The 461,373-nt window shown below is 61.8% G+C and carries 402 protein-coding genes, 4 tRNA genes, 1 other RNA gene, 2 pseudogenes and 1 riboswitch (2 of these 410 running past the window's edge); of the genes and pseudogenes, 179 read left to right on the top strand and 230 right to left on the bottom strand.

Going from position 1 to position 461,373, the window contains the following annotated elements; all coding sequences use genetic code 11:
• Positions 1-1,652, bottom strand: partial view of a class I poly(R)-hydroxyalkanoic acid synthase gene (phaC, locus tag LNV06_RS07440; RefSeq protein WP_411970079.1) — the 5' portion only. Its footprint begins 148 nt before the window's first position; 1,652 of the gene's 1,800 nt are visible here — the first part of the coding sequence; its start codon is at positions 1,650-1,652; its stop codon lies off the left edge, out of view.
• Between the two features lie 95 nt (positions 1,653-1,747).
• On the opposite strand from phaC, the gene LNV06_RS07445 reads away from it, so the two are divergent.
• The gene (locus LNV06_RS07445) at positions 1,748-2,050 is read left to right on the top strand and encodes a hypothetical protein (protein WP_263537629.1); all 303 of its coding nucleotides are present in this window, start codon (positions 1,748-1,750) and stop codon (positions 2,048-2,050) included.
• On the opposite strand, the gene pgeF is transcribed toward LNV06_RS07445, so the two are convergent.
• Together pgeF and maiA are read right to left on the bottom strand one after the other, a co-directional pair.
• Positions 1,979-2,773 carry a peptidoglycan editing factor PgeF gene (gene pgeF, locus LNV06_RS07450; protein WP_263537630.1) on the bottom strand — a complete coding sequence of 265 codons (795 nt, stop codon included), beginning with the start codon at positions 2,771-2,773 and terminating at the stop codon, positions 1,979-1,981. The two genes, LNV06_RS07445 and pgeF, sit on opposite strands and share 72 nt — an antisense overlap.
• Positions 2,763-3,395 (bottom strand): maleylacetoacetate isomerase, encoded by a 633-nt coding sequence (gene maiA, locus LNV06_RS07455; RefSeq protein ID WP_263538319.1) that lies wholly within the window; start codon positions 3,393-3,395, stop codon positions 2,763-2,765. The genes pgeF and maiA overlap by 11 nt, the downstream gene beginning before the upstream one ends.
• Positions 3,396-3,446: 51 nt before the next feature.
• Between maiA and LNV06_RS07460 the strand changes: the two genes are divergently transcribed.
• The gene (locus tag LNV06_RS07460) at positions 3,447-4,019 is read left to right on the top strand and encodes an NUDIX hydrolase (protein ID WP_263537631.1); all 573 of its coding nucleotides are present in this window, start codon (positions 3,447-3,449) and stop codon (positions 4,017-4,019) included.
• Between the two features lie 809 nt (positions 4,020-4,828).
• Here the strand turns inward: LNV06_RS07460 and LNV06_RS07465 are convergent.
• Together LNV06_RS07465 and LNV06_RS07470 are read right to left on the bottom strand one after the other, a co-directional pair.
• On the bottom strand, positions 4,829-6,760 hold the full coding sequence (locus LNV06_RS07465) for a bifunctional diguanylate cyclase/phosphodiesterase (RefSeq protein WP_263537632.1): 1,932 nt from the start codon (positions 6,758-6,760) through the stop codon (positions 4,829-4,831).
• Positions 6,761-6,809: 49 nt separating this feature from the next.
• A complete protein-coding gene (locus LNV06_RS07470) occupies positions 6,810-7,514 on the bottom strand; it encodes a transglutaminase-like cysteine peptidase (protein WP_263537633.1) in 705 nt (234 codons plus the stop codon).
• 317 nt (positions 7,515-7,831) lie between these two features.
• Between LNV06_RS07470 and LNV06_RS07475 the strand changes: the two genes are divergently transcribed.
• A complete protein-coding gene (locus LNV06_RS07475) occupies positions 7,832-8,695 on the top strand; it encodes an HDOD domain-containing protein (RefSeq protein ID WP_263537634.1) in 864 nt (287 codons plus the stop codon).
• A gap of 7 nt (positions 8,696-8,702) precedes the next feature.
• Here the strand turns inward: LNV06_RS07475 and LNV06_RS07480 are convergent, their stop codons facing one another.
• Both LNV06_RS07480 and LNV06_RS07485 read right to left on the bottom strand, forming a co-directional pair.
• Positions 8,703-9,287, bottom strand: coding sequence for a nitroreductase family protein (locus LNV06_RS07480; protein WP_263537635.1), 585 nt, complete (start codon positions 9,285-9,287; stop codon positions 8,703-8,705).
• A gap of 92 nt (positions 9,288-9,379) precedes the next feature.
• Positions 9,380-9,907: a GNAT family N-acetyltransferase gene (locus LNV06_RS07485; RefSeq protein ID WP_263537636.1), complete on the bottom strand. Its 528-nt coding sequence runs from the start codon at positions 9,905-9,907 to the stop codon at positions 9,380-9,382.
• A gap of 300 nt (positions 9,908-10,207) precedes the next feature.
• Here LNV06_RS07485 and LNV06_RS07490 point away from each other — a divergent pair, with 300 nt between their 5' ends.
• Positions 10,208-11,089, top strand: coding sequence for a PEP-CTERM sorting domain-containing protein (locus LNV06_RS07490; protein ID WP_263537637.1), 882 nt, complete (start codon positions 10,208-10,210; stop codon positions 11,087-11,089).
• Between the two features lie 303 nt (positions 11,090-11,392).
• On the opposite strand, the gene LNV06_RS07495 is transcribed toward LNV06_RS07490, so the two are convergent.
• The 3 genes from LNV06_RS07495 to LNV06_RS07505 all read right to left on the bottom strand — a co-directional run bounded on the left by LNV06_RS07495 (position 11,393) and on the right by LNV06_RS07505 (position 15,311).
• Positions 11,393-13,234 (bottom strand): TRAP transporter large permease subunit, encoded by a 1,842-nt coding sequence (locus tag LNV06_RS07495; RefSeq protein ID WP_263537638.1) that lies wholly within the window; start codon positions 13,232-13,234, stop codon positions 11,393-11,395.
• Positions 13,235-13,236: 2 nt separating this feature from the next.
• The gene (locus LNV06_RS07500) at positions 13,237-14,265 is read right to left on the bottom strand and encodes a TRAP transporter substrate-binding protein (RefSeq protein ID WP_263537639.1); all 1,029 of its coding nucleotides are present in this window, start codon (positions 14,263-14,265) and stop codon (positions 13,237-13,239) included.
• 107 nt (positions 14,266-14,372) lie between these two features.
• A complete protein-coding gene (locus LNV06_RS07505; RefSeq protein ID WP_263537640.1) occupies positions 14,373-15,311 on the bottom strand; it encodes a TRAP transporter TatT component family protein in 939 nt (312 codons plus the stop codon).
• 151 nt (positions 15,312-15,462) lie between these two features.
• Between LNV06_RS07505 and LNV06_RS07510 the strand changes: the two genes are divergently transcribed.
• On the top strand, positions 15,463-16,092 hold the full coding sequence (locus LNV06_RS07510) for a hypothetical protein (RefSeq protein ID WP_263537641.1): 630 nt from the start codon (positions 15,463-15,465) through the stop codon (positions 16,090-16,092).
• Here the strand turns inward: LNV06_RS07510 and LNV06_RS07515 are convergent.
• The 3 genes from LNV06_RS07515 to LNV06_RS07525 form a co-directional block, all read right to left on the bottom strand.
• Positions 16,089-17,753, bottom strand: coding sequence for a GGDEF domain-containing protein (locus tag LNV06_RS07515; protein WP_263537642.1), 1,665 nt, complete (start codon positions 17,751-17,753; stop codon positions 16,089-16,091). The two genes, LNV06_RS07510 and LNV06_RS07515, sit on opposite strands and share 4 nt — an antisense overlap.
• 151 nt (positions 17,754-17,904) lie before the next feature.
• On the bottom strand, positions 17,905-19,632 hold the full coding sequence (locus LNV06_RS07520; RefSeq protein WP_263537643.1) for a hypothetical protein: 1,728 nt from the start codon (positions 19,630-19,632) through the stop codon (positions 17,905-17,907).
• Positions 19,629-19,988, bottom strand: coding sequence for a hypothetical protein (locus LNV06_RS07525; RefSeq protein ID WP_263537644.1), 360 nt, complete (start codon positions 19,986-19,988; stop codon positions 19,629-19,631). The genes LNV06_RS07520 and LNV06_RS07525 overlap by 4 nt, the downstream gene beginning before the upstream one ends.
• A gap of 421 nt (positions 19,989-20,409) precedes the next feature.
• Here LNV06_RS07525 and LNV06_RS07530 point away from each other — a divergent pair, with 421 nt between their 5' ends.
• Positions 20,410-21,561: an HD-GYP domain-containing protein gene (locus LNV06_RS07530; protein WP_263537645.1), complete on the top strand. Its 1,152-nt coding sequence runs from the start codon at positions 20,410-20,412 to the stop codon at positions 21,559-21,561.
• Positions 21,562-21,719: 158 nt separating this feature from the next.
• Complete coding sequence (locus LNV06_RS07535) at positions 21,720-22,565, top strand: mechanosensitive ion channel family protein (RefSeq protein ID WP_263537646.1); 846 nt, start codon at positions 21,720-21,722, stop codon at positions 22,563-22,565.
• 90 nt (positions 22,566-22,655) lie between these two features.
• Here the strand turns inward: LNV06_RS07535 and lpdA are convergent, their stop codons facing one another.
• The 3 genes from lpdA to aceE are packed head-to-tail and all read right to left on the bottom strand — an operon-like array spanning position 22,656 to position 28,925.
• Positions 22,656-24,485 (bottom strand): dihydrolipoyl dehydrogenase, encoded by a 1,830-nt coding sequence (gene lpdA, locus LNV06_RS07540; protein ID WP_263537647.1) that lies wholly within the window; start codon positions 24,483-24,485, stop codon positions 22,656-22,658.
• 14 nt (positions 24,486-24,499) lie between these two features.
• Complete coding sequence (gene aceF, locus LNV06_RS07545) at positions 24,500-26,179, bottom strand: dihydrolipoyllysine-residue acetyltransferase (RefSeq protein WP_263537648.1); 1,680 nt, start codon at positions 26,177-26,179, stop codon at positions 24,500-24,502.
• Between the two features lie 34 nt (positions 26,180-26,213).
• Complete coding sequence (gene aceE, locus LNV06_RS07550) at positions 26,214-28,925, bottom strand: pyruvate dehydrogenase (acetyl-transferring), homodimeric type (protein ID WP_263537649.1); 2,712 nt, start codon at positions 28,923-28,925, stop codon at positions 26,214-26,216.
• Between the two features lie 217 nt (positions 28,926-29,142).
• Between aceE and LNV06_RS07555 the strand changes: the two genes are divergently transcribed.
• The 4 genes from LNV06_RS07555 (at position 29,143) to LNV06_RS07570 (ending at position 35,489) form a co-directional block, all read left to right on the top strand.
• The gene (locus LNV06_RS07555; protein ID WP_263537650.1) at positions 29,143-31,722 is read left to right on the top strand and encodes a PAS domain-containing sensor histidine kinase; all 2,580 of its coding nucleotides are present in this window, start codon (positions 29,143-29,145) and stop codon (positions 31,720-31,722) included.
• Positions 31,719-32,351 (top strand): response regulator transcription factor, encoded by a 633-nt coding sequence (locus tag LNV06_RS07560; RefSeq protein WP_263537651.1) that lies wholly within the window; start codon positions 31,719-31,721, stop codon positions 32,349-32,351. The genes LNV06_RS07555 and LNV06_RS07560 overlap by 4 nt, the downstream gene beginning before the upstream one ends.
• A gap of 137 nt (positions 32,352-32,488) precedes the next feature.
• A complete protein-coding gene (gene folD / locus LNV06_RS07565; RefSeq protein ID WP_263537652.1) occupies positions 32,489-33,343 on the top strand; it encodes a bifunctional methylenetetrahydrofolate dehydrogenase/methenyltetrahydrofolate cyclohydrolase FolD in 855 nt (284 codons plus the stop codon).
• Between the two features lie 124 nt (positions 33,344-33,467).
• Positions 33,468-35,489, top strand: a complete 2,022-nt coding sequence (locus tag LNV06_RS07570) for a M3 family metallopeptidase (RefSeq protein ID WP_263537653.1) — start codon at positions 33,468-33,470, stop codon at positions 35,487-35,489.
• Between the two features lie 38 nt (positions 35,490-35,527).
• On the opposite strand, the gene LNV06_RS07575 is transcribed toward LNV06_RS07570, so the two are convergent.
• Positions 35,528-36,847 carry a sensor histidine kinase gene (locus tag LNV06_RS07575; protein WP_263537654.1) on the bottom strand — a complete coding sequence of 440 codons (1,320 nt, stop codon included), beginning with the start codon at positions 36,845-36,847 and terminating at the stop codon, positions 35,528-35,530.
• Positions 36,828-37,568 (bottom strand): response regulator transcription factor, encoded by a 741-nt coding sequence (locus LNV06_RS07580; protein ID WP_263537655.1) that lies wholly within the window; start codon positions 37,566-37,568, stop codon positions 36,828-36,830. Before LNV06_RS07580 ends, LNV06_RS07575 begins: the two co-directional genes overlap by 20 nt.
• A 404-nt stretch (positions 37,569-37,972) precedes the next feature.
• Between LNV06_RS07580 and LNV06_RS07585 the strand changes: the two genes are divergently transcribed.
• The 3 genes from LNV06_RS07585 (at position 37,973) to LNV06_RS07595 (ending at position 43,669) form a co-directional block, all read left to right on the top strand.
• A complete protein-coding gene (locus LNV06_RS07585; protein WP_263537656.1) occupies positions 37,973-38,932 on the top strand; it encodes a PEP-CTERM sorting domain-containing protein in 960 nt (319 codons plus the stop codon).
• 751 nt (positions 38,933-39,683) lie between these two features.
• Complete coding sequence (locus LNV06_RS07590; protein ID WP_263537657.1) at positions 39,684-42,749, top strand: beta strand repeat-containing protein; 3,066 nt, start codon at positions 39,684-39,686, stop codon at positions 42,747-42,749.
• A gap of 47 nt (positions 42,750-42,796) precedes the next feature.
• Complete coding sequence (locus LNV06_RS07595; RefSeq protein ID WP_263537658.1) at positions 42,797-43,669, top strand: sterol desaturase family protein; 873 nt, start codon at positions 42,797-42,799, stop codon at positions 43,667-43,669.
• A gap of 45 nt (positions 43,670-43,714) precedes the next feature.
• On the opposite strand, the gene LNV06_RS07600 is transcribed toward LNV06_RS07595, so the two are convergent.
• Positions 43,715-46,525, bottom strand: coding sequence for a M16 family metallopeptidase (locus LNV06_RS07600; protein ID WP_263537659.1), 2,811 nt, complete (start codon positions 46,523-46,525; stop codon positions 43,715-43,717).
• Between the two features lie 148 nt (positions 46,526-46,673).
• On the opposite strand from LNV06_RS07600, the gene LNV06_RS07605 reads away from it, so the two are divergent.
• The gene (locus tag LNV06_RS07605; RefSeq protein ID WP_263537660.1) at positions 46,674-47,522 is read left to right on the top strand and encodes a PA4780 family RIO1-like protein kinase; all 849 of its coding nucleotides are present in this window, start codon (positions 46,674-46,676) and stop codon (positions 47,520-47,522) included.
• A 27-nt stretch (positions 47,523-47,549) separates the two neighbouring features.
• Here the strand turns inward: LNV06_RS07605 and LNV06_RS07610 are convergent, their stop codons facing one another.
• The 4 genes from LNV06_RS07610 to LNV06_RS07625 form a co-directional block, all read right to left on the bottom strand.
• Positions 47,550-47,807 (bottom strand): DUF3297 family protein, encoded by a 258-nt coding sequence (locus LNV06_RS07610; RefSeq protein ID WP_263537661.1) that lies wholly within the window; start codon positions 47,805-47,807, stop codon positions 47,550-47,552.
• A gap of 115 nt (positions 47,808-47,922) precedes the next feature.
• On the bottom strand, positions 47,923-48,960 hold the full coding sequence (locus LNV06_RS07615) for a toll/interleukin-1 receptor domain-containing protein (protein WP_263537662.1): 1,038 nt from the start codon (positions 48,958-48,960) through the stop codon (positions 47,923-47,925).
• 157 nt (positions 48,961-49,117) lie between these two features.
• The gene (locus LNV06_RS07620; RefSeq protein ID WP_263537663.1) at positions 49,118-50,299 is read right to left on the bottom strand and encodes an MFS transporter; all 1,182 of its coding nucleotides are present in this window, start codon (positions 50,297-50,299) and stop codon (positions 49,118-49,120) included.
• Between the two features lie 8 nt (positions 50,300-50,307).
• The gene (locus LNV06_RS07625; RefSeq protein ID WP_263537664.1) at positions 50,308-51,690 is read right to left on the bottom strand and encodes a DNA recombination protein RmuC; all 1,383 of its coding nucleotides are present in this window, start codon (positions 51,688-51,690) and stop codon (positions 50,308-50,310) included.
• 205 nt (positions 51,691-51,895) lie between these two features.
• Between LNV06_RS07625 and LNV06_RS07630 the strand changes: the two genes are divergently transcribed.
• On the top strand, positions 51,896-53,470 hold the full coding sequence (locus tag LNV06_RS07630; RefSeq protein WP_263537665.1) for an FAD-binding oxidoreductase: 1,575 nt from the start codon (positions 51,896-51,898) through the stop codon (positions 53,468-53,470).
• A gap of 157 nt (positions 53,471-53,627) precedes the next feature.
• Positions 53,628-54,404 carry a hypothetical protein gene (locus tag LNV06_RS07635; RefSeq protein ID WP_263537666.1) on the top strand — a complete coding sequence of 259 codons (777 nt, stop codon included), beginning with the start codon at positions 53,628-53,630 and terminating at the stop codon, positions 54,402-54,404.
• A 31-nt stretch (positions 54,405-54,435) separates the two neighbouring features.
• Here LNV06_RS07635 and LNV06_RS07640 read toward each other — a convergent pair whose 3' ends face one another.
• From LNV06_RS07640 to LNV06_RS07650, 3 genes are read right to left on the bottom strand one after another with little or no spacing between them, the layout of a single operon-like run.
• Complete coding sequence (locus tag LNV06_RS07640) at positions 54,436-55,410, bottom strand: 2-hydroxyacid dehydrogenase (RefSeq protein WP_263537667.1); 975 nt, start codon at positions 55,408-55,410, stop codon at positions 54,436-54,438.
• A 3-nt stretch (positions 55,411-55,413) separates the two neighbouring features.
• Positions 55,414-56,127, bottom strand: a complete 714-nt coding sequence (locus LNV06_RS07645) for a nitroreductase (protein WP_411970081.1) — start codon at positions 56,125-56,127, stop codon at positions 55,414-55,416.
• On the bottom strand, positions 56,124-57,155 hold the full coding sequence (locus LNV06_RS07650) for a histone deacetylase family protein (RefSeq protein ID WP_263537668.1): 1,032 nt from the start codon (positions 57,153-57,155) through the stop codon (positions 56,124-56,126). The genes LNV06_RS07645 and LNV06_RS07650 overlap by 4 nt, the downstream gene beginning before the upstream one ends.
• Positions 57,156-57,448: 293 nt before the next feature.
• On the opposite strand from LNV06_RS07650, the gene LNV06_RS07655 reads away from it, so the two are divergent.
• Both LNV06_RS07655 and LNV06_RS07660 read left to right on the top strand, forming a co-directional pair.
• Positions 57,449-58,006, top strand: a complete 558-nt coding sequence (locus LNV06_RS07655; protein ID WP_263537669.1) for a phasin family protein — start codon at positions 57,449-57,451, stop codon at positions 58,004-58,006.
• Between the two features lie 338 nt (positions 58,007-58,344).
• A complete protein-coding gene (locus LNV06_RS07660; RefSeq protein WP_263537670.1) occupies positions 58,345-58,896 on the top strand; it encodes a phasin family protein in 552 nt (183 codons plus the stop codon).
• Positions 58,897-59,017: 121 nt separating this feature from the next.
• On the opposite strand, the gene LNV06_RS07665 is transcribed toward LNV06_RS07660, so the two are convergent.
• Both LNV06_RS07665 and LNV06_RS07670 read right to left on the bottom strand, forming a co-directional pair.
• On the bottom strand, positions 59,018-59,689 hold the full coding sequence (locus LNV06_RS07665; RefSeq protein WP_263537671.1) for an LON peptidase substrate-binding domain-containing protein: 672 nt from the start codon (positions 59,687-59,689) through the stop codon (positions 59,018-59,020).
• Between the two features lie 19 nt (positions 59,690-59,708).
• Positions 59,709-60,680, bottom strand: coding sequence for a patatin-like phospholipase family protein (locus LNV06_RS07670; protein ID WP_263537672.1), 972 nt, complete (start codon positions 60,678-60,680; stop codon positions 59,709-59,711).
• A 143-nt stretch (positions 60,681-60,823) separates the two neighbouring features.
• Between LNV06_RS07670 and LNV06_RS07675 the strand changes: the two genes are divergently transcribed.
• Positions 60,824-63,223 carry a penicillin acylase family protein gene (locus tag LNV06_RS07675; protein WP_263537673.1) on the top strand — a complete coding sequence of 800 codons (2,400 nt, stop codon included), beginning with the start codon at positions 60,824-60,826 and terminating at the stop codon, positions 63,221-63,223.
• Between the two features lie 34 nt (positions 63,224-63,257).
• Here LNV06_RS07675 and LNV06_RS07680 read toward each other — a convergent pair whose 3' ends face one another.
• The gene (locus LNV06_RS07680) at positions 63,258-63,683 is read right to left on the bottom strand and encodes an Lrp/AsnC family transcriptional regulator (RefSeq protein WP_263537674.1); all 426 of its coding nucleotides are present in this window, start codon (positions 63,681-63,683) and stop codon (positions 63,258-63,260) included.
• 206 nt (positions 63,684-63,889) lie between these two features.
• Here LNV06_RS07680 and ocd point away from each other — a divergent pair, with 206 nt between their 5' ends.
• Positions 63,890-64,951, top strand: coding sequence for an ornithine cyclodeaminase (gene ocd / locus LNV06_RS07685; protein ID WP_263537675.1), 1,062 nt, complete (start codon positions 63,890-63,892; stop codon positions 64,949-64,951).
• 51 nt (positions 64,952-65,002) lie between these two features.
• Here ocd and LNV06_RS07690 read toward each other — a convergent pair whose 3' ends face one another.
• The 3 genes from LNV06_RS07690 to LNV06_RS07700 form a co-directional block, all read right to left on the bottom strand.
• The gene (locus LNV06_RS07690) at positions 65,003-66,223 is read right to left on the bottom strand and encodes a hypothetical protein (protein WP_263537676.1); all 1,221 of its coding nucleotides are present in this window, start codon (positions 66,221-66,223) and stop codon (positions 65,003-65,005) included.
• 38 nt (positions 66,224-66,261) lie between these two features.
• Positions 66,262-67,044 carry a substrate-binding periplasmic protein gene (locus LNV06_RS07695; protein ID WP_263537677.1) on the bottom strand — a complete coding sequence of 261 codons (783 nt, stop codon included), beginning with the start codon at positions 67,042-67,044 and terminating at the stop codon, positions 66,262-66,264.
• 71 nt (positions 67,045-67,115) lie between these two features.
• Positions 67,116-67,547 carry an HIT family protein gene (locus tag LNV06_RS07700; protein WP_411970083.1) on the bottom strand — a complete coding sequence of 144 codons (432 nt, stop codon included), beginning with the start codon at positions 67,545-67,547 and terminating at the stop codon, positions 67,116-67,118.
• A 74-nt stretch (positions 67,548-67,621) separates the two neighbouring features.
• Here LNV06_RS07700 and LNV06_RS07705 point away from each other — a divergent pair, with 74 nt between their 5' ends.
• A complete protein-coding gene (locus tag LNV06_RS07705) occupies positions 67,622-68,635 on the top strand; it encodes a Bug family tripartite tricarboxylate transporter substrate binding protein (RefSeq protein WP_263537679.1) in 1,014 nt (337 codons plus the stop codon).
• A gap of 73 nt (positions 68,636-68,708) precedes the next feature.
• Here LNV06_RS07705 and LNV06_RS07710 read toward each other — a convergent pair whose 3' ends face one another.
• The gene (locus LNV06_RS07710; RefSeq protein WP_411970085.1) at positions 68,709-72,659 is read right to left on the bottom strand and encodes a DUF3683 domain-containing protein; all 3,951 of its coding nucleotides are present in this window, start codon (positions 72,657-72,659) and stop codon (positions 68,709-68,711) included.
• Positions 72,660-73,084: 425 nt separating this feature from the next.
• Here LNV06_RS07710 and ugpB point away from each other — a divergent pair, with 425 nt between their 5' ends.
• The 5 genes from ugpB (at position 73,085) to ugpQ (ending at position 78,500) form a co-directional block, all read left to right on the top strand.
• Entirely contained in the window at positions 73,085-74,404 is a 1,320-nt protein-coding gene (ugpB, locus tag LNV06_RS07715; RefSeq protein ID WP_263537681.1) for a sn-glycerol-3-phosphate ABC transporter substrate-binding protein UgpB, read from the top strand.
• A 367-nt stretch (positions 74,405-74,771) separates the two neighbouring features.
• Positions 74,772-75,653 (top strand): sn-glycerol-3-phosphate ABC transporter permease UgpA, encoded by an 882-nt coding sequence (ugpA, locus tag LNV06_RS07720; RefSeq protein WP_263537682.1) that lies wholly within the window; start codon positions 74,772-74,774, stop codon positions 75,651-75,653.
• A 20-nt stretch (positions 75,654-75,673) separates the two neighbouring features.
• Positions 75,674-76,525 (top strand): sn-glycerol-3-phosphate ABC transporter permease UgpE, encoded by an 852-nt coding sequence (gene ugpE, locus LNV06_RS07725; RefSeq protein ID WP_263537683.1) that lies wholly within the window; start codon positions 75,674-75,676, stop codon positions 76,523-76,525.
• 123 nt (positions 76,526-76,648) lie between these two features.
• Positions 76,649-77,731, top strand: a complete 1,083-nt coding sequence (locus tag LNV06_RS07730) for a sn-glycerol-3-phosphate import ATP-binding protein UgpC (RefSeq protein ID WP_263537684.1) — start codon at positions 76,649-76,651, stop codon at positions 77,729-77,731.
• A 10-nt stretch (positions 77,732-77,741) separates the two neighbouring features.
• Entirely contained in the window at positions 77,742-78,500 is a 759-nt protein-coding gene (gene ugpQ, locus LNV06_RS07735; RefSeq protein WP_263537685.1) for a glycerophosphodiester phosphodiesterase, read from the top strand.
• On the opposite strand, the gene LNV06_RS07740 is transcribed toward ugpQ, so the two are convergent.
• Complete coding sequence (locus LNV06_RS07740; RefSeq protein ID WP_263537686.1) at positions 78,494-79,132, bottom strand: NAD(P)-dependent oxidoreductase; 639 nt, start codon at positions 79,130-79,132, stop codon at positions 78,494-78,496. The two genes, ugpQ and LNV06_RS07740, sit on opposite strands and share 7 nt — an antisense overlap.
• A 121-nt stretch (positions 79,133-79,253) precedes the next feature.
• Here LNV06_RS07740 and LNV06_RS07745 point away from each other — a divergent pair, with 121 nt between their 5' ends.
• Positions 79,254-80,168: a LysR family transcriptional regulator gene (locus LNV06_RS07745; protein WP_263537687.1), complete on the top strand. Its 915-nt coding sequence runs from the start codon at positions 79,254-79,256 to the stop codon at positions 80,166-80,168.
• Positions 80,169-80,197: 29 nt separating this feature from the next.
• Here LNV06_RS07745 and LNV06_RS07750 read toward each other — a convergent pair whose 3' ends face one another.
• From LNV06_RS07750 to LNV06_RS07765, 4 genes are all read right to left on the bottom strand, one after another.
• A complete protein-coding gene (locus LNV06_RS07750) occupies positions 80,198-80,776 on the bottom strand; it encodes a GNAT family N-acetyltransferase (protein WP_263537688.1) in 579 nt (192 codons plus the stop codon).
• Positions 80,777-80,791: 15 nt separating this feature from the next.
• Complete coding sequence (locus LNV06_RS07755; RefSeq protein WP_263537689.1) at positions 80,792-82,174, bottom strand: MFS transporter; 1,383 nt, start codon at positions 82,172-82,174, stop codon at positions 80,792-80,794.
• A gap of 332 nt (positions 82,175-82,506) precedes the next feature.
• The gene (locus LNV06_RS07760) at positions 82,507-83,412 is read right to left on the bottom strand and encodes a GNAT family N-acetyltransferase (RefSeq protein ID WP_263537690.1); all 906 of its coding nucleotides are present in this window, start codon (positions 83,410-83,412) and stop codon (positions 82,507-82,509) included.
• Positions 83,363-84,994, bottom strand: a complete 1,632-nt coding sequence (locus LNV06_RS07765; protein ID WP_263537691.1) for a gamma-glutamyltransferase family protein — start codon at positions 84,992-84,994, stop codon at positions 83,363-83,365. Before LNV06_RS07765 ends, LNV06_RS07760 begins: the two co-directional genes overlap by 50 nt.
• A 222-nt stretch (positions 84,995-85,216) precedes the next feature.
• Here LNV06_RS07765 and LNV06_RS07770 point away from each other — a divergent pair, with 222 nt between their 5' ends.
• Entirely contained in the window at positions 85,217-85,882 is a 666-nt protein-coding gene (locus tag LNV06_RS07770) for a class I SAM-dependent methyltransferase (protein ID WP_263537692.1), read from the top strand.
• Positions 85,879-86,865: a GlcNAc-transferase family protein gene (locus LNV06_RS07775; protein WP_263537693.1), complete on the top strand. Its 987-nt coding sequence runs from the start codon at positions 85,879-85,881 to the stop codon at positions 86,863-86,865. The genes LNV06_RS07770 and LNV06_RS07775 overlap by 4 nt, the downstream gene beginning before the upstream one ends.
• An 8-nt stretch (positions 86,866-86,873) precedes the next feature.
• On the opposite strand, the gene LNV06_RS07780 is transcribed toward LNV06_RS07775, so the two are convergent.
• The 22 genes from LNV06_RS07780 to LNV06_RS07885 all read right to left on the bottom strand — a co-directional run bounded on the left by LNV06_RS07780 (position 86,874) and on the right by LNV06_RS07885 (position 121,277).
• Complete coding sequence (locus LNV06_RS07780) at positions 86,874-87,566, bottom strand: hypothetical protein (RefSeq protein WP_263537694.1); 693 nt, start codon at positions 87,564-87,566, stop codon at positions 86,874-86,876.
• A gap of 10 nt (positions 87,567-87,576) precedes the next feature.
• Positions 87,577-89,367, bottom strand: a complete 1,791-nt coding sequence (locus tag LNV06_RS07785) for a putative porin (protein ID WP_263537695.1) — start codon at positions 89,365-89,367, stop codon at positions 87,577-87,579.
• A 60-nt stretch (positions 89,368-89,427) separates the two neighbouring features.
• The gene (locus LNV06_RS07790) at positions 89,428-90,150 is read right to left on the bottom strand and encodes an energy transducer TonB (RefSeq protein ID WP_263537696.1); all 723 of its coding nucleotides are present in this window, start codon (positions 90,148-90,150) and stop codon (positions 89,428-89,430) included.
• A 10-nt stretch (positions 90,151-90,160) separates the two neighbouring features.
• Positions 90,161-90,562, bottom strand: coding sequence for an ExbD/TolR family protein (locus LNV06_RS07795; RefSeq protein ID WP_263537697.1), 402 nt, complete (start codon positions 90,560-90,562; stop codon positions 90,161-90,163).
• Between the two features lie 27 nt (positions 90,563-90,589).
• Positions 90,590-91,003, bottom strand: coding sequence for an ExbD/TolR family protein (locus LNV06_RS07800; protein WP_263537698.1), 414 nt, complete (start codon positions 91,001-91,003; stop codon positions 90,590-90,592).
• Positions 91,004-91,045: 42 nt separating this feature from the next.
• Positions 91,046-92,761 carry a DUF2341 domain-containing protein gene (locus tag LNV06_RS07805; protein WP_263537699.1) on the bottom strand — a complete coding sequence of 572 codons (1,716 nt, stop codon included), beginning with the start codon at positions 92,759-92,761 and terminating at the stop codon, positions 91,046-91,048.
• Positions 92,762-92,814: 53 nt separating this feature from the next.
• The gene (locus tag LNV06_RS07810) at positions 92,815-104,853 is read right to left on the bottom strand and encodes a filamentous hemagglutinin family protein (RefSeq protein ID WP_263537700.1); all 12,039 of its coding nucleotides are present in this window, start codon (positions 104,851-104,853) and stop codon (positions 92,815-92,817) included.
• Positions 104,854-104,949: 96 nt separating this feature from the next.
• Positions 104,950-106,689, bottom strand: a complete 1,740-nt coding sequence (locus tag LNV06_RS07815) for a ShlB/FhaC/HecB family hemolysin secretion/activation protein (protein ID WP_263537701.1) — start codon at positions 106,687-106,689, stop codon at positions 104,950-104,952.
• Between the two features lie 90 nt (positions 106,690-106,779).
• On the bottom strand, positions 106,780-107,934 hold the full coding sequence (locus LNV06_RS07820; protein ID WP_263537702.1) for a PEP-CTERM sorting domain-containing protein: 1,155 nt from the start codon (positions 107,932-107,934) through the stop codon (positions 106,780-106,782).
• Between the two features lie 95 nt (positions 107,935-108,029).
• Complete coding sequence (locus tag LNV06_RS07825) at positions 108,030-109,517, bottom strand: hypothetical protein (RefSeq protein WP_263537703.1); 1,488 nt, start codon at positions 109,515-109,517, stop codon at positions 108,030-108,032.
• 128 nt (positions 109,518-109,645) lie between these two features.
• On the bottom strand, positions 109,646-110,368 hold the full coding sequence (locus tag LNV06_RS07830; protein WP_263537704.1) for a PEP-CTERM sorting domain-containing protein: 723 nt from the start codon (positions 110,366-110,368) through the stop codon (positions 109,646-109,648).
• A 382-nt stretch (positions 110,369-110,750) separates the two neighbouring features.
• Positions 110,751-111,602, bottom strand: a complete 852-nt coding sequence (epsA, locus tag LNV06_RS07835) for an XrtB/PEP-CTERM-associated transcriptional regulator EpsA (protein ID WP_263537705.1) — start codon at positions 111,600-111,602, stop codon at positions 110,751-110,753.
• A gap of 170 nt (positions 111,603-111,772) precedes the next feature.
• Complete coding sequence (locus tag LNV06_RS07840; RefSeq protein WP_263537706.1) at positions 111,773-112,483, bottom strand: type II secretion system protein; 711 nt, start codon at positions 112,481-112,483, stop codon at positions 111,773-111,775.
• Complete coding sequence (locus tag LNV06_RS07845) at positions 112,470-112,871, bottom strand: type II secretion system protein (protein ID WP_263537707.1); 402 nt, start codon at positions 112,869-112,871, stop codon at positions 112,470-112,472. Before LNV06_RS07845 ends, LNV06_RS07840 begins: the two co-directional genes overlap by 14 nt.
• A gap of 7 nt (positions 112,872-112,878) precedes the next feature.
• Positions 112,879-113,358: a type II secretion system protein gene (locus LNV06_RS07850; protein WP_263537708.1), complete on the bottom strand. Its 480-nt coding sequence runs from the start codon at positions 113,356-113,358 to the stop codon at positions 112,879-112,881.
• 1 nt (position 113,359) lies between these two features.
• Positions 113,360-115,630 (bottom strand): secretin GspD/PilQ domain-containing protein, encoded by a 2,271-nt coding sequence (locus LNV06_RS07855; RefSeq protein ID WP_263537709.1) that lies wholly within the window; start codon positions 115,628-115,630, stop codon positions 113,360-113,362.
• A 46-nt stretch (positions 115,631-115,676) separates the two neighbouring features.
• Positions 115,677-116,297, bottom strand: coding sequence for a hypothetical protein (locus LNV06_RS07860; protein ID WP_263537710.1), 621 nt, complete (start codon positions 116,295-116,297; stop codon positions 115,677-115,679).
• Positions 116,294-116,965, bottom strand: coding sequence for a hypothetical protein (locus LNV06_RS07865; RefSeq protein WP_263537711.1), 672 nt, complete (start codon positions 116,963-116,965; stop codon positions 116,294-116,296). The genes LNV06_RS07860 and LNV06_RS07865 overlap by 4 nt, the downstream gene beginning before the upstream one ends.
• Positions 116,962-117,666 (bottom strand): PilN domain-containing protein, encoded by a 705-nt coding sequence (locus LNV06_RS07870; protein WP_263537712.1) that lies wholly within the window; start codon positions 117,664-117,666, stop codon positions 116,962-116,964. The genes LNV06_RS07865 and LNV06_RS07870 overlap by 4 nt, the downstream gene beginning before the upstream one ends.
• Positions 117,666-118,529, bottom strand: a complete 864-nt coding sequence (locus tag LNV06_RS07875) for a hypothetical protein (RefSeq protein ID WP_263537713.1) — start codon at positions 118,527-118,529, stop codon at positions 117,666-117,668. The genes LNV06_RS07870 and LNV06_RS07875 overlap by 1 nt, the downstream gene beginning before the upstream one ends.
• Complete coding sequence (locus LNV06_RS07880) at positions 118,510-120,063, bottom strand: GspE/PulE family protein (protein WP_263537714.1); 1,554 nt, start codon at positions 120,061-120,063, stop codon at positions 118,510-118,512. The genes LNV06_RS07875 and LNV06_RS07880 overlap by 20 nt, the downstream gene beginning before the upstream one ends.
• Positions 120,060-121,277, bottom strand: a complete 1,218-nt coding sequence (locus tag LNV06_RS07885; RefSeq protein ID WP_263537715.1) for a type II secretion system F family protein — start codon at positions 121,275-121,277, stop codon at positions 120,060-120,062. The genes LNV06_RS07880 and LNV06_RS07885 overlap by 4 nt, the downstream gene beginning before the upstream one ends.
• A 220-nt stretch (positions 121,278-121,497) precedes the next feature.
• On the opposite strand from LNV06_RS07885, the gene LNV06_RS07890 reads away from it, so the two are divergent.
• The 4 genes from LNV06_RS07890 to LNV06_RS07905 all read left to right on the top strand — a co-directional run bounded on the left by LNV06_RS07890 (position 121,498) and on the right by LNV06_RS07905 (position 128,375).
• Entirely contained in the window at positions 121,498-123,375 is a 1,878-nt protein-coding gene (locus tag LNV06_RS07890) for a S8 family serine peptidase (protein ID WP_263537716.1), read from the top strand.
• Positions 123,376-124,094: 719 nt separating this feature from the next.
• On the top strand, positions 124,095-125,270 hold the full coding sequence (gene rsgA / locus LNV06_RS07895) for a ribosome small subunit-dependent GTPase A (protein WP_263537717.1): 1,176 nt from the start codon (positions 124,095-124,097) through the stop codon (positions 125,268-125,270).
• Between the two features lie 85 nt (positions 125,271-125,355).
• Positions 125,356-125,697 (top strand): nuclear transport factor 2 family protein, encoded by a 342-nt coding sequence (locus LNV06_RS07900; RefSeq protein WP_263537718.1) that lies wholly within the window; start codon positions 125,356-125,358, stop codon positions 125,695-125,697.
• A 260-nt stretch (positions 125,698-125,957) separates the two neighbouring features.
• Entirely contained in the window at positions 125,958-128,375 is a 2,418-nt protein-coding gene (locus tag LNV06_RS07905; RefSeq protein WP_263537719.1) for a TonB-dependent receptor plug domain-containing protein, read from the top strand.
• Here the strand turns inward: LNV06_RS07905 and LNV06_RS07910 are convergent.
• The 4 genes from LNV06_RS07910 to LNV06_RS07925 form a co-directional block, all read right to left on the bottom strand.
• Entirely contained in the window at positions 128,365-128,787 is a 423-nt protein-coding gene (locus tag LNV06_RS07910; protein WP_263537720.1) for a hypothetical protein, read from the bottom strand. The two genes, LNV06_RS07905 and LNV06_RS07910, sit on opposite strands and share 11 nt — an antisense overlap.
• On the bottom strand, positions 128,780-129,406 hold the full coding sequence (locus LNV06_RS07915; protein WP_263537721.1) for a glutathione S-transferase: 627 nt from the start codon (positions 129,404-129,406) through the stop codon (positions 128,780-128,782). Before LNV06_RS07915 ends, LNV06_RS07910 begins: the two co-directional genes overlap by 8 nt.
• Before the next feature lie 64 nt (positions 129,407-129,470).
• Positions 129,471-129,935: a GNAT family N-acetyltransferase gene (locus tag LNV06_RS07920; RefSeq protein ID WP_263537722.1), complete on the bottom strand. Its 465-nt coding sequence runs from the start codon at positions 129,933-129,935 to the stop codon at positions 129,471-129,473.
• Between the two features lie 49 nt (positions 129,936-129,984).
• Positions 129,985-130,182: a hypothetical protein gene (locus LNV06_RS07925; protein WP_263537723.1), complete on the bottom strand. Its 198-nt coding sequence runs from the start codon at positions 130,180-130,182 to the stop codon at positions 129,985-129,987.
• Positions 130,183-130,402: 220 nt separating this feature from the next.
• Here LNV06_RS07925 and LNV06_RS07930 point away from each other — a divergent pair, with 220 nt between their 5' ends.
• Positions 130,403-131,491: a formylglycine-generating enzyme family protein gene (locus LNV06_RS07930; protein ID WP_263537724.1), complete on the top strand. Its 1,089-nt coding sequence runs from the start codon at positions 130,403-130,405 to the stop codon at positions 131,489-131,491.
• A gap of 23 nt (positions 131,492-131,514) precedes the next feature.
• Here the strand turns inward: LNV06_RS07930 and LNV06_RS07935 are convergent, their stop codons facing one another.
• Positions 131,515-132,195 (bottom strand): histidine phosphatase family protein, encoded by a 681-nt coding sequence (locus tag LNV06_RS07935; protein ID WP_263537725.1) that lies wholly within the window; start codon positions 132,193-132,195, stop codon positions 131,515-131,517.
• 92 nt (positions 132,196-132,287) lie between these two features.
• A complete protein-coding gene (locus LNV06_RS07940; RefSeq protein WP_263537726.1) occupies positions 132,288-133,007 on the bottom strand; it encodes a hypothetical protein in 720 nt (239 codons plus the stop codon).
• A 261-nt stretch (positions 133,008-133,268) separates the two neighbouring features.
• Here LNV06_RS07940 and LNV06_RS07945 point away from each other — a divergent pair, with 261 nt between their 5' ends.
• Positions 133,269-135,044: a hypothetical protein gene (locus tag LNV06_RS07945; protein ID WP_263537727.1), complete on the top strand. Its 1,776-nt coding sequence runs from the start codon at positions 133,269-133,271 to the stop codon at positions 135,042-135,044.
• Between the two features lie 10 nt (positions 135,045-135,054).
• On the opposite strand, the gene argJ is transcribed toward LNV06_RS07945, so the two are convergent.
• The 6 genes from argJ to LNV06_RS07975 all read right to left on the bottom strand — a co-directional run bounded on the left by argJ (position 135,055) and on the right by LNV06_RS07975 (position 141,138).
• Entirely contained in the window at positions 135,055-136,296 is a 1,242-nt protein-coding gene (gene argJ, locus LNV06_RS07950) for a bifunctional glutamate N-acetyltransferase/amino-acid acetyltransferase ArgJ (RefSeq protein ID WP_263537728.1), read from the bottom strand.
• Between the two features lie 87 nt (positions 136,297-136,383).
• The gene (locus tag LNV06_RS07955) at positions 136,384-137,814 is read right to left on the bottom strand and encodes a hypothetical protein (RefSeq protein ID WP_263537729.1); all 1,431 of its coding nucleotides are present in this window, start codon (positions 137,812-137,814) and stop codon (positions 136,384-136,386) included.
• Positions 137,815-138,032: 218 nt separating this feature from the next.
• On the bottom strand, positions 138,033-139,052 hold the full coding sequence (locus tag LNV06_RS07960) for a S49 family peptidase (protein ID WP_411970086.1): 1,020 nt from the start codon (positions 139,050-139,052) through the stop codon (positions 138,033-138,035).
• A gap of 28 nt (positions 139,053-139,080) precedes the next feature.
• On the bottom strand, positions 139,081-139,467 hold the full coding sequence (locus tag LNV06_RS07965) for a Rieske (2Fe-2S) protein (protein ID WP_263537730.1): 387 nt from the start codon (positions 139,465-139,467) through the stop codon (positions 139,081-139,083).
• 4 nt (positions 139,468-139,471) lie between these two features.
• Positions 139,472-140,131, bottom strand: a complete 660-nt coding sequence (locus LNV06_RS07970) for an HAD-IA family hydrolase (protein WP_263537731.1) — start codon at positions 140,129-140,131, stop codon at positions 139,472-139,474.
• Positions 140,128-141,138 (bottom strand): RluA family pseudouridine synthase, encoded by a 1,011-nt coding sequence (locus tag LNV06_RS07975; RefSeq protein WP_263537732.1) that lies wholly within the window; start codon positions 141,136-141,138, stop codon positions 140,128-140,130. The genes LNV06_RS07970 and LNV06_RS07975 overlap by 4 nt, the downstream gene beginning before the upstream one ends.
• 886 nt (positions 141,139-142,024) lie before the next feature.
• Between LNV06_RS07975 and LNV06_RS07980 the strand changes: the two genes are divergently transcribed.
• The gene (locus tag LNV06_RS07980) at positions 142,025-145,063 is read left to right on the top strand and encodes an Rne/Rng family ribonuclease (protein ID WP_263537733.1); all 3,039 of its coding nucleotides are present in this window, start codon (positions 142,025-142,027) and stop codon (positions 145,061-145,063) included.
• A gap of 202 nt (positions 145,064-145,265) precedes the next feature.
• Complete coding sequence (locus LNV06_RS07985) at positions 145,266-146,786, top strand: POT-type proton-dependent oligopeptide transporter (RefSeq protein ID WP_263538322.1); 1,521 nt, start codon at positions 145,266-145,268, stop codon at positions 146,784-146,786.
• A 362-nt stretch (positions 146,787-147,148) separates the two neighbouring features.
• On the opposite strand, the gene nagZ is transcribed toward LNV06_RS07985, so the two are convergent.
• The 10 genes from nagZ to lepA all read right to left on the bottom strand — a co-directional run bounded on the left by nagZ (position 147,149) and on the right by lepA (position 155,800).
• Complete coding sequence (nagZ, locus tag LNV06_RS07990) at positions 147,149-148,216, bottom strand: beta-N-acetylhexosaminidase (protein ID WP_263537734.1); 1,068 nt, start codon at positions 148,214-148,216, stop codon at positions 147,149-147,151.
• A 14-nt stretch (positions 148,217-148,230) separates the two neighbouring features.
• Positions 148,231-148,626 carry a holo-ACP synthase gene (acpS, locus tag LNV06_RS07995; protein ID WP_263537735.1) on the bottom strand — a complete coding sequence of 132 codons (396 nt, stop codon included), beginning with the start codon at positions 148,624-148,626 and terminating at the stop codon, positions 148,231-148,233.
• Complete coding sequence (locus LNV06_RS08000; protein WP_263537736.1) at positions 148,623-149,159, bottom strand: GNAT family N-acetyltransferase; 537 nt, start codon at positions 149,157-149,159, stop codon at positions 148,623-148,625. Before LNV06_RS08000 ends, acpS begins: the two co-directional genes overlap by 4 nt.
• A gap of 8 nt (positions 149,160-149,167) precedes the next feature.
• Positions 149,168-149,959 (bottom strand): pyridoxine 5'-phosphate synthase, encoded by a 792-nt coding sequence (locus tag LNV06_RS08005; protein WP_263537737.1) that lies wholly within the window; start codon positions 149,957-149,959, stop codon positions 149,168-149,170.
• A 52-nt stretch (positions 149,960-150,011) separates the two neighbouring features.
• Entirely contained in the window at positions 150,012-150,788 is a 777-nt protein-coding gene (recO, locus tag LNV06_RS08010) for a DNA repair protein RecO (RefSeq protein ID WP_263537738.1), read from the bottom strand.
• Positions 150,785-151,732, bottom strand: a complete 948-nt coding sequence (gene era / locus LNV06_RS08015) for a GTPase Era (protein WP_263537739.1) — start codon at positions 151,730-151,732, stop codon at positions 150,785-150,787. Before era ends, recO begins: the two co-directional genes overlap by 4 nt.
• Before the next feature lie 27 nt (positions 151,733-151,759).
• On the bottom strand, positions 151,760-152,467 hold the full coding sequence (gene rnc, locus LNV06_RS08020; RefSeq protein ID WP_263537740.1) for a ribonuclease III: 708 nt from the start codon (positions 152,465-152,467) through the stop codon (positions 151,760-151,762).
• A 20-nt stretch (positions 152,468-152,487) separates the two neighbouring features.
• A complete protein-coding gene (locus LNV06_RS08025; RefSeq protein WP_263537741.1) occupies positions 152,488-152,817 on the bottom strand; it encodes a DUF4845 domain-containing protein in 330 nt (109 codons plus the stop codon).
• 128 nt (positions 152,818-152,945) lie between these two features.
• Positions 152,946-153,920: a signal peptidase I gene (lepB, locus tag LNV06_RS08030; RefSeq protein WP_263537742.1), complete on the bottom strand. Its 975-nt coding sequence runs from the start codon at positions 153,918-153,920 to the stop codon at positions 152,946-152,948.
• Positions 153,921-153,991: 71 nt separating this feature from the next.
• A complete protein-coding gene (gene lepA / locus LNV06_RS08035; protein ID WP_263537743.1) occupies positions 153,992-155,800 on the bottom strand; it encodes a translation elongation factor 4 in 1,809 nt (602 codons plus the stop codon).
• Between the two features lie 45 nt (positions 155,801-155,845).
• Here lepA and LNV06_RS08040 point away from each other — a divergent pair, with 45 nt between their 5' ends.
• A complete protein-coding gene (locus LNV06_RS08040; protein ID WP_263537744.1) occupies positions 155,846-156,190 on the top strand; it encodes a hypothetical protein in 345 nt (114 codons plus the stop codon).
• Positions 156,191-156,376: 186 nt separating this feature from the next.
• Here LNV06_RS08040 and LNV06_RS08045 read toward each other — a convergent pair whose 3' ends face one another.
• From LNV06_RS08045 to LNV06_RS08090, 10 genes are all read right to left on the bottom strand, one after another.
• Positions 156,377-157,867, bottom strand: a complete 1,491-nt coding sequence (locus LNV06_RS08045; protein WP_263537745.1) for a Do family serine endopeptidase — start codon at positions 157,865-157,867, stop codon at positions 156,377-156,379.
• Between the two features lie 177 nt (positions 157,868-158,044).
• Complete coding sequence (locus LNV06_RS08050; RefSeq protein ID WP_263537746.1) at positions 158,045-158,434, bottom strand: hypothetical protein; 390 nt, start codon at positions 158,432-158,434, stop codon at positions 158,045-158,047.
• Between the two features lie 149 nt (positions 158,435-158,583).
• Positions 158,584-159,831 carry a beta-ketoacyl-ACP synthase II gene (gene fabF, locus LNV06_RS08055; RefSeq protein WP_263537747.1) on the bottom strand — a complete coding sequence of 416 codons (1,248 nt, stop codon included), beginning with the start codon at positions 159,829-159,831 and terminating at the stop codon, positions 158,584-158,586.
• A 47-nt stretch (positions 159,832-159,878) separates the two neighbouring features.
• Positions 159,879-160,118: an acyl carrier protein gene (acpP, locus tag LNV06_RS08060; RefSeq protein ID WP_263537748.1), complete on the bottom strand. Its 240-nt coding sequence runs from the start codon at positions 160,116-160,118 to the stop codon at positions 159,879-159,881.
• A 155-nt stretch (positions 160,119-160,273) separates the two neighbouring features.
• A complete protein-coding gene (fabG, locus tag LNV06_RS08065) occupies positions 160,274-161,023 on the bottom strand; it encodes a 3-oxoacyl-ACP reductase FabG (RefSeq protein WP_263537749.1) in 750 nt (249 codons plus the stop codon).
• 16 nt (positions 161,024-161,039) lie between these two features.
• On the bottom strand, positions 161,040-161,981 hold the full coding sequence (gene fabD / locus LNV06_RS08070; RefSeq protein ID WP_263537750.1) for an ACP S-malonyltransferase: 942 nt from the start codon (positions 161,979-161,981) through the stop codon (positions 161,040-161,042).
• Positions 161,982-162,031: 50 nt separating this feature from the next.
• Positions 162,032-163,009, bottom strand: a complete 978-nt coding sequence (locus LNV06_RS08075) for a beta-ketoacyl-ACP synthase III (RefSeq protein ID WP_263538323.1) — start codon at positions 163,007-163,009, stop codon at positions 162,032-162,034.
• 29 nt (positions 163,010-163,038) lie between these two features.
• A complete protein-coding gene (plsX, locus tag LNV06_RS08080) occupies positions 163,039-164,136 on the bottom strand; it encodes a phosphate acyltransferase PlsX (RefSeq protein ID WP_263538324.1) in 1,098 nt (365 codons plus the stop codon).
• A 267-nt stretch (positions 164,137-164,403) separates the two neighbouring features.
• Positions 164,404-164,589, bottom strand: coding sequence for a 50S ribosomal protein L32 (gene rpmF / locus LNV06_RS08085; RefSeq protein WP_263537751.1), 186 nt, complete (start codon positions 164,587-164,589; stop codon positions 164,404-164,406).
• Between the two features lie 313 nt (positions 164,590-164,902).
• Positions 164,903-165,472 (bottom strand): YceD family protein, encoded by a 570-nt coding sequence (locus LNV06_RS08090; RefSeq protein WP_263537752.1) that lies wholly within the window; start codon positions 165,470-165,472, stop codon positions 164,903-164,905.
• An 87-nt stretch (positions 165,473-165,559) separates the two neighbouring features.
• On the opposite strand from LNV06_RS08090, the gene LNV06_RS08095 reads away from it, so the two are divergent.
• Together LNV06_RS08095 and LNV06_RS08100 are read left to right on the top strand one after the other, a co-directional pair.
• Positions 165,560-166,183 carry a Maf family nucleotide pyrophosphatase gene (locus LNV06_RS08095; RefSeq protein ID WP_263537753.1) on the top strand — a complete coding sequence of 208 codons (624 nt, stop codon included), beginning with the start codon at positions 165,560-165,562 and terminating at the stop codon, positions 166,181-166,183.
• Positions 166,180-166,950, top strand: a complete 771-nt coding sequence (locus tag LNV06_RS08100; RefSeq protein ID WP_263537754.1) for an SAM-dependent methyltransferase — start codon at positions 166,180-166,182, stop codon at positions 166,948-166,950. Before LNV06_RS08095 ends, LNV06_RS08100 begins: the two co-directional genes overlap by 4 nt.
• A 33-nt stretch (positions 166,951-166,983) precedes the next feature.
• Here the strand turns inward: LNV06_RS08100 and LNV06_RS08105 are convergent, their stop codons facing one another.
• Together LNV06_RS08105 and LNV06_RS08110 are read right to left on the bottom strand one after the other, a co-directional pair.
• On the bottom strand, positions 166,984-168,474 hold the full coding sequence (locus LNV06_RS08105) for a DEAD/DEAH box helicase (protein ID WP_263537755.1): 1,491 nt from the start codon (positions 168,472-168,474) through the stop codon (positions 166,984-166,986).
• Positions 168,475-168,501: 27 nt separating this feature from the next.
• On the bottom strand, positions 168,502-169,650 hold the full coding sequence (locus tag LNV06_RS08110; RefSeq protein WP_263537756.1) for an MraY family glycosyltransferase: 1,149 nt from the start codon (positions 169,648-169,650) through the stop codon (positions 168,502-168,504).
• A 390-nt stretch (positions 169,651-170,040) separates the two neighbouring features.
• Here LNV06_RS08110 and LNV06_RS08115 point away from each other — a divergent pair, with 390 nt between their 5' ends.
• From LNV06_RS08115 to LNV06_RS08180, 14 genes are all read left to right on the top strand, one after another.
• Positions 170,041-171,744 (top strand): SLBB domain-containing protein, encoded by a 1,704-nt coding sequence (locus LNV06_RS08115; RefSeq protein ID WP_263537757.1) that lies wholly within the window; start codon positions 170,041-170,043, stop codon positions 171,742-171,744.
• A 37-nt stretch (positions 171,745-171,781) separates the two neighbouring features.
• Positions 171,782-172,942 carry a Wzz/FepE/Etk N-terminal domain-containing protein gene (locus LNV06_RS08120; RefSeq protein WP_263537758.1) on the top strand — a complete coding sequence of 387 codons (1,161 nt, stop codon included), beginning with the start codon at positions 171,782-171,784 and terminating at the stop codon, positions 172,940-172,942.
• Positions 172,943-173,098: 156 nt separating this feature from the next.
• Positions 173,099-174,193: a non-hydrolyzing UDP-N-acetylglucosamine 2-epimerase gene (wecB, locus tag LNV06_RS08125; protein ID WP_263537759.1), complete on the top strand. Its 1,095-nt coding sequence runs from the start codon at positions 173,099-173,101 to the stop codon at positions 174,191-174,193.
• A 101-nt stretch (positions 174,194-174,294) separates the two neighbouring features.
• The gene (locus tag LNV06_RS08130; protein ID WP_263537760.1) at positions 174,295-175,494 is read left to right on the top strand and encodes an oligosaccharide flippase family protein; all 1,200 of its coding nucleotides are present in this window, start codon (positions 174,295-174,297) and stop codon (positions 175,492-175,494) included.
• The gene (locus LNV06_RS08135; RefSeq protein ID WP_263537761.1) at positions 175,491-176,750 is read left to right on the top strand and encodes a hypothetical protein; all 1,260 of its coding nucleotides are present in this window, start codon (positions 175,491-175,493) and stop codon (positions 176,748-176,750) included. The genes LNV06_RS08130 and LNV06_RS08135 overlap by 4 nt, the downstream gene beginning before the upstream one ends.
• Positions 176,671-178,038, top strand: coding sequence for a glycosyltransferase family 4 protein (locus tag LNV06_RS08140; protein WP_263537762.1), 1,368 nt, complete (start codon positions 176,671-176,673; stop codon positions 178,036-178,038). Before LNV06_RS08135 ends, LNV06_RS08140 begins: the two co-directional genes overlap by 80 nt.
• Positions 178,020-179,201: a glycosyltransferase gene (locus LNV06_RS08145; RefSeq protein ID WP_263537763.1), complete on the top strand. Its 1,182-nt coding sequence runs from the start codon at positions 178,020-178,022 to the stop codon at positions 179,199-179,201. Before LNV06_RS08140 ends, LNV06_RS08145 begins: the two co-directional genes overlap by 19 nt.
• Positions 179,198-180,334, top strand: coding sequence for an N-acetyl sugar amidotransferase (locus tag LNV06_RS08150; protein ID WP_263537764.1), 1,137 nt, complete (start codon positions 179,198-179,200; stop codon positions 180,332-180,334). The genes LNV06_RS08145 and LNV06_RS08150 overlap by 4 nt, the downstream gene beginning before the upstream one ends.
• On the top strand, positions 180,331-180,945 hold the full coding sequence (gene hisH, locus LNV06_RS08155; RefSeq protein ID WP_263537765.1) for an imidazole glycerol phosphate synthase subunit HisH: 615 nt from the start codon (positions 180,331-180,333) through the stop codon (positions 180,943-180,945). The genes LNV06_RS08150 and hisH (LNV06_RS08155) overlap by 4 nt, the downstream gene beginning before the upstream one ends.
• Before the next feature lie 3 nt (positions 180,946-180,948).
• A complete protein-coding gene (locus LNV06_RS08160) occupies positions 180,949-181,746 on the top strand; it encodes an AglZ/HisF2 family acetamidino modification protein (RefSeq protein WP_263537766.1) in 798 nt (265 codons plus the stop codon).
• 8 nt (positions 181,747-181,754) lie between these two features.
• The gene (locus tag LNV06_RS08165) at positions 181,755-182,789 is read left to right on the top strand and encodes a polysaccharide biosynthesis protein (protein WP_263537767.1); all 1,035 of its coding nucleotides are present in this window, start codon (positions 181,755-181,757) and stop codon (positions 182,787-182,789) included.
• Between the two features lie 4 nt (positions 182,790-182,793).
• Positions 182,794-183,909 carry a UDP-2-acetamido-2,6-beta-L-arabino-hexul-4-ose reductase gene (wbjC, locus tag LNV06_RS08170; protein WP_263537768.1) on the top strand — a complete coding sequence of 372 codons (1,116 nt, stop codon included), beginning with the start codon at positions 182,794-182,796 and terminating at the stop codon, positions 183,907-183,909.
• Positions 183,906-185,039: a non-hydrolyzing UDP-N-acetylglucosamine 2-epimerase gene (gene wecB, locus LNV06_RS08175; RefSeq protein WP_263537769.1), complete on the top strand. Its 1,134-nt coding sequence runs from the start codon at positions 183,906-183,908 to the stop codon at positions 185,037-185,039. Before wbjC ends, wecB (LNV06_RS08175) begins: the two co-directional genes overlap by 4 nt.
• Before the next feature lie 7 nt (positions 185,040-185,046).
• Positions 185,047-186,273: a glycosyltransferase family 4 protein gene (locus LNV06_RS08180; protein WP_263537770.1), complete on the top strand. Its 1,227-nt coding sequence runs from the start codon at positions 185,047-185,049 to the stop codon at positions 186,271-186,273.
• A gap of 12 nt (positions 186,274-186,285) precedes the next feature.
• Here LNV06_RS08180 and LNV06_RS08185 read toward each other — a convergent pair whose 3' ends face one another.
• From LNV06_RS08185 to LNV06_RS08240, 12 genes are all read right to left on the bottom strand, one after another.
• Positions 186,286-187,572: a nucleotide sugar dehydrogenase gene (locus LNV06_RS08185; protein ID WP_263538325.1), complete on the bottom strand. Its 1,287-nt coding sequence runs from the start codon at positions 187,570-187,572 to the stop codon at positions 186,286-186,288.
• A gap of 70 nt (positions 187,573-187,642) precedes the next feature.
• Positions 187,643-189,544, bottom strand: a complete 1,902-nt coding sequence (locus LNV06_RS08190; protein ID WP_263537771.1) for a polysaccharide biosynthesis protein — start codon at positions 189,542-189,544, stop codon at positions 187,643-187,645.
• A 9-nt stretch (positions 189,545-189,553) separates the two neighbouring features.
• Positions 189,554-190,180: a sugar transferase gene (locus LNV06_RS08195; protein WP_263537772.1), complete on the bottom strand. Its 627-nt coding sequence runs from the start codon at positions 190,178-190,180 to the stop codon at positions 189,554-189,556.
• Positions 190,181-190,225: 45 nt separating this feature from the next.
• Positions 190,226-191,404, bottom strand: a complete 1,179-nt coding sequence (locus tag LNV06_RS08200; protein ID WP_263537773.1) for a DegT/DnrJ/EryC1/StrS family aminotransferase — start codon at positions 191,402-191,404, stop codon at positions 190,226-190,228.
• Complete coding sequence (locus tag LNV06_RS08205; RefSeq protein ID WP_263537774.1) at positions 191,401-192,111, bottom strand: class I SAM-dependent methyltransferase; 711 nt, start codon at positions 192,109-192,111, stop codon at positions 191,401-191,403. Before LNV06_RS08205 ends, LNV06_RS08200 begins: the two co-directional genes overlap by 4 nt.
• A gap of 6 nt (positions 192,112-192,117) precedes the next feature.
• The gene (locus tag LNV06_RS08210) at positions 192,118-193,428 is read right to left on the bottom strand and encodes a glycosyltransferase family 4 protein (protein ID WP_263537775.1); all 1,311 of its coding nucleotides are present in this window, start codon (positions 193,426-193,428) and stop codon (positions 192,118-192,120) included.
• On the bottom strand, positions 193,425-194,555 hold the full coding sequence (locus LNV06_RS08215) for a glycosyltransferase (protein WP_263537776.1): 1,131 nt from the start codon (positions 194,553-194,555) through the stop codon (positions 193,425-193,427). Before LNV06_RS08215 ends, LNV06_RS08210 begins: the two co-directional genes overlap by 4 nt.
• Positions 194,555-195,193 carry an acyltransferase gene (locus tag LNV06_RS08220; RefSeq protein WP_263537777.1) on the bottom strand — a complete coding sequence of 213 codons (639 nt, stop codon included), beginning with the start codon at positions 195,191-195,193 and terminating at the stop codon, positions 194,555-194,557. The genes LNV06_RS08215 and LNV06_RS08220 overlap by 1 nt, the downstream gene beginning before the upstream one ends.
• A gap of 11 nt (positions 195,194-195,204) precedes the next feature.
• On the bottom strand, positions 195,205-196,446 hold the full coding sequence (locus LNV06_RS08225) for a lipopolysaccharide biosynthesis protein (RefSeq protein WP_263537778.1): 1,242 nt from the start codon (positions 196,444-196,446) through the stop codon (positions 195,205-195,207).
• A 10-nt stretch (positions 196,447-196,456) separates the two neighbouring features.
• Complete coding sequence (locus LNV06_RS08230; protein ID WP_263538326.1) at positions 196,457-197,554, bottom strand: DegT/DnrJ/EryC1/StrS family aminotransferase; 1,098 nt, start codon at positions 197,552-197,554, stop codon at positions 196,457-196,459.
• 8 nt (positions 197,555-197,562) lie between these two features.
• Positions 197,563-198,156: an acyltransferase gene (locus LNV06_RS08235; protein ID WP_263537779.1), complete on the bottom strand. Its 594-nt coding sequence runs from the start codon at positions 198,154-198,156 to the stop codon at positions 197,563-197,565.
• 2 nt (positions 198,157-198,158) lie between these two features.
• Positions 198,159-199,217: a Gfo/Idh/MocA family protein gene (locus LNV06_RS08240; RefSeq protein ID WP_263537780.1), complete on the bottom strand. Its 1,059-nt coding sequence runs from the start codon at positions 199,215-199,217 to the stop codon at positions 198,159-198,161.
• Between the two features lie 114 nt (positions 199,218-199,331).
• On the opposite strand from LNV06_RS08240, the gene lysS reads away from it, so the two are divergent.
• Positions 199,332-200,855: a lysine--tRNA ligase gene (lysS, locus tag LNV06_RS08245; protein WP_263537781.1), complete on the top strand. Its 1,524-nt coding sequence runs from the start codon at positions 199,332-199,334 to the stop codon at positions 200,853-200,855.
• A gap of 66 nt (positions 200,856-200,921) precedes the next feature.
• Here lysS and LNV06_RS08250 read toward each other — a convergent pair whose 3' ends face one another.
• From LNV06_RS08250 to LNV06_RS08275, 6 genes are all read right to left on the bottom strand, one after another.
• Positions 200,922-201,716 carry an enoyl-CoA hydratase gene (locus LNV06_RS08250; RefSeq protein ID WP_263537782.1) on the bottom strand — a complete coding sequence of 265 codons (795 nt, stop codon included), beginning with the start codon at positions 201,714-201,716 and terminating at the stop codon, positions 200,922-200,924.
• Positions 201,713-202,927, bottom strand: a complete 1,215-nt coding sequence (locus tag LNV06_RS08255; RefSeq protein ID WP_263537783.1) for a DUF3108 domain-containing protein — start codon at positions 202,925-202,927, stop codon at positions 201,713-201,715. The genes LNV06_RS08250 and LNV06_RS08255 overlap by 4 nt, the downstream gene beginning before the upstream one ends.
• Positions 202,912-204,711, bottom strand: a complete 1,800-nt coding sequence (locus LNV06_RS08260; protein ID WP_263537784.1) for a M61 family metallopeptidase — start codon at positions 204,709-204,711, stop codon at positions 202,912-202,914. Before LNV06_RS08260 ends, LNV06_RS08255 begins: the two co-directional genes overlap by 16 nt.
• Before the next feature lie 44 nt (positions 204,712-204,755).
• Positions 204,756-205,223 carry a DUF3429 domain-containing protein gene (locus LNV06_RS08265; RefSeq protein WP_263537785.1) on the bottom strand — a complete coding sequence of 156 codons (468 nt, stop codon included), beginning with the start codon at positions 205,221-205,223 and terminating at the stop codon, positions 204,756-204,758.
• 70 nt (positions 205,224-205,293) lie between these two features.
• A complete protein-coding gene (locus LNV06_RS08270) occupies positions 205,294-206,031 on the bottom strand; it encodes a DsbC family protein (protein ID WP_411970087.1) in 738 nt (245 codons plus the stop codon).
• Positions 206,032-206,046: 15 nt separating this feature from the next.
• The gene (locus LNV06_RS08275; protein WP_263537787.1) at positions 206,047-207,159 is read right to left on the bottom strand and encodes an FAD-dependent monooxygenase; all 1,113 of its coding nucleotides are present in this window, start codon (positions 207,157-207,159) and stop codon (positions 206,047-206,049) included.
• Positions 207,160-207,271: 112 nt separating this feature from the next.
• Here LNV06_RS08275 and ychF point away from each other — a divergent pair, with 112 nt between their 5' ends.
• The 8 genes from ychF to rpoH all read left to right on the top strand — a co-directional run bounded on the left by ychF (position 207,272) and on the right by rpoH (position 216,347).
• Complete coding sequence (ychF, locus tag LNV06_RS08280; protein WP_263537788.1) at positions 207,272-208,363, top strand: redox-regulated ATPase YchF; 1,092 nt, start codon at positions 207,272-207,274, stop codon at positions 208,361-208,363.
• A gap of 832 nt (positions 208,364-209,195) precedes the next feature.
• Entirely contained in the window at positions 209,196-209,438 is a 243-nt protein-coding gene (locus LNV06_RS08285) for an acyl carrier protein (RefSeq protein ID WP_263537789.1), read from the top strand.
• Positions 209,439-210,359, top strand: a complete 921-nt coding sequence (locus LNV06_RS08290; protein WP_263537790.1) for a class I SAM-dependent methyltransferase — start codon at positions 209,439-209,441, stop codon at positions 210,357-210,359.
• Positions 210,360-210,363: 4 nt separating this feature from the next.
• Complete coding sequence (locus LNV06_RS08295) at positions 210,364-212,202, top strand: HAD-IIIC family phosphatase (RefSeq protein WP_263537791.1); 1,839 nt, start codon at positions 210,364-210,366, stop codon at positions 212,200-212,202.
• 9 nt (positions 212,203-212,211) lie between these two features.
• Positions 212,212-213,384 (top strand): MBOAT family O-acyltransferase, encoded by a 1,173-nt coding sequence (locus tag LNV06_RS08300; protein WP_263537792.1) that lies wholly within the window; start codon positions 212,212-212,214, stop codon positions 213,382-213,384.
• Positions 213,385-213,617: 233 nt separating this feature from the next.
• Positions 213,618-214,664 (top strand): hypothetical protein, encoded by a 1,047-nt coding sequence (locus LNV06_RS08305; RefSeq protein WP_263537793.1) that lies wholly within the window; start codon positions 213,618-213,620, stop codon positions 214,662-214,664.
• Between the two features lie 97 nt (positions 214,665-214,761).
• A complete protein-coding gene (locus LNV06_RS08310) occupies positions 214,762-215,268 on the top strand; it encodes a chemotaxis protein CheW (RefSeq protein WP_263537794.1) in 507 nt (168 codons plus the stop codon).
• A gap of 155 nt (positions 215,269-215,423) precedes the next feature.
• Positions 215,424-216,347, top strand: coding sequence for an RNA polymerase sigma factor RpoH (rpoH, locus tag LNV06_RS08315; protein ID WP_263537795.1), 924 nt, complete (start codon positions 215,424-215,426; stop codon positions 216,345-216,347).
• A gap of 100 nt (positions 216,348-216,447) precedes the next feature.
• On the opposite strand, the gene LNV06_RS08320 is transcribed toward rpoH, so the two are convergent.
• Genes LNV06_RS08320 through LNV06_RS08340 form a run of 5 tightly spaced genes read right to left on the bottom strand, consistent with a single transcriptional unit; the run spans position 216,448 to position 220,606 of the window.
• The gene (locus tag LNV06_RS08320) at positions 216,448-217,071 is read right to left on the bottom strand and encodes an SCO family protein (RefSeq protein ID WP_263537796.1); all 624 of its coding nucleotides are present in this window, start codon (positions 217,069-217,071) and stop codon (positions 216,448-216,450) included.
• A 6-nt stretch (positions 217,072-217,077) separates the two neighbouring features.
• Positions 217,078-217,998: a heme o synthase gene (gene cyoE / locus LNV06_RS08325; protein ID WP_263537797.1), complete on the bottom strand. Its 921-nt coding sequence runs from the start codon at positions 217,996-217,998 to the stop codon at positions 217,078-217,080.
• A gap of 28 nt (positions 217,999-218,026) precedes the next feature.
• Positions 218,027-219,172 carry a COX15/CtaA family protein gene (locus LNV06_RS08330; protein WP_263537798.1) on the bottom strand — a complete coding sequence of 382 codons (1,146 nt, stop codon included), beginning with the start codon at positions 219,170-219,172 and terminating at the stop codon, positions 218,027-218,029.
• Between the two features lie 5 nt (positions 219,173-219,177).
• Complete coding sequence (locus LNV06_RS08335; protein WP_263537799.1) at positions 219,178-219,903, bottom strand: SCO family protein; 726 nt, start codon at positions 219,901-219,903, stop codon at positions 219,178-219,180.
• A complete protein-coding gene (locus tag LNV06_RS08340) occupies positions 219,851-220,606 on the bottom strand; it encodes an SURF1 family protein (RefSeq protein WP_263537800.1) in 756 nt (251 codons plus the stop codon). Before LNV06_RS08340 ends, LNV06_RS08335 begins: the two co-directional genes overlap by 53 nt.
• Positions 220,607-220,648: 42 nt before the next feature.
• Between LNV06_RS08340 and LNV06_RS08345 the strand changes: the two genes are divergently transcribed.
• On the top strand, positions 220,649-220,873 hold the full coding sequence (locus tag LNV06_RS08345; RefSeq protein ID WP_263537801.1) for a DUF2909 domain-containing protein: 225 nt from the start codon (positions 220,649-220,651) through the stop codon (positions 220,871-220,873).
• A gap of 94 nt (positions 220,874-220,967) precedes the next feature.
• On the opposite strand, the gene LNV06_RS08350 is transcribed toward LNV06_RS08345, so the two are convergent.
• The 7 genes from LNV06_RS08350 to LNV06_RS08380 all read right to left on the bottom strand — a co-directional run bounded on the left by LNV06_RS08350 (position 220,968) and on the right by LNV06_RS08380 (position 226,949).
• The gene (locus tag LNV06_RS08350) at positions 220,968-221,852 is read right to left on the bottom strand and encodes a cytochrome c oxidase subunit 3 (RefSeq protein WP_263537802.1); all 885 of its coding nucleotides are present in this window, start codon (positions 221,850-221,852) and stop codon (positions 220,968-220,970) included.
• Between the two features lie 57 nt (positions 221,853-221,909).
• Positions 221,910-222,149: a DUF2970 domain-containing protein gene (locus tag LNV06_RS08355; protein ID WP_263537803.1), complete on the bottom strand. Its 240-nt coding sequence runs from the start codon at positions 222,147-222,149 to the stop codon at positions 221,910-221,912.
• Entirely contained in the window at positions 222,149-222,766 is a 618-nt protein-coding gene (locus LNV06_RS08360; protein ID WP_263537804.1) for a cytochrome c oxidase assembly protein, read from the bottom strand. Before LNV06_RS08360 ends, LNV06_RS08355 begins: the two co-directional genes overlap by 1 nt.
• Positions 222,767-222,773: 7 nt before the next feature.
• Positions 222,774-222,890 carry a cytochrome oxidase small assembly protein gene (locus LNV06_RS08365; protein ID WP_263537805.1) on the bottom strand — a complete coding sequence of 39 codons (117 nt, stop codon included), beginning with the start codon at positions 222,888-222,890 and terminating at the stop codon, positions 222,774-222,776.
• A 4-nt stretch (positions 222,891-222,894) separates the two neighbouring features.
• On the bottom strand, positions 222,895-224,520 hold the full coding sequence (ctaD, locus tag LNV06_RS08370; protein ID WP_263537806.1) for a cytochrome c oxidase subunit I: 1,626 nt from the start codon (positions 224,518-224,520) through the stop codon (positions 222,895-222,897).
• 58 nt (positions 224,521-224,578) lie between these two features.
• Complete coding sequence (gene coxB, locus LNV06_RS08375; protein WP_263537807.1) at positions 224,579-225,766, bottom strand: cytochrome c oxidase subunit II; 1,188 nt, start codon at positions 225,764-225,766, stop codon at positions 224,579-224,581.
• A 253-nt stretch (positions 225,767-226,019) separates the two neighbouring features.
• Positions 226,020-226,949 (bottom strand): class I SAM-dependent methyltransferase, encoded by a 930-nt coding sequence (locus tag LNV06_RS08380; RefSeq protein ID WP_263537808.1) that lies wholly within the window; start codon positions 226,947-226,949, stop codon positions 226,020-226,022.
• A gap of 127 nt (positions 226,950-227,076) precedes the next feature.
• Here LNV06_RS08380 and LNV06_RS08385 point away from each other — a divergent pair, with 127 nt between their 5' ends.
• Positions 227,077-227,727, top strand: a complete 651-nt coding sequence (locus tag LNV06_RS08385) for a ComF family protein (protein ID WP_263537809.1) — start codon at positions 227,077-227,079, stop codon at positions 227,725-227,727.
• Between the two features lie 52 nt (positions 227,728-227,779).
• On the top strand, positions 227,780-228,250 hold the full coding sequence (gene trmL / locus LNV06_RS08390) for a tRNA (uridine(34)/cytosine(34)/5-carboxymethylaminomethyluridine(34)-2'-O)-methyltransferase TrmL (RefSeq protein WP_263537810.1): 471 nt from the start codon (positions 227,780-227,782) through the stop codon (positions 228,248-228,250).
• A 17-nt stretch (positions 228,251-228,267) separates the two neighbouring features.
• Here the strand turns inward: trmL and LNV06_RS08395 are convergent, their stop codons facing one another.
• The 11 genes from LNV06_RS08395 to LNV06_RS08445 form a co-directional block, all read right to left on the bottom strand.
• Positions 228,268-229,248 carry a Bug family tripartite tricarboxylate transporter substrate binding protein gene (locus tag LNV06_RS08395; RefSeq protein ID WP_263537811.1) on the bottom strand — a complete coding sequence of 327 codons (981 nt, stop codon included), beginning with the start codon at positions 229,246-229,248 and terminating at the stop codon, positions 228,268-228,270.
• Between the two features lie 6 nt (positions 229,249-229,254).
• Positions 229,255-230,277 (bottom strand): NAD(P)H-dependent glycerol-3-phosphate dehydrogenase, encoded by a 1,023-nt coding sequence (locus tag LNV06_RS08400; protein ID WP_263537812.1) that lies wholly within the window; start codon positions 230,275-230,277, stop codon positions 229,255-229,257.
• 73 nt (positions 230,278-230,350) lie between these two features.
• Positions 230,351-230,818: a protein-export chaperone SecB gene (gene secB / locus LNV06_RS08405; protein ID WP_263537813.1), complete on the bottom strand. Its 468-nt coding sequence runs from the start codon at positions 230,816-230,818 to the stop codon at positions 230,351-230,353.
• A gap of 120 nt (positions 230,819-230,938) precedes the next feature.
• Positions 230,939-231,199, bottom strand: coding sequence for a glutaredoxin 3 (gene grxC / locus LNV06_RS08410; RefSeq protein WP_263537814.1), 261 nt, complete (start codon positions 231,197-231,199; stop codon positions 230,939-230,941).
• A gap of 39 nt (positions 231,200-231,238) precedes the next feature.
• Positions 231,239-231,652, bottom strand: a complete 414-nt coding sequence (locus LNV06_RS08415; RefSeq protein WP_263537815.1) for a rhodanese-like domain-containing protein — start codon at positions 231,650-231,652, stop codon at positions 231,239-231,241.
• 150 nt (positions 231,653-231,802) lie between these two features.
• A complete protein-coding gene (locus tag LNV06_RS22560) occupies positions 231,803-233,314 on the bottom strand; it encodes a methyl-accepting chemotaxis protein (RefSeq protein WP_318013459.1) in 1,512 nt (503 codons plus the stop codon).
• Positions 233,315-233,373: 59 nt separating this feature from the next.
• Positions 233,374-233,808: a type 2 periplasmic-binding domain-containing protein gene (locus tag LNV06_RS08425; protein ID WP_263537816.1), complete on the bottom strand. Its 435-nt coding sequence runs from the start codon at positions 233,806-233,808 to the stop codon at positions 233,374-233,376.
• Positions 233,809-233,821: 13 nt separating this feature from the next.
• Entirely contained in the window at positions 233,822-235,069 is a 1,248-nt protein-coding gene (locus tag LNV06_RS08430) for a porin (RefSeq protein WP_263537817.1), read from the bottom strand.
• A 584-nt stretch (positions 235,070-235,653) separates the two neighbouring features.
• Positions 235,654-236,187 carry an SgcJ/EcaC family oxidoreductase gene (locus tag LNV06_RS08435; protein WP_263537818.1) on the bottom strand — a complete coding sequence of 178 codons (534 nt, stop codon included), beginning with the start codon at positions 236,185-236,187 and terminating at the stop codon, positions 235,654-235,656.
• 152 nt (positions 236,188-236,339) lie between these two features.
• A complete protein-coding gene (locus LNV06_RS08440) occupies positions 236,340-237,029 on the bottom strand; it encodes a response regulator transcription factor (protein ID WP_263537819.1) in 690 nt (229 codons plus the stop codon).
• Complete coding sequence (locus LNV06_RS08445) at positions 237,023-238,648, bottom strand: sensor histidine kinase (RefSeq protein ID WP_263537820.1); 1,626 nt, start codon at positions 238,646-238,648, stop codon at positions 237,023-237,025. The genes LNV06_RS08440 and LNV06_RS08445 overlap by 7 nt, the downstream gene beginning before the upstream one ends.
• 111 nt (positions 238,649-238,759) lie before the next feature.
• Here LNV06_RS08445 and otnI point away from each other — a divergent pair, with 111 nt between their 5' ends.
• Complete coding sequence (gene otnI / locus LNV06_RS08450; RefSeq protein WP_263537821.1) at positions 238,760-239,548, top strand: 2-oxo-tetronate isomerase; 789 nt, start codon at positions 238,760-238,762, stop codon at positions 239,546-239,548.
• Positions 239,549-239,555: 7 nt separating this feature from the next.
• Here the strand turns inward: otnI and LNV06_RS08455 are convergent, their stop codons facing one another.
• From LNV06_RS08455 to LNV06_RS08495, 9 genes are all read right to left on the bottom strand, one after another.
• Complete coding sequence (locus LNV06_RS08455; protein ID WP_263537822.1) at positions 239,556-240,449, bottom strand: ribose-phosphate diphosphokinase; 894 nt, start codon at positions 240,447-240,449, stop codon at positions 239,556-239,558.
• Between the two features lie 9 nt (positions 240,450-240,458).
• Positions 240,459-242,033: a thymidine phosphorylase family protein gene (locus LNV06_RS08460; protein ID WP_263537823.1), complete on the bottom strand. Its 1,575-nt coding sequence runs from the start codon at positions 242,031-242,033 to the stop codon at positions 240,459-240,461.
• 120 nt (positions 242,034-242,153) lie between these two features.
• Positions 242,154-242,660 (bottom strand): hypothetical protein, encoded by a 507-nt coding sequence (locus LNV06_RS08465; RefSeq protein WP_263537824.1) that lies wholly within the window; start codon positions 242,658-242,660, stop codon positions 242,154-242,156.
• A gap of 174 nt (positions 242,661-242,834) precedes the next feature.
• Positions 242,835-243,575 (bottom strand): lysophospholipid acyltransferase family protein, encoded by a 741-nt coding sequence (locus LNV06_RS08470; protein WP_263537825.1) that lies wholly within the window; start codon positions 243,573-243,575, stop codon positions 242,835-242,837.
• Positions 243,575-244,909: a dihydroorotase gene (locus LNV06_RS08475; RefSeq protein WP_263537826.1), complete on the bottom strand. Its 1,335-nt coding sequence runs from the start codon at positions 244,907-244,909 to the stop codon at positions 243,575-243,577. The genes LNV06_RS08470 and LNV06_RS08475 overlap by 1 nt, the downstream gene beginning before the upstream one ends.
• Positions 244,906-245,868, bottom strand: a complete 963-nt coding sequence (locus tag LNV06_RS08480) for an aspartate carbamoyltransferase catalytic subunit (RefSeq protein WP_263537827.1) — start codon at positions 245,866-245,868, stop codon at positions 244,906-244,908. Before LNV06_RS08480 ends, LNV06_RS08475 begins: the two co-directional genes overlap by 4 nt.
• Before the next feature lie 3 nt (positions 245,869-245,871).
• Positions 245,872-246,372 carry a bifunctional pyr operon transcriptional regulator/uracil phosphoribosyltransferase PyrR gene (gene pyrR, locus LNV06_RS08485; protein ID WP_263537828.1) on the bottom strand — a complete coding sequence of 167 codons (501 nt, stop codon included), beginning with the start codon at positions 246,370-246,372 and terminating at the stop codon, positions 245,872-245,874.
• Positions 246,372-246,785 (bottom strand): Holliday junction resolvase RuvX, encoded by a 414-nt coding sequence (gene ruvX, locus LNV06_RS08490; RefSeq protein WP_263537829.1) that lies wholly within the window; start codon positions 246,783-246,785, stop codon positions 246,372-246,374. The genes pyrR and ruvX overlap by 1 nt, the downstream gene beginning before the upstream one ends.
• Positions 246,782-247,360 (bottom strand): YqgE/AlgH family protein, encoded by a 579-nt coding sequence (locus LNV06_RS08495; RefSeq protein ID WP_263537830.1) that lies wholly within the window; start codon positions 247,358-247,360, stop codon positions 246,782-246,784. The genes ruvX and LNV06_RS08495 overlap by 4 nt, the downstream gene beginning before the upstream one ends.
• An 81-nt stretch (positions 247,361-247,441) precedes the next feature.
• Here LNV06_RS08495 and LNV06_RS08500 point away from each other — a divergent pair, with 81 nt between their 5' ends.
• Positions 247,442-248,914: a cryptochrome/photolyase family protein gene (locus tag LNV06_RS08500; RefSeq protein ID WP_263537831.1), complete on the top strand. Its 1,473-nt coding sequence runs from the start codon at positions 247,442-247,444 to the stop codon at positions 248,912-248,914.
• Positions 248,915-249,002: 88 nt separating this feature from the next.
• Positions 249,003-249,635: a hypothetical protein gene (locus LNV06_RS08505; protein WP_263537832.1), complete on the top strand. Its 633-nt coding sequence runs from the start codon at positions 249,003-249,005 to the stop codon at positions 249,633-249,635.
• Positions 249,636-249,650: 15 nt separating this feature from the next.
• On the opposite strand, the gene LNV06_RS08510 is transcribed toward LNV06_RS08505, so the two are convergent.
• From LNV06_RS08510 to LNV06_RS08530, 5 genes are all read right to left on the bottom strand, one after another.
• Positions 249,651-250,754 (bottom strand): alpha/beta hydrolase family protein, encoded by a 1,104-nt coding sequence (locus LNV06_RS08510; protein WP_263537833.1) that lies wholly within the window; start codon positions 250,752-250,754, stop codon positions 249,651-249,653.
• Between the two features lie 71 nt (positions 250,755-250,825).
• Positions 250,826-253,936 carry an efflux RND transporter permease subunit gene (locus LNV06_RS08515; RefSeq protein ID WP_263537834.1) on the bottom strand — a complete coding sequence of 1,037 codons (3,111 nt, stop codon included), beginning with the start codon at positions 253,934-253,936 and terminating at the stop codon, positions 250,826-250,828.
• Positions 253,937-253,958: 22 nt separating this feature from the next.
• Positions 253,959-255,161: an efflux RND transporter periplasmic adaptor subunit gene (locus LNV06_RS08520; RefSeq protein ID WP_263537835.1), complete on the bottom strand. Its 1,203-nt coding sequence runs from the start codon at positions 255,159-255,161 to the stop codon at positions 253,959-253,961.
• A 74-nt stretch (positions 255,162-255,235) separates the two neighbouring features.
• Positions 255,236-256,702 carry an efflux transporter outer membrane subunit gene (locus LNV06_RS08525; protein WP_263537836.1) on the bottom strand — a complete coding sequence of 489 codons (1,467 nt, stop codon included), beginning with the start codon at positions 256,700-256,702 and terminating at the stop codon, positions 255,236-255,238.
• Positions 256,699-257,370 carry a TetR family transcriptional regulator gene (locus LNV06_RS08530; RefSeq protein ID WP_263537837.1) on the bottom strand — a complete coding sequence of 224 codons (672 nt, stop codon included), beginning with the start codon at positions 257,368-257,370 and terminating at the stop codon, positions 256,699-256,701. The genes LNV06_RS08525 and LNV06_RS08530 overlap by 4 nt, the downstream gene beginning before the upstream one ends.
• A 178-nt stretch (positions 257,371-257,548) precedes the next feature.
• Here LNV06_RS08530 and LNV06_RS08535 point away from each other — a divergent pair, with 178 nt between their 5' ends.
• Positions 257,549-258,019, top strand: a complete 471-nt coding sequence (locus LNV06_RS08535) for a DUF1801 domain-containing protein (protein WP_263537838.1) — start codon at positions 257,549-257,551, stop codon at positions 258,017-258,019.
• A 37-nt stretch (positions 258,020-258,056) separates the two neighbouring features.
• Here LNV06_RS08535 and LNV06_RS08540 read toward each other — a convergent pair whose 3' ends face one another.
• From LNV06_RS08540 to LNV06_RS08570, 7 genes are all read right to left on the bottom strand, one after another.
• Entirely contained in the window at positions 258,057-259,094 is a 1,038-nt protein-coding gene (locus LNV06_RS08540; RefSeq protein ID WP_263537839.1) for a GGDEF domain-containing protein, read from the bottom strand.
• Positions 259,095-259,183: 89 nt separating this feature from the next.
• Entirely contained in the window at positions 259,184-265,435 is a 6,252-nt protein-coding gene (locus LNV06_RS08545; RefSeq protein ID WP_263537840.1) for a hybrid sensor histidine kinase/response regulator, read from the bottom strand.
• A 15-nt stretch (positions 265,436-265,450) separates the two neighbouring features.
• Entirely contained in the window at positions 265,451-267,745 is a 2,295-nt protein-coding gene (locus LNV06_RS08550) for a methyl-accepting chemotaxis protein (protein WP_263537841.1), read from the bottom strand.
• Between the two features lie 63 nt (positions 267,746-267,808).
• A complete protein-coding gene (locus tag LNV06_RS08555; RefSeq protein WP_263537842.1) occupies positions 267,809-268,363 on the bottom strand; it encodes a chemotaxis protein CheW in 555 nt (184 codons plus the stop codon).
• A 27-nt stretch (positions 268,364-268,390) separates the two neighbouring features.
• Entirely contained in the window at positions 268,391-268,756 is a 366-nt protein-coding gene (locus LNV06_RS08560; protein ID WP_263537843.1) for a response regulator transcription factor, read from the bottom strand.
• 92 nt (positions 268,757-268,848) lie between these two features.
• On the bottom strand, positions 268,849-269,253 hold the full coding sequence (locus LNV06_RS08565) for a response regulator (protein WP_318013460.1): 405 nt from the start codon (positions 269,251-269,253) through the stop codon (positions 268,849-268,851).
• A 102-nt stretch (positions 269,254-269,355) separates the two neighbouring features.
• Complete coding sequence (locus LNV06_RS08570; RefSeq protein WP_263538328.1) at positions 269,356-269,508, bottom strand: rubredoxin; 153 nt, start codon at positions 269,506-269,508, stop codon at positions 269,356-269,358.
• A 262-nt stretch (positions 269,509-269,770) separates the two neighbouring features.
• On the opposite strand from LNV06_RS08570, the gene thiD reads away from it, so the two are divergent.
• From thiD to mpl, 4 genes are read left to right on the top strand one after another with little or no spacing between them, the layout of a single operon-like run.
• Positions 269,771-270,745, top strand: a complete 975-nt coding sequence (gene thiD, locus LNV06_RS08575; protein ID WP_411970088.1) for a bifunctional hydroxymethylpyrimidine kinase/phosphomethylpyrimidine kinase — start codon at positions 269,771-269,773, stop codon at positions 270,743-270,745.
• A gap of 60 nt (positions 270,746-270,805) precedes the next feature.
• Positions 270,806-272,092, top strand: coding sequence for a glutamate-1-semialdehyde 2,1-aminomutase (hemL, locus tag LNV06_RS08580; RefSeq protein WP_263537844.1), 1,287 nt, complete (start codon positions 270,806-270,808; stop codon positions 272,090-272,092).
• 17 nt (positions 272,093-272,109) lie between these two features.
• Complete coding sequence (locus LNV06_RS08585; RefSeq protein ID WP_263537845.1) at positions 272,110-272,787, top strand: HAD family hydrolase; 678 nt, start codon at positions 272,110-272,112, stop codon at positions 272,785-272,787.
• Between the two features lie 31 nt (positions 272,788-272,818).
• The gene (mpl, locus tag LNV06_RS08590; RefSeq protein ID WP_263537846.1) at positions 272,819-274,183 is read left to right on the top strand and encodes a UDP-N-acetylmuramate:L-alanyl-gamma-D-glutamyl-meso-diaminopimelate ligase; all 1,365 of its coding nucleotides are present in this window, start codon (positions 272,819-272,821) and stop codon (positions 274,181-274,183) included.
• A gap of 44 nt (positions 274,184-274,227) precedes the next feature.
• On the opposite strand, the gene LNV06_RS08595 is transcribed toward mpl, so the two are convergent.
• Positions 274,228-275,232, bottom strand: coding sequence for a transporter (locus LNV06_RS08595; protein ID WP_263537847.1), 1,005 nt, complete (start codon positions 275,230-275,232; stop codon positions 274,228-274,230).
• 620 nt (positions 275,233-275,852) lie between these two features.
• Positions 275,853-278,627 carry a zinc-dependent metalloprotease gene (locus LNV06_RS08600; RefSeq protein WP_263537848.1) on the bottom strand — a complete coding sequence of 925 codons (2,775 nt, stop codon included), beginning with the start codon at positions 278,625-278,627 and terminating at the stop codon, positions 275,853-275,855.
• Positions 278,628-278,881: 254 nt separating this feature from the next.
• Between LNV06_RS08600 and LNV06_RS08605 the strand changes: the two genes are divergently transcribed.
• Positions 278,882-279,511 carry a YqiA/YcfP family alpha/beta fold hydrolase gene (locus tag LNV06_RS08605; RefSeq protein ID WP_263537849.1) on the top strand — a complete coding sequence of 210 codons (630 nt, stop codon included), beginning with the start codon at positions 278,882-278,884 and terminating at the stop codon, positions 279,509-279,511.
• A 153-nt stretch (positions 279,512-279,664) separates the two neighbouring features.
• Entirely contained in the window at positions 279,665-281,065 is a 1,401-nt protein-coding gene (locus LNV06_RS08610) for a bifunctional enoyl-CoA hydratase/phosphate acetyltransferase (RefSeq protein ID WP_263537850.1), read from the top strand.
• On the opposite strand, the gene LNV06_RS08615 is transcribed toward LNV06_RS08610, so the two are convergent.
• The 5 genes from LNV06_RS08615 to LNV06_RS08635 all read right to left on the bottom strand — a co-directional run bounded on the left by LNV06_RS08615 (position 281,062) and on the right by LNV06_RS08635 (position 288,591).
• Positions 281,062-281,958 carry a DUF2145 domain-containing protein gene (locus LNV06_RS08615; RefSeq protein WP_263537851.1) on the bottom strand — a complete coding sequence of 299 codons (897 nt, stop codon included), beginning with the start codon at positions 281,956-281,958 and terminating at the stop codon, positions 281,062-281,064. The two genes, LNV06_RS08610 and LNV06_RS08615, sit on opposite strands and share 4 nt — an antisense overlap.
• Positions 281,959-282,003: 45 nt before the next feature.
• Positions 282,004-282,504 (bottom strand): hypothetical protein, encoded by a 501-nt coding sequence (locus tag LNV06_RS08620; protein WP_263537852.1) that lies wholly within the window; start codon positions 282,502-282,504, stop codon positions 282,004-282,006.
• A 67-nt stretch (positions 282,505-282,571) separates the two neighbouring features.
• Complete coding sequence (locus LNV06_RS08625) at positions 282,572-284,227, bottom strand: PEP/pyruvate-binding domain-containing protein (RefSeq protein ID WP_263537853.1); 1,656 nt, start codon at positions 284,225-284,227, stop codon at positions 282,572-282,574.
• Positions 284,224-286,179, bottom strand: coding sequence for a DUF47 family protein (locus LNV06_RS08630; RefSeq protein ID WP_263537854.1), 1,956 nt, complete (start codon positions 286,177-286,179; stop codon positions 284,224-284,226). Before LNV06_RS08630 ends, LNV06_RS08625 begins: the two co-directional genes overlap by 4 nt.
• A 231-nt stretch (positions 286,180-286,410) precedes the next feature.
• Positions 286,411-288,591, bottom strand: a complete 2,181-nt coding sequence (locus LNV06_RS08635) for a prolyl oligopeptidase family serine peptidase (protein ID WP_263537855.1) — start codon at positions 288,589-288,591, stop codon at positions 286,411-286,413.
• 209 nt (positions 288,592-288,800) lie between these two features.
• On the opposite strand from LNV06_RS08635, the gene LNV06_RS08640 reads away from it, so the two are divergent.
• The 12 genes from LNV06_RS08640 (at position 288,801) to LNV06_RS08695 (ending at position 300,967) form a co-directional block, all read left to right on the top strand.
• A complete protein-coding gene (locus tag LNV06_RS08640) occupies positions 288,801-290,477 on the top strand; it encodes a serine hydrolase domain-containing protein (RefSeq protein ID WP_263537856.1) in 1,677 nt (558 codons plus the stop codon).
• A gap of 38 nt (positions 290,478-290,515) precedes the next feature.
• Complete coding sequence (locus LNV06_RS08645) at positions 290,516-292,561, top strand: ribonuclease catalytic domain-containing protein (RefSeq protein WP_263537857.1); 2,046 nt, start codon at positions 290,516-290,518, stop codon at positions 292,559-292,561.
• A 2-nt stretch (positions 292,562-292,563) separates the two neighbouring features.
• Positions 292,564-293,424 (top strand): cell envelope integrity TolA family protein, encoded by an 861-nt coding sequence (locus LNV06_RS08650; protein WP_263537858.1) that lies wholly within the window; start codon positions 292,564-292,566, stop codon positions 293,422-293,424.
• Positions 293,421-294,284 (top strand): shikimate dehydrogenase, encoded by an 864-nt coding sequence (aroE, locus tag LNV06_RS08655; protein WP_263537859.1) that lies wholly within the window; start codon positions 293,421-293,423, stop codon positions 294,282-294,284. The genes LNV06_RS08650 and aroE overlap by 4 nt, the downstream gene beginning before the upstream one ends.
• Positions 294,281-295,042, top strand: coding sequence for a transglycosylase domain-containing protein (locus LNV06_RS08660; RefSeq protein ID WP_263537860.1), 762 nt, complete (start codon positions 294,281-294,283; stop codon positions 295,040-295,042). The genes aroE and LNV06_RS08660 overlap by 4 nt, the downstream gene beginning before the upstream one ends.
• 8 nt (positions 295,043-295,050) lie before the next feature.
• Positions 295,051-295,653: a hypothetical protein gene (locus LNV06_RS08665; RefSeq protein WP_263537861.1), complete on the top strand. Its 603-nt coding sequence runs from the start codon at positions 295,051-295,053 to the stop codon at positions 295,651-295,653.
• Positions 295,650-296,189 carry a TlpA disulfide reductase family protein gene (locus tag LNV06_RS08670; RefSeq protein ID WP_263537862.1) on the top strand — a complete coding sequence of 180 codons (540 nt, stop codon included), beginning with the start codon at positions 295,650-295,652 and terminating at the stop codon, positions 296,187-296,189. Before LNV06_RS08665 ends, LNV06_RS08670 begins: the two co-directional genes overlap by 4 nt.
• Before the next feature lie 178 nt (positions 296,190-296,367).
• Positions 296,368-296,811 carry a type II 3-dehydroquinate dehydratase gene (gene aroQ / locus LNV06_RS08675; RefSeq protein WP_411970089.1) on the top strand — a complete coding sequence of 148 codons (444 nt, stop codon included), beginning with the start codon at positions 296,368-296,370 and terminating at the stop codon, positions 296,809-296,811.
• Between the two features lie 83 nt (positions 296,812-296,894).
• Positions 296,895-297,356 (top strand): acetyl-CoA carboxylase biotin carboxyl carrier protein, encoded by a 462-nt coding sequence (gene accB, locus LNV06_RS08680; RefSeq protein WP_263537863.1) that lies wholly within the window; start codon positions 296,895-296,897, stop codon positions 297,354-297,356.
• 9 nt (positions 297,357-297,365) lie between these two features.
• A complete protein-coding gene (gene accC / locus LNV06_RS08685; protein ID WP_263537864.1) occupies positions 297,366-298,715 on the top strand; it encodes an acetyl-CoA carboxylase biotin carboxylase subunit in 1,350 nt (449 codons plus the stop codon).
• Positions 298,716-298,747: 32 nt separating this feature from the next.
• Complete coding sequence (prmA, locus tag LNV06_RS08690) at positions 298,748-299,641, top strand: 50S ribosomal protein L11 methyltransferase (RefSeq protein ID WP_263538331.1); 894 nt, start codon at positions 298,748-298,750, stop codon at positions 299,639-299,641.
• 72 nt (positions 299,642-299,713) lie between these two features.
• Entirely contained in the window at positions 299,714-300,967 is a 1,254-nt protein-coding gene (locus LNV06_RS08695) for a DUF3426 domain-containing protein (protein WP_263537865.1), read from the top strand.
• A 199-nt stretch (positions 300,968-301,166) separates the two neighbouring features.
• Here LNV06_RS08695 and LNV06_RS08700 read toward each other — a convergent pair whose 3' ends face one another.
• The 7 genes from LNV06_RS08700 to LNV06_RS08730 form a co-directional block, all read right to left on the bottom strand.
• Positions 301,167-301,802, bottom strand: coding sequence for a histone (locus tag LNV06_RS08700; RefSeq protein WP_263537866.1), 636 nt, complete (start codon positions 301,800-301,802; stop codon positions 301,167-301,169).
• A gap of 309 nt (positions 301,803-302,111) precedes the next feature.
• Positions 302,112-303,314: a ribonucleotide-diphosphate reductase subunit beta gene (locus tag LNV06_RS08705; protein ID WP_263537867.1), complete on the bottom strand. Its 1,203-nt coding sequence runs from the start codon at positions 303,312-303,314 to the stop codon at positions 302,112-302,114.
• 225 nt (positions 303,315-303,539) lie between these two features.
• Positions 303,540-306,464, bottom strand: coding sequence for a ribonucleoside-diphosphate reductase subunit alpha (locus tag LNV06_RS08710; RefSeq protein WP_263537868.1), 2,925 nt, complete (start codon positions 306,462-306,464; stop codon positions 303,540-303,542).
• A 544-nt stretch (positions 306,465-307,008) separates the two neighbouring features.
• Positions 307,009-308,718 carry a sigma-54-dependent transcriptional regulator gene (locus LNV06_RS08715; RefSeq protein ID WP_263537869.1) on the bottom strand — a complete coding sequence of 570 codons (1,710 nt, stop codon included), beginning with the start codon at positions 308,716-308,718 and terminating at the stop codon, positions 307,009-307,011.
• Between the two features lie 16 nt (positions 308,719-308,734).
• Entirely contained in the window at positions 308,735-310,585 is a 1,851-nt protein-coding gene (locus tag LNV06_RS08720) for a sensor histidine kinase (protein ID WP_263537870.1), read from the bottom strand.
• Positions 310,586-310,641: 56 nt separating this feature from the next.
• On the bottom strand, positions 310,642-310,938 hold the full coding sequence (locus LNV06_RS08725; RefSeq protein WP_263537871.1) for a PP0621 family protein: 297 nt from the start codon (positions 310,936-310,938) through the stop codon (positions 310,642-310,644).
• Positions 310,939-310,968: 30 nt separating this feature from the next.
• Positions 310,969-311,853 (bottom strand): cytochrome C assembly family protein, encoded by an 885-nt coding sequence (locus tag LNV06_RS08730; RefSeq protein ID WP_263537872.1) that lies wholly within the window; start codon positions 311,851-311,853, stop codon positions 310,969-310,971.
• Between the two features lie 50 nt (positions 311,854-311,903).
• On the opposite strand from LNV06_RS08730, the gene ffh reads away from it, so the two are divergent.
• Positions 311,904-313,289, top strand: coding sequence for a signal recognition particle protein (ffh, locus tag LNV06_RS08735; RefSeq protein WP_263537873.1), 1,386 nt, complete (start codon positions 311,904-311,906; stop codon positions 313,287-313,289).
• Positions 313,290-313,359: 70 nt separating this feature from the next.
• Here ffh and ftsY read toward each other — a convergent pair whose 3' ends face one another.
• The gene (gene ftsY, locus LNV06_RS08740; protein WP_263537874.1) at positions 313,360-314,577 is read right to left on the bottom strand and encodes a signal recognition particle-docking protein FtsY; all 1,218 of its coding nucleotides are present in this window, start codon (positions 314,575-314,577) and stop codon (positions 313,360-313,362) included.
• 258 nt (positions 314,578-314,835) lie between these two features.
• Between ftsY and LNV06_RS08745 the strand changes: the two genes are divergently transcribed.
• The 12 genes from LNV06_RS08745 (at position 314,836) to LNV06_RS08800 (ending at position 325,982) form a co-directional block, all read left to right on the top strand.
• Positions 314,836-315,732 (top strand): delta(1)-pyrroline-2-carboxylate reductase family protein, encoded by an 897-nt coding sequence (locus tag LNV06_RS08745; protein ID WP_263537875.1) that lies wholly within the window; start codon positions 314,836-314,838, stop codon positions 315,730-315,732.
• Between the two features lie 58 nt (positions 315,733-315,790).
• Positions 315,791-315,867: transfer RNA gene (locus tag LNV06_RS08750), tRNA-Met, on the top strand.
• 411 nt (positions 315,868-316,278) lie between these two features.
• Entirely contained in the window at positions 316,279-316,497 is a 219-nt protein-coding gene (locus LNV06_RS08755; RefSeq protein WP_263537876.1) for a TOBE domain-containing protein, read from the top strand.
• A 24-nt stretch (positions 316,498-316,521) separates the two neighbouring features.
• Positions 316,522-317,124: an RBBP9/YdeN family alpha/beta hydrolase gene (locus tag LNV06_RS08760; protein WP_263537877.1), complete on the top strand. Its 603-nt coding sequence runs from the start codon at positions 316,522-316,524 to the stop codon at positions 317,122-317,124.
• A gap of 51 nt (positions 317,125-317,175) precedes the next feature.
• Positions 317,176-317,823 (top strand): peroxiredoxin, encoded by a 648-nt coding sequence (locus LNV06_RS08765; RefSeq protein ID WP_263537878.1) that lies wholly within the window; start codon positions 317,176-317,178, stop codon positions 317,821-317,823.
• A 36-nt stretch (positions 317,824-317,859) separates the two neighbouring features.
• The gene (locus tag LNV06_RS08770) at positions 317,860-318,405 is read left to right on the top strand and encodes a hypothetical protein (RefSeq protein ID WP_263537879.1); all 546 of its coding nucleotides are present in this window, start codon (positions 317,860-317,862) and stop codon (positions 318,403-318,405) included.
• Between the two features lie 142 nt (positions 318,406-318,547).
• Positions 318,548-319,492: a CysB family HTH-type transcriptional regulator gene (locus LNV06_RS08775; RefSeq protein ID WP_263537880.1), complete on the top strand. Its 945-nt coding sequence runs from the start codon at positions 318,548-318,550 to the stop codon at positions 319,490-319,492.
• Between the two features lie 193 nt (positions 319,493-319,685).
• Entirely contained in the window at positions 319,686-322,436 is a 2,751-nt protein-coding gene (locus tag LNV06_RS08780) for a TonB-dependent receptor domain-containing protein (RefSeq protein ID WP_263537881.1), read from the top strand.
• A gap of 236 nt (positions 322,437-322,672) precedes the next feature.
• Positions 322,673-323,695 carry a sulfate ABC transporter substrate-binding protein gene (locus LNV06_RS08785; RefSeq protein WP_263537882.1) on the top strand — a complete coding sequence of 341 codons (1,023 nt, stop codon included), beginning with the start codon at positions 322,673-322,675 and terminating at the stop codon, positions 323,693-323,695.
• Positions 323,696-323,775: 80 nt separating this feature from the next.
• Entirely contained in the window at positions 323,776-324,285 is a 510-nt protein-coding gene (locus LNV06_RS08790) for a GNAT family N-acetyltransferase (RefSeq protein ID WP_263537883.1), read from the top strand.
• A complete protein-coding gene (locus LNV06_RS08795) occupies positions 324,282-324,752 on the top strand; it encodes a RidA family protein (RefSeq protein WP_263537884.1) in 471 nt (156 codons plus the stop codon). The genes LNV06_RS08790 and LNV06_RS08795 overlap by 4 nt, the downstream gene beginning before the upstream one ends.
• A 159-nt stretch (positions 324,753-324,911) precedes the next feature.
• Positions 324,912-325,982: a choice-of-anchor A family protein gene (locus tag LNV06_RS08800; RefSeq protein WP_263537885.1), complete on the top strand. Its 1,071-nt coding sequence runs from the start codon at positions 324,912-324,914 to the stop codon at positions 325,980-325,982.
• 105 nt (positions 325,983-326,087) lie between these two features.
• On the opposite strand, the gene LNV06_RS08805 is transcribed toward LNV06_RS08800, so the two are convergent.
• The gene (locus LNV06_RS08805) at positions 326,088-327,089 is read right to left on the bottom strand and encodes a hypothetical protein (protein ID WP_263537886.1); all 1,002 of its coding nucleotides are present in this window, start codon (positions 327,087-327,089) and stop codon (positions 326,088-326,090) included.
• Positions 327,090-327,373: 284 nt separating this feature from the next.
• Between LNV06_RS08805 and LNV06_RS08810 the strand changes: the two genes are divergently transcribed.
• From LNV06_RS08810 to miaB, 4 genes are all read left to right on the top strand, one after another.
• Entirely contained in the window at positions 327,374-328,672 is a 1,299-nt protein-coding gene (locus tag LNV06_RS08810; RefSeq protein ID WP_263537887.1) for a YybH family protein, read from the top strand.
• Positions 328,673-328,748: 76 nt separating this feature from the next.
• Positions 328,749-330,119 carry a L,D-transpeptidase family protein gene (locus tag LNV06_RS08815; RefSeq protein WP_263537888.1) on the top strand — a complete coding sequence of 457 codons (1,371 nt, stop codon included), beginning with the start codon at positions 328,749-328,751 and terminating at the stop codon, positions 330,117-330,119.
• A gap of 117 nt (positions 330,120-330,236) precedes the next feature.
• Entirely contained in the window at positions 330,237-330,623 is a 387-nt protein-coding gene (locus tag LNV06_RS08820) for a hypothetical protein (RefSeq protein WP_263537889.1), read from the top strand.
• Positions 330,624-330,712: 89 nt separating this feature from the next.
• The gene (gene miaB / locus LNV06_RS08825; protein WP_263537890.1) at positions 330,713-332,059 is read left to right on the top strand and encodes a tRNA (N6-isopentenyl adenosine(37)-C2)-methylthiotransferase MiaB; all 1,347 of its coding nucleotides are present in this window, start codon (positions 330,713-330,715) and stop codon (positions 332,057-332,059) included.
• Here the strand turns inward: miaB and LNV06_RS08830 are convergent.
• A complete protein-coding gene (locus LNV06_RS08830) occupies positions 332,043-332,321 on the bottom strand; it encodes a hypothetical protein (protein ID WP_263537891.1) in 279 nt (92 codons plus the stop codon). The genes miaB and LNV06_RS08830 overlap by 17 nt on opposite strands.
• A gap of 118 nt (positions 332,322-332,439) precedes the next feature.
• On the opposite strand from LNV06_RS08830, the gene hemA reads away from it, so the two are divergent.
• The 6 genes from hemA (at position 332,440) to LNV06_RS08860 (ending at position 337,511) form a co-directional block, all read left to right on the top strand.
• The gene (hemA, locus tag LNV06_RS08835; protein WP_263537892.1) at positions 332,440-333,771 is read left to right on the top strand and encodes a glutamyl-tRNA reductase; all 1,332 of its coding nucleotides are present in this window, start codon (positions 332,440-332,442) and stop codon (positions 333,769-333,771) included.
• Between the two features lie 78 nt (positions 333,772-333,849).
• On the top strand, positions 333,850-334,935 hold the full coding sequence (gene prfA, locus LNV06_RS08840; RefSeq protein WP_263537893.1) for a peptide chain release factor 1: 1,086 nt from the start codon (positions 333,850-333,852) through the stop codon (positions 334,933-334,935).
• On the top strand, positions 334,932-335,768 hold the full coding sequence (prmC, locus tag LNV06_RS08845) for a peptide chain release factor N(5)-glutamine methyltransferase (RefSeq protein ID WP_263537894.1): 837 nt from the start codon (positions 334,932-334,934) through the stop codon (positions 335,766-335,768). The genes prfA and prmC overlap by 4 nt, the downstream gene beginning before the upstream one ends.
• Positions 335,769-335,881: 113 nt before the next feature.
• On the top strand, positions 335,882-336,532 hold the full coding sequence (locus tag LNV06_RS08850; protein ID WP_263537895.1) for a hypothetical protein: 651 nt from the start codon (positions 335,882-335,884) through the stop codon (positions 336,530-336,532).
• 95 nt (positions 336,533-336,627) lie between these two features.
• Complete coding sequence (grxD, locus tag LNV06_RS08855) at positions 336,628-336,942, top strand: Grx4 family monothiol glutaredoxin (protein ID WP_263537896.1); 315 nt, start codon at positions 336,628-336,630, stop codon at positions 336,940-336,942.
• Entirely contained in the window at positions 336,942-337,511 is a 570-nt protein-coding gene (locus LNV06_RS08860) for a UbiX family flavin prenyltransferase (RefSeq protein ID WP_263537897.1), read from the top strand. The genes grxD and LNV06_RS08860 overlap by 1 nt, the downstream gene beginning before the upstream one ends.
• A 21-nt stretch (positions 337,512-337,532) precedes the next feature.
• On the opposite strand, the gene LNV06_RS08865 is transcribed toward LNV06_RS08860, so the two are convergent.
• Complete coding sequence (locus LNV06_RS08865) at positions 337,533-338,153, bottom strand: lytic transglycosylase domain-containing protein (RefSeq protein ID WP_411970090.1); 621 nt, start codon at positions 338,151-338,153, stop codon at positions 337,533-337,535.
• Positions 338,154-338,161: 8 nt separating this feature from the next.
• The gene (locus tag LNV06_RS08870; protein ID WP_263537898.1) at positions 338,162-339,907 is read right to left on the bottom strand and encodes a proline--tRNA ligase; all 1,746 of its coding nucleotides are present in this window, start codon (positions 339,905-339,907) and stop codon (positions 338,162-338,164) included.
• 121 nt (positions 339,908-340,028) lie between these two features.
• Between LNV06_RS08870 and LNV06_RS08875 the strand changes: the two genes are divergently transcribed.
• Positions 340,029-340,676, top strand: a complete 648-nt coding sequence (locus LNV06_RS08875) for an RNA pyrophosphohydrolase (protein WP_263538333.1) — start codon at positions 340,029-340,031, stop codon at positions 340,674-340,676.
• A 58-nt stretch (positions 340,677-340,734) separates the two neighbouring features.
• On the opposite strand, the gene proB is transcribed toward LNV06_RS08875, so the two are convergent.
• The 4 genes from proB to rplU all read right to left on the bottom strand — a co-directional run bounded on the left by proB (position 340,735) and on the right by rplU (position 343,723).
• Positions 340,735-341,853, bottom strand: a complete 1,119-nt coding sequence (gene proB, locus LNV06_RS08880; protein ID WP_263537899.1) for a glutamate 5-kinase — start codon at positions 341,851-341,853, stop codon at positions 340,735-340,737.
• Positions 341,850-342,938, bottom strand: a complete 1,089-nt coding sequence (gene obgE, locus LNV06_RS08885; protein WP_263537900.1) for a GTPase ObgE — start codon at positions 342,936-342,938, stop codon at positions 341,850-341,852. The genes proB and obgE overlap by 4 nt, the downstream gene beginning before the upstream one ends.
• 173 nt (positions 342,939-343,111) lie before the next feature.
• A complete protein-coding gene (rpmA, locus tag LNV06_RS08890; protein WP_263537901.1) occupies positions 343,112-343,369 on the bottom strand; it encodes a 50S ribosomal protein L27 in 258 nt (85 codons plus the stop codon).
• A gap of 42 nt (positions 343,370-343,411) precedes the next feature.
• A complete protein-coding gene (gene rplU / locus LNV06_RS08895; protein WP_263537902.1) occupies positions 343,412-343,723 on the bottom strand; it encodes a 50S ribosomal protein L21 in 312 nt (103 codons plus the stop codon).
• 345 nt (positions 343,724-344,068) lie between these two features.
• On the opposite strand from rplU, the gene LNV06_RS08900 reads away from it, so the two are divergent.
• Together LNV06_RS08900 and LNV06_RS08905 are read left to right on the top strand one after the other, a co-directional pair.
• The gene (locus LNV06_RS08900) at positions 344,069-344,998 is read left to right on the top strand and encodes a polyprenyl synthetase family protein (RefSeq protein WP_263537903.1); all 930 of its coding nucleotides are present in this window, start codon (positions 344,069-344,071) and stop codon (positions 344,996-344,998) included.
• Positions 344,999-345,095: 97 nt separating this feature from the next.
• Positions 345,096-345,172, top strand: a tRNA-Pro gene (locus LNV06_RS08905).
• Positions 345,173-345,393: 221 nt separating this feature from the next.
• Here LNV06_RS08905 and LNV06_RS08910 read toward each other — a convergent pair.
• Together LNV06_RS08910 and hrcA are read right to left on the bottom strand one after the other, a co-directional pair.
• Positions 345,394-345,470, bottom strand: a tRNA-Ile gene (locus LNV06_RS08910).
• 68 nt (positions 345,471-345,538) lie between these two features.
• Positions 345,539-346,558 carry a heat-inducible transcriptional repressor HrcA gene (gene hrcA, locus LNV06_RS08915; protein WP_263537904.1) on the bottom strand — a complete coding sequence of 340 codons (1,020 nt, stop codon included), beginning with the start codon at positions 346,556-346,558 and terminating at the stop codon, positions 345,539-345,541.
• Positions 346,559-346,639: 81 nt separating this feature from the next.
• Between hrcA and LNV06_RS08920 the strand changes: the two genes are divergently transcribed.
• The 3 genes from LNV06_RS08920 to rapZ are packed head-to-tail and all read left to right on the top strand — an operon-like array spanning position 346,640 to position 350,225.
• Positions 346,640-347,515, top strand: coding sequence for an NAD kinase (locus LNV06_RS08920; RefSeq protein ID WP_263537905.1), 876 nt, complete (start codon positions 346,640-346,642; stop codon positions 347,513-347,515).
• Positions 347,515-349,254, top strand: coding sequence for a DNA repair protein RecN (gene recN, locus LNV06_RS08925; protein ID WP_263537906.1), 1,740 nt, complete (start codon positions 347,515-347,517; stop codon positions 349,252-349,254). Before LNV06_RS08920 ends, recN begins: the two co-directional genes overlap by 1 nt.
• On the top strand, positions 349,251-350,225 hold the full coding sequence (rapZ, locus tag LNV06_RS08930; protein WP_263537907.1) for an RNase adapter RapZ: 975 nt from the start codon (positions 349,251-349,253) through the stop codon (positions 350,223-350,225). Before recN ends, rapZ begins: the two co-directional genes overlap by 4 nt.
• 90 nt (positions 350,226-350,315) lie before the next feature.
• On the opposite strand, the gene LNV06_RS08935 is transcribed toward rapZ, so the two are convergent.
• The 4 genes from LNV06_RS08935 to mutM form a co-directional block, all read right to left on the bottom strand.
• A complete protein-coding gene (locus tag LNV06_RS08935) occupies positions 350,316-352,928 on the bottom strand; it encodes a TonB-dependent receptor plug domain-containing protein (protein ID WP_263537908.1) in 2,613 nt (870 codons plus the stop codon).
• 439 nt (positions 352,929-353,367) lie between these two features.
• A complete protein-coding gene (locus tag LNV06_RS08940) occupies positions 353,368-353,700 on the bottom strand; it encodes a hypothetical protein (RefSeq protein ID WP_263537909.1) in 333 nt (110 codons plus the stop codon).
• A 28-nt stretch (positions 353,701-353,728) separates the two neighbouring features.
• On the bottom strand, positions 353,729-354,784 hold the full coding sequence (mutY, locus tag LNV06_RS08945; RefSeq protein WP_263537910.1) for an A/G-specific adenine glycosylase: 1,056 nt from the start codon (positions 354,782-354,784) through the stop codon (positions 353,729-353,731).
• Positions 354,769-355,602: a bifunctional DNA-formamidopyrimidine glycosylase/DNA-(apurinic or apyrimidinic site) lyase gene (gene mutM, locus LNV06_RS08950; protein ID WP_263537911.1), complete on the bottom strand. Its 834-nt coding sequence runs from the start codon at positions 355,600-355,602 to the stop codon at positions 354,769-354,771. Before mutM ends, mutY begins: the two co-directional genes overlap by 16 nt.
• A gap of 84 nt (positions 355,603-355,686) precedes the next feature.
• On the opposite strand from mutM, the gene LNV06_RS08955 reads away from it, so the two are divergent.
• From LNV06_RS08955 to LNV06_RS09085, 26 genes are all read left to right on the top strand, one after another.
• The gene (locus LNV06_RS08955) at positions 355,687-357,516 is read left to right on the top strand and encodes a tetratricopeptide repeat protein (protein WP_263537912.1); all 1,830 of its coding nucleotides are present in this window, start codon (positions 355,687-355,689) and stop codon (positions 357,514-357,516) included.
• Positions 357,513-358,070 (top strand): outer membrane lipoprotein LolB, encoded by a 558-nt coding sequence (locus tag LNV06_RS08960; protein ID WP_263537913.1) that lies wholly within the window; start codon positions 357,513-357,515, stop codon positions 358,068-358,070. The genes LNV06_RS08955 and LNV06_RS08960 overlap by 4 nt, the downstream gene beginning before the upstream one ends.
• Positions 358,071-358,096: 26 nt before the next feature.
• Entirely contained in the window at positions 358,097-359,110 is a 1,014-nt protein-coding gene (gene ispE / locus LNV06_RS08965; RefSeq protein ID WP_263537914.1) for a 4-(cytidine 5'-diphospho)-2-C-methyl-D-erythritol kinase, read from the top strand.
• A gap of 53 nt (positions 359,111-359,163) precedes the next feature.
• Positions 359,164-359,240: transfer RNA gene (locus LNV06_RS08970), tRNA-Gln, on the top strand.
• A 73-nt stretch (positions 359,241-359,313) separates the two neighbouring features.
• Entirely contained in the window at positions 359,314-360,276 is a 963-nt protein-coding gene (locus LNV06_RS08975; protein WP_318013463.1) for a ribose-phosphate pyrophosphokinase, read from the top strand.
• Positions 360,277-360,375: 99 nt separating this feature from the next.
• Entirely contained in the window at positions 360,376-361,002 is a 627-nt protein-coding gene (locus LNV06_RS08980) for a 50S ribosomal protein L25/general stress protein Ctc (protein WP_263537915.1), read from the top strand.
• Positions 361,003-361,581: 579 nt separating this feature from the next.
• On the top strand, positions 361,582-362,250 hold the full coding sequence (gene pth / locus LNV06_RS08985) for an aminoacyl-tRNA hydrolase (RefSeq protein WP_263537916.1): 669 nt from the start codon (positions 361,582-361,584) through the stop codon (positions 362,248-362,250).
• Positions 362,247-362,747, top strand: a complete 501-nt coding sequence (locus tag LNV06_RS08990) for a hypothetical protein (RefSeq protein ID WP_263537917.1) — start codon at positions 362,247-362,249, stop codon at positions 362,745-362,747. The genes pth and LNV06_RS08990 overlap by 4 nt, the downstream gene beginning before the upstream one ends.
• Positions 362,744-362,985, top strand: a riboswitch (cobalamin riboswitch). It overlaps the preceding gene by 4 nt.
• A gap of 87 nt (positions 362,986-363,072) precedes the next feature.
• Positions 363,073-364,995, top strand: a complete 1,923-nt coding sequence (locus LNV06_RS08995) for a TonB-dependent receptor plug domain-containing protein (protein WP_263537918.1) — start codon at positions 363,073-363,075, stop codon at positions 364,993-364,995.
• Positions 364,996-365,024: 29 nt separating this feature from the next.
• Positions 365,025-365,618, top strand: a complete 594-nt coding sequence (cobU, locus tag LNV06_RS09000) for a bifunctional adenosylcobinamide kinase/adenosylcobinamide-phosphate guanylyltransferase (protein ID WP_263537919.1) — start codon at positions 365,025-365,027, stop codon at positions 365,616-365,618.
• Positions 365,615-366,523 carry an ABC transporter substrate-binding protein gene (locus tag LNV06_RS09005; protein ID WP_263537920.1) on the top strand — a complete coding sequence of 303 codons (909 nt, stop codon included), beginning with the start codon at positions 365,615-365,617 and terminating at the stop codon, positions 366,521-366,523. Before cobU ends, LNV06_RS09005 begins: the two co-directional genes overlap by 4 nt.
• A complete protein-coding gene (locus tag LNV06_RS09010; protein WP_263537921.1) occupies positions 366,520-367,533 on the top strand; it encodes a FecCD family ABC transporter permease in 1,014 nt (337 codons plus the stop codon). Before LNV06_RS09005 ends, LNV06_RS09010 begins: the two co-directional genes overlap by 4 nt.
• The gene (locus LNV06_RS09015; protein ID WP_263537922.1) at positions 367,530-368,420 is read left to right on the top strand and encodes an ABC transporter ATP-binding protein; all 891 of its coding nucleotides are present in this window, start codon (positions 367,530-367,532) and stop codon (positions 368,418-368,420) included. The genes LNV06_RS09010 and LNV06_RS09015 overlap by 4 nt, the downstream gene beginning before the upstream one ends.
• Positions 368,413-369,729, top strand: coding sequence for a cobyrinic acid a,c-diamide synthase CobB (locus tag LNV06_RS09020; RefSeq protein ID WP_263537923.1), 1,317 nt, complete (start codon positions 368,413-368,415; stop codon positions 369,727-369,729). The genes LNV06_RS09015 and LNV06_RS09020 overlap by 8 nt, the downstream gene beginning before the upstream one ends.
• A 22-nt stretch (positions 369,730-369,751) precedes the next feature.
• Positions 369,752-370,438 (top strand): 5,6-dimethylbenzimidazole synthase, encoded by a 687-nt coding sequence (gene bluB / locus LNV06_RS09025; protein WP_263537924.1) that lies wholly within the window; start codon positions 369,752-369,754, stop codon positions 370,436-370,438.
• A gap of 18 nt (positions 370,439-370,456) precedes the next feature.
• Entirely contained in the window at positions 370,457-371,026 is a 570-nt protein-coding gene (gene cobO / locus LNV06_RS09030; protein ID WP_263537925.1) for a cob(I)yrinic acid a,c-diamide adenosyltransferase, read from the top strand.
• A 19-nt stretch (positions 371,027-371,045) separates the two neighbouring features.
• Positions 371,046-371,981 (top strand): adenosylcobinamide-phosphate synthase CbiB, encoded by a 936-nt coding sequence (gene cbiB, locus LNV06_RS09035; RefSeq protein ID WP_263537926.1) that lies wholly within the window; start codon positions 371,046-371,048, stop codon positions 371,979-371,981.
• Positions 371,978-372,970, top strand: coding sequence for an aminotransferase class I/II-fold pyridoxal phosphate-dependent enzyme (locus tag LNV06_RS09040; RefSeq protein ID WP_263537927.1), 993 nt, complete (start codon positions 371,978-371,980; stop codon positions 372,968-372,970). The genes cbiB and LNV06_RS09040 overlap by 4 nt, the downstream gene beginning before the upstream one ends.
• A complete protein-coding gene (locus LNV06_RS09045) occupies positions 372,967-374,436 on the top strand; it encodes a cobyric acid synthase (protein ID WP_263537928.1) in 1,470 nt (489 codons plus the stop codon). The genes LNV06_RS09040 and LNV06_RS09045 overlap by 4 nt, the downstream gene beginning before the upstream one ends.
• Positions 374,433-375,224, top strand: a complete 792-nt coding sequence (locus LNV06_RS09050) for an ABC transporter substrate-binding protein (RefSeq protein WP_263537929.1) — start codon at positions 374,433-374,435, stop codon at positions 375,222-375,224. Before LNV06_RS09045 ends, LNV06_RS09050 begins: the two co-directional genes overlap by 4 nt.
• A 9-nt stretch (positions 375,225-375,233) precedes the next feature.
• On the top strand, positions 375,234-376,301 hold the full coding sequence (gene cobT / locus LNV06_RS09055; protein ID WP_263537930.1) for a nicotinate-nucleotide--dimethylbenzimidazole phosphoribosyltransferase: 1,068 nt from the start codon (positions 375,234-375,236) through the stop codon (positions 376,299-376,301).
• A gap of 127 nt (positions 376,302-376,428) precedes the next feature.
• The gene (locus LNV06_RS22565; protein WP_318013464.1) at positions 376,429-377,979 is read left to right on the top strand and encodes a DUF3369 domain-containing protein; all 1,551 of its coding nucleotides are present in this window, start codon (positions 376,429-376,431) and stop codon (positions 377,977-377,979) included.
• Positions 377,980-377,982: 3 nt separating this feature from the next.
• Positions 377,983-379,419, top strand: a complete 1,437-nt coding sequence (locus LNV06_RS09070; protein WP_263537931.1) for a sensor histidine kinase — start codon at positions 377,983-377,985, stop codon at positions 379,417-379,419.
• Between the two features lie 65 nt (positions 379,420-379,484).
• Positions 379,485-380,282: an adenosylcobinamide-GDP ribazoletransferase gene (locus tag LNV06_RS09075; RefSeq protein ID WP_263537932.1), complete on the top strand. Its 798-nt coding sequence runs from the start codon at positions 379,485-379,487 to the stop codon at positions 380,280-380,282.
• On the top strand, positions 380,272-380,814 hold the full coding sequence (locus tag LNV06_RS09080; RefSeq protein ID WP_263537933.1) for a histidine phosphatase family protein: 543 nt from the start codon (positions 380,272-380,274) through the stop codon (positions 380,812-380,814). The genes LNV06_RS09075 and LNV06_RS09080 overlap by 11 nt, the downstream gene beginning before the upstream one ends.
• Before the next feature lie 55 nt (positions 380,815-380,869).
• Positions 380,870-381,424, top strand: a complete 555-nt coding sequence (locus LNV06_RS09085) for a DUF2799 domain-containing protein (RefSeq protein WP_263537934.1) — start codon at positions 380,870-380,872, stop codon at positions 381,422-381,424.
• Positions 381,425-381,439: 15 nt separating this feature from the next.
• Here the strand turns inward: LNV06_RS09085 and LNV06_RS09090 are convergent, their stop codons facing one another.
• Together LNV06_RS09090 and LNV06_RS09095 are read right to left on the bottom strand one after the other, a co-directional pair.
• The gene (locus tag LNV06_RS09090) at positions 381,440-381,736 is read right to left on the bottom strand and encodes a YciI family protein (protein ID WP_263537935.1); all 297 of its coding nucleotides are present in this window, start codon (positions 381,734-381,736) and stop codon (positions 381,440-381,442) included.
• Positions 381,737-381,775: 39 nt separating this feature from the next.
• Entirely contained in the window at positions 381,776-382,222 is a 447-nt protein-coding gene (locus tag LNV06_RS09095; protein WP_263537936.1) for an Lrp/AsnC family transcriptional regulator, read from the bottom strand.
• A 190-nt stretch (positions 382,223-382,412) separates the two neighbouring features.
• Between LNV06_RS09095 and LNV06_RS09100 the strand changes: the two genes are divergently transcribed.
• The 7 genes from LNV06_RS09100 (at position 382,413) to kce (ending at position 389,620) form a co-directional block, all read left to right on the top strand.
• Positions 382,413-383,669, top strand: coding sequence for a KamA family radical SAM protein (locus LNV06_RS09100; protein ID WP_263537937.1), 1,257 nt, complete (start codon positions 382,413-382,415; stop codon positions 383,667-383,669).
• Between the two features lie 10 nt (positions 383,670-383,679).
• Positions 383,680-384,729 (top strand): L-erythro-3,5-diaminohexanoate dehydrogenase, encoded by a 1,050-nt coding sequence (gene kdd / locus LNV06_RS09105; RefSeq protein ID WP_263537938.1) that lies wholly within the window; start codon positions 383,680-383,682, stop codon positions 384,727-384,729.
• A 27-nt stretch (positions 384,730-384,756) separates the two neighbouring features.
• The gene (gene kamB, locus LNV06_RS09110; protein ID WP_263537939.1) at positions 384,757-385,911 is read left to right on the top strand and encodes a lysine 5,6-aminomutase reactivase subunit KamB; all 1,155 of its coding nucleotides are present in this window, start codon (positions 384,757-384,759) and stop codon (positions 385,909-385,911) included.
• Complete coding sequence (gene kamD / locus LNV06_RS09115) at positions 385,892-387,481, top strand: lysine 5,6-aminomutase subunit alpha (RefSeq protein ID WP_263537940.1); 1,590 nt, start codon at positions 385,892-385,894, stop codon at positions 387,479-387,481. The genes kamB and kamD overlap by 20 nt, the downstream gene beginning before the upstream one ends.
• A gap of 1 nt (position 387,482) precedes the next feature.
• Entirely contained in the window at positions 387,483-388,265 is a 783-nt protein-coding gene (gene kamE, locus LNV06_RS09120; RefSeq protein WP_263537941.1) for a lysine 5,6-aminomutase subunit beta, read from the top strand.
• Positions 388,266-388,350: 85 nt separating this feature from the next.
• Complete coding sequence (gene kal / locus LNV06_RS09125) at positions 388,351-388,758, top strand: 3-aminobutyryl-CoA ammonia lyase (RefSeq protein ID WP_263537942.1); 408 nt, start codon at positions 388,351-388,353, stop codon at positions 388,756-388,758.
• A gap of 43 nt (positions 388,759-388,801) precedes the next feature.
• Positions 388,802-389,620 carry a 3-keto-5-aminohexanoate cleavage enzyme gene (gene kce, locus LNV06_RS09130; RefSeq protein WP_263537943.1) on the top strand — a complete coding sequence of 273 codons (819 nt, stop codon included), beginning with the start codon at positions 388,802-388,804 and terminating at the stop codon, positions 389,618-389,620.
• Here kce and LNV06_RS09135 read toward each other — a convergent pair.
• From LNV06_RS09135 to LNV06_RS09185, 11 genes are all read right to left on the bottom strand, one after another.
• Complete coding sequence (locus tag LNV06_RS09135) at positions 389,607-390,068, bottom strand: DoxX family protein (RefSeq protein ID WP_263537944.1); 462 nt, start codon at positions 390,066-390,068, stop codon at positions 389,607-389,609. The genes kce and LNV06_RS09135 overlap by 14 nt on opposite strands.
• Before the next feature lie 151 nt (positions 390,069-390,219).
• Positions 390,220-390,471, bottom strand: coding sequence for a YfhL family 4Fe-4S dicluster ferredoxin (locus LNV06_RS09140; protein ID WP_263537945.1), 252 nt, complete (start codon positions 390,469-390,471; stop codon positions 390,220-390,222).
• Between the two features lie 12 nt (positions 390,472-390,483).
• Complete coding sequence (coaD, locus tag LNV06_RS09145; protein ID WP_263537946.1) at positions 390,484-390,984, bottom strand: pantetheine-phosphate adenylyltransferase; 501 nt, start codon at positions 390,982-390,984, stop codon at positions 390,484-390,486.
• Between the two features lie 449 nt (positions 390,985-391,433).
• A complete protein-coding gene (rsmD, locus tag LNV06_RS09150) occupies positions 391,434-392,060 on the bottom strand; it encodes a 16S rRNA (guanine(966)-N(2))-methyltransferase RsmD (protein ID WP_505190985.1) in 627 nt (208 codons plus the stop codon).
• A 2-nt stretch (positions 392,061-392,062) separates the two neighbouring features.
• Positions 392,063-392,842, bottom strand: coding sequence for an imidazole glycerol phosphate synthase subunit HisF (hisF, locus tag LNV06_RS09155; protein WP_263537947.1), 780 nt, complete (start codon positions 392,840-392,842; stop codon positions 392,063-392,065).
• Positions 392,843-392,917: 75 nt separating this feature from the next.
• The gene (gene hisA, locus LNV06_RS09160; protein ID WP_263537948.1) at positions 392,918-393,661 is read right to left on the bottom strand and encodes a 1-(5-phosphoribosyl)-5-[(5-phosphoribosylamino)methylideneamino]imidazole-4-carboxamide isomerase; all 744 of its coding nucleotides are present in this window, start codon (positions 393,659-393,661) and stop codon (positions 392,918-392,920) included.
• Between the two features lie 118 nt (positions 393,662-393,779).
• Positions 393,780-394,427: an imidazole glycerol phosphate synthase subunit HisH gene (gene hisH, locus LNV06_RS09165; RefSeq protein ID WP_263537949.1), complete on the bottom strand. Its 648-nt coding sequence runs from the start codon at positions 394,425-394,427 to the stop codon at positions 393,780-393,782.
• Position 394,428: 1 nt separating this feature from the next.
• Positions 394,429-395,028, bottom strand: coding sequence for an imidazoleglycerol-phosphate dehydratase HisB (gene hisB / locus LNV06_RS09170; protein ID WP_263537950.1), 600 nt, complete (start codon positions 395,026-395,028; stop codon positions 394,429-394,431).
• On the bottom strand, positions 395,025-396,191 hold the full coding sequence (gene hisC, locus LNV06_RS09175; RefSeq protein ID WP_263537951.1) for a histidinol-phosphate transaminase: 1,167 nt from the start codon (positions 396,189-396,191) through the stop codon (positions 395,025-395,027). The genes hisB and hisC overlap by 4 nt, the downstream gene beginning before the upstream one ends.
• The gene (locus LNV06_RS09180; RefSeq protein WP_263537952.1) at positions 396,188-396,640 is read right to left on the bottom strand and encodes a PIN domain-containing protein; all 453 of its coding nucleotides are present in this window, start codon (positions 396,638-396,640) and stop codon (positions 396,188-396,190) included. Before LNV06_RS09180 ends, hisC begins: the two co-directional genes overlap by 4 nt.
• Positions 396,637-396,840: a CopG family transcriptional regulator gene (locus tag LNV06_RS09185; RefSeq protein WP_411970091.1), complete on the bottom strand. Its 204-nt coding sequence runs from the start codon at positions 396,838-396,840 to the stop codon at positions 396,637-396,639. The genes LNV06_RS09180 and LNV06_RS09185 overlap by 4 nt, the downstream gene beginning before the upstream one ends.
• A gap of 216 nt (positions 396,841-397,056) precedes the next feature.
• On the opposite strand from LNV06_RS09185, the gene LNV06_RS09190 reads away from it, so the two are divergent.
• Positions 397,057-398,622, top strand: coding sequence for a methyl-accepting chemotaxis protein (locus tag LNV06_RS09190; RefSeq protein ID WP_263537954.1), 1,566 nt, complete (start codon positions 397,057-397,059; stop codon positions 398,620-398,622).
• Positions 398,623-398,666: 44 nt separating this feature from the next.
• Here the strand turns inward: LNV06_RS09190 and hisD are convergent, their stop codons facing one another.
• The 5 genes from hisD to LNV06_RS09215 form a co-directional block, all read right to left on the bottom strand.
• Positions 398,667-399,974 carry a histidinol dehydrogenase gene (gene hisD, locus LNV06_RS09195; RefSeq protein WP_263537955.1) on the bottom strand — a complete coding sequence of 436 codons (1,308 nt, stop codon included), beginning with the start codon at positions 399,972-399,974 and terminating at the stop codon, positions 398,667-398,669.
• 25 nt (positions 399,975-399,999) lie between these two features.
• Positions 400,000-400,638: an ATP phosphoribosyltransferase gene (gene hisG / locus LNV06_RS09200; RefSeq protein ID WP_263538336.1), complete on the bottom strand. Its 639-nt coding sequence runs from the start codon at positions 400,636-400,638 to the stop codon at positions 400,000-400,002.
• Between the two features lie 88 nt (positions 400,639-400,726).
• Positions 400,727-400,993: a BolA family protein gene (locus LNV06_RS09205; protein WP_263537956.1), complete on the bottom strand. Its 267-nt coding sequence runs from the start codon at positions 400,991-400,993 to the stop codon at positions 400,727-400,729.
• A gap of 50 nt (positions 400,994-401,043) precedes the next feature.
• Positions 401,044-401,817, bottom strand: coding sequence for an ABC transporter permease (locus LNV06_RS09210; RefSeq protein ID WP_263537957.1), 774 nt, complete (start codon positions 401,815-401,817; stop codon positions 401,044-401,046).
• Complete coding sequence (locus LNV06_RS09215; RefSeq protein WP_263538337.1) at positions 401,817-402,746, bottom strand: ABC transporter ATP-binding protein; 930 nt, start codon at positions 402,744-402,746, stop codon at positions 401,817-401,819. Before LNV06_RS09215 ends, LNV06_RS09210 begins: the two co-directional genes overlap by 1 nt.
• A 183-nt stretch (positions 402,747-402,929) precedes the next feature.
• On the opposite strand from LNV06_RS09215, the gene LNV06_RS09220 reads away from it, so the two are divergent.
• The 3 genes from LNV06_RS09220 to LNV06_RS09230 all read left to right on the top strand — a co-directional run bounded on the left by LNV06_RS09220 (position 402,930) and on the right by LNV06_RS09230 (position 404,918).
• Positions 402,930-403,586, top strand: a complete 657-nt coding sequence (locus tag LNV06_RS09220; protein WP_263537958.1) for a TetR/AcrR family transcriptional regulator — start codon at positions 402,930-402,932, stop codon at positions 403,584-403,586.
• 13 nt (positions 403,587-403,599) lie between these two features.
• Positions 403,600-404,373, top strand: coding sequence for a hypothetical protein (locus LNV06_RS09225; protein ID WP_263537959.1), 774 nt, complete (start codon positions 403,600-403,602; stop codon positions 404,371-404,373).
• A 188-nt stretch (positions 404,374-404,561) separates the two neighbouring features.
• Positions 404,562-404,918 carry a hypothetical protein gene (locus LNV06_RS09230; RefSeq protein WP_263537960.1) on the top strand — a complete coding sequence of 119 codons (357 nt, stop codon included), beginning with the start codon at positions 404,562-404,564 and terminating at the stop codon, positions 404,916-404,918.
• Between the two features lie 640 nt (positions 404,919-405,558).
• Here LNV06_RS09230 and LNV06_RS09235 read toward each other — a convergent pair.
• Entirely contained in the window at positions 405,559-407,010 is a 1,452-nt protein-coding gene (locus tag LNV06_RS09235) for a wax ester/triacylglycerol synthase family O-acyltransferase (RefSeq protein ID WP_411970092.1), read from the bottom strand.
• A gap of 68 nt (positions 407,011-407,078) precedes the next feature.
• Between LNV06_RS09235 and LNV06_RS09240 the strand changes: the two genes are divergently transcribed.
• Positions 407,079-407,330, top strand: a complete 252-nt coding sequence (locus tag LNV06_RS09240; protein WP_263537961.1) for an acyl-CoA-binding protein — start codon at positions 407,079-407,081, stop codon at positions 407,328-407,330.
• A gap of 51 nt (positions 407,331-407,381) precedes the next feature.
• Here the strand turns inward: LNV06_RS09240 and LNV06_RS09245 are convergent, their stop codons facing one another.
• The 3 genes from LNV06_RS09245 to LNV06_RS09255 are packed head-to-tail and all read right to left on the bottom strand — an operon-like array spanning position 407,382 to position 410,901.
• Positions 407,382-407,729, bottom strand: a complete 348-nt coding sequence (locus LNV06_RS09245; RefSeq protein WP_263537962.1) for a polyhydroxyalkanoic acid system family protein — start codon at positions 407,727-407,729, stop codon at positions 407,382-407,384.
• A 20-nt stretch (positions 407,730-407,749) separates the two neighbouring features.
• Complete coding sequence (locus LNV06_RS09250) at positions 407,750-408,820, bottom strand: aminopeptidase (protein ID WP_263538339.1); 1,071 nt, start codon at positions 408,818-408,820, stop codon at positions 407,750-407,752.
• A gap of 26 nt (positions 408,821-408,846) precedes the next feature.
• A complete protein-coding gene (locus tag LNV06_RS09255) occupies positions 408,847-410,901 on the bottom strand; it encodes a molybdopterin-containing oxidoreductase family protein (RefSeq protein WP_263537963.1) in 2,055 nt (684 codons plus the stop codon).
• A 77-nt stretch (positions 410,902-410,978) separates the two neighbouring features.
• Between LNV06_RS09255 and LNV06_RS09260 the strand changes: the two genes are divergently transcribed.
• From LNV06_RS09260 to LNV06_RS09280, 5 genes are all read left to right on the top strand, one after another.
• Positions 410,979-411,347: a hypothetical protein gene (locus LNV06_RS09260; protein WP_263537964.1), complete on the top strand. Its 369-nt coding sequence runs from the start codon at positions 410,979-410,981 to the stop codon at positions 411,345-411,347.
• A 116-nt stretch (positions 411,348-411,463) separates the two neighbouring features.
• Entirely contained in the window at positions 411,464-412,660 is a 1,197-nt protein-coding gene (locus LNV06_RS09265) for a M20 aminoacylase family protein (protein WP_263537965.1), read from the top strand.
• Positions 412,661-412,673: 13 nt separating this feature from the next.
• Entirely contained in the window at positions 412,674-413,783 is a 1,110-nt protein-coding gene (locus tag LNV06_RS09270; protein WP_263537966.1) for a M14 family metallopeptidase, read from the top strand.
• A complete protein-coding gene (locus tag LNV06_RS09275; RefSeq protein WP_263537967.1) occupies positions 413,780-414,388 on the top strand; it encodes a DUF1415 domain-containing protein in 609 nt (202 codons plus the stop codon). The genes LNV06_RS09270 and LNV06_RS09275 overlap by 4 nt, the downstream gene beginning before the upstream one ends.
• A 183-nt stretch (positions 414,389-414,571) precedes the next feature.
• The gene (locus tag LNV06_RS09280; protein WP_263537968.1) at positions 414,572-416,893 is read left to right on the top strand and encodes a response regulator; all 2,322 of its coding nucleotides are present in this window, start codon (positions 414,572-414,574) and stop codon (positions 416,891-416,893) included.
• A 102-nt stretch (positions 416,894-416,995) separates the two neighbouring features.
• Here LNV06_RS09280 and LNV06_RS09285 read toward each other — a convergent pair whose 3' ends face one another.
• Both LNV06_RS09285 and LNV06_RS09290 read right to left on the bottom strand, forming a co-directional pair.
• Positions 416,996-418,033, bottom strand: a complete 1,038-nt coding sequence (locus tag LNV06_RS09285; RefSeq protein WP_263537969.1) for a carbonic anhydrase — start codon at positions 418,031-418,033, stop codon at positions 416,996-416,998.
• Positions 418,034-418,123: 90 nt separating this feature from the next.
• Positions 418,124-419,330: pseudogene (locus LNV06_RS09290) on the bottom strand (multidrug effflux MFS transporter); the annotation flags it as partial.
• 107 nt (positions 419,331-419,437) lie between these two features.
• Here LNV06_RS09290 and LNV06_RS09295 point away from each other — a divergent pair.
• Positions 419,438-420,439, top strand: a complete 1,002-nt coding sequence (locus LNV06_RS09295; protein WP_263537971.1) for a Gfo/Idh/MocA family protein — start codon at positions 419,438-419,440, stop codon at positions 420,437-420,439.
• Between the two features lie 28 nt (positions 420,440-420,467).
• On the opposite strand, the gene rnpB is transcribed toward LNV06_RS09295, so the two are convergent.
• An RNA gene (gene rnpB, locus LNV06_RS09300) (RNase P RNA component class A) lies at positions 420,468-420,840 on the bottom strand.
• Between the two features lie 109 nt (positions 420,841-420,949).
• Between rnpB and LNV06_RS09305 the strand changes: the two genes are divergently transcribed.
• Both LNV06_RS09305 and cysK read left to right on the top strand, forming a co-directional pair.
• Positions 420,950-421,231, top strand: coding sequence for a helix-turn-helix domain-containing protein (locus LNV06_RS09305; protein ID WP_263537972.1), 282 nt, complete (start codon positions 420,950-420,952; stop codon positions 421,229-421,231).
• A 59-nt stretch (positions 421,232-421,290) separates the two neighbouring features.
• Positions 421,291-422,208: a cysteine synthase A gene (gene cysK, locus LNV06_RS09310; RefSeq protein ID WP_263537973.1), complete on the top strand. Its 918-nt coding sequence runs from the start codon at positions 421,291-421,293 to the stop codon at positions 422,206-422,208.
• Positions 422,209-422,278: 70 nt separating this feature from the next.
• On the opposite strand, the gene LNV06_RS09315 is transcribed toward cysK, so the two are convergent.
• The 10 genes from LNV06_RS09315 to LNV06_RS09360 all read right to left on the bottom strand — a co-directional run bounded on the left by LNV06_RS09315 (position 422,279) and on the right by LNV06_RS09360 (position 433,048).
• Positions 422,279-423,295: an FHA domain-containing protein gene (locus tag LNV06_RS09315; RefSeq protein WP_263537974.1), complete on the bottom strand. Its 1,017-nt coding sequence runs from the start codon at positions 423,293-423,295 to the stop codon at positions 422,279-422,281.
• A complete protein-coding gene (locus tag LNV06_RS09320) occupies positions 423,256-424,683 on the bottom strand; it encodes a S1 family peptidase (protein ID WP_263537975.1) in 1,428 nt (475 codons plus the stop codon). The genes LNV06_RS09315 and LNV06_RS09320 overlap by 40 nt, the downstream gene beginning before the upstream one ends.
• 79 nt (positions 424,684-424,762) lie before the next feature.
• Positions 424,763-425,482, bottom strand: a complete 720-nt coding sequence (locus LNV06_RS09325; protein ID WP_263537976.1) for a DUF3025 domain-containing protein — start codon at positions 425,480-425,482, stop codon at positions 424,763-424,765.
• An 80-nt stretch (positions 425,483-425,562) separates the two neighbouring features.
• Positions 425,563-426,621: a dihydroorotase gene (pyrC, locus tag LNV06_RS09330; protein WP_263537977.1), complete on the bottom strand. Its 1,059-nt coding sequence runs from the start codon at positions 426,619-426,621 to the stop codon at positions 425,563-425,565.
• A gap of 706 nt (positions 426,622-427,327) precedes the next feature.
• Positions 427,328-428,701, bottom strand: a complete 1,374-nt coding sequence (locus LNV06_RS09335; protein ID WP_263537978.1) for a hypothetical protein — start codon at positions 428,699-428,701, stop codon at positions 427,328-427,330.
• A gap of 189 nt (positions 428,702-428,890) precedes the next feature.
• Entirely contained in the window at positions 428,891-429,625 is a 735-nt protein-coding gene (locus tag LNV06_RS09340; RefSeq protein WP_263537979.1) for an amino acid ABC transporter ATP-binding protein, read from the bottom strand.
• Between the two features lie 19 nt (positions 429,626-429,644).
• A complete protein-coding gene (locus LNV06_RS09345) occupies positions 429,645-430,310 on the bottom strand; it encodes an amino acid ABC transporter permease (protein ID WP_263537980.1) in 666 nt (221 codons plus the stop codon).
• Positions 430,307-431,053 (bottom strand): amino acid ABC transporter permease, encoded by a 747-nt coding sequence (locus LNV06_RS09350; RefSeq protein ID WP_263537981.1) that lies wholly within the window; start codon positions 431,051-431,053, stop codon positions 430,307-430,309. Before LNV06_RS09350 ends, LNV06_RS09345 begins: the two co-directional genes overlap by 4 nt.
• A gap of 80 nt (positions 431,054-431,133) precedes the next feature.
• A complete protein-coding gene (locus tag LNV06_RS09355) occupies positions 431,134-432,030 on the bottom strand; it encodes an amino acid ABC transporter substrate-binding protein (RefSeq protein ID WP_263537982.1) in 897 nt (298 codons plus the stop codon).
• Positions 432,031-432,133: 103 nt separating this feature from the next.
• Entirely contained in the window at positions 432,134-433,048 is a 915-nt protein-coding gene (locus LNV06_RS09360) for a LysR substrate-binding domain-containing protein (RefSeq protein ID WP_263537983.1), read from the bottom strand.
• A 277-nt stretch (positions 433,049-433,325) separates the two neighbouring features.
• On the opposite strand from LNV06_RS09360, the gene LNV06_RS09365 reads away from it, so the two are divergent.
• On the top strand, positions 433,326-433,943 hold the full coding sequence (locus LNV06_RS09365) for a PEP-CTERM sorting domain-containing protein (protein WP_263537984.1): 618 nt from the start codon (positions 433,326-433,328) through the stop codon (positions 433,941-433,943).
• Positions 433,944-434,030: 87 nt separating this feature from the next.
• On the opposite strand, the gene LNV06_RS09370 is transcribed toward LNV06_RS09365, so the two are convergent.
• The gene (locus LNV06_RS09370) at positions 434,031-435,872 is read right to left on the bottom strand and encodes an ABCB family ABC transporter ATP-binding protein/permease (protein ID WP_263537985.1); all 1,842 of its coding nucleotides are present in this window, start codon (positions 435,870-435,872) and stop codon (positions 434,031-434,033) included.
• A gap of 113 nt (positions 435,873-435,985) precedes the next feature.
• On the opposite strand from LNV06_RS09370, the gene LNV06_RS09375 reads away from it, so the two are divergent.
• Positions 435,986-436,360, top strand: a complete 375-nt coding sequence (locus LNV06_RS09375) for an acyl-CoA thioesterase (RefSeq protein ID WP_263537986.1) — start codon at positions 435,986-435,988, stop codon at positions 436,358-436,360.
• A gap of 18 nt (positions 436,361-436,378) precedes the next feature.
• Here the strand turns inward: LNV06_RS09375 and LNV06_RS09380 are convergent, their stop codons facing one another.
• The 9 genes from LNV06_RS09380 to LNV06_RS09420 form a co-directional block, all read right to left on the bottom strand.
• Complete coding sequence (locus LNV06_RS09380) at positions 436,379-437,125, bottom strand: SGNH/GDSL hydrolase family protein (protein WP_263537987.1); 747 nt, start codon at positions 437,123-437,125, stop codon at positions 436,379-436,381.
• Positions 437,122-437,886 (bottom strand): enoyl-CoA hydratase, encoded by a 765-nt coding sequence (locus LNV06_RS09385; RefSeq protein WP_263537988.1) that lies wholly within the window; start codon positions 437,884-437,886, stop codon positions 437,122-437,124. Before LNV06_RS09385 ends, LNV06_RS09380 begins: the two co-directional genes overlap by 4 nt.
• Positions 437,887-437,955: 69 nt before the next feature.
• On the bottom strand, positions 437,956-438,492 hold the full coding sequence (locus LNV06_RS09390; RefSeq protein ID WP_263537989.1) for a DUF1569 domain-containing protein: 537 nt from the start codon (positions 438,490-438,492) through the stop codon (positions 437,956-437,958).
• Between the two features lies 1 nt (position 438,493).
• Positions 438,494-439,708 carry an acetyl-CoA C-acyltransferase gene (locus tag LNV06_RS09395; protein WP_263537990.1) on the bottom strand — a complete coding sequence of 405 codons (1,215 nt, stop codon included), beginning with the start codon at positions 439,706-439,708 and terminating at the stop codon, positions 438,494-438,496.
• Positions 439,709-439,720: 12 nt separating this feature from the next.
• A complete protein-coding gene (locus LNV06_RS09400) occupies positions 439,721-440,224 on the bottom strand; it encodes a DUF4442 domain-containing protein (RefSeq protein ID WP_263538340.1) in 504 nt (167 codons plus the stop codon).
• A 24-nt stretch (positions 440,225-440,248) separates the two neighbouring features.
• Positions 440,249-442,645 carry a 3-hydroxyacyl-CoA dehydrogenase/enoyl-CoA hydratase family protein gene (locus LNV06_RS09405; RefSeq protein WP_263537991.1) on the bottom strand — a complete coding sequence of 799 codons (2,397 nt, stop codon included), beginning with the start codon at positions 442,643-442,645 and terminating at the stop codon, positions 440,249-440,251.
• Between the two features lie 74 nt (positions 442,646-442,719).
• Positions 442,720-443,154 carry a DUF2147 domain-containing protein gene (locus LNV06_RS09410; protein ID WP_263537992.1) on the bottom strand — a complete coding sequence of 145 codons (435 nt, stop codon included), beginning with the start codon at positions 443,152-443,154 and terminating at the stop codon, positions 442,720-442,722.
• 119 nt (positions 443,155-443,273) lie between these two features.
• A complete protein-coding gene (locus LNV06_RS09415; protein ID WP_263537993.1) occupies positions 443,274-445,064 on the bottom strand; it encodes an acyl-CoA dehydrogenase C-terminal domain-containing protein in 1,791 nt (596 codons plus the stop codon).
• A 28-nt stretch (positions 445,065-445,092) separates the two neighbouring features.
• A complete protein-coding gene (locus LNV06_RS09420) occupies positions 445,093-445,785 on the bottom strand; it encodes a TetR/AcrR family transcriptional regulator (protein ID WP_263538341.1) in 693 nt (230 codons plus the stop codon).
• Between the two features lie 338 nt (positions 445,786-446,123).
• On the opposite strand from LNV06_RS09420, the gene LNV06_RS09425 reads away from it, so the two are divergent.
• The 13 genes and pseudogenes from LNV06_RS09425 to LNV06_RS09490 all read left to right on the top strand — a co-directional run.
• Complete coding sequence (locus tag LNV06_RS09425; protein WP_263537994.1) at positions 446,124-446,681, top strand: HNH endonuclease; 558 nt, start codon at positions 446,124-446,126, stop codon at positions 446,679-446,681.
• A 151-nt stretch (positions 446,682-446,832) separates the two neighbouring features.
• On the top strand, positions 446,833-447,321 hold the full coding sequence (locus LNV06_RS09430) for an outer membrane lipoprotein (protein ID WP_263537995.1): 489 nt from the start codon (positions 446,833-446,835) through the stop codon (positions 447,319-447,321).
• Positions 447,322-447,714: 393 nt separating this feature from the next.
• Positions 447,715-448,476: a hypothetical protein gene (locus LNV06_RS09435; protein WP_263537996.1), complete on the top strand. Its 762-nt coding sequence runs from the start codon at positions 447,715-447,717 to the stop codon at positions 448,474-448,476.
• 47 nt (positions 448,477-448,523) lie between these two features.
• Entirely contained in the window at positions 448,524-448,889 is a 366-nt protein-coding gene (locus LNV06_RS09440; RefSeq protein ID WP_263537997.1) for a response regulator, read from the top strand.
• Positions 448,890-448,953: 64 nt separating this feature from the next.
• Positions 448,954-449,343, top strand: a complete 390-nt coding sequence (locus LNV06_RS09445) for an STAS domain-containing protein (protein WP_263537998.1) — start codon at positions 448,954-448,956, stop codon at positions 449,341-449,343.
• Positions 449,334-451,583, top strand: a complete 2,250-nt coding sequence (locus LNV06_RS09450; RefSeq protein ID WP_263537999.1) for a chemotaxis protein CheA — start codon at positions 449,334-449,336, stop codon at positions 451,581-451,583. The genes LNV06_RS09445 and LNV06_RS09450 overlap by 10 nt, the downstream gene beginning before the upstream one ends.
• A 956-nt stretch (positions 451,584-452,539) precedes the next feature.
• Positions 452,540-452,812: pseudogene (locus tag LNV06_RS22645) on the top strand (HAMP domain-containing protein); the annotation flags it as partial.
• Positions 452,813-452,956: 144 nt separating this feature from the next.
• Entirely contained in the window at positions 452,957-454,519 is a 1,563-nt protein-coding gene (locus LNV06_RS22650) for a methyl-accepting chemotaxis protein (RefSeq protein WP_411970103.1), read from the top strand.
• Between the two features lie 54 nt (positions 454,520-454,573).
• Positions 454,574-457,054, top strand: coding sequence for a methyl-accepting chemotaxis protein (locus LNV06_RS09465; RefSeq protein WP_263538000.1), 2,481 nt, complete (start codon positions 454,574-454,576; stop codon positions 457,052-457,054).
• 86 nt (positions 457,055-457,140) lie between these two features.
• Complete coding sequence (locus LNV06_RS22575; protein WP_318013466.1) at positions 457,141-459,837, top strand: methyl-accepting chemotaxis protein; 2,697 nt, start codon at positions 457,141-457,143, stop codon at positions 459,835-459,837.
• Positions 459,838-459,846: 9 nt separating this feature from the next.
• Complete coding sequence (locus LNV06_RS09480; RefSeq protein WP_263538001.1) at positions 459,847-460,392, top strand: chemotaxis protein CheW; 546 nt, start codon at positions 459,847-459,849, stop codon at positions 460,390-460,392.
• A 28-nt stretch (positions 460,393-460,420) separates the two neighbouring features.
• A complete protein-coding gene (locus tag LNV06_RS09485; RefSeq protein ID WP_263538002.1) occupies positions 460,421-461,233 on the top strand; it encodes a CheR family methyltransferase in 813 nt (270 codons plus the stop codon).
• Positions 461,226-461,373, top strand: the 5' end (the start) of a protein-coding gene (locus tag LNV06_RS09490) for a chemotaxis protein CheD (protein WP_263538003.1). It continues 407 nt past the right edge of the window; 148 of the gene's 555 nt are visible here — the first part of the coding sequence; it begins with the start codon at positions 461,226-461,228; the stop codon falls past the right edge of the window. Before LNV06_RS09485 ends, LNV06_RS09490 begins: the two co-directional genes overlap by 8 nt.

Here is a 461,373-nt window from a genome sequence, read left to right on the forward strand (position 1 = left end):
TCAGCCGCAGCCAGCCACTGCTCGGGCGCGGCTGGCAGCTTGGCATTGCCGGCGACCCAATGGCTGCGCTTGTTCTTGCTGGCAGGGTTGATCACGCCGGCAATGTGGCCGGAGGCACCCATCACAAAGGTGCGCTCACTGGTGAAGACCTGGGTGGAGCGATAGGCCGCTTCCCAGGGCACGATATGGTCTTCACGCGAGCCGTAGATAAAGACTGGCGCCTTGATCTTGCTCAAGTCCAGTTTCTCGCCACAGACCGTCAGCTTGCCCGGCTGCTTCAACTCGTTTTGCAAATAGGTGTGGCGCAAGTACCAGCAGTACATCGGGCCGGGCAGATTGGTGGAGTCACCATTCCAGTACAGCAAATCGAAGGGTGGCGGCGCCTCGCCCTTCAGATAATTGGCGACCACATAGTTCCAAACCAGATCGTTGGGTCGCAAGAAGCTGAAGGTGGTGGCCAGCTCCTGGCCCTTCAGCAAGCCTGGACCCTTGGGCGATTGCAGGCCCAAAGTGGTTTCGCGCTGATGCACCGAGGCTTCGTCGACAAAGATGTCCAGAATGCCGTTGCTGGAGAAATCGATCAGCGTGGTCAGCAAGGTCATGCTGGCGGCCGGGTGCTGGCCGCGCGCCGCCAAGACGCCCAGGCCGGTGGCCAGCAAGGTGCCGCCGACGCAAAAGCCCAGGGTGTCAATCTGCTTAGCGCCGCCGATGTCTTGCACCACGGCAATCGCCTGGATCACGGCCGACTCGACGTAGTCGTCCCAGGTCCAAGTCTTGCAATGATCATCCGGATTGCGCCAGCTCAGCACGAACGTGCGGTGGCCTTGTGACACCGCATAGCGGATCAAGGAGTTGTCCGGCTGCAGATCGAGGATGTAGTACTTGTTGATGCAAGGCGGCACCAACAAGAAGGGCCGCTCATGGACCTGTTCGGTCAGCGGCTTGTACTCGATCAGCTGAAAAAAGTCGTTCTCAAAGACGATGTCGCCAGCGGTGGTGGCCACATTGCGGCCCACCTCGAAGGCGCTCTCATCGGTTTGCGAGACATGGCCGCGCTGCAAATCGTCCCAGAGTTGCTGCATGCCCTTGGCGATGCTCTCGCCCTTGCTTTGCAGGGCCAGGGCCTGGGCTTCCGGGTTCAGGGCCAGAAAATTGCTCGGCGAGGCGGCGTCCACAAACTGCTGCACCGCAAAGCGGATGCGAGCCTTGGTTTTGTCTTCGCCTTCGACCTTTTCGGCGAGTTGCTGCAAGGTCTTGGCATTGAGCAAATACAGCTGGGCCATGAAGGCGCTGGCCGGATTGCTGCTCCAGGCAGGGTTGGCAAAGCGCCGATCTTTCAACGCCTGCGGTGCTTCGGCCACGCTGCCGTGCAAAGAAGCATTCCAGAGCTCGGTGGCCTGCTTGAGGTAGTCACTTTGCAGCGCTGCCAGGGCATTCATGGGGATTTGCAGGCCGGAGAAGGCAGAGAAGGACTTCCAGATCTCAGCAAAACCATCGCCGGGCTTGGTCTCGGCCTGAGGTGCAGCAGCGCCTGCGGCCTCGGTTTTCTCTGCAGCGGCGGCTGTAGCGCGAGGGCTGCGCCTCTTGACTGCCGGGCCGGTGGTGCTCGCGCCCTCGCTGGCCGAGGCCGGGGCTCTTGTTCTACGGGTCATAAATCTCCTCAAACAATGCTGCTGTACTGAAGGGGCCTCGCCATTCGGCCTAAGCCCTGTTGTAACCTTCTCGCCTTACCAACCGATGACATGCCATGTATCTGATTGCAATCGCCTGGGGCTATGTGGCCTTGATGATGGCGCTGGCCGAAGCGACCAGCAGCCAGGGCTCCATCCTGGGTGCCATCGTAACTTTGTTTCTGTACGGGATTCTGCCCATCTCCATCGTGATGTATATCTTGGGCTCAGGCCCCAGAAAAGCGGCCCGCAAGCGCGCGGAGCTGGCCGAGCAGGCCGCAGCGATGGCCCAGACAGCGGCGCCAGAATCAGGCTCGCAGGCTGATAGCAGCCACCATGCGGCCACAGCGGGGCTCGCGCCGGAACGAAAAGAACCGTGAAGCTTCGCTGAAGGTACAGGCTTGGACGCCGCTGACAAAGCCCAGGCCTAGCGCCTGCAGCCGCTGGCGCGCCAGCCCAGCCAAATCGGCTCGCCAACGGGGCTGACCGGCCGCATTGGGCTGGTACTTGAAGAACTCGCGATCGATCGGGTCATCGCTCGCGCCGAAGGCCGCCAACACATCGGGCCCCACTTCAAAAGCCTGCGGGCCGATGCAAGCGCCCAGCCAGGCTTGCACCTGATTGGGGCGGCAATGCGCCGCTGCGCACAAGGCAGCCACGGTGTTTTCCAGCACCCCGGCGCTCAGCCCGCGCCAACCGGCATGCGCGCCCGCCACGCCGCCCGGCGCGGCGAACAAAACCGGCAGGCAATCGGCCACTTGGATCACCACACCCAGGCCGGGCGTCACGCTGACACTGGCGTCCGCAATCAGCGTTGGCGCCCCGGCTTGCACATGCTGCGGCTGCAAAAGCACAACATCTGCGCCATGCACCTGCTGCAAAAACACCGCGCGTGCGCCCAGCGCCTGCTCGATGCGCGCCCGGTTCTCGGCCACCGCCGCCGGCTCATCGTGCACCGCCACGCCCACATTCATGCTGGCATAAGGCCCTTGGCTCACACCGCCCGAGCGGGTGCTCATCAAGGCCGTCACCGGCAGATCAGAGCCCGGCGCCCATGCCGGCCTCAGCCAGTCTTGAGCATAGGCCGCAGCCTCATTCAGCATCGGGGCAAGCACTCGGCTGCGTCTTAGCGAAAGCGTCCAGGGCCATGCAGTTCTCGAACACCCGCATCACCTCAGGCACATGCTCGAGTCGGCACTCAAAGCGTTTGGCATTGAAGATCTGCGGCACCAACACGCAATCGGCCAAGCCCGGCGTATCGCCATGGCAGAAGCGGCCCGCGCCCTGCTTCAGGCGCATTTCCACCACTTCCAGCCCGCTTTCCACCCAATGGCGGTACCAGCGGTTCTTGTTGTCTTCGTCCAGACCCAGGTCTTTGCTGAGATAGCGCAGCACCCGCAGATTGTTCAAGGGGTGGATCTCGCAGGCGATGTCTTGCGCCAACGCGCGCACCTGGGCTCGGCCCAATGCATCAGCCGGCAGCAAAGGCGGCTGCGGATGGGTTTCATCCAGGTATTCGATGATGGCCAGGGACTGGCTGATCAGCGCATCGCCGTCCCGCAGCAAAGGCACCAGCTTGGACATGGAGGCGCTGGCATAAGCAGGATCGAACTGCTCATTCTTGGCCAGATGCACCGCGCGGTAGTCGTAATCCAGCCCCTTGAGCGCCAGCGCAATGCGCACGCGGTAGGAGGCCGAGGAGCGAAAGTAATTGAAGAGTTCCATGGCTGCGGATGATGCCACGGCTGATTCAAACAGGGCCGCTAAACTGGGCCTATGTGGATCCCTCGACGCTTCAAGTTTTGCCCCAGTTGCGGCGCCGCCGTCGACTACGCCGTGCCGGCCGACGACAACCGCGAACGCGCCACCTGCACGGTCTGCAGCAGCATCCACTACGAAAACCCGATCAATGTGGTGGGCACCCTGCCCATCTGGGAACCCGAAGGCGCGGACCGCGGGCCGGTGCAAGTGCTTTTGTGCCGCCGCGCCATCGAGCCTCGCCATGGCTTTTGGACCCTGCCGGCCGGTTTTTTGGAGCTGGGCGAAACCTCAGCCCAAGGTGCAATGCGCGAAACCGATGAAGAAGCCGGGGCGCAAATCGAGTTGCTGCCGCTCTACTGCTTGATGAATGTGGTCAAGGTGGGGCAGATTCACCTCTACTACCGCGCGCGGCTGCTGTCGGATCAATTCAACCCCGGCCCCGAAACCCTGGAAGCCAAGCTCTTTCATGAGCATGAGATCCCTTGGGATGAGCTGGCCTTTCGCACCGTGCGCGAGACCCTGCAGCGCTTCTTCGAAGACCGCCGACTCGGCCGCCCCTTCGGTTTGCATTGTGCCGATATCGGCTAAAGCCCAATTCAAGCGCAAGCCGCCAAGTTGTAGCCGACCTGAGCCCCAAGTATGCGCTGGACCTCGGTAAATGGGGCTCTCGTTCGCCCTCGTGAATTGAACGAATGGCATCTGCGCCCTCTGTTCCAAGCGCCCCTTGTCCTGCGTGACCAGCGGCAAAGTCCCCGGAGTGGACTGTTTGGTTTTACGTGTGAGGCACGGCAGCCCGGGCCGTCGCCGGGCTCATGGCTCGGGGGTCGGCCCCGGTGGGCCGACTGCCTTGCGCTGCTCGCAACTTGGGGCCGGCTCCGAACTCACTTCACTCGCTGCGCTCGTTCCGTTCAAACATGCGGAGCCAAGCTAGAGGTGGAAGCGCGCTGCGCGCGCGCCCCAAGTCGCTGCGCTGCTCAGCCCCTCACAAATCGCCCAACAACGGCCCGGGCTGCCGTGCGCTTGCATCGCCAACGTACTGCCTCAACACCCTTGCCCAACGCCCACTTCGATTTGACTCGGCCCGCCGACGGGCGATTTGTGCCCGGCCGAGAGCGCAGCGGAGCGGGTCAGGCGCGCGCAGCGCGCTTCAACGTCTAGCTTGGCGGCACCTGTTTGAGCGCAGTGAGCTTGAGCGAACGGAGCGAGTTTGCCGCCGCTGACCCGCGCAGTGAGCACCGAGGGAAGCTGGCTCGCCAGAGCCGGCCCGGGCACCATGAGCACGGCGGCGGGCCGAGTCAAAGCGCGCAGCAGAGCATCAATCGGGCTTCCGCTCAGGGACATTGCCGACCCATACCGCCAGGAATCATCCGCCCGAGCCGTAGCTCTGACGGCCCGGATCAACCCTTGTGCTGCGAGGTGGCCCAGGGCCCGGTCACCCCATCCAGCTCACAGTCCCAGAGCGCTTGCACATCCATCTCGTCGCGCAAGCCTTCGGCATAGACCTTCAGCGCCAGGCTGCGCAGCATCACCAACATGCCGCGCACGAAGGCGGCACGGGCGGCGTCGCCTGAGACGCCGGTGACCACCGCCACGTCCAGCTTCACATAGTCCAGACCCGCCTGGTAAAGACGCTCCACCTGAGCCAGGCCGGCGCCGGCGTGCTCCAGCCCCAGCTTGACGCCCAAGGGCCGCAGCTGTCGGCCCATTTCGAACAAGAGATCGAAGTGATGGATGGCTGCGCCCTCGGCCAACTCCAGGCCCAGCTTGCGGGCCGCCTGCGGCGCATGAAAGACCTGTTCACGCAGGCGGGCCACAAAGCTGCCATCCAGCAAGCTGGCCGGCGCGATATTGACGCAGCGCTGCAAGCCGTCTGCGGCAATCGCTTCCAGCGCCAGCGAGACCGCCAGCAAATCGACATCGGCCGTCAAACGGCTGCGCACCGCCAAGGGCAGCCAGCGGGTGGCCGCCTCGAACTCGCCCTGCGCATCTAACTGCAACTGCAAAGGGCACTCCAGATGAAGGACCCGACCCTCGCGGTCCAAGACAGGGTACTGCAGCAAACGGCCGCGGCGGTCCTTCAAGGCCTCGCCAATCTGTGCCCGCCATGCACGCTCGCCCTGGGCCTTTTGCATCAAGGCGCCCTCGGTTTTTGGCGCCGTCATGGACTCGACCACAAAGCCGGCCTGATTCTCTGCGCGCGCCAAGGCCGCGTCGGCCTCACCAAACCAGACGCCCATCTGCGATTCGCGTGGCAAGTCCACCGCGCCCAGAGCGACCTGAATGCCGCCGCCAAAAGCCGGCAGGCTGGCACGCAAGGCATCGGCCAGAGCCTGGGCGGTTTCTGCCGCCACATCGGGCGCCGGCAACCACAGGGCAAAGTCGGCACCGTTGAGGCGGCCGGCCAAGCAGCCGCGCACCCGCTCGGGGTAAGCCATCACCGCGGCCGCCATGCTGACCAGCACTTGGTCCACCGCCGGGCGACCGAGGCGCTGATTCAGACCGGCCAGATCACGCAAACGCAGCAGCACCAGGCCGCCACGCGCCGGGCCTTCATCGCGGGTCAGGGCCGACTCCAGCTCAGCCAGGAAATGCTTGCGCGTGCTCATGCCGGTCAACGGGTCGCAATGGGCTTGCACTCGCAAGACTTGCAATTGCTCGGCCTGCGCTTCAAACATGCTTTTCACGCGCATCACCATCGCATTCATGGCCTCGGTCAGGCCTTTCAACTCGGGCACGGTGGACACTTCAATCAGGCCAAAGCTGCCCTCCATCACAGAGCGGGCTTGGGCCACGGCGCTGTCCAGCGGCCGCCGAATCCGGTGCAAGGCCAAATAGGCGCCCATACCTGCGAGCAAGGCCACGCCGCCCAGCAAGGCCGTGATGCGGGTCAGGCTGCGCCACAACTCGTCATGGGCATAGGCCGAATGCGAGAGCACCTCCACCGAGCCGATGGCATTCCAGCCGTTTGAGACCTGGGCCACGCCGGCCTGGGTGGCAATCGGCAGGCTCTGCACAAACCAAGCCGGGGCATGGCTGGGCTTGGCCGCCGCGCTGCGCTCAAACGCCACCTTGCCATCGGCAGCACGCCAGACCACGCTTTGGTAATAGCCAGTGTCGAACTGAGCGGAGATCAGCAATTGCATCAACTCGGCATCACCCTGCTGCTGCGACAAAGCCAAGGCCAGAGCGGCCGCGTTATCGCTGTTCTTGATCTGCATTTGCGATTGCAACAACTGGCGCACCGACAAGGTCGAGACCGCCACGCTGCCGGCCAGCGCCAGCAAGACCGCGCCCACCACCAGTAACCAAACTTGACGCATCAAGGACATGACAAAACCCAATCGACAGTGTTCATGATCAAGAAACAACAACGCTCATTCAAAACCCTTCAGCCCTGACCTTGGCCAACAGGTCCCGCCACTGCGACAAGCGTGCCAGCGGGTCGCCCGCCGAGGTGGCCCCCACGCCTTGCCACAGGCCTTCGCTGTTGAAGCTGAAGACCGGCTGCAGATCGGGCCGCTGCGAGGCGGGCCGCACCACGCCAATCAGATTGTCCAGAATCAGCGGCTCAGCATTCGGTTCGGCATAGTAGGCCAGCACCATATGAGCCAGCGAGCGCCCGCCCACCGTGGCTCGCACATAGACCATGCGCAGCTTGGCCACCGGCACCCCCGCCGAGACCAGACTGAAGTACTTGGCGATGGCGTAGTCCTCGCAGTCGCCCCGCCCCTTGTCCAGCGCTTCTAGAGGGCTGGCCCAGTAGTCCACCTTGCCCCAGACCTCGACATCGTCGCGAAACTCGATGCGGCGGTTCAGATAGCTGTTGATCGTGCTCAGGCGCGCCTCTTCGTCTTGGGCGCCTGCTTTTTCAATCATCTGCAACAAGGCCTGGGCTTCGTTCACCGTGCGCTGATTGAATTTTGCAGCGGCCTCCAGCAAGCGCGCCTGGTCCAGCGCGCTGCCTGGCGCGGGCAGCAGGCTGAGCAATCCGCCGATGCACCACGCACCCAGCCAAGCCCCCAGCCACCGACGCGGCGGAGCCCAGGCCCGGAGCATATTCAGGGTGATGAAACCGGCAGGCATGCGAAAAAATTGGGGGCGCCTGAGCGACGAGCAAAGATATAAAGCACTTTACAGGCTGGACAAGCCCGCCATCGGCCTGCGCGATCAGAAACAAGGGAAAACTTTGAGGGGCAGCGATGATGAGTTCACGCCCGGCCTAGCCAGCCAGCCTTCACAATTAGGCTTGACCGTCTTCATCCCAGGGTCAAGCCCCGGCCCGGCCTGCCGATAATGCAGACTGATGAGCCCCGCCGGCGGCGAGACTGCGCCTGTCCCCAAGTTTTAGTTTGTTCGTTTCGCGCCTGCAGCGCAGACACCGGCCCCAAAGCATTGATCCCATGAGCATCCAGACGGTCCAGCAAGAAATTGAGCAATCTCGCAAGAGCGGCGGACTCAAGCAAATTGTGATTCCGCCCTGCCCCGAGTTGCTGGCCCGCTTGCAGCAGGCCATGGCTTACGCCGAACCCGACCTGACCGAAGTGGCCCGCATCGCCGCCAGCGATGTCGCCATGTCGGCCACCCTGCTGCGCCTGGCCAATAGCCCCATGCATTTATCCGACGGGCTGCCCTGCACCACGGTCGGCCAGGCCATGACCCGCATCGGCCTGCGCGAAACCGCTGCGGTGATGACCGGCTTTTTGCTGAAGAACTCGATTCCCGTCAACAGCCCGCACCTGGCGCGCTTTTGGGAGCGATCGACCAAACGGGCCATTGCCATGGCCTTCGTCGCACGCCAGTTGCCAGGTCTATCGCCCGACTTGGCGCACACCTATGGCTTGTTTTGCCATGTGGGCATGCCGGTGCTGCTGCAATGTGTGCGCGGCTATGGCTCCACCATGGTGGAAGCCTCGGCCCGGGTGGACCGCAGCTTCGTCGCCACCGAAAACGCCAATCACCGCACCGACCATGCGGTGGCCGGTGCCCTGTTGACCCGAGCCTGGAATATGGCGCCGGAGTTGATGGCAGCCATTCGCCTGCACCATGATCTGGGCTCACTGGGCCACGGCGGCATCGAGCCTGAAGTGCACACCCTGATTGCCGCCGGCCTGATCGCCGAGCACTTGATGCGTCAACACGAAGGCCTGCCTGACGATGCCGACTGGGGCGCGCACCGCGAGTCAGTGCTGGACTGGCTGCAAATCAGTCAGGCTGATCTGGAGCAATGGGACGATCAACTCCGTCCCATGCTCGACGAAAGCTAAAGCCGACTCAGAAGCTGAACTTGCCTTCGGCCACGATTTCAGCCATGGGCTTGCGCGGGCTGGGCGCCTCGCGCTCTTGCAAGGCTTGCGGCAACACGGACTTGTCGGTTTGCTTGCCCAGGGCGACCACGGCCTCGATGGCATAGTCCGCCGGCACCCCCAAGGCCTGCGCCAAAACCGCAGCATCAAAGCCACCCATGGCATGGGCCACCCAACCGGCGTGATGCGCTTGCAGGGCCAAGCTCATCCAGGCAGAGCCGGTGTCAAAACTGTGCGAGCCAAATGGCTTGGTCTCAAAACCCTCTCGCGCTGGCCAGTTCTTGGCCGAGATCACGGCCACCAGGGCTGACGCCTTTTGCGCCCAGTCTTTGTTGAACTGCACCAGGCTGCCGAAGATGGCGTCAAAGCCCGGCGTGCCCGCCAAGCCGTAGACAAAGCGCCAAGGCTGCACATTGGAGGAAGACGGCGCCCAGCGCGCGGCCTCGAAGAAGCTCATCAAGGTGTCCAGCGGCAAGGCTTCGCCGCTGAGTGCACGCGGGCTCCAGCGCTCGGTGAACTGCGGATTGACGGGGTATTCGGTTTGGCGAGTCATGATGATGTGGCTTTCCTTGAGTGTTGCTGTTGAGGATTTGAAAAAATGGCCCGTGCTTGGCGCCTTAGGCCTCAATCTTTAGACCTTAGACCTTAGACCTGCCGGGCCAACCAATCGCGATCATTCATTTGATAAACCGCCGTGTCCATGTCGTACCAGCGCTCGCGGCCCCGGTAGCTCATGCCCAGACGTTCCATCACGCGTGAGGAGCCGGTATTGGCCGGGTCGCAGACCGCCACCAAGAGCTTGGTCTTCAGGGTCTCGAAGGCAAAACTGGCCATGCACTGGGCGGCCTCGGACGCAAAGCCCTGGTGCCAACGGTCTTTGCGCAGGCGCCAGCCGATCTCCAAAGGATTGGCCGCATCCCGACCCAGATGCTGGATGCAGCCCGCGCCGATGATTTGGCCGTTCTCTTTGTCTATGAAACTCCACCAAGAGTAACCGGTGTCTGCCCAGCGCGCTTTGACCCGGTCAATCATGGACTTTGTGTCTTCGGGTGTATCGGGCTTGCCGGTGATGTAACGCATCACCTCTGGGTCGCTATTGAGCGCATACAAGCCCTCGAAATGCACATCGGTGCAGGGTTCGAGTCGCAAACGCTGGGTGTTCAAGACGGTCATGGAGGCCTCAGGCGATGGAGATAAAGATGGGAGCGGCCTGCGCAGTCTAGCGAAGCGCCTCGTCTCGCGCGCCCATCGTCGCACCCCCGCGAAAACCCTGAGTCCAGCATCCCGCCCCCGGAATCGGGGCTGGGTATTTCGCTACAAATTTGTGACATATTTCTCATTTGAAGCGGCGAAACTTGCGCCCAGCACCCTGAGCCGGCCGGCGCTGTCAAAAACAGCCTTCTGCGCAAAGGGGCAAGCATCAAGCAAACAGCCTGCTTGCAATCTGTGGCTTTGAATTGGAGAGCAGCCCTCATGAATGAAGCAAAAACATCGATCTCCTCGCGCTTGTCTGCGCGCTGGAAAGTCAGCGGCCAAGCCGCCTTGGCCGCCACCAGCCTGGCCCTCAGCTTAGGCAGCGCCCCCTCCGCACAGGCCCTGACCATCGTGCTGGACTTTGTACCCGCTGCGACCACCGATCTTTTTGGCGTCGGCACCCTGCCTGAGACTTTTGCAAGCTGGGGTTTCAGCGCGGCGAACCTGGCCAATCTGCGTGAAGCCACCTTGACGGCGGTGAACAAAGACTATCTGGGCTACCCCAGCTTTGGTGCCAATGCCCTGAGCCCATTGCCCAATGGCAAAGAGCTGAATATCAATTTCACGTTCAGCAGCGGTTTGACCGGCCCCGGCAATGGCGACAGCGAGTGGTACTACGTGGCGATTGGCGACGCCAACCCCAACCAGGGCTTTCTGGGCCAGGCTTGCCTGGGCTGCGTGCGCGGCAGCGGCGGCACTTCCAGCGTTGCCAACGGCAGCATCGTCGGATCCATTCTGACGGACTCGATTTCCAGCCTCCTGAGCTTGGCGACCAACGACACCCAGCGCTTGAACCTTTTGGCCGGCACAGTCGCCCATGAAATCGGCCATACCTTGAACCTGCCGCACCCCAATGCGGCCCTGGCCAACCCCGGTGAATCGAGCTTCTCCATCATGGCCACCGGTGCCGCGCCGACCAGCATGCCCAATATCGAGCGCACCAAGGACCGCGCCTTCGCCTACACCGAGTTCCAGACCCTGATCAACACCGTGGGTCTGCGCAATGTCAGCCCGGTGCCAGAACCGAGCACCTGGCTGATGCTGGCCCTGGGTCTGGGCTTCTTGGTCGTTCGCAAGCGCCAGGCAGTGCCGCAAGCCTGAAGCGGCTTAGCGCCAAGTCGTAAAAGGCCCGCCTCTGCGGGCCTTTTTATTTGAGGGTTTGAATGCGACCCTATTCGCTCCGGTAGCCCGGCCCGTTGCCGGGCGATTTGTGAGGGGCCGAGCAGCGCAGCGCGCTTCAATTTCTGACTTGGCGCAGCATGTTTGAACGTAACGAGCGCAGTGAGTGCAGTGAGTTCTGCGCCGGTCTCAAGCTGCGAGCAGCGCAGGGAAGTCGGCACGCAGTGCCGGCCCCCGAGCCATGAGCCCGGCGGCGGCGCGGGCTGCAGTGCCCTCCGATACCTCTCAGTGCCTCAGCAGCGCCGGCAAGCCCGTCGACAACCACGGGACGCAGGCAATCAACAAAGTGCCCAAGAAGATCGCCAACAAAGCCGGCAGCACCGAGGCGGCCACGTAGCGCAGCGATTTACTGAACATGGCCGAGGCGAAGTAGATGTTCATGCCCGCCGGCGGGCACAAAAAGCCCACCTCCATCGCGGCCAGAAAAATAATGCCGAAATGCAGCGGCTCAATGCCGTAGCTCAAGGCGACCGGCAGCAGCAAAGGCACCAGCACCACCAAGGCGGCATAGATCTCCATCAAAGCCGCGGCCACAAACAAGAACAGGCACAAAGCCAGCAAAAAGGCATAGCGATTGGGGATCCACTGCTGCGCCGCTTCTACCGCTGCATCCGGAATGCCGGCGTCGACCAAAAAGTTCGTCAAAGCCAGGGCCATGCCCAGAATCAACATCACGCCGCCGATGATCTGCGCGCATCCGCTCAAGCAGCGCCCCAAGGAGCGCCAAGTCAGCTCGCGGTGAGCCAGCGCCTGCGTGGCCAGCGCGTAGGCGGCGGTGAGTGCCGCGCTCTCGGTGGGTGTGGCCAAGCCACTGACCAGGGCGCCAATGGCCACGACCGGTGCGGCAACTTCCCATTTGGCACGCCAGGCACATAGCCCCAAGTGGCCCCAATGGAACGAAGCCCGAACGCTGGCCGAGGGGACACTGCCCTTGGTGCGCCAAAAGCCGCCCACGAACAAAAGGCTCGCCACCATCACCAGCGCCGGGATCAGACCGGCCAGAAACATGTCTTTGATTGGCACACGCGCAATCACCGCATACATGATCAAGGGCACCGAGGGCGCCAACAAAACGCCCAAGGCGCTGGCACTGGTGACCAGGCCGATGCCGCGCTGCTCCGGGTAGCCGGCATTGCGCAGCAAGGGCAAGAGCAAGCCGCCCAAGGCCAGAATCGTCACCCCGCTGCCGCCGGTAAACGCGGTGAAAGCCGAACACAACACAGCCGCCGCCAACACCGTGCCATGCACACTGGCGCCGAACAGGGCCAAGAACAAATCGCCCAAGCGCTGCGCGGCACCGGTGCGCGCAAAAATCAGCCCGGCCAAGGTGAACAAGGGCAAGGCCGGCAGCGAAGGGTTGACGGTGATTTGGTAATGCGAAAGCGGCACCGAAGCCAGCGGCAATCCGTCCTGCCAGAACAGCAGCAAGGCCAAACCACCCAGCACCGCAAAAATAGGCGCGCCGCCAAACAGCAAGGCCAGCAGCGCCAAGGCCAGCGGCCACATCAAGGCCACGGGGCGCCCATCGAAGGCCGCCGCCGCCGCCCAGCCCAATGCCGGCAGCAGCATGGCCAAAAGCAGCCGCCAAGTCCAAGCTTGGGCGCAGCGCGAAGCCAACCTCGCCCCCAGCAAGACAAAGCCCAGCGGCATGCAGGCCTGCACCCACCACACCGGCAGCCCATAAGCCAGCGGCTGAGAAGCCTGCATTTCACTGCGCACAAAATGCCAGCTGGCCTGGGCCAGCGCACCGCAAATCAAGGCGGAGCCGCCTTTGGAGAGCGCCAGCATCCAGCGCTGCTTGGGCGTAGTAGTTTGCGACGCGTCCAGCTGCCCTGCGCCGCTGGCCCCCAAGCTGGTCAAGTGACCATGGCGCTCGGCCGCCAAGGCACCGAACATGGCCATCACCAGCCCTAAGTGCTGCACCAGCACCGAGGCGTTATCCACCCCTTGGCCCAAGAGCGGCCGCATGGCGATTTCCACCATGGGGATCAACATCATCAAGGCCAGGGCCAGGGCCGACAGGCCCTCGTCAAAGCGCAGCCAAACCCGCCAGTTCTGCGCGCCCAAGCTCAACGTCCCTTGCCTGCGCGGTAGGCCTTCAGATGCACAAAGACCTCATCAAAGGTCTCGGTCGGCACCATGCTGCCCCGGATGCGTGGGTAGAGCTTCTCGGCCAACTCGTTCCATTGCTGCATTTGGGCGGCGTTCGGCTTGTTGACCGTGAGGCCGCGCTTCTTCATCGCATCCACCGCCTCATCAACTTCCTGGCGGGCCTTGTTGCGCATCTGCAGGCCAGCTTTCTCGCCGGCGCTGCGCAGCGCGGTCTGCGCCGCCGGGCTCATCTCGTCCCAGGCCTTCTTGGTCACGACCAAGGCGCCGACGATGGGCGCCCAGTTGATCTCCAGCATGTTCGAGGCCGTGCCGTAAACCTGGCTGGCCAAGGCAAAGTACGGTGTGGAGGGCACCACATTGATCATGCCGGTCTGCATCGAGGGCAAGATGTCGGCCGTCTCCAGCGGCACCGGGGTGTAGCCCAAGCTTTTCATGATGGCTTGCTGCTCGGGCTCAGAGCCCCAGGCAAAGAACTTCATGCGTTTGAAGTCATCGGGCGCGAAGGCCGGCTCCTTGGAGAAAAAGCGCACCCAACCGGCATCGCCCCAGCCGACGACGACAAAGCCGCGGTCCAGAAAGCGCTTCTCCATGGCCGGGCGCATCTTCTCGCGCACATAGTCCACTTCCTCCCAGTTCTTGAACAGCAGCGGCAGGTTTTGCAGCGCCGCGATGCTGGGCTCAATCTCACGCAGGCCCACCACCGACATCAGCGCACCCTGCAACTGACCAATACGCATGCGCCGCGCAATCTCGGCTTCGCCGCCCTGGCTGCCATCGGTGAAGACGACAAAACGCCCACCCGGCTGAGCCGCCCGCCAGCTTTCACCCAGTTCCAAGAGCTGCTGGTGGTAGAGCGAGTTCTTCGGCACCACGGTGCCCAAGCGCAGCTGCACGGCTTGCACGACTTGCGAACAGGCGGCCGTTGGCGCAAGCGCTGCCCAAGTCAGCAAAGCGGGAAGAAGTAGCTTGCGGCAAATGGTTTTCATGGCATGAGGGCCGCCCGAAGCGGCCGATCTTGGATGGGAGGAAAGAAGACGCGGCGCGATATGCCCTGAGTTCAATGCGGAGGGCGATGCGCGCTGTAGAAAACGGATCAAAACAAATCGTCGGCACTGTCGAGCAGCCATTGGGCGCGGACCTGCATCACTTGATTGGCCAGATCGGGCCGGCTTTGAGCCACCGCCAGCGCTTGTTTGAGCAAAGACTCGAACTGAGCACGGTCGCCGGCCGGCAGGGCCAAAGCCTCAGCGCGCGCCACCCAGATGCCTGCATTGCGCAGCCCACCCACCTTGGCAGCCTGTTCGAACAAGGCCGAGGCTTCCGCACTAGAGCCGCCAGGCCGCGCCGCTTCCAGCGTGCCGCGCAGCGAGCTGAGCCCGCCCTCGGCAAAGTCCGGTTGGCGCTGCCAGGCCATCTTCGCCAGAGCGACGACCTGCGGCAGGTCCGCCACCTGATCGGGCCGATCTTTGGACAAAGAAATATGGGCCCCCCAGGACGCCGCCGCCCAATAGGCCAGACCCACCTCGTCCTCGGTCAGATTCAAGACGGTTGCCGTCGGAGCTGTTGAGCCGCTCGAACTCGCCTGAGCCGCCAAGGCCACAGCAAAGCCGGGATGGCGCAACTCCAAGGCACGCATCGCATGCTGCTGCGCACGCCAGTACAAGCGCGCCGCCCGCTCGCGCTGCCGCTGCGCCGCACGGGCGTCGCGCGTGGCCAGTTCGTCCGCCGACTGGGCCACAAAGGCGTAGGCATATTGGGTGAAGCCGGCCGCCACCGATTCGGCCAGAGCCACATGGCACGGGGTCTGGCGCAGCACCGCTTCCGACAGTTTCAGGTGATAAGCACTCGCCTCGCGGGCCAGTTGCAGATCGTCTTCTTGAGCATCCTGTCCCTGGCTGGACAAACCATCCGCTACACCGTTCAGCAAGAGCATGCGCGGCGAGCAGGCGCTCAAGAGCGCGAGCAATCCCCCCAGCACCAAAGGGCGCATCCAAGCTAGTCTGACGAAGAAACCTTGAGCGTTGGCGGCCATGTGTTGACTTTGACAAGGGAAGAAACGCCGCGGCCCACAGAAAGAACCAAGAAACAAGGCGGAACTGCGACGAATGCATTTCAGTCTAGTGACCCAATTTGAAGCGCTGGTGACAGTCAGAAGCCCAGGCCGAGCCGCGACAATGCGCGCCATGCCGCTCGCGCTCCCGTTCAAGCCCCGACTTTTGTTTCAGCGCCCGCCCCTGCAAATCGCGCTGGCCTTGCTGATGCTCTTGGCCCTGCTTCAAGCCGGACTGCGTCTGTTCGGGCCTAGCGGCAAATTGGTCAGTGTGGAGCGCAAGACTTGGCGCCTAGAGATCGATGTGGAGCGCAGGCTGGAAGAGTTGGGCTCCAGCTGGTGCGCAGAGATGCCCGCCGACGCCACCGAGCTCTCACGCCGCCTGATGCCCGACCCCCAACACCCGGAGCAACCCGCCGCTGAGCACTGCAAATACCGCGCGCCCGGCTGGCGCACATCTTGGCGAGCCCAAAGCACAGGTACAGCACCACAAGTGCCGCAATGGCCGCAACCGCCGCTGCGGGTAGAACCCCTGGGCGGAATCACAAACGGCCCAACGCCCTTGGGCATTGAGCGCCTAGGCGAACGCTACGAGTTTTATGAACTGGAATTGGCTCATGCCGATGGGCAGACCTGGACTTGCCGCCTGCCCCGCACGCGCTGGGAGGCTGTGCCACTGGGCCTGCGTTTTCGCTTGCCGGTGGACCGCTACGGCGTGGCCAATTGCGCGGGCTTGATCACGTCAAACCCAGCGCCGGCCTAAGCCGGGAGCGAGCAGAGCACGCGGTCGCGCCCCTCGGCCTTGGCCTGATAAAGCGCTTGGTCGGCCCGCTGCAAGAGCGCCACAGCCGCCTCGCCCGACTGCAGCAGGGCCAAACCGCCCGAGAGCCTCACACGCAAATCGGGCACCAAGCTGGCCCAGCCATGCGCGCGCACATCGGCACAGAGCAGTTGCACAGCGGCCTGCGCCGACGCCAAATCGCTTTCGACAAAGAGCAGGCAAAATTCCTCACCGCCATAACGCGCCACCAGATCGGTGGAGCGGCAATTGCTGCTCAAGAGCTGCGCCACCTGGCGCAGCACCTCGTCGCCCAGCACATGGCCCCAGCGGTCATTGATGGACTTGAAATGATCAATATCCAGCACCGCCAAGACCAGGCCATGCCCATAACGCGCCGAACGCTCGCATTCCATTTGCAGACGCTCGTCCAAATGACGGCGGTTGGCCAAGCCGGTTAACGCGTCGGTGCGGCTGCGCGCTTCCAGCTGCTGCAACAATTGGTCCTTCTCCGCCAAGGCCTGCTCCAAGGCCGTGTTCAGGCGACGCAATTCCTCGTGCGCCCCCGACAACTCCACATGGCGCAGCCGGTGCACTTCGGCCTCATGGCGCGCACTCTGCAGCTCCAGTTGCACCTGCAAGGCGTTGAGTTGCTGGCGACCGCGCTCGTCAAACAAGGCCTTGTCCAGCGCCACTGCCTCTTGATGGCAAGTCAGGGCTTCTTGGTACTGGGTCCGGGTCTGCAGGCCATTCGCCAGCTCTTTGAGCAGCTCGGACAGAAGCCCCCGCAGCCCCGCGCCACGAGTAATTTCGGCCCCCTCACGCCAGCACTGCAGCGCTTCGTCTTGCCGTTGCAAGCGCCACAAGACCAAGCCGCGCTCCCTGAGCATCTGTGCCTGGGTGTAGGAGCCGAGGTTCAGCTGCGCACTGGCCGCCAATTCGTCCAACAATGCCAGGGCCTCCTCACATCGGCCGGCCTTGCAAAGCGCTTCTGCCAGGTTCAAGCGCACGAAACTCTGCCGCCCCAGGTCGCCAATGGCCTGCATCAGAGCCAGCGCCGCCTCGTAGCTGTGCACCGACTCGTCGAAGCGACCCAAATTCTTGAGGTTGATGCCGATATTGTTCAGTACCGCCACCCGCGCATGCGGCAGGTCCAGGCGCTCATAGGCTTGCGCCAACTGTTGGTAGATCTTCAAACCTTCTTCGGGCCGACCCAAGCGCGACAACAAAATGGCCGAGCAACGCAATCCATGCAACTGCTCCAACTCGTCGCCCGCCTGTTCAGCCCAATCGCGCGCCGCTTGTGCATGCAACAGCGCCGTTTCATAGGTCCCCAAGACTTCGTGCGCATTGGCCAAACCTCGCTCGGCCCGGCTGCGCAGTTTCAGGTCAACGCCGTCGAACAAGTCCGCACGCACCCGGTAGAGTTCAGCCAGCCCTTGCAAGGGCTCGGTGCCATAGATACCGGCAATGGCCCGAAGCAGCCGCAGCCTGAGGGCAGCGCAAGCATCAACTTGATTTGCGAGCAAGCGTTCTGCCTGGTCCAAGCACTCCAAGGCACCGACCAAATTGCCGGGCAGCCCCTCATCAGCCTTGCTCAGCAGCTCTAAGAACTCGGACTCGGCAGTTTGCGGAATCGATTTCATGTGAACAAAGCCTCCCTGGCTCTGGTGCCCTCGTTCTGCGCCATGCACGAAGCGCGCGCTGGCTGCCGAAGGTCATTCAGGGCGAGAGCGTAGCAAAGGTTCAATCCCGACAAGCGTCACTCAAAAAAAGGCCAACACCCCGGCCCCACGCTCAAGCCTGTGTGCGCAACAAGCGAGATACCAAATCTTGGACTGCTTTGTGCTGATAGGGGCGAGCGCGCGCATCGCAGTCCCAGCATTGCTGCTCCGAAAAACGCAGGGGGGAGTCCGCGCCAGCCCTCTTGGACGCCTCGTCCAGCAGCGTCTGCACATCAGCCCAACAAGTGTGACGGTCCTGCAGCACCCAAACACGAGGCAGCAGACCGGCTCGCAGCAAGGCTTCGATCTCAAAGCCCGTGCCCTTGCGCTGAGCACAAAAGCCGCGTAAGTCCAAAACAATCACATCCGCCAACTGCATCAATTGCTCGACCGTGCCCTGCCAGGCTGTGTTGAAACAAAACACCTCGTTGACACGGAAGCGCCCCTCTGCATCCGGGCTCAATTGCAGTCGTTTACGCAATCGCTGAGCCTCGGCGGCCTGCGGCAAAAACAATTCGTACAAGCGACCGGACAGAAACATCAGACTGACGAACATCCCGATGTTTCGGGGGGCCAGATCCGGCCCCCCGATCTGCGAGACCGGCCCGAGATAGCGCCAATGCGCCTGCAATAGATCCAGGAATCGATGTTGTTTTTCGTCTTTTGAGAAGACACGCAGCACCAAGAGATGTCGGCCCGCATAAGGCAGCGCCGGCACCATGCGCAACACCAGCGCATAGGCCGCCACGGCCAGCCCAAGGCACAGAAGAGTCAAGCCCAGACCCGTCGAGAGATCTGCCAGGATCTCGCCCGCGCTGAGCAGCTTTCCTGCCGACGACTCTTCAATCGATGAACGCAGGATGGCGACCAAGACCCCGGCCACCAGGATCAGATCCAACAAAACGGTCGCCGAGACTTCTCCCAACCAGCCGCGCGCGAGTGCATTGGCCAGCCCGGAAATGCAGCGAAACGCCAGGCACAGCCCCAACACCACCAAACTCATGACCAAGCCTGTAGCCATCGCGCCGGCCACCGAGGCCTCGCCCTTTGCCGCCGCCTGCTGCAAGCAATCACCGCCCAGCGGCTCGAGCAGAAGCGCCGGCACTACCGCACCCAATAAGCCCAAACTCAGCAGCAGCCAAAGCGCCCGAAGCAGGCTGCGCGAGCCCAGCAGATGCAATGCCATCCAAGCGCCCAAGAACAGCAAGGCTGAGGCGAATTCTTCCCAAGTCGGCTGGCACATCGCAATCACCAAACCTATCGCTGCACCCAAGGCGACGCAGGCCGTCTTCCAGCGCGCCGCAGTCGGCGGCAAATTGGCAAGCACCAGGCCCAGCGTCGCCAGCAAGGTTCCAGCGAACACGCTCATTTGCAGAGGTACGCTCGGCTGGCCCATGCTCAGCCGCGCGCTCAGCCAGGCTCCCAGCCCAAAGCTCAGCCACGCAGCCAGCGTAGCCAGGGTGATGCGCAACTGGGCGCGCCTGAGCGCTGCGCTGTCTGGTGAGCCGCTAACTGCTTCTGCTTGGGGAATGCCAGAGTCAGACCCTGGCGCATCGGTCAGAACGAAAGGCGAGCGATCCCACCAGGCTTTAGGGCGCTCGCGCACCGACTCAAAGTTCATCAAGCTTGCAAGCCGCGTGCGGTAACGCTTCTGCAGCCAAAAGCGTGCCAGCAAAGCCGACACTGCCAAACACAGCAGCAAAAGCACGGCCACCATCAAGAACGCGCCCTCTGAAGCCAGCCGATCATTCGGAGGCACGCTGTGCTTCAAGCAGGCCCGCGACGCTGTCCACCGGCTCATCGGGCGCCGCCTTCCGTAACAGCTAGCGAGTTCGCCACCTGGGTCCGAGCGTTCCCGGACTGCGCGTCCAAGCACCAACCTGCGCGCAAGAGCCAACGTTGATGCAAAGGGTTGCAAATGAAACCCAGCAAGAGGCTTTGAAGCAACCACAATGGCAGATAAAAGGAGGCGTCGATAGGCACAGCGGCCAACAGAGGGGGCAAAGCAAAACCATAGGCCAAAGCCAGCGCAGCCAGCCGGTACAAGCGCCGCTGCAGCGCCCAGGCCATCAAGCTCAACACCGCCAACCAGGCAAAGCCGCTGCGGTGCAGACGACAGTCCCCGTGCTCATTGACATAGATCGACTCATTGCCCATGCGAACTTGCCCCTTGCCATGAACTTTATTGGACCGAGATGCGAGTGCGGTGCACCTTTCAGGGTCTCTGCCGAAGCACAAGCTACAGGACGCAAAGACCGCTCAAATTGTTGCTGCTATCTGGCATACCTTGCTCTGTCTCGCCGATGCCGAAGCCAGATCCAGCGACTCACGAAACCCAGCAGCGGCAAGCATCGTAAAGCCATCATGGCGGCTCAAACATGACTAGTCCTGAATGTTGGGCCTGCGATTGCACGGGTAATATCTGGCCACCCAGCGCCAGCCTTTACCTCGGCCCAATGCAACGCTGTGAATCGATCCATCTTGCAAAAGCCTTGTCGGCACGGGCGGCGTTTGAGCGGCCCGCAGGCACGCCCTTAGGGCGTCTCAATCCGATGAGGCATTCAACCGGTCGCATGTCATGCAATTGTTGAAATTGGTCGCGGAGCAGATTCAGATTGGGGGTCGCCTGCCCTTCCATGTTCGCAACTCCGAAGGGGGTTTGTTGCTGGCCCGGGGTCAGGTCGTGCTCAGCGCGTCTCAACTCAATGCGCTCTTGGAGCGCGGCATGTTTGCCGACCAAGAGGAACTGCTGGCCCTGGAGGCCGGCAAGACTCCGCCTGTCGAAGCGCCACCACTGACCACCCGCTGGAGCCAAGCGGTTTGGTCGGTCGACACCTTGCTGAAAAAACTCACCGAGGGCGACAACTTCATCGGCAACTGCGAAGAGGTCAGCGGCGAAGTGATCGCCCTTGCGCAAGAGGACGGCGACTTGGCGCTATACCAAGCGGTGCGACAAGAGCAACAGCAGCTGCGGCTTTACGGCGTCAGCCATTCTCTGCATGTGGCGACGCTGTGCTGGATGGTGGCGCGACGCCTGGCCTGGACCGAAGCTCGTCAGCGCATGGCCGTCAAAGCCGCACTGACCATGAACGCCAGCATCATCGACTTGCAGGGTGCCTTTGCCGTCAACGGCCAGCGCCCGGGCGCGGCGCAACGGGAGCAGCTGCGCGATCATCCCGAAGAAGCTGTTCGCCGCTTGCGCCGAGCCGGCATTCAAGACGAGGAATGGCTGATGGCCGTGGCTCAGCATCACGAGCAAGCCGGAGGCAAGGGTTATCCCAAAGGCCTCAGCGAGGTGGAGGAAATGGCCCAGTTGCTGCGGCTGGTCGATGTCTTTCTGGCCAAGATCAGTCCGCGCATCAACCGCCCGGCACTCGAGATCAAAACCGCTGCCAGGCAGGTCTATGAACAAGGCCCCAGCAACCCGATGGTGGCCAGCCTGATCAAAGAGTTCGGCATGTATCCGCCAGGCGAGTTGGTGCGCCTGGCCAATGGCGACCTGGCCGTGGTGGTGCGCCGCGGCGCCAGTCTACACAGCCCCATCGTGATGGCCTTGGCCGACGGCATGGGACGCCTCAAGCCCAACTTCATCAGCTACGACACCGGCAAGCCGGAGTACAAGGTTGTCGGCGTCGAAGCCGACAAGCGCCGCTTGATCGGCGTGCCCAGCGAGCGCTTCTATGGCCTCTACGGTCTGCACGGGCGCGACCATCTGAATCCCACCCATTGAGGGGCCGCCGGGTCTGTAGACTTCTCGTTATGGATGAGCCGGCTCCTGCTAGCCGGCTGCCCTGCCTGAGGATCTGGGCCAACTGCTCAGCTCGTCACGAGGCTGGGCGACACTTGCGCCGCCACCCGTCTTGATTTCACCCAAACCTGCTTATGCTCTTGCTTGAACGCCTCGCCACCTGGATCCCTGGGCAGTGGGAAAAAGTCATTCTGACCGCCGTCCTGATCGGCATGGCCTTGCTGGCCGCTCAACTTTGGGCGCGCTTTCTCTCCAGCGAAGACATGGCGGCCGAGAAGCGCCGCATTCACCTGGTCTGGGCGCGCAACCTCATTTGGCTGGCGGCCCTGCTGCTCATCATCTCGATCTGGGCCTCGACGATTGCCGGCTTCGCATTGTCGCTCGCGGCCGTGGCAGGCGCCTTGCTGATCGTCAGCAAGGAATTGCTGATGTGTGTGCACGGCTACCTCTACCTCAGCCTGGTGCAGCCCTACAAGATCGGCGATGTGATCGAGTTCAATCACATGCGAGGCCGAGTGGTGGACATCGATATGTTCGCCACCACCCTGGTGGAGCTGGATGCGGCTGGGCAGCGCACCGGCAGACTGGCGGCCTTTCCCAATGGCCAGCTCCTGACCCAGTCGGTGCTCAATGCCTCCCCCAGTGGTCGCTATGAGCTGCACACGATTCGTCTGCCCATCCCCGAAGCCCTGGCGCATCAGCTGGACCGTATCGAAACCGCCGCCTGGGCCGCCGCCGATCAGGCCACTGCGGCCTGGCAGGAAGAGGCCATCGCCCACTTTCGCAAGCTGTCGGCCGAGAACTTCATCGACCTGCCCTCGGGCAAGACCAAGCTGTCCTGGGACTTCTCCAACCCCGAGCATCTATTCCTGAGCATACGCATCGCCTGCCCGACCGGACTAAGCGCCTCCGTTGAACAAACGGTGTTTCGCGACACCTGGCGCGCCTTGGCTCCACCGGGCCCGGCGGCAGTGCCCGAACCCTAAGGCCTTGGGTGGCGTCGAGCCCAAGGGCCGGCGCATAAAAAAACCCCGGCAGCAGAGCAGCGGGGCTTTGTATCGTCAGCGCGGCTGACTTTATTTGCGGGTCGGCGGCAAATCCGTACAAGAACCATGTGCCACTTCCGCCGCCATGCCGATGCTTTCGCCCAGCGTAGGGTGCGGGTGGATGGTCTTGCCGATGTCCACCGCATTGGCGCCCATCTCGATCGCCAGGGCAATCTCGCCGATCATGTCGCCGGCATGGGTGCCGACAATGCCGCCGCCCAGGATCTTGCCGTGGCCGTGGGCTTCTTCGCTGTCGTCAAAGAGCAGCTTGGTGAAGCCTTCGTCGCGGCCGTTGGCGATGGCGCGGCCGGATGCCGTCCAGGGGAACAAGCCCTTCTTGACCTTGATGCCTTGGGCCTTGGCCTGGTCTTCGGTGAGGCCGACCCACGCCACTTCGGGGTCGGTGTAGGCCACGCTGGGGATCACGCGGGCATCGAACTGGCTCTTGGCTAACTTCGCATCGCCCAGGATGGCGCCGGCCGCCACTTCGGCCGCCACATGGGCCTCGTGCACGGCCTTGTGCGCCAACATCGGCTGGCCGACCACATCGCCGATGGCGAAGATGTGCGGCACATTGGTGCGCATCTGCACGTCCACATTGATGAAGCCGCGGTCGGTCACCGCCACGCCGGCCTTGTCGGCGGCAATCTTCTTGCCATTGGGCGTGCGGCCCACGGCTTGCAAGACCAGGTCGTAAGTGCCTTCGCTCTTGGTCCCGTCCAGGCCCTCGAACTGCACCTTGATGCCTTCGGGTGTGGCGGAAGCGCCGACCGTTTTGGTCTTCAACATGATGTTGTCGAAGCGCTTGGCGTTCATCTTTTGCCAGACCTTGACCAGGTCGCGGTCAGCGCCTTGCATCAGACCGTCCATCATCTCCACCACATCCAGGCGGGCGCCCAGGGTCGAGTAAACGGTGCCCATTTCCAAGCCGATGATGCCGCCGCCCACGATCAACATCTTCTTCGGCACGTCCTTCAGCGCCAAGGCGCCGGTGGAGTCAACGATGCGCTCGTCATCGGGCAAGAATGGCAGACGCACGGCTTGCGAGCCGGCCGCGATGATGGCCTGCTTGAAGTGCACTGTCTTCTTAACTCCGGTCTTGGCTTGACCGTCGCCGGTGGTTTCTTCCACTTCGACATGGTTGGCGTCGATGAAGTGGCCATAGCCGCGCACGGTGGTGACCTTGCGCATCTTGGCCATCTGCGCCAAGCCACCGGTCAGCTTGCCGATGACCTTTTCTTTGTGGCCGCGCAGCTTGTCGATGTTGAGGGTCGGCGCGCCGAACTCAACGCCCAGGTCGCCCAGGTGCGAGACCTCGTCCATCACCGCCGCCACATGCAGCAGGGCCTTGGAGGGGATGCAACCGACGTTCAGGCAGACGCCACCCAGCGTGGCAAAACGCTCCACCAGAATGACCTTCAGGCCCAGATCGGCGGCGCGGAAGGCGGCCGAATAGCCGCCGGGGCCGGCACCCAACACCAACAGGTCGCAGCTGAAATCGGCGTTACCGGTGTAGGCAGCGGCGGCGGTGGGCGCCACCACGGGCGCTGCAGCAGCGGGCGCAGGGGCTTGTGCCGGAGCCGCTGCAGCGGGCGCTGCAGCAGCTGCAGTCGCAGCGCCATCCGCGCTCTCCAGCGCCAGCAGCACCGTGCCCTGGTTGATCTTGTCGCCCAAGGCGACTTTGATCTCTTTGATCACGCCGGCGTGCGAGGACGGGATCTCCATCGAGGCCTTGTCGGACTCCACGGTGATCAGGCTTTGGTCCACCGCCACGGTGTCGCCCACCTTGACCAGCAACTCGATGATGGCGACATCTTTGAAGTCACCGATATCGGGAACGAGAACATTCACTAGTGCCATAACTCAGCTCCCGATCAGAGCACGATGCGGCGGAAGTCCGCCAGCAGCGATGCGAAATAGACGTTGAAGCGCGCAGCTGCAGCACCATCGATGACGCGGTGGTCCCAGCTCAAGGAGAGCGGCAGCATCAGGCGCGGCTGGAAGGCCTTGCCGTCCCACTTGGGCTCGATCTGGCTCTTGCACACGCCCATGATGGCCACTTCGGGCGCATTGATGATGGGGGTGAAATAGCGGCCGCCGATGCCACCCAGCGAGGAGATGGTGAAGCAACCACCGCTCATCTCGGCGGGGCCCAGCTTGCCGTCGCGGGCCTTCTTGGCCAGCTCGCCCATTTCGGCGCTGATCTCGAAGATGCCCTTTTTGTCGGCGTCCTTGATCACTGGCACGACCAGGCCATTCGGCGTGTCTGCCGCGAAGCCGATGTTGTAGTACTTCTTCAGCACCAACTTCTGAGCGTCGCCCTCGCCTTCCAACGAGGCATTGAACTCGGGGAACTTCTTCAAGGCTGCCACGGCGGCCTTGATCATGAAGGCCAGCATGGTGACCTTGACGGCGGCCGGGTTCTTCTCGTTTTCCTTGTTCGTTTGAACGCGGAAGGCTTCGAGCTCGGTGATGTCGGCATCGTCGTGGTTGGTCACATGCGGGATGACCACCCAGTTGCGGTGCAGATTGGCGCCGCTGATCTTTTTGATGCGAGACATGTCCTTGCGCTCGATGGCGCCGAACTTCTCGAAGTCGACCTTGGGCCAAGGCAGCAGGCCGGGCAAAGCGCCGCCACTGGTCGAGGCAGCGGCAGGTGCGGCAGCCTTTTGCGCCAGCGTCTGCACGGCGCCGGCCATCACCGACTTCACAAAACCTTGCAGGTCGATGTCTTGGATACGGCCATGCGGGCCACTGCCCTTCACTTCTTCCAGCGGCACGCCCAACTCACGCGCCATCTTGCGGATGCTCGGCGAGGCGTGCGGCAGCTTGGTCTTCAGCACGGTCGGGTCATGCGCAGGAACGACAGCGACGGGCGATGCGGCTGCAACGTGTGCTGCTGCGGCAACTGGCGCGCTGGCAGCCACAACAGGCGCAGCGGCAGCCACAGGTGCCGGTGCAGCCACGGCAGCAGCCGACTTGGACTCCACCACGGCCAACAGCGAGCCCTTGGCCACCTTGTCGCCCAGCTTGACCTTCAATTCCTTGATGACGCCGGCATGTGAGGACGGAATCTCCATCGAGGCCTTGTCGCTCTCCACCGTGATCAGGCTTTGCTCGACCTTGATGCTGTCACCCACCTTGACGAAGACCTCGATGACCGACACCGACTCGAAGTCGCCGATATCGGGCACGAAGACCTCGACCAGGGCGCTCGCTGCAGCTGCTACAGGCGCAGCGGGGGCAGCGGCAGCCACGGGTGCAGCTGCAGGTGCTGCGGCAGGAGCAGTTGCGGGGGCCGCAACAGCCGCTTCACCAGCGGCTTCCACCAGCAAGATCAAGCTGCCTTCATTGACCTTGTCGCCGATGGCGATCTTGATTTCCTTGACCACGCCGGCCGCCGAGCTGGGGATCTCCATCGAGGCCTTGTCGCTCTCAACGGTAATCAGACTTTGCTCTACCGCAACCGTGTCACCCACCTTGACCATCAATTCGATGACGGCCACATCCTTGACGTCCCCAATATCGGGAACCTTGACTTCTACCAATGCCATGTTTCTAGCTCCGTAACGCCAAAGTTTGACGCGCTTAGGCGTACAGCGGGTTGATCTTATCGGCCTTGATGCCGTACTTGGCAATGGCTTCCGCCACGGTGGCCTTGGGCAGCTTGCCTTCATCGGCCAGCGAGTTCAGAGCGGCCACGACGATGTAGTGGCGGTTGATCTCGAAGTGCTCGCGCAACTTGCTTCGGAAGTCCGAACGGCCGAAACCATCGGTGCCCAAGACCTTGTAAGAACGGCCGGCCGGCACAAAGGCGCGGATCTGTTCGGCGTAGTTCTTCATATAGTCGGTCGAGGCAATCACCGGGCCAGTGGTCTGGCTCAGTTGCTGGCCCACGAAGCTGTTGCGCTGCTCATCGCTGGGGTGCAAGAGATTCCAACGCTCCACGTCCTGACCTTCGCGGGCCAGTTCGTTGAAGCTTGGGCAGCTCCAGACATGAGCGCCCACGCCCCAGTCGGCTTCCAACAAGGCCTTGGCGGCCTGGCTTTCGCGCAGGATGGTGCCAGAGCCGAGCAGATTGACCGTCAGCTTTTTGTCGCCAGCGGCTTCGTCCAGCAGGTACATGCCCTTCAGGATCTGCTCTTCGGTGCCGGTCTTGAGGCCCGGCATGGCGTAGTTCTCGTTCAGCAGCGTGATGTAGAAGTACACGTTCTCCTGGTTCTCGACCATGCGCTTCAGGCCGCTGTGCAGGATCACCGCCACTTCATGCGCGAAGCTGGGGTCATAGCTGATGCAGTTCGGGATGGTGCCGGCCAGGATGTGGCTGTGGCCGTCTTCGTGCTGCAGGCCTTCGCCGTTCAGTGTGGTGCGGCCCGAGGTGCCGCCCAGCAAGAAGCCGCGCGCTTGCATATCGCCCGCCGCCCAGGCCAGGTCACCAATACGCTGGAAGCCGAACATCGAGTAGTAGACGTAGAACGGGATCATCACGCGGTTGTTCGTCGAGTACGACGTTGCCGCAGCAATCCAGCTGGCCATGCCGCCGGCTTCGTTGATGCCTTCTTGCAGGATCTGGCCGTCCTTGGCCTCGCGGTAGTACATCACCTGGTCTTTATCGACCGGGGTGTAGTTCTGACCTGCGGGGTTGTAGATGCCGATCTGGCGGAACAGGCCTTCCATACCGAAGGTACGGGCCTCATCGACCAGGATGGGCACGACGCGCGGGCCCAGATCCTTGTCGCGCAGCAACTGGGTCAGGAAGCGCACATAGGCTTGCGTGGTCGAGATTTCACGGCCTTCGGCGGTGGGCTCGAGCACGGCCTTGAAGGTCGAAAGCTCCGGCACGGTGAAGCTCTCTTCAGCCTTGACGCGGCGCTGCGGCAGGTAGCCGCCCAAGGCCTTGCGGCGCTCGTGCAGATAGCGCATTTCGGGCGTGTCGTCGGCCGGCTTGTAGTAAGGCAGCTTGGGCAACTCGCTGTCCGGGATGGGAATGCCGAAACGGTCGCGGATGTACTTGATGTCTTCGTCGGTCAGCTTCTTGGTCTGGTGGACGGTGTTCTTGCCCTCACCGGCCTTGCCCATGCCATAGCCCTTGACGGTCTTGACCAGCAGCAAGGTGGGCTGATTGGATTCATTGTTATGGGCCGCATGGAAGGCCGCAAAAACCTTCTCGGGCTGGTGGCCACCGCGGCGCAGATCAAAGATCTCTTCGTCGCTCATGTGCTCGACCAGCTTGGCGGTCTCGGGGTACTTGCCGAAGAAATGCTTGCGCACATAAGCGCCGTCATTGGCCTTCATGGCCTGGTAGTCGCCGTCGACGGTTTCCATCATCAGCTGCTTGAGCTTGCCGCTCTTGTCGCGCGCCAGCAGCTCGTCCCAGCCCTTGCCCCAGATCAGCTTGATGACCTTCCAGCCGCTGCCGCGGAACTCGCCTTCCAGCTCCTGGATGATCTTGCCGTTACCGCGCACCGGGCCGTCCAGGCGCTGCAGATTGCAGTTGATGACAAAGACCAGATTGTTCAGGCCTTCGCGAGCGGCCAGGCCGATGGCGCCCAGCGATTCCGGCTCGTCCATCTCGCCGTCGCCCATAAAGGCCCAGACCTTGCGGTTGGCGGTGTCGGCAATGCCGCGGGCATGCAGATACTTCAGGAAGCGCGCCTGGTAGATGGCCATCAAGGGGCCCAAGCCCATCGAGACGGTCGGGAACTGCCAGAACTCGGGCATCAGCTTGGGGTGCGGATAGCTGGACAAGCCCTTGCCATCGACTTCCTGGCGGAAGCTGTCGAGTTGCTCTTCGCTCAGTCGGCCTTCCAGGAAAGCGCGGGCGTAGATGCCGGGGGCGCTGTGGCCCTGGATGTAAAGCAGGTCGCCGCCGTGGTTTTCATTTTCGGCATGCCAGAAATGATTGAAGCCGGCGCCCAACATCGAGGCCAGCGAGGCGAAGGAGCCGATATGGCCGCCCAGGTCGCCACCGTCCGCGGGGTTCAGGCGATTGGCGCGAACCACCATGGCCATGGCGTTCCAGCGCATATAGGCGCGCAACCGCTTTTCGATCTCGATGTTGCCCGAGCAGCGCGCCTCTTGGTCGGCCGGGATGGTGTTCACATAAGGCGTGGTGGCCGAGAAGGGCACGTCGATGCCGGCCTGGCGCGCGTGATCAATCAGTTGGTTGAGCAAGAAATGCGCACGTTCGCTGCCCTCTTCACCGATGACGGCGGACAGCGCGTCCAGCCACTCTTTGGTCTCCAATGAATCGGTGTCATTGGCGGCGGCGCCTAGAAACGACTGCGGCTGAGCGGACATCTTGCTTGTCTCCATCTGGGTTGAATCAGGCAGGCCACTCAAGGATTTGCGAGCAGCACTACCCCATGGTTTAGAGGTTCACGTCGAAATGCGTTTGCGCGAGTGTCTCACAAGTTTTATTCACTCTCAAATTGTGCGAAGACGTTTCATATAATGAAATTATCAAGAATGAAGCGGCCGGCCGGGCTCGACTGCAAGCACCCGGATAATCGAGGGCATGCCGAATGCTTTCGATCTCAAAAACGCCTTGAGGCGCCTGCTCTTGCCCACCCAACGTCTGGCCACCGGATGGTGGCGCCGCCAGTCTCCGGCCCGCCAAGACCGCTTTGCCACCCTCGGGCCGCTGATCTCCGTCTTGCTGTTTCTGACCGCGATCATCCTGGCCTTTTGGTATTTGCGGAATGAAGAAAACGAGCGCGAAGACGAGGCCGTCAAACGCGACACCGAGATCGCTCAGCAACAAATCCGCCTGCGCCTGATTGAGAACCAAGAGCAGCTGATGCGCATTGCGCGCGAGATCGTGACGCGCGCGGTGGACACCCATGAGTTCAGCGCCCAGGCCAAGAGCTTTGCGCGCGAACGGCCCGAGATCACCCACGTCAGCTGGATCAACAACCGGCGCGAAACCCGGGCCAGCGTCAGCGGCGCGGGCTTTCAAGACGAAGCCTTGATGCAGACCGATGGCATGGACCCGTCCATGCCAATTGCCAACCAGTCCAGCCCGCCCGAGCTGGCCTTCTTGGCCGCCAAGGAGCGCCGCCAGCCCACCTACTCGGCGGCCTTCCACGACTACAACTCGACCACGGTGTTCCAAGTGCAGGTGCCGCTGATCGACCGCACCGGCTTCTCCGGCGTCTTGATCGCCGAGTATTCGGTCGAGGCGCTGCTGCGCTATTACGTACGCTCGGAAGTCACAGCGCGCCATGTGGTGGCGATCCTCAATCCCAACGAGCAGGTGCTGGCCAGCACCGTCACCCAGATGCCGGGGCGCAAAACCAAGCGCGCTTCGATTCTCTATGAAGTGCCACTGGCACCGGCGATGAACGGCCTGGTCTTGCGCGGCGAGGGCTATCGCACCTCCATCGGCCTGATCAGCAACACTTTGTTCTGGATGGTGGTGGCGCTGTCCACGCTGACCGTCTGGATGCTCTTGGGCACCTGGAAACATATGCGCCGGCGCCTGCAAATCCAGAACGCGCTGACCTCGGAAACCAATTTCCGCCGCGCCATGGAAAACTCCATGCTGACCGGCATGCGCGCCATGGACATGGAGTCGCGCATCTCCTACGTGAACCCGGCCTTTTGCGCCATGACCGGCTTCTCAGAGGCCGAGATGATTGGCCGCAAGCCGCCCTTCCCCTTCTGGCCACCGGACCGCATCGAAGAAAACGCCCGCTTGCTGCAGCAAGAGTTACAAGGCCGCAGCCCCGCCGGCGGCGTGGAAGTCAAAATCCTGCGCAAAGACGGCACCAGCTTTGACGGCCGCGTCTACATCTCGCCGCTGGTGGACACCAAGGGCAAGCAGACCGGCTGGATGACCTCGATGACCAACATCACCGAGGCCAAACGCGTACGCGACCAACTCTCGGCCTCGCATGAACGCTTCACCACGGTGCTGGAGGGCTTAGATGCGGCGGTGTCGGTGCTCTCGGTACAGCAAGGCGAGCTGCTGTTTGCCAACCGCAGCTACCGGCTTTGGTTTGGCGCTGACCCGGCCGGGCACGCGCTGCTGTCCGGCAGCCAATTGGCCCGCGTTGCCGAGACTGAGCCCGATGAAGACGTGGACGACTACTCCGGCCTGCCGGCCCAGGCACTGACCGAAACCGGCTCCGACCCGCGCGAGGTCTATGTCGAATCGTTGGAGATGTGGTTTGACGTGCGCGCCCGCTATCTGCAGTGGACCGACGGCCGCCTGGCGCAAATGTTGATCGCCACCGACATCACCACCCGCCGACATGCCGAGGCGCAAGCCGCCTTGCAGGCCGAGCGTGCGCAAATGACCAGCCGTTTGATGACCATGGGGGAGATGGCCTCCAGCGTAGCTCATGAGTTGAACCAGCCGCTCACCGCCATCACCAATTACTGCAACGGCATGGTCTCGCGGGTGCGCAATGACGCGATCCAGAAAGACGATCTGCTGGCAGCGCTAGAAAAGACCGCCAAGCAAGCGCAGCGCGCCGGCCAGATCATTCACCGCATCCGCAACTTCGTGAAACGCAGCGAACCCAAACGCGAAGCGGCGCAAGCCAGCGACATCGTTGAAGACGCGGTCGAGTTGGCCGGCATCGAGTTGCGACGCCGCAATGTGGCCATCCACACCTATGTGGCGCAGCGTCTGCCGCAGCTGATGGTGGACCCCATCCTGATCGAACAGGTCTTGATGAATCTGCTGAAGAACGCCGCTGAAGCCATTGACAACGCCGGATTGCCGGCTTCGCGTCGCCATATTGAACTGCGCGTGGTGCCCAAACACACGCCGGAATTGGGCGGCCACATCGACTTCTCGGTCACCGATATGGGCCCCGGCATGCCCGAAGAAGTGATCGCGCGAATGTACGAAGCTTTCTTCTCCACCAAGGCCGATGGCATGGGTATCGGCTTAGGGTTATGCCGGTCTATTGTGGAGTCTCACCAGGGCCGGATCCGTGCGGAGAACTTATACAATGGGGAAGCTATTGTGGGCTGCAGGTTCGCCTTCAGCATCCCGGTAGATATCTCCCGTACCGAGACGCCCGGTCTGACAATCCAAAACACTACGGCCTCCGGGCCTGCTGTAAACCAAACTGCGACACCATGAGTCTGATTCCGAAAAAGGGTAATGTCTACGTTGTCGATGATGACGAGGCCGTGCGTGATTCCTTGCAATGGCTGCTGGAAGGCAAGGACTACCGGGTCAAATGCTTTGATTCCGCCGAATCTTTCCTGAGCCGTTACGACCCCCGTGAAGTCGCCTGCCTGATTGCCGACATCCGCATGGAAGGGATGAGCGGCCTGGAGTTGCAAGACCGTTTGCTGGAACGCAAGAGCCCCCTGCCCGTGGTCTTCATCACCGGTCACGGCGATGTGCCCATGGCCGTCAACACGATGAAAAAGGGTGCGATGGACTTCATCGAAAAGCCCTTCAAGGAAGACGAGTTGGTGGCCCTTGTCGAGCGCATGCTGGACCAAGCCCGCAATGCCTTCTCCACCCACCAAGAAGCCGCCAGCCGCGACGCCCTGCTGCAGCGCCTGACCACCCGCGAATCGCAAGTGCTGGAGCGCATCGTCGCCGGCCGCTTGAACAAGCAGATCGCCGACGACCTGGGCATCAGCATCAAGACCGTGGAAGCGCACCGCGCCAACATCATGGAAAAGCTCAACGCCAACACGGTCGCCGACCTGCTGAAGATCGCCTTGGGCGCTTCGGCGGCTCCCGCCAAGGCTTGAATTTAGGCCTGAGTCTTTGAGTTCCCACTGATCCACCACCGAGCCGCATCTTGCGTGCTTGAACGAGGCCGCTGATCGCTCAGCGGCCTTTTGCGTTTCTAGAATCCCTCCCTAGCCTGTACCTGGAGTTCACTGACATGACTGCAAAACTGATTGATGGCGTCGCCTTGTCTCAACAACTGCGCGCCGAAGTGGCCCAGCGCGCCGCCGCCCTCACCGCCAAAGGCATGAAGCCCGGCCTGGCCGTCATCTTGGTGGGCGAAGACCCAGCCAGCCATGTGTATGTGCGCAACAAGGTCAAGGCCTGCGGCGATGCCGGCCTGCACTCGGTGCTGGAGAAGTACGAAGCTTCGATGAGCGAGGCCGAACTGCTGGCCCGCATCGACGCCTTGAACCGCGACCCCAGCATCCACGGCATCCTGGTGCAAATGCCGCTGCCCAAGCACATCGATCCGCACAAGGTCATTGAAGCGATTGCCACCGCCAAAGATGTGGACGGCTACTCGACGCTGAGCGCTGGTGAGTTGATGACCCAGTTGCCGGGCTTTCGCCCCTGCACCCCTTATGGCTGCATGAAGCTGATTGAAAGCACCGGCTACGACCTGCGCGGCAAACATGCGGTGGTGATCGGCCGCTCCAACACCGTGGGCAAGCCCATGGCCTTGCTGCTGCTGCAGGCCAATGCGACCGTAACGATTTGCCACAGCGGCACGCCGGACATTGGCTATCACACCCGTCAGGCCGATGTGGTGGTGGCCGCCGTGGGCCGCCGCAATGTCTTGACCGCCGACATGGTCAAGCCCGGCGCCGTGGTCATCGATGTGGGCATCAACCGCAATGACGAAGGCAAGCTCTGCGGCGATGTGGACTTTGACGGTGTGAAAAACGTGGCCGGCTGGATCACCCCCGTGCCTGGCGGCGTGGGCCCCATGACCATCACCATGCTGCTGGTCAACACCATCGAGTCGGCCGAGCGCGCGGCTGGCGTCTGACCTGCGCCTGCCCGCCCAGCTGCAAGCCCGGCAGCCTGGCAATGCCAGGCCGGCGGGCTTTACTCGGATTGATTCGGCTTGGTCCACGCAGCACTGATGCGCGTGGACGACTTGGAGAAGCACTATGAACCCCTTGCTCAGCACCGCCGCCTTACCCGCCTTCGCACAAATTCGCCCCGAGCATATTCAGCCGGCCATCGAAGCCTTGCTGGAAGAGTCTCGTGCCGCCCTGGCTGAGGCGACGGACCCGGCCACGCCGGCCGACTACGACCGTTTGTCCGCCACCCTGGGCGTGGCCACCGAGCGCTTCGGCGCGGCCTGGGGCGCCGTCGGCCACCTGAATGCTGTGGCCAACACGCCCGAACTGCGCGAGGCCTACAACGCCATGCTGCCGCCGGTCACCGAGTTCTTCACCGCGCTGGGTGCCGACGAGAATCTCTACGCCAAATACAAGGCAATCGCCTCGGCGCCGAATGCCGCCAGCCTGAGCCCGGCGCGCCAGCAAGCGCTGAAGAACTGGCTGCGCGACTTTGTGCTCTCGGGCGCCGAATTGCAGGGCGAGGCCAAGGAACGATTTGCCGCCATCCAGGAGCGCGCCGCTGAGTTGGGCCAGCAATTCTCTGAACATGTCTTGGACGCCACCGATGGCTTCGCCTACTACGCCAACGAGGCCGAGATGCGAGGCGTGCCGGACGACGCCAAACAAGCCGCCCGCAGCGCCGCCCAGGCCGAGGGCAAAGACGAAGGCTACAAGCTCACCCTGCACTTCCCCAGCTATCTGCCGGTGATGCAGTACGCCGAAGACCGCGCCCTGCGCGAGCGCCTCTACACCGCTTATGTGACCCGTGCCAGCGAGCTGGCCGGCAAGCCCGAGCAAGACAACACGGCCATCATCGAAGAGCTCTTGAAGCTGCGCCAGGAGGAAGCCGCGATCCTGGGCTTTGCCAATTACGCCGAAGCTTCGCTCGTGCCCAAGATGGCCGATTCGCCCGCCCAGGTGCTGGAGTTCTTGCGTGACCTGAACCGCCGCGCCCGCCCCTTCGCCGAGAAGGACCTGGCCGAGCTACGCGAGTTTGCCGACAAGGAGCTGGGCTTGAGCGATCTGCAGGTCTGGGACAACGCCTACGCCTCCGAGAAGCTCAAGGAGGCCCGCTACGCCTTCAGCGACCAAGCGGTGCGCCAGTACTTCACCGTGCCGCGCGTGCTGGCTGGCTTGTTCGACATCATCGAGCGCCTCTTCAACGTCAAGATCAGCGAACAAGAAGCCGAGGTCTGGCACGAATCCGTCAAGTTCTACCGTTTGGAGCGTGAGGGCAAGCTGGTGGGCCAGTTCTACCTGGACCTCTATGCCCGCCCCGGCAAGCGCCCCGGCGCCTGGATGGACGAGGTGCGCAGCCGCTGGGCGCGGCCCGAAGGTGCACAGCAAACGCCGGTGGCGCAGCTGGTTTGCAACTTCTCTTCGCCAGTGGGCGATAAGCCGGCCTTGCTGAGCCATGACGATGTGACCACGCTCTTCCATGAGTTCGGCCACGGCCTGCATCATCTGTTGACCCAGGTGGACGAGTTGGGCGTGTCCGGCATCTCCGGCGTGGAATGGGATGCGGTGGAGTTGCCCAGTCAGTTCATGGAGAACTTCTGCTGGGAATGGGAGGTGCTGCAGCAGCTCACCGCCCATGTGGACAGCGGCGAATCGCTGCCGCGCGAGCTGTTCGACAAGATGAATGCCGCCAAGAACTTCCAAAGCGGCTTGCAGACCTTGCGCCAAATCGAGTTCGCTTTGTTCGATATGCGCTTACATGCCGAGCCCGGCTCTGAAAGCGCGGTGCAAGCGCTGCTGGACGAAGTGCGCGCGGAAGTGGCGGTGATCCCCGCCCCGGCCTTCAACCGCAGCCAGCACAGCTTCTCGCATATTTTTGCGGGCGGCTATTCGGCCGGCTATTACAGCTACAAATGGGCCGAGCTGCTGAGCGCCGATGCCTGGAGCGCCTTCGAGGTGGAAGGCGTTTTCAATGCCGCCACTGGACAGCGTTATCTGCAAAACGTGCTGGAAGTGGGCGGCTCACGCCCGGCGATTGAGAGCTTCAAAGCCTTCCGCGGCCGCGAGCCGCAGATCGACGCCTTGCTGCGGCATCAGGGCATGAGCTGATCGTCAAACCCGCCTTCCTCTGCAGCCGTTGAGCCAAGTCAGCGATGCAGCGGCAGGCGCGCCCTGACCTGGTGTCGACCGTCCACTTGAGCAAACGACAGCTCACCCCCCAAACGCAAGACGGTCTGCTGCACGATGGCCAAGCCCAGACCGAAGCCTGGCAGGTTTCGGCTGGCATCACCTCGGGCAAAAGCTTCCATCAAGCGGCCATCACCGCCGGGTGGCAGTCCCGGCCCCGCGTCTGAAACGATCAGCAAGGCCCAGTCCTGCTCAGGCCTAGAAATTTCAACCGCGACCGGCGCACCGCCGTGCTTGATCGCGTTGTCGATCAAGTTGGCGATCAAGCGCTCGATCAACAAGCCGTGAGCCTTGCTCAGCAGCAACACCTCAGGCGCATGCAAGACCAAGTCCTGCGCTGGGCGATCAAACCCGGCCACGGCTCGCTGAGCCGCGATGACGAGGTCCACCTCTTCACCCAGATCGACCGCACTGGTACGCACAAACTCCAAAAAACTGGCGGTGAGCCGGTCGGCATGATCGACATTGCGCGTGATGCTGGCCACTCCGTCCGCGTTATCGGCCGACTCCGGCAGCATCTCGGCGGCCAAGCGGATGCGACTCAAAGGGCTGCGCAAGTCATGCGACACACCGGCCAGCAAGAGCGCACGTTCGCGCTCGTTGCGCTGCAGGCGCTCGGCCAAGCTTTGGTAGGCGGCTGCAATGGCGACCAACTCCGGCGGTGCCTTGCTGGCTTTCGGACTGAGTTCGAAAGTGCCCTGCTGATGACCGCTCTCCGCATGGGCCTGCATGCGCAAACGCAACTGCGCCAATGGCCCCGTCAAGTCTCGAGCAAAACTCCTGCTGACCCAGGCAATCACCAACAGCATCAGGACCAGACCCACAGTCATCCGAGGCGCCCAATGCGGCAAGGCCGCGGTGGCAGCGGCACTCATCCAAAATGATGAGGTTTCGCCCGCCAAGCGCGCATGCACCCACAGCCGGATTTGGCCCTTGCTGCAATTGATCCAGACCTGATCCGCCGCCACGCCAAGCCGCGCTAACTCTTGAATGAATTGACTGGGCGCCGGCCAATCGCTCACTTGCAGCTTGAGCCCTTCAGGCGGCCCCGCATCACGCCGTATGTCAGTGACCAGCCCGTATGCCGGCAATTCGATGGGACTGTTGACACGAAGGGATTGAACCACCTGCGGCGCCAAAGAGGCCGCCAAATGGGGCGCCAACAATTGGTTGCGCTCCACCACCAACAGTCCACCAAAGACGAGGACAAAGCCGGCCAGCAGCACCCCCTGAGCCAGCACCAAACGCAGAAACAGCGAATCAAAGCGTTTTGGGATCATCCGCACCCAGGCTCTGTGACGGTGCGGCGCCTCTTGGCACAAAGGCATAACCCTCACCTCGAACGGTTTCTATCCAATCACTGTTCGGCAAGGCCTGAGCCAGGCGACGGCGTAAGCGGCCCACCTGCACATCCACTGTCCGGTCTTGGGGTCGATAGCTGCCCGCCTGCACCGCTTCACTCAGTTGCTCACGCGAAACCGCTTGACCGGGGGTGCGGATCAACTCCAGCAAAAGCCGGAACTCAATGCCGGTGAGCACGATCACTTGCTCGTTCGCCAGCACTTCGCGGCGCAGCAAATTGATGCTTAGCGGGCCGAAACTCCATGTGGTGGTCGGCTGCGCCGGCACCGGCGTTTGGCGTCTGATCAGGGCTCGCAAGCGTGCCACCAATTCGCGCTTCTCAAACGGCTTGGCCAGGTAGTCGTCAGCCCCCAACTCCAAACCCAGCACACGGTCAAAAGGGTCGCCGCGCGCGGTCAGCATCAGGATTCCTAAGCTGGGGTACGCCGCCCGCCAACGCCTGCACAAATCCATGCCACTGGCATCGGGCAACATCACATCGAGCAGCACCACCGCCGGCAGCGCCTCAGTCAGCGCTGCTTCCGCCTGGGCGGCATTGTGAGCCGCACGCACCGCCCAACCCTCCGCTTGCAAAAGGCGAAGCAACATGGCGGAGAGCTCGACATCGTCGTCGACCAAGAGCAAAGAAGGCTGAGACATCAAGAGCGCCGCCGAAGAGAAAAGATGTAAAGGCCAAGACAGCAGAGCGCTCGATCGTAAGCCAAACAGCGCTAAGCCTTGTACGACATTGCCGCAGCAAATGCGACAGCGCTGTCATGAATTGTCGCGTTATGTCGCACACGCCGAGGGCGAATCTTCCGACACTCTCTCGGCAGCGCTGCTTGGGCCGTAAGTCGAGGGGCGCGGCAGTGCAAGTCGCCAGCTTTGTCACTTGTTCGTCCGCCAGCGATCGAGAACTCAAAAACCATGCTCAGGGAAAAGATGGTGCGCAAATTGGACTTTCTTAACCGCTGTGAATCGAAGCACTCGACTTGCATGTCACGTTCTTGCGATCTCCATCCCAACCATCAAAGCTCCTAAAACGGAGCCAGGGAAGAAACATCATGATCAATTCTTCGTCTATTGCGCGTGCCGCCCTGGGTGGCTTGACTGGACTCTTGCTATGGGGTCCGACCGCGGCTTCGGCCAGCACGAACTACAGCGTCCCAGCAGATTTCAATCGACCCGGGTTTGCCTCAACGCAGCCCTGGGATATCAATGACAACGGTGTCATCGTCGGTCGATCCGATGACGAAAGCTTTCTCTACAGCGCCGGGGCGTTTACCAGCTTCAGTCACCCAGACGGCGCGAGCAGCACTGGATTAACTGGGGTCGCTAATGATGGCACGCTGGTCGGCAGCTACTGGACGGCGGTGCCCGACGGTCCCAGTATTCAACATAGCTTCATCTACTCGGCTGGCAACTTCACGGCCTTTGAGATTGCCGGCTCCAGCGGCACATCGATTCGAAACATCTCGTCAAACGCAAGGTATCTGACTGGAACTGCCAACAACGCAACTGGAGGCGTCTATGCCTTCGCCTTTGACCGTTTGACCCAAACCTTGACCAAGCTCAGTGTGGCGGGCGACAACAGTTCTATCGCTCAAGGAGCCAACTCATCGGGTCTCGTCACCGGAAGTTTCACTCGCCCAGCCAATGCCGGTGGATCCGGGGCCTTTATCGTCGACCTGAACACCATGACTCGCACCGAGTACTTTGGTATTGCTGGCATTGGCGTCCCTCGTTTTCGCGACATCAATGACTCGGGCGTGGTCTCTGGCTTTGCGGGCGCGACAGCAATCGTCGGCAAACCCGGCGATTGGGCCGTATTCACTCCCACCGACAACAATTCGATGGGAAGCTACGGGCTCAACAATAGCGGCGCACTTGTGGGCTGGACTCAAGACGGCACGACATCCAACTACAGCGGCTGGGTTGCCACACCGGTCCCTGAGCCAGCGAGTTGGGCATTGATGGCACTCGGCCTGTCGGGTCTGGCGCTACGCAAACGCCGCCAAACCTGATTTCCAAGCTTGGCTGGACGGGGCTTATCGCCTGAATGTCAGTCCACCCCGCGTCCACCGTTCATGAAGGTTTGTCTTCAAAAGCCAGTGGTCGACTGGCCCCTAGCGCTGGGTCACTAGATCGAAGACCGCGATCTCTTGTTCACGGCGAACGACACACAAGCAGATACCGTGCGCCGGCTTGCATAGCGGCACGCTGAGCGCCATGGGCCGAGACCCTGTCACGCTGGCTGACAGCAGTACCTGAGCCCACACAAACTCAGGACTAGCAAATCAAGTCGCTTCAGTCTCCTGCACCTCTGTGTCCACTGAGGGCGCAGCGCCTCGCTGCACAAACGCATAGTCACTAAACGCACGACTTCGATCCAATCGCTGTTCCTCAGGGCGAGAACAGCCGACGATGCATCGTCCCCACCTGCCAAACCACAGCAGGGCTCCGAGGCGGCTGCCGCCGGCCCCACGCGTTTTCACCCCTGGCTCACGCAATGCCGCTGGACCGAAAGTGCGGACCAATTCCAGCAAGAGCCTGAACTCTATGCCGGCAGCCGCCAAGACAGTGCAGCGGCAAATGCGACAGCGCTGTCATGAATTGTCGCGTTATGTCGCACACGCCGAGGGCGAATCTCCGGACACTGCCTTCGCTGTGAATCGATGCCTAGGTGACCCCAATGCTGACCCTTTGTCAGGCGAGTGCTCCGGGCAATACAGCGAACTCACTCACACATTGATCTTGAGCCTACAGGGAGCATTCATGAACACCACCCCTTCCATCGGGAATCGCCACGCCCATCACGTCCATCCTTCCTTGCCGCGCAAACTTCATCCGTCCGCGCTGTGCTTGGCTCTGGCCACAGCGCTAGGCATGGGTATCGCAAATCCGGCTGAAGCTGCCGTGTGGACCTGGACCGGTGCGACCACCACGCCCGGAGGCCCCACTGCCTTGTGGAGCACGGCCGGCAACTGGAGCGGCGCCACGGCCGGCGTGCCCAAGGACGGTGACTCCCTGATCTTCAACGGCAACAAGGCACCGCTGCAAATCATCGACATCTCCGGCACCACCGCCCAGGTCTTGCAACTGAAGGACATTGCCTTCACCGCCGATGCCACCGACTTCATCCTGACGCCGAAAGCATCGGCACCCACCACCCTGAAGCTGAGCGGCAACATCAGCAATCTGGGCCAGCGGCAGACCTTCAACGTGGCCGTGGAGGCTATGGGCGGCAGCGCCGAGCAGATCTGGAATGGCGGCAGCAACGGCATGCTGCTCAGCAATGCCTGGCTTTCCGGTAGCAACACCAAGCTGACCCTCAGCAACAATGTGGCAATTCAAAAGGGCGGCTCCATCAACCTGGGCAGGCAGGCGGGTGATGCCCTGACGCTCAACATCACCTCGGGCAGCTCGGCCAGCGTCAACCTGCTGAGCGTGGGCCAGACCGCACTGAGCCAGGGCACTATCGTGGCCGACGGCACCAACTCCAAGCTGCTAAGCAACAGCCTGGACATCGGCGGCTTCGGCACCGGCCTGCTGACCGTGCAGAACGGCGCCGAGGTCACCAACAGCGGCATCGGCAAGTTGGGCGCCGACACGGGCAGCAGCGGCACGGGCAAGGTCACAGGCGCGGGTTCGCGCTGGGTCAACACCGGTGGCGGCTTTGAAGTGGGCGACCAGGGCAGCGGCAACCTCAGCATCGAGGCCGGCGGCCAGCTCAACACCTTCAACAGTCATCTGGGCTATGGCGTCAATGGCAAGGGCACCGTCCAGGTCAGCGGCACCGGTTCCAAATGGCTCACGCAAGACCTGACGGTCGGCCATGCCGGCAGCGGCAGCCTGTCGATCGACAAAGGCGGCGTGGTCAGCAACAGCAGCGGCGCACTGGGCGCGCTGCAAGGCAGCCGAGGCACGGCGACGGTCAGCGGCAATGGCTCGCAGTGGGCCCTCAGCGCCGACCTGCTGGTCGCTGGCGCCGGCTCGGGTACGCTGAGCATTGCCGACGGCGGCAAGGTCAGCGCACGCACGCTGACGATTGGCGGTCAAGGCACGGTCACCCTCGATAGCGGAACCTTGCAAATCGCCAACGCTGTGGTGAACAGTGGGGGCAACTTCAGCTGGATCCAGGGCACGCTGGCCTACACCGGCAACGCCGCTCTCGGCTCGGCCCTGCTGCCCTCGTTCAGCAACCTCGCCGGCGGCAAGACCTTGAACGTGGCTCAGGTGCTGACGATTGACTCCGCCAGCAGCCTGACCCTCAGCGGCGGCAAGGCCAGCGCCGGCAGCCTGGTCTTGCAGGGTCAAGCCGAGCTGGGCAGCTTCAGCGAGCTCAGCGTCGGTACCGGGGGTATGAACAGCAGCGGCGTGCTGCTCCTTAGCGGCGGCACGCTGCGCACCGCAGGCACGGCGGTGAACGCAGGCGTGTTGGACGGCGTGGGCACCATCACCGGCAGCGGCGGCTTCAACAACGCCGGCTTGCTGCGCCAAGGCGCCGGCACTCTGGTTCTGAGCAGCACCGGTCTCAACGAAAACACAGGCAGCTGGGACCTGCAGGCCGGCCGTAACCTCAGCCTGCAAGGCGCGGACCTGAACAACCGCGGCAGCCTAAATCTGAACAACGGCTTCGTGACCGGCAGCGCTGCCTTGGTCAACGGCGCGCAGGGCAGCATCAGCGGCAGCGGCCGCATCAGCACGGCCTTCAGCAACAACGGCAGCCTGATCGTCGACGCCGGCCGCACCCAGATTGACGCTGCCTTCGTCAACCGGGGTCAGGTCTTGCTGAGCAGCAATGCCGCCAATCTGGCCGGCGGCCAGATCGACAACCGCGGCCTGATCCAGGGCTTCGGCAAGGTCAACAACAACCTCGCCCAAGCCGACAGCAGCGGCAGCATCGAAGCCCAAGGCGGCACGCTGACCCTGGCCGGCCAGATCGTCGGTTCCAATCGCGGCATTCTGGCTGCGGGCAATGGCGGCAAGCTGCTGATCAGCCAAGGCCTGGCCAGCAATGCCGGCCAGATCCAGCTCAGTGGCGGCACGCTGGACAACAACGGCAAAGCCCTGGTCAACGAGGCCGGTGGCAGCATCAACGGATTCGGCAGCCTGCGTGCCGGCACGCTGAGCAACAAGGGCCAGATCTTCCTGAGTGGCGGCACTTCAGAGCTGCGCACCGACATCGTGGCCAGCGCTGGCAGCGAGATCGTGCTCTCGGGCCAAAGCAACACCAGCTTCTACGGCACGGTGGAAATCATGAAAGACGCCGAGTTGCGCGTCTCCGAAGGCTCGGTGGCCACCTTTGCCGGCCTGGTCAAGCAGCGCACCGGCTCCGACGTCAATGGTGATGGCAAGATGTTCTTCGAAGGTGGCCTGGCGCTGGGCAACTCGCCAGGCTACGGCTACATCCAAGGCTCGGTCACTTTTGCCAGCAGCAACTTTTACGAGGCCGAGATTGGCGGCACCGCTGCCTGCACCGTGGTGACCTGCGCTCTGGGCTCCCCGCTGGTGGACAGCAGCTTTGACAAGCTGGTGATCGGCGGCGCCTTCAAGTTCGGCGGCACCTTGACGCTGAAATCTTGGAATGGCTTTGTGGCACAAGCCGGCCAGAGTTTTGACCTGCTGGACTGGGGCAGCAGCAGCGGCACATTCAAGGCCATCGATGCCTCGGGACTCACTCTCGCCGCGGGCACCCAGTTGGACTACAGCCAGCTCTACACCAACGGCACGATCTCGGTGACGGCTGTGCCTGAGCCCGAAACCTATGCTCTGATGCTGGCTGGGCTCGCTGCCATTGCCTTCGTGGCACGCCGGCGCAGCGCCAAGACGCAGGCCTGAGAGAAGCGCCGAGCAGGGGCCAAGGTGGAGCGCGAGAAAGGCGCCTCATGGACAGCCCCTTGCCCTGGTTGCTGGCCCTGCTCGGCCTGGTCGTGTTCAGTGCCACGCTCGAGGGATTGGTGCGCAGCTTCGTGCTGCGCCTGCCCTATGACTGGGCGGCGTTTGCGGCCTCATTGGCTGATTTTGCCGGCCGCCGCGCCATCGACGGCCTGGGCTTGTCTTTGGCCGCGCCTTTGCTGAATTGGGTCTACGCCCATCGACTGCAGACGCTGACCCTGACCGAGCCGCTCGACTACTTGCTGCTGTTCTTGGGGCAAGAGCTCTGTTTCTACGGTTATCACCGTGCAGCCCACCGTGTGCGCTGGTTTTGGGCCACCCATGCGGTGCACCACTCCCCCAATGAGTTAAGCCTAGCGGCGGCCCTGCGCTTGGGCTGGACCGGCAAGCTCAGCGGCACGGCGATCTTTTTTCTGCCCTTGATCTGGCTGGGCTTCTCGCCGCAGGCCGTCGCGGCCGCGGTGGCCGGCAATCTGCTGTATCAATTCTGGCTGCATGCCACCTGGATACCCAAGCTGCCCGCCGCTTTCGAGTGGGTTTTCAACACACCCTCGCACCACCGCGTGCACCACGGCTGCAATAGCGAATACCTAGACTGTAATTTCGGCGGCGTGCTGATCGTGTTTGACCGCCTTTTCGGCAGCTTTGTTGAGGAGCGCAAGGATCTCGAGATCCGCTATGGGCTGAGCACGCCGCTGTACAGCTACAACCCATTGCAAATCGCCACCCATGCCTGGGCAGCTCTGGCAAGAGATGTGTGGGGAGCGAAAAGCAGCGGGGCTGTCTTGAAAACACTTTTGGGGCCGCCCGATCATGGGCCGAAGCAGCAAGACGAAAGACGCAGCACGAATCGGCTCCAATGAAAAAAACCGGCCGAAGCCGGTTTCTCGTCATCTAAACCGAGGGCCTCAAGGCTTGTCTTTGAAGTCCCCCGCCGTCGAAATCACAAAGCCATCGCGCCGCACATAGCGCTTCCAAGCAGCGTTGACCTGCTCCAAGGTGGCGGCCTGGATGGCAGCGTCGCGTTGGGCGACATAGGCCCAGTCCTTGCTGCGATCGGCCAGCAGATTCAAGGTGCCGGCCAGCTGAGCTTCGCTGGCTCGCGACTGCAGTCGAGATTCGGCAATGTCCTTCTTGGCGCGCGCCAACTCGGCCTCGCTGATGCCGCCCTCTTCCATCAGGCGCAACTCGTCTTGCACCAGGCTCAGCACCGCCTCGCGGTTCTGCGGCGCGAAGCTGCCGCCGATGGACAGGCCCGCATCATTGCCCCAATAAGGCGCCGACAGCTGGGCGCCAATGCCATAGCTCAGACCCGCTTGCTGACGCACACGCGTTGACAAGCGGCTTTCCATCGCCCCACCCCCAAACACATGGGTGGCAAGCATCAAGGGCACAAAGTCAGCATCGGCCTCGCTGAGCTTGAAGGACTGCGCCATCGCCAGCACGGCATTGGCCTTGTCTTTGGCGCTCACATCAAAGCGCGCTGCGGGCACCGCCACATAGTCTTGCAGCTGCCGTTTGAAGCGCGGCGCGGCCGGCTTTTTCCAATTGCCAAAGCCTTGCTCAAGCGCCGCTTCCAGGCCCTGAGGAATGGCACCCACCACGGCCACCTGCACCTCATTGGCCGACCAATAGTCGGCGTGGAAGCTGCGCACATCGGCCAACTGCACCGATTGCAGATGCGCCAGGCGCTCGTCCAAACTCATCACATAGTCGGGATGCCCCAGGCTGACGCCGCGGGCGCGGTTGCTGTGCCCGCGGGTGGCTTCGCTCATCAGCACGCCCAGGTCCTGGCGCGACGATTGCAAGCCCGCCAGCTTGGCCTGCTTGTCGCGATTGAAGGCCTCTTCCGGCAAGAGCGGCTGCTTCATCAAATCCGCAGCCAGCTTCAAGACCTCCAACAAGCTGTCTTGTTCAGCCTGGATGTGCAGCGTGGCGCCCTGGTCGCCGCTGGCGATGGAGAGCCCGGCCTTCAAGCGAATCAAGGCGTCTTGCAGAGCCTGCTTGCTCAGGCTGGGGCTGCCTTCCATCATCAACTCACCCACCCAGCCGGTGCCACGGCGTGCGAAGGTGGCATCGCGCTCACCCCAGTGCAGTTGCATCTGCAACTGCACCGCATTGCCACGGGTGCGCTTATTCAAGGTCTGCAAGGCGATACCGCTGGGCAGCAGCTTGCGCTGCGTGCGCTCTTGCAAATGCGCCGGCGTGGGATCGAAGCGCTCACCCTCCTCCACCTTGGGCGGGCCTTTCAACTGGGCCAAGCGCTCATCCAAGGCGGGCGTGGCGGGAATCTCCACCCGCGTCACCACCTCGGCCGGCAAGTAGCGACCCAAGGTTCGGTTGGCCGGCTGCAAATAGGCTTTACGCACCCGTTCGACATCGGCCAAGGTGACACGCGGCAGGTCTTCCATCAGTTGGAACAGCAAGCGCCAGTCCCCGGCTCCGAGCAGATTGGAGATTTGCTGAATCAGGCCTTCCGGGTTCTTCATCTGCTCCCGGTAAGAGTTCAGCGCCACATCGCGCACCCGCTGCATCTCGGCCTCTTCGAAGGGCTTACCAGCGCGCCCTTCCACCAGGTCGAGCAAGAGTTTTTCAACCTTGTCGACATCAGCCGGCGTTGGCGGAATCGCCATGGCGGTGATGCCGCCCGGCGCTTGCCCCCCCAAACCGCCCAAGGCGGCATGCAGAGCGATCTTGGTCTCGACCAATTCCTTGTAAAGCTGGCCGCTGGGCGGCATGGACATCAACAAGCCCAAGACCAGCAAGGGCGCGGAGTCAGCATGCGCAATCGCGGGCACATGGTAGTAGGCCAGCAAGGCCGGCTGGCCACCCACACGCCGCACCACCACCGTGCGCTCGCCGTCTTGCGCCGGCTCTTGCGTATAGGTTTGCGGCAGCGCTTCCACCGGCTTCTTCAAGCCCGCAAAGTGGCGCGTGATTTGGGCGAGCGTGGTGGCCTTGTCAAAACGGCCGGCTACCAGCAAGGTGGCGTTATCGGGCCGGTAGTGGCGCTTGTAGAAGGCTTGCAGCCGCTCGATCGGCACATTCTCGATATCGCTCTTGGGGCCGATGGTGGCGTTGCCATAGGGGTGCCAGTCATAGGCCACGGCTTGCACGCGCTTGTAGAGCACCGAGAACGGTGCCGTCTCGCCGCGCTCAAACTCATTGCGGACCACGCTCATTTCCTTGTCCAGATCGGACTTGGCGATGAAGCTATGGACCATGCGGTCAGCCTCCAGCGCCAGCGCGAAATCCAGGGTTTCGGGGCTGGCGTTGAAACTGCTGAAGTAATTGGTTCGGTCCATGGTGGTGGTGCCGTTGTAGCGAATGCCCTTGGCAGCGAAAGCGCCGGGAATGTCGCGGTGGGTCGGCGTGCCTTTGAACACCAAGTGCTCCAGCAAATGCGCCATGCCATATTCGCCCTGAGACTCATGCCGGCTGCCCACCCGGTAAGTGATGTTCACCGTGGTGGTGCTTTGCGACTCATCGGGGAAGAGCAAGATCTGCAGTCCATTGGGCAGGCGGTACTCCTCGATGCCGCCGAGTTCACGTACAAACTCAGGCTTGGCCGCTGGCGCCGTGATGGCGGCGACTTGGGCTGTGGATGAAGCCTGCGCGGGCTTGCGCTCTTTGGCCAGGGCCGGACTGGCTTGCGCAGAAGCGAAGGCCAAGAACAAGGTCAGGCTCAGACTAGAAAGTTGAGAGGGACGAAGCAACATCGCGATACAAACTCCAGGTTCGACATCAAGCGCAGCCCCTCCAACACACGAGAGACGGGCCTGCGAGAACGGCATTCTGAGGCCTGTACCCGCGTCCGAATCTAGGCTTGGTATTTATTGCCAAGCTTGCGCTGACAATAGATGCTCTATGAAAACACCGAAACGCCTGCAGTCCCTGCTCGAAGAAGGCTTGATCGACGCTGTCTCCCGCCAATTGATGAGCGGCAAAGAGGCCCAAGTCTTTGTGGTTCAGTGCGGCGACGAGACCCGCTGTGCCAAGGTCTATAAAGAAGCCACCCAACGCAGCTTCCGGCAGGCGGTGGACTACACCGAGAACCGCAAGGTCAAAAACAGCCGTGAGGCGCGCGCCATGGCCAAGGGCAGCAAGTTCGGCCGCGAGAAGCAGGAAGAAGCCTGGCAAAGCGCCGAGGTCGATGCGCTATACCGCTTGGCTGCGGCCGGCGTGCGCGTGCCCAAGCCCTTTAACTTCTTCGAAGGCGTGCTCTTGATGGAGTTGGTGGTGGATGCGGAGGGCAGCGCGGCGCCGCGCCTGAACGATGTGCAGTTCAAGCCCGAAACCGCGCGCTTGCATCATGCCACCCTGGTGCGCGAGGTGGTGCGCATGCTGTGCGCCGGCATCGTGCATGGCGACTTGTCAGAGTTCAACATCCTCTTGGCCGCCGATGGGCCGGTCATCATTGACCTGCCCCAAGCGGTGGACGCGGCGGGCAACAACCACGCCAAGCGCATGCTGCTGCGCGATGTAGAGAACCTGCGCAACTTCTTCGGCCAGTTTGCGCCCGACTTGCTGCAGAGCGACTACGGCCACGAGATCTGGGCGCTGTTTGAGCGCGGCGGGCTGACACCCGAAGCGCCTTTGACCGGCCGCTTTGTGCACAAGGCGCGGCCGGTGGATCTGCGCGGCGTGATGCGGGAGATTGACGATGCCCGCGACGAAGACGCCGCAAGGCGGCTGCGCATGACACAGCCCCGCTGAGCCTTTCAGCGAAAGGTCAGTGGCAAATCAACGGTAGAAGGCTTCCACCCGGCCCTTGAGCTTGAGCATCATAGGGTTGCCCTTGCGGTCCTTGGCCTTGCCTGCAGGCACCTTGACCCAGCCTTCGCTGATGCAGTACTCGGCCACATCGAAGCGCTCGATGTCATTGAAACGGATGCCGATGTCATGCTCAAACACCGCAGTGTCATGGAAGGGGCTGCGCGGGTCGATGGACAGACGATCAGGAATGGCAGGGCGGTCTGCGGTGCTTGCTACTTCGCTCATGGCGGGGACTTTCTTCTTTTGAAGTGGATTCAGAGACCCACGATTTTCCAGGATTTATGGACGCTCCACCGCCATCATCAGATTCTTCTTCCGCAAAGGCCTAGACTTGCGCCGGCTAACGGAACATTTGCGCGGCAAAAGGTCCGTTCGGCCCCAAGCACTGCCCCACCATGCTGGCGTGGTCGGCGGCCAGCTGCATATTGCAGTTGGCAGAAATCGGGGCCTGGCCGGCGACTTGAAACGTCATGGCAATGCGCAAGAGTGTGCCGTCGAGTTCACCGCGTCCGCCGCCAAAAGGCTGACCATTCACTTCGGCACTGAGTTGGATCTGCCGGCCGCTCTGCTGCAGCTGATAAATCTCGCCGCTCAAAGACCGCCACATGCCGGCCAGATTGGGCAAGGCCGGCGCGGTTTTTGCCGCCTCCTCTTGCTGCAGCGTTTGCGCCAACTGCGGAGAGACTTGCTGCACCACAGGCCGCGCAACACCGGGTTCTTGCTGCTGTGTGGCGGCGCCGGCTTGCGCCTGTGTGTCCTCTGTCGCCTTATTGCCCTCGACCAACAAGCTCAGCACGATAAGCCCAAACACGCCCAGCCCCATCCCCACCCACAGTTGTTTGCGCCCTGATTTGGGCGGCATCGGCGCCGGCTCAGGTTTTTCGGCCTTGTCCGCTGAGCTTGGCTTCAAGTGCAAACCGGGCACGCGCTCCAGCGTCTCGATCAAGCGCTGCAAATCGCCGCGCCAGCGCGCGTCGGCCAAATCCATGCTTTGGCGACGCACCAGGGGCTTCAAGTCCTCCGGCAAATCACTAGCATCGGGCAAAGGCGTGCCTTCAATCAGCACCGGCACCACCCGCACATTTCGGCGCAAAGCAGTGGCGATCTCCTGCCGAATCCAGTCCTCGGGCAAGTCCAAACGCCGCTGACCCTGGGCGTTTTGTATCGTCAACCAGTTGGGGCCAATCAACACCAACATCACCGAGCAAGAGGCCAGTGCCGTGTCGAGTGACTGGGTGAAGTCCAAGCCCAGGCTGATGCCCTCGATGTCGCGAAAAATACTGTCCGAACCGAAGGCTTGGGCCAGGTCATCGGCCAAACGACCGGCGACATGGCGCGAGTCGTCGCGTCGGTAACTGATGAAAATACCTGCTGCCACTGCGCTTCCTTTCGCTGCCATGCCCAGTCCCGGGCTGATTGCTCAAGGACGTTCAGCCGCCATGCGAACGCCATCGGGACGTCATACGGACGCCACGCACTGTGCCACGTTCCCCGTGGCTGACAAGCACCTAAGGCGTGGGCCTTGGCCGCTGTGATCAGGCCCGCGATTGCGCCAGGGCGCGCGCTGGCCATTGCGCCAGCAGCAGCAAGCCGGCCATCAGCCACATCGGGGCGGCCACCGCTGACACCGTGGCCAGCAAGCCAAAGCCGGCCGGCATGGCCACCGTGGCCGCGTTGGTGGCCATCATGCGCAGACCCAAGGCCTGGCCGTGCCGATCCGCTGGCGTGACCTGGTGCAACATGGCCAAGACCATGGGCTGTACCGAGCCCAAGGCCAAGCCCAGCAGGGCCGAACCCAGCATCAAGCCGGGCGTGCCGGGCAGCCAGGCATAAACGATCAGGGTCAAGGCCGCCATCAACATGGCCACGCGCAGCGCCTTCATTTCATCCAACTGCGTGGCCCAGCGGATGATGGCCAGGCGCACCACCGTGGCCGCCACCGCAAACGAAGCCAGCACCAAGCCAATGGCCGAAGCGCTCAGGCCCTTGGCGTGGCCGACCACCGGGACCACGAAGCTGTGCGCGTCCCAGGCCGCCGCCAAGACCACATTCAGCAGCAACAAAACCCGCAGCGCCGGGCTCTTCAGCAAGCCCCAGGCCGGCCGGCTGCGCTGGGCCGCGGTTTGCGGCGCCGGCGCATGACGTGGAATTCGTACGGCACAGGCCCAGGTCAACAAGGGCAAGAAAACCGCCAGAGCAAACGCCGCCCGGAAACTCACATAGTCGATCAAGAGCCCTGCGGCCACTGGTGCCAAGGCATTCGAGAGTGCTGGGCCCAGGGCCATCCAACCGAAGACGCGTTTGAGTTCACTGGGCTCGTCCGCCATCATGCCGGCCTCGCGCTGCAAGGCCACCGCCGCCACGCTGAGAGCGCCGCCGCTGAGCAAGCAGCTCAGGCCTATGGTCCACAAACCTTGGCCGCCCAAGGCCACCACAGCCCCCGAGAGCGCCATCAAGACGCCGATACCCACCGGCCGGTGCATGCCGTATTTATCGGCTTGGCGACCCGCCCACATGGCCAAGAGCATGGGCGTGACGGCGAACAGGCTCAAAAGCACGCCAACCGTCCATTCGCCATGACCTTGATGCAGCACCCAGAGGCTGGCGGCCACGCGCGTCACCGCCATGCAGGCGTGCAGCGAGATCAGGGTGGCAATCAGCCAAGGAAAGGCGCGACGCAGTTCTGCCGGGCTGGGCGCATTCGCTGTTGCAATCACCGGCGAAGTCAAAGCCGAGCCTCGCCGCGCGGCGCGCTGGCCTCAGCCGCTGCTTCATCATCCCCCGCCATGCTTTCACTGCGGAGCTGCAACAACTCTTGTGCTGCGACTTCTGGCAGAGCCTCAACGCCCTTGAGCTTGCGTGACATGACACGGGTGCGGGTCTCGGCGGCGTCGATCGAGGCGCTGGCCTCATCGAGTTTTTTCTTGGTCTTGGCCAATACATCGCCGAACTTGCCAAACTCGGTCTTGACCGCGCCCAGCACCTCCCAGACCTCGGCCGAACGCTTCTCCAGTGCCAGCGTGCGAAAGCCCATCTGCAAGCTGGTCAGAGTGGCCAGCAAGGTGGTGGGGCCGACAAGCATCACCTTGTGTTCGCGCTGCAAGGCCTCCAACAAACCCGGGCGGCGCAGCGCCTCGGCATAGAGGCCCTCGGTCGGCAAGAACAAAATCCCAAAATCGGTGGTGTGCGGCGGTGCCACATATTTCTCTCGAATCGTCTTGGCCTCCAGTCGCAAACGCGCCTCGATGGCCTTGGCTGCCGTCTCCACGCCCGGCGCATCGGCACGCTCTTGCGCCTCCAGCAAGCGTTCATAGTCCTCGCGCGGGAACTTGGCATCGATAGGCAGCCACAGCGGCGCACCGTCCGATCTTTGCCCCGGCAGCTTGATGGCGAACTCGACGCGTTCGGCGCTGCCCGGAACGGTGGCCACATGGGTGGCATATTGCTCGGGGGTAAAGACCTGCTCCAGCAGACCTTGCAACTGCACCTCGCCAAAGACACCGCGTGTTTTCACATTCGTCAGCACCCGGCTGAGCGAACCCACATCGCGCGCCAAGCCTTGCATTTCGCCCAGACCCTTGTGCACCTGTTCCAGACGCTCGGCCACTTGTTTGAAGCTCTCGCCCAGGCGCTGCTCCAGCGTGGCATGGAGCTTTTCGTCCACGGTGGCGCGCATCTGCTCCAGCTTGGCTTCATTGCCTTGTTGAATCAGCCCCAGGCGCTGCTCGACCGTCTGCGCCAGCGCCTTCAGGCTTTCATTCAGGGCTTGGGTCTGGCGCTGCGCGGCGGCATCTTGCGCCTCGCGTGTGGCCAGGGCCTGCAAGGTCTGCGACTGGTTGTTGCTCTGCAAACCCTGGCTCAAGGCTTGCTGAAAGCGCGCCAGGCTTTGCTGAAGCTCCTGGCGGGTGGTGGCGGCGCTGCGGCTCAACTCGTCGCGCATTTCGCGTTCCAGGCGCTCCAGGCGCACGTTCGACTGCTGCGCCTGCTCGGCCAGCGCCGCCCAGGCCTCGCCGTCATTCTTGGCACTGGCTTGGCGCCATAGCAAGAGCAGCATGCCCACGATCACCAGAAGCAGGCTGCCAACAATCAAGGCTTCGACAAGAGTCATGCGCCGATTGTCTCAGCTGCGCCCAAGCGAACCTGCGCATAGGGGCGACTGGCGCAGCGTTCAAAACGTCGGGTCGGTGTTTCATCCCATGGCGCTGCCTTCATCGCATTCCCTGATATCGAATCCAAACATCGGTATTAGACTGGTTTCAATACCAAAAAGAGCAAGATCGGGATCAGGCAGCGGCCAAGGGAGGCACATCAGCATGGATCGACGAGAGTTTCTGCGTCTGAGTTCGAGCACGGCGCTAAGCGGAGCGCTGGCCAGCGGCTTGGTCGCCTGCGGCGGTGGTGGCGGAAGCACTGAAGCTCCGGCCCCGCCCCCCAATCCCATACCCCCCACTCCACCCGAGCCCAATGGGCCGGCCGAGTCCGAATGGACGGCGCTCAGCCAGCAGTTCAAAGGCGCTGTGGTGCGCAGCGCACATGCCGACTATGAGCGACTGCGTTTGCCGGCCAATGCACGCTATGACGCCCTTCGCCCCCTGGCACTGCTGCGCTGTGCCAACAGCAGCGATGTGCAGGCCGGCCTCGAATTCGCGCGCCGCTTAAAACTGCCACTCGCAGCACGAGGCGGCGGCCACAGCTATATCGGCAACTCCACAGGCAACGGCAGCTTGATCATCGACGTCGGTGCGATGAACCAAGTGAGTTTGCAGGGCGAAACCGCCGTGGTCGGCGCTGGCGCCACGCTGGCCGATGTCTACGGCGCGCTCTTGACCCAAGGCCGCGGCCTCCCCTCCGGCAGCTGCTTGAGCGTAGGCATTGCCGGCATCACCCAAGGCGGTGGCTTTGGTGTGCTGGACCGGGCTTATGGCCTGAGCTGCGATGTGCTGCGCGCGGCACGGCTGGTCACGGCCGATGGCCGCGAACTGCTTTGCGATGAGAGCCAAAACAGCGACTTGTTCTGGGCCCTGCGCGGCGGCGGTGGCGGCAACTTTGGCATCGTCACCGAGTTCAGCTTCCAGACTCATGCAGTCCAGACCTTGACTCAGTTCTCCGCCGACTTCCAACTCAGCGATCTGGCCGCGATCTTGGCGGCCTGGACCGCCTGGCCCCAGACCATGCCCGATGCCATCTGGTCACAGCTGCTGCTGACGCCGCAAGGCACTTGCAGGGTCTGGGGTATTTGCGTTGGCAGCGAGGCGCTCTTGCAAGCGCCTTGGCAAGCGCTGCTGACCCGCATCGGCCGGCCACCGCTGGCGCCGCCTACCGTTCAAAATCGTCGTTATGAAGACGTCATGCTGGGCGACTGCGTCAGCTCCGCTTTGGCCTCATGCCACCTCCCCAGCCAGAACCCGGCCGGCCGCTTGGGGCGAGTCGCGATGGCGGCCAGCTCAGATTTCTTTGACAAGGCCCTGGACGCCAGCGCCGCCGCGGCCATGGCCGAGGTCTTGCGCAGCGCCATGGATGAGCGGCGTTCCAGCGGACGCAGTGGCAGCGTCATCATGAATCTGATGGGCGGCGCCATTGGCCGCATCGCCCACGACGCCACCGCCTTTGTGCACCGCCAAGCCCAGTTCAGCGCCCAGTACTACTGCGACCAGTTCCCGGGCAGCCCCGCCAGCAGCCTGACTGAGGCCGACACCTGGGCCCAAGGCATGCGCGAAAAAATGAATCCCTGGAGCAGCGGTCGGGCCTATCAGAACTATCTGAACGCCTCGCTGCCTAATCCCTTGCAAGCCCTTTACGGCAGCAATCTCGCTCGGCTACAAGCGATCAAGGCCAGTGTGGATCCGCAAGGGCTGTTCAAGCAAAGCTTGGGCTTGTTCAATGCTTGAGGCAGGCTTCCCGACTGCAGCCATGACAAACATTTGACTGGCGCCGAACTCTTTAGAGGGAAGGGAATGCCTGCATCAGATTTGTGCAGGCATGGTCAACAATTCATCAAGGGCGACAAAGACGCCTGCCATGGTTCTAAGACAAGGGAGACACTGAATGAAACGAAGAACCTTTCTCACAGCCACAAGCGGCTTGCTGGCTTTGAATTTTTACGGCATACCCGCCAAAGCTGCGGGCGACAGCAGCCGCCCTAAATTCGCGGCGCTGTCATTGATTGGCAATACTCTCAATGTCATCACCTATCGACCGACCGTTGGTACAAAGCTCGACAGCAATTTAAAACAAAGTGCGGATTTACCGGGCGCCCCTTTTGATATCACCGCCTTGCGCACCATTCAATCCGCAATAGGTGCCTCGGATGCAGGGCGAGATGTTCTGCTCTACACAGCCCCAAAGACAGAGCTTTTTGGTCGACCAGGTGCACTCTTTGACGGGGATCAACTAAGGCTACCGAATGATTTGGCCGCGTCAATGAAGAAAGACGGGGCGACTCACCTCGTGTTGGTCACGAGAAGTCGCCACGAAGCTCAGTTCAAAGTGACGACGGGCACGATTGGCACCGGGCAACTCGAAGGTATCGGTTTTTACATCGATCGACATAAGAAGACTCGCAACCTGGACAGCGGAGAACACTCGTTCGGATACCTCGCGCCATTTGTTTGTTTGCAATTGTCTTTGGTAGAGCTCTCCAGCGCCAAGGTCTTAAGGCAGGAGACTATCAACGCATCCAAGATCATCGGCACGGTGCAAAACCCGCAAGATGGCCTGAACCCTTGGCAAGCCTTGAGTAACGAAGAAAAGGTATCAACCCTGGATCAGATGATTGAACGTGAACTGCAGTTCAATACCGCGAAACTCATCGAGGGTATTTGAGGCGTTCACCTGAGACATTGGGTCAGCCGGTTCACACCGCAGTCAAGGATGTCAAGACCTGACCCCCAGTCAAAGCAGCGATCAGATTGTCGACGGCCAAATTGCACATGGCGCGCCGCGTCGGCACCGAGGCGCTGGCGATATGCGGGGTGAGCACCACATTGCTCAGCGCCAACAAAGCCGGATTCAGCTGTGGCTCGCCCTCGAAGACATCCAGGCCCGCCGCGGCCAAGCGTCCTGCCGCCAGGGCCTGAGCCAGGGCGGCGTCGTCCACCACCCCGCCTCGAGCGATATTGACCAGGGTGGCGCTGGGCTTCATCAGCGCCAGCTCAGGCGCACCAATCAAGTGATGAGCGGCCGGTGTGTAGGGCACAACGATGATCAGATGGTCAGCGCGGCGCAGCAGTTCAGTCTTGTCCACCCATTGCGCCCTCAAGGGCGCCTCCAACTCGGGGGCTAATCGACTGCGGTTGTGATAGATCACCTGCATGCCGAAGCCCAGGGCCGCGCGGCGTGCAATCGCTTGCCCGATGCGCCCCATGCCCAGCACACCCAGGGTGCTGCCGTACACATCAGGCCCGGCCAAGAGGTCGATGGTCCATTGCTTCCAGCGACCGGCGCGCAAGTAGTGTTCAGCTTCTGTCACCCGCCGGGCTGCGGCCAGCAGCAGGGCAAAGCCAAAGTCGGCGGTGGTTTCTGTCAAGACATCGGGCGCGTTCGTCACCACCACGCCATGCGCCGCGCAGGCGGCCAGATCGACATTGTTATAGCCCACCGTCATCAAGCAGACCGCTCGCAAATCGGGGCATGCTTGCAGCAAGGTGGCATCGATCAGTTCGGTGCCGGTGGCAAAGATGCCGGCCTTGCCTTGCAGGCGGCGGATCAGCTCGGGCTGCGGCAGCGGCTCATCGTCCAGCGGCTCTTCCAGCTCGAAATGCTCGCGCAAGCGCTGCACGATGTCCGGAAAAATCCGCCGGGCCACCAACACGGAGAGACGTGCGCTCATCGCTCAGTCCTCCAAGAAACGGGTGAACTCTTGCACCGGCGCGCGCTCGGTTTGCAGGCTGTTCTCCACTGCGCTCGGGTCGGCATAACCCAGGGCCATGCCGCAGACCAGCATTTGTGTGGGCGCCAGTTGCAACTCCTCGGCGATCAAGCGATGGAATTGGGTGAAGGCAGCCTGCGGGCAGGTGTGCAAGCCATGGCCACGGGCGGCAATCATCAGGCTTTGCAAAAACATGCCGTAGTCCAGCCAACTGCCTTGCTGCATGACGCGGTCGATGGTGAACATCAGCCCGACCGGCGCATCAAAGAATCGGTAGTTACGGCCATGTTGAGCGTGCATGCCGGCGCGGTCGGTCTTGGCCAGGCCCAGCAGGCCATAGAGGTCCCAACCGACCTTGCGGCGGCGGTCAATATAGGGCGAGGTCCACTGCTGCGGGTAGTAGGCGTATTCCTCGCTGTGCGTGGCCAGCTCCACCGGGTTCTCGTAAACGGCCATGATGCGATCGCTGAGTCGGGTCTTGGCGGCTCCGCTCAAGACATGCACCTGCCAGGGCTGGGTGTTGGTGCCCGAAGGCGCGCGCGCGGCCACCTGCAAGATTTGCTCGATCAACTCACGCGGCACCGGGGTGGGCAAAAAAGCCCGCATCGAGCGACGCGTCGCGATGGCGGCATCTACAGCAGCGCTGGCTTCGGCGCTCGGGGAATCAAACAAATTCACGGCATCAGTCCTTCAGGGTTTGGGGCATTCCGGATTCCATCGCGGCCTCGCATTCTTTCATCGCCCGCGCTCTTCGTTCTTGGCTGCGCACTTTGCCAGAGCCACCAGCTGTGCGCGGCCTCGTTCAAGGTGTTGACTTGGCAGGCAAGCGTGGTGGAGAGATCCCGCCCATAGCCACCGGCCATGCTCAGCGCCACCGGGATGCCGCGCTCGCGCAGGGCTTGCAGCACCCGCTGATCTCGCGCCAACATGCCCGCGGTGCTGAGCTTGAGCCGGCCCAGGCGATCCCCTTCGTGGGGGTCGGCGCCGGCCAGATAAAACGCCAAGCCCGGCCATTGCTCACTGAATTGCTCGCCGTGCTGTGCCCAGACTTTCTCCAGGGCCTCGTCCAAAGCGGCCAAGTAGGCAGCATCGCCGCAGTCGTCGGGCAGGTCCACGTCCAGATCGCTGGCTTCCTTGCGCGCCGGGAAGTTCTTGGCGCCATGCATGGAAAAAGTGAACACACTGGCATCGTCGCGAAAAATCGCCGCCGTGCCATTGCCTTGGTGCACATCCAGATCAATCACCAAGACGCGCAGCAATTGGCGATGGGCGCGGTGCCATTCCGCCTGCATCAGGCGCGCCGCTACGGCCACATCATTGAAGACACAGTAGCCAGAGCCCCGATCGGCATAAGCATGGTGGGTGCCGCCCGCCATATTGGCGGCCACGCCCTCCGCCAGCGCGGCGCGGGCCGCCATGATGCTGGCGCCCACCGAGCGGCGTGAGCGCTCGGCCATCTGCGGCGACCAAGGAAAGCCAATCTCACGCTGCGCGGCGGGACTGAGTCGCCCCAGCAGTACAGCGTCCACATGGTCCTGTGTGTGGGCCAGCGTCAGCTCTGCCTCGCTGGCCGGCTCGGCCGGCTGCATGCGCAAGAGACCCGGGTCACGCTCAAAGTACTCGCGCAACAAGCGGTACTTGGACTGAGGGAATGGGTGGCCCGGCGGCAAGGCCAGACTGAACGCATCGGAGTGAAAAGCCAGCATGGACCTAAGCGTAGCGGGTTTGGCGCTTTCGGGCCGCCCCTGGGGCTGTCATGCGCTTGTCACTGGCAGCCCTCAATCTGCAACTCCTGTGCCGGTCTTCACGCTTGGCACATCACCGGCGACCGCGCCGATTTCCAGGCCTCACCCCTAGTTTGCTGCGCCGCAACAAAATTCTCTTGCAATGCAGCGCAAGGTCCTTATACTGACAATTGTTGCAGTGCAACAATCATTGCTGTCGATCGAGTTTCAACAGAAATCAACGGGGTTGCCCCCCGAACCAGGAGTGCCTCACCATGCTGACCGCTGAACAAATCATCGCCGCCCACAAAGCCAATGTCGAAACCCTGTTTGGTCTGACCAACAAGGCTTTCGAAGGCGTCGAAAAGCTCGTCGAACTGAACCTGCAAGTGGCCCGCGCCGCTCTGAGCGAAGCTTCGGAGTCGACCCAAGCCGCCCTGTCGGTGAAGGACGCCCAAGAGCTGCTGAGCCTGCAATCGGCCCTGCTGCAACCCAGCGCCGAGAAGGCCGCTTCTTACAGCCGCCATCTGTACGACATCGCCACCGCCACCAACGCCGAAGTGGCCAAGGTTGCTGAAGCCCAATTCGCTGACTTGCAAGCCAAGTTCTCCGCCGTGGTGGAAAGCGCCGCCAAGAACGCCCCGGCCGGCACCGAAAACGCCGTGGCCTTCGTGAAGACCGCTGTGGCCGCCGCCAACAACGCGATCGAGTCGGTGCAAAAAGCCAGCAAGCAAGCCGTTGAAGTGGCCGAAGCCAACTTCGAAGCGGCCACCAGTTCCGCTGTCAAAGCCACGCAGACCGCTGCTCGCAACGCCAAGCGCGCTGCAGCCTAAGTCCAAAGGCTGAAATAGAAGAAGAGCGCCACAGGTCGGTGGCACGCATCCGCGTGCTGAACTGAAACCTGCCTAGACTGCAGCTCACCGCAGTACCCGAGCCCGCTGTTCGCAGCGGGCTTTTTTCATGGGCAAGCGCTGCCAGCCATTGCCGCGCTACAAGCACACTCTCACCAGCACTTGCCCCGCATCCAGACCATTTTGCTGCACCGCAACAAAATCTCTTGCATTGCCAAGAAGCTCCCGTATACTCGGTTTTGTTGCGGTGCAGCAATTCACCGCGAGATTCGATTCCATCGTTATCAATCCGGGGCAGAAGCCCCTTCAAGGAGCTCAGCATGCTGACCGCAGAACAATTCTTCGCCGCCCACAAAGCCAATGTCGAAACCCTTTTCGGCCTGACCAACAAGGCCTTCGAAGGCGTTGAGAAGCTGGTGGAACTGAATATGCAAGTGGCCAAGACCGCCCTCGGCGAAGCCGTGGAGTCGACCCAAGCCCTGCTGTCCGTCAAGGACGCCCAAGAGCTGCTGAGCCTGCAATCGGCCCTGCTGCAACCCAGCGCCGAAAAGGCCGCCTCTTACAGCCGCCATCTGCAAGAAATCGCCAGCAGCACCAGCGCCGAAGTCTCCAAGGCTGCCGAAGCGCAACTGGCTGAGCTGCAAAGCAACTTCGCCTCGGTGATCGACGCCGCAGCCAAGAACGCACCGGCCGGTTCCGAGAACGCCGTTGCCATCGTCAAGGCTGCCATCGCCAGCGCCAACACCGCTTTCGAGTCGGTGCAAAAGGCCAGCAAGCAAGCCGTGGACGTGGCCACGGCAAACCTCCAAGCTGCGACCAACACCGCAGTCAAGGCTTCGCAAACCGGCAGCCGCGCCAAGCGCGCTGCTTGAGTTGTCTGATTGAGTCTGGCTGGCGCGCGCGTCGGCTCTGCGACTCAAGCAGCGAGCTTTGAATGTAGAAGGGCCCGACGCAACACTGCGTCGGGCCCTTTTTCCATTTCCCGGCCAAAGCTCAAACCGGCCGAATATGCAGCTGGTCGAGTTGATCGGCTACCAACTCCAAGCGCAGCAAGGGGTTGTCCAACTGCATCAGGCGCTGGCGCGCATCGGGCGGCAAAGGCAGCAACTCGCTCCAGCGGTTGGACAGCCAGGCGCAATCGCCCCAGTGATAAGGCGGCTGCAGCGGCAGGTCGGCGGCGGCCGCGCCTTGCTCCAAGTTGTGCAGCAGGGTGCGCAGCAATTCGGCGGCGGGTTGCAGATCCTTAGGCACGGCGACCGCGGCATCGTCATCCAACAATTCGCCCTCGCCCATCCACAGCCCGTGGGGCAGGCAATGGCTGCGGCTCAAGCGAAAGCGCTGACCGCCGCGACAGCGCAGATGCAGCAAGCCGGCTTGTACCGATTCCAAAGACTCGATATGCGCCAGCGTGCCCACTTCATTGAAGCGCTCGCGAACGAAAGCGCCATCGGCTTGCGGGTCGAGCCGGCGCACCTCGCCGCCTTCAAGCAGGCTGACCACACCGAAGGGCTGGCCCGCCTTGTGGCAGCGCGCCACCATATCCAGATAACGCGGCTCAAAGATCTGCAGCTGCAGATAGCCGTCAGGGAAAAGCACCGACTGCAGCGGGAAGATCGGTGTTCTTGGCAAAGACATGGGCAGCGGCTGGCTCATCACTTGCATCATGCCAGCCGCTCGAGCGGCGTCAACGGGTCTTGCTTTCGATGCGGGCGCGGATCTGCGAGAGCATCTGCTGAGCCACGTCGCGGCCCGCCTGAATCGAGCGTTTGCGGGCGGTGAAATCGGCGCTGCCAATACCGTCCAATTTGGGCCGCAAAACCACATCGGCCTCACGCAATTCGAAGTTATTGATGCTGCGACCCATGATGGAGAAGGTCTGCAAAAGCATGCGAATCGCGTCGCCGCCCGGCTTCTCATCGGGTGGCGAGCTGATGTCCACCGCAATGATCAGCTCTGCGCCCATCTGCTTGGCATAGCGCACCGGCACCGGCGCCACCAGGCCGCCATCGACATACTCACGCGTACCGATCTTGACTGGCTGAAACACCGCCGGCACCGAGCTTGAAGCCCGCACCGCCGCGCCCGCATCGCCGCGCTGGAACAAGACCCCCGAGCCATCCGACAAATCGGTGGCGACGATGCCCAGCGGCAGTTTCATCTGCTCGATCTGGCGTCCACCGGTTTTCTCGCGCACATAGCGGGCCAGCGCCTCGCCGCGAATCAGCCCACGCGTGGGGAAGGCCCAGTCAGTGATGGCGCCCTCATCCATGTTCTCAGCCAAGCTGGCCAGTTCGCGCCCGCTCATGCCCGAGGCATAAAGCGCCGCCACCAGGCTGCCGGCTGAAGTGCCCGCCACCAAGTCGACTTTGATGCCGGCTTCTTCCAAGACCTGAATCACGCCGATATGCGCAAAGCCACGCGCCGCGCCGCCGCCCAAAGCCAGGCCAATGCGTGGCGGCACACGGGGCGCCACCGGTTTCACCACGGCAGGCGCGGCAACCTCTAGCGGAGGCGGCGTGGACTGCGCGGGGGCATGGGACGAAGTCCCCAAAGAAGGCAGACTGCTGCAGGCGCTCAAAGCACTGAGCCCGAGCAAGATCACGAGACGGAGAACCCAGGCCTGGCCGCAGGCCTTTGAAAGTCGGTCAGAAAGCATGGCGGGATTCTAGAGGGCCGTTCATGCCTCCTTTCAGCAGAGCTAGGGCCCGCTTGCGCACAGCTGGGTAGCTACAGGAACGGCACCGTGCGGCGTAAAAACCCCCATCCAAAGCCTCTCTTCACGCGGCCACAATCCGCGCCATGAATTCACATGCCTCGCCTATCCGCCGCTGGGTCAAGCGACTGTTCCTTGGCCTGGTGGCCCTACTGGTCTTATTGCTCTTGACGATTTGGCTCTTGATGCGCGCCAGCCTGCCGCAGTTGGACGGCAAGCTCACCCTGCCCGGCCTGCAAGCGCCACTGAGCCTGCAACGCGACTCACTAGGCACCGCCGTGCTGCAAGCTCAGACTCGGCCGGACCTGGCCCGAGGCATTGGCTATCTACACGCTCAAGAGCGTTTCTTTGAGATGGATCTGACGCGCCGCTCGGCGGCCGGCGAGTTGTCGGCCCTGTTTGGTGAAAAGGCCTTGCCGCGCGACAAAGGGCGTCGCCAGCACCGCTTGCGCGCCCGACTCAGCGAGCGCTTCAAACAACTGCCCCAGGTCGATCAAGACTTGCTGCAAGCCTATGCGGACGGCGTCAACACCGGCTTGCAGACGCTGCGACTGCGCCCCTGGCAATACCTGATCCTGCAAGCCGAACCTCAGGCCTGGAGTCCGGTGGACTCGCTGCTGGTGGTGGGCGAGATGTTTTGGATGCTGCAAGGGCAGAGCTTCGAGACCGGCTTCGAACTCGCCCGCTTTCGCGAGCGCAGCGGCGATGCGCTTTTCAACTGGCTCAATCCGCGTGGCGGCAGCTGGGACGCGGCGCTGGACGGCAGCACCCTGCCCTCTGCGCCCTTGCCGAGCGCCGAGCAATTGGATCTGCGCACAAAGCCCGGCAGCTCACAAGCCATGAGGGCACCGCGCCCAGGCTTGAGCCTGAGCGATGAAGCCGGCCTGGTCGGCAGCAATAACTGGGCAGTGGCCGGCAGCCGCAGCAAGAATGGCCGCGCCATCCTGGCCGACGATATGCATCTGGGTCTGGGCGTACCCAGCATCTGGTACCGCGCCCAGTTTGAATTGAAGGTCCCCGAGAGTCGACGCCAACTACGCGCCGCAGGCCTGAGCCTGCCCGGCATGCCCGGCCTGGTGGTGGGCAGCAACGGCCATGTGGCCTGGGGCTTCACCAATGCCTATGGCCAGTGGTTTGACTGGATCAAGCTGCCGCAAGACCTGGCACCACTTCGCGCCAGCGGCCGGCTGCAAAGCCACCAGGAGCTGATCGCGGTGAAAGGCAAGGTCGCGCAAGCTTTGACGGTCGAAGAATTCGACGGCTCGCCGCTGCTGCGTGAACATGAAGGCCAGCACTATGCGCTGCGCTGGATTGCCCATCAGGCCGAGGCCTATAACCTCGAACTTGATCGGATGATGCAGGCCAAAGACATCAAACTAGCCTTGCACACGGCCGCGCTCTCAGGCATTCCGCACCAGAACATATTGGTGGCCGATGCGCAGGGTCAGATCGGCTGGAGCTTGGCCGGCCGGATCTGGGCGCAGCGCTCGCTGGACAGCAGTTATGCCCGCTTTCAATCAACGGATCTGCCCGCCGCCAGCTGGTTGGCGCCCAAGGACTATCCCAAGATCCTGAACCCCAAAGATGGCCTACTCTGGACCGCCAACAACCGCCAATTGGGCGGCGAACAAGCCGCCCTGATCGGCGACGGTGGCTTCGGCTTTGGCGCCCGCGCTCAGCAGATTCGTGACCGTCTGGCTGAGCAGCCGCTGCACGACCAAGCCAGCATTGCCGCCCTGCACTTTGATTATGAAGCGCGCTTCATCAAGAGCTGGAGCCAGCGCATCAGCCAAGTCACACAGGCCAGCCCGGCCCATGCCGAGGTGCAGCGCATCTTGCAGCAATGGAATGGCCGCGCCGACGCCGATCAGGTCGGCTACCGCCTGGCCCGCGCCGTGCGCCTGCGCATGCTCGACACGCTCTGGGCCGCATGGACCACGCCCCTCTTGGGCGCCCAGCAAGGTGACGAGAAACTGCGCTTCAAATGGCAGGCACATTTCGAGTACAGCGCGACTCAAGCGCTAGAGCAGCGCGCAGCGCATTTGCTGCCGGCGGGCTATGCCAGCTGGGACGCCTTGCTGCTCGCGCAGGTCGATGCGGCGGTGAAAGAGCTGACGCGTGAAGGCAAACAGCCGCTGACCCAAGCCACCTGGGGCCAGCACAACGCCAGCCGCATTCAGCATGTGATGTCCAAGGCGATCCCGCCGCTGTCATGGCTGCTGGACATGCCCTCGCTGCCGCAAAGCGGCGACTCGAATTTGCCGCATGTGGCTCACCCCGCCTTCGGCCAGTCGCAGCGCATGGTGGTCTCGCCCGGTCTGGAGGAAGAAGCTTTGATGGCCATGCCCGGCGGGCAAAGCGGCCACCCCCTCTCACCCTATTACGGCGCCGGCCATGCGGAATGGGCCGCAGGCAAGCCCACCGCCTTGCTGGCTGGCCCGGCCCGCCATCAGTTGGACGCCAAGCCGGCCGACCCCGCCCGCTGATTTGCGCGCGGCCGGCCAGCCCCTGGCCGCAGCCTCAAGACAGCTTGTAGCTCTGCAAATGGATGCTGGTCTCGGTCGCGCCTATGCCCTTGATCAGCCGCACCCGCTCCAGCACCTCGGCCAGTTCGCCCAAAGTGGCGGCGCGCAACTCGGCCAGCAAGTCCCAGCGGCCATTGGTGTCGAAGAGGCCAGACACGCCGGGCTCGCCCAGCAAGATGCTGATCACCTCGCGCGTCTTGTTGCCCTCCACCGCAATGCTGGTCCAGGCAGTGATTTCATTGGGCGTCACATCCGGTCGCAGCTTGACGGTGTAGCCCACGATTACACCGCTGTCTTCCAGCTTGGTGATGCGGTTGCTGACCGTGCCGCGCGAGACCTTCAACTTGTTGGCCAAGGTGGCCACGCTGGCGCGGGCATCCAGGCGCAAAAGCGCCATCAGTTGTTGGTCCAAGCTGTCCATGCGCGTCCGTTTCTGAGTTGACTTTGATCCAGGGCCAAGTCCTTGAGCGCCTGGGCGAGACTCGCCCAAACGCCAGTAGATTTTGCCATATTGGCAATTACTCCTGACGAAATGGCAAGTTTCTATCATTTATTGAGCACTTTTTGCTCTTCTCGCTAACAGCCGGCTTGGCAAGAATCTCCCCAACGAGAACAACGGAGACTTTCATGACCACCTTGCTGACCACCCAAGACGTCGCCCACATCAGCCAAACACTCGGCCTCGCCGAGGTTTTCAAACGCATGGTGGGCTATTTGGAAGCCGACTATTTGCGCTGGGCCGAATTCGACAAATGCGCCCGTGTCGCCAGCCACTCCGAAGACGGCGTGATCGAGTTGATGCCCATCGCCGACGGCGAGCTCTACAGCTTCAAATACGTCAATGGCCACCCCAAGAACACCAAGTCGGGCCTGCCCACGGTGATGGCCGTTGGCCTGCTGGCCGAAGTGGCTACCGGCCGACCTGAGTTAGTCAGCGAGTTGACCTTGACCACCGCCATCCGCACCGCCGCTACTTCGGTGATGGCCGCCAAGGCCCTGGCCCGCAAGAACTCCCGCAGCATGGCCTTGATTGGCAATGGCGCGCAAAGCGAGTTCCAGGCCCTGGCCTTCCACTACCTGCTGGGCATTGAAGATATCCGCCTCTTCGACATCGAGCCCGCCGCCACCGCCAAGCTGCAACGCAATCTGGCAGGCATCCCGGGCTTGAAACTGATCCCCTGCCAAAGCACCGCCGAAGCGGTGCGCGGCGCCGACATCATTACCACGGTGACGGCCGACAAGACCAACGCCACCATCATCACGCCGGAGATGATTGAGCCCGGCATGCACATCAACGGCGTCGGCGGAGACTGCCCCGGCAAGACCGAGATGCACCGCGGTGTGTTGGAGGCGTCCAAGGTCTTCGTCGAGTTCGAGCCGCAATCGCGCATCGAAGGCGATCTGCAGCAGATGCCGGCCGACTTTGCGGTCACCGAGTTCTGGCAAGTGCTCAAGGGCATCAGCCAAGGCCGCGAGAACGAACAAGACATCACCTTCTTCGACTCGGTCGGCTTTGCACTGGAAGATTTTTCGGCCCTGCGTTTGCTGCGCGACTGCGCCCGCGAACTGGGCCTGGGGCAAGACGTGGCCCTGATCCCCTCGATGGCCGATCCCAAGGACTTGTTCGGTCAGCTGAGCAGTACACCGGCCGCGCCCGCGCAATTCACGATCAGCCGCCTGGCCGCCTGAAGCTCACAGCGGAGCGCTGCGCTTCGCTGAAAACGGAGTACTGCGCTTCGCTCAAAGCGCCCAGCCCGAGTCGGCCGAATTGCCACCTCGGCTTTGGCGCCTTTGCTCGCGCAAGCTGCGGATCACCTCATCGAGCCGGGCGCGATCGGCCTCGGCCAAGGCCGCCACGATGCGTGCGCTGAGTTGCGGCAGATCGGCTTGCACCGCCTGTGCCGCCTGGTCGCGCCGTGTTTGCCTGGCGGCCATGCCCTGGGCCGCCATCTTGGCCAGATCCTCTTGCGACGAGGCCTTGTACAAGCGTTCCAGCGCTTGGTAGGTGGGCATGGCCACCACATCGCGCACACGGATTTCGCCCGGCTCAAACACCCGCACCAGCAGATCCAAGGCGGCAGGGGTGTCGCCCTGGGTTTCGGCCATCAGGGCCAACTCCAGCAAGACCGGCCGACGCACTGCATGCCAACCGGCCGACTCCGCCTTGCTCAAGGCGGCCAAGAAGGCCCCGCGCGCTAACTGCAAGCGCCCACAGCGCCGATGCCAACGGGCCAGATTGGCGCGCCACATATAAGTGATGTACTCGCCAGCCAGGGCTGGCACCAAGCTGTCGGCCTCATCCGCAAAACTGTCCACCTTGTGCAGAATCGCCAAGGCCATGGGCGCCTGCCCCGCCTCTTGGTACATATCGTGCAGGCTGCAACTCAGGTGCACCGCATTGGAGAAACGCCGCAGTCGCTCATGGACGGGGCTGTGCTGATCCATATAGCCTAGCGCCTCGAACATGAATCGTTCGGCCGAGGTTCCGTCGCCCATGAAGAAATACGTCGTTGCCGCGCGCTCCAAGGCTTGCGAGGCCAACAGTCGATCTTTCAACAAAAGGCTGTCTTGTATGGCCACTTGCGCCGCGCGCAAGGCCTGCTCCGGCATGCCGAATTGGGTGTGCGCAAAAGCCAGCTGACTCATCAACAAAGCGCGCTGGCTGGAAGGCTGATCCAAGGAAACCAGGTCCAGCATCTTGGTGCACTCACGCAAGACCTCGTCAAACCGGTCCCATTGAATGAGGCCGCTGATGCTCAACAGTCGGACGCGGAACTCCAGCTCGCGCAAACCCGCGTCATTGGGGAGCTCCAAGCTCTGAATGGCCGCCAGCAAGCGCTGAATGGCCTCAAAGCCCGCTTCCAGGCTGCCGGCCTGAATCAGCTCTTGCGCCGCAAGGCATTGGGACTCCAGGCCTGGCAGGGCCGCTGCCACTTTGGCATTTGCGCTCAATGCACCCATCGTCGACGTCCTTCTTGGATTTCTACCGCAACTATCCCTCAATCTTCAAAGTACTGCCGTCGAAGTTTTGCATACCGCCCATCGCGCTTGAGCGTGTCCAAAGCCGATTGCAGGCGCTGCCGGACCAGCGGATCGCCATTCGGGTGCAAGCCGTACCAGTAAGCCAAGCGCGTGTCCAACTCATGCACCTGGGTCAGCGACGCATAGGGCAGCTTGTGCTGGCGCAAATGCCAGGCGGCCGCCCAGTCGAGGATCACCAGATAGTCCATGCGACTGGCCAGCAATTTACGCAGATTGCTGGCGTCGTCTTGGGCCCATTCAATCTCTTCCTCGGACTTGAGTCCGAGCGCCAACAATTGCTTGCCCGAGGCCGATTCCCGCACCACGCCCAAGCGACTGCCTTGCAATTGATTCAAACCCGTGAAGGCCAGATCGCGGCGCTTGCTTAAGCGGTAAATGACGATGCGGCGTTCGCTGATCGGGCCCACCCATTGGTACTGGGCCTCACGCTCCGGCAATCGAGCCAAGGAGAAGAGCACCGAGTCGCGCATCTCTGCCGCGGCGCGCACCGCACGCACCCAGGGTTGCACTTCCACATCGAGTTTGACTTGAGCCTCGCGGGCCATCAGGCGCAAGAGATCGACGCTGAATCCGGCCGGCCCGGCCTCGCCCGAGTAATTCAGGGGCGGCAGGTTTTCGGTCAGGCCGCGCAGCACTGAAGCTGTGGCCGACGAAGCGCCGGCAACCGCTGCTTCAGCAGCAGGACCAGCCGGCAGCAGCGCACCCAAGAACAGGCCGTTCAATTCGCGCCGCGTCAGCATCCAAGAATCTCCACCAAGCCTGGGCCAAGAGTCAGTGTATGCCGGCAGTCTGACTTCAATATTTCAGGCCTTCAGGCCGCCTCAAATGCCGAACGAACTCGCGCATCCAGTTCTTCCAAACTGAGAGGCAGCCGCTCGCGCGCCGGGCTTTGCAGGCTGCGCAGGGGCGCACCCCAAATGGGGTTGGGGAAATGGCTGTCCCAATCGAAACGGGCAACCACATGCCAATGCAGATGCGGCACCACATTGCCCAGGGTGGCCAGATTGATCTTGGTGGGCTGCAAAGCCTCTCGCAACACGCGCTCGATGAGCGCCACCGCCTCCATGCAGGCCAGCCGATCGACCGCGCTGAGATCGCTGAACTCGGCCACATGCGATTGCCAAATCAGGCGATAAAAGGCGGGGAAATTCTCATCCTCGACCCGCACGATGCGCCACTTCGGCGTGTGCAAAATCTCCAGCCCGCCCGGCTCCTGGCACAAGGGACAGGAAGAACTAGACAAAGGTGAACTCATTTCAAGTCGAGGGCGTGGCTAAGATGCGCCGACTGTAACAAGCCCCCAAGAGAAAGCGCCGCATGAGTCAGCCCACGCCCAAGACCTTTGAGTCGTGCACACCAGGCCGGCGCTTTGCCCTGCTCGGCCTGGCCTTGAGCACGTGGAGCTTCGGCGGCTTCAGCCACGCCCAGACTGAGGCCTGGCCCAGCAAGCCGATCAAATGGGTGGTGGCCTATCCCGCTGGCGGCGGCTCCGACTTTCTGGCCCGCCAAATCGCCCCACAGTTGGGCAAGCAACTCGGCCAGACCCTCATCATCGACAACCGCCCCGGTGCTGCCGGCATCATCGGCAGCGACGCGGTGGCCAAGGCCCCGCCCGATGGCTACACCCTGCTCAGTGGCGACAACGGGGTGATGGTCTTCAATTCGGCGCTGTACAAAAAACTGCCCTATGCGCCCAGTGACTTTGCGCCGGTGGGCTTGATGGCGCGCTTTCCGCTGATCCTGACGGTCAACCCACAGTCTGGTTTCAGCGACGCCAAGCAATGGCTGCAAGCCGTCAAGGCCAATCCCGGCAAGTACAGCTATGCCTCGGCCGGCATCGGCAGCCCGCACCACCTGGCCATGGAGATGATCAAAGAGAAGACGCAGAGCTTCATCGTCCATGTGCCCTATCGCGGTACGGCCTTTGCCGTGCAAGACCTGATGAGCGGCGTCGTGCCCATGGCCATCTTGGACTGCGCCGCCGGCTTGCCGCAGATCCGCGCCGGCAAGCTGCGCGCCTTGGCCGTCTTGAGCACACAGCGTTTAAAGCAACTGCCCGAGGTACCCACTTTTGAAGAACTGGGGCTGAAGGGGCTTGAAGTCTCCGCATGGCAAGGGCTGTTCCTGCCCAAGAGCACACCCGAGGCCATCGTCAAGCGAATGAGCAGCGAGATGCAAAAAGCCCTGGCCCAGCCCGAGCTGAAAGCCAGGCTGGAAGACTTTGGTCTGGAAGTCAGCGCGAGCGACGGCCCCGCACTGGCCCGCTGGATTCAGCAGGAAACCCAGTCCTGGCACGCCCTGATCAAAAACCGAAATTTGTCAGCCGACTGAGGGCGCAAAAACGCCATATAGCGCCATATAGCGCCATACAGCGCCATACAACGCCTTCCGTGACTCGCCCGGCTTAGACCAGCACCCGCTCAATCCCGCCGTTATTGGCCTTGGCCACATACTCGGGCATCCAATCCTCGCCGAGGATCTTCTTGGCCATTTCCACCACGATGTAGTCGGCCTCGAGCAGACCGTTTTGCAGGTCGCCGCCGTAACGCGACAGGCCTTGCAAGCAGCTCGGGCAGCTGGTCAAGATCTTAAGATTCTCGGCCGCCGCGACCTTGCCGCTGTCGCGCAGCTGGGCTTCGGTCTTGCGCAGCTCTTCTTCCTTGCGGAAGCGGATCTGGGTGGAGATGTCCGGCCGGGTCACGCCCAAGGTGCCGCTCTCGCCACAGCAGCGCTTGCTCTCGACCACGTTGTCGCCCACCAAGGCCTTGACGGTCTTCATCGGCTCCTGCAGCTTCATCGGCGTATGGCAAGGGTCGTGGTAGAGATAGCTCTTGTCGGAACCAAGGGTGATGCCCTTTTCCAGCAGGTACTCGTGGATGTCGATGATGCGGCAGCCGGGGAAAATCTCCTCGAACTTATAGCCCTGTAACTGGTCATAGCAGGTGCCACAAGAAACCACCACGGTCTTGATGTCCAGGTAGTTCAGAGTATTGGCCACGCGGTGGAAGAGCACCCGGTTGTCGGTGATCATCTTCTCGGCCTTGTCGAACTGGCCCGAGCCGCGCTGCGGATAGCCGCAGCACAAATAACCCGGTGGCAGCACGGTCTGCACGCCGGCGTGCCAGAGCATGGCCTGCGTCGCCAGGCCCACCTGGCTGAACAGGCGCTCGGAGCCGCAGCCTGGGAAATAGAACACGGCCTCCGTCTCGGCCGTGGTGGCGGCAGGATTCCGGATGATGGGCACGTAGTCCTTGTCCTCGATGTCCAAGAGCGCGCGCGCCGTCTTTTTGGGCAGTCCGCCGGGCAGCTTCTTGTTGATGAAGTGGATGACCTGTTCCTTGATCGGCGCCGGGCCCAGAGTGGCGCGCGGGGCCTCGGTCTGCTTCTTGGCAAAGGTCTTCAGCACATCATGCGCCAGGCGTTGGGCCTTGAAGCCCACGCCCACCATGGCCGCCCGCGCCATCTTGATGGTCTCTGGGTTGGTGGCGTTCAACATGAACATGGCCGCGGCATTGCCGGGGCGGAAGCTCTTCTGGCCCATCTTGCGCAAGAGGTTGCGCATATTCATGGTCACATCGCCAAAGTCGATCTTGACCGGGCAGGGATTCGCGCATTTGTGGCAGACCGTGCAGTGGTCGGCCACATCCTCAAACTCTTCCCAATGCTTGATCGAGATGCCGCGGCGGGTCTGCTCTTCGTACAAGAAGGCCTCGACCAGCAATGAAGTGGCCAAGATCTTGTTGCGCGGTGAATAGAGCAAGTTGGCGCGCGGCACATGGGTGGCGCAAACCGGCTTGCACTTGCCGCAGCGCAGGCAGTCCTTGATGCTGTCGCTGATGGCGCCGATATCGCTTTGCTGCATGATCAGCGACTCATGCCCCATCAGCCCAAAGCTGGGCGTGTAGGCGTTGGTCAAGTCCGCAAAAGTGGTCATGGACTCCGGGCCACCCAAGCGCAAGAGCTTGCCCTTGTTGAAGCGCCCTTCTGGGTCCACCTTGGCCTTGTAGCCAGCAAAAGGCGCCAGCTCTTCGTCGCTGAGGAACTCCAACTTGGTGATGCCGATGCCGTGCTCACCCGAGATCACACCGTCGAGGCTGCGCGCCAGCTTCATGATGCGGGCCACCGCCTCATGCGCCGTCTGCAGCATCTCGTAGTTGTCGGAGTTGACCGGAATGTTGGTGTGCACATTGCCATCGCCGGCATGCATATGCAGAGCCACCCAGACCCGGCCGCGCAGCTGCTCCTGATGGATGCGCTTGCACTCGTCCAGAATCGCCGCAAAAGCGCCACCGGTGAAGATGGCTTGCAGTGGCTTGAGGATTTGCGTCTTCCAAGAGGCGCGCAGGCTGTGGTCTTGCAACTGATCGAAGAAGCTGCGGCCGTCTGCTTGAGCCACATCCAGCTGATCCAGCCACAGTTGCCACTGGCCACCGACCTCGTCCAAGAGCACAAGCGCCTGCTGGACCCGGTCGCCCAAGAGCTCGGCGCTGGGGATATCGCCCGCGTCATCGCTCTTGCCCAGGGGCAAAGCGCCTTGGCTGAACAGCTTCTTGAGCGCCGCCACAAAGCCCAGCTTGTTGCGCAGGCTCAACTCGATATTGATGCGCTCGATGCCCAGGGTGTACTCACCCATGCGCGGCAGCGGGATCACCACATCCTCGTTCACCTTGAAGGCATTGGTGTGCTTGGAGATGGCAGCCGTACGCTTGCGATCCAGCCAGAACTTCTTGCGCGCATCGGCGCTGATGGCCACAAAACCCTCGCCATTGCGGCCATTGGCCAGGCGCACCACCTCGGAGGTGGCGCGCGCCACCGCATCGGCGTCTTCGCCGACGATATCGCCCACCAAGACCATCTTGGGCAAGCCGCCGCTGGAGGCGCCGGCCAGATTGGCGCGCTTGCTCTTGGTGGCGTAGCCCACCGCCTTCAAATAACGATCGTCCAGATGCTCCAAACCCGCCAGCACCGCGCCGCCGGGGCGCTTGGCTTCGGCGAACATGAAGTCCTTGATGTCGACAATGGCCGGCACGCAGTCCTTGGGGTTGCCGAAGAACTCCAGGCAGACGGTACGCACATGGGCGGGCATCTTGTGCACCACCCAGCGGGCGCTGGTGATCAGGCCGTCGCAGCCTTCTTTTTGGATGCCGGGTAGGCCGGCGAGGAATTTGTCGGTGACGTCCTTGCCCAGGCCTTCTTTGCGGAAGACGCGGCCGGGGATGTCGAGCCGCTCGGTGCGCTCCAGCTTCTTGCCCGAGGCGTCGAAGTAGCGCAGCTCAAAGCTGGCCGTCTCCACATCATGGATCTTGCCCATATTGTGGTTGAGGCGAACCACATCCAGCCATTTGGCATCCGGCGTGACCATGCGCCAAGAAGCGAGGTTATCGAGCGCCGTGCCCCAGAGCACCGCCTTTTTGCCGCCGGCATTCATCGCCACATTGCCGCCCACACAGGAGGCCTCGGCGCTGGTCGGGTCGACGGCGAAGACAAAGCCATGCTGCTCCGCCAGGTCCGCCACGCGCTGCGTCACCACCCCGGCTTCGCTGAAAATGGTGGCCACTTCACGGTCCATGCCGGGCAAAGTCAGCATCTCGACGCCGCGCAGCGCTTCGAGCTTCTCGGTATTGATGACCGCGCTGTTCCAAACCAGGGGCACGGCGCCGCCGGTATAGCCGGTGCCGCCGCCGCGCGGGATGATGGTCAGACCCAGCTCGATACAGCCCTTCACCAGCTGCGCCATTTCGGCCTCGGAGTCGGGGGTCAACACGACGAAGGGGTACTCGACCCGCCAGTCGGTGGCATCGGTCACATGCGAGACGCGCGCCAGGCCGTCGAACTTGATGTTGTCGCGCGCCGTGGTCTTGCCCAAGAGGCGTGTGGTGCGGCGGCGCAATTCGGCCACCGCATCAAACTGGGCCGCAAATTGATTGATGGCCTTGCGTGCGGCCGTCAGCAACTCGCCCACCGAGGCGTCGCGCTGCGGGTCGCTGGCCGGATCGCGGCGGCGCTCCACCTCGTGCAAGCGGTGCTCCAAGGCCTCGATCAATAGGTTGCGGCGCTTCGGGTTGTCCAGCAAATCGTCTTGCAAATAGGGGTTGCGCTGCACCACCCAGATATCGCCCAAGACTTCGTAGAGCATGCGGGCCGAACGGCCGGTGCGACGCTCTTGGCGCAGCTGATTCAACAGCTCCCAGGCATGGCTGCCGAGCAGGCGAATGACGATTTCGCGGTCGGAGAAGGAGGTGTAGTTGTAGGGAATCTCGCGCAGACGGGGCGCAGCGGGTGCGCCATCAGCGCCATGCTTGGCAAGAGGCAGATCTTGAGCGGGGACAGACATCAGCGGATGCGGTGCATTCATGGCGGCCGGGCGCGGACAAAGCGCCCATGGTTGGCTGCAACCCGGCCTCCTGGGAAGGCCTCGGTCGCAAGGCTGGAATTTTGCAACGGCGCTGGCGGGCTTTTGGCCCTGGGCATCGTGAGACAAACCTAATCGGATCAAAGCTCGGTCTTGGAGCTTTGTTTCAGCGGGGCTGCCCTTGGGTTGGACCGTCACCCGCCCAGCGGGGCATGAACCCAAGGCCGGGCTGCGATCCTACCGCAGCGCAGCATTTCCCAGCCTCAGCGCCAGCAATGTCCTTGCCAAATCGAGCACTTCGCGAGCAAGCAAGCAGCGCTTCGCTCGGTGCGAAGTGCGCGCAAGTCAGCGCGCCAAACTGTCACAATCCGCGCCGAACATCTTGCGTTTGTCTATCGCGCATCCCTATTACCGACGGAGCTTCAAGAATGAAATCCTACAAGCTTGCATCCTCCCTGGCCCTGCTGCTGGCCGGCGGACTGATCAGTGCCTCGGCTCAGGCCCAGGTAGAAGTGCAATGGTGGCACTCGATGAGCGGCGGCCTGGGCGACTGGGTCACCGATCTGGCCAAGGACTTCAATGCCAGCCAGAAAGACGTCAAGATCGTGCCCACCTTCAAGGGCAGCTACGACGAATCGATGACGGCCGCCATCGCCGCCTTCCGCGCCGGCAATGCACCGCACATCCTGCAAGTGTTTGAGGTCGGCACCGCCACCATGATGGCCAGCAAGGGCGCCATCGTGCCGGTGGGTGAAGTGATGAAGATGGGAGGCGCCAAGTTTGACGCTGGCGCCTATGTGCCCGCCGTGGCCGGCTACTACACCGCCCCCAACGGCCAGATGCTGAGCTTTCCCTTCAACAGCTCAACCACCGTCTTCCACTACAACAAAGACGCATTGAAGGCCGCCGGCATCGACCCGAACAAGCCGCCGTCGACCTGGCCCGAGGTCGCCCTGGCCGCCGCCAAGCTCAAAGCCAGCGGCCACAAATGCCCCTTCACCACTTCTTGGGTGAGCTGGACGCAGCTGGAGAGCTTCTCGGCCTGGCACAACGTCGAGTACGCCACCAAGAACAACGGCTTTGGCGGTCTGGACACACGTTTGGCCTTCAACACGCCACTGCATGTGCGCCATATCGAAAACCTGGCCAATATGAGCAAGCAAGGCTTGCTGGTCTACAAGGGCCGTGGCAATGCCGCCGACGCCACCTTTGTGTCAGGTGAATGCGCCATGATGACCGGCAGCTCCGGCATGTACGCCAATATCAAGAAGAACGCCAAGTTCAGCAGCGGCATCGCACCCCTGCCCTACTACCCTGACGTCTCCGGCGCCCCGCAAAACACCGTCATCGGCGGCGCCAGCCTGTGGGTGATGGCCGGCAAGAAGCCTGCCGAGTACAAGGGCGTGGCTGCCTTCTTCAACTACCTGGCCCAGGCCGAAGTGGCGTCTGAGAGCCACAAGCGCACCGGCTATCTGCCGGTCACCAAGGCCGCTTTTGAGCTGACCGACAAGAGCGGCTTCTACAAGGCCAACCCCGGCACCGATGTGGCGGTGACGCAGATGATCCGCAAGACCACCGACAAGTCACGCGGCATCCGCCTGGGCAACTTTGTGCAGATCCGCACCATCATCGACGAAGAGATGGAACAGGTCTGGGGCGGCAAGAAGAGCGCCAAGGAAGGCTTGGACGCCGCCATCCAACGCGGCAATGAACAGTTGGAGCGCTTCCAGAAAGCCAACAAAGGCTAAGGCAAGGTTGAACAAGTCCCCGTACGTCGCGTTTGCGAGAGATGGGGCCCGAAACTAGGCGCGGCGCGCAGGTCGGGCTGGTGGCCCGAACGCCAAGCGCCGCAACGACGGAGCGGGCGGCATCTCTCACAAACCCATTCGGGGCAGGACTTTGCGGGCCTTGGTCGGCGTTGCGAACCTTGCCCAGACACGAGTCTGGGCGGCGGTGCGCGCCTTGCCCAACATCCCGCAAAGACCCTGCCGCGGCGCACGGGGACTTATTCAGCCTTGCCCTCAGCCCGGCTGATCCACAATCAACCCGCCGTCTTGGTAAGCACCGAGCCGGCGGGTTCTTGTTTTCTCAGGCTCGCCCAGCACGAACACACCCATGGAAAAACGCGTTCAATTCAAGACCTCCTGGCTGCCCTGGCTGCTGCTAACCCCGCAGTTGCTGGTGATCACGGTGTTCTTTTTCTGGCCGGCTGGCCAGGCCATTCTGCAATCGCTGCAGCGCCAGGACGCCTTCGGCATGTCGACCGAATGGGTCGGGCTGGAGAACTTCCGCGAGCTCTTCAATGACGCCAGCTATCTGGCCTCCTTCAAGACCACGGCGGTGTTCTCGCTGCTGGTGGCCAGCATCGGCATTGCAGTGTCCCTGCTGCTGGCGGTGATGGCCGACCGGGTGGTCAAGGGCGCGGGCTTTTACAAAACGCTGCTGATCTGGCCCTATGCGGTGGCGCCGGCGATTGCCGGGGTGCTGTGGCTCTTTATGTTCGCGCCTTCCATCGGCGTGGTGTCCTATGCGCTCAATGCCATCGGCATCCCTTGGAACCATTTGCTCAACTCCAACCATGCGATGACCTTGGTCGTCATGGCCGCGGTGTGGAAGCAAATCTCCTACAACTTCTTGTTCTTCCTGGCGGGCTTGCAGTCGATTCCTAAGTCTCTGATCGAGGCGGCCGCCATCGACGGCGCTGGCCCCTGGCGGCGTTTTTGGACCATTGTGTTCCCGCTGCTCTCGCCCACCACTTTCTTCCTGCTGGTGATCAACGTCGTCTACGCCTTCTTTGACACCTTCGGCATCATCGACGCCGCCACCCACGGTGGCCCCGGCAAAGACACCGCCATCCTGGTCTACAAGGTCTATTACGACGGCTTCAAAGCCATGGACCTGGGCGGCTCGGCCGCGCAGTCGGTGGTCTTGATGTTCATCGTAATTGCGCTGACCGTGGTGCAGTTCCGTTATGTCGAGAAAAAAGTTCAGTACTGAAGAAGAGGCCGCTAAACACCATGATTGAACGCCGCCCCGCTCTGACGGTCTTGTCCCACCTGGTGCTGATGCTGGGGGTCTTGATCGTCGCCTTCCCGCTCTACATCACCTTTGTGGCCTCCACCCAAACGGCCGACGCCATCGTGCAGGCACCCATGCCGCTGCTGCCCGGCGGCCACATGATCGACAACTACAAGGCCGCGCTGTTCGGCGCCGAAACCGGCGCCGGCTCCAAGGCCCCGGTGGGCCAGATGATGATGGTCAGCCTGATCAGCGCGCTGACGATTGCCATCGGCAAGATCGCCATCTCGCTCTTGTCGGCCTTTGCCATCGTTTACTTCCGCATTCCCGGCAAGCCTTTTTTCTTCTGGGCCATCTTCGTCACGCTGATGCTGCCGGTGGAGGTGCGCATCGGCCCCACTTACCAGGTGGTGGCGGATCTGGGCCTCTTGAACAGCTACGCCGGCCTGACCGTGCCCTTGATCGCCTCGGCCACCGCCACCTTTTTGTTCCGCCAGTTCTTCATGACGGTGCCGGACGAATTGATCGAGGCCTCGCGCATGGACGGCGCCAGCCCGATGCGCTTTTTCAAAGACGTGCTGCTTCCGCTTTCCAGCACCAGCATCGCGGCGCTGTTCGTCATCCAGTTCATCTACGGCTGGAACCAATACCTGTGGCCGCTGTTGGTGACCACCGACGAGAGCATGTATCCGGTGGTGATCGGCATCAAACGCATGATCAGCGGCGGCGACGCGGCCAATGACTGGAACATCATCATGGCCACCGCCATGCTGGCCATGATCCCGCCCGCGCTGGTGGTGATCTTGATGCAGAAGTGGTTCGTCAAGGGCCTGGTCGATACTGAGAAATAAAGACAGTAGGACTGGCGTGCCAGACCGCCCGAGCGAAGCGAGTAGCTCTGGCTCCCACTGATTGAGCGGGTTCTTTGAGGTCGAGCATTCGCCTGAAGCCGCAAGCACTAAGAGAATCGAAATATGGCAAGCATTTCTTTGCGAAACGTCGTCAAACGCTACGGCCAGGGCCCCAAGGCCAACCCGGTCATTCACGGCGTCAATGCCGAGATCAAAGACGGTGAGTTCATCGTCATCGTCGGTCCCTCGGGCTGCGGCAAGTCCACGCTGCTGCGCATGGTGGCCGGCTTGGAAGAGATTTCCGGCGGCGAGATCGCCATTGGCGGACGTGTGGTCAACGAGGTCGAGCCAGCCGATCGCGACATTGCCATGGTCTTCCAGAACTATGCGCTCTACCCGCATATGACGGTGTTCGCCAATATGGCTTACGGCTTGAAGATCAAGAAGGTGCCCGAGGCCGAGATCAAGACGCGCGTCGACAAGGCCGCCAAGATTTTGGAACTGGGCGCCCTGCTGGAGCGCACGCCACGCCAGCTCTCCGGCGGCCAGCGCCAGCGCGTCGCCATGGGCCGCGCCATCGTGCGCAACCCGCAAGTGTTTTTGTTCGATGAGCCGCTCTCCAATCTGGACGCCAAGCTGCGCGCCCACACCCGTTTGGAGATTCAAAAGCTGCACCGCGAGCTGGGCGTGACCTCTTTGTTCGTCACCCACGATCAAGTCGAGGCCATGACCCTGGCCCAGCGCATGATCGTGATGAACGGCGGCCATATGGAACAGATCGGCACGCCCGAAGAAGTCTATGCCCGCCCCGCTACCACTTTTGTGGCCGGCTTCATAGGCTCGCCGCCGATGAATCTGCTGAAGGGCCAGGCCTCGGGCAATAGCTTCACCGTGGGCGGCATCAGCGTGCCGCTGCCGGCAGCGGCGCCGCGCGATGGCGAGTTGATTCTGGGCCTGCGCCCCGAGCACTTGGACCATTGGCACGAGCAGTCAGCCGGCGGCCCCGGCTGGCCCTTCACAGTGGAGATGATCGAAATGCTGGGCGCTGAGCGCCTGGTCTACGGTCGTCTGGGCAGCGAGATGTTCACCCTGCGCATCGACGGCACGCTCACCCCGCCGGCCATCGGCGCGACTTTGATGCTGGAGCTCAGCGACAAGCATCTGCACTGGTTCGACCCGCAGACCACCCGCCGGGTGGAGAAGTAAGAGGAAAGAGATGCAAGCAGCGCCCCACTGGCCCCTGCCCTTTTGGATTGCGCACCGAGGTGCTGGCAAGTTAGCGCCGGAGAACACCTTGGCCGCTTTCCGGCTGGGCGCGCAACACGGCTACCGGGCTTTTGAGTGCGATGTGAAGCTGTCCAGCGAGGGCATTCCTTTCTTGCTTCATGACGCCACGCTGGAGCGCACCAGCAATGGCCAAGGCGTGGCCGGCGACTTGCCCTGGGGCGAGCTCGCGCGCCTGGACGCCGGCAGCTGGCACAGCCGCGCCTATGCCGGCGAGCCGCTGCCCACCCTCGAGGCGCTGGCTCGTTTCGTTTTGGCCAATCGCTACGGCTTCAATATCGAGATCAAGCCCACGCCGGGGCAGGCCTTGCTGACCGGCAAAGTCGTCGGCCGCGAGGTCTTGCGTTTGTGGGGCGGCTCAGGTTTTGCGCCGCTGTTCAGCTCCTTCGAGCCCGAAGCCTTGCAAGGCGCCAAGGAAGCCGCCCCCGAGATCTTGCGCGGTCTGCTGCTCGACAGCTTGCGCGAGGGCTGGCTGAATGAAGCCCAAGCCCTGGGCTGCGCCGCCGTCATCACCAACTACCGGCTGATGGACGAGGCCACCGTCGGCAGCATCCATGCTGCGGGCATGAAGGCCTTGGTCTACACAGTGAACGATGCAGAAGCCGCCCAGGCCCTGATAGCGCGCGGCGTGGACGGCATCATCACCGATGCGGTGGACCGGTTTTCACCGGCCCAAGAACCTCATCAGTAAGCCACGCTGAAACGCTGGCGTGGGTGCGCCGGCTTCTCCATCTCATCCAGCATGGCCACGGCATAGTCGGCCACGCTGATGCGGCTTTGGCCCTCGGCATCGGTCATCAGCTGATCACCCCCCAAGCGGAAGACGCCGGTGCGCTCACCCGGGGCCAACATGGCGGCGGGGCTGAGCAGGGTCCATTCCAACTCGGGCTCGGCTTGCAGCAAGCGCAGCGCCTGACGTGCGCCCTCGGCCGAGGCCTTCCATTCGGCAGGGAACTGCGGGGTGTCCAGCAGGTTCAAGCCTGGCGCCACCTCGAGCGAGCCGGCACCGCCCACCACCAAGAGGCGTGGTGCGGGTGCCGCCTTGGCGGCGCTCAAGATGGACTGAAAGCCCTGCAAGAAATAGCCCAAAACATCGGTCTGCGCATGGCCGCTGAAAGCGCTGATCACGACGTCGTGACCACGCAAGGCCTGGGTCAGCGCAGCGGTGTCTTGCACATTTATCGCCTGGGCCCGCACGCCCGGCAGCGCCGGCACTTTCTCGGGATGCTGAACCAAGGCGGTCACCTGATGACCGCGCTGCACCGCTTCTTGCAGCAGTTGCGAACCAATAAAGCCGGTGGCGCCAATCAATGCAATCTTCATGTCTGAACTCCTGTTTAGGTTGCGATGGCCTGAACTTTGCCGGAGTCGATTGAATAAATAAACAGCAACAAACTAAACTGATTGTTATTGAATCCAATACAAACTCTCGGAGCCTCATCGCATGAACACAGCCCCGCATGTGGATCTGAATGATTTGCTGGCCTTTGCCGCGGTGGCCGAGGCTGGCAGCTTCACCGCTGCGGCCGAGCGCCTGGACAGCAGCAAAGCGCGCCTAAGTCTGCAAGTGCGACGTCTTGAAACGGCTCTGGCCCAAGAGCTGTTTCACCGCACCACGCGGCGCCTGATGCTGAGCGAAGCCGGCGCGCAGCTATTGGACAAGAGCATCCCGCCGTTGCGCTTGGCGCTGGAGGGGCTCAGCCACGCCAGTCGTGGTGCCGCACCGAGCGAGCTGAGCGGCACGCTGCGCATTGCCAGCACGGTGGAGCATGCAGTGCAGCAGCTGGCGGCCTATGTGGCCGAGTTTGCGGCCCTGCACCCCAAGCTGGAGATTGACCTGCGCAGCAACGACCGGGTGGCGGATCTGGTGCGCGACGGCATCGATATTGCACTGCGCAAAGGCTGGCTGCCCGACTCTTCGCTGCGGGCCGTCAAGCTGGGGCGTTTTGAGCAAATCCTGGTCGCATCGCCAGACTATTTGCAGCGCGCCGGCCGCCCCAAAAAGCCCGAAGACCTGGCGCAGCACGACTGGCTGGCGCTGACCTTGCTGAGCACGCCCCTGACCTGGAAGTTCAGCGACAAGCGCGGCGAAAGCGTCACCGTCCGCATGAAACACTCGCGGCTGCGCACCGACAACCCCGGCACCCTGCGCAGCCTGGCCGAAGCCGGCGCCGGCATTACCGCGCTGGACAATGCCAGCGTGGCGGCGGCCCTCGAATCGGGCCGATTGCAACGCCTCTTGCCGCAATGGCGCTTGCCCGAAGGCGGCCAGTATGCGGTCTTCCCGCCGGGCCGCCATCAACCGCCACAGGTGCAAGCCTTTATGGCGTTTTACAAGGCCAAGCTGGAGGCCGACTGAAGCGCAGCGCGGGTCTCAGGCGGAGATACTCAAACGGAGATACGCGCATAGACACAGGTATTCATCACCTCCCCCGCCGGGGTCAGGCTGTCACGGCGCAGAATGCCTTCGAGCTCGAAGCCGCAGCGCTCGGCCACCGCCCGGCTGCGGGCGTTGACCTCGTCCATGCGTATCTCGACCCGGCGCGCCTGTAACTGCTCGAAGGCCAGGCGGGTCAAGGCCCGCACGGCTTCGCTCACATAACCCTGACCCTGAGCGCTGGCGCGTATCCAGTAACCGATCTCAAAGCGGCGCACCTGCCAGTCGATGCGGTGGAGACCGGTGCCGCCCAGCAAGCGCCGCCCTTCCGGCGCCCGGTCATAGATTTGATAGACCAAGTCGCGCCGGGCCACAAAGTCCGCACATTGGCGGCGCGCCACCGCCTCGGAGTCTTCAAAGCTCGGCGCTTGCTGCGCCCAAGGCATCCAGGGGCTGAGTTGGCCGATGGACTCGGCGATCGCCACCGCCATGGCTGGGCCGATGCCGGGCCGGGGTGCGGCGAGCAGTAAGCGTTCAGTCTCCAGGCTCTCGGGCACCTCAATCAGAATGGGGTCAGGTCTTGCTCGCATCTCGGCCTCCCCGCTTCACTTGTCGGAACGCGGCTGGGACAAAGCGTCGGTCTGCGTCTCAAAGCCTGGGCCGGGCATGGCTTCGGCGCCGAGCTGCTGCTCGTCGAAGTCATCGCTTTCCGGCTTGGGCAACTCACGCACGCTGCGCAGCACCGGATAGCGCCAAGCCAGCAGGCCCAGAATCAGAGTGCCCACGCCCGCAAACATCAGCGCCGAGCGCAGGCCCAGGTGCTCTCCCAGCCAGCCGCCCGCCAAGGCGCCCGGCCCGGCCGGCAGAAGAATCAGCCAGCGCATGGTGCTGGTCATGCGGCCCAACATGGGCGCCGGCGTCACCGCCTGCCGCAAAGACAAGAAGTTGATGAAGATCAGCACCGCGCCGACGCCAAAGGTGAAGAGCATGAAGGCAAAGGCGGCAATGCCGATAGGCCCGACCGGCGCCAGCGACAGGCCCAGCCAACCGAGACCAGTGACGGAGACCCCAGCCACCAAACAAGGCCCCGGCCCTAGCTTGGCGCTGATGCGATGGCCGAAGACGCTGGCCAAGACGGTGCCGGCGCCCAGCGCCACATAGCTCAAGCCCACTTGCTGAGCACTCAGGCCCAGGCTGCGGGTGGCAAACAAAATTTGCACCACCTGCGCGGCATTGTTGAAGAGTTGCCAGCCGCCCACGGTGCAAGCCAAGGCGATCAGCAAGGCGCGTTCGCGCACGAACTGCACACCGGCCTTCAGGTCGCGCCAGAACTGCGCGTCATCAGACTTGCGCAAGTCTTCTTGCACCTTGATGCCCCGCAGAATCATGGCCGAGAACAGCACCAGCACTGCGTCCACCGCCAGTGCCATCGGCGCGCCCATCAGCTTGATCAGCATGCCGGCAAGACCTGGCCCCGCCACCTCGGCACCACTGGAGGCCAATGCGTTTTTGGCATGCGCCTCGACCAGGCGGTCGCGGCTGACCACCTGGGTCAAGACGATCTGCGCCGCGCTACCCGCCGTGGTGTAAACGGTGCCGAGCACAAAGCCCACCACATAGAGCCAGGTCATATTGAGCCAGCCCATCACCGCCGCCAAAGGCACGGTGGCCACCGCAATCGCCAGCAAGGTTTCGCCCCAGATGTAGACCGGCAGCTTGCGCACCCGGTCCAGCCACACGCCCGAGGGCAGCGAGAACAGCACGAAGGGCAAGATCTCCATCGTGGTCAGCAAACCCATTTGGGTCGGCGTGGCATTGAGCAGCAAGGCCGCCGTCAAGGGCAGCGCCAACATGGTGACCTGGCCGCCCAAAGAGCTGATCAGAATGGACGACCACAGGCGCCGGTAGACAGCGTCCCGCAAGAGGTCATTGGGCGGCAGCGTCAAGGCGCTGCGCAGGCGGTCAAACCAGGACATGGTTTGTTGCATGGAAAAAACTCCAAACTTTTGGGGCAGGGAATCCGGCGCGGCCTTCAAAGGCTGTCAGTGGAATCATCCTGGAACTCGGGGCGTTACGGTCCTGTGACCGCATTCGCAAAAAACTGGGCTGAGAGCTTGGGCTCAAGCGTCCGGTGCAAGCGTCAATGCGCTGCGGCCCAGTGGCCACCAAGACCAGCAGCGCACATCGGCACACCAGCGCCGGAGCGGGCGCTGCATCGGGTGCGATCGAGTAGCTTGGTCATGAGTTGGGGCAAGGAATGAGGCTCTATCCTAGCAGGCCCGCCGCCCGCAGGCGCATGACTAAAGCCATGGCCGTGCGTTCACAAGCCCGCGCCAGCGCGATCGCGCGGCGGCCGGCGCTGGGCCGAGAGGGTGCGCGACTCGCGCTGAAAACTCAGCGATTCATAAATGCCAATCGCCACATCCTCGGGGTCGGCGCACATCACCAGGCGCTGCAGCCCCATCTGCTCGAAGCCATGGCGCAAGGTCGCTGCGATCAAGCCAGTGCACAGCCCGCGCCGACGCCATGCCGGATGGGTACCCACATGCTGAAAGCGCCCCAGGGTCGAGGCCTCACCCGCCTTGAACAAGCCGCAATCGGCGAGCAGCTCATCGCCTTGCCAAACACCGAACCAAGCCCCGAGCCCCGCCCGCTGCATCGCGGCATAGCGCTGCAGCTGCCGCTCGCGATGGCGCCGGTAGCCGCCCGGCTCAAAGCCGGCCTCCATGGTGGCGCATTGAAGATCCAGCGCCCGCTGCAAATCCGGGCCCTGGCTCAGATCGAGCGCGCGGAAGTGAAAGTCCGCTTCCAAAGCGCGAGCCATTGGGCGCGTTGACTCGGCCTGCAAGACCAGCGTCTCGGTCGCATAAATCTCAAAGCCCGCCGCCGCCCATTGGATCAACGGCTCATGCGGCCCACGGGCATCAAAGCCAATCGCCACATGGCCGGACTCGGGCGTGAAGCGCCCCACTTCATCCTCAAAGCGCTGCAGCCAAAGCGGCAAGTCTGCATCGCGCGGCGGCTGCGGCAGGATCAGGCAGTTGCCCCAGTAAAACAGCGGATTGCTGGGCGTGCGGACCACCACGCAATCGGCCCGCTCGCTGACCAGGCCGTCGAAGCGGGCGAAGCCAATCTCGGTTTGCCAGCCCAGCGAGAGACCCTCGACCCGCGTCAACTCAGAAACCAACTGCGGCCCCATCACGACGCGGATCGCTGGCCGCCACATAGCCTTCTTCGGCCGGATCACCCATCCGCCAGATGAATTGGCCAGCACCGAAGTCTTGATAACTGTCGTGGATATCGCCGATCTGATGACCCAGAGCCTGCAGACCCGCAATAGTGTCGGGCCGCATATGCGGCTCGACATTCAGCGACAAGCCCTCGTTGAAGCGCCAACGCGGCGCATCGCAAGCGGCCTGCGGGTTCTGACCATAGTCCAGCATGCGCGCCAGGGTCTGCATATGGCCTTGCGGCTGCATATTGCCGCCCATGACGCCGTAGCTCATCACCGGCTGCCCGTTCTTGGTTAAGAAGGCGGGGATGATGGTGTGGAAGGGCCGCTTGCCCGGCGCCACTTGGTTCGGGTGGCCGGCTTCCAGCGTAAAGCAGTGGCCGCGGTTCTGCAGCGAGAGCCCATAGCCCGGCAGCACCAGGCCCGAGCCAAAGCCCATGTAATTGCTCTGGATGAAGCTCACCATCATGCCGCTCTCATCAGCCGTGGTCAGATAAATGGTGCCGCCCTTGACCGGGTTGCCGCATTGGAAATCTTGCGCGCGGCGCGGGTCGATCAGCTTGGCCCGCTCGGCCAGATAGGCCGGGTCCAGCATCTCGGCGGCGGTGACGCTCATGCTGCGGGCGTCGCCGACATAACGGTACACATCAGCGAAGGCCAGCTTCATCGCCTCGATCTGCAAATGCTGCGAGGCCACGCCGTCCACCGCATGGCTGGGCAGGTCCAGATGCTTCAAGATGCCCAGCGCGATCAGCGCCGCAATGCCTTGGCCATTGGGCGGAATCTCATGCAGCTTATGGCCGGCATAGCTTTGCGAGATGGGCGTCACCCACTCGGGCCGGTAGGCGGCAAAGTCGGCCGCCGTCATCGCGCCGCCGGTCTGGCTTGCAAAGGCCGCCACTGCCTCGGCCACCTCGCCCCGGTAGAAAGCCTCGCCCTTGCTTTCAGCGATCAAGCGCAGGGTGCGCGCGGCGGCCGGGAACTTGAACAACTCACCCACCTCTGGCGCCCGCCCGCGCGGCAAAAAGGCTTCGGCAAAGCCGGCCTGCTGGGTCAACTCAGACACCGCCGCCGCCATCGCCCATTTGCTTTGCACCACCACCGGCACCGCATAGCCGCGCTCGGCGATCTCGATGGCAGGCGCCATCAGGTCGGCAAAGGACAGCTTGCCAAAACGCTCGCTCAACGCCACCCAGCCGGCCACCGCGCCGGGCACCGTCACCCCGCCCCAGCCACGCTTGGGCGGATTCTTCAGCTCCGACCCATAAGTCTTGAAAAAATAATCCGGCGTCCAGGCCGCCGGCGCCGTGCCCGAGGCATTCAGGCCATGCAGCTGTTGGCCATCCCAGAGGATGCAAAAAGCGTCCGAACCCAGGCCGTTGCTGCAAGGCTCCACCAGCGTCATGCAGGCCGCCGTGGCAATGGCCGCGTCCACCGCATTGCCGCCCTGGGCCAAGGTGCGCAAGCCAGCCTGCGCGGCCAGCGGATGCGAGGTGGACACGATGTTGCGAGCAAACACCGGGCTGCGCACGCTCGGGTAGCTCTTGTTCCAATCAAAGCGCTGAGGGGAAGTCATGGGGTGGGTCTCCTGATCTGCTCTTGATGTTGGCTCTTGAAGATACGTTCTCTGCAGCGGCCAAACAGGCCTTTGTTGGCCTTGATTGTGGCTGCTCTGCAAGGGACATCAGCCACATCTGAGCTTGTGTTCGCACAAAAGCGAGCTGGCAAGCGAGCCGGCCTCAGCCGGTCATTGAGTGGTCATCTGTAGGTCATTCGGCCCATCTAGACTGCGCCCATCATGCCTGGATCCTTCTCAGTTTTTGACTCCTTGGCGGAGCATCTGATCGCCACGCTGGCCCCGCGCAGCGCGCTCGATATCGGCTGCGGCGCTGGCAAGTACGGCCAGATGCTGGCTCGCCTCGCGCCGCAGTGCCGGCGGAGCGCCATCGAGCCCGAAACGGGCTATATCGAGCAATACCGCTTGAACGAGCTGTATGCCGAGGTGCTGAACTGCAGCGCCGCCGAATGGCAAGCGCGTGCGCAATCGCTGGACGCTCAGTTCGATTTGGTCATCTTGGGCGACTGCATCGAACACATGCCCAAGAGTGCGGGCCTGGATTTGCTCAATTTCTTGGCCTACCGCAGCGCCTACATCCTGGTGCTGGCGCCGGAGTTTGTGGTGCAAGGCGTGGTCGGCGGTGTGGCCTCAGAAGCCCATGTCTCGGTCTGGAGCGAGCGCGACTTGGGCTGGCACGATCTCTGGGCCTGGGAGAACTGCCGCTCGGTCGGCCTCTACCTCTTGCGCGGCTACTTGCCGGTGGGGCCGGCGCTGAGTCAGGTGGTGGAGGGCGTCAATGCGCTGAGCCTGCCCATCCATGAGTTCCATGATCGCCAAAGCGTGGTGCGGCCGGCGCGGTTACGCCTGGTCGACCATGGGCGCGAGATCAGCTACCGACCGGCGTGAACGGGCTGACTGCATCAATCACGCCTTCCATAGGTCGTGAGCGCATCTTCATCAGCATCGCCGCCTTCTGCGATCCGCTGCTGGGCTTTACCATTCGCAGCGCGCTGCGCCAGGCCAGCCATCCGGAGCGGGTTTTCATCGGCCTGGTCGAGCAGCAAGTGCCCGAGCTGCGGCTGCAGTTGCCTGACTCGCTGCAACAGCAGGTGCGCAGCATCCACATCCACCCCTTGGAAGCGCGCGGCCCCTGCTGGGCGCGTGCACTGGCCATGGGCTTGCACCAGGGCGAAGAGTGGTTTTTGCAAGTGGACTCGCACACCTGGTTTGAGCCCGGCTGGGATGAGCGTTTCATTCGCTGGGGCCAGGCCTGCCAAAAGCTGAACCCGCGCTGCCTGATCACCGCCTACCCCAACCCTTTCACCCTGGTCGACGGCCAGCCGGTGGCGCAACTCGTCAGCACCCAGGTGCTGGCCCATGTGGTCAAGACCGATTGCCAGTTCGACCCCGCCCACCCGGTGCTTTACTTTGAAGGTGTGCCGGTGGCCAGCGACAAGCCCATCTACGGCCTGCATGTGGCGGCCGGTTGCTTGTTCGCGCCAGGCTCGGTGGTGAACGCCCTGCCCTATGACCCTTTTCTGTACTTCCACGGCGAAGAGCAGTCCTTTGCCCTGCGCGCCTGGACCCAGGGCTGGGACATCTTTCATGTGCCCGCCGTGCCGCTCTACCACCACTACGTCGGCGCCGGCGGTTCGGGCCGGCCCATGCACTGGTCGCCGGAGCTGGATGCACAACGCAAGGTCCGCTCCGGCGTGCTGAGCGAGGCCGCCAATCGCCGCTTGAGTGCGCTGTTATGGGAGCAGGCCGATCTGGGCGTTTATGGCCTGGGCCGCGAGCGCAGCCTGGCGGACTACGCAGAATTCAGCGGCATTGACTATCTGCAGCGCCGCATCGCGCCCTCAAGCTACAAGGCACGATTCGGTTATTGAACCTGCGATCAACGAGCCACCGTTTGCCCGCCGATTGAGGCAACCGGCTGAACCTTTTGCGCCTGCATTTGCGAGCGCAACTCTTCGGCCACATTCTCCAAACGAATGTCGGTAAAGCCAAACAGCGGGTCACCGATGCCGGTGATCTCTGAAGGCGAGCGGCTCAAGTAGCGCTTGATGGCTTCTTGACCGATGGCGTAGAGCTTGCGGTTTTTCTCCTCGGCATCGGCCAGCGACTGGGTGCTGCGCTCCAGCATTCGCGTCGTCACTTGCACCGCTTGCTGACGCTCATTGCTTTCGCGCCGGGCCGCCTGCAATTGTTGCTGCAGCTCTTGCTCGCGGCTCTTGGCGCTGGCCTCCAGCGCTTGGCGAGCGGCTTCGGCGGCCTGCAAGTCGGCTTGCAGCTTTTGGGTCTGCGCTTCCAGCGCTTTCAGCTTGGCGGCTTGGCCTTGGGCTTGCGAGCGGGCCTTGCTGGCTTCTTGCTCGGCTTGGGTCTTTTCTTGCTCCAGCTTGCTTTTCTCTGCTTGCAAGCTGGACTGCTGCTCTTGCGCGGCCTTCAAGGCGCTTTGTGAGCGACGCAGGGCCTCACGTTCCTTGGAGACTTTGGCGTCCTGCGCATGGGCAGGCATGGCCACACTGGCGCACACCATCAGCGCGGCCGCCCACACCTGCCGAGATCCAAACAAGGTATTGCTACTCATGGTGGCCACCTTAGAAACGAGCGTTCAGATCCAGCTGGATCACGTCAATGCGCAGCGGCGCGCTGCTCATATAGCCGTTGAGCGAGCTGGGGTCGTTCTTGTCGGTCAGGAAGCGCACACCGTCGTCCAAACCGCGGGTGCTGGTCCAGCGTGCACCCAGCCAGAAATTGCGATCGAAGGCGTAGTTGCCGCCCAAGGACCAGCCCTTGTAATTGGTGCCGCCCAAGTGCCAGGTGGTGTCAGCAAATGCGTCCACCCAGGCATCGCGCTCCATATAGCGATAGGCCAGGAAGCTCTGCCAGTCGCCGCGCTTGGCCAGCTTGGCGGCACCGGCTTGCACCCGACCTTGCAGGGCCGTGGTCTTGTTCAAAAGCGGCGCTGTCGGGTCATTCAATGCGGCGCCTGAGCGGCTGCGGATATCGGCCAGGTCAAAGCCGGTGTTCTTCACCCAATCGAAGCTGAAGTTCAGCATCACCGGTGCCAGCGCGTCCACGCTCAGACCGGCGGTGAAATTGACGGGCTTGAACTTGGAGGCCAGGCCCCAGGTGGGCGCGGTCGAGCTCGTCGGGTCATTGATATTGATCAGCGTATTGCCCTTGGAGCGCCAGCTGCTCGGGTACTGGCTGCCAAAGTAGTCAACCGAGCCACTGCTGGGGCCACTGGGCAGCGGCACGCTCTCACGCTGGCCTTCGATGTTCTTGAACTGATAGTAGGCCAAGCCCAGCTTCAGCTGCGTGCCCTTGGCCACTTCGAATTCAGCGCCGACTTGCGCGCCGAGCAGCCATTTGTCGCGGGTGCTCAGCTCCAGCTCTTGCACCGGGAAGGCGCCAGCCGTAACAAAGACACCCTTGCGAGCGGCAAAGTAATGCTGCATCTTGGCGGCAAGCCCGTCGAAGGCCAGATCGTCTGACCAAGTCAGATCGCTGCTGTAGAAGGGGTTGGGCATGCGGCCGAAATCGGCGCTCAAGCCTTGCCAGCCGGCGGGCGGTTGCCAGTGCAGCCAGGCGCGATCCAGGGTCAGGGTGTAGCGATTGAAGCCACCCCCATTGCTGCTGCCCAAGGTTTGGCTGGTGGACGCCGGGCCAGTCACGCCGCCGCTGGAGAAGCGCAAGCCGGCTTGCACCTGGTCGGAGAGCTGGGCGTCGATGTCCAAGCGGGCACGCAAGCTCAGGCGTTCGCGATCTTGCGTGGTGTTCTTCAGATCGGGGGCCCAGGCCGGCGTGCCGGTCTGGTTGTTGTAAAGCCAAGCCGGCGCATTGCCATGGTCGAACTTGTCGCTTTGCGCACGGGCCCGCAGGTCGCCGCCGATCTTCACGCGAGAAATCCATTCGGGCATGGCGCCCGGCTCACCCCAACGCTCACTGCGCGCTTGGGCCAGCACATCGGCCTTGATCTCTTCGCGCATTTGCTGACGCGCCGACTCCGGCACATAGGGCACGCGCACCACCTTGGAGGCAGCAGCGCCGGCGGCAGCACCTGCAGTGCCAGCAGCGCCAGCAGCGCCAGCAGCCAGGGGCGCGCCCCATTGCGGCTCCGAAGCGCCAGGCGCAGAGGCGGACTGACGTGCTTGCTTAACGATGGTTTCGGCACGCTCGCGGGTGATCAAGCCCTGCGACACCAGCGCTTCAATCAGCGCCTGCGTGGTGGCGCGCAGCGTGGCCAGTTCCTGCTTCTCATCGGCGCTGGCCTGGCCTTGTTGAGCCTGGGCGGGCAGGCTGCAGCCCATCGCTGCCGCCAGCGCGACCGTGCTCAGACTCAGCGTTTGCGCGAGGCTGCGAGGGCTCTTGTGTTGAGTGTTCATGACTAGGGAGAAAAAGAGGAAAAGGTTCAAATCAAATTCGAGCTAATGCGCGGGCAGCCATCAGGCCTGCGGCCGCACGCTGAGGCGAAAACGCATCGGTTGCGTCATGGCCGCAGGCGGCGGCAGCAGCTTGAACTGGCGAGAGGTCTCATCCAGCGCCAGACGCAGCGCCTTGTCTTGGCTGGCGTCGCCGGTAGGCGTCAGCTCAAAGCGCTGAATGGCGCCGTCGCGGTCCAACCAAATGGCGAAGGTGGCAGTCAGCTGATCGGCCTCGCTTTTCAGGCGCCGCTCGATTTCGTCGCGCAGCATCTGGCGCGCGCTATTGGCATAGAGCCGCTCTTGCGCACGATCGGCCATCGTGCCGCCGCCCGCACCGGCCGCGCCGGTATTGGCGGCACCACCGCTGTACTCCTTGCTGACGCCGCCGGCCGCAAAGGCGCTCGGGCCATCGCCGGCCGCGCCTTCCATCTTGATCGGTTCGTTCGCCGGCTTGGGCGCCTCAGCCTGCTTGACCTGGTCTTCGCGCATCACCTGCTTGGGCTCGTCCTTGGGCGGCTCGGGCTTCTTCAGCTCGGGCTTGGGCGGCGGTGGCGGTGGTGGCGTGTCGGGAAGGATGCTGATCTTGGCGACCTGGCGCTTCGGCGCCTCGGTCGGCTTCATGCCCTTGACGGCCCAATAGCCCGCGCCCACCAGGGCGAGGAAGCCCAAGGCCACGCCGGCGCGAATCAGCCAGACGCGCTGCGGCGAATCATCCAAATGGTCTTCGGCCAAACCTGTACTCATGATGTGGCCCTCAAGTCCCGATCTTGGCCGTCACCAGGCCCATATTGACCTGCAACTTGTTGCACAGATCGATCACCGCCACCACGCTGGCGTACTGGGTGCGCGCATCGCCCTTGATGGCCACCGACATCTGCGCATCCAGGCTCTTGGCCTGCTGCAACTGTTGCTCCAACTCGGGCAAGCTCACGCCCACACCGTTCAGCAGCACGCCGCCATCGGGCATCACCTGCACGATCTTCAGCTCATGCTTTTCAGCGCTGGGCTTGTTGCTGGGCTTGGGCAAGGTGATGGTGAGCCCCTGCACCGAGGCGGTGGTCATCAGAATGAACACCACCAGCAGCACATAGGCCAGGTCCAACATCGGCGTGACGTTGATGGTGTCAATCGGTTTGACTTCATTGATGACTTGCATGGCAAGACTCGCTTTTCTTTTTGGGCTTTATTCCGGTGCCGCTCGCTTGGTGACCAGGCCGATCTCGGTGATGTCCAACTTCTTCACCACCTCCAAGACCTCCATCACCTTCTCGTACTGCGCTGCAGCGTCGGCCTTCAAAACCAGCGGCAGCGCGGGATTGGCAGCTTTGTACTGCGCCAATGTGTCACGCATCTGATCCATGGTGACCGGATAGGCATCTAAGTACACCGCGCCATCGGCGGTGATGGTCACCGCCCGCACCTGCGGCTTGGCCAGATTGCTGGTGGCCTGCGTGGTGGGCGACTTCACCTTCACCCCTTGCACCGAAGCGGTGGTCAAAATGATGAAGACCACCAGCAGCACATAGGCGAGATCCAACATCGGCGTGACGTTGATCTCGTCATACGGTTGGTTGTCACTTTTGACGTCAGCCGACATGGGGTGCGCTCCGCTTCAGGCAATGAGAGGGCCGATGGCGACTCACGGCGCGCCGTGAACTTCGGCCACGCGGGTGATGAACTCGTCGATGAAGATCTGCATGTCGGACGACACGTTCTTGATCTTGGCAGCGAGGTAGTTGTAGGCAAACAGCGCCGGAATCGCCACGCCCAGACCGGCCACAGTCGCCAGCAGCGCCGAGGCAATACCCGGGGCAATCGCGTTCACGTTCACATCACCGGCGGCAGCAATCGCCGCAAAAGTGATCATCACGCCGACCACCGTGCCCAACAGGCCCAGGAAGGGGCCGCCAGCAATCGCGATCGTCAGCAACACCATATTGGAGTTGAGGTGCGCGTTCTCACGCACAAAGTCGGCGTCCACCGAGGCCTTGACGGCATTCATCGCCGGGCCGGTCAAAGCGCTAGCGCCTTGCTGGCCGACCTTGCGCTTCTCGAGCTGATGCACGCCCGCCTCATACAAGCGGAACAATGGCGAATGCTTGTGCTTGGCGCCTTGGCCCAGGGTCAGCAGGTCTTTGTCGGCATCGCGGAAACGCTTCAGGAATTGGCGGTTGTCCTTGTCAGCGCGGCTGACCAAGATGGCCTTGGCCACGGTCACCCAGGCGGCGATCACAAACATAATGCCCAGAATGATGATGACCACCCAGGCGTCGGTCGTCAGATTCTTGACCAAGATGGCCATATGGCCGCCATGCTCCTCGCCACCGGCTGTTTCCGTGGTTTCGCGCTGCGAAGCGACCAAGCGGCTCTCTGCGCCTTGGGCGCCCGCCGACACGGCCAGCCACTCGGCACTGCGCAAAACGCTGGAGACTTGCAACTCGTCCGTCAAACCGGTCGCGCCCTCACCCAGGCGCAGGCTGTTGCCCAAAGCCGGTGTAGCCGCATCGGCTTGTGCCACTTGGGCGCCGCCCACAAACAAGGTGGCCTTGCCCAAGCCCAGACGCAGCGCAAGGTGGGTCCACTTGGCCGGCGCAATCTCGCCGCCCGAGAGTTCGGCCTTGCCGGTGTTCAGGCTGAGCTTGCCGCCCTTGACCGCCAGGCTCAAATCGCCCCACTTGATCAGGCCGGCGCGGTCCACCGCATCCAGCTTGACCCACAGCGACAGCGTCAGCTGATTGCCGCCGTCCACAATGGCTTTGTCGCTCAGCGGGTAGACGATGGCCTGGCCCGTCAGCTTGGCGCTCGCCGCCAGCAAGCCATTCGGCTCGATGCTGATGGCGCCCTCAGGCTTCACGCCACCTTGATGGTCGGCACCGGCCGGCGCCTTGTCGCTGAAGTGAAAGGCTGCCAGCGTGCCGGCATCAAAACCCGCCGCCGCCACCGAGTCGCCCGGCTCCGCGGCTGCCTTGGCATTGCCGGAGTAAACATAGAACTGGTTCTTGTCGCTGCCCGGCAGCACGCTGGGCACTTGCACCCACAGCACGGCCAACTCATTGACACCGTCATAGCGCTCAACGCTGAACTTCAGCGGCGTCTTGTCATCAGCGGCGATGACGCGCAGGTCCGAGCCGTCTTCCTTGGCCGCAGTGAAGTCGAAATTGCCCGAATGCAGACGCACCGCCACCGCCACATTGCTGGCGGCTTCCTTGGTTTCGGTGCCCTGCGCCGAGGTGTTCAGCGTGATGCGGGTGCGGCCGGTCCATTCGCTGTTCCACCAGGCATTCGCGATGCCCGGCAGGACTGCGCCCATCAATGCGAGGGCGCAAACGCCCCGACGAATTTGTGCGTTACGCATGTCGTAGATCCAAAAAATGAGAGAGGGTCTTGCAATCAAATATCGAAACGAAATCAGCTGTTGCCGAAGCCCAGGAACTCCAGCAGCAGATTGCGGCGGCGGTTGCGGCGCTTGCGTTCGTCATCATCTTTTTCACCGGCACTGATGCCGGTGGCCGCTTGGGTCAAGGCTTCGCTGACGGGCAAAGCAATCGGTGCGGGTGCCACCGACTCAGGCGCCGTGCCGCTGCGTGCACCCGACACCTGGATGTCATTGGCATTGACCAGACGCTCCGCGCCCAAGAAGGCATTGCCCTTGGAACGAATACCCGCCTCGCCGGCATTAATTTCGCCGGTTGGCGCATACAGGTCCAGGTCGCTGCCGGCGCTGAGCACCGCGATACCGCTGCCGCTGAAAGAGCCCGAGGTGTCGAAGACCAAACGACCTTCGGAGTCCAAACGCAGCACCGGCGCTGGCGCACCGCTGACCGTCTTGGCACCGCGGCCGGCATCCAGATTGCCCGCCGACGACCACATCAGCACATTGCCCTTGTCCAGCGTGAACACCCGTGAGGAATTGACCTCAAAGCTGCCCTGCACCACGGTGTTGATATCGCCGCCGCTGACGGTGACCAGGCCGAGGTCGGTGGCCTTCTTCTTGGTGCTGGCCACCAAGTCTCCAGCCACGGCGCCACCCCCTGGGTTGAGCAAGGTGATGTCCGCCTTTTGCATCGACTTGATCTGGCTGGACGACATCAGGATTTGCGCGTTCGGGCGGTCTTGCGGGAACAAGAGGTCTACCGCCAAATAGCCGCTGCCATAGCGCGCCCAACGCTCATCGGCGTCCAACTGCGAGGCAGCACGACCGGCGGAGCGCAGCTCGCCCATCAGCACCCGGTTCAGCCAAGGCATCTGTCGTTCCACCGGCAAAGCGGCGAAGGCACCCAGGGCTTGTTCAGCAGTGATCGTCTTGCCGAGCTGCGCAGTGACGTAGGCCGCCAAGGCCTTCAATTGATCGGCCGAGGCCAAGGCGCGCAAGCTCGTCTCGCGCTGGCTGGCGGGCAGTTGCCCCAGCTGCGCCAGCAGAGCGCGGGTGACAGCCTGGGCCTGTTGTGCACCCGACAATTTGTCAAACGCGGCCAAGGCTTGGGCTGGCGTCAGTGCCGACCATGCGGGCTCGACCAAGCTGCTACGGCTCTTCAAGGCCTCATCCACCGCCGCATCGCCCACCGGCTTGCCGAGCAGAATCGCCTGACGCAAGCGTTGCTCTGTGGCGTCTGCGCGGGCAGGCAAGCCGCGCACATAACTGCTCAGTACAGCGTCCCACTTGGCAGGGCTCATCAAAGCCTTGAGCGCTTGGAGCTGGGCGGGTCCGCCCAGGCGGTCAAATTCAGCCGCCGTCGCGTTCTTGCCGCCCAGCAAGGCATAGGCTTGACCCAGCTTGCCGGCCAGACCCGAAGCCCCCAGCACATGGAAGCCTTGCTGCGTGGCCGCCAGATAGTCCGAACCATCCTCGCGCAAGCCGGCCACCACGGTCAGATTGCTGCCTTGTGCAGGCAACAAGACACTATTAGCAAGATTGCCGCTGGCCACAATGCCCGCGCTGCCGCCCAGATTCACGTCTCGGCCGGCCAGGACCAGCAGTTCACCCGGCCCGGCGACTTCAATGCCGGCGCCAGCGCCATTTTCCTGGAAGGCGACATCGCGCCCGGCTTTGATTCGCGTGAGTTCCGTACCGGCGCCCGGCTGATGCTGAACAGACACCACACCCGCGACATCAAAGCGCACATCTCGACCTGCCTGAATATCAACCGGCCGTGCGGAAACCAGGCGCCCTTGCAAGAACACATCGCCGGTCCCCGAAACGACCTGAACCGGCTCGCGGTTGCTGTGGTCCAGCTGCTGCTGACCGTTAGCATCTCTTACCTTCAAAGCGGCTTCCGCCACTTGCTGCAGCAGATCCAGCCGTTCGCCCCCCAGATTGGGCTCGCCGCCACCCAAGGCCATCACCTTGAAGTCGTTCAGCTGCACCTGGCCCTTTGCGGCCAGAGAACTACGGGCTGATGCCGGGTCACTCGCGGCGCTCCATTGCGTGACCGAGGCCATGCTCAGGCCACCGTTCGGCGCATAGGCACGCAGATCGGTCGGCACGATCTTGGCCAGCTCGTCGGTATCGCCAGGCTTGCGTTGCGGTGCGCTGGCGTAGTTGATCGATCCGCCAGCGCTTTGCATCAGCAAGCTGCTCTCGGCATCTTGCCCGGGCAATATCAGGCTCTGACCGAGCGAGTTCTGCGATTGGGCGTAGGCGTAGGCCAGATTGCGCACGCTGGCCACCTCCATATCGCGACCGCTTTGCACCCGGATTGCTGCGTCTTGATAAACCAGCTGCAAGCCATGCGGCGCCAGCAGCGGATCGACCGTGCTGTCAGCCCGCACTTCACCACCGGCCTTGACCGACAGTGCTTGCTTGGCCGCAAAGAATTGACCGCTGACCAGATCCTGGCCCGCCTGCACACGCACCGCACCACCGCCGAACTGCTCAGCGTTGGCGACACCCTCTACCTGGAAGAGCGGGTTCAGCTTGAAACCGCTGCTGGCCGCCGCCGCGCGCAGATGGCTGACATCACGACCAGCCTGCACCGTCACGTCACCGCCACCCAGCGTCGCAATACCTTGCGCAAACTTATCGGGCCGGGCAAACCAGCTGGCGGTCACGTCTTCGGTGTGAGCGCGCCACAGCCAATCGCTGACATAGCGCTGTTCCGCCTCGGGCTTGGCGCCCACGATATCGCGTCCAGCCCGCACCGTGATGCTGCGGCCGCCTTGAGTGAAGGGGCTCAAGCCCGATGGGTCGAGATCGCTGGACAGCAAGTCCAGCATCTTTTGGTAGCGAGTGACCGGCATGGCCTCCACTGGCTCCGGTGGCACCGTCGGCTGTTGCGTGGGCTCAGCCGTGGGTCCGGTTGTGGGACCTGTCGTCGGCTCCGCTGTGGGCGGCAAAGTCGGCTTGGCCGTCTGGCCCGGCGAGGTCTCCGGGTTCGGAGGTCGCACATTGCCCGTGCTGTCGCCATTGCCCTGAGACGGTTCGGTCGCCAGGGACGCATCGCTACTGCCGTCCGCCGCGCGAGCTTTGGCCTGCGCCAGCAGCGCATTGCTGGCTTTCAGCAAGGCCTCCACTTGCGCAGAGCTTCCCTCAAACTCTTGACTCATGAGGCCCGCAGGTGCGCCAAGGCTGAGCACGGTGGCCGAGCTGTTCAGCAACTCGATGTCTTGCGCAGCTGCAAGATCGATACGCCCTGTGGTGCTGCGCACGCGGACCGGCGTCACTTGTGAGCCGTCACTGCCAATGCGCAAGGAGCCGGAGTTCTCTGCATTGATTGCGCTGAAGCCTTGCGTCGCCAACAGATCGGCGCTGCTCAAATCGGCGCCGGCCACCAAACGGATCGAACCCGCACGCTCGGAAGTTCCGAGACGATCGGCACCTTCCACCGGCGACGGCCTGAAGCCCGTCGAGAGATCCGCCTTCAACAACAGGTCGCCGACGGCGCGCAAGGTGATGCTGGCTTCGGCGGCATGCGGGCTGGCCCGCAATTGCGCCTGGCTCAAGACTGGCATGGCCCAGTTGGATTGAAGTTCCAGCTTGCCGTTGCTGCGAATCTCAACGCCCGGTCTGACACGCATCAACGCGAGCAGATCGGCTTGGCCGCCACTAAGGCGTTCCGCAATCTTCTGGGCACTGACATTGTCTGGGCCCATGAACTGCGCGTTGTCATACACCACGCGTCCTACGCCCAGGATCGTCGGGTCAACCGGCGCGAGCGTGGGTTCCACGGTCGGCGGCAGCGTCGGCGCCACAGTGGGCGAAATCGTCGGTGCAATCGTCGGCTTGGCGGTTTGTCCTGGCCCCACCGGCGGTGCGGGCGGATTGGCGCCACCGGTGGTGTCGCCATTGCCATTGGAAGGCTGCGTTGCGTTCGAGGCATCGACGCTGCCAGCATCCAGTCCACCCGTCACACGTACTTGCGAAGCCGGTGCCGTCGTCGCTATCGGTGGTTTGACGGTGCCTGTGCTGGGTCCATTGCCGGCCGAAGGCACGCTCGGTGCGGGCGTTGGCGTTGGCGCAGGCGACGGCGCTGGCGTGGGCGCTGCGGTTGGACCTGTGGGCGGCGGCGGCGGCTTGATCGTACCCGTGCCACTGCCATTGCCGTTCGAAGGGCTGGTCGGCGCAGCGGTCGGAGATGCAGTCGGCGCTGGTGTGGGCGCTGGTGTCGGCGCAGGTGTTGGTGCTGGAGTCGGTGCTGGAGTCGGGGCAGGAGTTGGCGCTGGAGTTGGCGCTGGAGTCGGGGCAGGAGTTGGCGCTGCAGTCGGTGCAGCCGTAGGTGCAGCGGTCGGCCCGGCTGTCGGAGCTACCGTCGGCTTCGTCGGCGGGGCCGGTGGCTTGATCGTGCCGGTGGTATCGCCATTGCCCGCTGAGGGGTCGGTCACCGGCGCCGCCGTTGGGGCCAAAGTCGGCTTGGTGGGCGCCGGTGGCGGCTTGATAGTGCCTGTGCTGCCTCCATTGCCGGCCGAGGGCTCGGTCGGAGCAGCGGTCGGGCTGACTGTTGGCAGTGTCGTCGGTTCTGCCGTCGGCTGAACCGTGGGCTGGACCGTCGGCGTATCCGTAGGCGTGGTCGTTGGCGAGGTTGTGGGCGTCGTCGTAGGCGCCGTCGTCGGGGCCACGGTCGGCGCTACCGTCGGGGCCACCGTCGGCGCCACGGTAGGCGCAATCGTGGGCACGCCGGTCGGGGCGACTGTTGGCATCGGCACCAGGCCATCGACCAACTGGTTCACACCGTCATAGACCTTGAAGGCCTCCACATCGACCCGTTTCACGCCTGTGAGGGTGGCACCAATCGCTGCGATGCGCACATCTTGGCCCTCACGCGCGGCGCGTAGCAAAAGCTCGGCCGTCGAGAGCTGCGTGTTGCCATGCGCCGCGCTCAAATCGATCAGAGCTCCCTGCTGCAAGTTCAAGACGCCTTGCTGGCTGTTCAAGCTGACCGTGCCTCCAGCACCGCCGCGAGCCACGAGGCTAGACCCGGCTTGCAAGCGGATGTCGTCACGAGCATTCAAAGCGATATAGCCAGCGCTGGCTGGGCTTCCCGCAGCCAGCAGTTGGCCGTCCACCACCAGGCTGCCGCCATCGGAAGTCAGCGCGAGGTGTTGCGCCTGCAAGCTGGCGCCTGCCGGCAAAATTTGATCCCCAGCACGGTTGCGTACCGAGATCGCATCGGCAAAGGCGAAATTGCCCGCCCGCTGCAACAAGCCGCTCAGCTCTGCAAGATTGATGGCTTGTGCACTGTCCAAGCTCAGCACACCGCCGCGCTCGACCGAGGCCGACGCGGCGCTCAGATCACCCGCCAACAACAAGCGCCCTTGCGGCGCACTCAGATCCAAGCGACCAGCATCGCCTGCATCGGCAGCCTTGCCGCCCAAGCCCGCGGCCGAAACATCCACTTTGGAACCCGCACGCAGTGCCACATCGCCCTGATCGCTGCCGATACGGATACGGCCGGCGGCCAAATTGGCGGTCACCGTGCTGCCGATCTTTTCGCTACGACCGGCCACATTGAGCCAGGCCTGCGCGTCGATGATGGCGGCGTCCGTGGCTGCGCTGCCCTTGCTCTGCAAGCTCAATTGGCCGGAGGGCAAGTCAATGCCCGTGGCCACACGCAAGCGGTCGGCGCTGAGCTTGAGCTGTGCTGCGGCCGCAGCCAAGCTGCTGCTGGTGGTCGCGACTGCGCCGCCTTCACCTGGGCTCAGGTCCGCGGCACCGCGCACCACCCAGTTAGCATCAGCCAGATTGCTGGCTCGCAAGACCGGCGTGCGCAACTGCAAGTCACCATCGACCTGGATCTGACTCTTGCCATTCAGCAAGACGGCGCGGTCGGCACCTAAATCCACCGCAGCGGCATGCAAGGTCTGCACCCCGGGGCCCAAGGTCAAAGTGCCCGGGCGCACCGCGCCTGTCTCAAGGGCCGTGCCGGCGCGCGCATCCACCTTCAGGCGGCCGCTGCTGGCCTTCTCGCTGGCCTGCGGCGCGAGACCGGTGCTGTTGCTGAGCAAGACGCGCTGCGCTTGCAGCGTCGCCGTGCCTTCCCCCAAGACCTGCAGGCTCGGTGCATCCAGGCTCAGCTGACCCAAGGCGGGCGAGCCCAGGCCCAGACCGGCCAAAAGGTCGACGCTGGAATAGCTGCGCAGCAGCAATTGATCGGCCCCGCTGAGTTGCTTGAGCAAGTCGCTGCTGAGCAACAAGCTGTCGGCCTGCAGCGCTTGACTGCCGCCGGCTTGAATGCGCGGCACGCCCAAGCCAATCTGAGCCGCGCCGAGCTTCACATCGGCACCCAAGCTGCTGGCTTGGGTCGAGTCCAGCAGCAAGGTTCCGCCAGCATTCAAGCTAACGCCATCCGCCAGCTGCAAGCGACCGGCTTCGCGCTTGGCGCCGCTGCGGGTCAGCAAAGTGCCATCGTTGCGGCCGGTCAAGAGCAGTGCGGCACCATCGCCGTTGACGCGCCAGTTCTGGCCCGCATCTTGAGGCGGCGCCTTGTCCTTGTGGTCGACGGGCACAAGTGCGGTCTTCAGCACGGCACCTTGGCCGAGGCTGAGCTGATCCTTGGCCAGCAGCAAGAGGTTCTCGGCCTGCAGCGGCTGATTCGGGCCGCTCAAGACCTGCAACTCTCGGCTCAGCACATTGAGGCTGAGTGGCTGATCGGCGGCACCCGGCGTCGCACCCAAGATCAGGCTTTGCACCTTCAGTGCGGAGAGCTGCGCTGCGTCCAGAACCAAGGGACTGTTGCTGCCCGCTTGCGACGCTGAGCCACCGACCTGAATGCGGTCCGCCGCAAAGAAAGCCGAGCCGCCGCTACCGGCCACACCGGCCGCATTGCTGGCGGCCGTGAAGCGCATGGCACCTTGCACATCGGCACGTTGCGCGGCCACCACCAGGCTGCCAGCATCGCGGCTCAAGGCCGGTTGCACGCGGTCTTGTTTGGCGGCCAGGCTGCTGAAGAAGGCGTCCGCTTCAGCCATGCGGACTTCGCTGAACTTACGCGCTTGCGCCGGGCTCAGGATTTGCCAGGTGCTGGGCAGCGCATCGCGCACCGCCGTGCCGGCCTGACCCAATTGGGCACCGACCCAGACCGAGCCATCCTCGCGTTGCACCGCGTTGCCCAAAGCCAGCGGATTGCCCCCCCCGGAAACCGGTCGAACCAGGTAGGCGCCGTCCAACAAGGCATAACGTGCAGGCAAAAGGGTGTAGGTTCCCGCCGGCACTGGGCCGCCCTCACCCAAAGTAATTTGACGTCCTGCGGCCGGCAGATTGGTCACGCCCAAGCCTTGGGTACCGGCAGCACCGCCCGAAGCGTGACTGGGCACGATCGCAAAAGCGCCGTCCGCTCCGCTGAACACATCCTTGGAGCCACCGGGTCCAGGCACAAACTGCCAGGCCTTCAGCGCGCCACCGCCGCTCAGATCCAGCTGCGCTTCCTTATCGATGCGCACCGCGCCTTGGCCGGCATTCAAAACAATGGCCTTGGCGGGCGCCGAGGCCTGGCCCAGCACCAACTGGCTCCCCGGCGTGTTCCAACGATCGCCCGCCCACTGGCCAAACAAAAATTCCTGGCCAGCCGCACTGACCGAGGTCTCGCTGCCTGCTAACAAAGAAACTGAGCGAGTGCCCAGCAACTCAATGCGTCCGGCAGGCGCACGCAAACGCCCCCCCTGATTGATCACATCGGCTTCAACGATCAAGCTGCCGCCGGCACTCCAGGGCAAGGCGGGGCTGCTGCCCACACTGGCAAAAGCCAAGCTGCGGCCCGGTGCCTGCAGGCGAAACTCTTGATCGGTGGCAGGCACGATCTGGCCGGCCGTGAGAGTCGCATCCGCCTGGGTGCTCAGCAAACCGCTCAAACGCTTGTCGACGTTGTAGAAGCCGCCTTGCAAGAGCAGATCACCCGAAGTCTGCAACTTCAGGCTTCCCACACCCTGGGTCACCAGGCGACCTTCCAGCGTCAAGCGTTCCGAGCCCTGCAGTTGCAGGCCGGCGATGCCTCCACTGGCTTGCGGCTGCGGTCTGTCGAGCGTGGCCGACACCGTTGCCTGGGTATTGCCCCACTTCAGTTGTGGCGCGCTCAGGCTGGCATTGGCCGCGCCTGGATTCATCGCCAAAACCGGCGTATCGATCTGAATGGCTGCGCTCAAATTGAGCGTTACGCCCTCACCAATGCTGATACGTTCCTGAGCTGTCAGGCTCAAATCCGAAGCACCACTGGCCTGCAGCCACTGGCTGGAGACCGAGGCCTGGCCCTTCAGCTCGCTGGCCGGGCGCAGGTCTGTGGCGCTCAAATTTGTGGTCAGCGCGGTCTTGCTGCGCTCCAGACGGAAGTCTTGAATCGGCGGCAATGCGCTGGGGTCAGCGCTGTTGCGGACCGCCTTCAGCTTGAGCACCACCTTGCCACCGGCCTGCGAGCTTGCGCCCGCCTGAGCACGCAGATCGCCCTCCAAGAGCATGTCCTGGTTGCCGGAGATCGTGAGTGAGCCGGCACTGCTGGCCACAGCCTGGCGCGACACGCGCTCGCCGCCTTCGACACGCTGACGAATATCGAGCTCGCCGCTGCTGCCGCTGATGTCGATCTTGCTACCCTGCTGCCAGACCAGGCTGGTGCCATAGGTCCCCGCGGCCTCCAGGTTGATTTTGCCGCCGGCCAAAACGCGGCCGGTCTTGCGGCCATCGGCGCCGATTTCCGATTGTTCCAGCCCCGCCACATCAATGCTGCTGCCAGCACCCAGCCACAAATAGCGCGCCAATGTGGGGTCGGCTGGAGGCTTGGGATCGGTCTCTTCGTTACCGGCCAGCTTGAGCGTCACCGTGCCGCCGGGCATACGCACAGCGCCATTCATGCTGAGGCGGGTGCTGGCGCCCAAGTCCAGCGTGGAAGCGCCGGGCAAGTCGATCTGGCTGGCGCTGCCGATGTCCAAGCTGCCAGCGCTGCGGCCTTCACCAAAACCGCTGGAGCGCAAGCTCAGTTTGAACGCCTTGGGCAAGCCATTGATTTGCTTGCCGGTGCTGAACACCGAGCTCAGCGGAACATCCGAGGCCTGGGCCCGCGCGCCCGCCTTGGCCTGCCACTGCAAGAGATTCGGCTTGACTTGCGCCCCGCTGGCGAGGTTCAGGAAGCTGCGACCGTCGATGACAAAGTCCTGGAAGCCGCCTTGACTGAAGAACTCAGTGCCCAAATTCAAATTGGCGGGCGCAGCGGCTGGGCTCGCCCCGCCGATCTGCGCCGAGGCTGCCGTCAATTTGAGCGCGCCACCTTGCGTCATCGAATAGCCGCGGAACTCAGCGCCGCCCAACTGCAGTTGCCGGCTCGCTGCATCGCCGAAGGCATTGGCCGACCCTGCGGACAAGACCAGGTTGCCCGCAGCCGCGCCGCACAGGCGGTCCGCCGCGCAATCGCCGACCTTGCTGCTGCCGGTCAACATCGCACCGCCCGACACATCGAGCACCGAGCCTTGGCCCAGATTCACCGTCCTGCCGGCCTGCACCAGCAGGCTCCCGCCGGCCTGATTCAGCGGCGAGGCCTGCGAATCCTGCGCCAAATTGACCCAGCGACCCGACACGTCCAATTGGCTGCCCGGCGCCACTTCGACCGAGCCCTCCGTGCTGCGCAAGCTGACGCTGCCCGAGGCCGAGCGAACGCTGCCGCCCAGCTTCACCAGGCCGCGTTCAGAGAGCAGGCTGAAGCTGCTGCGTGCCTGCAGGTTCAGGGCGCTGCTCAAGCTCACATCGCCTTCAGCGGCCACCGCCACATCCTGGAAGCCCGAGCTCAGCAAGCGACTCGTCGCCATGCCAGAACGCAGCGGAGCCAGAGCGATCGCCGGATCAGCCATCAGCTGGTCCCACTGCGATGCATTCAAGGCAGCGCCAGCCGTGTCCAAGCTGAAGCGACCCAGAATGGCGCCGCCATAGCTACCCTCGCCAAACAGATTGCGGTTCTGCACTGCGCCCAGACGCAGCTGGCCCAAACCGGCCAAAGCGTCCTGGCCGACCAATTGCCGGCGGCCGCTGACGGTCTGTCCCGCCAAGCTGCCGTCCAGCACCAGGTTAGGCGCCACCACGGTCAAGCTGCCGGCCGATTTACCTTCCACATAGCCGGCTTCCAGGCGAGCCGAGCTCAGCGAGCCATAGGCCACCACTGGACCCCAGCGGTCGTACTTGGTCTGGTTCGTCCCGGCATTGCTGATGCCGGTGTAGACGATATCTTTGGGCGCGCTATTCAGGTTGTAGGCCTGACCATTGCTGGCAATCAGCTGGGTCGGCCGCACCTCGGCTTCAACATAACGGACCTGTCCCCCGGCCACCGAGAGAGTCGAGCTTTGATTCGTGTAGACCGCGTCGCCGGCCAAGAGGCGCAGGCTGCCACCGCCGGCCAGACGCTCATTGGCGCTGCGCAGCAAACTCTTGCGATAGCTGCCCAAGTCACCCAGGATGGTGGAGTCTTGGCGCAAATCCAAGGTCACCTTGTTGCGATAAAGCAGGCCGTCTTTTTGCAGCGGCGCATCTTTCAGGTCATTGCTGCCCAGCAACTCGGTAGTGACGAAGTTGCGCGCCACACTCAGTTCGGTGTCTTGTGTGCCCGACAGGTCAATGCGAGCACCTGCGCCGATCACAATGCGGCCGCTTTGGCCGCTGGGATCAAATCGCTCGCGATTCAGCAGGCCGCCCATATAGCTGGGCGTGCTCAAGGCTCGCAGCTCCGCTTGCGCACCTGGCGCAATGATCTGGGCCTGCTCACCCACCACGATATTGGCAGCCGCCAAATCCAGGCGCGAACGCACAAAGGTCGAGTTGTCATCCGACAGCAAAACCTTGCCATCGGCCCCGGTGTTCTCAACCGTCACTTCGGTGACGCTCTTGGCCCCCAAAACCAGCTCACCGCTGCGCGAAGCGCGCTTGTAGCGGGGGTCGCTGGGCGAGACCGAGTCCGCCACGCTGTCCAGCGCATCGCCTTGGGCCAGCAACAAGATCGAGCCGTTCTGGCTGACGCTGGTGCTGGCGCTGACGCGGCCCGACTGGTTGACGGCCATGCCCACCAAGGTGGTGTTGCCGCGCGGCGTGCTGATCTGGCCGCCCGGGGCATTCCAAACCGAGCCCTCGCCTTTGGCCAAACCGGCCTTGCCGACTTCGACCAAGAGGCCGCGCAAAGAAGGCACATCCGGATTGGCCTCAGACGCATACAGCGCCTCAGGCTCCGAGCTTCGCTTGTCGAGCGGCAGCTTGTAATAGACCTCGGGGCCACCGGCCAGCACCACCTGGCCGCCCGGGGCCGTCAGCTTGCCTTCGTTTTCGACCCGCTTGGCAAACAGATAGATGCGGCCGCCTTCGGCCGTCTTCAGCTCTGCGCCGGTCTGCACCTGCACAAAGCTGCTGCTGTCCAGATAGGGCACGCCGTCTTGCTTGTCCCATCTGAAGGCGGCAGAGCCCCCGGTGATATTGCCGACAAAGCCGTTCAGATAATCTTCATTCTTGGGCTTCAGCGTAGTCGCCAACAAGCTGCCCACATCGACGCTGGCGCCACGGCCAAACAAGATGCCATTCGGGTTGTAGAGCAGCAGTTCGCCGCCATTGGTGGCTGTGAGCTTGCCGAAAATCTGGCTGGGGTCCCCGCCGGTGATGCGGTTCAGGGCGCTGGCGCCCGGCTGGGCCATGTCGAAGGTGACCGAGCTGGCCGAGCCGATATTGAAACTCTGCCATTGGTAGATCGCGCGCTGGCTGTCCTGGCGGATGCGCATGTCCTGCCCGCCCTGGGCATTCGGCAAGCCCACCGGCAAAGCCGCCTGCCCCTGCCCATGGACACGCCATCCCGACAGCGTGCCCGCAGGCACCGGCACCGCATTGGCCGCCGGCGGCTTGGGCGCCACCACGCGAGACTGCGCCATCGCCTGCAGCGGCAAGGCACTGGCCAGGGCTGCGGCCAAGGGATGCAAGAGCCAGGCACGTTGGCCCCAGGCAGGTCGACGCAGCGACGCCTTGGGGACGGGCTTGGTGATCGGCTGTGAGCGTGCGGTGGAGGCCATGGCAGAGATTGGGTTCGATCAATACGTACAAGACAGACAAAAAAGCGGGGTTGAAGGCTGAAGACTGCTGCGCAGTACGCGGCCTATGAGCTCCGCTTAGAAGCGCAAGGCCGCGCGCACATGCACGAAGTCCTTGGACGCATCGGGTCGATTCGGAATCGGCCGGTGCCGCTGTGCCCAGTCCATGGACAAGCTCACACCGGGGCGCACCGCCAAGCGCAGGCCTAAGCCGCCGCCCAGCAAGGGCGTGCGCTTTTGCTGGCCGGGCTCGGGGTTGAACAAGCTCACGCGCGCAGCGTCGACAAAGCCGTAAAAGGTCAGTTCGTTAAAGAGCGGCAAATTGCTCCACTCCGGCTCCTCGCGCAGCGAGCTCAAGACACTGCCCAGGTTGCGGCTGCGCAACTCCAAAGAGGCCAAAAGCCCTTGATCGCCGGCCACCGAGCCTTCGGCATAACCCCGCACCGTATCGGCGCCACCAACCGAGAATTTCTCCGCGCTGGTCAAGGCCTGGGTGCTGAGTTGCCCGTTCAAACGAGCGGCCAGCTCCACCGCGCCCAGGCGTTGACTGGCGCGCCAGTCCAGGCGCAGGGTTGAGAAGCCGCCGTCCGCGCTACGTTGCTTGCAGGCAAACTGATCGGCCTCGCCGTAACCCGTGGGGCTGCCCGGCACGGGGCAGTCTTGACGCGTTCTTTGCAGCAGCGAACGCAAGCCTTGGGTCAGCGTCACACTCACTTGCTGTTGCAGACCCTCACCCCACCAATTGCCGCTGTAGCTGGCTTGAAAGGGGATGTATTGCAGCGGGGATGGTGTCACGCCAGTGCTGGAGAGCACGTCTTCGGTCAGATTTTTGTAGTCAAAACCCAAACTCAGGCCATGGAAGGAGTTGGCCAAGGCCTTGGACGTGCTGTAGCGCAGCCCCAGCGTCGTCCCCTTGCCCAAGACGCGGGCCCCGCCCAGCGACTCAATATCGCTGCTGGAATCGACCGCGCTGAAGATCAAGGAGTCGCCGTCGGCCAGCGGCGCCTGGTAGTTGAAGACCAGTACGCGAGACTGTTTGGGCGCACGCGGCGCGCCCATCCAGGTGAAGGAGATCTGGTGGTCTTTTTGCAGGAAGTTGTCGTAGTGCAGATTGGCCGACATGCGCAAGGGGTCGGTGCCATCGGCGGCAGCATTGCTCATCTCCACACTGCCGCCCAAGGGCAAGCTGTCTTCCACCTTCAGCTCGGCCTCAACCGTGCCCGGCACCCGGCCCGGGCGCAGCACTGGCTGAACCCGGCGCTCTTCGCCGCGGCTCACCGAGGCCAGTTGCTGCTGCACGGTATTGAAGTTAGGCACTGTGCCCGGCGCCAGCTCAGCCACCGCATTGCGAATGCGGCCTTGAGCAAAGTATTTGGAACCGGTCACTTGCAGGCTGCCGACGCGACCTTCCAGCACCACCAAACGGATCACACCGCCGTCGATCCGCTGCTCGGGAATGTCTACAAACACGGTCAAGTAGCCGGCGTTTTGATAGACCTTCTCCAGCGCGGCGCGGGCCGCTTCGACCTCGTTCATGCCCAGTTGCAGACCGAGGAAAGGCAGCACCGCCGCTTCGATCTGCAGATCGTTCAGGCGGGTATTGCCCTCGATCTCGTATTCCAAGATGTCGAACCTGGGCGCAGCAATGGGCGCCTCTTGGGCAGCGGCAGCTTGTTGGCTGGCCTGCTGAGCAAAGCTGGGGCCGGCAACAGCCAGGGCTGCGCCGCCGAGCCAGGCGGTTAGCCCGGCTCGATTCCACACACGCAGCCGAAAGTAAAACCGCGCCCTGCGATGGGCGCGGATCTTGTTGAAGTCCATGAGCTCAGTGTCACCAGGGCCGGTGAATCCGTTGTGAAAAAGCATGAGCCGTTCGGCTCATGCAAGCACCCCACTCAGGGGGTGCACGGGTCAGGCGACCGCAGTATTCGAGCTGGCTTTGCTGCGAACTTGGGAGCGCGCACGCACGGCGACCGCCAACAAGCCCAAAGCCATCAAGCCATAGGACGACGGCTCGGGCACGGCGCTGACCGAGCTGATGCTGCTCGGCACCCAGCCGGCAAACTCTTCGGCACTGGCGCTCAAAACGCGGGCCTGACCATAGGCTGCCGCAAAGTCGGTCCAGCTGCGGCGCTGCAAGCCCGCAGCCGTTGCCACTTGGGTCAAGGCGCTGGGCTGGGTGAAGCTCAGGATGTAGTCACCCTTATCGTCCTTGGCCAATCCCCAATAGGCGTCGTGCTTGAGGTTGTCGAATTCGTCAATGATGGGCGGGTTGGACCCGTTATCGTCACTCGTGCCCAAGTAATAGAACCAGGAGGACGAACCGACCTTGTTGGTGGACAAAACCTTTTGGCCAAATATCATCCCTGCCTCTATGCCTTCAGCTTTGGCGAAGTAGGGGGAGGGCCCTTTTTGGTCAAAGCTCGAACCATCGACCCCGACATCAAAGTCCGGCCAAAAATCCTTGCCTTTTTGGTAATGGGTATTGAAGGGATTGCCTTGAGCTCCGGTCGACGGGTCTTTTCCCTGATTTAGGTTTAATAACCAAGTCTGAATCGCTCCGACACTTGAATCCACTTCAATATTGGTCAACAACTTCAGTCGCGAGTACTCTGGATTCTCTCCAGCTCCGGTCCACTCACTATTCAACGTTGTGAACATGCGCCGAGAGTTCGGATCGTAACCATCACCCACCCCACTGGCCGCATACACCCCCCACACTTGGTTGGCGACGTTGGTGGACTTTTTGAGGAACTCCTTGAAGTTCACATCAGTATTCAAAGGTGAAAAAAACTTCTGGTAACCCGCATCTTGCTGCGCGTAAACAAAGAAGTTGTCGGTGAACGTGTCACCGGCGGTATAAGGGAATGGGGTCAGGCCCAAATCCTTGGTGTAGGAGACTTCGGCCACCGGGTCGTAAATCGCCAAGATCAACTCGGCACCGCCATTTTTGCCGTGATTATTCGTACCTCCGAGAATGGCGGCATGGGCGCTGCCGGCACCAAAAGCCCCCAACAATAGCAGGGCACGAGCCAGTGACGAGTAAGAGGTGTCGAGTGTCTTCATGGGCGTAGGCATCCGGTATTCCAAGTAGAAGGGGGAGGAGCGATGCCCCTCCCCTTTCACCATCAAACTAAGTCAATCAAAAACCAAGCAGTCAATTACTTGAACATGCGCACGGGCGTGCAGCTATTGCCCGAAGCACGTGCAGCGTGTGCGCTGAAGGCCTTGACTTCAGGCGTCTGCAGAGCCCAGGCACCCGAGTAGGTACCAGGCAGGGCCACCAAACCGGCTTGCAGGTCTGGGTCCAACTTGGCCAACACCGAGGCCTTGCCCATGTTGTTGCGCATATCGGTCAAGAAGGCTGCGACGTCAGCTGCAGGAGCGTTGGCAGCCAGAGTCGACCATTGCATCGACGACTCAAAGGCGAAGTCGTAGCTGGTGTCGATCACATTGGCGCGCTCAGGAGCCACACCGCCGAGCTTGACAAAGCGATAACCCTTGTCGCCACCGTTGGCCAGGGGGTTGTTCTCACGACCGACGATGCCCAGCGCGTAAGCACCAACGCCTTCGGCCGTCGTGCCCAAGCAGCTTTCCACCAACTGGGTGCTCGAACCTTCAAAGTAGCCGGTACGGCCGGTGGCCAAGATGACCTGAGCCACGGTGCCATTCACGCCACCAACTTGTGTGTTGGCAGAAGGAATGTAGGCGCCGCCACCTGCGCAAGGGTTGGCAGCAAAGTAAACATTGGACGCAGCTTGTGTGCCCGAGCCATTGGTACGGCGGCAGACGTTCACTTGCTTCGTGTCCACAGCGGCATCAACCGTTGAAGGGATCAGCAGGTTCCAGCCCTTCTTGGTGCTCAGATTGCCGGAGATTTGGCCGGTCAAAGCGCCACGCACGAAGCCAGCAGGAATGCTAGGCTGCTTAGCTGCGCTTTCGTCAATGGCACCCGCGTTGTCAAGGCCTTGAGCCTTTTGCAAGGCCAAGTACAGGCTCTTGTTGACGGCCACGCCGAAGACGTTTTGCACAAAGCCGGCGGCGTTCAATGAACCCACATTCAAGTTGGTGCCACCGTTGACGGGGTCTTGCAAGAGCTTAGGCTCAACGTCAGACAGACCGGCGTGAGCGAAGCGTTGCTGAGTGCCCGAGCAGATGAAGCCTGGCTTTTGCACGTCGGTCGAAGGCGAGTTGATGGGCACACCGTTGGACGTGTTAGCAACGCAAGAAGTGCCGCTGACCAGCATGTGCACTTGACCAGCGCCGTTGCCATCAACGCCAGCAACGACAGCATCATTGGCCTTGACCAGCGGGGTCACGCCTTGAGCGGAACCGCCCTTGTCCTTCTTGACGACCAAGACGGAGGTGCCGACCGGCCAGCTGCCGACGGCCTTGTTCAGTTTGAAAGAATAAGCGCGGTGGTCAGCGCCGGTCGAGCCGAAATAGAAGACGTCAAAAGTGGCAGGATCAGCCAGCTCTTGCATATAGCCACCCAGGGCCAGACGCAGGGCGGAGGCGCCGGACACATAGACTTCCTTCAGGCTGCCATTGCCGCGAGCGGTGTCGATTTCAGCAGGTGTCAAAGCATGTGCGGAACCGATGGCGGCCATGCAAGCCAGGGCGATCGCGGAGGAGCGAATGATGTTCATTTGGAGATCTTTCTGTTCAGAAAATATCGAGACGTAGTTAACCAAAAGCCGCAGCTTTAACGCTGCAGCCAGGTCACTTCAATCGGAGTCACCTGACCCGCAGGCCAGGCAAAGCGTCTTACCGAGAATTAAGCTTGGCGGCGACGGGCCACAAAGCCCACAGCCAGCAAGCCACCCATCAGCAGGGCGTAGGTGCTTGGCTCAGGAATGGCCGCGACCGGGGTAGCGATGGTCAAGGTTGTGCCAGTGAAATTGGCAAACTTTTCGTTATTGAAGGTGTTCATGAGGGCGTTGGAGGAGCCGTCATCGTTGGAGGTATAGAGGTCAGCCAACTTGGCAGTGGTGCCGATTTCGTTGTTGCTAGGCACGCCGTCTGCGAAGTTCGCCCAACCCAGGCTGAGGTCGCCCAGCGTACCGGCAGCACCGGAGAGCTCGTGATTGGCCTGACCAGGAGTAGCCAAAGCCATGTACTTGAACTGCTCGCGCAATTGCAGCGAACCTTCATTCGAGCGCTGGTTCCACACAGTGAAGTCCAGGGTGCTGAATGCGGCGGTGTAATGAATGTCACCCAGATCGAAACCGTCGGGGTTGTTCACTTGGACCGAAGCGACGGTCCACTGGGTGTTCACGCCATTCAGAGCCAGGAAATCATTCCACTTGGCGCCGGCCACATCGAAAGTGTTGACACCGGTCAAGCTGGACAACTCAACGCCGAGGTCCTTGGAGTAAGAACCCTTGGAGTTCCAGGCCATGAAAACCAGCTCAGGAGTGGTGGAAGTGTTCACAGCAGCGAAAGCCGGAGCGAAAGAGGCGGCAGCCAGAGCGGCCAAGACGATTTTCTTCAGTTGCATAGTGTTCTCCGTTGAGTACAGAAAGAGATGGTTGATAAATGTTTCAATCAATCAATGAACCAAAACAGTTCCAGAACTCGGCGCGCTCTGCCTAGAGAACAGAGTGCGCAACCGGTCCGCTACGCCTGAACCGCCATCCCCTGAAATACAGCTTCGAGAAGAAAACTCGCATTTGGCGGTGGCCATGGGCGCCTGGGTCTTTTGGACCCGAAGTCAAAGAGCAATAGAGAAGCAGCGAACTGCTTGAGGATTCAACCTACAAAACGAACTTTGAACGAAGCGCGTGACATGCATACCCGCGCTGTGAAGCAATTCACAATCCGAACGGACTAGGGACTTGTACGCAGCGTGTCTTTTCCGGCCCCAGCATTCACCGGCAAACTCAAACCACCGGCATGGCAGGCGGCTTGACCAGTTCGATGGGCGCGCGGTCCAGCAGGTTCATGGACATGGCCCGCGCCACCGCTTGCGCACGATTGGCCGCATTGAGCTTGCGCAGAATTTTTTGCACGTGGTTTTTCACCGTCAGCGCGCTGATGCCCAGCACTTCGCCGACCTGTTGATTGCTCATGCCCTCGCGCAACCAAGACAGGATCTGGCGCTCCCGCTCGGTGATGCCGCTCTGGCGCGAGCCTGACACCGGCGTCGGCGAGCTGGGCGTGGCGTTGACCTCACGCTCCACCACCTGCACTCGCTGCCAGGTGGCGTGGATATGTGGCATCAGCAGCTCCAGATGGCTGCAATGCTGCTGAGTCAGCGGCGTGCTCTGGTGAGCGAAGACAAAAAAGCTCTCGATCTCGCTGGGCCGCTGCGGCCGCGAGACGCCGTGCACCAGCAGCTCATGAAAGCCTGCGGCGCGCAGCCCTATCATCTGTGGCTGCAAGGCCTGGCCTTCGAGCTGCTCAAGCTTGACGCGCAGCGGCTTGCAGCGCGCTTCCAGCCACATGCCTTGCAACTGCTGCATCAGCACACAGCGCGGCGCACTCAGGCTCAGCAGCACCTCATCGGCGACGGTGACATTGTTGAAGGCATCAAAGACCAGCTCGCGCTGATTGCGCTGGTAGGCGCCGCAGATCGCCATCTGGTGCGGAATCAAAAGCTGCAGATTGCTCTGCGTCCAGACAAAGAATTGATAGCGGCGCCGCACATCCAGTGCGGACTCGGCGGCGCGCACGATGGCTTCGATATGGCTGTTGCTCAGCAGCACGGCGTCATTCGATTCGTGTGGGTGCATGATTGGCATGGGCGCGACGACAAAGTGTGGAAGAACAAAAAGCGGGGGGTACCGGCGGCTGGACTGTAGAGAGCGCATATGACTGGGTGTTGAAGCTCGCAGCGAAATGCGCAGCTAAAAATGATCCGTTCGGCTCATGCTTGGCGACCAATGGTTCGCTCAGGCTTGGCTCAAGGCTCACCGGGCGGCGCTGCAGCGCCCTCTGCGCCGGAAAGTGAGGCGGAACTTGGCAATATCACCGGAGTAAATCGCAGGTCAGACACCCGTGGTTTTGGCGCACTGGCGGGCAAGCTCGCCATGGCCACTCCGGTCGAAAGCAAGAGCTGCCGCGCCCGGCTGTGCACCCCAACAATGCCGCTCATCAAGGCCTGCCCCTCGGCATGGGGCTGGACGGCGCTCTTGGCGACGGCAGGCTCGACCGCGCCTTCAAAATGGGATTTGAGCGGGCTTGCGGGGAGGCCCGCACTCCCCGCCCCTGTCACATCGCTTGGTCCCTCTTGCTGTGCACCCGGCAGGGCTGGCGCTTGCGCCGCTGCGGCCTGACCCATTTGCAAAGCCCAGTCCGGGCGACCGGTAAAAGGATCGGCATAGAGTCGGCGCAGATGGCGGCGCGTGCTGCCGCTGCGACGGTCTTCCAGCAAATCTTCCAGCCGCTGCGGCAAGGGGTTGGCGCCGGCGGGTGTCGCACGGGCATAACTGGCCAAAGCCTGGGCAATGGCCTCGCCGCGAAAGCGCAGCTCGGCCTCACGTTCGCGCTGCTGCAGCGTCTGCTGGCGCTGCCCCAAGGCGGCCAGGGCCACGCCGCCCAAGGCAATCACGAAGAGCAGCCACAAATAGGTGAAGCCCCGGCTGACTAAGGACTGTGAGTTACCAGTCCGCATACAAACTGCCATCCGGCGCGCGGCCGGGCGTGCCGCTCTTGACATCAAAGACCTGGCCAGGCATTTCCAGCTCAGCCGGTGGGGTCAACAGCTGCCACGTGCTACGGCTGCCACTCAAAGGGTCTTCGGGGATCTGGCGCAAATAGCGCGCCTCGACCAACTCTTGCAGCGAGTTGGGATAACGCGCTTTGTCAGCGGCGAAGTGATCAATCGCGCTGCGCATCACATTCAAGGAGCTGCGCAGCGCATGGCCGCGTGCCGCGTCCACCTTGGCAAAATAGCGCGGCGCGGCAATGCCGGCCAAAAGGGCCACGATGGCCATCACCACAATCAACTCGATCAGGGTGAATCCTTGGGACTGCGTCCGCTCACGAGGCAAGGTGTGCATTTCCGGCTCACCAATCGCGGTAGGGCGTGCCGTCCAGGCCGATGCCGGGCGCGCGCGAGTACACATCAAAGACATCACGACCGGGTTGCGGTGAGTCGGCCGGGCTCTCATAGCTGCGCAGGCCCCAGCTGCGGGCGGCGGGCAGATTGCTGTCGGCCAGCGGGTCGCGTGGGAGACGACGCAGGAAATAGATCTTGCGGCCCTTGGGGTCTTTTTGATCGACCACGCCTTCAACCAGGGCAGTCAAGCTGGGCGGGTAGCCGCTGGCGTCGGCCGGCACCGCGATGCGCCCGTCCGAGCCGGCCTGTTTGTAGGCATCTAAGGCCAGGCGAATGCTGCGCAGGCTTTGGCGCAACTCGCTTTCTTGCTGGCGCTTGTGCACCCAAACGCTGAGCGGCTGCGCGGCCGCGGCCAAGATGCCGACGATGGTGACCACCGCCAGCATCTCAACCAGGGTGAAGCCGCGCTGACGCGCCGGCCGGGCCATGTCAGCGCCCCACCACGGCCACATTGGGGTCCCCGGAGACCTGCACAGTGAGGGGCTCGCCCTTGGCGTTGCTACCCCGCAGATTGCTGAGCTCAATGCTGGAGCTGTTACCTGCTGAACCAGGGCGCGCCCGCAAGACCATGACGCGGTGGCCATGGGGCGGCAGCTCAAACTCGATCACGCCATTGCCGCCCGCGTTACTGGCTTCGGCCGACATGAACAGGGCCACATCAAAGCGCGCCTCGCCTTCCAGCTTGAAGGGCGATTTGTTGTACAGCGTCACCGACAAGGTCTCGCCCACATCGGCTTCGGCGCTGGTCTGGATCTCGATCTCGCCTTGGGGTGCGGAGCTGGAAGCAGCATCCTGGCCGATGGGTGCGGGAGCGACCGCACTTGGCACCGCGGGCGCCAACTGCAGCGGCGCTGGCACCACCACCCCACCAGCCCCCAGCCCCCCGCCGCCCGTCATCGGCAGCGCCACCGCGCCCGCACCGCGCAAGCGTGAGCCTTCGGCACCCGGGTTGCCGTCGAAACCTGAGGCCAGCACGGTGCGGCTGGCATCCGGCAGGTTCAGATTGCGCAGCACCCGCGGGGTGATCAGCAGCACGATTTCTGACTTTTTGCGGTTGTCGCCATGCACACCGAACAAGCGGCCCAGCAAAGGCGCTTCGGACAGATAAGGCAAGCCGTTGATGCTCTTGCGGTCTTCGTCGCTGATCAGGCCGGCCAGCACCTGCGTTTCACCATCTCGCAAGCGCAGCGAGGTGCTGGCCTTGCGGGTGCCGATGCGGTAGGCGCTGGTCGGCTGGGCGCCGCCCGAGCTTTCCTTCAGGCCTAAGCTGCTGACTTCCAGATTGACCTTCATCACCACCTCGTTGTCGAGCTGGATGCTGGGCTCCACTTCCAGCGTCAGGCCCACATCGATGTAAGTCACCGCCGTGGAGACGCCGACGTTGGCGGTAGAGGTGCTGGTGAAGACCGGCACCTTGTCGCCAATCTGAATCTTGGCTTTCTCTTTGTTGCGAGCGCGCAGCTTGGGGTTGGCCAAAACATTGCTGGCGCCCGTGCCGCCCTTGAGCTTGGCCGTCAAGACCGGGTTGGCCACCATGCTGCGGAAGGCACTGCGTTGGCCCAGTTCGACCACGCTGGCAGCGCCCGGCAGTCCGTATGTCACCTCGGCCGGCCAGTTCAGGCCGAACTGATCGTCGCGGTTGGTCTCGATCTCCAAGACCTCCACATCCAACATCACCTCGGGCTCGGGCAGGTCCAGGCCGCTGATCAATTGCTCGATCATGGCGATGACCTCGGGCGTGTCGCGCGCCACCAGCAGATTCAGGCGTTCATCGATGAAGATGTCGCGCGTCTTGGCCATCATGCGCACCAGGGCCTGAGCCTGCTTGACGTCGGCGTTATTGAGGTAAAAGCTGCGTGTCACCAATTCCTGGTGTTCGCGCTGCTTGGCCTGGGTGTTGGGGTAGATCAGCACCGACTTGTCGTTCAGCAGCTTGCGCTCCAGCTGCTGGGTGGACAGGATCACCCGCATGGCTTCGTCAAGGCTCACGTCCTTCAAGTAGATGGTGACCTTGGCATCGCCGCGCACATCTTTGTCGAACACAAAGTTGACGCCGGCACCACGCCCCATGGCCTCGAACACGGTGCGCAAAGGCGCCTCGCGGAATTCCAGGCTGATGGGTTTTTGAAACGCAGCCGACAAGCCACTGGCCACCAGCGGCGGCGCATACTTTTGGCGCAACTGCTGGTTCAAGGCCAAGGCGCCCGACTGGCCCGGGTCTTCGGCCAACACTTGCTGCACCGCCGCTCGCGCTGCATCGAACTGGCCGGTTTGCATCAGCTGCGTCGCCTGGCGCACGCGCGCCTCATGCTGCCGCGCCCGCTGCAGCGCCTGGCGGAGACCCTTGCTGCGCGAGGAGTTGGCATCCACCATTTCCATCTTCTTCAGCACCGCCTCGGCCAGATCGAGCTGACCCACCGCCCGCGCCGTCTCGACCTGGTTAGCCAAGGCCAACAGACTGCGTTCGCTTTGGCGGGCGTAGGCCATGCGCAGGGCCTGGTCTTGCGGGCTGGCAGTCGAAGCGTCACGCAGCATGCGCCACGCTGCCTCTTGCTCGCCGCGTTGCAGCAAGGCCTCGGACTCCCGCAAAGCCGGGTTGGCGCAAGCCATCAGCAGGCAGGCGCTCAGCAAGGCCAGCGCAAGCGCCGTGGGGCGGGTTTGCGACAGCGCAGGACGACTATGGGTGGGAGCAGGAATCATGGTGAGGAAGAGAAGACGGTAGAAGCGGTGGAGGCCGAAGATGTACTCAGGGATAGGCCAGGCTTTGTTTCTGCCCACCGGCCAACCAGGTGAACTGGGCGCCGCTGGGACCGATGGCATCGAGCCGCCATTGCTGGTCCAGCGTTTCGCCGACGGCCAAAACCACGGTGCGCAGGTTGTTGCTCAAAACGATGCGGGGCCGCTGCGCTTCATCCATGCGGCCCACCAGCTGATAGCCCAGTGGCGGTGCGGCGGGCGGCTCGGACTCGGCCTCAGCCTCAGGCTGCGGTGCGGGTTTGGCTTGAACTGGGGGAGCGGCAACGGGCGGGGCTGCGCTCAGGCCCCAGCTTTGCAAGACCTGCGGCTCGGCATCGGGCCAAGCATTGGCCGCCAGTGGCTGCAAAGCCGGTGGCCAGCTGCCGGCGCGCGCTGGGCTAGCGTCTGAGCCACTGACTGCTGCGGCGGGCAAGACTCGTGCGGCCCTGGCGGGTCGGGATACGGAAGCTTTCCCCTCTTCCTGCTGCTCCTCGCGGCTGGCGACCCAGGCGGTGGCGGCCAGCGTCAGGGCCAGCCCAGTCAGCAAGATACGCTGACGCGAGCTCTGGCTCGCTGAAACAAGGGCAGAGTTCGTCGCGCCCGGCAAGGCGCCGTGCACCGGAGCGCTCATGGCTGGACTCCTGAAGCCGCCGGCGCATGGGCCTTGGCCGTTTGCGGCATCTGCATATAAAACACCCAACTGAGCTCGGCGGAGAGCATGGGTTCCGAGGGACGCAAGCGGCGCAGCTTGATGGACTCCAAGCTCAGCGCCGGGTCGCGCTGCAAAGCCTCTTGCACATAACGCCGCAGCTGCTCGTAGTTGCCATTGGCATTCATGGCGATGCGGTACTGCGCCAGCCCCAGGGCCGGCTCGGCCTGATAGCGAAACTCGCTGCGCGGCCAAGGCAGGCCAATCTCGGTCGCCAGCGCGAGCAGGGCCGCGGTGCGCGCCTGCCGTGCACTATCGGGCGGCAGGCTTTGCAAAAAAGTCTGCGGGTCTTGCGTCAGCTGGCGCTGGCCTTGCTGCTTGAGGGCCAGGCGGCGCTCACTCAAAGCCTCTCTTTGCTGCCCCAAGGCGCGCTCTTGTGCCGGCAAGGCCCAAAACAGCAGAATCATGGCGACCAAGCTCAGCAGCGTGGCCAGGCCACCCGGCCAGCCCATTTTTTGCAAGAGGCGTTGTGCGGGCTCGGGCAAACGCAGCCACAGTGGATTCAAACGCTGGCGAATCGAAGCTTGCCAGGCAGCAAGATCGAAGCGTGACCGGCCGCCGGCCGGCCCTGGATGCAGTCCCGCGCTCATCCCCGACCTTTCAAGACCGAGCCGGGCACCACAGCCGAGGCTTGGCGCCGCACCACTTCGAAACGCAACCCGGCCGCCTCGGCGCCGCCGCCGGCCATGCCATCCAACGGCCCCTCAGGCTTTTGCAGCCGCGTCAAAACCACTTCGCTGCCCGGCACGCTGCGCGCTTGCAAGGCCAAACGGTCCACCAACTGCATCACCCGTTCGGCCTCCAGGGCCGAGCCTTCCAGCCGCAGCGAGCCGCCCTGCAAGTCCATGGCCTGCAGCTGCAAGCCCGGCGGCAAAGCCTGCTCCAGCGCTTGCCAGCGGCTGCCCCAGTCCTTGCCCAACTCGGGCCGCAACTCTGCGGCAATGACCCAGGCGCGTGCCTGCAACTCGGGTGTTCGATTGACCGAGCTGCTAGCGTCCACAGCGCCACGCGTCGCCGCAGTGCCGCGAGCTGCCCCCGACTGGGCGCTGAGCTGGTCCAAGAGCAGCCACTGCTCCTCCAGCTGCTGCGCCTGCACGCGCAGCTGGTACTGCTGCAACAAGAGCAGGCCCAGGCACAGCGAGGCCAGCAGCAAATAGGCCCACATCCACAGGCTGGGCTTTTGCGCCCCCGGCATGAAGTCGGGCTGCGGCCAGCTTGTTGTGCGGCTTGGGCGAGCCATGCCGGAACGAGAGCCACGCAGGGCCGGCGGATTCAAGAAGCTCACGCTCATCAGGCTAGCGCCTCCGAAGCCAACCAGTGGGCCGCTTGCGGGCTGTCGTGCAGCGCACCCAACTCATCCGACACATCCCAACGAGTCCCTTGTGGGCCCCAGCCCATCAGCTTGGGTGCATGGCTGCTGCCGGTGGCTGGCTGCAAGCCCTGCATCAGCGCCTGCAACTCCTGGCTGTCGGCCTGGTCCAGATAGCGTTGCTGAACCTCGACCAATTGGCCCTTGGACAGACTCAACCAGCTGAGCATGCGCCCCTCCAACAAGGCCAGGCCCGAGCTCTCGGCGCGCGCCCAAGCTTGGTCCAGCGTGGCGGCAATCGCCAGCGCATGGCTCCAAGCGGGGCGCAGCGACAAGATGCGCACCCGGTAGCGCTGTGCCGTTTGGCTCAATGCAGCCAGGCTCAAACCGCCCTGCTCTTGCAAAGCCACCGCATGGCGTTGCCCGGCGGCTGGGCCGCTGCCCGGCTGCCACAAGGCCAGCGGCCAGTCTTGCGCCGCCGCTCCGAAGTAATGGACAAACTGCAGGCGCGCATAGGCCTTCACCGCTTGCGCGTCGGCCAGCGGCATATCGGCCGGCACGCTGACGTTGTGCACCCAGGCTCCACCGACCCAGATGCGCAGCTGCTGGCCCGGATGGGCCGCGCACCAGCTTTCAAAGTCGGGCCAGCTCTGGCCTTTTGAATTGGATGAATCAGCGAGCGCCGGGTTGAAGCTCCATAGCCCCGCCTCACCCCAGTAAAGGGAGGCCACCGGCAGCGCGCGGGCGCTTTGCCAAGCGTGGAAGCGCTGCACCAGACGCGACAACAAACCCTGTTTAGCAAGGGCTGGCGCGCCAGCAAAAGTCTCAGTCGGCAAGCGTGACACGATCGAGTTCCTCCAATGTGGATTCGCCGCGCCGCACCAGGGCGACGGCAGCCTCGCGCAGCGTGCGCATGCCACGCTCGCGCGCGGCCTCCTTGATGCGGCTCATCGCGGCGCGTGCTGCGATCAGGTCGCGCAACTCATCATCCAAGCAGAGCAGCTCCGAGACCGCCCGGCGGCCCTTGTAGCCCGTGCCCCGGCAATGGCTGCAGCCCCGGCCCTGCATGAACTGATCGCCCGGCTGCGGGCTCAGGCCAAGCGCAGCCAACTCCGCGCCGCTGGGTTCAACCGGCGCGCGGCAATGCTGGCAGTTGATGCGCATCAGGCGCTGGGCCAAGACACCATTCAGGGCGGCGACCACGTTGTAGAGGTCCAAGCCCATATGCATGAAGCGACCCACCACATCGAAAGCGTTGTTGGCATGAACGGTCGAAAAAACCAAGTGGCCGGTCAAGGCCGCCTGCACCGCAATCTGCGCAGTTTCGGCATCACGGATCTCGCCCACCATCACCCGGTCGGGGTCATGCCGCAAGACCGAACGCAGGCCGCGCGCAAAGCTCAGGCCTTTTTTCTCATTGACCGGAATCTGCACCACGCCGGGCAGCTGGTACTCGACCGGGTCTTCAATCGTGATGATCTTGTCTTGCCCGGTGTTGACCTCGGAGATCGCCGCGTACAGCGTGGTGGTCTTGCCGCTGCCGGTGGGGCCGGTGACCAAGAGCATGCCGTGCGGTTGCCGCGCCAAGGCGCGGATGGCGGCACGCGCCTCGGGTTCGAAACCGAGGGAATCGAGCGTGAGTGCGCCCTGCGCCTGGATCTGCGCTCGGTCCAGCACCCGCACCACGGCGTCTTCGCCGAAGACGCTGGGCATGATGGACAGACGGAAGTCAATCTCGCGGCCCTGCATGCGCAGCTTGAAGCGCCCATCTTGCGGCAGGCGGCGCTCGCCAATGTCCAGCTCGGCCATCACCTTCAGGCGCGAAACCAATTGCTCGGCCGCCAGGGTGCCCTCAAGGTTTTTCACCTCCAGCATCACGCCGTCGACGCGAAAGCGCACCTTCAGGCCGCGCAGATGGGTTTCGAAATGAATGTCGCTGGCGCCGTCTTGCAGTGCGTCGTACAGCGTGGCGTCCAAGAGGCGCAGCACCGGGCTGGCCTGCTCGCTCAGGTTCAGCGCAGAAAGCTCCTGCGCCTGCGCGCCTTCGCTGCCATCGGCAAAAGCTTCGCCCAGGTCTTGCAAGGCGCGGAAATCCAGCTCGCCAGCGCCCAGGGCCGCGTCCAGCTCTGCCGCGCTACAAGCCACCCAGCGCAGAGAGCGCTTGAGCCGCGCCTCGACGCGCTGCAACAGCATGCCGTCCAGCGCCCGGTCGGCCAGCAAGGCCAAACGCCCGCGTGACGACACGGCCATCACCGCGCGCCAACGCTGCGCCTCGGCCTGGCTCCAAAGCTCGAAGCTCAGGTTCCACGGCCCCTCCTCCAGCGGCAGCCGCGCCAGCGCGGCCTGCGCCGTCAATTCGCTCGACAAAACCGCGCTCAATTGACTTGCTCCACCAGTTGGAAGATGGGCAGATACATCAACACCACCACGGTGCCGATGACCAAGCCCATCAAGAGCATCAAGACCGGATTGATCAAGCGCGTGACCAGTTCGCTCAAGCGGGTCAGCTCTTCGTCATAAAAGGCAGCGGCTTGCGCCAACATCGGGCCCATCTCGCCGCTGCGCTCGCCCACCCGCAACATGCGCAGCGACACCGGCGTGCCCAGGCCCTCGCGCTCCAGCGTCATCGACAAGCGCTCGCCGGTGCGCACGCCTTCGATGCAACGGTCCAGCTGCGGGCGCAGATGTGCGGCAATCACACCGCGCGCCGTCTGCAGCGCCGGCACCACCGGCACACCGGCCATCAAGAGCATGGCGACACTGCGATAGAACTGCGCCAAAGCCAGCAAGTGCAGCTTGGCGCCCAGCACCGGCAAGCGCCACAAGCGCGACAAGACCGCTTGCCGCAGGCCGCGCTGCCAAGCCAAGATTGGGCCCAGCAAGAGCGCAGCACCCAGGCCCATGACGGCCCAAGGGTGCTCGCCACTGAACTGGCCCACCGAGATCAACATCTTCGAGGCCCAGGGCAGATCACCGCCCACGCCTTCGAGCAAACCGGCAAAGCGCGGCACCACAAAGACCAGCAAGAACACCACCACGGCGGTGCCCGCCGCGATCAAGGTGGCCGGGTAGATCGCTGCCGCCACTAGCTTGCTGCGCAACTGCTCGGTCCAGGCCAGGTACTCGGCCTGTTCGGCCAAGGCGCGGTCCATCTGGCCGCTGCGCTCGCTGGACTCGACCACCGCGATGAAGAGTCCGTCAAAGGCCTGCGGCTGGCTGCGCAAAGCGGTGGAGAAAGACTCTCCCAGCTGGATGCGCGCGATCACGCCGTCCAAGGCCTCGGTCACGCCGCTGCCTTGTTGCTGCTCTTCCTTCTGCTTCAAGGTCACCAAGGCTTCCAACAAGGGAATGCCTGCCTTCAGCAGCACCGAGAGCTGCTGCGCAAACTGCCGCAGGGGAAAACGCTGAGCCGCGCGCGCTTGGCGTGTCTCGCTCGCCCCTGCCCCTCCAGCCGGCAAGAGCGGATGGACCGAGATCAGCGCCGACGGCGCCACGCGCAGCGCGGCGGCCACGGCTTGCGCATCCGCAGCCTCCACCTGAGCTTGCGCTGGGCGCCGGGCGGCGTCGAGATAACTGACCAGATACTGGGGCATGAGTCTTGGGAAGCGGAGGCGAAACGAGGGAGCAAAGGCTGCTCGCAATGAGCCGAAGGAGCTATGAAAGTGAGGCAGCTTAAGAAAAGCCTGTGACTGCGCCATGAAAGACAGATTTGTGACGCGTCATCACTCAAGCTCGGTGGCTCGCTTGAGCCGTTGGAACCATGAACAGGGGCTTTGTCACAGGCAATTCACGCGCCGGCGATACCTTGAGCGGATGAAGACCTCACACGCCAAAACCCTCACCTTTGCGCGCAGCATGATGGCCGCAAGCCTGGCTCTGTTGAGCCTCAGCGCGCTGCTTTCACCCAGCGCTGCAAATGCCGCCGCCACAAGGACAAGCCCACCAAGTCAGGCCGCCAAGCCACTGCAAGCCAGCAGCCAGGGTCTGCTCTTGCAGCTGCAGCCCTCGGCCAAAGCGCCTGAAGCCGAGATCAAGCGCCTGCTGGCCGAGCTGAAGCTGCCCCTGCACTACAGCCGCAGCCTGGGCAACGGCTGGCATCTGCTGGAAGGCACGCAAGCCGCTTTGCCGCGCACCGAAGCCAGCGCCCTGGCCGAGCGCCTGCGCGCCGATGCGCGCGTGGCTTTTGTCAGCCTCAATGGCCGCGAGCAGCGCGCCGCCGTACCCAACGACAGCTTGTTCCGCCCGGCCGACGGCAAGAATGCGCAGTGGTGGCTGGATGACGTCAACGCCAGCAGCAACCCCGCCGCCGCCAACTTCACCAAGGCCTGGGATGCCGGCGTCGGCAACGGCTCGCCCATCGTGGCGGTCTTGGACTCGGGCCTGGTGGACCACCCCGAGTTGCCGCCCGGCAAGCTGGCGGCCGGCTACAACTTCGTCAGCAAGATTGAATACGCGAACAACGGCGTCGGCCGCGGCGCCAGCACGGTGGACCCGGGTGACGCCCTGACCCAAGCCGAGTTCGACGCCAACAAGGCCCTGTGGGATGGTTGCGTGGTCAACCCCAGCAACAGCTGGCATGGCACCTTGATCGCAGGCCAAATCGGGGCCAGCACCAATGACGCCAAGGGCGTGGCCGGCATCAACTGGAACGCCCGGGTGATGCCGGTGCGCGTGTCGGGCAAATGCGGCGCGGCCGTCTCCGACATGGTGGACGGCATGCGCTGGGCCGCAGGCTTGAGCGTGACCGGCGTACCGAACAACCCAAACCCGGCCAAGGTACTGGTGATCGGCTATGCCGGCCTGACCTCTTGCGATATCGCCGACCCCGACAAAGACGTGGCGGCCGCCGCCAAGCTCTACACCGACACCATCAAAGAGCTGCGCGCCAAGAATGTGTTGATCGTGGCGGCTGCTGGCAATCTGCGCGGTGTGGTCGGCCGCCCGGCCAATTGCGCCGGCGTGATGGGCGTGACCTCGGTCAACAAGCAAGGCTTCAAGGCCATTTACGCGAACTTCGGCAAACAGGTCACGCTGGCCGCCCCGGGCGGCGACCAGGACAACGGCGCCAGCTGCGATTCGACCCTGGCCGACACCGGCATCGTCTCGACCTACAAACCAAATCTGAGCGTGACGCCTGCGACCTACCACGCCGCCGTCAGCGGCAGCAGCTTTGCCGCACCCCAAGTGGCCGGCACCGCCGCGCTGATGTGGGGCCTGAACCCCGCGCTGACCTTGGATCAAGTGGAAGCCGGCCTGAAAGCCAGCGCTCGCCCCCATGTGCTGGCGCCCGCCCTGGGCTACTGCACCGCGACCAACAAGAGCCGCTGCACCTGCACCGCCGACACCTGCGGCGTCGGCCTGCTGGACGCTGAGGAGGCGATGAAGTTTGCAGCCGCCCCCACGAGCTACACCGCGCCAAAACGCAATGCTGTGGTGGTGGAGAGCGATAGCCTGAAGGCCTGCGGCAAGCTGCAAGGCAGCACCGCCTTCATACCTCCAGTGCCCACGCCTGAGCCAACCCCCACGCCTACACCGACGCCCACGCCAACTCCGACGCCGACGCCGACACCCGAGCCATCGACGGGCGGCGGTGGTGGCGGTGGCGCTGCCTCGCCCTGGTGGGTGGCAGGCCTCGGTCTGGCTGCGGCTCTGCTGCGCCGCCCTAAGAAGCACGGCGTGATCACGCGTTAGGCTCTGATGACCGGTGGTGTGGCGACCCGCTGGGCCCATGCCTTGCGAGGCAAAGGAAATGCACTGCAAATCCTTTGCTTTTCGTCAAAACAGCGTCACAAACCATCAGCACAATAGCGGTCATTCGAGGCAACAACAACCGGCTGCAGATTGGGCAGAGTTCTGGAACCCGTCACCAGAGCCGAGAATACCGTCGCCATGTGAGCATGGTGTCCGGAAGTCAACAGGGCCACAAACCGCAAGGGGGTGGCCCTTTGCTTTTGTGGCGCCGGTTTTGGCGCAGACCCCATGCGAGAGCGATTGATTCAGTCATCTGCCTCCTGTGGCGCGCATGCCGCATTGCGCGATCTGCCTTGACAGAGCCCAGACAGACTCGGCACACTGCGCCCTCGATTCGATGCAGCCCTGGCATCTAACACCCTCAACCCACTGAAAAGGAGCACACCATGCATGCAACTGATATTGCCCACCATGCGTCGGCCCTGCTCCTGCAAATGGGCGCTTGCCGCTGAAGTTTCCTCATCTCTTGGATCAAAGCTGACTCCAAGCCTGAGCGGACCTTGAACTGAACTTCAGCCGCTAAGCCTGCTCTCCTGACTGAGCAGCCCCGCAGTCCCAACCAGACCTGCGGCCGACGCAAGACTTTCCTCCTGCAGCCCCGACAGCGCCACCTTGCGCTGCCGACTCGTCACGCTTCGCTCTTGCTTCAAGAGCCCGGCGTGTTGGAAACGTTCGACCGTCTTTTCATCACCATGCTGAACAGCAACACAAGCAACACAAGTATCACCAACACTCACTTCAATACCGAAACACGCATTGATTCCCTGCAGCCCTTTCGCACTTTGGGCTTGAACCCCAGCGCCCTGTGGCCGGCATTGAGCCAACTCGACTGGAGCGATGATGCGCAGCTCTGGCGCATCACCGAGTTGCACCGCGATCGTCTGGGCTTGCAAAACTGCATGTCCAACGCGACCTTGAACGCGCGGGTCTTGCCCGCAATGAACCAAGCCTTGGCAAGCCAAGGCGAGAGCCTGGCCGTAGGGGACTGGGTCTTGGCGCGACGCAATGCACTGAACGAGCTCTGGGTCCATGCCCGTGCCGCGCCGCTCAACACCTTGAACCGGCGCGACCCCGAAGGCCGCCGCCAGGCCCTGGTCAGCAATGTGGACTTGGCGCTGCTGGTCATGGGCTTGGACCACGACTTCAAGCTGGCCCGGCTGGACCGCTATTTGGTGCTGACGCACTCCGCCGGTGTGCCGGCGCTGGTGGTCTTGACCAAGGCGGATCAATGCCCCGATGTGCCGACGCGCATCGCGCAGGTGCGCGCGCATTTGGCCGGCTCGCCCGGTGCGGTGCTGGAGGTCTTGGCGCTCGACGGCACCGCGCCGAGCAGCCGCCAGGCCCTGCTGCCCTGGCTGGGCCTGGGGCAGACCTTGGTGATGCTCGGCTCCAGCGGCGCCGGCAAGTCGACCTTGAGCAACACCCTCAGCCAGACAGCGCAGCAGCAGGTGGGTGGCGTGCGCCTGGACGACAGCCGAGGCCGTCACACCACCACCGCCCGCAGCTTGCAGCGCTGTGTGGGCGGTGCCTGCATCATCGATACGCCCGGCCTGCGCAGCTTGCAACTGGACGCCGACGAGGCCGCTGTGCTGCGCGCTTTTGACGATGTGCAAAGCCTGGCTCAGGCCTGCCGCTTTCGCAACTGTGCCCACCAAGGCGAGCCCGGTTGCGCGGTGCAGGCCGGCCTGAACGCGCAGCGGCTGAAGAGCTTTCACAAACTGCAACGTGAGGCCAGCCGTGAGCAGATGACGCATCTGGACCGCCAAGAAGCGTTGGCCAAGTGGAAGACGATTGCGCGGGCCAGCCGTGCCGTGATCAAGTCCAAGCGCGGCTGACACCAGGGCTTGCCAAGCGGCGCGGTGAAACGACATGCCTGCATGCGACACTGCGCCGCTTCCAACCCCCGTGGAGCGCGAACCGATGAGCCCTGCCGAACTCGCCCAGACCCAGTTGCTGGCCTATAACGCCAAGGATCTCGAGGCCTTTGTGGCCTGCTATAGCGAGGATGTGCGCGTCTGGCGCAAGCCGGGCGAAGCGCCGAGCGTGCAAGGGCGCGAGGCCTTTCGCGAAAGCTATCGCAAGGGACCTTTCGCGCAGCCCCAGGTGCAGGCCGAGATTGCCCAGCGCATCGTGATGGGCAATACCGTAATCGATCATGAGTTGGTGCATGGCCGCGGCGGCGACCAGCCCCAGCAGGTGGCGGCCATCTACCGCTGCCGTGACGGCCTGATTGCCGAGGTCCACTTCTTCTCGCCCGATTGAATCGGGCCACCTCCGTGCATCACGCCGGGTAAAGAAGTTAAAACCTGGGCGAGCTTGGCGGAAAATCCGGCTCGAACATGCGATGCTGTGAACCTGCGCAAGCCCATACAAAGGCCATGAAGGCCGCTCGCTTCGAGCGAACTGAATCGAAGCCCTTTGCGCTAGGTCCCGTCATCATCGTCAACCCCATTGAATAAAGGCATAGAGAGTTTCGCCGCCGCAGGCTCTGTCAGCCCTTACGCCGAATCGATTCCACTCTCATGCTTGATCTTGATACCCCCCGCCCCTCGCGAGCCCGCCGCAATAAGGCGCACCCCCAAGGACTGAGCCGCTGCATCGCCGCCCTGCTGCCCTTGCTGGCAACAAGCTTGGTCCAGGCGCAAGCGCAGCCCCAGCCTCAGCCCCAAGTCGAGCGCGGCGCTGCGAACGAAGCGCCGCAAGCCCCCAGTGCTGCAGCGAGTGCCGCCAAGAGAACACTGCCGCCTTCGGCCAAAGCTGCCAGCGCCAGCAAGGCCAATGAACAACCCGCCCAGCTGGATCGGGTGGAGCTCAGTGGCAAAGCCAGCGATGAGGCCGCGCGGCGCGCCTCCACCGCCTCCAAGATCGTCATCGGCCGCGATGAGATTGAGCGCTTTGGCGATTCCAGCGTCGGCGAAGTGCTCAAACGCTTGCCTGGCGTGACCACCGGCGGGCGGCCAGGCCGCGGCGGCGAGGTGCGCATGCGTGGCATGGGCAGCGGCTACACGCAGATCTTGGTCAATGGTGAGCGCATGCCGCCGGGCTTCTCGCTTGATCAACTGCCGCCAGAACAAGTCGAGCGCATCGAAGTGATGCGCGCGCCCACCGCTGAGTACGGCGCCCGCGCCGTGGCCGGCACCATCAATGTGGTGTTGCGTGAGGCCCTGGCCAAACGCCTGAATGATTTGAAGCTGGGTGTCTCTTCGGAGCGCGGCCAACTGCGCCCCAATGCCAGTTGGAGCCGCAGCGACAAGCTCGACGAGCAAGGCGGCGCCTACACCTTGAGCATCAACGCCCAGCAAGGCGACACGCTGGACGACCTCAACAGCCTGAGTCTGACGCGCGATCTGAAAACGCAGGCCGAATCCAGCCTGCTGACCCAGGGCCGCACCCAGGCCAGCCGCAAGGGCCTGAACCTCAATGCCCGCCTGCAGTGGAAGTTAGGCGAAGGTGAGAACTTCAATCTGCAGCCCTTTGTCAACGCCGCGCGCGGCAGCAGCGACAACGCCCAGACCTTCAGCCGCACACCCGCGCAACCGGGCGATGGCAGCTATTACTTCGACCGCTCCAACACGCACAGCGACACCCGCTTCGACATGGCGCGGCTGAATGCCCAGTGGACCAAGACCTTGGACGAAAGCCGCCGCATCGACTTGCGGGCCGGTCTGGGCCGCGCCCATGCCCTAGGGGACACGCTGACGCAGGAATACCTGGGCGCACCCGGCGCTGCCGCAATTCGTACCCAGCAAGACCATACCGACAGCCGCGACAGCAATTGGAGCTTCAACGGCAAATACTCGCATCAACTGGAGAACGAGCACAGCCTGGTGGCCGGCCTGGAAAGCGAAGGCACCCAGCGCGATCAAAAACGCGACTGCCTGCAAAACGGTGCCTCCTGCCGGGGCCAGCTGGAGTTTGGCGACGAGCTGTCGGCCAGCACCCAGCGCTTTGCGGCCTATGTGCAGGATGAATGGAGCCTGGGCAAGCAATGGTCGTTCTACGCCGGCCTGCGCGGCGAGACGATTGCCACGCGCAGCCAGAGTAGTGCCCAGGAGGTGAAGAACCGTTCCAGCGTTTGGACTCCGCTCTTGCATGGCGTTTGGAAATTTGACGAGAAAAGCCGCGACCAAATTCGCGCCAGCCTGACGCGCAGCTACCGCTCGCCCAATTTGCAGGATTTGATCGCCCAGCCCTCGATCAACAGCTTTTTCCCCTGCCCCGATGGCCAGCCTTGCGGCGCCAACAGCTACGACCACCCCGACCGCGCCGGCAACCCGAATCTCTTGCCCGAGTTGGCCACCGGCATTGACCTGGCCTATGAGAACTACCTGAGCAAGGGCGGCATTCTGAGTGTGAGCGCCTTTGTGCGCCAGATCACCAATCTGATCCGCAATGACACCCGACTGGAAAGCGTCAGCTGGGCCAATACGCCGCGCTATGTGACGCGGCCGCAAAACATCGGCAATGCCAAGACCTACGGCGTCGAGCTGGAAGCCAAGTTCCGGCTCGACGAGTTCATCGACGAAGCCTGGCCGGTGCAGGTGCGCAGCAATCTGAGCATGTTCAGGTCTTCGGTGGACGGTATTCCCGGCCCGAACAACAAGCTCGACCAGCAGCCCAGCGCCACCGCGAATCTGGGGGCCGACTACCGCTTGCGCAGCCTACCGCTGAGTTTGGGCGGCAGCATCAACTGGACGCCGGCCAACACAGTGCAGCAAAGCCGGGAAACCGAAGCCAACACCAGCCGCAAAATCGTGCTGGACGCGTTTGCACTTTGGAATATCGACCGCGATATGTCGCTGCGTTTGTCAGCTAGCAATCTCGCACCGCTGGACTACAGCAATGGCAGCCAAACCCTCACCAGCGACAGCCTGATCACCAAGAGCAGCAGCGGCGCCAGCTACACGCAGTGGCAGCTGCGCTTGGAGATCAAGATCTGATCAAGCCCAGCTGCGCTGCGGCAACGATCAGGAACAAGGCCCCCAGCCCGCCGACGGCGAGCAGCAGGGCCGAGCTGAACCAAAGCTCGGCCCTGGTACCGATCTTGGCCCGCGGCCCTTGGCCTGGCCGCTCGACGATGAGCACCGGCACCCATTGGCCCAGCTTAGGCCCGGATCTGGAGCTCGTCACTTGGCTGCGCAGCTCGGCGCGCTGCCCATTGGCCAGCTGAAACTCGACCCGGTAGTAGCGCATCGCGCGACCAAAGCGCAGATAGCGCCACTCGCCAATGACCGCGCCCCGAACGAGGTAAGCGCGACGCAGAAAGAAGAGCTGGCGTAGCGCTGAAAGCAAGCCCGACAAAAGCACAACCAGCACGGCGAAGGCCAGCATCAAGAGAGAAAACTCAAGCATCGCGATGCTGGCGCAGCGTTGCAGCCAAACGGGGCTGGGCTTCTAGCTCGAGCAAGCTTTGAAAAAACTCCGGCTTGTTCGCTTTCAAATACGCCCGGCTGCCCGACCACTGCGAGACCACCACAGCCAAGAAGGCCAAGGCACCGGGCTCGGATTCATGCAACAAGGGTGCAAAGACATCCGCAAACACCGCCCAGGCCTGATGCAGCTTGGCGCGCGCGGCGGCCTTCACGGCCTCATGCGCGGCTGGCTCAGGGCTGGTGGTCCATTGCGCTGGGAAGTCGCTGACCGACACTGCGGCGTAACAGTTCGCGGCGATGTAGACCAGGCCACGCAAATGCTGAGCGCGCAGGCTGGGCTCCGAAGGCAGCAAGCCGGCCTGCGGATACTGCAAGCCCAAGTGAATCAGGATGGCCGCACTCTCGGACAAAACCGTGCCATCCGCCAAGCGCAAGCTGGGGATCTGCCCGAGCGGGTTCACTTGCAGCAGCTCTTGGTAGCGGGACTCGGGCTCCCATGAGGACGCTCGAATCAGTTCATAGTCCAAATCACAGGCCCGCAAAGCCATCTCGATGGCCGCAGAACCGGAACCTCGACTTCCATAGAGCGCAATCGACATTTGACAAACCTCCGCAAGACGCGTGACGATTGTCGCGGCTACGCGGCGTTTGCGCTCTTGCTCGTCACATGCTGGCCTTACCCGGATGCCTCAACTCGGTGACCGTCACCGCAAAGCGCTCATTGCCGGGCATGCGGCCGCTTTGCTGGCCAAGCACGACAAAACCGGCTTTTTGGTAGGTGGCGAGGGCCGCCAGATTGCCATCCAAGACCTCGGCTGTCAGCGGCGCAGCGGTCTCTTGAAGCACGGTCTGTATCAGCGCCGAGCCAATGCCTTGGCCATAGCGGAGCGGATCCACATAAAGCCAGGCCAATTCGTCCGGCGTGAAGGCAACAAAGCCGAGCACCTGACCCTCCACTTCGGCAAGCCGAATGGCATAGTCGAAAAAATCTTCGTTTTCAGCCGTCTCTGCCAGGGTCAGAAAAGCCGCGCTCAACCCCGCTGAAGCCAGCTCATCGCGCCGCGCAGCATCATGAATCTCACAAACGCGAGGCCAATCGGCGTCGGTATAGGGTCGAATTTTCATCATCAAACTACTTTCAAACAGCAAGCCCTTGGCGAGCGCGGCCCTGTCTCCATCAAGGACGCTCTCGATAGCCCAGCAGCCTTGCTGGCAAGAACAAAAGCGTCTTCAGCAAGGCAAACACCGCTTCGACGCTGATGCCAATCAGGCGAAACGGCAGACTCAACAGCCACACCAGCGGCCACAAGATCAGCGCCAGCAAAGCCAAAGGCCAGCACAAAACCAAGAGCACCAGCCACAACAAGAACTTCATCGCCTGCCTTTCTCTATTGACGCTCAACACAACCCTCAAGACCGGGCCGTGAAGACACCAGGCCAACCATGGTAGGAGCCGAGCATCACCGGGTTCGCGCTTCTTGCGATGAACTGCAGATTCAGTGCGCTGATCGGTATCTGGCCTGGCGGCAGGGACAAGTCCGAAGACATACCGACAAACAAACCCATTAGGATGCGGCATCACTCAACTGCGCCGTATGTCATTTCCTACCCCACTTCGTCTGCCCGCCCATCGCCTTGTATTGATTGCGCTACTCGGCCTCTTGAATGCGCACGCACCGGTGCAGGCGAGCCCCGCCACAGTCAGCGACACCAAAGACGAGGTCTTGCGCAATTCCATCGGCATGCAGTTTGTGCGGATCCCGGCCGGGGAGTTTTTGATGGGCAGCGAAGAGTCCGTGGAAGCGCTGGCGCAAGCCTTTCCGGCGCTCGAACGCCGGCGCTTTGAGAAGCTGCAAGATGAAGGCCCGGTGCACCGGGTGCGCATCAGCAAGGCCTTTGCGATGGGGGCTCATGAAGTGACCGTGGGCCAGTTCAAACGCTTTGTGCAGGCCTCTGGCTATGTACCCGAATCGATCCGCGACGGCACCGGCGGCTATGGCTACCGACGCGACTACGACCCCGCCACCACGGAACGCGGTGATGCCTTCGAGGGCCGCAAGCCGCAGTATTCCTGGCTGAACCCCGGTTTTGCACAGACCGACAATCATCCCGTCGTCAACATCACTTGGTTCGATGCGGTGGCGCTGGCCGAATGGCTGAGCAAGACCGAAGGCAAGCGCTACCGGCTGCCCACCGAGGCCGAATGGGAATATGCCGCCCGTGCCGGGACGCGGACCCGTTTTCACTCTGGCGACGCACCCAACTCGCTCCTCAAGGTGGCCAACGTCTTCGACGCTGACAGTGCCGCCCACTGGCCGAAATGGCAGATGCACGCGCTGCAAGGGCCCAATGGCCGGGGTGATGGTTTTGCCTTCACCGCGCCAGTGGGCTCTTTTGCACCGAACGCTTGGGGCTTGTTCGATATGCATGGCAACGCCTGGGAATGGGTGGCCGACTGGCATGCCGACGACTATTACGCCACATCCTCGGCCCAAGGCTTAGCGGTCGATCCGCAAGGGCCGGCCACAGGCGATGTGCGGGTGCGCCGCGGCGGCTCTTGGCACACCTGGCCGTTTTATGCGCGATCGGCCTACCGCAATTGGAACGCACCAGACACCCGCTACACCTTGCTGGGGGTGCGCTTGGTGCGAGAGTTAGACAAGGAGTCCGACGCGCCGCGTTGAGCCCTCTGCAAGTTCCAGAGGGATCAGGCCGCGCTGATCAGTTGCGCCGCCTCAGGCGTGTCCAGATGCGGCAAGGTGTTGAAGGTTTGCAGAGCCAGGCGCTTGGCATTGAAAGTCAATTCGCTGACAGCGCTGTTGCGCAGGCGCAGATTCAACTCGATCACCGATTCGGCCGGCAGCGCCAGCACCTGGGCTATCGCGCAAGCAATAGGCCCGCCGCTGCTGACCAGCAAAACCTGACCCTCGCAATGCTCGCGCACATGGGTCAGCACTGCCGCTACGCCGGCCCTGAAGTCCGCATAGCTGATCATTCCCGCAGGCTGTGTTTGCCCGCTTATCCAGGCACGCAGGCCCTCGCGCAACAGGCGAAAGTAGGCTCGCGCTGCCTCGGCACTTTGGGGTCGCTCTAAAGGCGCAACATCACCCACCACGCTGCGAATCAAAGCTTCGCTGTCGTATTCATTCAGCCCCGGCCAGACCTGCGGCGTCAAGGCTGTGTCGGGCATCAGCCCCTCTTTGACGGCGGCCAACGACTGCGCATGTCGACGCAGGCCGCCGCACAAAACAGCATCGAAACGCATCTGGCGTGCTCGCCAATACGCGCCCAGCATCTGGCATTGCCGATGCCCCAGCTCACTCAATTGGTCATAGTCCTGAGCGCCCAAGGACGCTTGCCCATGGCGCAGCAGATAGAGAGTTCCCATCCGCCCATCATCGCGCTAGCTGCAAGGCCCGGCTGTCGCCACGGTGACCCGGCGCCGCTGTTCGAGTCAGGGCAGGCTTCAGCCGCCGAACATCAGCTGCACTGCGGCGGTTCAAGCGGATCGGCCAGCTTGCGCCGAACCAGGGCACAAGCCTGATCCGCATCCGCCACACCAAGCTTCAACCAAAGTTGCGCCAGGCCACCATGCACCAAATCAGGGCTTGATGCCATCAAAGACACCAGTTCGGTGCCCGGCTCTCCTTTGAGCAGGCCGAACAAAAACTCCGCTTCACTCAAGCTGAGGTCAAAGCTGCGCATCAAAGCATCCATCAAGGCCGCGTCATCAGCCTCTCGCAGGACGATCAGCCATTGGCCCTCGCCCAGCATTTCTGCATCCACCTGATGCAGGGTGAAGCACAAGCGCCTGGGAACTGCGGAAGCTGGCGCCTCGACCGCCCCTGCACCAGCCTCCGGGCGGGTCGCAGGGCTGGGTCGGTGCACGCCGCCGCTCTGCGCGACGACACTCAAATCCCTGGGTGGCGCCCCAGCACGACGGCGCAAGGCCTCGCGGTGCAGCCAGAGCAAAAGTTCGGGCGGCAGCCAGCCACGCTCAAAATGGCCGCCGCTGAAGTACGCCGCCATCAGGCTGCGAGCCAGAGCGCTATGCCAGGTGCAACGGCCATTGAGTTCCGACACCGTCAAACTGGCATAGCCAAATGCATCCAAGGCCGAACGCGTCTTGGTCGGCGCCAAGCCTTTTGCAGGCGGCTCGGCATCGGTCTGAATCTCGATGGATGGGGCGGCAGGCTTCATATGCTGAGAACTAACGCAAGCCTCATGCCATCTCTGCGCAGCGGCGCGCAAAACGGGGCCTTTGGACGCCAGTGTCTGCATATCGACAAATCCCCTTCTTATCGAGGCATCAAAACAGGGCTCCCCCGCTGACCTCGAGCCAGACTTCAGGCACCATGGCGCAGTGACCCCTTGGCCCTCTTGCTCGCACGAGGCACCGCTGGGTCTGCGAGATACTTCCGACGGCTCCCCACCTAACCAACCCAACAAGACCGCGCGCCCATGGATCGATTGGCCGAGCAAGTGGTGATCTGGCATAACCGCCATCCGCTCGCAAAACGGATCACCATTTATGACGTCCACACGATTGGCGTCGTAGCCCTGCCCTTTATGCGCAGTGGGCCGGCCGCAGGCCATGGCGGACAAGGCCATGCGGCGGACCCGCGCGGCCCGATCGAGCCGGTGCTGACGGATGAGATTTCCCCCGAGAGCCTGGCCGCCGCCTGGGATGACGAAAGCACGGTCGCCGCCAACACCAACGCGGCCCATCTCGACGCTCTGGCCGACCAAGAAATACCGCCGCGCAAGCCGGCAAGTTCGGGTTTAAAAGGCCTGCTGGAGCGACTGGCTTTTTGGCGGCGCGGCTCTGGCGCGAATCAGTATGAAGCCCACGGCGGTCAAATCTGGCCCGCCTTCAGCGAGCGTTTTGTGGCCGGTCTGTCGCCCAAGACCATCGCCCGATTCGCCCAAAAACAAGGCTATTCGACCCAACCCGGCGATGCCACCTGGCCGCTGCGCATTGTGTCGATGGATGACGATCTGATGAGCCGGGGCGGCGCCAGCAGCGGCGGCGCTTGGCCTTTTGAGCTCTATTTGATGAGTGCAGCCATCGACGCGGGCCGCTCGCGCAGCCGTGTGCTGATCGGGCGCGGTGGCCAACAGGCGCAAATTTTGGGTGGACGCTGTCTGAGCGGACCGCGCCTGGCCGTGGTGGGCTTGCTAACACTCAGCCTGATGGGCTTCGGCACCGCACTGCTGATCCCCGGCCTGATCGTGAAAAAGAGCAGCCGCAGTGCGGCGGCCGAGGAGGTGGTGATGGCCGCTTCAGCTGCGTCAGCCAATGGGTCGACAGAGTCGAGTGCATCTGCCTCTGCCTCTGCCCCTGCCTCTGCTGCCAGCGCTGCCACCATCGACCACGCAGCCGCTGCAGCCAGCGAAGCCGAAGGCCATGCCGATACGGCACCATCGACAGCACAAGCTACGACAGCGACAGCTTCCGCCCCAGCGCTCAAGGCGCTAGCGGCGCCAGCCTTAGATCTCGCGGCCAGTGCAGCCGCACAACGTGAAGCCATGGCTGCTGCGGCAGCGGCTGCCGAGGCCGCCAAGTCCAGTGGAGGCAAACCGTCCGCAGCGGAGGCAGACGCCGAAGCCGGCATCGACAAAAATGCCCCGCGCCCGGACATCCGTCCCCTGATCGTCAAGCCCATTCCGGGTCGCAGCGCCCGGCCGCTGCTGGCACCACCGGGCGCATCCACAGCCGCTGGCAGCGAAGCCACGGAAGGCGACAAAGCTGAATCGAACTCAGGCGCTGCATCCGACAAAGCCGGCAAAGCGCTCAAGCCCGCGGATAAAGATAAGGAAAAAGACAAGGACAGCGCCGCCGCCAAAGCCGGCAGCAAGAAAGCTGCAGCGGGCAAAGAGCCCAGCCCCGCCGAACCGAGCGATGGCAAGAACTCGGCCGCGACGCCGACGGGCAGCGCCGCCAGCAAATTGGAGGGCCCAGCAGCGGCCCGTGTTGCCAGCATGGCCAAGAAGCCTGTCGTGGCCCTGGTCGGGCCGGTCAGCGCCAACAAAGCCGAGGCCGAGGCCACCCTGGAGCGCATGCGCACGCTGGTGGCGCCGACCCAGTCCGGCCGCAGCCCGATGCAGGCGCAGGTCTTCCAAACGCCAGAGGGCTATCGCCCTGCCCTGTGGCCTTTCGCCAGCCGCGAAGAAGCGCAGCTGATCAACGCCACCTTGGTCGCCCGCGGCATGCGCACACGGGCGGTGGATTTCTAAAGAGGCTCGGTCAAGAGCGGTAGTCGGCGTTGATGCTGACGTAGTCGTGGCTCAGGTCGCAGGTCCAGACGGTAGCGCTGGCTTGGCCCCGGTTCAGGCTGACCCGCACGGTGATCTCGGCTTGCTTCATGACGCGCTGGCCGTCTTCTTCGCGGTAGGCCGGATGGCGACCACCGGCCTGTACCACCAGCACCTCGTCCAGATGCATGTCGATCAGGGTTTGGTCCAGATCGGCGATGCCGGCATAGCCCACCGCAGCCAAGATGCGGCCCAGATTCGGGTCACTGGCGAAGAAGGCCGTCTTGACCAGGGGTGAATGGGCAATGGCGTAGGCGGCCAATTTGCACTCGGCCTCATCGCGGCCGCCTTCGACCACGATGGTGATGAACTTGGTGGCGCCTTCGCCGTCACGCACGATGGCTTGGGCCAGCCGCTGAGACACCTGGATCAGCGCGGCGCGCAAAATCTTGGCCTCGGCCGACTCCAGCGACTCGATGCGCGCATGGGCCGCTTTGTGCGTGGCGATCAGCACAAAGGAGTCATTGGTCGAGGTGTCGCCATCGATGGTGATGCGGTTGAATGAGGCGTCAGCCGCTTCGGTCACCAAGGCCTGCAGCAAGGCCGGGTTGATGTTGGCGTCGGTCGCCACATAGCCCAGCATGGTGGCCATATTCGGGCGGATCATGCCGGCGCCCTTGCTGATGCCGGTGAGGGTGACCGTTTGGCCTTGGATTTGCACCTGGGTGGACGCTGCCTTGGGCAAGGTGTCGGTGGTCATGATGCCCAGGGCGGCTTCGCCCCAGGCGTCCGGCCGCAAGGCCGAGATCGCAGCGGGCAGGCCTGCAATGATGCGGTCCACCGGCAAGGTCTCCATGATGACGCCGGTCGAAAACGGCAGGATCTGCTCGGGCTGCACGCCCATCAACTGCGCCAGCGCCTGGCAGCTTTGCTGCGCACGCGCCAAGCCATCGGCGCCGGTGCCAGCGTTGGCATTGCCGGTGTTGACCAAGATGGCGCGAATACCGGCGCCGCCCGCCGCCACGCCAGCCAAATGTTGACGGCAAATTTGCACGGGGGCCGCGCAAAAGCGATTGCTGGTGAACACCCCGGCCACCGACGCGCCTTCATCGAGCGCGATCACGCTGAGGTCACGTCGATCCGCCTTACGGATGCCCGCCATGGTGATGCCCAATCGAACGCCTGGAACGGCATGCAAGGCGGTGGGATCGGGAGCGTTGAGGTTGACTGGCATGGTGGGGCTGTAACGGGTTCAAGAAGTGGCCGGATTGTAGAAGCAGGCCTGCCCGCCGCACGCTGTGAGCAAGGCCAGGATGCTGGCTTATTGCGCGCAGGGTGTGGCCGCCGCGTCGGCCAGCACATTCAAACTCAAGACCATGCGCTGGCGGTCCAGAAGCAGCAAAAAGCCGCTGCTGCTGGACAAGGCTGCATCGCAGGCCCCAGCGAAATTGAGATTTGGAGTTTCCAACCAAGTACTGCCGGATTGATAGCTAGGACCGTAGGCGTTTTTCTCACTGCCGATCAAACTCAGCAAATGGGCCGAACGCAATTCCAAACCGCTGGCCTTGATTTGCAACCAGGCCGAAGGTGACTGAAAACGCGCATAGCTGCCACCGCCATCGAGCCCGCGCAGATCGGCGTTCACCTCGTCTTGCGCCAAGCGCAGCCCGCCACGCAGCAGCGGTGCTGCAACGTCGGCCGAAAGTTCCGTCTCCACCAAAGGCAAGAGCAACTCACCCGGCACCAAAGACTTGGCATCGGCCGCATTCAAAACCTGCAGCAAGGCGCTCTGCAAGCCAGTGGCCAAAAAGGCTTGCAAGCTCGCTGAGCTGGGGCGCAAATAGACCAGCAAAAACTCGTCTTGTTGCAGCACATCGGCAGTGAAGTCCTGGCCCTGGAAGCGCTGCACACCTTGGCGCAGGCGCAGCATGTCGACCCGACCCACGCGCCCCTTTTCATTGGTGAAGCGGCCCCTGGCCACCTCGATGCCCTCAGGCCATTGCAAGCGAGTGCGCAGGCTGTCCAGCACCAGCAAACGGGTCAAGACCGGAGGTGAGAACAAGGTGCTCAAGTCTGAGCTTTGTGACATCGCGCTTGGCAAAAGGCTTTGCAGGCTGCGCTTGAATTCGAGGTTTGCACCGTTCGCAAAGTCAGCTTCAGCGGCACGCCACTGCGTCAAACCCAAAGCACCGGACAGCAAATCGCTGCTGGCCAAAAAGGCCGAGGAGAAGGTCTGTCCTGGCGGGGCCCACAGGTCTCGCTGCACCCAGCGACTGACCGATGCTTGTCGTGCCGCCGAAAGATTGGGCAAGAGGCTGGGGATTTGCGCCAGCGTCGCCCCAGAGGCTGCGGCACGCAACAACTGTTCAAGCGATGCGCTGAGCGCCGGCGAGGCCTGGGCATTGCCCAACCAAGCGCCTGCAGGGGCAGACGCTTGCAATTGGTTTATGGCCAGATTCAAACTGGCGTTTTGCAACATGCGAAGTTCGCTGTCGGACGCGCCGGCATTGGGGGCCGCTTGGCGCGTCAAGGCATAGGCGGAAAGACTGATGCGCGTGAGCTCGCCACCCTTATTGCCCGAGCCACTGCTCGCGCTGGCGCTCTCGGTCGGCGGACTCGGGTTCGGCGCCGACACGAGCGCGACTTCACTGCCACCGCCGCCTCCACAGCCTGCCAACAACAAGCACAGGGCGCTGACCGCCAAGCAGTGCGCCGCTCCTGCTTTCGCTGCACCGGGCAGGTCTCGACTCACAAAATGCCTCTCAATCGCCAGTCTATGCCGCTGGCGCAGTGAATCGAGCGCCGCCTAAAAGTGAACCTGCAGGCTTGAATCGATCAAGCAATCAAAAGGCCCGCGCGGGCCGCATTTATAACTGCTGATCAGCACGGTGCCACTCCCCCAGAAGGACGAAGGGGAGGAGGTTCTGACTGAACCCCCTCCCCTTCCAAAACAGCAAGTAGACGCGAGATTCAGCGGATCGGCGCCATACCTCGCAAGGTCTTGACCGCGCCTTCGCCCATGGAGGCGCCAAAGCGCTTGGCCAGTCGTTCAGCCACATTGTCACGGGGCGTGTAGTCCACCACTTCCTCGGCCTTGACCACCTCGCGGGCGACAAAATCCAAGTTACCCAGATGGTCGGCCAAGCCCATCTTGACGGCTTGCTCACCGTTCCAGAACAGGCCGGAGAAGGTTTCGGGCGTTTCTTTCAGGCGCTTGCCGCGCCCTTCACGAACCACCGCGATGAATTGCTGATGAATCTGGTCCAACATCGCTTGCGCATAGGCTTGCTGACGCGGAGACACCGGGCTGAAGGGATCCAACATGCCCTTGTTATCGCCGGCCGTCATCAAGCGGCGCTCAACGCCGAGCTTATTCATCAGGCCGGTGAAACCAAAGCCGTCCATCAGCACGCCGATGGAGCCGACCACCGAGGCCTTGTCGACATAGATCTCATCCGCCGCGGCGGCGATGTAGTAAGCCCCCGAAGCACACATCTCTTCCACCACGGCATAGACCTTCTTGCCATGCTTGAGCTTGAGGCGCTTGATTTCGTCATAGACGATGCCGGCCTGCACCGGGCTACCCCCCGGTGAATTGATGCGCAGCACCACCGCTTGCGAGCCGCTGTCTTCAAAGGCGCTCTTCAAGGCGGAGAGCAACAACTCGGCGCTGGCCTCGGTGTCGGCCGCGATCTCACCACGCACTTCAACCAGGGCTGTATGCGGCGTGTTGGGCGACTGCATATGGTGGCGCTGCGAGTAAAAAGACCAGGCAATCAAGCCCAGCAGTGCCAGCCAAATCAGCCGGAAGAACAAACGCCAGCGACGCTCGCTGCGCTTGTCCAACAAGTACTCGCGAGCGAACTGGGCCAGCAGCGGCTCATAGGCATTCATAGCCGGCGCTTGCGGCTTGGCGGCCGGTGCCGCTTCGCCGCCCATATAGGGCTCAGGCATGGGCGGAGGCAGTTCGTCGTTAGGGCTATTGCTCATTGTTCTTGTCTGGATGGTCTAGGTACGGTCAGTCTTCAAAAGCAGGCCGGGTGTCGCGAGAAGGATACCAATAGACGCGCCCCTCGCGCTCTTGTACGTCTAATTTGGTCAGCCCCATGCGGCCGCACATGCCGGTGACGCATCGCCCCGTCAGCGGGTCATAGACCGCGCCATGGATGGAGCACATAATGAAGCGCTTGTCGCCATCCAGAAACTCGCCCTCTTGCCAGTCCATTTCGGTGGGCACATGGGCACAGCGATTCAAATAGGCCACCACCTGCCCGTCAAAACGCAGCGCAAAGGCGCGCGCCGGCTCGCGGTATTGCTGCACATCAAAGACATGGGCACGGCCGCGCTCCTGCAATTCTTCGGAAGTACACAAGGCCACGGGGGGCGGCAATTCGGGGCTGTTCATGGTTTCAGGCATTCTTCAAAAGCCAGGCGTGCAACTCAGGCACCGTGTGGGCAATGTGCAGCGGGTCAAACTCAGCAAAGCTCTGATGATCGTGAGCGCCGTAGGCCACGCCCAGGCTGGCCGTGCCTGCATTGCGAGCCAGTTGCAGGTCGTGGGTGGTGTCACCAATCATCAGGGTGCGCTCGGGCTCGACGCCAAACTCGCGCATCAACTCCATCAGCATCTGTGGATTGGGCTTGCCGGCGGTTTCATCAGCGGTGCGGGTGCCATCAAACACCGAGCGCAAGGTCTCCACCTGCAAAACCTCATTCAAACCTCTTCGGCTCTTGCCGGTCGCCACCGCCAGCCAGTGATGCCGAGCCTTCAGCGCGCCCAGCATCTCCAGCACACCTTCAAACAAGGTGATCTCATGCTGGGCCGCGACATAGTGATGGCGATAGCGCTGCCCCAGTTCTGGGTAGCGCGCCGGCGACAAATCAGGCAAAGCATAAGCCAGGGCTTCGTTCAGGCCCATGCCGATCACATAGCTTGCGCGCTCATTGCTCGGCACTGTCAAGCCCAGATCAAGCGCCGCGGCCTGAATGCTGCGGGTGATCAAGGCGGTGGAGTCGAACAAGGTGCCGTCCCAATCAAAGACGATCAAGTCGAACTGCTGCGGTCTCATGACGAGCGACCCTGGCCTTTGCCTTGACTCTGTAAAGCCTGGATCAACTGCTGGCATTCCGACGGCAAAGGCGCCAGCAATTCCATTTCCTTGCCGCCCTCGCTGGGGTGAATGAAGCGCAGACGCTTGGCGTGCAGGAACATCCGATCAAAGCGCAGCGGTCCGCGCGCCAAGGCGCGGTTCGCCTCAAAGTCGCCGTACTTGGGATCACCGACGATGGCATGACCCTCGTGGGCCAAATGGACGCGGATCTGGTGGGTGCGCCCGGTCTTGATGGTCACATCCAGCAGGCTGTGCTCACCCAAACGCTCCGCCACCCGAACCAAGCTGATAGACCGCTTGGCCTGATCCGCATGGACGTCTTTCGGGTCGGTCACCGCCCGAACCCAGCGCTCGCCATCGCTGCCGATGAACTTCAGCAAGGGTACATCGATGACTTTTTTGTTCGCCGCCCATTCGCCGCCCACCAGGGCCGCATAGGTCTTGCCGGTTTCGCGCTCACGAAACTGATCTTGCAAAGCCACTAGAGCGCCGCGCTTCTTGGCGATCAAGAGCAGACCCGAGGTTTCTTTGTCCAGCCGATGCACCAACTCCAGGAACTTGGCAGTGGGACGGGCCTGCCGCAACTGCTCGATCACACCGAAGCTGACGCCTGAGCCGCCGTGCACCGCCACGCCAGCCGGTTTGTTTATGGCCAGCAGGTAGTCATCTTCATAAATGACCGGAAACTCGCGCGGAGGCACAAACTCGGTCTTGGCCTCCACCCGTTCGGGCAGGCGCACCGGTGGAATGCGCACCTCGTCGCCCATTTCCAAACGAGTATCGGCCTGGGCTCGGCCCTTGTTGACGCGCACTTCGCCGGCCCGAATCACGCGGTAGACATGGGTTTTGGGCACGCCCTTCAACTCGCGCAGCAGGAAATTGTCCAAGCGCTGGCCGGCCGAAGCCTCGTCAATCACCAGGCGGCGCACCGTCGGTGCCACCGCAGCGGCTTCCGGCTGAGCCATCGGGGTGGGCTTGACAGGGGCGCCCTTGGGCGCCGCTGCAGAAGTCGGTACCCGCTCACCCAGCGGCCGCGAAACCCGGGGCTTTCGCGCTGCCGTTGCAGGCCGGGCGGGGCCGGATTTGCGGGTTTGTGTGGCGGCCGGCGCTTTGGCTTTAGCCCTTATAATGTTGCTCACCACGTTGTCGCCGTAAGTATTTGATTTGTCTGATTTTACCTGGGTAGCCCGAGACAAAGGCTCCGAGCGCTGAAGACAAGTCATACAAGAAGCGATGCGGGACAAGAAGATCGGCGGTTTGCCAGTCTTCTTGCGTAGTGATGATGAACAAAATTGGTGATGCAACGTGCGGTTGCCGGAAGCGGGCCTTGTCCCCATGTGACAAGGCGGCCTCGGGTGCTGCGCGGCAGAGCAATGTAGAACGAGCCACGCCGCGTGCAGTCCCAATTGACTGTACGAGGCACCAGACAAGGTTTTTTGGGGCGTGAGGCCGGTCGATCAAGAGTCTGACCGCCTCAGCCCAGCGTCCAACAGTCCGCACGGATGATTTCCTTCACTCCCCTCACCCCCCACCGCTCATCAGCACTGCCCCGGCCGAATGCCGGCGAGGCCGTGCTGCCTTGCCGTGGCCGGGCCGCGCAGCTCAGGGCTGCGTGTTCATGGGACGGGACCTCCGCGCCGACTGTCATGTCGCAAGCGCCAACGCTGGCCATTTGATCGCACTCCGATCACGGTCAGTCCAGGGCGATTCCTTCCTCGGTTCCTCCACATTGCCCGTGCATCGATGTGTTGCCGCCAGGGCCCGAATCCGGGCTCGAGCGGTGACGTGATGCTGCGCGTGTGCCGGCCGGACTAGAACTCCGTCCGCTCACGCGTTTGAGGAGTGATGACGATGAAACGCATGCTGATCAATGCGACGCAGCCGGAAGAACGGCGCCTCGCAATCGTTGATGGCCAAAAACTGCTCGATTTCGAAACCGAAATCGAAGGCCGCGAGCAACGCAAGGGCAATATCTACAAGGCCGTGGTCACCCGCGTTGAGCCTTCGCTGGAAGCCTGTTTTGTGGACTACGGCGAAGACCGCCACGGCTTCCTGCCCTTCAAGGAAATTGCCCGCCAATATTTCCGCGAAGGCGTGGACGTGCGCTCGGCACGCATCCAAGACGCCATCAAGGAAGGCCAGGAACTGCTGGTCCAGGTTGAAAAAGAAGAGCGTGGCAACAAGGGCGCAGCCCTGACCACCTTTGTCTCTCTGGCCGGCCGCTACTTGGTGCTGATGCCCAACAACCCCCGCGGCGGTGGCGTTTCGCGCCGCATCGAGGGTGAAGACCGTGAAGAGCTGAAAGAGAACCTCGACCAGCTCGAATACCCCAAGGGCATGAGCTTGATCGCTCGCACCGCAGGCATCGGCCGCTCGGCAGCCGAACTGCAGTGGGACCTGAACTACATGCTCAAGCTCTGGACCGCCATCGACGATGCGGCCAAGGGTGGCAAGGGCGCCTACCTGATTTATCAGGAATCCAGCCTGGTGATCCGCGCGATCCGCGATTACTTCACCGCCGATGTCGGTGAAATCCTGATCGACACCGATGACCTGTTCGAACAGGCGCATCAATTCATGAACCACGTGATGCCCGAGCAAGGCCATCGCGTGAAGCGCTACCGCGACGACGCGCCGCTGTTCAGCCGTTTCCAGATCGAACACCAGATCGAAACCGCCTTCAGCCGCACGGTCAACCTGCCCTCGGGCGGCGCCATCGTGATCGACCACACCGAAGCGCTGGTTTCGGTGGACGTCAACTCGGCCCGGTCGACACGCGGCAGCGACATCGAAGAAACCGCCACCCGCACCAATCTGGAAGCCGCCGATGAAATCGCGCGCCAGATGCGTTTGCGCGACCTGGGCGGCCTGATCGTGGTCGACTTCATCGACATGGAAGAGTCGAAGAACCGCCGCGAAGTTGAGCAGCGCCTGCGCGACGCGCTGCGCCCTGACCGCGCCCGCGTGCAGTTCGCCTCCATCAGCAAGTTCGGCCTGCTGGAAATGAGCCGCCAGCGCCTGCGCCCAAGCTTGAGCGACGGCAACCACATCACCTGCCCACGTTGCAACGGCACCGGCCACATCCGCGACACCGAGTCCAGCGCGCTGCAAATCCTGCGCATGGTTCAGGAAGAGTCGATGAAGGACAACACCGCCGCCGTGCATGTGCAAGTGCCGGTGGAAGTGACCTCCTTCTTGCTGAACGAAAAGCGCACCGAGATCACCAAGATCGAAATGAAGCAGCGCGTGACCGTGCTGCTGGTGCCCAACAAGCATCTCGAAACGCCGAACTACAAGCTGGAACGCCTGCGCCACGACGACCCACGTCTGGAGAACCTGCAAGCCAGCTACACCATGATCGAAGAGCCGCAGGATGAGGTGGGCATCACCCGCCGCAACGACGCGGCTGGCGACAAGGGCAAGAACAAGCAAGAGCCTGTGATCAAGGGCGTGCTGCCCGAGATGCCGCCTCCAACCCCGGTGGCTCCTGCACCCAAGGCTGAAGCTCCAAAAGCAGCCGCTCCGGCACCTGCCACTGCAGTTGCAGCAACTGCCTCGAGCGGTGGTTTCTTCGGCTGGATCAAGGGCCTGTTCGGCGTGGCCGCTCCGGCGCCTGCCGAAGCGCCTGCTGCCACTCCGGCCAAGTCGGCCGCTGGCGCTGATCGCAAGCGCGAAGGTGGACGTGACGGTGGCCGCGAAGGCGGTCGCGACGGTCGCGGCCGTGGTCGCAATGGCGAACGCGGTGGCGAGCGTGGAGCTGAGCGTGGTGATCGCGCTGAACGCGGTGATCGTGGCGAGCGCAATGCCAAGCGCGATGGCGCCCGCAGCGAGCGTCCGCAAGAAGCCCGCGGCGACAGCCGCCCTGAGGGCCAACGCGGTGAGCGTGCGGAACGCACTGAGCGTGGTGAGCCGCGTGGCGAGCGCAGCGATCGCAACGGCAATCGTCGCCCAGAGCGCAGCGAGCGCCCGGAAGCCGGTGCCGAGCAGCCGCGCGCCGAACGCAGTGAAGGCGGCCGCCGCCCGCGTGGTGACCGCGCGGAACGTGGCGAGCGCAACGAGCAGCGCAACAACGACGAGCAAGGCCTGAACAGTGCAGCCGCAGCGCTGCCAGTGCAAGCCCAGCTGATCGCTGATGCGCCGACTGGCTTTGCCGACACGCAAGCCGATGCCAACGCTGAAGCCTCCAACGAAGAGCGCCAAGGCCGTGGCCGTCGTCGTCGTCGTGGCGGTCGTGACCGCGAAGACGGTGGCGCAAGCAACGAGGCCCAGGTGTCTGCTGAAGGCCAAGAGGCCAACGCAGCTGAAGCCGGTTCGGCCCAGGCTGAAGAGGCTGGCGCGACTCGCGCCGAAGGCGAAGCCGATGGCCAAGGCGGCGAAGCGCGTCGTGGCCGCAACCGGGGCCGCGACCGCGTGCGCCGCGAGCGCCGCGATGACCAAGCCCCTGAGCTGAACGGAGACACTGCAGCCGCTGAAGTAGCGCCGCAAGCGGAAGCCACCAGCGAAGCTATCGTCGAGGCCGCGCCGGTCGCTGCAGCCGTGAACGCTGAAGTTGCAGCTCCGGTCGAAGCGGCACCGGCAGTCGCCGCAGCGCCTAGCCCAGCACCAGCCCCCGTCGCTGTAGCCGCCGTCGAGGCACCAGTGGCCCCAGCCGCTCCGGCTTTTGTGCTGGACCTCGACGCTCTGCAAGCGGTTGCCGCCTCCACCGGTCTGCAATGGGTCAACTCAGATGCTGAGAAGATTCGCGCCGCCCAGGAAGCGATTGCCGCCGAGCCCAAGCCAGTGCATGTGCCGCGTGAACGCGTGGCCACAGTGCAGGCGGATGAAGGCCCGCTGGTCTTGGTCGAAACCCGCAAAGATCTGGCTCAGATCAAGCTGCCGTTTGAGCAGTGATAGGCCGATCGCGGCTTAATGGTTTGATTGCTTAAGCCCTTCAGCGCCGGCTGAACCAGCAACGCCGCCGAGGCGCAAGCCCGGCGGCGTTTTCTTTTCATGAAACCTCTTCATTGACGCGCACCTGCCCTTCTCTCTCGAAGGCGCAGCCGCGAATCGAGAACTCCCCGTGACAGCAAGCAGCAGTACCCCAGTGGCCAAGATGCCACCCCAAATCCCCTACATCATCGGTAACGAAGGATGCGAGCGCTTCAGCTTCTACGGCATGCGCAACATCCTCACCGTCTTCCTGATGACCAGCCTGCTTTTGGCCGTGCCCGAGCCTCTGCGCAAAGGCGAGGCCAAAGAGGTCTTCCACACCTTTGTGATTGGCGTGTACTTTTTCCCGCTGCTGGGTGGCTGGTTGGCCGACCGCTTCTTCGGCAAGTACAACACCATCTTCTGGCTCAGCCTGGTCTACTGCGCCGGCCATGCCTGTTTGGCGATCTTTGAGAACAATATTCGCGGCTTCTACACCGGCCTGTTCTTGATTGCCTTGGGCTCGGGCGGCATCAAGCCGCTGGTCAGCTCTTTTGTGGGCGACCAGTTCGACAAGAGCAATCGCTCGCTGGCGCAAAAGGTCTTTGATGGCTTTTACTGGATCATCAACTTCGGCAGCTTCTTTGCTTCGCTCTTGATGCCGCTGCTGCTGAAGAACTTTGGCGCCAGCGTGGCCTTCGGTATCCCCGGCGTTTTCATGTTCATCGCCACCATGATTTTCTGGATGGGTCGCCGCAAGTATGTGCACGTCAAGCCCACGGCCAAAGACGACCCCAACAGCTTTCTCAAGGTAGTCCTAACAGCCCTAAAAACCCCTCGCCCCGGACAGCTCAATTTGGGCTTGTTCACGGCCTGGGCCGGTGTCGTCTTGGCCGCGCTGAGCCTGGTGCTGCTGAAGCCCACAGGCATCGTGCCGGCCTTGTGCTCGGCCCTGGTCTTGGTGATGGGTTTTGGCGGCTTTGGCGCTTGGCTGCAACTCGATCGGGCCACAGCCAAGCATGGCGCCGAAGCCGTGCAAGGCGTACGCACCGTGTTGCAACTGCTGGTCTTGTTTGCGCTGGTCACGCCGTTCTGGTCCTTGTTCGATCAAAAGGCTTCGACCTGGGTCTTGCAGGCCGATCAGATGAGCAAGCCTGAATGGTTCCAGTCGTCCATGATGCAGGCGCTAAACCCGGCCTTGGTGATGCTGCTGATCCCTTTCAACAATATGGTGCTCTACCCCTTGCTGGAGCGCATGGGATTGCGCATCACCGCGCTGCGACGCATGGGCGCTGGCATTGCGCTCTCAGGCCTGGCCTGGATCGTGGTGGGCGGCCTGCAACTCTGGATTGACCAGGGCCAGGGCATCAGCATTGTTTGGCAGATCTTGCCCTATGCCATCCTGACCATGGGCGAAGTCTTGGTGTCTGCAACCGGCCTTGAATTCGCCTACAGCCAAGCGCCACTGGCCATGAAGGGTGTGATCACCAGCTTTTGGAATCTCTCAGTGACGATTGGCAATCTCTGGGTGCTGTTGGCCAATAGCAGCGTCAAGAGCGAGGCAGCCACGGCCTATATCCAAACCACCGGTTTGAGCGTCACCGCCTTCCAGATGTTCTTCTTCGCTGGCTTCGCACTGCTGGCGGCATTGGCGTTTGCCATCAAGGCACGTAGCTATTCGATGGTCAACAACTACAGAGACTGAGTCTCAACCCTAGCTCAGTTCTCTTGCAGGCTTGATTGAGTTGGCATGACGAACGTATTGAATCTGAGCGCCTTCCGGCTTGGCGTTGATCAGGCCACATAGACTCGTGGCAGACGCCCATCGATGGAACTGCCGAGTGGCGTCGGGGGTGGAATTCCGCGAGGTAAAGGAGGAGCCGACGCCTGCAAGGCGGCGGCGGGGGACTGAGCTCGGACTCAAGGCGTCCTGAGGACGGCTTGAGCCTAGCGAAGGGCTGGGCCACTGGACCAGACAGGAGCGGACCAGAGTGCCCAAGCGGCCTGATCAACTCCCATTCGGCCGACAGAAAGCGCAGACGACAGGTAAGCGCGGCTCTACTTGCGTCAGGCCAACTGCTGCAAAGCCTGGTGGTAAGCCGGATCGTGCATCAGCTCATCCCAAGTCAAGGGAGCCTTCTCCGGCAAGATCAGCTGGCGTCGACCTTCGCTTTCGGCACTGGGTGACCATCGTCCTTGCTGGGCCGCTTCGCTCAACTCTTGCAGCACCGCATCAATCACCTGACCGTCTACCTCAACGGACTGGTTGCACAGCAAGGCCAAATCACAGCCCGCATGCAAAGCGGCAATCGCCGCCTCGGTAAAGCCAATCTCGCGCCCCTCCAAGACTCGCGCGCCACGCATGCCAAGGTCATCGCTGAAGATCAGGCCACCAAAGCCCAAGCGCTCGCGCAAGATTTCTTGCAACCAACGGGCGCTGAAACCGGCTGGACGGGTGTCGACCTTGGGATAGATCACATGGGCCGGCATCACCGCCGACAGGCTCAAGTTCAGCCATTCAAAGGGCTTGGCATCCTCGGCCAGGATCGCCTTAAGGCTGCGCCGATCAACGGGCACATCCACATGCGAGTCCGCCTTCACGAAACCATGCCCAGGGAAATGCTTGCCGCAACTGCCCATGCCTGCGATCAACAAACCGTGGGCGACGCTCTTGGCCAAGAGTGCCACCACGCGAGGGTCGCGATGGAAGCTGCGCTCACCGATCACCGAGCTCTCGCCGTAGTCCAGGTCCAGCACCGGGGCAAAACTCAAATCAACGCCGCAGGCGCGTAGCTCAGACCCCATGACATAACCCGCAGCCGTTGCGGCCTGGGTCGCGGCCATGGCGTCTTCCATCCACAAAGCACCCAGGCTGCGCATGGGCGGCAAATGGGTAAAACCATCGCTGCGAAAACGCTGCACACGCCCGCCTTCATGGTCCACCGCAATCAACAAGTCTGGCCGGATCGATTTGATCTCAGACGTCAGCAGGGTCAGCTGCGCACGGCTCTCAAAATTGCGCGCAAACAAAATCAGGCCGCCGACCAGGCGGTGAGCCAAACGTCGACGCTCGATCTTGCTGAGGCTTAAGCCCGCCACATCAATGATCAAAGGCGAATGAGCGTGGGTTGACATGGCGAAGGCGTCCTTCATTCTTTGGTTTCAACCACCACAAAACTGGTGGCGTAATCGGTTTCATCGCTGACGCTGACATGCGCCTTCAAGCCCTTGGCATCAAACCAAGCGGCGAGGCCGTTGTGCAGGCGAATCTCAGGCTTGCCGCTGGGGGCTTTGACGATCTCGCAGTCTCGCCAAGTCATGGGCATGCGCATGCCCATGCCGATAGCTTTGGAGAAGGCCTCTTTGGCCGAGAAGCGAGTGGCCAGATAAGCGACGCCACGCGCCGCCACCCGGGCGCTGCGCTCCCGGAAGACCTGCATCTCATGCGGCCCCAAGACCTTTTCGGCGAAACGCTCACCGCGGCGCTCAAGGGTGTCGCGAATACGGCGGATGTCGCAGACGTCGGTGCCGATGCCGTAAATCATGCTTCGGGCTCCAAAGCGGGCCAGCCCAGCAACTCATTGCGATGCTGCTGCCCGCCTAACTCGAACCACGCCTCGCCCCAAGACAAAGCGCCTTCGCGGCGGTAAAAGCGCAAAGCGCCTTCATTGCCAACCCAGGCGCTCAGCCACAAGGCGCGATCAGGCCATTCCTGGCGGGCCTGATGCAAAAGCTTGAGGCCCAAGCCCTGCCCCTGGCTGTGCGGCGACACATACAAACGCTTGAGTTCCACGGCAGGCCCGGACAGTTGCACAGGACACACCGCGCTGTCATCCAAATGCGCCCAAGCCAGCAAGGTATCGCCGCGCTCAATCAGCCAATGGCGATTCAAGTCGATGGACTGACGCAGCAGTTGCTCATCAAAGTCACGCTTCAAAAACTCGGCCACCGTGCTGTTCACGCCGCCCTCGGCCGCGTAGCGGTCCAGCCAAACCCAGCGGGCCAGTGCGGCAATACGCAAGGCATCCTCCGGCTGAGCCAGGCGCATATCAAGAAAGTTCGAGGGGGTCTTGCTCATCGTTCAGTTCAAGGGGCATAGGCGCGCTGAATGCAGCGCTGGTAGTCGCGCACGGTCTCGGTGTAACCCAACTCCAGCGCATCGGCCACCAAGGCGTGACCGATCGAGACCTCTTGCACGCCGGGCACGGCCTGCAGAAAGCGGGTCAGGTTGTCGCGATTCAAGTCATGGCCCGCATTGATCCCCAGGCCCACAGCCAAAGCGACCTCGGCCGTGCGAGTGAAGCCTGCCAGCACTTCGGCCTCACGCTCTGTGCCATAAGCACTGGCATAGGTCTCGGTATAGAGCTCTACCCGATCCGCGCCCAACTCGGCCACGAAAGCCATCGCCTCCGGCACCGGGTCCATGAACAGGCTGACACGCACGCCACAAGCCTTGGCTTCCGCCACCAAGGGGCGCAGCCGCTCCATATCGGCAGGGAACTGCCAGCCGTGGTCCGAGGTGAACTGATCCTCGGAGTCCGGCACAAAAGTCACCTGGTGCGGCCGCACGCTGCGCACAAAGTCCATCAGGTTCTGGGTCGGGTTGCCCTCGATGTTGTACTCGGCATGGGGCCAGGCCTGCATCAAGGCCGCCAAGTCATGAACGTCTTGGCTGCGAATGTGACGTGCATCGGGACGAGGATGCACGGTGATGCCTTGCGCACCGGCCAACAAGCAAGCCTCAGCCGCACGCAGCACGCTGGGAATTCCCAGATGGCGGGTATTGCGCAGCAAGGCCACCTTGTTGACGTTGACAGACAGGGCGCAGCGCAAGGCGCCATGCAATGACGATGATTCGGGGGCAAGCAAGGGGTTCATCAAAAACTCTCGGTCGTTTGTCGATGCCCACTTGAGGGCATCGATCGGATGATCAATCGCTCAGCTTTTGCAGGTCCAGCATCACCTGACGGGTGCGCAGCGGGCGCTGCCCCAGATGATAGTGAAGCAAGCTGCGCAAGCTGCTGCGCAGAGCCGGCAAAATTCCAGCACAAGCGTGACGCAGCGCAGCCATGCTGCCGTGCAAGAGCGCAGCCTGCAAGTGCACCAACTCATGGCCGCTGAAACTGGCCGCATCAGCCACAGGCGCCACGACGCCAGCCTCGGCATTCAGGGCGTAGCGTCGGTCTGGATGCAGCGGCGCCTGGGTGACCGTGGACAAACTCAGGTCAGGCAACAAACCCAACTCCCGCAACAAACGCAACTCAAAAGCGCGCAGGGCCGCTTGCGACTGCGCATCTTCATTGGCATGCAAGTGCGGCAAGGTGTCCGCATAGGCCTCAAACAAGTGCGGATGTGGGTCTTGTCGAGCCAAGAGCTTCAGCAACAACTCATTGAGGTAATAACCTGAAAACAGAGCAGCGCCGGCGGGCAAGGTACTGCCGCCCACCCATTCGGCGCCGCGCAGGCCGACCACTTCGGCACCACCATCTTCTGGCGCGGATTTCGACGGTTTACTTAGGCTCACCTGAATGCGCTGGAAGGGCAACAAGACCGCACGCAGCTGCGAGTAAGGCCGCTTGGCCCCCTTGGCGACCACGGCCAAACGCCCCTGTTCACGGGTGAACAGATCCAGAATCAGACTGGACTCGCTCCAGTCATAGTGATGCAGGACAAAGGCCTGCTGAACGCTGGGTGAGCGTGATTTCACTCGTAACCGTAGGTCCGCAAATGCTCTTCGGTATCCGCCCAACCGGAACGGACCTTGACCCATAACTCCAGGAACACGCGGCCTTGCATCAGATGCTCCAGCTCTTGGCGGGCCTCGGAACCGATGCGCTTCAAACGTTCGCCGCCCTGGCCAATGATCATGCCCTTGTGAGCGTCACGCTCCACCACGATGGAGGCCGAGATGCGGCGCAGCTCGCCCTCGTCTTCCCATTTGTCGATGATGACGGTCGAGGTGTAGGGCAATTCATCGCCGGTCAAGCGGAACAGCTTCTCACGAATGATTTCGCTGGCCAGGAATTTCTCGGAGCGATCGGTAAGCGCGTCTTCCTCATAAAACCAACCCTGCTCGGGCAGGTAAGGTTTGAGGATCTTGAACAGGCGAGCGACGTCGGCTTCTTTTTTGGCCGAGAGCGGCACGAACTCGCTGAAGTTGCGGCGCTCCTGCATGCTTTTGAGCCAAGGCGCCAGTTCGGCGCGGCGCTGCACCGCATCGAGCTTGTTGGCAATCATCACCACCGGCTTGTCTTCGGGCAGCAAGGACAAAACCTTGGCATCGTCCAGACCGAAACGCCCGGCTTCCAACACATAGAGCACCAGGTCCACATCGCCCAGCACGCTGTGCACCGTGCGGTTCAGGTTGCGGTTGAGTGCCGCGTTATGCTTCATCTGGAAGCCCGGCGTGTCGACGAAGACGAACTGGGCCTCTTCCACCGTGCGAACGCCGGTGATGCGATGCCGGGTGGTCTGAGCCTTGTCCGAGGTGATGCTGACCTTTTGGCCCACCAGAGCGTTCAGCAGCGTCGATTTTCCGACGTTGGGGCGGCCCACGATGGCGATCAGACCGCAGCGCTGAGGTAAAGCCTCTTTGGCGTCGGCCGTGCTGTCCGTCGAATTGGCGTCCAGCGGCTTTGTGTTTTCAGTCATGGTTTGGGCGGCGCGGAGCCGGCTCCTTCAGTCGCGCAAGCCAGCGCCTGGCTTGTCACGGGCAATCAATTCGTCGAGCAGTCGACGGGCGGCATCTTGTTCTGCAACGCGGCGCGAGCGGCCTTCGCCGCGTGTGGCCACGCGAAGCGAAGCCACAGCACATTCCACCTCGAAGGTCTGCGCATGCGCCTGCCCTCGGGTCTCGGTGATGCGATAAGCGGGCACGCTGAGTTTGCGCGCTTGCAGCCATTCCTGCAGCGCCGTCTTCGCATCTTTGGCCCAGTTGTCGGTGCTTGAAGCGCTGCTGATCACTTCGGCCAGCAGATTGCGCACCACGGCCAGCGCAGCAGGGTAGCCGCCGTCTACAAAAGTGGCGCCAATCAAAGCTTCGGTCGCGTCCGCCAAGATCGACGGGCGCTGGGCACCGCCGCCTTTGGCTTCACCCTCGCTGATGCGCAAGACCTGCGGCAGCTCCAAAGTCAGGGCCAAGCGATGCAGACTGTCTTCGCGCACCAGATGGGCGCGAATACGGGTCAGGTCCCCTTCGTCAGATCCGGCAAAACGGTCGTAAAGCAAGCTGGAAACGGCCAGACTCAGCACCGCATCGCCCAAGAATTCAAGGCGCTCGTTGTGGTCGGCGCTGAAGCTGCGGTGGGTGAGCGCGCGAGTCAACAGCTCGGGCTGCTTGAACTGGTGCCCCAGACGTCGCTGAAGGGCGGCAAGTTGCGGACTCATGAAGGGCAGAGCTCGGTCATTCAGTGGGAATGGCCGGCGTACTTGATCAAGAGGAAGACCGGACCGCCCAACTCAATTTGCTTGTCATAAGCAAAGCTGATCTGAAGCTTGTCGTTTTCCTTGGTGATCACCAGATCTTTGGCGGCAATGCTGGTCATCGAATACTCGACCTGCTGGGCCCGTTCAAAGTCGGCGCGAACTGCAGGAACGGTGCTGGGATTGGAGGCCGCGATGCGATCAACCACACGCTGAATGGTATAGAACTCCATGACGGTCGGCAGCACACGCGCCACCACCACCCCGCCAAAGGCCAGGACCACACCCCAGAACAGCAAGCCAATAAGGCTCACGCCGCGCTGATGGCGTCGAGCGGCAGTGCCTTGACCAGCAACTGAACGAGTTCTGACACGCTTGCTCAAACCCATAAACCCAGATCCCTTGCGTTGAGAGGAATTGCACGACGGCACGGCGGCATGACTCAATTGAAGGTGCCGATGCGCTTGAGGTTACCGAAATTCATCCAAACCATAAAGGCCTTACCGACGATGTTTTCATCCGGCACAAAGCCCCAGAAGCGCGAATCACCCGAGTTGTCGCGGTTGTCACCGATCATGTAGTAATGGCCGGCCGGCACCTTGCAGGTCACACCCTCGGGGCTGTACTTGCAATTGTCTTGGAAGGGGAAAGGGCCATCCTTGCGATTGGGGTGGAACAGGGGCGAACGCTGTGGATCCACCAGCAGCTGATGCTCCTTTTCGCCCAACTTCTCGGTGAAGCGCGGGCGGTAGGTCATCGAGCTTTCGTCGTAGAAGTCACCCTGTGGCTGCACCGGGACCAACTCACCATTGATGTAGAGGCGCTGGTTCAGGTACTTCACCTCATCGCCGGGCAAAGCCACCACGCGCTTGATGAAGTCCACGCTGGTGTCTTCAGGCCAGCGGAACACCATCACATCCCCGCGTTTGACCTCGTTGTTGCTGATGATCTTTTTATTGATCACCGGCAAACGGATGCCGTAATGGAATTTGTTCACCAAGATCAGATCACCCACCAGCAAGGTCGGCACCATGGAACCCGAGGGGATCTTGAAGGGCTCAAACAAGAAGGAACGCAACAAGAAAACCGCCAGGATGACGGGGAATAAACCCGCGGTCCAATCCAACCACCAGGGTTGCTGCAAGATTTGCTGACGCGCACCTTCAACGTCACCATCGACCCGCGCAATGCCTTGTTCGGCCAGCGTCTGGCGACGCTTGGCGTCGGCCTCCAAGAGCAGCGCAGCGGCCTTCTCGCGCTTGGGCTGGAAGTGGAAACGCTCGGCCAGCCAATAGACCAGCGTGAACACGGTCAAGATGAAGAGCAGAAGTGAGAAGTTGCCGCTCCAGTAGCCGGTGTACCAGCCCCCCAAATACGCGACGAGGATGGCGTAAAGAATTCCGGTCAGAGCACTCATCAATCAATCGATCTTGGTTGGGTAATGGTTTTCGGGCTGTCGAGCTATCGGACTTTTCAGTCGCAAGGACTTCAATCCTCGACCTGCAGGATGGCGAGGAAGGCTTCCTGAGGCACCTCGACCGAGCCGATTTGCTTCATGCGTTTCTTACCGGCCTTTTGCTTCTCGAGCAGCTTGCGCTTACGCGAGACGTCGCCGCCATAACATTTTGCCAGCACGTTCTTGCGCATCGCCTTGATGTTCTCGCGCGCAATGATGTTGGAACCGATCGCCGCCTGAATGACCACGTCGTACATCTGGCGAGGGATGTGTTCGCGCATCTTGGCCGCCACTCCGCGGCCGCGGAACTGGCTCTGCACACGGTGCACGATGATGGACAGCGCATCGACCCGGTCGCCGTTGATCAAGATGTCCACCTTGACCACATCGGAGGCGCGGTACTCCTTGAACTCATAGTCCATGGACGCGTAGCCACGCGAAACGCTCTTGAGCTTGTCAAAGAAGTCCAGCACGATTTCGGCCAGCGGCATCTCATAGGTCAACATGACCTGGCGGCCGTGATAGGCCATATTCATTTGATTGCCGCGCTTCTGGTTGGCCAGAGTCATCACCGGGCCGACATAGTCTTGCGGCATATAGAGATGCACGGTCACGATGGGCTCACGGATCTCTTGGATCTGACCCATTTCTGGCATCTTGGACGGGTTCTCAACCTCGATCACATCGCCATTGGCCAGCACGACCTCGTACACCACGCTGGGCGCGGTGGTGATCAGGTCTTGGTCAAACTCACGCTCCAAGCGCTCTTGCACGATTTCCATGTGCAAGAGGCCCAAGAAGCCGCAGCGGAAGCCAAAGCCCAGCGCTTGCGAGACCTCGGGCTCATAGCGCAGCGAGGAGTCATTCAGCTTGAGCTTTTCCAGCGCGTCGCGCAGTTGGTCATACTCGCTGGCTTCGGTCGGATACAGACCCGCAAACACCTGCGGCTGAATTTCCTTGAAGCCTGGCAGCGCCGCTTCAGCGGGGCCGAGATTGTTGGGCAGCTTTTTGTCGACCGTGATGGTGTCACCCACCTTGGCCGCTTGTAGTTCCTTGATGCCGGCGATGATGAAGCCCACCTCACCCGCATTGAGCTGGTCGCGGCTTTCCGACTTCGGCGAAAACACGCCCAAATTGTCGGCCGGGTAGACGGCGTTGGAGGCCATCATGCGGATGCGGTCGCCCTTCTTCAGTGTGCCGTCGACCACGCGCACCAACATCACCACGCCCACATAAGCGTCGTACCAAGAGTCGATGATCATAGCGCGCAGCGGCGCGTCGACCAGACCCTTGGGCGGCGGCATGCGGGCGATCACGGCCTCGATGATTTCATCAATGCCCATGCCGGTCTTGGCGCTGCAGGGAATTGCATCGGTCGCATCGATGCCGATGACGTCTTCGATCTCTTCCTTGGCGTTCTCGGGATCTGCATTGGGCAAATCCATCTTGTTCAACACCGGCACGACTTCAACGCCAAGGTCCAGCGCGGTATAGCAGTTAGCGACCGTTTGCGCTTCAACGCCCTGGCTGGCATCGACCACCAACAAAGCACCTTCACAGGCCGACAGGGACCGGCTGACTTCATATGAGAAGTCCACATGCCCCGGTGTGTCGATCAAATTCAGGTTGTAGACCTGGCCGTCTTTGGCCTTGTACTGCAGCGCAGCGGTTTGCGCCTTGATGGTGATACCACGTTCACGCTCGATGTCCATCGAGTCCAGCACCTGCGCCTCCATCTCGCGATCGGATAGGCCGCCACAGCGTTGAATGATGCGATCCGCCAGCGTGCTTTTGCCGTGGTCGATGTGGGCGATGATGGAGAAATTGCGAATGTGGTTCATGCTGTTCTTAAATGCGCTGTGCCGGTAGACACAAGGGCGCAGCCCTTGCAGCGCAAGCTCAAATCGCGAAGCGATGTGAAGGCGCAAAGCGCCGTGCTGAAGCTAAAAAAAAGGCACGTCGAAACGGTGACGCGCCTTCCAACAAAACGTATGGCAACTGCATGTTGGGCGTTCATTGTAGCCAAAAGGCCCGAACTGGAAACCGCACCGGGACTGGAAACCCCAGCGTTGCGGCTCGCCAACATCAAAGTTACCAACAACTTATCCACAGCGCCGACTGAACAACTTGTGGACGAAAAGGCCTCGAGGAAAAGCCCTTGGTTTGCGACTTCCAGATGCAACAAACCCAGGCTTCTAGCCATTGATTCTATCCGAGCAAGCGAACAATAGCCTTGCTGATCAGGAGTTGGTCCACAGAAAAGGTGGAGGGGCGTCTTCGCCGCCGTTTAGGCAGAGCCCCTTCCCCAGCCCTGGACTTGGGATGGCTCCCCAAATTCGATTCATCATGTGAAAAGACCACCCGGCGAAGTCAGCTAAGCCGGGTGGTCCGAGGCTCCTGGTGTGAAGCCGCAGCGCTTACTTTGCCGCTGGCTTCAGCAAGATAAAGCTGACCACCTCATCCCTGCGCACCAAAAGATTGATGGTCTTGGCCTTTTCGGCCTTGCTCATCAGGCCTTGGAACTGTTTGACGCTGCTCACGTCAGTGTTGTCGACCGCAAGAATCAGATCCCCTTCCCTCAGCCCTGCGCGGGCCGCGACGCCAGAGGCGGCATCGACACGTACACCGGAGCGCAACTTCAACTCACGCTTTTGCGCGTCAGGGATCTCGGAGACCTGCAGACCCAGAGCAGCAGCGCCACTGGCGGGCTTTCCTTCTTGGGAATCGCCCGACGCGCGTCGCGCCGAGCCGTCATCCGGCATCTCTGCAATCGCAATTGTCAGATCTTTGTAGGCGCCACGGCGGAACACCTGCACGACCGCCTTGCTACCGGGCTTCAGGCCCGCCACCACGCGGCGCAAATCGCTGGCCTTCTCGATCAGCTTGCCGTCGAACTTGGTGATCACGTCGCCACCTTCGACACCCGCCTTGTCGGCCGCGCCACCCGCCGTCACGCTGCGAATCAATGCGCCCGTGGGTTTGCCCAGGCCAATGGCCTCGGCCACATCTTTGCTCAAATCATCCGGAGCGACGCCGATGAAGCCGCGCACCACGCGGCCACTGCCGCGCAATTGGTCCGAAACCCGAATGGCCTCGTCAATCGGAATCGCGAACGAGATGCCCATGAAGCCACCCGACTGGCTGTAGATCTGTGAATTGATCCCAACCACCTCGCCACGCATATTCAGCAAAGGGCCGCCTGAGTTGCCAGGATTGATGGCCACGTCGGTTTGAATAAAGGGCAGGAAGTCACCGGTGTCGCGCGCCTTGGCACTGACGATGCCGGCCGTCACCGTGTTGTCGAACCCAAAAGGCGAGCCAATTGCCATCACCCACTCGCCCACTTTGAGGCGGCTGATGTCGGCAATCTTCACCGCCGGCAAGGCGCTGGCTTCGATCTTCAGCACCGCCACATCGGTACGGCGATCTGCACCAATCACCTTGGCTTTGAACTCGCGCTTGTCGGTCAAGGTGACCCAAACATCGTCCGCGCCTTGCACCACATGGGCGTTGGTCATGACATAGCCGTCGGCGCTGAGAATGAACCCAGAGCCCACGCCTCGACGCTGAGGTTGGTCGTCCTCGGCGCCGTTATTGCCATTGCCGCCACCTCGCGGCGAACCACGGCGTTGGTTGGGCAGCGGAATGCCAAATCGCCGCAAGAACTCTTGCATTTGCTCGTCGACCTCGGGCGAGCCATTCATGCCGGAGCGCAGCCGCTCCGAGGTCCGTATATTGACCACCGCGGGGCCGACGCGTTCGACCAGCTCGGTGAAGTCGGGCAACTCACGGGCTTGCACTTGGCCCACGCCAGGCACAAAACTCAGGCTCAAGGACAAGACTGCAGCAGACAAGACGGCGCGCGAGAAGCGCGCAGCCAGAGGGCGAGAAACAAACTTTGATGACATGGCTTGACTCAGAGTGCTCACAAAAAAGATTGGCGAGTACGCATCGATCTCACGTCGAGCGAAATGACATTTAACACTGCCGATTTTGGGGCGCTCCGCAGACTTTCAAGAAAGAGCTCAACGGTTAGCCCTTCATCGGTCATTGATGATCGCCGCAGCCGAGAAGCATAGCGAAAGTCATAGGCCGGAGTGCTCGGGGTGATCGTGCGGCGCTGCGTAGAGGCAGGCCCGCAAATGGTGCCATTGCGACTGACCCGACTGAGCCAAGGGTAGGTAGATGACTGCCGGAAAAAGCCGCCTCAAATAGCTTGGAGTCGGGACAGGCCGGGCGCACAGCAGCAGGCAAGCCCCAAGGTCAAACAAGACCTCAATCTGTACTTGAAACTCGTCAAGCGAGCCGCGCTCATCATGCAGCCACCAGCTTTGGCCGTCCCAGCGCAAGCGCCTGGGTTGGAGCTGCGCCCATCGCCAAGCCAAGACAGCGGTCGGCAAGATCAAGAGCGGCAACACCCAAAACGGGACTCGTTTAGGCAGATGGGTCGCCAGCACCATCACAACGGAAGACACAGCCAAGCTTGCAAGGACCGTAACGCCCAATGCAAGCAGCCTCTGAAACAGAGGCTGCGGTCGGGTATCGATCTGGAAGGCCGGGGCCGAGCGGCGTGAGGAACTCATGGCTCGGCCGGGCTTCATGAAAGGGCCAAGAGGCCCTGCACTTAGACCTTCTTGAAGATCAAGGTGCCGTTGGTGCCGCCGAAACCAAAGTTGTTTTTGGCGGCGTATTCGATCTTCATCTCACGCGCTTGGTTCGCGCAGTAGTCGAGATCGCACTCTGGATCTTGATTGAAGATGTTGATAGTCGGCGGGGCCACTTGATTGTGCACGGCCAATACCGTGAACACGGATTCAATACCGCCGGCACCGCCGAGCAAATGCCCCGTCATCGACTTGGTCGAACTGATGACCAAGTTTTTGGCCACATCTTCACCAAAGGCCAATTTAATGGCATTGGTTTCGTTCAAGTCACCCAGCGGCGTCGAGGTGCCGTGGGCGTTCATGTATTGGATTTGGTCCGGGTTGAGACCGGCGCTGCGCAGCGCGGCTCGCATCGAACGCTTGGGGCCGTCCACGCTGGGTGCGGTCATATGGTACGCATCGGCACCCATGCCAAAGCCAGCCAGTTCGGCGTAAATCTTGGCGCCGCGCTTCTTGGCATGCTCGTACTCTTCCAGCACCAGCACACCACCGCCCTCGCCCAGCACAAAGCCATCACGGTCTTTGTCCCAGGGTCGGGATGCAGTCTTGGGATCGTCATTGCGCGTCGACAGCGCGCGCGCTGAGGCAAAGCCTCCAACGCCCAAGGGCGAGACGGTCGCTTCCGCGCCGCCCGCAACCATCACATCGGCGTCACCGTCCGCAATCAAGCGGCCAGCAAGGCCAATCGCATGCAAGCCGGTTGTGCAAGCCGTCACCACCGCCAAGTTCGGGCCTTGAAAGCCGTACTTGATGGACACATGACCCGAGATCATGTTGATGATCGAAGCCGGCACAAAGAACGGCGACACACGACGTGGGCCACGCGACATCAGCTCGCCATGGGTCTCTTCGATCATCGGCAAGCCGCCGATCCCCGAGCCCACGAGCACGCCAATGCGCTCAGCCTCTTCTTCCGACAACTGATCCCCTGTCGGCAAACCGGCGTCTTGCACTGCTTGTATAGACGCCGCCATCCCGTAATGGATGAAGGTGTCCATGGACCGTGCTTCCTTGGCAGGAATGTAGTCCGTGACATTGAAGCCCTTCACCTCGCCTGCGATTTGGCAGGAGAAGGCAGAGGCATCAAAGCGAGTGATGCGGTCAATACCGGACTGACCGGCCAGGATGTTGCTCCAGGCCTCGGCCACTGTGTTGCCCACAGGGCTGATCAGACCTAGTCCGGTAATGACGACGCGACGACGGCTCATGCGATTAGGGGTTCAGTTAGGGATTACCTGACAGCCGGGAGGCTGACTCAGGCCTTTTGGTGCTTGACGGCGTAGTCAATCGCCAGCTGAACGCTGGTGATCTTTTCGGCTTCTTCATCGGGGATTTCGATGCCGAACTCGTCTTCGAGTGCCATCACCAATTCCACCGTGTCGAGGGAATCTGCGCCCAGATCAGCCACGAAGGCCTTTTCATTGGTCACATCAGCTTCAGGCACGCCGAGTTGCTCGGCGATGATTTTCTTGACACGTGCTTCGATATCGCTCATGACTCCTCCAGGAGGGGTTTGCTAGGAACAGCCCGGGATTCTAAGGCCTCTAGAGTGTCTCGCCTAAATTGAGGCTGAATTAGTCACTCCATGGAACCTTCACCGGCCGGGCAAATCCGGTGGATGAGAGCAGATTGCCCTCATCACAAATCAAATCAGTTCATGTACATGCCGCCGTTGACATGCAACTCGGTACCGCTAATGTAGGCGGCCTTCGGTGACGCCAGGAAGGCGACGGCATCGGCAATTTCCCGAGGCTCGCCCAAGCGACCCACAGGGATTTGCGCCAGCAAGGCGGCTTTCTGGGCTTCGGGCAGCACTTCGGTCATATCGGTGGCAATGAAACCAGGTGCCACGCAATTGACCGTTATGCCGCGGCTGCCCAACTCGCGTGCCAAGGCGCGAGTCATACCCGCCACACCCGCTTTGGCGGCGGCGTAATTGGCCTGCCCAGGGTTTCCGGAAGCCCCCACCACCGAGGTGATGTTGATGATGCGGCCATAGCGCTGCTTCATCATGCCGCGCATGACGGCACGGCACATGCGGAAGACGGCCTTGAGATTCGTATCCAGCACGGCATCCCAGTCTTCGTCCTTCATGCGCATGGCCAAGGTGTCCCGCGTAATTCCGGCGTTATTCACCAAGACATGCAGGCCACCGTGAGCCTTGCTGATCGACTCAACGGCAGCTTCAACGGCCGCCGCATCATTGACATTCAAGACCATGCCGCGCCCACCCAGGGGGGCCAAGGCTTCACTGATGGCGGCGGCGCCGCCTTCGCTGGTAGCCGTGCCGACCACAATGAAGCCTTGCTCGGCCAAGGTCAGCGCAATCGAGCGCCCAATGCCGCGGCTAGCACCGGTGACGAGGGCAACTTGGCCCGAGGAGGTGACTTCCTTGCTCATATGCTTTGCTTCTTTTTCAACCCAACAGCGCGCGGGCTTCCGCCAAGCTGGCCGGATCCAACACCGTGGTGCCAATGATTTCGGGATCAATACGCTTGGCCATACCGGCCAAGACCTTGCCGGGACCGCATTCGATGATGTGGGAGAGGCCTCGTGCCTTCAAAGCCTGGATAACCTCAACCCAGCGCACCGGGCCAAAGGCCTGGCGATACAGGGCATCTCGCAGACCCTCCGCATCGGCCACTGCCGCCACATCGATGTTGTTGATAACCGGGAAGCTCAAGGGCGCAAACTGGGTCGCAGCCAATTTGGTCTTCAAGGCCTCGGCAGCCGGCTTCATCAAGCTGGAATGAAAAGGGGCAGAAACGGCCAGCAACAAAGCGCGCTTGGCGCCTGCTGCCTTCAACACTTCACATGCCTTGTCGACACCGGCCTTGCTGCCTGCGATCACGGTCTGCTTGGGGTCATTGAAATTGACGGCCTCTACCGGCTCACCGGCAGCCACAGCCGCAGCTGCACAGCCCTCACGCACCGCCTGCGAATCAAGCCCCAGGATGGCAGCCATGGCGCCAACACCGACAGGCACCGCCTCTTGCATGGCCTGCGCCCGGAAACGCACCAGCGGCAAGGCCTCAGTCAAGCTCAAGGCGCCAGCAGCAACCAAGGCGCTGTACTCACCCAAAGAATGACCCGCGGCGGCAGCCGGCACCAAGCCGGTTTCAGCAATCCAAGCGCGATAGCAAGCAATACCGGCCGTCAACATCACCGGCTGGGTGTTGGTGGTCAGATCCAACTGCTCTTTCGGGCCGGACTTGATCAAGGCCGCAATGTCTTCGCCCAAGGCATCGGATGCCTCTGCCAGGGTACGCAACACTTCCGGGTGATCACCCCAGGCATCCAACATGCCCACAGCCTGCGAACCTTGGCCCGGAAACACAAAAGCAAAATTTGCACTCATCGATTCAATGTCTCATCGAAACGGGCCGAGCAAGTGCCGACCCGCGGATTTCAGAAGTCCAGCAGCACCGCGCCCCAGGTGAAGCCACCGCCCACACCCTCCAGCATCACGGTATCACCCGGTTTGACCTTGCCAGTGCGCACGGCAGTATCCAGCGCCAAGGGGATGGAGGCCGCCGAAGTGTTGCCATGCTCATCGACGGTGACGATCAGCCGTTCCATCGGCAGTTTCATCTTCTTGGCCGTGCTGTGCATGATGCGAATATTGGCTTGATGCGGGATCAACCAATCAACATCAGACTCCTGGCGCCCAGCCTTCTCCAACACCGAGCGCGCCACTTTCTCAAGCACGCTGACCGCCATCTTGAAGACCGCTTGGCCATCCATCTTCAGTAGCGGATCCCCCAAGACCTTGCCGCCAGACACGGTACCGGGCACGCACAAAATGCCCGAGTGGCGCCCATCGGCGTGCAACTCGGTCGCAAGAATGCCCGGCTTATCGCTGGCGCCCAAAACGACCGCGCCGGCGCCGTCGCCAAACAAAACGCAAGTGGTGCGATCTTTGAAGTCCAAGATGCGCGAGAACACTTCGGCGCCAACGACCAAGGCTTTGCTGGCAGCGCCGGTACGGATCATCGAGTCCGCCACCGTCAGGGCATAGACAAAGCCCGAGCAAACGGCCTGCACATCGAACGCAGCCCCTCCGTGAACACCCAGCTTTTGCTGAAGCAAGCAAGCGGTGGACGGGAACACCACATCGGGCGTCGAAGTGGCCACGATGATCAAGTCAATCTCATCCGCTGCGACGCCCGCGGCTTGCAGTGCCGCCTGAGCGGCAGGCAAGGCCAAATCGCTGGAGGTCACGCCCGCATCTGCAAAGTGACGCGCACGAATGCCGGTGCGCTCAACAATCCACTCGTCCGAAGTCTCGATGCCGTCAGCCGCCAGTTGAGCCGCCAATTCGACATTGCTGAGGCGCTTTGGCGGGAGAAAACTACCGGTGCCGAGGATGCGCGAGTAGCGAGGCAGCGCGGCGCGCTCTGTCTGGGAGCTTGATGTCATGCAGCTTGAACGACCGAGGTCGCCTTATCTCCTGAAGCCACTTGCTCAAGCTCAGCCGAGGCATCGGACAAGGACTTGGACTGCAAGGTGGCAATGATTCGATCATGAACCCGGTCTAGCAACCGGTTGCGGGCGGCATCATACGCCCGGTTCAAGGCAGTCTCGAAAGCCAGCTGATCGGCCGAGCCGTGACTCTTGAAGACCAAACCCCGCAAGCCCAACAAGGCAGCGCCATTGAAACGGCGATGATCGACGCGGCCCTTGAATCGCTTCAAAACCGGCATCGCCATCAAAGCTGCCGCCTTCGTCAACCAACTGCGACCAAACTCCTCGCGGATGATGGTGATGATCATGGTCGCAAGACCTTCGGCAGTCTTCAAAGCGACGTTACCCACAAAGCCGTCGCAGACCACCAGGTCCACGGTGCCCTTGAAGATATCATTGCCTTCGACATTACCGAAGAAGTTCAGCTGACCCGCAGCACCCGCCTGTCGCAGCAACTCGCCGGCACGCTTGATGGTCTCGCTGCCCTTGATGACTTCTTCGCCAATATTGAGCAGGCCGACGCTGGGTTCGGGCTGCCCATCCACAGCGGAGACGAGCGCGCTGCCCATCAAGGCAAACTGGAGCAAGTGTTCGGCCGTGCAGTCGACATTGGCCCCCAGATCCAACATCGTAGTGAAGCCGCCTTTTTGATTCGGCATTACCGAAGCAATCGCAGGGCGATCGATGCCATCCAGCGTCTTGAGCAAATAGCGAGACACGGCCATCAATGCGCCCGTGTTGCCCGCGGAGACGCAAGCGTCGGCAGCAGGCGCAGCGCCATCCAACGACTTCAGCTGGTTGATAGCCACGCGCATCGAAGAATCCTTCTTGCGACGCAGGGCCACCTCTACAGGATCGTCCATCAGGACGACTTCGCTGGCCGGCACGATGCGGCAGCGCGGCCAAGCAGCAGCTTCCGCCAAGGCATCAGGCAGACCGACGAGCAAGAGCTCAGCGTTTGGATGCCGCTCCAAAAAGGCTTGCGCTGCAGGCAATGTGACGGAAGGCCCGTGGTCACCGCCCATGCAGTCAATCGCCAAACGCACCACTTTGAGTGGTGCCAGGTCGACAGCATCAGCCGAGGCAAGCGTGCCGTTAACAGGAATTGACATCAATGCAAACCAAATAGGGGATCGACTGGCCCTCGGCTCACTGGCAAATCTTGCCAATCAGGACCGCCGGCCAAACAAGAGCGCAAAACGCGACACTCAAACACAAAAACCCGGCACTGCAACAAGGCACAGGCCGGGAGTTTGTGAGCCATGGCAGATCAAAGCAGCGCGCAACTCATGAGCTGCGCAGAAGCCTGCAATCTATCAGGAGGCGTCAGCCTTGGTCTTCAGGACCTTGCGGCCACGGTAGAAGCCAGTGGGGCTGATGTGGTGACGCAGATGCACTTCACCTGTTGTAGGTTCGATTGCAGTACCCGGGGTAACCAGGGCATTGTGCGAACGGTGCATGCCACGCTTGGAGGGGGACTTTTTGTTTTGCTGAACGGCCATGAAATTCTCCTAAGGCTCCGGTGATTGAGGGGCTTTGCCGCAGGTACTGCCTCGAAACCGAGTAGCGAGCACCTGCTGCGCTGCGGCCCTTACACCCCGGGCGCCGCGATTGCTATTGATTCAAGCGTCACGAGCTTCATGCGCACCATGCGCCAGCTGCCTGCTTCTCTGAGTGTCCTTATGGCTCGCCTTTTCAAGCACCGCCTTAAAGCCCATTCCCAGTCTTGCGACATGCCACTTTGATTCTCGAACCGGGGAAAGCCCGTGATTGTAGCACGCGTGCGGCAATTCCCCAAACCCCATCCCCAAACGCTTATTGCTTGGGGCCTTGTTGTTTCTTCAATGCCGCCAAGGCTGCAAAGGGATGAGGCCGCTGTTCAGCCTGATCCAACTCTTGCAAGGCGGGATCCACCGGAACCACGAGCGGTTGCGGGCAGACCTCATGCCGAGGCACAAGAGGCAAAGACAGCAGCAGCTCATCTTCCAACAATTCGATGACATCAAAACTACGCGTCAGGACCAGCAAGTCCTCTTCGCTTTCTGCATCCACACTGAGCGCCTCGGCCTCATCCTTGACAAAGCGAAACCAGTGCGACAACTGGATCGCCTCGTCCACGGGCTGCAAGCAGCGCTGGCAGGTCAAGCGAGCGACAGCAGAAGCCTCGAGATGAAGCCAAGTTTGAGCTTCAGCGCCACGCTCTTCGCGCCGCTCGCCTGTGGCGCGCCAAGTCACTGCAGGCCAGGCACTGGCAGGCGCCTCAGGGGCCGCAGCATCCGCAAGACGCAGCAGCGAGGCGGCCGCGAGTTCACCACTCAATTCAGCGCCGTCGCGCGCGAAGGCCGCGACATCCAACTTGCCAGGAAAATATTGATGCTCTTTCATAGCCTCAAGTGTAGAGGCGCAATCAAAAGCTAGGCCACCAAAGCTCAGCGCAAGTAGCAGATGCCGTAGCGGTGCGAAAATCAGACGATGCAAAACACCCCAAGCCCCCGCCCGTTGATCCTGGGCTCGACTTCTCGCTACCGCCGCGAACTGCTGGAGCGGCTTCGCCTACCATTTGAGGTCAGCGCCCCGAATGTCGATGAAAGCGCACTGCCACTGGAAGCACCCGCCGAACTGGCCAAGCGCCTGGCTCTGGCCAAGGCAAACGCCATTGCCCAACAATACCCAGAGGCCATCGTCATCGGGTCGGACCAAGTGGCTGACTTGAACGGCACAGCCCTTGGCAAGCCCGGCAGCCACGAGCGCGCCATCGAGCAACTGCAAGCCATGAGCGGACAGACCGTCATCTTTCACACCGCCGTGGCCGTGGTCTGCGCCGAAAGTGGTTTTGCAGCACTGGACACGGCGGTTATTAAGACCCGATTCAGGACACTCTCTGCCGTAGAGATAGAAAATTATCTGCACGCCGAGCAACCCTACGACTGCGCCGGCAGCGCCAAGTCCGAAGGGATGGGCATCAGCTTGCTCGCCGCCATCGAGTCCGACGACCCCACTGCCCTGATCGGCCTGCCCTTGATTCGCACCTGTGAAATGCTGCGTCAAGCGGGGCTCGACCCGCTGCTGCACGGCAAGATGGGAGCCCCGCAATGAAAAAGGGTCGCCTCTACCTGGTTCCCAACAGCCTGGACTTCGGCGTCGAAGGCGCCGCCGTGGATCTGCAACAAGTACTGCCGTTGCACGTCATTCAAACGGCGGCCCGCCTGAATTTCTGGGCCGCAGAAAACGCCAAGACAACACGCGCCTTCTTGAAACGGGTCGATGCCATCGCCCCTTTGAGCCAAGCCCTGCAAAACCTGCAAATCAGCGAACTGCCTCGACCACCCAAGGGACGCGCAAGCCTGGATGCCGCCGCACAAAATCAGGCTTGGCAAAAGCTGCTCGAACCCGCACTCGCTGGGCATGACATCGGATTGATCTCTGAGGCAGGCCTACCCGCTGTGGCCGACCCGGGCGCCCTGCTGGTTGCCGCAGCCCATGATGCGGATATTGAGGTCATCCCATTGAGCGGCCCCAGTGCGCTGCTGATGGCTCTGTCCGCCAGCGGATTGAACGGCCAGAGCTTTGCCTTCGTTGGCTACCTGCCAGTCGACGCAGCGGCCCGCACCGCACGCATTCGAGAACTGGAAGCCCTGTCGGCTCGCCAACAGCAAACGCAGTTGGTGATTGAAACGCCTTATCGCAACTCAGCCTTGCTGCATGCACTCTTGAGCAGCCTGAAGCCCAACACCCGCTTGTCCATCAGCTGCGGCCTGAGCCTGGAGCAAGGCTGGACACGTAGCGCCACGGTTGAAGAGTGGCGCAGTTCCGGTGAATCGATGCCGGACAAGGTGCCGGCCGTATTCGCTTTCTTGGGCTAATTTCTCGCCAAGTCCGCCCCTCCCGGGGTGGACTTAAGACTCCAAGGATGAGGCAGGAACTTTGGCGCCAAACAAAGCCGCAACCTTGCGTTTTGGCTTGATATTGCTAGACACACCACGTGGTGCAGCGACGGCATTGCCCGCCGCCCCCTTGTCCCAGGCAGGCAACTCAGCACTGGCGTTGGCCTCATAAGGTTTGTCAAAAAAAGCATCTCGAGCAGGCGCCCGGTAGCTTGAGCGAGGCGCCGGTGCAGATTCAGCACGAGACGAGCCAGACTCGGCTCGATCCGTACGATCTTCCCACTCACGGCGAGGTGCACGCTCTGGCCGCGCACGGCGCGCATCCTCCAACTCGAAGGCCTCCAATTCGATGGTCCGCTTGGTGAGCTTCTCAAGATCCGCAATCAAGCGAGCATCTGACTTGGTAACCAGCGTCACCGCCACACCAGAGGCGCCAGCGCGGCCGGTGCGGCCGATACGGTGTACGTAGTCTTCCGCGTTGAAAGGCACATCAAAATTGAAGACCGCAGGTAAATCGGCAATATCCAAGCCGCGAGCAGCCACGTCAGTCGCGACCAAGAGGTCGACTTCACCGCGCTTGAAGGCCTCCAGAGACTTCAAACGCTCATCCTGCGATTTATCTCCATGCAATGCGGACGTACGCAAACCATCACGCTCGAAGGAACGGGCCAATCGTGCCGCACCCAGCTTGGAATTCACAAACACAATCGCCTGAGTGATGGCACGCTGACGCAGAATCTGAGTCACCACCGCGCGCTTGTCATCGTCGGTCACGCTGTAAAACAACTGCTCCACATTGGTCGCGGTCGCGTTCGGACGGGCCACCTCAACCAAGAGCGGGTCCTGCAGATAACTCTGTGCCAGGCGTTTGATCTCAGGCGAAAACGTAGCCGAGAACAACAAGGTCTGACGCTGCTTGGGCAGATAGCTCAAGATGCGCTGCAGGTCCGGCAAGAAGCCGATGTCCAGCATGCGGTCCGCCTCGTCGAGCACCACATACTCCACCTGATTCAAGACGCAGTTCTTGGCCTCGATGTGATCGAGCAAGCGCCCCGGTGTAGCGATCAAGACCTCAACGCCGCCCTTCAACACCAGGGTTTGCGGCTTCATGTCGATGCCGCCAAACACCACGGTCACCCGCAGATTCGTGTGCTTGGCATAAGCCTTGATATTGTTGGCCACTTGATCGGCCAGCTCACGTGTTGGCGCCAACACCAAGGCGCGCACCGGATGGCGCGCTGGCGAAGCACTAGCGTTCTCATGCTTGAGCATGCGCTGCAGCAAAGGGATGGAAAACGCGGCTGTTTTGCCCGTGCCGGTCTGGGCGGCACCCATCACATCCCGCCCGTCCAAAACGATAGGAATCGCTTTGGCTTGAATGGGCGTCATGGTGGCGTAGCCGGAGTCGGCTACCGCCCGCAACAGCTTGGCGTCAAGAGGCAGTGTGTCAAAGCGTGCAGGGGCTGCTTCAGGCGCGGCGGGCGTGGTTTGGGTGTCGGTCATCCCCCGATTATCCGTCATCCCCGCCAATTACTTGGGATTACCCGAACTGCGGCCCTTATCGATCTCCGCGACGCGGCTGACCAACTCTCGCTTGGCATGCATCCAACGCGGGGTACGGAAGCGCACGATGCGCCAGTACAAGCCCACATAAACCAGACCAAAGAGCACCATGCACAGCGCCATCATCGGGGTCGAGTCCCAAAAAAGCACAGCAGGCGCCAGCGAAAAGATACACAGCATCCAAAGATAAGGCGCCGTCATTGAGTTGCGGCGGGTCATCGCACGCGCATCGCGAGCACCAACGGTCCAGCGCATCAGACGGCGGTAAATCAGGGAGTGCAAATGAATGCCATCGGGCAGGCCCGGTGGCGTAGCGCGTATGAAGCGTCGGCGATAAATCGAGAACAGCGTCTCAAACACCGGGTAGCTGCACACCATCAGCGCAAACAAGGGCGACACCTCGGGGTGGCGAGCGATCAACAGAATGCCGATCTCGGCGACCATAAAGCCCAAGAAGTAAGCCCCACCGTCTCCCAGGAAGATCATGCCGGCCGGAAAGTTCCAAACGAAGAAGCCAAGAACGGCACCTACGCCAGCCAGAGACCACAAGGTCAACTCAACGTCTCCCACCTGGTGCGCAACATAGGCAAAAGCCAGCAGCATCAGGCAAACACACATCGAAGAAAGGCCATTGAAACCGTCAATGATGTTGACTGCGTTGGCAACCCCGGCCACCACAAGCACCGTGGCCAGCAAAGCCCCGATTGTGGTCGCCACAAGAAAGTCCAGACCAGGGATGTCGGTATTAGTGATCCGCGCGTCGATCAACCAAAAAGCCAAGACCGCAGAAACTGCGGTCGCCAGCAAGCGCTTGCCGGGCGACACCTTTTTGGTGAAGTCCTCTATCAAGCCTGCGGCAAAGGCAGGCAAGCCACATAGCAAAAGCATCAGCCCGAGATGGGCATGGTCTGAACCGCGCCACCACACCAGGCCCGCCACCACCAACAGGCCCGCAAACATACCCACACCACCGATCCGTGGCACCGCCTTGGCATGAAACTTCTGCGGACCACTCAAGTCCCCATCCGCCGACAAATGCCCGTGGAGACTGGCGGAATGCACAACCCACAAAGTGACCAAAGTGGCCACCAAAAAAGACGTAATGAAATACAGCATGCGCGGAGTGTAGCGAGGCCCTCTTGCTCAACTCAGGGCCGGTGCCCCACCAAAGCACCGCTAGAATCCGCCCCAATCCACACGGTACCCGGGTAAACCCACGGCGAGCACCTGTGTGCAAAGAAAGATTCACGAACACACGACCGAGGAATGTCAGTGGTCTGCAAACAACAAAAACACCCTGCCGTCACCAAGACGACCGCACTCACAGCAATGGCCCAAGCGATTTTGCTGCTTGTTTTAAGCCCTGCCTTGGCAGCCGAAACCCAAGAGCAAAGCAAAACGGAAACTGGTGGCGCCATTCGCCTCCAATCCAATGCACGAGCGAGTTCGGATACGACGGCTGACGAAGTGATGTATCGCGCGCCGCTGGCTCCGGCGGTCGTTCCGATGAGTGAATTCGAACGCTATGTGCAACGGCTCGCCGGCCAAGACCGGGAAGCTGCTCGCCGTGAGGCCGAAAGCGCCAATGATCCCGGGCGTGTCGCCGCGGAGGCAGAGCCGATTCGCCGCTTCGGTTCTGAATTGATGAGCGAAGCCTCGCGTGGCGGGCTCCTTCAAGAATCCAGCACCCAGATCCCACAAGACTATGTCATCAACGTTGGCGACGAGATCCTGGTCACCCTGTGGGGCTCCGTCGATGCCGACCTGCGCCTCACCGTCGATCGCAGCGGCCGCATCACCATCCCGCGCGTCGGCCCCGTGATGCTTGCGGGTGTGCGCTACGCAGACCTGAACTCCGCCATCGACCAGCGTGTCAGCCAAGTCTTCCGCAATTACAAAATCTCGACCTCCTTGGGACGCCTGCGGAGCATTCGGATTTATGTGACGGGCTTCACCCAGCGCCCAGGCGCTTACACGGTGAGCAGCCTTTCGACATTGGTGACCGGCCTGATGAAAGCCGGTGGCCCCACCGGCGCCGGAAGCTTCCGCCAAATCGAATTGCGCCGAGCCGGCAAGACCATCAGCTCCTTCGATTTCTATGAGTTGTTGATCAAGGGCGACAAAACCGCCGACCGCACCCTGCAAGCTGATGATGTGATTCACATCGGCGCTGTTGGCCCGCAAGTGGCCTTGATCGGCAGCGTCAACAAGCCGGCCATTTTTGAGCTTAAGCCTCAAGACACGCTGGCCGACGTGCTGGCCATGGCGGGCGGGTTCTCCGCTGTGGCTGATCGCAGCCGTTTTACGCTGGAACGATTGGATGCGCGCAATGACGCTCGCGTCATCGAAATCCCCCTGCCCCAGCAAGAGAAAAACAAACTACGTGATGGCGACATCCTGCGCGCCTTCAGCGCGGTTGAAACGGCCCTGCCCCAACACAAGCAAAGCAAGCGCATCAAGGTCGAAGGCGAAGTGCAGCGCCCAGGCGAATTCATCTTGCCGGCCAACAGCACCTTGGCCGACGCCATCAAGGCGGCGGGAGGACTGACACCCGGCGCCTACCTCTACGGCACCGATTTCAGCCGCGAAAGCGTGCGGATCAAGCAGTCCGAGAACTATGAACGGGCGCTTCGCGCCATGGAGATTGATTTGCTGCGCGCCAGTTCCGGCAAGAAAGCCCTCAGCGCCGATGAAGCCGCAACGCAGGTCGCCAAGGAACAAAGCAGCACACGCTTGGTGGAACGCCTGCGCTCGCTCAAGCCCACGGGTCGCGTCGTGCTGGAAATTCCCCCCGAAGCCAACAACCTCCCCGACCTGAGCCTCGAAGACGGCGACCGTCTCCACGTCCCCGCAGTTCCGAAGAGCATCGGCGTTTTCGGCAGCGTGTTCAATAGTGGCAGCTACCTGTATAAAACAGGCGCAGCACTCGGTGAGTTCATGAAGCTGGCCGGCGGCCCAACCAAGGGCGCCGACACCGGCAGCTCCTTCGTGGTCCGCGCCAACGGCAGCGTCGTAAGCGCTCGCCAGTCGACCGGCGGCTGGTTCATGTCCGGCAATTCCCTGGAAAGCCTGCCCGCACAACCCGGTGACACCGTGTTCGTGCCCGAGGAAATGGACAAGACCACCTTCATGCAAGAGGCGAAGGAATGGACGCAGATTCTTTATCAGTTTGGCTTGGGCGCTGCGGCGCTGAAGACCATCAAGAACTAATTGACCGAACCAAGCTGAAACTGCGGAGTCGCTGCGCGTGAGCCAAAACAATTCAACATCGCAAGACCATCTTGCACCTCTTGATCAACAAGGTGATGACGACGGCATCGACCTGCTGGAACTACTGACCATCTTGGCAGCGCGCTGGCGACTGCTGCTGGTGGCCCCCTTAGCAGCGGGCACCTTGGCCCTGGGCGGCAGCTACCTCATTGCACCCACCTATACCGCCAAGACCACATTCTTGCCCCCCCAACAACAGCAAAGCTCTGCCGCGTCAGCCTTGGCATCCCTAGGCGCCCTATCTGGTTTGGCGGGCGGCATGGCTGGAATCAAAAGCCCGGCAGACCAGTATGTCGCCCTGATGCAGAGCAACAATGTCGAAGATCGTATCGTCGACCGCTTCAAGCTCATGGAAGAGTACGAATCCAAGTACCGCTTTGAAGCCCGTAACACACTCGAAAAGAATGTGCGCATTTCTTTGGGAAAGAAAGATGGCCTGATTACAGTCGAGGTTGACGCCAAAAACCCGCAAATGGCCGCCGATATCGCAAATATGCATGTCACCGAATTGCGGCGCTTGACTTCCGAACTCGCATTGACTGAGGCTCAGCAGCGTCGCGCGTTCTTTGAAGGAGAGTTGAAGCGGACCCAAATCAAGCTAGTTGAAGCCCAACAGATCCTGCAAAGCAGCGGATTCAACCCCGGCGCATTGAAAGCTGAACCCAAGGCAGCCGCCGAAGGCTATGCCACCCTTAAGGCCCAGGCTACAGCAGCTGAGATCAAGCTGCAAACCATGCGCCGCAGCTTGGCCGACACCACCCCTGAAATCCAGCAGCAAACAACACTGCTGGGCGCGCTGCGCGCCCAGTTGTCCAAGTTGGAAGGCGCAACAAGCGACATCAAGAACGATGCAGACTACATCGGTCGCTACCGAGAATACAAATACCAAGAAACGTTGTTCGAGCTGTTTTCCAAGCAGTTTGAAATCGCACGCTTGGACGAAAGCCGTGAAGGTGCTCTGATCCAAGTCATCGACATTGCCACCAGACCGGAGCACAAAAGCAATCCAAAGAGAGCATCCATAGCTCTTACATCGACGTTCGCATTTTTAGTGTTGATGCTAATTTATTTTCCAACGATGCACATCTTACAAAAGGCGAAGAAAATCCAAGCAATCAAACAAGAATTGGCTGTTTAAGGGCCGCCTTAAGCCAAAAGCAAACGCACCACAACTGCCATTTCCTCGAAGGCTCGAGCGGGTAAGACAAGTCCATATAGCATCGAATTCCAGAATCCGATCACCACACCCGGTATCAACATCCGCTCCTTGGCTTCCCCTAGTGAATCAAGACAAATGCTAAAAATCCTTACCGTCGTTGGCGCTCGCCCTCAATTCATTAAAGCCGCCGCAATCTCCAGGGCAATCAGAAATAGCCAGGATAATATTTTTGAAGAAACACTTCTTCACACAGGGCAGCATCACGATGAAAACATGTCATCGGTATTTTTTGATGAACTAAAAATAACCACGCCGAAATACAATCTAGAAATTTCCGGTGGGCTCCATGGGGCCATGACTGGAAAAATGCTTGACGGCATCGAAAAAGTTCTCATAGCCGAGAAACCAGATTGGGTTCTAATTTATGGCGATACGAACTCGACGCTGGCAGCTGCATTAGCAGCAGCAAAGCTTCACATTCCTGTGGCCCATATTGAAGCAGGTCTTCGCTCGTTCAATATGAGAATGCCTGAAGAAGTAAACCGAATCGTTGCCGACCGTCTTTCCACCCTGCTTTTGTGTCCTACAAAAACTAGCGTAGACAACCTTCGTGCAGAGGGGAAAATGAAAGGCGTGCATTTGGTTGGGGATGTTATGTACGACGTTTCCCTCTACTACAGGGATCTATCACGTAGGCAAAGCGATATTTTGGAAAGACTGGGCCTAGCCGAAGGCCAATATGTGCTAGCCACTTGCCACCGAGCGGAAAATACAGATGTCTCGCACCGCCTGCGAGGTATTGTCAGTGCATTGGCAAAGATTGCAAAAGACGTGCCAGTGATACTGCCGCTCCATCCTCGGACTCGCAAACTCATCGCAGAGCATGAACTTGAAAGTGAGTTAAAAGCCGTAACCTTAACTGACCCGCTACCTTTTCTAGATATGGTACGACTGGAACAATCTGCAAAGGTCATCTTGACAGACTCAGGTGGAGTACAAAAAGAGGCTTTCTTTTACGGTGTTCCGTGCATCACTATGCGCGATGAAACAGAATGGACTGAAACTGTAAATTCAGGCTGGAATACGCTAACTGGCGCAGAACCAGATGCAATCGTTCGGGCATTCCAATCTAGCGACAGTCTGCGCAAGTTAACAACCGAACCCTACGGCACAGGCAACGCAGCCGAACTCTGCCTGAAAGCAATTCTGCAAGCGCAGCAGGCAAAGTGAACCCACCTCAGAGAGACGCGCCTAGTCCCAATCAGGCATTGGAGGTCATGCGAAAAAACGTGTCTCGACTCGCGTCCGGTGCAGTGGTTTCGCAGGCACTCATGATCGCATCTACTCCTCTGCTGACGCGAATTTTTAGTCCAGATGCTTTTGGCATCATGGCGGTGTTTTCTTCTACCTACGCCATCGCGATACCAATTGCGACAATGAAGTACGATGCAGCAGTCATCCTACCTAAGTCGGACCAAAGTGCGATAAGACTAACTGCATTAGTTATCCTTATTGCGTCTAGTCTCTCGATTCTGACAGGAGTAATCCTTTGGCTGTCAACGACGCTTTCGCTCCTACCTCACGCCGCCGAACTGAATTTATGGCTACCTCTAGCCCTATGGCTTGGTTCACTCTATACACTAACTCAGCAATGGAGTGCTCGCCGAAACAATTACAAACATTTTGCTCGCAGCCAAATAATTGGCGCTACATTCAACATCGGAACCAGCCTGGGCCTGGGGATTTGGCTAGGGGGCAGACCCGAATACCTAATTTTTGGTTTTGTATTTGGCATGGCCAGCTCTCTTGGGTACATGTATTTGTCCCAAAGCAGAGGTCCAACAATTCCTATTCGATTATCAATTAAAAACCTAATACACCGAGCTATAGTTTACAAGCAGTTCCCCACTTTAGTTCTCCCCACAACACTTTTAATTACATTCAGTCAAAGTGCCATCCCTCTTATCCTCACGGCGAATTACCCAATAGCTGATGTCGGGCATTTTGCTGTCGCCAATCGTCTTTTGCTGGTCCCCTCCGCCCTTATCGGCGGAGCCTTAACCGAAGTCTTTCGCGCCGAATTTGTACGGCGGCAACGAAATCGCACAGAGGTCACCACTCTTTTTCAGCGCACCTTACGTACTTTAGCGTTTTTTGCTTTCCCATTATTCGGAACACTGACTGCATTGGCACCATTATTGTTCAGCAAAGTGTTCGGAGTCGAGTATCAAGGAGCTGGTCAAGTTGCACAAGCAATTGCACTTGGCGTAGCAGCACAGTTCCTAGGCAGTCCTTTTGCCAGCGTCTTCGTGGCACTTCGCCGCGCGGATACTGGATTGAAAATTCAACTAGCGACAACGGGGGTACCACTGGTATTTTTGGCAGCCGCCGCGACAAATCACCTACCCTTGAATTCAGCACTACTAATTTATTCGGCAACTTCTGCACTGAGCATTGCTGCGATGTTGGTCCTAGTGCTACGCATGTGCCGAGGCGCGGACAATTCACCCAGAACGAGTGAAACGGCATGATTAAAGCACTAATACTCGCCACCCTCTACATCGTCGCCGTTCATTACGCCTACGTCTCATACATCAATCCAACCTTTGAATACGCCCACTACACATACCTAGCCCCGACACCCTTGAGTTTGGCAAGCACCTACCTACTATCATTACTCGTAGTTTTCGCGTACAGCGATACTGCACACCCCGCACAAGCTGCCGCGGGATTAATATACACGCTGTGCTACGTTCCAATTCAATTGAGCCTACTATTCAGTGTAGATCAACCGTATCGCACGATATTTGAGGCGCAAGTTGCTATCGCATTGAGCATGTCCTTTATATTCGTAGCGGCTCGAATGGGAGCACTGCCAACACCGGCCAATTCATTTAGCTTCAAAAACTTAGACCGATTCCTAGGCCTACTCACAATCGGAACGATCATCACGATTATCACCGTCAATCGACACCACATGCGCCTTGTGTCATTTGAAGATGTCTATGACCTCCGAGAAGAAGCAACCTCAGGGGCCTCCAGCCCGCTTTTTAACTACCTAACCTCATTGGTCTCCTACTGTTTCCTCTCTTATTTTTTTGCCCGGGGCATTGCCCACAAAAAATGGCGTCACCTTATTTTGGGGATTCTCGGCTCCATAGTACTTTATACAACAACGGGCGCAAAATCATCACTCCTGCTTTTACCAATGACGTTGGGCGTAGTTTTTCTCTGGCGTTCAGGGTCTGGTTTTTTGGCTCGCACATTATTTACTGTAATTGTCCTTATTTTCACATTAATCGCCGCTCTACCTGACGAAGGCGCATCACTTTGGGCAAAAGCAATAATACTTGTGCGTGTCATCGGAACTAGCGGATGGACAGCCAGCAAATATTTTGAGTACTTCGGAAGCCACAAGTACACATACTACACCCACATTGGCCCAATCAAATCCCTGACCGGCAACTATCCTTACGGTGAAAATTCTTTAGGGCAGCTCATAGGAATTGAGTATTCCGGGTCGGCTGAAGCCAACTTCAACGCAAGCTTTTGGGCAAGCGATGGCTTTGCGGCCTGTGGAGTTGCGGGAATACTCATAGTAACAATACCGGTGATTGCCATACTTTTCGCGATAAATCGCCTCACCAGAGTCTTTGAGAGTAGATTCACTGTCGCTTGGATTACTGGATTTATCATTGCAATGTTAAATGTACCCCTTTCAACAGCATTACTATCTGGTGGTGGTGGCGTTATTTTCCTATTGGCATGGCGAGCAACGAAAGATTAACTTAAAATTTCACAAAAAATCTTTAAATCCAATTAAAAGCCACAAAAAACCAAAGAAGCAAGTAAAGCCATTAAATTTAAAAACTATGAAAATAGTACATCTCGAAGATTTCATCCATCCAGACGCTGGCTATCAAGTTAACTTGCTTGGCAGACTTCAAGTACTTCAAGGCCACGAAGTTCAAGTTGTGACAGCCGAACTTGACAAAATCCCATCGGAGTTAACCGATTTTTTCGGCCGCGATGACATTATTGGTCGAGACCAAAGATTCGAAAATGAGACTGGTGTAAAAATACACCGAGTTCCATTATTTGGCTTCTATAGCGGACGCGCAATATTTCGCCCGTTTAGACTTTTGAGACAAGTAATATCTACAAAACCAGATGTACTCTTCGTTCACGGGGAAGATACATTAACCGGAATTGTGTTTATTTTGATTTCGCGTTGGCTACCATTTCCGATAGTCCTTGATTGCCACATGCTCGAAATGGCATCAAAAAACAAGTACAGGGAGTATTTTCGGTGGATCTATAAGCGCTTCATAACGCCTATTATTTTGAAGCGAAAAATTCCGCTAATACGTGTAGTTGATAGCGATTTCGTTCAGAAGTGCCTAGGCATTCCCTTGTCACACACCGATCTTCTCTCCTTCGGTACGGATACCGATCATTTCAAGCCCGATCCAGAAAAAAAAGCGTCCCTACGCAAAGAACTTGGGCTAGATCCAAACGCCTTTCTAGTTGTTTATGCCGGCAAATTGGATGAACACAAGGGTGGGAAATTCTTGTCTTCTGCCATTAGCCGCTCCTTAAACGACCCAAGCAACAGACCCATTGAATTTCTTGTGATCGGCAACGCGGTAGGAGAGTACGGTGAAACTGTAGAATCTGAGCTCGCCGGCAGTCAGAACAAGATAGTGCGACTCCCGACCCAGCGGTACTTTGATTTGGCGCGCTTTTATCAAATGGCTGACCTATCAGTCTTTCCAAAACAATGCAGCATGAGTTTCTTTGAGGCCCAATCATGTGGACTTCCTATCCTGTTCGAGGAAAATGAAATAAATAGCCAACGGGCTGAGTACAAAAGCGCGGTGACATTCGAACCTGAGTCCATCGAGGATTTTCGAGCAAAGCTAATAGAGTTATCGAAACTCCCCCCCGACGAATATGCGGAGTATGGCAAGAACGCGCGCAAGCATGTGCTTGAAAAATATGATTTTGTTCCCATCGCCAAGCAGTTCACCGAAGTATTGGCGAGAACAATCAAACAATGGAAAACGCATTCATGACACCTAAGGGTGAAACCGCGGGCTTAATTGTCGGCATCGACGCCTCACGCAACCGTTCTGGCGGTGCTATAGCCCACCTCAAAGGAATCATTGATGCATTCGACGTAAAGCTCGGCATTGCTCAGGTCCATGTTTGGGCGTTTAAGTCGTTACTTGATGGCTTACCTGACCGCCCTTGGCTATTCAAGCACCACCACCCTATGCTGGAGAAGTCACTCTTTCAACAACTATGGTGGCAGGCCAGTATCTTGAAGCGGGACGCCGAGCGAATCGGCTGTCATGTCCTGTTCGCTACTGATGCAAGCACTTTGTGCAACTTCCACCCGTTGGTCGTACTAAGCCAAGACCTGCTATCTTATGAGCCGGGTGTTATGCAAACCTATCGTTTGGGTCGTACTAGGCTACGTCTTGAAGTTATCAAACGCGTACAGAACATCGCATTCCGCCGGGCAATTGGTGTTTTGTTTCTAACTGAATATGCGCGCAAGTTGGTCCAAGCCTCCTGTGGAAATCTGAGCACCACTGCACTTGCCCCGCACGGAGTAGATGACGCGTTTCGAATTCCTGCCCCCGGACTAAGAACACACTTCCAAGTCGACGGAAACGCAATCCGTTGCACATATGTTTCTAGTGCGGACTTCTACAAGCATCAGTGGAACGTTGTTAAGGCAATTCGCCTGCTACGAGACCAGGGCATACTTGTCACACTAACGTTGATTGGCGGAGGGTCGGGGAAAGCTCGTCAACTGTTGGATCGCACAATTGCAGAGTGCGGCGGGGCAGAATGGACGACGCAACTCGATTTCCTCAAACACAGCGAGCTACCCGCGCAGTTGGATCATGCAGATATCTTTGTTTTCGCATCTAGTTGCGAGAATTTGCCGGTTACCTTGCTGGAAGGCATGGCGAAAGCTCTACCTATTGCATGTTCAAATCGAGGTCCCATGCCCGAAGTCTTGGGCGACGGCGGTGAGTATTTCGACCCACTGGATCCGACATCCATCGCGGATTCTATTGGCCGTTTGATCGCTAGTCCAGATCGCCGTAAATTATTGGCAACAACCGCCCATGAACGCGCAGACACTTTCACTTGGTCAGAGTGCTCAAACCGCACGTTCAGCTTTATTCGTAACAGCTATTTTCAATACGTGACAACCCAATGAGCTCATACCAAATCTGCTCACAGTGCATCATGGACACTTCCGATCCGAACATTAGGTTCGACGGACAAGGCAAGTGCGATTACTGCAACAACTTTGAAGCGACGATACTCCAAAACTGGGACACCAAGACCAAGGGGGGTATGGAGCTACAACGAATGGCTGATTTGATCCGTGAGGATGGCAAAGGCCGTAACTTTGATTGCATCATCGGCCTTAGTGGTGGCTTGGATAGTTCCTATGTCGCATACATCGCCAAAGCAAAGATGGGACTACGCCCCTTACTCTTTCATGTAGACGCAGGATGGAATACCGACCAAGCGGTAGGCAATATCGAGAAGCTTGTTGATGGGCTCGGGCTGGATCTTTACACCGAAGTGATCAATTGGGAGGAAATGAAAGATCTTCAGGTTGCCTTTCTGCGGTCAGGGATCCCGGATCAGGACTTGCCGCAGGACGCCTCCTTTTTTTCTTCGCTCTACAAGTTCGCGCGCCAGCACAAGATCAAGCACGTCATCACCGGCTCGAACTTCTCAACCGAGTGCTGCCGCGAGCCAGAGGAATGGGGCGGCTATTTGGGCATCGATACGCTGCTCTTCAATGACATCCACAAGCAATTTGGCAAGCGTCCGTTGGAGACGTTCCCGCTCAAGGACATTCTGGTCTACAAGCTGTATTACCAGAAGGTCCTCGGCATGAAGGTACACCACCCGCTAAACCTTGTGCCCTTCGGCAAGAAGGAAGCAGAGGATGAACTCGGGCGCTTGTTCGGCTGGCAACGCTTCCAACACAAACATCACGAGTCACGCTTCACACGCTTTTATGAAGACTATTGGTTGCCGCGAAAGTTTGGTTTCCATAAACGGCGGGCCCATTTCTCCAGCCTCATCATGACGGGCCAAATGACGCGCGAGGCCGCACTTGCGCGCATTGCCCAGCCAGAAATGGACGAACACTTTCTGAAGCAGGAATTCGAATATGTAGCGCATAAATTGGACCTGACTGTCGATGAATTGCAGGCCATCTTCGATGGTCCAAACAAGACTTACCGGGACTACAAGAACAAGCGCTGGATGATCGGCTTCGGTGCCAATGCGATGCGCTGGCTGGGTCTGGAAAAAAGGTACTTCCGATGATTCGCATCGTCGATTACGGCGTTGGCAATATCCAGGCCTTCATGACGATGTTCAAACGCCTGGGACTGGAGGCAACAAGGGCGCGTACGGCATCGGACTTGGAGGGTGCGACTCGCTTGATTTTGCCTGGCGTCGGTGCGTTCGATCACGCCATGACCCTGCTCAATCAGTCCGGGATGCGAGAGCGCCTGGAAGAGTTGGTGCTGCAAGAGAGTATTCCGGTGCTTGGCATTTGCGTCGGCATGCAGATGCTGGCTGGTGGCAGTGACGAAGGTGAGTTGCCCGGATTGAACTGGGTACCCGGCCAAGTCAAAGCCTTCGCCACGCATCCGCAATCCAAGGATTTGCCCATGCCACACATGGGCTGGAACGACCTGGCGGTCAAGCCTGGCCACAAGCTCTTTAGCGGCTTTGAGCCTGAGCCGCGCTTTTACTTCCTGCATTCCTATTACTTTGATGCGGCAGATAAAAACGACGTTTCTGCCACGGCAGAGTACGGCCATCACTTTGATTGCATTGTTTCAAAAGGCCATATCCACGGCGTCCAGTGCCACCCCGAGAAAAGCCACCATTTCGGTGCGCATCTCTTAAAGAACTTCGCGGAACTCTGAACCATGCTGCGTCCTCGCATCATTCCCTGCCTGTTGATCCACAAAGGCGGGCTGGTCAAGACCCAGCAATTCAAGGCACCCAAGTATGTGGGCGACCCCATCAACGCGGTCAAGATTTTCAACGAAAAAGAAGCTGACGAGTTGATGGTGCTGGACATCGACGCATCGGTAAACAGGGTCGAGCCCAACTATGCACAGATCGCGAAGTTGGCGGCCGAGTGCCGCATGCCGCTGTGTTACGGCGGCGGCGTCACCACTGCCGATCAGGCTGCTCGCATCATTGACTTGGGCGTTGAGAAAGTCTCGGTCAGCGCCGCCGCGGTGGCCAACCCGGAATTGCTGACCAAGATTGCCTCAGCGATTGGCCGCCAGAGTGTGGTGGCCGTTCTTGACGTACGCAAGAAGAGCGGCCTTTTCAGTAAAGGATACGAGCTCTGTACGCACAACGCCAAGACGGCACATAAGCTCGACCCCATTGCCTTCGCACGGCAAATGCAGGAGGCTGGTGCTGGTGAGATCGTGATCAACTCCGTCGATCGCGACGGCGAGATGAAGGGCTACGACATTGAACTCGCACGTCAAATGCGCGCCGAGCTGAAAGTTCCCTTGACCATCCTCGGCGGCGCAGGCTCGCTTGATGACATCAGCACATTACTCGGCGCTTGCGGCGTTATCGGTGCGGCAGCGGGCAGCCTCTTCGTGTTCAAGGGGCAGTATCGAGCGGTCCTGATCAACTATCCCACGCCGCAGCAAAAAGACGATTTGTGCCGAACGGCACTTCGCTCCTACGAAAAGAATTGATTGAATCCATGTTTAAAGACAAGACCCTGTTGATCACCGGTGGCACCGGCAGCTTCGGCAATGCCGTGCTGCGCCGTTTCCTGGATTCCGACTTGCGCGAAATCCGCATCTTCTCGCGAGATGAGAAGAAGCAAGACGATATGCGCAAGCGCTACAACAGCCCAAAGCTCAAGTTCTACATCGGTGATGTGCGCGATATTCGAGTGGTTGAGTCCGCCATGCGTGGTGTGGATTATTGCTATCACGCGGCAGCCCTCAAGCAAGTACCCTCCTGCGAGTTCCATCCAATGGAAGCAGTACGCACCAACGTGCTGGGGACAGAGAATGTGCTGGAGGCCGCCATTCGTGCCGGCGTCAAACGCGTGGTCTGCTTAAGCACGGATAAGGCCGTATATCCCATCAACGCCATGGGAATTTCCAAGGCCATGATGGAGAAGGTGATGGTTGCTGCATCGCGCAACTTAGAGGGAACTGGCACCGTCATTTGCGGCACGCGCTACGGTAATGTGATGGCCTCGCGCGGTTCGGTCATCCCCCTTTTCGTCGAGCAGGTACGGGCGGGCAAGCCGATCACCATCACCGATCCCAATATGACCCGCTTCATGATGACATTGGATGATGCCGTGGAGTTGGTGTTGTACGCCTTCGAACACGGCAACAACGGCGATATCTTCGTACAAAAGGCGCCGGCGGCCACGGTCGAGGTTCTCACACATGCCGTGCTCTCGCTGATGCAACGCCAAGATCATGAAGTACGCGTGATTGGCACTCGTCACGGCGAGAAGTTGTATGAAGCGCTACTCAGCCGCGAAGAGCGTGCTGCGGCAGAAGACCTCGGTGGCTACTTCCGCGTGCCACCTGATGGCCGCGACCTCAACTATGGAAAGTTTGTCGAACAAGGGGAGACTAGCATTTCATCGAGTGAAGATTACAACTCCCACAACACCGAACGACTTGATGTTGATGGGATGAGGCAATTGCTGTTGAAGCTTGACTTCATGCGGCGCATTGCAGCGGGTGAAGCCGCCCTGCCAGAGGATTGAACCTATGCGGATTGCTATTACTGGTGGGAGAGGCTTCATCGGACGCAATTTGCAAGTCCGACTGCAAGAACTCGGCCACACTACCTTGGTGCTCATTCCACATGACGCCAGTCCTGAGGCCATGGGCGAATCGCTTGCAAACGTTGAATTCGTGTTTCATCTGGCCGGCGTAAACCGACCACAAGATCCTTCTGAGTTCTTTAGCGGGAACCACGCTTTCACCCAACGGCTTTGTGAAGCGATGGCTGCGCAAGACAGCCCCCCTCGAGTTGTCTACGCGTCATCCAGCCAAGCCGAGATTGACAACCCCTATGGCCGAAGCAAACTCGAAGCTGAGAAACTACTGCTGGCCTACGGTCAGCGCACAGGCGCCAGCGTCCATGTTTTCCGCCTCACCAACGTCTTCGGCAAGTGGTCGCGCCCCAACTACAACTCAGCCGTGGCGACCTTCTGCCACAACATCGCTCGCGGTGAAGCTATCGTTGTCAACAAAGCCGATGCGCCGCTTAAGCTGATCTATATTGACGACGTCGTCCGCCATTTTTGCGCGCTGCTGGGTGACTCCGCTCAGCCCTCAGGTCTGGTAGCGGCAGGGCCTGAGTACGACACAACTGTCGGCGAATTGGCAGACCAGATTCGCGCATTTGCCAGCAGCCGTGAGTCGATGGTTTCAGAAAGAGTCGGCACAGGACTGACCCGCGCGCTTTATGCCACCTACATCAGCTTCCTCCCGTTGCCAGCGTTCGAGTACGAGGTGGCGCGCCATGCTGACCCCCGTGGCGTCTTTGTTGAGATGCTTAAGACGCCTGATTGCGGGCAGTTTGGCTACTTCACCGCATTCCCAGGGATCACCCGTGGCGAGCATTACCATCACACCAAGACTGAAAAATTCCTGGTGATCAAAGGCACGGCCAACTTTGGCTTCCGCCACATCATCACCAACGAATTTCACGAGATCATCACTCGCGGTGGCGATGGCCGGATCGTCGAAACAATCCCTGGCTGGACCCATAACGTCAGCAATATCGGCGACGAGGAACTGATCGTCATGGTCTGGGCCAACGAGATTTTCGATCGCCAAAATCCGGATACCGTCGCACAGAAAGTTCAACAAGTATGAAGAAGTTAAAAGTCGTGTCCGTTGTCGGGACAAGACCCGAGATCATTCGCCTGTCGCGCGTGCTCGCGGCACTAGACGAGTACTGTGAACATGTACTCGTCCACACCGGACAGAACTACGACTATGAACTCAATCAAGTCTTCTTCGATGACTTGGGCGTTCGCAAGCCCGACCATTTTCTGAACAGTGCTGGCTCCAACGCCGCGCAAACCATCGGAAATCTGATCATCGCCGTCGACCAGGTGCTGGAACAGGAAAAACCCGAAGCCATGCTGGTGTTGGGCGATACCAATAGCTGCCTGGCGGTCATCCCGGCCAAGCGCAAGAAAGTTCCTATCTTCCACATGGAAGCGGGCAACCGCTGCTTCGACATGCGCGTGCCCGAAGAAACGAATCGCCGCATCGTCGACCACACGGCCGACATCAACCTCACTTACAGCGACATCGCACGAGAGTACCTGCTTCGCGAGGGGTTGCCGCCGGACCAGATCATCAAAACCGGCAGTCCGATGTTCGAAGTACTCACTCATTACCGCGAGCGTATTGACGCATCTGATGCACTGGATCGCCTGGGCCTCAAGCCCGGCCAGTACTTCGTGATCAGCGCACATCGCGAAGAAAACATCGAATCCGATCGCAGCTTCAACAAGCTTTGTGCCGTGCTCAATGGGCTGGCCGAGGATCATGTCCTGCCCGTGGTTGTTTCGACCCATCCGCGCACGCAAAAGCGTATCACTGCGATGGGCATTGAATTCCATCCTCAGGTTCGTCTGCTCAAGCCGCTGGGTTTCCACGACTACGTCAAACTCCAGATGCATGCAAAAGCTGTGCTGTCGGATAGCGGCACAATCACTGAAGAGTCTTCGATCCTGAACTTCCCCGCACTAAACCTGCGCGAAGCGCACGAACGGCCCGAAGGCATGGAAGAGGCCTCCGTCATGATGGTGGGATTGGAGCTCGACCGGGTTCGCCAGGCCTTGAGCATCTTGAGCACCCAGCCACGCGGTGAACAGCGTTCGCTACGTCAGGTGTCGGACTACAGCATGCCCAATGTTTCTGACAAGGTCGTACGCATCATTCACAGCTACTCCGACTATGTGAAGCGAGTCGTCTGGCGCCAGTACGAATGAGGCTGGCGTGAAGATTCTTGTCGTCAGCCAGTACTTCTGGCCGGAGACCTTCCGCGTCAACGAGATTGTTTCCGAACTAACTGCACGAGGGCACGAGGTCACCGTCCTAACTGGACGGCCCAACTATCCAGAGGGCGTGGTACACCCGGACTATCTGGCGGACCCCCCGCGCTTTTCTAGTTATGCGGGGGCCGATGTGCTGCGCGTGCCCCTGCGGCCTCGTGGCAAAGGCAGCCTTCAGCTCGTGCTCAACTACTGGAGCTTTGTGTTCTGGGGTTGCATCCTGGGTCCATGGAAGCTGCGCGGGCGGCAGTTCGACGCGATCTTCGTCTTCGAGACCTCGCCGATCACCTCGGCCTTGCCCGCCATTCTTTTGAAATGGTTTAAACGCGCCCCACTGTCCATGTGGGTGCTTGACCTTTGGCCAGACACGCTCAAAGCAGTCGGCATGGTGAAGTCAGACCGCGCACTTCGTACCGTGGGGCTGCTGTGCCGTTTTATCTATTCGCAATGCGACCTAATCCTCGGACAGTCTCGTGCGTTTGTCGATCCAATTGAGCACTGGGCAGGCTCTGCCGAGAAGTTCCGCTATTTTCCTGCCTGGTCCGAAGAGGTCTTTGACGATCAAGGCACCGCAATCGATATGGCCCCAGAACTGGCCCCTCACAGCAAGCACTTCAAGATCGTCTTCGCTGGCAATATCGGCGAGGCACAAGATTTCCCATCTGTCTTGCAGGCTGCCTTGCTCACACGTGATCGGCCAGACATCCATTGGCTGATCGTTGGTGATGGTCGCGCAGCGCCGCAACTGCGGGAGGACATTCAACGCCTGGGCCTGGCTGGTACCGTCTTTATGCTCGGCCGCTATCCGGTCGAACGCATGCCGAGCTTTTTCGCGGGAGCTGACGCGCTGCTCGTTTCACTCAAAGCGGAACCGATCTTCGCGATGACCATCCCCGGAAAGGTGCAGAGCTACCTCGCAGCAGGTAAGCCGCTGCTAGGTATGCTAAACGGTGAAGGGTCTAGGGTCATTGATGAGTCCTCCGCCGGCTTAATTGCGCCATCTGGAGATGTCTGTGCGCTCGCAGATCAAGCAATTGCTTTAGCTGATATGAGTCCGGAAAGGCGCAAGCAGATGGGCGAGAACGGCCGACGCTACGGTAACGGGCATTTCAAGCGCGCAGACCTTATGTCTAAGCTAGAAGCTTGGTTGGCCGACCCACACACCAACTGACGTACGATCCGATCAAAGTCGCCAAACCGACAAGCCTGCCGATTCAAGTTCTCTTTGATCAAACGCCGCCTTCACATCGATGAAGGCGCCGCCGGCCACCAATTTAGCCGCCAAATCCGCCGCGCTCAATGCCTTGTAGCTCTTGTGCGCCACGGCAGCGACGATGGCATCGGCGCGCGGCAGTTCGGCCCAGGTGACTGGGCGCACGCCGTACTCATGTTGGGCCTCTTCAACATCGGCATCCGGGTCGGTGACGATGACTTCGACGCCATAGGTCTTCAACTCGTTGATGATGTCGATCACCTTGGAGTTGCGCAGGTCGGCACAGTCTTCCTTGAAGGTCAGGCCCAGCACATTGACTTTTGCGCCCTTGATCGGCGAGCCGGCAGCGATCATCTCCTTGATGGTTTGCTCGGCAATGAACTTGCCCATGCCGTCATTGATGCGGCGGCCGGCCAGGATGACCTGCGGGTGGTAGCCCAACATATCGGCCTTGTGGGTCAGATAGTAGGGATCCACGCCGATGCAATGGCCGCCCACCAGCCCCGGCTTGAACTTGAGGAAGTTCCACTTGGTGCCGGCAGCTTCCAGCACTTCCGAGGTATCGATTCCGATTTTATCGAAGATGATGGACAGCTCGTTCATCAGGGCGATGTTCAAGTCGCGCTGGGTGTTCTCGATCACCTTGGCGGCCTCGGCCACTTTGATGCTGGCGGCACGGTGGACGCCGGGAATGATGATTTGCTCGTAAACCTTGGCGACGGTGTCCAGGGTCTCGGGAGTGTCGCCGGAGACGATCTTGAGGATCTTGGTCAGCGTGTGTTCTTTGTCGCCTGGGTTGATGCGTTCGGGCGAGTAGCCCACAAAGAAATCCTGCTTCCACTTCAGGCCCGACTCACGCTCCAGCACCGGGATGCAAACCTCTTCGGTGGCGCCGGGATAGACGGTGGATTCATACACCACGATAGCGCCCTTCTTGAGTTTGCGGCCGACGCTAGTGCTAGCGCCGATCAAGGGGCGGAAATCGGGGATATGGGCTTCGTCCACTGGCGTAGGCACGGCCACGATGATGACATCGGCCTCGGCCAGGCATTGGGGGTCACTGCTGTATTCGGCGAAGGGCGACTGCGCCATTTCTTCGTCCGAGAGTTCGCGCGAGGGGTCGATGCCTGCTTGGCATTTGGCGACCTTGTCGGTGGCAATGTCGAAGCCAATGCAGCGGCGCTTCTTGCCAAACTCAATGACCAGCGGCAGGCCCACATAACCCAAACCTACTACCGCAACCACCTTTGATTCCATACTCAATTTACTCACAAATTGGTTTTCTAATTGTTTGCCCGGGGCTATACACGCCACTAACAGGCACTTCCTAGTCCGGCATCACCCCAGTCCATGCAGGTTTGAGATAGCCCAAACCAAGCCGAGTCAGTTCATCATGCAAATGAACAGACTGCGGCGCCAAGGAGTGCTTGGCGCGTTCAAGCAAGGCCATTAGCTGCTCAGTCTCAGCGCTTTGCTGAGCCAAACACGCGATTCTTAGCCGACCAATACCAGTAGGTACTGTGCTGTCTGAATCGGCCAGTAATTCTTCAAACAGTTTTTCTCCTGGTCGAAGTCCTGAAAACTCGATTCTGATATTTGCCGATTCCCGCCCAGCTAGGCGAATCATGTCGCGCGCAAGATCAAGAATCTTAACCGGTTCGCCCATATCCAGAATCAAGACCTGCCCCGACTCTCCTATCACCGCAGCCTGTACCACCAACCTCGCCGCCTCCGGAATCGTCATGAAGTAGCGCGTGATGTCCGGGTGCGTTACGGTGACTGGCCCGCCCTTGGCGATTTGCTCTTTGAATTTTGGGATCACGCTACCGCTGCTACCCAAGACATTGCCGAAGCGCACGGCCATGAACTTGGTGGCATGGCCCTGCTTCTCTGATTCAGCGGCCATATGGCTGATGACCAACTCGGCCGCGCGCTTGGTGGCACCCATCACGTTGGTAGGGTTCACCGCCTTGTCGGTGCTGATGAGCACAAAGCGTTCAACACCATGCTCGGCGGCGGCCTGGCAAGCGTTGTAGGTGCCGAGGGTGTTGTTGCGCAGGCAGGCCCAGGCGTTATCTTCTTCCATCAAGGGCACATGCTTGTAAGCGGCGGCATGGAAGACGATCTGCGGCCTGTATTTGTCGAAGACGTAGCGAAGGTGTTCCAGGTCTTTGACATCGCCGACCAGGCGCACCAAGGGAATGTGGGGAAACTTCTCGCCAAGCTCTTGCTCGATGGTGTAGAGCGCAAACTCGCTCAGCTCATAGAGCACGATCTTAGACGGGCCATAACGGGCCACTTGCCGGCACAGCTCGCTGCCAATACTGCCGCCAGCGCCGGTGATCAAGACGACTTTGCCTGCGAGGCATTCACTGATGCCGCCTTCGTCCAACTCCACCGGCTCGCGGCCCAAGAGGTCTTCAGGTTCGATGTCACGCACCTGGTCGACATGGCGACCCGCCAGCAATTCTTGGCTGCTGGGGACGGTCAAGACCGGTAGGCCGACTTGGCCCGCCAAGTCGAGCGCGCGGCGGCGCTGGGCCACCGTCACGGCTGGCATGGCCACGATCAAATGGGTGATGCCGTGCAACTCGGCAAAGTGCTTGGCCTCATCCAGCGCGCCCAACACCGGCACACCGCCCACGCGGGCGCCGCGCTTGTTCGGCGCGTCATCCAAATAGCCCACGACGACCCAACCTTGGCTGTGCTGGATGCCAGCGACCAGCAATCGGCCTGCGTCCCCAGCGCCCAGCACCAAGGCGCGGCGCTGTTCCTGGGCACTGCCGCTGATGCGGCTGCGCATGTGCTCGTAAAGCATGCGGTAGCCCATGCGCAGCATGGCCAGACCCATCAAGGTGAACAGCGGATGCAGCGCCAACACAGCGCGCGGCACCTTGCTGAGTTGCGCCATCAAGACCACGGTGGCGCCGATCAAACCGGCGATCAAGCAAACCAGGGCCAGGCGCTGCACCTCACCAAAGCCCGAGAAGCGCCACATGCCTTTGGGGACTTTGAGGCCCTTGAGCACCAAGGCATACAAAAGCACAAAGCCCAGCAAGACCCAATGATCGTAAGCAGGCCGGGCGCTGAACCAACGCTCAAAGCCCAGGCGGAACAAGTAGGTGGCTTGCCAAGCCAGAGCCACCACGGCCAAGTCCAGCCCCAAAGCGAGTGCTTCGCGCTGCGGCCGGATGCGAGTCAAAAAGGCATCGAGAGACAACCAGTTCATTGTGTGCGGCTACTTTTTCTTGTTCTGAACGGAGTGGGAGTCCTTTTGGCGCAAGGCGCCAAGCGTGGCCAGGATCAGGCGCAAGTCGCCCCAAACACTGGCTTGACGCACATAGTCACCTGCAATTTGTAATTTGGCCGGCAGGATGACTTCTGCGTACTCACGTTCAGGGTCGTCCGCGCGCGCCAGGACTTCGCTCTCATTGCGAAACTGCAAGGAAGCTGGGTCGGTGATGCCTGGCCGCACCGACAGCACCAAGTCGCGCTGCTCGGGCGTGTACAGCGCCACATAGTGCGGCACTTCGGGCCGGGGGCCAACCAAACTCATGGCACCGCGAAACACATCCCAAAGCTGCGGCAACTCATCGAGCTTGCTGGCGCGCAGCCAACGGCCGCTGCGGGTGATGCGAGGGTCTTGGCCAATCGTGATTTGCGGCCCCAGGGCGGGGGCATCGACGCGCATGCTGCGGAACTTGTGGATGAAGAATGGGCGGCCGAAGCGCCCCACCCGCTCCTGCCGAAACAGAACCGGGCCTGGCGAGTCGAGCTTGATCCAAAGTGCCACCAGCAGCAGCAGCGGCGACAGGAGCAAGAGGCCTAGGCCAGAGCAAATGAGATCAAAAAGGCGCTTGGCCATGGTGATGAAGGAGCGTTTCCTGCCGCTGCTTAAACTGCCGCCGCATCAAGCCTGCGCGATGCGACGCACGGCGTCAATCACCCGCTGCACATCCGCATCACTCATGGCCGTGTAAAGCGGAATGCTGAAACTGCGCTCATAGGCTTTTTGCGAATGCGGGAACTGCTCGGACGTCAGGCCATAACGGTCGCGCCAATAAGGTTGCAGATGCAAAGGGATGTAGTGCACGCTGCAACCGATGCCGGCAGCGAACATCGCTTCGATGAAAGCATCACGGTCGATGTCGGCCGTGTCGCTGAGGCGCAGCACATAGAGGTGCCAGGAATGCACATCCCCCTCGATCGCTGCCGGCGGAAGGATCAACGGCAGATCAGCAAACGCCTCGTTGTAAGCCTGGGCGATCTTTTCGCGCCGCAACTGAAAGGCCGGCAAGCGCTTCAGTTGGTGAATGCCCAGCGCCGCGCCGATATCGGTCAAGTTGTACTTGTAGCCGGGGGCCACGATCTCGTAATACCAACTCGGCACCTTCGCGGTGAAACGGTCAAAGGCGTCGCGGTTCATGCCGTGCAAGCGCATCACCTTGGCGCGCTTGGCCAACTCAGCATTGCGCGTCACCAGCATGCCGCCCTCGCCGGTGGTCATGGTCTTGTTGGCGTAGAAGCTGAACACGGTGGCGTCGCTGCCCATGGTGCCGATCAGCTCTTTCTCCAAGGTGGTGGGCAAGGCGTGGGCCGCGTCTTCCACCACCCGCAGGCCGTGCTTGCGGGCGATGTCCAGGATGGCGATCATGTCCACCGCCAAGCCGGCGTAGTGCACCGGGATGATGCAGCGGGTGCGCGGGGTGATGGCGGCCTCGACCAGTTTGGGGTCGATGTTCAGGGTCTTGGGGTCAATGTCCACCAAGACCACATCCGCGCCCAAGTAACGCACCACCTCGGCAGTGGCGGTGAAGGTGTGCGTGGTGGTGATGACTTCATCACCAGGGCCGATACCCAGAGCTTCCAAGGCCAGATGCAGGCCGGCCGTGGCGGAATTCACCGCAATGCACTCAATCTCAGGCTCACCCAAAAACTGGGCGAAGTCTTGCTCGAAACGCTTGGCCTTGGGGCCGGTGGTCACCCAGCCCGAGCGCAGCGTGTCCACCACCTCATTGATCTCATCCTCGCCGATCTCGGGCAAGGCAAAGGGCAGAAACGGGGCTTGAGACGAGGACTCAGAACTCATGAAGATGACTTTTCGATCACGGCCAGCACATGGGTGCGCAGCCAAGGAATGCTATTGAATACGGTATAGGCGCTGGGATGCAGGCGACACACCAGCCGAGCCAGCGGTGGGGCCAGCGTCACCCGCTGCCAGCGGATGCGCGCCTCCGGAAACAGCGCCTTCACCCGCCGAATCGGCACGCCGCGCACATCGGCATTGCGTGGATTGTCGACGATGAAGTCATACCAAAGCACAGCGCCGCCCGGTTTGAGCCAACTCCACATGGCCTGGGCCAGGGCCTCCTGCACGGAGTCGCTCAAGATCGATGAAAAAACCGTTGATTGCAAAACCAAGTCCTGGCTGGCCGGCGCAATCTCGGCTTGAGAGGCATCACCCAGGTAAAGGCTCACCGCCTCGGGCAAGACCGCGCGGGCGGCCGCATATCGCTCCGGCAACAACTCCACCCCTTGCAAATGCTCGGGACGAAAACCAAAACGCAACATTTCTTGCAGATTGCCACCGGCGCCGCAGCCGACCTCGGCCAAGCGCCAGTCCGCCAGCGCACCCGGCCTTTGCGCCAAGACGCGCAGCAAGGCCCGCTGGCGCTCTTGCCACATCTGCCAGACTTCCGGCCGCAAGAGGCTGTAACGATCCGCCGGCACGGCACCCGCTCGGCGTTGGTAACGCTGGGCGATGGCCTCGAGTTCTTGCTCTTGCCCTTGGGTCATGGCCACTCAGCTCAAGGCGTCGATGAAGCGCTGAGCCAGCACCGGGTATGTGTGATGCGCCAGCACGAAGGCGCGTCCTTTTTGACCCATGGCGGCGCGCTCGGCGGCGCTGCATTGCGCGAAACGCAAGGCGCCTTCGGCCACCGCGGCCGGGTCTTCGGGCGCCACCGTCAGGCCCGCGCCAGCCTCGGCCACCGGGTCATTGCCCGCCTCAACCGAGTGCAGCACCGCACAGCCGGCCATCATGTAGTCCATCAGCTTGTTCGGCGCGATGCCGAAACGATAGATCGGCGTGCGTTGCCAGCCGATATAGGCCACATCAAAGCACTTCAAGAGGCTTGGAATCTGCGCCTTCGGGATGGCATCAAACAGACTGACATTGCTCAAGCCCTCGGCCTGCACCCGCGCTGCAAGGCGGGCCTTCTCATGTCCGCCGCCCACCATGACGATGGCAATTCTGCGTCCAGCCTCCGTCTGACTCAGCAGTTTGGCCGCATCCAGCAAGACGTCCAAGGCGTTGGGCAGGCCATGCGAGCCGGCATAGCCCAAGACCAAACGACCGCTGGCTTTGAGCAAGGCCAGATGTGCCGCCAAGTCAGCCTGCAAGGGTTCGGGCTCGCCTTGCCACTCATCGATGGTGATGCCATTCGGCACGACGCTCAACTTGCTCAAGTCCAGACCATGGGCGGCCATGTGCTCGTGAACCTTGGGCAGCATAGAGACGACCCGATCGGCGTCTCGATAGGCATCGTTCTCAGCTTTTTGGCAGAGCAGCGCGAAGGGATGCAAAGGCGACAGGCCGCTGAGTTCAATCGGCGACAAGGGCCACAAATCGTGCACTTCGTAGACCAGCTTGGTCCGGCCGCCCGCCGGGCCGCTCCCAAGGGTGGCCACATCCCCTTGGGGGATCGCTGGCGTAAGCGCCTGCGAGGGGCTCAACTTGTTGGCTTGGCGGGCGATCTTGCGGGCCACCCAGATGTCCATGGGATAGGTGCTGGAGGCGATCACCGCATCGGGCGCGAAGCCCTCAGCCAAGTTTTTTGCATCGCCCCAAACCTGCTTGCAGAAGCTCCAGATATTGCGCACCCGGCCCAGGCCATTACCTGCGTATTCCGGCGTGTCATACCAACAGTAATGCACTCCGTCGATCACTTGCACGCCGATCTTGGGCTGGGTGCTGCGCACGTGGGACTGCGAAGCGGCCAGGATCAAGACCTGATGCCCCTGGCGCACCCATTCCCGTGCCAGGTAGTAGGGGCGGTACTCCATGCCATGCTCGGGTGAGCCGGCGTAATGATTGATCAGCAGCAGCTTCACGTCGTCGAATCCAGTTCTTTCACACGCTTCAAAAATTTCTCGATCGCAGGGGCGAACAGGCCATGCTCGGCCACCCAGGTGCGGTTGGCCGCCGCCATCGCCGGCAGGCGCTCGCCCAGCGCCTGCAACTGCGTGGGCAAGGCCGGCAAGGACAACTCATCCAGAATCAGCCCGCGCTGTACGGGCTCGCCCAAAAGTTCATGATTGGCCGGCAGGTCCGAAAGCAAGGGCACGCAGCCATGGGCCATGGCCTCCAGCACCGACACCGCCACCGAGTCGCTCTGCGGCAGGCTGAAGTACCAGGTCGATTTGGCGTAATGGCTCGCTTGCGTGGTGGCATCGAGCCGACCGACGAACTGCACGCGTTCGGCCAGACCCAGATCCCGTGCCTGCTGCAGCAAAGCCTCACGCAGCGAGCCGTCGTTGGCCACCACCAGCCGGGCCTCCGGCACCTGCGCCGCCACAGTGGCAAAAGCCGCGATCACTCGCTCGGGCCGATAAATCGGCTCCAGGCCTCGATTGGCAAAGAACAGCCAGGGCTGCTTGCGCGAAGCTGCTGTGTTGCTGGGCTTGGGCATGGCTTCAAGGCCGAACGGGAAGATCATCACCTCGCCCGCACCCAAGGTCTTCATCACGCCGCTCATGTGCTGCGAGTCGGACGTCGTCAAGGCACAGGCGTGCAGCACCTTGCGCGTCAGCCAGCGATAGGCCCAGCCCTGCTGCGGCGTCACCAAAATATCGCTACCCCAAGCCGAACCAATGATGCGCGCCCGTAGCCGCCAGCCCCGTCGCGCCGCCCAGGCCAGGGTGCCATGCGAGGTCAGATAGTGGGCGTGCAACCAGTCAGCGTCCACCTCGGCCAGCCAAGCGCCCAAGGCCGGCAACTGCTTGAACACGCTCAGATTTCCGCCGGCATGCTCGGGCCGGGTGTTCATCGCAAAACGCCTGGCCGAAGGAATCAGCCAATCAAACTCGGGCAAGAAGCCGCGCGAAGAGGCGGCCCACAGCTCGATATCGGGACGCTGCGCCAAGGCGCGCGCCCACTTCAGCAGATGCGGGCTTTCGCCATCGCCGATCAGCACCCATCGCAGGGGCTTTTTGTTGACGTTCTTCGCTTGGACTTTCATCACTCGGGGACTTGAGGGAGTTCACCGGCCCAAGCCAGGTAATGGGCCTGCAACTCAGGGTGCTGGGCCAGCAGCCGGGCATCCATGCGGCGCGTGTCGCCCACTTGCTGTGCGGGGTTGCCGGCGACGATGGCGAAGTCAGGGAACTCGCCGCTGACCAAGGCATAGGCCGAAACGATGCAGCCCTTGCCCAGCCGGGTGCCGGGCAACAAAGTGGCGTGGGCGCCGACAAAACAATAGGGGCCTAGCGTCACCGGCGCTTTGAAGTAGGCCTGCTTCTCTGGCGTGCTGACATAGGCTCGGCCGTAGAGGCGGATGGCCGCGTGGCTGGAATGGGTGAACAAGCCGGTGAAGAAGCCAATCTGACAGCCCTCGCCGATCTGCAAGCCGCCGCTGGCGTCCAACACGCTGAAATGGCCAATGAAGACATGGTCAGCCACGTCGAGCGCCGGCCTGTCAAAGATCTCGCTGGTATTGCTGATGCGGGTATTGGGCAGATACACCCCATCACGCCGCACAAAACCCCACACCATGCGCGTGCCCCACGCGCGCGAAGCCAGCAGCTTCAGCGGCTGCCAGCAGCGGCGCCACAGAGGCGCAGGACTCAGGCTTGGGTTGGAGGGGCTGGAGGGTCTCATCAATCAAACGGTCAAGCCTGCACAACAGGCGCCGGCACAGCAACCGCCGCCCGGGCCGGCAAGGCCAAGAAAAAGTAAGCGAAATAGGCCGACATCATCGCAGACACCCCCCAGGCCGCACCGATCAGCCCGCCCCAGAACAAACCCAGTCCCAGACCCAAAGCGAAAGCCACTTGCCCCCACAGCGCCAGTCGCAAAGCCCAGGCCTGCTGCCCCCAAGCCAAAGTGGCTACCGACAGCGGCGAGGCCACGAAATGCAGCGCAATATACGGCGCCAAGGCGCGCGCCAATTGCCCAGCCTCCAGCCAACGCTCGCCAAACAAAAAGACAAACAGCGCCGGGCCCCAAATCAGCAAAACCAGCGCCAGGCCTAGGGCCAAACCCAGCAGCAAGGCAAGCAAGCGCTGCACCAACTGGCGCGCTTGCTCGGCGCTTTGCAGCGCCACCAAGCGGGTGTAGAGCGGCTGCGACAAGGCGCTGCCGACCAGGCTGGCCGGAGCCTTCAGGTATCGCAGAGCCAGGGCCCAAAAGCCCGCCGAAGCATCGCCCAAAACCCAAGCCAGCAAGACCAGCGCCACGCTGTCTTGCAATGCGCCTGCAAAAGCATGAGGCGTGTTCAGCAAGGGAAACTCGCGGTGCCGCTGCGCCATGGCCTTGAGCGCCGCCCAGGGCTGAAGCCATAGCGCAGCCCAGCCCCCCAAGGGGGCCGGCTTGGCCAAAAGTGCCGCTGCCGCCAGGCCCGCCAGAACCGGCCCCAGCAGCAAACCCCAAACCCCCAACGTCAACAGACCCATGCCCAGTTGCAACACTGCCGCACCGCCGTATTGCAGGACCCGAGATACGGCCAAAGCGTTGAAGCGCCCTGCCCGGCTGGCCCACAGCGTCAGCCACTGGGTCAGCGCCGAGGCCAGAACCGCCAGCGGCAAAAGCCAGGCCACGCTCAAGCCTTGCGCATAAGCCATCACGGCGCCGATCACCGCAGCCAAAACGGTCATCACCAGCAAGAGGCGCGCGCACAAAGCCATCAAGACCGCCGCAGGACCGTCTTGGGTTTCCAAGGGCAAGGCGAACTCATAGCGCGCGCAGCCCACGACCGCCAGATTGGCGGCAAGGGCCCACAGCGTGGCGAACTGGCCGAACTCACTCGGGCTGTAAATGCGGGTCAGCCAGGGCCCCAGTAATAAAGGCAAAGCCTGCGCAAGCACGCCGCCGGCCAGCAGGGTCAGCGTGGAGCGAAGCAAGCCCGAGCGCATCGGGCTCAGCTCACGCTTTCAGAGCCTTCGCCAATTCTGAGATCACACGATCCTGTTGCTCATGGGTGAGGTCAGGACTCATAGGCAGACTCATGACTCGCTGACCGGCCGATTCGCTGTGAACATGAGTCTCACCGCGCCCGTAAGTTGAGTAAGCTGGCTGCAGGTGCAGCGGCCGAGGATAGTGAATCGCAGTAGGAACTCCAGCCGCTTGCAGCGCTTGCTGAATGTTGGGGCGCCCGTCCAGGAGGACCGTGAACTGCGCCCAGACACAGTTGCGATCAGAACGAACAGCAAGACGCTGGACCGGCAGGTCGATCAACAACTGCTGATAGCGATCGCCAAGGCTCAAGCGTTGCTCAATCTCCCAATCGAAACGCTCCAACTTGGCCAACACGACGGCGCATTGCAGGGTATCCATGCGCCCCCCCACACCTAAGCGAGTATGCGTGTAACGCTGACTCTGCCCGTGCACACGGATCTCGCGTGCCGCCTGAGCCAACGCGTCGTCATTGGTGAATAGCGCGCCACCGTCCCCGTAGCAGCCCAAAGGTTTACTGGGGAAGAAGCTAGTTGCGCCGAATGTCGACAGACCGCAACTCTTCTTACCTTTGTAGCTCGCGCCAAAACTCTGCGCCGCATCTTCGATCACGGGCAAGTTGCCATGCCGGGCTGCAATGGCGTTGATCTCATCCATGTCCGCTACCTGACCATAGAGGCTGACGGGCATGATGGCGCGGGTGCGCGAAGTGATGGCGGACTCGATCTTGGTGACATCAATATTGCACGTATCAGGCTCAATATCCACGAACACCGGCACACCGCCCAGAAGAACAATGACTTCGGCAGTCGCTGCAAAAGTGAAGGGAGTCGTAATTACCTCATCACCAGGCTTCAGGTCCAGCGCCATAAGAGCGATCAACAAGGCCTCCGTACCGCTCGACACCGTAATGCAATGCTTGGAGCCTACGTAGCCAGCAAGTTTTTCTTCCAACTCCTTGACTTCGGGGCCCATGATGTACTGGCCATGGTCCAGCACCGCCTGGATACGAGCATCAATGCTGGGCTTCAAAGCAGCGTACTGCGCCTTGAGATCAATAAATGGCAAATTGCTCATTATTTGTTCTTTCCCTCTTCAATCAGTTCACACAATTCGCCCTGCAAGCGATATCGATCGCCGGTATGCGGGCATGTCGCCTCAGCCTCCCCTTGCATAGGCAAATCCAATCGCTCACCGAATCGACTCATCCATCCGATCCGCCGCGCCGGCACACCTACAACCAAAGCAAAATCGGGGACATCCCGCTGGACCACTGCGCCAGCCCCCACAAAGGCATAGCGTCCGACAGTGTTGCCACACACAACAGTGCAATTCGCCCCCAAAGTGGCCCCTCGTCGAATAAGAGTACGCCGGTATTCATTCTTACGAGCTACTGCCGCGCGAGGGTTGTACACGTTGGTGAAGACCATACTGGGCCCACAAAACACATCGTCTTCTAGAGTCACTGCGTCGTACACAGACACATTGTTTTGGATGCGTACGTTGTCACCAATGAGTACGTCATTGCCGACATACACGCCTTGGCCCAAGGCACAGCGATCGCCGATGCGCGCGCCGGGGCTGATATGCGCAAAGTGCCAAACTTTGGTGCCTTCACCCAGCTCTGCGCCTGCATCAACGATGGCGCTTTCATGCTTCCAATACGCCATGATCAGAACACCAATGGCAAGCCAACGCGCTGCCCGTCCCTAGCACTACGATAGGCGGCGATCAACACTTCAAGCGAACGCAGGCCCTCGTAGCCATCCACTTCAGCGTGAGCCTCTCCGCGAAGAGTTTTGATGACGTTGTCGTAGTAGAGCGGATGGCCAAAACCGTAAACACTCCCGGTGTCATAGCTCGCAGCCTTGATCAGCTCATCGTCGGGATGCGGCTCTGAGAACTGCCAGTGGTCGATCTTGTTGACGGCCGTGCCACCAATCTTGACCGTCCCCTTCTCACCAAGAATGGTGATCGAACCTTCGAGGTTCTGCGGATAGGTCAGCATCGTCACGTTGATTGAGGCAAGGCCGCCGTGGCGAAGTCGTGCACTGAGCACACCTGTGTCTTCTGCCTCGATATTGCGATCAAGCGTCGCGGTATAGGCATGGACACTGTCAATTGGGCCAACCAACCAGTCCAACAGATCAACGTAGTGACTGGCCTGATTCATGAACGCACCGCCATCCAAATCCCAGCGACCACGCCATTTCGCCGCGTCGTAATAGCTCTGCGGACGTGTCCAAAACACATTGACGGTGCTCATAAAAATGCGACCAAAGCGACCTTGTTGGATAGCCTTGCGAACCAACTGCACCGTGGTGTTCAAGCGATTTTGCTTCACCACAAACAGCTTCACGCCTGCGTCACGGCAAGCCTGCACCATGACCATGCCTTGCTCGAACTTCGTGGCCATCGGCTTCTCACTCAAGACATGAACACCCGCCTTGGCAGCCTCAATGGCTTGAAAGGGATGCAGGCCGCTCGGCGTGGTGAGCACAACGATATCGGCCTGAGCGCCCGCTAAAAGCTGAGCAAGACTTGAATAGCCAACCGCACCCGTTGCGGCAACAGCATTTGCTAACGCGAGCTGATCGATATCACAAACAGCGACTAATTCTGCGCGATCCTTGTGCTTTGCCAGTGCGTCAAAGTGATTTTTAGCAATGCGGCCACAGCCGACTAATGCAAATCGAATAGGCCGATCAAGAATGGGTAGCACTACGCTCATAGCAAGAAGGGACGGTACCCCGCCCCAGTAAATTACAAGAGTGTGGATTCTAGGGCGTGAGAAGGATGACGCATCGCCCAGTCTAAAATCAAAGGACAGTAAAGAGCCTACCGAATGACACACCATACCCCCGCCGCCCCGCACCACAGTCCCGTCGCCGTTGACGAGAACCAGCTGATCACCGAACGCCGCGAGAAACTGGCCGCCTTGCGCGCCAAGACCGCCGTTCCCTTCCCCAACGATTTCAAACCCCAGCACCGCGCCCTGCCGCTGACGCAGCGCTATGGCGATCTGGACAACGAGACGCTGGAGCCGCAGGCCGTGGCCGTCTCGGTGGCGGGCCGCCTGATGCTCAAGCGGGTGATGGGCAAAGCCTCGTTTGGCACGCTGCAAGACGCGACAGGCCGCATCCAGCTCTTCGTCACCAAGGATGGTGTGGGCGAAGAAGCCTATGACGCCTTCAAGCATCTGGACCTGGGCGACATCGTCGGCGCCGAGGGTCAGCTGTTCAAGACCAAGACCGGCGAGTTGTCGGTGCGCGTCAGCAATCTGCGCCTCTTGACCAAGAGCCTGCGCCCGCTGCCGGACAAGTTCCACGGCATGGCCGACCAGGAACAAAAGTACCGCCAGCGCTATGTCGACCTGATCACCGACGAACACGCCCGCGCCCGCTTCATCGCCCGCTCCAAGGCCGTGTCCTCGATCCGCAGCTTCATGGTGGAACACAGCTTCTTGGAAGTGGAAACGCCGATGCTGCACCCGATCCCGGGTGGAGCCAACGCCAAGCCTTTCATCACCCACCACAATGCGCTGGATCAGGAGATGTACCTGCGCATCGCGCCGGAGCTCTACCTGAAGCGCCTGATCGTGGGCGGTTTCGAGCGCGTGTTCGAGATCAACCGCAACTTCCGGAACGAAGGCATCTCGGTTCGGCACAACCCCGAATTCACGATGATGGAGTTCTATGCGGCCTACTGGACGCACCATGATCTGATGGACTTCACCGAGGAAGTGCTGCGCCACGCCGCCCGTGCTGCCACCGGCAATGCCCGCGTCAGCTACGCCGGCAAGGAAGTGCATCTGGACGAGCCTTTCGCACGTCTGTCGGTGCGCCAGTCGCTGGTGGCCCATGCCGGCCTGAGCGAGGCCGAGGCCGACGACGCCGAATTGCTGCGCGCCAAGCTGAAGGACCTGGGCGAAGAAGCACCCAAGCACTGGACCCTGCCCGAGTTGCAGTTCGGCATGTTCGAAGCCGTGGTGGAAGAAAAGCTCTGGCAGCCGACCTTCATCATCGACTATCCGGTTGAGGTGTCGCCACTGGCCCGCGCCTCGGACAGCAACCCCAAGATCACCGAGCGCTTCGAGCTCTTCATCACCGGCCGCGAGTACGCCAACGGCTTCTCCGAGCTGAACGACGCCGAAGACCAAGCCGCCCGCTTCCAAGCCCAGGTGGCCAACAAGGACGCTGGCGATGAAGAGGCGATGTTCTATGACGCCGACTTCATCCGCGCGCTGGAATACGGTATGCCCCCGACCGGCGGCTGCGGCATCGGCATCGACCGCCTGATGATGCTGATCACCGATTCGCCCAGCATCCGCGACATCATCTTGTTCCCTGCGCTGCGCCGCGAGGCTTGATCGGCCAGCAGGCCAAATAAAGAAAGGGAGGCCTCGGCCTCCCTTTTTTCTTACGTCACAGGCCTTTCAGCGTTTGCCGTGCCGAAACACCGGTGGCCGCTTGTTCAAGAAGGCATCCATGCCTTCGCGCTGATCGTCAGTGCCGAAGACGGCGTGGAAGACGCGGCGCTCGGAGGTGACGCCTTCTTTCAGGCCGCTCTCGAAGCTGCGGTTGACCAACTCCTTGATCAGTTGCAGAGCCGGGGCGCTAAAGCCATTGATGGTCTCGGCGGCGGCCAGCGTTTCTTCCATCAGCTTGTCGGCGGGCACCACGCGCGAGACCAAGCCGCTGCGCTCAGCTTCGGCGGCATCCATCATGCGGGCGGTCAGCAGCAGGTCCATGGCCTTGGCTTTGCCGACGGCGCGCGGCAAGCGCTGGGTGCCGCCAGCGCCAGGCGTCACGCCCAGCTTGACCTCGGGTTGGCCGAACTTGGCGGTGTCGGCGGCGATGATGAAGTCGCACATCATGGCCAGCTCGCAGCCGCCGCCCAGGGCAAAGCCGGCCACGGCCGCGATCACCGGCTTCTTGACGCGCAGGATGTGCTCCCAGTTGCGCGTGATCATGTCGGTGCGCACGGCGCTCTGGAAATCATGCTGGGCCAGAGTCGGAATGTCGGCACCGGCGGCAAAAGCGCGCTCGGAGCCGGTCAGCACAATGCAGCCGATGCTGTCGTCGGCATCAAAGGCCAGCAAGGCCTCGCCCAGCTCGTCGAACAGCGGGTCGCTCAAAGCGTTCAAGGCCTTGGGGCGGTTCAGGGTGATCAGGGCCGTCTTGCGCGGGCCCTCGCCGTGCACGGCGGTGATGATGCATTCGTAGCTCATGGCTTCTCCTTGTCTGGAACTTGTGGCGCAACTATAGAGGGCTGGCTGGCCGCAGGCATTGCGGCTCGGGCTTGACTCGGCGACTCGGTTGCTTGCAGCGGCGGCGATTCCAGCAGCAGATCAACAAAACTCTTCTCGTCTTGCCGGATTCGCAAGCGCACCGGTAAGTACTGCAAGCTGGGCGCCAACCAAACCTCGGACGTCAAATCTCCGCCGCTGGCCGGGCTGCTGGGCCTCAAATGCCAGGTGGGCAGCAAACCCATCGGTGTTTGCAATTCCACCTCGCCCACCACTTCATAGCGCCAACGGTACTGCCGACGCGGCAAGGCCAAGGGCAGCTCCAGCACCTTGCCGGCTTGCAGGGTTTCACGCCCGGTCAAAAACAACCAGGTCAGTTGCACGAACTGGCTGGCGGCGTCCTGCGTGCCGCTCGGGGCCGGCTCAGTGCGGCCGTTGGCCAGAGTCACCGATTGGGGGCTGAAGAACAAGGTGGAGCGGCGCCGCTCGGAGAACAGCACGCGGGTGTCTTCGTCATAACGCTGGGGCGCAATGCCGGTGGGCGTCAGCTGCCCATCGCTGCTCATGCGCCGCGAGATCAGCGGCGCAAAGCTGGGGCCTACGGCCACATCCATATGCATTTGGTAATGCGCGCCCTGGCGCATCCATTCCACCTGGGCGCTGCCATAAATCGCACCGCGGTAATTGCCGGTGAGCGCATAGCTCAACCGGGTGGACGGCGGCCACTCTGGGCCCGGCTCAAAGGCCGGCTCGGCCACGCTGGCGGATGCAGCGGGGCTGGGCGTTGGCGCCATCACTTCAGCGGGCTCGGCCACTTGTACGTCAAGCAATGCCGGCACGCCAGCCTCAAGCGGCGAGGATGCGGCCATCGTGGGCTCCTCAGGCGCTGAGATCATTGCTTCGGGCGGTGGGGCGCTAGCAGCTACAGCGGGCGGAGGCGCGGCTTTGGGAACCTGCTTGACGGGCGCGGCCGCTGGCTTGCTGGGAGGCACCGTCAACGTCGGCTTGAGCTCGCGCACAAAAGCGATATTCATGCGCGGCGGCATCGGGCGCACCTGCGCCTCGCTCCAATCCAGAATCAAATCTTGCCAGCGCTGCAGCAAGTACACATGCGCGACCAGTACCGGCAAGAGCCACAGCAGCAAGGCCCCGAGGCTAGGGCCGGGCTTGAAGCGGCTCAGCCGTTCAGCCATGCCTTGCGCAAACTCGCCACGCGCGTGGGCGGCTTCTCGGCCAAGCTCAGCAGCACGGGCTCACTCCCACTGCTTGCACCGACGCCCGCCACGCGCGCTACCGGCAGATCAAGGGTCAACGCCAATAAACGCTGATCGCGGCTCAAGAGGAAGCGCAGGCCGCCCTGCTCCGAGCCCAGCGTCAAGGCCGCGTCTTCAATGCGGCGCAGCCGCCAGTCATTGCAAGCCAGCAACTCATCCCCGGCACAAAAGCCCGCAGCCTGTGCAACGGAGTCGGCCAAGACATGCTTGACGATAACGGCGCCATTCGACTCATTGACCCGCAAGCCCAGGCGCTGAGCCAGCGTCGGCTTGTCGGCCCGCGATTGCACGCCGGCCTTCTCCAACAAGCCAGCCAGAGGCAGATCTTCCACCCCATGCACCCACTGCTTGAACTCTTGCACCAAGCCTTCGCCACCCAACTCAGCAATCAGACCCAGCACATCGGCCTCAATGATCGCCCCACGAGCGCCACTGTCCAAGCCGGCATGGCTGCGTTGCCACAGACCGCGCATCACATCATCCAGACTGTGCTGAGGCTCACCCAAAAAGCGCAGACTCAGGTCCAACGCGAGCGCCAACAGCGCTCCTTTGCCGTAATAGCTGATGGTGCTGTTGGGGCTGTTCTCATCAGGCCGGTAGTACTTGACCCAGGCATCAAAGCTCGATTGCGCCAGGCTTTGATGCTTGCGCCCCGGCGTGGCAAGCACACCGTTGATGGTGGACGTCAGCAGCTTCAGGTAGCGGGCCTCATCGATCAGGCCGGTGCGCACCAGGAACAACTCGTCGTAGTAGGACGTAAAACCCTCGAAGAACCAGAGCAGCTCGGTGTAGTTCTCCCGCGTGTAGTCCAGCGCGGCAAAGTCCGCAGGCTTGAGCCGTTTGACATTCCAGGTGTGGAAGTACTCATGGCTGATCAAGCCCAGCAGCCGAACATAACCCTCAGACACCTCGGTCTGACCGAGGCGCGGCAGGTCTCGCCGAGGTGCGATCAGTGCAGTGCTGGCGGAGTGCTCCAAACCGCCATAGCCCTCGTCCACCGCATTCAGCATGAAGACATAGCGGCTGAAAGGCACAGGCGTGCGGCGCTTATTGGCCGGGCCGTGCCAAAACTCGATCTGCGCCTCGCAGATGCGCTGAGCGTCTTGCAGCAGGCGCTCGCCATCGAACACCGGCAAAGCGCCGCTCACGACGAACTGATGTTCGACGCCGCCGGCCTCAAATCGACCCAGCCAAAACTGGCCCAGCTCAAAGGGGTGGTCGACCAGCGCTTCGTAGCCGCCCGATTGATAGGTCTGGGTTTCCGGATCACAAGACATGCCAGTGGCCACGCGCCAGCCCTCAGGCAAGGCGCCGAAGCGCAGCTGCTGCGCCTGCTGCTCACGGCCGTGCACCCGCAGGCACAGACTGGTGCCGTTGAAGAAGCCTCGCTGTGCATCCAGAAATGCAGCGCGCACCGAGTTATCAAAGGCGTAGACCCGGTAGTGAAGCAGCAAATCTTGATCGCCACTGCAAGCGATCTGCCAAGTGGCCTTATCGACCTGCTCAACGGCCAATTCGCGGCCACCCTGGCTGGCACGCAAGCCGCTGAGATGACGGGCGAACTCTCGCACGAGGTAGCTGCCAGGAATCCAGGCCGGCAAGCTGACGCGCTGAAGCGCGTCCGGCGCTGGCACAGTCAAACTCACTTCAAAAGTGTGACTGTTCGGCTGGTCCAGATCGACGCGATATTGGATGCTTTTCATGCCTGCCCTTGTTTGACCCAGATTGGCTTTGCCAAGACTTCAAATCAACTGCCTGCCGCGCCCAGGAAGCAGCACAGCGCTGCGCCAGCACTCAGGCGGAAACGCAGCGTCAACCAGGCCGAGGCGCCCAAAACAGGGTAAAGCCGGCGGTCCACCAGATAGCAGGCAATCAGCATCACGCCGTGCAAGACCAGCCCCGCGTAGGCCGGCATCACCAGCGCAATCCAAGCGCCCAGTGAGGGCATCACACCCCAGACAAAAGGCTGCAGACTCGGGCTAGGTTGACGAAAGCCCAAGCCCCAGTAGATGCCGCCCAAAAAAGAAATGATCAGGGCAGCATAGGCGGACAAAGCAAAGCTGATCCAGGCATGAGCCTCGACATTGCGCCCGCCCACCAACCAGACCAGCAAAGCGCCAAAGACAAAGGGCAGCAGCCCCAAAAGTCCCAAGCGCTCGGCATGGGGCGGGACCGGCATGGAAGGCAGGAAATGAGAGCTGGCTTCAGCGGGCATGCGAGGAGACTCCGTAGAGATTCAAGGTAAGGCTTATGCAAAAATCAATGGCAATTGGCGCCAAGAGGGCTCAGCTCTTGCCCAAGCTTTGCAAGCGTTTTTCCAATTGGTCGGCGCTGAGCGCGCCCGGCGCGCGGCTGCCGTCCTCAAAAATAATGGCCGGCGTGCCATTGATATGGTGGCGGCGCGACAGATTCAGATTGCGCTCAATCGCGGCGTCGTCGCAAGCGCCCATGGGCTTGAGCGGCGCCTTGCCTTCGAGCATCCAGGCTTGCCAGGCGCTGCTGGAGTCCTTGGCGCACCAGATGGCGCGCGATTTTTCCGGCGAATCCCCGCCCAAAATCGGGATCAAGAAGGTGTAAACCGTGAGGTCTTTCATCTCCTGCAAGGACCGCTCAAAGCGCTTGCAATAGCCGCAATTCGGATCTGCGAAGACCGCAATCTTGCGTTTGCCATTGCCACTTTTCCAAACCACGGCGTCCTTCAGCGGCAGCGATGCGAAATCGATCGTCAGCAGCTTGGCGACACGCTCTTCGGTCAGGTTGCGCCGAGTTCGCAGATCGATCAGATCACCTTCGATCAGATAGTTGCCGCTGGCATCGGTGTAGCGAATCTCGTTGCCGATGCGCACCTCCCACAAGCCGGCCATGGGGCTCGGGCGAACGTCTTCGATCTTGGGCAGGCCGCTGAGCTTTTCAGCCAGTGACTTGCGGATCACGGCTTCATTGGCCTGCGTCAAGGCAGGGGCCGTGACTGCCAGCCACGCGAGCGTGGCCAGCGTCAGTTTTTTCAGAGTCAACATCGTCATCAAGGTGGGGAGGGATCACGAACCCAAGGCACGCGCGGTGAGCCAACGCTTCAAGGGAGGGACAGCATTCAGTGCGCTCAAACCTCGGTTGCGCAACTCGCGCAAGGCCGGCTTGTCGCTGGCAAAGACTTTCAGCAAACCATCGGTCAACTCGCCCATGGCCCAGTTGGGCGCCAGGCGCGAGCGTGCATAGCGGCGCAACAGGCGTTCATCGCCGAGCGGTCGCCAGCCTTCCCGCGCCGCCAAGACCTCGGCCAGCGCAGCCACATCGGCCAGACCCAGATTGAGCCCCTGGCCGGCCAAAGGATGGACCAAATGAGCGGCGTCGCCCAGCAAGACCCACCCAGGTCCGCTGACAGCATCGGCCCGAGCCAAAGACAAAGGCCAGGCCGAACGCGGACTGGCCAGTCGCAGTTGGCCGGCTTCACCATCGGTCGCGGCGTTCAAGGCGGCTTCAAATTCAGACTCGCTGAGCGACAACAAGTCAGCCGCTTGTTGCTCAGGCACCGACCAGACCAAGCCATAAGAAGCACCAGGCGTCGGCTTGGCAATCGGCAGCAAGGCCAAGACATCGGGGCTGCGGAACCACTGGCGTGCCACGCCTTGATGCGGCGCATCCGACACCAAACGAGCGGCAATGCCGCGCTGCCCATAGCTGTGGGACTCGAAACGCACGCCCAACTCAGCCCGGTGCGCAGAATCTCGCCCTTCGCACAAGGCCACCAGATCGGCTAGCACCGGCGCATCGACCACCTGCACATGCGGGGCGTAGCGCAGGGCCACAGCGAGTTGTTGCTCCAAGGCGCCGGCATCGACGATAAAGGCCAACTCGCCCACGCCTTGCTGCCAGGCCGAGAACTCCAGCACCGCCCCGCCCTGGTCACCATGCACGACCATGTCGTACACCGGGCTCACGGCCTCGGGCGGCAGCGTGTCCCAGACCTTCAAGTCGCGCAAGAGGCGAACGGAAGCGGCGTTCAGCGCATAGCTGCGCACATCTTCGCGCTGCGCCTGGCTGGCCTCGACACTGCCCAGCAGCGCCACGCGCAGCCCTTGGGCATTCAGGGCAAGAGCCAAGCTGCGGCCAACGCAACCACTCCCACGAATCAAGACCTCATAGCTTTGCATGGCGGCATTGTAGGCAGGCGACACAAGGCCTCCGGCACGCAGGGTCGCCGAACGATTAAAATGCCGTCTTTGCCCCGCACACGCGACCGGCGCCCCACCCAGAAAGTCATTCATGAGCCTCAAATGCGGCATCGTTGGCCTGCCCAACGTCGGCAAGTCCACCCTCTTCAATGCGCTGACCAAGGCGGGCATCGCCGCCGAAAACTATCCCTTCTGCACCATCGAGCCCAATGTCGGCGTGGTGGAACTGCCTGACCCACGCTTGCAAGCGCTGGCCGAGATCGTCAAGCCTGAACGCATCCTGCCCGCCGTGGTGGAGTTTGTGGACATCGCCGGCTTGGTGGCTGGCGCCTCCAAGGGTGAAGGCCTGGGGAATAAGTTCCTCTCGCACATTCGTGAGACCGACGCCATCGTCAATGTGGTGCGCTGCTTTGAAGACGGCAATGTGGTGCACGTCAACGGCAAGGTCGACCCGATCTCGGACATCGAAGTGATCCAGACCGAACTCTGCTTGGCCGATATGGGCACGGTGGAAAAGAGCCTGCACCGCTACAACAAGGTGGCCCGCGCGGGTGACAAGGAAGCCATCGCCCTGGTCAAGGTGCTGGAGAAGTGCGAAGCCGCGCTGAACGAAGCCAAGCCGGTGCGCACCATCGACTTCAGCAAGGAAGAGCTGGTCTTGCTCAAGCCCCTGTGCCTGATCACCGCCAAGCCGGCCATGTTCGTGGCCAACGTCGCCGAAGATGGTTTCGAGAACAACCCTTTCCTGGACCGCCTGAAGGAATACGCCGCCGCCCAAAACGGCCCGGTGGTGGCCATCTGCGCCAAGACCGAAGCCGAGTTGTCGGAAATGAGCGATGAAGACCGCGCCATGTTCCTGGCCGAGATGGGCCAAGAAGAACCGGGCCTGAACCGCCTGATCCGCGCCGGCTTCAGCCTGCTGGGCCTTCAGACCTACTTCACCGCGGGTGTGAAGGAAGTGCGCGCCTGGACCATCCACAAGGGCGACACCGGCCCGCAAGCCGCCGGCGTGATCCACACCGATTTTGAGCGCGGCTATATCCGCGCCCAGACCATCGCCTATGAAGACTTCATCACCTACAAGGGTGAGCAAGGTGCCAAGGATGCCGGCAAGATGCGCGCCGAAGGCAAGGAATACGTGGTCAAGGATGGCGACGTGCTGAACTTCTTGTTCAATGTCTAAGTGTAGAGCTGCAATTGGCTATTGCAGCACCGGCCGAAAGGCTGGCGGCTGGTTACCAAGCGCTGTACGAGAGCGCATTGCGTTTCAGCATGCCAGGAATGCTGCCGCCCATGGCGTGCGCTCACTGCTGCTGGGCCAGATGGGGCCGTAAGCCCAGTCGGGTAGACAGGTCTGGATGAGGCGTTCTACAGTGCCATTGTTCAATCAGAGCACGGTTTTTTGAAGCTGTGCTTGAGGCTCAACTCCTCGCACGCCTTGGGGAACAACTTGGAACAATAGGAGTTGCGGTTGTCGGTGAGCAGTCGGTTAATCCCAACACCCAGCGCTGCAAACTGTGCCACGCTGACCTTGATAGCTTCAGAAACTAGAGTCTTACCCTCATCGAAGTGCGTCTACGAAAAGCCCGCGCGCAAGCGTCCGCCGATCGCCGATCGCCACATACTCGGAATCCCGGCCTGATTCCCCTCACGACAATGCGCTTGATCAAATAAATACGACCCTGACAGCTCCATCTGGCATTCTTATGACTTTCCACCCATTCCTTCCTTTATGTCAGCCCTGAAGCGTCGTAACTCCAGCCCTCCAGAAAAGGGCAGGTAAACACCCTATTGAACATCACAGCACATCAACTCGCTCGCGCCATGAATCACCCACAGAATGGGGCGGCTAAACAAAGGTCAACTCTGATTCACTCCTGCCAGGCGCCTGCTGAAACAGATGTAGCCCTAACAGCTTCTAGATAAGAAGTAGAATCCTATTGGTAATATTTTAATATCAAACCTCAGATTATTGGAAACTACACCCAATCAACCCAAAGCACCGAATACACAACATGCGCGATCTCCTAAATGAACTGATTCTGGTATTTCAAGATGTTTTTGAAGATGAAGAGTTGATAGTGGCTCACGATACCACTGCCGCGGATGTGCCGGGGTGGGACTCACTACAACATGTATCCCTAGTTTTGAAAGTTGAAAAATGTTTTGGTTTTAGATTTACCAGCGCTGAAGTGTCAGATTTGAGATGCGTCGGCGACATGCTGGACATCATCGCATCTCGCACAGGAAAGGTTTAAGTGAACTCCCCTCTCATCGCCCAACTCTTTTCCCTCGTCGAGCGCAAACACCCCAGGTCCCTGCAGGGGATTTTGGAAGCCCGCGCCCAGAATCCCGAGGAGTTTGAACGAATTGCTCACATTTACCTAACATGGTGTGTCGGCGCCCTTGGTCAGTCAGGAATTTCTGAATCTGCAGCCGCATTCGCCAATTTCTGTAGCGACGTCAACCTTGCGCAGGGCCGATACGAACTCTCTGGCGCCTACGAACACAAGAGCTTCGATGAATGCCGGAGTTCCGTGTATGACAATACGGCGACTATGACTGATTACCTTTGGGGGGTTTATTTATCTAACTTCCTTTGGGCGCACCATCTGGATCTTTTGCGCTTTTTCGAGCAGAGATTCCTCAGCAGGCTGACGAACTCCGTTCATCTGGTAGAAGTGGCGCCCGGCCACGGGGGATGGGGTTTGTGGGCTCTTAGCCAACTAACCGAAGCACGTTTGACCGGGTTCGATGTCAGCGCCACGTCAATTAAAATTGCAGGGAGCATTGCAAGGGCTGCTGGCTTGGCCGACCGAGCCGAGTATCAGCTGCAAGACGCCTCGCTCTTGAGCAAGCGCCCCTCCCCCCAGGCTCAAGCGTGCATTTGCAGTTTTCTGGTTGAACATCTAGAAAATCCTTCAGAGCTACTGAAAGGCATGGCTCATGCCCTAGAACCGGGTGGACTCGCGTTTTTCACCGGCGCTTTGACTGCTGCGCAAGTGGATCATATCTACGAATTCAAAACGGAGTCGGAACTGTATGTGCTCGCCGAAAACGCTGGGTTTAGAGTATTGGAATCCCGCTCAGTTGCTCCAGGTCGGCTGCTTCAAAATGCAAGCTACCTACCCCGCTCTATGGCCCTAATACTGCAAAAGAAAACGCATGCCCTATGGTGAACCGATGGGACTGAAGAGCGCCATCACCGCAGCGCGTCAACTGGAAAGAGTTGATAAAATCCAAGAAGCCTGGGACCTTCTGCAGCAGGCCATCCGCCAAGAAATTCATAGCAGCACGGAACTTCTTGCCGCAGGAAAGCTGAGCATGCGATTGGCAGCAGCCTTGCCTCAAGCGCGTTTTTCATTCTCTGTACTCATACTTGGGCAGTGCACCACCACTTGGCTATCACCAGCTATCAGCGCATGTGCAATGGAAGCTGGGATGCACATTTTGGTAAGCGATGGCCCATATGACAATGTGCTGCAAGCCGTCACAGCCATTGACCCAATGGCGCCCCCCGACGCTCTGATTCTTCTGCCTTGGCACCACCGTCTTTTGATGGATGCCCTATCCGACACGCCTGACAGCATTCAAGCAGAGCTTGACTATTGGCGAGAAGTCTGGGGCCAAGCGCTCGCAAAAGGTGTCAAACACCTCATACAAGTGGGCTACGACTGGCAAACCCCAGGTCCCCTGGGGTTCCATTTATCAACTCGGACTGGTGGTGACATTGAGCGCATCCGTCGAACGAACAACCGACTAAGGGAAAGCACGCCAGTAGGAAGTTACTTCGTATCCCTCGAGGATATTTCCGGAATGCTTGGCCGGGACCGCTTTTACGATATGCGCGGATTACATTGGGCCCGGCAGCCATTCTCTGAATCAGGCTTAGCTTCCTTAGCCCGACATATCGTCGCCGGCCTTCGCTCAACCCGCCAAGGTCCAGCCAAAGTGCTAGTTCTGGATTTAGACAATACGCTATGGGGAGGGGTCGTGGGCGAGGTTGGCGCTCTTGGCATTGAGATTAGAGAAACACCACAAGGCGAGGCATATAGGGCATTCCAACGCCATCTACTAGCCTTATCCAAACGGGGTGTACTGCTTGCTGTTTGCTCGAAGAACAATGATGCGGACGCCAGGGAGCCCTTTTTAGCAAATCCGGACATGATTCTTCGATTGACAGACATTGCATGTTTCGTCGCCAATTGGGAACCAAAGTCTGAAGGTCTAAAGCAGATAGCCAAAGTGCTAGACCTGAGTCTGGATAGCTTTGTATTCTTTGATGACAATCCCTTCGAACGGGAGCAGATTCGCCGAGCGCTACCTTGTGTTCAGGTGATTGCCACCCCAGAAGATCCCGCTGAATACGTGAACGTCTTAGAAGCTAGCCTATGGTTTGAAGCATGCATGCTGACAGATGAGGACTCCCGCCGAAACGAAATGTACCAAGCCAAAGAGCAATCGCGCCTTGCTCGTTCCAATGCTGACGGTCTAGGGAACTATCTAGATTTATTAGAAATGAAAGCGCAACTTCACGCCATTAATGATGCAGATTTGCTACGAGTGGTACAACTACTCGGCAAAACGAATCAATTCAACCTAACCACCAAGCGCTACTCGATCGAGCAGGTTAGAGATTTAGTCACTAACGAATCTTCAGTGTGTTTCAGCTTGCGCTTACAGGATCGTTTTTCAGACCATGGTTTGGTGGGCATACTTATAGCAAAACCGATGCCAAAGTCTGTGCACCCAACCCTCTTCATTGACAGTTTTTTGCTGAGTTGTCGCGTGATCGGACGCACTGTTGAACAAAGCATGATGCAGACCTTGATTCAGCGCGCAAGACACCTAGGTTACCAGCGCATCATAGGACAGTATTGTCCAACCCAGAAAAATCAACTCGTCGCGACGATCTACTTAGAGTTGGGCTTCAAATTGACGGCGAATGATCATTTGGGATCCAAGTGGTTTGAACTTCGACTTGAGGATACCCCGAACTTGAAGACGTATGTCTCCATCTAAGGCTAGCCGATGCTTTCGAGTCCCATCAACGAGTTTGCAGGCCCAACATACTGGTTGTTTTCTGCAGCCGCAATTATTTGCTTGTCTTTCGCCGCATCGCCAGGCAAGTTCCATGCATTGTGGGCCGGCCTAAACTTAAGCTTTCTTATTTTCTTAATCGGCTTTCCCGCTTCAGCAGTCTTGGGCATAGTGTTATTGGTTCTACACATAAATGGGAAGCTCATCCATGAGCAGCTTCGATGGTCAGTTGCAGTAATATCCTCTTCCCTATTGTTCGTCGCTTTTTTGGCTCACAAAATGCAACACCCACCAAAGCTGCTAGAAGATGCAAAATTCATTCTTGCTGCCATTGGGTTTTCCTATATATTCTTACGATGCTTGGAATATATACGAGGATCCACAAACAAGCAAACTCAAAGCCTTACCATTTTCAACACCATCAATTATCTAATCCCCTTCCACATGTTAGCAGCCGGCCCTGTAATGGGATTAGCCGATTTCAAAAAAAACCTCTCGTCCAGCCCGACACTTGATCAGGACGGGGTGATAGATGCGTTTGAGCGAATCGCGTCAGGTCTTTTCAAAAAATTTGTTCTTGCAAACGGAATAATTGAATCACTATTCTTAACTGGATTTAAATCAGACGGCATCTATCTATTTATAGAAATACAACTTTACTATTTATTTATATACTTAGATTTTAGCGCCTATAGTGACATAGCCATAGGTCTAGGCCGACTCCTTGGAGTCAAAACGCCGGAGAACTTCAATAAACCCCTCAGCTCACGAAACATCATTGAATTCTGGGAGCGATGGCATATATCACTATCACAACTGATCCGTCGAAATATTTTTATTCCGATCCAGTTGGCTGGCATGCGCTGGACGGATGGTCAATATCCTCGATTGGTTTCGTCTGCCGCTTTTTTATCCGCCTTCTTACTTTGCGGACTATGGCACGGAGTCACTTGGCGGTTTTTTCTGTGGGGCGCCGGCCACGCGACTGCTTTGGTAATTTGCAACTATTATCGAGACTGGCTGGTCGGGCGACTAGGTAAACGGGGCGCCTCCAATTTCAGTAATCGCCCGCTAGTTCGCCGGATGGCTCAGATCATGACTTTTCAGTTTGTGGCCTTGTCGCTGACATTTCTTGCCTACCCAGGATTTGACTTCTTGGGATGAACCGATTCAACCCATGAAAAACACATTACCCCTGCCAAACACCCGTCGCATACTTTGGATTGCCATCAGAGTTATTTTGGTATTTTGGCTCGCCCGCTCCGGCATACCATTCTATTATCAAGGCTTTTGATTGCCCTCTAATGCTCCCAAAATCTGCGCTGGTGTGCCCCAAGTTATGCTCGATCGCTTGGGTTACGTGTAAATTGTTGCTGTGCTTGTTCGTTCTGGATGTCTTGATCAGTATCATCCTGACACCCTGGCTATCATCGGGAGTTCCCGACAGCAGAGTCGACCCGCGCAGCCTCAGGTCCATCCAGTTACGAACCGAAGCTGCGGCAGAGTTTCAGAATAATCGGCTCGCCAACGAACAACCTGCCGTGGTAGTCGCACTTGGCTTATCCACCGTAAGGGAGGGGCTCGATCCCGTCGCTATCAGTCAGCATTTTGATGGCCGGGTTCACCTACTGAACCTAGCCTCGTCTGGCGGTAGCTTCAGCGAGATGCGCGCGTATGCTGAGCCATTGATTAAAGGCTCGTTAAGACCCGATCTGGTGATTTTGGGTGTCCATCCTAGTTGGCTTGCAGCTGCAAGCCTTAGGTTAATGCCCGCTGCCCCGTTTGATCAGCAAAGCCTACTTGACTCTATCAAATGGGAACTCCATGAATCGAAAAAATGGTTAAGGCAACGATCTTGGATCCTTACCCATCGGATTGCCGTTCACGGAATTATTCAAAATAGCCTGCAGGCAATTCGAGCAGATTTGAACCAATTTTACCTAACCTCTAGCATTCAAGGTGGTCCAAGTGCTATGCGAGACCCTTGGGCAGTAAGGCCAATATACAGTGAAGACAAGGCAGAACCTGCGTTTCTTTTGACACAACTGCGCGAATGGCAAGCCGCAGGTTGGTTTGACGCCCGGAATTTGTCGTCAAGTAATCCTGAAGCAATTGTACTGACAGACATGCTTCAAACTTTGACTACGATCTGCCCAAAGGTGGTGCTGATCTTGATGCCGGAATCTGCTGAATTTCGAAGAAAAGTGCCTTCGTCGAGCGGTAATACCCTAAGGTCAATCGCAGATAAAGTGCAACCAAAAATTCAAGTATTGGACTTTAGAGAAGCTCTCCCGGATTCATATTTCAGAGACCACGCTCATCTGAACACACGCGGACGGCATTCTTTCAGTTTGCTGATTGCATCTCGGTTTGAACACCTTCTGCCAGAGAATGTGCTTTCGGGTTCATCACGTCAGTCCTTGCCGGAGCCAAAGGCAAATTAGGCGAACTAGCAACCCTCTGATCAGAAGCCAAGCAACGGTCGAAAACTGCAGAATTGGCTTCAATTCAACTGCCCCCCCGTTCACCCTGAATCCCATCATGAACTCCAACGAACTGGTTTCCGCCCAAGCAACACGTGTCGCGCTGGCTTCAGATCAGGCGCGCCCCGATGTGAAGCAATTCTTGACCTTCCACGTCGGCGGAGAGGAATACGGTCTGGACATCTTGCGCGTGCAAGAAATCCGCTCCTATGAGGTGCCGACCCGCGTGGCCAATGCTCCGGCCTTTGTCAAAGGTGTGGTGAATCTGCGCGGCGTGATCGTGCCCATCGTCGACCTGCGCCTGCGCCTGGGTCAGTCGGGTGAGTACAACGCCTTCACCGTGGTGATCGTCTTGAACGTCTGCCAGCGTGTGGTAGGCGTGGTGGTGGACGCCGTCTCCGACGTGCTGGAACTGAGCACCGAGCAGATCAAGCCCCGGCCCGAAGTGGCGGCGGCCTTGGATGCTCGCTTCATTACCGGGCTGGGGAAAATCGGCGAGCGCATGCTGATCTTGCTGGACATCGAAGCCATGGTGGCCAGCCCTGACTTCGGCCTGATGGATTAATTTCTGGGCCGACTGACCCACAAGTTAGTGATCACCCTCGTCAGAGGGCTTTGATTTCAGCTCTCTCCAGAATTACCCCTGACCATTGGCACTCATTCCCCACGAGTGCTAATATTGACTCCGTCGAACCGAGAAGGTTTGCTTTGAGAAGGAAGATGATGACGATGTCCACCCCTGCTGCTTTGACGGTACGTGACCCCTGGTCGCTGGTGCCCTCGCTCGGCAATCTGGATGCCTACATCTCCGCCATCAACCGCCTGCCCTTGCTGAGCCCTGAAGAGGAAAGCGCTGCCGCTCGCAAGCTGCGGGATCATGGGGATGTGGAGGCCGCCGGAAAGCTGGTGCTGTCGCACCTGCGCCTGGTCGTGTCGATCTCGCGTCAGTACATGGGTTACGGCCTGCCTCAGGGTGATTTGATCCAAGAGGGCAATGTGGGCCTGATGAAGGCCGTCAAGCGATACGACCCCGATCAAGGCGTTCGCTTGGTCAGCTACGCCATGCACTGGATCAAGGCTGAAATTCACGAATACGTGTTGCGCAACTGGCGCATGGTCAAGGTGGCGACCACCAAGGCTCAGCGCAAGCTGTTCTTCAATCTGCGCTCGATGAAGCACAGCATGAAGGAAGACATGAGCGACGATATGAGCCACCGTAACAGCCTGAGCGAAGCTCAGCTGGAGCATGTGGCCAAGGAGCTCAACGTCAAGCGCGAGGAAGTGCTGGAGATGGAAACCCGCATGTCGGGCGGCGATGTGGCCCTGGAGCCGCAAACCGACGACGAAGGCGAATCCTTCTCCCCGATTGCCTACCTGGCGGATGAAACACAGGAACCCACCCGTGTGCTGGAAGCTCAGGCCCGCGACGCCTTGGCCGGCGATGGCATCTCCCGTGCGCTGGAAGCCTTGGATGAACGCAGCCGCCGCATCGTGGAAGAACGCTGGCTGAAGGTCAATGACGACTCCAGCGGTGGCATGACCCTGCATGAGTTGGCGGCCGAATACGGCGTCAGCGCCGAGCGGATTCGCCAGATCGAGGTCGCCGCAATGAAGAAGATGCGGAAAGCTTTGACACCGGCCTGAGTCGCTGAACAAGCCAGCCTGCCCGGCTGATGCAAGAAAAAAGCCCCTGGCTTCGCAGCCTGGGGCTTTCTTTTTGTGGCCGTCGAACTTAGGACAGTCTTCAGCTCTTTTCGGCCAAGAGCAGCTTGATGTCATTGGCTAGGGCGCTGGCACCCGAGCCGTAACGAGAAAACACCCGCACTCGCCCCTGAGCATCAAAGATGAAGCTAGCTGCGGTGTGGTCCATGGTGTAGCTCTCAGGCGTCTTGCCCGGCACCTTGGCGTAATAGACCTTGAACTCCTTGGCAGCGGCCTTGGTCTGTTCTTCACTGCCCCGCAGTGCCACAAAGCCAGAGTCAAAGCTGGCCACATAAGACTTCAACAAGGCTGCGCTGTCTCGCTCGGGATCGACAGTGACGAAAACCCCTTGCACCCGATCACCGTCGGCCCCCAAGGAGCGCTTGACCTCGGCCAACTCCGCCAGCGTCGTCGGGCAAACATCAGGGCATTGGGTATAGCCAAAAAAGACCACCACCACTTTGCCCTTGAACTCACCCAGGCTGCGGCTGCGTCCATCTTGGTCGCTCAGATTGAGGCTGCGGGCGTACTCCGCGCCGGTCAGGTCCACGCCCTGGAACGCAGGCTTTGACGCCGAACCTGAACCGAGTTGGTCACACGCAGCGAGACCTGCGGCCAGGCCGGCTACCAGCGTCATTCGCAAGAGAAATCGCACAGTCAGACGCATAAGGTTTCAAGCTATCAAGGGCTGCAGATAGTGATCCAGCAAAAGCGCGGCAAACAGCAGCGACAGGTGCAGGATAGAAAACTTGAAGGTCGCGCGCGCCAACTCATCGGAATAGTTGCGCCACAGCTTCCAGGCATAGCCACAAAAGCCCAAACCCAAGAGCACGGCGCTGACCAGATAGATCCAACCACTCATGCCGGTCAAAAAGGGCAAGAGCGTCGCGGCGAGCAAGATCCATGTGTACAAAAAGACCTGCAAGCGGGTGAACTCGGAACCATGCGTGACCGGCAACATGGGCAGGCCAGCTTTGCGATAGTCCTCGGTGCGGTACAGCGCCAAGGCCCAAAAATGTGGCGGCGTCCAGAGGAAGATGATCAGGCACATCAACAAGGCTTCAGGGCCGACTTCACCGCGCAACGCGGCCCAGCCCAGCACCGGCGGCATGGCGCCGGAGGCGCCGCCGATGACGATGTTTTGCGGCGTCATCGGCTTCAGGATCACCGTGTAGATGACGGCGTAGCCAATGAAGGTGGCAAAGGTCAGCCACATGGTCAGCGGATTGACCCAGAACCAAAGCAAGCCCAAGCCGACGCCGCCCAGGACAGCTGAAAAGCTCAAGGTCTGCGCTCGACTCAGTTGGCCCTTGGCGGTGGCGCGCCAGGCGGTGCGCTTCATCTTGGCGTCAATTTGCTGCTCGATCAAGCAGTTGAAGGCAGCAGCAGCGCCGGCCACCAACCAAATGCCGGCGGTCGCCGCCAAGACCTTGACCCATTGCTCGGCGTTCGGCAGGCCCGGGATGGCCAAGGCCATGCCGATGATGGCGCAAAACACAATCAACTGGACCACGCGCGGCTTGGTCAGTTGGTAGTACTGTTGCCAGCGCGAGCTAGAGCCTGCGGCGGCAGCGACGGTAGAAGTGGAAGCCATAAGGGCGAAGGGTATCGGTAAAACTGAGTCAGGAGGAAACAAGCGCAGCGGAGGAGCTTCTTCTGCCCTGCTGCAAACCTGCCAACAAAGAGGTCAGCAGCAGCAAGAGCATCGCTGCGCCGCCGGTATGGGCCAAGGCCGCCACGATAGGCCAGTCCAACACGACATTGGACATGCCGCTCAAAAACTGCCAAGCCGCGACCAGCAGCAGTCGACGGCTCCATTGACGCAATTCGGCCTGCCCGCTCTGCCAAAGTCGCCAGGCATACACAAGCAAGGCACTGAAAACCAGCAAGGCGCCGAGTCGATGCGCCATTTGAATGGCCGTCAAAGCATCAAAGGGGAGCCAGCCGCCGTCAGCCCCGACACCGAGTTGGCGCCAGACGGTGAAGCCTTGCTCGAAATTCATGGCCGGCCACCATTGCCCGTCGTGGCAGGTGGGGAATTCTGAACAGGCCAGCACCGCGTAATTGGTGCTGACCCAACCGCCCAGGCTCACCTGCAGAACACTCAGCAGCAAGAGCAACACGGCCCCAAAGTACAGACCGCGAGAGCTGGGCAAAGGTCGAGGCTGATAAGCCCGCGCCTGCCAAGCCAAGAGCATCAACAGTCCCATACCGCCCAACAAATGCAAGGTGACGATCGCCGGGAACAGCTTCATGGTGACCGTGAGCGCGCCGAAAGCGCCCTGCATGCACACCCAGACCAGGGTCAGCGTGGCCCACCAAGGCGAGACTCTGGCTTCGCCGGCAAGGCTCGCCACTTTGGTGAGCCGCCAGCTCCGCACGCATAAGACCAGAATCAACACGCCGACGCCGCTGGCCAAGTAGCGATGGACCATCTCCACCCAAGCCTTGCCATGCGTCACAGGACCGGTTGGCATGGCGGATTGCGCCGCGTGGATCTCGGCTTTCGCGCCAATCGGGCTGGCACTTCCATAGCAGCCGGGCCAATCCGGGCAACCCAGGCCCGAATCGGTCAAGCGGGTGAAGGCGCCGAACAGCACCAAATCAAAAGTCAAAAACAGCGTCAACAAGGTCAAGGCGCGCAGCCGCGCCTGCGGCGTGGCCTGCGCATTTCTCCGGCGCAGCCACAGCAAAGGACCGGCCGCCAAGAGTGCTCCGAGCCCCATCAATTGCCACAGCGGGCCTAAGTCAAATGCAGCTGCCGTCATCGGGTTCACCGGCCTGCCTTGTCCCAGCCTGCATTGGCCTTCAAAAGGCGGTTCAGGTCGTTCTTGATCTTGGACGGATCGGCCTGCACCGGCGAACGAAGCATCCATCGACCCATCGGATCAATGACGTACAGATGGTCGCGCAAAGAGGCGCCCTCGGCCGGCTTGAGCCAGGCCTCCAGCTCGGCGCGCGGCGCGCGCAACACGGTCACCGGTACGCCTTGCGTGACGGCTTGCAGCAACTCGGGCCGCAGCGCTTGCTCATCGGGTACCAGCCAAAGCTTGTCGACCTTGTCGCGCTCCTTGCCCAACATTTCGCGCAGCTGACGTTGCATGAACAACTGCTTCTCGCAAGCGGTGTCGCAGGTGCTGTCTTGAACCAAAGTCAGCAGCCACTGGCCTTTCAAGGATTCGGCAGTAACGGGCCGACCGTCCAGCGTGCGCAGACTCAATTGCGGCGGCAGGTCGATCGTCGGCAGGATCAAATCACCGTAGGCTTGGCCGCGCGGTTGGATCACATAAAAAGTGAAATAGGAGGCAATCACCGGCGCAGCGCAGGCCGCCATCACCAGCAGCATGCGCATGCGACCACCGCGGGTGCGTTGCGCACGTTCGGCGGCTTGTGGATCTGGCAGGCTGTGCACCGTCATGGCCATGGGGTCTTGGAGCGCTGAGGCTTCATTGTTGACGCCGGGCACGGAGTCGGGGGCGGATTGTTTGGAACCAGACATAAAGACCTATCAGCAGCGCAGACAGCGCAAACCATTGAAATGCGTAACCATAATGCTTGTGCAAACCGAGATCGGGCGACGGCCAGTCGCGCAACAAACCGTCGGCCGCAAGCGCCGTTGAAGCATCGCCACCAGAATCCAACTGCAGCACCGTCAAGGGCAATAAGGGCTGGGCAATTTCTTCACCGTATGCGCGCGCGTCGAGATTTTGCCGGATGACACCTTTTTCATCCCCGGCCAACTGATAGACCTTAGAAGGCGTGGCTGTCAAACGCCCCAACACCTCCACCGCTCCCGTTGGAAGGGGCGGCAGAAGTGGCAAGCGGCTGCGATCCGCCGCGTCGCGGGGAACCCAACCGCGCTGCACCAGAATCGCCTCCGTGCGTCCCTCCAACAGCAAGGGCGTCACCAGCAGAAAGCCAAATCGGCCAGCCATGGGCCGGTTGTCGAGATAGATGGTTTTGTCTTGCAGCCATCGGCCCCGCAGGCTGACATGGCGATGCAGCTGAGATTGAGCGGCTCCGGCATGGGGCAGTAGAGCGGCGGATGTCAGCGGCGGCAGTTTGGCATTCGCGTCGATCCCCGCCTGCAAATCCAGCTTTTGCTGGGCCCGGTCAAGCTGCCAAAACCCAAGCCTGAGGGTCAGCACGACAGAGGCCAAGGTGGCGAGGAACACCAAGATAGCACGTTGACGGGCTGTCACAAGCCGCTCCTCAGCTTGCACCAAAGCGCATAATTCTCAACCATGAAAATCATCCTCGTGCTTGCCTTCATCGGCATTCTGATGGCCTTGGCTGCGGCCGGCTTGTTCATGCTGAAAAACGGCTCCGGCACCCATAGCAAACGCGGGCCCAATATGGCGCGTGCCTTGGCGATTCGTGTTGGCGTCTCGGTGGCCTTGTTCCTGTTCATTCTGCTCAGCTATTGGATGGGCTGGATTCAACCAACCGGCTTGCCGCTGCGCTCCTGAGTCCACCAAGCTTCAATAGTTACTGCGAACGAAAAAGCGCCGCTGAGAGCGGCGCTGAGGCGATCGCAAGCGGCACAAAGGCCGCTGGACCCGCTTACATCCAGTAGACGATGACGTAGAGGCCCAACCAGACCACGTCCACAAAGTGCCAGTACCAAGCGGCGCCTTCGAAGCCGAAGTGACGATCTTTGGTGAAGTGGCCCTTCTGCAAGCGCAGGGTAATGAAGAGCAGCATCAACATGCCGACGAACACGTGGAAGCCGTGGAAGCCGGTCAACATGAAGAAGGTCGAGCCATAGATGCCCGAGCTCAGCTTCAGATTGAGTTCGTTGTAGGCGTGAGCGTATTCATAGCCTTGCAAGATCAAGAAGACGATGCCGAGCAAAACCGTCAGCCACATGAAGCCAATGGTCTTGCCGCGGTTGCCAGCGATCAATGCGTGGTGAGCAATCGTCAGGGTCACACCCGAAGTCAACAGCAGCGCGGTGTTGATGGTCGGCAGCGGCCAAGGACCCATGGTGCTGAAGGCTTCCACCGTACCGGCGGGCGACGCGGTCATGCCGGCAGCAACGCTGGGCCACAGGGCCTTGAAGTCGGGCCAGAGCAGATTGTTTTCCAAGCTGCCCAGATTTGGCACCGAATGCACACGGGCCCAGTACAGCGCTCCGAAGAAGGCGGCGAAGAACATCACTTCCGAGAAGATGAACCAACCCATGCTCCAGCGGAAGGACATGTCGATCCGGTCGCTGTACTGGCCGCTTTCGCTCTCGCCAATGGCAGCACCAAACCAGTTCTTCAGCACCAACAGGAACCAAACCAAACCGGCCGCCAAGGAGTAGGCGCCCCACTGGTGGCCGTTGATCCATTGGCCTGCACCAAGGATCACAAAGAACAGGCCGATCGAACCCAGCACAGGGTAAGCCGATGGGCCTGGGATGAAGTAATAAGGGGCTTTGCCCGTTGTAGTCGCTGCCGACATGTCTCTTCTCCTCGAACTAATTCAGTTCAGATAACGCTTGGCTAAAACTCGAAAAAACTAGCTTCCGGCGACGCCGCTGCCGATCACCCACTGGACCAACAACAGCAAGGCCAACACAAACAAAACAGCTCCGATGACGCCGGCAATGATCACATGCACCGGATTCAACTGAGCGACATCTTTCTCATAATCGGCGCCACGACGCACGCCGAAAAAAGACCAAGCTACGGCTCGCATGGTCTGCAAGAACGAAGGCGGCCTCGCCACCGCTTGCTTCAAATCATCACCGGCCTTCATCACAAGGCCCTGCCCACTAAAGCAGGCGCTTGCACAGCCGCTTGCTTATTGCCTTTGCCAGCCACTTCGAAGAAGGTGTAGGACAAAGTGATGGTCTTCACATCCTTCGGCAATTTGGGGTCAATGACAAAAACCACTGGCCAGTTCTTCACCTCGCCGGGCTGCAGGGTGTATTCATTGAAGCAGAAGCACTCAAGCTTGTTGAAATGGGCTGTCGCCTGCTTGGGCGCATAGCTAGGTATGGCCTGCGCCGACATCACACGGTTTTGCACGTTACGAAACTCGTACATCACCGTGGTCAACTCGCCTGGGTGAACCGTCAGATGTTTGACGGCCGGAGCAAACTCCCAAGGTCCACGCGAATTGGCGTCGAACTCGATCGAGATGCTGCGGCTGTAGTCAATCTGCGTGTTCTTGACGTCTTCGGCACGTACTGCATGCTGCCGCTCGGACAAGGACAAGACATTGATGCCCAAAGCCGAACAAATAGCGTTGTAAAGCGGAACCAGGGCGTAGCCAAAGCCGAACATCATGGCCACCACGACCACAAGCTTACCCACCAGGCGCAGGTTGTCCCTGCGCAAGGCCGAAGCAAAAGACCAAGTGGTGGCGCTCATACCCACCTCAGAAGCCGAGAACGGCAATCTTGGTGACGAAGCCGATGCCAAACACCAGCGCCACACTCACCAGGATGAGGGCGAGGCGCTTGTTGTTCTTGCGCTGTTCAGGGCTTTGGCTCATGGTTTTAGCCAATCACCTTGGTCGCGGTCACGTCCAGCTTGGGCGGTGTGTCGAAGGTGTGGAAGGGAGCCGGCGACGGCACTTCCCACTCCAGACCTTCAGCAGCTTCCCACGGCTTTTGCGGGGCCTTTTCGCCCTTGCCGCGCATCATCGGGATGACCACGAACAGGAAGAAGTAGACCTGCATCAAACCGAACCAGAAGGCGCCCACCGAAGCGATCGCATTGAAATCAGCGAACTGCATCGGGTAGTCGGCGTAGCGACGCGGCATACCAGCCAGACCCAGGAAGTGCATCGGGAAGAAGGTCACGTTGAAGCTGATCAGCGAGCCCCAGAAGTGGATCTTGCCGCGGGTTTCGCTGAACATCACACCGGTCCACTTCGGGCCCCAGTAGTAAACGCCGGCGAACAAGGCATACAAGGAGCCGGCCACCAGCACATAGTGGAAGTGAGCGACCACGTAGTAGGTGTCTTGGATTTGAATGTCGACCGGCGCCATCGCACAGATCAAGCCAGTGAAGCCACCCATGGTGAACACGAAGATGAAGCCCACGGCCCACAGCATCGGCACTTCAAAGGTCATGGAACCGCGCCACATCGTGGCCAACCAGTTGAAGATCTTCACGCCCGTTGGCACGGCGATCAGCATGGTGGCGTACATAAAGAACAGTTGGCCGGTCACCGGCATACCGGTGGCGAACATGTGGTGAGCCCACACGATGAAGGACAGGATGGCGATCGAAGCGGTCGCGTAAACCATCGAGGCGTAACCGAACAAGCGCTTACGAGCAAAAGCCGGCACGATCTGGCTGACGATACCGAAAGCCGGCAAGATCATGATGTAGACCTCGGGATGGCCGAAGAACCAGAAGATGTGTTGGTACATCACCGGGTCACCACCGCCAGCGGGGCTGAAGAAGCTGGTGCCGAAGTGGCGGTCAGTCAAGGTCATGGTGATGGCACCGGCCAGCACGGGCATCACGGCGATCAGCAGATAGGCAGTGATCAACCAGGTCCAGCAGAACATCGGCATCTTCATCAGCGTCATGCCAGGAGCGCGCATGTTCAGGATGGTGACGATGATGTTGATCGAACCCATGATGGACGAAGCGCCCAGGATGTGCATCGCGAAGATGCCGGCATCCATCGACGGACCCATCTGCAGCGTCAGCGGCGCGTACAGCGTCCAGCCGGCAGCAGGAGCACCGCCAGGCATGAAGAAGGACGCCACCAGCATCAGCGCGGCAGGAATCATCAGCCAGAAGCTGAAGTTATTCATGCGAGCGAAGGCCATGTCGCCAGCGCCAATCTGCAGCGGGATCATCCAGTTCGCGAAACCCACGAAGGCCGGCATGATGGCGCCGAACACCATGATCAGACCGTGCATGGTCGTGAACTGATTGAACAACTCGGGGTTGAAGAACTGCAAGCCGGGCTGGAACAGCTCAGCGCGGATGCACAGGGCCAGCACGCCGCCGATCATCAGCATCGTGAAGGCAAACAGCAGGTACAAGGTACCGATGTCTTTGTGGTTGGTGGCGAACACCCAACGACGCCAGCCCGTGGGGGCGTGGTGGTCATCGTGGTGGTCATGAACGTCGTGACCGTGATGGTCAAGCACTGCACTCATGTTGATTCCTCTTTGGACGTTTTCGACGCTTGTCTGATGCTTTTTGACGTTCTACCGCTTACTTGCGCGCGGCCACAACTTCGGCCGGCTGCACCACTTGTCCGGTCTTGTTGGACCAGCTGTTCTTGGTGTAGCTGATGACGGCCGCGATTTCGGTGTCGCTCAACTGCTTCCAGGAAGGCATCGCGCCATTGTTCTGGCCATTCAGCAACACAGCCACTTGCTTCAGTTTGTCTTCATCCAGAACCACGGGCGAACCATCCAAAGCCTTGATCGGGCCAGCGCCCTTGCCGTCAGCCTTGTGGCAGGCGGCGCAGTTGGCGTTGTAAACCTTTTCGCCGCGAGCCAACAGAGCCGGCAGTTCCCAGACCTTGCTTGGATCATCGGCCTTGGCCGCCATTTCCTTCTTCTTGCCGTCCACCCAAGCGGTGTATTCAGCGGCCGAAACCACCTTCACATGGATGGGCATATAGGCATGCTCTTTGCCGCACAACTCGGCGCACTGGCCATAGAAGTCGCCGGTCTTCTCGGCCTTGAACCAGGTGTCGCGCACAAAGCCAGGAATCGCGTCTTGCTTAACGCCGAAAGCCGGCACCATCCAAGCGTGGATCACGTCATTGGCGGTAGTGATGATGCGAACCTTTTTGCCAACGGGCACGACCAGCGGGTTGTCCACCTTCAGCAGGTAGTCATCGGTCTGCTCGGGCTTGCCGGAATCCGACATTTCGCGCTGCCTGGCGTCCAGCGTGGCCAAGAAGCCAATGCCCTCGCCCTCACCCTTCAAGTAGTCGTAACCCCATTTCCACTGATAGCCAGTAGCCTTGATGGTCAGGTCGGCATTGGTGGTGTCTTTCATCGCCACCACCACCTTGGTGGCCGGCAGGGCCATCAAGATCACGATGATGAAAGGCACGACGGTCCATGCGATCTCGACCTTGACGCTTTCATGGAAGTTCGCCGACACCGCGCCCTTGGACTTGCGGTGCTTGAAGATGGAATAGAACATCACCCCGAACACAGCCACAAAGATGAGCACGCAAATGACCATCATGAAGTTGTGAAGCCACATCTGGTCGGCTGCGATCTTGGTCACAGGCGGATGCAGATTGATTTGATTGACCGCCGGCCCACCCGGCAGATCGTTCACTGCCAAGGCCAACTGCGTGGCCAGTGAGGCACCCGCAGCAAGCGCCACTTGTCCCAAGCGGCGCGCGGCCTGATGCACTCGTGCGTTCATCATCTTCATGGTCGTCACTCTTGTTTCTAATTCAATTCCGGGAAGCCAGGGCTGCTGCCAAACTGGCGCCGCGACATCCACCTGAAGCCAAAAAGTTGTCCAGACCTTGCAGGAAAATCCATGCGGGTTTGCGCTAGGTCAAACCCTAGGTCAAGACCTGACCCTAGACTTCAGGGTGCAAATTTCGACTAATTTCGAAGTTTAGCCTATGGTCATCGCTCGTCTGTGGCTTTAGCGCGCTTATTACTGCTTGATTACGCCTTCAATTGCTTGAACGGCGCACCATTGCCCTCATCTGCTCCAAGCTTAGGCTGGTTTCCGCACTCATCCGCAGCTTCGGCACCGGTTTGAAAGCGTGGCCATAGACCAACTCCAAACTCAAACGCAGGCGCCCCTCGGCATCGCGCAGAGTCTCTAGCGACTCCAACAAGCGTGTGCGCCAAAGGCGGCCGCGGCAAGCCCCAAAACGATCGGGGGCGTAATTGCCTCCCAGGGCGCGCAAATCCTTCAGCAGGGATTCAGGGTCAGCCCATGTCAAGCTCAGACGCTCTTGGTCCATCACGGGATCGGCAAATCCCGCTTCGACCATCAAGTCGCCGATGTCATGCATATCCCACCAGTCCGGCCCGCAACGCCCCCAGCCTTGCTGGGCATAAATCGCGCGCAACTCCTTGAAGCTGTCCGGCCCCAAGCAAGAGAACATCACAAAGCCATCAATGGCCAAGGCTTCATGCCAGGCACGCAGGGTCAGCACCGGGTCGGGGCTGGCATGCAAGCCCATATTGGCCCAGACAAGGCCAGCCTGACCCGCCTTCAAAGCTTCTGGCGCCTCGACGACCACGCTGGAATCGCCGCGCAGCGCCTGCCACCAGGCTCGCTTGTTCAGCGCCTGGCTGCGGGCACGCAAATCTGCCGTTAGCTCCACATTGCATTGCTCGGCCTGAGGATAGGCATCCGTCAAAGCCTTGGCGCCGCCGCCAATCAAACCTTGCCATTGCAAAACTTGCTTGGGTTGCAGCTTGATGATGGAGAGGCGCTCGGCCATGCGCTTTGCCACCTCCTGATGCAACCAGGGCACTTCGCCCAAGGCGGCTATTCGACGCTGATGGTGGAAAACCGCTGCAGCGGACAGCGCTTGCGGACGCGGCGCTTTCGCAGCCTCACTATTAGGGGGGGAACTCAGGGAGGACATGGCTGGGCAGTATATTGAAGCGATGAGTTTGAGGCCGCTGCCCACCGAACGCCCCCATTTGATCGAACGGGTATTGATGCGCTGCCCCGGACAATGCGCCGTTTGCCGGGCCTGGAGTTCACAACATGTGTGCACCGATTGTCTCTTGCGTTATGCCCGGCCAGTGCCGCGCTGCTGGACTTGCGCCGCTCGGCTGCCCGCCAGCTTGAGCGGCCGCCGCGAAGCCAAATGCGGCGCTTGCTTACGCAACCCGCCGCCGCTGGATCGCACCATCGCTGCGCTGGACTACAGCTTTCCCTGGGACGGGCTGCTCCAGCATTACAAATTCCATCAAGCCGTGGATTTGCGTGAAACCCTGCTGGAGCGGCTCAAGCTGGCTTTGGACGCCGCAGGCGCCGAGACGCCCGATTGGCTGCTCCCGGTGCCGCTCAGTGCGGAGCGACTGCGGGAACGTGGCTACAACCAAAGTTACGAACTGGCCCGAACGATTGCTCGCCGGCGCCAGCTGCAATGCGACCCCCATTTGTTGCTGCGCGTACGCTGCAGCGCCCAACAAGCCCAAACGCCACTGAAGGATCGCGCCGCCAACGTCAGACAGGCTTTTGCGGTTGAGCCCTTGCGCAAGGCAGAATTGCGAGCCTGCCATGTGGTCTTGCTCGACGATGTAATGACCAGCGGCGCCACGCTGTTCGAGCTCGCGCGCGAGCTTCGAAAAGCAGGCGCCAGCAATGTACAGGCCTGGGTGGTGGCGCGCACGCCCGACAACGCAAGTGGCTGAGGCCCCGCCAACCCATCGCATTCACCCCTCCGACCAAGTTCAAAGTCCTCCCATGTTTCACATCGTTCTGGTCCAACCAGAAATCCCCCCGAATACCGGCAATGTCATCCGCTTGGCCGCCAATACTGGCTGCAGCCTGCACCTGATCGAGCCCTTGGGCTTTTCTATGGAAGACCGCCTCTTGCAACGCGCCGGGCTGGACTATCACGAGTACACCGCCGTTCACCGGCACAAAGACTGGTCCAGTTTTCTGGCCACCATGCAGCCCAAGAAGGAACGCATGTTTGCCTTCACCACCCGCGGCAGCCATTCCTTTGCGGAAGTGAGCTGGCAGCCGGGTGACTTCCTGGTCTTTGGTTCAGAGACCGCTGGCTTGCAGCCCGAGGTGCGAGAACAGTTCGACCCCGTACAGCGCTTGCGCCTGCCCATGCTGGAGGGGCAGCGCAGCCTCAACTTGAGCAATAGCGTGGCCGTGGCCGTGTTTGAAGCCTGGCGGCAGAACGGCTTTCAAGGCGGCGTGTAGTCAAAGATGAAGTCCGGCTATTCCGCCTGCACACCCGCAGACTGAATGACTTGCGCCCAGCGCTTTCGCTCGGCGGCCATGTGCAAGGCCAGCCCCTCAGGCGACGAGCCCACCACGCTGAAATCCTGAGCCAACAACCGGGCGCGGAATTCATCGCTGCGCACAATGCTTTGAACTTCAAAGGACAAACGCTTCAATAGCGGCGCCGGCAGGCCCGCTGGCGCCAGCAGGGCTTGCCAGGAGATGGCCTCAAAACCTTTGAAACCTTGCTCTGCCAAAGTGGGCAAGTCGGCCAGCGCCGCCATTCGACCCAGACTACTGACACCCAGCGCGTTCAAACGCCCCGCCCTCACCTGAGGCATGGCCTGACCCGGCACCATCCAGGCCACTTGGATCAAACCGCTCAGCATGGCATTCAGAACCTGAGGGAAGCCGGCGAATGGCACATGGGTCAGCGCAATGCCGGCACGGCGCATCATGTCCTCCATGGCCAGATGAGAAGCACTGCCATTGCCGACACTGCCGTAGTTCAGCTCGCCCCGCCGGGTCCTGGCCAAGCGAAGCAAATCCGCCACGTCGCGCAAACCCAGTTTGGCATCCGCCACCAGGACATTGGGAGCGCTCGCAATCCAACTGATGGGCTGCAAGTCCTTGACCGGTTCATAGGGCAGACGCCGGTTCAGCAAGGGCGCGGTGACCAAGGGTCCTTGGGTGGTGAACAACAGCGTATAGCCATCCGCCGGAGACTTGGCCGCCATGCCGGTGCCGATATTGCCGCCTGCGCCAGGTCGGTTGTCGACCACGACCGCTTGACCCAAGGCCTTGGACAAAGGCTCTGCCAGCGCCCGAGCCACCACATCGGGCGAACTTCCGCCCGGGAACGGAACCAGCAGCTTGATAGGGCGGCTGGGCCAGGCCTGCGCCTCGGCCGAATTGAGAGCACAAGCCCCGGCGCCGAGTAGCAGCAGTTGGCGCCGCGAGTTGCTGAAATCACCCACGCCGGCTCAGTGCTCCGCCCGTGACTGCCGCCCCATCAGCAGGTCGACCGCTTCCACGGGGCTCAAACGCCCTTCCAGCACCGCCACCACTGCCTCGGTGATGGGCATTTCCACGCCTTTTTGACGGGCACGCGCCAAAACGGTCGGCGCGCTGTAAACGCCCTCGGCCACATGACCCAGGTCATGCAGAATTTTCGGCAGGGCCAGCCCCTCGGCCAGCAGCAATCCAACGCGACGGTTGCGAGACAAATCGCCGGTCGCGGTGAGCACCAGATCACCCATGCCCGACAAGCCCATAAAGGTTTCGCTGCGCGCGCCCAAGGCTAGACCTAAGCGAAGCATTTCGGCCAGGCCGCGTGTGATCAGCGCCGCACGCGCATTCAAACCTGGGGCTTCCGCCGCACTGCCGATGCGCTCGGCACGCATACGCAAGCCATCGGCCGCGCCTACAGCAATGGCCATCACATTCTTGACCGCGCCCCCAACTTCAACCCCCACCGGGTCTGCGGAGGTGTAGATGCGCAGGCGATCGCTATGAAAGGCATCGACAGCGGCCTCGGTCAAGGCTGCATCTTCGCTGGCGGCCACCAATGCCGTCGGCTGGCCCAGGGCCACCTCTTGCGCAAAGCTGGGGCCCGACAAGATACCGGCACTCAAGCGCGGCTGCACGGCGCGAGCGATCTCATGGCCGAGCAAGCCCGTGCCAGCCTCGAAGCCTTTGCACAACCACAGCACCCGGGCGCCGTCTGGCAAGGCCGACAGCATGCTGCGCAAAGCTGCCATGGGCGTGGCGACGATGATCAGTCCATCCGGTCCGCTGGCATGGGCGATAGCGGCGTTCAGATCGGTTTCTAAAAGCAGCGCATCGGGCAGCGCGGCCTCGGGCAGATAGTGGTGATTGCGCCTTTGCACCTGCATGGCGGCGACAGCCGCTGCATCGCGAGCCCACAACATCACCTCATGCCTGGCGCTGGCCTGAATTGCCAAGGCCGTGCCCCAGGCACCGGCCCCCAGAACGCTGATTCTCATAAACGAAGTCCAGAAAAAACCACGCGCCCCGGCTGCGGCTGGCAGCGTGGGGCGCGTGACATGAGCGCTAGTCTCAGTTGAGGGTCGGAGCAGCGGCGCTGGCGGCGGCTTCGCGCTGAGCCTGCTGGGCTTCGAACATGGCTTGGAAGTTGACTTCCGACAGCAGCACCGGCGGGAAGCCAGCGCGGGTGCACACATCCGACACGATGGCGCGCAGATAGGGGTAAATCATCTGCGGGCAGACGATGCCCAGAATGCCTTCAACCTGCTCTTGCGGCACATTGCGGATCTCGAAGATACCGGCTTGCTTGGCTTCGATCAGGAACAGGGTGCGCTCGCCGACCTTGGTGGTGACGGTAGCGGTCACGCAGACCTCAAAAATGCCTTCGGCCACAGGTTCGGCAGACAGGGCCAGATTGATGTCGACCTGGGGCTGGGTCTGCTCGAGCAGGATTTGCGGCGCGTTCGGCTGCTCCAGCGACAGGTCCTTCAAATACATGCGCTGAATCTGAAACACGGGGGTATTGTTCTCGTCGGCCATGGTAATTCCCAAAAAAGTGAAGCCCGACAGCCATTGCTGCGGGCGGCAGCGCTGATTATTACTCAGCGCTTGTGACGATTCCGTGGGGGTCTCCCCCCTCTTGAAATCCGAACAAGCGGATCAAGCCGCTTGCAGCAAGGCTTGCAGGCCGCCGCGCTGGTCCAGCGCCATCAAATCATCGCAACCGCCGACATGGGTAGCGCCGATGAAAATCTGCGGCACCGTGCGGCGACCGGTCAGGGCCATCATGGCGTCACGTTCGCTGGGGTCGAGGTCGATTCGAACCTCTTCAATATGCTCAACACCGCGCTGCTTCAACAGGGCCTTGGCCCGCACGCAGTAGGGGCAGACCTGGGTGGTGTACATCTTCACGGCAGCCATGGGCTCACTCTCTCTATTCGGTTGACGAAGCTCGCCGGATCAGGCGGCTGACTTCTCGATCGGCAAATTGGCTTCGCGCCAGCTCTTCAAGCCACCCGCTAAAGGCTGAGCCTTTTCATAGCCCAGCTTGCGCAGCGTCGCCGCAGCACGGGCAGCGCGAGCGCCGCTTTGGCAGACCAGCACCAAGGGCAAGGTCTTGTTGCTGGGCAGCGATTTGTGTCCTTCCAGCGAGGCCAAAGGAATATTGCGTGCGCCGGCCACATGGGCGGCGGCAAACTCAGTAGGCTCGCAAACGTCGATCAACACCGCCTTCTCGCGGTTGATCAGTTGCACCGCCTCAGCGGTCGACAACATGGCGCCTTGACTGCTGCTGACCAAAGTGGGCCATAGCAACATGCCGCCAGAAGCCAAAGCGGCCAGGACCAGAATCCAGTTTTCAAGCAAAAAGTTCAACAAAGCAGTCTTCCGGTTATGGGGTGCAACTTGAGTGCATCTTCTGAGCACAAGGGCCGTGATTATAGAAAGAGGCCCGCCGGCATGCCGAGGGGCCTCTGATTGGGCCCACAAGGGGCCCGGGAGTTTGCGCTTTTGCGCCTGCTGGCGTCAGAGCTTGAAGGTCGCCACCGCCGTCTGCAAAGACTGGGCTTGCTGCTCTAAGCTGGTGGCCGCTGCAGCAGCCTGCTCCACCAAGGCCGCGTTTTGCTGCGTCATCTGGTCCAGCTGATTGACCGACTGGTTGACCAAGCCAATCCCTTGGCTTTGCTCCCCCGAAGCGGCCGTCACCTCGCCAATGATGTCGGACACGCGCTGCACGCTGGCCACGATCTCGGTCATGGTTTCGCCGGCGTCCCGCACCAAACGGCTGCCCGACTCGACCCGGTCCACGCTGGCGCCGATCAAGGATTTGATCTCCTTGGCCGCCTCGGCCGAACGCTGAGCCAAGGAGCGCACCTCACTGGCCACGACCGCAAAGCCGCGTCCCTGCTCACCGGCTCGCGCCGCTTCCACCGCCGCATTCAAGGCCAAGATATTGGTCTGGAAGGCAATGCCATCGATCACGCCAATGATGTCGTTGATCTTCTTGGAGCTGTTGTTGATCTCCTCCATAGTCGTGACGACCTGGTTGACCACCTCACCGCCTTTGCGGGCCACCGCAGCCGCCGAGCCGGCCAACTGGTTGGCCTGCGCTGCGGCCTCGGCGCTTTGTCGCACGGCATCGGTCAGTGTCTGCATATTGCTGGAGGTTTGCTCCAGCGAGGTCGCTTGCTTCTCGGTACGCACCGACAAGTCATGATTGCCAACCGCGATTTCGCGCGAAGCCACCGACATGGAGTCGGTTCCCGAGCGCACATCGGTCACGATGGCCGCCAGACCCTGCGACACCTCACGCACGGCTGCCAAAAGGCTGGAGTCCGCGCCGGGTGCCACTTCGATCGATTGAGAGAGATCGCCAGCGGCAATTTGGCGCATCACATCGCGAGCGTATTCGGGCTCACCGCCCAGTTGCCGCCAGACGCTTCCAATCACCAAATAAGAGCCCACGCCCAAAGCGCCGACCACCACCAAGCCACTGATCACGATCGCCATCAGGCTAGCGGACACGCCCGAATTGGCGTTCTTCAAGCCGCTGTCAAAGCCATCGCTGGCGTCGGTGCGAGCCTTGGCCACGTCGGCCTCAAACACCTTCAAAGCCGCTTGCATTTTCGGAATCGCGCCGGCCTGATCCCCTTGCTTGATGCCGAGAAACAGCTGCGCCGTATCCACCGAAGCCGCGAAATAGGCTTCAAAAGAGGTCTTCAGCTTGGCTGCCGTTTCACCCTTGCCTTCAATACGGCCAATCGCATCCAGCAGCTTGCGGATGCTGACCGCTTTCTCATTCGCTTCGTCCAGGCGCTTCTTCTCGCCTTCGGCTACGGCGCTTTGAATCGTCGCACCCAGCGACTCCATTTGCGCACCCAGCTGCGTGGTGGCGTCCACAAAGGGGTAATGCACCTGCTCCACTGCCGTAATGGCCGATGAAGTGCGTGCCGAAAACACCAACACCACTGCAATGCCCACCGCAAAAATCACGGCGGCAAACACAGGCAAGAGCCAGATTCTTGTCTTCACATTCATTCGCATCTCCGTTGCAGGAGCGCCGCAGGGGCCGGCGCTCCAATGGGAAGGGCCAAGACTCAGTCTACGCTCAAGACCACCTTGACGGTGCCATCCACCGCCGACTTCTCGATATAGCCAATCGCGTCGGCATTGGCCGCCACATATTTCTTGACTTCAGCGGCAGAACCCAGTTCTTTGGGTGGCGTGGCCTTGCCGGAGAACACCAGGCGCGACCATGCGGCTTTGACCTGAGCGGCCTGCTTGCCGGTCACCTTGCTGTAGAACTGATCCCGCACTGCTGAGCTTTCCGGCAGGTCGGTGGCCAGGGCCGAGGCTCCACCGGGCAAGGTATTGCTCTTGCCCAAGAAGATGCTGGAGACTTGGTCGGCGGTCATGCTGGCCGCAGCGCTCTTGGGGTTGACGATCACCGCCACCTGCGCCTGCGCCAGGCCAGCCACGAACATGCCTGCAAGCAGGGCCGCACTACGAATCACTTGCTGTTTGTTTTTCATCTTTTGCTCCCTCTCAGAACACAAAGTCAACAGCCAAGCTGTAAACATTGACGGTGCTCTGCCCGGCCGTGAAGGCCAAAGACGGCGAAGAGAAGAGACCCGGACCATCCGCCTTGATGCGTTCAAACTGACCCTTCACCGCAATATTGCGGTACGCATCCCAACGCACACCCACAGCCTGGGTCTTTTGCTGGTTGCTCTGCGAGCGCAGCGTGCCATCCACCAGGGCGCGCAGATCGGGCGTCACGCCAGGCACTGGAATCTTTGGTGGGATGGTGTTGTTGACGTTGCTGTCTTTTTGCTTCAGCTCAGAAACGGTCAGATAAGGCGTGAACTTGCCAAGGCGATAGCCCAAAGTCGCGTACCAGCCATCGGTATCGGGCACATAGGACTCGGTGCGGCGCATGGTGTACTCGGCCATAGCCAGGAAATTGCCTTGATCCAAAGTGACGCCAAAGCCGGTAAAGGTGGCCTTCTTCTTGGTGGCATCCATCTGATCGCCGACGGCGCCAATGCCGGCCCCTGGGACCTTCGCATCCACGAGGTGCAGGACACCGACCAACTGCTTCAGGGACACACTGTCCACCGTCAACTTGCCCTCGACGTGTCCGGCGCGCAGCGTGATGCCGCCGTCGAACTCGGCGGAGGCACTGAAGCCCACCAAGTTGTCCATCTTCACGTCCACGCCTTCGAAGACCGAACTGGACTTGCCGGCATAGAGCTGGAAGTTCAAAGTGGCCGGGCCTACCGCCGCTTGGTAATTGAGGTCGCCACCATCAAAGTGGCTGACCGGCACTTGACCATAAACGTCTGGAGGTGGGCGCAGCCAGGTGTTGGCATAGCCCACATCGCGGAAGTCAGACACTGCAAAGAAGGGCGCGCCCATGCGGCCGAGTCGAGCCGAAAAAGCGGGGCTGAACTGAGCTTTAGCAAAAGCCCATTCCAGTTCGGGGCGGTAGTTGCCGTCGCCGTTTTGCTTGGACAAGACCTGTGCCGTCGCCGAGAACATCTGGTTCAGCTTGGCATTGACCTGCACGCCCAGCTTGGTGTCGACATTGCCGCTCCACGACTTGGTGGCCCCATTGGGCTGCCCCGAGATCACATAGCGAGCCTCATCGGTATTGCTGCCCACCACGCCTACGGTGCCAAAGCCCGAGAACGAGAACATCGAATCTGCGGGCGCTGCGTCTTGCGCCTGCGCAGCCAATGCGCAAACGGCCAGTGCCAACGACGACAGACGACCCATTGTCAATTTCTTCATGAAGTCTCCTTTGTTATGAACCATGCTTCGGCAAAGCCGCGTGAAAAATCCTTGCGCTGCCGAACACATTGACAGCTATATCGGAGCATCGAAACACTTCTGAACCTGTCCTTTCGGTTGGTTCTTCAGGAACTGAAGCTCGACAAGCCATCGTTTGGGTCCAGCAAGAGTGCCCTGGCGAGTTGGCCTCGGGCTTCAAAAATCGGCACAAGGCTTGCGCCCCTATCCAGCCGGTTCAGCCTGCGCGGGCCCGATCAGCAAAACAACTTTCTGTGCATCAAGGATGCGGGCTGAGCCTTCGATAAGGCTTACACGCCGCCGTTGAAGTGTGTAGTTTGGACGTTTTGGCAAGGTTTGAAACCAGCAGATCACGCGGGGTTGCCTCATGCCCACAGCAGCTTTTCGAAATGACGACGCTATGTTCAACTTCTCACTTTTGAGCTAGCGAACATTCGAGCCGTAATTCGCCTCAGTGACGAAAATCCGTCCAAGGAAAAAGCCCCCAGGAAAGCATCGCTTTCTGGGGGCTTTTTCTTGAGGCCAAGGGCCTAAAACGGCCGCTTGAGGCCGTCAAGGAATGAGCATCAACTCGGCTGCTTCTCGGGCATGGCTGAGGAGTGATGATGCGCAATCAGCCACTGGCCGTTCACAAACTCATAGACATAGGTGTAGCGGGCACTGACCTTGCTGCCATCCTTGAAGGTGAAGGTGTAGGTGCCGAGGTCTTGGGCCACATTGCAGCCCAGTTTGATGACGCGGCGGTCGATCTTGCCTTGCGGCTTTTTCTCCAGGAAGTGCACAAAGTAGTCGCGAATCTCGGCCGAGTTGGTGCGCGGCTGGTTCGACACCGTCGGCAGCAAAACACCATCCGCAGCGTAGTTGGCCACGACCTTGTCGGGATTGAGCGTGGCCAGCGAGTTGTTCCAACGATCAAACAAAGCGGCAATCTGCGCCTGATCCGTACGCGCGCATTGGGCCGTTGGCAGCCCTGCAGCGCTCGGGCTGGAGCTCTGAAGGGAGCTCTGACTGGAGCCCTGAGCTTGGGCTTGAGTCAGGCCGGAAAACAAGGATGCAGCGGCGACGGCGCCGGCCAGGACCAGGGACTTGGAGTGCTTCATCGTCAATCTCATCAAGGGTTGTGGAGAGAGCACCCTCAGTGTCTGCCCCGGGCATGAACCCCGGATGCGACTCGCGTGAAGCGGATCTGACGTCGACATGAACCGCATATGAACCTCAGAAACAAGCTCGCGCCAGCAGCGATGGACCCGCCTCAATCCGGCTCGGCGTCGATCTTGTAGCCGATGCCGCGCACCGTCTTCAACAGCGCCAATTCGCGCCCCTCATCGATTTTTTGACGCAGGCGACGCACATAGACATCAACCACATTGGTGAGCGGATCTTCATTCGCGCCCCAGACATTCGACAAGATGCGCTCACGGCTGAAGACCCGACCCGGCGCACTCATCAGCAGCTCCAAAAAAGCCAGCTCCTTGGCCGTCAGCACAATGGGCTGATCACCCCGGGTGACTCGCATGCGCTCGCGATCCAGCCGCAAGTCAGCCAACGCCAACACACTGTTGACTTGCTGCACGGTGCGGCCCCGTCGGCGCAGCGCCTCCAGCCGCGCCACCAATTCATCAAAGGCAAAGGGCTTGGTCAGATAGTCATCGGCGCCCAAGCGCAGACCGCCGACCTTGTCCTCCACGCTGTCCATGGCGGTCAGCATCAAGACCGGCGTTTGCTGGCCTTCGCTGCGCAGGGTTTGCAGCACATCCATGCCGCTGCAGCCCGGCAGCATGACGTCAAGCACGATCAGCGCCCATTCGCCCTGGCGCGCCGCCGCCAAGCCTTCAGGCCCGGTGCGCGCCAAGCTCACCGCATAGCCCTCGGCGCGCAGGCCGCGCTCCAGAAAGTCAGCAACGCGGGCGTCGTCTTCAACAATGAGAAGTTGGTTCAGCATGCTTTTTCTCCGTCCTCCGCCGCATCGGCCGGGGGGTGATACAGGGGCAGTGCCAGGGTCACGTAAGTGCCCTGATCGGACGCGCTCTCCAAACGAATCTGAGCGGCATGCGCCTGGGCAATCATTTGCGCAATCGGCAGTCCGAGGCCAATACCTTCCGGCCGATGGCGCCGCGCCGCCTGGCTGCGGTAGTGGCGCTCAAACACATGGGGCAAGTCCTCGGGGCTGATGCCAATGCCCTGGTCGCGCACCTGAATCCTCAAGCACCCTGCATCCACCTCGGCCTGCAACTCGATGCGCCCGCCAGGGTGCGAGTAACGCAAGGCGTTCTCCAGCACGATGACCAGCATCTGGCGCAGGCGTTTGGCGTCGCCGCGAATCATGGACTGCGCCGCCTCGGCCGGCGCCAAGCGCCAATCCAAGTGCATTTGGGCCGATTGCGCCTGCACACTCACTTGCTCACACACGGCCTGCAGCAGCGTTTGCCAACTCAAAGCCTGCTGCTGCCAGACCAGCTGCTCAAAATCGCTGCGTGCCAACAGGGTCAGGTCTTCCACCACATGCGAAAACTGCGCGACGGTGGCCACAATGCGGGCCAAGGCCTGCTGGTATTCCTGCACCGATTTATCTCGCCCGCGCAGCGCCACTTCGGCCTCGCCACGAATGGCGGTCGCGGGGGTCCGCAGCTCATGACTGACATCGGCGAAGAAACGCCGCCGACGCTGATCCAGCGCCAGCAAAGTGTCGTTCGCCTCGCGCAACTCGGCGGTGCGCACCTCGACCATTTCCTCCAGCCGACTCCGATCCGCCTGTTCCTGAGCGCGGCGCAGTTGCAACTCGGCGGCCATGGCATTGAAGCTGCGCGCGACCGCAGCAAATTCGTCCAACTGCGGCTCCGGCATGCGGTGGCTCAAGTCGCCGCTTTGCAAGGCGTGGGCGCCGCGGGTCAAATCATCAATCGGCTGCTTGAGCCTGCGCATGAAATAAAAGGCCAGCCACACGGTCGCCAGCAAGGCGGTCACGCTGATTGCCAAGACCATGCGACGCATGGTCGACAGCGCCAGATCCGCCGCCGCACGCGAGCGCTGCGTGGCTTCACGTTCGGCCACGATTTCTGCATTCAAGAGTCGGCGCAAGTCTTGCCCCTGACTTTGATCAAACAAGGCCGCCAAACGATCCCATGCCTGACGGCCGTCGGCATCATCGGCCAGCGGCTTCACGCCCACCAAGGCTCGGCCCAACTCGTCCAAATGCCGATCCATCACATCAAGCGAGCGCTGTCGCTCTTCGCGTCGCCCCGATTCCGAAGCGCCCAATTCCAGCGCATCCAACTGCACCGCCAAGACATGCAGATCGGCCAGACCTTGCCGCATCTCGCTGATCAAGCGATCGCGGGCTTCGGGGCTGGCATCGGCCGACAAGAGTCGCTGCGCAGTCCAGCTGCGCAGCTTTTGCTTATTCGCCGAGAGCTCGACAAAGCCCTTCATGATGTCACTGGTCAAGCGACCGCGCTGCACCTGCAAGTGCGCGGTGTGCTGTGCCCACAGGGCCACGCCGCCCTCCATCAAGGCCAGCAAACCGAGCAAAGAAATGGCCAACAGTAAGCGCGCTCTGAACATGCAGTCACTGTAAAGGCTCAAGCGCGAGCCCGCGCCGGCTGGCAAATGAACAATCGATGAAAATCCAGGCGAAGACCGCGTTTATCGGCCTCGCCTCAATCAACCCAAGCCATGCCAAAGTTCGCCGCCAATCTCAGCCTGCTCTATACCGAGCTGCCTTTTCTGCAGCGCTTCGGGGCCGCGGCGGCCGATGGCTTCGAGGCGGTGGAGTTTCTCTTCCCTTACGAGTACCCAGCCGCTGAGCTGAAGCAAGCGCTGCAAACCCACGGCTTGCGCCAAGTGCTGTTCAATGCGCCGCCGGGCCATTGGTCCGCGGGAGAGCGAGGGCTGGCTTGCTTGCCCGATCGGCAAGAGGAGTTTCGCGCTGCCCTTGAGCAGGCCTTGCTCTATGCCTCGGTCTTGGACTGCCCGCGACTTCATGTGATGGCCGGCATTGCACCGCAAGATGCGTCGCCCGAGGTTTTGTACGCGGTGTATGTCGAGAACTTGCGCTGGGCGGCCAAGCGGGCACGAGAGCAAGGCCTGCAGCTCAGCATCGAGGCCATCAACCAGGCCGATATGCCTGGCTATTTCTTGCACCAGCAGGCGCAGGCCTTGGACGTCGTGGCCGCAGTCGGTGCGCCCAATCTGGGCGTGCAGTTTGACGTTTATCACTGCCAGGTCAGCGAAGGCAATGTGTCCCGCAAGCTGTGCGAGGTGATGGGGCGCGGCCTGCTGGGCCATGTGCAAATCGCCGGCGCGCCCGATCGGCAAGAACCCGACCAGGGCGAGCTTCGCGTTGAAGTCTTGCTGAGGCTGCTCGATGAGCTGGGCTACACCGGCTATGTCGGCTGTGAGTACCGGCCGCGTGCGGGCACCCGCGAGGGCCTGGCATGGCTTCGGCCCTGGCTAAAAATTTAAGCGCACCCTATCGGGCTTGAATTTCTCGCCAAGCCTGCGCCAATAGCGGCGCCACCGACACCGCATTGCTGGCGTGGGCCACCGCGTTGCTGCTCCAGACATGGCGAACCCCGGCCGCGCGCAAAGCATCCAGTGCGTCGCCATTGAACAAGGCATGCGTCACCGCCACATCCACACTGGCCGCGCCCCGCGTCAGCAGCTCTTGGGCCGAGCCCATCAGCGTGCGACCGGTGGAGGCCATATCGTCCAGCAGCACCACCGGCAGGCCACGCACCTCCACATCGGGCAAGGCCAGGCTCACGTGACTGTCGCCCAGGCGCACTTTGCGGCCGATGGCATGACGCAGGCCGCCGGCCTTGGCGGCCTCGCTGACCCATTGCGCCGACTCTTCATCGGGCCCAATCAAGAGCGCGCCAGGCACTTGCGCCGCCACCCACTCGCCCAGCACCCGAGCCGCAGACAAAGCTATACCGCAGCCTGCCGGCATCACCTCATCCAGACTGGCAATGCGGTGCAGATGCGGGTCAATGGTGATGACTTGATCAAACTGCTGGGCCAGCAGCCGGGCAATATGGCGCTGGCTGACGGCCTCGCCGGGGGTGAACTCCATGTCTTGGCGCATATAGGCCAGATAGGGCGAGATCAGCACCAGACGCTTCGCACCCAGCTCGCGCGCGGTCGGCGCGGCAATCAAGAGCTCCACCAGCTTGTCGTTTGGCTGCTGCAAGCCGCGCAACAAGAGCACCGTAGGCGGCAAGGGTTTGGGCAGCACCAGGCGCATTTCGCCATCGGGAAAACGATGGCGACTGATGAAGTGCAAAGGCAGATCCAAAGCAGCAGACAACTGCTCGGCCAAGGCTTTCTCGTCATCAAAAGCCAGCAAGATCGTTTGTGCGTTCATTGTTCTTTTCTAAAGCGAAAACATGGCACCGGCCATGGCGAATTCATGCGGCAACTGTTCTGTGCTGCCGATGCGATAAGCCGATTCCTTTTCGGCATGCGCCTGCGCAAACTGCAGGTCCGCCTGATACTGGGCATAGATGCGGTACAGCGGCTCGCCGGCTCGCACCGGATCGCCGAGCTTTTTGAGCAAGTCCATGCCGGCACCCGGCACTTGGGGCGCACCGGCCAAGCGCGCAATGCGGGCGATGCGTAGATTGTCTATGGCCACCACCAAGCCCTCAGCAGGCGCCAGGACCTCGACGCTCAAGGCGCCCAGCGCGGGCATTTCGGCGCGCCGGCCTTGGGCGTCGATGATGGCGTTCATCTGCGCGAGGGCGCGGCCGGAATCGAGGATGTCACGGGCGATGGTGTAACCCTCGCCTCCGCGCACATCGGGGTCGAATTCGATCATGCGGCCCGCCAGGCGCAGCGCTTTTTGGCGCAAGTCTTGCGGCGCTGCCGGGTCGCCTTGCAAGACCTGCATCACATCGCGCGCCTCCAGCACCGGGCCGATGCCGCTGCCAATCGGCTGGCGGCCATCGCTGAGCACCACGTCGAGCTGCAAGCGCAGATGACCGGCCACATACTCAAACAGCTTCTTGAGCCTTTGCGCCTCCACCATGGAGCGCACTTTGGCGCTAGGCCCGACAGGAATATCCAAAACCAAATGCGTTGAACCCGCGGCAATCTTCTTGGACAGGATGGAAGCCACCATCTGCCCCGGCGAATCGATAGACAAGGGCCGCTCCACCGAAATCAAGATGTCATCGGCCGGCGACAAATCAGCCGTGCCGCCCCAGGCCAGGCAGGCATGGGTGTCTTTGACGATGTGCACCATGCGGTCCACGCTCAACTCCACCTGGGCCAACATCTCCATGGTGTCGGCCGTGCCCGAGGGCGAGGTGATGGCGCGCGAACTGGTTTTGGGGCACCACATGCCGTGAGCGCTGACGATAGGCACCACCAGCATGGAGGTGCGGTTGCCCGGTATGCCGCCAATGCAATGCTTGTCGACCACCAGGCCGGCGCCCACCTGCTTGTGCCAGTCGAGCCGTCGGCCCACGGCGATCATGGCCTCGGTCAGGTGCAAGACCTCTTCGCGGTCCAGCTCGTATTGATTGGTTGCCACCACAAAGGCCGCCAACTCAATCTTGGAATAACGCGCATCGGCCACGTCACGGATGATGGCCGCCAACTCGTCCTTGCCGAGGCGTTCCCCATTGATTTTGCGGCGCAGCGCAGCAATCGAGGCGGCCGGCTCGGCATGTGCAATTTGAGCGCTGTGGCCTTCCACGACGCCCAGCCGGGTGAAGGCGTCTTCACTGAGACCCAGATCGCAGGCGCTGACGATGCGCTCATCGTCCACGACATTCAGCACTGCCAGAATCATCTGACCATTGGCCCGAATCTCGACCTTGGACAAGGCCTGAAAGCCCGCCGCTCGAACCACCGGGCAGTCGCGATGCACATAGGCCACATTCTCACGCCAGGTGTCGATGCCGACACGGCGGACGCGCAATGCACTTTGAGTAGTCGCAGTCATGTGCCGACTGTAGCGGAGCCCTCATCGAGCACCATCGACAAATAGGCAGGAAAACCTCTCGAGCCAGGACACCTAGGGCGCTAGACAGCCACGCCAGACTCGGGGCAAAGGCTCACCTGCTCAGTGCAGGTCCGCTGCGAAGGCCTCATTCAATTGCCAGCCCTCTTGCCACAAGGACTCCAAGGCTTGCTGCAACACCAGCGCCCGCAACTCCGCGGGACTTTGCCCTGGCCGGGCCCACACGACCGGACTCAACCACTGCGGCCCCAGTTCGTCTGTGGCAGCGCTTGTAGAACGCGCAGGAACTCCCGCCCGCCACAAGGCCAAACGCCAAGCCGTCTGAGTCCCGCGGGACAAGCTTTCGTCGGCCAACACGGCCAGCCAGTCGGTGCGTTTCACACCATGGGCAGCACGCACGATGTCTGCAGCCGAAGCGCGCCTGGGCATGGCGGCGATGACCTCACCCCAGGGACTGATCAGATGTTCAGCGGCTCGGGCCAAACTGGCGGGCACCACAGGGGCGCGCGCCGCGGCCTGGGGCCGGGGAATGCCGCTCGAGAAATGGTGCGACGCCGACGAGCGCGCGCGACGAAGCAAGCAACGATCAAATACAGCCAATTCCTGCATAAAGAAAAACTCCGAGTGCCCTGATACCGGCGTTAGCCGGCCCAGGGCAATCGGAGCCGCAACGCTTTAGCCGCATTTGATAGCCCGCCCGCAAGTAGTTGGTAAATCGGCGGTGACGCTTGCTTTCGCAAACCGTCGGGTCGAATTGTAAATGCAGCTCAGCGGCCTTCAGGCTCAGTCACGCAAAGTTTGCTGAATTTCTTCACGCACATGCTCCGCCAGCAAGCGCCGGTCGGCATGCGTCGTGCCCATGGCCGGCAAGACCCGCACCGACACGCTCAGACCCTTGGCCGTCAACACCCGCCACAGGCTTTGCACCAAGGTGGTGTCGCCGATAAAGCGCGCCGAGGAGCTGAAGCGTTCGCCCGGTTCGGAGAAGCGAATCACCAGCGGCTGAATCGGTACCTCAGTGGAGATGGCCGCTTGCAGCAGATTGCCGTGGAAGGGCAAAAGCTCGGGGCCGGCCCCGGTGGTGCCTTCGGGGAACACCGCCACCGAGTCGCCGGCCTTCAAGGCATCGGCCATCTGGTGCACCACCCGCAAGGCGTCGCGCTTGCTGGATCGCTCGATGAACAAAGTGCCCACGCCGGTCACCAGGCCGCCAACCAAGGGCCAATGCTTGACGTCGGCCTTGGAGACAAAGCGCGCTTCCGGCACCACCGAGTGCACTGCGGCAATGTCCAGCCAAGACACATGATTGGCCACCAAGAGCTTGGCGCCAGGTCTTGCGGCAAGACCTGACACCTCGAGCTTGATGCCGAAAATGCTCAGCATCTTGTGAGACCAGCGCTGAATGAGTGCATGGCGCTGCGTGGCATTGAGTTGGCCAAAGCGCAGCTTGATCAGCAGCAGGCCGTAGATCACATGCAGGCTGAAGCGAAGCAGGCGTGCGCTGGCAATGAGGTTTCTGAACATCAGGTGCCGGCCATCTCTTGCTGAGCTTGGGCTTGGGCTTCAAAAGCCACATGGCCCGCCACCAAGGTGTAGCGCACCGAAGCTGGCAACTCAAATCCACTGATCTCGTAAGCGAAGGGCGTGTGCTTGCCCTGGCTGCTCAAGGCCTCCGGCGTGACGGACCAGCTGGCCTTCGGGTCGAACACGCAGACATCGGCCACCCCGCCCTGCACCAAGCGCCCAGCGCTGGCGGACAAAGAGCCCAGGGCCGAGCCCAGCACCCGCACCGGTTCGGCCGTGACCACCGCCAAGGCGCGGGACAGCGGCAGGCCCGAGTCTTCGGCCCAACGCAGGGCCAGACTCAAGAGCAACTCCAGACCGGTGGCGCCTGGCGTGGCTTCGGCAAAAGGCACGTTCTTCTCATCCGGCGCGACCGGCATATGGTCGGATACCAGCGCATCCAGCGTGCCATCGGCCAGGCCGGCACGCAGCGCGTCGCGGTCGCGGCCCTGGCGCAGCGGCGGCGTCAGGCGCATGGCGGAGTTGAAGTAACCGATATCCACATCGGTGAGGTGCAGCGAATTGATGGACACATCGGCCGTCACCTGCAGGCCGTCGCGTTTGGCGGCGCGCACCAGTTCCACGCCGGCGGCGCTGGAGATGCGGCACAGATGGACACGCGCGCCGGTCGAGCGCATCAGCTCAAAAATCGTGTGCAGGGCCACTGTCTCGGCGGTCACCGGCACCCCGGCCAGGCCCAGGCGCGTCGCCATGGCACCGCTGGCGGCCACGCCGCCGCCGAGGTAGGCGTCTTGCGGGCGCAGCCAAACGGTGTAGTCATAAGTGGCCGCGTACAGCAGGGCGCGCGCCAGCACCTGGGTGTCGCGCACCGGCACTTCGGCCTGCGAGAAGCCGATGCAACCGGCCTCGGTCAACTCGGCCATCTCGGTCAAGGCCTGACCCTTCAGGCCTTGCGTCAGCGCGCCCAGCGGGAACAGACGGCAGCGGCTCAGCTTGCGGGCGCGAAACTTCAGCATCTCCACCAGGCCGGGCTCGTCCAGCACCGGGTCGGTGTCGGGCGGGCAGACCAGGCTGGTCACGCCCCCGGCGGCAGCGGCCGCCAGTTCGCTTTCCAACATGCCTTCATGCTCATGGCCGGGCTCGCGCAGACGCGCGGCCAGATCGACCAGGCCCGGGGCCACGATCAAGCCGGTAGCGTCGATGACACGGTCGGCGGCGAACTCCGTCGCCTCGCCCAAGCCCACGATGCGGCCATTGGCGATGGCCAGGTCGCCCACGCGGTCAAGCCCGGAAGCGGGGTCGATCAGACGCCCATTCTTAATAAGAATTTTCATGCTTCATTTCCCGCAAGGATGGACATAACGGCCATGCGCACCGCGATACCAAAGGTGACCTGCGGCAGGATCACGCTTTGCGCGCCATCGGCCACGGTGGAGGCGATCTCCACGCCGCGGTTGATCGGGCCCGGATGCATGACGATGGCGTCGGGTTTGGCCAGCGCCAGCTTCTCAGGCGTCAGACCAAAGTTCTTGAAAAACTCACCGGCGCTGGGCAGCATGCCGCCGCTCATACGCTCGTTTTGCAAGCGCAGCATGATGATCACATCGGCGCCGCGCACGCCCTCGGCCATGTCGTGGCAGACGCGCACGCCCATGTCCTTCAAGTCGCCAGGCACCAAGGTCTTGGGACCGACGGCGCGAATCTCGGGCACGCCCAGGATGCTCAGCGCGTGGATGTCCGAGCGGGCCACGCGCGAGTGAACGATGTCACCGACGATGGCCACGGTTAGGTTGCGGAAGTCCTTCTTGAAATGCCGGATCGTGTACATGTCCAGCAGGCCTTGCGTCGGGTGCGCATGGCGGCCGTCACCGGCGTTGACCACATGCACATGCGGCGCGCAATGCTGGGCGATCAGGTAGGGCGCGCCGGATTCGCTGTGGCGCACCACAAACATATCGGCATGCATGGCGGAGAGATTGGCCACCGTATCCAGCAGGGTCTCGCCCTTGGCGGTGCTGGAGCGGGCGATGTCCAGGTTCAGCACGTCGGCCGAGAGGCGCTTGGCCGCGATCTCAAAAGTGGTGCGGGTGCGGGTGCTGTTCTCGAAGAACAGATTGAACACCGACTTGCCGCGCAAGAGCGGCACCTTCTTGACTTCGCGGTCATTGACCGAGAGGAAGCTACCGGCCGTGTCGAGGATCTGATGAATATTGGCCTGCGGCAGGCCTTCGATGGAAAGCAGGTGAACCAGTTCACCATGCTTGTTCAGTTGCGGATTGCGCTTGGAGAGCATCGATCAATCCCCTTTCAAGTCAAAACTGAATCGGCCGTTGTCATCCTTGGCCAAACGCAGGCGCTGCTCGGCGACCAGATGGATGCGGGCGGCCGAGAAGGCCGGCTCGATCGGCAACTCGCGCCCGCCTCGGTCCACCAGCACCGCCAGCGTCACGCTGGCCGGGCGACCAAAGTCGAACAACTCGTTGATGACGGCACGGGTGGTACGGCCGGTGTAGAGCACATCATCGATCAGCACGATGTGCTGGCCGTTGACGTCAAAAGGCAGCTTGGTGTGATCGGCACTGGCCGACATGCCGCGCGAGCCAAAGTCATCCCGGTGCAAGGAGCTGGAGATGACGCCGGCAGTACCACTCAGGCCCAGGTCACTTTGGAGGCGCTCGGCCAACCAAGCGCCGCCGGACCAGATGCCCACCAGCGCGCTGTCGGGGCGCATCAGCTTGCGCACGCCTTGCAGCAGATCGGCGTAGATCGCCTCGGCGTCAAGTAAGAGAGTACTCATCAAGTGTTCTCACGGAAGAATTGTTCAAGAATCAGGGCGGCGGCGGTGGAATCGACATCACGAACGCCATAACTTTCAGCCTCGACGCTGGTGTAGCGCTCGTCGACTTCAAACACTGGCAGGCGGAAGCGGCTTTTCAGCTGGCGGCCAAAGCGGCGCGCGCGCAGCGTGATTTCATGCTCGGCGCCGTCGGGATGGAAAGGTACGCCGATCACCAAGGCATCGGGCTGCCAATCTTTGATCAACTTGGCAATCGCCTGAAAGCGCGCCTCGCCGTCCACCGCAATGCTTTTGAGCGGCTCGCCCCGGCCAGTGAAACGGCTGCCATTGGCCACGCCGACGCGTTTGGTACCGAAGTCAAAAGCCAGAAGCGACTGCGCTTGCAATTTGAGCGGGTCAGCAGCCAGGCTCATGCGTGGCCAGCCTCTTGGCTCAGCATGCGGGGGTCGACGCCCAAGAGGCCGAGTGCGCGCTCGTAGCGCTGCTCGACCGGGGTGTCAAAAATGATCTCGGGCGCGGCGTCCACGGTCAACCAGCCGTTGCGGCCGATTTCTTCTTCCAACTGACCCGCAGCCCAGCCGCTATAGCCCAGCGTGACCAGCACCCGCTTGGGGCCGGCGCCGTTGGACAAGGCTTCCAGCACATCCCGGCTGGTGGTCATCTCCAGGCCGCCAGGCACCACCAGGGTGGCGTTGTAGTGGCCGCCGGTGGCGTCCAGAGGCTCATGCAACACAAAGCCGCGTTCGGCCTGCACCGGGCCGCCGTAGTAGACCGGGCCGCTGGACACCTCGCCCTTGGGCGGGCTGAGTTCGACTTTTTCGAACAAATTGCCCAGGGTCATCGAGATCGGTTTGTTGATGACCAGGCCGAGCGCGCCTTTTTCGTTGTGCTCGCACATATAGACCACACTGCCGGCGAAAGCCTCATCGGCCATGCCAGGCATGGCGATCAGAAACTGGTTGGTGAGGACGATCCGATCTTGTGACATGGGGGCATTTTAGGCGAGGCCGCGCCCCGCACGATGCCCCTGCAACTCACAGAGAAAGCGCGGCGCTGCGACACTGCGCGAATGAAGAAGTACAAATCCGCCCTGCTGTGGTTTCGTCGCGACCTGCGGGTGCAAGATCAAGCGGCGCTGTATCAGGCCCTGAAGCAGTCCGAACAGGTATATTGCGCCTTTGTCTTCGACAGCGACATCCTCGCCCCCCTGCCCCGCCAGGACCGCCGCGTTGAGTTCATCTGGGCCTCTTTGAAGGCCCTGGACGAGGAGTTACGCAGCCATCAGCCCGGCGCCGGGCTGATCGTGCGACAGGGCCGCCCCGTCGACCTGATCCCGCAGTTGGCGGCGGAACTGGGGGTGCAGGCCGTGTTTTGCAACCATGACGACGAACCCGCTGCTTTAACCCGCGACGCCCAAGTGGCCGAACGATTACAGAGCTTTGCCTGCGCTTTTCACAGCTTCAAAGACCATGTGGTCTTCGAGCGCAGCGAGGTGCTGACAGCCGTGGGCAAGCCTTACGGGGTGTTCACGCCCTACAAAAATGCCTGGCTGCGCAAGCTCGAACCTTTTTACCTGCAAGCCTATCCGGTGGAGCGCTATGCCGGCAGTTTGGCCCAGAGCCAACAATCCCAAGGCCTGCCGAGTCTGGCCGAGATCGGCTTTGAGCCCGCGGGCCTGAGCCCACATCTGGGCGCGGGCAGCGCTGGCTCCCAGGCCTTGCTCGACGACTTTTTGCACCGCATCGACCAATACGCCAACACCCGCGACTTCCCCTCCGTCAAAGGGCCCAGTTATTTGAGCGTGCACCTGCGCTTCGGCACGATCTCGATTCGGCAACTGGCGAGCGAAGCCTGGCAGCGCACGCAGGCCGGCGACCGAGGCGCCGAGGTGTGGTTGTCGGAGCTGATCTGGCGCGATTTCTATCACCAAGTCATGCACCACCATCCGCATGCGATGCGTGGCGCCTTCAGGCCCGAATACGACAACATCCTCTGGGAGAACGGACCTCAAGCCGAGGCGCACTTCCAAGCCTGGTGCGAGGGGCGCACCGGCTATCCGCTGGTGGATGCCGCCATGTTGCAGTTGAACCAAAGCGGCTATATGCACAACCGCCTGCGCATGGTGACGGCGTGTTTTTTGATCAAGGATCTGGGGATCGACTGGCGCCGCGGCGAGGCCTACTTCGCCGAAAAGTTGCTGGACTTTGACCTCGCGGCCAACAACGGCGGCTGGCAATGGGCGTCTTCCAGCGGCTGCGACGCGCAGCCCTATTTCCGCATCTTCAATCCCATCACACAGAGCGAAAAATTCGACGCCGAGGGTCGCTTCATCAAGCGCTACCTGCCGCAGCTGGCGGCCCTACCAGCCAAACTGGTGCATGCGCCATGGACCGCCAGACCCTTGGATCTGCAAGGTCACGGACTCTCGCTGGGTGCGGACTACCCACTGCCCATCGTCCGCCATGATGAAGCGCGGCTGGCCACCTTGGCGCGCTATGCGGTGGTCAAAGATCGTGGCATCCCGGCTGCGGCCAAAGACTAAGGAAACCGAGGGCGCGGCGCGCCAGACCGCAGCGCTATAGTCAGCCGCCCGACGGCCTTGGCCGCCGCTGATTTCTAGAGATTCCGCCGTGATCGAACCCACCAAGCTGCTCAAGCCCCAGAACGACCCCGCTCCCCGCTGGTTCCACATTGCCGTCGCGGCCAGCATGGTGCTCAGCACGCTCAGTGCGGTCTACAGCTCGATGAAAACCAGTGCCGCCATGCAGGCCTTGGTGAAAGAAAACTCGCGCCTGGTCTTGGCCAGCTCGACGCCCTTGCTGCAATTGATGAGCAGCAATTACGACGGCAACAAACCCAGCCTGAGCTTCAAAGTCACCAATGACGGGAATGGCCCGGCCCGCATTGTTTGGTTTGAGATGAGGTCTGAAGGCCGACTGATCAAAAGCCTGCGCGAAGAGGTTCGTGGCGACGCCAAGGAGGCCACGCCCCTGTCGCTCTACATCACGACCTCGACGATTGCGCCGCGCCTAATTTCACCGGGCAATAGCGTCACGCTGTTCGCCTGGGACCAGCCGGCCGCCAGCGATACGGCGGCCCTGAAGCTTTGGCAGCAATTTGACCGCCAAGGGCGCGGCAAGATCTCGGTGGAGGCCTGCTACTGTTCGGTGCTCGATGCCTGCTGGATTTCCGATTTGGACGGCGACATCCCCAAGCCGGTAGAGCGCTGCGAGGCCGCCGGCAAGACCACGGTCAAAGGCTAAGCTCGGCCTCGGCAATCAGGGGCTGAAGGCCAAGCCCTTGACTGGCTTATCGCCCGCATCGGCGCCAACATCGGCACTCAAACGCCATTGCTGAACCAGGCCGCCATAGCGCGAGCCCCATTGGCGCAAGTCTTCATCCCGGCCTTGATAGACCTGATTCAAGAAGGCCAGCGACAACTCCTGGGTGGCGGCCTTGACCTTGGGATTCAAGGCCACTCCACCTGCAGCGGCTCGGTCGGTAAAGATGCTGTGTGAGCCGCCTTCAAACACCACCAGGCTCTTGCGTGGGCTGCCTGTGGCGTCAAACACGGCGATGCGGTCTTTGGCATCCGAGTGGTAGCCAGGAATATTGATCACGTCTTCCGACGCGGTGATGTGCAGCGAAGGGATGCTGATGGGTTTGAGGATGGCGGCCGTCTTCTCGGTCTCGCCGTAAAAAGGCGGGGCCGAGATGATGATGGCGGCCTTGATGCGCGGGTCTCGCAACTGCGCGAGCGTCTGACCCTGGCGGCTCACCTCGGCGCCGGACAAAAGCATCACCGTGTTGGCACCGTAGCTATGACCGGCAGCGCTGATGCGCTCCTGATCGATCTTGGCGCCATACGGGCTTTGCAAGAGCTGATCCAGCGCGAAGCGCACGTCGGCCACCCGGTTCAAAGCCTCGCCCTCTTTGGCGGCCTCTTGCAAACGCCCGACCAAGCCGAAAGGGTTGCCAAACCACAAAGCGCGGTCGCTGCCCACATGCTGCACATGCAAGCTGGCATAGCCCTGCGAAGACCAATAAGCGCCCAAATAGCTGTAGCCACGCCGCGAGCCGCCGATGCCATGTGAGAACACGATCAAGGGCACCGTGCCGTCCGCATGTTCCGGCGCTGCCGCCTTGGCCGGCCAGTACAAGCGTGCCGGCACCGCACGGCTACGACTGGGGTCTTGCCAATCCAGGTCCTCGGTGCGGTAGTCCGCGGTCACGGCCGGGGTGTCCACATTCGCCGCCAGCGCTTCGCCCTGCAGGGCCTCGCCTGCGCGCATCTCGACACTCGGGCTGCGACATGCCGCCAGCAGCAGACCCAGACCCAAAAGCGCAGCGCCGCGAAGCGCCCGCGAAGATGTCAACCCCATCGCTTCCGAGCCTTTGCCTTGATTCATTTGCTTCATATGGGCCAGCGCCTCGCGGTTTTCAAGAGCCAGATTTAGTTTGAACGGTCGACGGCCGTTTGCAGCGGCGCGGTGGACTTGCGACGAAACACGCGGCCCATGGCCTGAATCATGTCGTCCACATAACTGAACACAATGGGAATCACCAAGAGACTGAGGAAGGTGGACGTGATCAGCCCGCCGATCACCACGATGGCCATCGGCGCACGGAAGCTCGGGTCCACGCCCATGCCAATGGCGATGGGGAACATGCCGGCGCCCATGGCGATGGTGGTCATCACAATCGGGCGAGCACGCTTGTGGCAGGCGTCAAGAATCGCTTCCAAGCGCGGCAGGCCATGGTCACGCCGGGCGATCACCACATAGTCCACCAAGAGAATCGAGTTCTTGGTCGCGATGCCCATCAACATGATCAGGCCGATCATCGATGGCATCGACAAAGCGGTGTGCGTGATGAACAGCGCCAAGAAAGCACCCGGAATCGACAACACCAAGGCCGCCAAAATCGTCACCGGCTGGATGAAGTCCTTGAACAAAAGCACCAGCACGATGTAGATGCACATCACCCCAGTCAACATGGCCAGGCCAAAGCTGGCGAAGAGCTCGCCCATGGCCTCGGCATCACCCACGGTGGTTTGAATCACGCCCGGCGGCAGGTTCTTCAGCGAGGGCTTGGACAGGGCAAGTTTCTCCACCTCGCCCAGCGGCTGGCCGTTCAGCTCGATCTCAAAGTTGATATTGCGCAGGCGGTCATAACGATCGATTTGCGCAGGGCCGCTGGCGATCTCGAGCGTAGCGACGCTGGACAACGGCACTGACCCTTTGGCGCCCGGCACCGGCAGGCTGGACAGCAGAGCCAGATCGGTACGCGCATCAGAACGCAGCTTCACCACGATGGGCACCTGGCGCTGCGCCAGATTCAGCTTGGCCAGGCCTTGGTCATAGTCGCCCGCGGTGGCAATGCGCAAGGTGTCGGCAATGGCGGTGGCATTGACGCCCAGATCGGCGGCCCGCGCAAAGTCGGGGCGAACAATCAGCTCGGGGCGTACCAGGCTGGAGGTGGAGGTGACCGCGCCGATGCCGGGAATGCTACGCAGCTCGCGCTCTACTTTCTGCGCATGCTCGGCCAAGGCGCGGCCGTCTTCGCCCGCCAGCACCAGCACGTACTTCTCGCTGCTGCCGCCAAAACCGACCTTGACGCGCACACCGGGCAGCACATCCAGCGCCTCGCGCAACTGCCCTTCCAAGGCCTGCTTGCTCAAGCCCGTGCGCTCCTGGCGCGGGGTCATATTCAGGGTTAAGGTGGCTTTGCGCACCTCGGCCACGCCGCTGACAGCAAAGGGGTCGCCGCCCGCATTGCCGCCGCCAATCGCGGTGTAGATCAGCTTCACATGCGGGTTGGCGCGGACGATGGCTTCGGCCTCCTGAGCCACCGCCGAGGTCTGCGCAAAGCCGCTGCCGGGCGGCAGGGTCAGCGTCACCTGGGTTTGGCTCAGGTCATCGGGCGGGATGAAGCCGGTCGGCAACAGGCTGACCAAACCGAGAGAACCGACGGTAAAGACGGTCGTCAGGCCCAGGGTGGCGAGCCGATGCTGCAAACACCATTTGGCCCAGCCGGTGTAGACCGTCAGCCAACGCGGCTCGGTGTGGTCCTTGCTGGGGGCCTTGAGGATGTAGGCCGCCATCATCGGCGTCAACATGCGGGCCACCACCAGCGAGACGAATACCGCAATCGCCGCCGTCCAGCCGAACTGCACAAAGAATTTGCCGGGAATGCCGCCCATGAAGGCCGTCGGCAGAAACACCGCAATCAGGGTGAAGGTGGTGGCAATCACCGCCATGCCGATTTCATCGGCCGCCTCCATCGCCGCTTGGTACGGCGTTTTGCCCATGGCCAGATGGCGCATGATGTTCTCGATCTCGACGATGGCGTCATCCACCAAGATGCCCACCACCAAAGACAAAGACAGCAGAGTCACCGTGTTGATGGTGAAGCCCAGCAGATACATCAACCCAAAAGCCGGAATCACCGACAGCGGCAAGGCGGTGGCCGCCACCAGGGTGGCGCGCCAATCGCGCAAGAACAGCCAGACCACCACCACCGCCAAGAAGGCGCCCTCATAAAGCAGGGTCATGGACCCTTCGTAGTTCTCTTGCACCGGATCGACAAAGTTATAGGCCTCGGCAAACTCAATCTCGGGGTGAGTGGCTTTCAGCTCCTCCAAGGCCAGGCGCACGCCGGCCGCCACATCGACCTCACCGGCGCCGCGGGTGCGGGTGATCTCAAAGCCCACCACCGGCTTGCCGTTCAATCGCGCCGCCGAGCGTTGTTCGGCCACGCCGTCGGTGACGCTGGCCACTTGGTCCAGGCGCACATGGCGCCCGTCGCTGAGCGAGATGTCCATGGCCGCCAATTCCTGGGCCGTCTGCACCGTCGCCAAGGTGCGCACCGATTGCTCGGCACCACCGATCTCGGCGCGGCCGCCCGAAGCTTCTTGCTGGATCTGGCGCAGCTGGCGCGAGACATCGGCCGCCGTGGCGTTCAGCGCCAGCAGCTTGGCGGGGTCCAACTCCACCTTGACCTCGCGGCTGACGCCGCCAACCCGCCCTACGGCACCCACACCACGCACCGACAGCATGCGCTTGGCCACGTAGTTATCGACGAACCAGGACAGGCCTTCGTCATCGAGCCCACCGTCCTTGCGCTTGGAGGCCACGGTGTAGGTGAGGATGGGCATGCCGGAGAGCTCCATCTTGGAGATCACCGGGTCGCGCAGATCGGCCGGCAGGTCGGAGCGCACGCGCGAGACCGCGTCGCGCACATCATCCACCGCCTGCTGCGTGCCCTTCTCCAGGCGGAATTCCACCGTCACCGTGGCGGCACCGTCTTGCACCGTGGTGTAGATGTGTTTCACGTCTTGCAGCGTGGCGAACTGGTTCTCCAGCTTGCGGGCGACTTGCGACTCCAGCTGCGAAGGCGAAGCGCCCGGCAGACTGGCGCTGACAATGACGGTAGGCAGATCGATGTCCGGGAAGTTCTGAATCTTCATCCAGCGGAAGCCCAGCAAGCCGCCGAGCGTCAGCATGATGAAGAGCAGGATGGCCGGGATCGGATTGCGGATCGAGGCGGAGGAGACGTTCAACATGATGTTTGGCTCGTCCGCTTTTTCACTTGGCTGCAGGCTTGCTAGCAGCAGGCTTAGCAGCAGCAGGCTCAACCACCCGCACCAAATCGCCATCGCTCAAGAAGCCAACACCGCTGGCCACCACGCGAGCGCTGGCGTCCAGGCCGCCGGTGACTTCAACCCGATCGCCCGAGCGGCGACCCAGGCTGACCTTGACCTGGTTGGCGCGGGCATCGGCACCCACGCGGAAGACATAGGCAAAGCCATCGCGCAATTGCACCGCGCTTTGCGGCAGGCTCAAAGCGCCCGATTGACCCAGCTGGAACTCACCGCGCGCAAAGCTGCCGGCCCGCAGCGCCGCAGCCGCAGGCAGGTCCACATAGGCCAGACCCATGCGGGTTTGCGCATCCACCGTGGGTGCCAGCATGCGCAGGCGCGCGGCCACCGGCTTGCCGTCCAGTCCTTGCACCTGCACCGCCATGCCGGCGCGCAGATTGAGCAGTTCGGCAGCCGGCACCTCGGCGCGCCATTCCAGACGGTTTTGGCGAATCAATCGAAACAGTTCCGCACCCGGCTGCGCCATTGCGCCCAGCGTGGCCAGCCGCGCCGAGATCACGCCATCGTCAGGCGCGGTGATGCGGGTCTGCGCCAGCCGCAGCTCATCGGTCTTCAACCGTGCATTGGCGGCTTCCATACGCGCTTGAGCCGCCAGCTCTTGGGTCAGGTATTGCTGCAATTGCTGCGCGCTCAAAGCATCGCTGCCGCTGGCCTTGAGCTGGCGAGCCCGCTCGGCATCGGCTTGCGCTGCGCTCAGATTGGCGCGGGCCTCGGCGGCGGCAGCGCGGCTTTGCGCCAACTCAGCCTGCACCGTGTCATTGGACAAACGCGCCAGCAACTGGCCCCGCTTGACCGCATCACCGACATTGACCAGCACCTCGGCCAGACGCAGGCCGGCGGTCTCGGCGCCGATAACCGTCTCTTGCCAGGCGGCCACCGAGCCGTTAGCGCTGAGCGTCTGTTGCCAATCGCTGCGCTGCGCGCTGATGAGATTGACCGTCAGGGCGGGCTTGGACTTGCCGGCGGCCGTGGTTGAAACCGATGAAGTCGATGAAGCCGATGAAGTCGTGGAGGGCGCTGAGGCGGGCGCATCGGCCGCAATCGCAGCACCGACGATCCAAGGAGTCAGACCCAGGGCCAAAACCAGGGCGCCCAATGGACGCGGGGAAGTTCTCACTTGCTGTGGCATGAGTGGGTCTTCTTTCAAAAAATGCATAGACATGGAGGGGGATCTGCGAGACATCCGCACATCGCCTTTGGAGTTCATGGAGCGACTGAGTCGGCGACGGCGTCAGCCTGCCAACCGCCACCGCTGGCCTTGTACAAAGCCACCCAAGCGGTCAAGCGACTTGCTTGTACCTGTACCAGGGCGGACTGCGCGTTCAGTGTCAAACGATGCGCCTGTTCCAACTCGGCAGCACTGCTCAGGCCGGCACGCCAGCTGGACGCAGTGGCCAGGGCCGCTCTGCGATAGCCCGCCGCACTGGCTTCGGCGAATTGCTCGCGCTGCGCGGCCGAGTCGAGGCGCACCAGCCCTTCTTCCACTTCACGCACCGCTTGCACAACCGAGCCCCGGTAGCCCGCCAAGGCTTCATCAAATCGCGCCTGGGCCGCATCGGCTTGCGCCCGGCGAGCGCCCGCATCAAAGACCGGCAGCGACAAAGACGGGCCAAAGCTCCAAGCCGAGCCCTGCTCCCGAGTGCCGCCACTGAGCTGCAAGGCCGACAAGGAAATCGAACCACCCAGCTGCAACTGCGGATAACGCGCCGCTTCGGCGGCACCCCGCTCCGCCCAGGCGGCCAGCACCTGGCGCTGCTGTGCGGCCAAATCGGGCCGCTGCGCCAAGGTTTGAGCCGGCAAGGACGCGACTTGCAGCCCTTGCGTCTTGGGCAACTGGGCCCGGCGTGCGGTGAGTCGGGTGCGCAGCTCGGCCTCGGGCACGCCGCTGAGCGCTACCAAGCCCTTGATCTGCACATCGCATTCGGCCTGCTGCGCCAACACACGGTTCTCGCTTTCGGCCGCCGAGGCTTGCAGCAAGGCGTCCGGTCCAGCCGCTTCCAGGCCGACTTTCAGCTTGTCGGCCGACCATCGGCCCAGCTTGCGCATGGCTTGCGCATCTTCTTGGCTGATCTGCAAAAGCTGCTCACAAGCGCGCAGGCTGATATAGCTCTGTGCCACCTCGGCCGCCAGGCTCACACGCGCCGCATGCCATTCCAGCTGGCTGGCTTGGGCGCGCGTTTCGGCCGCATCGCGCTGTTGCCGCACCCGCGAAAACAGATCGATCTCCCAGCCTGCATCGAGGCTGGCATTGCTGAGCGTTTGAGTCGGCGAGCCCTTGGGCAAGGCCAAATGTTGGCGCTGCGCCGTGGCATTCAAATTGAGGCCCGGCCAAAGCGCGCTGCCCGACTGCGTGGCCAGCGAACGCGCTTGTTGAATGCGTGCCACGGCCTGCTGCAGGCCAGGGCTGTGCGCTTGCGCTTGCTCGATCAGTTGAGGCAGCAAGGGGTCGTCGAACTGCGCCCACCATTGCTGTAGGCCTTGAGTCTGGCCACCATGGGGTAGCGGCGCGGCCCAACTCGCAGGCGTCTGCTCGGCCTGCTGCAGGCGCTGCTGCGGTGGCGGGCTGACGGCGCAGCCAGCCATGGCCAGCGCCGTGGCCAAGCACAAGGCATTCCGGCCCAGGCCTTGCATGCCCTGCGTACGGGGTTTGAGTTCAGTCTTCAGCATCATTTTCTTGAGCCCTTGCGCAGGGCTTGTTCGGCTTCAATCATGGCTTGACCAAAAGTGACCAAGCGCTTCAAGGTGCGCTCATAAGCGCCCGGCCCCCGCACCACGCCGGGCAGCAAGCCTTCCATATCCTTGGCCGACATCCAATAGTCATGGGCCAGAGCAATCAAGGCAAAGGCCAGTTGATGCAACTCAGCGTCTGCGCTGGCCTGTGCTTCTGCGACGCCACAGCGTTGGCCCAACATCGTGACCAAGGCGAAATGCTGGGGCGCAATGTGCTCGCCGCAGATGTCGCCCCAATCCGGGCTGGGCGAAATCATTTCGTGACAGAAGATCCGCGTGCTCTCGGCCAGGCCGGAATCGGCATCGAAGAGTGGCCGCAAAAAAGCAGCGTAGAAACTCTGCAACCAGGTTTGCAATGGCATGGCCGCATCAGGCTCAGGCATGCTGGCCATCACTTGGGCGACCGGCTGCACCAGGACCTCCCGGTACAGGCCGCGCTTGTCGCCGAAGTAGTAGGCAATCAAGGCGATATTGGCCTCGGCGGCGCGAGCGATCTCGCGGGTGCTGGCTTTGTCAAAACCCTTGTCGGCAAAGATGCGCCGCGCCTCACGCAAGAGGCGCTCGCGCCGGCCACTCAGTTCTTCGGACAATGCTTTGGATTTGGACATGGCGCGATGATAGAAAGAATTAATCAATCGATTGATTAATTCTCTCTATCGAATCGAGCGACAGCAAAGCGTGACCTGTTTCACCCCCAGGCCCTGAGCAGAAAACCCTGTGCTTTGAGCGCCCGGAGCCACAGATTTGTGAAAAACTAAGCGCACCAAGCCCAGTACCCAAGAGTCCATGCCCAGCCCCAAATCACCCGCTGCTGTTCAGCAAGTTACTCAGGCCCGACCGAAAAAGGCACCCGAGTCCGATGCGGGCGTGGCCCCTGCCGTCTTGATCAACAGGCGCATTGCCGAGTTGCAGGACTGGCGAGGCGAGTTACTGGCTCAGCTGCGCGCCATCATCACCAGCGCGAATGAAGGCGTTGTCGAAGAATGGAAATGGAACATCCCGGTCTGGTCTTGCAGCGGCATCCTTTGCACCGGTGAGACCTACAAAAAAGCGGTCAAGCTCACTTTCGCCAAAGGCGCTTCGCTGGAGGACCCCGAGCAACTGTTCAATGCCAGCCTAGACGGCAACACCCGCCGCGCGATTGACTTCACCGAAGGCTGCGCGATCAAGGAGGCTGCGCTTAAAGCCTTGGTACTTTCAGCGATCCGTTGGAACCAAAGCTTGGCCGAAAGCAAGCCGCGCAGCCGCGGCCCTTAAACACTCTTTCCAAGGGAACTGAGGTCCAGCGGAAGGCTCAGAATAGCTCCATAGCGCTGAGTTGAGCCTGCTCGCTCATCTTGCCGGCCGACACCAACTCGGCATGGCTGTGGACCTGGTTGCGACCCGAGTCTTTGGCGTGATAGACCGCCTTGTCGGCGCGCTCAAAAGCGCCGGCCGGTGAATCACCAATGCGCACCTGCGTGAATCCGATACTGACGGTAATCCGCCCCACTTGCGGAAAGGCGTAGTGCTCGGTGTTGTAGCGCAAGCGCTCGAAAGCTTGCACCGCATCGACCTCGTCTTCGCAACGCATCAAGACCACGAACTCCTCGCCGCCGAAACGGTAGAGCAAGTCATGAAAGCGGAAGCTGCTGCGCATCAGCCGCGACAAGAGCAAGAGCACTTCATCGCCGATCAAATGGCCGAAGCGGTCATTGACCGATTTGAAGTGGTCGATGTCGACCACGCCCAAAAAATAACGCGGGCTGGGGCCCTCGTGGCGGCGCCCATCATCGGTCTCAGAGAGTATGGCTCGCGCCGGCAACTCGCTGACAGCCTTCAAAAAGCTCTCTTCAAAGGTCTTGCGATTCAAGAGCCCGGTGAGGGTGTCGCGTTCGCTGTAGTCCAGCAAGCCTTGGAAGTTGTGATAAATCCGCAGCACGCTGGTCACCATGCGCTGGGCGGTGCTCTTCATGCGCTCGGTCGACTCCACCTCCAAGACGCCGACGACTTCGCGGTCGGTGGCAATGGGGAAGAGGCTGATGAAGTTGGCGCCTGACTCCATTTGCACCACCGTGCGGCTGTGCATGCAGTCGAGTCTTTGCGGGTGGTCTTGCGCCAAAGGCAGACGCGCCGGGTCGGCCCACAAAGGGTCGGCCGTGGCAACGGCATCTTCGGCATTCAAGCGCGCGCGGGTCAGCCAGCGTTCCTGGCCGGCCTCTCCGACACAGCGGAAGATGGCAACCGAGACGGGCTCCAACAAATCACGCAAGGCCGAGACCAGGGTCACATCCATGACATCCCGGTCACGGAAGCCTGTTAACTCGGCAAGATGATCAACGACTTCGGACATTGATTCTGATCGCCCCCTTGTCGGAGGTCTGATCGCTGTTGTGGCTGGTTTCTGATGGTGATCAGAAGCCCCAACGCCCCCTCACCTCCTCACGGCCGCAGGACTTCAGCGGCAATTTGTGCCGAAGTGTAGCCAGCAATCAATGACAAAAGTTGTTCCTCATCGTAGGGCTTGCCCAAGTAATGGTTGACCCCTAGCTGTTCGGCGTAATCGCGATGTTTTTGCGCAATACGCGAGGTGATCATGATCACCGGCAAGCCAGCCAAGCGTGCATCTGCCCGCATATTGCGAACCAAATCGAAGCCATCCATGCGCGGCATTTCGATGTCGGACAAAACCAGATCCGGCAATTCCTCGCCCGCCAACTGCTCCATGGCGTCCAAACCGTCTTTGGCCAATTGAACGCGATAGCCTTCGCGTTCCAACAAGCGCTGGGTCACGCGGCGCACCGTCAGCGAGTCGTCGACCACCAGCACCAGCGGCGCCAGTGTTTCTTCAGCGTCTTGCGCGGACTGCAAGGCTTGCGCCTGCGATTGAGCAGCCAGGCTGAGTTCACGCAATTGCGCTTGCGCAGCCGCACCGTACCAGCTGGCCAAGGCCACCGGGTTGTAGATCAAGGCCACTTCGCCCGAGGCCAGCAGGCTGATACCAGCAAGACCTGGCACCCGGCTGAGCTGCGGCCCCAAATTCTTGACCACCACTTCCTGGTTGCCCAAGACTTCATCGACATGCAAGGCCATGCGCTGATGCGCCGTACGCACCAAGACGACCGAAGCATGCTTGCCATGCGCATGACCGCGGCCGGTCTGGCCCAAGAGGCCACCCAGCCAGTAGAAGGGCAAAGCCTCTCCGGCATAGTCCAGGCTGCCGCCGGCATAAGCGGCTTCCACCTGATCCAGCGGCACCCGTTGCACCGAATCCATCAGACTGGCCGGCACCGCCACCGATTGCTCGCCACAGCGCAGCAAGACCACCTGGGTGAGCGCCGTGGTCAAGGGCAGGCGCAAGGCGAACTGGGTACCCTGGCCGGCTGCGGAACTGGTTTCAATCGAGCCGCCCAAGGTGCTGACCTCGGCCCGCACCACGTCCATGCCGACCCCGCGCCCTGACAACTCGGTCACCTGAGCTGCCGTGGAAAAGCCGGGAGTAAAGATCAGTTGCATCAGCGCTGCATCGGAGATCGGCGTGTGGGCCTCAATCTCGGGCTTGATCAAGCCAAGTTGCAGACCGCGCTCGCGAATACGCGCCAGATTCAGGCCAGCGCCGTCGTCGCTGAAGTTCAGCAAAACCTCATTGCCCTCTTGACGCACTTGCACGCGGATCGTTCCGACGGCATCTTTGCCTGCGGCCAGGCGCTGCTCGGGCGCCTCGATACCGTGGCTGACGCTGTTGCGCAGCAAGTGCTCAAAAGCGCCTGACATGCGTTCCAAGACGCTGCGGTCCAGCTCGGTTTGGCTGCCCACCAGCTCCAACTTGGCTTGACGACCGGCATCGCGCGCCGCCTGGCGAACGACACGATGCAAACGCTCGGCCAGGCTTTCAAACTCCACCATGCGGGTGCGCAACAAGTCATCTTGCAGCTCGCGCGTCAGGCGCGACTGCGCGGCCAGCTCGTCTTCCCCTAACTGCACATTACGCTGCAAACTGCGCTGCACGGTGGCCACGTCACCGACCGACTCGGCCAGCATGCGGGTCAATTCCTGGAAGCGGGTATAGCGGTCAAACTCCAAGGGATCGAAGTCGGCAGAACGCGCCTGATTCGCCTTGAACTGTTGCTCTTGCTGCGCGCCCATCTGGGCCTCGGCCTGCAACTCCAGCTCACGCAGCTGCGCCCGCAGGCGGTCCAAGTTATCGTCCAGATCAAGCAGCGAGCCCTTCATCTGAGCCAGCTCAGACTCCAGGCGCGAACGCCGGATGCTGACCTCGCCGGCCTGGGCGGCCATACGCTCCAACAAGCTGGCACGCACCCGCACCAAGGCCTGCAGACCCGAGGGCATGGTGTCGGCGTTGCCGTCCAGAGGCGGCTCAGCGAAACGCGCCCAATCGATTTGCGGACCCGAGGCTTCGGCAGGCGCCGCAAATACCTGTGGCATCTCCAATGGCGCATCGGCTTCGATGGCGGCAGGAATCTCTGTGGCTTCACTTGCAAGCGTCGCCAGAACGGGTTCCTCATGGAGCGGCAAGGCCTCCGAGACGGGCTCATCCACGGCCAGAAGGTCTGGCGCTGGCGGCAGCTCCTGCACTTCAACCGCTTCCTGCACCTCAGGAACTTCCAGCAGCTCTGGCAACTCGTGCACAAGAGGCGCGGTGGTGGCAACTTCGGCCACAAGCTCGGCCACAAGCTCAGGCACAGGTTCGATGGCCACAGCCGGGGCCGAAACTGCAGCGCTCTGAGGCGGTGCGTTCAGCAATTGATCGAGGCTGGCTTCCAGCGCATCGGCGCCGACCTGCAAGGCCTGCAAGTCGCCCACGCTCGGCGTCCCTGCCATGGCGCGCTCGATGGCGGACTCCAAGGCATGCGCCTGTTCTCCCAAGCGCATCGCACCGGTCAAACGAGCGCCGCCCTTGAAGGTATGCAAGGCGCGCATGCAGGCGTCGCCATGGCGCTGATCGGACGCCGCGCCCAACCAGGCACGCAAAGCCCCATGCAGATCACGCAAGAGATCGCGCGCTTCTTCTTCAAAGATCGGCAACAAGACCGGGTCGATCTCATCCGGCAGCCCGGGCTCCACCTCATCAGCATCGGCAGACAGCAGCACGGCGGAAGCGGGCTCCACCGCTGCGGCGTCACGCTCCCGCTCTGAGAAAGACCTGGGCTCATCAAAGCCACCCAGCCCATCATCCAAGGCGCCGAACTGGCTGCTGGGGTTGAGATCAGGCGTGTAGGCCTGCAAGCTGGCCAAGGTGGCGGGGTTGAGCGACTTCAAGAAGCCGGCTGCAAATTGATGCAGCAGATGGCGTACCTCGTCGGCCGCCAGCACAAAGAGCTGGGCATCGGCTTCGCTGTAACGGCCGGCGCGCTGGGCACGACCCAAAGCATGTTCCAGCGCCCGGTTCAAGGTGGACAGGTCTTCGAAGCGCACCGCGGCGGCGCTGCCGGCCAAGGCGTGGGCCAGGGCCTCGCAGCTGGCGGGCACCGGCCGATTCAACTCAAGCGCCCACTCGGCCAGCTGTGTCGCCAAACGGCGCGACAACTCGTCGGCTTCGTTCAAGAAAATATTGAACAGCTCCAGCTTGACCGGCAAAGGGCCGATCATCTTGAACTGCTCATCGATGGTCTCGTCGATCGTTTCGTCCAGCAGCTCTTCGTGCAGCGCAGGTTCCAGCGCTTGCAAGTCCACAGACTCCGGATGCAGCTGAGGCCGGTGCAACTCGATGATGGTGGCCGAAGGCAGCGCCGGTGTCTGCGGCTCCGCGGATAGCTCGGGCAGTTCGGGCAACTCGGTCAGCGCGGGCAAGTCGGCCGCCTCGGTCTCGGCCTCCGTCAAGGCAAGGCTCGTCGCCTCAGCCTCGGGCTCGGCGGCCTCGATGACTTCACCCAAATCCAAGCGCAGCTCGAACTCTGGCAACTCAAAGTCGGCCACCGGGGCCGACACGGGCTCGGCCGGCAGCAGCGGCAACTCCAGATCGAAGCCCAGGTCTTCCTCAGCCTGATCCAAGGGAACAATCTCAGGAGGCGAAGCCTCCATCTCCAGGGGCTCGGCGTGTGCAGGCAGGTCCAAGTCCTCAACGAGTTCAGGCAGTTCTTCGACCGCCGGCGCATCCATGGGCGCCTCAGCAGGGCCCATATCGTCCAGATGCAAGAGCTCCAGGGTCGGCGGCACAGCCTCGGCCGGTTCTGAAGAATCATGCAATTCGCCGGAGAACACGGTGGGCGGCAGATCAATCGTGGTGGCTGGCCATTCAATCGGCAATGCCGTACCCGCCAATCTGAGCGCATCGGCACTGCGGCGCAGCGGGTCTGGTACATGCACGCCCGGCTGACGTCCTGCAATTTGCTCGCACCAATCGCCCAGATAAATCAGAGCTTCGGCACTGAAAGCCAGCAGCGATGGATCGGCCTGCGGGGCCGCTTCACCCAGGCGCGCATTGAAGAGCTGCTCGCAAGCCCAGGCCCCCTCGCCAAAGGCATCAAAACCCACCATGCGGGCACTGCCTTTGAGCGTGTGGAAGGCGCGACGCAACACCGTCATCTGCTCTTTGTCTTGCGCATTCATGCGCAGAGCAGCGAGCGCGCGGCTGGCGGTCGCCAAGACTTCGCCGGCCTCCTCCAGGAAAATCTCCTGCATTTCCGGATCGGTCGCCGAAGCCATTTGCGGCACCAAGGAGGGTTTGGGCGCAGGCACTTCAAGCGGCGGCGGTAGCGGCGCAGCAACTGGCGCTGGGACTTGGTCGATTTCTGGAAGGGGCAAGGCTGCTTGCACTGAGGGCAGCTCCAGCACCGGCAGGTCCAACTCATCCATGGGCTGAAGGAGCTGCGGCGGCTCGGCAAGTCCCGAAGGCATGGCCGGCGGCGCCGTGTGGGCAGCGACCACGGCCGGGTCCAGCGGTGGCAACTGAGTCGCATCACTGCGCCGGCCCATCACCGGATTGAGCCGGCCGCTGGCCTCATCAAACACAAACATGCGTTTGGCGAGCTGAGGCTGCACGCTCAGCATATCGATCAAGAAGCCCAGGGCGCCCAGATTGTTGGCCAGCCGGTCGAACAATTCGCGTGCGCCACCACGGGCCACATCGACCTCGGTATTGGCCAGCTCGTCCACCTCATCACGCATGCGCAGGCAGGCCAAGGCCGCCTGATCCAAGCCCAGCACGGTCAGCACGCCACGCATGGCCGAGAGCTGCGCCGGCACCGGAATCAAGCGCTCGCGCTGACCGGGGTCGCGGAAATACTCATCCGCCTGACGCTCCACCTCGGACAGATTGCTGCGCAGTTCCTGCACCACGCTGCCCAGGGTTTGTCGATCAGAGACCCGGCGGTACAGATCCTCCATCCAGGCTTCGAGCGGCTCGGGCGCTTCGCCATGTTGAACCGCTTCGATGCGTCCCGCCAGGCGCCGCACCCGCTCGGCCTGTTCGGGCTGATCAAAGGCTGCGTCATCCAGGGCGGCATCCACATACAGCAAGCTGGTCGCCACTTCCATGGCCAGGGCCGGGGCCGGCGCGGCGCCGGAACGCAAGGTCGCCACTACCGCGCGCTGCAAGGCCTCGGCCAAGACTTCGCCCGAGGGGAAGAGCTTTTGCAAGGACTCGGCCAGCGCCACGAACTGCTCATTCAAAGCGCCAATACGAGCGCTATCGCCTTCGGCCGCGCTGCTCCAAGACTCTTTGGCGGAGCTGACGCGGCGACGCGCCTGGCTCACCCAAGCCGGGTCGATGCGACCCAGGGTCTCGTCTTCATAATCACCTGGCTCGACGGTACCGGCCTCTGCCAGACCGTAGGCAGCCAAGGCCGCTTGCAATCGCAAGGCCGCCTGACCGGCCGCCGGCGCACGGCTTTGCGCGCAGAAAAACAGCAAGTCATGAGCCAAGCGATCGTTAACGCCGGCATCGCCTTGCGCCACCGCGCGCAGCTGCGACAAGAGGCGAGAGCCCAAACGCTTGACGAAGCTGTCCACCGTCAACAGCCCCAGGGCCTGAGACTCAAACACAGCACTGGCCAACTGCCAAAGCGTGCGGCTGTTCGGCCCATTCAAACCGGCCGCCAAAGAGGCACACAAATCACTCAGGCTGCGGGCATGCGCGGCGCTGGGCTCGCGCATGGCCTTCAGCAGCGTGGCCTCAAACGGCCCACGCACCACCGCGTGCGCCATGGCCTGAGCCTGCGCATCGGGCGGCAGCGTGCGCCAACTCCAGGGCTGTTCCCACAAATCAGCCGGGTGAATGCGCTCGGCGCCGTTGAGGGTTTGCAGTTCGCGGTAAGTCGGGAACAGGCTCAAGGGTGAAGCCTTGTTGCCGGCCAACATGCGCGCAATCAGCGACAACAGGGCGAAGTCGGCCCGCTCAATCGTCTCAACCCGCTTCAGGTCGATCTCTTGCGGGTTTTGCGCCAAGTAAGCCACGGCTTGCTCGGCCGCACCCAGCACCCGCGCACCGGCTGGCAGGCCGACCAAGGACAAGACACCGGCCACCTGATGCAGTTGGGCCGCAGCGGCTTGCATGGCGGGGCTGCCCGACACATCGCTGCCCAAAGCGGCCGCGACTGTCGTGCGAGTATCGCCATCGCGCAGCAAGCGGCGCATTGATTTGTGCACCGACTCCAGCGAGCGGCGCAATTCTTCCTGCACCCAGGCCAGCGGACTGAGGTCGGGCGGAAACTCTGAATCGCGCGAGAAATCCATGCCGGTCCCCACGCCTCAATTCACCTTGAACCGTGCCACCGATGCCTTCAAGGCATCGGCCGAGCGCGACAACTCATGCACCATTTGGGCGGTGGAGCGTGTGCCCTCGCTGGTCTGCTCGGTCACGGCAAAAATGTGCTGAATATTCGAAGCCACTTCATTGGCGGACCGGGCTTCGCTGAGCGCCTGGCCGGAAATCTGCGCGATCAACTCATCCAGACGACGCGACACCGAGTCGATCTCTTCCAGCGCACGGCCGGCCGCATCGGACAAGCGCGTGCCCTGCACCACGCCCAGAGTCGAGCGCTCCATGGCGGCCACCGCATCGTGGGTGTCGGTCTGAATGGTCTTCACCAGCGCCGCAATGCGTCGCGTCGCATCGCCCGAGCGTTCCGCCAGGCGCTGCACTTCCTCAGCCACCACCGAGAAGCCCCGTCCGGCCTCGCCGGCCGAAGCCGCTTGAATGGCGGCGTTCAGCGCCAGCACATTGGTTTGTTCGGTAATGTCAGAGATCAACTCGGTGATCTCGCCGATTTCTTGCGAAGACTCGCCCAGGCGCTTGATGCGTTTGGAGGTCTCTTGGATGTGCTCGCGGATGGAGTTCATGCCGCTGATATTGTTCTGCATGGCCTGCAGGCCCGACTCGGCCGCTTCGCGAGATTGGCGCGCCACCGTGGCCGTGGCCTGGGCTTGATTCGACACCTCATTGATGCGGCCAGCCATCAAGAGCACGGCCTCGCCGGTAGAGCGGATCTCATGCAACTGCTCTTTAGACGCCGCCAGCAGATCGGTGGAGGTCTGATCCACCTGACCGGTGGTGTCGGTCACCCGTGCTGCGGTGTTTTGCACCTGGCTGACCAGATTGCGCAGTTCTTCCACGGTGTAATTCACCGAGTCGGCAATGGCGCCGGTGATGTCTTCGGTCACCGTCGCCTGTTGCGTCAAGTCGCCTTCAGCGACCGATTGCAACTCATTCATCAAACGCAAAATCGCGGCCTGGTTGGCGTCATTGACGCGTTTGGCTTCGCGCTCCTGCGCCTCAGCCTCGGCTTTTTGCGCCTCAGCCATCTGCGCGCGTTGCGCTTGGTCGGCCACATAAAAGCGCAGAAAGCCCAGCGCACCGACCACCAGGGCGGCCAGCGAGGCCAACATCAAGGCAATCAGCCAGACGCTGACGCCACCGGCTTTTTCCAACTCCAAAGCGACTTGTTCCAGCCCTTTGCGCAGCGCTTCGCTGTCGGCCAAGATGCTGGTCTGCGCTTCACGCGCCGAGACCAGGCCTTGCAAATTACCCAAGATAGAACTGGCCTGGCTGCGCGTTTGTTCGTATTGCTTAAGCAAAGTGGTCAAACGGGTGCGCATCTGCGCATCTTTGGCCGCGCTCAGCTTCAGTTCCGAGCTGCCATTGAGCAGCGCTTCGGTAATCAGCTTGAAAGAGTTCAAATCCTTGCCGAGCAGGAAGACAGCCTCGGGGCTCACGCCCTCTTGCGTCAAGAATTCGTTGGCGCTCTTGCCAATGCGCTGGGTCAACATCACCAACTGGCCCGCAGCGGAGATTTCGGCGGCCGAAGCCCCCTGCTGCAAAGCCTCGGCGGCCACGGCATCGGCACTTTCCAACAGATCCGACGACTGGCGGTTGATGGCCCGCAAGGACAGGCCCACCTCGGTCAAGACTTTTTCCTGGGACTGCACCAACTGGCCGTTCTTCTCGGCGCGCTGCACCAACGGCAATACGGCCTCCAAGCTCGGCTGCACCGCTGCTGGCGCAATCACCAAATCACTACCGCCACTGCGCAGACTGCCGACCACCGCGCTGAGCGTGCTGACGCTTTCACGCAATTCGGCAAAAGCAACGGGGTTGCCCACCAACGCAGCCGAAACCGACTTGGCCATGCGCTGCGACTGCATCAAGGCCTGACCGGTGGCACGCACCTGAGCCGCATTGCGGGAGCCGCCGAGCAAGCTCAAGCTCACCGTGGCCGCGGTTCCGAGCAAGCCCAGCGCCACCAAGAGCGTCAAAACGGCCTGGCGGCGGCCGCTCTTATTCGGTGTGTGCAAAGGACGAGGCTCAGACACCGTGGAGGTGGTGCTGGCAAAGGTTGCGGTGGTTTCGCCAAATTCGGTGCTGACGACTTCGGTCGGCAGCGCTTCAGAAATGATGGACGCCTCGCCGGGGCGGCTGCTGGTCGACGCCTGACCTTGGGTTGAAAGCGGCGCCAGATCGCTTGCACCGCCCGGCGACCGAGGCGCCTCACGCGAGGCGTCGGTATCGGTCTTGCCCAGGTTCTTGATCTTGTCCAGGAAGCTCATCTCACCCTCGTGATGTCGTGTGTTTGCCAGCACTCGGCCAGCCTAGTTCTTGCTAACTCCGAATCAAACCACAACCTGCAAGAACTGTTCATGCTTTGAAAGGGCATCCAAATGCAGTTGTTGCCACGATCGACCTTCGCTATCCCGCATCCGTGGGCCTGCAAAACGTGGCCGCGCGCCCGGCAGCAGCTCATGCGGCAGCGGTGCTTCGGCTTGCAACTGCTCGTCCGCGCGCAGACCAACTAGGCGATCAACCAGCAGGGCGCAATTGATATTCAGATCGGGATTCAAAGACACCAAGCGGGTTTGCGCCGCATCGCTGCGCAACTCAAGGCGCGGACTGCTCTCTCGCAGGCCCAGAAACACCGCCAGATCAATCACGGTGAACAGCCCGCCGCGCAGATTGGCCACCCCGGCCAACCAAGCTTGCGAGTAAGGCACTGGCTTCAAAGCCACCGGCGTAAAAATCTCGGCGGCCTCTTTCAAGGACAGCAAGAGACCATAACCGGCGCATTCGACGGCCAGCCAATTGGCGACTTGGGTCTGCTGCTCGCGCGCCGCTTGCATGCGCTGCGCCAGACGTTGTTGAAGTTCTCGCAGGGCTTGCTTATTGCTCATGGCGCAGATGTGAAGGAGAAGTCTGGCTCAGCCCAGCGCCTTGATCTTGGCCAAAAGCTCTTCGGCCTTGACCGGTTTGACCACATAGTCGCGCGCGCCTTGGCGCATGCCCCAGACCTTGTCGGTCTCTTGGTTCTTGCTGGTGCACATGATCACCGGCACGGCGGCAAAGCGCTCGTCGCGGGTGATGGTGCGCGTCAGCTGGAAGCCGTTTTGACCCGGCATCACCACATCCATCAAGATCAGGTCGGGCGTTTCTTCGGCCAGGCGCTTCATCGCCTCTTCGCCGTTCTCGGCGGTGCGCACCGAGTAGCCGCGCTTGATCAAAAGATCGCTCAGCACATGCAACTCAGTCTTGGAATCATCAACCAGCAGGATTTTGTGAATAGGCATCGCGATTCCTCAGGCAGCGCCAATGGCTGCAGCGGCAAAACTGTCGGCAAGGAGGGAAAGTACGGCGGGCGCAAAGCCCCAGGCGGCGCGCATCAGGCCTCGCGCCGGTGCATTTGCACCGTCTGCAGCAATTGATCCTTGGTGAAAGGCTTGGTGAGGTAGTCTTGAGAGCCCACCATGCGGCCACGCGCCTTGTCGAACAGCCCGTCCTTGCTGGACAGCATCACCACCGGCACGCCAGCAAAGATGGGGTTGCGCTTGATGATGGCGCAGGTTTGATAGCCATCTAGGCGCGGCATCAAGATGTCGCAAAACACCAGGTCGGGCTGGAATTCGCTCAGCTTGGCTAGCGCATCAAAGCCGTCCTCGGCGAGCACCACATCGTGGCCGCCCTGCTTCAGGAAAATTTCAGCGCTGCGGCGAATCGTGTTGCTGTCATCAATGACCAACACTTTGGCGGCATATGCGCGGCTGCCTTCAGGAACTTGCAGGTCCAAGCTTGTCTCTCCTCAAAGCCAACAAGGCACTCAAGCACCCCGGCTGCCGCAGTATGCCCGTCGGCCGAGCGCTTGATCAGAAGAACAAGCCCCGAGATCGCATCAAATTGCAACCATCTCGAAGTCGTCCTTGCGGGCGCCGCACTCGGGGCAAGTCCAGTTCATATCAACGGCGGCCCAGGGCGTACCGGGCGGAATTCCGTGCTCCGGATCCCCCGCGGCCTCGTCGTAAATCCAGCCACAAATCAGGCACATCCAGGTACTTGGGTTGCTCACGATGGGGTTCTTTTTGCTCACTACAATGCAAAGATTGTAGCCACGCCGGCAAGTCCGCCGTGGCGGGTGAATCGGCAAGGACGCAACAGCGAATCCGTTCGCTTTGCACGTTTTGCACGATTCTCCCGCCCTCGGATCCGGTGCGGTCTTGCCGCCTGCGGCCAGCCCATTGCAGTCATCATTGCAGTCATTGCAGCAGCTAATCATTACTGCAGAACCCGACCGATCGCGCCGCAAACCTATGAGCAAAACACCCTCCCCCACAGCAAGCGCTGTTGACCCGACCCTGCCGCCCGAAGGCCAGGAGGAGGCCCAGGCACCGGCTTGTGTGATGAGCTTCAACGCCAGCGAGGCCAGCGGTGCCAGCGGCTTGGCCTGCGATGTCGCAACGATTGCCGCCATGGGCGCACACTGCCTGCCGGTGGTGACGGCCATCGTCATGCGCGACACCGCCGAAGCCTTCGAGCACCACACCCTGGACGCCGACACCATCGCCGAACAAGCGCGCTTGATTCTTGAAGATGTGCCCATCACCGCCTGGAAAGTCGGCTTTCTCGGCAGCCCCGAAGGCGTCAGCGCTGTGGCCGAGGTTTTGAGCGACTACCCCGATGTGCCGCTGGTGGCCTATTTGCCGAATGTGTCTTGGCTGGATGAAGAGCAGCAGCAAAGCTATCTGGATGCCTTCCGCGAGCTGGTGCTGCCGCAAACCCATGTGCTGGTGGGCAACCACAAAACCTTGACCGATTTCTTGCTGCCCGACTGGGACGCCGACCGCCCCGCTTCGCCGCGTGAGCTGGCCGTGGCCGCCGGCCAGCATGGCGCCGCCCATGTGCTGGTGACCGGCATCGGCTTGGCCAATCAGTTTGTCGACAATGTGTTGGCCAATCCGCAAGGCCCCATCACCGGCGAGAAGTTCGAGCGCTTTGAGGTCAACTTCATTGGCGCGGGCGACACCTTGTCGGCCTCTCTGGCCGCCCTGCTCTCGGTGGGCGCCGAAATCCACTCGGCCGTCGGCGAAGCCCTGTCCTTCCTGGACCAAGCGCTGGACGCGGGCTTTCGCCCCGGCATGGGCAATGCCGTCCCCGACCGTTTCTTCTGGGCCTTGCCGCCCGAAGAAGGTGACGAGATCGAGGCCATGCCTGGCGTACCTGTTGAAGCGCCCAGCCTCAGCGTCGAGGACACAACGCCCACGCGCCCGCCTCGCCGCATGCATTGATTGATCGACGGATTGATTGATTGATTGATCTTTTCTATTCAGACACCCTCTGCAGTTTCCATGTCTCAAAACCAAGTCTTGTTCGAACGCGCCCAAAAGGTCATCCCTGGCGGCGTGAACTCCCCAGTGCGCGCCTTCCGTGCGGTGGGCGGCACGCCGCGCTTTATCAAGCGTGGCGACGGCGCTTATATCTATGACGCCGACGGCCAGCGCTATATCGACTACATCGGCTCCTGGGGCCCGATGATTCTGGGCCACGGCCACCCCGCCGTGCTGGAAGCCGTCACCCAGGCCGCGCAAGAAGGCTTCTCTTTTGGCGCGCCGACCGAGCGTGAGATCGAGCTGGCCGAAGAGATCTTGAAGCTGGTGCCCAGCATGGAGCAGGTGCGCCTGGTGTCTTCCGGCACCGAGGCGACCATGAGCGCCATCCGCCTGGCACGCGGTGCCACCGGTCGCAGCAAGTTCATCAAGTTCGAAGGCTGCTACCACGGCCACACCGACGCCTTGCTGGTCAAGGCAGGGTCAGGTCTTGCCACCTTCGGCCACCCGACCAGCGCCGGCGTGCCGGCCGAAGTGGCCCAGCACACCCTGGTGCTGGAGTTCAACCACCTGCCCCAGTTAGAAGAAGCCTTTGCCCTGCACGGCAAGGAGCTGGCCTGCGTGATCATCGAGCCGATCGCCGGCAATATGAATTTCGTGCGCACGCAAACGGCGTACATGAAGCGCCTGCGCGAGCTTTGCACCGAGCACGGCGCCTTGCTGGTGCTGGATGAGGTGATGACCGGCTTCCGCGTCGGTCTGCACAGCGCCCAAGGCCATTACGCCAGCCTGATCCCCGGCTTCAAGCCCGATATCAGCGTCTTCGGCAAGGTCATCGGCGGCGGCATGCCCCTGGCCGCCTTTGGCGCCAGCCGCGAGATCATGAAACATCTGGCCCCGTTGGGCGGCGTCTACCAGGCCGGCACCCTGAGCGGCAACCCGGTGGCCACCGCCTGCGGCCTGGCCACGCTGCGCGAGATCCAAAAGCCCGGTTTCTTTGAAGACCTGTCGGCCAAGACGCGCCGGCTGGTCGACGGCTTGGCGGCGGTCGCCAAAGAGAACGGCGTGCCCTTCAGCGTGGACTGCCAGGGCGGCATGTTCGGCTTCTTCCTGATGGACCAGCTGCCACAGGAATACCAGACCGTGATGACCACCGACAAGGAGCGCTTCAACCGCTTCTTCCACGCCATGTTGGACGCCGGCGTTTACCTGGCCCCGGCGCTGTACGAAGCCGGCTTTGTCTCCGCCGCCCACAGCGAGGCCGACATCCAGGCCACGCTGGACGCCGCTCGCCACGCCCTGCGCTGATCTCAGCGACCCCAGTCATGCCGCACACCGGCCGCCGCTTCACCGCGGCCATCTTCGATATGGACGGTCTGCTGCTCGACTCCGAGCGGCCCATACGTGACGCCTGGCTGCGCCAAAGCGCAGCGGCCGGCATGCCGCTATCTCCCAGCGACTATCTGCTGACCGTGGGGCGCAACCGCGCCGACTGCCTGCAGATCCTGAGCGAAAAACTCGGCTCGCGCGCTAATGCCGAAGCCATGTATGAATCGGTGGATGCCGAAGTCGAGGCGCAATTCCAAGGCCGCGGTTTTGAATTGAAGCCAGGCGCCGAAGCCCTGCTGAGCCGGTTGACGGAGCAAGGCGTGCCACTGGCCCTGGCCTCGTCTACCCGCCATGCCGAGGTGCAGAGGCGTTTGCGCTTGGCCGGCCTGCTCGACTTCTTCGGCAGCAAGGTTCACGGCGGCGATCAGGTGCAGCGCGGCAAGCCGCATCCCGACCTGTTCTTGCTGGCGGCCCAAAGCCTTGGCATGGCTCCTGCTAATGCCTTGGTATTTGAAGACAGCAGCTACGGCGCCCAAGGCGGCCTGAGTGCCGGTATGGGCGTGGTCTTGGTGCCCGATTTGAAGCAGCCCGATCCGGCCGTGGCCGAACGGTGCACCATCTTGCCTTCTTTGAACGACGTTTTGGAACGCTGCCCGCACTGGTTCAGCGCCTGAGCCCCTACGCTTTTCCTTTTTCTTTCTCGCCATGCACATTCACATCCTCGGCATCTGCGGCACTTTCATGGGCGGCTTGGCCGCTTTGGCGCGTGAGGCGGGCCACAAGGTCACCGGCTGCGACGCCAATGTCTACCCGCCGATGAGCGATCAGCTGGAGGCCTTAGGCATTGAGTTGATCAGCGGCTTTGGGGCCGATCAGCTGAGCCTGAAACCCGATCTTTTTGTGATCGGCAATGTGGTCACCCGTGGCGAGAAGTTCCCGCTGATGGAAGCCATTCTGGACGCAGGCCTGCCCTACACCAGCGGCCCGCAATTCTTGGCCGAGCATGTCTTGCAAGGCCGCCATGTGCTGGCCGTAGCCGGCACGCATGGCAAGACCAGCACGACTTCGATGTTGGCCTGGATCTTGGAACACGCCGGCTTGAAGCCCGGCTTCTTGGTCGGCGGCGTGCCGCAGAACTTCGGCGTCTCGGCACGACTGGGCGAAGGCTCTAGCTTCGTCATCGAAGCCGACGAATACGACACCGCCTTCTTCGACAAGCGCAGCAAGTTTGTGCACTACCGGCCGCGCACTGCGGTGCTGAACAACCTCGAGTTCGACCACGCCGACATCTTTGCCGACCTGGCCGCCATCGAGACCCAGTTCCACCATTTGGTGCGCACCGTGCCGGCCAGTGGCCGCATCGTCGTCAATGCGCGTGAAGAGGGGCTGCAGCGCGTGCTCAGCCGCGGCTGCTGGAGTGATGTGCAGCGCTTCGGTGCGCGCAAGGAAGAAAGCGGCACGCTGCGCGCCCGCGGCGAACCGCAGGCCTTTGATGTGCTGCGTGGCAGCCTCAAAGTCGCGCGAGTCGAGTGGTCGCTGTACGGCGAGCACAACCAGCTGAACGCCTTGGCCGCGATCGCCGCCGCCGAGCATGTGGGCGTCACGCCGGAGCAAAGCGCGGCCGCACTGGCTGAGTTCAAGAATGTGCGCCGCCGCATGGAGTTGCGCGGGGAAGTCGCTGGCATCAAGGTCTACGACGACTTCGCTCACCACCCCACCGCCATCCGCACCACGGTGAACGGCCTGCGCCGCCGCATCGCACCGGCCGAGCGCATCCTGGCCATCTTCGAGCCCCGCTCCAACACCATGAAGCTGGGCGCTATGAAGGCGCAGCTGCCCTGGGCGCTGGAAGAGGCTGACCTGAGTTTCTGCAATCAGCTGGGTCTGGACTGGGATGCCAAGGAGGCCCTGGCGCCGCTGGGCGCTCAAGCCCATGTAGGCGCGGATGTGGATGCGTTGGTGGCGGCGGTGGTCAAGCTCGCCAAGCCGGGCGACCATCTGCTGTGCATGAGCAATGGCGGCTTCGGCGGCATCCACGACAAGCTGCTGGCCGCCTTGGCCAAGCGCTGAAATTCGGCGTTAGCGAGCAAGCTCGCTCGCCGAGCTTGCTCCAGCTAGTCCCGTTTCCGAAAGGCCAGCCAAGCCGCCACGGCGGTGAAGCAGAGCACGATCGCCGCAATGATGGCAAAGCCATGTGGATGGTCAGACAGCGGAATGCCGCCCACATTCATGCCAAACATGCCGGCCATGATGTTGATGGGCAGCGCCAGCACGGTCACCACCGTCAAGGTGAAAACGCTGCGGTTGGTCTGTTCGCCCACCTGAGCGGCCATTTCTTCTTGCAAGAGTTTGATGCGCTCTTGCAGCGCGGATAGATCCCGAATCACCAGCGAGAACTCCTCGGTCGCTTGGCGCAATTCGTCCAGATCATGCACAGCCACCCAGGGCGGCGGTTGCCGCAGCAAGCGGAACAAAGCGCCAGGCTCTGGCGCTAACAGTCTTTGCAAGCGCACCAGCACCCGGCGAAGCTGGCCCAGTTCACCGCGTTTCTTTTGCAAACGCCCGCCCAGCAAACCGTCTTCGATCTGATCCACCTGCAGCGTCGCCTCGCGCACGATGCGCACCAGCACATCGCCCTGGTCATTCATCAAATGGTTCAGCAACTCAACGCTAGAGCCAAAGCAGGCGCCGTCTTTGACCGCTTGGCGCAGCCGATCGATGGAACGCAAAGGATGCGCGCGGGCGCTGACCAGCACCCGCTCGCTCACATTGACCCACAAGGTGGCAATCTCTGAGGGGTCAAAGGTGAACTCAAAGGCCACATCGTTGACGACGGCGATCAGGTTGTCGGACGCATCCTCAATGCGGGTGGAGCGCGAGCCCTCACGCAAGGCTTCAAAGAACTCCGGCGGCAGGCTCAAGTTCGCCTGCATCCACTTTTCAGCGGTGGTGTCGGTGAGATTGAAGTGCAGCCAAAGAAACTCTGGCCCAGTCGCTTCAGCGTTCTGGGCGAGCCACGCCATCGCCTCGGTCAAGCCGATCGCGCGGCCCTTTTGGCCCGGGGCCAGCACAAAGCCACAAATCAAGGCGTTGTCCGCCGCACCAAACACATAGTTCATCGGAACCCTCCCCTACACACACCCCGCCCTGGCCTTCACGGACGCACGCACCGCAACTTTTCCGGAACCGGGGCGATTGTGATTCAGGAACAAGACAAGCTCTGCGACGGCTGATGAATATTCACAGCTATGGCGCCCCTCAGCCCAGCCTTTTTACGACCGGCATACCGCGCAAAGTGAGGTTGTTGCCAAGTTGCCAAGAATTGCAGCCAGCTCAGAACAAAGCTTAGAAGGTGGACAGGTGCCGAGCGTCGCCGGGGGCATGATTCCGCTCCTGTCCCCCGCCGCTGCCTTTCAGGCATCGGCTCCTCCTTTACCTCGCGGAACCACACCCCCGACGCCATTCGGCAGTTCCCGCGATTTGCGCCTGCGACGACTGAGCACGGACGTGCTGGATCAGGGCGCATGGGGGCTCTGTGGCGCGAGGTAAAGGAGGAGTCCCGGGCGTAGCCTGGGGCGGGGGACAGGAGCGACACAGAGCCCCCAAGTGGCCTGATCACCGCCAGCCTGAATGACGGCAGTACTCAAGCGCTTTTTAAATCAACACCCATGTGCCGGGTTAAGAAAAAAAGGCCGGCACCTTTCGGCACCGGCCTTCATTCAAGCAAAGCGCTGAGGCTTTAGCTGCGCTGCATATTCGCCTTCAGCACGGCGCTCAGCATGTCCAGGCTTTCGGCGAGGTGAGCGCGGGTTTCGACGCTCAGGCCGCCCTTGGCTGAAGCACTGCGCAGATCCGACTGCAGTTGCACTGCATGGAAGCGCACCATGGCGTAGGCATCGGCCAACAAGCCTGGGCCATTGCCGCGGGTCAGCACGCCTTGCAAACGCTTCAGATGCTCGCGCTGCAGATTGCGGCGCATCGCGTCGATCTCTCCGCCAGTCTTGAGCTCGCTCCACACCGCGTTGTTCAGCGTGCCATAGACCTCAGACAACGACACCAATCCCTTGCGATCCTTCTCGCTGACATAGGCCGGCATGTCGATCAAACGACGTGCGGTGTTGCCCGACATCAAACGATCCAGCACCGTGGTTTGCACCGCAGACACAGCGGCCGGAATCGACAGCTGGCCGCCGCGATCCCACTCGTTGTAGTCCAGCGTTTGCGAGGCCAGGAACTCGGGGCGGAAGCGGAAGGAGTTGGCCGACAAGAGACCGGTCGAGATGAACTTCAGAGCTTCGCGCTGACGTGCAGGATCGACGGCTTTGAAAGCCGGACGGTTGGTGGTGCCTGGGATGTCACGCACCGCGTGCATGCCGCCCACATACTTGCCCGCCAACTCGGCCGAACGCACCAGCTGACGGAAGCTCTCCACGATGGAGCGACGCTGACGCAGCGGATCGGTACCCGGCTCGGGCTTGCGGTCTTGCGCACGGGCCCAGACCTCTTGGCTCAAAGCCAGACGGCGCTTGAAGTAGGCCAGTGGGTCGTCGCCCAAATCGAAGCGGTTGCTGTCCGGGTCGAAGCCATCGTAAGTGCCGCCCACGCCAGCGTCGATATCGTCGGCATAAGCCAGCTGCGGCTCGGTGCTGCGCGCAGCAATCTTGGCCAATTCGGCCGCTTCGGTTTCAGGTGCCAGCGGCTTGTAGGCGTACTCGATCGCCCAGTAGTCATACGCACCCAGCACGGTGTTGGTGTAGCTGCCTTGCGGCTCGCCCTTCAGCGCCAGGTTGTAGGCGTTGTAGTCCATCACCGAATTGGAGATGCCGTACTTCTCGGTGTAGGTCTTGTCGGCCAACTGCTTTTGCGTGACCGAGGTCGAGGCTTTGAAGTTGTGCTTCAAGCCCAGGGTGTGACCCACTTCGTGCGCGATCACGTCCTTGATGACGGCCTGCACGAAGGCTTCGGCCTCAGGGCTGTCGGGCTCGATATCGCCGCGGCCTTCCAGCACGTCCAAGGCAAAGCCCATTTCGGAGGCGGCCTCGTGGGCGTAATTGCAGTAAGCGGCACCGTCATGGCTGTGGCGATTCAAGGGCGACAAGTTGCCTTGCGGCAGCGAGGCCGATTGAGCGCTGAGCGAGCCCAAGTCATTGACGATCATGCGGCGCGAACCACGTGCGAACACATCGCTCATGCCGATGTCGGCGTCGAGGATTTCACCGGTGCGCGGGTCGCTATGGCTGGGGCCAATGGCGAAGCCCACATCGGAGCCGACAAACCAGCGGATCGAGGCGTGACCCGAATCCATATTGTCCCAATCGGCATCGTCCGGCTGCTGCTTGGCCACCACGGCGTTCTTGAAGCCGATCTTCTCGAAGGCCTTGTTCCACTCCAGAATGCCAGCCGCCACCGAGGCGCGGTACTTCTCGGGAATGTTCTTGTCCATCCAGTAGGTGATGGGCTTGAGCGGCTCGCTCAACTCAGCGGCCGGGTCTTGCTTCTCCAGGCGCCAGCGCTTGAGCAAATGCACGCGCACATTGGCCTTTTGGTCATCGCTGTAGTCCGAATAGGACTCCATGAAGTGACCCAAACGTGGGTCCAGCTTGCGGGTGGCCATCGGCAGGTCCGGCAGGGCCTGGAAGTTGTAGACAAAGCTGAAGAACATGCTGCGTGCATCCGGCAGCACTTGCGGCGGCGTGGGCACGGCCACCGGTGGGGGCACCAGCGGCGGCGCGGGGATGCGCGGCGTGGCGAAGTGCACGCGGGCGGTCAGGGTGCTGAGCTTGTCGTCGGCGCGGGCCGCTTCAAACGAAGAGTTGGCGCGGTCTGGCGCGTAAGGCAGGCGATAGACCGCCTCCAGTCGCGTGGACAGGCCGGGGATGTCGTTCAAGAACATGCTGGCATCGACCAGCACCGACTTGCGCTCGGGATGCTCGGCGCTGGCCACCGGGCCGGCTGCCAACAAGCTGGGCGAGAAGGCCTGCTCCACCGCGCGCTTGCCACCACCTTCGCCGCGGAAAGCGGTGTTCAAAGCGACCAGCTGAATCTGGTTGCCGACGCGGCGCCATTCGACCATTTGGTCCGCCACCATCTGGCTGGCGTAGAGGCCGCGCTCGCCGACCGAGCTGGCGATATTGACGGTGAACAAGAAGGGCTTGCCAATCATGGCCTTGGGCACTTCCAGCCAGACCTTTTCGTCCTTGCGCCAGATCGGGAACAAGCCCGCTTGCACCTTGGCGTCCTTGCTGACATCAGCAAAAGGCTTGGGCGCGCTTGGGTCGGCCGGGGGCTTAGGCGCGGCGGCCGAGGCGGCATTGGCCGGAGCCGATGCGGCGGCAGTGGCCGCGGGTTTGGCAGCGGCCGCATTGGCGGGGGCTGTGGTGCTGGCCGCGGCTGCGGCCGGAGCGGCACCTTCGGGCGTCGTCGTCGCACAAGCGCTCAACAGAGACACGGCGGCGGCCACGGCCGACAAACTCAGGCGGCGTTGGCCGGCCGGGGAAACAAAGGTCAAACTCATTCAGACCATCCTGGGGCTATTGAACGGATCGGATGAGCGAGCGCGGGTGGCGCGTCGCTCGAAAAAATGTCCGGTCGGCGGCACAGGGCGGGTGGCCCAGTCTGCCAACAGGACGAGCAAATCATAAAGTCGGCAACTGTGACCGCGCGCGCGAAACCCGTCAATGCGAAGAGCCGCGTTTCAGACCCTGAACCCCGTGATTCGTCGCAAGTCGTCACAGCAGCCAGGGTTAACACGGAGCTAGACTGCGGCTCATGAGTTCCATTCAAGACAGCTGCACCACCCATCTGCTTTATCTGCACGGCTTCCGCTCTTCGCCGCGCTCCGCCAAGGCACTGCGCATGCGTGAATGGGTGGCGCAGCACCGCCGCGATCTGGTCTTTGCCTGCCCGCAACTGCCACCCTCCCCGGCCGAGGCCATGGACTTGTTGGAGACGCTCACTCGCGATTGGCCCCACGACACCAGCGCTTTGATGGGCAGCTCGCTGGGCGGCTTTTACGCCACCGTGCTGGCCGAGTGGCCGCGCTTCCAACAAAGCCGCGCGGTGTTACTGAACCCGGCCGTCGATCCGGCCCGCGACCTCGAGAAACACATCGGCGAGCAAAGCTGCTGGCAAGACCCGCAGGACCGGTTTTTCTTTAAGGCCGAGTTCATCGAACAACTGCGGCAGATTCGAGTCCCGAACAGCAGCGCCCCGCAGCGCCTGCTGGCCGTGGTGGCCAAGGGCGATGAAGTGCTGGACTGGCGCGAAATGCACGCCCGCTACCAAGCCGGCCGCATCTCGCTGCTGGAAGGCAGCGACCATGGCTTGAGCGACTTTGAGGACTATCTGGCCGATCTCTGCCAATTCCTGCGCTTGCCCGTCCCACACCCGCAGCCTTGATCTCGCTCAAAGCCAGCGCAGATGCGCGCGCGGCCAGCGCTTCTCGTCATGTGACTGACATGCATTGATCTCATGCTCCAAGGCATGGCGTCGCCCCCGGCTCTTGCTCGCGAGAGTCGGCCTGGCGCTTCATCCCACCTGGAGCCTGATCGCATGAATGCACCCGATCTCTTGCGCAGCGACTGGATGCGCAACCGCACCTATGAGGAGTTAGCGCTGGGTCAAAGCGCACGCCTGGTACGCACCCTCCAGCCCACGGACATTCAAGCCTTTGCCTTGGTGTCGGGCGATGTGAACCCTGCCCACCTGGACGCCGAGTACGCCGAAGGCACGCGCTTTCACGGCGTGATTGCCCATGGCATGTGGGGCGCAGCGCTGATTTCCTCGGTGCTTGGCAATGAGTTCCCAGGGCCTGGCACCATCTATATGGAGCAAACCTTGCGCTTTGCGCGGCCGGTGCATGTGGGCGACACCTTGACCATTGTGCTGACGGTGATGGAGAAGCTCGACGACTCGGGCGTGGTCAAGCTCAGCTGCGAAGCCTGCAATCAAAAAGGCCAAACCGTCATCAGCGGCATGGCCACCGTGCTGGCGCCGCGCCACAAGATCGAGAGACCGCGCCCAGCGCTGCCGGTCATGCAGTTGTTCGACGCCGAAGCACGACTCGACGCATGGCTGAGCCAGATCAAATTGCCCGCGCCACTGCCCTGCGCCGTGGTCCACCCCTGCAATGCGGAAGCCCTGAGTGCAGCCTTGATGGCCCAGACGCGAGGCCTGATCGAGCCGCTGTTGCTCGGCCCCGAAACCCGCATTCGCGCCCTGGCCGACGAGCTAGGCCTGGACCTGCACGGCTGCCGCTTCATGCCCACGCCGCACAGCCATGCCGCCGCCGAACAGGCCTGCGCCATGGCGACTCAAGGCGAGCTGGCCCTGCTGATGCAAGGCAGCTTGTCCAGCGAAGAGCTGCTGCAAGCCTTGCAGGCCACACCCGCAAAGCCGAGTGGGCAGCGCTTGGCTCAGATCCAACGCTTTGACATCCCAACCTATAGCAAGCCGCTTTTCATCGCCGATGTGGGCATCAATCTGCATCCCAACTTGGAAGCCAAGGCCGACATCCTGCGCCACGCCATCACCCTCGCCCATGCAACCGGTTTGGCCCAGCCCAAGGTGGCGCTCTTGTCGGCAGTGGAAACCGTGTCCGAGCGCATCGCCTCGACCCTGGACGCCGCGGCCCTATGCAAGATGGCTCAGCGTGGGCAGATCGAAGGCGCGCTTTTGGACGGGCCCTTGGCCTTTGACAATGCCATCAACCCGGAAGCCGCCCGGCTGCACGGCATGAACTCAGCCGTGGCCGGTGATGCGGACATCTTGCTGGTGCCGGATTTGGAGTCCGGCAGTCTCTTGGGTAAATTGCTGGAGTACATGGCCGGCGCTGTCAGTTGCAGTGTGCTGTTAGGCGCGGCGCAGCCGGTGGCCATGAATGGGCGCAGCGACAGTGCTCAAGCACGGCTGGGCTCGCTCGCTTTGGCTGCGCTCGCGGCCAGCCACGGCTAGTCCAGGCGAATCACCTCATCGCCGGCCTCGGCCTGGCAGCTCTGGGCAAGCGCTGGCCCCCAGCCGCGGCGCACCAGCACCTGCTGCTGGGTGTGGCAGAACTCGATGCGCTGGGCACCTGGAATGGCGGTCTGAACAAAGGCTTCAATGGCGGCCGGCATGCTGACGCGATAGCGGCCGGCCTGCTGATCGGTGCCGGGGTGATCATCGTTATGCACCCAGGGAATCGCCGCCGCGGCGGCCCAAAGCAAGGGCTGAAAACCCAGATCAAAAGTGGCCGGCTGGTAGGCCTTCGCTTGCAACCAGCCCTGGGCCTGCGCTCGCAAATCCTGCGTCGCCTGCCCCGACCCTTCTATCGACCCAGCCAAGCCACCAAAAACACTGGCCAGCAACTCCACCACCCACTGATTGCAGTTTTGATAGCGGGTGCTGAAAGCATAGGCATTGGCGCTGTAGTCGGGGGCCAGCAGGCTCAGCGCATGCCGGCGGTCCAGGGCCGCGCGCTCGATGTGCGCCGACTGCGGCTGCGGCAAAAGCAGCACCGACAGGAAAGCCACTTCTTTCGAATTGGCGCCCAAGAGGAAGCCGGACAAGCCCTGGTCATACAGGCGCGGCTGAGCCTGATCGCAGGCGTAATACAGCTGCCGCACCGACCAAGGCGTGTTCTCGCTCGCCTTCAGTGCAAAGCCGGCATGCGAGTAGCGCATGCCAAAACGCCCGAGCTCGGTGCCAGCCCGGGCCACCAAGGCCACGCCATGGCCGCTACGATCGAGCTCGCTCTTGACCACCGCGGCAAATCTCAGCAATTTGTCTTGCTGACCCGCATCCAGCTGCGGCGGCTGCTCACAAAATCGCAGTCCGCCGGCCAAGGCTCCAGCGGAGCTTGCGCTCAACAAGAGCGCAACACAGGCCCGCACCGGCTGTGAAATGCCCCTCACTCAGAGCACGAGGCTCTGGCTGTTCAGTTCGCGGTACCACTCGTCGGTCAAGACCAGGAAGAAGGCTTGTTTGGTCTTGTGGTCGGCAAACTCCAGGCCGTAAGCGTGTTCGCGAGCGGTGACCATTTGGCCGGTGCTCAGCCCGGTCTTCTCAAAAGTCTTCTGCGGCAGCACCAAGAAAGCCAGTTCCTGCGCTTGTCCTTGCGACGCTGCAGCTTGCAACTGCAGGCGCACCATACCGGCCTGGTCGGGCACGGCCGCCACATCGATGATGCGGTAGTCACCCGCCGAAGCGGTCTTTTCATTGCTGGACGAAGCGCTGGATTGCTGCGAAGACTTGGAGCCGCTGCTGGCGGCGCTGCTGGCACCCTCGGCAGCCGACGAAGCGGTGGAGCTGGCAGCACCCGCTGGATTGGCCGTTAGGGCCAACAAACTCAGGCACAGGCTGGCAGCAGCCGAATGAACGTTCATGGCGTTCAAATTGATACGAGACTTCATCATCGTCAGGCCTTCTTCATGGGTGGATTGAGCGGCGGCAATGGTAGCAAGCCGGCAAGACACCCAGGTTTCAAACCCGAAGAATCTCCGCTGTCTCGGTCTGTGCCGGCACCAGGTCTCGCCGCAACTGCGCCAACTCATCCAGCAGTCCGGGTGGGCAGCAGCGCTCGGTTTGCACCTGACCGGCATAGACACAGGCCTCGTTGCCATCCAAGCTGATCCAATCCCCTTCGCGCAGAAGGCGTTCGCCAAAACGAACCTCGTGCGCAGCTTCGTCCAATTGCATGCCCTCGCAGGCCAGCAGGCAGACCTTGCCCATCTGCCGTGCCACCACGGCGGCATGCGAGGTGCGGGCGCCGTTTTGGGTCAAGAGGCCCAAAGTGAGCGCCAAGGCGGCGCTGTCGGCGGTTTCAGCGTCACGCCGCAACAGCACAGCCGGCTGGCCGGCCGCCTGGGCCGCCAGCGCGCCGGCTTCGTCCAACACGATGCGTCCGGTCACCACCCCGCTGCTGGCCGCCTGCGCACGCGCCAGCGGCTGCAGCGCTTGGCCATCGGCGGCGAGTACGCGGCTGATCTGCAGGGCCTCGGCGTCCAGGCCCACACAGCGTTGCCGGGCGGTCGCTTGACCGATCACACCCTCGCGCCACAGGTCCAGCGCAATACGGGCCTGGGCTTGCGGGCTGCGTTTGCCGTCGCGCGTCTGCAGCAAATACAAACGTCCCTCCTGCACGGTGAACTCAAATTCCTGCATCTCGCCCATCTGGCGCTCCAGGCGCCCACAAGCTTGCTGCAGTTCCTCCCAGACCTGAGGCAAAACCTGCTGCAACTGTTCATGCCCCTGAGCGCTGCGACGCCCCGAGACCACGTCTTCGCCCTGTGCATTGAACAAGAAATCCACCCACAGGCCGGGCGCGCCGCTACGCGGGTCGCGGGTGAAGCCGACCCCTGCGCCCGAGCGCGCGCCGGCATTGCCGAACACCATGGCCTGCACGGTGACGGCCGTGCCAATGGCATCGGCAACACCATGAGCGGCACGGTAACTGCAAGCCTTGGCGGACTGCCAAGACGCGAAAACAGCCGCAATCGCCTGTTGCAGCTGCGCCTGCGGCGACTGCGGAAAGGCGCTGCCGGCGGCTTCTTGGTAAAGCTGTAAAAAGCGCTGCGTCAGGCCGCGCAGCTCGGCAAAGTCGAGCTGGCGTTCATCGCGCCCCGCGCACAGGCGCTTCAACTCGTCCTCGAACAGTTCGGCGGGCAGGCCGCCCACCACCTCGGCAAAGCTGGCAATCAAACGGCGGTAGGCGTCCCAAGCCAGACGCGGATTGCCGGTCTGGCGAATCAGGCCCTGCACCGTGGCGTCGTTCAGGCCGATATTGAGCAGGGTTTCCATCATGCCGGGCATGGACACCGGCGCGCCGGATCGGACCGACAGCAGCAAAGGCCGGGCCGCATCGCCAAAACGCAGCGCGCCACTGGCCGACTCCAAAGCTTGCAGCGCGCTCGCCCAGGTCTCGGGGCTCGCTGCCTCGCTGCGCTTCTCCGCATCCGCGCAGAACTGCGTGCCCAAGACAAAGGCCGGCGGCACCGGCAGGCCCATCTGCGCCATACGCAACAGATTGAAGGCCTTGAAGCCCAGGCGCTGCGGGCTGGCCTGGGCCAGCGCTGTTTGGCCGGCGCAGCCCAAGAGAAAGAGATCCGGCGGCAAGGCCGCTGTGCTGCTGGCCTTCATGCGCCCACCTCGGTCTTGCTGAACACCAGCTCGCGCATGGCATAGGCCGCATTGAGCAAGCGATCCGAAGCCTGCTCTAACTGATTGGCCAAGTCGTTGACCAACATCAGCGCGGCCGCGTTGGTCAGCTCAGCGGCCATGCAGCGCTTGGCCGCCCGCAGCAACTCGTCGCATTGGCGCTCGGCACGCAAGACCTGCCAGGTGGCGGCCACAAACTCATCATGCTCGGCAGCTTCGCTGGCCGCATTCAGGCCACGCGCCACGGCCACCGCCTTGACCTGCTCTTGCGTCGCATGCAGCACCGCTTGCGCCAGCTGCGACAGCAAATCGCGCAGCTCGCGGTTCCAGCCTTGGTGATGATGATCGGCAATCAAGCTCAGCAAGAAGGCGCATTCCTCCAGCGCGTCGGCGGCATCGTCCGCCGGTTGCAAAAGGTTCGCAAACGCGGCCCAGCGCGGCTGGCGACGCGCTCGCTCGCGGGCCTGCATGACCAAATGGTCAGCCTGGCGCTCCCAGGTCTTGGCGCGCTGAGCCAGCTTGGTGGCGGCGTCTTTGTCTTGCTCCCAGCCATGCGCCAGGGCCTGGCTGATGCCCTCGGCCAAGGTCTGGCAATAGGCGGCGTGCTCGGCCAAGAGGTCAAACTCGGGCGCACGCTGTTGCAACTGCCGCGCCAGCAGCAAGCGGGCTTCATCGGCCACCAGAGCGCTGGGCTGGTTTTGCAGCAAGGCGTGTGAAGCCAGGCGCAGCACCTCGATCAAAAAGACCTGCGCACCGCTCTCGCCCAAGACCTCGTCCAGGCGATCGCCAATGCGAAAGGCATCAGCCCCCAGGGCCTGCATGGCTTCGAACAACATGCGCTCGCCGCCCGCTTTCAGCCAAGCCATATGGCCCACTTCCAGCCGGGCCGCCTCGGCCAGCACCGCAATCGCCTCCCGCTTGCCAACAAAGTTCAGCAGACGCTTGCGGGCTCGGTTCCAGTCGATCAAGAAGACGATGCGCGAAGCCACGCCCTCCAACATCCACAAGAGCTGGGCTTCGTCCTCGGCCGCAAAGCGAGCGGTGCCCAACTGATAGGCCTCGCCTTGATTCAGCCCCGCCGAGACGCGCGCCTCCGGCACGGACCATTGCCCGCCATAAGCGGCCAGTTGCGCCTGGAAAAACTCGAAACGGGTTTTGTGCAGATCTGAATAGGTCAGGCTGATGCTCAAACCTTGCACCTGCAGCACCAGCACATGCGCATCATTGGTGCCGATATCGTTTTGGATCAGCAAGCGCTCGCCGTCGCGGGTGGCGGCCGTGTCCAAACCGGGGTGGTCAAACTTCAAAGGCGCGGTGCGCTGCAGGCCGCGCATGAAAGCGGCCACACGGGGCCGATCGCCCTCCTCCAAGGCCCAGACATGGGCGCCCTCAATCAGCTCGCTGGCCAAGCTGGCGGCCAGCTGGTTGAGCTGTTTGTGCAGGTCCATCACCAAGAGGTGCAAGCTGTCGTCCGCAGCCTCGCCATGTTTGGCACGGTGGCCATGGCTCAGGCTGCGCAGCAAGGCAGGGCTGAGCAGTTCGTCTTGCACGGCCTCCAGGCTCGCGGTCCAGCGCGCCACTCGCTCGCGCGTGGCGCGGTCGATTTCGATTTGCAACAGGGGCCGAGCCATCAAGGCCAGGTCTTCGGCCAGTTGGGCGGCCAGGCGCGGCAGCTCGGGCAAGAGCACGTCTTCGCCCTCGCGGCTGGCCTGGGCCGGCATCTCGCGCAGCCAGGCGGCGTCCAGGCTGGCTGCGGCCATCTCGTGGCGCAAATCCGGCAAAGCCTCTTTAGGCGCCATGGCGTGGTTGGCGGCGGCTTGCAAGACCGTCAGGCACAGTTTCAATCGATCATTGGCCAGCAAGGCGGTTTTGACCCAGGCGGGCAAGAGCAGGCTGTGCTGACCCAGGGAAGCGACGGCGTCGGACTTTTGCATGATGGTGGCCGGAACAAAACGGCTCGCAATAAAGGGCCTGGCCAGTATGTTCAGTGCCGCGTGACAAGGGCGTTACAGCCGCTTGAATACGGCCTTAGCAGACCCTCTGCATGCAAAGCCCTTGATCTGGCGCAAATCGCAAAGCGCCGGGCAAGAAAAAAGCCGGGCCCTCTGGATGAGGACCCTGCTTTGGCTAAAGGTCTAGACGCCTGAAGAAATCAGGCCAGCCCATCAACGCTTGGGCGCAAACGCAGCATCACCAAACTGCCAGAGGAAGAAGCTCCACACATCGGCGGTTTCGTCCAGGCGCTGCGCCACGCTGGAGCCCATGCCGTGGCCGGCTTCAAAGTCCACGCGCAGAATCACCGGGCGGGTCTTATAGCTGCCGGGGTTGGCGGTTTGCATGCGAGCGGCGAGTTTCGACGGGATCCAGGCTTCCACACGCGGGTCGTTCGCACCGGTGGTAACGATCACGGCCGGATAGTTCTGGCCGTCCTTGACGCGGTGATAAGGGCTGATCGCATACATGCTCTTGAAGTGCGCCGGGTTGGTGACCGTGCCGAACTCGGCAATATTCGGTGCGCCATTCAGCGTCAATTCCATGCGCAACATATCGGACAAGCCCACCGCGCTTTGCGCCGCGGCGAACAGCTCCGGCCGCTGCGTCACCGCGCCGCCGATGGTGATGCCGCCGGCACTGCCGCCGGTGCCGGCCAGGGTGGCGGGCGAGGTGTATTTGTTGGCGATCAACCATTCGGCGCAGGCGATGAAGTCCGACACCGTGTTTTGCTTGGTGGCGATATAGCCGCCACGATGCCATTCCTCACCCAGCTCGCCGCCGCCGCGCACATGACAAACCGCCTGCACGCCGCCGCGCTCCAACCAAGCCAAGCGGGTCGCGCCAAAACGCGGCTCTTGGGTGATGCCGTAAGCGCCATAAGCCGTCAGAACCGTGGGACGCTTGCCGTCCAAAGCCACACCCTTGGGCGCCAGGATGGACAGCGGCACCATCACACCGTCATGGCTCTTGACCATGACGCGGCGCGCGTCGACACCCGAAGCATCCACGGCCAAGGTCTTTTGAATGTCCAGCTTGCGGGCCGGGGCGTCCAGCTTGCCGCCGGCTTGCAGCAAGAGGCTTTGCGGCGCTTGGGTCCAGCCTTCCAGCAAGACCAGCAACTCGCCGCCCTTCAGCGGCGTCACATTGCGCAAGGTGCCTTCAAACGGCAGGGCCACCGTGCCCACTTGAGCCGACTTGCCATGTGCGTGCGCCACGCGCCAGAGCTTGCTAACGCCCGCGTCCAAGGACTTCACATACACCGCATCTTCAGCGGGCATCAGCTCTTGCAGCACGCTCTCACCAGCGGCCATCGCGGTCTTGAAGGCCGGCTTGGCGGTCTTCAGGTCCAGGCTCAGCAGATCCCGGCGCGAGGCCTTCTTTTGGCTCAATGCATAGACGGTGCTGCCGGCCAAGGCGGCGCGAGTGATCTTGTCGCTGGACGAGATCACCTGACGCCACGCCGCTTGACCACCCAGCTTTTGCACCTGGTCCAGGCTGGCCACCCAGTAGGAGCGCTCCGCCGCGTCACCGTGCAAGACCTCGGCCAGCACCCAGGGCGAGCCCTTGCTGACATGCACATGGAAGAGGTCGGGCACCTCGAACTTGATCTTTTTATTGGCTTCCCAGCCGAACACCGCCACATCCTTGGCCGGGTCCTGGCCCAGGATGTGCAGGAACAGCGCGCTCTTGTTGTAGCGCTCCTCGACCGGGTGGCGGTTGTAGATAAAGCCGCTGCCATCGGGCAACCAGGCCATGCCGCCTTCGTTCAGGCCGGTGCGATCGATGGTGTCGGCCAGGAACTTGCCGGTGGCAGTGTCCAGCACCCGCAGCACGCTGTTCTCGGAGCCGCCCTTGGACAGGCCAATCGCCATCAATTTGCCGTCCGGCGAGACGCTGTTCCAGTCGACGGCATGCTTGCCGGGCTCACCCGGCAAGTTGTTCGGGTCCAGCAGCTCGCGCTCGGCGCCTTCCAGACCCTCGCGAATCCACAGGCTCGCCTGGTTCTGGCCGGGCTTGCGCTTGAAGTAAAACAAGCGGCCCGTCACCATTTCGTAGCCGCCGGTGCTTTCGCCCGCATCGGCCAGGGCGCCCAAGCGTGCGCGTAAGGCGGCCCGACCCGGCAATTCAGCCAGCACGCCGGCAGCGTAATCCGCCTGGGTGCGCATCCAAGCCTGCATCTCGGGGGACTTTTGATCCTCCATCCAGCGGTAGGGGTCGACCACCGAGGTGCCGTGATACACATCGGTCACGGGCTTGACCGGTGTGGCGGGATAAGGGCTTTGCGCTTGTGCGGCAAACGAAGCGCAAAGGGCGGCAACAAGGGCGGACTGGATGAGGATGCTGGGTTTCATTTTTGGCCTGTCGTTCAGAACTGACTTCCGCGGTAGCGGCGAATTCGAAGCGAAACAGTGTACGCACGATGAAGGCTGGGTCTGAAAGTGATGTCCAGCGCTATCATCCGGCCGCCTCGCCGAGCCGACCCTGAAGCTGGGGCAGGCCCAGGCTGCGAAGCCGCCCGCTGAGAACCATGCAAGTGACCGCGTCGAAGAAACCAGCGCCCATGAAGAACAAGCTCCACACTCGCATGCCCCAAGTGCTTTTGCGCAGCCTTGCCCTTTCGCTGACCCTGAGCCCTTTGGCCCAAGTTGAGGCCGCGAGCAGCACGCCAGACTTTCAGCTGAAGCCCAAGCGCATCGACCAAGTCTTCTCCGACTTCACCTCGCAGAGCCCCGGTTGTGCCCTCGGAGTATTCAGTCGCGGCAAGATGCTTTACGCACGCGGCTACGGCCTGGCCGAGCTGAACCATGGCGTTCGCATTCAGCCGAACACGGTGTTTGACATCGGTTCCACCTCCAAGCAGTTCACCGCGCTGGCCTTGCTGATGCTGGCCCGCGACGGCAAGCTGAGCTTGGACGATGACGTCAGGCGCTACCTGCCGGAGTTGCCCGATCTGGGCGTGACGATCAGCTTGCAGCAACTGCTCTGGCACACGGCCGGGCTGCGCGACTACAACGAGCTGATGCTGTTGGCCGGCTATAAGGAAGAAGACGTCACCGAAGATGCGGACGCCCTGCGCCTTTTGATCGCCCAGCGCGGACTCAATTTCGCGCCCGGCAGCCGCTACAGCTACAGCAATAGCGGGTATTTTCTTGCCGCCATGGTGGCCCAGCGGGTGAGCGGGCAAAGTCTTGACGCGCTGCTGCAGCAACGCGTTTTCAAACCGCTTCGCATGGCGAGCACCCATGTCCGCACTGACCACACCCAAGTGGTGCCGCGTCGCGCCAGTGCCTATCGGCTGCAGCAAGACCGCTACGTGATCAATATGGCGAACTGGAATCAGCCCGGCGACGGCGCGGTGCAGTCCACCGTGCAAGACCTGGCCCTGTGGGATGCCGAACTGGACCAGCCGACCGTACTCCCCCCCAATTTGCTGCGCACCTTGCAGACCCCGGGCCACTTGAGCAATGGCCAGACGCTGGGCTATGCCAACGGGCTGGAGCGCGACCACTACCGCGGTTTGACGCGGATTCAGCACGATGGTTCATGGGCGGGCTACCGGGCCGTCTATCTGAGATTCCCGGAGCAGCATCTCGGCCTGGCGCTGACCTGCAACAGCGCCGAAGCCGACCCCGTGGGTCTGGCGGAGCAGGTTGCTGATCTGGTGCTGGCGCGCCATTTGCAGCCCATGCCCCCTGCGCCGCCGAGCGTGGCTTTGTCGCCGGCCGCAGCCCAAGGCTTTGTGGGCCGCTACCTGGAAGATCAAGGCAGCGAAGTCTTGATGCTCACACTCGACGATAAGGGGCAACTGCAATGGAACGCCGGTGACGCGATGCTCCCGCTGCAGGCCCTGAACGCTGAGCAGGTGCAAACAAGCAGCGGCCGAACGCAAATGACGCGCAGCGAAGAGGGATTGATGCTGCGCAGAGCGGGCATCGAGCGCCCTCTTGTGTTTCGTCGACTCGCCAACTACCTGCCAGACGAAGCCAGCTTGCAGAGCCTAGTGGGGCGCTACCAGAGCCCCGAGCTGCACACCCAATGGGAGCTAGTGCGCAAAGGTACCCAAGGTTTGATCCTGCGCTCGCGCGGTTTGGCTGACCCCGTTTTGCAGGCCCTCAGCCCGGACCTGTGGCAGGGCTTGAATTTCACGCTGCGCCTGGAGCGCGACGCGCAGGGCCGCTTGCAAGGCTTTGTCTATGACAGCGATCAGGTGCGCGGCGTGCGCTTCCAGCGCATGTGACAAGCCCCCGCCCGGCGATCAGCGACAATGCCGCTCATATGTTTGCACTGTTCGATGAAGCCGGAAAATTTCTCGCCGGCCGCGTGATGTCTGAAGCCGATAGCTCGATGCAGGTCGAGTTGGAGTCGGGGAAGCGCGTCAAGGTCAAGGCAGCCAATGTGCTGCTCAAATTTGATAAACCCAGCCCGGCCGAATTGATCGCCGAGGGCCAGCGCTTGGCGCAAGAGATCGATCTCGATTTGGCCTGGGAGTTCGCACCCGAGGCTGAGTTCGGCTTTGCCGATCTGGCCCGCGAGTATTTCGACGCCAAGGCCAGCGTGGCTCACCAAGTCGCCGCCCTGTTCCGCTGCTTTGAGGCGCCGCATTACTTCCGCCGTGCCGGCAAGGGCCAGTTCAAAAAAGCCTCCGAGGAAGTGGTCAAGGCCGCCTTGCTGGGCCTGGAGCGCAAGCGCCTGCAAGCGCTGCAGATCGAAGAATGGGCGACCGAATTGGTGGCCGGCCGCTGCCCGACGCCGATTGCCGACCAGATCTACAAAATTCTGTTCAAGCCCGACAAAAATGGCCCCGAGTACAAGGCCGTGGTGCTGGCCACCCAGCGTTCGCACAAAGCGCCGCTGAACCTGCTGCAAGGTGCCGGCGCCATCACCAGCGCCTACCAGTTCCACTGGAAGCGCTTCCTGTTCGAGCATTTCCCCAAGGGCGTGGGCTTCCCGGCCCTGAGCGCGCCGGAAATCAAGGACGAGTTGCCGCTCTCCAGCGTCAGCGCCTTCTCAATCGACGATTCGGCCACCACCGAAATCGACGATGCCTTGTCGGTGCAAGGCCTGGGCACGGGCGAGGTCATCTTCGGCATCCACATCGCAGCGCCTGGCCTGGCCTTCACGCCCGACTCAGCCATCGACAAGGTGGCGCGCGAGCGCCTGTCCACCGTCTATATGCCGGGCTGGAAGCTGACCATGCTGCCGGACGAGGTGGTGCAGGCCTACACCCTGATCGAAGGCCGCGCCTGCCCGGCCGTGTCTTTGTATGTGACGCTGGACGAAGCCACGCTGGCGGTGAAGCGCAGCGAGACCAAGTTGGAGCGCGTGCCCATCACCGCCAATCTGCGCCACGACAAGCTGGACGAGGTGATCACCACCGCCACGCTGACCGGCGAAGCGCCGGCCGACTACGCTTTTGCGACCGAACTGGCCTTTGCCTTCCGCCTGGCCAACAGCTTGAAGGCGCAGCGCGAGGTGGTGCGCGGCAAGCCGGAGAACTTCAACCGGCCGGATTACAACTTCCGCCTCGACTCGAATGGCGAGCACGAGCCCAAGGGCGGCGAGATCGTCAGCATCAGCACCCGCCGCCGTGGCGCGCCGCTGGACTTGATCGTCGCCGAGGCCATGATTCTGGCCAACTCCACCTGGGGCGGCTGGCTGAACGATATGGGCCTGCCCGGCATCTACCGCAGCCAGGCCAGCATGGCGCCTGGCGTCAAGGTGCGCATGGGCACGCGCGCCCAGCCGCATGCCGGCCTGGGCGTGGCCCAGTACACCTGGTCGACCTCGCCCCTGCGCCGCTATGTGGACTTGGTGAACCAGTGGCAGATCATTGCCTGCGTGCGCAATGGCCGCACTGCCGCCTTGGTGGCGCCCTTCAAGCCGAAGGACGCGAATCTGTTCTCCATCATCTCGGGCTTTGATGCGGCTTATGCCGCCTACAACGGCTTCCAAAACGGCATCGAGCGTTTCTGGACGCTGCGTTACTTGGCGCAGAACCAGATCACCGAGCTGACCGCCACCGTCATGAAAGACGGCCTGGTGCGCGCCGATGAGCTGCCCTTGGTCTTCAAGGCCCTGGGCTGCGAACCGCTCGCGCGCGGCGCCCATGTGCGGGTGCGCATCACCGGCACCGACGAGATGACGCTGGATGTGCACGCCACACTGATCGAGCGCCTGGATGAAGCCCTGCCAGCCGCGACCGACGAAGACTCAGGCGAAGATGAAGAGGAAGGCGCCGGCCCGCTGACCCTGGCGCTGGACATGGCGCCGCTGGAAGAAGAAGGCGCCTCGCCCAACAGCCCCGAGGCGACCCCGACCTGACGATGGCCGGCAAGCTCTCCACCCTCCAACTCGCATTGCTGATCTCGCTGGGCGTTCACGGCGCCCTGTTGAGCTTGCGTGTGGTGGACCCGGAGCGCTTCAACCGCATTTTTCAGGACACGCCGCTGGAGGTGGTGCTGGTCAACACCCGCTCGGACGAATCGCCCGCCAAGGCCCTGGCCTTGGCGCAGGCCAATCTGGCCGGTGGCGGCGACCAAGAAAGCGGCCGCTCCACCTCACCCCTCCCGCCCTCCAAGCTGATGGAAGTGGGCGACGCCAGCGAGTCGCAACGCGCCCAAATCGCCCAGCTGCGCGAGCAAGAGCAGCAATTGTTGGCCCTGGTGCGGCGCGAGTTGGCCGCCATGCCCTCCCCCGACCCCAGGCGCGAGCGCGCTGAGGCGGCGTCTCAAGAACAGGTGGAGCGACGCCGCCAATTGGTGCAGTTGCTGGCCGAGATTGAAAAGCGCGTCAACGAAGAAAGCGCCAGGCCGCGCAAACGCTATGTCAGCCCCGCCACCCGCGAGGTGGTCTACGCCCAGTATTACGACGCGCTGAGGCGCCGGGTCGAAGCGCGCGGCACCCGCGACTTCCCGGAGTACAAAGGCAAGAAGCTGTACGGCGAGCTGACGATGAATATCCACGTCAACCAGCGAGGCCGCGTCATCGAGACCGATATCGTCAGCTCCTCGGGCAATCCGGTGCTGGACCGCCGGGCCGAAGCCATCGTGCGCGCGGCCGGACCCTTCGGCACTTTCACCAACGCCATGCGCCAAGGTGCCGAGGTGCTGGTGATCACCTCACGCTTCAGATTCACCCACGAGGATGGCCTGGAGACCAGCCTCACGCCCGCCGCCTCCCCATGAGCGAAACCCTCTCTGTACTTGATCGCTACGCCGTCGCCGGCAACCCGGTGGCGCACAGCCGCTCCCCCGAGATCCACGCCGCCTTTGCCGTGCAAACGGGGCAAAGCCTGATTTATGAGCGCCTGCTGTGCCCGCTGGACGCTTTTGTCGAGACCGTCCAGGCCTTTGCTGCGGCGGGCGGCCGTGGCTGCAATATCACCGTGCCTTTCAAATTTGAGGCCCATGCCCTGGCCGCACGGCTGAGCCCTCGCGCCCAGTTGGCCGGCGCGGTCAACACCTTGCGCTTTGACGCCGAGGACTGGTTCGGTGACAACACCGATGGCGCCGGCCTGCTGCGCGACATCGAACAGAACGCCCAGCGCCCGCTGGCCGGCCGCCGTGTGTTGCTTCTCGGCGCTGGCGGCGCCTCGGCGGGCGTCTTGGGCAGTTTGATTGGGGCCAAGCCCGCAGAAGTGCAAGTGGCGAATCGCAGCGTGGACAAGGCCGAGTCGCTGATCACCGCGCACCAAGCCTTGGCCGACGAGATGGGCGTGAAGCTCAGCGCCGCCAGCCTGCAAGACTGCGGCCGTGGTTTTGACGTCTTGATCAACGGCACCAGTGCCAGCCTGGCTGGCGCCGCAGTGCCGGTCGGCCCTGAAGTGCTGGCGCCTGGCGCCCTGGTGGTGGACATGATGTATGGCCCCGCCGCCGCCCCGTTTTTGAACTGGGCGCGCAGCCATGGTGCCGAGACGCGCGACGGTTTGGGCATGTTGGTCGAACAAGCGGCCGAGGCTTTTGAGATTTGGCGCGGCCGCCGACCCGACACCGCGCCGGTCTTGCGCTCGCTTCGCCAAAGCGTGGACGAGAAGCCGGCCGCATGAAGCTGCTCGGGCGTTTCTTGCTGCGCTTGCTGGCCTTGCTGCTGCTGGGCGTCTTGGCTTTGCAGCTCTACTTCGCAGGGCGCATTGCCTTGATGAATGTGCTGGCGCCGCAGTCCACCACCTTTCAGCGCTCGGAAGCCTGGCGCTTGGCTGTGGAACAGCAGCACATCGCCTGGAGCCAGCAATGGGTGGATGACGACGCCCTGTCCAAACACTTGAAACGTGCGGTCATCGCCAGCGAGGACGCCGGCTTTGTCGAACATGGCGGGGTCGAGTGGGAGGCGCTGGAGAAAGCCTGGAATCGCAACCAGCGCGAAGAAGCCAAGGCCGAGAAGCGCGTTGCCCAGGCCAGCCCGGCCGCCAAGGCCCGCGCGGCGGCGCGGCCGCCCAAGATCATCGGCGGCTCCACCATCACTCAACAACTGGCCAAAAACCTCTTCCTCAGTGGCGAGCGCAATCTGGCGCGCAAGGGGCAAGAGTTCGTCATCACCCTGCTGTTGGAAGCCATGCTCAGCAAGGCGCGCATCTTGGAGATCTACCTGAACAATGTCGAATGGGGCGAAGGCGTGTTTGGCGCTCAGGCCGCTGCGCGCCACTACTTCCGGGTGAATGCACAGCAGTTGTCTGCGGCGCAGGCTGCCCGGCTGGCCGTCATGCTGCCGGCGCCCAAGCGTTTTGAGAAACGCCCTTCCTCGCCCTATGTGCTTTCGCGCGCCGCTACCATCGAAGCCCGCATGCCAGCGGTTGAGCTGCCCTGAGCTTTTCCATGCCCTCTGACAACACCATCACCGCCGAAATCGCCGCCACCGCCGCCCGTCTGGTCGTCGAAGAAGGGCTGGAATACGGCCCCGCCAAACAAAGAGCCCTGAAAACCTTAGGCTTGCCGCGCAATGGCCGCGCGCCGCTGCCGAGCAACGACGAATTGGAAGAGGAAGTCCGCGACTATCTGGCCCTGTTCTGCGCCGACACCCAGCCGGCCGAATTGGCCGCGCTGCGCGAGTTGGCGGCCGTCTGGATGGAGCGGCTGGCCGAGTTTCGGCCGCATCTTTGCGGCGCGGTGTGGCGGGGCACGGCCACGCGCTTGTCCAATATCCACTTGCAGCTCTACTGCGATGACAGCAAATCGGCCGAAATTGCCTTGATCAACCAAGGCGTGGACTATGAAGTCGGCGCCACCAGCAATGCCCGAGGGCGCGAGATTGATGTGCTTTCGCTGTCCGCCCCCTGCCGGGCCTTGGGCGAACATGTCACCCTGCACCTGAGCATTTTGGATTTTGACGACTTGCGCGGCGCCTTGAAGACCGACTCGCAAGGCCGCAGCGAACGCGGGGATCTGGCCGCCCTGCGCAAACTGATGGAGAACGCATGAAGTCCGAGATCACCGCAAGTCCGCGGCGCAAGCTGCTATTGGCCGCCGCTGGCCTTGGCGCCGCCGGGCTGGGCGTGGGCGCCGCCTTGAAGCGCCAGCCCGAAGCGCTTTCAGCCCCGGCCCAGACCTTTTGGCTCAGCCGCTTCGACAAGCTCGACGGTGGCGAGTTGCTGACCAGCAGCTTGCGTGGCAAGCCTTTGCTGCTGAACTTCTGGGCCACCTGGTGCCCGCCCTGCGTCAAAGAACTGCCCGAAATCGCTCAGTTTCAGCGCGAATTCCAATCCAAGGGCTGGCAAGTCCTGGGTTTGGCGGTCGATGCGCCGAGCGCCGTGCGCGAGTTCTTGAAGAAAGTTCCGGTCGATTTAGCAATGGGTTTGGCCGGATTGACCGGCACGGACTTGAGCCGCAAACTCGGCAACAGCCAGGGAGGCCTGCCCTTCAGCGTGGCATTTGGCGCTTCCGGCGAGATTGTTTGGCGCAAATTGGGGGTCACCAGCTTGGCCGAATTGCAGCAAATGGCGGCCAAGCATTCTTGAGGCGGCTTGACACCCCCCTAGTTTGGCAAGCGCATCTGCCGGCCGGGGTCAAGCGATTTATTTCTGGCGTCTTGCGTCGAAGTCCGCTTAAAACGCGTAAAGTTCGCCCTTTTCCGCTTCTAGTGTCTTCACTCTAACCGGCGCATCAAGCGCCAAGCAGGGTCACACCGCGTCGCTGATGCAGATTCTCGTTATCCATGGTCCCAACCTCAATATGCTCGGCACCCGCGAGCCGGGGGTGTATGGCTCGCAAACTTTGGCGCAGATCGATGCTGATCTCGCCGAAAAGGCAGCTAATGCGGGGATTGAACTAAAATCCTTCCAAAGCAACCATGAAGGCGCTTTGGTTGACCGCATTCAGGCCGCAGCAAGTGACGGCAGCCGGTTCATCATCATCAACCCGGCGGCTTACACCCACACCAGTGTGGCCATGCGCGATGCGCTAGCTGCAGTGGCCCTGCCTTTTGTCGAAGTTCATCTGTCCAATATCCACAAGCGCGAAGCATTTCGGCAGCACAGCTTTTTTTCCGCACTCGCCGATGGCGTGATTTGCGGGCTGGGCGCCCAGGGCTATCAACTGGCCCTGAGTTACGCGATTGAGAAGCTCCGCAGCCCCGTCTGAATCTTTCGATTTGAGCCGAGGCGTCGGTGGACGATGCCGTTTAGTCAACAAAACACAATAATCAATCTCGCTGGAGAAACCCTATGGATCTGCGCAAGCTCAAGACCCTGATCGACCTGGTGTCCGAGTCGAACATCTCTGAACTTGAAATCACCGAAGCCGATGGCAAGGTGCGCATCGTCAAGTCGGACGGCTCAGTCGCCGTGCCCATGATGATGGCCGCGCCCGCCGCAGCGCCTGTGGCCGCAGCCCCAGTGGCCGCAGCCGCTGCCCCGGCGGCCGCAGCGCCCGTGGCCGCTCCGGTCGAAACCGGCCATATCGTCAAGTCGCCCATGGTCGGCACTTTCTATCGCGCCTCCGGCCCGAACGCCAAGCCTTTTGGCGAAGTCGGTCAACAGATCAAAGAAGGCGATCCGATCTGCATCATCGAAGCGATGAAGATCATGAACGAGATCGAGGCCGACAAGACCGGCACGATCACCAAGATCTTGTGCGAGAACGGCCAGCCGGTCGAGTTTGGTCAGCCCTTGTTCGTCATCGAATAAGGATCCGCGATGTTCAAAAAGATTTTGATTGCCAACCGAGGCGAGATTGCGCTGCGCATTCAGCGCGCCTGCCGCGAGTTGGGCGTGAAGTCGGTGGTCGTTTACTCGGAAGCCGACCGGGACGCCAAGTACGTCAAGTTGGCCGATGAGGCAGTTTGCATTGGCCCCGCAGCCTCTTCGCAAAGCTACCTCAGCATGCCGGCCATCATCGCCACCGCCGAGGTGACCGATGCCGAAGCGATTCACCCCGGCTATGGCTTCCTGAGCGAGAACGCCGACTTTGCCGAGCGCGTCGAGCGCAGCGGCTTCACCTTCATTGGCCCAACGCCCGAATCCATCCGCATGATGGGTGACAAGGTGTCTGCCAAGCAGGCGATGATTCGCGCTGGCGTGCCCTGCGTGCCCGGCTCGGAAGGCGCTTTGCCCGATGACCCCAAGGAAATCGTCCGCATTGCCCGTTCGGTCGGCTACCCGGTCATCATCAAGGCCGCTGGCGGCGGCGGTGGCCGCGGCATGCGCGTGGTGCACACCGAGGCCGCCCTGGTCAATGCAGTGCAGATGACACGCACCGAAGCCGGTGCCGCCTTCGGCAACCCCGAGGTCTATATGGAGAAGTTCCTCGAGAACCCTCGCCATATTGAGATCCAGGTCTTGGCTGACACGCACAAGAGCGCCGTGTGGTTGGGCGAGCGTGACTGCTCCATGCAGCGTCGCCACCAAAAGATTCTGGAAGAAGCGCCGGCTCCCGGCATCCCGCGCCGCATCATCGAGAAAATCGGGGACCGCTGCGCTGCCGCTTGCCGCAAGATGAACTACCGCGGCGCCGGCACTTTCGAGTTCCTGTACGAGAACGGCGAGTTCTACTTCATCGAGATGAACACCCGCGTGCAGGTGGAGCATCCGGTCACCGAACTGGTGACGGGCATTGACATCGTGCAGATGCAGATCAAGGTGGCGGCCGGCGAGAAGTTGCCCTTCACCCAGCGCAATATCGTGATGCGTGGTCACTCGATCGAATGCCGCATCAATGCAGAAGACCCCTTCAAGTTCACACCATCGCCTGGCCGCATCACCATGTGGCACGCGCCCGGCGGCCCTGGCGTGCGGGTGGATTCGCATGTGTACACCAACTACACGGTGCCGCCGCACTATGACTCGATGATCGGCAAGATCATCGTGCACGGCGACACTCGCGAACAGGCTTTAGCGCGCATGCGCATCGCCTTGTCAGAGACCGTGGTGGAAGGCATCTTGACCAATATCCCGCTGCACCGCGAGTTGATGGTGGACGCCAAGTTTGTCGAGGGCGGCACCAACATCCATTACCTCGAGGGCTGGATGAGCCAGCACAAGCGATGAGCGGCGAAGCACAAGATCCGAACCCAGCGACGCTGCACGAGTTGCTGCTGATTTGCGGCGAGGACGATGTTGAAGTCGTCAGCGACGCCTTGATGGAACTCGACGCTTTGGCGGTGTCGGTGGAAGACGCCGATGCCGACACCGATGCCGAACAAGCCTTATTCGGCGAGCCCGGCATGCCAGCGCCCAAGGGCGGCTGGCAGCGCTCGGTCGTCAAGGCCTTGTTCCCGGATGAAGACCAAGCGACCGAGTGCGCGACCTTGATCCTCAGCCAGGACTGGGCTGCCGATGTTCATGTGCAAGCCATTCAAGCAGTGGCCGAGCAAGATTGGGTGCGCCTGACCCAGTCGCAGTTTGCTCCGGTGGAAATCACGCCTGAGTTCTGGATTGTTCCGTCCTGGCATCAAGCGCCCGAACAAGCGAAGCAAGTGATGCGCTTGGACCCGGGCCTGGCCTTCGGTACCGGCACCCACCCGACCACACGCATGTGCTTGCGCTGGATTGCCCAGCACGCCGCCTTGAGCCCCACATGGAGCCGCGTGCTGGACTACGGCTGCGGCTCTGGCATCTTGGCCATTGGCGCCGCCCTGCACGGCGCACAAAACATTGATGCGGTGGACATTGACCCGGCCGCCATCACGGCCAGCCAAGATAACGCCAAGGCTAATCAGGTCACGCTGAAGGCCGCCATGCCCGATGCGGCGCATGGCGAGTACCCCTTGGTGCTGGCCAATATTCTGGCAACGCCCTTGAAGCTACTGGCACCCTTGCTCGCAGCCCACTTGGCACCCGGCGCCCATCTGGTCTTGGCTGGCATTCTGGCGCGCCAAGCCGATGAGTTGAAGGAAGCCTATGCGCCTTGGCTGAAGCTCGAGGTCAGCGACGAAGAAGAAGGCTGGATCTTGATGACGGCGCAGCGCGCCTGAATTCAAGCGTGACGCCTCAAGTCCACGGTCACTTCCGCAGGATATCGGGCAGACTCATGGCATGATTGCGCCATGAGTCTCGCCACCCGTTGTACCGCTTGCGGCACCATCTTTCGGGTGGTGGAAGATCAGCTTCGCGTCTCCGAAGGCTGGGTTCGATGCGGCCGCTGCGCCGAAGTGTTCGATGCCCGCGAGCAGTTGTTCGACATCGACCGCGAAGCCCCTCCTCCATGGCCACCGCAAAGCGCAGCACCCATCGAAGCGCCGCACTCGCGATCTTTTAACGAGCCGCCCGCGGACGATTGGGCAGAGCCAGCACCGCACAGCAGGCAGTTCCGAGAGCAAGCGCCGGAATCGGAAGCTCAGCCTCCAACTTGGCCCAACAGCCAAGCGCCCGGCCACGCGAACAGCCGCTTCAATGAGCAGCAAGAAGACTCAAGGTTCAGCCAGCACCCAAGCACCACAGAGCATCACTTGGGCGCCGCCGAATCACGCGAGTTTGTAGCGGAAAGAACGGAAGCACGAACAGAGTCACGTCCAGAGGCTCGCCACGACTCACGCCTCGATTCGCAATTCGACGCCCGGCAAGAACCCCAGTGGGACGATTCGCCCAGCAATCAGCCCGCAGTCGCACCAGCCCCGCGGGAGGACAGCAGGCGCGTCTCGCCACCAGCCATCGATCCCATCGACATGGGCGATGGGCCTGATGTATTGCTGAGTCCCAAGCTCCTTGATGCCAGCAAGAGCAAGCCCGCGACCGATGACAAGAAGTCCGCGTCAGCGGCTGAGTCGGCCACGAGCAGCCAGCCCGTGCCCGAGTTTCTGCGCAAACACTCGGACGCCAAATCGTCCAAGCAAGGGGCTGCCTTGAAGTGGGGCCTGGGACTGACCGCAGTCTTGCTCTTTGCAGCCCTACTGCTTCAATTCGGCCTGCAATTTCGCGATGCTTTGGCAGCACAGCAAGCCCCCCTGCGCCCGGCACTGGAAGCCTTGTGCCAATTGAAGGGCTGCGAGCTGAAACCCTGGCACAACATTGAGGCCATCAGTGTTGAAACCAGTGCTTTGAATCAGGCCGGTGCTGGCAACCATTACAAACTACAGGTCGGCTTGCGCAACAAGAGCAAGGCCGAGGTGGCCACCCCTTGGGTTGAACTGAGCCTGACCGATGCCTCCGGCAAACTACTGGCCAAACGCAGCCTGCGCCCCTCGGAACTGCACAGCGACAAACCAGCCATGGCGCCGGGCTCGGAGCTGAACTTGCAGGCCTTGCTCTCCACCGGCCCCAGCAAAGTCAGCGGCTACAGCGTCGAGATCTTCTATCCCTGATCGTTCACATGTGTAGCGCTTGCTCTGCGAGCAAGTAGCGGCAAGTTCTGAGCATGGCGCATGGCCCAGCCGGGCGCGTCAACTCGCAGCAAACACTCATTCCGATCCAATTCCAGGCGTAAAAAAACCCGGCCGAAGCCGGGTTGGATCACCGTAGAGCCGAGCGTCCAGAAGGGACTCAGCTCTTGGGTGCAGAAGCTCAGGGCTTGTTGCCTGTAGGGAAAGGCCAAGCAGCTTGGGGGCTCAGCGCGGTCTTGGCGGCAGGAGCAGCAGCAGCGGGCTTTGCAGCAGCCTTCTTGGGTGCAGCGGCCTTAGGCGCAGCAGCCTTCGGAGCAGCCTTGGTCGTCTTGACTGGCGGCTTGACTGGCGTTGCGTCCTTCTTGACGGCAGCAGGCTTCTTCGCAGGAGCAGCGGCCTTCTTCGCAGGAGCAGCAGCCTTCTTCGCAGGTGCAGCGGCCTTCTTCGCGGGTGCAGCGGCCTTCTTCGCGGGTGCAGCGGCCTTCTTAGCGGGAGCAGCAGCCTTCTTCGCAGGTGCAGCAGCCTTCTTCGCAGGTGCAGCGGCCTTCTTCGCAGGTGCAGCAGCCTTCTTCGCAGGTGCAGCAGCCTTCTTCGCAGGTGCAGCAGCCTTCTTAGCGGGAGCAGCAGCCTTCTTCGCAGGTGCAGCAGCCTTCTTCGCAGGAGCGGCAGCCTTCTTCGCAGGAGCAGCAGCCTTCTTCGCAGGTGCGGCAGCCTTCTTCGCAGGAGCAGCAGCCTTAGGAGCAGCGGCCTTCTTTGCGGGAGCGGCGGCCTTCGGTGCGGCGGCCTTCTTGGCCGGAGCCTTCTTTGCAGTTGCCATGTTTCAGTTCTCCTTGATCAAGTGGAAAGAGCACTGCCCACATACGGACGGGCCGCTGCAGCGCAGTTATTCATCGCCCAGATGTCGCTTAAAGGTTGGCGCCCCGGTGCGGTGAATTGGGTAGCCGGTGTTCGTTCGAGCCTACAAAGCTCACAAATTCAAACGTCGAACACTGGCAAATTTCTTCTATCGATTTGATCCTTCAAAAACTGGGACTGCTGGCTACTGCCGGCTCAGCCTGAACGCTTGCGAGCATTCAGGCTTGACTGCGGCACGGGGCAAGCCGCAGGGCTTGCCTCGTGTCCACGGTCAATCCCAGGACAATGCGCCACCGGATTGGTACTCGATGACGCGGGTTTCGAAGAAGTTGCGTTCCTTCTTCAGATCGATCATTTCGCTCATCCAAGGGAAGGGGTTTTCCTCGTTAGGGAACAACTCCTCCAGACCGATCTGGGTCGCTCGCCGATTGGCGATGTAACGCAGATAGCCCTTGAACATCGATGCGTTCAGACCCAACACGCCACGTGGCATGGTGTCTTCAGCATAGGCGTATTCCAACTCGACCGCTTTCATGAACAAAGCCTTGATTTCGGCCTTGAATTCAGCGGTCCACAAATGTGGGTTCTCCATCTTCAGCTGATTGATCAAATCAATGCCGAAGTTGCAGTGCATGGATTCGTCACGCAAGATGTACTGGTACTGCTCAGCCGCACCGGTCATCTTGTTCTGACGCCCCATGGCCAAGATCTGCGTGAAGCCCACGTAGAAGAACAAGCCTTCCATCAAGCAGGCAAACACGATCAAGCTCTTCAACAGCGTGCGGTCGTTCTCGACCGTGCCGGTGTTGAAGCTCGGATCCATGATCGCGTTGATGAAGGGGATCAGGAACTCGTCTTTGTCGCGGATGGACTTGACTTCGTTATAGGCATTGAAGATCTCAGACTCATCCAGCCCCAAGGACTCAACGATGTACTGATAGGCGTGCGTGTGGATCGCCTCTTCAAAGGCCTGGCGCAACAAGAACTGGCGGCACTCGGGCGCTGTGATGTGGCGGTAAGTACCCAGCACGATGTTGTTGGCAGCCAGCGAGTCAGCCGTCACGAAGAAGCCGAGATTGCGCTTGATGATGCGGCGCTCGTCTTCGGACAGACCGTTCGGGTCCTTCCACAAGGCGATGTCGCGCGACATATTCACTTCCTGCGGCATCCAGTGGTTGGCGCAGGTGGCGAGGTACTTCTCCCAAGCCCATTTGTATTTGAAGGGCACCAACTGATTGACGTCAGTCTGGCCATTGATGATGCGTTTGTCCGCCGCCTTGACGCGGTGGCCTGCAGGGGCACTCGGCGTTAGGGCTGCGGCCGCTTGATGCGATGAAAGCGCTGCGCTGCCAGCAGATGCAGCCATCGAAGAGACGTTAGGAACCGCATGGCCGGCCGAGCCGGATGCGGTGGAGGCCGCGAAATTTGCGGCTGCTTTTTCAGCGGGTTTCTGGTCTTCGTCCCAAACCAACATGGTGCTTTTCCTATCGAGTCGAATTATCAGAGTGTTGTGTTCAAACACCAAGGACTTCTTGACAAAAAGCCCTCTCGCGCGTTGCTGTGTCGCATCGCTTGCTCAAAACACCTAACTCTCAATCTATGCATACCAAACGCTCAGAACATCGATGAACACGAAGATCTCGAGCGCCATGAAAAATGCAGAGCCGAACACTGCCGACTCTGCATTCAGTTTCAAAAATTACTGGCAAGCCTCGCAATCAGGGTTGTCAATCGAGCAGAACTTCATGTCGGTGGCGGGCAATTGCTCTTCCACCGGCGCAGCTGCAGGCGCAGCAGGCGCCGATGCCAAGCCACTTGTTGCACCCGAAGACACTGCATTCAACTGACCCGACTTGACCGTACTCTTCTCGGCGTGAGTCGCACCCATGGTGCGGAGGTAGTAGGTGGTCTTCAAGCCACGCAGCCAAGCGAGCTTGTAGGTTTCATCGAGCTTCTTGCCCGAGGCGCCGGCCATATAGATGTTCAAAGACTGGGCCTGGTCGATCCACTTCTGGCGACGTGCGGCGGCTTCCACCAGCCACTGAGTCTCCACCTCGAAGGCGGTGGCGTACAGCGCCTTCAACTCGTCCGGCACGCGGTCAATGCGACGCAGCGAACCATCGAAGTGCTTCAGGTCCATGACCATCACGTCATCCCACAAGCCCAGCTTCTTCAGGTCACGCACCAAGGATTCATTGATGATGGTGAACTCGCCCGACAGATTGGACTTGACCGACAGGTTGCCGAAGCAAGGCTCGATCGAAGCGTCCACGCCGATGATGTTGGAGATGGTCGCGGTCGGCGCGATGGCGACGCAGTTGCTGTTGCGCATGCCATGGGCGGCGATGCGGGCACGCAGCGCGTCCCAGTCCATGCTGGTCGAACGATCGACTTCTACATAGCCACCGCGCGCTTCGGCCAGCAACTCCAAGGAGTCGATTGGCAAGATGCCACGGTCCCACAGCGAACCGCGATAGCTGGAGTAGCGGCCGCGCTCTTCGGCCAACTCGGTCGAGGCCTGGTAGGCGTAGTAGCAGATCGCTTCCATCGAACGGTCGGCAAACTCCACGGCGGCGTCCGACGCGTAAGGCGTGCGCAGTGCATACAGCGCGTCTTGAAAGCCCATCAGACCCAGACCGACCGGACGGTGGCGCAGGTTCGAATCACGGGCCTTCTTGACGGCGTAGTAGTTGATGTCGATGACGTTGTCGAGCATGCGCATGGCCGTCGAGATCGTCTTCTTCAGCTTGGCGTGGTCAATGCCACCGTCCTTCAAGTGCTGAACCAGATTCACCGAGCCCAGATTGCAGACCGCGATTTCGCTGTCATTGGTGTTCAGCGTGATTTCGGTGCAGAGATTGCTGGAGTGCACCACGCCCACATGCTGCTGCGGCGAGCGCACATTGCAGGCGTCCTTGAAGGTGATCCAAGGGTGGCCGGTTTCAAACAGCATGGACAACATGCGGCGCCACAGATCCTTGGCCGGCAGGCGCTTGAAGAGCTTGATCTCGCCGCGGTCGGCCTTGGCCTCGTAGGCCACATAAGCGGTCTCGAAGGCCTTGCCGAACAGATCGTGCAGGTCCGGGCAGGTCGAGGGGCTGAACAAGGTCCAGTCGCCACCCTCGATGACACGGCGCATGAACAGATCGGGGATCCAGTTCGCGGTGTTCATGTCGTGCGTGCGGCGGCGGTCGTCACCGGTGTTCTTGCGCAGCTCCAGGAACTCTTCGATGTCCAAGTGCCAGCTTTCCAGGTAGGCACAGACGGCGCCCTTGCGCTTGCCGCCTTGGTTCACCGCCACGGCGGTGTCGTTGACCACCTTCAGGAAAGGCACAACGCCTTGAGACTTGCCATTGGTGCCCTTGATGTGCGAACCGAGCGCGCGCACCGGGGTCCAGTCATTGCCCAGGCCGCCGGCGAACTTGCTCAGCAGCGCGTTCTCTTTCAGCGCCTCGTAGATGCCGTCCAGATCATCAGCCACGGTGGTTAAGTAGCAGCTGGACAGCTGCGAGCGACGGGTACCGGAGTTGAACAGGGTCGGGGTGCTGGACATGAAGTCGAAGCTGGACAGCACTTCGTAGAACTCGATGGCGCGGGCCTCGCGGTCGATTTCGTTCAGCGCCAAGCCCATGGCCACGCGCATGAAGAAGGCTTGCGGCATTTCGATGCGCTTGTCATCGATGTGCTGGAAGTAGCGGTCGTACAGGGTTTGCAGACCCAGGTAGTCGAACTGCAGATCACGCTCAGCCTTCAGCGCCGCGCCCAGGCGGGCCAGGTCGTACTGAGCCAGCTTCTCGTCCAGCAACTCGGCGGCCACACCCTTCTTGATGTACTTGGGGAAGTACTCGGCATAGCGCTCTTGCATCTGCTCTTGGGTGATCTCGCCGCCCACCACTTCGCGACGGATCGTGTGCAGCAGCAGACGTGCGGTGGCGCGGCTGTAGCCTGGGTCTTTTTCGATCAGGGTACGGGCGGCCAAGATGGAGGCCTTGTAGACCTCGTCGATTGCTACGCCGTCATACAGATTGCGCTTGGTCTCGGCCAAGACGGGCTCGGGCTTCACATCGGCGCCCAGGTTGGCGCAGGCCGACACGATCAGGCTTTGCAGATGCGCCAGATCCAAGGGCACGCGCTGGCCGTTGTCGATCACGGTCAGAGCTTGCTCGGCCACCGGAGTCTCGATCAGGCCTTGACGTTGACGCTCTTGGAAACGGCGCTCGCGGTACAGCACATAGGCACGTGCCACTTCGTGATGGCCACCGCGCATCAAGCCCAGCTCCACCTGGTCTTGCACATCTTCGATGTGGAAGGTACCGCCGCTGGGGCGCGAACGCACCAAGGCGCGCACCACGGCTTCGGTCAAACCGTCCACGGTCTCGCGCACGCTGGCCGAAGCCGCGCCACTGGTGCCGTGCACCGCCAAGAAGGCCTTCATCAAAGCAACGGCGATCTTGCTGGGCTCGAAGGACACCACCGCGCCGTTGCGACGCAGGATGTGATAGGCCTGAAAAGCCGTTTGCAGGGTCGATGAGCTGGCCTGGCCAGCGGCGTGCTGGCTGGCTCCCTCAGCGCCGCTCGGGCCGGATTGGCCGGTGTGGGCAGCAGTAGCGACAGGGTTCTGCATAAGAAACTTCCTCGTTGGGGCTCGGTGAAATTGGGGACCGTCAAAAAACGAGCGAATCAAGACCTAGGTCGCAACGCGCACGCCTCCTCGACGGCTCAGTACATATTTAGTTTTGGGGGCTGTGGCAGAGCCACTCGGAGTGGCTCTGAGGCTGAGGCCGGGCTCGCGCCGGACATCGGTCCAGGCTGGCAGGTACAGCGCTTTCAACAGAGACGAAGGATACCATGAAGCCCACTATATCTGGGGTCACATGGAGCCTCAAGCACTACAGATAGCGTATCTATCCCGTTGACTCCGGCAAGCATTCCGGCTAGCAACGCCCCGCAAATTGGCGCTTTGCGCGTCTTTTTAGTGTCATCAAACGCGCCTCGCCCCGCAGCCATCGGATGTGGACTTGGCGAGGCCGCGCCAGCCTTGGCTTAGCGGCCGAAATCGCGCGCCAAACCGCGCCAAATCTCGCTTCCTGCTGACGGTAAAATACGCGGTCAAGGCTGCGAAAAAGAGCCGACATCTTTGCCGCCGACTCGCCCGCGAGCGCAGGAGCTTAGGTTTCAGCGCTGCCCGGTTCGGCCGCCGCAACGCCGAGCCGAGCCATGCGGTAGCGAATCTGCCGCAAAGACAGGCCCAGGCTGGCGCCTGCCGCCGTGCGGTTGAAACGATGCCGGCTGAGTGCGCGCATCAAGATGTCGCGCTCCACGGCGTCCAAATAAGCCGCCAGGTCGCTGGGCAACTCAGCCGGCAAATCCAAGCCTTCTGCCTTGGACTCTTGAGCGCCGAAGCCCAGCCCGGCGCTACTGCCGCCCCCGTCCACCTCGTCCAAGGCGCCGAGCTGCGAGTCATCCAACATGGATTCGGGCAGACCCAGATCCGTCGCATCGATCAACTCGCCGCCCGACAGGGCCAGCGCCCGATGCAAGAGGTTCTCCAATTCACGCACATTGCCCGGGAAGGCATAGCGGGTCAGCTGAGCCAGTGCGGCAGCGGTCAGGCGCGGTACGGGCGACACACCGGCATCAGCCGCGATGCGCTCCAGCACCCGCTCGCTGATCAAGGCCACATCCTCGATGCGCTCCCGCAGCGGCGGCACGCGCAGCTGAATCACATTCAAGCGGTAATACAAGTCCTGGCGGAAGCGCCCAGCCGTCACCTCGGCGCCCAAGTCTTTGTGCGTGGCACTGAGGATGCGCACATTCACCGCAGACTCCACCACGGCGCCGACCGGGCGCACCGAGCGCTCCTGAATAGAGCGCAGCAGCTTGCTTTGCATGGCCAGCGGCAAGTCGCCAATTTCATCCAAGAACAAGGTGCCGCCATCGGCGGCTTGAAAGAAACCTTCGCGATCTTCATTCGCGCCGGTGAAGGCGCCCTTGCGATAGCCGAAGAACTCGGCCTCCAACAATTGCTCGGGAATCGCGCCACAGTTAACAGCCACAAAGCGCTGCCGGGCACGCACGCCGCTGTCGTGGATGGCGCGCGCCACCAGCTCCTTGCCGGTGCCCGATTCGCCTTGCAACAAGACCGGCGCCATGCTGCGCGACACCTTGTCGATCAGGGCGCGCAATTCCTGGATCGCCACCGATTTGCCGGCCAATCGTGCCAGCGCATTAATCGGCGCGGCGGCGGGTGCAAGACCCGGTGCACGCGCGGCAGAAGCCTCTGCGCGATGACTGCCCGGCGCTGGCTTCGTCAGATCCACACGCCCAATTGGACGCTCCGCGGCTTTGCCAGCCGCTCGAGCCTTGGGGTCATGGTCTAGGGCTCCGGCCTGTGGCACATCCAGGCCGGAGCCCGCATCTGCAGCGCTAGGCGACTGAGTTGGCGACTGTGCAGGCAACTGCGCCGGCACCACCGAAGGCACCGTCTGCGGCTGCCGCCCCAGCGCTGAGGCCACCACCAGGCGAAACTGGCGCAGATCCACCGGCTTGGTCAAATAGTCATAGGCCCCCGCTTTCAAGGCCTCGACCGCGTTTTCCGCCGAACCATAGGCGGTGATGACCAGCGTTTTTTCTTCCCGACCCTGCTCTTCGAGCCAGCGCAGCACATCCAGGCCACTGCCGTCTGGCAGCCGCATATCGGTGATCACCGCACTGAAGCGGCGTCGCTGCAGACGAGCCAAGGCATCCTCAACCGTGCCCGCGGTTTCGAGCTCGTAGCCCTCGCGCAGCAGGGTCAACTCATACAAGGTGCGCAGATCGGGTTCGTCGTCAACGACCAGCAAACTGAAGGCCGCGCCAGCGTGGGAAGGGTTGCTCATGGTGTGGGGCTCATCATCATTGCGGATTGCCAGCGGGCGCGGGTACTACCGAGGCACTACCCGAGGCCTCAGCAAGCACAGGGCGCAGCTTCAAGCTGAATTCATTGCCTGGTCGCGCCAAGTTGGCGCTACGCCGGTAACTGATCTCGGCACCATAGCGGGTGCACAACTCCCGGCAGATATAGAGTCCCAGCCCGGAACCGCGGCTGCGCGTCGAAAAGAAGGGCTCGAACAAATGCCGCTCCACCTCGGGAGGGATGGCCGGGCCTGCGTTGAACACGCTCAGATGCACCCAGCGCGGCTGCGCGCCCTCCCCCGGTTCGGCCTCGAGTTGCACCTGCACCGAAGCCGGCCCCGGCTCCGCATGACGCAGCGCGTTGTCCAAGAGATTGACCAAGACGCGGCGCAAATGCTCGGGGTCAAAGCTGACCAACAAACTCTGCAGCGGCAAAATGCAGCTGAGCGGATCGGACGGCCCCGGCGCCAACTGGTTGGTACGCGCCCAGTCCAGACAGGTCTCGCTGACCAAATGAGTGGCGTCCACCGGCACCGGCGGCGTCAGCACACCAGGCGCCACTTCCAACACATCGTCGACGATGCGTTTGAGCCTTTGCACATTCGAGGCCACCATGCGCGTCAATTGCTGCGCGCGCGGCTCCATCACATCTTCGGAGAGCAAGGCATTGGCTTGATCGATGGCGGCCAAGGGGTTGCGAATCTCATGCGCGATGCCGGCCGAGACACGCCCCATGGCGGCCAGCTTTTCTTGTTGGCTTCGCGCCAGCAGCAGCCGGCTGTCCTCAACGAAGAGCACGCACAAGTCTTCGCCCGCTTGCGACTCTTGCTTGCGAGTGAAGCGCATGCGCACCCTCAAGCTGCGCTGCAAGCCGCTGTCGAACTGCAAGATCAAGTCGTGCCCGCTCTCCGGCCAAGCGGCAGTGGCAAAGCCTTGCTCCACCGCTTGCACCAAAGGCCGCCAAGCTGCCACGCCACGCAGCTGAAACGGCGCCGTGCGCACCGGCTGCTGGTCGGCCAAAAGCCCACGCGCCGCTGGGTTGGCGGCACGCACATGACCACGCCGGTCCACCACCAGCACGCCTTCTTGCATTTCATCAATCACCAGACGGTTCAGCTGCGCTTGCTGGCGGGCTAACTCCATGCTGCCGCGGGCCGCCTCTTCTTCACGCGCCAAACGGCTGGCCAGCTCACTGGCCAAGAGGCTGATGACGAAAAAGCCGCTGCCCACCAGGCCGGCCTGCGTCAGGCGCAGGCCAACATCACGGCCCTCCAGCATGGCCCAAGCGGCCACACCCAACATCAGCAAGGCGGCCATGGCTGCGGTGGCCACCGCCATCAAGCGCGGCGACAAAACGCCCGCCATCAAGACCGGCATGACAAACAAGGCGCCGTAATTGACGCCCGCATCGCGGTCCAGCGCATGCAAGAGCCCGAACACCGTCAAATCCACGCCGATGCTGAGCCACCACTGTGGGCTGGAGATGCGCGACAAAGTGCGCGCCGAGACGCCTCGCTGCAAGCGCGGCATCAACCACAAGGCCAGCGCCTGGCAGGCATAGGCGGCGCAAAGCAAGGTGGGCCCCAGCGAGGCCGAAGCGCCGAGCAAGGCAGTAATCAGCTGCGTAGCCACCAGGGCCAAGCCCAGAGCCGCCCGCGCCGCCAAGAAGGAGCGGTACAGCCGGTTGAAGGCATTGCCGCCCGGATCGGCCAAACGCCGGGGCTTGTGTCGGAAGAAAAACTGCGAGTCCTCAGCGGATGAAGCGTTATCTGCCTCTGCCGAAAGGCCGCCGACATCACCGTCTTCAGCCAGCTCAGCGCCCAAGGTTGACGGGCCGGCGTCCGCGCTCACGGCGTCGGCAGGCTCAGCCCGAACGCTGCCCCCAAACCAAGACCGCGCCGCCTCACTCATGACTTGCGGCGACGCTCCGCCTCAGCCTCAGCCCGGGCCGCCACGACCAGCGGATGCGAATTCTCAAAAGCCTTGCGATGCGCCAGGCTACAAAAATCCCCCCCCAAGCCCGGCAAGGCGTCCTCACGCGGCAAGTGCACGCCGCAGTGCTCACAAACGGCCATGCGTTGCGGCGCAGGCTCAGCCTTGCCCTGCCCCTTGTTTTGACCTTTGTTGAGAGGCGACCGCGCACGCTTCACACCCAAGATGAAGAACACCAGCGCCAGCAAGACAATCAACAAGAGATACTTCATGGATTCCCTAAATTGGGGTCAGGTTCAATTTCAAAGCGGGCGCTGCAAGACGACTTCCAGCACAAAGCGCGAGCCGGCATAGGACAAAAGCAGCAGCAAGGCACCAAAGTACAACCAACGCGTCGCCCTGCGGCCACGCCAGCCGAACACTTGTCGGCCCGTCAACAAGCCTGCCAGCACCAACCAGCCCAAGACCGCCAGGAGGTTTTTGTGGTCCCAGCGCCATTGCGGCGTGAACCACCAACCCAGCAGCAGCGCCAGCGACAAGACCGCCACGCCGGCGCCGACGAATTGAAAGGTTAGACGTTCCAGACGCAAGAGCGGCATGCCTTTGCTGCCCATGCTGGCAAGACCGCCGCCTCCGCCCAAGCCGCCCAAACCACTCTGGCCGCTGCGCGAACGCAGCAATCGCTCGGCGCGACTCAGCATCACCGCATGCAGCACGGCCACGCCAAACAAGCCGTAAGACGCCAATCCCAAGACCCAGTGCAAAGGCGCCCAAGGCGAAGCGGCCAATGGACGGCTCTCGCCCGGGAAGGCCCAAGCCACAGCCACCGAAATGGCCGCCAGCACCGCCAAGACACGCCGCGCAGCCGGCAAAGGCAAGAGCCGGCTCTCCACCAGATAGACCGCCAGAATCAACCAAGCCGTCATAGACAAAGCGGGCGCAAAGCCAAAACGCGCACCCGCCTGGGCCAAACCCAGCCCCGAGATGTCCACCAGCAAAGCCAGCAAATGCGCACCAAAAGCCAAGGGCAAAAAGCCCTCAAGCCGCTTGCGAGGCTGGTCCTCATCGGCCGCCTGGGGTGCAAATTCGGCCCGCATGGCGGTCGCCGCATAGCTGCCAATGGCCAGCAGACTGAAGACGCTCAGCAGCGTTTGGGCGGTCTCTGCAGTGACGAACGATAAAATCATCTTCACAGTGTACTTTTGAGCGCCGCGTCAAAGCCGGCGCCCCTCCCCCGATGGCTTCCAATCTGACCGACCGCCTGAGTCGCCTCGTGAAAACGATGCGCGGCCAAGCCCGCATCACCGAAAGCAATGTGCAGGAGATGCTCCGCGAGGTGCGCATGGCACTGCTGGAGGCCGACGTGGCCCTGCCGGTGGTGCGCGACTTCATCGCTCGTGTCAAAGACAAGGCACTGGGCACCGAGGTCGTCGGCTCACTCAACCCCGGCCAAGTGCTGGTGTCGATTGTTCAAAAAGAACTCGCCGCCACCATGGGCGAAGGCGTGTCAGACATCAATCTGGCCGCGCAGCCGCCCGCCGTGATCCTGATGGCCGGCCTGCAAGGCGCCGGTAAAACCACCACCACCGGCAAGCTGACCAAGCACCTGATCGAAAAGCGCAAGAAAAAGGTGCTGACGGTCTCGGCCGACGTTTACCGCCCGGCCGCTATTGAGCAGTTGAAGACGGTGACCGGCCAAGCGGGCGGCGAATGGTTCCCGTCTGAGCCCAACCAGAAGCCGCGCGACATCGCGCTGGCCGCCATCGACTACGCCAAGAAGCATTACTTCGATGTGCTGCTGGTCGACACGGCCGGCCGCCTGGCCATCGACGAAGCCTTGATGGCCGAGATTCGCGAGCTGCACGGCATCTTGAATCCGGTCGAAACCCTGTTCGTGGTCGATGCCATGCAGGGCCAGGACGCGATCAACACCGCCAAGGCGTTCAAGGAAGCGCTGCCACTGACCGGCGTGGTGCTGACCAAGTTGGACGGTGATTCGCGCGGCGGTGCAGCCCTGTCGGTGCGCCAAATCACCGGCGCGCCGATCAAGTTCGCCGGCGTGTCAGAGAAGATCGACGGCCTCGAGGTCTTTGATGCCGAGCGTCACGCCGGCCGTGTGCTAGGCATGGGTGACATCGTCGCCCTGGTGGAAGAAGTCACCAAGGGTGTGGACGTCGCGGCGGCTCAAAAGCTGGCCGAAAAACTCAAAACCGGCAGCGGCTTTGATCTGAACGACTTCCTCGCGCAGATTTCGCAGATGAAGAAGATGGGCGGGCTCTCCGGCCTGATGGACAAGCTGCCCACGCAAATGACCGCCAAGGCCGGCCCGCAAGACATGGACCGGGCCGAGCGCGATATGAAGCGCATGGAAGGCATCTTGAATGCGATGACCGCCAAGGAGCGCCGCCAGCCCAATCTGCTGATGGACGGCAAGAGCAAGGCCAGCCGCAAGCGCCGTATCGCCAGCGGCGCTGGCGTGCAGATTCAAGACGTCAACCGCCTGCTGACTCAGTTCGATCAGATGCAAAGCATGATGAAGAAGATGAGCGGCGGCGGCATGATGAAGATGATGAAAAAGCTCGGCGGCATGAAGGGCATGAAAGGCATGATGCCGGGCATGTGAAGCGCCGAAGCCAGGCAATAAAAAAGGGCATCCGCGCTGGATGCCCTTTTTTGCTTTGCGGCTTGCCCGTTTATTCCAGCAAGGCCTGCGCAAACTCCCGCGCATTGAAGGTCTGCAAGTCTTCCAGCTTCTCACCCACGCCGATGAAGTAGACCGGAATGGCGCGCTCACGCGCAATCGCCGCCAGCACGCCACCCTTGGCGGTGCCGTCGAGCTTGGTGACGATCAGGCCGGTGAGTCCCAACGCATCATCAAAAGACTTGACCTGGCTGAGCGCGTTTTGGCCGGTGTTGCCATCCACCACCAGCAGCACCTCATGAGGTGCGCCCTCCTGGGCCTTACCGATGACGCGCTTGATCTTCTTCAGCTCTTCCATCAGGTGCAGTTGCGTCGGCAAACGCCCGGCGGTATCGGCCAGCACCACATCGCAACCGCGCGCACGGCCGGCGGAGACCGCATCAAAGGTCACCGCCGAGGGGTCGCCGCCCTCTTGGCTGATGATCTGCACCTGGGTGCGGTCGGCCCACACCGCCAACTGCTCACGCGCTGCAGCACGGAAGGTGTCGGCCGCAGCCAGCAACACTTTTTGATCGGCCTCGGCCAGATGACGCGTCAGCTTGCCAATACTGGTGGTTTTGCCAGCGCCGTTGACGCCGACCACCATCATCACCGTCGGGCTGTGTTGCCCCACGGTCAGCGCCTTCTCCAGCGGGCGCAACAAATCGGCCAAGGCCTCGACCAAGAGCCCGCGCACGGCCTTGGGCTCGGTCGCCCTGGCTTCCTTGACGCGCCGCTTCAAATCTTCAAGCAGGAACTCGGTCGCTTTGACGCCGGTGTCGGCCATCAACAAGGCTTCTTCCAGCTCCTCAAACAAAGCATCGTCAATCTGCGTGCCCGTGAAGACCTGGGCAATGCTGGAGCCGGTCTTGCGCAAGCCTTGGCGCAGCTTGTCCATCCAGCTGCGGCGTGGTTCTGGAGGAGTAGCGGCTACGACGGGCTCTACGACAGGCACAAGAGCAGGCGCCGCCATTGGAACTGGCGCCGGAGCGGACGCAGGCTCCGGCGTGATCACTGGCGCAGGGCTCGGGCTTGCCGGCGCCTCAGCAGCGACAGGCGCAGCTGGAGTTGGGTTTGGAGCCGGAACTGAGGGCACCGCAAGCGGCAACTCCTTGATCACCTCGGGAGGCGAAGGTTCGGCAGCCTGCACGGGCAAGGGCGCGGGCACGGGCGCAGCGGTCGGAGCAGGCGCCGGCGCGGAACCAAACTTTTTCTTGAAAAAACTGAACATCAAATAGCCTGAGAGGGTGGCCCGCCAGCAGCGAGGTTTCGCCGTCTGAACATGGCACTTGATTTGCGATCTGAGTCCCGGCGACAAAAAAATCGGGCTTCAGATTCGGCACCAGCGCACGGTTTGTCAAGCCAAGAGCTCGAAACGCGACGCCACCGGGGTGTATCGTTTGGGCAGAATCATAATCAAGCTGCTGAAACGCTCGATTCTTTGGGTGCACAAGGTGGCCCGGCTCAAAGTCCAGGAGGATCTCTTTTCATGCGAATACTCAATGCCGAAGCCACGGCCGAGCTCCTGCCTTATGAACAACTGATCCCTGCGGTGGCCCAGGCCATGTTGGACCTGAGCGAGGGCTTGATCAACGCCAGCCCACGCTCGGTCTTGCCTCTGCCCGATGGCGGCAGTTACTTGGCCATGCCCTGCACCGATGAGCATTACGCGGTCACCAAATTGGTCGCCGTGACGCCGGCCAATCGCGACCGCGGCCAGCCCACCATCCAAGGCCGGGTCTTGGTCAGCGAGGCCGCGACCGGAACGGCCCTGATCATTCTGGACGGCATGGTGGTCACGGCTCGCAGAACCGCCGCCGTCACTTTGCTGGGCATAGAAACGCTGCTGAAAGGTCCGCCAGAGAGCGTGGTGCTGGTCGGCACCGGCGCCCAAGCCCTCAGCCACGCCCTGGCCATGGGTGAACGCTGGCCCGGCGTGCAATTGCGCTGCGTGGGCCGTGCGCGCCCGCAAAGCGAGGCCTTTGCCGCCAGTTTGAAAGCGCAAGGCTTGAACGCCCGCGTGTTGCCTTTGGATCAGGCGCTCGAAGGTGCCAGCGTTGCCCTGACAGCCACCACCTCTTTGACCGCCGTACTGCCGGAGCATTTGGACGCTGGCACCCTGGTCGTCGGTATCGGCAGCTTCACCCCGCAGATGGCTGAATTGCCGGCCGCGCTGGTACGCAGCCGGCAAGTGTGGGTGGATGACATTGAAGGCGCCAAGCATGAGGCCGGCGACCTCATTCAAGCCGGCATGGACTGGAGCCGCGTTCATGCACTGGCGCAAGCGCTAAGCAAGCCCGCTGCGGCGCAGACGCCAGCCTTGTACAAGACCGTTGGCCACGCGGCTTGGGACCTCGCTGCGGTACGCACCGCGCTGGCCAAATAAACTTTTTTCAAAAACTCTTGCAAAGCTCAAAAACTCAGTGCTATAGTAGCGGGCTTGAGGCGCTTTAGCTCAGCCGGTTAGAGCGACGGAATCATAATCCGCAGGTCCGGGGTTCGAATCCCTGAAGCGCCACCAAATAAACTGGATGCACCAAGCATCCAGAAAAAAGCCACCCTCGCGGTGGCTTTTTGCTTTTCGGCTGCCGATCGCGGGACACAAGCCTAGTCAAGGCTATTCAAGGCTCAACAAGCAAGAAGACTCGCCCTTGGCCCTGTTGGCGCTTGCGCCCTCCGCCCCGCTTCAACTCAAGCTGCACCGCCGCATTTTTCTTGCCCTTCGCGACACTGCGCCAGTGTCCGCGCAATTCACGAGTTAGCAAGTCAAGCTGTCTTTGGGCCATGCTTGGCCGGGTGGCGACGACCGATATTCACCGATCGCATTTGAAGCTGCGTTTCCATTCCTTGGCTGCTGCGCTGCGCAAACCTAAGCTTGCCAGCACATCAGATCGGTTCCCCACACAAGGTCGAACCTCAAGGAGCACGCAGCATGAGCATCACCGCCATCAATGTCCGCAACCAGTTTCGCGGCACCGTCAAAGAGATCATCGAAGGACCGGTGGTCTCGGAGGTGGACGTCATCACGCCCAGCGGCTTGCTGGTGACTTCGGTGATCACCACCCGCTCGGTGAAAGAGCTGGGCCTGGCTGTGGGGCGCGAGGTTGTGGCGCTGGTCAAGTCCACCGAAGTGTCGATCGCGACCCTGTAGTCACGGACTGCGGAGCACTGCACCATGGCCCTCTATTCACCCCCTCGCCTGCTCATCATTCCCGGCCTGCACGACAGCGGCGCGGCGCATTGGCAGACCTGGCTGCAACACCAGTTCCGTGATGCCCGCCGGGTGGTGCAACGCGATTTCAGCCAGCCCGATTTGGAGCGCTGGTCCGCCAGAGTCAGCAACAGCCTGGAAGCAGCCTCAAGCCTCTCCAGCGGCACTGAATGGATTGCCGTAGCCCACAGCTTTGGCTGCTTGGCGCTCGCCCACCACCTGAGCCAGCACCCAGACTCACCCATCCGCCAAGCACTGTTTGTGGCACCCGCCGAACCCGACAAGTTCGGCCTGGCCGAATTGCTGCCGCACCAGCGTTTGGGCATTCCCAGCACCCTGATCGCCAGCCAGAACGACCCCTGGATGAGCGCGGCCAACGCTTTGCGTTGGGCCAGCCGCTGGGGCGCGAGCTACACCAATCTGGGCCAGGTCGGCCATATCAACACCGAGTCGGGCTTTGGGCCCTTCCCCCTCGCCAAGCGCTGGGTGGAAGCCGCCCGAGCCCGCGCCGCGCGCGAACACCGCCCTCAGCACGCCAGTTTTCACGAATGGTCGTTTGCGATTTAGGCGCGACCACCCCTCCCAACTTTTCAACTTTCACTCCAAAGGACTCACTCCATGGCCAGCCTGCGCCTGGGCGATATCGCCCCTGACTTTGAACAAGACTCTTCCGAAGGACCGATCCGCTTTCATCAGTGGTTAGGCGATAGTTGGGGCGTCTTGTTCTCCCATCCTGCTGACTTCACTCCGGTATGCACCACAGAGCTGGGCAAGACCGCCAAGCTGGCCGATGAATTTGCCCATCGCGGGGTCAAGACGATTGCGCTCTCGGTCGACCCGGTGGACTCTCACCAACGCTGGATTGCCGATATCAACCATACGCAAGGCACCGATCTGCGCTTCCCCATCCTGGCGGACGCTGACCGCAAAGTGTCCGAGTTGTACGACCTGATCCACCCGAACGCGTCCACCACCGCCACGGTGCGCTCGCTGTTCATCATCGATCCGGCCAAAAAGATTCGACTGATCATCACCTACCCGGCCAGCACGGGTCGCAATTTCGACGAGATCCTACGGGTGATCGATTCACTACAACTGACCGACAAGCACTCAGTCGCCACACCGGCCAATTGGAAAGATGGCGACGATGTGGTGATCCTGCCCTCCATCCAAGACCCGGATGTTCTGAAGCAGAAATTCCCACAAGGCTGGGACGCGGTGCGCCCCTATCTGCGCTTCACCTCCCTCCCCAAGCAGCACAGCTGATCCGCAAGTCAAACAAGCTCAGAACCAAAGGCAGCCATGCGCTTACTGGCCCACGATGCGGAAGACCCTTCGCTGCATCCGGCCCGCTGGCCCATGAGCGTGGAGCAAATCGAAGCCCTGCTCAGGCCCAAGGGCCTGCCGGTCGGGCATCTGGGGGTCTACCCTTCGCGGCGCGGCTGCCCCGCAGGCTTGCTGAATTCCGCCGATCAACAGCGACTGCATCGGCGCGCCGAGATGCTGAAGCCCGAACGCCTGCATCACACGCGCAAGGATCTACCCTGCGCTCCGGCCAAAGAAAGCCGCAACAGCCGCGAACTCCTGCTGCTGATGGAAGGGCATGTGTTGCTGCTCTTCATGACCGAACGCTGGCCCTGGACGCTGCAACTCGACGCCGGCGACTGGGTTTGCGCAGATTCAGACCTGCTGCTGCGCATCGACGCCATGGCCATGGTGCAAGGCTCAAGCCAAATCGACCTGCTGCGCTGGCGCATGCCTCTGCAGTCTGTAGAGCCGCTGCCGAGGGCCACTGTTCACACTCAATCGACGGCACGCGACTCGCGCCTGGCTGAAGCTTTGCTTTGAACACAGCCTCGACAAAGCCGCTTGGCACCGCGGCCTTGAAAGCTGGCGGTATATCGATATCGCTTTTTATTGGAGGACGAAACAGGCTGCGCTCAGGACAATGCGCGCGATCGAAGCGAATCCTGCGCCGCACGCCATTTCCATGAACTTTCAACAACTCCGCTCCATCCGCGAAGCCCAGCGTCGCGGCTTCAATCTGACCGAAGTGGCCGCCGCTTTGCACACCTCGCAACCAGGTGTCAGCCGCCAAATTCGGGAGCTGGAAGACGAGTTGGGCATTGAGATCTTCATGCGCGCCGGCAAGCGCCTGACCGGACTGACCCAACCCGGCGCCCATGTGATGCCCATCATTGAAAAGCTGCTCAACGAGGCCGAGAACCTGCGACGCGCCGGGGCGGACTTTGCACAAACCGGCTCAGGCAGCCTGCGCATCGCAGCCACCCACAGCCAGGCTCGCTACGCGCTGCCGCCGGTGGTGCGCGACTTTCGCAGCAGCCATCCCGATGTGGCCTTGAATCTGCACCAGGGCTCGCCGCAACAAGTGGCGCGCTTGCTACTGGACGGCGAAGCCGACGTCGGCATTGCGACCGAAGCGCTGGCCCAGTATCCGGAACTGATCGCCCTGCCCTGCTACCGCTGGACCCACTCGGTGATCACGCCGGTAGACCACCCGCTGGCGCGCGAAGCCGCCGAGGGTCAGGTCTTGACGCTGCAACGCTTGGCCGAATTCCCCATCATCACGTATGAGCTGGGCTATACCGGTCGCTCGCACATCGACGACGCCTTCCGGGACGCCGGCCTGGGCCTGAATGTGGTGCTGGCCGCAATGGACGCGGACGTGATCAAAACCTATGTGGACCTCGGCCTGGGCGTGGGCATCGTGGCCTCGATCGCCTATGACGAAGACCGGGACCGTCACCTCTCGGCCATCGATGCACGACATCTGTTTGCCGACAATATGACGCGACTGGCCGTGCGCAAAGACGCTTATCTGCGCGATTATGTCTACGCCTTCATCGAGACCTTTGCGGCGCCGCTGACTCGCGCAGCGGTGGACGAAGCCCGCGGCGGCAATACCCCGGATTGAGTGGCTTCGCATCAGCGAGCCTTCTCCACCCTCCAAACTCGTTTTTCAGCCAAGCAAATTCGAAATCCTCGCTTCACCTGAACTAGGGCAATCCCTAAAGTTCAGCGCTCAAGACGGCCCAAGCCACCCGCTTGCACAGCCGCGTGACGCCCTGGGGCACCCCTGGGGACGATAAAGCTAACGGAGGATTTACATGCAGTACACCGCGAACCGCCAGCGCTCCAAGCTGGCCCCCCTGGCATTGGCGCTCGCCTTTGCCTATGTCCCCTTGAGCGCACTGGCGCAAAACACGGGCAGCAACACCACAAACAGCGCTGCGGCGAAAGCCAGCGATCCATCGGCGCTGCCGCTGGTGCAAGTAACAGGCACACGCATCAGCCGTGCGCAGAGCGAGGGCCCGATTTCGATGACGGTCTTGAAGTCTGAGGACATCGCCCGTTTAGGCTTCAAAAGCGTCGGCGACGCACTCAACGCGCTGACCGAAAACACTGGCTTCACACAGGGTGAAGATTTCGGCAACACCTTCACACCGGCCGCCAATGCCATCAGCCTGCGGGGCCTGGGCCCTAACCATACGCTGACGCTGATCAACGGCCGTCGCATTGCTGACTACCCGAGCGCCTATGACGGTGCGGTCAACTTCACCAACACCGCCAATATCCCCTCGGCCCTGATCGACCGGATTGAGATCCTCAACGGCGGCGCCTCGGCCATTTATGGCTCTGACGCGATTGCCGGCGTGGTCAACATCATCCTCAAGAAGCATGTGGATGGCCTGACCTTGAACCTGAAGGCTGGCGGGACTCAACTCGGCGGCGGCGCCAATGCGCGCGCGCAAATCAGCGGAGGCTTTGACGCCGGGGCGCTGAGCGGCGTCTATGGCGTAGAGTTCAGCAAGCGCGACCCAATCTGGAGCTTGCAGCGCGAGTTCATGGCCGACACCACCCTCAAGGGCGCCAGCCCGGGCGTTGTGTTTGGCCGCAAGGACTCCAAGTCCAACAAATACATCACGCCTGATGCAGGCGCTTGTGAAGCGGCGGGCTCACTGTTCAATGGTTCCACCAAACCCGTCACCGTCAAGAGCGGCCAGTACTGCGGCACGGGCCAGGCCTCGCCGACCTACTGGACCACCCAGACGGGCAATCAAAGCAATAACTTTGCCGGCGTCTTGAACTACGCACTGAACCCGCAGACCGAGTTGTTCGCCGAAGCCTTGCTGGGCTTCACCCGCACCGAGACCAATACTCGCGGCCCCAGCTGGACCTCGCTGGGCGGAACGATCAGCTACTTTCAGAACGCCAATACCGGCAAGTTGGAGTCATGGAGCCGCCGCTTTGCCCCCGAAGAATTGGGAAGCGCCGAGAAGTTCAACCGGCGCTGGACCGACGACTGGCACAACCTGGTGCTGGGCGCGCGTGGCGAGATCAGCGGCAGCACCTGGAGCTACGAGGCTGCACTGAACACCTCGTCCTACACCAGCAAGCTGTACCGCCCTCGCCTTTTGGCCACGGTGGAAGAGTTCTTCCTGGGTCCGAAGAAGGGTGAAACTGCCAAGGGCGAGCCCATCTACGCGCCCGATACCAAGCGCCTGTTCAAGCCATTGACACCGGCCGAGTACGACAGCATTGCCTCCAGCAGTTTCGCCAATGACAAGGCCTGGACGCATAACTTCGCCGTCAATGCCAGCGGCGAAGTCCTGAACCTGCCGGCTGGGCCGCTACGCGCCGCCGTGCTGGCTGAGGTGGGGGCACAGGGCTTCAAGAATGAAACCGACCCTCGTCTGGGCCAAGGCTTGTTCTACGCCACGACCGAAGCGCCAGTGGTCAGCGGTGACCGCAATCGCTGGGCCTTGGGAGCCGAGTTGAATGCGCCCATCACCAAGAGCCTGACCGGCACCTTGGCGACCCGCTATGACCAGTACAAGTTTGCTGGCCGCAAAGATGGCAGCTTCACGTACAACGCCGGGCTGGAGTTCCGCCCAGTCGGTGAAGTGCTGCTGCGAGCCAACCATGCGACCAGCTTCCGGGCACCGGACATGAGCTACATCTTCACCGCCGAAAGTCGCGGTTATTACTCCTCATCAACGGACTACTACCGTTGCGCCCAAGCCGGTCAGCCTCTGGACAAATGCGAGTTTGTCGACATCGTGTCGGGCTTCAACTACTTGAAGAACGGCTCCAAGGATCTGAAGTCGGAAAAGGGCAAGTCTTGGGGACTGGGCCTGGTGTGGTCGCCGAGCAAGTCCTTCGACGCATCGCTGGATTTGTGGAAGATCGCCATCTCGGACCTGGTCACCGACCTGGACTCCGACAAGATCTTGCGCGATGAATCGGAGTGCCGCACCGGTGTGCAAGACATCAAATCGCCCACCTGCGCGGACGCCATCAACCGTGTGCGCCGCAATCCGGCCGACGCGGTGGTCAAGCCCGGTGAAGTCAATCTGATTTTGGTCAACCCGATCAATGCGGCCAGCCAAAGCACTTATGGCTTCGACATCTCGGCGCGCTACAACTTCAAGACGGCCAGCCTGGGCGAGTTTGCTTTGAGCGGCAAGTACACCCAGGTGCAGAACTATGTTTACCAGCAGTTCTCGGGTGACCCAGACACCAACCGCGTTGGCACACACGACCACGGTGACTGGCCCAACAAACTGATCGCCACCTTGGCCTGGAACCTGGGCGACTTGGGCACCACTCTGACGGCGCAACGCAACGGCAAGATCTCCAGCTCAGACAAAAGAGACTGGATCGGTCCCTTCTGGAACTTCAATGCCAGCGCTCGCTACCAGATCAGCAAGGGCAGCAGCGTCAGCGTGATCGTCAACAACTTGCTCGGTGACATCCGCAAAGACCCCAGCTCGGCTTGGCCTTACTACCCCACGGGCTATTACCTGCCGCATGGCCGCCAAGGCTGGATTGAGTTCAACCACGTGTTTGGCTCTTGATGCACGGAGCCGGTCTTTAGGCTGAGCCCAGGGCGGGCGCAGGGCAGTGAATCTCGATTCAAGAGACTCCCTGCAATGCGCCCGCCTTTCGTTTTTCTCATATGCATAGAAGAAGTTCTTGCTTCACGCCGTATGGCCGCTTCCCTACAGTGAAGCTTCGTTCATGCAGGCCCATGTGAACCCACAGCGGCAGCTTGAACCCCAACCCCTCTCTCCAACGGACTTCACTGGATTTCATGAACGCTATTCGACGCACCTTCACCCTTGCGAGCGCGGCCGTGCTGCTGGGCGCCGCTGGTTTGAGCCAGGCTCAGGCCCAAGTTTCTTTGCTCAATGTCTCGTACGACCCGACCCGTGAGCTCTACCAAGACTTCAACACCGCCTTTGCCAAGCACTGGAAAGACAAGACCGGCGAGGTCCTGACCGTCAAGCAGTCGCATGGCGGCTCAGGCAAGCAAGCGCGTTCGGTGATCGACGGCCTGGAAGCCGATGTGGTGACCCTGGCGCTGGCCTATGACGTGGACGCACTGCACGACAACGGCAAGCTGATTCCAGCCGACTGGCAAAAACGCTTGCCTAACAATGCATCCCCCTACACCTCGACCATCGTCTTCCTGGTGCGCAAGGGCAACCCCAAAAAGGTCACCAACTGGCCCGATCTGGCGCGCTCGGGCATCGACGTGATCACCCCCAACCCCAAGACTTCCGGTGGCGCCCGCTGGAACTACCTGGCGGCCTGGGGCTATGCGCTGCAGCAACCTGGCGCCAATGCTGAGAGCGCCAAGGCCTTTGTGAAACGCATTTATGCCAACACCAAGGTGCTGGACTCGGGCGCACGCGGCTCGCTGACCACCTTCACCGAGCGCGGCATTGGCGACGTCTTGATCTCCTGGGAAAACGAGGCCTATCTGGCCGTCAAGGAACTGGGACCGGACAAATTCGAAATCGTGACCCCCACCCTGTCCATCTTGGCCGAGCCGCCTGTGGCCGTGGTGGACAAGGTGGTCGACAAGCGCGGCACCCGCAAGCAAGCCCAGGCTTATCTCGAATACCTGTACACACCGCAAGGCCAGGAAATCGCAGCCAAGCATTACTACCGCCCGCGTGACCCTAAGGTCGCAGCCAAGTACGCCAAGCAGTTCACTCAGACCAAGCTGATCACGGTGGACGAGGTGTTTGGCGGCTGGCGCAATGCGCAAAAGACCCACTTCGCCGATGGCGGCTATTTCGACCAAATCTACAGCCCCGGCGGCCGCTGAAGCCTCAGCACACCCCTTACCCAAGAGAGCCAAGTTCGCAAGAGCTTGGCTCTCTTTCTTTGCCCGGGCATGATGTGGGCATGTCAAAAATTTCGGCGCACCCCACAGTGCCTGCAGGCCGTCTGAGAGCGGCCGAGGCGCGTGACATCCCCGCAATGTTCCATCTGCGCGCGCACACCGCAGACAACCCCATCTCGCAAGCGCGCTTGGCCGAGTTAGGCATCACGCCCGATTCTTTGTTGCTGCAAATGCAGACCCCAAGCTACCGTGCCTGGGTGTGGGAGGAACAAGACCGAATTCAAGCCTTTTGCGCGGCAGAGGCCAGCCAGGGCGAGGTCTTGGTGTTAGCGGTTTTGGCTGGGCATGAAGGGCGGGGTCTGGGTCGCGCGCTCTTGCAAGAGGCGCTGCGCTTTTTGCAGTCAAGCTGCTCTCACCAGCCTTGGCTGATGGCCGGCCAGGACTCGAAACTGCGCAGCCATGGCTTTTATCGGCGGCTCGGTTGGCAGCCCAGCGGCCGGGTCGACGGGCATGGCGATGAAGAGCTGGTCTATGCTGGGGCCACTCTTGCATCCACTCCTAAGCCCTCATGAGCGCAGAACAGAAAGCCCAAGACCTCGGCCTTTTTTCGAAGGCTGCCGTCAGCTCGCCGGCGGGCAATTACGCCAATGCGGTGCGCAGTGGCCAGTTGCTCTTCATGTCAGGCAAAGCACCCCAAACCATTGCGGGCGTGGCGCCCAAAGGCAAGCTCGGTCGTGACTACACGGCCGAACAAGGCTACCAACTGGCGCGTTCCGCCTGCATCGCCCTGCTGGCCACGCTGCAACACGAGTTGGGCTCCTTGGACCGTGTGGCCCAAATGGTCGAACTGCAAGGTTCACTCAACACCGTGCCCGAGTTTGAAGACCATGCACGCGTCTTGGACGGCGCCTCCGATCTGCTGGCCGAGGTTTTTGGCGCCGCCGGTGTGCATGCGCGCTCGGTGATCGGCGTGGATTCTTTGCGCCTGGGCCTGCCGCTCACGCTGCGCGCCGTGGTGGAAATCAAGCCTGACTTCTAATGCCGCTGCATGACAGCATCAAAACAGGCATTTGTGCATGAATACCAATTAAATACCCCCTGGGACAGGGGGCCAGAAACATCAGGGTAAGTCCTAGAATTCCCTCTCAAATTCAGATCGGCGCTCCGGCGCGGATCCTTATCCATCGAGGGAGTTTTCATGCGCCATTTCAGCTTGACACGTCTTTCCGGTTTTAAATTGGTATCTGCATCGGCCGCATTGCTGATCGCAAGCGCAGCGCAAGCTGCAGTGATCGACCTGGGCGCAGCCCAAGGCTTCAGCGGCTTCTTCTTCGGCAATGTGAGCGGCGCCGCTGATGTGGAAGGCCGCCTGGCCGTTGGCGGCGACCTGACGTCTGGTTTTGACATCGGCTACCGCAACCCTTATGGCTCGACTGCCCCCTCCCTGGTGGTCAAGGGCGGTGTCTCATTGACCAGCAACTCAGGTGCCGCTGGCTCGATCTACAACGGCCCCAGCGTCAATGTCGACACCAATGCCAGCATCGGCCCATCCAATGCTCAGTGGGTGGCGTCAAATCAACTGAACAAGGGCAATATCGTCTACGGCAGCACCCTGACCGCGCTGGACTGGCAATACGGCCAGGCCACCAAGAACGCCAATTACCTGGATTTCGGCGCCGCCAAGACGCAGCTGAACGCCTTGTCCGCCTCTCTGGCCGGCCGCAGCGCCAATGGCAAGTGGCAAGACCTGGGCGGCTCGCAAGGCCTAAAGCTGACCGGCGACGGCAGCACCAACCCGCAAGTCTTCAACCTGGGCAACGCCTCCTTGAAGAGCGGCCTGCAGTTGGAGAACATCAAGGCCGGCACCCAAGTCATCATCAACAGCAGCCTGACCGTGGTGGAGTTCGGCGGCTTTGCCGGCTACGGCGCTCTGGGCAAGAGCCCCTTCGACCCAGCCAATGACCAGCAAGCCAGCTTCCGCGACAGCATCCTCTACAACTTCAGCAGCGCCACCAGCTTGAATGTGGGCACCTTTGTGAACGGTTCGGTGCTGGCCACCAAGGCCGATGTGATCGGCTCTGGCCACCTGGAAGGCACATTGGTCGCCAACTCCCTCAGCACCGGCCCGAACGGCAAGCTGGAACTCGGCTATGAGCCCTTCAAGGGCATCACCACCCAAGTGCCCGAGCCGATGAGCTATGCCTTGATGCTGGCCGGTCTCGGCGTGGTGGGCTTTGCTGCGCGTCGCCGCGTCAAGTCCGCCGTCTGATGAACTTGGGCTGAATCGCCGCAGCGTCATCGCGGGCGAGAACAACAAAGGGCTGCCGCGGCAGCCCTTTTTCATTGCATCGGCGCTTTGAGCGCCAGCGAGGACTCAGTCCAGAGCGGGCCGACGCTTGTGCTTCATCATGAAGTACAGCCCCGCAGCCAGCACCGCCAAGCCCAAGGCGAGCACCGCGGCCAAACGCCAGCGTCGCGCCGAGTCTTGTTGGCGCTGCTCCAATTGGGCCAGTAACTGATCCATCTCCAAGCGCAGGGCACGCTGATCGGCCTGTAGCGCGTCAAACTGTTGCTGAGCTCTCAGCAAACGCGCCGGCGCACTGGTCGCCTCGCCTTGCCCGCCCTGCCCGCCCAGCCCGGTCTCCATCACCAAGAGATCCGCCGGCCCCATCGCACGCCCCACATCGATCGCCATCAACAAGCTACTTCTGCGCTCGGCGCGTGCCTTGGGCTCGCGTCCTGCAGGCCCTGCATTCAGGGCACGACCCAGGCCCAGGCCGGGGATGTCACTGTCGAAACGGAAACGCAAACCCGGCACCTCGGCGTCGGGCAGGCTCAGCGGCGGCAAGCCCGGGTCGCCCAGGCGAAGCACCGGCCCTGCCGGGCGCTCCGCTCTCACCTTGATGGCGCGCACGACAGACTTGGCCTGTGGTGCCTCGGCCAGGGTTTGAATGTCTTTGGCCAAGACTTGTTGGCCCGCCGCAGGCGCAGCCATCACGGGCGCCGGGTCCAGAAAAACGGTCAAATGCTGCTGCGGACAACCCAAGCTGACGCGCAGCACCGGCTCGGCAATCTCAGCCCGGCTGCGAATCCAAATCAGCCCGCCTTGATCCAGCTTGGCTTCTTGACCTTTGCTTGAGGCCTTGTTTTGCCCTTGGACCCAGCCCTGCGTCAGCTCAGCCGCCGACAAGCTGCGGTCCCCCGCTTCGACACTCGCCTTCAGGCATTCGGCACGGCGCGCTTCGCCTTTGGCGAGCCGCACCGGCACTTGCAAAACCAAGGGCTGGCCTAAACCCGACAAGACTTGCACCGAGCCCAATTCCATGGCCTGGGCCAAAGGCATGGCCCCGGTGAAAACCAGGGCCGCAACTGCCAAAGCAGCCAGGCCCGCATCACCCCTCTTTGCTGCGAAACAGGAGGGGCCCGTGAGGATCATGAAGCGGCGGCTTTGCATGCAAGCAAGGTGAGGCAATCAGAGGGTCGGCAAAAAATGCGTGAGTGCTGAGCAAGCCTGAACGGCTGGCGCCGGTTTCTCGTTTGAAATCACGGCCTGATGGCCACTCTAGCATGCGGGCTTGCCCTCAGCGGAACAAGGCAGCCGAAGGCAGATCGAACCAGCAGGCGGCAACTACAATCCGCGCAAACCATTCCTGCCTGAACATGAGCACCTCCAAAGCCGCGCCAATGACTTTTTCGCTTCGTTCGATCTGTCTCGCCACCAGCCTGGCACTGGGCATGAGCCTGGCTTGGGCCGACGATGTCACCGATGTGCAAGCCATCTTGGCCGCAGGCAAGCATGCCGAAGGTCTGAAGAAGGTGGATCAATTGCTGGTCGCCAAGCCCAATGACCCGCGTCTGCGCCTGCAGCGCGGCATCGCGCTGTCGCTGCTGAACCGGCAGGCCGAGGCGATCGGCGTGTTCCAGAAGCTGACGGAAACGCACCCCGAGTTGCCCGGCCCCTACAACAATCTGGCCGTGCTCTATGGCAACCAGGGCGACTACGAAAAGGCCCGTCAGGCGCTGGAGTTAGCGATCCGCACCAACCCCACCTATGCCACTGCTTTCCAGAACTTGGGCGACGTTTACGCGCGTCTGGCTGGTCAAGCCTATAAGAAGGCCTTGGCCCTGGACAAGACTGACGGCACGCTGCCGCTGAAGTTGGCCGTGGTGCAAAACGTGTTTGAAGCCAGCGTGGACCCACGCGCAGCCAAGCCGGTGAGCGCCACACCAGCCCCGACTGCAACGCCCGCACCGAGTCCTGCCCCCAGCCCTGCTGCCGCCGTGACCCCGAGCGCTGCGGCCAACCCTGCACAAGCGGCGACCGCGAAGTTGAATGAGAAGGCAGCCGCGGACAAGAAGGCGGCAGAGAGCAAAGTGGCTGATGCCAAACCGGCCGACAGCAAGGTGGCCGTGGCCACGCCAGCCACACCAGCAAAGACGCCTGCGCCTGCAGTGACCAACAGCCCCGCGGCGACACCGACTGCCGCTGCACCGAGCGCGGCCAAGCCCGCCGCCTCCAGCCCGGCAAGCACCACAGCTGCGACGACGACCGTCGCGAGCGCGACTCCAGCCAAGGCCGGAGCCGCCAAGCCCGAAAGCGCGAAGCCAGACGCGACGGATAAGGACAAGCAGGCCGTCGAGAAAGCCTTGCACGCCTGGGCCAAGGCCTGGAGCCAGCGCGATATGTTTGCCTACTACGCCGCTTACGCGCCGGAGTTCAAGGGCAAGTCGCCCACGCGCAAGGCCTGGGAGCAAGAGCGCAATGTGCGAATTACCGGCAAGAAGAAGATCTCGGTCAGTTTGTCCAATCTGCAAATCAAGGTCAGCGGCGACAAAGCCAGCGTTCGCCTGCGTCAGGACTACAGCTCCGACGCACTGAGCGTGAAGAGCAGCAAGAGCATTGAGATGATCAAGAACAAGCTCGGTGACTGGCAGATCACGCAAGAAACCTCCAACTGATCAAGCGCCGAGCGCTGCCCCTGAGAGAAAATAAGGCTTGAGCTTCTGCCCCGCCGATGGGTTTCACTGAATGTCTATGTCTGCCAAGCCCAATAGCACCTCTGCCGAGCCCAGTGCCGCCGCCAAGCCCATGAACGGCGCGGTGCGCCCGGGCGTACTGGCTGGCCTGGGTTTGGCCGCAGTCTTGGGGGTGGTGGGCTATGTGTTTGCGAAAGTGGATCTCAGCCATGGCGCGTCAGGCGCAATGGCTGAGGCCCTGACCGAACATGCGCTGGCGGCTGCGGGCGACAAGTCCAACCCGACCGAGCGCTTGCTGAAGGCCCAGCCCGACGAACAAACCCCGGAGGGCCTGCTGATTCAAAGCTATCAGCACTTGGCACGCGGCGAAGAGTCCCTGGCCTTGGACAAGGTCGAACAACTGGTCAAACGCCGGCCGGACTTCGCTTTGGCGCAATTGCTCTTGGGCGATCTTTTGTTGGCGCGCAGTGGTCATCCCAGCGCAGCCTCACAGGGCCCGGAGTCGGTGGCTAGCGCTCCGGTAGGCGCCAGCGAAGGCCTGCGAGCCGAGGCACGCTTGCGTTTGGCAGCCTTGGTAGAGCGGCCGCCAGCAGATGCCCTGCCCAAGCCGCTGCTGAGCTTGGCGCCAGGGGTGCGGCACGCCATCGTGGTGGACACCAGCCGCGCCCGGCTCTATCTGTTTGAAAACGGCAACGAAGGCTTGAAGTTGCTGCGCGACCACTATGTGTCGATCGGCAAATTGGGTACCGGCAAACAAGCCGAAGGTGACCAGCGCACGCCCTTGGGCACCTATCACATCGGCCTGCGCCGCGACGAAGCGGCCGCACGCTACGGCGCCGCCGCCCTGCCCCTGAACTACCCCAATGAATACGACCGGGTGCTGGGCCGCAGCGGCAGCAGCATCTGGCTGCATGGCGAGCGCGCCGGCAACTACGCACGCGGACCGATGTCAACCGATGGCTGCATCGTGCTCAGCAACGACGATATGAAGCAGTTGGCCGACACGGTGGCCGCCCGCGAGACGCCGGTGGTCATTGTTGAGCAACTGAGCTGGGTCAAGCGGAGCGAGGCTGCCAAGTTACCGTCAGATCGGACTTTTGAAACCGCCTACCAACGCTGGCATGAAGCGCGCATGGCGCAAGATGCGCAACAGTTGCGCATCTTTTACGAGCCCGGCCTCGAGCGAGGCTCTGACAGCGCGGCGCCCCGCCTGGAGGCCAATCTGGCGCGCATGGCCAAGCATGAGTTGCCGGTGCAGGCGCTGGAGCGCATCAGCATGCTGCCCTGGCCCGACGAGCCCAAGGTGAGAATCGTGACCTATCGCGAGTTGAGCCCCAGCGATGGCGGCCGGCCCAAGCTGAAGCGCCAGTATTGGCGCGAACAGCAAGACGGCCACTGGGCCATCTTCTTTGACGGCTTGATCGGCTAAGGACGAAAAAGCGTGCGCCCTGCACGTTGAAAGGCTAGCGGCGAAATGACCGGGACCAGGCCGCAAAAGCCGCCTCGACTACAATCGCGCACCTTTTGCAGCCACTGGACACATACCATGTACCGCTGTGTTTTGAGCGCCCTCATCGTAGTGGCCGCCGTCACAAGCCTGCCCGCGCAGGCACAAACCCACCGCCCCTTTCCTGTGCAAGCCTTGCGCGGTGAAATGGTGGTCTTGCAAAGCCCCGACATCAGCCTGAACGGCAAGCCCGCGCGCTTGGCTCCCGGCGCACGCGTACGCGGCGACAACAATCTGCTGCAGCAGCCGGCCGCCCTCAGCGGCGCCAAGCTGATGGTGCATTACACCGTCGACCCCAATGGCCTGCTGATGGATGTCTGGGTCTTGAACCCGGTCGAGTTGGCCAACAAGACCTGGCCCCGCAGCCCGCAAGAAGCCGCCGCTTGGAGCTTTGATCAGGCCGCGCAAGTCTGGACCAAGCGCTGAGCGCAGCGCCGACTCCCGCCCTTTTTCTCTCTTTCAATACCGCGTGCCGCCGCCCCGGCGGACGCCAGCCTGCCTTTTTCGAGAACGCCATGAGCAAAAAAGTCTTCATCAAAACCTTTGGCTGCCAGATGAACGAGTACGACTCGGGCAAGATGGCCGACGTGCTGGGCGCCGCCCAAGGCTACGAAAAAACCGATGACGTCGAGCAGGCCGACCTGATCCTGTTCAACACCTGCTCGGTGCGTGAGAAGGCCCAAGAAAAGGTGTTCAGCGACCTCGGCCGCGTCAAGCATTTGAAGGAAAAAGGCGTCTTGATCGGCGTGGGCGGCTGCGTGGCCAGCCAGGAAGGCGCCGCCATCATCGAGCGCGCACCCTATGTCGATGTGGTCTTCGGCCCGCAAACCTTGCACCGACTGCCGGCCATGCTGGCCGCGCGCAGCGCTGAGTTGCGCCCGCAGGTGGACATCTCCTTCCCCGAGATCGAGAAGTTCGACAACCTGCCGCCGGCCAAGGTCGAAGGCGCTTCGGCCTTTGTCTCCATCATGGAAGGCTGCTCCAAGTACTGCTCTTACTGCGTGGTGCCCTACACCCGCGGCGAAGAAGTCTCACGCCCCTTTGACGATGTGTTGACCGAGATCGCCGGGCTGGCCGACCAAGGCGTCATGGAAATCAATCTGCTGGGCCAGAACGTCAATGCCTACCGCGGCAAGATGGGCGACAGTGGCGAATACGCCGACCTCGCCCTGCTGCTCGAGTACGCAGCCGAGATCCCCGGCATCAAGCGCCTGCGCTTCACCACCAGCCACCCGAACGAGTTCAACCAGCGCTTGGTCGATGCCTTCGCCAAGGTGCCGCAACTGGTCAACCATCTGCACCTGCCGGTGCAGCACGGCAGTGACCGCATCTTGATGGCCATGAAGCGCGGCTACACCGCGCTCGAGTTCAAGAGCACCATCCGCAAGCTGCGCGCCATCCGCCCGGACATCCGCATCGCCAGCGACTTCATCGTCGGCTTCCCTGGCGAAACCGAAGAAGACCACGCCAAGCTGATGAAGCTGGTGGAAGACATCGGCTTTGATGCCTCCTTCAGCTTCATCTTCAGCCCGCGCCCCGGCACACCGGCTGCGGCGCTGGAAGACACCACGCCTTACGAAGTGAAGGTACGCCGCCTGCAAGAATTGCAAGCTGTGATCGAGGCCAACACCTTGGCCATCAGCCAGACCATGGTCGGCCAGACCCACAAGATCTTGGTCACCGGCAATGCCCGCAAAGACCCCAGCGAGTTGATGGGCCGCACCGAGTGCAACCGCATCGTCAACTTCAAGGGCAATGCGCGACTGATGAATCAGTTGGTGGACGTCAGAATCACGCAGGCCTTCGCGCACTCGCTGCGCGCCGAGGTGCTGACGGTGGAACACGCTAGCGTGCTGGCCTGAGGCTCAAATAACACTGCGGCAGGCTGATGCCCAAAAGCATCAGCCCGTAGCCCGCCATCTTGCCGTCACGCCCGAGCAGCAGCAGGGCCGCGATCACGCCGAGGCTTCCACCGATACCGCCCCAGAGGGTCAGGTGTTGCCAGGCTCGCGCCTTCAGTTCGCTACGCCAGAGAAGTTTGGCGCCGGCAGCCATCAAGGCGGCGACCAGCCAAGCAGGCGCAAACAGATTGCTAAAGTGCCAAAAAGCGTCAAGTGGACTCAAGGGTGGGGCTCGCGGCGGTCAGGGAAATTAGTTTCACTTGATGCACATCAAGCTTGTATGAAGTCTGCAAGAGCGCCTTCTCAGCGCGAAGCATTGATGTCAATTTTATAATCCGTCCATGACCGTATTTGCCCTTGGCTTGAACCACACTTCCGCGCCCTTGGATTTGCGCGGGCGCTTTGCGTTCTCGCTGGAGCAATTGGTCCCGACCTTGCATGGCTTTCGCCAGCAATTGCAGCTGCCCGGCCAGAACGCCACAGCCACCGAAGCGACGATTTTGTCGACCTGCAATCGCACCGAACTCTATGTCGCCGGTCATGGCGAGATGGTCAAGCCAGCCGTCGATTGGCTGGCCCGCATCGGCGGTGTCAGCAGTTCCGCGCTGATGGACCACGCCTATGTGCGCGAAGGCAGTGCGGCTGCGCGCCACGCCTTCCGCGTCGCCAGCGGGCTGGACTCCATGGTGCTGGGCGAACCGCAAATCCTGGGCCAGATGAAGCAAGCGGTGCGCGAGGCCACCCAGGCCGGCACCGTCGGCACCACCCTGCACCAACTGTTTCAGCGCGGATTTTCGGTGGCCAAGGAAGTACGCAGCTCCACCGAAATCGGCGCCCACTCGATCAGCATGGCGGCCGCCTCGGTGCGCTTGGCCGCGCAATTATTCGAAGACCTCAGCCAGATCAAGGTGCTGTTCGTCGGCGCCGGTGAAATGATCGAGTTGGTGGCGACCCATTTCGCCGCCAAGACACCCAAAGCCATGGCCGTGGCCAACCGCACGCTGGAACGCGGCGAAAAGCTGGCCGGCCACCTCGGCGCCGAGGCGATTCGCCTGGCCGACCTGCCACAGCGCCTGCATGAATTCGACGCCGTCATCTCTTGCACCGCCAGCAGCCTGCCGCTGATTGGCCTGGGCGCTGTTGAGCGCGCCTTGAAGCTGCGTAAACACCGGCCGATGTTCATGGTCGACCTGGCCGTGCCGCGCGATATCGAACCCGAAGTCGCCAAGCTGGGCGACGTCTACCTCTACACCGTTGATGAATTGGCCAGCCTGGTGCAGTCAGCCGGCGAAAAGCGCCAGGCAGCGGTTGAGCAGGCTGAAGCCATCATCGAAACCGGCGTGCAGAGCTTTGTCCACTGGCTGGGCCAGCGCAATACCGTGCCGCTGATTCAGGCCTTGAATGCGCAGGCCGATGGCTGGCGCGAGCATGAAATGGCGCGCGCTCGCAAGCTGCTGGCGCGCGGTGCCAATGTCGAAGAAGTGCTGGAGGCCATGAGCCGCGGCCTGACGCAGAAGATGCTGCACGGCACCATGGCCGAGTTGCATGCCAGCGACGGCGAGCACCGCGTGCAATTGGCGCAGACGGTGTCGCGCCTGTTCCTGCGCAGCAGCAGCCGCAATCCGGCCGAGAGCGTGAACCCTGTCGCCAACGATCGGCCCGGCGAGTATTAGCGGCGTCCATCAGCGCCAGCTCCTGCGTCGGCCTCTTGTGCCCACGCGCCTCTCCGCTCTCTGCTCCCCGGACCCGCCATGAAAGACTCACTGCGCCAGCAGTTCGACCGCCTCGCCTATCGTCTGAGCGAGCTCGACACCATCCTCAGCGAAGGCAGCATTGCCGCCGACATGAAGCGTTATCGCGCGCTGACCAAGGAGCAGGCCGAAGTGGCGGAGCTGGTCTCGCAGTACAAGCAGTATCTGCAGCGCGAGGCCGATTTGATCGAGGCCAAGAGCCTGTTGGCCGACCCCGAAATGGCCGAGATGGCAGCCGAAGAAATCAAATCCGCCGAGGCCGATCTGACCCGCCTGCATGAGTCACTGCAACTGGCTCTGCTGCCGCGTGACCCGGATGATGAGCGCTCGGCCTTTTTGGAAATCCGCGCCGGAGCCGGCGGCGATGAGTCGGCCCTGTTCGCCGCCGACTTGGCGCGCATGTATCTACGCTATGCGGAGCGGCAAGGTTGGAAGACCGAGATTTTGTCGGCCAATGAGTCGGACCTGGGCGGCTACAAGGAACTGGTGGTGCGCATCGAGGGCGACAAGGTCTATGGCCGCCTGAAGTTTGAATCCGGCGGCCACCGCGTGCAGCGCGTGCCGGCCACTGAAGCGCAAGGCCGCATCCACACCAGCGCCTGCACCGTGGCGGTGATCGCCGAACCGGATGAAGCTGAGGAAGTGACGCTAAACCCCGCGGAGTTGCGCATCGACACCTTCCGCGCTAGCGGCGCCGGTGGTCAGCACATCAACAAGACCGACAGCGCGGTGCGCGTCACCCACATCCCCACCGGCTTGGTGGCGGAATGCCAGGACGACCGCAGCCAACACCGCAACAAGGCCAAGGCCATGCTGGTGCTGGCGGCAAGGCTGCGCGACAAAGACCGCATCGAACGCGAAGCCAAGGACGCCGCCAACCGCAAGAGCTTGATCGGCACCGGCGACCGCAGCGACCGCATCCGTACCTACAACTTCCCGCAGGGTCGGCTGACCGACCACCGCATCAACCTAACGCTTTACAAGCTCGGCGCCATCATGGACGGCGACCTCGACGATGTGGCCGCAGGCCTGCAGGCCGCCCAGGCAGCCGAGCAGTTGGCGGTATTGGAAGCGGGACGCACATGAAGCCCTTGCCTGGCGATGTTCGCGCGGCCCTGCAGCTTGCGCAAAGCCTGGGGCTTGATCGGCTTGACGCTCAACTTTTGGTGGCGGCCGCAGTACAGCAAAACCGTGCTTGGCTGATCAGCCACGACGACGCCGTACTGTCGCCCGAAGTCGCAAGCCTTTTGACTGGGCAATTCGCACAAAAAGCGGCCGGCACACCGCTGGCCTATCTGCTTGGCGAGAAAGAATTCCACGGTTTGCTGCTCAAGGTCACGCCCGACACCCTGGTGCCCCGCGCCGACACCGAAACCCTGGTCGACTGGGCCTTGGAGATTTTGCAGACGCAGGCGCCTGCACAAGCCCGCGTCGTCGATCTCGGCACCGGCAGTGGCGCCATTGCCTTGGCCCTCAAGGCCAGCCACCCCGAGGCACTTGTCGAGGCGCTGGACTTGAGCCACGCCGCCCTGGCGGTGGCACAAGACAATGCCCGTCGGCTTGGATTGGTTGTGGCTTTCCACCAAGGCGATTGGTGGCAGCCTTTGGCTGGGCAGCAGTTCGATCTGATCGTCAGCAACCCGCCCTATATCGCCGGAGAAGATCCGCACCTGCCGGCACTGCGTCATGAGCCTATCGGCGCCTTGACGCCAGGCGGCGACGGTTTGTCTGACTTGCAGGCCTTGATCGAAGGGGCGCCAGCGCACTTGCAGCCCGGTGGCTGGCTGCTGCTGGAGCATGGCTATGACCAGGCCGAGCCGGTGGCCCAAGCCCTGCGGCAGCGCGGTTTCAGCGATTTGGCCATGCGCCGAGACCTGGGCAGCCAGCCTCGGGTCAGCGGCGGGCGCTGGCTGGGCTGAGCGCTCAGCCGCTCAATCGCATCAACAGCCCACCCATTTGTGGGCAATTTACACCGCACGGGCGGGCCGCCTCGGCGTAGCATGGACTCAAACCATCGCCGCAGGAGATCCTCATGAGCACCGTTCCAAGGCCTCGTTTTCTCTCCGCACTGAGCCTGCTCAGCCTCACCGGCCTGCTGCTGGGCTTGAGCCCTGCGCTGCGTGCCGCCGAGCCCAATCTACCGGCCCTGCAAGGCAGTCCGAGCTGGCAAGCACGCCTGCAGCTCAGCAGTTTGGCGCTGAGCACCAGCAGCCTGCCCTCAGGCCTGGATACGACAGCGCAAACCGGCTCACGCCTGCTCAGCGCCAGTCTGCTGGGCGACTATTACCTGACTGGCTCGGGCCTAGGCGGCGTGCACGGCGGCCTGCGCGCCACCGGCGGCCTGATGCTGGGCACCTTGTCGCAAAACAATGCCAGCTTGGCCATGGGCAGCGGCGCCGGCCCTCTGTCCCAAGGCCTGACTGTCGGACAGCGCAGCTTGGCGCCCTGGTCGGTGGAGCGCGAAGCCAACGATCCCTTCACCTCCACGTCCTACCTGGGCATTGGCTACACCGGGCGCTCTTTGCGGGGCGGCTGGGGCTTCAGCGCCGACCTCGGCCTGATGAGCGGCAATATGAGCAACAGCTTGCGCCTTGGCAGCAACCGCGCCCAGAGCATGGAGGACTTGCTGCGCGACTTGCGTTTCAAACCCGTGCTGCAACTGGGCCTGTCTTACAGTTACTGATGGGACCTCCGGTCAGGTTTGACCTGCCAAGGCATAGGTGAAATCGCGCTGACCGATAATCTCGCCCAAGATTCCACTTTTTGGCGAGATGATCCATGAGCGACGTTCAGCAACGCATTGATGACCTGGTGAAGAACAACCGCGTGATGCTCTTCATGAAGGGCTCGGCACAGTTCCCCATGTGCGGTTTCTCCGGCCGTGCAGTTCAGATCCTGAAGGCCTGCGGCGCCACCGATCTGAAGACTTTCAATGTGCTGGACGACGCGGAAGTTCGCCAAGGCATCAAGGACTACGCCAACTGGCCGACCATCCCCCAGCTCTACATCAAGGGTGAGTTCATTGGCGGCTCGGACATCATGATGGAGATGTACGAATCCGGCGAACTGCAGCAGGTTCTGTCCGCTAGCTGATGACACAAAGACTGGTCCTGGGCATCACCGGCGCTACCGGTGCGGCCTACAGCCTACGGCTGCTGCGACGTGGCCGCGAATTGGGCCTAGAGACGCATCTGATCATCACGCCCTCGGGCGTGATCAATGCGCACCATGAACTGGGCCTGGACCGCAAAGCCTTGGAGGCGGAAGCCTCCTTCGCCTATGCCCCCGGCGACATCGGCGCTTGCGTAGCCAGTGGCAGTTTTGCCACGGCGGCCATGGTCATCGCGCCCTGCTCGATGAAGACCTTGGCCTCGGTCGCCCATGGCTTTGGCGACAACCTGCTGACCCGAGCTGCCGATGTGACCTTGAAAGAGCGCCGCCGCCTGATCCTGATGGTGCGCGAGACGCCTTTCAATCTAGCGCATTTGCGCAATATGGTCGCCGCCACCGAAATGGGCGCGATTTGCTTTCCGCCCTTGCCGGCCTTCTATCACCACCCCAAGAGCATTGATGAGCTGGTGAATGAAAGCGTGGAGCGGGTGCTGGAGTTGGCGGGTGTGACAGGCGCCCAGCCCAAGGCTTGGGGCGGCGTCAAAGCCTAGGCCTGGGATCCAACCCGGCTCTCAGACCTCACCCGGCAGCAGCCACTGCTTGCGCGCACCAAACACTGCGCGTGGATACTCCGGCCGCCCACGGCTGCCGTTGTAGCGGCCCAGGGCCAGATACATATCGCCCTGCTCACGGTCCAGATAGTGGCGAAGAATCACGCAACCAAAACGCAGATTGGTCTGCATATGGAAGAGCCGTGAGGCTTGGCCGTCCCCAATCGACTTGGCCCAGAAGGGCATCACCTGGGTATAGCCGCGTGCACCCGCGCTGCTGATCGCGTACTTGCGAAAGCCGCTCTCCACCTGCACCAGGCCTAGCATCAAGCTGGGGTCCAGGCCGGCCCGTTTGGCCTCGTACCAAACGGTTTCTAGAAACTCGATGCGAGTCTGCGGCTCGCTCTTGCGCGGCTTGAGTTTTTCGCTCATCACGCCCAGCCAGCGCAGATAGGCCAGCCGTGCCTCGACATCATCAAAGCGCGGCTTGGGAGGCGCCGAATAGGCAATGGCCGCACTCAGGGCCGAACGCACCGCGTCGGCCAGAGGCTCTTCAAGCTGTGCACCGGCCTGACTGAGGCGCGGCCAAGCAAAGCCTGCGGCCAAGGCACCCAGCATCAGGCCGCGTCGTTCACGCAGCATGGAGCGACTCAAGTCGTCAGCTTGGCCTTCAGCTGCGCCAAGACCTCGTCCAGGCTCAGCTTGCTGGCCGCGGCATCTCGGCGACCTTGGTACTCGACCTGACCTTCTTTCAGGCCGCGGTCCGAGATCACCACGCGGTGCGGCACACCGACCAGTTCCCAGTCGGCAAACATGGCGCCGGGGCGCTCGCCACGGTCGTCCAGCAGCACATCAATGCCCAGGGCCGCCAGATCGTCGTGGAGCTTGTGCGCGGCTGCCTTGACCTCTTCGCTGCGATCCATGCCGATCGGGCAAACCACCACGCTGAAAGGCGCAATCGCGTCCGGCCAAATGATGCCGCGCTCGTCGTGGCTCTGCTCGATGGCAGCGCCCAAGATACGCGTCACGCCAATGCCGTAGCAGCCCATCACCATCAGCTGTGGTTTGCCGTTTTCGTCCAAGAAGGTGGCCTTCATATCGGCCGAGTACTTGGTGCCCAGCAGGAAGACATGGCCGACCTCGATGCCGCGCTGGATCGCCAAAACGCCCTTGCCGTCCGGCGAGGGGTCGCCAGCGACGACATTGCGGATGTCGGCCACCAAATCCGGCTCGGGCAAATCACGGCCCCAGTTGGCGCCGGTGAAGTGGAAGTCCGCTTCATTGGCGCCGCAGACAAAGTCGCTCATCAAGGCCACGGTGCGGTCGGCAATGACCTTCACCGGCTTGAGCAAGTTGATCGGGCCCAGATAGCCAGGCTTGGTGCCGAAGTGCTCTTCAATCTCGCTCACGGTGGCGAAGCGGAAGCCGGCCTTCAGGCCTTCAATCTTGCCGGCCTTGACTTCGTTCAGCTCATGATCGCCACGCAGCAGCAAAAGCCAAACCGTGCTCTTGATGATCTCGCCCTCATCATTAAGCTCGTCACTGGCCAGCACGATGGACTTGACCGTTTGCGTCAGCGGCAGGCCCAGGAGAGCAGCCACATCTTCGCAAGTGCTCTTGGACGGCGTTGCGGTCTTGGTCAGCGCCTGACTTGCGTTGGCACGCGCACTCAAGAGCGCCACACCTTCGGCCAACTCGATATTGGCGGCGTAGTCGCTGGTCGGGCAGTAAACGATGGCGTCTTCGCCGGTTTCGGCGATCACCTGGAACTCATGCGAGATCTCGCCGCCGATGGCACCGGTATCAGCAGCCACCGCACGGTACTGCAAGCCGAAGCGATCAAAGATGCGCTGGTAGGCGGCGTACATGCCTTGGTAGCTGATGGTGGCCGCAGCCACGTCACGGTCGAAGGAGTAGGCATCCTTCATGGTGAACTCACGACCGCGCATCACGCCAAAGCGCGGACGACGCTCGTCACGGAACTTGGTCTGGATGTGGAAGAAGTTCTTCGGCAGCTGCTTGTAGCTGCGCAGCTCTTGGCGGGCGATGTCGGTCATCACCTCTTCAGAGGTGGGCTGGATGATGAAGTCGCGGCCATGGCGGTCTTTCACCCGCATCAGCTCGGGGCCCATCTTGTCGAAGCGGCCGGTTTCTTGCCAGAGCTCGGCCGGCTGCACCACCGGCATCAGCAACTCCACCGCGCCGGCACGGGTCATCTCTTCGCGGATGATGGCCTCGACCTTGCGGATCACCCGCAGGCCCATGGGCATGTAGTTGTAGATGCCGGCGCCGATGCGTTTGATCATGCCGGCTCGCATCATCAGTTTGTGGCTGACAACCTCGGCATCGGCGGGCGCTTCCTTGAGCGTGGAGACAAAAAACTGGCTGGCTTTCATGGCGCTTGGCAAGGCTCGGCCGTCAAGGCCAAGCAAGGTTCGGGTCTGAGGGTTAGCGAGGACGATGCCAGAGCGGCATCCCAATGCAATAATTGATCTAACTAAAGATTCGAGGTTGATTATGCTCGACCGTGACGGCTTCCGGCCCAACGTCGGCATCATCCTGCTCAACCACCGGAATGAAGTGTTTTGGGGCAAACGCATCCGCACCCATTCCTGGCAGTTCCCGCAAGGGGGCATTAACTATGGTGAAACGCCTGAGCAGGCGATGTTTCGTGAGCTCCATGAAGAAGTGGGGCTTGTTCCTGAACATGTGCAGATCATCGCGCGCACGCGTGATTGGCTGCGCTATGAGGTGCCCGACCACTTCATCAGGCGGGATGCACGCGGCCACTACCGCGGCCAAAAGCAGATCTGGTTCTTGCTGCAATTGTTGGGGCGTGATTCCGATATGAATCTGCGCGCCACCAATCATCCGGAATTTGATGCTTGGCGCTGGAACGATTACTGGGTGCCGCTGGAAGCGGTGATCGAGTTCAAGCGCGGGGTCTATGAAAACGCGTTGACCGAGTTGGCGCGCTATCTGCCGCGTATCAACCAGCACAACCGCTATCTGCGCGGCGGCATGCGACCGCAGCAGCACCGGGGCGATTCCGCCGGCCATCACAACTCGCCGGCAGACCGCCAGGCAGAGCCGCAGGCCAACAAGCCTGATGGCGAACTGATGCCAGCCCAAAGCCAGCCTGACTCTTCGCCAAACAAAGACTGATCTGAGAGAGCACGGCCGCCTTGCTTGAACACCAAGCAGAGCGGCCGCTTTTGTCACATCAGTTCAGCACCAAATTGTCTCGGTGGATCAATTCGGGTTCGGCGGCATAGCCGAGCACACGCTCGAAATCACTTGAAGGCTTGCGCGCGATCAGGCGTGCCTCTGCGCTGGAGTAATTGGTTAGCCCCCGCGCCACTTCGCGCCCGCTGGCGTCGATCACGGCGATCACATCGCCACGATGGAACTCGCCTTGCACTTCGACCACACCAATCGGCAACAAGCTCTTGCCTTCGCCTTGGAGCTTGGCCGCAGCGCCTGCGTCAATCGTGACCGCGCCACGCAGTTGCAGATGATCTGCCATCCACTGCTTACGCGCAGCCAGTTTCGGCGTTGAGGCCAGCAAGGCCGTGCCTATGGCCTCGCCGGCAGCCAAACGCAACAAGACATCGGGCTCGCGGCCCCAGGCGATCACGGTGTTCGCGCCACTGCCGGCAGCCCGCTTGGCCGCCAAGATCTTGGTAATCATGCCGCCACGGCCCAGCGAGGAACCGGCGCCACCTGCCATTTGCTCCAACTCGGGCGTGCCGGCCACCGCTTCATCGATGAAGCGCGCATTCGGGTCGCGGCGCGGGTCGGCCGAATAGAGGCCGCGCTGATCGGTGAGGATGATCAGCGCATCGGCTTCGATCAAGTTGGCAACCAGAGCACCCAGCGTGTCGTTATCACCGAACTTGATTTCGTCGTTGACGACGGTGTCGTTCTCATTGATCACCGGCAGCACGCGGTGCTGCAGCAGAGTCACCAAGGTCGAACGCGCGTTCAAGTAGCGCTCTCGGTCGGCCAAGTCTGCATGCGTGAGCAGCACTTGCGCACTGCCCATGCCATGTTCGCGCAACTTGCTTTCATACATCTGCGCCAGACCCATCTGCCCCACGGCAGCAGCCGCCTGCAACTCGTGCAGCTCCTTGGGTCGGGTCGCCCAGCCCAGGCGCTTCATGCCTTCGGCAATGGCGCCGCTGGAGACCATGACCAACTCGCGCCCATCGGCGGCCAAGGCCGCAAGCTGTCGACACCAATTGCCGATGGCATCGGCGTCAACGCCCCGACCCTCGTTGGTGACCAGGCTAGACCCGACCTTGACGACGATGCGCTTCGCGCCCTGAAGCGCCGCGCTCATTCCGCGTTGTCGTCTGCAGCGGCCGCGACCGGCTTGCCCTCAGGGAAGCGCGGATCAACCTCGACCAGAACCTTGTGTGCCGTGGCCACGTGGTCGTAGATGGCATGAATCAAGGGCTGGCAACCATCGCGTGTCAGCGCCGAGATCTCGAAGACCGGGCCCTTCCACTTGTAACGCTTGACGAAGTCTTTGACGCGCTTGGCACGCTCTTCTTCGGGCACCATATCCAACTTGTTCAAGACCAGCCAACGAGGTTTGTCGTACAACTCTTGGTCGTACTTCTTCAACTCGTTGACGATGGCCTTGGCTTCGGCCACCGGATCGACTGCCGGGTCAAACGGCGCCAGATCGACCACATGCAAAAGCAAACGCGTGCGCTGCAAGTGGCGCAGGAACTGATGACCCAGACCGGCGCCTTCTGCAGCACCTTCGATCAAGCCAGGAATGTCAGCGACGACAAAGCTCTTCTCAGGCCCGACACGCACCACACCCAGATTGGGATGCAAGGTGGTGAAGGGGTAGTCCGCGATCTTTGGGCGTGCATTTGACACGGCCGTAATCAGCGTGGACTTGCCCGCATTGGGCTGCCCCAGCAATCCGACATCGGCCAGCACGCGCAATTCAAGCTTGACCTTCTTGGCCTCACCGGGCCAGCCGGGCGTTTTTTGACGCGGAGCTCGGTTGGTGCTGGTCTTGAAATGCAGATTGCCGAAGCCGCCATCGCCGCCCTTGGCGAGCATGATTTTCTCGCCCGGTTCCAGCAACTCGGCGATCACCGTGTCGGTTTCCAAGTCGCGCACGATGGTGCCGACCGGCATGCGCAAAATGACGTCTTCGGACGCAGCGCCGTAACAATCGGAGCCACGGCCGGCTTCACCGTTGCGGGCCTCGTGGCGGCGCGCATAGCGGTAGTCGATCAAGGTGTTGAGGTTGCTGTCCGCCACAGCAAAGACGCTGCCACCACGGCCGCCGTCGCCGCCATCCGGCCCACCGAAGGGGATGAATTTTTCGCGGCGGAAGCTGGCACAACCGGCACCACCATTGCCGGCCACGATGTCGATGGTGGCTTCGTCGATGAATTTCATATTGCTACGCGCCTTTTGAGGCTGATGTTAAGGCAAAGCCCTCGGTCAGCCCAAACGGGCACAACCAGCTTTGCTGCAGCCTGAAAAAGCAAAAGCCCCAGCGAGCCGGGGCTTTTTGTTCACCTGTTGCAGGCGGTCGGCTGCTGCCCTCCGCCTGCGGTGTACATCGGCGATCAGATCGCGGTCACGAAGACCGTCTGACGGCTTTTTTCACCCTTGATGGCGAACGACACTTGGCCGTCAACCAGGGCGAACAGCGTGTGGTCCTTGCCGATACCGACATTGGTGCCGGGATGGAACTTGGTACCGCGCTGACGCACGATGATGGAACCTGCAGAGATGGTCTGGCCGCCGAAGGCCTTCACACCGAGCATCTTAGGTTTGGAGTCGCGGCCGTTTCGTGTTGAACCGCCGCCCTTTTTCTGTGCCATGGATTATCTCCTTGAACTGTTGGCGAAGAAGCCGACTCTCGATCAGCCGTTCACCGTGCTGATCAACAGCTCGGTATACGTCTGGCGATGGCCTTGACTCTTCTTGTAGTGCTTACGACGACGCAACTTGAAGATGCGCACTTTGTCGTGCTTACCGTGAGCCACAACAGTGGCATTGACGCTTGCGCCAGCAACCAAGGGAGTGCCAACCTTCAGATCTGCGCCGCTACCAACGGCGAGAACTTGGTCGATCACAATCTCTTGGCCAACATCCGCAGCAATCTGTTCTATCTTGATCTTTTCGCCAGCAGCAACTTTGTATTGCTTGCCGCCGGTTTTTATGACCGCGTACATATCAGCCCTTTCAATTAAACCAACCCGTCTCGATGACTCTGGCGTCCGCCGACTCATAAAAGCCTAGCGAATACCCAAGCCAAAACGGGCCTCAACTCCGCAGCAGTGAAGCGCAGAGCCCGCGATGTTAGCATGCTTAGTGGAAAACGCCAAGCCCGGCAATTCTTGCCGAGGCAGGGCGCCACACAGCGCATGAGTCAACACAGCCGCCAGCCATTTGACCTCCAGGCTCTTCCTATAATCCCAGCTTCGCTTAAATGAGAGCCGAGAGTGCACGCCGCTTCTGCTTCGACCCCTTCTACCCTCCCCAGCGTCCGCGAGGCACTCGCCACACTTTCAGCAGAAATGCTCGAAGTAGATGCCGTCATTGCACGCCGCTTGCAGTCGGACGTTGCACTGATCAACCAGATCGCCGGCTACATCGTGCACGCGGGCGGCAAGCGCATGCGCCCCAAGCTGGTGCTGCTGTTCGCCAACGCACTGGGATTCGAAGGCGCGCAACGCTTTGAGTTGGCAGCCGTCGTCGAGTTCATTCACACGGCCACCCTGCTGCACGATGACGTCGTGGATGAGTCCTCGCTGCGCCGCGGCAAGCAAACCGCCAACGCTTTGTTTGGCAATGCCGCCAGCGTCTTGGTGGGCGACTTCCTGTATTCGCGCGCCTTCCAGATGATGGTGTCTGCCAATCGCATGCGCGTACTGGAAGTGCTGGCCGAAGCCACCAACATCATCGCCGAGGGCGAGGTGCTTCAGCTGATGAATATGCACGACCCCGACATCTCGGTCGAAAGCTATCTGCGCGTCATCCGCTTCAAGACCGCCAAATTGTTTGAGGCAAGCGCACGCCTTGGCGCCGTGCTGGCTGACAGCAGCCCAGAAATTGAAGAAGCCTGCGCCGGCTACGGCCGCGCCATGGGCACGGCCTTCCAATTGATCGATGACGTGCTGGATTACGAAGGCGACAGTCACGCGCTCGGCAAAAACGTGGGCGACGATCTCCGGGAAGGCAAGACGACCTTGCCTCTGCTGATCGCCATGGAGCGCGGCACGGAAGAACAGCGCCTACTGATCCGCCACGCCATCGAACACGGCGAACTGGAGCGCCTGAGCGAGATCGTCGAGATTGTTCGCGCCACCGGCGCTCTTGAAGCCACTCGCGACGCCGCACGGGCTGAAGCCCAACTAGCGAAAGACTGCCTGCAGCTTCTGCCTGCCAATATGTGGCGCGAATCTCTGCTAGAATTTGCGGCTCAGTCAGTTGACCGCTCCTTCTAAGCAAGGGCGTTCCAAGACCCAAGTTCTTTGCTTTGCGCCGCGACGCTTCAAGCACTGAGCGATGCAAACAAGCCAAACGCTTGTTTGTTCAAAAATTCGGGGTGTAGCGTAGTCTGGTAGCGCGCCACGTTCGGGACGTGGAGGCCGGAGGTTCGAATCCTCTCACCCCGACCAGACATAGACTTGCACAGCAAGCAATGACCAAAGCCCTACTCGCTGGGGCTTTGTCGTTTCTGGGTCAAATTTCACCGCTCGATAGAACAAACATCAAGCCAAGAGATTGGCGCACTCTCGGCCAGACCCCTGAGTCTTAAATGTTAGCCATTGGGTCCCGCGAGTTTGATCCGAGGCCGAAACTAGAGTTCGACTCAGATATTCGAAACAAGACGGTGATTTGGTAGGCCGTATAGGACTTGAACCTATGACCAAAGGATTATGAGTCCTCTGCTCTAACCAACTGAGCTAACGGCCCCCGGAGGGTTTCTTGCGATTCCGGCCTTGCACCGGAAGGGCGCGATTGTATAGGCTAGCGGAGCCTGACTACTTCTGCGACAGCGCTTGGCTGATCATTCTGGAAGTAATGTCGACGATCTGGATCATCCGGTCGTAGGCCATGCGGGTGGGGCCGATCACACCCAAGGTACCGACTACCTGGCCATTGACCTCGTAAGGCGCAGAGACAATGGAGAGCTCTTCAAAAGGCACGACCTGGCTTTCGCCGCCGATATAGATGCGCACACCTTCGGCGCGGCTCGACACATCCAGCAAGCGCATCAGCTGAGTCTTTTGCTCGAACATATCGAACAGGCGCCGCAAGCTGCCCATATCGTTACTGAAATCTTGCACGGTGAGCAAATTGCGCTCGCCGGAGATGACCACCCGCTCTTGCTCATCCACCATGGCTTCGGTGCCGGCCTGCACCGCGGCATTCATCAGGCTGGCAATTTCACCGCGCAAAACATCGACTTCGGACTTGAGCCGTTCGCGCACCGATTCAAGGCTCAAGCCTGCGTAATGGGCATTGAGCCGGTTACTGGCTTCGGCCAACTCGGCTTGCGACAAGTCTTGGGCGGTGAAGATGACGCGGTTTTGCACATCACCGTCAGGCGAGACCATGATGACCAGCACACGCCGATCACCCAGGCGCAAGAATTCGATGTGATGAAAAACGCTGGGTTTGCGCGGCGCGGTCACCACGCCGACAAAGTTTGACAAGCTTGAGAGCAATTGGGCAGCGCTGGCAATGACCCGCTGCGGCTGATCGGGCTGCAGCTGCGTCTCGATCGGCCGGGCGTCGGCGCCGACCAAGCCGGGCTGCGCCGTCAACATGGTGTCGACAAAAAGCCGGTAGCCGCGCGCCGTGGGGATGCGCCCCGCACTGGTGTGAGGGCTGGCAATCAAGCCCAGCTCTTCCAGGTCGGCCATGACATTGCGGATCGTCGCCGGGCTGAGCTCCAGCCCTGAGGCTTTGGACAGCGTGCGAGAACCGACAGGCTGGCCGTCCGCGATATAGCGTTCAACCAGGGTTTTCAGAAGGGATTTGGATCGCTCGTCGAGCATGTTTGCATTGTAGGTTCTTGGCTCGCCCACGCCATTGAGACTTCCACGGACTGACATAGGCCTGTGGTGTAATTCTTCTCCATGGCCAAACGTTTCCAACATGTGGCAATTGTGGGCAAGCATCAGGCCCGCGGCATACGCCCGCTTCTTGAAGAAATTGCCGACTTCGTGACGAGGCAAGGTCTCGACGTTTTCTTAGAACGCGAGACCGCTTTGAACACCGGCATCACCGCTTTTGACGCCCTGTCGAATGAGGAGTTAGGCGCCCAGTGCGACTTGGCCATCGTCGTCGGTGGCGACGGCACCATGCTCGGTTTTGCCCGCGAAATGGCCCGCTTTGGCGTCCCCTTGGTCGGCATCAACCAAGGGCGTTTGGGCTTCATCACCGACATCTCGATTGAGAAGTACAGCGAAGCCTTGGCACCCATTTTGGCGGGCGACTATGAAATGGAACAACGCCCTATGCTGGAGGGCGCCGTCTGGCGCGATGGTGAGAGCATCTTTGAAGGATTGGCGCTGAACGATGTGGTGGTGAGCCGTGGCGCCACCGCCAGCATGGTCGAATTGCGCATCGATGTGGGCGACGATTTCGTCGCCAATATGCGGGCTGACGGCGTCATCGTGGCCTCGCCGACGGGCTCTACCGCCTATTCCTTGTCGGCCGGCGGCCCCATCATGCATCCCAGCATTGCTGGCTGGGTGCTGGTGCCCATCGCCTCACACACCTTGTCGAATCGCCCCATCGTCTTGCCCGATACCGGCGAGGTTTGCATGGAAATCGTGGCCGGGCGCGATGCCAGCGTCAATTTCGATATGCAAAGCCTGGCCAGCCTGCTGCACGGCGACCGCATCACCGTGCGCCGCTCGGCCCACAAGGTCTGCTTCTTGCACCCCAAGGGCTGGAGCTACTACGCCACCCTTCGCCGCAAGCTGCGCTGGTACGAGGGAGTCAGCTGATGCTGCGGCGAATGAATCTGCGCGATTTCGTCATCGTGCCCGAGTTGGAGTTGGATTTCGGCCCTGGCTTTGCCGTGCTGACTGGGGAAACCGGCGCCGGAAAATCGATTCTGGTCGACGCCCTGCAACTCGCCCTGGGCAGCCGCGGCGATGCTGGCGTGGTGCGCGAAGGCGCGGCGCGCGCGGAAATCTCTGCCGAGTTCGATCGCCCTGTGCATCTGAGCGCTTGGCTCGACGAGGCAGGTTTTGACCATTCAAGCGGAAGCCTGCTGCTGCGCCGCGTGATCGATGCACAAGGCAAAAGCCGCGCCTGGATCAACGGCAGCCCCGCCACCGTCACCCAGCTGCGCGAACTGGCCGACAGCCTGATCGACATCCACGGCCAACATGCTTGGCAAGGCCTGACACGCCCCGCTGCAGTGCGCGCCTTGTTGGACAGTTATGCCGGCCTGCAAACCCAGGCTCTGAGCCTGGCCTACGGTGACTGGAAGGAAGCCGGTGAACGGCTCGCTGCAGCAGAAAGCCGTCAAGCCGAGCTCTTGCGCGAGCGCGAGCGTCTCGCTTGGCAAATTGGCGAAGTCGCGCGCCTGAGCCCTGGCCAGGACGAATGGGAAGAGCTGAATGCCGAGCATCAGCGTGTGTCCAATGCTCAGTCTTTGCTGGATGCCGTGCAAAACGCCTTGCAAGCGCTGAACGAGGCCGAGCCCAGCGCTGAATCTCAAACCGACAGCGCACTCACCCAGCTGGAAAAAGTCGTCGACTATGACGCCCGCTTGAACCCGGCCGTTGAAGCCTTACGCGGCGCGCAGACGCAGATTCAAGATGCTGCGCATTCGCTCAGCACCTATTTGCACGGCACCGAGTTGGAACCGGCTCGACTGCAAGAACTGGACGAGCGCATGTCCGCCTGGCTGGGCCTCGCGCGCCGCTATCGCCGCCCACCGGCCGAACTGCCCGCACTGCTGGCGCAATGGCAAGCCGAGCTGCAGCAGTTGGACGCCGCCAGCGACTTGGACGGATTGAACAAGGCCTTGAGCACGGCCCGCGTTGCCTTCGATAAAGAAGCCAAGCGCATCAGCGTAGCGAGAGCCGCGGCTGCGCCCAAGTTGGCGGCCGCGGTCACGCAAGCCATGCAACAGCTGGGCATGGCGGGCGGCCAGTTCGAGATTGCCCTGCAAGCCCAAGATCAACCGCAAAGCTTCGGCCTGGAAACGGCTGAATTCTTGGTGGCCGGACACGCCGGCAGCACGCCCCGGCCCTTGGCCAAGGTGGCCTCGGGTGGCGAGTTGTCGCGCATCGCTCTGGCCATTGCTGTGACCACTTGCCAACAAGCTCAAACCGGTGACGCCAGCAGCGTGGGCACCTTGATCTTTGATGAAATTGACTCCGGCGTGGGCGGCGCCGTGGCGGAGACCGTGGGCCGCTTGATGAAGCAGCTCGGCCGCGAACGCCAGGTTCTCGCCGTCACTCACCTGCCCCAAGTGGCCGCCTGCGCCGATCATCACTTGCTGGTCGCCAAGGCGGCCCGCGAAGGCCAAACCTTCAGCGATGTTCAACCGGTCCAGGGCGAAGCCCGTGTGGCTGAAATCGCCCGCATGTTGGGCGGTGAGCGCCTGTCTTCGACCAGCTTAGCGCATGCGCAGGAAATGCTCGACCTATCCTCTTCCTCCTCCTCTTCTTCCCCGAACTCATCCACCCCCTCGGGCGCCAATTCCCGGGCGAAAAAGGCCAAATCATGACGAACGAAGCGGCGGTCCAGCCGCCTGTGGCGCCGCAACACGCAAGCCCCTTGGAAGCCACAGAAAGCCGAGTGGTGCTGGTGACCGGCATGTCCGGCGGCGGCAAATCGGTGGCCATGCATGCGCTCGAAGATGCAGGTTTCTTTTGCGTGGACAACCTGCCGGCTGATTTGCTGCTGGACTTTTTGCGCCTGGAGCAGCAACGCGGCGAGCGCCGTGTGGCGATTGCCGTGGATGTGCGCAGCGCCGGCTCACTGCCGCTCTTGCTGCCCTTGATCAAGCAGCTGCGCGCCGAAGGCGTGTCGATTCGTTCGATCTTCTTGGACGCCAACACCGACGCCTTGATGCGGCGTTTTTCCGAGACGCGTCGCCCTCACCCGCTGCGCCAGGATTCTTTTGCCCAAGTGGGCGGGAATACCGGCAGCGCTGGCAATTCTGGTAATAGTGACGATGCGCACCGCGCGCTGCTGGACGCGATTGCCTTGGAGCGCGAGATTCTGGCCGCCCTGCGGGTGGAATCCACCGTGCTGGACACCAGCCAGCTGCGCCCCGCACAGTTGCGCGCCTGGGTGCGTGACTTGGTGGTCGTCAAGGGCAACTCGCTGACCCTGGTCTTCGAGTCCTTTGCCTTTAAGCATGGCGTGCCCAGCGACGCCGACTTTGTTTTCGATGTGCGCGTGCTGCCCAACCCGTATTACGACCGTGCACTGCGCCCCTTGACCGGCCGGGACGCACCGGTGGCCGACTACCTGAAGGCCCAGCCCGAAGTGGACGTGATGTTGACGCAAATCGGCGACTTTTTAAATCGCTGGCTGCCCTCCTTTGCCGCCGATCAACGCAGTTATCTGACGGTGGCCATCGGTTGCACCGGCGGCCAGCATCGCTCGGTCTATCTGGTGGAGACGCTGACTGAGCGCTTCGGCCACCACGGCCAAGTCCTCAAACGCCATCGCGAGTTGGACGCTAAATAGACAAAGTTCTTCTGCTCATTCCATAGAAGAAAAGGGCGTGCCGCCAATCGCGGACACGCCCTTTTTCATTCACTCGGCGATTGGGGCCGCTCAGAACTTGTACTGCGCCTTCAAGCCCAGGAAGCGGCCACGCGGATCACCTTGGCTGCCGTCAAAGGTGCCGGTGGAGGCATCCCAAGGCAGGCGGCTGTTGCTGAGGTTTTGCAGCGTGGCTGTGGCCACAAAGCGCGGCGAGATCTGCCAATCCACATTCAAGTCCAGCGTGTTGATGCTCTTGACCGACTCGGCAAAGGCCTCCGAGGGGCGGTAGGTCTGGGTGTAGCCGCCCACATGGTTCCAGGTCAGCGTGCTGGTCCAGTCACCCACGGCCCAGTTCACGCTGGCCACACTGCGCCAGGCCGGCAAGGAGCCAAACTCATTGCTACCGGCGCCGTTGATCGGAGCTTCCCCTTCACTTGGCGCGGCCTTGAATTGCAGCAAGCGACTCAAGCCCGCCTTGAGCTTCAACTGCCCCAAATGCCCCAGCGCAAAGCTGCGGCTGGCTTCGATGTCGAAGCCAGAGACAGTGCGTTCGCCTTGGTTCTTGAACTGCCGGGTGATGGAGACAATGCGCCCTTGCTCATCGCGCACGATGCGGCCGGGCAGGTTCTTCTCGTTGTCGACGATGTACTTGGCGGTTTCGGTGTCGATCAAATCTTTCTGTTTGATATTGAAGTAGTCGATACCAAAGCTGGTCTGCGCATCCGGCGAGACCACGATGCCAAAGTTGAAATTGCGCGAACGCTCGGGCTTGAGCGAAGGATTGGCAGACGTCAGATTGGTCACGCCTCGCGCCACGGTGGGTGAAATTGGGTCCCGTGGGTCCACCACCGAACCATAGCTAACGCCGGTGCTCTGCGTGTTCTCGGGCAAAGAAGGCGCGCGGAAGCCCTGCGAGGCATTGCCGCGCAGCACCAACCATGCGGTCGGCTGATAGCGAAGGCTGGCCTTGGGCGAGAAGGCGGCGCCGAAGTCGCTGTAATGGTCGAGGCGCCCCGCCACATTCAAGGTCAAGGTCTTCAACAAGGGCGCATTCAACTCCGCATAGGCGGCGCTGACGCGGCGCGAGCCTTGAATGATGTTGATGGCCGGGCGCAGCTCGGTGCCGCTCAGCACCGCGTCTGAGGTGCGCGAATCCATGCGCTCATGGCGCAGTTGCAAACCAGCCGCAAAGCCCAGTGCACCGGCGGGCAGTTGGAAGAGCTCGGTCGAGGCATTGGCGTCAAACGAGTACAGCTCGGTCTCGGCCGGGCGCAGGGTGGACAGGCGCAAGGCCTCGCGCTGCGCTTCGCTGTTCTGGCTTTGATCGGCAAAGTTGTAGCTGCCCGACTTCAGCGCCCGCTCGAACTCAAAGCGGTTGCCGAAGTTCTGCGCCGTTTCGCGCATGCGGCTGCTGGACTGCAACAAGGAGGCATCCCAGTCCCACTCACCCGCCGTGCCGCGCGCGCCCACCAGCAGGCGCTGGAACTGCACCGAGTCTTGCTTCATGCGCGGCCCCAGGTCGAACAGGGTCGCAGTCAACACATTGGAGCCGCTGCCGGGGTAGTTGGGGGGGTCCTTGGGCAGAACCACCGAAATGGTGTCGAGAGACTGCGTTTTGTTGTTCCAGGCGCGCAAGCTGCTGGAGACCGACAAGGGCGCCGAGAAGATCAATTCCGCTCGCGACTTTCCGAGCAAGACCTCGGCAAAAGCATCCAGGTTCTCATGAATGCGCAAAGTGCCGCGCGCCGAGGCGTGATAGCGCTCCACGCCCGGAATCAGCGTCTTGAACTGCGCCGGGTTGTAGGCCAGCACCGTGCCGGTCTTGCCGGGGCTGATGTCGCCGTAATTGACCAGCTTGAGCGGACCTTGTTCGCCGCCCAGCTTGTTGGTCGGGTCGCTACCCAAGTAATTGGTGGCCACCCAAGCCAGGGTGCCGCCACCTTCGCTGCGGAAGTCGTTGTCGCGCAACCAGCTGACCTGGCTTTGATCCAGGCGATCCCGCTTGAGGGCATCAAAGCTCAGGCTCAGATTGAATCGGTCGGCCTGCAAATCACCAAAGCCGTGGCGCAACTCCAGGCTGCGCTCGCGCTGCCCCGTGCCCTCGGTAGAACTGCCCAGGCCGGCTCGCACTTCCGTGCCCTGGAAATCCTCGTACAGCAAGATGTTGACGACACCGGCAATGGCGTCCGAGCCATACAAGGCCGAGGCGCCATCCTTCAAGACCTCGATGCGCCGCACGGCTGCCAGCGGCAAGCTGTTCAGGTCGGAGAACACCTCTTGCATGTTTTGCGCGGTGGCATAGGGCGCCACGCGCCGGCCGTTCACCAGCACCAAGGTGTTTTGCTGACCCAGGCCGCGCAAGGACAGGCCCGCCGTGCCGGCAGAGAAGCTGCCGGTGAACTGCTCGTTAAAACTATTGCCGCTGTTGGCGGTGATGGCGCGCAGCAATTCAGGCAAGCTGGTTTTGCCGCTGGCGGCAATGTCCTTGGCAGACAAGACCTGCACCGGATTGGCGCCTTCGCGCTGGGTGCTCAAGATGTTGGAGCCGGTCACGGTGATGCGCTCGAGTCGGGCTGCGCCGTCTTGCGGATTCGCTGACGTGGATTGCGCCTGAGCGCTGAAGAAGGTGGCGGGCAAGAAAGCGGCGGCCAATGCAGCGGCCAGAACTGATGGTTTCAGCATGATGTTTGAATGAGAAAAAGGGTGAGAGGCCCAGTTTTGGGCCTAAGCATGCGAGCCCCGCTCAGGGCAATGCACCCGAGCCGGTATCAAGGCAAAGAAAGGTAGGAGGGAGTGATCGCAGACTGAGCTGGAAGAAGGCGTGCCCAGTTGGGCTCGCCCCTGCTGCGATCGATCAGGCGTGTTCGCCTGCGGGCATCAACACATTCGTGAGACGGCCGAAATGAGTCGCGAAGACTGGATGGAGAAGGAAACAGAGTTCAAAAGAAACTCATGGCGCGACGGGGCGGCTGTGGCCCAGGTCGGCGAGAAAGCAGGGTTCATTGAGAAAGGTGTTTTCAACTGCACGCTCTTGTTGGCGCCTTCGCAATGTAAGTGTTAACCCTAGATTTTCTAAACAACGCTTTCTTGTTTGCTTATGCGTTTTTTCGACAGTTGCGCCTCAAAAGCGCTCCGGCTGCTGGGCCGACGCCTGCAAGGCCGAGTCTTTTTCACTCGAGGCGATCAAGGCCAGCAAGACCGCCGTGCCCACAGGCTCCAGGATGACCACAAAAGGCAGCCACAAGAGCAAGGGCCGGCCGGTGCGCTTGACCACAATGCCCATAAACGCCCAGTGGGCCGCCAAGCAGCCTGCCAAGCCGAAAGACAAGAGCACGATCAACGGCACCAGCGGCTCCGTCTCTTGAGCCGCTGAGATCAAAAACCAGAGGCAGCAGGCAGCGGCCAACAGAGCCACCAGGCCCGATTCAATGGTCGATTTCAGACTTGCGTTCATGGACGTGCTTCCAAAAGTGTGTCGCGGCTCAAGCCTGAATCATCTTTTTCAAAGGTGCCGGCAAGGCATAGTCCGCGAGGCGCTCGCGGGCGACCCATTTTCCATGGAACTGAGCGTCAGCAGGTCGGCGCTGAAGCTCGGCGCGTTGGGTATGCAAGGTCCAGTCGAAATGGGTCAAGGCATGTTGGATGCGCGGCATGGTTTCCAGACCCTGGCCCGGACCTTGACCGAGATCCAAGCCTTGGGCCGCAGCCTGCAGCGCCGCCTCGTCATCAAACAAGGGCAAGCTCCAAAGCCCGGCCCAGACGCCCTTGGCCGGCCGCTGCTGCAGCAAGACCTGACCCTCATGCTCCAGCCAAAGCCACCAGTTCTCGCGCTGGCTGCGCTTGAGCTTCTTGGTCTTGACCGGAAACTTGGTGGGTTCGCCCTGCTCGCGCCCCCGGCACAACTCGCTCACCGGGCACAACAAGCATTGCGGCGAACGCGGCGTGCACACGCCCGAGCCCAGGTCCATCACGCCCTGGGTGTAAGCCACCATGTCTTGTTCCGGCGGCAGCAACTCGGTGGCCAAGGCCCAAAGTTTTTTCTCCTGGGCACTGCTGGCCATATCACCGTCAAACGCCAGCAAGCGTGTCAGCACGCGCTTGACGTTACCGTCCAGAATCGCCACCCGCTCGGCAAAACAAAAAGCCGCGATCGCCGCTGCAGTCGAGCGCCCGATGCCAGGCAACTCTTGCAGCGCCGCCGCTGTGCGAGGGAACTCGCCGCCATGCTGCTCGCGCACGGCCTGCGCGCAGGCATGCAGATTGCGCGCCCGGCTGTAGTAGCCCAGGCCTGCCCACATGGCGAGCACTTCGTCCAGCGTGGCTGCCCCCAAATCACTGACGGTGGGAAAGCGCTCAAGAAAGCGCTGGTAATAGCCCAGCACGGTCGTGACTTGGGTCTGCTGCAGCATGATTTCCGACAACCAAACCCGGTACGGGTCGCGGGTGTTCTGCCAGGGCAAGCTGTGCCGGCCAAAGCGGCGCTGCCAGGCCACCAAGGTGGGCGCGAACTGCAGAGGAAGCTCTATCTCTTTTGACATTGGGGGCAGAAAAAGGTGGACCGCTGGCCCTGAACGATGCGCCGAACCGGGCTGCCGCAAGTCAAGCAGGGCTGGCCTTCCCGGCCGTAAACACGCGCCTGCATCTGAAAACTGCCGGCCACGCCATGGGCATCCTTGAAGTCGCGCAAGGTGCTGCCCCCGGCATCCAGCGCTTGCGCCAAAACGCCACGCACCGCACGAGCCAAGCGCTCGGCGCGCGGGCGGCTGAGCTTGCCGGCCGGCAGGCGCGGGTCAACACCAGCCAGAAACAAGGCTTCGCAAGCGTAGATATTGCCGGCGCCTACCACGATGTCGCCGGCCAACAAAGCCTGTTTGATCGCCACCTTGCGCCCGCTGAGGCCCGCATGCAGATGCGCGCCATCAAAGCGCTCGTCAAAAGGCTCCAGGCCTAAGCCCGCCAGCAGCTTGGCCGCTGCCGGCGCCGCCAAGGCCTCTGACCACACGACAGCGCCAAAGCGGCGCGGATCGGTCAGGCGCAGCAAGCCGCGGTCGGTCAATAAATCGAAGTGATCATGCGGCCCGGCTTCACCCGCCACACCCGGCGCACTGAAGGCCAGCGAACCGGACATGCCCAGATGCAGCAGCAAGCCGCCACTGGGCTCGGGCTTTGAGACCGGCACCCAAAGGTATTTGCCACGGCGCAAGACCGCACCGACCCGCGCTCCTTGCAGGCGCTCAGCCGCCAAACCCAGCGGCCAGCGCAGCGGCTTGCCCAGGCGCGCCTGCAGGACGCTGGCGCCCTCGATGGCGCTGGCAAACGAGAGGCGAGTGACTTCAACTTCGGGGAGCTCAGGCATGGCCGGATGATATCGGGGCAGAATGCCCACTCGTTTGGCACTCCCGTGTCGGCGCAAGAAGTATTGATAGATGCAGGAGCTTTCATGCCCGAGTTTTTTCGCCGCAGCCCAGCGTTGACGATTGCAACGCTGGCTGCAGCCTTGATCAGCGCGACCACGGCATTGGCCAATACCTTGCCTGCGGCCGTGCCCGCGCCAGCGGCGGCAGCGTCAGCCGCCGCTTCAGCACCAGAAGCTGTACGCAACTCGGCCATGGACGCACCACTCTTCTACCAATTGCTGGTGGGCGAGATGGAATTGCGCAGCGGCCAGCCGGGCGTGGCTTTTCAGGTGCTGCTGGACGCGGCCCGCCGCACCGGTGATGACGAGCTGTTTCAACGCGTCATCAATATCGCCCTGCAAGCCCGCGCCGGCGACCAAGCCCTGATCGCGGCCAAGGCCTGGCGCGATGCCAAGCCCAAGTCTCAAGCCGCCCATCAGATGGTGATCCAGCTGCTGGCCTTGTTGAATCGACCGGCCGATGTGCCGGAGGTGCTGCGCTCTTTGCTGGAGATATCTCCCGCTGAGCAACGCGCCGGAGTGCTGGCCTCCCTGCCTCGTCTGTTCCAGCGTGCCGCCGAGCCCAAGCAGGTACTTCGGGCCATGGAGCCGCTGTTGCGCGCCAATGCACAAGCTCCTCAAAGCCCTCAGACCCGCGAAATCGCGCAGGTCGTGCTGGCCAGGTTTTATGCCAATGCAGGCGAGACCCGCCGTTCCTTGGAGCAAACACGCGAGCTGCTGAAACTCGTACCCGAGTCCGACGACGCCATGCAAATGGCGCTGGACTTGATGCCCAGCGAGCCCGAGGCCGAAGCCTTGGTCCAAACACGCCTGAACGCCAACCCCGGCAACCACCTGCTGCGTCTGGCCTATGGTCGAGCGCTGGCTCGCGCGCAACGCCCGGCCGAAGCCGCGCATCAGTTCCGCAGCGTCACCGAAAGCGCGCCCACGACCAGCTCGGCCTGGTTCGCACTGGGCTCGCTGGAGTTGGACCTCAAACACCCCGAGGCCGCAGAAAAGGCCTTGCGCGAATATCTGCGGCTCTTGGACAGCACGCCAGCCACTTCGCCTGACGCCGCCGGCGAGGCTGAAGCCGCCAACAACAACGAAGCACACCAACAAGCCTGGTTGATGCTGGCCCAAGCGGCCGAAATGCGCGGCGACTTGAAAGGCGCAGAAGCCTGGCTGATCAAGGTTGACGCGCCGCAGCGCCAGATCGAAACCCGCTACCGCCGCGCGTCCTTGTTGGCCCGCCAAGGCCAGCTCAATGAAGCACGCAAATTACTGCAAGCCCTGCCCGAATCCAACCCCGAAGAGCTGCGCGCCAAGCTGATTGCGGAGTCGCAGCTGCTGCGCGACATGCAGCAATGGAAGGCCGCTTACGAGGTCTTGGCCAAGGCCAACGAGCGCTTACCGGACGACCCGGACCTGATCTATGAACAATCGATGATGGCGGAAAAGCTCGGGCGCCTGGATGAAATGGAGACCCTACTCAAGCGCGTGATCGTCATCAAGCCCGATCACCACCACGCCTACAACGCCCTGGGCTATTCGCTGGCCGAGCGCAGTATTCGTCTGCCGGAAGCGCGCGAGTTGATTGCCAAGGCCCTCAGCTTTGTGCCCAGCGAGCCCTTCATTCTGGACAGCATGGGCTGGGTGGAATACCGCTTGGGCAACCATCCCGAGTCGCTGCGCCTCTTGCGCAAGGCCTACGCCGCAAGGCCCGACGCAGAGATTGCCGCCCATCTTGGCGAAGTCTTGTGGGTCAGCGGCGAACAAAGCGAAGCCAAGCGCGTTTGGCAAGAAGGTCTGACACGAGAGCCCAAGAACGAAGCGCTGCGCGAAACCCTCAAACGACTGAAGGCCGCGCCATGAAGCTCAGCCCCCGGCTCTCGCGCCGCTGGGCATCAGCCTGCCTGGCCTTGTGCTTGAGCGCTTGCGCCAACTTGGCGCCCAAGCCTGCCCCCTCGCTCAACGAAGGCGATGTGCGCCTGAGCGGCCGCCTCAGCGTTCAAGTCGCCGGCAGCAGCGGCCGCGCCTCGGGCGGTAACGCCGGATTTGAGCTGACCGGCAGCCCCGCCGCCGGGCAACTCGAGCTGAGCACGCCGCTGGGCAGCCTGGTGGCGCGTGCTAGCTGGCGCGAGGGCGATGTGATGCTGCAAACGCCAGACTCCGAGCGCACTTTCGCCACGCTGGATGAGCTGACGCGCGAGTTGCTGGGCGAGGCGATTCCCGTGGCCGCCTTGTTCGACTGGCTGCGCGGTCGCCCCTGGCCGCAAGCACCCAGCCAAGACCTGAACCCAGGTACCGGTTTTGAACAACTGGGCTGGCGCATCGACCTGTCCAAGCAAGGCGAGGGACTGATCCTCGCGCATCGCTCCAGCGAGCCCTCAGTAACACTGCGCGCCCGCATCGAATCTTCCAACTGAAACTCTTTTCTGTACCTGTTGCCGCAATGCTTGCGATCTACGACGTCCCGGCCCCGGCCAAGCTCAATTTGTTTTTGCATGTGGTGGGCAAACGCCCTGACGGCTACCACCTCCTGCAATCGATCTTTGCCCTGATCGATTGGGCCGACACCTTGCACTTCGAGCGCCGCAGTGATGGCGCTCTGGCCCGCCACGATCAAGGCGACGCCCTGCCGCCCGATGATTTGTGCCTGCGCGCAGCCAAGCTCCTACAAAGCGAAAGCGGCTGCAGCTTCGGCGCTGACATCCACATCGAGAAGCGCCTGCCTGCGGGCGCCGGCATGGGCGGAGGCTCCTCCGATGCCGCCTCCACCTTGCTGGCCCTGAATCGCCTGTGGCAATTGAACTGGCCACTCTCTCGCCTTTTGCCCCTGGGCTTGAAGCTGGGCGCCGATGTGCCGTTTTTCTTGGGCGGCAGCCACGCCTTTGTCGAAGGCATCGGCGAAATCTTGCATCCGATCGAACTGCCTCCACTCACCTTGGCCGTGCTGAAACCGAATGAAAGCATCGCCACTCAGAAAATATTTTCGAGCCCCCTCTTGGCAAGATCAAATTCTGTGGCTATAGTAGCGGGCTTTCCTGCACACAAATCAATTCTCAGAAACGCTCACAAAAACGAGCAAGACAAAGCAGAGAATGCTGAGTCAAACGAAGTTGAAGCAATTAGTTTGGATGCCGAAGGGATCGCAAGACTTGTTGAAAGCAATGAAGGAATTTGGGGTCGAAACGATCTTCAAAAACCTGCCGAAGCAAGCTGCCCTGAGGTAGTGCAAGCACTGCAAATGTTAGAGAACGCATTTGGCAATAGCCGAATGACAGGATCAGGCAGCGCGGTGTTTGCCCGAGTGAATGCTCGGAATCGTGAAGGAAAAAATTTAGGTGATTCACACCAGTCAATAGTCGCACAAACGGCTTTGCCCTTCGAAATTCCGCAGGGATGGACTGGTAGAATATGCCGCAGTTTGGACAGGCACCCGCTTCAGGGCTGGGCCACAAACTGAGTCAGAAATGACATGCAAGTTATAGGGTGCTGCAGCTCTGCAGTGTCCTGTGTAGGGGAGTCGCCAAGTTGGTTAAGGCACTGGATTTTGATTCCAGCATGCGAAGGTTCGAATCCTTCTTCCCCTGCCAAATTTTTTCGTCGTAAGACATCACCCGGACACGCTGGCTGGCCACGGGTCCTTCTCAGATAAAGGGATGGCCCGTGCTGCTCAATACCGTCCTGTTCACCGGCAACTCCAATCCGGTTCTCTCCCAAGAAATCGCTACGCACCTGGGTCTCGACCTGGGCAAGGCTGTGGTCGGTCGTTTCTCCGATGGTGAAGTCACCGTCGAGATTCAACAAAACGTCCGCGCTCGCGATGTCTTCGTGGTTCAGCCCACTTGCGCGCCGACCAACGAGAACCTGATGGAACTGTTGATCATGGTCGATGCCCTGAAGCGCGCCAGCGCTCGCCGCATCACCGCCGTGATCCCTTACTACGGTTACGCCCGTCAGGACCGCCGCCCCCGCTCCACCCGCGTGCCTATTTCGGCCAAGGTCGTTGCCGATCTGCTGGAAAAAGTCGGCGTCGAGCGCGTGCTGACCATGGACTTGCACGCCGACCAGATTCAAGGCTTCTTCAACATCCCGGTCGACAACATCTACGCCTCGCCGGTGTTGCTGTCGGACCTGAAAGCCCGCAACTATTCCAATCTGGTGGTGGTCAGCCCCGACGTCGGTGGTGTTGTGCGCGCACGCGCCCTGGCCAAGCAACTCGGTTGCGATCTGGCCATCATCGACAAGCGTCGCCCAGCCGCCAACGTTTCTGAAGTGATGCACGTCATCGGTGAAATCGATGGCCGCAACTGCGTCATCATGGACGACATGATCGACACCGCCGGCACCTTGGTGAAGGCCGCTGAAGTGCTGAAAGACCGCGGTGCCAAGAGCGTGTTCGCTTATTGCACCCACCCGATTCTGTCGGGCCCGGCGATTGAGCGCATTTCCAAGTCTCAGCTCGACGAAGTGGTGATCACCAACACCATTCCTCTGAGCGACGCCGCCAAGGCCTGCGGCAAGATCCGTCAACTGTCGGTGGCCTTCTTGTTCGCCGAGACGATCCGCCGGATTTCCGATGGTGAGTCGGTCACTTCGCTCTTCTCTGAGCAAAACAACAATTTTTAAAAATTTGCGATCGCAAGATCGCAATTCACCGAGCAGCCTGGTCGCGGGCGCTCAAATCCATGAACAGCCGAAAGGCTGTTCAGCCTTTTTGGAGTCACTATGAAATTCACAGCTTTTGACCGCAAGTTGCAGGGGACCGGAGCGAGCCGCCGCCTGCGCATTGCTGGCCGCGTTCCTGCCGTCGTGTTCGGCGCAGGCGAACCCGCCAATATCGAACTGGACCACAACGCCCTGTTCTACGCGCTGAAGAAGGAAGCCTTCCACAGCACCATCCTCGAGATGGAACTGAACGGCGTGGTCTCGCAAGTTCTGTTGCGCGACTTCCAACTGCACCCCTACAAGCCGCAAGTTCTGCACGCTGACTTCCAGCGCGTTGACGGCACCACCAAGATCACCAAGAAGGTGCCTTTGCACTTCGTGGGCGAAGAGACTTCGGTCGCCGTCAAGACCGACTCTTGCACGGTCAACCACGTCATCACCGAACTGCTGATCACTTGCCTGGCTCAGCAACTGCCTGAGTTCATCGAAGTGGACCTGAGCGGCCTGACCAAGGGTCACTCGGTGCACGTGAACGACCTGAAGCTGCCTGCCGGCATCAAGGTTGTGACCCACGGCAAGCCGAACCCCGTGGTGGCTACTCCTGTTGAGCCCGTCGCTGAAGAAGTGATCGTGGCCGCTGCTGCTCCTGCCGACGACGGCAAGGGCAAGAAGAAGGGCAAGAAGTAATTCTTCTGCTCCTCTCTGAGCGACGCGACGGCGTCGACTCAGAACAAGAAGGCCCTGCGATGCGGGGCCTTTTTTTTGCTCAGCCTTTTCAATCAACGAACGCTTATCGTCACTATGCAGGCCTTGGCTTAGCGGTAATCAGTCCACTCGGGGGCTTCACGCCGCTCCTGCCCGGTCCAGCGGACCAGCCCTTCGCTAGGCTCAAGCCGTCCTCAGGACGCCTTGAGTCCGAACTCAGTCCCCCACCCCGGGCTAGCGCCCAGGGTTCCTCCTTTACCTCGCGTCGTAAAGCCCCCAAGCGTCCTGATCCAGAACGGACGTGCGACTTCGAGGCGGACGCACATCGCTGGAACTGCCGAGTGGCGTCGGGGGCGTGATTCCGCGAGGTAAAGGAGGAGCCGGCGCCCGAAGGGTGACGGCGGGGGACAGGAGCGGAATTACGCCCCCGGCGACGCTTGGCACCCGCCGGTCAGCAAAGGCCAAATCAGTGCCAAGACATGCCGAGGTGCCTTTGCTCTGCACGCCATTTTTGAGCGACAAGCGCGTGCCAAGCCCTTTTGCTCCACCTAAACTCCGCACATGATTCGACTTTTTGTTGGCCTCGGTAACCCGGGCCCTGAATATGAAGATACCCGGCATAACGCCGGTTTCTGGTGGATAGACACGCTGGCGCGCAAGCTCGGTGCTTCGCTGCAGGTGGAGCGCAACTATTACGGCCTGTGCGCACGCGTCAACAACGCGCCGGGGGCTGCGGGTCCGATCTGGCTCTTGCAGCCCATGACCTTCATGAACCTGTCCGGCAAAGCGGTGGCGCCACTGGCGCGTTTCTTCAAGATTGCGCCGGAAGAAATTCTCGCCATTCACGATGAACTGGACCTGCTACCGGGCGAGATGAAGTTCAAGCAAGGCGGCGGCAATGGTGGCCACAACGGCTTGAAAGACATGCAAGCCCAACTCGGCTCCGCCAACTTCTGGCGACTGCGCCTGGGCATTGGCCACCCCGGCATCAAGAGTGAAGTTGCCGGCTATGTGCTGCGCAAGCCGCCGCTGAAAGAACGCCAGGATGTCGAAGACTGCATCGCCAAATCGATGGACGCGGTTGAGCTGATGTTGTCCGGCCAAATGGACAAGGCGCTCACCAAGATTCACGCCAAGCCGCCGCGGCCAAAGCCGCCCAAGCCTGCGCCTACCGTCGGCGCAAACCCACCAACCAGCGAGCCCACAAGCGCTCAGGACAAGTCCTCGTGAAGCCCGGTGCCGTCCATTTACTGATCACCTGCCTGCTCTTGTCAGGCGGAGCACAGCAGTTGGCGGCCCAAACCCAGGCTCGAACCAGCACCGTCTATCGATGCGGCCCCGAAGGCCGTGACCTGCGAGACTCACCCTGCCCCAGCAGCTTGCGCGCCAGTGAAATGACGGTGGAGTACGACCAACCCAGCGCAGCGCAAACGCAAGCAGCCAAAGACCGTGCCGCTGCCGACTTCAAGCGCGCCCAGGGGCTGGAGAAGGCGCGCCTCAAGCATGAGGCCGAAGCGCGCAAGCATCTGAGCACGCCGACCGGCATTGACGGATTGAAGCCCATCCCTGCCGTCATTGCGGCCAGCGGTCCGAAACCCGCTCAGGCCCCTAAGCCGCCCAAAGCCCCACAGGCGCCCAAGCCCGCCAAGAAGGCTGAGCCTCAGCCCGCGGGCAAAGAAGCGACAAAACCGGCGCAAGCACCCAAGGCCACGCCAAGCACCCGCTAGAATCCCCAGCTGTTGGTGCTCGTGCAAGCATTCATGCTTGTGCAGTTAAACGGGAATCAGAACGGTGCGCTTCCACGAAGCAAACCCAACCTGAGCTGTCCCCGCAACGGTAAGTGGACGGATCGCACTCCAGCGTTCCAAGACCTGTCATCGCTCCACTGGCGCTTTTTTATGCGCTGGGAAGGACACAGGCCTCGCCTCCACCAGCCCGGATACCGGCCAACAACGTGGTGCGCCGCACACTCCACAAGAGCTAGCGGCAATCCGTTCCACAGGAATTCAGCGGGTGAGCTGAATCCTGGTTGTTTTTGCTTCCTGCATTTTCATGACCTCTCCTATCTGGCGCTCCGTCCGCCCCTCCGCTTCCGCGACCTCCTTCGCCGCAGCTCCCTTCGCCCTGGCCCTTATCGCCACCGCCATCCAAGCCCCCGTGATGGCCCAGCCCGGCCCCAACAAGCTGGATTCCGTGGTGGTCACTGCCACCCGCTCACCCATGCGCCTCAGCAATGTCTTGGCTGACATGACGGTGCTGACCCGTGCCGAGATTGAGAAGCAAGCCTTTGGCGGCATTGCCGATTTGCTGCGCAATAACGGCTGCGCCGAAATGGTCCGCAATGGCGGACCTGGCTCCAACACCAGCCTGTTCCTGCGCGGCGCCGATACCCGCCACACCGTGGTGATGATTGACGGCGTGCGCGTCGACTCTCAGTCGACCGGCGGCGCCAGCTGGCAAGCCCTGCCACTGGCTCAGATCGAGCGCGTGGAAGTCTTGAAAGGCCCCGCCAGTGCCATCTACGGCTCGGACGCCGTGGGCGGCGTGGTGCAAATCTTCACCCGCAAGGGCAATGGCGCACCGCAGCTGGACCTCGGCGCCGGCTTTGGCAACCTGGCCACCCGCAAGCTGGACGCCGGCATCTACGGCAGCGCTGGCATTTTTGACTACAGCGCCAGCTTCGCCGATGAGCGCAGCGACGGCTTCAACGCCACCCTCGACCTGCCCGGCAGCTTCGGCTACGTGCCCGATAGAGACGGCTACCGCAACCACAATGCCAAGGCCAGACTCGGTGCCCAATTCAACGCCGAGCAGCGCCTGGAGTTGATGGTGCTGAGCAGCCATGCAGATGCCCAGTACGACGCGTCCAAGGCCAAGCCCAATAACGACGACCACAGCATCCAAGACACGAAAGCCGCCAACCTGAGTTGGAATGCCCAGTGGCTGCCGGCCCTGCAAACACAGCTGAGCTTTGGCCAGTCGAGCGAGCGCTACGAGACCAAGCCCTCGCCCTATGTATCCGATACGCGGATTCGCAATCTGGCCTTGAATGGCTCCTACGAGTTCAGCAAGAACAACCAGCTGAACTTCATCTTGGAGCGCCGCGAAGACCGGCTGGAAAACTCCGGCCTTTCGCAAACCGCAACGCCAGGCCTCGACGAGCGCAATCAAAAAGGCATCGCCCTGGGCTGGCTCTGGAACTCCGGCCCTGCCAGCTTGCAAGTGCATGGCCGCCATGATGAAGACAGCCAATTCGGCGGCGTCAACACCGGCACCCTTGCCGCCGGCTACCGAGTCACCGAAACGCTGCGATTGGTGGGCTCGGTTGGCAATGCCTTCCGCGCGCCCACGCTATACCAGCGCGGCAGCATCTACGGTCCCAATCTGAAGCAGGCCGGCGTCAAGGAACTGGAGCCAGAAAAAGGCCGTAACCTCGAATTCGGACTGAAGTTCGCCAGCGGCGAGCATGAGTTATCGGCCACCGTCTACCGCAATCTGGTCAAGGACCTGATCATTTTTGGCGAAGCCGGCACTTGCAAAAGCAACTTCGGCTGCTATCAAAACGTGGACGAAGCGCGGCTGCAAGGCCTCAGCTTGCAAGGCAGCACCCAACTGGGCATCTTCAGCCTGACGGGCTCCCTGGATCTGCAGAATCCAATCAATCGCAAGAACGAAAAGCTGCTGGCGCGTCGCTCCAAACAGTTCGGCACCCTGCATGCCGACGTCAATTTGGGCGCGTGGAATCTGGGCGCCGGCGTTCAGGCCTCGGGCCAGCGTTTTGACGATGCTGCCAACACCAAGCCCCTGGCCGGTTATGAGGTCTTCAATCTGGATGCGCAGTTCAAGCTGAGTCGCGATCTGCGCCTGCAGTTCAATCTGGACAATGTGCTGAACAAGGTCTACCAGACGGCCGGGGGTTACGCCCAATCTCCACGCACCGTCTTCATCGGCCTGCGCTACAGCCCCTCGCTGTAAACCTCCCCTCGAGCCAAGAGCGAGCCGCCATGACCAGCACCCCAGCGCATCAACACCATCTGATCGTTGGCGGTCAACGCAGCGGCAAGTCGCGCCAGGCGGAGCGCCTGGCGCAAGACTGGCTGCAGCGCGACACCGCGCACCGCGTGACGGTGCTGGCCACGGCGCTTGCTTTTGACGAGGAAATGCAAGCGCGCATTGCGCGCCACCAGGCCGACCGGCCGGCGGGCTTTGACACGGTTGAAGTGCCGCTGAGCCTGTCGCGCGCCTTGCTGGCTAACGCTGCCCCTGGTCGGCTCCTGCTGGTGGATTGCCTGACGCTTTGGCTGACCAATTGGCTGATGCCGATGAGCAATCAGCCCGATCTGGAGGGCTGGCGGCGCGAGCTGCAGTCCTTGACTGAGCTGCTGCCCAAGCTCAGCTCCCCGGTGCTCTTCGTCTCCAACGAGGTGGGCTGGGGCGTCTCGCCGATGAGCCGCGAGTCGCGTTTTTATGTGGACGAACTGGGGCGCTTGAACCAGGCCGTGGCGGCGCGCTGTGCGCAATTGACGCTGATGGTGGCCGGCCAAGCCTGGACACGCCCGGTGGAAGCCAGACCCGAGTCTCAAGAGGCTCATCCATGAAGATCAACACCACCATGACGCTGATTCAACAAAGTCTGGCTTGGTTGGCCTGCGGCCTGCTGAGCGCAGCAGCCGCAGCGCAAAGCCGGGTCGACATCAAAGACGACCTCGGCCAGACCACCCAATGGACCAAGCCGCCGCAGCGCATCGTCACCCTGCTGCCCTCGCTGACCGAAACCATCTGCGAACTCGGCGCCTGCGACAAGCTGGTCGGCGTGGACCGCTACTCCAACTTTCCCGCCCAGGTGAACCGCCTGCCCAAGCTGGGGGGCCTGGACGACACCCAGGTCGAGACCATCGTCTCGCTGAAACCCGATGTGGTGCTGCTGGCGCCGTCCTCGCGGGTCAGTGACCGCCTGCGCAGCCTGGGCCTGACCGTGGTGACGCTGGAAACCCGCTCCTACGCCGATGTGCAAAGAGTGCTGAATACCCTGGGGCAGTTGCTGCAGATCAGCGATGCCCAGGCCATCTGGCGCCGCATCGACGCCAGTGTGGGCGCCGCCGCGCAAAGCATTCCGCCGCAAGCGCGGGGCACCTTGGTCTATTACGAGATCGACCGCTCGCCCTATGCGGCCGGCCCGTCCTCTTTCATGGGCGAGACGCTGACGAGGCTGGGCGGCCGCAACATCATCACGCCCGAGATGGGGCCCTTTCCCAAGATCAGCCCCGAGTATGTGGTGCGCGCCAAGCCGCAGCTGATCATGATCGGCAAGCGCAATGTCGACGGTCTGTACCAGCGCCCCGGTTGGGACCGCATTCCGGCCATCGCCAATAAGCGCGTCTGCGTCTTTGACGCCGAGCAAAGCGATGTGATGGCAAGACCTGGCCCTCGCATGGGCGAAGCGGCTCAGATCATGGCCCGCTGCCTGCGGGAGCTGGGCAACGCCAGCCCGAACCGGCCATGAAACCGCTGGGCAGCACGCCTTTGCAAGCCTGGCCACTGCTGGCCGGCTTGGCTCTGTGCAGCGTCTTGGCGCTGATGCTGGGCGTAGCCGTCGGCAGCACCGGCCTGGCCTTCACTTGGGTGGATGTGGATGCAGCTATGGCCGACCAGATCCTCTGGCAGATTCGCCTGCCCCGCTCGGCCGGCGCCTGGACGGCCGGCGCCCTGCTCGGTTTAGCAGGGGCCATCACCCAAGGCCTGTTTCGCAATCCGCTGGCCGACCCCTATTTGCTAGGCAGCGCCGCAGGAGCGCGCCTGGGCGTAGGCATTGCGCTGGCCTTGCTGGGCGGCTCACCAATGGGCATGGCCTGGCTGGAACGCTTGGGCCTCACCGGCGCCGCTTTCATCGGCACCCTGGCCGGCGTCTCGCTGGCTTTGATGATGGCACGCGGCGTGGAGCACACGCTGCGCCTGCTGCTGGCCGGCGTGGTCGTCGGCGTGGTGCTGGGCGCCATCACCGATCTGATCAATCTGAGCAACCCCGACATCCTGCGCACCATGCAGGCCTTTGTCTTGGGCACCACCGGCTTTTTGGGCTGGAACAGTGTGATCCTGATGAGCGCGGTCTTGGGCCTGAGCCTGGCCGTGGCCCTGGGCGGCAGCCAGGCGCTGGACGCGCTGACGCTGGGCGAGTCCACCGCGCAGTCGCTGGGCGTTCGCCTGAGCCTGGTGCGGGTGGTGTTGATTCTGGCCTTCGCGCTGGCCACGGGCACCGCCGTGGCGCAGACCGGCATGATCGCTTTTGTCGGCCTGGTCGCCCCGCATCTGGTGCGCAATCTCTGCCCAGCCACCCATGGCAAATTGCTGCTGCTGTCGGCCTGCGCCGGCGGGCTGCTGCTGCTGAGCGCCGATATTCTGTCGCGCTGCTTGATTGCGCCGCAGGAGTTGCCGGTGGGCGTCATCACCGCGATTCTGGGCGGCGGCTATCTGCTGCGCCTGATGCACCGTCAACGCGGCCGGAGGTCTTCATGAGCACGCGCCCCGAACAACACACCGAGGCCGGCGCCAGCGCCGCGCTGCGCTGCCACGAACTCAGTGCCAGCTTGCAAGGCCAGCCGGTGCTGCACCGCATCGCGCTGGACCTACCGCTCGCGCGCTGGACCGCCATCGTCGGCCCCAATGGCGCGGGCAAGTCCACCTTGCTGCGCGCACTCACCGGCCTGATCCCCAGCCTGGGGCAGATCAACTTGCTGGATCGCCCTCTTCAAGACTGGCCCACCAAGGCAAGAGCCCGTGCCTTGGCCTGGTTAGGCCAGAACGAGGCCAGTGGCGAGGACCTGAGCGCGCAAGACGTCGTCATGCTGGGCCGTCTGCCGCACCGCGCATGGCTGGCACCACCTAGCGCCAGTGACCATGCGGCAGTGCGCCAAGCCATGCAGCAAACCCAGTGCTGGGACTGGCGCTGCCGCTCGCTCGGCCAACTCTCCGGCGGTGAGCGACAGCGGGTGCTGCTGGCGCGCGCCTTGGCCGTCCAAGCCCAGGTCTTGATGATGGATGAGCCACTGGCTCATCTGGACCCGCCGCACCAGGCCGACTGGCTGCAGATCGTGCGCGGCGAAGTGGCCCAGGGTCACAGCGTCATCAGCGTGCTGCATGAACTCAATATCGCCTTGCAGGCCGACTGGCTGGTGGTGATGAGCGAGGGCCGCCTGCGCCATTGCGGCCGCCCGGCCGAGGCGGCCACCCGAGAGGCTTTGCAAGAAGTCTTCGACCATCGCCTGCAACTGATCGAGTTGCAAGGCCAATGGCTGGCCCTGCCCGGTGCACCCGCGCCTTCGGCATCGGCAGCCATCCCCTCTACACAGCCGGCCGCCCTAGCCAGCAATGTCTTGCCCCTGAAAGCTCGTTCCCATGACTGAATGCCAGGCGCTGATGATCAGCGCGCCCTCCTCCGGCTCCGGCAAGACCAGCGTCACCGCGGCCATCGCGCGCTGGCAGCGCCGCTTGGGGCGCAAAGTGCGTGTCTTCAAGACCGGGCCCGACTATCTGGACCCGATGATTCTGGAGCGCGCCAGCGGCCATCCGGTTTATCAGTTAGACCTCTTCATGGGCGGCCTGGACCATTGCCGTGGGCTGCTGGCCGAGGCCGCCGCCAGTGCCGACCTGATCTTGGTCGAAGGGGTGATGGGCTTGTTCGACGGCGACCCGAGCAGCGCCGATCTGGCCGCTGCTTTTGGCCTGCCAGTGCTGGCCGTCATCGACGCATCAAGCATGGCGCAGACCTTTGCCGCCCTCGCCACCGGTTTGCAACGCTTCCGCCCCGATGTGAAGGTCTGCGGCATGGTGGCCAATCGCGTCGGCAGCGCAGCCCACGGCAAGATGGTGGCGCAAGGCCTGCCGCCCGAACTGCCGCTGATGGCAGCCCTGGTGCGCAATGAGCACTTGAGCTTGCCCGAGCGTCATCTGGGTCTGGTGCAGGCCTTGGAGCTGCCGGAGCTGGACGCCCAATTGGACGCCTGGGCCGAGCACTTGGCACAGGCCCTGGAGCCCGAGTTTGAGTTCCCGCGCGTCAGCTTCGAGAACGCTGCTTCCCCGTACGCGGAAGCCCAGCCGCAGGCCCTGGCCGGGCGCCGCATCGCCGTGGCCCAAGACGCCGCCTTCAGCTTCATCTACCCTGCAAATTTGGACTGCTTGCGGGCGCTCGGCGCTGTGCTGCAGTTCTTCTCGCCGCTACAGGGTCAGGTCTTGCCTGAATGCGATGCGCTCTGGCTGCCTGGCGGCTACCCAGAACTGCATGCGCAAACCCTGCGCCAGCATCCGAGCTTCTTCGCCGATTTGCGTCAGCACTTGCAAGCCGGCAAGCCGCTGCTGGCCGAATGCGGCGGCATGCTGTGCTTGCTGGACCAGTTGATCGACGCCGAGGGTCAGGCGCATGTGATGGCCGGTGCCATGCCCGGCACGGCCCGCATGCAAAGCAAATTGGCGGCCCTGGGGCTGCAAGCTATTGCCTGGCCCGAGGGGCTGCTGCGCGGCCACAGCTTTCACTACTCGACGCTGGGCACACCCCTGCACGCCATCGCCACGGCCGAGAACCCGAATGGTGGCCGCACCGCCGAGGCGCTCTACCGGCAAGGCTCGCTACGGGCCAGCTATATCCACCACTACTTCCCGTCCAATCCGACTGCGGTGGCCGCGTTCTTTGCACAGCAACCCGCTGTGAAGGCCTGAGCGCAAGGGCCGCGAGAACTCCATGCAGCATCGGCCCCAACACCAGTTCAGCCCGGAAGAGCGCGCCAGCGTCTATGAGCTGATGGCGCTGCGCCGAGACACCCGGCATTTCAAGGCCGGGAGCCGCGTCGAGCCTGAGCAAGTCCAGCGCTTGTTGCAAGCCGCCCACCAAGCCCCTTCGGTGGGGCTGAGCCAACCCTGGCGGCTGCTGCGCATCAGCAGCCCCGAGTTGAGGCAAGCACTGGCACTTGCCGTCGAGCGAGAGCGTCAGGCCACGGCCGAGGCCTTGAACGAGCGCCGCGAAGAATTCCTGCGCCTGAAGGTCGAAGGCATGCAAGACTGCGCCGAGTTGTGGGTCATCGTGCTGGCGCCGGACGACGGCACCCTCTTCGGCCGCCGCACCCTGCCGCGTGAAATGGTCTTGGCCTCGGTCGGCTGCGTGGTGCAAAACCTTTGGTTGGCCGCCCGCGCTGAGAACCTGGGCCTGGGCTGGGTGTCGATGTTTGACCCCGCTGAAGTGGCCGCCCTGCTGCACTTGCCTGCCGGAGCATTGGCACTCGGCCTGCTTTGCCTGGGCCCCGTGGACAGCTTTTATCCCGCCCCCATGTTGGAGATGGAAGGCTGGCGCCATGCGCGCCCCTTGGACGAGATGTTTTATACCGACCGTTGGCCGGCGCACGAAGAGAGCGCGCCCGCCGACTTGAGCTGAAACCTTCAAAGAAAAGCCATGGAAATCGAGAACCCCCCAGTCGACCGCGAACGCGTCATCCCCACGGCCGAACGCCGCGGCCTGATCCTGGTCCACACCGGCGACGGCAAAGGCAAGAGCACCGCCGCCTTCGGCCTGGCGCTGCGCGCGCACGGCCGCGGCAAGGCCGTCAAGATCTATCAATTCATGAAGGTGCCCAGCGCCCGTTTCGGCGAGCACCGCATGTTCGAGCAGCTCGGTGTTCCGATCGAGGGCCTGGGCGATGGTTTCAGCTGGAAGAGCAAGGATCTGGAGCACAGCGCCCAGCTGGCCCGCGACGGCTGGGCGCGTGCGGCCGCGACGATTGCCGCGGGCGAGCATTTTCTGGTGGTGCTGGACGAGATCATGTACCCGCTGCGCTATGGCTGGTTGCCGCTGGAGCCGGTGCTGCAAGCATTGCGCGAGCGCCCCGCCCATGTGCATGTGGTGCTGACCGGACGTAACGCGCCGGACGAGCTGATCGAGTTGGCCGACACCGTCACCGAGATGACGCTGGTCAAGCATCACTTCAAGGCGGGCGTGCCGGCACAACGCGGCATCGAAGATTGAGAAAGCAGGCCCGGCCTTGATGGCACTCTTGTTACCGCTGGCGATGGGCATCGCCTTGCTGGTGGATCGCCTGCTGGGCGAGCCGCCGGTCTGGTGCCACCCGGTGGTCGGCATGGGGCGCTATCTGGACCTGTTTGGCGCAAGGCTCAGCGCCATGCCCCCGGCCCAGGCGTTTCTAGGCGGCGCCTTGGTCTGGCTGTTCGGCGCGCTGATGACTGCCGCGTTGGCACTGAGCCTGGAACTGGCCTTGATCCATGGGCTGCAGCCTTGGTCCTCTTGGTCGGCCCTACTGGGCTCTGCGCTTTTGCTGGGCCTGCTGATGAAGCCTTTGCTGGCTTGGGCCATGTTGGTCGATGAAGTACTGGCGGTGGAGCGTGCGCTCGGGGAATCGCTGGCCGCCGGTCGCAGCCAACTGGCCCGCCTGGTCAGCCGCGACACCTCCGCCCTTGATGAGACCGCCGTACGCGAGGCGGCCATCGAGACCCTGGCCGAGAACCTGAATGATTCGGTGATCGCGCCGCTGTTTTGGTTTGCCATCGCCGGCCTGCCGGGTGCGGCGCTCTACCGTTTTGCCAACACGGCCGATGCGATGTGGGGCTACCGCGACCACCGCGAGTGGTTCGGCAAATGGACGGCGCGCGCCGACGATGTCTTGTCCTGGATTCCGGCGCGCATCACCGCCTTGGCGCTGATAGGCCTGCGCCCACAAGCCTTGCTGCGCCTGATCACCGAGGCGCGTCGCACACCCTCGCCCAATAGCGGCTGGCCGATGGCGGCGATGGCGCTTCGCCTGAATCTTCGGCTGGCCAAGCCGGGGGTGTATGCCCTCAATGCCGAGGGAAATGCGCCGCTGAGCGGCGACCTCTTGCTGGCCGCAAGCCTGGCCCGGCGCGCCATGTTGGGCTCGGCGTTCTTGCTGGCATTCGCAGCATTGAGTTTGAGGCTGCCGGCATGAGCACGATCCTTCATGGCGGCACGGACAGCGGCCCGGCCGTGTTGCACGACTTCTCGACCAATGCCAACCCGCTTCCGCCGCCGGGCTCGCTCGTCGAAGCGCTGCAAGCGGCAGACCGGCGCCGCTACCCCGATCCGCAGTACCGCCGCTTGCGTGAGCACTTGGCGGCAGCACATGGCGTGGAGCCCGCCCAAGTCTTGCCCACTGCCGGCGGCGCCGAGGCGATACGGCGCATCAGCTTGGCCGCTCTTCTGTTGGGCCTGCGCGAGGTCTGGGTGCTCGAACCCGGCTTTGGTGACTATGCGGCGGCGGCGCTGGCCCTGGGTTTGACGCTGCGCCGCTATGCCAAGGTTGCTGAACTGCTGGATGCCCCCAAGTCCGAAGCGCTGGTCTGGATCTGCGAGCCCTGCAATCCCACGGGCGCCAGCCTCGGCAGCGAAGCACTCGAAGCCATCAGCGCAGGCGCCGCGCTGACCGTGGTCGATCGCGCCTACGAACCTTTGCGCCTGAGCGGCGCAGGCCCCCTCATCCCCAGCCGCTGCTGGCAGCTGCATTGCCCGAACAAAGCGCTGGGCCATACCGGTGTGCGGGCGGCTTATTTGTTGGCGCCATCCGACGCCAGCCCGCTCCATCAAAAGCTGAGCCAGAAGCTGAACGATTTGGCCTCCAGCTGGGTCTTGTCGACCGAGGGTCAGGTCTTGCTGCTGCAGTGGCAGCGGCCCGAAATTCAGGCCTGGCTGGCCGAGTCGCGCGAGCAACTCAGAAGCTGGGGCCAGCAGCAACGCCAAATGCTCGCCGACTTGGGCTGGCAGCAAGAAGACAGCTGCACGCCCTTTTGGCTGGCGAGCCCACCCCAGGCCTTGCCCGACTTGCGCGGCCATGGCATCAAGCTGCGCGACGCCAGCTCTTTTGGCCTACCCGGCTGGATGCGCATCGCCACCCTGCCCCCTTCATCGCAGCTTGCGCTGCAGAAAGTGATTCAAGCATGAGCGCCAAGGCCGTGATGGTGCTGGGCACGACCAGCGGTGCCGGCAAAAGCTGGCTGGCCACGGCCTTGTGCCGCTACTACGCCCGCCAAGGGCTCAAGGTCGCGCCCTATAAGGCGCAGAACATGAGCAATAACGCCCGAGTGGTGCCAGGCCTGAACGGCCGCATGGGTGAGATCGGCAGCGCCCAGTACTTCCAGGCCCTGGCCGCGCAGCGCACGCCCGAGGTGCGCATGAACCCGGTGCTGCTCAAGCCTGAGAAAGACACGGCCTCGCAAGTGATCGTGCTGGGCGAGGTCGACAGCGAATTGACGCACACGCCTTGGCGCGAACGCAGCGAAAAGCTCTGGTTGAGCGCCAAGCCGGCCCTGCTTGCGCTGATGGCGGAGAACGATGTGGTGGTGATCGAAGGCGCGGGCTCGCCGGCCGAAATCAATCTGCACAGCAGTGATTACGTCAATATGCGTACCGCGCTGGAAGTAAACGCCGCTTGCCTGCTGGTGACCGACATCGACCGCGGCGGTGCTTTTGCCCATTTGTTCGGCACGCATCAATTGCTGCCGGCGCATGAGCGCGCCTTGATCAAAGGTTATGTGCTGAACCGCTTTCGTGGCGATGCCAGCCTGTTGGCACCCGGGCCCGAGCAGTTGCAAGCCTTGACCGGGGTGCCGACCGTGGCGGTCTTGCCGATGTGGCGCGGCCACGGCCTGCCGGAAGAAGACGGCGTGTTCGATGACGCACCCAGCGGCGGCGCCGGGCTGCACATCGCCATCGTGGCCTACCCCCGTTTGTCCAATCTGGACGAGTTCCAGCCGCTGCGCAGCCTGCCCGGTGTGCGCCTGACTTGGGCGCGCACGCCCGCCCAGTTGAACGCGGCAGATTGGATCATCCTGCCGGGCTCCAAGGCGGTGGCCGCCGATCTGGCCTGGCTGCGCGCGCAGCAACTCGATTTGGCCATCGCCCAACATGCCGCCGCCGGCAAGCCGGTGCTGGGCATTTGCGGTGGCCTGCAGATGCTGGGCGAAAGCCTCTTGGACCCGCATCAGCTGGACGGCAATGCGCCCGGCCTGGGCCTGCTGCCGCTGGTCACACAGTTTGAGCGCGACAAATTGCTGCGGCCCTCTCAGGTGCGCTTCGGTGAGTTGACCGGGCCTTGGGCGGCGCTCAGCCACGTTGAAGCCGAAGGTTATGAAATCCACCACGGCCGCACCGTGCAACACCCCAGCCTGGCGCCTGCTGCCATCACCTTGCACAACGATGCGGGCGAGGCCATAGGCTGGCAAGCGGGCTCGGTTCTGGGCTGGTACGCCCACGGCTTGTTTGAACAAGCCAATGTGATGCAAGCCTTGTTCGGCGCCCAGGTGCAAAGTTTGGACGGCGTGTTCGAGGGCTTGGCCGACTACATCGAAACCCATTTCGAGCCCGGCGTGTTGATGGGCTTATTGAACGAGCAAGGAGCCCAGCCATGACAGTAAAGACTCCGCAACGCATCGCCTGCTTGTCCACCGAAGCGGTGGACATCCTCTACCGCCTCGGCGCCCAAGACCACATCGCCGGCATCTCCGGCTACACCGTTTACCCGCCCGGGGCGCGACAAGAGAAACCCAAGATCAGCGGCTTCACCAGCATGAAGCTGGAGAAGATTCTGGCGGTCGAGCCGGATCTGGTGATTGGTTTCTCAGACCTGCAAAAGCCACTCTTGGCCGAATGTGAAGCCGCCGGCTTGGCCACGCTGCTGTTTGACCACCGCGACCTGGCCGGCATCCACGGCATGGTGCGGCAACTCGGCGCTTTGGTGAATCGCCAGGAGCAGGCGGAAAGCCTTTGCTCACAACTGCAGCAAACTCAATACGAAATTGCCGCCGCCGGCCGCCTGCTGCCTCGCCGGCCGCGCGTCTATTTCGAGGAATGGGACGAGCCGATGATCTGCGGCATCGGCTGGGTCAGTGAAATCATTACCCTGGCCGGCGGCCAGGATGTGTTTGCCGAACAGTCGCGCGCCGGCTTCGCCAAGCAGCGCATTGTCAGCGCTGAGGACATTCTGGCGCGCAGGCCCGAGCTGATCTTGGGCAGCTGGTGCGGCAAACGCTTTGTGCCGGACAAGGTGCTGGCTCGCCCTGGCTTTGCCGAACTCGGCGCCCACTTGATGGAAATCAAATCGGCCGACATCCTGGCGCCAGGGCCTAGCGCGATTGAACGCGGCGCCCGCCAAGTCCTGGCCGCCTTCCAAAACTATTTCAAGAACAGTTCAGACTGAATCGCCACCATGCAAGACCTGACCCCATTTAGCTCTTCATTCAACGCTTTGATCCCCCACATCCCGCCCATCGACGAGCCCGCCTTGGCCGAGGCGCTGCAGCGCCGCATCGACGGCAAGACCAAACCGCTGGGCGCGCTCGGCCAATTGGAGGCGCTGATGCTGCGCCTGGGCCTGATTCTGGGCAGCGAAACCCCGCAACTGCGCGAGCCGCAGCTGATGGTGTTTGCCGCTGACCACGGCCTGGCGGCGCGCGGTGTTTCGGCCTACCCCAGCGATGTGACCTGGCAAATGGTGGAGAACTTTCTCGCCGGCGGCGCCGCCGTCAGCGTACTGGCGCGCCAGCATGGCCTGGCGCTCACCGTGGTGGATGCCGGCGTGGCCCATGACTTCAGCCCACGCACCGGCTTGATTCAAGCCAAGCTGGGCCGAGGCACGGCCGACAGTTCCACGCAAGCGGCCATGAGCGCCGAGCAATGCAGCGAGGCCATACGCCAAGGCCGGCGCATTCTGGCAGAGACCGCCGGCAATGCCCTGCTGCTGGGTGAGATGGGCATTGGCAACACCTCCAGCGCGGCCTTGTTGCTGGCACGACTGCAAAACCTGCCGATCGAGCGCTGCGCCGGCCGTGGCACGGGCCTGGATGATGCAGCCTTGACCCGCAAGATCGAGGTCTTGAGCGGCGTTTTGCAGCATCACGCTGGCGCCACTGAACCCTTGCAAGCCTTGGCTGCCATGGGCGGCTTCGAGATCGCCATGATGGTGGGCGCGGTGCTGCAAGCGGCGCTGGAGCGGCGCGTCATCGTGGTGGATGGCTTTATCGCCAGCAGCGCGGTGCTGGTGGCGGCCAAGCTGCAGCCGGCGGTTCTGCAACGCTGCGTGTTTGCCCACCGCTCGATGGAAAGCGGCCACCACCTGATGCTGGAAGCCCTGCAGGCCCAGCCTTTGCTGGACCTGGGTTTGCGTCTGGGCGAAGGTTCCGGCGCCGCGCTGGCTTGGCCTTTGTTGCATTCCGCCTGCCGCATCTTGGCCGAGATGGCCAGCTTCGAATCGGCCGGCGTCAGCGAGCGCGGCTAGCTTCAAGGTCTGAGCAGGGTTTGCCCGGGCGCTACAGCGCAATTAATGCGCAGAGCCGGAATGCAAGTCTTTGTTTACATCAGCGCCACGCTCGCCATAATCAGGGACCGCTTGCACGAGGCCACCCATGACAGACTTGGTTTTCGCTGAGGAACTGCCGGACCCAACGCTCGATGACTCGGGCAACAAGGCCCTGGAGCCCTGGGTGGTGATGATCGTCGATGACGACGTCGCCGTTCATCAGGTCACCCAGTTGGTGATGGCGGACTTTGAGTTCTCGGGGCGGCGCCTGCACTTCCTGGACGCCTACAGCGGCGCCGAGGCCCGCGAGTTGCTGAAAACGCGCAAAGACATTGCACTGATCCTGCTCGATGTGGTGATGGAGTCCGAGCATGCCGGCCTGGACCTGGCGCGCTACATCCGCGAGGAGTTGGAGAACCACCATGTGCGCATCGTGCTGCGCACCGGCCAGCCGGGGCAAGCGCCGGAAGAGCATGTCATCAAGACCTATGACATCAATGACTACAAAGAAAAAACCGAGCTGACCAAGCGCAAGCTGATCACGGTTTTTTATGCGGCGCTGCGCAGCTACCGCGACATCATGATCATCGAGCAGTCGCGCCAAGCCCTGCGCCGCTCGATCGATGCCATCACCCGCATTTACGACTCACAAAACCTGCGCCGCTTTGCCTCGGGCGTGTTGGAGCAGGTGACGCATCTGCTGGGCATTGATGCGCGCGCTTTGTGCGCCAGCCGTGTCTCGGCTTATGCCGCTTCGCATATTGAAGGGCGGCTCAAGGTGCTGGCCGCCACGGCCGAGTATTCGCGCCTGCTGGTCGATGATGAGATTGGCAATCTGCCGCCTGAGGTCAAGACCGCGCTGGACCGGGCACTGATCGATCAGGTGGGCTATTTCGACTCCCATCATTTTGTCGGTTACTACCGCAGCAGCACCGACAACGAGACCCTGCTCTACATGGCTTTCTCGGACCCGGTGGATGCGCAAGCGCGCGAGCTGCTGGAGATTTTCTGCGCCAATGTCGCCATCACGTATGAGACCTTGCTGCTGCGCGAAGAAATCCAAGACACGCAGCGCTCCACCGTCTACATCATTGGCGAAGCGGTGGAGCGGCGCTCCAAAGAAACCGGCGCCCATGTACGCCGTGTCGGGGAGTTATCGGCGCTGCTGGCCGAAACCTCGGGCATGCGCTCGGCCGATGTGGAGTTCATGCGCCAAGCCTCGCCGCTGCACGATGTGGGCAAGATCGGCATCCCTGACCGGGTGCTGAACAAGCCGGGCAAGCTCGACCCCGAAGAGTGGGAAATCATGAAGACCCATGCCCGCATCGGCTTCGAGCTCTTGAGCAAGTCGGACAAACGCATCTTGCAGCTCGGCGCCATCATTGCGCATGAGCACCATGAGCGCTGGGACGGCACCGGCTACCCCCGCGGCCTGATCGGCGAACAAATCAATATTGCCGGGCGCATCGTCGCGCTGGCCGATGTGCTGGATGCCCTGGTCAGCCAGCGCTGCTACAAAGAACCCTGGGACTTGGATGCCGCCCTGGCCTATGTCAACGAACAGGCCGGGCTGCAATTCGACCCAGGACTGGTCAAGCAATTGATGGACAACCTGGATGCGGTGCGCGCGATTTATGTGCGTTATCCGGACACCTGAGCGATGAGCATCGACAAGCGCGAGGGCGCTTTTGACTCAGGCGAGGGCCGGCAGCTGGCAGAGGCAGCGCTCCGCACCATCAGCCTTTCCACCGCCAAATCCAGTGGCGAACAGTTCTTCCGCCAATTGGTCAAAGAGCTGGCGCTGGCCCTGGATGTGAAGTATGTGATCGCCGGACGCTTGGTGACACTTGAGGACGAGAGTCCTGGCAAGGATTCCGACGCACCGCAAGCCACCAACGAGGGCATCCAAACCCTGGCCGTCTGGGCCGGCGAAGACTGGATGCCCAATATTCGCTACTCGCTGCGCGGCACGCCTTGCGCCAATGTCACCAGTCAAGACATGTGCTTTCACCCCTGCGGTGTACAGCAAGACTATCCGCATGACCATTTGCTGACCGAGATGGGGGCTCAGAGCTATATCGGCATGCCCATGGTGGGCAGCGAAGGCAAGACGCTGGGCATTTTGGTCGCGCTGGACACCCGCGAAATCAGCGAGGGCAAGCGCCTGCTGGCCCTGTCCCTGCTGTCGATTTTTGCGGCTCGCAGCGCGGTTGAGTTGCAGCATCAGGACCATGTGGCCGGGCTGGAAGCCCATGTCAAGGCGCGCACCGAAGAGCTGAGCAGCGCCACCCGGCGCCTGGTGGAACAAGAGAAGCTGGCCGCGCTCGGTGGCTTTGTGGCCGGTTTTGCGCATGAGATCAACACACCGATTGGGATTGCCGTTACGGCAGCGTCGGGCATGGAGGAATTCGCCCGCAGCCTCAAACGCAAGCTCAATGGCGAGAAGGTCAGCCGCATCGAACTGCAAGCCCTGGCGGACAACTTGGAGAGCGGCGCCAATCTGGTCAACAGCAATTTGAGCCGGGCCGCCGGATTGATCTCCAGCTTCAAAATGCTGGCGGTGGACCAAGCCAATGAAGAAGAGTCTCGCTTGGACCTGCGCGACTATTTGCGCCAATTGATCGTCGCTCACCAACCGGTCTTGCGCAGCGCCCATACCGAAGTCCAGCTGGACGCGCCCGAGCCTTTGCGGGTGACGATGGCGGCCGGCCTGTTCTCACAAATCATCTCGAACCTGATCGTCAACACCCTCACCCATGCCTTTGATGAGCCGCTTGAGCGCTCCTTGGAAGAGCTTCAGGATTTGAAGGAAGAAGAGAATAACCTTGCCCTGCCGCAGCGCCGCATCGACATTGCCTTGCATGCCGAAGGTGGGCAGTTGCATCTTCATTTCGGTGACAACGGTCGCGGAGTCAGTCCCACGGTGGCGAGGCGCCTGTTCGAGCCCTACTTCACCACCCGGCGTGGCCAGGGCGGCACCGGCCTGGGCTTGCACATCGTCAACTCCTTGTGCCAACGCATGGGCGGCAGCATCAGCATCGATCCGCACCACCAGCCCGGCTTGGGCTTTTTGATCGAACTGCCACTGCGCCCCTGAACATCGGCCGTGGCCAACGCGCCGCTCAGGGCAGAATCCGGGGCCGCCTTTTCCTCTCCCGCCCCATGAGCGCTTTGCTGCACGAAATCCGCCTTTTCTTCATCGCGCTGCAGTTCTTCAGCCGCTGCCCGATCCCGAGCTGGGTGGGTTTTGAGCCGCAATGGTTGCAGCAATGTGCGCGCCACTTCCCGGCCGTGGGCCTGTGTGTCGGCGCCTTCGCGGGCTTGGTCTTGTGGGCTGCTTTATGGGTTTGGCCGCCTGCCGTGGCCGTGGGTTTGAGCATGGCGGCCAGCATCTGGATGACGGGCGGCTTTCATGAAGACGGCTGGGCCGACAGCTGCGACGGCCTGGGCGGCAGCGTCAGCCGCGCGCGTGCGCTGGAGATCATGAAGGACTCGCGCATCGGCAGCTACGGCGCACTGGGCTTGATCCTGATGCTGGGCTTGAAGGCCAGCGCTCTTTTCAGCCTGGCGGAAAGCGACCCCGGCTTGGCCGTGCTTGTGACCCTCTTTGCCCACGCTGCCTCACGCGCCGCGCCGGTGTGGCTGATGCACAGCCTGCCTTATGCCGGCGACGCCGATCACGCCAAGGCCAAACCACTGGCCACACAGGCCAATGGCCTGACCTTGGCGGTAGCTTTCGGCTGGGTCGCCGCCACGGCAACTCTGCTGCTCAGCCTGCAAAGCCAGTTGCTTCCCAGCCTCTTGCTGGCCTTGCTGGTCGCCGCCGGGCTAACGCTTTATATGCAGGGCTGGCTGGACCGCCGCCTGGGCGGCTACACCGGCGACAACCTTGGCGCCACCCAACAAGTGGTGGAACTGGGCCTGCTGCTCTCCTTTTTGGCGCTCTTGAATGTCTTCTGAGGCCAGGCTCTGGGTGTGGCGACACCCGCGCCCCGAAGCGGCTGCCGGCCGCTGCATCGGCGCCGGCAGCGATTTGACTGTGCATTGGCGCCGCGCCAAACGGCTGGCCCGCAAGATCCAGAAAGCAGCACGCCGGCAGCGCCTGCCGCACATCGTCTACAGCTCACCGCTGCGCCGCTGTGCCAGTGTTGCGGCCTGGCTGAAGGCCTGGGGTTGGCGACATCATGTGGACGCTGCGCTGCTGGAGCTGGACTTTGGTGAATGGGAGGGAAAGCCCTGGTTCACCATCGCCAAAGCCGAAGTCGATGCTTGGGTGCAAGACTTTGCGAACCATGCACCCGGCGGTGGCGAATCGCTGACCCAGCTGCTGGAACGCGCCGGCCCCTGGCAACCGAGCGCGGGGCATGGCGTGGTCATCAGCCATGGGGGCTGGATGCTGGCCAGGCGCTGGCTCGCCGAGCACGGTCAGCAAATTCCAACAGCAGCGAACTGGTCCAAACCGCCCCGCTACGGAGAATGCTGGCAGCTCTAGCCCGAATGCCCAGCGGAACGAGGGCGTGGGTCGGCGACTGGGCTAGCATTGGCGCATGACCTACGCATTCCACTCCTCCTTCGCGCGGCTCACTCCCTGGCTCTTGGTCCTGGGCGTCTTCAGTGGCTGCGCCAGCATGAGCGAATCGCAATGCCAGCAAGCCGACTGGCGCGCCCGAGGCTTGGCCGACGGCCGCGCCGGCCACAGCGCAACGCGCATCGACGAGCATGTGGACGCCTGCAGCAAAGCAGGCATCACACCCGACAACCGCAGTTGGACGCAAGGCTGGGAGGACGGCATCCGCAGCTATTGCACCGCCAACAACGGTTGGCAAGAAGGCTCGCGCAACCAGATTTACTGGGGTGGCTGCCGAGGGCAAGCGGGTGAAGATGCCTTCTTGAACCACTATCGCCTGGGTCAGCAGCTGTATGGCCTGCTGCAGCAGGTACAGCGCAATGATGTCGAGAGCAAACGCCTGGAACAGCTGCTGCGTGACGCAAAAACGGACGAAGCACGCAGCAAGGCGCGCGAACAATTGCGCCGCGTCGACTACGACCAGCTGCGCCTGCGCGCCTTGATCACCGGCATGCACTTGATGGCGCCCCGATAAGGGCTGGTCAGCGTTTTAAATCAAAGCTTGGCGCTCGCCATTGGCCTTGGACCAATGCAAGATCTCATAGCTTTGCCGCAAGCCCGCGGTGTAGAAGGGGTCGGTCTTCAACAAGGTCTCGAGCTGAGCCTTGGAGTCGGCATTCGCCACCCACAGCCCACCCTTGGGCGTTTGCCCTGGTTCATGGCGCAAAGAGCCGCCCACGGGGATCACATCGCGATGGCTTTCAAGCCAGTCGATATGCGCTTGTAGATTGGCGGCCCGCACTTCGGCGTGGTCGGGCTTATCGGTGAAGATGACAGCAAATAGCATGCAGGCCTAGGCAAAAAGTTAAAGAATCTGCGGGCCGCTCTACTCAGGGCGGTCCAGTTTCTTGCTCAACAAGATGGTTGAGACCGTATCGACCACCCCCTTGATGGCGCGGATGCGGTCCAGCAAGCTGTCCAGCTCCTCGGTGGAGTCGGTGGTCAGCATGGCGCACAAATCAAAGCGGCCGCTGACGGCGTAAAGCTGGTGTATCTCATGCCGGCGGGTCAGTTCGCGGGCCACCTCGGGCTCCAGCTTGGAGTCGACCGAGATCAAGACCATCACCCGGATGCCCGGTGCCGCGCGCCGCGCGGCCATGCTGATGGTGTAACCGGTGATGTGGCCGCCATCTTCCAGCGCCTTCAAGCGCAGTTGCACCGTGCTGCGCGCCACGCCCAAAGCCTTGGCCAGCTTGACCACCGGCAGGCGCGCATTGACCCGCAAGAGCTCCAAGAGCTGACGATCCAGATCGTCCAGGGCACTCAGCAGCACTGCGTCTTTAGAAGCTACCAATTGGAAACCACCACTCACTTTGCTCGAATGCCTTGCATTATGACCGACGCTATCGAGGCATTGAATTCAATTTGCACATAGGGTTCGGCCGAACTGATTTCTAGAATTCTTCCAATACCCCTAGGGTCGCAAAGGCCATCCAGGCCATCGGGGGAACAAGGAGACAAGCATGCTGCAAAAAGTGATCGAAGTTAAATCGGCCAACGCTGGAGCCATTTCGGCTGCCATTGACAATGCCGCTACGGGGGCCATTGCACAGGCCCCCACCGCCACCCAAAAGCTGCTGACCCGCGCAGAGCTGGACGCTTATGACCCCCGTGCGGAGTCATGGCAAAAGCAATTCGCCCGCCGCTACACCCACCACTCCGAACTCAATGGTGTGTTGAACGGGGTGGAGAACGTCGACGAGACCGTCTACAGCAAGTTCGCCGTGGCCTTGACGCCCTATATGGCGCAGCTGATGGACAAGGACGATCCGAACTGCCCGATCCGCCTGCAATACCTGCCCAGCCACCATGAGCAAACCAAGCCCGGCTTTGCCACCATGTTGGACCAGCTCGGCGAAGAAGGCGACACCATCCCCGGCACCAGCATCGTGCACCGCTACCCACGCCGCGTGCTGTTCCTGGTCTCCAATACTTGCGCCACGCTGTGTCGTTTCTGCACCCGCAAGCGCATGGTCTCGCAGCCCAGCGGCTCGGTGCACAAGGATGAGATCGAAGCCTCGATCGACTACATCGCCGGCAACCCGCAAATTCAAGACGTCTTGCTGTCCGGCGGCGATCCGCTGACCTTCACCGACGAGCGCCTGGACTACATCCTCGGCGAACTGCGCCGCCGCGCCCCGCATGTGCGCTTCTTGCGCATGGGCTCGCGCATGGTGGTGCAGCTGCCCACCCGCATCACACCGGAGCTCTGCGCCGTGCTCGAGAAGCACCGGGTGCAGATGGTCAACATCCACATCAACCACCCCAAGGAAATCACGCCGCTGCTGCGTGAGCGCGTCAAGCTGATCCAAAAAGCCGGCGTGATGATGGGCTTGCAGACCGTCTGCCTGAAGGGCGTGAACGACGATGTGGAAGTGATGCGTGAGCTCTTCATGCAAACCATCGAGATGGGCGTGCGCCCCTATTACGTCTATTCGACCGATATGGTCGAGGGCGCCCACCACTTCATCGTGCCGCATCAGCGCATGATCGAGTTGTACGAAGGCCTGCGCGGCTGGATCAGCGGCCCGGCCGTGCCGACCTTCATCGTCGACGGTCTGGGTGGCCTGGGCAAGCTGCCCATCATCCCGAGCTATGTGCGTGAAGAGGAGTTGCCTGACGGCAGCGGCACCACTGTCAAATGCCGCAACTACGCCGGCAAGACCGTGGAGATGCCGGGCCTGGGCCAAAACTACAGCTTGCCTACCCGCAGCAACTGAGGGAGCCAGCGTGCAGTTTTCTCCTTCCGCACCGTCGCCCTTCGGTATTCACCGCGTCATCGAGCCCCAGGGCGTTTTGCCCCAGGGCGCCTGGAAGATCTCCAACGCCATGGAGATCGCTGACAACGAAATCTTGATCGATGTGAGCGCGCTGAATATCGACTCGGCCAGCTTCACCCAGATCAAGAAAGAAGCCGGTGGCGACCCGGCCCGCATCGAAGCTGCGGTGCGCGGCATCGTCGAGCAGCGCGGCAAGATGCACAACCCGGTGACTGGCTCGGGCGGCATGTTGATTGGCAGCGTGGCGCAAATTGGCGCCGCTCTGGCCGGCAAGATCGATCTGCAAGTGGGCGACAAAATCGCCACCTTGGTGTCGCTGTCTTTGACGCCTTTGCGCATCGACGCAGTGAAGAAGATTCACGTCGAAAAAGACCAGATCGAGATCAGCGGCCGCGCGGTGCTGTTCGAAACCGGGCTTTACGCCAAGCTGCCCACCGACATTCCCGAGAACGTGGCCCTGGCCATCTTGGACGTGGCGGGTGCGCCTGCGCAGACAGCTCGGCTGGTGCAAGCCGGCGACACCGTGGTGGTGATCGGCGGCGGCGGCAAATCGGGCACCCTGTGTGTGTATGAAGCCAAGAAGCGCGTCGGCCCCAATGGCCTGGTGATTGGCGTCTCGCCCTTTGCCAAAGACTGCGAACGCATGCGCGAGCACGGCTGGGTGGACCATGCTTTGCAAGTGGACGCGACCAATGCGGTGGCGCTGATGGAAGCCGTTAGCGCGGTGACCGGCGGTCGCATGGCTGATGTGGTGATCAACTGCGTCAACATCCAGAACACCGAGATGGGCAGCATTCTGGCCACTCGCGATGGTGGCAAGATCTACTTCTTCTCCATGGCCACCAGCTTTACCGCGGCCGCCTTGGGCGCCGAGGGCGTGGGCAAAGACATCGAGATGATCGTGGGCAATGGCTATGCCAAGGGCCACGCGGCCTTCTCGCTGGCCTTGCTGCGCGAAAGCCCGCGCCTGCGCCAGCTGTTCGAAGAGCTGTATGTCTGACGGATGGCTTGACGGATGTTCTAAGCGATGGACATGAAAGTAATTCCGAATTCCAGCTGCTCGCAGTCCAGTCTTTGGCAGCGCATCCGCAAGGGCCAGATCGAAACGCTGGCCGTGATGGGCATGGCCAAAAACACCGGCAAGACGGTGGCACTGAACCATGTGCTGGCCGAGGCCCATGCGGCCCAGGTACCGGTGGGCGTGACCTCCATCGGCCGCGACGGCGAAGACCGAGACCAAGTCTTTCTCTTCCCCAAGCCACCGGTGCTGATCTGGCCCGGCAGCTTGGTGGCCACCGCGCGCGACACCCTGGCGCGCGCCAAGCTGAAGTTCAAGCTGCTGGGTGGCACCGGTATGGACTCGCCGATGGGCGAGATCGTCATCGTCAAAGCGCTCGAATACGGCGAGATGGAAATCGCCGGCGCCTCGCGCAGCAGCGATCAGCTGAAGATCATTCATCGTCTGAAGCAAGCCGGCTGCGAGCTGGTGGTGCTGGACGGCGCCTTGGGCCGCAGCCATCACGCCTCCCCGGCCATTGCCGACGGCGTGATTCTGGCCACCGGCGCGGCGCTGGGCGGCGGCATCGGTGATGTGATCCGAAAAACCGGCGACCGTTTGGCCATCCTGGGTCTGCCGCAGGTGCCGGCCGAGGTCGGCGCGCGGGTGCAAGACGTGTTTGCACGTGGCGGTGTGGCCCTGTGGGACGGCCAGGGCCGGCTGCTCTATCGCGCCGAGATCGCCAGCCTGAATGCAGCCTCGGTGCTGCTGGCCTATGCCGAGCATGATGTGGGCACCATCGCCGTCAGCGGCGCCGTCGGTCGCCTGCTTTGGAAGGCAATGAGCCAACTGGCCGCCTTGCGCAGCGGCGAAGCCAAGGGTTTGCAAATCGTGGTGGCCGATGGCACCAAGCTCTTCGTCGACGCGCTGGAAGTGCAAGCCTTGGCGCGTTCAGGCGGACAGCTTTTTGGCTACCGCAGCATCCGCATCCTGGGTCTGACGCTGAACCCCTTCTCGCCCATGGGCGGCAGCTTTGAAGGGCGGGAGTTTTTGCTCCATGCGCGCGAGGCCTTCAGCGGCTACGACGTCAGCGATGTGGTGCTGGAGTCTGGCGCCGCACAAGAAATCAAACAACAAGTACAACAACATTCCGGAGACTTTCAACATGTCGCAACTGCAACTTGACGCGAGTCAGATCGATCGCGCCCGCGACTCGGCGCGCCGCATCGCCCACAGCGTGTTCGATGAAATGAGCCAGTTCACCACCACCACGGTGGAGCGCGCCACGCTACGCCTGCTCGGCGTGGACGGTGTCGATGAAAACTATGTGCCCTTGCCCAACCGCGTGGTCAGCCATCTGCAAGATCTTGACTTGCTGCAGCATGGGGCCGCCTGGATCATGGCCGGCGCCATGCAAGCGCATGGCCTGACGGCTCAGCAAGTCGCCGAGGCCGTGGCCAAGGGCTCGCTGGTGCTCACGCTGCCCAAGGACGGCGACGCCGCCCGCAAAGCGGCCGAAGCGCACGCCAAGACCATGTGTGATCACATCGCCGCGCATCGTCACTACCGCGCCGAGGAGATCAAAACCGTTGGCGAGGCCAAGACGCCCTGGCTCTACCTGATCGTGGCCACAGGCAATATCTATGAAGACGTGACGCAGGCCTGTGCCGCCGCCGAGCAAGGCGCCGACATCATTGCGGTGATCCGCTCCACCGGCCAAAGCCTCTTGGACTATGTGCCTTACGGCGCCACCACCGAGGGCTTTGGCGGCACCTATGCCACGCAAGAGAACTTCCGCCTGATGCGCAAGGCCTTGGACGAGGTGGGCAAGAAGCTGAACCGCTACATCCGCCTCACCAACTATTGCTCCGGCTTGTGCATGCCCGAGATCGCGGCCATGGGCGCGATGGAGCGCCTGGACATGATGCTGAACGATTCGATGTACGGCATCATCTTCCGCGACATCAACATGAAGCGGACCTTCATTGACCAGTTCTTCTCGCGCATGGTCAATGCCTACGCCGGCATCATCATCAACACCGGCGAAGACAACTACCTGACCACCGCTGATGCTTATGAAGCGGCCCACACAGTGCTGGCCTCGCAGCTGATCAATGAGCAGTTCGCCTACCTCTCAGGCCTCAAGCCCGACCAGATGGGCCTGGGCCATGCGTTTGAGATCAACCCCGAGTTGGAGAACGGTTTCCTCTGGGAAATTGCCCACGCTCAGCTGGTGCGCCAGGTCTTCCCTGAGGCCTCGCTGAAGTACATGCCGCCCACCAAGCACATGACCGGCAATATCTTCAAAGGCCATATCCAAGACGCCTTGTTCAATATGGTCAGCAGCATGACCGACCAGAACATTCATCTCTTGGGCATGATGACCGAGGCCATCCATACGCCCTTCATCCAAGACCGTTTCTTGGCGATCCAGAACGCCAAGTATGTGTTTGGCACGATGAAAGACCTGGGCTCGGAGATCGAGTTCAAGCGCGGCGGCAAGATCGAAGCGCGCGCCCAAGAGGTGTTGGCCGAGACCGAATCCATCCTGGCCGAGATCGAAAAAATTGGCCTGCCTTCCGCCATCAGCAAAGGCACTTTCGCCGAGATCTCGCGCACGCCCACCGGCGGCAAGGGCCTGGACGGCGTGATCGCCAAAGCCCCCGACTACTTCAACCCCTTCCCCCAATTGATGATGCCGGAACTGAAGCAATTGCAGGCCCAGCAAGCTCAACAAGCGCAGGGAGGACTGTGAGATGAGCGAACAACAGAACACCGCTGCCGAGACCCACGACCAGATCCCCGCCCAATGGGTCAAGCCCTATGGCGACACCCTGGACGACGGCCGCGTGCAGGTCTCCTTCACCCTGCCAGTGCCGCTGGATGAGACCGCCAAAGAAGGCGCCAAGATGCTGGCCCTGCAGATGGGTCTGGAAGAGCCGGCCGTGGTGCATTCAGAAGCGATGGGCTCGGGCTTTTCCTTCTTCGTGGTTTACGGGCAATGCAAGCACCGAGTCGACCTGAGCAAGTTGAAGGTCGCCAAGCCGGACTTCGAGGTCTTGGACAAGGACGGCGTCAACGCCCTGATCGCCGAAAAAATGGGCCGCCGCATGGTGGTGGTGGGAGCCTGCATCGAGACCGATGCCCACACCGTCGGCATCGACGCGATCATGAATATGAAGGGCTACAACGGCCACAAAGGCTTGGAGAGCTATCACGAGATCCGCGCCATCAATATGGGGGCGCAGGTGGACTCGGAGGAACTGGTCAGCCGCGTGATCGAAGAGAAGGCCGATGTGATCTTGGTCTCGCAAGTGGTGACGCAAAAGAACATCCACCTCGACAACCTGACCAAGCTGAGCGATTTGCTGGAGGCCGAGGGTCTGCGCGACCAGGTGATCCTGATCGTCGGCGGCCCGCGCATCAGCCATGAGTTGGCCAAGGAGCTGGGCTATGACGCCGGCTTTGGTACCAAGACCTACGCCGAGGATGTGGCATCGTTTGCCATTCATGAATGGATCAAGAGGAAAGCCGCATGACTTATCGAGCCCCCACGCTCACTTCGTTCACTGCCCCCCGAGGGGGCGCGGGCCGCCCTTGGGGCGGCCCGGCGGGAGTCCCAACATGACGACCATCACTAGCCTGATTCGCCTGCGCATGAGCGCGCACGATGCCCATTACGCCGGCAATCTGGTCGATGGCTCGCGCATGCTGAACCTGTTCGGCGATGTGGCCACCGAGTTGCTGATCCGCAGCGATGGCGACGAAGGCCTCTTTGTCGCCTATGACAAGGTCGAGTTCTTGGCCCCGGTTTTTGCGGGCGACTACATCGAGGCGACCGGCAGCATCGTCAGCCTCGGCAAGTCCTCGCGCAAGATGGTTTTTGAGGCGCGCAAGGTCATCAGCGCCGCCAACATCCCCGGCCAGGTTTCGGCCGCCGATGTCTTGGCCGAGCCCATCGTCGTTTGCCGCGCCTCCGGCACTTGCGTGGTGCCCGTCGCCCTGCAGCGCGGCCCGGCCAGCAAGACCTAAGCTAGCTGATGCCACCGAATGCCACATAGTGCCACCTAACGCCATGGACAAGCTGATCATCACCGCCGCCCTGACTGGCGCCGAAGTCACCCGCGAGCAGCAACCGGCCTTGCCCATCACCCCGGACGAGATCGCCGAGGCGGCCGCCGAATGCGCGCGGGCCGGTGCGGCTATCGTTCATGTACATGGTCGGCTGGCGGATGGCAGTTCCACGCAAGACAAAGAGGTCTATCGCCAGATCATCGAGAAGACTCGCGAGCGTTGCGATGTGATCGTGCAGGTCTCCACCGGCGGCGCTGTGGGCATGACGCCGCAGGAGCGTCTAGCGCCGGTGACGCTGAGGCCTGAGATGGCCACCTTGTCGATGGGCACCGTCAACTTCGGCGGCGATGTGTTCATGAACCATCCGGCCGATATGGAAGTCTTCGCCGCAGCGATGCTTGAGCACGGCGTCAAGCCCGAGTTCGAAATCTTCGACAGCGGCATGCTCACCACCACGCTACGTTGGCTCAAGAAAGGCGTCGTCCAAGGCCCGCTGCACTTCGACTTTGTGCTGGGCATTCCAGGCGGTATGGCGGGGACGCCTGAGGCGCTGATGTATCTGCGCTCGCAACTGCCCGCCGGCAGCAGCTGGACCGTGGCCGGTATCGGCGCGGCTCAGTTGCCGCTGGGCGCCTTGGCCATTGTGCTGGGGGGCCATGTGCGCGTCGGCTTTGAAGACAACGTCTACTTCCGCAAGGGTGAGTTGGCGCGCAGCAATGCGCAATTGGTCGAACGCATAGCCATGATTGCCCAGCAACTTGACCGGCCCGTGGCCACGCCTGATGAAGCGCGCGCAATACTGGGGATCAGTAAGCGCTGAGGCTCGGCCGCTTGGCCTCCTCGGCTTGGCCCAGAGGCCAGTATCGGCTGGACCGGTTCTCCCAGGCCACGGCGACAAAGCAGGTGATCAGCAGCGCGCTGTACTCCCAGCCGTCAGAGCCGGGGCCGACCACAAAAAAACCGGCTTCACGATGGAAGATGACGATTCCGGTGAAGTAAATCACCGAGAAGGCGGCGCATAAGGGCCAAACCATGATGCGCAGGGCCAAGAACACCGCGCCAAAGGTTTCGACCAGATTCACAACGCAGGCCAAGGCATAGCCACTGCCCTTGGGAAAGCCGCTCAACTCAAGGAGCTTTCCCATGATGGGCAAACTGCCCTCGTCATAACGGTACATTCCGTGGACAAAGACGATGGCGCACAAAACCAAGCGCAACAGGTCCGGGCCTAAGCGCTGCGAAGAGATGATCCGATTCAAAAACGACATGTGCTGTCCCATCAGTGCATAAGTAAGAGCCAGGGCACATGCTAGAACTGCACCCACAGCTGATCCAGACTCACTGAGACGAACGACGGCAAACAGGCATCCAATCGACGCCAAACCGAACTGGGGCTGGACGTTAGAGCGGCAGAATCGCTCAGGCCACCTGGGTCAGGCGTAAATACTTGCCCATCAGGGTCTCTTTGTCTTCCACATGCGCCGGGTTCACCGGAATGCAGGCGACCGGGCAGAGCTGCACGCATTGCGGCTCATCGAAGTGCCCGACGCATTCGGTGCACTTGTTGTGGTCGATTTGGTAGAACTCCTCACCCATCGAGATCGCCTCGTTGGGGCACTCGGGCTCGCAGACATCGCAGTTGATGCATTCATCCGTAATCATCAGCGCCATAAGGACCTCCCCTCAGCCTTTCGCTTGCAAGCGCTGCTTCAAGCGCTCCAGCACCAAGGGTGACACGAACTTGGAAACATCACCGCCCAAGGTGGCAATCTCGCGCACAAAAGTGCTAGAGATAAATTGATATTGATCCGAAGGTGTCAGAAAAACGGTTTCGGCTTCAGGCATCAATTGCCGGTTCATGCCCGCCATTTGAAACTCGTACTCAAAGTCACTAACCGCGCGCAGCCCGCGCACCAGCACCGTGCCTTGATGCTCGGCCACAAAGTTGCGCAACAAGCCCTCAAAGGGCAGCACCTCCACATTGGGGTACTTGGCCGCCAACTCGCGTGCCATCTCCAGCCGCTCGGCGATGCTGAACATGGTCTTTTTGTGATGGCCCGCGGCCACGGCAATGATCAGCCGCTCGAACAAACGGCTGGCACGACGCATCAGGTCTTCATGGCCAAGCGTCATCGGGTCAAAGGTGCCAGGGTAAACGGCGGTAAGAGCGGTGGCTGAGGTCACGCGGGAGCCCAGGTGGAGGAGATCCGCCGATTATCCCTGCTTGGCGAACCGGTCGATGCCGGCTCCACCTTGCCTGTAGAAACCGCCCGGATTCAGCGCTGACTTCGATGGATGGTCGGGCCGACTGGGCGCTCTGCTCCGTTCATGTCCTCCGTCCCGAGCAAAGCTCGGGCCTCCCCCTTTACTTCACTTCGCAGAACACCCAGCCGACCCTTTGCCGCAGCAAGGCTCTGGCGGAAAGAGCAAACGCCAAGGGCATCGGGTGTGCGGTGAAGTGAGGTAAAGGGGGAGGCCGCAGGCCGGAGGACACGAACGGAATCGCACACCCGAGGGCCTTGGCCAATGGAAAGCGATAGCAGCGCCGAGAGCGGGATGGAGTCAAAGCTTTTGAATTGAGCACTAGCTCAACCAACTCGACGACCTAGCCTTGGCCATTGAGATCAGTTTCCTCATGCGCTCCTGCGCAAGAGCTGAAAATGCACCGCTCCCGCCCGCCCAGAGCGCCAGGCCTCCAAGCCCAGTTCCGGCGGCGGCACGATCACCTCCGCCGCTTCAAGATACACAAAGCCGCCAGGGGCCAAGAGAGGTGCAGCGGCTCGCAAAGCGGGCAAGAACAAGTCTTGCTGAAACGGCGGATCCAGCAGGATCAGCTCAAAGCGGGCCGGCGCGGAGCGTCCCATCCAGTTGAGCGCGTCGCTGCATTCCACCCGCAGATTGGCGGCCTTCAGGCGTTCGCGGCTGCTGTTCAGGCTGCGCGCCAATTCGGCGTCACGTTCCAGCAGCAAGACCTCGGTCGCACCGCGCGAGGCGGCTTCAAAGCCCAGGGCGCCACTGCCGGCAAAGGCGTCGAGCACACGCCAGCCGTCGAGGTCTTGGCCCAGCCAGTTGAACAAGGTTTCGCGCACGCGATCGGGCGTGGGGCGCAGGCCGGGCTTGTCGGCCACCGGCAGCTTGGAGCGCTTCCATTGCCCACCGATGATGCGCACCTCGCGCGCGGCCATGCGAGGGCCACCGGCCGCTTTTTGAGTTTGCGCGGCCATGGCCTTGGCGGCACCGCTGGAACGGGGTCGATTCATGCTCAGACCCGCACCGGAATGCCGCGCGCGGCCATCAAGGCCTTGGCCTCGGCGACGGTGTGGTGGCCGTAGTGAAAAATGCTGGCGGCCAGCACCGCATCGGCGCCGCCGATCTGCACGCCATCGGCCAGGTCTTCCAGCGAGCCGACACCACCGGAAGCAATCACCGGCACCGGCACCGCGTCGCTGACGGCGCGGGTCAATTCAAGATCGAAGCCGCTGCGGGTGCCATCCCGGTCCATGCTGGTGAGCAAGATTTCGCCGGCGCCGTGCTCGGCCATTTGGCGCGCCCAGGCGACCGCGTCCAGGCCGACATTCTTGCGGCCGCCATGGCTGTAGATGTCCCAGCCCGGGCCGCGGGCGGCCAGGTCTTCGCCTTGCCGGCGCTTGGCGTCGATGGCGACGACGATGCACTGCGCACCGTACTTGTCGGACGCATCCCGTATCACCTGTGGGTTAGCAATCGCTGCGGAGTTGAAGGACACCTTGTCGGCACCGGCATTCAACAAGCGCCGCACATCGGCCACCTCGCGCACGCCACCGCCCACCGTCAGCGGGATGAAGACCTGCGAGGCCACCGCTTCGATGATGTGCAGAATCAAATCGCGCCCATCGCTGGTGGCGGTGATGTCCAAAAAGGTCAGCTCGTCGGCGCCCTGCTCGTTGTAGCGCGCGGCGATCTCCACCGGGTCGCCGGCATCGCGCAGCTCAGTGAAGTTGACGCCCTTGACGACGCGACCGCCAGTCACGTCCAGGCAAGGGATGATGCGTTTGGCCAGCATGGGAATAAGACTCTCGCGATAAAACAAAAAAGGCCGTGCCGGGCACGACCTTGGTAAGCCAACTGTCGACGCGGCTCAGCCTAAAGAAAGCTCGTCGGCACGCGCCTGAGCGGCCGTCAGGTCCAAGTCGCCGGTGTAAATGGCGCGTCCGCAGATCACGCCCTCCACGCCTTCGTCTTCCACGGCGCACAAGGCCTCGATGTCCGCCATATTCGACAGGCCGCCTGAGGCAATCACGGGAATGCTCAGGGCCTGAGCCAACTTGACTGTCGCTTCGATATTGATGCCGGTGAGCATGCCATCGCGGCCGATGTCGGTGTAGATCACGCCTTCGATGCCATAGCCCTCGAACTTGCGCGCCAGATCGACCACTTCATGGCCTGTCAGCTTGCTCCAACCATCGGTGGCGACCTTGCCGTCCTTGGCGTCCAAGCCCACGATGATGTGGCCGCCAAAGGCGGTGGCCGCGTCTTGCAAGAAGCCAGGGTTCTTGACCGCGGCTGTGCCGATGATGATGTAGGACAGGCCGGCATCCAAATAGCGCTCGATGGTATCCAGATCGCGAATGCCGCCGCCGAGTTGCACCGGAATCTCGCCGTTCACCTCGCGCAAAATCGCCTTGATGGCGCCCTCGTTCACCGGCTTGCCGGCAAAGGCCCCGTTCAGATCCACCAGATGCAAGCGGCGCGCGCCCGCATCGATCCAGCGCCGGGCCATCGCAGCCGGGTCTTCGCCGAAGGTGGTGGAGTCATTCATATCGCCTTGCTTCAGGCGAACACAGCGACCGTCTTTCAGGTCGATAGCGGGGATCAGCAGCATGGCCGAGAGGGTGGGTTAGAAAGAAGAAGGAGGAGGAAGGAGAGGGAGAAAAAAGCGGGGCCGAGTTTCAAGTGGGGAGATCTGCGGGGCCTCAGCGCCGAAACCCAGGCGGGCTTCATCAAGGCTTCCAATGCAGGAAGTTGCGATACAGGGCGAGACCGAAGGCAGCACTTTTCTCGGGATGGAACTGGGTGGCGAAAATGTTATCCCTAGCCAAGGCGCAGGTAAAGCGCAGGCCGTAATCGGTTTCACCGGCACTGTGGCGCGCATCTAACGGCGCCGCATAGAAGCTGTGAACGAAGTAGAAGTAACTCTCATCCGGTACGCCCGCCCAGACCGGGTGCGGCAAGCTTTGCTTGACGCGGTTCCAGCCCATTTGCGGGACTTTGTAGCGGCTGCCGTCGGGCTGGATTTGGCCTTCCAGTTGGAAGCGTTTCACCCGCCCCGGGATCAGGCCCAGGCCCGGCGTGTCCTGCTCCTCGCTGTGATCCAAAAGCATTTGCATGCCGACACATACGCCCATCAAAGGCTTGTTGGCGGCGGCGTGCAGCACGGCCTCTTGCAGGCCGGAGTCGCGCAACTCGCGCATGCAGTCGCGCATGGCCCCCTGCCCTGGCAAGACCACCCGCTCGGCGGCATAGACCTCGTCGGGATTGGCGGTGATGACCACATCCAAACCGGAGTCTTGCGCCACATGCAGCACCGCCTGAGAGACCGAGCGCAGATTGCCCATGCCGTAGTCGACGACGGCCACCGTCTTGTTCATATCAAAGACTGCCCTTGGTGGAAGGAATCACGCCGGCCGAACGCGGGTCCAGCGTCATCGCCATGCGCAGCGCGCGGCCAAAGGCCTTGAAGATGGTCTCACACTGATGATGGGCGTTATGGCCCTTCAAGTTATCAATGTGCAGCGAGACCAGGGCATGGTTGGAAAAGCCCTGGAAGAACTCATAGGCCAGCTGCGTATCAAAGGCGCCGATCGCGCCGGAGGTGAATTTCACATCCATCTCCAAGCCTGGGCGGCCCGAGAAGTCGATGACCACGCGCGACAAGGCTTCGTCCAGCGGCACATAGCTGTGGCCATAGCGGGTCAGGCCTTTCTTGTCGCCCACCGCCTGCGCCACCGCCAGGCCCAAGGTGATGCCCACGTCTTCCACCGTGTGGTGACCGTCGATGTGCAGATCACCCTTGGCATCGATGTCGAGATCGATCAAACCGTGGCGAGCAATCTGGTCCAGCATATGGTCGAAGAAGCCGATGCCGGTGTTCAGCTTGGCTTCACCGCTGCCGTCCAGATTGACGCGCACGGTGATCTGGGTTTCTTTGGTGTTGCGGGTGACCTCAGCAATGCGCTGCACTTGGCTCATGACAGTGATTCCTTAAATTGACCCCCAAGGTCGCCTTCCGGCGCCCGCCCCCCGGGGGGTGAGCAAGGAAGCTCGGGGCGGCCCAGCGCTTCCTTGAGTGCGGCCAACATGGCCGTGTTTTCTTCGGCGGTGCCGATGGTGATACGCAGGCAGTTGGCCAGCAAGGGATGCGCGGCCGATGAGTTCTTGATCAGCACGCCGCGCGCCTTCATGCCGGCAAAGGTTTGCGCCGCATCTGCCACCCGGACCAACAACATATTGCCCTGGCTGGGAAAGACCTGCACGCCGGGCAGTGCTTGCAAGGCCGCAAAGACCCGCTCCCGCTGGGCACGCAGCTCGCTGGCTTGGGCCGCGTAAACCTCGGCATGCTCCAGCGCAAACAAGCCGGCCTCGGCGTTCAAAACGCCGATATTGAACGGCGGGCGCAGTTTGTCGATCTCGGCGATCAAGGCCGCTTGGCCGATCAGATAGCCGATGCGCACGCCGGCCAAGCCGAACTTGCTCATGGTGCGCATCACCAGCACCTGCGGGTACTTTGACAGCAGCGCCATCGAGTCCGAAGCGGCGAAGGGCTGATAGGCCTCATCCAACACCACCAAGCCGGGCGCGGCTTCAATGATCTGCTCAATGGCGGCCATGTCCCACAAATTGCCCGTCGGGTTGTTCGGGTAGGACAAATAAACCAGGGCGGGTTGATGCGTTTGAATCGCCGCCAACATGGCCGGCAGATCCAGCTCAAAGTCCTCGGCCCGCAAGGGCACGCCGACAAACTCCAGATTTTGATAGCGCGAAGACAGCTCGTACATCACAAAGCTGGGCAGTGGCGACAGCACCTTGACGCCGGGCCGGCTGATGGCCATGCTGAGCATGGTGATCAGCTCATCAGAGCCATTGCCCAGGGTGATGGCGCAGCCGGCGGGCATGCCGGCGTGCGCAGCCAGCGCTCGCGCTAGGTCTTGAGTGCGCTCAGCGGGATAACGATTGATCGCCACGGCGCCCAGCCGCGCGCCCAAGGCGGCCTGCAAATCAGTTGGCAGGCGGAAGGGGTTTTCCATCACATCCAGCTTGACCATGCCAGCACTGGCAGCGACCGGGTAAGCGTGCATGGCGCGCACATCGTCGCGAATACAGCTCAAGGCTTGGTTCAGGTCGGCGGTCTTCATGCGCTCAAACGCTCCGTTCCACACAGCTTGGGATTGAGGATGGTGACGCTGTCAAACACGGCCTCATGCGCCAAATCGAGGCTCAAAAGCCAGGCGCAGCCTTGCGCCTTGGCGGCCGCGACGATCAAGGCGTCGGCATAGGGCAGGCCAAAGCGACTTTCGATCGACCAGGCGCTCTCCACCGTGGCATGGTCAATCGCCCAGGGTTGCCAGCGCTGATAGCGACGCACTTCAGCGCGGGCATCGCCATTCGGCATGGCGGGCTGAATGCGGGTGGTGACCCAGCGGTAAAAGTCGTTCAAAACCTGGGTCGAAACACGGCCGCTGCGGCTCAGCCACAAATGACGCAGCCAGTGCATGGCCTGTTCACGTGCGGCCAGATCCGCACCGTCTTCGCTGAGGATGAGCACCGAGGTGTCGACGAAGACCAAGCTTGCCAAGTCGCTCACCGAGCCTCCTCGCCGCGCTGTGGGTAAGGCTCACCGTTGGAAACCCAGCTGCGCTCGCGGTGCACCCAGTCTTGCAGGGCCCGCTCGTAAGCGTCGTCGTGCCGCATCTTTTCCGCCAACATCTCGCCCACCAAGCGGGACACGCTGGTGTTGCGGCGGGCGGCCTCAAGGCGAGCCCACTCGGCAACGGAATCTTCCATGGTGACGGTCACATTCTTCACAAGCGCAGTTTACACGAAGGACACGAAGTTCGTGCACCACGAAGTTCGTGTCATGCGATTCAACAAAAATCTACAGATCACCTGGGTTATTACCGACAAACTCCTTCAGGCGGCAAGTTTCTGCGCGCGGCTTGGGTCCAAACCCTGGTCGAATGCAAAACAAGCACTCACCCTTGACTCAAGATTGGATTCACGATGTCATGGTTCGATCTTTCGGCTCAGTCCTTGCGCACCCGGTTTGCTTTGATGATCGGCGCCAATGTGATGGCCACCGCCGTGTTGCTGGGCCAAGCGGTCTACAGCTTTGAGCGCTTGCATGAGGATGCCGAACGCAGCTTTGTGGCCAAAGACGTGGTGGCCGACATCCTGCCGCCGCCCATGTACTTGATCGAGCTGCGTCTGCTGCTCTCAGAAGCCGTGGAAGGCAGCATCAGCCTCGAACAGAGCAAGCAGGAACTCAAAAGACTGCAGTCGGAGTACCAGGCCCGCGTCCAATACTGGACCGAGAACCCGCCCTATGGCTTGCAGAAGCAGCTCCTGGGTGAACAGCACCAGTCGGCACAACAAATACTCGAGCAAGCAAAAAGCCTGGTGCTGGACCCGCTGGAACGCAAAGACGCCGAGGCGGCCAAGGCCGGCCTGCAAACCGTGCATCAAAGCTACCTGCAACACCGCCGCGCGGTGGACGGCACGGTGACCGCCGGCACCACCTTCGCCGAAACAGCAACTCAAAGCTTCAGCCAAGCGCGCCGCAATGGCATTTTGGCCATGGTGCTGGTGGGCGGCTTGGCCGCACTGGGTGTGGGCGGCAGCCTATGGGCGCTGCAGCGCACCATCATGGGTTCGCTCAAAAAGGCCTCCAGCATCGCTCGCACCGTGGCGGATGGGGATTTGCGCATGCAAGAGGCCGGCAGCGGCAAAGACCGTCCTCCCATGCCCAGCCGCAACGAGTTGCGCAGCCTGCGCCATGACATCCATCAGATGGTGTTGCGGCTGCGGGAGCTGATCTCCCGTGTGCAGCAAGGTGCGCAGCATGTGGAGACCAACTCGCGCAGCATTTCGCAAGCCAACGCCGAGTTGTCCGCACGCGCCCTGCTGGAAGTGCACGACCTGGAGCAGGCCAGCGAGGCGCTGCAGGCCATGGACCAACAAGCCAAACTCGGCGCCAGTTCCGCAAGCCAAGCGAATGAGCGCTCCAGCCAGGCAGCAAAGCTGGCGCGCCAAGGCAGCGCGGATATGCAGGCCGTGGTCGGCGCCATGCAAGAGATCGAGCAAAGCAGCCGCCGCATTGCCGACATCACTGGCGTGATCGACAGCATCGCTTTTCAGACCAATATCCTGGCCTTGAATGCCGCCGTCGAAGCCGCCCGCGCCGGTGAGGCCGGTCGCGGCTTTGCCGTGGTGGCCAGCGAGGTGAGAACCCTGGCCAAGCGCAGTGCCGATGCGGCGCTGGAGATCAAGCAACTGATCCAAGGCAGCAGCGTGCAAGTGGAACGCGGCGCCGGCGCGGTGCAACACACGCGCAGCACCATCGACGAGATGGTGGAGCAGGTCGCCGAAGTCAGCCGCTTGATTCAGGGCAGCAGCCATGAGTTGCAACAGCAACTCGGCTCCATCGCCTCACTGAATCAATTGCTTGACGGCATTGCCCATCGCATCCGCGAGAACAGCGAGATGGTGGACCGCACCGCCTCCGAATCCGCCGAGCTGCAAACCGAGGGCATCGACCTGAACGAGGCCGCGCAGCGCTTCAAGCTCTGAGTCTGAGCGGGCGAGCGGCCTGCCTACTTTTCTGCCTGCCCAGATCAGCGCTTCAAGCGCATTTCTGCCGCGCGGGCATGACCTTGCAGGCCTTCGCCATAGGCCAGCTCGGCCGCAATCGGGCCTAGCTTTTGCGCTCCGGCCTCGCTGACCTCGATCAGGCTGCTGCGCTTTTGGAAGTCGTACACGCCCAGCGGCGAAGAGAAGCGCGCCGTGCCCGAGGTGGGCAAGACATGGTTGGGGCCGGCGCAGTAGTCGCCCAAGCTTTCGCTGGTGTAGGCGCCCAAGAAGATCGCACCGGCATGGCGCAGCAAGGGCTCCCACTTCTGCGGATGCTCGCTCGACACCTCCAAATGCTCAGGCGCGATACGGTTGGAAATCTCGCAGGCCTCTTCCATCGAACGCGTCAGGATCAAGGCGCCCCGCCCTTCCAGTGAGGCGCGAATCACCTCCTTGCGCGGCATCTCGGGCAACAAGCGCTCGATCGAGGCGCGCACCAGCGCCAAGTACTCGGCGTCGGGGCTCAGCAAAATGCTTTGCGCCAATTCGTCATGTTCGGCCTGGCTGAAGAGATCCATGGCCACCCAGTCCGGCGGCGTTGTGCCATCGGCCAGCACAAGAATTTCGCTGGGGCCGGCAATCATGTCGATGCCCACTTGGCCGAACACATGCTTTTTGGCGCTGGCCACATAGGCATTGCCGGGGCCGGTGATTTTGTCCACGCGCGGCACCGTGGCCGTGCCGTAGGCCAAAGCCGCCACGGCTTGCGCGCCGCCCAGCGTAAAGGCCCGGTGCACACCGGCCACATAGGCGGCCGCCAGCACCAAGGGGTTCTTTTCACCGCGAGGCGTGGGCACCACCATGATGATCTCGGGCACACCTGCCACTTGGGCCGGGATGGCGTTCATCAACACCGAGCTGGGGTAAGCCGCCTTGCCGCCGGGCACATAAATGCCCACGCGGTCCAGCGGCGTGACCTTTTGGCCCAAGAGCGTGCCGTCTTCGTCGCGGTAGCTCCAGCTCAGGCCGCACGCCTCTTTCTGGCGCTCGTGATAACTGCGCACCCGGGCGGCCGCAGCCTCCAGGGCCGAGCGTTGGGCCGGGTTGATGGCCTCAAACGCGGCCTTCAACTCTTCGCGCGTCAGCTCCAAATTGGCCACGCTGGCGGCATTCAAATGGTCGAAGCGCTGGGTGTACTCCAGCACCGCAGCGTCTCCGCGCGCCTTCACATCGGCCAGGATCTCGGCCACGCGACCTTCAATGGCGGCGTCGGTCTCGGCGGACCAATGCAGCACGCGCTGGAACTCGGTTTCGAAGTCGTCGGAAGCGGTGCTGAGTTGGCGCAGATTCATGGCAGCTGTGGGTTGGCGAGAGTCTTCAGGCTTGGATGGCGGAGGCAAAGGCGTCGATCATGCGACGCAGCGGCTCTCGCTTGAGCTTGAGCGCCGCCTGGTTGACCACCAGGCGCGAGGAGATTTCCATGATGTGCTCCACCTCGACCAAATGATTGGCACGCAAGGTGTTGCCGGTGGAGACCAAGTCCACGATGGCATCGGCCAAACCGGTCAGCGGCGCCAACTCCATCGAACCATAAAGCTTGATCAGGTCGACGTGCACGCCCTTGTCGGCAAAGTGCTGACGAGCGATTTCGGTGTACTTGGTGGCCACGCGGATGCGCGAACCCTGCTTGACCGCAGCGGCGTAGTCGAAGTCATCACGCACCGCCACGCTCATGCGGCAGCGGGCGATGTTCAGGTCCAGCGGCTGGTACATGCCGTCCACGCCGTGTTCGATCAAAACATCGCGACCCACCACGCCGAGGTCGGCGCCGCCGTGCTGCACATAAGTGGGCACATCGCTGGCACGCACCAGCACCACCCGCACCTCCGGGCTGTTGGTGCCCAGAATCAGCTTGCGCGAGGTTTCCGGGTCTTCCAACACCTGAATGCCTGCGGCTTTCAGCAGCGGCAGGGTTTCTTCAAAAATGCGGCCTTTGGACAGGGCTAAGGTAATCATCAAGGAGCACTCGGGTGAAATGACGGCGCTAAAAACCCGCGGGGCACGGAAGGCTGACCGGGGACAGGTCTTGCGCGAATCGTGGGACTCAGTGCCCCGTGGCTTGGGGCTTGGGGTCCGCCGCCCATTCGGCCGGCGTCAGCGTCTTCATTGACAGCGCGTGGATCTGCTCGCGCATGCGTTCACCCAGCGCTTGGTACACCCGCTGATGACGGCGCACCCGGCTCAGGCCTTCAAACTCGGAGGAAACAATGGTGGCAAAGAAATGCCGTCCGTCGCCCTCGACTTGCAGGGTTTCGCAGGGCAGCCCGGAGGCGATGTATTGCTGGACTTCAGCGGGAGTAGGGTCGGCCATAGTGCGCAGATTCTAGTTTGTGAGTTTTTGCCGCTTGCCAAGTCGATGCTTCAGCTGCGGATCTTGTAGCCGCGCCGCAGCAGTTCCAAGGCAATGCCCGCCACCAAGCAAAAGCTCGCGCCGACCACGCCCAGACTCACCCAAGGCGAGACATCGCTGACCCCGAAGAAGCCGTGGCGGAAGCCATCGATCATGTAGAAAAACGGGTTCAGATGGCTGACGCCTTGCCAGAAAGCGGGCAAAGAGCCGATCGAATAAAACACGCCCGACAAGAAGGTCATGGGCATGATGATGAAGTTCTGAAACGCCGCCAGTTGATCGAACTTCTCGGCCCACAGGCCGGCAATCAGACCCAAAGTGCCCATCATGGCTGCGCCCAGAACGGCGAAGGCCAAGATCCACAGCGGTTGATCCAGTCCCGGCGGCGCAAACCACACCGTCACCGCCAACACGCCCGTGCCCACAGCCAATCCACGCACCACGGCCGCGCCCACATAGGCCACAAACCAGGCCCAATGCGAGAGTGGCGTGACCAGCAGAAACACCAGATTGCCCGTCACCTTGCTCTGGATCAGGCTGGATGAGGAGTTAGCAAAAGCATTTTGCAGCACGCTCATCATCACCAGACCCGGGATGAGGAAGCTGGTGTAGCCCACCGTGCCATAGACCTTCACATGGTCTTCCAAGACATGGCCGAAGACGAGCAAATACAGCACGGCCGTCAGGACCGGCGCCGCCACGGTTTGGAAGCTCACTTTCCAAAAGCGCAGCACTTCTTTGTAAAACAAGGTGCTGGCACCCTTCAATGCAATAGCGCTGCTCATCACGCGGCCCCTTTCTGCGAACTTGCAGGTTGTTCTTCTTTTTGCATGATCTCGAGGAACACATCCTCCAGATCGGCGCGGCCAATCTCCAAGTCTTCAATCGGGCAGCCTGCAGCGCGCAGGGTAGACAAGATGCCTTCCACCTCCGAGGCGTCATGCGCCTTGATCTGCACGATGCGGCCTGTGACACGCGAGCGATCCAGCAGCGGCGCCGGCAGTTGCGCATCGGTCTTGAAGCGCAACATGGTCGAGGCCCGGCCCTTGAGCAGTTCGGAGGTGCGCTCCAGCGCCACCACCCGGCCCTGCTTGAGCATGGCGATGCGGCCGCACAAGGCTTCAGCTTCCTCGAGGTAGTGCGTGGTCAAAAGCACGGTATGGCCCTCGCGGTTCAGTCGCGCGATGAACTGCCACAAGGTTTGGCGCAACTCCACATCGACGCCGGCGGTTGGCTCATCCAACACGATCACCGGGGGGCGGTGCACCAGGGCCTGTGCCACCAGCACGCGGCGCTTCATGCCGCCGGAGAGTTGGCGCATATTGGCTGAAGCCTTGCTGCTCAGGCCAAGGTTCTCCAGCAACTCGTCGATCCAGGCCTCGTTGTTCTTCACGCCGAAGTAGCCGCTTTGAAAACGCAGCGCTTCGCGCACATTGAAGAAGGGGTCGAAGACCAGTTCCTGCGGCACGATGCCCAGGGCTCGCCGGGCGGCGGCGAAATCGCTCACCACATCATGGCCCAGCACCTGGACTTGGCCACCGCTGGCCTGGGCCAGGCCGGCCAAGATGGAGATCAAACTGGTTTTGCCGGCACCGTTGGGGCCGAGCAGGCCGAAAAACTCGCCTTGCTGAATGTCAAAAGAGACACCGTCCAAGGCCCGGACTTGGCCCCCACGATAGGTCTTGCTGACGTTCTGAAATGAAATGGCCGGCACGGAGCCGGCACTGCGCTGGTCGGGTGATTGCATGGCGTGATTGTAGGAACAGGGACACAAACGCGCCGCCACAGGGTTTCTATGCGCCCAACTCAGGCCCTATCGCCCCTCTATGGAGCCAAATCCCTAGGGAACTGCGCGAGCTTGATGCCAGAATCAAGGCAGTAGGAGACAAGCCCGCCCATGGCCACCAAGAAACCGCCACGCCGAACAGCCGAACGCATCCTCGAAGTCACGCTCGACTTGTTCAATCGCTTTGGCGAACCGAATGTGTCGACCACGCTGATTTCGGCCGAGCTCGGCATCAGCCCCGGCAATCTGTACTACCACTACCCAGCCAAAGACGAGTTGATCAACTCGCTCTTCAACCGATACGAGCGCGAGCTCAACGAGTTGTTGGGTGCCGCAGAAAACGTGCGTCATGTTGAGGATGCTTGGTTGTTCTTTCATATGCTCTTTGAGCTGGTCTGGAAGCACCGCTTTCTGTACCGCGATCTGAACGATTTGCTGTCCAAGAACCGGCGCCTGGAGATGCACTTTCAAAGCGTGCTGAACCAAAAGGGTCAGGCCATGCGCAATGTGCTGTCCGGCTTGCAACATGGCGGCGCGCTGAAGATGGATGCCCGGGAAGCTGGGCCTTCTGCCAATGCGATGGTGGTGCTGCTCAGCTACTGGCTCAGCTACGAATATGTGCGCGACCCGCGCCACGCGCTGGAACCCGAGCAGGCCAATGCGGCCCTGATGCGCGGCGCCTTCCATGTGCTGAGTTTGCTGCTGCCCTATCTGGAGCCCGAGTCCAAGGAACATCTGTTCGCGCTTGCCAACAAGTACCAAAGCTGAAGGAGACAAGACCATGGCCAAATGGACCACCTTTCCCCATGACAACGCCGCGTTTCAATACAGCGCTGCCAGCCTGAAAAAGAACTGGGCGCGCCTGCACGCCGGCGATGCCGAGCCTTGGCCCAAGGACGCAGCCGTGGTCGAGGCTTGGATTCACTTCCACGCCGGCGAATTCCAAAAGGCCTATGAGGCGGGTTTGGCCGCCGGTGGTGCCGGCGTCACCGTCGCCAACAAGGCGCAAGCCATCTACGCCAACTATCTGGAAAAGAAAGAAAAGGTGAAGTTGGAGATGTTCCTCGAAGTGGCCGAACGCGCCGCCGCTTTGCAGACCGAGGAGCCCAAGAACGCCAATGCCTACTACTGGCAAGCCTATGCGATTGGCCGCTACGGCCAGGGCATCAGCGTGGCCAAGGCCCTGGCGCAAGGTCTGGGCAGCAAGGTCAAGAATGCCTTGGAAACCACCATCGAGTTGGCACCCAAGCATGCCGATGCCCACATCGCCCTGGGCGCCTTCCATGCCGAGGTGATCGACAAGGTGGGCAAGCTGCTGGGCAAGACCCAAGGCGCCGACACCGCCACTGGCCTGAAGATGTTTGAGCAAGCGCTCAAACTCAACCCCGGCTGCGCGATTGCCATGATTGAACGTGCCAATGGCTTGGTGATGCTAGAAGGCGATAAGCGCATGAAGGAGGCCGAAGCTCTTTATGCCGACGCCGCCGCTTGCGAAGCCATGGATGCGATGGAGTATCTCGACATCGCCATGGCCCGCGAGGAAATGGAAGACTGAGCCCTTTGCAGATGCCCGCCGTGAGATTGTTCACGCTTGAGGCCTGAAATGCGGGGCTTAACCCCCGCACTTGCGGTTGGCCAAAGCCGGCCAAACTGCCTTAAGCTGCAGCTATCGGATCGGTTTCAACAGCCCCCGAAAAGTCTCCGGGAATACCCTGAACTCCGCAACAGATGAGGTTGAACACCATGAAGCGCACCCTGATGACCCTGATCCTGGCACCCTTGGCTGCAGCCTCCTGGGCCGGTGGCAATGAAGTGACCGCCCTGCGCGCCGAATGCGCCGCCAAGATGAGCGCCGCTGCCGATGTGAGCAGCACCGCCGCCAGCGAGTACCAATTCGTTTACCGCAAGGGCGAGTACCGCGGTGAAAAGCAAAACGGCAAGACCGTGGCCTGCAATGACTCTCAGTACAGCGCCTTCTTGGCCAGTGCTGACCCGACCCGCGTGATGGCCGCCTACCCCACCGCCGCCGGCAAGCCCAATATCAAGCCGAACCTGAAACCCAATCTGGCCGATCAAGCCACCAAGGTGCCCGCCAAGTAATTGGCCGACCGGCAGTGAGATCTAAGGGCGCCTCTGGCGCCCTTTTTCATTCTGTCGTCCATTGTTGCCACATCGCCAACTTTGAACTTGCGCGACCGGCACTGCGGCCCGGGCAGCCGTCTGGCTCATGGCTCGGGGGCCGTCACTACGTGTCGGCTTCCCTGCGCTGCTCGCATCTTGGGGCCGGCGCAGAACTCACTCCACTCGCTGCGCTCGTTTCGTTCAAACATGCTGCGCCAAGTCAGATGTTGAAGCGCGCTGCGCGCGCACCCCAAGCTGCTGCGCTGCTCAGCCCCTCACAAATCGCCCGGCAACTGCCCGGCCCGCAGTGCACTTGCATAGCGAGCGAGGTGCTTTGCCTCGGTGGCAAAAACCAAACCCGCAGGTGGCCCGGCCTGCCGACGGGCTATTTGCGCCCGGCCGAGGGCGCAGCGGAGCGGGTCAGGCGCGCGGAGCGCGCTTCAACTTCTGACTTGGCGGCACTTGTTTGAGCGCAGTGAGCGAAGCGAACGCAGCGAGTTTGCCGCCGCTGACCCGTGCAGTGAGCAGCGAGGGCAGTCGGCTCGCCAGAGCCGACCCGGGCACCATGAGCACGGCGGAAGGCTGGGTGACCGGAGCGAGCGAACTCCAGCCTAAAACATCACTCCCAAGGCAACATCATCGTCAGCATCAGCAACTTGTCGAACTCAGGCGAGAAGCGCTTGATGATGTTCTCGGGGTCGGGGCAAAGTTGGGTGTCGGTGATCAGGCCAAACTGCACCCGCCCGGCATAGGTGAGGATGCTGACGCCCACACCGATATCGCCCGACTGCGGCACCCAGAACAAGACCCGTTCCACCGTGGAGCCGCAGAACTTCATCGGCTCGGTCGGGCCCGGCACATTGGTCATCACGGCCGTCGCCTTCTTCGCGAAGATGTTCAGCATCGCATGCTGCACCGGCTTGATCAAAAGCCCCGCCACCGACAAGAGACCAAAGGCCAAGACCGGCTGGAAGCTGCCCTTGAGCTCATTCATGCGCGCCTTGACCGCGAACAGTCGCTCGACAGGATTGGCAATGCCAATTGGCAGCACCAGCGGCACCAGGCCGAAACGATTCCCCAGCTGATAAGCCTTGTCCAACGGCCGCAAATTGACCGGCACCATGGCGCGGATCTCTTTGCCCGTGGGGTCTTCACCCATGTCGCGCAGATAACTGCCAATCGCACCGGCCACGCAACTCAACAACACATCGTTGATCGACGCACCCAAGCCCTTGCCCACCGCCTTGACAGCGTCGAGCTGCAAATCATCGCCCCAGGCCACGCGCTTGGTGGTGCCGGGTTTGCCTTTGAGCCGGGTATGCGAGTCATCCGGCATGAAAGCAAAAGCCGCCACATCGCTGACGGCTTGGGCCCCCATGCGGGCCATGTCCACCGAGCTGTCGATCGGGTGCGGCGGATGCACCCAGGCATCGACCGATTTGGCCATGCCGGAACCGGCCACGCCAATGGCCTTGATAGCCAGATCGGACATGGGGCGAAGCAGGCTGTCGGTCAGCCAATCGGCATCATCGCGAGGCTGCTGCTTGCGACGCGGCGGCTGGCGGCCACCGTCGGTGATGGACAGCATCACCGAGGTCAGCGCTATGCCGTCGCCAATGCAATGGTGGATGCGCACGATCAGACCGCTGCTGCCGTCGCCCAAGTCCTCGATCAGTTGGAATTGCCACAAGGGATGAGCCGGGTCCAAGGGCTGCATCGCCACCTCGCCCACGCGCTCCATCAAGGCGGCTTGGCCCGTCTGGCCGGCCTTGCCGCGCACCGGCAGCAAAACCTCGGCCACCACATGGCGGTCAATGTCAAAGTCTTCGTCATCCACCCATTGCGCGCCAAGCGCGTCTTCCACCACCTTTTGGTGAAAACGCGTGTACTGCAAAAGCTTGTCCTGCACCCGCTCTTTCAGTGCGGCCAAGGTGATTTGCGGTCGCAAGTACCAGACCCCGACGATCATCATCAGATTGGACTCGGTGTCCATGCGCAGCCAGGCGGTATCCACCTTGGACATGCGTTCTTGCAGTTGAGGCAAAGCGGTCTCCTCGTGTATTAGAGTCATTGCCCAACACAATGCTGGGTAATATGCTCGGCGTCCATCCCGATTGTTACCACTATCTAGGAGTCTCAATGAGCCTTAAAGATCAATTTGAAGCCGCCGTTGCAGGATCGAAGCAGTTGCCAGAGCGTCCCGACAATATGACCTTGCTGAAGCTCTACGCCCTGTACAAACAAGGCAGCAGCGGGGATGTCGAAGGCTCGCGCCCAGGCTTCACCGATATGGTGGGCCGCGCCAAATGGGATGCATGGAATGAGCTCAAGGGCACCAGCCAGGACGAGGCGATGCAGAGTTATGTGGACCTGATCGAATCGCTGAAGTAAGTCCAGTCGACGCGATCAAGACCCCTCATCCAACCGGCCTTGGGTTCAGCCTCAGGCCGGTTTCTTTTTGCCTGCAGCTTTTGACGCTGTTTTGACGGGCGATGCCGCTTCGGCGCTCAGCAAGGCATCCAGTTCCTTTTGGATCTCGCCCTCGATGCTGCTCTTGAAAGCACCTAGCAAGAGCCCCAGCTTGGCGCTCAGCTCGAAATGCTTGGCCGCCACGATCAGCTCACCCTTCACGCCGGAGCGGGTGAACTCCACGGTGTCGCTGGTCTTGCCTTCCAGCACGGTGCATTCCATATCGAACTTGGCCTCCACCTGCTCGGCCCAGGCCCAGGCGATTTCGCGGGCGCGCTTCAGGCCCAGCTCATGATCTCGGTGAATGCGGATTTCAGCCATTTCTTCGTTCTCCTGTGTTCTCAAGGCAAGACCGGCTTGCCCGTCAGCTGCGATCTTCGCTCAGGCTTGGGCAGTTTCGCCAAGCGTTGGACCTCGGCGTAAAAGCGCGCCCAATCATCGCCCTCTCGGGCCAAGAGCGCATCGAATGCCGGCGTCAGCTCGGTATAGGCGGCCAGCAGCGCAAAGCTGGCATTGTTGGCGCGGGCGAACCAAGCGTCATAGCCTGAATCTCCGCCCCATGAAGACTTGAGCTGCGCATAGTCCTGGCGCAGTTGCTGCATCAAGGCCGCCTTGGCCGCGCGCTTGGCAGTGTCACTCTGATCACTGGTGTAAAGCGCCAGCAGCCGGCCCCGGTAGGCATCGGTCAGCTCACGAAACTGCGCACGCCGCTCCAGGCGGCGCTGATGTTCAGCCCGCAACGCTTCGCCGGCCGCTCCTTCGTGGCGGGCCAGCCAGGCTGCCGTGCCGCGCCGCTCGACTGCGGTGGCGAAGCTTTCGTTGAATTGGGTGTCGTCGGCCGCATAGGCCACTTGATGCGCCAGTTCATGAAAAATCATGCCGGCCAACTCGGCCTCCGGGTATTTGATGAAAGTGTTCAGCAAAGGATCGCCGCCCAGCAGATTGCTCCAGCCCAGGGTGGAGTAGGCCGGCACCGGGTAGACCTGCACTTCCAGCCCTTCGGCCCGCAGCTGCGCGGCATAAGCCTCGGCCTCAGCGCGTTCAAAATAACCCCGGTAGCCGACGCAGCCCATCACGGGGTAGCACCAAGTCTTCAGCGTCAAGCTGAGCTCTTCGGTGGCCACCACATTCCACACCGCGGCGGGCCGCCCCAGATCGGCATAACGCCGATAGCTGTCGTTATCGGGCAGCTTCAATGCCTGCACCGAGAACTGGCGCATGGCCTGGCTGAGCGCCAAGCGCTCACGCAATTCAGGCGACAGCGCCGGGTCATTGAGCCAATCTTGCACCGGGCGCGCCGCCTGCATCAAACGCAGATGCCCGCCCACGGACTGCCCCAGATAACTCAGCTGGGCACAGCCACTCAGCAAGCACAAGCCGCCCAAGAGCAGCGCCAGCGCGCCGCGCCGCATGGTTTGAAACGGGCGCAGGGTCTGGCTCACGCCCGCGTCGTCACTTCGTCGGCCAGCGCCACCTCGACCAGGCAGTCATAGAAACTCGGCGCCCGGCCCATATCGGTCAGGCCTTGGTGGGTCACTTCATTGACATTGCTGCCGCGTGGCCCCAGCTTGCGCCACCAGATGCCCAGACCATTGACCACGCCCGGCCGAGCCCGCGCGCTGATGCGCATGCGGCAGTGGTAGTCGCCCCGCTCGTTGAAGACCCGCACCATGGCGCCATCGTGCAGACCGCGCTGGGCGGCATCGTCCGCATGCATCTCCAGCACCGGCTCGCCCTCGATATCGCGCAAGCTCTTCACATTGACGAAGGTGGAATTCAAAAAGTTACGCGCCGGGGGCGAGATCATCGCCAAGGGATAACGGCGCGCCAGCTCCGGGCTGGAAGTGCGGCTCTCGTAATTGGGCACATAGTCGGCGCCGCCGGCTTGCGCGCGGCCATTGGGGGTCAAGAACTGACCCTCGGCAAAGGGCGCTTCTTTCAAAGGCAGGGACTGCCAGCCCTGCGCACGCAAGGCCTCGAAGTCAATCGCTTCAGTGAAGACCTGGCGAGCCAGTTGCTCATCGCTCTCCTGAAAGCAAGGCTCATCAAAGCCCATGGCCGCGGCCAGTTCCCGAAAGATTTGCGAGTTCGGCTTGGCTTCGCCCAGCGGAGCAATCGCCGGCTCATTGAGCAAAACATCGGTGTGGCCATAGCTGCTGTGCACATCCAGATGCTCCAACTGCGTGGTGGCGGGCAGCACATAGTCGGCCAGATCGGCGGTATCGGTCATGAAGTGTTCCAAGACCACGGTGAACAAGTCCTCCCGCTGGAAGCCTCGCACGACCTTGGGCGACTCCGGGGCCACCGCCACCGGATTGCTGTTGTAGACGATCAGCGCTTCAATCTGGGGGCCAAACTCTTTTGATGCCGGGCGCAGCAACTCATCGCCAATGCTGCTCATGTTGATGGTGCGGGCCGCTGATCGGCGCAGCTCGGGGTGATCCAGCAGATCGTTCTTGTAAGGCGCAAACCAGCCGGAACTGGACAGCAGCAAGCCGCCGGCGCGGTGACGCCAGGCACCGGTCAGGCAGGGCAGCAAGGCCACCAGGCGCACCGCATTGCCGCCACCGCGCACCCGCTGCATGCCGTAGTTCAGCCGGATGGCGGCCGGCGCCAAGGTGCCGTAGTCGCGCGCCAGACCCTGCACTTCAGCGACCGTGATGCCGCAGAGCTCGGCGGTGCGCTCGGGCGGCCACTGCATGGCCTTGGCGCGCAGTTCTTCCCAACCGTCCACATGCCGGGCCAAGTAGTCGTGGTCCAACCAGTCGTTCACGATCAGCTCATGCATCAGGCCCAAGGCCAGTGCCCCATCGGTGCCGGGCAGCAAGCCGATGTGCTGATGGCATTTATCAGCGGTCTCGGTCTTGCGCGGGTCGATGCAAATCAGCTTCGCCCCGGCCCGCTTGGCCTGGTTGGCATAGGTCCAGAAATGCAGATTGGAGGCGATGGAGTTGCTGCCCCAAATCAGGATCAGCTGGCTCTCGGCAAAGTGCGGCAGATGCATGCCGACCTTGTGGCCATAGGTGGCGCTCAAGGCTGCAGCACCGGCCGAGGCGCAAATGGTGCGATCCAAAAGGGACGCGCCCAAGCGGTTGAAAAAGCGCCCCGCCATGGCCTCGCCTTGCACATAGCCCATGGTGCCGGCATAGCTGTAGGGCAGGATGGCCTGCGGGTCGCGGGAGGCGATGGCCTTCAGTCGACCCGAAATATCGGCCAAGGCCGTGGCCCAGCTGACCTCTTCAAAACGCGGCGCCTCGTGCTTGGCGCTGACCCGGCGCAGCGGCTTGAGCAGGCGCTCGGGGTGGTAGCTGCGCTCGGCATAACGCGAGACCTTGGTGCACAGCGCACCGTGGGTGCTGGGGTGATCGGCGGCGCCTTGCACCTTGATCACGCGCCCCCCCTCCACCGTGATGCGCAGCGCGCAGGTGTCGGGGCAGTCATGCGGGCAGGCGCCCTTGACGATATGGGTGTCAGAGAGAGTCAGATCTTGCATGGCCGAACTATTGCACAAAGCTATTGCGCGAGCGCCGATTCGGATACCCTTGAAGCTCTGGGCCGCCGGGAGGCATGATGAATGACTACATGGGCTTGCTTGCTTTGATCGTCGGTGCAGGCTTGGGCGGCTTGATCGCGAGTTGGTGGTGGCTACGCCCCTTGAATGCCGCGAAGGCGCGCGTTGCCAAGCTCGAAGCCGCCCGTGAAGCACTGAAGCAGCAGAATGCCCAAGCACGCAAACAGGTCGAGCAGTTGCACGCCGATGTGGCCGAGTTGCGTCATGCACTCGGCAAGATCGACGCCGCAAGAGCGCAAGAACTGCGCGTGCAAGCCGCCAGCCGCAGCCTGCCCGATCAGGGCCCCTTTCTTGGCGAAGCCCAAGCCCCCTCGCCGGCCGGCGATGGTTTTGCACAGACCCAAGTCTTTCTGCCCAGGGCGGGCTGAGCACTTGCCCCTGCCGGCCTGAGGCCAGGGCGACGGCAGTAAACTGACTCTCTCAAAAACAGGACTGTGGCCGCCTGCCTTTCAAGCCGTTGCGCCGCCCGCTCTGACACACGCCCATGAAGCCGATCGAATCCATCCTCCAAGACGCCCCCGCCATCACCGCGCTGAGGCGTGATCTGCATGCGCACCCCGAGCTTTGCTTTCAGGAGCAGCGCACCTCGGACCTGATCGCCAAAGTCCTGACCGAATGGGGCATTCCGGTCCATCGCGGCCTGGGCACGACCGGCGTGGTGGGCATCGTCAAAGGCGGCAACTCCGACCGAGCTGTGGGCCTGCGCGCCGACATCGACGCCCTGCCCATGAGCGAGCACAACCAGTTCGCCCATGCCAGCACCTACCCCGGCAAGATGCACGCCTGCGGCCACGACGGCCACACCGCCATGCTGCTGGCCGCCGCTAAACACCTGGCCACGAACCGCAACTTCGACGGCACCATCTATCTGGTCTTCCAGCCAGCCGAAGAAGGCGGTGGCGGTGCCCGCGAGATGATCAAGGACGGGCTCTTCAAACTCTTCCCCATGGAGGCCATGTTCGGCGCCCACAACTGGCCCGGCATGGCGGCTGGCCAGTTCGCCGTCAAGACCGGGCCGGTGTTTGCCTCCAGCAATGAGTTCAAGATCACGCTGCGCGGCAAGGGCGCCCATGCAGCCATGCCACACAACGGCATCGACCCCGTGCCGGCCGCCTGCCAGATGGTGCAAGGCTTCCAGACCATCATCAGCCGCAACAAGCGGCCCATCGATGCCGGCGTGATCTCGGTGACCATGATCCACACCGGCGAGGCCACCAATGTCATCCCCGACTCCTGTGTGATCGAGGGCACGGTGCGCACCTTCACCCTAGAGGTGCTGGACATGATTCAGCGCCGCATGCAGCAGATGGCCGAGGCCACGGCGCAAGCCTTCGAAGTCAGCTGCGAGTTCGAATTCCGCCGCAACTATCCACCGACCATCAATCACCCCAAAGAAACCGAGTTTGTGCGCAGCGCGCTGAGCGAGATGGTCGGGGCTGCCAATGTGCAGGAGTTCGAGCCCACCATGGGCGCGGAGGACTTCAGCTTCTTCTTGCAAGAAAAGCCGGGCTGCTACTTCCTGATCGGCAACGGCGACGGCAGCCACCGCGTGGGCGGTCACGGCATGGGCCCTTGCATGCTGCACAACCCCAGCTATGACTTCAATGACGAGTTGATCCCGCTGGGCGGCTCGATGTGGGTGCGCTTGGCCGAGGCCTGGCTGAATCAACCCCGGCCTTGAAGCCTCTGCCCGCATGGCCTCACTGCCGCGCCGCTCAAGCATGAAGGCTGCCGAACATTTTTCGCAGAGCTATGCCGAGGCGCGGGCCAAGTTCCTCGCCGCTGCCACGGATGCGGGCTTGGATCTCACGCCGCATTGGCACCCGCTGCTGGGCAGCGAAGGCGAGCGCCTGGCCATGGATGTGTTGCGCCAAGGGCCCAAGGCGGCCGAGAAACTGCTCATCATCAGCAGCGCCTGCCACGGCGTGGAGGGCTTTGCGGGCTCCGGCATTCAAACCTATCTGCTGCGTGAGCCGCAATGGATGCAGGCCGTGGCCGACAGCGGCGTGGCCGTGCTCTACATCCACGCGCTGAACCCGCATGGTTTTTCCTGGTGGCGGCGTGTCACGCAAGAAGGCGTAGACCTGAACCGCAATTTTCACGACTTCCACCAGCCCTTGCCGCACAACGCAGGCTACGAAGAAATCGCCTCGGCTCTTCTGCCGCCGCATTGGCCGCCGCGGCCTGCCGACGAGGCGGTGTTGGCCGACTATGCGGCGCGGCATGGCGAAGCGGGATTGCAGGCGGCGGTTTCCGGCGGCCAATACAGCCACGAATTGGGCTTGTTCTACGGCGGCCGCGCGCCCACCTGGAGCCAGCAAACGCTACGCCATGTCTTGGAAGAACAGGGGGCCGGCGTGAAAGAGCTGGCCTGGATCGACCTGCACACGGGCTTGGGGCCGAGCGGCCATGGCGAGCGCATCTTCACCGGTCACGAGGACCCAGCCTCGCTGGCGCGCGCCAGGCACTGGTGGGGTGAGGCCGTCACCTCGCTGACTGACGGCAGCTCCAGTTCGGCGCCCCTGGTCGGCCTGATGTGGCAGGTGGCTGCGCAAGTGTGCCCACAGGCCCGCTACACCGGCATTGCGCTGGAATACGGCACCCTGCCCCTGGCGCAAATGTTTGAGGCCTTGCGCGCCGACCACTGGCTGGCAGCCCACCCCGAGGCGCCTAGCGATTTGGCCCGGTCGATCAAGCAACAAATACGCGACGCGTTTTACGTCGATACCGACCCGTGGAAACAAGCTCTGCAGGAGCAGGCTCTGGAAGCCGGCCTTCAGGCATTGAAAGGTTTGAACGAATGAGCAGCAGTACCACCTCTAACGAGCCCAAGACCGTGCCCGAGTTGAGCCCGCAAGAGATCGAAAAGGTTCAGCAAGAGACGCAGTACTGGCTGGAGAAGGCAGTCATTGGTCTGAACCTCTGCCCTTTTGCCAAGAGCGTTCATGTCAACAACAGACTGCGTTATGTGGTCAGCCAGGCCGACAGCCCGGAAGCCCTGCTGCGCGAATTGGCGCATGAGCTCTTGAGCCTGATGCGCGCCGACCCGGATGAGATCGAAACGACCTTGTTGATTCATCCGCGCGTTTTGACCGACTTCCTAGACTTCAATGACTTCATCGGCGCGGCCGATGCCTTGGTCGAAGATCTGGAGCTGGACGGCACGCTGCAAATCGCCAGCTTCCATCCGGACTATCAGTTCGGCGGCACCGAGCCGGACGATGTCAGCAACTACACCAACCGCTCGCCTTACCCGACGCTGCACTTGCTGCGCGAGAGCAGCATTGAGCGCGCCACTGAGACCATGGCCGATACCGACGCCATCTATGAAGCCAATATGCAAACCTTGGAACGTATCGGCCTGGAGGGTTGGCAGGCGCTGGGCTTGAAGCTCAGCGACAAGACTTGACCCTAGGCCCCCACCAAAGAGGCCGAGTAAGTCGCGCAGCGGCGCTTGAAATGGGTTCAGAATCCGATTCAGTCAGCCCGACTCCTGCCGAAACCCTTTCTGAAGGACCTGGATTCGGTTGATCGCTGAGTCCAAAGAGTCCGCCCGTCACCGCAGCCCGCACCCTTGACCCAAGAGGCCTTTTTGAACGAAACGAAAGCATCCAGCTCCCTGTTCGTCGCCATCGCCTTGGGCGCCAGCATTGGCTTGCTGGTGCCAGCCTTGATCGTTGGCGGTCTCTTGATCGGTTTGCGCGAGCCCCAGGTCGCCGAGGCTGCCATGCAGCAGGAGATGGAGGCCAAGCTCGATGTGCTGGGCAGCAGTTTGCCGGAGCTGCTCTGGAACCTCGACACCGTGGCCGCCCGCGAGGTGGTGGCCGCTGTGATGAAGTCCCCCGACGTGGTGCGGGTGGTGGTGCACGACGCCTCGCAAGGCGCGCCCTTCATCGAGATGGAATTCCCCGATCGCAAAAAAGGCCGCAGCCTGAAAGGGGAGCGCGAAATCTTTCGCGGCCAGGCCCGCATTGGCCAGCTGTCCGTGGAAGTAGACGACCAACTCAGCACCGCAGCGCTGAGCCGGCAGCGCTGGCTTTACGCCGCCACCGTGGGCGGCCAGCTATTGGCTTCGCTGGCCTTGATCCTGGCCTTGTTGAACTCTCGCCTGATGCGTCCGCTGCGACGCCTCGGCGGCTTTGCCAATGACCTGGCCGCCGGCCGCTTCGATGCCCAGCTGCCGCCCAGCAGCACCGATGAAATCGGTCAATTGGGCGGGCATTTGGAGCATATGCGCACCGCCTTGCAACAGCAGTTCGATGCGCAGCGCGCCTTGATCGAACGTCTGCGCGGCATGGCGGAGACGGTGCCGGGCGTGGTCTACCAGCTGCGCCTGGGGCGCGACGGCAAGTACGCCTTCGCCTATGTCAGCGAAGCAGTGAAAGACTATTTCCAGCTGACCGCCAGCCGCTTGGGCAAAGACGCCGAGCGCTGGTTTGAGCAGATTGCCGCGGCCGACCGTGCTGCGGTGCGCGACTCTTTGCAGGCTTCAGCGCGCCAACTCAGTCCCTGGCAGCAAGAGTTCCGCACCTACCGGGCCGATGGCAGCGAACGCTGGCTGTACGGCAATGCCATTCCCCAACTGGAAGAAGGCGGCAGCGTGCTCTGGCACGGGTTTTTGACCGACATTTCCAGCCAACGCCGCGATGCCTTGGAGCTGCTGCGTTACCGCAACCATCTGGAAGAGTTGGTGGAAGCGCGCACCGCCGAACTGGCCGAGGCCACCAAGGCCGCGCAGGCCGCTAGCCTGGCCAAGAGCGCCTTCCTGGCCAATATGAGCCATGAGATTCGCACGCCGATGAACGCCATCATCGGCCTGACCTATCTGGTTCAAAGTGACAGCACCGAACCGACCCAGCAGCTGCGCCTGCAAAAGGTGGCCGATGCCGCCGAGCATCTGCTCAGTGTCATCAACAAGGTGCTGGACTTCTCCAAGATCGAGGCTGGCAAGATGCAGCTGGCCCACGCCGAGTTCACCGTCGCCCAGGTGCTGGACAGCATCTCCAGCATGTTGGCGCAGCAGGCCAGCGAAAAGCGCCTGCAGATGCAGATCGACATCGCGCCAGGCCTGGAATCCCAGGTCTTGCTGGGCGATGCGCAGCGCATCATCGAAGTGCTGTTGAACTTTGGCGGTAATGCTTTCAAGTTCACCGAAAACGGCTATGTGCGCTTCAGTGCCAGCATTGAACGAGACCTGGGCTCCGCGCTGCAACTGCGCTTTGAGGTGCAAGACAGCGGCATTGGCATCAATGAAGAAGCCCAGGGGCGGCTGTTCCAAGATTTTGAGCAGGCAGACAGCTCCACCACCCGTCGCTACGGCGGCACCGGTCTGGGTCTGGCCATTTGCCGCCGCTTGGCCGAGCTGATGCAGGGCGAGGTCGGGGTGCACAGCGCACTCGGCCAGGGCAGCCGCTTCTGGTTCACCTTGCGCGTGGACAAGAGTGCGGTCAACACCTTGGCCCAACTGCCCCCTGCCACTCGCAGCCATGCGGCCCGCGATCTTTTGCAGCAGTTCAGCGGAACCCGCATCTTGCTGGCCGAAGACAATGCGGTGAACCAAGAGGTGGCGGTGGCCTTGCTTGGCAGCGCCGGCCTGCGGGTCGATGTGGCGCAAGATGGTCAGGAAGCCCTGCGCATGGCGAGCGAATACGACTACGGCCTGGTGTTGATGGATGTGCAAATGCCCTTGATGGACGGCTTGGACGCGACCCGAGCGATCCGCGACATGGAGCGTCAACGCGGCAAGCCCAGCACGCCGATTCTGGCCATGACGGCCAATGCCTTCGCCGAAGAGCGGCAGCGCTGCCTGGACGCCGGTATGAATGACCATGTCGCCAAACCGGTGGTCGCCGAGCAACTCTTTGCCACTTTGCATATGTGGCTGAGCCAGAGCAGTAAAACGCGCGCGCCCTGAGGGCTTTCAGAACAGGCGCTGCGCTCTCAGCGAGTCCGGCCACACAACAGCCGAGCTGAGCATGGACCTCTGCGGGAGCCGCAAGCCTCCGCGCCGCTGGGCTCAGTTGGACTCTTTGATCAGCCGGCCAGAGCCGGCCTGGATGGGCCGGGCATTCATCGGGTAGAGGCGCGAGAAGATACTGATCTGGTTGCTGGACACTTGCACCGGCGAGCGCATCACCATCCACAGCACGCCCTCGGAGCAAGGTGGCGTGGTCAGCGAGCCCATATAGGTGTAGTAGGCCCGGTCCACCGGCAGCAACTGGGTTAGGTCAATAAAGCCCGGCGCTGGCAAGGCCTCGCCTTTTTCCAGCGGCAGATTGTTCCAAATGGTCTGAATCAAGGCCTGGTCGCGGCCGCGCTCCAACAAGACGGCCACAACGGCGAGCTTGCCGTCGGGGTCTTTGTGGACCAGATGGGCCACCATATCGAATTGACGGCCGTTGATGCGCTCTTCACTCGGGCGGTGGAAGTGGAACTGCAGCAAATCAAAACGACGCCCCATCACCGTCAGCGCATTACCGGGCGCCACATTGACCTGGATGGTGTGGCCGTTGTCCAGCACCGCAAAGCCGCTGGGGCGGTAGTCGAACTGGATCTTTTCCAGATCCACCCGAATGCCTTCACGAATATCGATGGGGCTTTGCCGCGTGCCTACCGAGCATTGACGGTTTTCGGGGCTCAGCTCGGCCCAGCGCTCCGGCGCGCCTTCGCCCGCATAGCCCCAGTGAACATGAGCGCTGGCATGGGCAGGCGCAGGCTCAGCCTTGCTGCCGGCTTTGGATTTAGCACCGGCCTTGCTGCCGCCCTTGCCCTCACCTTTGCCCTCAGCCTCCTCTGGGCCGCCCTTATTGGCCACCTTCATCTGGCCGCTGGCCCCAGCGGGGGTGTTGCTCAGCCGCTCGGCCAAGCGCTTGCGCAAGACATCCAGCGGCTCGCCGTCCGCGCCTGTGGCCGGGGCCGGGGCCGCCTCGGCCGCCTTGGACTTGGGTTCGTTGGCTTGCGCAGCGCCGAATGCCAAGACGCCACCGAGCGCCAAAGCTTGCACCGCCAGGGCCAGCTGCGACCTTTTTGCCACCCAAAAACTAGAAACATGCATGATTCAACGCTCCTGGGCGCTTGATCGCCCTGATCGTCGAGTCATCGGCTGTTTTGCCCTCGATCTTGAGGGCGAGGGCTGCAACTTAGCCTCAGGCCATTTCTCGTTTGACAGCCAACCAAGCCGTCAAACCGATGGCCATCATGGACATGGAGCCCAGTGCCAGCGTCAGCGTGGAGTGCATCACCAGTGGCACCACCAAGCCAGCCACCAAGCCATTCGCCGCGCTGCCGATGCAGGCCTGCAGCGATGACGCCATGCCGCGCCGCTCGGGCACTTCATCCAGCACCATCAGCGTCACCACCGGCACCATCAAGGCCCAGCCAAAAGAGAAGGCGCCGATCACCGGCAAGGCCCAGAAGGGGCTGGGCGGCAGCAAGAGATTGAGCAACACATTCAGGCTGGCAAACACGAACATGATGGTGAAGCCCCGCCGAATCTGCTGCTTAGGCCGGATCTTGCCGGCCAAACGGCCGCTCAGCCAGGCGCCGCCCATGATGCCGCCAATAGCAAAACAGAAGAACCAGAAGAACTGCGTCGGCGCCAGGCCCAGATGCTCACCGACGAACACCGGGGCGGCCAGCACATAGAGAAACATGCCGTTGAAAGGAATGCCGCTGGCAAGCGCCAGCAAGAGGAAGCGGCGGTTCGAGCACAAGCGCCAGTAGTCCCGCAGCAGCGGCCCAACCTGAAAGGGCTGAACCATGTCTTTGTGCAGCGTCTCGGGCAGCAGCCGCCAATTGGCGACAAACAGAATCACGCCCACCGCCACCAGGAACCAAAAGATCGAATGCCAGTCGGCGTGCACAAACAAAAAGCCGCCGATCATCGGCGCGATGGCCGGCGCCACACCGAAAAAGATGGTGACCTGCGACATCACCCGCTGCGCCTCCGAAGGCGCAAACATATCGCGAATGATGGCGCGCGACACCACCATGCCGGCGCCAGCCGACATGCCCTGCACCGTGCGCCAAAACACCAGTTGGCCGATGCTACCGGAGAGCGCGCAGCCCACCGAGGCCAAGGTGAAGACCGCCATGCCCCACAAAACCACCGGCCGGCGACCGAAGCTATCGGACAAAGCGCCGTGGAACAAATTCATCAGCGCAAAGCCAAACAAATAGCTCGACAGCGTCTGCTGCATCTGCACCGGTGTGGCCTGCAGCGCCGCGGCAATGCCGGAGAAGGCCGGCAGATAGGTGTCAATCGAGAAGGGCCCCAACATGGCCAAACCGGCCAACATGACGGCCAAGGCCCAACGCGGTGCGCGCCATAGATTGCTGGCTTCGGGATTCATAGTGGGGCGAGGGACGCGGCGCTGGCGGCGTCTGGATTGAGCAGCCATGCAGTGTAAGGGCGGGCCCTAAACTGCGGGCTTCAAGGGTTTTGCTGGGCGAACAAACAATGAGTGAAGGTCAATTGAATATCGGGGTGATCGGCCTGGGCGTGATGGGTCAGCGCATGCTGGCCCGCCTGGCCACGCACCCGCGCTTGCGCGCGACCACGGTTTGGGACGCTCAGCCGGCAGCCATCGCTGCCACCTTGCAGGCCTATCCCGAGCTACGTGCCGCTGACAGTGCCGAAGCACTGATTGCCTCGCCCGGCCTGCACAGCCTCTACATCGCCACGCCACCCGCGCCGCATATGGCGCTGTCCGAACTGGCCTTTGACGCCGGGCTGGCGGTGTTTTGCGAAAAGCCCTTGACGGTGGCCTTTGACGCCGCGCGCGCTTGCATTGCGCGCATCGAGGCGCAAGGCCAACGCGCGGCGGTGAACTTTGCCTTGGCCTCCTCCAAAGGTTTGGCCCTGCTGCAGTCGCAATTCGGCAAGGGTACTGAGCGCCCACTGGGGGACTTGCAGTCCATCGAGCTGGAGCTGGCTTTCGCCGCCTGGCCGCGCCCTTGGCAAGCGGCCGCTGGCGCTTGGCTGGGCGAGCGCATCGAGGGCGGCTTCAGCCGCGAAGTCTTGTCGCACTTCATCTTTGCCCTGCAACGCGTGCTGGCCCCAGCCCAGGTGCACAGCAGCCGGGTGCAATACCCCGCCGACGGCATTTCGGCAGAAATTGGACTGCAGGCTGAATTGCAAGCGGCCGGCGTGCCGCTGAGCATTCGAGGCAGCGTCGGCGGCGCGGGCGAGGTCCCGGCGGACCTGAATCGCATGCGCTGGCAAGCGGCTGCGGGACAGATTCAATTGCAGGAGTGGTTCAGCCAGATCGAAGTTCGTACTGCGGCTGGACACTTGCTGCCGCAAGAGGTGTCGAACGGCGACTTGCGCCTGAATGGCCAGCGCGACCAGTTGGATCAATGGGTGGCGCTGATCGAAGGCCGCCCGCATGGTCTGCCCGGCTATGCCGAGGCCTTGGCGGTGCAAGAAACCATCGAGGCGCTGCTGCAAGGGCGCGGCTGAGCCTGGCCTTGCAGTGTCAATGAATAAAGAGTGAAGCAAGCCGATAGGCCGGATTCTGTGCAAGACCTGGCCCTTGCGGGCCCGGTCTTGTGACCGCCATTCCTCTTGGCCGGACATCACTGCCCGGCTCGGTGCCACCTACCCGCCAGCTCTGCGAGCCGCATCAATACTGGCCTACTTGGTGTTGCTGCGCGTAGAGATTGCCCGTTTCACCCGACCCCGGAGGCTGCGCTTCCGGTCCCGCAAGGCTTGCGCCCTGCACGTTTGATCGACTCGTCTCTGTTGCTCTAATCCTCGGCTCACGCCGGACAGCCGTTAGCTGCTACGCCGCTCTATGCAGTCCGGACCTTCCTCCAGCCCCAGGTTTCCCTGATCGGGCCAGCGGCGGTCTGGCTTGCTTCACAGCCGCCATTATCGCCCAGCCTTCAGTGCCTTTAGAACGCCCAAGCGAGGCCGCCTCTTTGCCTCTACCATTCGGGCTTCACCGAAAGCCCTGATAGCCCTGATCGCATGCCGCACCTGACCTCCATCGACTTGCCCACGCCCACCGGCGATGAACTGAAAGCCGCCCGCATGGCCGCCGGCCTGAGCCAGGTGGAGGCCGCGCAGCTGATGGGCTACCCGGTGCAAGCCGGCAGCCGCGGCGGCCTGCAATCGCGCACCTGGCAGGCCCTGGAGAGCGCCAGCGACCCGCGCAATATGCCGGGCCCGGTGTTTGCCCTCTTTCTCTTGATGACCGAGCAGCACCCCGAGTACACCCTGGTGCGCAAAGGGAGCCCCGTCGCGAACTGAAGCGCGCATGACGGTCCGCACAAAATTCTCACCTTCTGTCTCACCCAAGGAGTTCATTGATGAAAGCCGACAGCGTTCTCGCCACCATTGGCAACACCCCGCATATCCGCATCCAGCGCCTGTTCGGCGCGCAGGCCCAGGTCTGGGTGAAGTCGGAGCGCAGCAATCCCGGCGGCTCGATCAAGGACCGCATTGCCCTGTCCATGGTGGAAGACGCCGAAGCGCGCGGCCTGCTCAAGCCCGGCGCCACCATCATCGAGCCGACCTCGGGCAATACCGGCGTGGGCTTGGCCATGGTGGCCGCCGTCAAGGGCTACAAGTTGATTCTGGTGATGCCGGACAGCATGTCGGTCGAGCGCCGCCGCCTGATGCTGGCTTATGGCGCCAGTTTTGACCTGACGCCGCGCGAAAAAGGCATGAAGGGCGCTATCGCCCGCGCCCAGGAGTTGATGGCCGAGCACCCTGGATCCTGGATGCCCCAGCAGTTTGAGAACCCGGCCAATATCGCCGTCCATGTGCGCAGCACCGCGGAAGAAATCTTGGCCGACTTCCCGGCCGGCTTGGATGCCTTGATCACCGGCGTGGGCACCGGCGGCCACATCACAGGCTGCGCTCAAGTGCTGAAGAAAGCTTGGCCCAATCTGAAGGTGTTTGCGGTGGAACCCGCCGCCTCGCCGGTGATCAGCGGCGGCGCGCCCAGCCCACACCCGATTCAAGGCATTGGCGCCGGCTTCATCCCCGCCAATTTGCACACCGGCCTGTTGGACGGCGTGATCCAAGTCGAGGCCGAAGAGGCGCGTGAATATGCGCGCCGCAGCGCTTCGCAAGAGGGCCTGTTGGTGGGCATTTCCAGCGGTGCCACGCTGGCCGCCATCGCCAAGAAGCTGCCCGAACTGCCGGCTGGCTCACGTGTGTTGGGCTTCAACTACGACACCGGCGAGCGCTATTTGTCGATCGAAGGCTTCTTGCCCGCATAAAGCAGACGCCTGAAAAAAGCAAAGCGGCCCGGGTGCAAACCCGGGCCGCTTTTTTTAGAAGGCGCAGAACTCAGTCTTCGCCGGCCATCTCGGCGCTGGGGTTGTCATTGTCCTTGTCGGCCTGGCGGGCCAATTCCGCCTCCAAGGGACGCAAGGCATCGAGCAGGGCTTGCGCCGGCTTGGGCTCCACCAAACGGAAGGCCGGCGGCGGCAAACTGCTCAAATAAGCGGGGCCCAGCCAATGCTGCTGCTCCTGGCGCCGGGCCACGGTCAAGACCAGCAAGGTCAACAAGCACGCCCCCACCGCCAGCGCCAGCCCGCGACGGGCACGCGGCCACACCAGGCTGGCGTGCCACCACAGCAAGGCCGCCACGCCACAGGGGAAGGCCAGCGCGTCCAGCACCATCAAACGCGGCAGCGAGAAGGCATAGGCCAGCAGCGGCAGCACCAAAGCCACCAAGTGCAGACCGGTCACGCCGATCAAGGCGCGGCGCAAATGGGTGACAAAGGGGAAGCGATGCTGGAACACCTGCGTCACCAGCGCCCAAACCGCCGACCAGCCCAGGATCACGATCAGCGGCAACAAGACCGCCCCGCTGTACTCAATCCAGGGCGAGCCCGGATTCAGGGCCGACCATTGATCAAACCACAGCAAACCCAGCCACAGCAGCACGAGACCCGGCACCCAGGCCGCCGCCACCTTGGCGGCGCGCTGCTGGTGTTGCTGCATGGGCAGCTCCGGCGCCAAGCTTGCGCTGTCGCGCCGCCAGCGCAGATGGGTGGTACCCAGCTGAAGTAACGCGCTATCCCCCAGCTCAACCGATTGCCCCGCTTGCAGCCGAGCCTCACCGTGCCAACCGCCATTCAGGCTGTTCAGCATCTCCACCCGTGGCCCGCCCGCCTCGTCCCAATGCAGGCAGGCATGTTCGGCGGCCAGATGGCCGTCATCCAGAACCACCTCACAACGCGGCGCCCGGCCGATGCGCGCCGGCCATTCGCTGATGCGTTGAACCAGGCGCGGATGCCCATCGCGCCCCAGGACTTCGATTACCGCGATGCGTTGTTGTTGGCGCTCTTCTTGTTCCACGCGAAGCCCTCCAGGTAATGCGCGGTCAGTTTCAGCGCGTTGTCAAAGCTGACGCCTCGAGCGTCAAAGCGACCCAAAGCCCCTTCGGTTGAGGCATCGACCGTGGTCACCAGCACACTCAGATCATGCAGACCGCTGAGCTTGCGGTAGGCGCGCATGCAAACCACGGCGCGCAAGGGCAAACCATCGCGAGACACAAACTCCTCCTTGCAAAAAGGCGCGGTGCGGAACTTGTCGTCGCGCCCGAGTCGCTCATTGCGAAAGCTCCCCGAGTACTGCTTGGCGAAACGGATCGCGCCCAGCTTGGCGCCGTCATAGGCCTCATGCGACATATCGAGGTAGCCGGTCTGGATTTGGCCGCTGACAAAGACCGCATGCTCCATGCGACATTGCGAGCGCTGAAACTCCAGGCCCTTGGTATCGGCCGGTGTGCCGCGCCCCCAGCAACGCATGAACTGCTCCTGCGGCACTGGCAAAAGGTAATGCGCATGGCCGGCCGAGGCCCAAGGCTGGGCGATAAAGCGGCGGCTCAACTCATCTTGATAGGCCAACAACTGCTCGCGCAAACGCGGCCAGGCCGGACTGTTCATCGGTTTGGCATTGCGACTGCGCTCGAACAAAGCTTGCGCAAACTGACCCGGCACCAAAAAACTCATCTGCTGGGCGAAGAACATGGCCGAGACATTGACGCCGACCACGCGCCCATCTTCGTCCACCACGGGACCACCGCTCATGCCGGAGTTGATGCTGCCGGAGTAGTAAATCAGCGGATCAAAGCTGCGCTCGACCAGACCGTTGAAATTACCTTCCACCACCGCAAAAGCCACATCATGAGGATTGCCCATCGAATAGATGCGGTCGCCCTTGGACAGCGGCAGGCTGGGCGATCTAAAACCCAAAGCGCCGCGGTTCTTCAAGGCGCCGGGTGCCGCGCGCAACAGGGCCAAGTCGCGTCGCACATCAAAGTCCAGCAGTTCCAGCTGTCCTTCCATCCCCTCGGTGGTGGCAAAGCGCAGCCGATAGCGATCCGGCTCCAGGGCGAATTGGCTGATGACGTGATAATTGGTCAGCACATGGCCATCTTCGCTGACCAAAAAGCCCGAGCCCACCGAGGCCTGGCTGTCTTGGTTTTTCAACAGCGTGCGGATCTGCAGCAGTTGCGAGCGCGAGTTGTCGTACAAGCGCCGTGCACTGGCCGAAACCGCAGCGGCCGGCGCCGAAGCAGCAGTGGCCGGCGGCTGTGGAGCCGGCTGCGACACCGCCGGCAGCTCGGCAGCAGGCTTCAGTTGCGCCGCAGCCAAGCTGCAGGCCACGCTGAAACTGAGCGTTAACAAAAGCTGCGACGCACGGCGCAGCGCCCTGCCCTTGGGGCTAAAGTGGATCAGCAAGCTTGCATCCCATCAAGAAATGAGCGGCACCAAGGCCGAAATGCGGCGGAGCCATTCAAAGCCCGCCGATGCGCCGATGCTAGCGGGTTTGCGCGCTGGGCAAGGGGCGAAAAACCTGGGTGTCCGCATAGAACTCCGGGCTTTGATTGGCCGGCCACCAGCCGGGCACGCCCAAGACCGGCAGCGGCACAAAGGGTTTGCGCTCCAGCAGCGCCAAATCCAGCGCCGCATCGGGCCAATCTTCCGCAGGCAATTGCTCTGTCGGCAGCGGCTGAAGCAAGACATGCGCGCAAATGGGCTTGCGCGGCTGCTGCAGCTTTTCCATCAAGGCGTGGCCGATCAATTGCAGCCTCGCCTGAGCCCAAAGAGGCCGCAAGCTGACGAACACCGTTTGCCAGTCGCGCCGCGCCAAAGCATCGCACAGCGGCGCAGGCGCGCGCAACAAGGCGGCGTTTTCATCGACCACGGTCAGCGCGTCGCGCAAGGCGCCACGCACTGGCCCGACCGCGCCGCCCATGCGGGCCAGAGCGACGCTGTGGCCCGCATTCAAGCCGGCCTTCAGCAGCGGCCAATGCAGCCACATCAAGCCGTTCAGCAGATCATGGAGGTTGTCGCGCGTAGGCACAGCGGCTGTGCGATAGATGAAGGCTTCATAGGCTTCACCCTCGGGCAACTCGGCCTGGGGGACAAAGCGCAGCGGGCCCTTGGGCAAGACGATGGAGGCCTCGGCGAGGCGTTTCTTCAGCGCCGCATTCAAGGCCTCGGCCACTGTGGCCCCCGCCGCTATGTCTGCACTCAAGACCTGACCCTGCGCGCGGTACGGCGCCAACCAAGGCGCAGACCAATCGACTTGCAAAAGCGCGGGGAACAGGGCCGGGTTCAGAGCAGTTTCCAGCCCAGGGTTTCGCCGCCGCGCAGCGGCTTGAGCTGTGCATCACCAAAGGGCACAGCGCTGGCCAGGGTCCAGTCTTGCTTGGCCAGGGTGACACGGTCGGTATTGCGCGGCAAGCCGTAGAAGTCGGCGCCATTGAAGCTGGCGAAAGCCTCCAGCTTGTCCAAAGCGCCCATGGCCTCGAAGGCCTCGGCATACAGTTCAAGAGCCGAAGCGGCGGTGAAGCAGCCGGCGCCGCAGACCGAGTTTTCCTTCATCTGCGAAGCATGGGGCGCGCTGTCGGTGCCGAGGAAGAACTTGTTGCTGCCCGAGGTCGCCGCCTTCAGCAAGGCTTGGCGATGGACTTCACGCTTGAGCACCGGCAGGCAGTAGTAATGCGGGCGCAGGCCACCGGTGAAGATGGCGTTACGGTTGTAGAGCAGATGTTGCGGTGTCAGCGTCGCTGCGGTGTAGGCATCGGCCGTTGACACATAGTCGGCCGCCTCTTTGGTCGTGATGTGTTCGAACACCACTTTCAGCTCCGGCATATCGCGACGCAGCGGCTGCATCACCCGGTCAATGAAGACGGCTTCGCGGTCGAACACATCGATCTCAGGATCGGTGACTTCGCCGTGCACCAGGAAGAGCAGGCCTTCGCGCTGCATCGCTTCCAGCACCTTGTAGGTCTTGCGGATGTCGGTCACACCCGCATCGCTATTGGTGGTGGCGCCGGCCGGATAGAGCTTGAGCGCCACCACGCCCGCATCCTTGGCACGCTTGATCTCGTCAACCGGGGTCAAGTCGGTCAGGTACAGCGTCATCAAGGGCTGGAAGTTCAGGCCTTCAGGAACTGCCGCCAGAATTCGCTCACGGTAGGCTGCAGCTTGCTCGGCCGTCGTCACCGGCGGACGCAGGTTCGGCATGATGATGGCTCGACCAAACTGGCGCGCCGTATAGGGAACGACGCTTTGCATGGCCGCGCCATCGCGCACATGCAAATGCCAGTCGTCAGGACGGGTGATGCTCAGCTGCTGCGCAGCCACGGAGGGGGTGGATGTTTGGGCCATGGGGGGATTGTCCCAAATCTCTCAGCAGTACTCCCAGCGAGTCTGATTCATCTGTTTGGCTTTTGAGCACGCTAGGTAACCACCGGCACCAGTCAAACGACTGACAGCGCACTGCTTCGCTTCGGTGGACCGGCCCGCCGCCGTTCTCATAGTGCCCGGGTCGGCTCTGGCGAGCCGACTCCCCTCGCTGCTCACTGCGCGGGTCAGCGGCGGCCAACTCTCTTCGTTCGCTGCGCTCACTGCGTTCAGACAGGGGCCGCCAAGTCAGAAGTTGAAGCGCGCTGCGCGCGCCTGACCCGGTCCGCTGCGCCCTCGGCCGCGCACAAATCGCCCGACGGCGGGCCGGCCCACCTACGGATTTGGTTTTCTCCCTCGCCGAAAACGCCCAACGCTTGCCATGCAAGCGCACTGCAGCCTGGGCTGCTGACGGGCGATTTGTGAGGGGCCGAGCAGCACAGCAGCTTGGGGCGCGCGCAAAGCGCGCTTCAATTTCCGACTTGGCGCAGCATGTTTGAACGAAACGAGCGCAGCGAGTGAAGTGAGTTCTGCGCCAGCCCCAAGATGCGAGCAGCGCAGGGAAGTCGTCGCGAAGCGACGGCCCCCGAGCCATGAGCCTGGCGGCTGCCCGGGATGCAGTGCCGAACAAGCAAAACCCAAACTTTACTCAGTGCTACAAGCCCCCAAAAACTCGTGCGCTCAGTCCCGATTAACGCCGCTCAGTGAAACCAAGCCTCTGCAGCAGACCTTGCTCATTGAACAGCAAAACCAACTCGGTCCCGCGTTCTGGCGCAGCAGGCGCATCAGTTGCTGCCTTGGCCGCAGCGGCTGCAGTTGCAGAGGCTGCAGCCGAAAGCGAGGGCGGCAAAGCCGCACTGATTTTCTCGACCTCGGCCCGCACCTCTTGCTCAGACTTCTGGCTCATATCGGCCGCGGAGGGCATGGCGCTGATGGCTGACCGCGCGGCCATCAAGGTCGACAAGGAAGGCAATGCCACGGACTCCGTGCTGTCTTTCTTGGCTGCGTCCTTGCTCGCCGTCTCTTTCGGCGCCGCTTGCCAGTAACGCAAGATCTGATGACCAAGGTCAAACTTGACCCGTCGACCTTTGCCCAAGGCAGCAGTCACTTGGTCTACGTGGGTTTCCCCAATCTTCCAGGACTTGGCCGCCTCGGCGAAACGATGCTTGGAGGCTTGCAACTCCTTCACTGGCATGAGGGCCGGCGAGTCCATGGTTTCAAAAACCACCCGAGTCTCATCGGACCAAGACTTGTCGCCCATGGGCAGGCGGAACATACGGTCACGCAGCAAGAAACCCCAGTCGTAATTCTCCCCACTATCATCAAACAGACCATGCAACATGCGATGGTTCAAACGCAAGCGCCGCTCGCCGTCGATCAGCGTGACCGAGAAGATCGGGGCATCGGCGAAGTTGCTGGGACTCCAGGCGTTCTCTTCGCATTGCTCATGGCCGGGCCTAAACACCGACTGCAAGAACCGCTGCCAGGACGAATCCGTACGCGCCAAGCCGCTGGCAAAGGCGATGGGGCATTGCAGTCGCAAATCGCCCAAGCGGCGCTCACCCTCGGGCACACCGGGGCTGCGGATATCGGGGCGCCAAGTGATGCGACCTTCCGCCAAGCGGCTGCGCACCACGCTGTCTTGATCTAACTTGCGCCAGGCCGGGTCGGCCGCGAAAAGATGTTGATCGTCCAGGGCAATCGGGGTTCGGCCTTGCTCGCCGACCAAGGCCAAATCGGCGCGATCCACGTCTGAAGCGTACTGGCGCGCATAGACCCGGAACTTCAGTTCCGCCTTCGGCGCCAAGCCCTGATGTTTTTGAAACAGCGCTTGAGCCTTGAAAATCTGCGCCAAGGTCTTGCGTTCGCGCGGCAGGGTCGATTCACCTTGCGTCTGCACCTGCTGCAACTCCAGCAGCGGGGCATTGCGGGGGATGATCTTGGCAGCTGGCAGCTCTTCTTCGCTGGGCTCGGCGGCCGAGGCCAGGGTGCTGGCCAGCAGCATGAGCAAGGGACAAAGCAAGCGGGAAGCGGAAGCGACAAAAGGACGAGCAGTACGAGACATGGCACACATTCAAACCGGAATGGCCGACAGCCTAATGGCGCAAGCCCTCGCCACCCAGCGGCAAACGACCAACTGCAGAAACAGCAGGATCAACCGCAATTGAAAATGGCCCGCTAGACAAGAAGCCTAGGCGGGCCATACAAGTTGAGGAGTCGCCCGAAACGAGGCGCTCCCCGCTGTGTCAAACCATCAGTGCTGCAAGATCTTCGCCAGGAAGTCTTTGGCACGCGGGCTGCGCTCGTCGGGCTTGCCGAAGAAGTCTTCGCGTTTGCAGTCTTCGACGATCTTGCCGGCGTCCATGAAGATGACACGGTGACTGACGCGTTTGGCAAAGCCCATTTCGTGCGTCACGCACATCATGGTCATGCCTTCTTCGGCCAGCTTGACCATCACGTCCAACACTTCACCCACCATCTCGGGGTCCAGCGCCGAGGTCGGCTCGTCAAACAGCATCACGATGGGGTCCATAGACAACGCACGCGCAATCGCCACGCGCTGCTGCTGGCCGCCAGACAGCTGGCCAGGGAACTTGTCTTTGTGCGCTGACAAGCCGACTCGGTCCAACATCTTCAGGCCACGAACCTTGGCTTCATCGGGCGTACGGCCCAGCACTTTGATCTGCGCGATGGTCAGGTTCTCGGTCACGCTCAAATGCGGGAACAACTCGAAGTGCTGAAACACCATGCCAACGCGCGAGCGCAGCTTGGGCAGCTTGGTCTTGGGGTCGGCCAGAGAAATGCCGTCAACAATGATGTCGCCCTTTTGGAAAGGCTCCAGCGCATTGACGGTCTTGATCAGCGTGGACTTGCCCGAACCCGAGGGGCCGCACACCACCACCACCTCGCCTTTTTGGATGCTGGTCGTGCAATCGGTCAGCACCTGGAATTGGCCGTACCACTTGGAAACGTTTTTGATATCGATCATTTGAAACTCCAGTCCAGCATCAGCGGATGATGGCAATCTTCTTTTGCAGTCGGCGCACCAGCATGGACATGCTGAAGCAGATCAGGAAGTAAATGGCCGTGGCTACCAAATAGGTTTCCACCGGGCGATTGAAGTTACGGCCCGCAGTTTCAAAACCCTTCAACAAGTCGTAAGCGCCAATCGCATAGACCAAGGAGGTGTCTTGGAACAAGATGATGGTTTGGGTCAGCAGCACCGGCAACATATTGCGGAAGGCCTGCGGCAAGACCACCAACTGCATGGTCTGGCCATAACTCATGCCCATGGCGTAGCCGGCATAGGTCTGGCCCTTGGGCACGCTTTGAATACCGGCCCGCATGATCTCAGCGTAATAGGCGGCCTCGAACAGGGTGAAGGTCAAAATGGCCGATATCTCTGCGCCCAGCGGCCGCCCGATCACAAAGGGGATCAGCAAGAAGAACCACAGAATCACCATCACCAGCGGAATGCTGCGCATGGTGTTGATGTAAGCGGCGGCCGGCAAGGCCAGCCAAGACTTGCCGGACAAGCGCATCAAAGCCAGCACGGTGCCCAGCGCAATGCCGCCCACCATGGCGATCAGGGTCAGCTGAACCGAGAAGTACAGGCCCTTCAGCACATAGCTGCTGACGATGCCCCAGTTGAGGAAAGCAAAATCCAAATTCATGATTGGCTGCTCCCCACCATGCCAGGCACGCGAGCGCGCAGTTCGATGAATCGGGCCACCGCAAAAATCGCAATCGAAGAAATGAAATACAGCGCCGTCACCGCCAGATAGATCTCAATACCCTTGGAGGTTTCTTCCTGCGCTTGGCGGGCGAACATGATCAGCTCAGGCACCGAGACCGCAAAGGCCACCGCCGAGTTCTTCACAATGCCCATGGCCTCGCTGGTCAGCGGCGGGATCACGATGCGCAAAGCCACCGGCAAGATCACATAGCGATAGGTTTGCGGCAAGGTGAAACCCATGGCCAAACCGGCATAAGTCTGGCCCTTGGGCAGGCTTTGAATGCCGGCCTTGACCTGCTCAGAAATCCGCGCCGAAGTGAAGAAACCCAGGCCCAACACCACCAGCAAGAAACTCGGCACCTGCTTCATAAAGGGCAGCAACTCAGGCACCACGAAGTACCAGAGGAACACCTGCACCAGCACCGGAATATTGCGAAACAACTCGGTCCAGCTGTCGCCCAACAAGACCAGCCATTTGCTAGGCGTGGTGCGAGCGATACCGATCAAGACACCAAAGAACATGGCGACGATCAGAGCCAGGCCCGAGACCGACAGGGTCCAGCCCCAGGCGGACATCATCCAGTCCAGATAGGTGATGGAGCCACCGCTGCCAAAGCAGCGCGGTACCACCTCCTGGTCAATGGTGTCTTTACAGAACACCTGCCAATCCCAATTAGACAAGGCACTTCTCCTTCAAAAAACTACAAGGCCGCCCGAACACTTGCTGGGCGGCCTGCTGGTCGGGTGCTGCGCTTAGCGCATCACTTCTTGGCGTAGTCTTCGGCCGGCTTGTCGTTCGGGTTGGCCCAGGCCTTCTTGGTGTTTTCGTTGGCGGGCATGCCCACCTTGGTGTTGGTCGGCGGAATCGGCTGCTCGAACCATTTGCTCCAAGTCTTGGCGATATCGCCGGACTTCATCTGAGCCATGATGCTGTCGTCCACGGCCTTCTTGAAGGCGGGGTCATCCTTGCGAATCATGATGGCGATGGGCTCAACAGCAAGCACTTCACCGACGATCTTGAAATCAGCCGGGTTCTTGGCCTTGGCCGCCAGGCCCGACAAGATCGCGCCGTCCATCACGAAGGCGTCAGCGCGGCCCGATTCCAGCAGCAAGAAGCTGTCGGCATGGTCCTTGCCAAACACTTCCTTGAAGTCCACACCGGTGGCGCGCTCATGCTTGCGCAGTGTTTGCACCGAGGTTGTGCCGGTCGTGGTGGCGACGTTCTTGCCATTCAGCTGATTGATATTGGTGATGCCCGAGTTGGCCTTGACCAAGATACGCACTTCTTCCACAAATGTGGTGACCGCAAAGGACACGTCTTTTTGACGGGTGGCGTTGTTGGTGGTGGAGCCGCACTCGATGTCGACCGTGCCGTTTTGCACCAGCGGAATGCGGTTTTGCGATGTGACGGGCTGGTACTTGATGCTCATCGAGCTCAGCCCCAGCTGTTTGCGCACATCTTGCAAGACCTTCTCGCAGATCTCAACGTGGTAGCCCACGAACTTGCCGTCACCCAGGGTGTAGGACAAAGCACCGGAGGACTCGCGCACGCCCATGGTGACGCTGCCGCTGTCTTTGATTTTCTTCAGCGTGTCTTCGGCATGGGCCAGGCCGGTGGCTGCAGCCAGTGCGAGGACAAGCAGTGTTTTCTTGGTCATAAACGCTCCAATTTCAAAGGTGGCAGGTACTGAGAATACTGAGGGTAGAGCAGACCACGCCCGGGCGGCGCGGCGAATACGTGTTTCTACGAATCCACGCCACTCATGTGGCCGTCAAGAAATTCCACAAGGCCAATGAGGCTGGCTTGTTGCGACGCGACAGCTCAGGGCGCTCGCGGTAGATACGCAACTCCATGGTCAGCTCGAACTCGCCGTCAGGCGCGGCGCGAACCAGGCGACGTGAGGCCAATTCAACGGCCACCGAGCTGGCGGGCAAAAAGGTCAAACCGTGGCCTTCAAGAGCCATGGCCTTGAGCCCTTCGGCCATATCGGTTTCATAGATGGCGTCCAAATTCAGGGGCACGGACGAGGCCTTGACCACCAACTCAACCAGCCGGCCCAAATAGGCGCCGGAGGCATAGCTCAGGAACGGCAGCTTCTGGCCCGGGTGCCCGGGCAGGCGAAACATCGGCTCGCCACGGCTGTCGGCCTTGGCGTAGGCGGCCAAGGTTTCTTGGCCCAGCGAGGCCATCTGGTAGCGCTCAGGGTCCAGTTGCAGCGGCTGGCTGGCGTGGTGATAGACGATCAGCAGATCGCAATTGCCCTCGCTCAGCTGGGACATCGCGTCATGCACATTGAGTGCATTGAGGCGGCATTTGAGAGCCCCAAACCGCTGGCGCAAGCCCATCAGCCAATGCGGGAAGAAGCTGAAAGCCAGCGAATGCGGCACCGCAAACTCGATCATGTCCTGCCCGGCCGACTGGTGGCTGCGCAGCATGTTTCGCGTCGCCTGCAGATTGCCCAGGATCTCGACCGCCTGCCCCAGCAGGGTTTCGCCCGCGCCGGTCAAGCGCGTGGGGTAGGAGGAGCGATCAACCAGATCGACCCCGGCCCAGGCTTCTAGCGCCTGAATGCGGCGCGAGAACGCCGGTTGGGTCACATGCCTCAGTTGGGCGGAGCGCGAAAAGCTGCGCGTCTCGGCCAAGCTGACGAAATCTTCAAGCCATTTGGTTTCCACGCCTTCAGTGTAGCCGCCCCTCTTTGCTCCACGATTTACCCATGCGCCTCACATTCAGTTTGCGTCCGTGCATGACTTGAATGAGGGGATTCCTCACCCCGCAACAGAGGGGGTGAGCCGCCAAAAGAATCAGGTCCGGCCTGAGTACAGTTGACACAGACAGGGCGTACAACTGGCGCCAAAACTACGGAGCCCGAGCATCATGCAACCAGTGACTCAGAAGTTCATCGCTAGCGCGCTTTTGGCGCTGACTCTGCCGGCCTTTGCTGGCACCACCTTGCTGGACTTTGAGTCCGTGCCTGCTGCGACCACCGATATGACGTTGGGCAACCCGTATGCGGCCCAGGGCATCAGCTTTAGCAAAAATGCTTGGAGCATGGCCAGCAAGATTGCACAGAGCAATCCAGGTGACGGCAATTTCTTCCGCGGTTTGGACGCCAATAACAAGAGTCTGACCCGTGGAGCCCTGCACTTGGCGCTCAATCCTGATGCTCCGCCTACGCAAGCCGATCAGGCGTTTGTGATCAATGTCGCCGAAGGTTTCGACACAGATTTTTCCTTGCTGTATGCAGCCTCCATCTCAGGCAAAGGCCAAATTTCCATCTTCTCAAACGCTGATGGGCTGGGTGACGTACTCGGTAGCGTCGATCTGATAGAGGGGGCGCAATGCGTCATTCGGCCAGGCTGGCTTTGCAATTGGACGCCAGCCGGAGTGCAGTTTTCAGGTGTTGCACATTCGATTCGTATTAGCGGCAACGATGGTCAATTCTTGTTTGACGACATCCGCCTGCAACTCAATCAGGGCGGCAATCCTGTCCCAGAACCTGGCGGCATGGCGCTGAGTCTGGCTGCCCTGGGTGCCCTCGCATGGAGCCGCAAGCGCCGCGTCCGCTGAGACCGCAGACCCCGATTCAGCCCTCACAGGCCCAGCGAAAAGGCCACGCAATGCGTGGCCTTCTTTTTTCATTGAGCAACGCCTTGCCTATGCGGCGACCTCCGCCGTGTCGCCGCCGCTTTGCTGCAGTCGCCACATGCGTGCGTAAGTCCCCTGCAGCGCCAGCAATTGCTCATGATGACCGCGCTCGACGATGCGGCCTGCTTCAAGCACCAGGATTTCATGCGCGTCGACCACGGTGGACAAGCGATGCGCGATCACCAGCACTGTTTTGTTCTGCGCCGCCGACTCCAACTCCGCTTGAATGGCGCGTTCGTTGCTGGAGTCCAGCGCGGAAGTCGCTTCATCAAAAATCAGAATCGGCGGGTTCTTCAGCAGCGTGCGTGCGATGGCCACGCGCTGCTTCTCGCCGCCGCTGAGCTTGAGGCCGCGCTCGCCGACCATGGTCTCATAGCCTTTCGGGCTGGCGGCGATGAAATCATGAATATGGGCTGACTTGGCCGCTGCCTCCACCTCTTGCTGGGTCGCGCCGGGGCGGCCATAGGCAATGTTGTAGGCAATGGTGTCGTTGAAGAGCACCGTGTCCTGCGGCACGATGCCGATGGCGCGACGCAAGCTGCTTTGCGTCACCGAGCGCAATTCCTGGCCGTCGATGCTGATGCTGCCACCATCAATGTCATAGAAGCGAAAGAGCAGGCGTGCCAACGTGCTTTTGCCGGAGCCACTGGGGCCTACGACCGCCACCTTCTTGCCGGCGGGGATGTCAAAGCTCACGCCGTGCAAGATAGGCCGAGTCTTGTCGTAGGCAAAGCTGACATTCTCAAAGCGCACCGCCGCGCCACCTATTTTCAGTGGCACCGCTCCGGCTCCATCGGCCACCTCGCGCTCGCGCTCCAAGAGGGTGAACATCTTGTCCAAGTCGGTCAGGCTTTGCTTGATCTCTCGGTAGATCACGCCCAGGAAGTTCAAAGGAATGTAGAGCTGGATCATGAAGGCGTTCACCATGACCAGATCGCCCAAACTCATTTGCCCCGACACCACCCCCTCGGTGGCGCGCCACAACATCAAGACCAGGGCCGTGGCGATGATCAGCTGCTGGCCGGTATTGAGCAGCGACAGTGTCGACTGAGCCTTCAGCTGAGCGCGGCGCAACTTCTCCAAGCTGCTGTCGTAGCGGCTGGCTTCGAAGTCTTCGTTATTGAAGTACTTGACCGTTTCGAAGTTCAGCAGCGAATCGATGGCGCGGCTGTGCGCCACCGAATCCAACTCATTGAGCTGCTTGCGGAACTTGGTGCGCCACTCGGTCACCGTGACGGTGAAGGTGATGTAGAGCGCCAATGCGGCCAGTGTGATCCAGGCAAACCAAGCGTCAAACTTGATGGCCAAGAGGCTCAAAACCAGCGCCACTTCAATCAAAGTGGGAACGATGCTGTAGAGCGAATAGGAGATCAGCGAATGCACCGCCCGCGTGCCGCGCTCGATGTCACGCGTCATGCCGCCGGTTTGGCGCTCCAGATGGAAGCGCAGGCTCAAGTCATGCAGATGGCGAAACACCTGCAGCGAAATGCTGCGCGCCGTGCCCTCGGTGGCCTTGGCAAAAATCAGCTCGCGCAACTCGGTGAACAGCGAAGTCATCAAGCGCAAGGCACCGTAGGCCACGAGCAAACCCAGGGGCAGCACGGCAACACTGGCCGCCGAACCTGGCTTGATCGACAGGTTGTCCACCAAGGACTTCAGCAATAACGGCACGCCCACATTGCTGAGCTTGGCGCAAAGCATGAAGACCAATGCAATACCCACACGCCAACGGTATTGCCAGAGATAGGGCAGCAACTTCTTGATCGTTGACCAGTCAGAGCGTTCCGAAGGCGAGGAAGCGGCGCCTGGGATGGCGGGAAGGGCTGATGACGCGGAGTTGCTAGGGCGCATGGGCTTTGTGATTGGCGGACTGTCACCGAGAATGGCGGGCAATTCTCTCAGGAAGCCTTATGTCAGACGCAGTAAATTCTCCCGATACCTCAGCCCCCACAGCCGCACCCGTCATGCCCAGGGAATTGGTGCTGCGCGTCATGCCGATGCCGGCCGACGCCAACCACAACGGCGACGTATTCGGCGGCTGGATCATGGCGCAGGTGGACATTGCGGGCTCCATCTTGCCGGCGCGTCTGTCCAAAGGCCGCGTGGCGACCGTGGCGGTGAAGGAGTTTTTGTTCAAGCAGCCGGTGTCGATTGGTGACCTGCTGTCGTTCTACTCGCAAGTGACCCGCGTTGGCCGCACCTCCATCACCGTGCGTGTTGAGGTGGTGGCCGAGCGCAACCCCGCCAACCCTGAGGTGGTGAAGGTCACCGAGGCCGAGCTGACCTTTGTGGCCATCGACCACTCGGGCAAGCCGCGCCATATTGGCCTGTCGGCCTGACATCTTCAAGAACGCTGCTCAAGCATCCTTGAAGGCTTCGAGCGCGATGCGCTCGCTCAGGCTCTCTGCCCAGAGCCGGTAGCCGGCCGGCCCCGGATGAAAACCATCGGGGGCCATCAAGGCCTGCACCGCCTCGCGGTTCTGAGCACCGTGAAGTTCATCGGGCATGGCTTGAACACCGCGCTCCGCCGTGCCTGCCAGCGCCAGCCCTAGGCGCTGATTCAAGCGCATCGCCTGCGCCCCCATCCACCAGCGCAAAGGCTGGGGCAAGAGCGGAAAGGCATGCATTGGCGGGATGGCGCTGTGCAAGGTGTAGCGCACACCGGCCACCTGCCGCGCATGCGCATCGATAGCCTGCAAGGTCTGCAGCCAGGAATGTGGCCCGACTTGGCCGACCACATCGTTGACACCCAAGGCGGTCACCAAGACATCGGCGGCCTGCAAGTCGGTGGATTGCAGATGGATCAAAGCCTGCGCACTGTTGTGCCCGGTTCGGGCCACCAATTGCCAGCGGACCCGGCCGCCCAGTCGGCGGGCCAAGGCGCGACTCAAGCGCCCTGCCAGTGCCTCATCTTGGTGGCTGGCGCCAACACCGGCGCCCGAAGAATCGCCGACGATCAGCAGGCGCAGCATGAGCTCACCATCACCCACTTCGCCGTGGCGAGGGCCTGTGGCCTCGGGCAGGCGCAGCGCCTTGCGGCGCACCTGGCGCCCTTGCAGGAGCAGCAGCGGCGCCAGCGCGGCCTTGGCCAGCAGCAGCTTCACTCGAACTGACTGAAGTCCGGCTGGCGCTTTTGGAAGAAGGCCTGGAAGGCTTCCATCGCCTCCGGCGAGCGCAGGCGGGCGCCGAAGATTTCAGCTTCGACCTTGATGGTTTCCATCACTTCGTCGGCGCTGTGGCGGCGCATCAGGCGCTTGCTTTCACGCACAGCGCTGGGCGCCAGTGCATTGAAGCGTTCTGCCACGCGGCGCGCATGGGCCTGCACTTCGGCAGCCGGCAGAACCCGGTTGGCAATGCCGCATTCGGCTGCTTCGGCGCCGGTGAAGGGGTCGCCCAGCAGCAGCTTCTCTGCCGCCTTGACGTGGCCCATCAGGCGCGGCACCACCAGGCTGGAGGCGAACTCAGGCACCAGGCCCAAACCCACAAAAGGCATGGCCAAGCGCGATTCATCTGACACAAAGACAAAGTCGCAATGGAAAAGCAACGTGGTGCCGATGCCAATCGCTGCACCGGTCACGGCCGCCACCACCGGCTTCTCGCAGCCGACCAGGGCGCGCATGAACTGGAACACCGGCGCGTCTTCATCGCGCGGCGGGCTGCTCATGAAGTCTTCGATGTCATTGCCGGAGGTGAAGATTTCGGGCTGGCCCTGGATCAGCACCGCCCGCACCGACTTGGCGCTGTTGGCGGCGACCAAGGCATCGGCCATGGTCTGGTACATCTCGCGGGTCAGCGCGTTTTTTTTCTCGGGGCGAGCGATTTCAATCGTTGCCACACCGTTGTGAATCGCGGTCTTGATGCTCATGGGTGAATCTCCTATTGGGCGACATTGTCCCGGATCACGGGGTCATGCCTTGCCAGGCTGGCGGCCAGATCAGCCTTTGTTGCCGAGTTGCTGCCAGTGGTTGGCCAGATGCATCAGGTGGGCACGCTCATAGTCTTCACGACTCAAGGGCCCATAGGCAAAGTGCGGCGCGTACTCGCCCTTGTGCGCCGCAAAAGCGTCCATGGCGTCGAGCATGCGCTGCACGGCCAGCTTCAAGCTGAGCTCAGCATCCAAAGCCGGCGCGCCCGGAATCGGCTCCTCCAAGTTGTGCGACATGCTGCCGCGAGCGTTGAAAAAAGCCCAAGCCGCCTGACCCGCTGTCGATCGAAACCAAGCTGGTTTGAGCTCAGGATAGCCTTGCACCGAATACTCGATGCTCTGCGCCAGGTGCTGCAGCAATTGCGCCAGCGACCAGGGGCTTTGCATCAGCTTGGGCGCGCCAAACAGCAGGTCAAAGACCGCCTGGCGCGCCTGCTTCCAGGTCTTGAAGGTCTTCAGATCCCCGGCACAGCCGGTGAGCAGAACCGCGGGAGACGCCAACAGCGCGGGCGTCGCTCGCAACAGCCGGCGTCTCTCGTTCTGCATCTCAGACGCGCTCGAGAATGCCAGCCGCGCCTTGGCCGGCGCCGACGCACATGGTCACCATGCCGTACTTGCCGCCGGTGCGACGCAGACCGTGGATGACCGAAGCCGCACGGATGGCACCGGTCGCACCCAGCGGGTGACCCAGGGCGATCGCGCCGCCGTTCGGGTTGACCTTGGCGCGGTCCAGCGAGATGCCCTTGCTGTCCAGATCGTTCAGCACAGCCAACGACTGCGCAGCGAAGGCTTCGTTCAGCTCAACCCAGTCCAGGTCCGCGGCCGAGATGCCGGCCAACTTCAAGGCGGCGGGGATGGCTTCGATCGGGCCGATGCCCATGATTTCGGGCGGCACGCCGCGCACGGCGAAGCTAACGAAACGAGCCAGCGGGGTCAGACCGAAGCGCTTGACAGCGGCTTCCGAGGCCACGATCAGGGCGCCAGCGCCGTCCGAGGTTTGCGAGCTGTTGCCGGCGGTGACACTGCCCTTGGCGGCGAACACCGGACGCAGCTTGCCCAAGCCTTCTAGCGAGGTATCCTTGCGGGCGCCTTCGTCCAGGCTGACGGTGCGGCGCTTTTCGATCACCGAACCATCGGCCAAATTCGGCAGACGCTCGATCAGTTCGAACGGCGTGATTTCGGCGGCGAAGTGGCCGGCTTCCATCGCGGCCAGGGCGCGCAGATGCGATTGCAGCGCGAACTCGTCTTGCGCTTCGCGGCTGATCTTCCACTGCTGAGCCACCTTCTCGGCGGTCAAGCCCATGCCGTAGGCGATGCCGATGTTCTCGTCACGCTCGAAAATCAGCGGAGACAGCGAGGGCTTGTTGCCACCCATCGGCACCATGCTCATGGACTCCACGCCGGCGGCGATCATCACCTCGGCTTCGCCGACGCGGATGCGATCGGCAGCCATTTGCAAGGCGGTGATGCCGGAGGCGCAGTAGCGGTTCACCGTCACGCCACCCACGCTATTGGGCAGGCCGGCCAGCACCGCGCCGACGCGGGCGATGTTCATGCCCTGTTCGCCTTCAGGGAAGGAGCAGCCGACGATGGCGTCTTCAATCGCGGCAGGGTCCAGCGTTGGCACCTGAGCCAGCGCGGCTTGCATGGCGCGCACCAGCATCTCGTCCGGACGGGTGTTCTTGTAGTAGCCCCGGCCCGACTTGCCGATGGGCAGACGGGTGGCGGCGCAGATATAGGCTTCTTGCACTTGCTTGGCCATGATTTCAACCTTTCAGTTTTTGGGGGTCTTGGGTATCCAAGCCCAAACAAATTCACATTCGACCGGGTTCACGCCGGCTTCATCCGTCACCACCACCGCCACCGTGACCTCGCCCTTGGGCTCGGTCGCCATGCTGTGGCGCTGGGCCTCGCTGAGGCGAGCCTCGGCGCGCAGAGCACCGGTGGCGCGCTTCTTGAAATCCACTCGCATGGATTTGCACAGCGGCAGGCAGTCATCACGCACATTCATGCCCACCACCATGCCGGTGGCCGTTTCGGCCAACAAGCTCATGGCAGCGGCATGCACGCCCTGGATGTGGTTTTGCACCGGGCGGCGGTTGGCAATGCGAATGTCCGACTGAGACGGCGTCAAGGCCACAAAGTCCAGGCCCGCCGTGCCGGTGAAGGGCACGGCGCGGCGCAGCGCGAAATTGCGCGCGGCCGGGCGCAGCACAGCGGGCAAAGCCTCCAGGCGTTGCAGCGTGCGAACCAGTCTGTTTGGAGCAGCCGAGGTCATCATCAGTCTCTGATCAACTCAGACTCAGTTGCGAACCGGCTTGCCGGTTTGCAGCATGCCCATGATGCGTTCCTGCGTCTTGGGGTTCTCGAGCAGCGAGCAGAAGTGCTTGCGCTCCAGCGACATCAGGTACTCCTCGCTGACCAGCGAGCCGGCTTCGACCTCGCCGCCGCACACCACATCGGCGATGAGGCTGGCCAGATAGAAATCGTGCTGGCTGATGAAGCCACCGTCACGCATATTGGCCAACTGACCCTTGATGGTGGCGATACCTGAACGACCGGCAACCGGGAACAGAGCCTTCAGCGGCGGACGGTAGCCCGACTCGAACAAGCCCTTGACCTGGGCGCTGGCCACATGCAGCAACTCGTCCTTGTTGGGCACGATCACATCGCTGTCCAGCAAGAAGCCGTTCTTCTTGGCTTCCAGGGCCGAGGTCGCCACCTTGGCTGTAGCTGCGGTGGTGAAACCGTCCTTCAAGAAGGCGAACAGATCGACGCCAGAGTTGCCGGCTGCGGCCATTTCGGCTGCGCGGCGAGCGATATAGGTCAGGCCGCCGCCACCGGGGATCAGGCCCACGCCCACTTCCACCAGGCCGACATAACTTTCCATGTGCGCGACACGGCGTGCGCAGTGCACGGCCAGCTCGGCGCCGCCACCCAGGGCCAGGCCGCGCATGGCAGCCACCACCGGCACTTGGGCGTAACGCACGCGCAGCATCATGTCTTGCAGCTTCTTCTCTTCCGGCGCGATGCCCTTAGCACCCGACTTCATGAAGACCGGCATCAGCGCTTCGAGGTTGGCGCCAGCCGAGAAGACATCGTCCGGGCTCCAGATCACCAGGCCCTTGTAGCTCGCTTCGGCGATCTCGACGGCCTTCAGCAGGCCCTCAGTCACGGTGGGGCTGATCAGGTGCAGCTTGGCGGTGATGGAGGCGATGACGACTTCGTTGTCCAAGGTCCAGACGCGCACTTCCTCGTTCTTGAACAGCTCGGTACCGGCCTTCAGCGGCTCGACGGCGCCTTCGCCGACCAGACGCTCGGGGAAGGCCTGACGAGCATAGACCGGCAACTCGACACGGCCCTTGAACTTGCCCTCGGCTGCGCTCCAAGAACCATTGGCGCTGTGCACACCACCGTTCTCGGCGACCGGACCTTCAAACACCCAGGCCGGCAGCGGCGCGCTCGACAAGGTCTTGCCTTCGGCGATGTCGGCAGCCACCCACTCTGCCACTTGCTTCCAACCGGCGGCTTGCCACAGCTCGAAGGGGCCTTGTTGCGAGCCGAAGCCCCAGCGCATGGCGAAGTCGATTTCGCGGGCGGTGTCGGCCACGCTGGCCAGATGCACAGCCACATAGTGGAAGCTGTCACGCAGGATGGACCAGAGGAACTGGGCCTGCGGATTGCTCGACTCACGCAGCAGCTTGATGCGATCGGCGGCCGGCTTCTTCAGCATACGAGCCACGATCTCATCGGCCTTCTTGCCGCCGGCGACGTATTCACCGGTGGCGAAGTCCAGGCGCATGATGTCTTTGCCGACCTTTTTGTAGAAGCCCGCACCGGCCTTTTGGCCGAGCGCACCCTTCTCGATCAGACCAGCCAGCACCTTGGGCGTGGCATAGGTGCTGAAGAAGGGGTCATCCTTCAGGTTGTCCTGCATGGTCTTGACCACATGGGCCATGGTGTCCAGGCCAACCACGTCTGCGGTGCGGAAGGTGCCGCTGGAAGCGCGGCCCAGCTTCTTGCCGGTCAGGTCGTCGACCAAGTCCACAGACAGGCCGAACTTCTCTGCCTCGATCATCGTTGCCATCATGCCGGCGATACCGACCCGGTTGGCCACGAAGTTAGGCGTGTCATTGGCGCGGACGACGCCCTTGCCGACGGCGGTGGTGACGAAGCCTTCCAGTTGGTCAATCACTTCCGGACGCGTCGTCGGGGTGTTGATCAACTCCACCAGGTACATATAGCGCGGTGGGTTGAAGAAGTGGATGCCGCAGAAACGCGGCTTGATGGCTTCCGGCAGCACTTCGCTCAGCTTGGTGATGCTCAGGCCCGAGGTGTTGGAGGCCACGATGGCGTGCGGGGCGATGAAGGGAGCGATCTTGGTGTACAGATCCAGCTTCCAGTCCATGCGCTCGGCAATCGCCTCGATGATCAGGTCGCAGTCCTTCAGCAGCTCGAGGTGTTCCTCGTAATTGGCTTGCTGAATCAGCGCGGCATCGGCCACATCGCCCAGCGGCGCGGGCTTGAGCTTCTTCAGGCCGTCGATGGCCTTGGTGACGATGCCGTTCTTTGGGCCCTCTTTGGCGGGCAGATCAAACAGCACCACCGGCACTTTGACGTTGACCAAATGCGCAGCAATCTGCGCACCCATCACGCCAGCGCCGAGCACGGCGACTTTGCGAACTTGGAATCGACTCACGGACTTCTCCTAAAAATCTAAAGGAGCCAGGCACTCAAGCGCATGCGAGGCCGGCTCCAGGGAATCAACAGGGCTTACTCGGCCCGCACCCAGACCTGGGTGCGATAGAAGAAACCGATATAGCCACGCATCTCCAGCTTCTTGCCGCCGTCGACGGCTTTCAAGCGGGTCTTGTAGGACTTGCCATTGTTGGGGTCAAGAATTTCGCCCCCCTCCCAATGCGACTTGTCGTCCGCGCTTTGCTTGACGCCGCGAATGATCTGCATGCCGGTGACCGGCTTGTCCTTGCGGTCATCGGTGCATTTGTCGCACTTGGCGTCTTGCTTGGCGGGATCAAACACCTTCTCGATCGTGCCGGTCAGCACGCCACCGTTTTCGGTGATGCGGACCAGCGACTTCTCGGTCTTTCCATCGTCATCAATGGTCTTCCACAGACCCACCGGACTGGCTTGAGCCATGGCAATAGTGCTTACGAGGCTCAGAACAGCAGCGGCAACAAAAGATCTCATGGTGTCTCCAATTAGAAGTTTGAGTGGGCCGTTTGGAAATGGCCCTTGTTGTACAGGATCTAGGGCTAACTCTTGATGAACTCTGACAGAAGGCAAAAAGAAGGGGGCCGCAGCGGGCTTTAGAACAGCTCCTCTTCCATTTCCATCAGCGGCGCCAGACCGGCGCGCGCGGTACGGATCAGGGTAGCGGTCTCGGGCAGCAGCTTCGCAAAATAGAAGCGCGCTGTCGAGAGCTTGGCGATGTAGAACTTGTCGCCGCTGTCCTTCTTGGCCAGCGCCACCTTGGCCATGCGGGCCCAGAAGTAGGCAAAGGTCAGGTGACCGACAACGCGCAGATAGTCCACAGCGGCGGCGCCCACTTCGTCGGGGTTGCCGAAGGCCTTCATGCCCAGCTCGGTGGTCAGCTTGGTGACCTTGTCGCCAATGTCAGCCAGCGGGTTGATGAACTCCTGCATCGCCTCATTGGTGCCCTCTTCTTCAACGAAGGCAGCAATCTTGGCGCCGAATTTCTTCAGCTTGGCACCGTTGTCACCCAAGATCTTGCGGCCCAAAAGGTCCAACGACTGGATGGTGTTGGTGCCTTCATAGATCATATTGATGCGGGCATCGCGCACGAATTGCTCCATGCCCCACTCGTGGATGAAGCCGTGGCCGCCAAACACCTGCATGCAGTGCGAGGTGGAGATCCAGCCGTTGTCGGTGATGAAGGCCTTGATGATGGGCGTCAGCAGCGAGACTTCGGCTTCAGCTTCCTTGCGCTCGTCTTCATCGTCCGAAGCCAAGGCCTTGTCCAAGGTCATCGCCACATAGGTCGACAGGGCGCGGCCGCCTTCGGCGTAAGCACGCGCGGTCAGCAGCATCTTGCGCACATCGGGGTGCACGATGATGGAGTCGGCCGGCTTCTCGGGCGACTTCGGTCCGCTCAGGGCGCGCATCTGGATGCGGTCTTTGGCGTAGGCAGCGGCGTTCTGATAAGCCACTTCGGTCAGGCCGAGCGACTGGTTGCCGACGCCCAGGCGGGCGGCGTTCATCATCACGAACATCGCGGCCAGGCCCTTGTTGGGCTGACCGACCATGGTGCCAACGGCGTCTTCCAGAACCATCTGGCAAGTCGAGTTGGCGTGGATGCCCATCTTGTGCTCCAGGCCAGCACAGAAGATGCCGTTGCGCTCACCGATGCTGCCATCGGCATTCACCAGGAACTTGGGCACGATGAAGAGCGAGATGCCCTTGGAGCCTTCAGGCGCATCCGGCAGCCGGGCCAGCACCAGGTGGACGATGTTCTCGACCATGTCGTGTTCGCCGGCCGAAATGAAAATCTTGGCGCCGGTGATCTTGTAAGTGCCGTCCGCTTGCGGCACGGCCTTGCTGCGCAGCAGGCCCAGGTCGGTGCCGCAGTGCGGTTCGGTCAGGCACATGGTGCCGGTCCACTCGCCGCTGGTCAGTTTGGGCAGATAGGTCGCTTTTTGCTCGGGCGTGCCGTGGGCGTGCAGACACTCGTAAGCGCCGTGGCTCAGGCCGGGATACATGGTCCAGGCCTGGTTGGCCGAGTTCATCATCTCGTAGAAAGACTGGTTCACCACCAGCGGCAGGCCTTGGCCGCCGTACTCGGGGTCGCAACCCAGCGCCGGCCAGCCGCCTTCTACATACTTGGCATAGGCTTCCTTGAAGCCCTTGGGCGGCGTCACCTCGTGGGTGGTCTTGTCCAGCTTGCAACCTTCAGCGTCACCGCTCAGGTTCAAGGGCGCCAGCACCTCGGCCGCAAACTTGCCGCCCTCTTCCAACACCGCATTGATGGTGTCGGCATCGATGTCGGCATGCGCCGGCAACATTTTGAGTTCGTCGACCACATTGAGCACTTCGTGCATCACAAATTGCATGTCGCGCAGTGGTGGGTTGTAGATCGGCATGTCTTGCTCCAGGTTGAACTTGGGGAAATCAGGACCGCTTCTTGGCGGCGGCCCCTGGTTTTGGTTTTGGGGTGGCGCGGGCGGCCTCGACGCCCAGGCCCTCCGCGGTGGCGTAGTACTGAATCGTGCGCTCGAAGCCCAGGCTGGCGCGGGACACGGCGCCGGGGTTGCGCATAAAGCGTGCGTCGTGGTGCAGGGAAAGAATCAGGCCGTGCAACTCGAACAGAATCTGCTGCACATCAGCATCGGCGTGCAGATGCCCGGCCTCTTGCGCCAACACAATGGCCTTGTGCAGAGCAGCGTGCCAGGCCTTGACCATGGCCACCAAGGCGTCACGCACCGGGCCGGGCCGGTCGTCAAACTCCACCGCGCCACTGATATAGATGCAGCCCGAGTCGATTTCGACCGACACGCGCCGCACCCAGCGCTCGAACAGCGCCCGCAGGCGCGGCAGACCGCGCTCTTCACGGATGGCGGTGAAGAACACTTCTTCCTCGAACTTGGCGTGGTATTCCATCACCACGGCAATTTGCAATTCTTCGCGTGAGCCGAAATGAGCAAACACGCCGGACTTGCTCATCTTGGTCACATCGGCCAGCGCGCCGATGGACAGACCTTCCAAGCCCATGTGCGAAGCCAGGCCCAAGGCCGCCTCAAGAATGATGGCCCGGGTGTGCTGGCCTTTTTGCAGCGAACGCACCACGCGCGCAGGCTTGACCACCGGCTCTGAGGCCTGGCTAGCTTGGGCGTTTGAAGGTACGGTCACAGACACAGGTGGTTCCTAGGCTTGAGCAGAAGCGCAATAATAAAACGAACGATCGTTCTATTTTGCAGAAAGCTAGGGGACCTTGTCCAAATATTTGGCGTGATTTTTAGGCGGAAAGCACTAAAAACCGAATGCCGACCTCGCTCAGACGAACAAGGAACTCGCCAGTCTGCGAGCTGCTGATGACAGCTTGTTGAAGCTCGGCTTCGTGTTGCTGAAGCGGCTCGCAGCCGTGGCCCAGGCTTGAGTCAGTACGCACTATTGCAGTACGCTGCGGCTTGGAGGTCAACACCGTGGATGTGCTTCAACTGGATGTTTCTGGTCGACCGCAAGCGTGGATCACGACCCGAGAGGCGGCCGTCATTTACGCCAATGACGGCATCGCCTGGACGCTGGGCGACCCTTGCCATGTCTTGCGCGGCGGGTTTCAGCGCATCAGCGGCCTGCAATCGCGCATCGAGGTCCACCCCATCATTGCCGTTCGCGGCGCCGTGCCCAGCCGGGCTTGGCGGCATGCGCCGGCCTTGTCTAACGCCAAGTTGTTCGCCCGCGACCGGTATGTCTGCGCCTACTGCGGCCACCATTTCAAGCCCGACGATCTGACCTGCGAACATATTCAACCCAGTTCTCGCGGCGGCGCCGACAGCTGGATGAACTGCATCACCGCCTGCCGAGGCTGCAATGGCCGCAAGGGCAACCGCTTGCCCGAAGAGGCGCATATGAGCTTGCTTTACCTCCCCTATGTGCCCAATCTCCATGAAGACATGATTCTTCGCGGCCGCCGCATCCTGAGCGACCAAATGGAGTTTTTGCTGGCCAGCGTGCCGCGCTCCAGCCGTTTGCACGCCTGAGACTGAAGGCCGCTCGGTGGCCACAAGTACCGCCAAGTGCGCCTTTGCGCAGCAAAAAACAAGCCTTTGAGCCCAACAAACGGCCGATCGTCAACGGCGGCACAATCGGTCCCGTTAGTTGGCTTACCAAAGCCTGAACCCGGAGATCCCTATGAAGATGAATAAGTTCGCACTGGCGGCCAGCGTTTTGGCCGTCGCCATGCTGAGCGCTTGCTCGACGTCCAACCCCGATGTCATCCAACGCAATGAAGCGCAGCGCATGTCGCAGGTGCAAGACGCCACCCTGCTGTCGGTTCGCGCCGTGACGGTCGATGGTTCCCAAAGCGGTGTTGGCGCAGTCGCCGGCGGCGTGGTCGGTGCGGTGGCGGGCTCCAATGTCGGCGGCCGGACTGAAGGGCAGATCGCCGGCGTCTTGGTCGGTTTAGCCGGCGCAGCGGTGGGCAATGCGATTGAGCGCAATGTCACCAAGGAAGAAGCGGTCGAAATGCTGGTGCAACTGCGCAATGGCGAGCGTCGCGCCATCGTGCAAGCCAAGGGCAGCGAAGTGCTGACTCCGGGCGAAGCCGTCATCCTCGTCACTACCGGCGGCAAGACACGCGTGATGCGTGCACCGCCCGTTAGCTCCGTCAACAAGAGCTAAGCGAGTACCGGCGCGCGACCAAATAGGCGAGCGGCAATAAGCCAAGTCGCGGCGCGCCGGTCTTGATTTCAGGCCCCAGTCTTGGGGCCTCGGCGCCTCAGCGCCACTCCTGGTGAGGCCAACTCCGCTTTGCCGCCCCGGCAAAGAACTGCCCAAGCTGCCCCTCGCGGCGGCAGCCGATTGAGCTCGGCCCTTGCATGGCCCTAGCGCGGCACTCTTGTGATATCTGTCACATCGCACAAGAAAGTTCCCCCATTCCTCGCGCTAGCTTGATAAATTAGTCGCTTATCTCTGTTTCCTTATGCGTTCAGCATGAGGAAATTAGCGCTCACGCATCGTTGAAGTCGTCTCTTGTAGTTCAGGCCCGCTCGGCTGAACTCAGAAAGGCTGTGAATGAGTCGTCGATCGGGGGGTGACTTGGGCAAAAATCAAAGAACGATTCGCCTGGGGCCGTTGAAGCTGCGCTCGGAGCTGGTGCTGCTACTGCTTTGCGCACTCGCCATCGCTTTGATTTGGCTGCATCAATGGTTGGGCCTGATTGCCTGCGCCCTCAGTGCCGCCACCCTCTCGCAGCTGCAAGAGCAGCCCAGCGTCCCCAAGGACTGCGCTGGCATGGCCCAGCCCCACTGGGGCACTCCTGCAGACGCTGTTTCAAGCGAACCATCCCCCCCAGCTCCTGACAGCGGCGCCGCTTTGATGGTGGGCACCGTCGTGCCCGTCTGGAGTCGTCAGCTGGCGGCCATCCAAAGCAGCGTGCAATCCGGCACTGTGGAACTGCTGGGCAGCTTCTCCAGCGTGATGGGCCTGCAAGACCAGCTGAGCACACAGATCCAGGCTTTGTCTGCGCAAAACCAAAGCCCCGAGGCCGAGCAGCAATTGAGTCAGCTGACGCAAATCGGCGCCGAGATCCAAACCCAGTGCGAGAACGCGCTGCACGGGCTTCAATTCGGTGACCGGGTTTCGCAAATGGTGGAAGTCCTTCACCACGACTCCGAGCGCTTCATCCACCAGTTACCCCAAATGACGCAGGCCAAGCCCGCCGATGCCCAAGCCTGGTTGGCAGCGCTTGAAGCGACCTATACCACCGATGAACAACGCCTGTTCCACCATGGCCAGGCTCCCGAAGCCCAGCAAAGCAAGGTTGAGTATTTCTAGTTTCTTCTTTCTTTAAACCGGTCCCCCCAGTCCACAAAGAGGCACTCATGAGCAAGACAATTCTGGTCGTTGATGATTCCGGCAGCTTTCGTACCGTCGTCAAGTTGGCTTTGCAAAAGGCGGGCTATAGCGTCGTCGAGGCGGTCGATGGGCAAGACGCCATTGGCAAGCTGGATGGGGCCAAGATCAATCTGATCGTCTGCGACGTCAATATGCCGAATATGGACGGCCTGACCTTCCTGAAGCATGTGAAGACCCTGGCAGCCTACAAGTTCACGCCGGTCATCATGCTGACCACCGAGTCTCAAGAATCCAAAAAAGCCGAGGGGCGCGCAGCCGGTGCCAAGGCCTGGATCACCAAGCCCTTTCAGCCCTCGCAATTGGTGGACGCAGTCAACCGCCTTTGCGTTTGAGCCCGTCCATCTCATAAAACAGATCGCGGTTTGATTGGGGCCCCTAGGTCCCGGGGAGCAAGCCATGCCGGAAGCTGAAGAAGTTGACGAATCCGTCGCTCGCGAGGCCAGTGCCGCGCCCGCAAGTTTGGCCTTAGGCCCTGAATTGACGATTGCTCAAGCCGCTGAGCAACATCAACGGCTGCTCGAAGCTGTGCAAGGGCTCGAATCGAGCGTCTTGCGCTTGGACCTGAGTAACGTCAGCGACTTTGACAGTGCGGCCATCCAACTGCTGCTGGCCACCCAACGCAGCTTGCAAGACAAGGCGGCCGAGTTGCAATTACATCAACCCAGTGCTGTCGTCTTGGCTGCCTTGCGCTGCTATGGGCTGGACGCCTCGCTGAAGCCCTTGCCGCTCTCGCCTTCGCCCGCCGAGCTAGAAACCCAGCCGCAGGAAGAACAGCCATGTCTATGACCGACGACGACGCCGAGATCCTGGCCATTGCGCGCGCGGGCTTTCTCGACGAAGCGCAAGAAATGCTGCGCCAGTTCGAGCAAGGCCTGCTGGTCCTGGAGGGCGACCCTTCCGACTCCGAGAGCCTCAACTCCGCCTTCCGTGCGGCGCACACCATCAAAGGCACGGCCGGCATGTTCGGATGCGATGCGGTGGTCAGTTTCACCCACGAAGCCGAGACCCTGCTGGAGGCCCTGCGCGCCAACAAGCGCCAGCTCGATGACGATGTGATGAGTGCCTTGCTGGAAAGCCGTGACCAGATTGAATCGCTGCTAGGCGAAGTACGCAGCGGCGAAAGCGATCCAGAGGTCGCCGCCAGCAGCGCCGCTTTGGCGGCTCGCCTGCGCGCGCTGTTGGGCCAGCCCGAGCCCGCCAGGCCTGCGGCGACGGCGCCAGTCGCGGCCCCGCAAACGGCCGAGCAGGCACAGCAGCGCAGCTGGCATCTCTCGCTGCGCTTCTTGCCGGACGCGCTACGCAACGGGCTGGACCCACTGTCCTTCATCCGCTATCTGGGCACCTTGGGCGAGGTCAAAGCCATTCGCACGCAAACCTTGGCGGTTCCAGCGCTGGACGCTTTGGACGCCGAGGCCTGCTACCTGGGCTTTGAGTTGCGCTTTGACAGCGATGCCAGCCACTGCGCCATCGAGCAGGTGTTTGAATTTGCCGTCGAAGACAGCGATGTGGTGATCTTGCCGCCGGGCGCAGCTCCAGCAGCTTTTGAAGACCTGGCCACGCGCCGCTGCGGCGACGATGCGGATGCCCGCACGGCCCTCTTCGACTGCTGGCAATCCATGGGCATTTCCTTCGAGGTGCGCTTGGAAGCCCCGTCCACAGCGGCCGAAGCAGCCCTAGCGGAGGCAGCGCCGCCCCCCATCCCCCACATCGAACGCCGCGCTCCAAGCGCCGAGGGCGAAGTCAAACGCGGCGGCGACCGCCGCAGTGGTGTGGGTGAACGCCGCGAAGGTGGGCGCGATCGCCGTGCCGGCGACGAGACCCGTTTCGTCCGCGTGCGCGCCGACAAGTTGGACAAGCTGATTGACCTGATCGGTGAGTTGGTGATCGCCGGCTCCGGCGCACAAATGATTGCTCACCAAGAAGGCGCCGAGGTCTTGTTGGAAGCCACCCAACGCGTGATGGATCTGGTGCAAGAAACCCGCGACGGCACCCTGGCTTTGCGCATGGTGCCCATCGGCGAGACCTTTGCTCGCTTCCAGCGCGTCGTGCGCGATGTCTCCAAGCATTTGGGCAAGGAGGTGGAGCTGATCGTCACCGGTGGCGATACCGAAATGGACAAATCCATGGTCGACTCCATCGCCGACCCGCTGATGCACTTGGTGCGCAACAGCATGGACCATGGGCTCGAGACATTTGAGGAGCGCCTCGCCACCGGCAAGCCCCCGAGCGGTCGCTTGGCCTTGAACGCCTATCACGAAGCCGGCGCCGTGGTCATTGAGGTCAGCGACGATGGCCGCGGCCTGGCCCGAGATCGCATTCTTCGCAAGGCCGTCGAGCGCGAACTGGTGGCCGAGGGTCAGGTCTTGTCTGACCACGAGGTCTGGCAGCTGATCTTTCAGCCCGGCTTTTCCACCGCCGAGCAGATCACCGATCTTTCCGGCCGGGGTGTCGGCATGGATGTGGTCAAGCGCAGCATCGAGGCCTTGCGCGGCACCATCAGCCTGAGCAGCCAAGTTGGCCAAGGCACGCTTACGCAGATCCGCCTGCCTTTGACGCTGGCCATGATCGACGGCTTCCTGACCATGGTGGGCGGCGTCAACTATGTCTTGCCGCTGGCGGCAGTGGCCGAGTGCATTGACGTGCCAACGGAATGCAGCAACCCAGAGGAGGCCCGCATCAGCGGCACCTTTAATCTGCGCGGTGAAGTCCTGCCCTGGTTGGACTTGGCGCGCTTTTACGGCGTGAAGCCCGACTTCAGCCGCCGCCGCAGTGTGGTGGTGGTGCGCGACGGCCCGACGCGCGTGGGCCTGATCGTGGACCGCTTGATGGGCGAGCATCAAACCGTCATCAAGCCCCTGTCCAGCATCTTCCAGCACCTGAAAGCGCTGGCCGGTTCCACCATCCTGGGCTCGGGCGAAGTTGCCCTGCTACTGGATGTGTCGGGCCTATTCGCGGCGGCAATCGAAGGCGGCCACAGAGCTCGCCAGGCCTTGAACACCCATCTAAAAACACACAAGCAGCATTAAAGCTGCACTAACCCCGCCCTTGCATCAGGGCACCACATCGTCGATGTCAACAACAGCTCAGGGAAGACAGGTTGAAAGACATGAACAAGATCCTGCGAAATCTGAAGTTATGGCACAAGTTTGCCATCCTCGGCCTTATTGCTTTAGTGTTGGCGGGCATACCCACAGCACTCAGGCTCAAACAGGCGCTCAGCGACGTGGAAGTCGCCAAGGGCGAGCTGGTCGGTTTGAAGCATGTGGACTCGGCGCTGGACCTCATGAAAGCGCTGCAAGCTCACCGCATGGCTACCCGGCTCTGGCTGAGTGGCGGGCCAGACAGCGAAGCTGGACGCAACAAACAACGCGAAGCGGTCAGGCAATTGCTGGGTGAACTGAGCCCCGCGCTTGCCGACCCAATCTATGCCAGTTCAGCCGGCCGACTGAAAACCATCAAGGAGCAGTTCGACAAGCTGGACACAGACGCTGCTGCCAAGAAACTAGACCTGAAAGAAAACCAGCTGCGTCACCACCAGTTGATCAAACAAACCGCAGATTTGATCGGCGACGTCGCAGACGCCTCGGGCTTGACCTTGGAACCCGATCCAGGCAACTATTTCTTGGTCACAGCCTTGGTCGAGTACTTGCCCGATGCGACCGAAAGCGCCGGCATCGGCCGGGCCATTGGTGTCTACATGCTGAACAAGCAAGAGTTCCCCCTCGCCTCTCGATTTGAGATGGGCTCAGAACTGAAGACTGCCCAGAATCAGCAAAACCATGCCATCGAGCAAATGCGCAAGGCCATCAGTGCAAAGCCTTCGCTCAAAGTGCTGGAACCGCTGATGCAAAGCAGCAGCGACAGCACGCAAGCCTTCGTCAGCTTGGCCAGCAGCGAAGTGGTGGAGGCAGAAAAGCCCTCCATCAGCCAAAACACATTCTTCAACGTCGCCAGCAAAGCCGTCGACCAAGGCTTCGTTTTGATGGACAAGACACGCGAGGTTCTTGGCGCTGAGTTGGAAGCCCAGGTGGTGAGACAGCAGCGCAGTGCATGGATTGAAGCCGGCGTCACCGGCACGCTGCTGGTTCTCGCCATTGCCTTGGCGGTCGCGATCGTGCGATCCATCACCCAGCCAACCGCGCGCGCCATTAGCGCCGCAGATGCCATCGCCAAAGGCGACCTGAACTTCGACCTGAGTGATCAAGGCACAGACGAAGCGGCTGTCTTGCTGCAACGCCTGGGCATCATGCAGACCAATCTGCGTGAACGACTGGAGCGCGATGCCCGCTTGGCCGCTGAAACCGGCCGGGTCAAAGAGGCGCTGGATCGTTGCTCCACCAATGTGATGATTGCCGACTCGGACGGGCAGATCATCTACACCAATCTATCCATTCAAGCCATGCTTCAAGGGAATGAGGCCGAACTGCGCAAGGCCCTGCCTCAGTTTGAAGCGAAGTGCCTGATTGGCGCCAGTTTCGACACCTTCCACAAACACCCAGCACACCAACGCCAACTGCTGGCGCAACTGCGCGGTGAGCACAAGACTCAAATCAAAGTCGCGGCGCTGGACTTCTCGCTGACGGCAAACCCAATCATCGATGCCAATGGCAAACATCAAGGCACGGTCATCGAATGGCGAGACATCACCCAAGAACTCGCGGCCCGAGAGCAGGAACGGGCCACAGCGGCTCAGAACGCCCGCGTCAAACAAGCACTGGACGTCTGCTCCACCAATGTGATGATCGCAGACACCGATGGCCTCATCATCTACAACAACCAATCCGTCGCGCAGATGATGCAGCGCAATGAAGCGGAGTTGCGCAAGGTCTTGCCTCAGTTTGATGCTCGCAGCATCGTTGGAAGTAACTTTGACCAGTTCCATCGCAATCCAGGCCACCAGCGCAATCTCTTGGGGAATTTGAAGAGCGAATACAAGACCGAGATCAAAGTTGGGCAGCTCACTTTCTCGCTAACGGCGAACCCCATCAGTGCCGCAGACGGCCAGCGACTCGGGACGGTGATCGAGTGGAAAGACCGCACCGCCGAGGTCGCGGCCGAAATCGAAATTAGCAATATGGTTGAAGGCGCCAACCAAGGCAACTTTGCCAATCGAATTGAATTGCAAGGCAAGGATCCCTTCTTCCGCATGCTGGGCGAGAAGTTCAATACCCTGGTCGACACCGTCAGCGGCACGATCGTCGAAGTCAGAGCGGCAGCGGATCAGCTATCCAGCGCCTCGGACCAAGTTTCACAGACCTCACAGTCGCTCTCTCACTCGGCCAGCCAACAAGCGGCCAGCGTTGAAGAAACGACGGCCTCGCTGCAAGAAATGGCGGCCTCGGTCAAGCAAAACGCCGACAGTGCCAATCTGACCGACGGCATGGCCACCCGGGCCGCCAAGGAAGCCATGGAGGGCGGGCAGGCGGTAGGCATGACGGTGGACGCCATGAAGCAAATCGCCACCAAGATCTCCATCATTGACGACATTGCCTACCAAACCAATTTGCTGGCCCTGAACGCTGCCATCGAAGCCGCTCGTGCGGGCGAACATGGCAAGGGTTTTGCCGTCGTGGCGGCCGAGGTTCGCAAGCTGGCAGAACGCAGTCAGGTTGCTGCCCAAGAGATTGGCAACTTGGCCAGCAACAGTGTTCAATTGGCTGAGAAGGCCGGCAATTTGCTCAGCAATATGGTGCCCTCTATTCAGAAGACCAGTGAGTTGGTACAGGAAATTGCAGCCGCCTCGGGAGAGCAGTCTCAAGGCGTGGCGCAGATCACCGGCGCAATGAACCACCTCTCCACCGCCACCCAACAAACCGCTTCTGCCTCTGAAGAGCTTTCGGCCACTGCTGAGCAGTTGTCGGCCCAAGCCTCGCAGCTACAAGACCAAATGGCCTTCTTCAAATTGGCCGAAGACAGCAAGGTTGCATCGCATCAGGTTCACAAAGGTTCCCGAAGTCGTTAAAAAAACCAGGGGCCCAGCCCCGCAGCATCTACCGAAGAAAGACGAGGTTTCGCTATGACACTCGCGAATTTGAAAGTTGGGCAGCGTTTGGGTTTGGGCTTTTCCTTGTTATTGGCCATGCTGATGGCCGTCGTCGTCTTGGCGCTCAAGGACCTGGCCTCGGTCAACCATGCGCTGGAACATGTGGTGGAAGAGAACTTCAGCCGCATCGTGGATTTGAACGATATGTCGGAGCAAGCCCATATCGAACAGCGCGTGGTGCGCAGCATGATTCTCATGAACGCGACGGAGGCGATCGAAGGCGAACGTCGCAAGATACAAGAGGCACGCAAGGCCTTCGACCAGTCTTTCGCATCGATCAGCAAAAACACCGTTCGCGATGAAGACAAGCAAGACCTCAAACAAGCCAGCGAACAAGCGCAGAAGGTGCGCGCGCTGGATGACCAGGTCATGGAATTGGCCACTCTTAACAAGGATGAAGAGGCGGCCAAGTTTCTCCTGAATCAGGCAAGTCCTGCAGCCAAGGCCTTGCAAGCCACCCTGGACAAGGCCGTCAAGATGCAGGTCGATGACGCGCGCGATGACGTCACCGCTGCATCCACAGACTATGCCGCGGCACGCGGCTGGTTGATGGGAGTGGCGGCATTCGCGGCAGTGCTGGTGGTGGTCTTGGCTTGGTTCTTGACCCGCAGCGTGACGCTTCCTTTGGCCAAGGCGGTGCAGTTTTCTCGAGAAATTGGCAATGGGCGCTTGGACAACGAGATCCGCGTTCAGGGCAGCGACGAAACTGCCCAACTGTTGAACGGCTTGGACCAGATGCAAACCAGCCTGCGTGAGCGCAATGAACGCGACAGCCGCATTGCCGCTGAGAACGCCCGCGTCAAGCAGGCACTGGACTCTTGCTCCACCAATGTGATGATTGCCGACCCCGAGGGGCAAATCGTTTACACCAACCGCTCCGTGACAGCCATGATGCAGGGCAATGAAGCGGCGCTGCGTCAGTCACTGCCCAACTTCGACGCCAAGCAAATTGTCGGCAGCAATTTCGACAGCTTCCACCGTAACCCCTCGCACCAGCGCAATCTGTTGGGCAGCTTGAGGGCCGAATACAAGACCCAGATCAAGGTGGCGGATCTGCACTTTTCTCTGATCGCCAACCCCATCACCGATGCAAGTGGCCAACGCCTTGGCACGGTGGTCGAGTGGCGCGACATGACTCAGGAATTGATCGCTCGCGAGCGCGAACAAACCCTGGCCGCCGCCAATGCCCGCATCAAGCAAGCCTTGGATGTAGCGGCCATGCCGGTGCGAATCTCAGCGGCGGACGGCAGCATCGTCTATATCAACGAGGCCTTGATGACGGTCTTGCGCCGTGATGAGGCGGCCTTCCGCAGCGAGCTGCCGGGCTTTGAGCTCAGCAAGGTCTTGGGCGGCTCTATCGGCATGTTCTACCGGGACTCGGCCGCGGCCATCGAACGTCTGAAGAACTTGAGTGACACCGCCCACTCCACCATGGTGCTGGGCGGCCGCACTTACGATGTCACCACCACCCCGATTCGTGATCCAAACGGGCAGAACATTGGCACTGTCGGCCAATGGTTGGACCGCACCGATCAACTTGCCGCCGAGCGCGAGTTTGATTCGCTGACCAGCGCGGCCACCGGTGGCGATCTGAGTCAGCGCATTGGCCTGGACGGCAAGCAGGGCTTCTTCCGCCAGATTGGCGAGAAGTTCAATGGCCTGATCGACACCATCAGCGGCACGATTCGCGAGGTGCGGGTGGCGGCGGACCAACTGGGCGGCGCCTCTGATCAGGTCTCGCAGACCTCGCAGTCGCTCTCACACTCGGCTTCGCAGCAGGCCGCCAGTGTGGAAGAGACCACCGCCTCCTTGCAGGAGATGGCGGCCTCAGTGAAACAAAACGCCGACAGCGCCACGCTCACCGATGGTATGGCCACCCGCGCCGCCAGCGAAGCCATGGACGGAGGCCAAGCGGTGAGCATGACGGTGGACGCCATGAAGCAGATCGCCACCAAGATTTCCATCATTGACGACATCGCCTATCAGACCAATTTGCTGGCCTTGAATGCCGCCATTGAGGCCGCGCGCGCTGGTGAGCATGGCAAGGGCTTTGCCGTCGTAGCGGCCGAGGTGCGCAAGCTGGCCGAGCGCAGCCAAGTGGCCGCTCAAGAGATCGGCAGCCTGGCCAGCAATAGCGTGCAACTGGCTGAAAGAGCCGGGCAGTTGCTCAGCAATATGGTGCCGTCCATCCAAAAAACATCGGAACTGGTGCAGGAAATTGCGGCCTCATCGGGTGAGCAATCGCAAGGCGTTGCCCAGATCAGCAGTGCCATGAATCACCTCTCCAACGCGACGCAGCAAACCGCTTCAGCCTCGGAAGAACTCAGCGCCACAGCGGAGGAGCTTTCAGCACAAGCGGCGCAGTTGCAGGAGCAAATGGCCTACTTCCGCTTGGCAGAAATCCCCGGATCCGCGGGCACACCGGGGCGCAATGCTGGCAGGGCCCGCCGCTAGCGTCGCATCTGGCAAGGTCCTGCAATGCAATGACCCCTTTTCCTCCTTCAAAGCCCTGAACCGTTCAACAGCAAAAGAGGCCCTCTATGCGAAGCAATCTGCCCATCACCCAGCGAGAGTATGTCTTGCGAGAGGGCATGACCATCGTGTCACGCACCGATCTGAAGGGCCGCATCACCTACATCAATGAAGACTTCATTGAGGCCAGCGGCTTTGTCGAGGCCGAACTGATTGGCCAGCCCCACAACTTGGTGCGCCACCCCGACATGCCGGAAGAAGCCTTCCAAGACATGTGGGACACCTTGAAAGCCGGACGCCCTTGGACCGGTTTGGTCAAAAACCGCTGCAAGAACGGTGACTTCTACTGGGTGGTGGCGAATGCCACGCCGGTCAAGGAAGGCGAGTCGGTGGTGGGCTATATGTCGGTCCGCACCCGGCCGACGCGAGATCAAGTGGAGGCCGCTGACGCGCTCTATCGCAAGTTCAAAGACGGCAGCGCCAAGGGATGGGTTATCCGCGAAGGCCGCGGTGTTCGAACTGGCCCTGGCGACAGCGCGAGCCAATTCCTCAGTGGTCTGAGCCTCCAGGCCAAGTCCATGCTTGGGGCCTTCTTGCTGACCTTGGGCGCGGCAGGGCTGGGCTACAGCGTGCCGCATGCCGCCTGGCCCCTGGCCGCCGTCAGCCTGCTGCTGACCGTGTTGGGGCTATGGAGTCTCTGGCGAAGCGCTCAGCGGCTGAGTCAGACCTTGCATCAAGCCGGCGCCCAGTTCGAGCAGTTTGGACAGGGCCGCTTTGACGGCATCGTCTCGGTACTGGGGCGCGATGAACTGGCTGACATGATGCTGGCGCTCAAGCGGGTACAGACCCGTCTGGGCTTTGAGTTTGCGGACACCAAGAAGCGCGCCGATGACGCCGAGCGGATTCGCCAAGCGCTTGATGTTGCAGCCACCAACATGATGGTGGCCGACCCAGGCTACAACATCATTTACGGCAATGCCTCTTTGCGAGCCATGTTGGCCGCGGCCGAGACCGACATCCGCAAAGACTTGCCACGCTTTAGCGCTGCCACTTTGATTGGCACCAATATCGATACCTTCCACAAGAATCCTGCGCACCAGCGCGGCATGCTGGACCGCTTGACCAGTCCCCACCAGACGCGCTTGCACATTGGCGGTCGGCGTTTCGATTTGATCGTCAACCCCGTCATTTCCGCCGGCAAGCGCCTGGGCACGGTGGTGGAGTGGAAAGACATGACTGCCGAGTTGGCTGCGCTGGAGCGCGAAGCCGTTTTGGCCGCTGAAAACTCACGCGTCAAACAAGCGCTGGACATCTGCTCCACCAATGTAATGATTGCCGACCCCGACGGCAAGATCATCTACAACAACGCCTCAGCCTCCCAGATGATGCAACGCAACGAGGCCGAGTTGCGCAAAGCCCTTCCCTCCTTCAATGCCCGCGCCATCGTCGGCGCCAACTTCGACCAATTCCACCGTAACCCCGCTCATCAGCGCAATCTGCTCGGTGGACTGAAGGGCGAGTACAAAACCGAGATCAAAGTCAGCGGCCTGACCTTCGCACTGACCGCGAACCCGATCACCGATGCTCAAGGCGCCCGCCTGGGTACCGTGGTCGAGTGGAAAGACCGTACCCTGGAAGTGGCGGTCGAGAACGAAATCGGCGGCATGGTGGACGGCGCGACCCATGGCGACTTTGCGCAACGCGTGCCGCTGGACGGCAAAGAGCCCTTCTTCCGCATGCTGGGAGAGAAGTTCAACTCGCTGGTCGACACCGTCAGCGGCACGATACGCGAGGTGCGTTCGGCCGCCGATCAACTCTCCGGTGCCTCGGAACAGGTCTCGCAAACCTCGCAATCACTCTCTCATTCAGCTTCGGAGCAAGCCGCCAGCGTGGAGCAGACCACCGCCGCCTTGCAAGAGATGGCAGCTTCGGTGAAACAAAACGCCGACAGCGCCAACCTCACTGATGGCATGGCCACCAAGGCGGCCAGCGAGGCCATAGACGGCGGGCAAGCCGTAGGGCAAACGGTGGATGCGATGAAGCAGATTGCCAAGAAGATCTCCATCATTGACGACATCGCCTACCAAACCAATCTGCTCGCGCTCAACGCGGCCATCGAAGCTGCCCGCGCCGGTGAGCATGGCAAGGGCTTTGCCGTGGTCGCCGCGGAAGTGCGCAAGCTGGCCGAGCGCAGCCAAGTGGCCGCGCAAGAAATCGGCACCTTGGCCAGCACCAGCGTTGGCATGGCCGAAAAAGCCGGCAACCTGCTGGTCGATATGGTGCCCTCGATTCAGAAGACCTCTGAGTTGGTGCAAGAAATCTCCGCGGCCTCGGGCGAACAATCCGAAGGCGTAGCCCAGATCACCAAGGCCATGAATCACCTCTCCAACACGACGCAGCAAACTGCCTCGGCGTCGGAGCAGTTGTCCGCCACGGCCGAAGAGTTGTCGGCTCAGGCCGCCCAATTACAAGAGCAGATGGCCTTCTTCAGACTCGCGGATGACGACGGCGGCGGCAATACATGCAGGCATGGACCTGGCGGCGAAACTGCAACCTCGGCCAAGCCCAGCCCGTCGATGCAAAGACAGCAGCAGTTCAAACAAAGCGCCAAGCTGGCAGCCACTCGCAGCAAGGCCGAACTGCCCACAGAGACATCCACCTCCGGCCCTTCAACACCTTCCCGTAGCGGCAGCGGCAGCGGCGGTCGCACGGTCAAGCCGGCCCGCGGTGGCGAAGTGGATGAATCGTTTTTCAAACGTTTTTGAGGTGCCGAGATGAATAAAGCCAAGGACGCTCCGGCCGACCTGCTGCGCGGTGCGATTTCTGAAATGGCCAGCGCAGGGCCGATGCGGCAGTTGCTGCGCCTGGCCGTGGGCCGCGAAACACTGGTCGTGCCCATCGAGGTGGTGCGCGAGATTTTGGAAGTCGGCCGCATGACTCCCCTGCCCCAGACCCCGGACTTCGTGCACGGCGTGATGAACTTGCGCGGCGCTGTGGTGCCGGTCATTGATCTGAGCGCGCGCTTCGGCTTTGGCCCCACCCAGGTCGGCCGACGCACCGCCATCATCGTGGTGGAAGCCAAGGGCGATGATGAATTCGAACGCCTGATTGCCGGAGTCTTGGTCGACGCGGTCTACGAGGTGTTGGACGTGGACTCCAAGCGCATCGAGCCGGTGCCTACCTTGGGCGTGGCGATTGCCGCTGAATTTTTGGCCGGCATGGTCAATGTGCGTGACGGTTATGCCGCCCTACTCAACCTGGACCAGGTGCTCTCGCCAGTTGCACTCTCGCACTTGATTGCCGCGTCCCAAGCGCATTGACCTGACTTTCGACGGAAGCTCCCTAGCCATGAGTCAACTGAGTTCGGACTCCTTCAAGGCCATCACCGACTTGTTTCATCGCATCTCGGGCATCAAGTTGGTCGAGAGCAAGCACGCCTTGGTACAAAGCCGCCTGCAAAAGCTCAGCCAGGAGTCCGGAGAGTCAGACATCAACGTCTTCGTGCAGAAGATGGTTCGCGGCCAAATGCCCGAATCGTTGCTGGTCGATGTGGTGGACAAGCTGACCACCAATGAAACCTATTTCTTTCGAGAGCCCCAGCATTTCGAAGACTTGGCCCGGCGCGCGCAAGAACACCGCGACGGCAGCGAGTTCTTGGTCTGGAGTGGCGCTTCGTCCTCTGGCGAAGAGGCCTACAGCATCGCCATGACCCTGGCGGACCAAATGGGGCTGAGCAAGGGCAGCCGCCCTTGGTCAATTCGAGGCACCGATCTGTCCACCTCGGTGGTGGACAGCGCACGCCAAGGGCTCTATCCCATGGAGCGCGCACGCAATGTGCCGGCTGACTTCTTGAAGCGCTTTTGCCTGCAGGGCTTCGGCCCCTATGAGGGCCATTTGCTGATCAACCGGGAACTGCGTGCGCGGGTGCAATTTCAATGCGCAAATTTGATGCAGCCCCTGCCGCCTTTGCCCATGTTTGACGTGATTTTTTTACGCAATGTCTTGATTTACTTTGACGGACCGGCCAAGACCGCCATCGTCAGTCGTGTGATGGAACGCCTCAAACCCGGCGGGGTGCTTTATCCTGGGCATGCAGAGTCACTGGCCTCTTTGGGCCTTCCCCTCAAGGCGATCGCTCCGGCGATCTACCAACATGCATAAGCACGGTCAGAGTCAAGGTCCGCATCACCCCAGCCCGGCCACCAAGCCGGGTCTCGCGACTGGGCCTGCCATCATCAATTTGATGCCGGGCCAATGGCATTTTGGCCAGGGCGCTTCGCTGAAAACGCTGCTGGGCTCTT

The sequence above is a fragment of the Paucibacter sp. Y2R2-4 genome (assembly GCF_025717535.1).
GTDB lineage: Bacteria > Pseudomonadota > Gammaproteobacteria > Burkholderiales > Burkholderiaceae_C > Paucibacter_A.

Bases quoted from the DNA above. Each gene is read 5' to 3' on its own strand.
- LNV06_RS07445 (WP_263537629.1), top strand. From the start codon at position 1,748: ATGTATCTGATTGCAATCGCCTGGGGCTATGTGGCCTTGATGATGGCG.
- pgeF (WP_263537630.1), bottom strand. From the start codon at position 2,773: ATGCTGAATGAGGCTGCGGCCTATGCTCAAGACTGGCTGAGGCCGGCA.
- maiA (WP_263538319.1), bottom strand. From the start codon at position 3,395: ATGGAACTCTTCAATTACTTTCGCTCCTCGGCCTCCTACCGCGTGCGC.
- LNV06_RS07460 (WP_263537631.1), top strand. From the start codon at position 3,447: ATGTGGATCCCTCGACGCTTCAAGTTTTGCCCCAGTTGCGGCGCCGCC.
- LNV06_RS07465 (WP_263537632.1), bottom strand. From the start codon at position 6,760: ATGTCCTTGATGCGTCAAGTTTGGTTACTGGTGGTGGGCGCGGTCTTG.
- LNV06_RS07470 (WP_263537633.1), bottom strand. From the start codon at position 7,514: ATGCCTGCCGGTTTCATCACCCTGAATATGCTCCGGGCCTGGGCTCCG.
- LNV06_RS07475 (WP_263537634.1), top strand. From the start codon at position 7,832: ATGAGCATCCAGACGGTCCAGCAAGAAATTGAGCAATCTCGCAAGAGC.
- LNV06_RS07480 (WP_263537635.1), bottom strand. From the start codon at position 9,287: ATGACTCGCCAAACCGAATACCCCGTCAATCCGCAGTTCACCGAGCGC.
- LNV06_RS07485 (WP_263537636.1), bottom strand. From the start codon at position 9,907: ATGACCGTCTTGAACACCCAGCGTTTGCGACTCGAACCCTGCACCGAT.
- LNV06_RS07490 (WP_263537637.1), top strand. From the start codon at position 10,208: ATGAATGAAGCAAAAACATCGATCTCCTCGCGCTTGTCTGCGCGCTGG.
- LNV06_RS07500 (WP_263537639.1), bottom strand. From the start codon at position 14,265: ATGAAAACCATTTGCCGCAAGCTACTTCTTCCCGCTTTGCTGACTTGG.
- LNV06_RS07505 (WP_263537640.1), bottom strand. From the start codon at position 15,311: ATGGCCGCCAACGCTCAAGGTTTCTTCGTCAGACTAGCTTGGATGCGC.
- LNV06_RS07510 (WP_263537641.1), top strand. From the start codon at position 15,463: ATGCCGCTCGCGCTCCCGTTCAAGCCCCGACTTTTGTTTCAGCGCCCG.
- LNV06_RS07515 (WP_263537642.1), bottom strand. From the start codon at position 17,753: ATGAAATCGATTCCGCAAACTGCCGAGTCCGAGTTCTTAGAGCTGCTG.
- LNV06_RS07520 (WP_263537643.1), bottom strand. From the start codon at position 19,632: ATGAGCCGGTGGACAGCGTCGCGGGCCTGCTTGAAGCACAGCGTGCCT.
- LNV06_RS07525 (WP_263537644.1), bottom strand. From the start codon at position 19,988: ATGGGCAATGAGTCGATCTATGTCAATGAGCACGGGGACTGTCGTCTG.
- LNV06_RS07530 (WP_263537645.1), top strand. From the start codon at position 20,410: ATGCAATTGTTGAAATTGGTCGCGGAGCAGATTCAGATTGGGGGTCGC.
- lpdA (WP_263537647.1), bottom strand. From the start codon at position 24,485: ATGGCACTAGTGAATGTTCTCGTTCCCGATATCGGTGACTTCAAAGAT.
- aceF (WP_263537648.1), bottom strand. From the start codon at position 26,179: ATGGCATTGGTAGAAGTCAAGGTTCCCGATATTGGGGACGTCAAGGAT.
- aceE (WP_263537649.1), bottom strand. From the start codon at position 28,925: ATGTCCGCTCAGCCGCAGTCGTTTCTAGGCGCCGCCGCCAATGACACC.
- LNV06_RS07555 (WP_263537650.1), top strand. From the start codon at position 29,143: ATGCCGAATGCTTTCGATCTCAAAAACGCCTTGAGGCGCCTGCTCTTG.
- LNV06_RS07560 (WP_263537651.1), top strand. From the start codon at position 31,719: ATGAGTCTGATTCCGAAAAAGGGTAATGTCTACGTTGTCGATGATGAC.
- folD (WP_263537652.1), top strand. From the start codon at position 32,489: ATGACTGCAAAACTGATTGATGGCGTCGCCTTGTCTCAACAACTGCGC.
- LNV06_RS07570 (WP_263537653.1), top strand. From the start codon at position 33,468: ATGAACCCCTTGCTCAGCACCGCCGCCTTACCCGCCTTCGCACAAATT.
- LNV06_RS07575 (WP_263537654.1), bottom strand. From the start codon at position 36,847: ATGATCCCAAAACGCTTTGATTCGCTGTTTCTGCGTTTGGTGCTGGCT.
- LNV06_RS07580 (WP_263537655.1), bottom strand. From the start codon at position 37,568: ATGTCTCAGCCTTCTTTGCTCTTGGTCGACGACGATGTCGAGCTCTCC.
- LNV06_RS07585 (WP_263537656.1), top strand. From the start codon at position 37,973: ATGATCAATTCTTCGTCTATTGCGCGTGCCGCCCTGGGTGGCTTGACT.
- LNV06_RS07590 (WP_263537657.1), top strand. From the start codon at position 39,684: ATGAACACCACCCCTTCCATCGGGAATCGCCACGCCCATCACGTCCAT.
- LNV06_RS07595 (WP_263537658.1), top strand. From the start codon at position 42,797: ATGGACAGCCCCTTGCCCTGGTTGCTGGCCCTGCTCGGCCTGGTCGTG.
- LNV06_RS07600 (WP_263537659.1), bottom strand. From the start codon at position 46,525: ATGTTGCTTCGTCCCTCTCAACTTTCTAGTCTGAGCCTGACCTTGTTC.
- LNV06_RS07605 (WP_263537660.1), top strand. From the start codon at position 46,674: ATGAAAACACCGAAACGCCTGCAGTCCCTGCTCGAAGAAGGCTTGATC.
- LNV06_RS07610 (WP_263537661.1), bottom strand. From the start codon at position 47,807: ATGAGCGAAGTAGCAAGCACCGCAGACCGCCCTGCCATTCCTGATCGT.
- LNV06_RS07625 (WP_263537664.1), bottom strand. From the start codon at position 51,690: ATGACTCTTGTCGAAGCCTTGATTGTTGGCAGCCTGCTTCTGGTGATC.
- LNV06_RS07630 (WP_263537665.1), top strand. From the start codon at position 51,896: ATGGATCGACGAGAGTTTCTGCGTCTGAGTTCGAGCACGGCGCTAAGC.
- LNV06_RS07635 (WP_263537666.1), top strand. From the start codon at position 53,628: ATGAAACGAAGAACCTTTCTCACAGCCACAAGCGGCTTGCTGGCTTTG.
- LNV06_RS07640 (WP_263537667.1), bottom strand. From the start codon at position 55,410: ATGAGCGCACGTCTCTCCGTGTTGGTGGCCCGGCGGATTTTTCCGGAC.
- LNV06_RS07650 (WP_263537668.1), bottom strand. From the start codon at position 57,155: ATGCTGGCTTTTCACTCCGATGCGTTCAGTCTGGCCTTGCCGCCGGGC.
- LNV06_RS07655 (WP_263537669.1), top strand. From the start codon at position 57,449: ATGCTGACCGCTGAACAAATCATCGCCGCCCACAAAGCCAATGTCGAA.
- LNV06_RS07660 (WP_263537670.1), top strand. From the start codon at position 58,345: ATGCTGACCGCAGAACAATTCTTCGCCGCCCACAAAGCCAATGTCGAA.
- LNV06_RS07665 (WP_263537671.1), bottom strand. From the start codon at position 59,689: ATGATGCAAGTGATGAGCCAGCCGCTGCCCATGTCTTTGCCAAGAACA.
- LNV06_RS07670 (WP_263537672.1), bottom strand. From the start codon at position 60,680: ATGCTTTCTGACCGACTTTCAAAGGCCTGCGGCCAGGCCTGGGTTCTC.
- LNV06_RS07675 (WP_263537673.1), top strand. From the start codon at position 60,824: ATGAATTCACATGCCTCGCCTATCCGCCGCTGGGTCAAGCGACTGTTC.
- LNV06_RS07680 (WP_263537674.1), bottom strand. From the start codon at position 63,683: ATGGACAGCTTGGACCAACAACTGATGGCGCTTTTGCGCCTGGATGCC.
- ocd (WP_263537675.1), top strand. From the start codon at position 63,890: ATGACCACCTTGCTGACCACCCAAGACGTCGCCCACATCAGCCAAACA.
- LNV06_RS07690 (WP_263537676.1), bottom strand. From the start codon at position 66,223: ATGGGTGCATTGAGCGCAAATGCCAAAGTGGCAGCGGCCCTGCCAGGC.
- LNV06_RS07695 (WP_263537677.1), bottom strand. From the start codon at position 67,044: ATGCTGACGCGGCGCGAATTGAACGGCCTGTTCTTGGGTGCGCTGCTG.
- LNV06_RS07705 (WP_263537679.1), top strand. From the start codon at position 67,622: ATGAGTCAGCCCACGCCCAAGACCTTTGAGTCGTGCACACCAGGCCGG.
- LNV06_RS07710 (WP_411970085.1), bottom strand. From the start codon at position 72,659: ATGAATGCACCGCATCCGCTGATGTCTGTCCCCGCTCAAGATCTGCCT.
- ugpB (WP_263537681.1), top strand. From the start codon at position 73,085: ATGAAATCCTACAAGCTTGCATCCTCCCTGGCCCTGCTGCTGGCCGGC.
- ugpA (WP_263537682.1), top strand. From the start codon at position 74,772: ATGGAAAAACGCGTTCAATTCAAGACCTCCTGGCTGCCCTGGCTGCTG.
- ugpE (WP_263537683.1), top strand. From the start codon at position 75,674: ATGATTGAACGCCGCCCCGCTCTGACGGTCTTGTCCCACCTGGTGCTG.
- LNV06_RS07730 (WP_263537684.1), top strand. From the start codon at position 76,649: ATGGCAAGCATTTCTTTGCGAAACGTCGTCAAACGCTACGGCCAGGGC.
- ugpQ (WP_263537685.1), top strand. From the start codon at position 77,742: ATGCAAGCAGCGCCCCACTGGCCCCTGCCCTTTTGGATTGCGCACCGA.
- LNV06_RS07740 (WP_263537686.1), bottom strand. From the start codon at position 79,132: ATGAAGATTGCATTGATTGGCGCCACCGGCTTTATTGGTTCGCAACTG.
- LNV06_RS07745 (WP_263537687.1), top strand. From the start codon at position 79,254: ATGAACACAGCCCCGCATGTGGATCTGAATGATTTGCTGGCCTTTGCC.
- LNV06_RS07750 (WP_263537688.1), bottom strand. From the start codon at position 80,776: ATGCGAGCAAGACCTGACCCCATTCTGATTGAGGTGCCCGAGAGCCTG.
- LNV06_RS07755 (WP_263537689.1), bottom strand. From the start codon at position 82,174: ATGCAACAAACCATGTCCTGGTTTGACCGCCTGCGCAGCGCCTTGACG.
- LNV06_RS07760 (WP_263537690.1), bottom strand. From the start codon at position 83,412: ATGTGGCGGCCAGCGATCCGCGTCGTGATGGGGCCGCAGTTGGTTTCT.
- LNV06_RS07765 (WP_263537691.1), bottom strand. From the start codon at position 84,994: ATGACTTCCCCTCAGCGCTTTGATTGGAACAAGAGCTACCCGAGCGTG.
- LNV06_RS07770 (WP_263537692.1), top strand. From the start codon at position 85,217: ATGCCTGGATCCTTCTCAGTTTTTGACTCCTTGGCGGAGCATCTGATC.
- LNV06_RS07780 (WP_263537694.1), bottom strand. From the start codon at position 87,566: ATGAGTAGCAATACCTTGTTTGGATCTCGGCAGGTGTGGGCGGCCGCG.
- LNV06_RS07785 (WP_263537695.1), bottom strand. From the start codon at position 89,367: ATGAACACTCAACACAAGAGCCCTCGCAGCCTCGCGCAAACGCTGAGT.
- LNV06_RS07790 (WP_263537696.1), bottom strand. From the start codon at position 90,150: ATGAGTACAGGTTTGGCCGAAGACCATTTGGATGATTCGCCGCAGCGC.
- LNV06_RS07795 (WP_263537697.1), bottom strand. From the start codon at position 90,562: ATGCAAGTCATCAATGAAGTCAAACCGATTGACACCATCAACGTCACG.
- LNV06_RS07800 (WP_263537698.1), bottom strand. From the start codon at position 91,003: ATGTCGGCTGACGTCAAAAGTGACAACCAACCGTATGACGAGATCAAC.
- LNV06_RS07805 (WP_263537699.1), bottom strand. From the start codon at position 92,761: ATGCGTAACGCACAAATTCGTCGGGGCGTTTGCGCCCTCGCATTGATG.
- LNV06_RS07810 (WP_263537700.1), bottom strand. From the start codon at position 104,853: ATGGCCTCCACCGCACGCTCACAGCCGATCACCAAGCCCGTCCCCAAG.
- LNV06_RS07815 (WP_263537701.1), bottom strand. From the start codon at position 106,689: ATGGACTTCAACAAGATCCGCGCCCATCGCAGGGCGCGGTTTTACTTT.
- LNV06_RS07820 (WP_263537702.1), bottom strand. From the start codon at position 107,934: ATGAAGACACTCGACACCTCTTACTCGTCACTGGCTCGTGCCCTGCTA.
- LNV06_RS07825 (WP_263537703.1), bottom strand. From the start codon at position 109,517: ATGAACATCATTCGCTCCTCCGCGATCGCCCTGGCTTGCATGGCCGCC.
- LNV06_RS07830 (WP_263537704.1), bottom strand. From the start codon at position 110,368: ATGCAACTGAAGAAAATCGTCTTGGCCGCTCTGGCTGCCGCCTCTTTC.
- epsA (WP_263537705.1), bottom strand. From the start codon at position 111,602: ATGCACCCACACGAATCGAATGACGCCGTGCTGCTGAGCAACAGCCAT.
- LNV06_RS07840 (WP_263537706.1), bottom strand. From the start codon at position 112,483: ATGCGGACTGGTAACTCACAGTCCTTAGTCAGCCGGGGCTTCACCTAT.
- LNV06_RS07845 (WP_263537707.1), bottom strand. From the start codon at position 112,871: ATGCACACCTTGCCTCGTGAGCGGACGCAGTCCCAAGGATTCACCCTG.
- LNV06_RS07850 (WP_263537708.1), bottom strand. From the start codon at position 113,358: ATGGCCCGGCCGGCGCGTCAGCGCGGCTTCACCCTGGTTGAGATGCTG.
- LNV06_RS07855 (WP_263537709.1), bottom strand. From the start codon at position 115,630: ATGATTCCTGCTCCCACCCATAGTCGTCCTGCGCTGTCGCAAACCCGC.
- LNV06_RS07860 (WP_263537710.1), bottom strand. From the start codon at position 116,297: ATGAGCGCTCCGGTGCACGGCGCCTTGCCGGGCGCGACGAACTCTGCC.
- LNV06_RS07865 (WP_263537711.1), bottom strand. From the start codon at position 116,965: ATGAGCGCGGGACTGCATCCAGGGCCGGCCGGCGGCCGGTCACGCTTC.
- LNV06_RS07870 (WP_263537712.1), bottom strand. From the start codon at position 117,666: ATGAGCGTGAGCTTCTTGAATCCGCCGGCCCTGCGTGGCTCTCGTTCC.
- LNV06_RS07885 (WP_263537715.1), bottom strand. From the start codon at position 121,277: ATGCCCCAGTATCTGGTCAGTTATCTCGACGCCGCCCGGCGCCCAGCG.
- LNV06_RS07890 (WP_263537716.1), top strand. From the start codon at position 121,498: ATGAAGACCTCACACGCCAAAACCCTCACCTTTGCGCGCAGCATGATG.
- LNV06_RS07900 (WP_263537718.1), top strand. From the start codon at position 125,356: ATGAGCCCTGCCGAACTCGCCCAGACCCAGTTGCTGGCCTATAACGCC.
- LNV06_RS07905 (WP_263537719.1), top strand. From the start codon at position 125,958: ATGCTTGATCTTGATACCCCCCGCCCCTCGCGAGCCCGCCGCAATAAG.
- LNV06_RS07910 (WP_263537720.1), bottom strand. From the start codon at position 128,787: ATGCTTGAGTTTTCTCTCTTGATGCTGGCCTTCGCCGTGCTGGTTGTG.
- LNV06_RS07915 (WP_263537721.1), bottom strand. From the start codon at position 129,406: ATGTCGATTGCGCTCTATGGAAGTCGAGGTTCCGGTTCTGCGGCCATC.
- LNV06_RS07920 (WP_263537722.1), bottom strand. From the start codon at position 129,935: ATGATGAAAATTCGACCCTATACCGACGCCGATTGGCCTCGCGTTTGT.
- LNV06_RS07925 (WP_263537723.1), bottom strand. From the start codon at position 130,182: ATGAAGTTCTTGTTGTGGCTGGTGCTCTTGGTTTTGTGCTGGCCTTTG.
- LNV06_RS07930 (WP_263537724.1), top strand. From the start codon at position 130,403: ATGTCATTTCCTACCCCACTTCGTCTGCCCGCCCATCGCCTTGTATTG.
- LNV06_RS07935 (WP_263537725.1), bottom strand. From the start codon at position 132,195: ATGGGAACTCTCTATCTGCTGCGCCATGGGCAAGCGTCCTTGGGCGCT.
- LNV06_RS07940 (WP_263537726.1), bottom strand. From the start codon at position 133,007: ATGAAGCCTGCCGCCCCATCCATCGAGATTCAGACCGATGCCGAGCCG.
- LNV06_RS07945 (WP_263537727.1), top strand. From the start codon at position 133,269: ATGGATCGATTGGCCGAGCAAGTGGTGATCTGGCATAACCGCCATCCG.
- argJ (WP_263537728.1), bottom strand. From the start codon at position 136,296: ATGCCAGTCAACCTCAACGCTCCCGATCCCACCGCCTTGCATGCCGTT.
- LNV06_RS07960 (WP_411970086.1), bottom strand. From the start codon at position 139,052: ATGAGCAATAGCCCTAACGACGAACTGCCTCCGCCCATGCCTGAGCCC.
- LNV06_RS07965 (WP_263537730.1), bottom strand. From the start codon at position 139,467: ATGAACAGCCCCGAATTGCCGCCCCCCGTGGCCTTGTGTACTTCCGAA.
- LNV06_RS07970 (WP_263537731.1), bottom strand. From the start codon at position 140,131: ATGAGACCGCAGCAGTTCGACTTGATCGTCTTTGATTGGGACGGCACC.
- LNV06_RS07975 (WP_263537732.1), bottom strand. From the start codon at position 141,138: ATGGCTCAGCCGGAAGCCGCTGCGGTGGCACCGACGGTGCGCCGCCTG.
- LNV06_RS07980 (WP_263537733.1), top strand. From the start codon at position 142,025: ATGAAACGCATGCTGATCAATGCGACGCAGCCGGAAGAACGGCGCCTC.
- LNV06_RS07985 (WP_263538322.1), top strand. From the start codon at position 145,266: ATGCCACCCCAAATCCCCTACATCATCGGTAACGAAGGATGCGAGCGC.
- nagZ (WP_263537734.1), bottom strand. From the start codon at position 148,216: ATGTCAACCCACGCTCATTCGCCTTTGATCATTGATGTGGCGGGCTTA.
- acpS (WP_263537735.1), bottom strand. From the start codon at position 148,626: ATGATTTACGGCATCGGCACCGACGTCTGCGACATCCGCCGTATTCGC.
- LNV06_RS08000 (WP_263537736.1), bottom strand. From the start codon at position 149,159: ATGAGCAAGACCCCCTCGAACTTTCTTGATATGCGCCTGGCTCAGCCG.
- LNV06_RS08005 (WP_263537737.1), bottom strand. From the start codon at position 149,959: ATGAACCCCTTGCTTGCCCCCGAATCATCGTCATTGCATGGCGCCTTG.
- era (WP_263537739.1), bottom strand. From the start codon at position 151,732: ATGACTGAAAACACAAAGCCGCTGGACGCCAATTCGACGGACAGCACG.
- rnc (WP_263537740.1), bottom strand. From the start codon at position 152,467: ATGAGTCCGCAACTTGCCGCCCTTCAGCGACGTCTGGGGCACCAGTTC.
- lepB (WP_263537742.1), bottom strand. From the start codon at position 153,920: ATGAGTGCTCTGACCGGAATTCTTTACGCCATCCTCGTCGCGTATTTG.
- lepA (WP_263537743.1), bottom strand. From the start codon at position 155,800: ATGAACCACATTCGCAATTTCTCCATCATCGCCCACATCGACCACGGC.
- LNV06_RS08045 (WP_263537745.1), bottom strand. From the start codon at position 157,867: ATGTCATCAAAGTTTGTTTCTCGCCCTCTGGCTGCGCGCTTCTCGCGC.
- fabF (WP_263537747.1), bottom strand. From the start codon at position 159,831: ATGAGCCGTCGTCGCGTCGTCATTACCGGACTAGGTCTGATCAGCCCT.
- acpP (WP_263537748.1), bottom strand. From the start codon at position 160,118: ATGAGCGATATCGAAGCACGTGTCAAGAAAATCATCGCCGAGCAACTC.
- fabG (WP_263537749.1), bottom strand. From the start codon at position 161,023: ATGAGCAAGGAAGTCACCTCCTCGGGCCAAGTTGCCCTCGTCACCGGT.
- fabD (WP_263537750.1), bottom strand. From the start codon at position 161,981: ATGAGTGCAAATTTTGCTTTTGTGTTTCCGGGCCAAGGTTCGCAGGCT.
- rpmF (WP_263537751.1), bottom strand. From the start codon at position 164,589: ATGGCCGTTCAGCAAAACAAAAAGTCCCCCTCCAAGCGTGGCATGCAC.
- LNV06_RS08090 (WP_263537752.1), bottom strand. From the start codon at position 165,472: ATGAAAGAGCATCAATATTTTCCTGGCAAGTTGGATGTCGCGGCCTTC.
- LNV06_RS08095 (WP_263537753.1), top strand. From the start codon at position 165,560: ATGCAAAACACCCCAAGCCCCCGCCCGTTGATCCTGGGCTCGACTTCT.
- LNV06_RS08100 (WP_263537754.1), top strand. From the start codon at position 166,180: ATGAAAAAGGGTCGCCTCTACCTGGTTCCCAACAGCCTGGACTTCGGC.
- LNV06_RS08105 (WP_263537755.1), bottom strand. From the start codon at position 168,474: ATGACCGACACCCAAACCACGCCCGCCGCGCCTGAAGCAGCCCCTGCA.
- LNV06_RS08110 (WP_263537756.1), bottom strand. From the start codon at position 169,650: ATGCTGTATTTCATTACGTCTTTTTTGGTGGCCACTTTGGTCACTTTG.
- LNV06_RS08115 (WP_263537757.1), top strand. From the start codon at position 170,041: ATGAGTGAATTCGAACGCTATGTGCAACGGCTCGCCGGCCAAGACCGG.
- wecB (WP_263537759.1), top strand. From the start codon at position 173,099: ATGCTAAAAATCCTTACCGTCGTTGGCGCTCGCCCTCAATTCATTAAA.
- LNV06_RS08130 (WP_263537760.1), top strand. From the start codon at position 174,295: ATGATCGCATCTACTCCTCTGCTGACGCGAATTTTTAGTCCAGATGCT.
- LNV06_RS08135 (WP_263537761.1), top strand. From the start codon at position 175,491: ATGATTAAAGCACTAATACTCGCCACCCTCTACATCGTCGCCGTTCAT.
- LNV06_RS08140 (WP_263537762.1), top strand. From the start codon at position 176,671: ATGTACCCCTTTCAACAGCATTACTATCTGGTGGTGGTGGCGTTATTT.
- LNV06_RS08145 (WP_263537763.1), top strand. From the start codon at position 178,020: ATGGAAAACGCATTCATGACACCTAAGGGTGAAACCGCGGGCTTAATT.
- LNV06_RS08150 (WP_263537764.1), top strand. From the start codon at position 179,198: ATGAGCTCATACCAAATCTGCTCACAGTGCATCATGGACACTTCCGAT.
- hisH (WP_263537765.1), top strand. From the start codon at position 180,331: ATGATTCGCATCGTCGATTACGGCGTTGGCAATATCCAGGCCTTCATG.
- LNV06_RS08160 (WP_263537766.1), top strand. From the start codon at position 180,949: ATGCTGCGTCCTCGCATCATTCCCTGCCTGTTGATCCACAAAGGCGGG.
- LNV06_RS08165 (WP_263537767.1), top strand. From the start codon at position 181,755: ATGTTTAAAGACAAGACCCTGTTGATCACCGGTGGCACCGGCAGCTTC.
- wbjC (WP_263537768.1), top strand. From the start codon at position 182,794: ATGCGGATTGCTATTACTGGTGGGAGAGGCTTCATCGGACGCAATTTG.
- wecB (WP_263537769.1), top strand. From the start codon at position 183,906: ATGAAGAAGTTAAAAGTCGTGTCCGTTGTCGGGACAAGACCCGAGATC.
- LNV06_RS08185 (WP_263538325.1), bottom strand. From the start codon at position 187,572: ATGGAATCAAAGGTGGTTGCGGTAGTAGGTTTGGGTTATGTGGGCCTG.
- LNV06_RS08190 (WP_263537771.1), bottom strand. From the start codon at position 189,544: ATGAACTGGTTGTCTCTCGATGCCTTTTTGACTCGCATCCGGCCGCAG.
- LNV06_RS08195 (WP_263537772.1), bottom strand. From the start codon at position 190,180: ATGGCCAAGCGCCTTTTTGATCTCATTTGCTCTGGCCTAGGCCTCTTG.
- LNV06_RS08200 (WP_263537773.1), bottom strand. From the start codon at position 191,404: ATGAGTTCTGAGTCCTCGTCTCAAGCCCCGTTTCTGCCCTTTGCCTTG.
- LNV06_RS08205 (WP_263537774.1), bottom strand. From the start codon at position 192,111: ATGACCCAAGGGCAAGAGCAAGAACTCGAGGCCATCGCCCAGCGTTAC.
- LNV06_RS08215 (WP_263537776.1), bottom strand. From the start codon at position 194,555: ATGAAAGTCCAAGCGAAGAACGTCAACAAAAAGCCCCTGCGATGGGTG.
- LNV06_RS08220 (WP_263537777.1), bottom strand. From the start codon at position 195,193: ATGAGACCCTCCAGCCCCTCCAACCCAAGCCTGAGTCCTGCGCCTCTG.
- LNV06_RS08225 (WP_263537778.1), bottom strand. From the start codon at position 196,446: ATGCGCTCGGGCTTGCTTCGCTCCACGCTGACCCTGCTGGCCGGCGGC.
- LNV06_RS08235 (WP_263537779.1), bottom strand. From the start codon at position 198,156: ATGGCGTATTGGAAGCATGAAAGCGCCATCGTTGATGCAGGCGCAGAG.
- LNV06_RS08240 (WP_263537780.1), bottom strand. From the start codon at position 199,217: ATGAGCGTAGTGCTACCCATTCTTGATCGGCCTATTCGATTTGCATTA.
- lysS (WP_263537781.1), top strand. From the start codon at position 199,332: ATGACACACCATACCCCCGCCGCCCCGCACCACAGTCCCGTCGCCGTT.
- LNV06_RS08250 (WP_263537782.1), bottom strand. From the start codon at position 201,716: ATGAGCTACGAATGCATCATCACCGCCGTGCACGGCGAGGGCCCGCGC.
- LNV06_RS08255 (WP_263537783.1), bottom strand. From the start codon at position 202,927: ATGGCTGAACGGCTGAGCCGCTTCAAGCCCGGCCCTAGCCTCGGGGCC.
- LNV06_RS08260 (WP_263537784.1), bottom strand. From the start codon at position 204,711: ATGAAAAGCATCCAATATCGCGTCGATCTGGACCAGCCGAACAGTCAC.
- LNV06_RS08265 (WP_263537785.1), bottom strand. From the start codon at position 205,223: ATGCCCGCTGAAGCCAGCTCTCATTTCCTGCCTTCCATGCCGGTCCCG.
- LNV06_RS08270 (WP_411970087.1), bottom strand. From the start codon at position 206,031: ATGACGATGTTGACTCTGAAAAAACTGACGCTGGCCACGCTCGCGTGG.
- LNV06_RS08275 (WP_263537787.1), bottom strand. From the start codon at position 207,159: ATGCAAAGCTATGAGGTCTTGATTCGTGGGAGTGGTTGCGTTGGCCGC.
- ychF (WP_263537788.1), top strand. From the start codon at position 207,272: ATGAGCCTCAAATGCGGCATCGTTGGCCTGCCCAACGTCGGCAAGTCC.
- LNV06_RS08285 (WP_263537789.1), top strand. From the start codon at position 209,196: ATGCGCGATCTCCTAAATGAACTGATTCTGGTATTTCAAGATGTTTTT.
- LNV06_RS08295 (WP_263537791.1), top strand. From the start codon at position 210,364: ATGGGACTGAAGAGCGCCATCACCGCAGCGCGTCAACTGGAAAGAGTT.
- LNV06_RS08300 (WP_263537792.1), top strand. From the start codon at position 212,212: ATGCTTTCGAGTCCCATCAACGAGTTTGCAGGCCCAACATACTGGTTG.
- LNV06_RS08310 (WP_263537794.1), top strand. From the start codon at position 214,762: ATGAACTCCAACGAACTGGTTTCCGCCCAAGCAACACGTGTCGCGCTG.
- rpoH (WP_263537795.1), top strand. From the start codon at position 215,424: ATGATGACGATGTCCACCCCTGCTGCTTTGACGGTACGTGACCCCTGG.
- LNV06_RS08320 (WP_263537796.1), bottom strand. From the start codon at position 217,071: ATGCGTCTGACTGTGCGATTTCTCTTGCGAATGACGCTGGTAGCCGGC.
- cyoE (WP_263537797.1), bottom strand. From the start codon at position 217,998: ATGGCTTCCACTTCTACCGTCGCTGCCGCCGCAGGCTCTAGCTCGCGC.
- LNV06_RS08330 (WP_263537798.1), bottom strand. From the start codon at position 219,172: ATGACGGCAGCTGCATTTGACTTAGGCCCGCTGTGGCAATTGATGGGG.
- LNV06_RS08335 (WP_263537799.1), bottom strand. From the start codon at position 219,903: ATGTCTGGTTCCAAACAATCCGCCCCCGACTCCGTGCCCGGCGTCAAC.
- LNV06_RS08345 (WP_263537801.1), top strand. From the start codon at position 220,649: ATGAAAATCATCCTCGTGCTTGCCTTCATCGGCATTCTGATGGCCTTG.
- LNV06_RS08350 (WP_263537802.1), bottom strand. From the start codon at position 221,852: ATGTCGGCAGCGACTACAACGGGCAAAGCCCCTTATTACTTCATCCCA.
- LNV06_RS08355 (WP_263537803.1), bottom strand. From the start codon at position 222,149: ATGAAGGCCGGTGATGATTTGAAGCAAGCGGTGGCGAGGCCGCCTTCG.
- LNV06_RS08360 (WP_263537804.1), bottom strand. From the start codon at position 222,766: ATGAGCGCCACCACTTGGTCTTTTGCTTCGGCCTTGCGCAGGGACAAC.
- LNV06_RS08365 (WP_263537805.1), bottom strand. From the start codon at position 222,890: ATGAGCCAAAGCCCTGAACAGCGCAAGAACAACAAGCGCCTCGCCCTC.
- ctaD (WP_263537806.1), bottom strand. From the start codon at position 224,520: ATGAGTGCAGTGCTTGACCATCACGGTCACGACGTTCATGACCACCAC.
- coxB (WP_263537807.1), bottom strand. From the start codon at position 225,766: ATGAAGATGATGAACGCACGAGTGCATCAGGCCGCGCGCCGCTTGGGA.
- LNV06_RS08380 (WP_263537808.1), bottom strand. From the start codon at position 226,949: ATGTCCTCCCTGAGTTCCCCCCCTAATAGTGAGGCTGCGAAAGCGCCG.
- trmL (WP_263537810.1), top strand. From the start codon at position 227,780: ATGTTTCACATCGTTCTGGTCCAACCAGAAATCCCCCCGAATACCGGC.
- LNV06_RS08400 (WP_263537812.1), bottom strand. From the start codon at position 230,277: ATGAGAATCAGCGTTCTGGGGGCCGGTGCCTGGGGCACGGCCTTGGCA.
- secB (WP_263537813.1), bottom strand. From the start codon at position 230,818: ATGGCCGACGAGAACAATACCCCCGTGTTTCAGATTCAGCGCATGTAT.
- grxC (WP_263537814.1), bottom strand. From the start codon at position 231,199: ATGGCTGCCGTGAAGATGTACACCACCCAGGTCTGCCCCTACTGCGTG.
- LNV06_RS22560 (WP_318013459.1), bottom strand. From the start codon at position 233,314: ATGAATGTGAAGACAAGAATCTGGCTCTTGCCTGTGTTTGCCGCCGTG.
- LNV06_RS08425 (WP_263537816.1), bottom strand. From the start codon at position 233,808: ATGAAAAACAAACAGCAAGTGATTCGTAGTGCGGCCCTGCTTGCAGGC.
- LNV06_RS08430 (WP_263537817.1), bottom strand. From the start codon at position 235,069: ATGAAGAAATTGACAATGGGTCGTCTGTCGTCGTTGGCACTGGCCGTT.
- LNV06_RS08435 (WP_263537818.1), bottom strand. From the start codon at position 236,187: ATGAAGCACTCCAAGTCCCTGGTCCTGGCCGGCGCCGTCGCCGCTGCA.
- LNV06_RS08440 (WP_263537819.1), bottom strand. From the start codon at position 237,029: ATGCTGAACCAACTTCTCATTGTTGAAGACGACGCCCGCGTTGCTGAC.
- LNV06_RS08445 (WP_263537820.1), bottom strand. From the start codon at position 238,648: ATGTTCAGAGCGCGCTTACTGTTGGCCATTTCTTTGCTCGGTTTGCTG.
- otnI (WP_263537821.1), top strand. From the start codon at position 238,760: ATGCCAAAGTTCGCCGCCAATCTCAGCCTGCTCTATACCGAGCTGCCT.
- LNV06_RS08455 (WP_263537822.1), bottom strand. From the start codon at position 240,449: ATGAACGCACAAACGATCTTGCTGGCTTTTGATGACGAGAAAGCCTTG.
- LNV06_RS08460 (WP_263537823.1), bottom strand. From the start codon at position 242,033: ATGACTGCGACTACTCAAAGTGCATTGCGCGTCCGCCGTGTCGGCATC.
- LNV06_RS08465 (WP_263537824.1), bottom strand. From the start codon at position 242,660: ATGCAGGAATTGGCTGTATTTGATCGTTGCTTGCTTCGTCGCGCGCGC.
- LNV06_RS08470 (WP_263537825.1), bottom strand. From the start codon at position 243,575: ATGTTCAGAAACCTCATTGCCAGCGCACGCCTGCTTCGCTTCAGCCTG.
- LNV06_RS08475 (WP_263537826.1), bottom strand. From the start codon at position 244,909: ATGAAAATTCTTATTAAGAATGGGCGTCTGATCGACCCCGCTTCCGGG.
- LNV06_RS08480 (WP_263537827.1), bottom strand. From the start codon at position 245,868: ATGCTCTCCAAGCGCAATCCGCAACTGAACAAGCATGGTGAACTGGTT.
- pyrR (WP_263537828.1), bottom strand. From the start codon at position 246,372: ATGAGTACTCTCTTACTTGACGCCGAGGCGATCTACGCCGATCTGCTG.
- ruvX (WP_263537829.1), bottom strand. From the start codon at position 246,785: ATGAGCCTGGCTGCTGACCCGCTCAAATTGCAAGCGCAGTCGCTTCTG.
- LNV06_RS08495 (WP_263537830.1), bottom strand. From the start codon at position 247,360: ATGTCACAAGATCGGATCGTCCTCACCAACCAGTTTCTGATCGCCATG.
- LNV06_RS08500 (WP_263537831.1), top strand. From the start codon at position 247,442: ATGAAGAAGTACAAATCCGCCCTGCTGTGGTTTCGTCGCGACCTGCGG.
- LNV06_RS08510 (WP_263537833.1), bottom strand. From the start codon at position 250,754: ATGGGGTTGACATCTTCGCGGGCGCTTCGCGGCGCTGCGCTTTTGGGT.
- LNV06_RS08515 (WP_263537834.1), bottom strand. From the start codon at position 253,936: ATGTTGAACGTCTCCTCCGCCTCGATCCGCAATCCGATCCCGGCCATC.
- LNV06_RS08520 (WP_263537835.1), bottom strand. From the start codon at position 255,161: ATGCCACAGCAAGTGAGAACTTCCCCGCGTCCATTGGGCGCCCTGGTT.
- LNV06_RS08525 (WP_263537836.1), bottom strand. From the start codon at position 256,702: ATGATGCTGAAGACTGAACTCAAACCCCGTACGCAGGGCATGCAAGGC.
- LNV06_RS08530 (WP_263537837.1), bottom strand. From the start codon at position 257,370: ATGTCCAAATCCAAAGCATTGTCCGAAGAACTGAGTGGCCGGCGCGAG.
- LNV06_RS08535 (WP_263537838.1), top strand. From the start codon at position 257,549: ATGCCCAGCCCCAAATCACCCGCTGCTGTTCAGCAAGTTACTCAGGCC.
- LNV06_RS08540 (WP_263537839.1), bottom strand. From the start codon at position 259,094: ATGTCCGAAGTCGTTGATCATCTTGCCGAGTTAACAGGCTTCCGTGAC.
- LNV06_RS08545 (WP_263537840.1), bottom strand. From the start codon at position 265,435: ATGGATTTCTCGCGCGATTCAGAGTTTCCGCCCGACCTCAGTCCGCTG.
- LNV06_RS08550 (WP_263537841.1), bottom strand. From the start codon at position 267,745: ATGAGCTTCCTGGACAAGATCAAGAACCTGGGCAAGACCGATACCGAC.
- LNV06_RS08555 (WP_263537842.1), bottom strand. From the start codon at position 268,363: ATGAGCAATAAGCAAGCCCTGCGAGAACTTCAACAACGTCTGGCGCAG.
- LNV06_RS08560 (WP_263537843.1), bottom strand. From the start codon at position 268,756: ATGCCTATTCACAAAATCCTGCTGGTTGATGATTCCAAGACTGAGTTG.
- LNV06_RS08570 (WP_263538328.1), bottom strand. From the start codon at position 269,508: ATGTGCCTGATTTGTGGCTGGATTTACGACGAGGCCGCGGGGGATCCG.
- thiD (WP_411970088.1), top strand. From the start codon at position 269,771: ATGAGCAAAACACCCTCCCCCACAGCAAGCGCTGTTGACCCGACCCTG.
- hemL (WP_263537844.1), top strand. From the start codon at position 270,806: ATGTCTCAAAACCAAGTCTTGTTCGAACGCGCCCAAAAGGTCATCCCT.
- LNV06_RS08585 (WP_263537845.1), top strand. From the start codon at position 272,110: ATGCCGCACACCGGCCGCCGCTTCACCGCGGCCATCTTCGATATGGAC.
- mpl (WP_263537846.1), top strand. From the start codon at position 272,819: ATGCACATTCACATCCTCGGCATCTGCGGCACTTTCATGGGCGGCTTG.
- LNV06_RS08595 (WP_263537847.1), bottom strand. From the start codon at position 275,232: ATGAACTATGTGTTTGGTGCGGCGGACAACGCCTTGATTTGTGGCTTT.
- LNV06_RS08600 (WP_263537848.1), bottom strand. From the start codon at position 278,627: ATGAGTTTGACCTTTGTTTCCCCGGCCGGCCAACGCCGCCTGAGTTTG.
- LNV06_RS08605 (WP_263537849.1), top strand. From the start codon at position 278,882: ATGAGTTCCATTCAAGACAGCTGCACCACCCATCTGCTTTATCTGCAC.
- LNV06_RS08610 (WP_263537850.1), top strand. From the start codon at position 279,665: ATGAATGCACCCGATCTCTTGCGCAGCGACTGGATGCGCAACCGCACC.
- LNV06_RS08620 (WP_263537852.1), bottom strand. From the start codon at position 282,504: ATGATGAAGTCTCGTATCAATTTGAACGCCATGAACGTTCATTCGGCT.
- LNV06_RS08625 (WP_263537853.1), bottom strand. From the start codon at position 284,227: ATGAAGGCCAGCAGCACAGCGGCCTTGCCGCCGGATCTCTTTCTCTTG.
- LNV06_RS08630 (WP_263537854.1), bottom strand. From the start codon at position 286,179: ATGCAAAAGTCCGACGCCGTCGCTTCCCTGGGTCAGCACAGCCTGCTC.
- LNV06_RS08635 (WP_263537855.1), bottom strand. From the start codon at position 288,591: ATGAAACCCAGCATCCTCATCCAGTCCGCCCTTGTTGCCGCCCTTTGC.
- LNV06_RS08640 (WP_263537856.1), top strand. From the start codon at position 288,801: ATGAAGAACAAGCTCCACACTCGCATGCCCCAAGTGCTTTTGCGCAGC.
- LNV06_RS08645 (WP_263537857.1), top strand. From the start codon at position 290,516: ATGTTTGCACTGTTCGATGAAGCCGGAAAATTTCTCGCCGGCCGCGTG.
- LNV06_RS08650 (WP_263537858.1), top strand. From the start codon at position 292,564: ATGGCCGGCAAGCTCTCCACCCTCCAACTCGCATTGCTGATCTCGCTG.
- aroE (WP_263537859.1), top strand. From the start codon at position 293,421: ATGAGCGAAACCCTCTCTGTACTTGATCGCTACGCCGTCGCCGGCAAC.
- LNV06_RS08660 (WP_263537860.1), top strand. From the start codon at position 294,281: ATGAAGCTGCTCGGGCGTTTCTTGCTGCGCTTGCTGGCCTTGCTGCTG.
- LNV06_RS08665 (WP_263537861.1), top strand. From the start codon at position 295,051: ATGCCCTCTGACAACACCATCACCGCCGAAATCGCCGCCACCGCCGCC.
- LNV06_RS08670 (WP_263537862.1), top strand. From the start codon at position 295,650: ATGAAGTCCGAGATCACCGCAAGTCCGCGGCGCAAGCTGCTATTGGCC.
- aroQ (WP_411970089.1), top strand. From the start codon at position 296,368: ATGCAGATTCTCGTTATCCATGGTCCCAACCTCAATATGCTCGGCACC.
- accB (WP_263537863.1), top strand. From the start codon at position 296,895: ATGGATCTGCGCAAGCTCAAGACCCTGATCGACCTGGTGTCCGAGTCG.
- accC (WP_263537864.1), top strand. From the start codon at position 297,366: ATGTTCAAAAAGATTTTGATTGCCAACCGAGGCGAGATTGCGCTGCGC.
- LNV06_RS08695 (WP_263537865.1), top strand. From the start codon at position 299,714: ATGAGTCTCGCCACCCGTTGTACCGCTTGCGGCACCATCTTTCGGGTG.
- LNV06_RS08700 (WP_263537866.1), bottom strand. From the start codon at position 301,802: ATGGCAACTGCAAAGAAGGCTCCGGCCAAGAAGGCCGCCGCACCGAAG.
- LNV06_RS08705 (WP_263537867.1), bottom strand. From the start codon at position 303,314: ATGTTGGTTTGGGACGAAGACCAGAAACCCGCTGAAAAAGCAGCCGCA.
- LNV06_RS08710 (WP_263537868.1), bottom strand. From the start codon at position 306,464: ATGCAGAACCCTGTCGCTACTGCTGCCCACACCGGCCAATCCGGCCCG.
- LNV06_RS08715 (WP_263537869.1), bottom strand. From the start codon at position 308,718: ATGAGCAACCCTTCCCACGCTGGCGCGGCCTTCAGTTTGCTGGTCGTT.
- LNV06_RS08725 (WP_263537871.1), bottom strand. From the start codon at position 310,938: ATGAAGTATCTCTTGTTGATTGTCTTGCTGGCGCTGGTGTTCTTCATC.
- LNV06_RS08730 (WP_263537872.1), bottom strand. From the start codon at position 311,853: ATGATTTTATCGTTCGTCACTGCAGAGACCGCCCAAACGCTGCTGAGC.
- ffh (WP_263537873.1), top strand. From the start codon at position 311,904: ATGGCTTCCAATCTGACCGACCGCCTGAGTCGCCTCGTGAAAACGATG.
- ftsY (WP_263537874.1), bottom strand. From the start codon at position 314,577: ATGTTCAGTTTTTTCAAGAAAAAGTTTGGTTCCGCGCCGGCGCCTGCT.
- LNV06_RS08745 (WP_263537875.1), top strand. From the start codon at position 314,836: ATGCGAATACTCAATGCCGAAGCCACGGCCGAGCTCCTGCCTTATGAA.
- LNV06_RS08755 (WP_263537876.1), top strand. From the start codon at position 316,279: ATGAGCATCACCGCCATCAATGTCCGCAACCAGTTTCGCGGCACCGTC.
- LNV06_RS08760 (WP_263537877.1), top strand. From the start codon at position 316,522: ATGGCCCTCTATTCACCCCCTCGCCTGCTCATCATTCCCGGCCTGCAC.
- LNV06_RS08765 (WP_263537878.1), top strand. From the start codon at position 317,176: ATGGCCAGCCTGCGCCTGGGCGATATCGCCCCTGACTTTGAACAAGAC.
- LNV06_RS08770 (WP_263537879.1), top strand. From the start codon at position 317,860: ATGCGCTTACTGGCCCACGATGCGGAAGACCCTTCGCTGCATCCGGCC.
- LNV06_RS08775 (WP_263537880.1), top strand. From the start codon at position 318,548: ATGAACTTTCAACAACTCCGCTCCATCCGCGAAGCCCAGCGTCGCGGC.
- LNV06_RS08780 (WP_263537881.1), top strand. From the start codon at position 319,686: ATGCAGTACACCGCGAACCGCCAGCGCTCCAAGCTGGCCCCCCTGGCA.
- LNV06_RS08785 (WP_263537882.1), top strand. From the start codon at position 322,673: ATGAACGCTATTCGACGCACCTTCACCCTTGCGAGCGCGGCCGTGCTG.
- LNV06_RS08790 (WP_263537883.1), top strand. From the start codon at position 323,776: ATGTCAAAAATTTCGGCGCACCCCACAGTGCCTGCAGGCCGTCTGAGA.
- LNV06_RS08795 (WP_263537884.1), top strand. From the start codon at position 324,282: ATGAGCGCAGAACAGAAAGCCCAAGACCTCGGCCTTTTTTCGAAGGCT.
- LNV06_RS08800 (WP_263537885.1), top strand. From the start codon at position 324,912: ATGCGCCATTTCAGCTTGACACGTCTTTCCGGTTTTAAATTGGTATCT.
- LNV06_RS08810 (WP_263537887.1), top strand. From the start codon at position 327,374: ATGAGCACCTCCAAAGCCGCGCCAATGACTTTTTCGCTTCGTTCGATC.
- LNV06_RS08815 (WP_263537888.1), top strand. From the start codon at position 328,749: ATGTCTGCCAAGCCCAATAGCACCTCTGCCGAGCCCAGTGCCGCCGCC.
- LNV06_RS08820 (WP_263537889.1), top strand. From the start codon at position 330,237: ATGTACCGCTGTGTTTTGAGCGCCCTCATCGTAGTGGCCGCCGTCACA.
- miaB (WP_263537890.1), top strand. From the start codon at position 330,713: ATGAGCAAAAAAGTCTTCATCAAAACCTTTGGCTGCCAGATGAACGAG.
- hemA (WP_263537892.1), top strand. From the start codon at position 332,440: ATGACCGTATTTGCCCTTGGCTTGAACCACACTTCCGCGCCCTTGGAT.
- prfA (WP_263537893.1), top strand. From the start codon at position 333,850: ATGAAAGACTCACTGCGCCAGCAGTTCGACCGCCTCGCCTATCGTCTG.
- prmC (WP_263537894.1), top strand. From the start codon at position 334,932: ATGAAGCCCTTGCCTGGCGATGTTCGCGCGGCCCTGCAGCTTGCGCAA.
- LNV06_RS08850 (WP_263537895.1), top strand. From the start codon at position 335,882: ATGAGCACCGTTCCAAGGCCTCGTTTTCTCTCCGCACTGAGCCTGCTC.
- grxD (WP_263537896.1), top strand. From the start codon at position 336,628: ATGAGCGACGTTCAGCAACGCATTGATGACCTGGTGAAGAACAACCGC.
- LNV06_RS08860 (WP_263537897.1), top strand. From the start codon at position 336,942: ATGACACAAAGACTGGTCCTGGGCATCACCGGCGCTACCGGTGCGGCC.
- LNV06_RS08865 (WP_411970090.1), bottom strand. From the start codon at position 338,153: ATGCTGCGTGAACGACGCGGCCTGATGCTGGGTGCCTTGGCCGCAGGC.
- LNV06_RS08870 (WP_263537898.1), bottom strand. From the start codon at position 339,907: ATGAAAGCCAGCCAGTTTTTTGTCTCCACGCTCAAGGAAGCGCCCGCC.
- LNV06_RS08875 (WP_263538333.1), top strand. From the start codon at position 340,029: ATGCTCGACCGTGACGGCTTCCGGCCCAACGTCGGCATCATCCTGCTC.
- proB (WP_263537899.1), bottom strand. From the start codon at position 341,853: ATGAGCGCGGCGCTTCAGGGCGCGAAGCGCATCGTCGTCAAGGTCGGG.
- obgE (WP_263537900.1), bottom strand. From the start codon at position 342,938: ATGAAATTCATCGACGAAGCCACCATCGACATCGTGGCCGGCAATGGT.
- rpmA (WP_263537901.1), bottom strand. From the start codon at position 343,369: ATGGCACAGAAAAAGGGCGGCGGTTCAACACGAAACGGCCGCGACTCC.
- rplU (WP_263537902.1), bottom strand. From the start codon at position 343,723: ATGTACGCGGTCATAAAAACCGGCGGCAAGCAATACAAAGTTGCTGCT.
- LNV06_RS08900 (WP_263537903.1), top strand. From the start codon at position 344,069: ATGCTCGAAGTAGATGCCGTCATTGCACGCCGCTTGCAGTCGGACGTT.
- hrcA (WP_263537904.1), bottom strand. From the start codon at position 346,558: ATGCTCGACGAGCGATCCAAATCCCTTCTGAAAACCCTGGTTGAACGC.
- LNV06_RS08920 (WP_263537905.1), top strand. From the start codon at position 346,640: ATGGCCAAACGTTTCCAACATGTGGCAATTGTGGGCAAGCATCAGGCC.
- recN (WP_263537906.1), top strand. From the start codon at position 347,515: ATGCTGCGGCGAATGAATCTGCGCGATTTCGTCATCGTGCCCGAGTTG.
- rapZ (WP_263537907.1), top strand. From the start codon at position 349,251: ATGACGAACGAAGCGGCGGTCCAGCCGCCTGTGGCGCCGCAACACGCA.
- LNV06_RS08935 (WP_263537908.1), bottom strand. From the start codon at position 352,928: ATGCTGAAACCATCAGTTCTGGCCGCTGCATTGGCCGCCGCTTTCTTG.
- LNV06_RS08940 (WP_263537909.1), bottom strand. From the start codon at position 353,700: ATGAACGCAAGTCTGAAATCGACCATTGAATCGGGCCTGGTGGCTCTG.
- mutY (WP_263537910.1), bottom strand. From the start codon at position 354,784: ATGTCAAAAGAGATAGAGCTTCCTCTGCAGTTCGCGCCCACCTTGGTG.
- mutM (WP_263537911.1), bottom strand. From the start codon at position 355,602: ATGCCTGAGCTCCCCGAAGTTGAAGTCACTCGCCTCTCGTTTGCCAGC.
- LNV06_RS08955 (WP_263537912.1), top strand. From the start codon at position 355,687: ATGCCCGAGTTTTTTCGCCGCAGCCCAGCGTTGACGATTGCAACGCTG.
- LNV06_RS08960 (WP_263537913.1), top strand. From the start codon at position 357,513: ATGAAGCTCAGCCCCCGGCTCTCGCGCCGCTGGGCATCAGCCTGCCTG.
- ispE (WP_263537914.1), top strand. From the start codon at position 358,097: ATGCTTGCGATCTACGACGTCCCGGCCCCGGCCAAGCTCAATTTGTTT.
- LNV06_RS08980 (WP_263537915.1), top strand. From the start codon at position 360,376: ATGAAATTCACAGCTTTTGACCGCAAGTTGCAGGGGACCGGAGCGAGC.
- pth (WP_263537916.1), top strand. From the start codon at position 361,582: ATGATTCGACTTTTTGTTGGCCTCGGTAACCCGGGCCCTGAATATGAA.
- LNV06_RS08995 (WP_263537918.1), top strand. From the start codon at position 363,073: ATGACCTCTCCTATCTGGCGCTCCGTCCGCCCCTCCGCTTCCGCGACC.
- cobU (WP_263537919.1), top strand. From the start codon at position 365,025: ATGACCAGCACCCCAGCGCATCAACACCATCTGATCGTTGGCGGTCAA.
- LNV06_RS09005 (WP_263537920.1), top strand. From the start codon at position 365,615: ATGAAGATCAACACCACCATGACGCTGATTCAACAAAGTCTGGCTTGG.
- LNV06_RS09010 (WP_263537921.1), top strand. From the start codon at position 366,520: ATGAAACCGCTGGGCAGCACGCCTTTGCAAGCCTGGCCACTGCTGGCC.
- LNV06_RS09015 (WP_263537922.1), top strand. From the start codon at position 367,530: ATGAGCACGCGCCCCGAACAACACACCGAGGCCGGCGCCAGCGCCGCG.
- LNV06_RS09020 (WP_263537923.1), top strand. From the start codon at position 368,413: ATGACTGAATGCCAGGCGCTGATGATCAGCGCGCCCTCCTCCGGCTCC.
- bluB (WP_263537924.1), top strand. From the start codon at position 369,752: ATGCAGCATCGGCCCCAACACCAGTTCAGCCCGGAAGAGCGCGCCAGC.
- cobO (WP_263537925.1), top strand. From the start codon at position 370,457: ATGGAAATCGAGAACCCCCCAGTCGACCGCGAACGCGTCATCCCCACG.
- cbiB (WP_263537926.1), top strand. From the start codon at position 371,046: ATGGCACTCTTGTTACCGCTGGCGATGGGCATCGCCTTGCTGGTGGAT.
- LNV06_RS09040 (WP_263537927.1), top strand. From the start codon at position 371,978: ATGAGCACGATCCTTCATGGCGGCACGGACAGCGGCCCGGCCGTGTTG.
- LNV06_RS09045 (WP_263537928.1), top strand. From the start codon at position 372,967: ATGAGCGCCAAGGCCGTGATGGTGCTGGGCACGACCAGCGGTGCCGGC.
- LNV06_RS09050 (WP_263537929.1), top strand. From the start codon at position 374,433: ATGACAGTAAAGACTCCGCAACGCATCGCCTGCTTGTCCACCGAAGCG.
- cobT (WP_263537930.1), top strand. From the start codon at position 375,234: ATGCAAGACCTGACCCCATTTAGCTCTTCATTCAACGCTTTGATCCCC.
- LNV06_RS22565 (WP_318013464.1), top strand. From the start codon at position 376,429: ATGACAGACTTGGTTTTCGCTGAGGAACTGCCGGACCCAACGCTCGAT.
- LNV06_RS09070 (WP_263537931.1), top strand. From the start codon at position 377,983: ATGAGCATCGACAAGCGCGAGGGCGCTTTTGACTCAGGCGAGGGCCGG.
- LNV06_RS09075 (WP_263537932.1), top strand. From the start codon at position 379,485: ATGAGCGCTTTGCTGCACGAAATCCGCCTTTTCTTCATCGCGCTGCAG.
- LNV06_RS09080 (WP_263537933.1), top strand. From the start codon at position 380,272: ATGTCTTCTGAGGCCAGGCTCTGGGTGTGGCGACACCCGCGCCCCGAA.
- LNV06_RS09085 (WP_263537934.1), top strand. From the start codon at position 380,870: ATGACCTACGCATTCCACTCCTCCTTCGCGCGGCTCACTCCCTGGCTC.
- LNV06_RS09090 (WP_263537935.1), bottom strand. From the start codon at position 381,736: ATGCTATTTGCTGTCATCTTCACCGATAAGCCCGACCACGCCGAAGTG.
- LNV06_RS09100 (WP_263537937.1), top strand. From the start codon at position 382,413: ATGCTGCAAAAAGTGATCGAAGTTAAATCGGCCAACGCTGGAGCCATT.
- kamB (WP_263537939.1), top strand. From the start codon at position 384,757: ATGGACATGAAAGTAATTCCGAATTCCAGCTGCTCGCAGTCCAGTCTT.
- kamD (WP_263537940.1), top strand. From the start codon at position 385,892: ATGTCGCAACTGCAACTTGACGCGAGTCAGATCGATCGCGCCCGCGAC.
- kamE (WP_263537941.1), top strand. From the start codon at position 387,483: ATGAGCGAACAACAGAACACCGCTGCCGAGACCCACGACCAGATCCCC.
- kal (WP_263537942.1), top strand. From the start codon at position 388,351: ATGACGACCATCACTAGCCTGATTCGCCTGCGCATGAGCGCGCACGAT.
- kce (WP_263537943.1), top strand. From the start codon at position 388,802: ATGGACAAGCTGATCATCACCGCCGCCCTGACTGGCGCCGAAGTCACC.
- LNV06_RS09135 (WP_263537944.1), bottom strand. From the start codon at position 390,068: ATGTCGTTTTTGAATCGGATCATCTCTTCGCAGCGCTTAGGCCCGGAC.
- LNV06_RS09140 (WP_263537945.1), bottom strand. From the start codon at position 390,471: ATGGCGCTGATGATTACGGATGAATGCATCAACTGCGATGTCTGCGAG.
- rsmD (WP_505190985.1), bottom strand. From the start codon at position 392,060: ATGAATCGACCCCGTTCCAGCGGTGCCGCCAAGGCCATGGCCGCGCAA.
- hisF (WP_263537947.1), bottom strand. From the start codon at position 392,842: ATGCTGGCCAAACGCATCATCCCTTGCCTGGACGTGACTGGCGGTCGC.
- hisA (WP_263537948.1), bottom strand. From the start codon at position 393,661: ATGCTGCTGATCCCCGCTATCGACCTGAAAGACGGTCGCTGTGTTCGC.
- hisH (WP_263537949.1), bottom strand. From the start codon at position 394,427: ATGAACAAGACGGTGGCCGTCGTCGACTACGGCATGGGCAATCTGCGC.
- hisB (WP_263537950.1), bottom strand. From the start codon at position 395,028: ATGAGCCAAGTGCAGCGCATTGCTGAGGTCACCCGCAACACCAAAGAA.
- hisC (WP_263537951.1), bottom strand. From the start codon at position 396,191: ATGAAGACCGCCGACCTGAACCAAGCCTTGAGCTGTATTCGCGACGAT.
- LNV06_RS09185 (WP_411970091.1), bottom strand. From the start codon at position 396,840: ATGGAAGATTCCGTTGCCGAGTGGGCTCGCCTTGAGGCCGCCCGCCGC.
- LNV06_RS09190 (WP_263537954.1), top strand. From the start codon at position 397,057: ATGTCATGGTTCGATCTTTCGGCTCAGTCCTTGCGCACCCGGTTTGCT.
- hisD (WP_263537955.1), bottom strand. From the start codon at position 399,974: ATGAATCTGCGCCAACTCAGCACCGCTTCCGACGACTTCGAAACCGAG.
- hisG (WP_263538336.1), bottom strand. From the start codon at position 400,638: ATGATTACCTTAGCCCTGTCCAAAGGCCGCATTTTTGAAGAAACCCTG.
- LNV06_RS09205 (WP_263537956.1), bottom strand. From the start codon at position 400,993: ATGGCCGACCCTACTCCCGCTGAAGTCCAGCAATACATCGCCTCCGGG.
- LNV06_RS09210 (WP_263537957.1), bottom strand. From the start codon at position 401,817: ATGAGCAGCGCTATTGCATTGAAGGGTGCCAGCACCTTGTTTTACAAA.
- LNV06_RS09220 (WP_263537958.1), top strand. From the start codon at position 402,930: ATGGCCACCAAGAAACCGCCACGCCGAACAGCCGAACGCATCCTCGAA.
- LNV06_RS09225 (WP_263537959.1), top strand. From the start codon at position 403,600: ATGGCCAAATGGACCACCTTTCCCCATGACAACGCCGCGTTTCAATAC.
- LNV06_RS09230 (WP_263537960.1), top strand. From the start codon at position 404,562: ATGAAGCGCACCCTGATGACCCTGATCCTGGCACCCTTGGCTGCAGCC.
- LNV06_RS09235 (WP_411970092.1), bottom strand. From the start codon at position 407,010: ATGACTCTAATACACGAGGAGACCGCTTTGCCTCAACTGCAAGAACGC.
- LNV06_RS09240 (WP_263537961.1), top strand. From the start codon at position 407,079: ATGAGCCTTAAAGATCAATTTGAAGCCGCCGTTGCAGGATCGAAGCAG.
- LNV06_RS09245 (WP_263537962.1), bottom strand. From the start codon at position 407,729: ATGGCTGAAATCCGCATTCACCGAGATCATGAGCTGGGCCTGAAGCGC.
- LNV06_RS09250 (WP_263538339.1), bottom strand. From the start codon at position 408,820: ATGCGGCGCGGCGCGCTGGCGCTGCTCTTGGGCGGCTTGTGCTTGCTG.
- LNV06_RS09255 (WP_263537963.1), bottom strand. From the start codon at position 410,901: ATGCAAGATCTGACTCTCTCTGACACCCATATCGTCAAGGGCGCCTGC.
- LNV06_RS09260 (WP_263537964.1), top strand. From the start codon at position 410,979: ATGAATGACTACATGGGCTTGCTTGCTTTGATCGTCGGTGCAGGCTTG.
- LNV06_RS09265 (WP_263537965.1), top strand. From the start codon at position 411,464: ATGAAGCCGATCGAATCCATCCTCCAAGACGCCCCCGCCATCACCGCG.
- LNV06_RS09270 (WP_263537966.1), top strand. From the start codon at position 412,674: ATGGCCTCACTGCCGCGCCGCTCAAGCATGAAGGCTGCCGAACATTTT.
- LNV06_RS09275 (WP_263537967.1), top strand. From the start codon at position 413,780: ATGAGCAGCAGTACCACCTCTAACGAGCCCAAGACCGTGCCCGAGTTG.
- LNV06_RS09285 (WP_263537969.1), bottom strand. From the start codon at position 418,033: ATGCATGTTTCTAGTTTTTGGGTGGCAAAAAGGTCGCAGCTGGCCCTG.
- LNV06_RS09295 (WP_263537971.1), top strand. From the start codon at position 419,438: ATGAGTGAAGGTCAATTGAATATCGGGGTGATCGGCCTGGGCGTGATG.
- LNV06_RS09305 (WP_263537972.1), top strand. From the start codon at position 420,950: ATGCCGCACCTGACCTCCATCGACTTGCCCACGCCCACCGGCGATGAA.
- cysK (WP_263537973.1), top strand. From the start codon at position 421,291: ATGAAAGCCGACAGCGTTCTCGCCACCATTGGCAACACCCCGCATATC.
- pyrC (WP_263537977.1), bottom strand. From the start codon at position 426,621: ATGGCCCAAACATCCACCCCCTCCGTGGCTGCGCAGCAGCTGAGCATC.
- LNV06_RS09335 (WP_263537978.1), bottom strand. From the start codon at position 428,701: ATGTCTCGTACTGCTCGTCCTTTTGTCGCTTCCGCTTCCCGCTTGCTT.
- LNV06_RS09340 (WP_263537979.1), bottom strand. From the start codon at position 429,625: ATGATCGATATCAAAAACGTTTCCAAGTGGTACGGCCAATTCCAGGTG.
- LNV06_RS09345 (WP_263537980.1), bottom strand. From the start codon at position 430,310: ATGAATTTGGATTTTGCTTTCCTCAACTGGGGCATCGTCAGCAGCTAT.
- LNV06_RS09355 (WP_263537982.1), bottom strand. From the start codon at position 432,030: ATGACCAAGAAAACACTGCTTGTCCTCGCACTGGCTGCAGCCACCGGC.
- LNV06_RS09370 (WP_263537985.1), bottom strand. From the start codon at position 435,872: ATGCGCCCTAGCAACTCCGCGTCATCAGCCCTTCCCGCCATCCCAGGC.
- LNV06_RS09375 (WP_263537986.1), top strand. From the start codon at position 435,986: ATGCCCAGGGAATTGGTGCTGCGCGTCATGCCGATGCCGGCCGACGCC.
- LNV06_RS09385 (WP_263537988.1), bottom strand. From the start codon at position 437,886: ATGAGCATCAAGACCGCGATTCACAACGGTGTGGCAACGATTGAAATC.
- LNV06_RS09390 (WP_263537989.1), bottom strand. From the start codon at position 438,492: ATGCAGAACGAGAGACGCCGGCTGTTGCGAGCGACGCCCGCGCTGTTG.
- LNV06_RS09395 (WP_263537990.1), bottom strand. From the start codon at position 439,708: ATGGCCAAGCAAGTGCAAGAAGCCTATATCTGCGCCGCCACCCGTCTG.
- LNV06_RS09400 (WP_263538340.1), bottom strand. From the start codon at position 440,224: ATGACCTCGGCTGCTCCAAACAGACTGGTTCGCACGCTGCAACGCCTG.
- LNV06_RS09410 (WP_263537992.1), bottom strand. From the start codon at position 443,154: ATGAGATCTTTTGTTGCCGCTGCTGTTCTGAGCCTCGTAAGCACTATT.
- LNV06_RS09415 (WP_263537993.1), bottom strand. From the start codon at position 445,064: ATGCCGATCTACAACCCACCACTGCGCGACATGCAATTTGTGATGCAC.
- LNV06_RS09430 (WP_263537995.1), top strand. From the start codon at position 446,833: ATGAAGATGAATAAGTTCGCACTGGCGGCCAGCGTTTTGGCCGTCGCC.
- LNV06_RS09435 (WP_263537996.1), top strand. From the start codon at position 447,715: ATGAGTCGTCGATCGGGGGGTGACTTGGGCAAAAATCAAAGAACGATT.
- LNV06_RS09440 (WP_263537997.1), top strand. From the start codon at position 448,524: ATGAGCAAGACAATTCTGGTCGTTGATGATTCCGGCAGCTTTCGTACC.
- LNV06_RS09445 (WP_263537998.1), top strand. From the start codon at position 448,954: ATGCCGGAAGCTGAAGAAGTTGACGAATCCGTCGCTCGCGAGGCCAGT.
- LNV06_RS09450 (WP_263537999.1), top strand. From the start codon at position 449,334: ATGTCTATGACCGACGACGACGCCGAGATCCTGGCCATTGCGCGCGCG.
- LNV06_RS22650 (WP_411970103.1), top strand. From the start codon at position 452,957: ATGCTTCAAGGGAATGAGGCCGAACTGCGCAAGGCCCTGCCTCAGTTT.
- LNV06_RS09465 (WP_263538000.1), top strand. From the start codon at position 454,574: ATGACACTCGCGAATTTGAAAGTTGGGCAGCGTTTGGGTTTGGGCTTT.
- LNV06_RS22575 (WP_318013466.1), top strand. From the start codon at position 457,141: ATGCGAAGCAATCTGCCCATCACCCAGCGAGAGTATGTCTTGCGAGAG.
- LNV06_RS09480 (WP_263538001.1), top strand. From the start codon at position 459,847: ATGAATAAAGCCAAGGACGCTCCGGCCGACCTGCTGCGCGGTGCGATT.
- LNV06_RS09485 (WP_263538002.1), top strand. From the start codon at position 460,421: ATGAGTCAACTGAGTTCGGACTCCTTCAAGGCCATCACCGACTTGTTT.